407 protein-coding genes, 6 tRNA genes, 4 pseudogenes and 1 riboswitch (2 of these 418 only partly in view) are annotated in these 461,373 nt (G+C 70.8%); of the genes and pseudogenes, 234 read left to right on the top strand and 183 right to left on the bottom strand.

Features of this window, described 5'->3' with window-relative positions; genetic code table 11:
- From OG199_RS22005 to OG199_RS21995, 3 genes are all read left to right on the top strand, one after another.
- A protein-coding gene (locus tag OG199_RS22005) for a glycerophosphodiester phosphodiesterase (protein ID WP_356808765.1) crosses the window boundary here: on the top strand, positions 1-281 show its 3' portion. Its footprint begins 529 nt before the window's first position; 281 of the gene's 810 nt are visible here — the last part of the coding sequence; the start codon falls outside the window, past its left edge; it ends in the stop codon at positions 279-281.
- 116 nt (positions 282-397) lie between these two features.
- A complete protein-coding gene (locus OG199_RS22000; RefSeq protein ID WP_356808766.1) occupies positions 398-1,036 on the top strand; it encodes an ATP-binding protein in 639 nt (212 codons plus the stop codon).
- A 112-nt stretch (positions 1,037-1,148) separates the two neighbouring features.
- Complete coding sequence (locus OG199_RS21995) at positions 1,149-2,114, top strand: DUF5926 family protein (protein ID WP_356808767.1); 966 nt, start codon at positions 1,149-1,151, stop codon at positions 2,112-2,114.
- A 249-nt stretch (positions 2,115-2,363) separates the two neighbouring features.
- Here OG199_RS21995 and OG199_RS21990 read toward each other — a convergent pair whose 3' ends face one another.
- The gene (locus OG199_RS21990; protein ID WP_401807494.1) at positions 2,364-2,957 is read right to left on the bottom strand and encodes a hypothetical protein; all 594 of its coding nucleotides are present in this window, start codon (positions 2,955-2,957) and stop codon (positions 2,364-2,366) included.
- A gap of 56 nt (positions 2,958-3,013) precedes the next feature.
- Positions 3,014-3,679, bottom strand: coding sequence for a bifunctional DNA primase/polymerase (locus OG199_RS21985; RefSeq protein ID WP_329322343.1), 666 nt, complete (start codon positions 3,677-3,679; stop codon positions 3,014-3,016).
- A 482-nt stretch (positions 3,680-4,161) separates the two neighbouring features.
- On the opposite strand from OG199_RS21985, the gene OG199_RS21980 reads away from it, so the two are divergent.
- The 4 genes from OG199_RS21980 to OG199_RS21965 all read left to right on the top strand — a co-directional run bounded on the left by OG199_RS21980 (position 4,162) and on the right by OG199_RS21965 (position 10,664).
- A complete protein-coding gene (locus OG199_RS21980; RefSeq protein ID WP_356798041.1) occupies positions 4,162-5,733 on the top strand; it encodes a PP2C family protein-serine/threonine phosphatase in 1,572 nt (523 codons plus the stop codon).
- Between the two features lie 442 nt (positions 5,734-6,175).
- Positions 6,176-7,663 carry an aminopeptidase P family protein gene (locus OG199_RS21975; protein ID WP_401807491.1) on the top strand — a complete coding sequence of 496 codons (1,488 nt, stop codon included), beginning with the start codon at positions 6,176-6,178 and terminating at the stop codon, positions 7,661-7,663.
- Between the two features lie 209 nt (positions 7,664-7,872).
- The gene (locus OG199_RS21970; protein ID WP_405830899.1) at positions 7,873-9,246 is read left to right on the top strand and encodes a PLP-dependent aminotransferase family protein; all 1,374 of its coding nucleotides are present in this window, start codon (positions 7,873-7,875) and stop codon (positions 9,244-9,246) included.
- A gap of 119 nt (positions 9,247-9,365) precedes the next feature.
- Positions 9,366-10,664 carry an MFS transporter gene (locus OG199_RS21965; RefSeq protein WP_405830897.1) on the top strand — a complete coding sequence of 433 codons (1,299 nt, stop codon included), beginning with the start codon at positions 9,366-9,368 and terminating at the stop codon, positions 10,662-10,664.
- Here OG199_RS21965 and OG199_RS21960 read toward each other — a convergent pair.
- A complete protein-coding gene (locus OG199_RS21960) occupies positions 10,627-11,085 on the bottom strand; it encodes an ATP-binding protein (protein ID WP_356798047.1) in 459 nt (152 codons plus the stop codon). The two genes, OG199_RS21965 and OG199_RS21960, sit on opposite strands and share 38 nt — an antisense overlap.
- A 253-nt stretch (positions 11,086-11,338) precedes the next feature.
- Between OG199_RS21960 and OG199_RS21955 the strand changes: the two genes are divergently transcribed.
- The 9 genes from OG199_RS21955 (at position 11,339) to OG199_RS21915 (ending at position 21,420) form a co-directional block, all read left to right on the top strand.
- Positions 11,339-12,202: a hypothetical protein gene (locus OG199_RS21955; RefSeq protein WP_405830896.1), complete on the top strand. Its 864-nt coding sequence runs from the start codon at positions 11,339-11,341 to the stop codon at positions 12,200-12,202.
- 146 nt (positions 12,203-12,348) lie between these two features.
- Positions 12,349-13,080 carry a YcnI family protein gene (locus OG199_RS21950; RefSeq protein ID WP_405830894.1) on the top strand — a complete coding sequence of 244 codons (732 nt, stop codon included), beginning with the start codon at positions 12,349-12,351 and terminating at the stop codon, positions 13,078-13,080.
- A gap of 105 nt (positions 13,081-13,185) precedes the next feature.
- A complete protein-coding gene (locus OG199_RS21945; RefSeq protein ID WP_356798053.1) occupies positions 13,186-13,839 on the top strand; it encodes an SCO family protein in 654 nt (217 codons plus the stop codon).
- Positions 13,836-14,306 (top strand): copper chaperone PCu(A)C, encoded by a 471-nt coding sequence (locus OG199_RS21940; RefSeq protein WP_405830892.1) that lies wholly within the window; start codon positions 13,836-13,838, stop codon positions 14,304-14,306. The genes OG199_RS21945 and OG199_RS21940 overlap by 4 nt, the downstream gene beginning before the upstream one ends.
- An 88-nt stretch (positions 14,307-14,394) precedes the next feature.
- Positions 14,395-16,419, top strand: a complete 2,025-nt coding sequence (locus tag OG199_RS21935; RefSeq protein WP_405834633.1) for a copper resistance CopC/CopD family protein — start codon at positions 14,395-14,397, stop codon at positions 16,417-16,419.
- An 8-nt stretch (positions 16,420-16,427) separates the two neighbouring features.
- Positions 16,428-17,738 (top strand): iron uptake transporter deferrochelatase/peroxidase subunit, encoded by a 1,311-nt coding sequence (gene efeB, locus OG199_RS21930; protein WP_356798057.1) that lies wholly within the window; start codon positions 16,428-16,430, stop codon positions 17,736-17,738.
- Positions 17,739-17,806: 68 nt separating this feature from the next.
- Positions 17,807-18,739 (top strand): prephenate dehydratase, encoded by a 933-nt coding sequence (pheA, locus tag OG199_RS21925; RefSeq protein WP_266700227.1) that lies wholly within the window; start codon positions 17,807-17,809, stop codon positions 18,737-18,739.
- Between the two features lie 573 nt (positions 18,740-19,312).
- Entirely contained in the window at positions 19,313-20,590 is a 1,278-nt protein-coding gene (serS, locus tag OG199_RS21920) for a serine--tRNA ligase (RefSeq protein WP_356798059.1), read from the top strand.
- A complete protein-coding gene (locus tag OG199_RS21915; protein WP_401807474.1) occupies positions 20,587-21,420 on the top strand; it encodes an HAD family hydrolase in 834 nt (277 codons plus the stop codon). The genes serS and OG199_RS21915 overlap by 4 nt, the downstream gene beginning before the upstream one ends.
- Positions 21,421-21,499: 79 nt before the next feature.
- Here the strand turns inward: OG199_RS21915 and OG199_RS21910 are convergent.
- From OG199_RS21910 to OG199_RS21885, 6 genes are all read right to left on the bottom strand, one after another.
- Positions 21,500-21,587: transfer RNA gene (locus tag OG199_RS21910), tRNA-Ser, on the bottom strand.
- A 304-nt stretch (positions 21,588-21,891) separates the two neighbouring features.
- Positions 21,892-22,170, bottom strand: a complete 279-nt coding sequence (locus OG199_RS21905) for a hypothetical protein (protein ID WP_401807471.1) — start codon at positions 22,168-22,170, stop codon at positions 21,892-21,894.
- Positions 22,171-22,273: 103 nt separating this feature from the next.
- Positions 22,274-22,993 carry an ABC transporter permease subunit gene (locus OG199_RS21900; protein WP_356798065.1) on the bottom strand — a complete coding sequence of 240 codons (720 nt, stop codon included), beginning with the start codon at positions 22,991-22,993 and terminating at the stop codon, positions 22,274-22,276.
- A 10-nt stretch (positions 22,994-23,003) separates the two neighbouring features.
- Positions 23,004-23,915 (bottom strand): ABC transporter ATP-binding protein, encoded by a 912-nt coding sequence (locus tag OG199_RS21895; protein WP_168528977.1) that lies wholly within the window; start codon positions 23,913-23,915, stop codon positions 23,004-23,006.
- Positions 23,912-24,817, bottom strand: coding sequence for an ABC transporter permease (locus OG199_RS21890; protein ID WP_405830889.1), 906 nt, complete (start codon positions 24,815-24,817; stop codon positions 23,912-23,914). Before OG199_RS21890 ends, OG199_RS21895 begins: the two co-directional genes overlap by 4 nt.
- On the bottom strand, positions 24,807-25,781 hold the full coding sequence (locus tag OG199_RS21885) for an ABC transporter ATP-binding protein (RefSeq protein WP_356798141.1): 975 nt from the start codon (positions 25,779-25,781) through the stop codon (positions 24,807-24,809). Before OG199_RS21885 ends, OG199_RS21890 begins: the two co-directional genes overlap by 11 nt.
- Before the next feature lie 258 nt (positions 25,782-26,039).
- Between OG199_RS21885 and OG199_RS21880 the strand changes: the two genes are divergently transcribed.
- The 7 genes from OG199_RS21880 (at position 26,040) to OG199_RS21850 (ending at position 33,200) form a co-directional block, all read left to right on the top strand.
- Positions 26,040-26,882, top strand: a complete 843-nt coding sequence (locus OG199_RS21880; protein WP_356798069.1) for a M24 family metallopeptidase — start codon at positions 26,040-26,042, stop codon at positions 26,880-26,882.
- Complete coding sequence (locus tag OG199_RS21875) at positions 26,879-28,639, top strand: SDR family oxidoreductase (RefSeq protein ID WP_405830887.1); 1,761 nt, start codon at positions 26,879-26,881, stop codon at positions 28,637-28,639. The genes OG199_RS21880 and OG199_RS21875 overlap by 4 nt, the downstream gene beginning before the upstream one ends.
- Positions 28,636-29,538, top strand: coding sequence for a metal-dependent hydrolase (locus OG199_RS21870; RefSeq protein WP_405830885.1), 903 nt, complete (start codon positions 28,636-28,638; stop codon positions 29,536-29,538). The genes OG199_RS21875 and OG199_RS21870 overlap by 4 nt, the downstream gene beginning before the upstream one ends.
- Before the next feature lie 30 nt (positions 29,539-29,568).
- Positions 29,569-30,513, top strand: a complete 945-nt coding sequence (locus OG199_RS21865; RefSeq protein WP_405830883.1) for a MerR family transcriptional regulator — start codon at positions 29,569-29,571, stop codon at positions 30,511-30,513.
- A gap of 146 nt (positions 30,514-30,659) precedes the next feature.
- Positions 30,660-31,208 (top strand): RNA 2'-phosphotransferase, encoded by a 549-nt coding sequence (locus tag OG199_RS21860; protein WP_356798077.1) that lies wholly within the window; start codon positions 30,660-30,662, stop codon positions 31,206-31,208.
- Between the two features lie 69 nt (positions 31,209-31,277).
- A complete protein-coding gene (locus OG199_RS21855) occupies positions 31,278-32,180 on the top strand; it encodes an LLM class flavin-dependent oxidoreductase (protein WP_405830881.1) in 903 nt (300 codons plus the stop codon).
- A 102-nt stretch (positions 32,181-32,282) separates the two neighbouring features.
- Complete coding sequence (locus tag OG199_RS21850; protein ID WP_401807459.1) at positions 32,283-33,200, top strand: Cof-type HAD-IIB family hydrolase; 918 nt, start codon at positions 32,283-32,285, stop codon at positions 33,198-33,200.
- A gap of 198 nt (positions 33,201-33,398) precedes the next feature.
- Here the strand turns inward: OG199_RS21850 and OG199_RS21845 are convergent, their stop codons facing one another.
- The 5 genes from OG199_RS21845 to hisC form a co-directional block, all read right to left on the bottom strand.
- Positions 33,399-35,090 (bottom strand): GAF domain-containing protein, encoded by a 1,692-nt coding sequence (locus OG199_RS21845; RefSeq protein WP_356798083.1) that lies wholly within the window; start codon positions 35,088-35,090, stop codon positions 33,399-33,401.
- 26 nt (positions 35,091-35,116) lie between these two features.
- Positions 35,117-38,686 (bottom strand): thiol reductant ABC exporter subunit CydD, encoded by a 3,570-nt coding sequence (cydD, locus tag OG199_RS21840; protein ID WP_405830879.1) that lies wholly within the window; start codon positions 38,684-38,686, stop codon positions 35,117-35,119.
- Between the two features lie 60 nt (positions 38,687-38,746).
- Positions 38,747-39,754, bottom strand: a complete 1,008-nt coding sequence (gene cydB / locus OG199_RS21835; protein ID WP_356798088.1) for a cytochrome d ubiquinol oxidase subunit II — start codon at positions 39,752-39,754, stop codon at positions 38,747-38,749.
- 21 nt (positions 39,755-39,775) lie between these two features.
- Complete coding sequence (locus OG199_RS21830) at positions 39,776-41,293, bottom strand: cytochrome ubiquinol oxidase subunit I (protein WP_351721439.1); 1,518 nt, start codon at positions 41,291-41,293, stop codon at positions 39,776-39,778.
- A gap of 215 nt (positions 41,294-41,508) precedes the next feature.
- Positions 41,509-42,585, bottom strand: coding sequence for a histidinol-phosphate transaminase (gene hisC, locus OG199_RS21825; protein WP_405830876.1), 1,077 nt, complete (start codon positions 42,583-42,585; stop codon positions 41,509-41,511).
- A gap of 528 nt (positions 42,586-43,113) precedes the next feature.
- Between hisC and OG199_RS21820 the strand changes: the two genes are divergently transcribed.
- The 3 genes from OG199_RS21820 to OG199_RS21810 all read left to right on the top strand — a co-directional run bounded on the left by OG199_RS21820 (position 43,114) and on the right by OG199_RS21810 (position 46,646).
- Complete coding sequence (locus OG199_RS21820) at positions 43,114-44,226, top strand: LacI family DNA-binding transcriptional regulator (RefSeq protein WP_148009248.1); 1,113 nt, start codon at positions 43,114-43,116, stop codon at positions 44,224-44,226.
- A gap of 286 nt (positions 44,227-44,512) precedes the next feature.
- Positions 44,513-45,595 carry a metallophosphoesterase gene (locus OG199_RS21815; protein ID WP_356798095.1) on the top strand — a complete coding sequence of 361 codons (1,083 nt, stop codon included), beginning with the start codon at positions 44,513-44,515 and terminating at the stop codon, positions 45,593-45,595.
- A gap of 181 nt (positions 45,596-45,776) precedes the next feature.
- Entirely contained in the window at positions 45,777-46,646 is an 870-nt protein-coding gene (locus tag OG199_RS21810; protein WP_405830874.1) for a hypothetical protein, read from the top strand.
- A 114-nt stretch (positions 46,647-46,760) separates the two neighbouring features.
- On the opposite strand, the gene OG199_RS21805 is transcribed toward OG199_RS21810, so the two are convergent.
- Together OG199_RS21805 and thiC are read right to left on the bottom strand one after the other, a co-directional pair.
- Positions 46,761-48,233, bottom strand: coding sequence for a VWA domain-containing protein (locus tag OG199_RS21805; RefSeq protein ID WP_405834631.1), 1,473 nt, complete (start codon positions 48,231-48,233; stop codon positions 46,761-46,763).
- A 175-nt stretch (positions 48,234-48,408) separates the two neighbouring features.
- Positions 48,409-50,238, bottom strand: coding sequence for a phosphomethylpyrimidine synthase ThiC (gene thiC, locus OG199_RS21800; RefSeq protein ID WP_405830873.1), 1,830 nt, complete (start codon positions 50,236-50,238; stop codon positions 48,409-48,411).
- Positions 50,231-50,387: riboswitch (TPP riboswitch) on the bottom strand. It overlaps the preceding gene by 8 nt.
- 71 nt (positions 50,388-50,458) lie before the next feature.
- On the opposite strand from thiC, the gene OG199_RS21795 reads away from it, so the two are divergent.
- Positions 50,459-52,006 carry a YibE/F family protein gene (locus tag OG199_RS21795; protein ID WP_405830871.1) on the top strand — a complete coding sequence of 516 codons (1,548 nt, stop codon included), beginning with the start codon at positions 50,459-50,461 and terminating at the stop codon, positions 52,004-52,006.
- Positions 52,007-52,068: 62 nt separating this feature from the next.
- Here OG199_RS21795 and OG199_RS21790 read toward each other — a convergent pair whose 3' ends face one another.
- The 4 genes from OG199_RS21790 to OG199_RS21775 form a co-directional block, all read right to left on the bottom strand.
- Positions 52,069-52,506 carry an SsgA family sporulation/cell division regulator gene (locus tag OG199_RS21790; RefSeq protein WP_356798107.1) on the bottom strand — a complete coding sequence of 146 codons (438 nt, stop codon included), beginning with the start codon at positions 52,504-52,506 and terminating at the stop codon, positions 52,069-52,071.
- Positions 52,507-52,605: 99 nt separating this feature from the next.
- Positions 52,606-53,403 carry an IclR family transcriptional regulator C-terminal domain-containing protein gene (locus OG199_RS21785; protein ID WP_356798143.1) on the bottom strand — a complete coding sequence of 266 codons (798 nt, stop codon included), beginning with the start codon at positions 53,401-53,403 and terminating at the stop codon, positions 52,606-52,608.
- 341 nt (positions 53,404-53,744) lie between these two features.
- Entirely contained in the window at positions 53,745-53,957 is a 213-nt protein-coding gene (locus OG199_RS21780; protein WP_148009254.1) for a DUF5326 family protein, read from the bottom strand.
- A gap of 166 nt (positions 53,958-54,123) precedes the next feature.
- The gene (locus OG199_RS21775) at positions 54,124-54,441 is read right to left on the bottom strand and encodes a cupin domain-containing protein (RefSeq protein WP_405834629.1); all 318 of its coding nucleotides are present in this window, start codon (positions 54,439-54,441) and stop codon (positions 54,124-54,126) included.
- Positions 54,442-54,520: 79 nt separating this feature from the next.
- Between OG199_RS21775 and OG199_RS21770 the strand changes: the two genes are divergently transcribed.
- The 5 genes from OG199_RS21770 (at position 54,521) to OG199_RS21750 (ending at position 58,320) form a co-directional block, all read left to right on the top strand.
- Positions 54,521-54,904 carry a phage holin family protein gene (locus tag OG199_RS21770; protein WP_351721446.1) on the top strand — a complete coding sequence of 128 codons (384 nt, stop codon included), beginning with the start codon at positions 54,521-54,523 and terminating at the stop codon, positions 54,902-54,904.
- A 9-nt stretch (positions 54,905-54,913) separates the two neighbouring features.
- A complete protein-coding gene (locus OG199_RS21765) occupies positions 54,914-55,405 on the top strand; it encodes a low molecular weight protein-tyrosine-phosphatase (RefSeq protein ID WP_405830868.1) in 492 nt (163 codons plus the stop codon).
- Positions 55,402-56,547 (top strand): cystathionine gamma-lyase, encoded by a 1,146-nt coding sequence (locus OG199_RS21760; RefSeq protein ID WP_405830867.1) that lies wholly within the window; start codon positions 55,402-55,404, stop codon positions 56,545-56,547. Before OG199_RS21765 ends, OG199_RS21760 begins: the two co-directional genes overlap by 4 nt.
- Before the next feature lie 248 nt (positions 56,548-56,795).
- On the top strand, positions 56,796-57,701 hold the full coding sequence (locus OG199_RS21755) for a LysR family transcriptional regulator (protein ID WP_356798113.1): 906 nt from the start codon (positions 56,796-56,798) through the stop codon (positions 57,699-57,701).
- Positions 57,702-57,837: 136 nt separating this feature from the next.
- Positions 57,838-58,320: an NUDIX hydrolase gene (locus OG199_RS21750; protein WP_356798115.1), complete on the top strand. Its 483-nt coding sequence runs from the start codon at positions 57,838-57,840 to the stop codon at positions 58,318-58,320.
- A 54-nt stretch (positions 58,321-58,374) separates the two neighbouring features.
- On the opposite strand, the gene OG199_RS21745 is transcribed toward OG199_RS21750, so the two are convergent.
- Positions 58,375-59,964: a globin domain-containing protein gene (locus OG199_RS21745; RefSeq protein ID WP_401807432.1), complete on the bottom strand. Its 1,590-nt coding sequence runs from the start codon at positions 59,962-59,964 to the stop codon at positions 58,375-58,377.
- Positions 59,965-60,358: 394 nt separating this feature from the next.
- Positions 60,359-60,991, bottom strand: a pseudogene (locus OG199_RS21740) (HAD family hydrolase).
- A gap of 153 nt (positions 60,992-61,144) precedes the next feature.
- Here OG199_RS21740 and OG199_RS21735 point away from each other — a divergent pair.
- Positions 61,145-62,011, top strand: a complete 867-nt coding sequence (locus OG199_RS21735; RefSeq protein ID WP_405830864.1) for a GNAT family N-acetyltransferase — start codon at positions 61,145-61,147, stop codon at positions 62,009-62,011.
- Between the two features lie 86 nt (positions 62,012-62,097).
- On the opposite strand, the gene OG199_RS21730 is transcribed toward OG199_RS21735, so the two are convergent.
- Together OG199_RS21730 and OG199_RS21725 are read right to left on the bottom strand one after the other, a co-directional pair.
- Complete coding sequence (locus OG199_RS21730) at positions 62,098-62,523, bottom strand: heme-binding protein (RefSeq protein WP_351721454.1); 426 nt, start codon at positions 62,521-62,523, stop codon at positions 62,098-62,100.
- A gap of 122 nt (positions 62,524-62,645) precedes the next feature.
- Entirely contained in the window at positions 62,646-63,854 is a 1,209-nt protein-coding gene (locus OG199_RS21725) for an MFS transporter (RefSeq protein ID WP_405830863.1), read from the bottom strand.
- Positions 63,855-63,996: 142 nt separating this feature from the next.
- On the opposite strand from OG199_RS21725, the gene OG199_RS21720 reads away from it, so the two are divergent.
- Together OG199_RS21720 and OG199_RS21715 are read left to right on the top strand one after the other, a co-directional pair.
- Positions 63,997-64,455, top strand: a complete 459-nt coding sequence (locus OG199_RS21720) for a MarR family winged helix-turn-helix transcriptional regulator (protein WP_266700257.1) — start codon at positions 63,997-63,999, stop codon at positions 64,453-64,455.
- Positions 64,456-64,496: 41 nt separating this feature from the next.
- Entirely contained in the window at positions 64,497-64,949 is a 453-nt protein-coding gene (locus OG199_RS21715) for a GNAT family N-acetyltransferase (protein ID WP_266700258.1), read from the top strand.
- Between the two features lie 89 nt (positions 64,950-65,038).
- Here the strand turns inward: OG199_RS21715 and OG199_RS21710 are convergent, their stop codons facing one another.
- Together OG199_RS21710 and dnaB are read right to left on the bottom strand one after the other, a co-directional pair.
- Positions 65,039-66,424, bottom strand: coding sequence for a serine hydrolase domain-containing protein (locus OG199_RS21710; protein ID WP_356798124.1), 1,386 nt, complete (start codon positions 66,422-66,424; stop codon positions 65,039-65,041).
- An 89-nt stretch (positions 66,425-66,513) separates the two neighbouring features.
- Complete coding sequence (gene dnaB / locus OG199_RS21705; protein WP_168529027.1) at positions 66,514-67,989, bottom strand: replicative DNA helicase; 1,476 nt, start codon at positions 67,987-67,989, stop codon at positions 66,514-66,516.
- 450 nt (positions 67,990-68,439) lie between these two features.
- Between dnaB and OG199_RS21700 the strand changes: the two genes are divergently transcribed.
- On the top strand, positions 68,440-69,786 hold the full coding sequence (locus OG199_RS21700; RefSeq protein WP_405830859.1) for an MATE family efflux transporter: 1,347 nt from the start codon (positions 68,440-68,442) through the stop codon (positions 69,784-69,786).
- A 193-nt stretch (positions 69,787-69,979) separates the two neighbouring features.
- Here the strand turns inward: OG199_RS21700 and rplI are convergent, their stop codons facing one another.
- From rplI to rpsF, 4 genes are all read right to left on the bottom strand, one after another.
- On the bottom strand, positions 69,980-70,426 hold the full coding sequence (gene rplI, locus OG199_RS21695) for a 50S ribosomal protein L9 (RefSeq protein ID WP_148009270.1): 447 nt from the start codon (positions 70,424-70,426) through the stop codon (positions 69,980-69,982).
- 18 nt (positions 70,427-70,444) lie between these two features.
- Positions 70,445-70,681, bottom strand: coding sequence for a 30S ribosomal protein S18 (rpsR, locus tag OG199_RS21690; RefSeq protein WP_003949403.1), 237 nt, complete (start codon positions 70,679-70,681; stop codon positions 70,445-70,447).
- Between the two features lie 57 nt (positions 70,682-70,738).
- The gene (locus tag OG199_RS21685; protein ID WP_405830857.1) at positions 70,739-71,341 is read right to left on the bottom strand and encodes a single-stranded DNA-binding protein; all 603 of its coding nucleotides are present in this window, start codon (positions 71,339-71,341) and stop codon (positions 70,739-70,741) included.
- 77 nt (positions 71,342-71,418) lie between these two features.
- The gene (gene rpsF / locus OG199_RS21680; protein ID WP_005482942.1) at positions 71,419-71,709 is read right to left on the bottom strand and encodes a 30S ribosomal protein S6; all 291 of its coding nucleotides are present in this window, start codon (positions 71,707-71,709) and stop codon (positions 71,419-71,421) included.
- Between the two features lie 301 nt (positions 71,710-72,010).
- Here rpsF and OG199_RS21675 point away from each other — a divergent pair, with 301 nt between their 5' ends.
- The 3 genes from OG199_RS21675 (at position 72,011) to OG199_RS21665 (ending at position 74,836) form a co-directional block, all read left to right on the top strand.
- Positions 72,011-72,325: a hypothetical protein gene (locus OG199_RS21675; protein ID WP_356798130.1), complete on the top strand. Its 315-nt coding sequence runs from the start codon at positions 72,011-72,013 to the stop codon at positions 72,323-72,325.
- Positions 72,326-72,539: 214 nt separating this feature from the next.
- Entirely contained in the window at positions 72,540-73,661 is a 1,122-nt protein-coding gene (locus tag OG199_RS21670) for a lipid II:glycine glycyltransferase FemX (protein ID WP_405830854.1), read from the top strand.
- A gap of 143 nt (positions 73,662-73,804) precedes the next feature.
- On the top strand, positions 73,805-74,836 hold the full coding sequence (locus OG199_RS21665; RefSeq protein WP_266700264.1) for an alanine racemase: 1,032 nt from the start codon (positions 73,805-73,807) through the stop codon (positions 74,834-74,836).
- Between the two features lie 103 nt (positions 74,837-74,939).
- Here OG199_RS21665 and OG199_RS21660 read toward each other — a convergent pair whose 3' ends face one another.
- Positions 74,940-76,445: a glycosyltransferase 87 family protein gene (locus OG199_RS21660; protein ID WP_356798133.1), complete on the bottom strand. Its 1,506-nt coding sequence runs from the start codon at positions 76,443-76,445 to the stop codon at positions 74,940-74,942.
- Between the two features lie 183 nt (positions 76,446-76,628).
- Positions 76,629-79,325, bottom strand: a complete 2,697-nt coding sequence (locus OG199_RS21655; protein WP_401807412.1) for a transglycosylase domain-containing protein — start codon at positions 79,323-79,325, stop codon at positions 76,629-76,631.
- Positions 79,326-79,699: 374 nt separating this feature from the next.
- Between OG199_RS21655 and OG199_RS21650 the strand changes: the two genes are divergently transcribed.
- From OG199_RS21650 to OG199_RS21635, 4 genes are all read left to right on the top strand, one after another.
- Positions 79,700-80,404: a helix-turn-helix transcriptional regulator gene (locus OG199_RS21650; protein ID WP_356809401.1), complete on the top strand. Its 705-nt coding sequence runs from the start codon at positions 79,700-79,702 to the stop codon at positions 80,402-80,404.
- Positions 80,405-80,448: 44 nt separating this feature from the next.
- Positions 80,449-81,531, top strand: coding sequence for an inositol-3-phosphate synthase (locus tag OG199_RS21645; protein ID WP_266700268.1), 1,083 nt, complete (start codon positions 80,449-80,451; stop codon positions 81,529-81,531).
- Between the two features lie 168 nt (positions 81,532-81,699).
- Positions 81,700-82,977: an MFS transporter gene (locus OG199_RS21640; protein WP_405830851.1), complete on the top strand. Its 1,278-nt coding sequence runs from the start codon at positions 81,700-81,702 to the stop codon at positions 82,975-82,977.
- 98 nt (positions 82,978-83,075) lie between these two features.
- The gene (locus tag OG199_RS21635; protein WP_351721468.1) at positions 83,076-83,555 is read left to right on the top strand and encodes a hypothetical protein; all 480 of its coding nucleotides are present in this window, start codon (positions 83,076-83,078) and stop codon (positions 83,553-83,555) included.
- Positions 83,556-83,673: 118 nt separating this feature from the next.
- Here the strand turns inward: OG199_RS21635 and OG199_RS21630 are convergent, their stop codons facing one another.
- On the bottom strand, positions 83,674-85,140 hold the full coding sequence (locus OG199_RS21630) for a CCA tRNA nucleotidyltransferase (protein WP_405830849.1): 1,467 nt from the start codon (positions 85,138-85,140) through the stop codon (positions 83,674-83,676).
- 223 nt (positions 85,141-85,363) lie between these two features.
- On the opposite strand from OG199_RS21630, the gene OG199_RS21625 reads away from it, so the two are divergent.
- The 7 genes from OG199_RS21625 to trxA all read left to right on the top strand — a co-directional run bounded on the left by OG199_RS21625 (position 85,364) and on the right by trxA (position 95,256).
- Positions 85,364-87,832: a DUF6049 family protein gene (locus tag OG199_RS21625; RefSeq protein WP_405830847.1), complete on the top strand. Its 2,469-nt coding sequence runs from the start codon at positions 85,364-85,366 to the stop codon at positions 87,830-87,832.
- A 46-nt stretch (positions 87,833-87,878) separates the two neighbouring features.
- Positions 87,879-90,185, top strand: a complete 2,307-nt coding sequence (gene murJ / locus OG199_RS21620; protein WP_356799513.1) for a murein biosynthesis integral membrane protein MurJ — start codon at positions 87,879-87,881, stop codon at positions 90,183-90,185.
- Positions 90,186-90,303: 118 nt separating this feature from the next.
- Entirely contained in the window at positions 90,304-92,013 is a 1,710-nt protein-coding gene (locus tag OG199_RS21615) for a serine/threonine protein kinase (RefSeq protein WP_405830845.1), read from the top strand.
- A gap of 29 nt (positions 92,014-92,042) precedes the next feature.
- Entirely contained in the window at positions 92,043-92,774 is a 732-nt protein-coding gene (sigM, locus tag OG199_RS21610) for an RNA polymerase sigma factor SigM (RefSeq protein WP_356799509.1), read from the top strand.
- Entirely contained in the window at positions 92,771-93,730 is a 960-nt protein-coding gene (locus OG199_RS21605; protein WP_405830843.1) for a hypothetical protein, read from the top strand. Before sigM ends, OG199_RS21605 begins: the two co-directional genes overlap by 4 nt.
- A gap of 184 nt (positions 93,731-93,914) precedes the next feature.
- Positions 93,915-94,880, top strand: a complete 966-nt coding sequence (trxB, locus tag OG199_RS21600) for a thioredoxin-disulfide reductase (RefSeq protein WP_405830842.1) — start codon at positions 93,915-93,917, stop codon at positions 94,878-94,880.
- 43 nt (positions 94,881-94,923) lie between these two features.
- Positions 94,924-95,256, top strand: a complete 333-nt coding sequence (trxA, locus tag OG199_RS21595; RefSeq protein WP_266700278.1) for a thioredoxin — start codon at positions 94,924-94,926, stop codon at positions 95,254-95,256.
- 139 nt (positions 95,257-95,395) lie between these two features.
- Here trxA and OG199_RS21590 read toward each other — a convergent pair whose 3' ends face one another.
- From OG199_RS21590 to rpmH, 9 genes are all read right to left on the bottom strand, one after another.
- Positions 95,396-96,013, bottom strand: a complete 618-nt coding sequence (locus OG199_RS21590; protein WP_168529046.1) for a GNAT family N-acetyltransferase — start codon at positions 96,011-96,013, stop codon at positions 95,396-95,398.
- A 352-nt stretch (positions 96,014-96,365) separates the two neighbouring features.
- Positions 96,366-97,472, bottom strand: a complete 1,107-nt coding sequence (locus tag OG199_RS21585; RefSeq protein ID WP_356799502.1) for a ParB/RepB/Spo0J family partition protein — start codon at positions 97,470-97,472, stop codon at positions 96,366-96,368.
- A complete protein-coding gene (locus tag OG199_RS21580) occupies positions 97,469-98,542 on the bottom strand; it encodes a ParA family protein (RefSeq protein WP_356799521.1) in 1,074 nt (357 codons plus the stop codon). The genes OG199_RS21585 and OG199_RS21580 overlap by 4 nt, the downstream gene beginning before the upstream one ends.
- Before the next feature lie 340 nt (positions 98,543-98,882).
- Positions 98,883-99,599 (bottom strand): 16S rRNA (guanine(527)-N(7))-methyltransferase RsmG, encoded by a 717-nt coding sequence (gene rsmG, locus OG199_RS21575; protein ID WP_266700281.1) that lies wholly within the window; start codon positions 99,597-99,599, stop codon positions 98,883-98,885.
- A 118-nt stretch (positions 99,600-99,717) separates the two neighbouring features.
- On the bottom strand, positions 99,718-100,227 hold the full coding sequence (locus OG199_RS21570) for a R3H domain-containing nucleic acid-binding protein (RefSeq protein ID WP_356799498.1): 510 nt from the start codon (positions 100,225-100,227) through the stop codon (positions 99,718-99,720).
- Between the two features lie 15 nt (positions 100,228-100,242).
- Complete coding sequence (gene yidC, locus OG199_RS21565; RefSeq protein WP_356799496.1) at positions 100,243-101,538, bottom strand: membrane protein insertase YidC; 1,296 nt, start codon at positions 101,536-101,538, stop codon at positions 100,243-100,245.
- Positions 101,539-101,541: 3 nt separating this feature from the next.
- Positions 101,542-101,895: a membrane protein insertion efficiency factor YidD gene (gene yidD, locus OG199_RS21560; RefSeq protein ID WP_351629478.1), complete on the bottom strand. Its 354-nt coding sequence runs from the start codon at positions 101,893-101,895 to the stop codon at positions 101,542-101,544.
- Positions 101,892-102,263, bottom strand: coding sequence for a ribonuclease P protein component (rnpA, locus tag OG199_RS21555; RefSeq protein WP_168529052.1), 372 nt, complete (start codon positions 102,261-102,263; stop codon positions 101,892-101,894). Before rnpA ends, yidD begins: the two co-directional genes overlap by 4 nt.
- Before the next feature lie 18 nt (positions 102,264-102,281).
- Positions 102,282-102,419 carry a 50S ribosomal protein L34 gene (gene rpmH / locus OG199_RS21550; RefSeq protein WP_006381191.1) on the bottom strand — a complete coding sequence of 46 codons (138 nt, stop codon included), beginning with the start codon at positions 102,417-102,419 and terminating at the stop codon, positions 102,282-102,284.
- 394 nt (positions 102,420-102,813) lie between these two features.
- On the opposite strand from rpmH, the gene dnaA reads away from it, so the two are divergent.
- The 9 genes from dnaA to OG199_RS21505 all read left to right on the top strand — a co-directional run bounded on the left by dnaA (position 102,814) and on the right by OG199_RS21505 (position 116,196).
- Positions 102,814-104,898, top strand: a complete 2,085-nt coding sequence (gene dnaA, locus OG199_RS21545; RefSeq protein ID WP_405830838.1) for a chromosomal replication initiator protein DnaA — start codon at positions 102,814-102,816, stop codon at positions 104,896-104,898.
- A gap of 1,322 nt (positions 104,899-106,220) precedes the next feature.
- A complete protein-coding gene (dnaN, locus tag OG199_RS21540; protein WP_356799491.1) occupies positions 106,221-107,351 on the top strand; it encodes a DNA polymerase III subunit beta in 1,131 nt (376 codons plus the stop codon).
- Positions 107,352-107,511: 160 nt separating this feature from the next.
- A complete protein-coding gene (gene gnd, locus OG199_RS21535; RefSeq protein ID WP_405830836.1) occupies positions 107,512-108,387 on the top strand; it encodes a phosphogluconate dehydrogenase (NAD(+)-dependent, decarboxylating) in 876 nt (291 codons plus the stop codon).
- A gap of 81 nt (positions 108,388-108,468) precedes the next feature.
- The gene (gene recF / locus OG199_RS21530) at positions 108,469-109,593 is read left to right on the top strand and encodes a DNA replication/repair protein RecF (RefSeq protein WP_356802031.1); all 1,125 of its coding nucleotides are present in this window, start codon (positions 108,469-108,471) and stop codon (positions 109,591-109,593) included.
- Positions 109,590-110,162 carry a DUF721 domain-containing protein gene (locus OG199_RS21525; RefSeq protein WP_405830834.1) on the top strand — a complete coding sequence of 191 codons (573 nt, stop codon included), beginning with the start codon at positions 109,590-109,592 and terminating at the stop codon, positions 110,160-110,162. The genes recF and OG199_RS21525 overlap by 4 nt, the downstream gene beginning before the upstream one ends.
- Positions 110,163-110,527: 365 nt before the next feature.
- On the top strand, positions 110,528-112,612 hold the full coding sequence (gene gyrB, locus OG199_RS21520; protein ID WP_405830833.1) for a DNA topoisomerase (ATP-hydrolyzing) subunit B: 2,085 nt from the start codon (positions 110,528-110,530) through the stop codon (positions 112,610-112,612).
- A 42-nt stretch (positions 112,613-112,654) separates the two neighbouring features.
- On the top strand, positions 112,655-115,246 hold the full coding sequence (gyrA, locus tag OG199_RS21515) for a DNA gyrase subunit A (protein ID WP_356802037.1): 2,592 nt from the start codon (positions 112,655-112,657) through the stop codon (positions 115,244-115,246).
- 18 nt (positions 115,247-115,264) lie between these two features.
- Entirely contained in the window at positions 115,265-116,008 is a 744-nt protein-coding gene (locus OG199_RS21510) for a DUF3566 domain-containing protein (RefSeq protein ID WP_405830831.1), read from the top strand.
- A gap of 111 nt (positions 116,009-116,119) precedes the next feature.
- Positions 116,120-116,196, top strand: a tRNA-Ile gene (locus OG199_RS21505).
- Positions 116,197-116,640: 444 nt separating this feature from the next.
- Here OG199_RS21505 and OG199_RS21500 read toward each other — a convergent pair.
- Positions 116,641-117,006 carry a DUF6344 domain-containing protein gene (locus tag OG199_RS21500; RefSeq protein WP_356802041.1) on the bottom strand — a complete coding sequence of 122 codons (366 nt, stop codon included), beginning with the start codon at positions 117,004-117,006 and terminating at the stop codon, positions 116,641-116,643.
- 337 nt (positions 117,007-117,343) lie between these two features.
- Here OG199_RS21500 and OG199_RS21495 point away from each other — a divergent pair, with 337 nt between their 5' ends.
- Together OG199_RS21495 and OG199_RS21490 are read left to right on the top strand one after the other, a co-directional pair.
- A complete protein-coding gene (locus OG199_RS21495) occupies positions 117,344-117,472 on the top strand; it encodes a DLW-39 family protein (protein ID WP_003999697.1) in 129 nt (42 codons plus the stop codon).
- Positions 117,473-117,732: 260 nt separating this feature from the next.
- The gene (locus OG199_RS21490; RefSeq protein WP_405830830.1) at positions 117,733-119,223 is read left to right on the top strand and encodes a hypothetical protein; all 1,491 of its coding nucleotides are present in this window, start codon (positions 117,733-117,735) and stop codon (positions 119,221-119,223) included.
- 25 nt (positions 119,224-119,248) lie between these two features.
- On the opposite strand, the gene OG199_RS21485 is transcribed toward OG199_RS21490, so the two are convergent.
- Together OG199_RS21485 and OG199_RS21480 are read right to left on the bottom strand one after the other, a co-directional pair.
- The gene (locus OG199_RS21485) at positions 119,249-121,018 is read right to left on the bottom strand and encodes a protein kinase domain-containing protein (protein WP_405830828.1); all 1,770 of its coding nucleotides are present in this window, start codon (positions 121,016-121,018) and stop codon (positions 119,249-119,251) included.
- A gap of 129 nt (positions 121,019-121,147) precedes the next feature.
- Positions 121,148-121,696 (bottom strand): DNA-binding protein, encoded by a 549-nt coding sequence (locus OG199_RS21480; RefSeq protein WP_266700296.1) that lies wholly within the window; start codon positions 121,694-121,696, stop codon positions 121,148-121,150.
- Between the two features lie 181 nt (positions 121,697-121,877).
- Between OG199_RS21480 and OG199_RS21475 the strand changes: the two genes are divergently transcribed.
- A tRNA-Ala gene (locus OG199_RS21475) sits at positions 121,878-121,950 on the top strand.
- 481 nt (positions 121,951-122,431) lie between these two features.
- Here OG199_RS21475 and OG199_RS21470 read toward each other — a convergent pair.
- Positions 122,432-123,121 carry a DUF5324 family protein gene (locus tag OG199_RS21470; RefSeq protein WP_356802046.1) on the bottom strand — a complete coding sequence of 230 codons (690 nt, stop codon included), beginning with the start codon at positions 123,119-123,121 and terminating at the stop codon, positions 122,432-122,434.
- Positions 123,122-123,433: 312 nt separating this feature from the next.
- Between OG199_RS21470 and OG199_RS21465 the strand changes: the two genes are divergently transcribed.
- Positions 123,434-123,967, top strand: coding sequence for a peptidylprolyl isomerase (locus OG199_RS21465; protein ID WP_405830827.1), 534 nt, complete (start codon positions 123,434-123,436; stop codon positions 123,965-123,967).
- A 108-nt stretch (positions 123,968-124,075) separates the two neighbouring features.
- Positions 124,076-124,990 carry a rhomboid family intramembrane serine protease gene (locus OG199_RS21460; protein WP_356802050.1) on the top strand — a complete coding sequence of 305 codons (915 nt, stop codon included), beginning with the start codon at positions 124,076-124,078 and terminating at the stop codon, positions 124,988-124,990.
- 280 nt (positions 124,991-125,270) lie between these two features.
- On the opposite strand, the gene crgA is transcribed toward OG199_RS21460, so the two are convergent.
- Positions 125,271-125,525, bottom strand: a complete 255-nt coding sequence (gene crgA, locus OG199_RS21455; RefSeq protein ID WP_153289608.1) for a cell division protein CrgA — start codon at positions 125,523-125,525, stop codon at positions 125,271-125,273.
- Between the two features lie 142 nt (positions 125,526-125,667).
- On the opposite strand from crgA, the gene OG199_RS21450 reads away from it, so the two are divergent.
- The 6 genes from OG199_RS21450 (at position 125,668) to OG199_RS21425 (ending at position 130,383) form a co-directional block, all read left to right on the top strand.
- Positions 125,668-126,447 carry a DUF881 domain-containing protein gene (locus tag OG199_RS21450; protein ID WP_356802052.1) on the top strand — a complete coding sequence of 260 codons (780 nt, stop codon included), beginning with the start codon at positions 125,668-125,670 and terminating at the stop codon, positions 126,445-126,447.
- A gap of 32 nt (positions 126,448-126,479) precedes the next feature.
- The gene (locus OG199_RS21445; protein WP_356802068.1) at positions 126,480-127,178 is read left to right on the top strand and encodes a class E sortase; all 699 of its coding nucleotides are present in this window, start codon (positions 126,480-126,482) and stop codon (positions 127,176-127,178) included.
- Positions 127,179-127,251: 73 nt separating this feature from the next.
- On the top strand, positions 127,252-127,413 hold the full coding sequence (locus tag OG199_RS21440) for a hypothetical protein (RefSeq protein WP_165854063.1): 162 nt from the start codon (positions 127,252-127,254) through the stop codon (positions 127,411-127,413).
- Entirely contained in the window at positions 127,410-128,048 is a 639-nt protein-coding gene (locus OG199_RS21435; RefSeq protein ID WP_356802054.1) for an aminodeoxychorismate/anthranilate synthase component II, read from the top strand. The genes OG199_RS21440 and OG199_RS21435 overlap by 4 nt, the downstream gene beginning before the upstream one ends.
- Positions 128,045-129,550 (top strand): class E sortase, encoded by a 1,506-nt coding sequence (locus OG199_RS21430; protein WP_405830824.1) that lies wholly within the window; start codon positions 128,045-128,047, stop codon positions 129,548-129,550. The genes OG199_RS21435 and OG199_RS21430 overlap by 4 nt, the downstream gene beginning before the upstream one ends.
- An 83-nt stretch (positions 129,551-129,633) precedes the next feature.
- Entirely contained in the window at positions 129,634-130,383 is a 750-nt protein-coding gene (locus OG199_RS21425) for a class E sortase (protein WP_401807376.1), read from the top strand.
- A gap of 230 nt (positions 130,384-130,613) precedes the next feature.
- Here OG199_RS21425 and pknB read toward each other — a convergent pair whose 3' ends face one another.
- The 7 genes from pknB to OG199_RS21390 form a co-directional block, all read right to left on the bottom strand.
- Positions 130,614-132,596: a Stk1 family PASTA domain-containing Ser/Thr kinase gene (pknB, locus tag OG199_RS21420; RefSeq protein WP_356802060.1), complete on the bottom strand. Its 1,983-nt coding sequence runs from the start codon at positions 132,594-132,596 to the stop codon at positions 130,614-130,616.
- Between the two features lie 170 nt (positions 132,597-132,766).
- Positions 132,767-134,257, bottom strand: a complete 1,491-nt coding sequence (locus OG199_RS21415) for a penicillin-binding transpeptidase domain-containing protein (RefSeq protein ID WP_351724564.1) — start codon at positions 134,255-134,257, stop codon at positions 132,767-132,769.
- Positions 134,254-135,702 carry an FtsW/RodA/SpoVE family cell cycle protein gene (locus tag OG199_RS21410; protein ID WP_168529074.1) on the bottom strand — a complete coding sequence of 483 codons (1,449 nt, stop codon included), beginning with the start codon at positions 135,700-135,702 and terminating at the stop codon, positions 134,254-134,256. Before OG199_RS21410 ends, OG199_RS21415 begins: the two co-directional genes overlap by 4 nt.
- Positions 135,703-135,728: 26 nt before the next feature.
- Positions 135,729-137,270 (bottom strand): Stp1/IreP family PP2C-type Ser/Thr phosphatase, encoded by a 1,542-nt coding sequence (locus OG199_RS21405; RefSeq protein ID WP_356802062.1) that lies wholly within the window; start codon positions 137,268-137,270, stop codon positions 135,729-135,731.
- Between the two features lie 120 nt (positions 137,271-137,390).
- Complete coding sequence (locus OG199_RS21400) at positions 137,391-137,915, bottom strand: FHA domain-containing protein (protein WP_266700307.1); 525 nt, start codon at positions 137,913-137,915, stop codon at positions 137,391-137,393.
- Positions 137,916-137,925: 10 nt separating this feature from the next.
- Positions 137,926-138,777, bottom strand: a complete 852-nt coding sequence (locus OG199_RS21395; protein WP_401807373.1) for an FhaA domain-containing protein — start codon at positions 138,775-138,777, stop codon at positions 137,926-137,928.
- Positions 138,765-138,908 carry a hypothetical protein gene (locus OG199_RS21390; protein ID WP_153289598.1) on the bottom strand — a complete coding sequence of 48 codons (144 nt, stop codon included), beginning with the start codon at positions 138,906-138,908 and terminating at the stop codon, positions 138,765-138,767. Before OG199_RS21390 ends, OG199_RS21395 begins: the two co-directional genes overlap by 13 nt.
- Positions 138,909-139,322: 414 nt before the next feature.
- Here OG199_RS21390 and OG199_RS21385 point away from each other — a divergent pair.
- Positions 139,323-139,409: transfer RNA gene (locus tag OG199_RS21385), tRNA-Leu, on the top strand.
- A 132-nt stretch (positions 139,410-139,541) separates the two neighbouring features.
- Here OG199_RS21385 and OG199_RS21380 read toward each other — a convergent pair.
- A complete protein-coding gene (locus OG199_RS21380) occupies positions 139,542-140,804 on the bottom strand; it encodes a histidine kinase (protein ID WP_405830821.1) in 1,263 nt (420 codons plus the stop codon).
- Positions 140,805-141,114: 310 nt separating this feature from the next.
- On the opposite strand from OG199_RS21380, the gene OG199_RS21375 reads away from it, so the two are divergent.
- The gene (locus OG199_RS21375) at positions 141,115-141,762 is read left to right on the top strand and encodes a TetR/AcrR family transcriptional regulator (RefSeq protein ID WP_356809742.1); all 648 of its coding nucleotides are present in this window, start codon (positions 141,115-141,117) and stop codon (positions 141,760-141,762) included.
- A 494-nt stretch (positions 141,763-142,256) separates the two neighbouring features.
- Here the strand turns inward: OG199_RS21375 and OG199_RS21370 are convergent, their stop codons facing one another.
- Both OG199_RS21370 and OG199_RS21365 read right to left on the bottom strand, forming a co-directional pair.
- Positions 142,257-142,877, bottom strand: a complete 621-nt coding sequence (locus OG199_RS21370) for a ScbR family autoregulator-binding transcription factor (RefSeq protein ID WP_401807357.1) — start codon at positions 142,875-142,877, stop codon at positions 142,257-142,259.
- Between the two features lie 245 nt (positions 142,878-143,122).
- Complete coding sequence (locus OG199_RS21365) at positions 143,123-143,917, bottom strand: response regulator transcription factor (protein ID WP_356809420.1); 795 nt, start codon at positions 143,915-143,917, stop codon at positions 143,123-143,125.
- Between the two features lie 473 nt (positions 143,918-144,390).
- On the opposite strand from OG199_RS21365, the gene OG199_RS21360 reads away from it, so the two are divergent.
- The 16 genes from OG199_RS21360 to OG199_RS21285 all read left to right on the top strand — a co-directional run bounded on the left by OG199_RS21360 (position 144,391) and on the right by OG199_RS21285 (position 161,546).
- Complete coding sequence (locus OG199_RS21360; protein ID WP_405830818.1) at positions 144,391-145,404, top strand: ScbA/BarX family gamma-butyrolactone biosynthesis protein; 1,014 nt, start codon at positions 144,391-144,393, stop codon at positions 145,402-145,404.
- 55 nt (positions 145,405-145,459) lie between these two features.
- Positions 145,460-146,404: an NAD-dependent epimerase/dehydratase family protein gene (locus OG199_RS21355; protein WP_356809422.1), complete on the top strand. Its 945-nt coding sequence runs from the start codon at positions 145,460-145,462 to the stop codon at positions 146,402-146,404.
- A 352-nt stretch (positions 146,405-146,756) separates the two neighbouring features.
- The gene (locus tag OG199_RS21350; RefSeq protein ID WP_405830817.1) at positions 146,757-148,529 is read left to right on the top strand and encodes an acetyl/propionyl/methylcrotonyl-CoA carboxylase subunit alpha; all 1,773 of its coding nucleotides are present in this window, start codon (positions 146,757-146,759) and stop codon (positions 148,527-148,529) included.
- Positions 148,530-148,717: 188 nt separating this feature from the next.
- Complete coding sequence (locus tag OG199_RS21345) at positions 148,718-149,047, top strand: TcmI family type II polyketide cyclase (RefSeq protein WP_351726568.1); 330 nt, start codon at positions 148,718-148,720, stop codon at positions 149,045-149,047.
- A complete protein-coding gene (locus OG199_RS21340; protein ID WP_356809544.1) occupies positions 149,044-150,315 on the top strand; it encodes a beta-ketoacyl-[acyl-carrier-protein] synthase family protein in 1,272 nt (423 codons plus the stop codon). The genes OG199_RS21345 and OG199_RS21340 overlap by 4 nt, the downstream gene beginning before the upstream one ends.
- On the top strand, positions 150,312-151,526 hold the full coding sequence (locus OG199_RS21335) for a ketosynthase chain-length factor (protein WP_401806482.1): 1,215 nt from the start codon (positions 150,312-150,314) through the stop codon (positions 151,524-151,526). The genes OG199_RS21340 and OG199_RS21335 overlap by 4 nt, the downstream gene beginning before the upstream one ends.
- A gap of 286 nt (positions 151,527-151,812) precedes the next feature.
- Positions 151,813-152,088, top strand: coding sequence for an acyl carrier protein (locus OG199_RS21330; protein WP_266700319.1), 276 nt, complete (start codon positions 151,813-151,815; stop codon positions 152,086-152,088).
- Between the two features lie 132 nt (positions 152,089-152,220).
- Positions 152,221-153,006 carry a 3-oxoacyl-ACP reductase FabG gene (gene fabG, locus OG199_RS21325; protein ID WP_266700320.1) on the top strand — a complete coding sequence of 262 codons (786 nt, stop codon included), beginning with the start codon at positions 152,221-152,223 and terminating at the stop codon, positions 153,004-153,006.
- Between the two features lie 95 nt (positions 153,007-153,101).
- Positions 153,102-154,037 carry an aromatase/cyclase gene (locus OG199_RS21320; RefSeq protein ID WP_405830813.1) on the top strand — a complete coding sequence of 312 codons (936 nt, stop codon included), beginning with the start codon at positions 153,102-153,104 and terminating at the stop codon, positions 154,035-154,037.
- Positions 154,038-154,039: 2 nt separating this feature from the next.
- Complete coding sequence (locus OG199_RS21315) at positions 154,040-155,734, top strand: FAD-dependent oxidoreductase (protein WP_405830812.1); 1,695 nt, start codon at positions 154,040-154,042, stop codon at positions 155,732-155,734.
- A gap of 118 nt (positions 155,735-155,852) precedes the next feature.
- On the top strand, positions 155,853-157,334 hold the full coding sequence (locus tag OG199_RS21310) for an FAD-dependent monooxygenase (RefSeq protein WP_405830810.1): 1,482 nt from the start codon (positions 155,853-155,855) through the stop codon (positions 157,332-157,334).
- Positions 157,335-157,422: 88 nt separating this feature from the next.
- The gene (locus tag OG199_RS21305) at positions 157,423-158,406 is read left to right on the top strand and encodes an alpha/beta hydrolase (protein ID WP_405830809.1); all 984 of its coding nucleotides are present in this window, start codon (positions 157,423-157,425) and stop codon (positions 158,404-158,406) included.
- A 4-nt stretch (positions 158,407-158,410) separates the two neighbouring features.
- On the top strand, positions 158,411-159,349 hold the full coding sequence (locus OG199_RS21300) for an MFS transporter (RefSeq protein WP_405830807.1): 939 nt from the start codon (positions 158,411-158,413) through the stop codon (positions 159,347-159,349).
- The gene (locus OG199_RS21295; protein ID WP_148014262.1) at positions 159,346-159,651 is read left to right on the top strand and encodes an acyl carrier protein; all 306 of its coding nucleotides are present in this window, start codon (positions 159,346-159,348) and stop codon (positions 159,649-159,651) included. Before OG199_RS21300 ends, OG199_RS21295 begins: the two co-directional genes overlap by 4 nt.
- Positions 159,652-159,709: 58 nt before the next feature.
- Positions 159,710-161,278: an acyl-CoA carboxylase subunit beta gene (locus OG199_RS21290; protein WP_401806497.1), complete on the top strand. Its 1,569-nt coding sequence runs from the start codon at positions 159,710-159,712 to the stop codon at positions 161,276-161,278.
- A 31-nt stretch (positions 161,279-161,309) separates the two neighbouring features.
- Positions 161,310-161,546, top strand: a complete 237-nt coding sequence (locus OG199_RS21285; RefSeq protein WP_401806498.1) for an acyl-CoA carboxylase subunit epsilon — start codon at positions 161,310-161,312, stop codon at positions 161,544-161,546.
- A gap of 142 nt (positions 161,547-161,688) precedes the next feature.
- Here OG199_RS21285 and OG199_RS21280 read toward each other — a convergent pair whose 3' ends face one another.
- From OG199_RS21280 to OG199_RS21270, 3 genes are all read right to left on the bottom strand, one after another.
- Positions 161,689-162,495 (bottom strand): 4'-phosphopantetheinyl transferase family protein, encoded by an 807-nt coding sequence (locus OG199_RS21280; RefSeq protein WP_401806500.1) that lies wholly within the window; start codon positions 162,493-162,495, stop codon positions 161,689-161,691.
- Positions 162,492-163,481: an aromatase/cyclase gene (locus OG199_RS21275; protein ID WP_405830804.1), complete on the bottom strand. Its 990-nt coding sequence runs from the start codon at positions 163,479-163,481 to the stop codon at positions 162,492-162,494. Before OG199_RS21275 ends, OG199_RS21280 begins: the two co-directional genes overlap by 4 nt.
- Positions 163,482-163,775: 294 nt before the next feature.
- Complete coding sequence (locus tag OG199_RS21270; RefSeq protein WP_356808211.1) at positions 163,776-164,471, bottom strand: antibiotic biosynthesis monooxygenase; 696 nt, start codon at positions 164,469-164,471, stop codon at positions 163,776-163,778.
- A gap of 213 nt (positions 164,472-164,684) precedes the next feature.
- Between OG199_RS21270 and OG199_RS21265 the strand changes: the two genes are divergently transcribed.
- The 3 genes from OG199_RS21265 to OG199_RS21255 all read left to right on the top strand — a co-directional run bounded on the left by OG199_RS21265 (position 164,685) and on the right by OG199_RS21255 (position 167,249).
- The gene (locus OG199_RS21265) at positions 164,685-165,131 is read left to right on the top strand and encodes a nuclear transport factor 2 family protein (protein ID WP_401806505.1); all 447 of its coding nucleotides are present in this window, start codon (positions 164,685-164,687) and stop codon (positions 165,129-165,131) included.
- Positions 165,128-166,507 carry a cation:proton antiporter gene (locus OG199_RS21260; protein ID WP_356808215.1) on the top strand — a complete coding sequence of 460 codons (1,380 nt, stop codon included), beginning with the start codon at positions 165,128-165,130 and terminating at the stop codon, positions 166,505-166,507. Before OG199_RS21265 ends, OG199_RS21260 begins: the two co-directional genes overlap by 4 nt.
- A gap of 205 nt (positions 166,508-166,712) precedes the next feature.
- Positions 166,713-167,249, top strand: a complete 537-nt coding sequence (locus OG199_RS21255) for a flavin reductase family protein (RefSeq protein ID WP_405830801.1) — start codon at positions 166,713-166,715, stop codon at positions 167,247-167,249.
- Between the two features lie 43 nt (positions 167,250-167,292).
- Here the strand turns inward: OG199_RS21255 and OG199_RS21250 are convergent, their stop codons facing one another.
- On the bottom strand, positions 167,293-167,700 hold the full coding sequence (locus tag OG199_RS21250; RefSeq protein WP_405834626.1) for a winged helix-turn-helix transcriptional regulator: 408 nt from the start codon (positions 167,698-167,700) through the stop codon (positions 167,293-167,295).
- A gap of 242 nt (positions 167,701-167,942) precedes the next feature.
- Between OG199_RS21250 and OG199_RS21245 the strand changes: the two genes are divergently transcribed.
- The 5 genes from OG199_RS21245 (at position 167,943) to OG199_RS21225 (ending at position 175,278) form a co-directional block, all read left to right on the top strand.
- On the top strand, positions 167,943-169,433 hold the full coding sequence (locus OG199_RS21245) for an MFS transporter (protein ID WP_356808217.1): 1,491 nt from the start codon (positions 167,943-167,945) through the stop codon (positions 169,431-169,433).
- A gap of 19 nt (positions 169,434-169,452) precedes the next feature.
- Entirely contained in the window at positions 169,453-169,848 is a 396-nt protein-coding gene (locus tag OG199_RS21240) for a pyridoxamine 5'-phosphate oxidase family protein (protein ID WP_356808219.1), read from the top strand.
- Positions 169,849-170,110: 262 nt separating this feature from the next.
- Positions 170,111-171,586 (top strand): FAD-dependent monooxygenase, encoded by a 1,476-nt coding sequence (locus tag OG199_RS21235; RefSeq protein WP_405830799.1) that lies wholly within the window; start codon positions 170,111-170,113, stop codon positions 171,584-171,586.
- A 103-nt stretch (positions 171,587-171,689) separates the two neighbouring features.
- A complete protein-coding gene (locus tag OG199_RS21230) occupies positions 171,690-173,390 on the top strand; it encodes an NAD(P)/FAD-dependent oxidoreductase (protein WP_405830797.1) in 1,701 nt (566 codons plus the stop codon).
- 373 nt (positions 173,391-173,763) lie between these two features.
- On the top strand, positions 173,764-175,278 hold the full coding sequence (locus tag OG199_RS21225; protein WP_405830795.1) for an FAD-binding oxidoreductase: 1,515 nt from the start codon (positions 173,764-173,766) through the stop codon (positions 175,276-175,278).
- 240 nt (positions 175,279-175,518) lie between these two features.
- Here the strand turns inward: OG199_RS21225 and OG199_RS21220 are convergent, their stop codons facing one another.
- The gene (locus tag OG199_RS21220; protein ID WP_405830793.1) at positions 175,519-176,130 is read right to left on the bottom strand and encodes a TIGR03086 family metal-binding protein; all 612 of its coding nucleotides are present in this window, start codon (positions 176,128-176,130) and stop codon (positions 175,519-175,521) included.
- 103 nt (positions 176,131-176,233) lie between these two features.
- Here OG199_RS21220 and OG199_RS21215 point away from each other — a divergent pair, with 103 nt between their 5' ends.
- Both OG199_RS21215 and OG199_RS21210 read left to right on the top strand, forming a co-directional pair.
- A complete protein-coding gene (locus OG199_RS21215) occupies positions 176,234-176,383 on the top strand; it encodes a hypothetical protein (protein WP_356809135.1) in 150 nt (49 codons plus the stop codon).
- A pseudogene (locus tag OG199_RS21210) lies at positions 176,373-176,528 on the top strand (HTH domain-containing protein); the annotation flags it as partial. The gene OG199_RS21215 and the pseudogene OG199_RS21210, both read left to right, overlap by 11 nt.
- 222 nt (positions 176,529-176,750) lie before the next feature.
- Here OG199_RS21210 and OG199_RS21205 read toward each other — a convergent pair.
- On the bottom strand, positions 176,751-177,071 hold the full coding sequence (locus tag OG199_RS21205; RefSeq protein ID WP_405834624.1) for a pentapeptide repeat-containing protein: 321 nt from the start codon (positions 177,069-177,071) through the stop codon (positions 176,751-176,753).
- A gap of 33 nt (positions 177,072-177,104) precedes the next feature.
- Here OG199_RS21205 and OG199_RS21200 point away from each other — a divergent pair, with 33 nt between their 5' ends.
- Together OG199_RS21200 and OG199_RS21195 are read left to right on the top strand one after the other, a co-directional pair.
- Complete coding sequence (locus tag OG199_RS21200) at positions 177,105-177,680, top strand: helix-turn-helix transcriptional regulator (protein ID WP_405834622.1); 576 nt, start codon at positions 177,105-177,107, stop codon at positions 177,678-177,680.
- A 109-nt stretch (positions 177,681-177,789) separates the two neighbouring features.
- Positions 177,790-178,632, top strand: coding sequence for an NAD(P)H-binding protein (locus OG199_RS21195; RefSeq protein WP_401806516.1), 843 nt, complete (start codon positions 177,790-177,792; stop codon positions 178,630-178,632).
- Between the two features lie 303 nt (positions 178,633-178,935).
- Here OG199_RS21195 and OG199_RS21190 read toward each other — a convergent pair whose 3' ends face one another.
- Positions 178,936-179,589 carry an NAD(P)H-dependent oxidoreductase gene (locus OG199_RS21190; protein WP_356810011.1) on the bottom strand — a complete coding sequence of 218 codons (654 nt, stop codon included), beginning with the start codon at positions 179,587-179,589 and terminating at the stop codon, positions 178,936-178,938.
- A gap of 135 nt (positions 179,590-179,724) precedes the next feature.
- On the opposite strand from OG199_RS21190, the gene OG199_RS21185 reads away from it, so the two are divergent.
- The 4 genes from OG199_RS21185 to OG199_RS21170 all read left to right on the top strand — a co-directional run bounded on the left by OG199_RS21185 (position 179,725) and on the right by OG199_RS21170 (position 183,294).
- Positions 179,725-180,096 (top strand): winged helix-turn-helix transcriptional regulator, encoded by a 372-nt coding sequence (locus tag OG199_RS21185; RefSeq protein ID WP_385086174.1) that lies wholly within the window; start codon positions 179,725-179,727, stop codon positions 180,094-180,096.
- Between the two features lie 188 nt (positions 180,097-180,284).
- Positions 180,285-181,715, top strand: coding sequence for a DUF2252 domain-containing protein (locus OG199_RS21180; RefSeq protein WP_405830789.1), 1,431 nt, complete (start codon positions 180,285-180,287; stop codon positions 181,713-181,715).
- Positions 181,716-182,082: 367 nt separating this feature from the next.
- Positions 182,083-182,904, top strand: a complete 822-nt coding sequence (locus tag OG199_RS21175; RefSeq protein ID WP_405834620.1) for a hypothetical protein — start codon at positions 182,083-182,085, stop codon at positions 182,902-182,904.
- 60 nt (positions 182,905-182,964) lie between these two features.
- Positions 182,965-183,294, top strand: a complete 330-nt coding sequence (locus OG199_RS21170) for a rhodanese-like domain-containing protein (RefSeq protein ID WP_356800587.1) — start codon at positions 182,965-182,967, stop codon at positions 183,292-183,294.
- A 55-nt stretch (positions 183,295-183,349) separates the two neighbouring features.
- On the opposite strand, the gene OG199_RS21165 is transcribed toward OG199_RS21170, so the two are convergent.
- From OG199_RS21165 to paaA, 6 genes are all read right to left on the bottom strand, one after another.
- Entirely contained in the window at positions 183,350-184,543 is a 1,194-nt protein-coding gene (locus tag OG199_RS21165; protein WP_405830787.1) for an acyl-CoA dehydrogenase family protein, read from the bottom strand.
- A gap of 128 nt (positions 184,544-184,671) precedes the next feature.
- Positions 184,672-185,736, bottom strand: a complete 1,065-nt coding sequence (locus tag OG199_RS21160; RefSeq protein WP_356800580.1) for a 2Fe-2S iron-sulfur cluster-binding protein — start codon at positions 185,734-185,736, stop codon at positions 184,672-184,674.
- Positions 185,736-186,278, bottom strand: a complete 543-nt coding sequence (paaD, locus tag OG199_RS21155; protein WP_405834617.1) for a 1,2-phenylacetyl-CoA epoxidase subunit PaaD — start codon at positions 186,276-186,278, stop codon at positions 185,736-185,738. The genes OG199_RS21160 and paaD overlap by 1 nt, the downstream gene beginning before the upstream one ends.
- A complete protein-coding gene (paaC, locus tag OG199_RS21150; protein ID WP_356800586.1) occupies positions 186,275-187,033 on the bottom strand; it encodes a 1,2-phenylacetyl-CoA epoxidase subunit PaaC in 759 nt (252 codons plus the stop codon). Before paaC ends, paaD begins: the two co-directional genes overlap by 4 nt.
- A gap of 26 nt (positions 187,034-187,059) precedes the next feature.
- A complete protein-coding gene (gene paaB, locus OG199_RS21145) occupies positions 187,060-187,347 on the bottom strand; it encodes a 1,2-phenylacetyl-CoA epoxidase subunit PaaB (protein ID WP_148009329.1) in 288 nt (95 codons plus the stop codon).
- Positions 187,344-188,387, bottom strand: coding sequence for a 1,2-phenylacetyl-CoA epoxidase subunit PaaA (paaA, locus tag OG199_RS21140; RefSeq protein ID WP_356800578.1), 1,044 nt, complete (start codon positions 188,385-188,387; stop codon positions 187,344-187,346). The genes paaB and paaA overlap by 4 nt, the downstream gene beginning before the upstream one ends.
- A gap of 258 nt (positions 188,388-188,645) precedes the next feature.
- Between paaA and OG199_RS21135 the strand changes: the two genes are divergently transcribed.
- The 3 genes from OG199_RS21135 to OG199_RS21125 are packed head-to-tail and all read left to right on the top strand — an operon-like array spanning position 188,646 to position 191,772.
- Positions 188,646-189,728, top strand: a complete 1,083-nt coding sequence (locus OG199_RS21135; RefSeq protein WP_405830784.1) for a DUF5819 family protein — start codon at positions 188,646-188,648, stop codon at positions 189,726-189,728.
- Entirely contained in the window at positions 189,725-190,954 is a 1,230-nt protein-coding gene (locus OG199_RS21130) for an HTTM domain-containing protein (RefSeq protein ID WP_405830782.1), read from the top strand. The genes OG199_RS21135 and OG199_RS21130 overlap by 4 nt, the downstream gene beginning before the upstream one ends.
- 44 nt (positions 190,955-190,998) lie before the next feature.
- Entirely contained in the window at positions 190,999-191,772 is a 774-nt protein-coding gene (locus OG199_RS21125) for a TrmH family RNA methyltransferase (protein ID WP_405834615.1), read from the top strand.
- On the opposite strand, the gene paaN is transcribed toward OG199_RS21125, so the two are convergent.
- Complete coding sequence (gene paaN / locus OG199_RS21120) at positions 191,769-193,475, bottom strand: phenylacetic acid degradation protein PaaN (protein WP_405830780.1); 1,707 nt, start codon at positions 193,473-193,475, stop codon at positions 191,769-191,771. The genes OG199_RS21125 and paaN overlap by 4 nt on opposite strands.
- A gap of 149 nt (positions 193,476-193,624) precedes the next feature.
- Between paaN and OG199_RS21115 the strand changes: the two genes are divergently transcribed.
- Together OG199_RS21115 and OG199_RS21110 are read left to right on the top strand one after the other, a co-directional pair.
- Positions 193,625-195,139 (top strand): 3-hydroxyacyl-CoA dehydrogenase, encoded by a 1,515-nt coding sequence (locus OG199_RS21115; RefSeq protein WP_356800573.1) that lies wholly within the window; start codon positions 193,625-193,627, stop codon positions 195,137-195,139.
- Positions 195,136-195,726: a TetR/AcrR family transcriptional regulator gene (locus tag OG199_RS21110; RefSeq protein ID WP_356800572.1), complete on the top strand. Its 591-nt coding sequence runs from the start codon at positions 195,136-195,138 to the stop codon at positions 195,724-195,726. Before OG199_RS21115 ends, OG199_RS21110 begins: the two co-directional genes overlap by 4 nt.
- A gap of 2 nt (positions 195,727-195,728) precedes the next feature.
- Here the strand turns inward: OG199_RS21110 and OG199_RS21105 are convergent, their stop codons facing one another.
- Positions 195,729-196,229, bottom strand: coding sequence for an Lrp/AsnC family transcriptional regulator (locus OG199_RS21105; protein WP_401806526.1), 501 nt, complete (start codon positions 196,227-196,229; stop codon positions 195,729-195,731).
- Between the two features lie 174 nt (positions 196,230-196,403).
- On the opposite strand from OG199_RS21105, the gene pdhA (OG199_RS21100) reads away from it, so the two are divergent.
- The 5 genes from pdhA (OG199_RS21100) to OG199_RS21080 are packed head-to-tail and all read left to right on the top strand — an operon-like array spanning position 196,404 to position 202,488.
- Positions 196,404-197,570: a pyruvate dehydrogenase (acetyl-transferring) E1 component subunit alpha gene (gene pdhA, locus OG199_RS21100; RefSeq protein ID WP_356800571.1), complete on the top strand. Its 1,167-nt coding sequence runs from the start codon at positions 196,404-196,406 to the stop codon at positions 197,568-197,570.
- Positions 197,567-198,571, top strand: coding sequence for an alpha-ketoacid dehydrogenase subunit beta (locus OG199_RS21095; protein ID WP_356800570.1), 1,005 nt, complete (start codon positions 197,567-197,569; stop codon positions 198,569-198,571). The genes pdhA (OG199_RS21100) and OG199_RS21095 overlap by 4 nt, the downstream gene beginning before the upstream one ends.
- Entirely contained in the window at positions 198,571-200,034 is a 1,464-nt protein-coding gene (locus OG199_RS21090) for a dihydrolipoamide acetyltransferase family protein (RefSeq protein WP_405830777.1), read from the top strand. The genes OG199_RS21095 and OG199_RS21090 overlap by 1 nt, the downstream gene beginning before the upstream one ends.
- Before the next feature lie 25 nt (positions 200,035-200,059).
- Entirely contained in the window at positions 200,060-201,058 is a 999-nt protein-coding gene (locus OG199_RS21085) for an NTP transferase domain-containing protein (RefSeq protein WP_405830775.1), read from the top strand.
- Positions 201,058-202,488 (top strand): molybdopterin molybdotransferase MoeA, encoded by a 1,431-nt coding sequence (locus OG199_RS21080; RefSeq protein ID WP_405830774.1) that lies wholly within the window; start codon positions 201,058-201,060, stop codon positions 202,486-202,488. Before OG199_RS21085 ends, OG199_RS21080 begins: the two co-directional genes overlap by 1 nt.
- Positions 202,489-202,612: 124 nt before the next feature.
- Here OG199_RS21080 and OG199_RS21075 read toward each other — a convergent pair whose 3' ends face one another.
- Positions 202,613-203,221, bottom strand: a complete 609-nt coding sequence (locus OG199_RS21075) for a hypothetical protein (protein ID WP_405830772.1) — start codon at positions 203,219-203,221, stop codon at positions 202,613-202,615.
- A 192-nt stretch (positions 203,222-203,413) separates the two neighbouring features.
- Positions 203,414-204,523: a potassium channel family protein gene (locus OG199_RS21070; RefSeq protein ID WP_356800565.1), complete on the bottom strand. Its 1,110-nt coding sequence runs from the start codon at positions 204,521-204,523 to the stop codon at positions 203,414-203,416.
- A 343-nt stretch (positions 204,524-204,866) separates the two neighbouring features.
- On the opposite strand from OG199_RS21070, the pseudogene OG199_RS21065 reads away from it, so the two are divergent.
- A pseudogene (locus OG199_RS21065) lies at positions 204,867-205,544 on the top strand (potassium channel family protein); the annotation flags it as partial.
- 10 nt (positions 205,545-205,554) lie between these two features.
- Positions 205,555-206,535 (top strand): NAD(P)H-quinone oxidoreductase, encoded by a 981-nt coding sequence (locus OG199_RS21060; protein WP_356800564.1) that lies wholly within the window; start codon positions 205,555-205,557, stop codon positions 206,533-206,535.
- A gap of 413 nt (positions 206,536-206,948) precedes the next feature.
- Here OG199_RS21060 and OG199_RS21055 read toward each other — a convergent pair whose 3' ends face one another.
- On the bottom strand, positions 206,949-207,407 hold the full coding sequence (locus tag OG199_RS21055; protein WP_405830770.1) for a hypothetical protein: 459 nt from the start codon (positions 207,405-207,407) through the stop codon (positions 206,949-206,951).
- Positions 207,408-207,572: 165 nt separating this feature from the next.
- Between OG199_RS21055 and OG199_RS21050 the strand changes: the two genes are divergently transcribed.
- The gene (locus OG199_RS21050) at positions 207,573-208,115 is read left to right on the top strand and encodes a bacterial proteasome activator family protein (RefSeq protein WP_168529127.1); all 543 of its coding nucleotides are present in this window, start codon (positions 207,573-207,575) and stop codon (positions 208,113-208,115) included.
- Positions 208,116-208,426: 311 nt separating this feature from the next.
- Here the strand turns inward: OG199_RS21050 and OG199_RS21045 are convergent, their stop codons facing one another.
- On the bottom strand, positions 208,427-210,061 hold the full coding sequence (locus OG199_RS21045) for a protein kinase domain-containing protein (RefSeq protein WP_356800562.1): 1,635 nt from the start codon (positions 210,059-210,061) through the stop codon (positions 208,427-208,429).
- A 388-nt stretch (positions 210,062-210,449) separates the two neighbouring features.
- Between OG199_RS21045 and OG199_RS21040 the strand changes: the two genes are divergently transcribed.
- Complete coding sequence (locus tag OG199_RS21040) at positions 210,450-212,009, top strand: protein kinase domain-containing protein (protein ID WP_356800561.1); 1,560 nt, start codon at positions 210,450-210,452, stop codon at positions 212,007-212,009.
- A gap of 148 nt (positions 212,010-212,157) precedes the next feature.
- Here the strand turns inward: OG199_RS21040 and OG199_RS21035 are convergent, their stop codons facing one another.
- From OG199_RS21035 to OG199_RS21025, 3 genes are all read right to left on the bottom strand, one after another.
- Positions 212,158-213,375: a phosphotransferase gene (locus OG199_RS21035; RefSeq protein ID WP_405834613.1), complete on the bottom strand. Its 1,218-nt coding sequence runs from the start codon at positions 213,373-213,375 to the stop codon at positions 212,158-212,160.
- A 102-nt stretch (positions 213,376-213,477) separates the two neighbouring features.
- Entirely contained in the window at positions 213,478-213,900 is a 423-nt protein-coding gene (locus OG199_RS21030) for a pyridoxamine 5'-phosphate oxidase family protein (protein WP_405830767.1), read from the bottom strand.
- 118 nt (positions 213,901-214,018) lie between these two features.
- Positions 214,019-214,681, bottom strand: coding sequence for a response regulator (locus tag OG199_RS21025; protein WP_405830765.1), 663 nt, complete (start codon positions 214,679-214,681; stop codon positions 214,019-214,021).
- A 407-nt stretch (positions 214,682-215,088) separates the two neighbouring features.
- Here OG199_RS21025 and pdhA (OG199_RS21020) point away from each other — a divergent pair, with 407 nt between their 5' ends.
- The 3 genes from pdhA (OG199_RS21020) to OG199_RS21010 are packed head-to-tail and all read left to right on the top strand — an operon-like array spanning position 215,089 to position 218,769.
- Positions 215,089-216,336 carry a pyruvate dehydrogenase (acetyl-transferring) E1 component subunit alpha gene (pdhA, locus tag OG199_RS21020; protein WP_356800558.1) on the top strand — a complete coding sequence of 416 codons (1,248 nt, stop codon included), beginning with the start codon at positions 215,089-215,091 and terminating at the stop codon, positions 216,334-216,336.
- 2 nt (positions 216,337-216,338) lie between these two features.
- Entirely contained in the window at positions 216,339-217,319 is a 981-nt protein-coding gene (locus OG199_RS21015) for an alpha-ketoacid dehydrogenase subunit beta (RefSeq protein ID WP_356800557.1), read from the top strand.
- Between the two features lie 10 nt (positions 217,320-217,329).
- Positions 217,330-218,769, top strand: a complete 1,440-nt coding sequence (locus OG199_RS21010) for a dihydrolipoamide acetyltransferase family protein (protein ID WP_356800556.1) — start codon at positions 217,330-217,332, stop codon at positions 218,767-218,769.
- Between the two features lie 107 nt (positions 218,770-218,876).
- Here the strand turns inward: OG199_RS21010 and OG199_RS21005 are convergent, their stop codons facing one another.
- Positions 218,877-219,833, bottom strand: a complete 957-nt coding sequence (locus OG199_RS21005) for a Bro-N domain-containing protein (RefSeq protein WP_405830763.1) — start codon at positions 219,831-219,833, stop codon at positions 218,877-218,879.
- A gap of 311 nt (positions 219,834-220,144) precedes the next feature.
- Positions 220,145-221,041: a D-alanyl-D-alanine carboxypeptidase family protein gene (locus OG199_RS21000; protein ID WP_266700372.1), complete on the bottom strand. Its 897-nt coding sequence runs from the start codon at positions 221,039-221,041 to the stop codon at positions 220,145-220,147.
- Between the two features lie 232 nt (positions 221,042-221,273).
- Here OG199_RS21000 and OG199_RS20995 point away from each other — a divergent pair, with 232 nt between their 5' ends.
- Entirely contained in the window at positions 221,274-221,957 is a 684-nt protein-coding gene (locus OG199_RS20995; protein WP_356800554.1) for a GntR family transcriptional regulator, read from the top strand.
- Positions 221,954-223,258: a nitrate/nitrite transporter gene (locus OG199_RS20990; protein WP_401806551.1), complete on the top strand. Its 1,305-nt coding sequence runs from the start codon at positions 221,954-221,956 to the stop codon at positions 223,256-223,258. The genes OG199_RS20995 and OG199_RS20990 overlap by 4 nt, the downstream gene beginning before the upstream one ends.
- A gap of 139 nt (positions 223,259-223,397) precedes the next feature.
- On the opposite strand, the gene OG199_RS20985 is transcribed toward OG199_RS20990, so the two are convergent.
- Positions 223,398-224,222: a maleylpyruvate isomerase family mycothiol-dependent enzyme gene (locus OG199_RS20985; protein ID WP_356800552.1), complete on the bottom strand. Its 825-nt coding sequence runs from the start codon at positions 224,220-224,222 to the stop codon at positions 223,398-223,400.
- 144 nt (positions 224,223-224,366) lie between these two features.
- Between OG199_RS20985 and OG199_RS20980 the strand changes: the two genes are divergently transcribed.
- Positions 224,367-225,161, top strand: a complete 795-nt coding sequence (locus tag OG199_RS20980) for a carbon-nitrogen family hydrolase (RefSeq protein WP_356800551.1) — start codon at positions 224,367-224,369, stop codon at positions 225,159-225,161.
- Between the two features lie 232 nt (positions 225,162-225,393).
- Here OG199_RS20980 and OG199_RS20975 read toward each other — a convergent pair whose 3' ends face one another.
- Positions 225,394-225,888, bottom strand: a complete 495-nt coding sequence (locus OG199_RS20975; RefSeq protein WP_356800550.1) for an LURP-one-related family protein — start codon at positions 225,886-225,888, stop codon at positions 225,394-225,396.
- On the bottom strand, positions 225,885-226,988 hold the full coding sequence (locus OG199_RS20970; RefSeq protein ID WP_405830759.1) for a GlxA family transcriptional regulator: 1,104 nt from the start codon (positions 226,986-226,988) through the stop codon (positions 225,885-225,887). Before OG199_RS20970 ends, OG199_RS20975 begins: the two co-directional genes overlap by 4 nt.
- Before the next feature lie 51 nt (positions 226,989-227,039).
- Here OG199_RS20970 and OG199_RS20965 point away from each other — a divergent pair, with 51 nt between their 5' ends.
- Together OG199_RS20965 and OG199_RS20960 are read left to right on the top strand one after the other, a co-directional pair.
- Positions 227,040-227,432 carry a cupin domain-containing protein gene (locus tag OG199_RS20965; RefSeq protein WP_356800548.1) on the top strand — a complete coding sequence of 131 codons (393 nt, stop codon included), beginning with the start codon at positions 227,040-227,042 and terminating at the stop codon, positions 227,430-227,432.
- 42 nt (positions 227,433-227,474) lie between these two features.
- Positions 227,475-229,307, top strand: coding sequence for an NHL domain-containing thioredoxin family protein (locus OG199_RS20960; RefSeq protein WP_405830757.1), 1,833 nt, complete (start codon positions 227,475-227,477; stop codon positions 229,305-229,307).
- A 7-nt stretch (positions 229,308-229,314) separates the two neighbouring features.
- On the opposite strand, the gene OG199_RS20955 is transcribed toward OG199_RS20960, so the two are convergent.
- The 3 genes from OG199_RS20955 to OG199_RS20945 all read right to left on the bottom strand — a co-directional run bounded on the left by OG199_RS20955 (position 229,315) and on the right by OG199_RS20945 (position 233,267).
- The gene (locus tag OG199_RS20955; protein ID WP_356804270.1) at positions 229,315-229,548 is read right to left on the bottom strand and encodes a hypothetical protein; all 234 of its coding nucleotides are present in this window, start codon (positions 229,546-229,548) and stop codon (positions 229,315-229,317) included.
- 129 nt (positions 229,549-229,677) lie between these two features.
- Entirely contained in the window at positions 229,678-230,988 is a 1,311-nt protein-coding gene (locus tag OG199_RS20950; protein ID WP_405830756.1) for a M18 family aminopeptidase, read from the bottom strand.
- A gap of 452 nt (positions 230,989-231,440) precedes the next feature.
- Positions 231,441-233,267: an acyl-CoA dehydrogenase gene (locus OG199_RS20945; RefSeq protein ID WP_405830755.1), complete on the bottom strand. Its 1,827-nt coding sequence runs from the start codon at positions 233,265-233,267 to the stop codon at positions 231,441-231,443.
- A 321-nt stretch (positions 233,268-233,588) separates the two neighbouring features.
- Between OG199_RS20945 and OG199_RS20940 the strand changes: the two genes are divergently transcribed.
- From OG199_RS20940 to OG199_RS20930, 3 genes are all read left to right on the top strand, one after another.
- Positions 233,589-234,056: an SseB family protein gene (locus tag OG199_RS20940; protein WP_168529151.1), complete on the top strand. Its 468-nt coding sequence runs from the start codon at positions 233,589-233,591 to the stop codon at positions 234,054-234,056.
- Between the two features lie 117 nt (positions 234,057-234,173).
- A complete protein-coding gene (locus OG199_RS20935) occupies positions 234,174-235,145 on the top strand; it encodes a pirin family protein (protein ID WP_356804274.1) in 972 nt (323 codons plus the stop codon).
- Between the two features lie 129 nt (positions 235,146-235,274).
- Positions 235,275-236,324, top strand: coding sequence for an AI-2E family transporter (locus tag OG199_RS20930; protein ID WP_356804276.1), 1,050 nt, complete (start codon positions 235,275-235,277; stop codon positions 236,322-236,324).
- On the opposite strand, the gene OG199_RS20925 is transcribed toward OG199_RS20930, so the two are convergent.
- Positions 236,291-238,441, bottom strand: a complete 2,151-nt coding sequence (locus OG199_RS20925; protein WP_405830752.1) for a SpoIIE family protein phosphatase — start codon at positions 238,439-238,441, stop codon at positions 236,291-236,293. The two genes, OG199_RS20930 and OG199_RS20925, sit on opposite strands and share 34 nt — an antisense overlap.
- Positions 238,442-238,593: 152 nt before the next feature.
- Between OG199_RS20925 and aspS the strand changes: the two genes are divergently transcribed.
- Both aspS and OG199_RS20915 read left to right on the top strand, forming a co-directional pair.
- The gene (aspS, locus tag OG199_RS20920; protein ID WP_356804279.1) at positions 238,594-240,357 is read left to right on the top strand and encodes an aspartate--tRNA ligase; all 1,764 of its coding nucleotides are present in this window, start codon (positions 238,594-238,596) and stop codon (positions 240,355-240,357) included.
- A 117-nt stretch (positions 240,358-240,474) separates the two neighbouring features.
- Entirely contained in the window at positions 240,475-241,458 is a 984-nt protein-coding gene (locus tag OG199_RS20915) for an intradiol ring-cleavage dioxygenase (protein WP_405830750.1), read from the top strand.
- 34 nt (positions 241,459-241,492) lie between these two features.
- Here the strand turns inward: OG199_RS20915 and OG199_RS20910 are convergent, their stop codons facing one another.
- From OG199_RS20910 to metG (OG199_RS20895), 4 genes are all read right to left on the bottom strand, one after another.
- Entirely contained in the window at positions 241,493-242,131 is a 639-nt protein-coding gene (locus OG199_RS20910; RefSeq protein ID WP_405830748.1) for a DUF7003 family protein, read from the bottom strand.
- A gap of 95 nt (positions 242,132-242,226) precedes the next feature.
- Positions 242,227-243,198, bottom strand: a complete 972-nt coding sequence (locus tag OG199_RS20905; protein WP_405830746.1) for a hypothetical protein — start codon at positions 243,196-243,198, stop codon at positions 242,227-242,229.
- Positions 243,199-243,328: 130 nt separating this feature from the next.
- Entirely contained in the window at positions 243,329-243,805 is a 477-nt protein-coding gene (locus OG199_RS20900) for a hypothetical protein (protein WP_356804284.1), read from the bottom strand.
- A 116-nt stretch (positions 243,806-243,921) separates the two neighbouring features.
- Positions 243,922-245,643 carry a methionine--tRNA ligase gene (gene metG, locus OG199_RS20895; protein WP_401806567.1) on the bottom strand — a complete coding sequence of 574 codons (1,722 nt, stop codon included), beginning with the start codon at positions 245,641-245,643 and terminating at the stop codon, positions 243,922-243,924.
- A gap of 193 nt (positions 245,644-245,836) precedes the next feature.
- Here metG (OG199_RS20895) and OG199_RS20890 point away from each other — a divergent pair, with 193 nt between their 5' ends.
- Both OG199_RS20890 and OG199_RS20885 read left to right on the top strand, forming a co-directional pair.
- Positions 245,837-246,046 (top strand): type II toxin-antitoxin system VapB family antitoxin, encoded by a 210-nt coding sequence (locus OG199_RS20890; RefSeq protein ID WP_356804287.1) that lies wholly within the window; start codon positions 245,837-245,839, stop codon positions 246,044-246,046.
- Positions 246,043-246,462, top strand: a complete 420-nt coding sequence (locus OG199_RS20885; RefSeq protein ID WP_401806569.1) for a PIN domain nuclease — start codon at positions 246,043-246,045, stop codon at positions 246,460-246,462. The genes OG199_RS20890 and OG199_RS20885 overlap by 4 nt, the downstream gene beginning before the upstream one ends.
- A gap of 75 nt (positions 246,463-246,537) precedes the next feature.
- On the opposite strand, the gene metG (OG199_RS20880) is transcribed toward OG199_RS20885, so the two are convergent.
- The 3 genes from metG (OG199_RS20880) to OG199_RS20870 all read right to left on the bottom strand — a co-directional run bounded on the left by metG (OG199_RS20880) (position 246,538) and on the right by OG199_RS20870 (position 251,314).
- Positions 246,538-248,145: a methionine--tRNA ligase gene (gene metG / locus OG199_RS20880; protein ID WP_405830743.1), complete on the bottom strand. Its 1,608-nt coding sequence runs from the start codon at positions 248,143-248,145 to the stop codon at positions 246,538-246,540.
- A 136-nt stretch (positions 248,146-248,281) separates the two neighbouring features.
- Positions 248,282-250,066 (bottom strand): VWA domain-containing protein, encoded by a 1,785-nt coding sequence (locus OG199_RS20875; protein WP_405830741.1) that lies wholly within the window; start codon positions 250,064-250,066, stop codon positions 248,282-248,284.
- Between the two features lie 306 nt (positions 250,067-250,372).
- The gene (locus OG199_RS20870; protein ID WP_356804293.1) at positions 250,373-251,314 is read right to left on the bottom strand and encodes a LysR family transcriptional regulator; all 942 of its coding nucleotides are present in this window, start codon (positions 251,312-251,314) and stop codon (positions 250,373-250,375) included.
- A gap of 188 nt (positions 251,315-251,502) precedes the next feature.
- Between OG199_RS20870 and snpA the strand changes: the two genes are divergently transcribed.
- On the top strand, positions 251,503-252,213 hold the full coding sequence (snpA, locus tag OG199_RS20865) for a snapalysin (RefSeq protein ID WP_405830738.1): 711 nt from the start codon (positions 251,503-251,505) through the stop codon (positions 252,211-252,213).
- Positions 252,214-252,462: 249 nt separating this feature from the next.
- Here snpA and OG199_RS20860 read toward each other — a convergent pair whose 3' ends face one another.
- From OG199_RS20860 to OG199_RS20840, 5 genes are all read right to left on the bottom strand, one after another.
- On the bottom strand, positions 252,463-254,409 hold the full coding sequence (locus OG199_RS20860; protein ID WP_405830737.1) for an FUSC family protein: 1,947 nt from the start codon (positions 254,407-254,409) through the stop codon (positions 252,463-252,465).
- 39 nt (positions 254,410-254,448) lie between these two features.
- On the bottom strand, positions 254,449-255,453 hold the full coding sequence (locus OG199_RS20855; protein ID WP_356809214.1) for an endonuclease/exonuclease/phosphatase family protein: 1,005 nt from the start codon (positions 255,451-255,453) through the stop codon (positions 254,449-254,451).
- A gap of 81 nt (positions 255,454-255,534) precedes the next feature.
- Complete coding sequence (locus OG199_RS20850) at positions 255,535-256,341, bottom strand: alpha/beta fold hydrolase (protein ID WP_405830735.1); 807 nt, start codon at positions 256,339-256,341, stop codon at positions 255,535-255,537.
- Positions 256,342-256,722: 381 nt separating this feature from the next.
- Positions 256,723-257,622 (bottom strand): hypothetical protein, encoded by a 900-nt coding sequence (locus tag OG199_RS20845; protein ID WP_356809216.1) that lies wholly within the window; start codon positions 257,620-257,622, stop codon positions 256,723-256,725.
- Between the two features lie 299 nt (positions 257,623-257,921).
- Complete coding sequence (locus OG199_RS20840; protein ID WP_356801230.1) at positions 257,922-258,377, bottom strand: hypothetical protein; 456 nt, start codon at positions 258,375-258,377, stop codon at positions 257,922-257,924.
- A 104-nt stretch (positions 258,378-258,481) separates the two neighbouring features.
- On the opposite strand from OG199_RS20840, the gene OG199_RS20835 reads away from it, so the two are divergent.
- From OG199_RS20835 to OG199_RS20810, 6 genes are all read left to right on the top strand, one after another.
- Entirely contained in the window at positions 258,482-259,117 is a 636-nt protein-coding gene (locus OG199_RS20835; RefSeq protein ID WP_356801229.1) for an NAD(P)H-binding protein, read from the top strand.
- A 40-nt stretch (positions 259,118-259,157) separates the two neighbouring features.
- Positions 259,158-260,360 carry a PP2C family protein-serine/threonine phosphatase gene (locus tag OG199_RS20830; RefSeq protein WP_401806586.1) on the top strand — a complete coding sequence of 401 codons (1,203 nt, stop codon included), beginning with the start codon at positions 259,158-259,160 and terminating at the stop codon, positions 260,358-260,360.
- Between the two features lie 83 nt (positions 260,361-260,443).
- A complete protein-coding gene (locus OG199_RS20825; RefSeq protein ID WP_405830732.1) occupies positions 260,444-261,511 on the top strand; it encodes a hypothetical protein in 1,068 nt (355 codons plus the stop codon).
- A gap of 222 nt (positions 261,512-261,733) precedes the next feature.
- Positions 261,734-262,099, top strand: a complete 366-nt coding sequence (locus OG199_RS20820; RefSeq protein WP_356801226.1) for a hypothetical protein — start codon at positions 261,734-261,736, stop codon at positions 262,097-262,099.
- 4 nt (positions 262,100-262,103) lie between these two features.
- Entirely contained in the window at positions 262,104-264,974 is a 2,871-nt protein-coding gene (locus tag OG199_RS20815; protein WP_405830730.1) for a caspase family protein, read from the top strand.
- Positions 264,971-266,416 carry an extracellular solute-binding protein gene (locus OG199_RS20810; RefSeq protein WP_405830729.1) on the top strand — a complete coding sequence of 482 codons (1,446 nt, stop codon included), beginning with the start codon at positions 264,971-264,973 and terminating at the stop codon, positions 266,414-266,416. Before OG199_RS20815 ends, OG199_RS20810 begins: the two co-directional genes overlap by 4 nt.
- Here OG199_RS20810 and OG199_RS20805 read toward each other — a convergent pair.
- Both OG199_RS20805 and OG199_RS20800 read right to left on the bottom strand, forming a co-directional pair.
- On the bottom strand, positions 266,391-267,644 hold the full coding sequence (locus OG199_RS20805) for an amidohydrolase (RefSeq protein ID WP_405830727.1): 1,254 nt from the start codon (positions 267,642-267,644) through the stop codon (positions 266,391-266,393). The genes OG199_RS20810 and OG199_RS20805 overlap by 26 nt on opposite strands.
- A 221-nt stretch (positions 267,645-267,865) precedes the next feature.
- The gene (locus OG199_RS20800) at positions 267,866-268,048 is read right to left on the bottom strand and encodes a hypothetical protein (RefSeq protein ID WP_401806594.1); all 183 of its coding nucleotides are present in this window, start codon (positions 268,046-268,048) and stop codon (positions 267,866-267,868) included.
- 152 nt (positions 268,049-268,200) lie between these two features.
- Here OG199_RS20800 and OG199_RS20795 point away from each other — a divergent pair, with 152 nt between their 5' ends.
- On the top strand, positions 268,201-269,544 hold the full coding sequence (locus OG199_RS20795) for a helix-turn-helix domain-containing protein (RefSeq protein WP_356801221.1): 1,344 nt from the start codon (positions 268,201-268,203) through the stop codon (positions 269,542-269,544).
- 87 nt (positions 269,545-269,631) lie between these two features.
- On the opposite strand, the gene OG199_RS20790 is transcribed toward OG199_RS20795, so the two are convergent.
- From OG199_RS20790 to OG199_RS20770, 5 genes are all read right to left on the bottom strand, one after another.
- Positions 269,632-271,467 (bottom strand): alkyl/aryl-sulfatase, encoded by a 1,836-nt coding sequence (locus OG199_RS20790; protein ID WP_401806596.1) that lies wholly within the window; start codon positions 271,465-271,467, stop codon positions 269,632-269,634.
- Positions 271,468-271,718: 251 nt separating this feature from the next.
- Complete coding sequence (locus tag OG199_RS20785; RefSeq protein ID WP_101399314.1) at positions 271,719-271,940, bottom strand: hypothetical protein; 222 nt, start codon at positions 271,938-271,940, stop codon at positions 271,719-271,721.
- Complete coding sequence (locus OG199_RS20780) at positions 271,937-273,856, bottom strand: transglycosylase domain-containing protein (protein ID WP_405830724.1); 1,920 nt, start codon at positions 273,854-273,856, stop codon at positions 271,937-271,939. Before OG199_RS20780 ends, OG199_RS20785 begins: the two co-directional genes overlap by 4 nt.
- Positions 273,853-274,659, bottom strand: a complete 807-nt coding sequence (locus tag OG199_RS20775) for a hypothetical protein (RefSeq protein ID WP_405830722.1) — start codon at positions 274,657-274,659, stop codon at positions 273,853-273,855. The genes OG199_RS20780 and OG199_RS20775 overlap by 4 nt, the downstream gene beginning before the upstream one ends.
- The gene (locus tag OG199_RS20770; protein WP_405830721.1) at positions 274,656-275,234 is read right to left on the bottom strand and encodes a SigE family RNA polymerase sigma factor; all 579 of its coding nucleotides are present in this window, start codon (positions 275,232-275,234) and stop codon (positions 274,656-274,658) included. Before OG199_RS20770 ends, OG199_RS20775 begins: the two co-directional genes overlap by 4 nt.
- A gap of 685 nt (positions 275,235-275,919) precedes the next feature.
- On the opposite strand from OG199_RS20770, the gene OG199_RS20765 reads away from it, so the two are divergent.
- Together OG199_RS20765 and OG199_RS20760 are read left to right on the top strand one after the other, a co-directional pair.
- Positions 275,920-276,531 (top strand): SigE family RNA polymerase sigma factor, encoded by a 612-nt coding sequence (locus tag OG199_RS20765; RefSeq protein ID WP_405830720.1) that lies wholly within the window; start codon positions 275,920-275,922, stop codon positions 276,529-276,531.
- A complete protein-coding gene (locus OG199_RS20760; protein ID WP_405830718.1) occupies positions 276,521-277,273 on the top strand; it encodes a L,D-transpeptidase in 753 nt (250 codons plus the stop codon). The genes OG199_RS20765 and OG199_RS20760 overlap by 11 nt, the downstream gene beginning before the upstream one ends.
- Here OG199_RS20760 and OG199_RS20755 read toward each other — a convergent pair.
- Positions 277,240-278,043, bottom strand: a complete 804-nt coding sequence (locus OG199_RS20755; protein ID WP_356801215.1) for an alpha/beta hydrolase — start codon at positions 278,041-278,043, stop codon at positions 277,240-277,242. The two genes, OG199_RS20760 and OG199_RS20755, sit on opposite strands and share 34 nt — an antisense overlap.
- A 95-nt stretch (positions 278,044-278,138) precedes the next feature.
- Between OG199_RS20755 and OG199_RS20750 the strand changes: the two genes are divergently transcribed.
- Positions 278,139-278,579 carry a MarR family transcriptional regulator gene (locus OG199_RS20750; RefSeq protein WP_356801214.1) on the top strand — a complete coding sequence of 147 codons (441 nt, stop codon included), beginning with the start codon at positions 278,139-278,141 and terminating at the stop codon, positions 278,577-278,579.
- Between the two features lie 10 nt (positions 278,580-278,589).
- Positions 278,590-278,868: a ribosomal protein L7/L12 gene (locus OG199_RS20745; RefSeq protein WP_405830716.1), complete on the top strand. Its 279-nt coding sequence runs from the start codon at positions 278,590-278,592 to the stop codon at positions 278,866-278,868.
- Positions 278,869-278,989: 121 nt separating this feature from the next.
- Here the strand turns inward: OG199_RS20745 and OG199_RS20740 are convergent, their stop codons facing one another.
- On the bottom strand, positions 278,990-279,829 hold the full coding sequence (locus tag OG199_RS20740) for a hypothetical protein (RefSeq protein WP_401806615.1): 840 nt from the start codon (positions 279,827-279,829) through the stop codon (positions 278,990-278,992).
- Positions 279,830-279,936: 107 nt separating this feature from the next.
- Complete coding sequence (locus tag OG199_RS20735) at positions 279,937-280,200, bottom strand: hypothetical protein (protein ID WP_266700418.1); 264 nt, start codon at positions 280,198-280,200, stop codon at positions 279,937-279,939.
- Positions 280,201-280,831: 631 nt separating this feature from the next.
- On the opposite strand from OG199_RS20735, the gene OG199_RS20730 reads away from it, so the two are divergent.
- On the top strand, positions 280,832-281,035 hold the full coding sequence (locus OG199_RS20730) for a cold-shock protein (protein WP_010986199.1): 204 nt from the start codon (positions 280,832-280,834) through the stop codon (positions 281,033-281,035).
- 235 nt (positions 281,036-281,270) lie between these two features.
- On the top strand, positions 281,271-281,549 hold the full coding sequence (locus tag OG199_RS20725; RefSeq protein WP_356801211.1) for an SCO5918 family protein: 279 nt from the start codon (positions 281,271-281,273) through the stop codon (positions 281,547-281,549).
- 147 nt (positions 281,550-281,696) lie between these two features.
- Here the strand turns inward: OG199_RS20725 and OG199_RS20720 are convergent, their stop codons facing one another.
- Both OG199_RS20720 and OG199_RS20715 read right to left on the bottom strand, forming a co-directional pair.
- Positions 281,697-282,539 carry a hypothetical protein gene (locus OG199_RS20720; RefSeq protein ID WP_405830713.1) on the bottom strand — a complete coding sequence of 281 codons (843 nt, stop codon included), beginning with the start codon at positions 282,537-282,539 and terminating at the stop codon, positions 281,697-281,699.
- A gap of 356 nt (positions 282,540-282,895) precedes the next feature.
- The gene (locus OG199_RS20715) at positions 282,896-283,318 is read right to left on the bottom strand and encodes an ATP-binding protein (protein ID WP_356801209.1); all 423 of its coding nucleotides are present in this window, start codon (positions 283,316-283,318) and stop codon (positions 282,896-282,898) included.
- Between the two features lie 311 nt (positions 283,319-283,629).
- On the opposite strand from OG199_RS20715, the gene OG199_RS20710 reads away from it, so the two are divergent.
- On the top strand, positions 283,630-284,646 hold the full coding sequence (locus OG199_RS20710) for an FkbM family methyltransferase (protein WP_356801208.1): 1,017 nt from the start codon (positions 283,630-283,632) through the stop codon (positions 284,644-284,646).
- Between the two features lie 27 nt (positions 284,647-284,673).
- On the opposite strand, the gene OG199_RS20705 is transcribed toward OG199_RS20710, so the two are convergent.
- The 3 genes from OG199_RS20705 to modA are packed head-to-tail and all read right to left on the bottom strand — an operon-like array spanning position 284,674 to position 287,578.
- Positions 284,674-285,843, bottom strand: a complete 1,170-nt coding sequence (locus OG199_RS20705) for an ATP-binding cassette domain-containing protein (protein ID WP_405830712.1) — start codon at positions 285,841-285,843, stop codon at positions 284,674-284,676.
- Entirely contained in the window at positions 285,840-286,739 is a 900-nt protein-coding gene (modB, locus tag OG199_RS20700; protein WP_401806623.1) for a molybdate ABC transporter permease subunit, read from the bottom strand. The genes OG199_RS20705 and modB overlap by 4 nt, the downstream gene beginning before the upstream one ends.
- Positions 286,736-287,578: a molybdate ABC transporter substrate-binding protein gene (gene modA, locus OG199_RS20695; RefSeq protein WP_356801206.1), complete on the bottom strand. Its 843-nt coding sequence runs from the start codon at positions 287,576-287,578 to the stop codon at positions 286,736-286,738. Before modA ends, modB begins: the two co-directional genes overlap by 4 nt.
- A 184-nt stretch (positions 287,579-287,762) precedes the next feature.
- Between modA and OG199_RS20690 the strand changes: the two genes are divergently transcribed.
- The 3 genes from OG199_RS20690 (at position 287,763) to OG199_RS20680 (ending at position 290,571) form a co-directional block, all read left to right on the top strand.
- Positions 287,763-288,248, top strand: a complete 486-nt coding sequence (locus OG199_RS20690; protein ID WP_401806628.1) for a molybdopterin-dependent oxidoreductase — start codon at positions 287,763-287,765, stop codon at positions 288,246-288,248.
- A 96-nt stretch (positions 288,249-288,344) separates the two neighbouring features.
- Positions 288,345-289,280: a LysR family transcriptional regulator gene (locus tag OG199_RS20685; protein WP_356801204.1), complete on the top strand. Its 936-nt coding sequence runs from the start codon at positions 288,345-288,347 to the stop codon at positions 289,278-289,280.
- 106 nt (positions 289,281-289,386) lie between these two features.
- On the top strand, positions 289,387-290,571 hold the full coding sequence (locus tag OG199_RS20680) for an NAD-dependent formate dehydrogenase (protein WP_405830709.1): 1,185 nt from the start codon (positions 289,387-289,389) through the stop codon (positions 290,569-290,571).
- A gap of 35 nt (positions 290,572-290,606) precedes the next feature.
- On the opposite strand, the gene OG199_RS20675 is transcribed toward OG199_RS20680, so the two are convergent.
- Both OG199_RS20675 and OG199_RS20670 read right to left on the bottom strand, forming a co-directional pair.
- Complete coding sequence (locus OG199_RS20675) at positions 290,607-290,999, bottom strand: molybdopterin-binding protein (RefSeq protein WP_266700427.1); 393 nt, start codon at positions 290,997-290,999, stop codon at positions 290,607-290,609.
- Between the two features lie 187 nt (positions 291,000-291,186).
- Entirely contained in the window at positions 291,187-291,723 is a 537-nt protein-coding gene (locus tag OG199_RS20670; protein ID WP_356801202.1) for a universal stress protein, read from the bottom strand.
- Positions 291,724-292,095: 372 nt separating this feature from the next.
- Between OG199_RS20670 and OG199_RS20665 the strand changes: the two genes are divergently transcribed.
- Positions 292,096-293,556 (top strand): hypothetical protein, encoded by a 1,461-nt coding sequence (locus OG199_RS20665; RefSeq protein WP_405830706.1) that lies wholly within the window; start codon positions 292,096-292,098, stop codon positions 293,554-293,556.
- A gap of 53 nt (positions 293,557-293,609) precedes the next feature.
- On the opposite strand, the gene OG199_RS20660 is transcribed toward OG199_RS20665, so the two are convergent.
- Positions 293,610-294,419 (bottom strand): L,D-transpeptidase family protein, encoded by an 810-nt coding sequence (locus OG199_RS20660; protein WP_405830705.1) that lies wholly within the window; start codon positions 294,417-294,419, stop codon positions 293,610-293,612.
- Between the two features lie 672 nt (positions 294,420-295,091).
- Here OG199_RS20660 and OG199_RS20655 point away from each other — a divergent pair.
- The 4 genes from OG199_RS20655 to OG199_RS20640 all read left to right on the top strand — a co-directional run bounded on the left by OG199_RS20655 (position 295,092) and on the right by OG199_RS20640 (position 298,626).
- The gene (locus OG199_RS20655; protein WP_405830703.1) at positions 295,092-295,754 is read left to right on the top strand and encodes a fasciclin domain-containing protein; all 663 of its coding nucleotides are present in this window, start codon (positions 295,092-295,094) and stop codon (positions 295,752-295,754) included.
- Between the two features lie 228 nt (positions 295,755-295,982).
- Positions 295,983-296,567 carry a sigma-70 family RNA polymerase sigma factor gene (locus OG199_RS20650; protein WP_405830701.1) on the top strand — a complete coding sequence of 195 codons (585 nt, stop codon included), beginning with the start codon at positions 295,983-295,985 and terminating at the stop codon, positions 296,565-296,567.
- Positions 296,564-297,310 carry an anti-sigma factor gene (locus OG199_RS20645; protein ID WP_356808580.1) on the top strand — a complete coding sequence of 249 codons (747 nt, stop codon included), beginning with the start codon at positions 296,564-296,566 and terminating at the stop codon, positions 297,308-297,310. The genes OG199_RS20650 and OG199_RS20645 overlap by 4 nt, the downstream gene beginning before the upstream one ends.
- 284 nt (positions 297,311-297,594) lie before the next feature.
- Positions 297,595-298,626, top strand: a complete 1,032-nt coding sequence (locus tag OG199_RS20640; RefSeq protein WP_356808579.1) for a chitinase — start codon at positions 297,595-297,597, stop codon at positions 298,624-298,626.
- Between the two features lie 158 nt (positions 298,627-298,784).
- On the opposite strand, the gene OG199_RS20635 is transcribed toward OG199_RS20640, so the two are convergent.
- Positions 298,785-299,177, bottom strand: a complete 393-nt coding sequence (locus tag OG199_RS20635) for an STAS domain-containing protein (protein ID WP_401806640.1) — start codon at positions 299,175-299,177, stop codon at positions 298,785-298,787.
- Between the two features lie 663 nt (positions 299,178-299,840).
- Here OG199_RS20635 and OG199_RS20630 point away from each other — a divergent pair.
- A complete protein-coding gene (locus OG199_RS20630; protein ID WP_405830698.1) occupies positions 299,841-300,176 on the top strand; it encodes a hypothetical protein in 336 nt (111 codons plus the stop codon).
- 300 nt (positions 300,177-300,476) lie between these two features.
- Complete coding sequence (locus OG199_RS20625; RefSeq protein WP_405830696.1) at positions 300,477-300,947, top strand: DUF5994 family protein; 471 nt, start codon at positions 300,477-300,479, stop codon at positions 300,945-300,947.
- A 103-nt stretch (positions 300,948-301,050) separates the two neighbouring features.
- Here OG199_RS20625 and OG199_RS20620 read toward each other — a convergent pair whose 3' ends face one another.
- From OG199_RS20620 to OG199_RS20610, 3 genes are all read right to left on the bottom strand, one after another.
- Positions 301,051-302,046, bottom strand: a complete 996-nt coding sequence (locus OG199_RS20620; protein ID WP_356808571.1) for an NAD-dependent epimerase/dehydratase family protein — start codon at positions 302,044-302,046, stop codon at positions 301,051-301,053.
- A 1,041-nt stretch (positions 302,047-303,087) separates the two neighbouring features.
- Entirely contained in the window at positions 303,088-303,861 is a 774-nt protein-coding gene (locus OG199_RS20615) for a polysaccharide deacetylase family protein (RefSeq protein WP_356808569.1), read from the bottom strand.
- A 318-nt stretch (positions 303,862-304,179) separates the two neighbouring features.
- The gene (locus tag OG199_RS20610) at positions 304,180-306,330 is read right to left on the bottom strand and encodes a protein kinase domain-containing protein (RefSeq protein ID WP_405830694.1); all 2,151 of its coding nucleotides are present in this window, start codon (positions 306,328-306,330) and stop codon (positions 304,180-304,182) included.
- A gap of 627 nt (positions 306,331-306,957) precedes the next feature.
- Here OG199_RS20610 and OG199_RS20605 point away from each other — a divergent pair.
- Positions 306,958-308,210, top strand: a protein-coding gene (locus tag OG199_RS20605) for an IS3 family transposase (RefSeq protein WP_405830692.1) whose coding sequence is annotated in 2 segments (ribosomal slippage) — positions 306,958-307,240 and positions 307,240-308,210 — 1,254 coding nt in all. Because the reading frame shifts where the segments join, the coding sequence is not laid out codon by codon here.
- Between the two features lie 63 nt (positions 308,211-308,273).
- Complete coding sequence (locus tag OG199_RS20600; RefSeq protein ID WP_405830690.1) at positions 308,274-308,819, top strand: DUF4232 domain-containing protein; 546 nt, start codon at positions 308,274-308,276, stop codon at positions 308,817-308,819.
- 252 nt (positions 308,820-309,071) lie between these two features.
- Here OG199_RS20600 and OG199_RS20595 read toward each other — a convergent pair whose 3' ends face one another.
- The gene (locus tag OG199_RS20595) at positions 309,072-312,122 is read right to left on the bottom strand and encodes an FG-GAP-like repeat-containing protein (RefSeq protein ID WP_405830688.1); all 3,051 of its coding nucleotides are present in this window, start codon (positions 312,120-312,122) and stop codon (positions 309,072-309,074) included.
- Positions 312,123-312,360: 238 nt separating this feature from the next.
- Positions 312,361-312,434: transfer RNA gene (locus OG199_RS20590), tRNA-Gly, on the bottom strand.
- A gap of 514 nt (positions 312,435-312,948) precedes the next feature.
- On the opposite strand from OG199_RS20590, the gene dcd reads away from it, so the two are divergent.
- The 3 genes from dcd (at position 312,949) to OG199_RS20575 (ending at position 316,041) form a co-directional block, all read left to right on the top strand.
- Positions 312,949-313,524: a dCTP deaminase gene (gene dcd / locus OG199_RS20585; RefSeq protein ID WP_266700445.1), complete on the top strand. Its 576-nt coding sequence runs from the start codon at positions 312,949-312,951 to the stop codon at positions 313,522-313,524.
- A gap of 10 nt (positions 313,525-313,534) precedes the next feature.
- Positions 313,535-314,044: a phosphoribosyltransferase gene (locus OG199_RS20580; protein WP_401806806.1), complete on the top strand. Its 510-nt coding sequence runs from the start codon at positions 313,535-313,537 to the stop codon at positions 314,042-314,044.
- A gap of 440 nt (positions 314,045-314,484) precedes the next feature.
- Entirely contained in the window at positions 314,485-316,041 is a 1,557-nt protein-coding gene (locus tag OG199_RS20575) for a calcium-binding protein (RefSeq protein WP_405830687.1), read from the top strand.
- 620 nt (positions 316,042-316,661) lie between these two features.
- Here OG199_RS20575 and OG199_RS20570 read toward each other — a convergent pair.
- Positions 316,662-319,253 carry a helix-turn-helix transcriptional regulator gene (locus OG199_RS20570; RefSeq protein WP_405830686.1) on the bottom strand — a complete coding sequence of 864 codons (2,592 nt, stop codon included), beginning with the start codon at positions 319,251-319,253 and terminating at the stop codon, positions 316,662-316,664.
- Between the two features lie 545 nt (positions 319,254-319,798).
- On the opposite strand from OG199_RS20570, the gene OG199_RS20565 reads away from it, so the two are divergent.
- Positions 319,799-320,488: a hypothetical protein gene (locus OG199_RS20565; protein ID WP_405830684.1), complete on the top strand. Its 690-nt coding sequence runs from the start codon at positions 319,799-319,801 to the stop codon at positions 320,486-320,488.
- Between the two features lie 161 nt (positions 320,489-320,649).
- Here the strand turns inward: OG199_RS20565 and OG199_RS20560 are convergent, their stop codons facing one another.
- The 4 genes from OG199_RS20560 to OG199_RS20545 all read right to left on the bottom strand — a co-directional run bounded on the left by OG199_RS20560 (position 320,650) and on the right by OG199_RS20545 (position 326,747).
- Positions 320,650-321,075: a hypothetical protein gene (locus tag OG199_RS20560; RefSeq protein ID WP_405830682.1), complete on the bottom strand. Its 426-nt coding sequence runs from the start codon at positions 321,073-321,075 to the stop codon at positions 320,650-320,652.
- A gap of 275 nt (positions 321,076-321,350) precedes the next feature.
- A complete protein-coding gene (locus OG199_RS20555) occupies positions 321,351-322,379 on the bottom strand; it encodes a Yip1 family protein (protein WP_356803626.1) in 1,029 nt (342 codons plus the stop codon).
- Positions 322,380-322,657: 278 nt separating this feature from the next.
- The gene (locus tag OG199_RS20550) at positions 322,658-324,163 is read right to left on the bottom strand and encodes an FG-GAP and VCBS repeat-containing protein (RefSeq protein WP_405830680.1); all 1,506 of its coding nucleotides are present in this window, start codon (positions 324,161-324,163) and stop codon (positions 322,658-322,660) included.
- A 301-nt stretch (positions 324,164-324,464) separates the two neighbouring features.
- Positions 324,465-326,747, bottom strand: coding sequence for a (Fe-S)-binding protein (locus tag OG199_RS20545; RefSeq protein ID WP_401806663.1), 2,283 nt, complete (start codon positions 326,745-326,747; stop codon positions 324,465-324,467).
- A gap of 233 nt (positions 326,748-326,980) precedes the next feature.
- Here OG199_RS20545 and OG199_RS20540 point away from each other — a divergent pair, with 233 nt between their 5' ends.
- From OG199_RS20540 to OG199_RS20505, 8 genes are all read left to right on the top strand, one after another.
- Positions 326,981-328,000: an MraY family glycosyltransferase gene (locus OG199_RS20540; protein WP_405830678.1), complete on the top strand. Its 1,020-nt coding sequence runs from the start codon at positions 326,981-326,983 to the stop codon at positions 327,998-328,000.
- Between the two features lie 95 nt (positions 328,001-328,095).
- Positions 328,096-329,937, top strand: coding sequence for a molecular chaperone DnaK (gene dnaK / locus OG199_RS20535; RefSeq protein WP_356803619.1), 1,842 nt, complete (start codon positions 328,096-328,098; stop codon positions 329,935-329,937).
- A complete protein-coding gene (gene grpE, locus OG199_RS20530) occupies positions 329,934-330,596 on the top strand; it encodes a nucleotide exchange factor GrpE (protein WP_266700453.1) in 663 nt (220 codons plus the stop codon). Before dnaK ends, grpE begins: the two co-directional genes overlap by 4 nt.
- Before the next feature lie 33 nt (positions 330,597-330,629).
- A complete protein-coding gene (dnaJ, locus tag OG199_RS20525) occupies positions 330,630-331,817 on the top strand; it encodes a molecular chaperone DnaJ (protein ID WP_266700454.1) in 1,188 nt (395 codons plus the stop codon).
- A 4-nt stretch (positions 331,818-331,821) separates the two neighbouring features.
- A complete protein-coding gene (locus tag OG199_RS20520; RefSeq protein ID WP_356809424.1) occupies positions 331,822-332,268 on the top strand; it encodes a heat shock protein transcriptional repressor HspR in 447 nt (148 codons plus the stop codon).
- 770 nt (positions 332,269-333,038) lie between these two features.
- The gene (locus OG199_RS20515) at positions 333,039-334,166 is read left to right on the top strand and encodes a sugar ABC transporter substrate-binding protein (protein ID WP_401806671.1); all 1,128 of its coding nucleotides are present in this window, start codon (positions 333,039-333,041) and stop codon (positions 334,164-334,166) included.
- A gap of 113 nt (positions 334,167-334,279) precedes the next feature.
- Complete coding sequence (locus OG199_RS20510) at positions 334,280-334,810, top strand: hypothetical protein (protein ID WP_401806674.1); 531 nt, start codon at positions 334,280-334,282, stop codon at positions 334,808-334,810.
- Positions 334,811-335,454: 644 nt separating this feature from the next.
- Positions 335,455-336,489: a helix-turn-helix transcriptional regulator gene (locus OG199_RS20505; RefSeq protein WP_356809539.1), complete on the top strand. Its 1,035-nt coding sequence runs from the start codon at positions 335,455-335,457 to the stop codon at positions 336,487-336,489.
- On the opposite strand, the gene OG199_RS20500 is transcribed toward OG199_RS20505, so the two are convergent.
- Positions 336,452-337,435, bottom strand: coding sequence for a helix-turn-helix transcriptional regulator (locus OG199_RS20500; protein WP_351716280.1), 984 nt, complete (start codon positions 337,433-337,435; stop codon positions 336,452-336,454). The two genes, OG199_RS20505 and OG199_RS20500, sit on opposite strands and share 38 nt — an antisense overlap.
- A 393-nt stretch (positions 337,436-337,828) precedes the next feature.
- Here OG199_RS20500 and OG199_RS20495 point away from each other — a divergent pair, with 393 nt between their 5' ends.
- A complete protein-coding gene (locus OG199_RS20495) occupies positions 337,829-338,125 on the top strand; it encodes a (2Fe-2S)-binding protein (RefSeq protein WP_187285880.1) in 297 nt (98 codons plus the stop codon).
- A 190-nt stretch (positions 338,126-338,315) separates the two neighbouring features.
- Here OG199_RS20495 and OG199_RS20490 read toward each other — a convergent pair whose 3' ends face one another.
- Positions 338,316-338,729 carry a TIGR03618 family F420-dependent PPOX class oxidoreductase gene (locus tag OG199_RS20490; protein WP_356797170.1) on the bottom strand — a complete coding sequence of 138 codons (414 nt, stop codon included), beginning with the start codon at positions 338,727-338,729 and terminating at the stop codon, positions 338,316-338,318.
- 172 nt (positions 338,730-338,901) lie between these two features.
- Here OG199_RS20490 and clpB point away from each other — a divergent pair, with 172 nt between their 5' ends.
- Both clpB and OG199_RS20480 read left to right on the top strand, forming a co-directional pair.
- Positions 338,902-341,499 (top strand): ATP-dependent chaperone ClpB, encoded by a 2,598-nt coding sequence (gene clpB / locus OG199_RS20485; RefSeq protein WP_405830674.1) that lies wholly within the window; start codon positions 338,902-338,904, stop codon positions 341,497-341,499.
- Positions 341,500-341,865: 366 nt separating this feature from the next.
- The gene (locus OG199_RS20480; protein ID WP_153289451.1) at positions 341,866-342,396 is read left to right on the top strand and encodes a YbjN domain-containing protein; all 531 of its coding nucleotides are present in this window, start codon (positions 341,866-341,868) and stop codon (positions 342,394-342,396) included.
- 26 nt (positions 342,397-342,422) lie between these two features.
- Here the strand turns inward: OG199_RS20480 and OG199_RS20475 are convergent, their stop codons facing one another.
- The 5 genes from OG199_RS20475 to OG199_RS20455 all read right to left on the bottom strand — a co-directional run bounded on the left by OG199_RS20475 (position 342,423) and on the right by OG199_RS20455 (position 350,599).
- Complete coding sequence (locus tag OG199_RS20475) at positions 342,423-343,625, bottom strand: glycosyltransferase family 39 protein (RefSeq protein WP_356797166.1); 1,203 nt, start codon at positions 343,623-343,625, stop codon at positions 342,423-342,425.
- Between the two features lie 396 nt (positions 343,626-344,021).
- Positions 344,022-344,489 (bottom strand): hypothetical protein, encoded by a 468-nt coding sequence (locus tag OG199_RS20470; protein ID WP_405830671.1) that lies wholly within the window; start codon positions 344,487-344,489, stop codon positions 344,022-344,024.
- Positions 344,489-348,808, bottom strand: coding sequence for a DUF6531 domain-containing protein (locus OG199_RS20465; protein ID WP_405830670.1), 4,320 nt, complete (start codon positions 348,806-348,808; stop codon positions 344,489-344,491). The genes OG199_RS20470 and OG199_RS20465 overlap by 1 nt, the downstream gene beginning before the upstream one ends.
- On the bottom strand, positions 348,798-349,169 hold the full coding sequence (locus OG199_RS20460) for a hypothetical protein (RefSeq protein WP_405830668.1): 372 nt from the start codon (positions 349,167-349,169) through the stop codon (positions 348,798-348,800). Before OG199_RS20460 ends, OG199_RS20465 begins: the two co-directional genes overlap by 11 nt.
- Before the next feature lie 236 nt (positions 349,170-349,405).
- Positions 349,406-350,599, bottom strand: coding sequence for a pyridoxal phosphate-dependent aminotransferase (locus tag OG199_RS20455; protein WP_405830666.1), 1,194 nt, complete (start codon positions 350,597-350,599; stop codon positions 349,406-349,408).
- A 202-nt stretch (positions 350,600-350,801) separates the two neighbouring features.
- On the opposite strand from OG199_RS20455, the gene OG199_RS20450 reads away from it, so the two are divergent.
- The 12 genes from OG199_RS20450 (at position 350,802) to OG199_RS20395 (ending at position 362,645) form a co-directional block, all read left to right on the top strand.
- Positions 350,802-351,116, top strand: a complete 315-nt coding sequence (locus OG199_RS20450) for a hypothetical protein (protein WP_405830664.1) — start codon at positions 350,802-350,804, stop codon at positions 351,114-351,116.
- 628 nt (positions 351,117-351,744) lie between these two features.
- Positions 351,745-352,287: a DUF2617 family protein gene (locus OG199_RS20445; protein ID WP_266700463.1), complete on the top strand. Its 543-nt coding sequence runs from the start codon at positions 351,745-351,747 to the stop codon at positions 352,285-352,287.
- Positions 352,288-352,456: 169 nt separating this feature from the next.
- Positions 352,457-354,097, top strand: coding sequence for a polyamine aminopropyltransferase (locus tag OG199_RS20440; protein WP_405830662.1), 1,641 nt, complete (start codon positions 352,457-352,459; stop codon positions 354,095-354,097).
- An 85-nt stretch (positions 354,098-354,182) separates the two neighbouring features.
- Positions 354,183-355,127 (top strand): SRPBCC family protein, encoded by a 945-nt coding sequence (locus OG199_RS20435; protein WP_401806683.1) that lies wholly within the window; start codon positions 354,183-354,185, stop codon positions 355,125-355,127.
- Between the two features lie 93 nt (positions 355,128-355,220).
- Complete coding sequence (locus tag OG199_RS20430; RefSeq protein WP_356797156.1) at positions 355,221-356,009, top strand: aldose 1-epimerase; 789 nt, start codon at positions 355,221-355,223, stop codon at positions 356,007-356,009.
- 10 nt (positions 356,010-356,019) lie between these two features.
- On the top strand, positions 356,020-356,568 hold the full coding sequence (pyrE, locus tag OG199_RS20425) for an orotate phosphoribosyltransferase (RefSeq protein ID WP_356797154.1): 549 nt from the start codon (positions 356,020-356,022) through the stop codon (positions 356,566-356,568).
- Between the two features lie 160 nt (positions 356,569-356,728).
- Entirely contained in the window at positions 356,729-357,751 is a 1,023-nt protein-coding gene (gene fbaA, locus OG199_RS20420) for a class II fructose-bisphosphate aldolase (protein ID WP_356797152.1), read from the top strand.
- 74 nt (positions 357,752-357,825) lie between these two features.
- Positions 357,826-359,361 (top strand): MFS transporter, encoded by a 1,536-nt coding sequence (locus tag OG199_RS20415; RefSeq protein ID WP_405830660.1) that lies wholly within the window; start codon positions 357,826-357,828, stop codon positions 359,359-359,361.
- A 96-nt stretch (positions 359,362-359,457) separates the two neighbouring features.
- On the top strand, positions 359,458-359,871 hold the full coding sequence (locus tag OG199_RS20410; protein ID WP_356797148.1) for a DUF3151 domain-containing protein: 414 nt from the start codon (positions 359,458-359,460) through the stop codon (positions 359,869-359,871).
- A 155-nt stretch (positions 359,872-360,026) separates the two neighbouring features.
- A complete protein-coding gene (locus OG199_RS20405) occupies positions 360,027-360,875 on the top strand; it encodes a tryptophan 2,3-dioxygenase family protein (RefSeq protein ID WP_356797146.1) in 849 nt (282 codons plus the stop codon).
- Complete coding sequence (gene kynU / locus OG199_RS20400; RefSeq protein ID WP_356797144.1) at positions 360,868-362,079, top strand: kynureninase; 1,212 nt, start codon at positions 360,868-360,870, stop codon at positions 362,077-362,079. The genes OG199_RS20405 and kynU overlap by 8 nt, the downstream gene beginning before the upstream one ends.
- Positions 362,080-362,294: 215 nt before the next feature.
- Positions 362,295-362,645 carry a peptidase inhibitor family I36 protein gene (locus tag OG199_RS20395; protein WP_356797142.1) on the top strand — a complete coding sequence of 117 codons (351 nt, stop codon included), beginning with the start codon at positions 362,295-362,297 and terminating at the stop codon, positions 362,643-362,645.
- A gap of 200 nt (positions 362,646-362,845) precedes the next feature.
- On the opposite strand, the gene OG199_RS20390 is transcribed toward OG199_RS20395, so the two are convergent.
- On the bottom strand, positions 362,846-363,454 hold the full coding sequence (locus OG199_RS20390; protein ID WP_405830657.1) for a TetR/AcrR family transcriptional regulator: 609 nt from the start codon (positions 363,452-363,454) through the stop codon (positions 362,846-362,848).
- A gap of 182 nt (positions 363,455-363,636) precedes the next feature.
- Here OG199_RS20390 and OG199_RS20385 point away from each other — a divergent pair, with 182 nt between their 5' ends.
- The 4 genes from OG199_RS20385 (at position 363,637) to OG199_RS20370 (ending at position 368,090) form a co-directional block, all read left to right on the top strand.
- On the top strand, positions 363,637-364,545 hold the full coding sequence (locus tag OG199_RS20385) for an alpha/beta hydrolase family protein (protein WP_405830655.1): 909 nt from the start codon (positions 363,637-363,639) through the stop codon (positions 364,543-364,545).
- Positions 364,546-364,698: 153 nt separating this feature from the next.
- Entirely contained in the window at positions 364,699-366,048 is a 1,350-nt protein-coding gene (locus tag OG199_RS20380) for a sensor histidine kinase (RefSeq protein WP_405830653.1), read from the top strand.
- A complete protein-coding gene (locus OG199_RS20375) occupies positions 366,045-366,767 on the top strand; it encodes a response regulator transcription factor (protein WP_356797135.1) in 723 nt (240 codons plus the stop codon). Before OG199_RS20380 ends, OG199_RS20375 begins: the two co-directional genes overlap by 4 nt.
- 102 nt (positions 366,768-366,869) lie before the next feature.
- Entirely contained in the window at positions 366,870-368,090 is a 1,221-nt protein-coding gene (locus OG199_RS20370) for a cytochrome P450 (RefSeq protein WP_405830651.1), read from the top strand.
- Here OG199_RS20370 and OG199_RS20365 read toward each other — a convergent pair.
- The 3 genes from OG199_RS20365 to OG199_RS20355 all read right to left on the bottom strand — a co-directional run bounded on the left by OG199_RS20365 (position 368,074) and on the right by OG199_RS20355 (position 370,987).
- Positions 368,074-368,298, bottom strand: a complete 225-nt coding sequence (locus OG199_RS20365) for a hypothetical protein (protein WP_405830649.1) — start codon at positions 368,296-368,298, stop codon at positions 368,074-368,076. The genes OG199_RS20370 and OG199_RS20365 overlap by 17 nt on opposite strands.
- Positions 368,299-368,402: 104 nt before the next feature.
- Positions 368,403-370,073 (bottom strand): ABC transporter permease, encoded by a 1,671-nt coding sequence (locus OG199_RS20360; RefSeq protein ID WP_405830647.1) that lies wholly within the window; start codon positions 370,071-370,073, stop codon positions 368,403-368,405.
- The gene (locus OG199_RS20355) at positions 370,070-370,987 is read right to left on the bottom strand and encodes an ATP-binding cassette domain-containing protein (RefSeq protein ID WP_405830645.1); all 918 of its coding nucleotides are present in this window, start codon (positions 370,985-370,987) and stop codon (positions 370,070-370,072) included. Before OG199_RS20355 ends, OG199_RS20360 begins: the two co-directional genes overlap by 4 nt.
- Positions 370,988-371,089: 102 nt before the next feature.
- Here OG199_RS20355 and OG199_RS20350 point away from each other — a divergent pair, with 102 nt between their 5' ends.
- Positions 371,090-371,605, top strand: a complete 516-nt coding sequence (locus OG199_RS20350; RefSeq protein WP_356797125.1) for a MarR family transcriptional regulator — start codon at positions 371,090-371,092, stop codon at positions 371,603-371,605.
- A gap of 17 nt (positions 371,606-371,622) precedes the next feature.
- On the opposite strand, the gene OG199_RS20345 is transcribed toward OG199_RS20350, so the two are convergent.
- The gene (locus OG199_RS20345; RefSeq protein ID WP_356797123.1) at positions 371,623-372,525 is read right to left on the bottom strand and encodes a diacylglycerol kinase; all 903 of its coding nucleotides are present in this window, start codon (positions 372,523-372,525) and stop codon (positions 371,623-371,625) included.
- Between the two features lie 191 nt (positions 372,526-372,716).
- Here OG199_RS20345 and OG199_RS20340 point away from each other — a divergent pair, with 191 nt between their 5' ends.
- Complete coding sequence (locus tag OG199_RS20340) at positions 372,717-374,000, top strand: adenylosuccinate synthase (protein ID WP_266700482.1); 1,284 nt, start codon at positions 372,717-372,719, stop codon at positions 373,998-374,000.
- Positions 374,001-374,065: 65 nt separating this feature from the next.
- Here OG199_RS20340 and OG199_RS20335 read toward each other — a convergent pair whose 3' ends face one another.
- Positions 374,066-374,299 carry a DUF397 domain-containing protein gene (locus OG199_RS20335; RefSeq protein WP_356797121.1) on the bottom strand — a complete coding sequence of 78 codons (234 nt, stop codon included), beginning with the start codon at positions 374,297-374,299 and terminating at the stop codon, positions 374,066-374,068.
- Positions 374,296-375,135 (bottom strand): helix-turn-helix transcriptional regulator, encoded by an 840-nt coding sequence (locus tag OG199_RS20330; protein ID WP_356797206.1) that lies wholly within the window; start codon positions 375,133-375,135, stop codon positions 374,296-374,298. The genes OG199_RS20335 and OG199_RS20330 overlap by 4 nt, the downstream gene beginning before the upstream one ends.
- 123 nt (positions 375,136-375,258) lie before the next feature.
- Here OG199_RS20330 and OG199_RS20325 point away from each other — a divergent pair, with 123 nt between their 5' ends.
- Positions 375,259-375,690 (top strand): hypothetical protein, encoded by a 432-nt coding sequence (locus OG199_RS20325; RefSeq protein ID WP_405830643.1) that lies wholly within the window; start codon positions 375,259-375,261, stop codon positions 375,688-375,690.
- A 186-nt stretch (positions 375,691-375,876) separates the two neighbouring features.
- On the top strand, positions 375,877-377,694 hold the full coding sequence (locus OG199_RS20320) for a 5'-nucleotidase C-terminal domain-containing protein (protein WP_356797117.1): 1,818 nt from the start codon (positions 375,877-375,879) through the stop codon (positions 377,692-377,694).
- Between the two features lie 98 nt (positions 377,695-377,792).
- On the opposite strand, the gene OG199_RS20315 is transcribed toward OG199_RS20320, so the two are convergent.
- The 6 genes from OG199_RS20315 to OG199_RS20290 form a co-directional block, all read right to left on the bottom strand.
- Positions 377,793-378,458: a class F sortase gene (locus OG199_RS20315; protein ID WP_356797115.1), complete on the bottom strand. Its 666-nt coding sequence runs from the start codon at positions 378,456-378,458 to the stop codon at positions 377,793-377,795.
- Positions 378,459-378,577: 119 nt separating this feature from the next.
- Positions 378,578-379,480, bottom strand: a complete 903-nt coding sequence (locus OG199_RS20310) for a hypothetical protein (protein ID WP_405830640.1) — start codon at positions 379,478-379,480, stop codon at positions 378,578-378,580.
- Between the two features lie 735 nt (positions 379,481-380,215).
- Positions 380,216-380,866: a hypothetical protein gene (locus tag OG199_RS20305; RefSeq protein WP_266700488.1), complete on the bottom strand. Its 651-nt coding sequence runs from the start codon at positions 380,864-380,866 to the stop codon at positions 380,216-380,218.
- 66 nt (positions 380,867-380,932) lie between these two features.
- Positions 380,933-383,401 carry a glycosyltransferase gene (locus OG199_RS20300; protein ID WP_405830638.1) on the bottom strand — a complete coding sequence of 823 codons (2,469 nt, stop codon included), beginning with the start codon at positions 383,399-383,401 and terminating at the stop codon, positions 380,933-380,935.
- The gene (locus tag OG199_RS20295; RefSeq protein ID WP_405830636.1) at positions 383,398-384,096 is read right to left on the bottom strand and encodes a GntR family transcriptional regulator; all 699 of its coding nucleotides are present in this window, start codon (positions 384,094-384,096) and stop codon (positions 383,398-383,400) included. The genes OG199_RS20300 and OG199_RS20295 overlap by 4 nt, the downstream gene beginning before the upstream one ends.
- Positions 384,097-384,442: 346 nt before the next feature.
- Positions 384,443-385,798, bottom strand: a complete 1,356-nt coding sequence (locus OG199_RS20290; protein ID WP_405830635.1) for an aspartate aminotransferase family protein — start codon at positions 385,796-385,798, stop codon at positions 384,443-384,445.
- Positions 385,799-386,138: 340 nt separating this feature from the next.
- On the opposite strand from OG199_RS20290, the gene OG199_RS20285 reads away from it, so the two are divergent.
- Together OG199_RS20285 and OG199_RS20280 are read left to right on the top strand one after the other, a co-directional pair.
- Positions 386,139-388,166, top strand: coding sequence for a serine/threonine-protein kinase (locus OG199_RS20285; protein ID WP_405830633.1), 2,028 nt, complete (start codon positions 386,139-386,141; stop codon positions 388,164-388,166).
- Between the two features lie 151 nt (positions 388,167-388,317).
- Positions 388,318-389,850: a substrate-binding domain-containing protein gene (locus OG199_RS20280; RefSeq protein ID WP_356798374.1), complete on the top strand. Its 1,533-nt coding sequence runs from the start codon at positions 388,318-388,320 to the stop codon at positions 389,848-389,850.
- Positions 389,851-390,190: 340 nt separating this feature from the next.
- On the opposite strand, the gene OG199_RS20275 is transcribed toward OG199_RS20280, so the two are convergent.
- Complete coding sequence (locus OG199_RS20275) at positions 390,191-390,931, bottom strand: SLATT domain-containing protein (protein WP_405830631.1); 741 nt, start codon at positions 390,929-390,931, stop codon at positions 390,191-390,193.
- A 335-nt stretch (positions 390,932-391,266) separates the two neighbouring features.
- On the opposite strand from OG199_RS20275, the gene OG199_RS20270 reads away from it, so the two are divergent.
- The 7 genes from OG199_RS20270 (at position 391,267) to OG199_RS20240 (ending at position 397,940) form a co-directional block, all read left to right on the top strand.
- Positions 391,267-391,608: a YbaB/EbfC family nucleoid-associated protein gene (locus OG199_RS20270; RefSeq protein WP_266700494.1), complete on the top strand. Its 342-nt coding sequence runs from the start codon at positions 391,267-391,269 to the stop codon at positions 391,606-391,608.
- A 58-nt stretch (positions 391,609-391,666) separates the two neighbouring features.
- The gene (recR, locus tag OG199_RS20265; protein ID WP_266700495.1) at positions 391,667-392,266 is read left to right on the top strand and encodes a recombination mediator RecR; all 600 of its coding nucleotides are present in this window, start codon (positions 391,667-391,669) and stop codon (positions 392,264-392,266) included.
- Positions 392,259-392,918 carry a DUF5063 domain-containing protein gene (locus tag OG199_RS20260; RefSeq protein ID WP_351716227.1) on the top strand — a complete coding sequence of 220 codons (660 nt, stop codon included), beginning with the start codon at positions 392,259-392,261 and terminating at the stop codon, positions 392,916-392,918. Before recR ends, OG199_RS20260 begins: the two co-directional genes overlap by 8 nt.
- 348 nt (positions 392,919-393,266) lie before the next feature.
- Positions 393,267-394,544, top strand: a complete 1,278-nt coding sequence (locus OG199_RS20255; RefSeq protein WP_153289418.1) for an aspartate kinase — start codon at positions 393,267-393,269, stop codon at positions 394,542-394,544.
- Positions 394,544-395,674, top strand: a complete 1,131-nt coding sequence (locus OG199_RS20250) for an aspartate-semialdehyde dehydrogenase (RefSeq protein WP_356798379.1) — start codon at positions 394,544-394,546, stop codon at positions 395,672-395,674. Before OG199_RS20255 ends, OG199_RS20250 begins: the two co-directional genes overlap by 1 nt.
- Before the next feature lie 464 nt (positions 395,675-396,138).
- A complete protein-coding gene (locus OG199_RS20245) occupies positions 396,139-396,810 on the top strand; it encodes a SigE family RNA polymerase sigma factor (protein ID WP_356798381.1) in 672 nt (223 codons plus the stop codon).
- The gene (locus OG199_RS20240) at positions 396,807-397,940 is read left to right on the top strand and encodes a hypothetical protein (RefSeq protein WP_405830627.1); all 1,134 of its coding nucleotides are present in this window, start codon (positions 396,807-396,809) and stop codon (positions 397,938-397,940) included. Before OG199_RS20245 ends, OG199_RS20240 begins: the two co-directional genes overlap by 4 nt.
- A 49-nt stretch (positions 397,941-397,989) precedes the next feature.
- Here OG199_RS20240 and OG199_RS20235 read toward each other — a convergent pair whose 3' ends face one another.
- Positions 397,990-398,868 carry an SURF1 family protein gene (locus tag OG199_RS20235; protein ID WP_401806722.1) on the bottom strand — a complete coding sequence of 293 codons (879 nt, stop codon included), beginning with the start codon at positions 398,866-398,868 and terminating at the stop codon, positions 397,990-397,992.
- A 190-nt stretch (positions 398,869-399,058) separates the two neighbouring features.
- Here OG199_RS20235 and OG199_RS20230 point away from each other — a divergent pair, with 190 nt between their 5' ends.
- The gene (locus OG199_RS20230) at positions 399,059-400,921 is read left to right on the top strand and encodes a S9 family peptidase (protein ID WP_405830625.1); all 1,863 of its coding nucleotides are present in this window, start codon (positions 399,059-399,061) and stop codon (positions 400,919-400,921) included.
- Positions 400,922-401,234: 313 nt separating this feature from the next.
- On the opposite strand, the gene OG199_RS20225 is transcribed toward OG199_RS20230, so the two are convergent.
- The 6 genes from OG199_RS20225 to OG199_RS20200 form a co-directional block, all read right to left on the bottom strand.
- The gene (locus OG199_RS20225; protein ID WP_405834610.1) at positions 401,235-403,223 is read right to left on the bottom strand and encodes an NAD-binding protein; all 1,989 of its coding nucleotides are present in this window, start codon (positions 403,221-403,223) and stop codon (positions 401,235-401,237) included.
- A 222-nt stretch (positions 403,224-403,445) separates the two neighbouring features.
- A complete protein-coding gene (locus tag OG199_RS20220; RefSeq protein ID WP_405834608.1) occupies positions 403,446-403,868 on the bottom strand; it encodes a (2Fe-2S) ferredoxin domain-containing protein in 423 nt (140 codons plus the stop codon).
- Positions 403,869-404,371: 503 nt separating this feature from the next.
- Positions 404,372-404,977 (bottom strand): DUF5994 family protein, encoded by a 606-nt coding sequence (locus OG199_RS20215; RefSeq protein ID WP_405830624.1) that lies wholly within the window; start codon positions 404,975-404,977, stop codon positions 404,372-404,374.
- A gap of 337 nt (positions 404,978-405,314) precedes the next feature.
- The gene (locus OG199_RS20210) at positions 405,315-405,935 is read right to left on the bottom strand and encodes a DUF5994 family protein (RefSeq protein ID WP_405830622.1); all 621 of its coding nucleotides are present in this window, start codon (positions 405,933-405,935) and stop codon (positions 405,315-405,317) included.
- 191 nt (positions 405,936-406,126) lie between these two features.
- Positions 406,127-406,297 (bottom strand): hypothetical protein, encoded by a 171-nt coding sequence (locus tag OG199_RS20205; RefSeq protein ID WP_351716210.1) that lies wholly within the window; start codon positions 406,295-406,297, stop codon positions 406,127-406,129.
- 62 nt (positions 406,298-406,359) lie between these two features.
- Positions 406,360-406,716, bottom strand: coding sequence for a PRC-barrel domain-containing protein (locus OG199_RS20200; protein WP_356798396.1), 357 nt, complete (start codon positions 406,714-406,716; stop codon positions 406,360-406,362).
- 253 nt (positions 406,717-406,969) lie between these two features.
- Between OG199_RS20200 and OG199_RS20195 the strand changes: the two genes are divergently transcribed.
- Positions 406,970-407,251, top strand: a complete 282-nt coding sequence (locus OG199_RS20195) for a hypothetical protein (RefSeq protein WP_405830620.1) — start codon at positions 406,970-406,972, stop codon at positions 407,249-407,251.
- A 76-nt stretch (positions 407,252-407,327) separates the two neighbouring features.
- Here OG199_RS20195 and OG199_RS20190 read toward each other — a convergent pair whose 3' ends face one another.
- The 6 genes from OG199_RS20190 to OG199_RS20165 form a co-directional block, all read right to left on the bottom strand.
- Positions 407,328-408,044 (bottom strand): GAF and ANTAR domain-containing protein, encoded by a 717-nt coding sequence (locus OG199_RS20190; RefSeq protein ID WP_356798400.1) that lies wholly within the window; start codon positions 408,042-408,044, stop codon positions 407,328-407,330.
- 89 nt (positions 408,045-408,133) lie between these two features.
- A complete protein-coding gene (locus OG199_RS20185) occupies positions 408,134-408,895 on the bottom strand; it encodes a GAF and ANTAR domain-containing protein (RefSeq protein WP_356798402.1) in 762 nt (253 codons plus the stop codon).
- Positions 408,892-409,473, bottom strand: coding sequence for a hypothetical protein (locus tag OG199_RS20180; protein WP_405830618.1), 582 nt, complete (start codon positions 409,471-409,473; stop codon positions 408,892-408,894). The genes OG199_RS20185 and OG199_RS20180 overlap by 4 nt, the downstream gene beginning before the upstream one ends.
- A 104-nt stretch (positions 409,474-409,577) precedes the next feature.
- The gene (locus OG199_RS20175; RefSeq protein ID WP_356798405.1) at positions 409,578-410,003 is read right to left on the bottom strand and encodes an STAS domain-containing protein; all 426 of its coding nucleotides are present in this window, start codon (positions 410,001-410,003) and stop codon (positions 409,578-409,580) included.
- Positions 410,004-410,611: 608 nt separating this feature from the next.
- The gene (locus tag OG199_RS20170) at positions 410,612-410,755 is read right to left on the bottom strand and encodes a hypothetical protein (RefSeq protein WP_405830616.1); all 144 of its coding nucleotides are present in this window, start codon (positions 410,753-410,755) and stop codon (positions 410,612-410,614) included.
- Positions 410,756-411,679: 924 nt separating this feature from the next.
- A complete protein-coding gene (locus OG199_RS20165) occupies positions 411,680-412,042 on the bottom strand; it encodes a hypothetical protein (RefSeq protein ID WP_405830614.1) in 363 nt (120 codons plus the stop codon).
- Between the two features lie 7 nt (positions 412,043-412,049).
- Here OG199_RS20165 and OG199_RS20160 point away from each other — a divergent pair, with 7 nt between their 5' ends.
- The 4 genes and pseudogenes from OG199_RS20160 to OG199_RS20145 all read left to right on the top strand — a co-directional run.
- Entirely contained in the window at positions 412,050-412,280 is a 231-nt protein-coding gene (locus OG199_RS20160; RefSeq protein WP_405830612.1) for a hypothetical protein, read from the top strand.
- Positions 412,281-412,657: 377 nt separating this feature from the next.
- On the top strand, positions 412,658-413,116 hold the full coding sequence (locus OG199_RS20155; RefSeq protein ID WP_405830610.1) for a hypothetical protein: 459 nt from the start codon (positions 412,658-412,660) through the stop codon (positions 413,114-413,116).
- 132 nt (positions 413,117-413,248) lie between these two features.
- A protein-coding gene (locus OG199_RS20150; RefSeq protein ID WP_405834606.1) for an IS5 family transposase occupies positions 413,249-414,048 on the top strand; the annotation gives its coding sequence in 2 pieces (ribosomal slippage) (positions 413,249-413,588 and positions 413,588-414,048; 801 coding nt in all).
- 1 nt (position 414,049) lies between these two features.
- A pseudogene (locus OG199_RS20145) lies at positions 414,050-414,490 on the top strand (exonuclease domain-containing protein); the annotation flags it as partial.
- 262 nt (positions 414,491-414,752) lie between these two features.
- Here OG199_RS20145 and OG199_RS20140 read toward each other — a convergent pair.
- From OG199_RS20140 to OG199_RS20130, 3 genes are all read right to left on the bottom strand, one after another.
- Positions 414,753-416,753 (bottom strand): N-6 DNA methylase, encoded by a 2,001-nt coding sequence (locus OG199_RS20140; protein WP_405830608.1) that lies wholly within the window; start codon positions 416,751-416,753, stop codon positions 414,753-414,755.
- Complete coding sequence (locus OG199_RS20135) at positions 416,750-417,352, bottom strand: restriction endonuclease subunit S (RefSeq protein WP_399375474.1); 603 nt, start codon at positions 417,350-417,352, stop codon at positions 416,750-416,752. Before OG199_RS20135 ends, OG199_RS20140 begins: the two co-directional genes overlap by 4 nt.
- Positions 417,353-417,473: 121 nt before the next feature.
- Positions 417,474-417,689, bottom strand: coding sequence for a hypothetical protein (locus tag OG199_RS20130; RefSeq protein ID WP_405830606.1), 216 nt, complete (start codon positions 417,687-417,689; stop codon positions 417,474-417,476).
- 491 nt (positions 417,690-418,180) lie between these two features.
- On the opposite strand from OG199_RS20130, the gene OG199_RS20125 reads away from it, so the two are divergent.
- Both OG199_RS20125 and OG199_RS20120 read left to right on the top strand, forming a co-directional pair.
- Positions 418,181-418,543 (top strand): hypothetical protein, encoded by a 363-nt coding sequence (locus OG199_RS20125; protein ID WP_405830604.1) that lies wholly within the window; start codon positions 418,181-418,183, stop codon positions 418,541-418,543.
- 119 nt (positions 418,544-418,662) lie between these two features.
- On the top strand, positions 418,663-418,791 hold the full coding sequence (locus tag OG199_RS20120; RefSeq protein ID WP_399375469.1) for a hypothetical protein: 129 nt from the start codon (positions 418,663-418,665) through the stop codon (positions 418,789-418,791).
- A gap of 177 nt (positions 418,792-418,968) precedes the next feature.
- Here the strand turns inward: OG199_RS20120 and OG199_RS20115 are convergent.
- The 3 genes from OG199_RS20115 to OG199_RS20105 form a co-directional block, all read right to left on the bottom strand.
- Positions 418,969-419,042, bottom strand: a tRNA-Pro gene (locus OG199_RS20115).
- A 29-nt stretch (positions 419,043-419,071) separates the two neighbouring features.
- Positions 419,072-419,872: a Pr6Pr family membrane protein gene (locus OG199_RS20110; RefSeq protein WP_405830602.1), complete on the bottom strand. Its 801-nt coding sequence runs from the start codon at positions 419,870-419,872 to the stop codon at positions 419,072-419,074.
- A 463-nt stretch (positions 419,873-420,335) separates the two neighbouring features.
- Positions 420,336-420,524 (bottom strand): hypothetical protein, encoded by a 189-nt coding sequence (locus tag OG199_RS20105; protein ID WP_405830601.1) that lies wholly within the window; start codon positions 420,522-420,524, stop codon positions 420,336-420,338.
- 296 nt (positions 420,525-420,820) lie between these two features.
- Between OG199_RS20105 and OG199_RS20100 the strand changes: the two genes are divergently transcribed.
- The gene (locus OG199_RS20100; RefSeq protein ID WP_405830599.1) at positions 420,821-421,012 is read left to right on the top strand and encodes a winged helix-turn-helix domain-containing protein; all 192 of its coding nucleotides are present in this window, start codon (positions 420,821-420,823) and stop codon (positions 421,010-421,012) included.
- Positions 421,013-421,283: 271 nt separating this feature from the next.
- Here the strand turns inward: OG199_RS20100 and OG199_RS20095 are convergent, their stop codons facing one another.
- Positions 421,284-422,207, bottom strand: a complete 924-nt coding sequence (locus tag OG199_RS20095) for a metallophosphoesterase (protein WP_405830597.1) — start codon at positions 422,205-422,207, stop codon at positions 421,284-421,286.
- A gap of 190 nt (positions 422,208-422,397) precedes the next feature.
- On the opposite strand from OG199_RS20095, the gene OG199_RS20090 reads away from it, so the two are divergent.
- Entirely contained in the window at positions 422,398-422,862 is a 465-nt protein-coding gene (locus tag OG199_RS20090) for a GatB/YqeY domain-containing protein (protein WP_356798425.1), read from the top strand.
- A gap of 190 nt (positions 422,863-423,052) precedes the next feature.
- On the opposite strand, the gene OG199_RS20085 is transcribed toward OG199_RS20090, so the two are convergent.
- Entirely contained in the window at positions 423,053-425,332 is a 2,280-nt protein-coding gene (locus tag OG199_RS20085; protein ID WP_405830595.1) for a transglycosylase domain-containing protein, read from the bottom strand.
- Between the two features lie 407 nt (positions 425,333-425,739).
- Between OG199_RS20085 and wblA the strand changes: the two genes are divergently transcribed.
- Positions 425,740-426,078, top strand: coding sequence for a transcriptional regulator WblA (gene wblA, locus OG199_RS20080; RefSeq protein ID WP_028799159.1), 339 nt, complete (start codon positions 425,740-425,742; stop codon positions 426,076-426,078).
- A gap of 243 nt (positions 426,079-426,321) precedes the next feature.
- Here the strand turns inward: wblA and OG199_RS20075 are convergent, their stop codons facing one another.
- On the bottom strand, positions 426,322-427,920 hold the full coding sequence (locus tag OG199_RS20075; RefSeq protein WP_405830593.1) for an ArsA family ATPase: 1,599 nt from the start codon (positions 427,918-427,920) through the stop codon (positions 426,322-426,324).
- Positions 427,917-428,894 carry an ArsA-related P-loop ATPase gene (locus OG199_RS20070; RefSeq protein ID WP_356798431.1) on the bottom strand — a complete coding sequence of 326 codons (978 nt, stop codon included), beginning with the start codon at positions 428,892-428,894 and terminating at the stop codon, positions 427,917-427,919. Before OG199_RS20070 ends, OG199_RS20075 begins: the two co-directional genes overlap by 4 nt.
- 95 nt (positions 428,895-428,989) lie before the next feature.
- Here OG199_RS20070 and OG199_RS20065 point away from each other — a divergent pair, with 95 nt between their 5' ends.
- The 4 genes from OG199_RS20065 to OG199_RS20050 all read left to right on the top strand — a co-directional run bounded on the left by OG199_RS20065 (position 428,990) and on the right by OG199_RS20050 (position 431,683).
- The gene (locus OG199_RS20065; RefSeq protein WP_143608830.1) at positions 428,990-429,151 is read left to right on the top strand and encodes a DUF4177 domain-containing protein; all 162 of its coding nucleotides are present in this window, start codon (positions 428,990-428,992) and stop codon (positions 429,149-429,151) included.
- On the top strand, positions 429,148-429,618 hold the full coding sequence (locus tag OG199_RS20060; protein WP_168529268.1) for a RidA family protein: 471 nt from the start codon (positions 429,148-429,150) through the stop codon (positions 429,616-429,618). Before OG199_RS20065 ends, OG199_RS20060 begins: the two co-directional genes overlap by 4 nt.
- Positions 429,619-429,986: 368 nt before the next feature.
- Positions 429,987-430,856, top strand: coding sequence for an NUDIX domain-containing protein (locus tag OG199_RS20055; protein WP_266700520.1), 870 nt, complete (start codon positions 429,987-429,989; stop codon positions 430,854-430,856).
- A complete protein-coding gene (locus tag OG199_RS20050) occupies positions 430,853-431,683 on the top strand; it encodes an MBL fold metallo-hydrolase (protein WP_356798436.1) in 831 nt (276 codons plus the stop codon). The genes OG199_RS20055 and OG199_RS20050 overlap by 4 nt, the downstream gene beginning before the upstream one ends.
- Before the next feature lie 152 nt (positions 431,684-431,835).
- Here OG199_RS20050 and OG199_RS20045 read toward each other — a convergent pair whose 3' ends face one another.
- The gene (locus OG199_RS20045) at positions 431,836-432,510 is read right to left on the bottom strand and encodes a Crp/Fnr family transcriptional regulator (RefSeq protein WP_016642758.1); all 675 of its coding nucleotides are present in this window, start codon (positions 432,508-432,510) and stop codon (positions 431,836-431,838) included.
- Between the two features lie 251 nt (positions 432,511-432,761).
- Between OG199_RS20045 and nth the strand changes: the two genes are divergently transcribed.
- From nth to OG199_RS20030, 3 genes are all read left to right on the top strand, one after another.
- Positions 432,762-433,856 (top strand): endonuclease III, encoded by a 1,095-nt coding sequence (gene nth, locus OG199_RS20040; RefSeq protein ID WP_405830589.1) that lies wholly within the window; start codon positions 432,762-432,764, stop codon positions 433,854-433,856.
- 278 nt (positions 433,857-434,134) lie between these two features.
- Complete coding sequence (locus OG199_RS20035; RefSeq protein WP_266706123.1) at positions 434,135-434,797, top strand: CoA pyrophosphatase; 663 nt, start codon at positions 434,135-434,137, stop codon at positions 434,795-434,797.
- Positions 434,798-434,810: 13 nt separating this feature from the next.
- Positions 434,811-436,010: a MarP family serine protease gene (locus OG199_RS20030; protein ID WP_356798440.1), complete on the top strand. Its 1,200-nt coding sequence runs from the start codon at positions 434,811-434,813 to the stop codon at positions 436,008-436,010.
- 172 nt (positions 436,011-436,182) lie between these two features.
- On the opposite strand, the gene OG199_RS20025 is transcribed toward OG199_RS20030, so the two are convergent.
- The 6 genes from OG199_RS20025 to OG199_RS20000 form a co-directional block, all read right to left on the bottom strand.
- The gene (locus OG199_RS20025) at positions 436,183-436,362 is read right to left on the bottom strand and encodes a hypothetical protein (protein WP_153289398.1); all 180 of its coding nucleotides are present in this window, start codon (positions 436,360-436,362) and stop codon (positions 436,183-436,185) included.
- Between the two features lie 162 nt (positions 436,363-436,524).
- On the bottom strand, positions 436,525-437,475 hold the full coding sequence (locus tag OG199_RS20020; RefSeq protein ID WP_401806763.1) for an alpha/beta fold hydrolase: 951 nt from the start codon (positions 437,473-437,475) through the stop codon (positions 436,525-436,527).
- Positions 437,472-437,948 carry a phage holin family protein gene (locus OG199_RS20015; RefSeq protein WP_356798444.1) on the bottom strand — a complete coding sequence of 159 codons (477 nt, stop codon included), beginning with the start codon at positions 437,946-437,948 and terminating at the stop codon, positions 437,472-437,474. The genes OG199_RS20020 and OG199_RS20015 overlap by 4 nt, the downstream gene beginning before the upstream one ends.
- Before the next feature lie 67 nt (positions 437,949-438,015).
- Positions 438,016-439,425, bottom strand: a complete 1,410-nt coding sequence (nhaA, locus tag OG199_RS20010) for a Na+/H+ antiporter NhaA (RefSeq protein WP_405830585.1) — start codon at positions 439,423-439,425, stop codon at positions 438,016-438,018.
- Between the two features lie 237 nt (positions 439,426-439,662).
- On the bottom strand, positions 439,663-441,663 hold the full coding sequence (gene acs, locus OG199_RS20005; RefSeq protein WP_405830583.1) for an acetate--CoA ligase: 2,001 nt from the start codon (positions 441,661-441,663) through the stop codon (positions 439,663-439,665).
- 797 nt (positions 441,664-442,460) lie between these two features.
- Positions 442,461-444,902: a bifunctional SulP family inorganic anion transporter/carbonic anhydrase gene (locus OG199_RS20000; RefSeq protein ID WP_405830581.1), complete on the bottom strand. Its 2,442-nt coding sequence runs from the start codon at positions 444,900-444,902 to the stop codon at positions 442,461-442,463.
- A 331-nt stretch (positions 444,903-445,233) separates the two neighbouring features.
- Between OG199_RS20000 and OG199_RS19995 the strand changes: the two genes are divergently transcribed.
- Positions 445,234-446,508 carry a hypothetical protein gene (locus OG199_RS19995; protein ID WP_405830579.1) on the top strand — a complete coding sequence of 425 codons (1,275 nt, stop codon included), beginning with the start codon at positions 445,234-445,236 and terminating at the stop codon, positions 446,506-446,508.
- Here the strand turns inward: OG199_RS19995 and OG199_RS19990 are convergent.
- Positions 446,498-447,478 carry an ATP-binding protein gene (locus OG199_RS19990; protein WP_405830577.1) on the bottom strand — a complete coding sequence of 327 codons (981 nt, stop codon included), beginning with the start codon at positions 447,476-447,478 and terminating at the stop codon, positions 446,498-446,500. The genes OG199_RS19995 and OG199_RS19990 overlap by 11 nt on opposite strands.
- 101 nt (positions 447,479-447,579) lie before the next feature.
- Here OG199_RS19990 and OG199_RS19985 point away from each other — a divergent pair, with 101 nt between their 5' ends.
- Positions 447,580-448,404: an oxidoreductase gene (locus tag OG199_RS19985; RefSeq protein WP_405830575.1), complete on the top strand. Its 825-nt coding sequence runs from the start codon at positions 447,580-447,582 to the stop codon at positions 448,402-448,404.
- 371 nt (positions 448,405-448,775) lie between these two features.
- Here OG199_RS19985 and OG199_RS19980 read toward each other — a convergent pair whose 3' ends face one another.
- Positions 448,776-449,609, bottom strand: coding sequence for an HAD family hydrolase (locus OG199_RS19980; RefSeq protein ID WP_405830573.1), 834 nt, complete (start codon positions 449,607-449,609; stop codon positions 448,776-448,778).
- A gap of 594 nt (positions 449,610-450,203) precedes the next feature.
- Here OG199_RS19980 and ssd point away from each other — a divergent pair.
- From ssd to OG199_RS19945, 7 genes are all read left to right on the top strand, one after another.
- On the top strand, positions 450,204-451,298 hold the full coding sequence (ssd, locus tag OG199_RS19975; RefSeq protein ID WP_405830571.1) for a septum site-determining protein Ssd: 1,095 nt from the start codon (positions 450,204-450,206) through the stop codon (positions 451,296-451,298).
- A 269-nt stretch (positions 451,299-451,567) separates the two neighbouring features.
- A complete protein-coding gene (locus tag OG199_RS19970; RefSeq protein WP_405830569.1) occupies positions 451,568-452,746 on the top strand; it encodes a TadA family conjugal transfer-associated ATPase in 1,179 nt (392 codons plus the stop codon).
- Between the two features lie 14 nt (positions 452,747-452,760).
- Entirely contained in the window at positions 452,761-453,609 is an 849-nt protein-coding gene (locus OG199_RS19965; RefSeq protein WP_405834603.1) for a type II secretion system F family protein, read from the top strand.
- On the top strand, positions 453,606-454,388 hold the full coding sequence (locus OG199_RS19960) for a type II secretion system F family protein (protein WP_405830568.1): 783 nt from the start codon (positions 453,606-453,608) through the stop codon (positions 454,386-454,388). The genes OG199_RS19965 and OG199_RS19960 overlap by 4 nt, the downstream gene beginning before the upstream one ends.
- 79 nt (positions 454,389-454,467) lie before the next feature.
- Positions 454,468-454,674, top strand: coding sequence for a DUF4244 domain-containing protein (locus OG199_RS19955; RefSeq protein WP_356808836.1), 207 nt, complete (start codon positions 454,468-454,470; stop codon positions 454,672-454,674).
- Positions 454,661-455,062 (top strand): TadE family type IV pilus minor pilin, encoded by a 402-nt coding sequence (locus OG199_RS19950; protein WP_405830566.1) that lies wholly within the window; start codon positions 454,661-454,663, stop codon positions 455,060-455,062. Before OG199_RS19955 ends, OG199_RS19950 begins: the two co-directional genes overlap by 14 nt.
- A gap of 226 nt (positions 455,063-455,288) precedes the next feature.
- The gene (locus OG199_RS19945; RefSeq protein ID WP_405830564.1) at positions 455,289-455,690 is read left to right on the top strand and encodes an Rv3654c family TadE-like protein; all 402 of its coding nucleotides are present in this window, start codon (positions 455,289-455,291) and stop codon (positions 455,688-455,690) included.
- On the opposite strand, the gene OG199_RS19940 is transcribed toward OG199_RS19945, so the two are convergent.
- Positions 455,656-458,109 (bottom strand): DEAD/DEAH box helicase, encoded by a 2,454-nt coding sequence (locus OG199_RS19940; RefSeq protein WP_405830562.1) that lies wholly within the window; start codon positions 458,107-458,109, stop codon positions 455,656-455,658. The two genes, OG199_RS19945 and OG199_RS19940, sit on opposite strands and share 35 nt — an antisense overlap.
- Before the next feature lie 80 nt (positions 458,110-458,189).
- Here OG199_RS19940 and bldG point away from each other — a divergent pair, with 80 nt between their 5' ends.
- The 3 genes from bldG to OG199_RS19925 form a co-directional block, all read left to right on the top strand.
- The gene (bldG, locus tag OG199_RS19935) at positions 458,190-458,531 is read left to right on the top strand and encodes an anti-sigma factor antagonist BldG (protein ID WP_003975386.1); all 342 of its coding nucleotides are present in this window, start codon (positions 458,190-458,192) and stop codon (positions 458,529-458,531) included.
- A 114-nt stretch (positions 458,532-458,645) separates the two neighbouring features.
- The gene (locus OG199_RS19930) at positions 458,646-459,083 is read left to right on the top strand and encodes an ATP-binding protein (protein ID WP_356808840.1); all 438 of its coding nucleotides are present in this window, start codon (positions 458,646-458,648) and stop codon (positions 459,081-459,083) included.
- Positions 459,084-459,405: 322 nt separating this feature from the next.
- Positions 459,406-461,373: the 5' portion of a sodium-translocating pyrophosphatase gene (locus OG199_RS19925; protein WP_401806791.1), read on the top strand. The gene runs 438 nt beyond the window's last position; 1,968 of the gene's 2,406 nt are visible here — the first part of the coding sequence; it begins with the start codon at positions 459,406-459,408; its stop codon lies beyond the right edge, outside the window.

Genomic DNA, 461,373 nt, shown 5'->3' with positions numbered 1-461,373 from the left:
TCCGGGCCGCGTCCCCGACCATGCCGACGGTCTATCTGCTGCAGTTCATCTCGCCCCGGCTGCGCGACGGACGGCTTCCCGCGGGTGTCCGGATCGCAGGCCCTTCGATGCGGATCGTACGCAGCCACCCCGGCTACATCGAACGGCTGAAACGAGCCGGGCACCAGGTGCACGTCTGGACCGTGAACGAGCCCGAGGACGTCGACCTCTGCGTTGAGCTGGGCATTGACGCCATCATCACCAACCGGCCGCGCGCGGTCCTGCACCAGCTCGGCCGCTGACCTGGCGCGCTCCCCCCTCGGAGGCCACCGGTCGAACCCCGGGACGGCCGTCGAAATCCAGCCACACGGTGACAGGGAGTGCACCGGCGCGTTCGTTCCGTATTCGATCGTTACGAGTGCGTCAGCAGACCTGGATTGGCCGGTTTCCGGTCCAGTTCAGTGGGGCATCCACACCGTGGCGTGGGGCAAAGGAGGTCTCGGGGGTGGCGTTGGTGGTGGCACGGGAAGTGCCCACGTCGTCGAGCATGGCCGTTCCCCATGGCCCTGCGGGCGTGGGCAAGGCCAGGCGTCGGATGAGGGATCAGCTGCGCACGGGCGGAATGGCGGAATCGGTCGTCGACGACGCCGTACTGATCCTTTCCGAATTGCTGAGCAACGCGTGCCGGCACGGCAGACCGCTCGGCGACGCCCTGTCGGGCGACGGCGACGTGCGGGCCGCGTGGCGCGTCGACGCGTCCGGAAGGCTCACCGTCGAGGTGACGGACGGCGGCGGGCCCACCCGCCCGGTTCCGGCCACCCCCTCGGTCACGGCACACGGCGGCCGCGGGCTGAACATCATCACGGCGCTGGCGAAGGACTGGGGCGTCCGCGACGACGCCCGCGGGGAGGTCACGGTGTGGGTCGTCGTCCAGGAGGACGTCGCCGACGTGACCACCGGGCACCGTCGCGACGACTTCGCTACGCGCGTCGCGTCACCGGCTGTGTCCGCGATACCCGAGCTGGACTTCGCGGACGCCTTCGACGACCTGGACTGAAAACCCGGTTCCGGAAGGACCCGGTGCGTTGTCCACAGGGTCCCTTCGGCCGTCGCGCGAACGGCTAGGCTCGCGCCCGTACGAGTCGAGCCGTGATCGGGAGACACCCACGATGGCCAAGAAGCGACCCCAGACGAAGGCCCAGCGGCCTCAGCTGCAAGACGGGGAAATCCCGGTTGTCGGCGCTCGCGAACCCTGCCCCTGCGGCAGCGGCCGCCGCTACAAGGCCTGCCACGGCCGGGCGGCCGCGCACGCGGTGACCGAGCTGGTGCAGCGCCCGTTCGAGGGCCTGCCGAGCGAGGGCGACTGGGTCGCGCTGCGTGAGCTGGTCCCCGCCGCGACCGTCGAGCTGAAGCTCAAGGAGAGCCTCCCCGAGGACGTTCCCTCGGTGACGCTCGCCACCGTCCTGCCGATGGCCTGGCCCGCGCTGCGCCGCGACGACGGCTCGGTCCTGCTCGGCCTGCAGAACGACACGGCGTCCGGCGACATCAGCCGCGACCTCGCCGACACCCTGCGGCGCGCCCTCACGGCCGAGCCCGGCACGCCGGTCCCGGGCCGCCGCGCCCCGGCCGACGGACCGCGGCTGCAGGAACTGCTCGACCCCGAAGGCGCCTTCGAGCCAGTTGTGCACACGGGCTTCGAGTTCTGGGTCCCGGACGCGGAGAACTCGACGCCGGACGTGGCCGCCTCCCTGGAGCGGGCCAACGCCGCGGCCGTCCCCACCGTGAAGCTCGCCGGCGTCGACGCCGCGTACTGGTGCGAGACCCCCGACAAGAACCACCTGCGCTGGGTCATGCCGCACCCCGAGGAACAGCTTCTGGACGCGCTCGCGCGACTGCACGCGGCCGGCCGGTCGAGTCTCGGCGAGGGCACCCGGCTGGTCGGCTCCTTCCGCGCGCACGGGCTCACGGTGCCGGTCTGGGACCTGCCGAGCGGTGTCACGGCCGACGACATCGAGAAGCCGGCGGCCGAATTCGCCGAACGCCTGGCGACCGCCCTGGCCTCGGACGCGCCGCTCACCGGGGACGAACGCCGGGCACGCGGCGGGCTCACCAACCGACAGGTCACGCTGAGCTGATCCTCGGTCGCGGCACTGACCGACCGGTCAGCTGGTCCAGGCCCTTGAGCACAGGTGACTCCTGTCACAACTCCCGGTTGTGACAGCGGAATCCGTGTCCGAATAGCCGAGATCGAATTTGCGAACCGCCGATCTCTTGTTACCGTTCGAGTAGCCCGGTTGCTGGTGCATCCCCCGTCGCCAGCAACCGGGTCTTTTCATGTCCGGAATCTCGTACGGCCTCAACGGCCTTGCCACAGAGGCAAGTTGCTAAGAACCCGTACTGCTCCCGGAGCGCAGCAGCAGCGGCCCGTCCCCGGCGCCCTTCGCGAACTCCGCGACCGCCGTGTAGGCCCCCGCCCCACCCGCCGTGCGCTCCCTGGGCGTCTCGCACGCTCCTGGATCGTCCTCCGCGTCCACCACGCACCTCATCTGCACGCTGTGGCCGGCGGGCCCCATGAGGCTCAGCACGGAGCTCAGCGCGTCGCCGGTCGCGTTGCGGTAGTACGTGCGCGCCCAGGTGTCCGCCCCCCGGGTCAGGACGCAGGTCTGTGCCTCGATGCCGTCCGGAGAGGAGAGTGCGGGGCCGCACCGGGCGGCGGTGGCCAGGTCCCGCCCCAGCAGCCGGGACGAGGACGCGCGCAGGCCCCCGGAGCCGGGAGGACGCCCCTTCTCGTCGACGCGCCCGGAGGCACCGACGACCGCGGGGCCCTCGTCCCCGACGGGCCCCGCGGACGCCACGGTCAGCGGCAGAGCGACGATGAACGCCACGACACCGGTCAACGCCCCCAGCCGAACACTTCGGGGGCCCGGCCCGCCGCGCAGCGGCAAGGAATCTCTGTGTCGGCCAAGATGACGCTGCATACCGCGGAAGATAACGAGCCCGGGCGGGCGCGCGGCTCGCCGCGCGCCGGAGCGCCCTACAACTCGGGCGCGCTCACACCCGTACGAGTGAGCGCCTCCACCACGGCGTCCACCACGGCCTCCACACCGGGCACCCAGGGCGCGGCCGAGCCGGGCAGCGGTGCCCGCTCCCAGCGGATCCGGCCCTGGCCGGTCTCGGACGGGGGCAGCGCGATGTAACCGCCCTCGCCGTGGAAGCGCAGGGAACCCGGTACGAAGTCCTTGGCGTAGAGCAGCTCACCGAGCTGCTCCATGGAGTACGGCGCGACGAGGATCGCCCACCGCGTGGGGGCCGCGACGACCGGGCCGAGGCGCATGCCCTTGCGGTCGAGCGCGTCGAGCGCGCGGGCCGCCGCGGGGGCGGGCAGGCTCACCGCGCAGGGGGCCCTGCCGCCGGTGGCCAGCACGATGGGTGCCGACGGCCGGTTGGTCCACCACCAGCGCACCATGCGCTCGTCGGCGGTGGCCGCGAGGAGGCCGGGGTCGAAGGGGTGGGCGCCGGGCACCGTGCACTCCGGGTCCGGACAGCCGCAGCGGGCACGCCCCTGCGGATCCGGTGCCACACCCGGGAGTACGGGCCAGCGCCAATCGGCCGCGAAGGTCAGGGCCGCGCTGAGCATCTCAGGCCTCCCGTTGTTCCGCCTGGACAGGAGCCTGCGTCGCCTTCCGAGGATCTCGCGCATGAGCGCTCGTTCCTTTCCGTTGCACGCCTGGCAACACCGTGGATCACATCACGTCATGTGTCGATCACTTCACTGTGCGTACCTGCTGGCGCATCACACCCCTGCACACGGCAAGGGGAACCCCTCTGGGCCGAGCATTGGCTGCGTCCGCGTCCATACTGCGTCTGTCTGAAGCACGGGCATGGCGTGGGGTGGCGGCGCCTGGCGCTTTGCTGTCCCGCGTATTGCTTGCCGCCTCCGCCACGGGAGGATGGGGCACGGTCATCGGTAGTTAAGACGCCCGGGTCCGATTCCAGGTTCCGAGCGGATCCCAACCGCCCCTGGCCTTCACCGAGTACGTACCCACCACGACCGCTGTGACGCTCCGTCGAACGAGGCCAGTCGACCTCAATAACGTGTTACCCGAGTCAGTTTTAAGCCAACTTTGCTTTCCCGCAAGGGTTACCGAGGGTCTCCTGGACACCAGGAATCCCAGCAGGACAATGCTGGACATCCCCTCACGAGTGCGTGTACATGTGGAGACACTGCCAGCGGCGCAGAACGACATGGGGGTTTGCGATGCTATTGAGCAATACGCACAGGTCGGAAAGCCGGACGCCATGAACGCCCCTCACCTTCCGAAAGTGGCCGGAATCGATTCAACGGTTCCCGCTCCCGCACACACTGTCGCGCCTACATCCTCCGCCCCGGGCGCCACTTCGGCCACTCCGGCGGCTCCGGCCACCGGCCCCGGCCTCGTCCTCCAGGACCGGCTCGCCGGCTGGGTCTCCGATCTCACGACGCTCCACGAACTCACCGAGCGCCTGGCGCGCACCGCGGCGCTGAGCGACGCCCTGCACGAACTGCTGCGCGCCGGAGCCTCCCTCGTGGGCGCGCGGCGCGGTCTCGTCGTCCTGGAGCCGGGCGACGGACTCGGCCCGGACACCACCGTCGGCCTGGGTCTGGGCCGCGCCGATCTCGGCCACATCGAGACCGTTCCGCGCAGCTCCATGTCGTACGGCAGGATTCTGGACGGCCTGCCCGGCGGCGACGCCGAGATCGCTCAGCCCGACCTGCTCTCCGAGGACGGCCTCGACCCCCGCCACCGCGAGGTGGCCGCCCGGCTCGGCTACGCCGCGAGTTACACGCTGCCCCTGTCCACCCGGGCGGCGGGCCGGCTGGGCGCGGCCGTATGGCTCTACGACGAGCCCGCCGAACCGGTGGAGCGCCGGCGCCACCTCGTCGGCCTCTACGTCCGGTACGCGACCGAGCACCTGGCACGGCTGGTGGAACTGGAGCGCACGCGCGCGTGCCTGGCGACCGTCTCCGAGGAGCTGCTCCCCCCACGGCTGCCCCGGGTCCCCGGCATCCAGCTGGCCGCCCGCCATCGCACGGGTCCGCGCGGTGGCGGAGACTGGTACGACGCGCTGCCGCTGCCCGACGCCGCGCTCGGCCTCTCGGTCGGATCCGTCACCGGGTCGGGACCCAGCGCGATCGCCGCGATGGGCCGGCTGCGGGCGTCCCTGCGGGCGTACGCCGTGATGGAGGGCGAGGACCCGGTCGCGGTCCTGTCCGACCTCGAACTGCTGCTGCGGCTGACGGAGCCCGCCCGTTCCGCGACCGCCCTCTTCGCCTACTGCGAGCCCGCGCTGCGCAGGATCACCCTCGCCGGGGCCGGTCACAGCCCGCCGCTGCTCATCGGCGCCCGGCGCACGGAGTTCGTGGAGACCTCACTGTCCGCGCCCCTGGGGATGCTCGCCTGCTGGGAGGCGCCGAGCGTCGAGCTGACCGCCGAGGCCGGTGAGACCGTGCTGCTCTACACCGACGGTCTGCTGCACCGCACCGGCGACCCCATGGACCGTGCCTTCGCCCGGCTGCACGCGGCGGCCGCGAGCGTGCCGAGGTCGCTGCGCGAGGATCCCGGCGCCATCGCCGACCATGTCCTGCGGACCGTGCTCCCGGACGAGTGCGGGACCGGCTCCGCCGGGTCCGGGGTGCCGGTCGGCACGGCGAGACCCTGGGCGGGAGGCGGCAGCGACGAGGACGTGGTGCTGCTGGCGGCCCGCTTCGAGTGACGGATACGTGGGGCCGCCGCAAGTGATCGCTTCGAGTGACGGATGCGTGGGGCCGCCGCAAGTGATCGCTTCGAGTGACGGATGCGTGGGGCCGCTCCGAACAACCGCGACGGGGCCATCACGCGGGGCGCTCCGGCGCCCTCGCGACGGGTGGCTCAGATGTTCTCGGACCGCGCACCCCGGCGCCTCCTCGGCGAGCCCTCCTCGCTCCTCCCGGTGGATCCTCCTCCGCCGCTCCCGGCGAGTCCCCCGGAGCACTCCCCGTGAGCTCTGGCGCACGCACGGTGCGTTCCGGCGTGCGCGCGGTGGGGTCGTCTCGCACGCGCGGTGAGTCCCCTCGCACACGCGGTGAGCTCTGGGCGTAAAGGCCTTCCGGCCCCGGGCACGTTCCCGTACGACCGTACGATGGAGGCGGTCCAGAGTCGTATCAAGGAGGCAGACCGTGTCGGAGGCGCTCAACCCGGAGACCCCGGAAACCGTGCTCGACGAAGCCGCTGACGAAGCGGTCGAAGAAGAGCCGATCAAGCAGCGCAAGAACGGCCTGTACCCGGGCGTGTCCGACGAGCTCGCCGAGAGCATGAAGTCCGGCTGGGCCGACACCGAGCTGCGCGGCCTGGAGCCGATCGCGCAGGCCGAGTACACCGCCGCCCGCCGCGCCGCACTCTCCGCGCGTTTCCCGGGCGACCGGCTGGTGGTCCCCGCGGGCAACCTGAAGACCCGGTCGAACGACACGGAGTACCCCTTCCGTGCCTCGGTCGAGTACGCGTACCTGACCGGCAACCTGACCGAGGACGGCGTCCTGGTCATGGAGCCGACGTCGGACGGCCACAAGGCCACGATCTACCTGCTGCCGCGCTCCGACCGGGAGAACGGCGAGTTCTGGCTGTCCGGCCAGGGCGAACTGTGGGTCGGCCGCCGCCACTCCCTCACCGAGGCCGAGCAGCTGTACGGCATCCCGGCGTCGGACGTCCGCGAACTGGCCGCGGCGCTGAAGGAGGCCACCGGTCCCGTCCGTGTCGTGCGCGGCCACGACGCCGGCATCGAGGCGGCCCTGACCGACAAGGTCACCGCCGAGCGCGACGAGGAGCTGCGGGTCTTCCTCTCCGAGGCACGGCTGGTCAAGGACGAGTTCGAGGCCGGCGAGCTGCAGAAGGCCGTCGACTCGACGGTGCGCGGCTTCGAGGACGTCGTGAAGATCCTGGACAGGGCCGAGGCGACCAGCGAGCGCTACATCGAGGGCACCTTCTTCCTGCGCGCCCGCGTCGAGGGCAACGACATCGGCTACGGCTCCATCTGCGCCGCCGGGCCGCACGCCTGCACGCTGCACTGGGTGCGCAACGACGGACCGGTGCGCTCCGGCGACCTGCTGCTGCTGGACGCGGGCGTCGAGACGCACACCCTCTACACCGCCGACGTCACGCGCACGCTGCCGATCGACGGCACGTACACCGAGATCCAGAAGAAGATCTACGACGCCGTGTACGAGGCCCAGGAGGCCGGCATCGCGGCCGTGCAGCCCGGCGCCAAGTACCGCGACTTCCACGACGCGGCGCAGCGTGTGCTGGCCGAGAGGATCGTCGAGTGGGGCCTGGTCGAGGGCCCGGTCGAGCGCGTCCTGGAACTCGGTCTGCAGCGTCGCTGGACCCTGCACGGCACGGGTCACATGCTCGGCATGGACGTCCACGACTGCGCGGCCGCGCGGACCGAGACGTACGTGGAGGGCACGCTGGAGCCGGGCATGTGCCTGACCGTCGAGCCGGGTCTGTACTTCCAGGCCGACGACCTGACCGTCCCCGAGGAGTACCGCGGCATCGGCGTCCGCATCGAGGACGACATCCTGGTCACCGAGGACGGCAACCGGAACCTGTCGGAAGGGCTGCCGCGGCGCTCCGACGAGGTCGAGGCGTGGATGGCCGCGCTGAAGGGCTGATCCTGAGCAGGACGGCCGGGTACCCCACGGGTGCCCGGCCGTTCTCGGTTCGCGGCGGCGCGGCCCGTCCTGTCCGGCCTGGCAGGGTGCCCCGGGCTTCACCGGCCGGCAGCGTGCCTCGACAGTCGGCGGTCAGTGGTCGGCGCTTGGCGGTCGGGCGGCTTCCGCGCTCCCTTCGGGCGCGGTACTCGGGGGGAGGGCGCGGTTCCATGGACGACTTCTGGTCCGGTGTCGGTGTGGATCTGCACCTGGAGCCGGACGTGGCGGCGGGACGCCGGGCGGGGCTCGAACGCGCGCTGCGGGACGCGGTGCGCGAGGGACGGCTCGCTCCGGGTACCCGGCTGCCCGCGACCCGGCGGCTGGCGGCGGAACTGGGCGTCTCACGCGGCACCGCGAAGGCCGCGTACGACCAGCTGGTGGCCGAGGGGTATCTGACGGCGCGCCAGGGATCGGGCACCGAGGTGGCCCTGTTGCCGGCCACCTCCCTGGAGGCACCCGAGGGAGCGGCACGCGCGCGTCCCCCGCGACTCGATCTGCGGCCGGGCAGCCCGGACGTCGGCTCGTTCCCGGCCGCGGCCTGGCTGCGGGCGCTGCGCCGCGCGGTCGCGACGGCGCCCTCCTCGGCGTACGGCTACGGGGATCCGCGCGGCCGGATCGAACTGCGCACGGCGCTGTCCGGCTATCTGGGGCGGGCCCGGGGTGTGATCGCGCCGCCGGAGCGGATCGTGATCACTTCGGGGTACGTGCAGGGGCTCGCCCTCCTCACCCGCGTGCTGGGCGGCGGAGTGGTCGCGATGGAGGACCCCGGGCTGCCCTTCCACCGGGACGTGGTGCGGCGGGGCGGCGGGACGGTGGTTCCGCTGCCGGTCGACGAACGGGGCGCCCGCGCCGCGGAGTTGGCGGACGGCGGAGCCCGTGCGGCGGTCGTCACGCCCGCGCACCAGTATCCGACCGGGGTCACGCTGCATCCGCGGCGCCGGCGCGCACTCACCGACTGGGCCCGCGCACACGGCGCGCTGATCGTCGAGGACGACTACGACGGGGAGTTCCGCTACGACCGGCAGCCCGTCGGCGCCCTCCAGGGGATGGCGCCGGGACACGTCGCGTATCTCGGCACGGCCTCCAAGACGCTCGGCCCCGCGCTGCGGCTCGGCTGGATGGTACTGCCGCCGCACCTGGTCGACGCGGTGACGGACGCGAAGCTGCACACTGACCATCACACCGAGGTCATCGGCCAGTTGGCGCTGGCCGAGATGATCACCGGCCACGCGTACGACCGCCATGTGCGCGCCTGCCGCCTCCGCTACCGGCGGCGCAGGGACCAGCTCCTGGACCGGCTCGGAGCATCCCGGAGCGTGCGCGGGATCGCGGCCGGGCTGCACGCGCTGGTGGAGGTCGCCGACGAGGCGGAGACGGTGGCGCGGGCGCAGGCGCTGGGGCTCGCGGTCGGGCGGCTCGGGGACCACTGGCACACGCCCGGGGTGGATCGGCCGCAGGGGCTGGTCGTGGGGTACGGGACGCCACGGGAGCGGGCGTACCCGGAGGCGCTGGAGGTGCTGGGGCGGGTGCTGGAGGGGACTTGAGCGGCGGCGGAGGGGGCGACCCCCCTCCGGCGAGGGCCGCGAGGGGGACCGATTGGGCCAGGAATCGGTGCCGTGATTGGTTCTGCCCAGGGGTCCACCGCGCTCCTAGGGTCGTTGTCATGACGAACCCCCTCGTCCCGCCCGCGGGCCCCCGGCGCGTCCTCGCCCTGGCGCAGTTGGCCAACTCCGTCGGTGACGGCGCCTATTACGTGACCTCGGCGCTCTACTTCACGCGCGTCGTCGGCCTCGCCCCCGCGCGCGTGGGACTCGGACTGACCGTCGCCTGGGCGGTCGGCTCCCTGGTGGGCGTGCCGCTGGGGCGCCTCGCCGACCGGCGCGGGCCGCGCGGCACGGCGGTGCTGCTGGCGCTCGCGACCGGGCTCGCGGTGGCCTCGTTCCTCGTCGTACGCGGCTTCGTACCCTTCGTCGCGGCGGCGTGCGCGTACGCCGCCGCGCAGTCGGGGCTGGCGGCGGCGCGGCAGGCGCTGCTCGCCGGTCTGGTCCCCGCCGGGGAGCGGACCGGACTGCTCGCGCACCTCCAGTCGACGCTCAACGCCGGTCTGGCCGTGGGCGCGGGCCTCGGCGGACTCGCCCTGCACGCCGGGACACGGGCCGCGTATCTCGGGGTGTTCGCGCTGGACGCGGTGAGCTTCCTGCTCTGCGCGGCACTGCTGCTGCGACTGCCGTCCCCGCCGGCGGCCGGCGTGACACGACGGCACGGGACCGGCGTCCTGCGCGACCGCCCCTACGTCCTCGTCACCCTGCTGAACACCGTGCTGCTGCTGCGGATGCCGCTGCTCAGCCTCGGCGTCCCGTTGTGGATCACGGAGCGGACCTCGGCGCCCGCCTGGCTGGTCTCCGCGCTGTTCGTCCTCAACACCGTTGTGGTGATGGTCTTCCAGGTGCGGATGGCCCGCGGTGTCACGGGCCTCGCCTCGGCCACGCGCGCGATCCGCCGCTCGGGGCTCGTCATGCTCGCGTCCTGCGCGGTGTTCGCCCTGTCGTCCGGCACCCCGCCGTGGATCGCCGCCGGGATCCTGGTGGCGGGCGCGCTGCTCCAGGTCGTCGCCGAGATGCAGCAGTCGGCGGGCTCCTGGCAGTTGGGGCTCGGCCTCGCCCCGGCCGACCGCGTGGGCGAGTACCAGGGATTCTTCGGCACCGGCGTCACGGTGGCCCGCACCATGGGCCCGCTGGTCCTGACGGCCCTGCTGGTGGGCTGGGGAACGCCGGGGTGGCTGCTGCTCGGGGTCCTGATGCTGGGCGCGTCGTACGGGACGGGGCCGGCGGCGCGGTGGGCCGCCACGCGTACAGCGGCCGGGGACCCGGGACGCGGCTGCGCGGAGGGCTCCGGGACAGCCGACGTCGCGGAGAACCGCCCGGTCAGACGGCCATCAAAGGCGCGTCTTTCCGCCACTTGAGGATCTTGTCGAAGGTGACCACCGCACCGCCGCCCCGGCCCGGCTCGTTGTCGAACCGGACGTGGTCGGCGAGCTCCTGGATCAGACACAGCCCCCGGCCGTGCTCGGCGTCGGCGCGCGCCGGGCGGAGCGGGGGGCGGGCACGTCCCGAGGGGAATCCCGGGCCGGAGTCGGCGACTTCGATACGGCACTTCTCGCCGTCGAGGTAGGCGGTCACCCGGTAGGCCCCGGTGGCCGCGCCGTGCGCGGTGTCGCCGCCGTGCTCGACGGCATTGGCGCAGGCCTCCGTGAGCGCGACGGAGAGGTCGTACGAGATGTCGGGGTCGACGCCCGCCGTCTCCATCGTGCCGAGCAGCAGCCGTCTGGCGAGCGGAACGCTCGCAGCCTCGCGCCGCAGATGGAGTGACCACCAGATGCTCATGCTCCAGCCTCCAGGCCGCGGCTCGACATACCGTTACGTATTACCGCGAGTACCCGTGCGCAATCGCCCGGATGACGTGATGCCGCCCATACGGCGGATGCGTGCGCGTCAGGGAGGGTGTATGCGTGGCCGGTTTCGCCCAGATGGCCACTTTCCCGTCCGTACCTCGCGTTTCCCGTCCGTACCTCGCGCGACGTCACCTTGCGGACCTGCCGTGGGACACGGGAGCGCCCAGTGCGATGATGGGGCCGCCATGACTGCCCCCCACCCACGCAGGGCGCGCTCCGGACAAGAGCTCCGGATTCTGCGGGCCGCGGTGTTCGCCGCGGTCTGCGTCGTGCTGGCCGCGGCCGGTCATGGGATCGCCTCCTGCGCGACCGTCCCGCTGTGGACCCTGGGCGCGGGCTTCCTCGCCGTCTTCGCCGTCGCGGCCCCGCTCGCGGGACGCGAGCGGACGCTTCCGGGCATCGCGGCGGTGCTCGCCGTGGGGCAGACCGTGCTGCACACGCTCTTCGGACTCGGCGTGTCCGGCTCCATGGCAATGGGCTCCGGCTCCATGCCGACGGCCGACGCGTCGCTCGTGCAGCGCGCCGCCCGCATCGTGTGCGGCACGACCGCCGCGGCGATCAGTCCCGCACAGGCCCAGAAGATCCTGGCCGACGCGGGGCTCGACCCGGACATGACACAGTCCATGCCCATGTCGCCCATGTCGTCGATGTCGTCGATGTCGTCCACGTCGATGCACCACCCCGCGGACGCGATGTCGTCGGCCGCGGGCTCCTCGATGGGGTTGCTGCCCTCGCTGCCGATGCTGCTCGGCCACCTCCTCGCGGCCGTCGCCGCCGGATGGGTCCTGCGCCACGGTGACATGGCGCTGCTACGGCTCATGCGGCTGTCCGCGCACGGGGTGGCGGAAGGCGCGCTCGTACGGTCCCTGCGCGCGGCTCTCGCGCTCGTACGCGCCCTGCGGGCGGGACTCCCGGGGACTTCGGGCGCGGCACCGCGCACGCCGCGCACCGCACCACGCGCCGCGCCGAAGCCGCGCACCACCGCTCTTCAGCACTCCGTCGTCCGGCGCGGACCGCCACGCTCCACCGCTCTCGTCCTCGCTGCCTGACACGGCGCACCACTTCACGATCACGAAGGGGCCGCCGCCGTGCGGCACGCGCGCGTGCCCGACGACGCCTCGCACGGGGCGCCGCTCCGCGGCTGTCGGCACGCACACCCCTTCCTCATCGGACTGAAAGTGGAGTGTCCTCTTCCATGAAGGCTTCCCGTATCGCCGCCGCCGGTGCCGTCGCCGCCTCGGCCGTTCTCACCCTGTCCGTCCCCGCCTTCGCGCACGTCAGCGTGCAGCCGGAAGGCGTGGCCGCCAAGGGCGAGTACGCCGTCGTCGACTTCAAGGTCCCCAACGAACGTGACGACTCCGCGACCACCAAGGTCGAGGTGAACCTCCCCACCGACCACCCGCTCGCGTCGGTCATGCCGCAGCCCCTCGAAGGCTGGTCCGTGAAGGTCACCAGGAGCAAGCTGGCCAAGCCGCTCACGGTGCACGGCGAGCAGATCTCCGAGGCCGTCTCCAAGGTGACCTGGACCGCGACCGGCAAGGGCATCGAGCCGGGCTTCTTCCAGAAGTTCCCGCTCTCCGTCGGCCAGCTGCCCGAGGACGCCGACGAGTTGGTCTTCAAGGCGATCCAGACGTACGACAACAAGGAGGTCGTGCGCTGGATCGAGCCGCAGAAGGAGGGTGCGGAGGAGCCCGAGAACCCGGCTCCGGTCCTCGCGCTCTCCGCCGCGTCGGGGGACGGCCACCACGGTTCCGCCGCCGAGGACGCCTCCGACACCTCCACCCCGGCCGCCAAGGACACCGCCTCCGCCTCCTCGTCCTCCGACACGGACACCACGGCCCGCGTCCTGGGCATCGTGGGCATCGTCGTCGGAGCGGCGGGCGTCGCGTACGGCGTTCTGGCCGGCCGCCGGCGCGTCGGCGCCTGAGGCCCACCGCACCTCTCCGTTGTGCACCGGCAGGTCGTACGCCCCCGTCACGGCGTCGTACGACCCCGGTGCACACCGGAGCCCTCACATCTGGGACATTTTTCTATGCGCAAGAAGACGTATGCCGCCGCCGCCCTGTTCGCCGCCGCCGCACTGAGCCTTTCCGCCTGCGGCAGCGGTGACGACGGCAACAAGCCGATCGCCGACGTGTCCGCCGAGGCCGACTCGGGCCGGGCCGCGACGGTCCTCGACCAGCCGTTCGAGAAGCCGGATCTCGTCCTCACCGACACACACGGCAAGAAGTACGACCTCCTCGCGGAGACCAAAGGCCGCCCGACGCTGATCTACTTCGGCTACACCCACTGCCCCGACGTCTGCCCCACGACGATGAGCAACCTCGCCGTCGCCAAGAAGCAGCTGCCCAAGGCCGAGCAGGACGAGCTCCGCGTCGTGTTCGTCACCACCGACCCGGGACGCGACACCCCCGCCGCGCTCGGCAAGTGGCTCAAGGGAATCGACCCGGCCTTCATCGGCCTGACCGGCGACTTCGCCACCGTCCAGGCCGGTGCCCGGACCCTCCACATCTCCATCGAGCCGACCACGAAGGACAAGAACGGCAAGCTCGTCTCCGTGCACGGCACCCAGGTCATCGCGTTCTCACCGAAGACCGACGGTGGCTATGTGCTGTACAGCGAGGCCGCCACCGTCGACGACTACACCAAGGACCTCCCCAAGCTGATCAAGGGGGAGAACCCGTGAGGCGCCGCGTGGGAGCCGCGGCGGTGACGGTCGCGGCACTGGCGCTGGCGCTCGCGGGCTGCGGCTCGGACGACTCCACGTCCTCCACGTCCTCCAGGCCCGAACTGAAGATCACCGGTGTCTACATGCCCGCCCCCGTGACGGACACCATGGCGGCCGGGTTCTTCACCGTCACCAACTCCGGCGGCACCGACACGCTCACCTCGGTCACCAGCGACCTCTCCGCCGATGTCACGCTGCACTCCACCAAGGACGGCGCGATGGAGGAAGAGAAGTCGTTCGCCATACCCGCGGACGGCACGCTCGCCTTCACGAGCGGCGGCAACCACCTCATGTTCGAAAAGCTCACCCACAGACCCCGGGAGGGCGAGAAGGTGTCGCTGACGCTCCACTTCGCCAGGACCGGCACGGTGAAGGTCTCCATGCCGGTGAAGTCCGCGACGTACAACCCGAAGACCGGGCACTGAGGGAGGGATCACCGTGACGCAGACCACCGTTCCCCGCCGTGCCGTCGTCCGTGGCTCGGTCCGTGGCGCCACCAGCGCCGTTTTCCGGATACGGACACTGCTGCTGCTGTTCCTCGCCGTCACCGGCGCGGTCCTCGCCGGCGCCGCCCCGGTCTCCGCGCACGCCGCGCTGACCGGGAGCAACCCGCAGCAGGGAGCGGTGGTCACCCAGGCACCCGACCAGGTGTCGCTCACCTTCTCCGAGAAGGTGGCGATGTCGGACGGCGCCGTGCGCGTACTCGACCCCAAGGGCAAGCGCGTCGACACCGGCAAGGCGTTCGAGACGGGCGGCACCACGTACGGCGTGAAGCTGCACTCGGGGCTGCCCGACGGCACGTTCACCGTCACCTACCAGGTGGTCTCGGCCGACAGCCATCCCGTGTCGGGCGCGTTCACCTTCTCCATCGGCGCGCCCTCGCGGACCTCCGTGGCGCTGTCCGACACGGCGGTCGGCGGCGGGGTCGTCGGAACGCTCTACGGCATCGGGCGCTACGTCTCGTACGCCGGTTTCATCCTCCTGGTCGGCGGCGCGGCCTTCGTGCTCGCCTGCTGGCAGCGCGGCGCAGGGGTCCGGGCGGTCCAGCGGCTCGTGGTCTCCGGGTGGCTCGCGCTGACCGGTGCCACACTCGCGCTGCTGCTCCTGCGCGGCTCCTACGTCGGCTCCGGCAGGATCGGCGACATCTTCGACCTGTCGCTGCTCGCCCAGGTGCTGCAGACCAAGTCGGGCGCGGCGCTGGTCTCCCGACTGCTGCTGCTCGCCGCGGCGGCGCTGTTCATCGCAGTGCTCTTCGGCGCGTACGCGCGGCGGGACGAGGCCGACGGCACCGACGGAGGCACCGCCCAGGACGCCACGGATGACACGGCCGACGCGGCCCGGGTCTCCGGCGGCGGCAGCGCGGACGGCGGCGCGGGGACCGGCACCGGCGATCGCGTCGACGGTGCGGGTCGCTCCGCGGGTGCCGGCCTCGGCGAGCATGCCTCGGACACCGACAAGAGGGACCTCACCTTCGGGCTCGCGATCGGCGGCACCGTCGTCGCGGCGGGCCTGGCCGCGAGCTGGGCGATGGCCGAGCACGCCTCGACCGGCATCCAGGCGGGCCTCGCGATGCCCGTCGACGTCCTGCACCTGCTGGCGGTCGCCGTCTGGCTCGGCGGGCTGTCGACCCTGCTCGTGGCCCTGTTCAGGGCGCCCGCCGGGGAACAGATCGAGGCGGCGGCCGTACGGCGCTTCTCCCGCGTGGCGTTCGGCGGCGTGACCGTGCTGGCCGCGACCGGCATCTACCAGTCGTGGCGCCAGGTCGGATCCTGGTCGGCGCTCACCGGCACCTCGTACGGACAGCTGCTGCTCGTCAAGATCGCCCTGGTTGCGGTGCTCGTCGGCATCGCCTGGATCTCGCGCCGCTGGACGGCACAGCTGTCCGAGGCGCCGACCGGGGTGGCCCGGCTGGTGGAACAGCGCGCGGCCGAGAAGGAGCCCGCCACGGTGGCCGCCGGCTTCGGGGACGCGCGCCGCGCCGCCCAACTGGCCCGGCAGCGGGCCGCCGTGACCGCCACGCGACAGAAGCGCGTCCGCGACGCCGACCCGGTCCGTACGGGTCTGCGCCGCTCGGTGCTGGCCGAGGCGGGCGTCGCGATCGTCCTGCTGGCGGTGACGACCGTGCTGACGTCCACCGAGCCCGGACGTACGGAGGAGGAGGCCAAGGGGGCCACCGCGGCCGCCTCCCAGCGGTCCGGGCCGCTCTCCCTGAAGATCCCGTTCGACACCGGCGGCGAGGACGGCAAGGGCACCGTCGAGGTCACCCTCGACCCGGCCCGCGTCGGCGGCAACGAGATGCACATCTTCGTGGTGCGGCCGAACGGCAAGGCGTTCGACGTCCCCGAGGTCAAGGTCGCCTTCACCCTGGAGGCGAAGAAGATCGGCCCGCTGCCCGTGACCCCCGACCGCATCGCCACCGGCCACTGGTCGGCGATCGGTGTGCAGATCCCCATGGCGGGCGACTGGAAGATCGCGGTGACCGTGCGCACCTCCGACATCGACCAGGCGACCGTGAACAAGAACGCGAAGATCGGCTGAACCACACCATGGCTGACCAGTCCAAGGCCTCTGCCAAGGGGGGCACCGCCGCTCGGCAGGACACTGAGGAGTCCCCCCGGTCCCCTCTCCAAGGGGGAAAGGGCGCCTTTTCCCGGCGCCGGCTGCTCGGCACCGCCGGCGCCGGCGGTCTCGCGCTGGGCGCGGCCGGCGGCGCCGCCGGATATGCGGTGGCGCCCGCGGCCGACCGGTCCGCGCCCCTGACCTCGCTGGGCGCGGACACGGTGATGTTTCACGGGAAACATCAGCCCGGCATCACCACCCCGCTGCAGGCCCGCGGCCATCTCGTCGCCTTCGACCTGGCCCCGGGCACGGGCCGCAAGGAGGCCGCCGCGCTGTTGCGCCGGTGGTCGACGACGGCCCGGCGGCTGATGGCGGGCGAGGCGGCGGCGCACGACGACACGGATGTCGCCCGCGACGCCGGCCCGTCGTCCCTGACGGTCACCTTCGGCTTCGGCCACAGCTTCTTCGCGCGCACGGGCCTGGAGAAGCAGCGCCCGGTCGCCCTCGACCCGCTGCCCGACTTCTCCTCCGACCACCTCGACAAGACGCGCAGCAACGGCGACCTGTGGGTGCAGATCGGCGCGGACGACGCGCTGGTCGCCTTCCACGCCCTGCGCGCGGTTCAGAAGGACGCGGGTGGCGCGGCCCGGGTGCGCTGGCAGATGAACGGCTTCAACCGCTCACCCGGAGCCACCTCCCGACCCATGACGGCCCGCAACCTGATGGGCCAGATCGACGGCACGCGCAATCCGAAACCGTCCGAGCCCGACTTCGACCAGCGCGTCTTCGTGCCCGCCTCCGGCGACCCGGCGTGGATGGCCGACGGCTCGTACGCCGTCGTACGCCGGATCCGCATGCTCCTCGACGACTGGGAGAAGCTCTCGGTCGGAGCGCAGGAGGACGTCATCGGACGGAAGAAGGCGACCGGCGCGCCGTTGTCCGGGGGCTCCGAGACCACCGCGATGGACCTCGACAAGACCGACGCCGCCGGCGACCTGGTCGTCCCGATCAACGCGCACGCCCGCATCACCCGGCCCGACCAGAACGGGGGCGCCGCGCTGCTGCGCCGCCCGTTCTCCTTCCACGACGGCTTCGACCCGGACGGTGTGCCCGACGCGGGCCTGCTGTTCGTCTGCTGGCAGGCCGATCCGCTGCGCGGCTTCGTCCCGGTGCAGCGCAAGCTCGACCGGGGCGACGCCCTGTCCGCGTTCATCCGCCACGAGGCGAGCGGACTGTTCGCGGTGCCGGGCGGGGCGGCACCGGGGGAGTACGTGGGGCAGCGGCTGCTGGAGGGCTGAGGGCCCCCCTTCGGGTGCTGTTTCCGCAGCCGCGAGCCGGGTCGCACAAGGCCCATTAGGGTGAGGACATGCCAGCCAGCTATGCGTATCTCGGTCCTGAAGGCACCTTCACCGAAGTCGCCCTGCGCACTCTCCCGGAGACCGCCACCCGCGAACTCGTCCCGATGGTGTCGGTCCCCGCCGCGCTGGACGCGGTGCGCAACGGCGAGGCGGAGGCCGCCTTCGTCCCGATCGAGAACTCGGTGGAGGGCGGCATCACCACGACCCTCGACGAGCTGGTCGCGGGCAGACCGCTGATGATCTACCGCGAGGTGCTGCTGTCGATCACCTTCGCCCTGCTGGTCAGGCCCGGCACCAAGCTGTCGGAGATCAAGACGGTGACCGCGCACCCCGCCGCACAGCCGCAGGTGCGGAACTGGCTGAGGAACAACCTGCCGGACGTCCTCTGGGAGTCCGCGGCCTCCAACGCGGACGGCGCCCGTCTCGTGCAGGAGGGCCGTTACGACGCCGCCTTCGCGGGCGAGTTCGCGGCGGCCAAGTACGGCCTCGAGGCACTGGAGACCGAGATCCACGACGCGGAGAACGCGCAGACGCGCTTCGTGCTGGTGGGCCGGCCCGCCCGGCCCGCGGCGCCGACCGGAGCGGACAAGACGTCCGTGGTCATCTGGCAGCGCGACGACCACCCGGGTGCCCTCCTCGAACTGCTCCAGGAGTTCGCGGTGCGCGGGGTCAACCTGATGCTGCTGCAGTCCCGGCCGACCGGGGAGGGCATCGGCAACTACTGCTTCGCCATCGACGCCGAGGGGCACATCTCGGACCGCCGCGTGGGCGAGGCGCTCATGGGGCTCAAGCGGGTCTGCCCGGAGGTACGTTTCCTCGGTTCGTACCCGCGTGCGGAAGTCGACCCCAAGGATGTGCGCGCGCCCCGGGCCGGCACGTCGGACAGCGAGTTCTCCGCGGCGTCGGACTGGCTGGCGCGCTGCCAGGACGGCCGGTTCTAAGCCGCTCGCCGAGCCGTCCACCGGGCCCGTCCTCGCCAGTCCTACCTGCAGATTTTCGTCATCCACAGATGTTATCCACAGGCGTGCTTCTCGACCTGGGGACAAGTCGACAACGAAGCACTACATCGTCGACAAATCGGTCTACAGGCCCCCACTTCGTCCACAGACCCTCACGTCACCCCTCGTCCACTCTTTTCCCTTGATCAATCCTTTGGAGCGAAGCATTTCCACTCGAACGTGGGTGTAGGGGTGGTTTGACCGGGGAATTCTCCGCCCGGCATGCGGCTTTCGGAATGATCCACTCCGCAGTCCACAGATCTTCCACACAGCCTGTGGATAACTTCACGGGGGGCGGATGCCTGTGGACAACCCCGTCTCAAATCCCGGTCGCCGCAAGGGAGTCCGGTCAACCGGCGCGCCGCCCTCTGCCCCGTTTCAGGGAGTGGAGTCCCTTTTATTGACGGCTATGGATGATCAAGGGATTCGATCTGGCATTTCACTCATAACGTGACACACGTGACGGAGTGGAATATCGAGTCGATGGCCGGAAGCGCGCACCGGTAACCTTGTGGGGTGATTGACCTTCGCCTGCTCCGTGAGGACCCCGACCGTGTGCGTGCGTCGCAGCGCGCCCGTGGAGAGGACGTCGCACTCGTCGACTCCCTCCTCTCCGCCGACGAGCGGCGCAGGTCGTCCGGCGTCCGCTTCGACGAACTCCGTTCCGAGCAGAAGGCGCTCGGCAAGCTGATCCCCAAGGCCTCCGGCGACGAGAAGGCCGAGCTCCTGAAGAAGGCCGGCGAACTCGCCGCAGCCGTCAAGGCCGCCGACGCCGAGCAGCACGAGACGGACGAGGAGACCAAGCGGCTCCTCCTCCAGCTCGGCAACCTGGTCCACCCGGACGTCCCGGTCGGCGGCGAGGAGGACTTCGTCGTCCTCGAGACGCACGGCACGATCCGCGACTTCGGCGCCGAGGGCTTCGAGCCCAAGGACCACCTGGAGCTCGGCGAGGCGCTCGGCGCCATCGACGTGGAGCGGGGCGCCAAGGTGTCCGGCTCGCGCTTCTACTACCTGACGGGCGTCGGCGCCCTCCTGGAGCTCGCCCTCGTCAACGCGGCGATCGCACAGGCCACCGAGGCCGGCTTCATCCCGATGCTGACCCCGGCGCTGGTCCGCCCGCGCGCCATGGAGGGCACCGGCTTCCTCGGCCAGGCCGCGGAGAACGTGTACCACCTGGAGAAGGACGACTACTACCTGGTCGGCACCTCCGAGGTCCCGCTCGCGGCGTACCACATGGACGAGATCCTCGACGCCGACCAACTGCCCATGCGCTACGCCGGCTTCTCGCCGTGCTTCCGCCGCGAGGCCGGCACCTACGGCAAGGACACCCGCGGCATCTTCCGCGTGCACCAGTTCGACAAGGTCGAGATGTTCTCGTACGTGGCCCCCGAGGACGCGGAGAACGAGCACCAGCGGCTCCTGGAGTGGGAGAAGCAGTGGCTGACCGGCCTCGAACTGCCCTTCCAGGTGATCGACGTGGCCTCCGGCGACCTCGGCTCCTCCGCCTCCCGCAAGTTCGACTGCGAGGCGTGGATCCCGACCCAGGGCAAGTACCGCGAGCTGACCTCGGCCTCGAACTGCGACGGCTTCCAGGCCCGCCGGCTGTCCGTACGCATGCGCGACGGCAAGAAGGTGCAGCCGCTCTCCACGCTGAACGGCACCCTGTGCGCCGTACCGCGCACGATCGTGGCGATCCTGGAGAACCACCAGCTGTCCGACGGCTCCGTGCGGGTGCCCGAGGTGCTGCGCCCCTACCTGGGCGGCCGTGAGGTCCTGGAGCCGATCTCCAAGTGACCGGCACCACTGGACCGGCCGCGTCGGCCGGGGCGTTCCCCTACAAGCTCGTCGCGACCGACCTCGACGGGACGCTGCTGCGCTCCGACGGGACGGTCTCGGCGCGGACGCGTGAGGCGCTCGCCGCCGCCACCGCGGCGGGCGCGGCCCACATCGTCGTCACGGGGCGCGCGGTGCCCTGGACCCGGCACATCCTCGACGACCTCGGCTACGAAGGGCTCGCGGTGTGCGGTCAGGGAGGGCAGGTCTACCACGCCGGCGAGCACCGGCTGCTCACCTCGGTGACGCTCGACCGGCAGCTGGCCGGTCTGGCGCTCGCCAAGATCGAGGCGGAGGTCGGCCCGCTGCTGCTCGCGGCGAGTCGTGACGGGCTCGACGGTGAGGTACTGGTCGGCCCCGGCTACCGGACGCAGGACGGCCCGCTCCCGGTCGTGCCGCTCAAGGACGCGGCGGACCTCTGGTCGGCACCACTGAACAAGGTGTACGTCCAGCACCCGACGCTCTCGGACGACGCGCTCGCGACGGTGGCCACACAGGTCGCCGGTGGTCTGGTCGGCGTCACGATGGCGGGCGCGGGCATCGTGGAGCTTCTCCCCCTCGGCCTGTCCAAGGCCACGGGGCTGTCCCTCGCCGCCCGCCGCCTCGGCGCGCGGGCCGCGGACACCATCGCCTTCGGCGACATGCCCAACGACATCCCGATGTTCGCCTGGGCGGCGCGCGGGGTGGCGATGGCGGACGCCCACGAGGAACTCAAGGCGGTCGCCGACGAGGTGACGTCCTCGAACGACGAGGACGGCATCGCGGTGGTACTGGAACGGTTGCTGGGCTAGCCGGTCCGGGCCGGGAACTGCCGGTCCCGGTCGGCCCGGGCCCGCGGTTCGCGAGCCCGGTCATGGTGTCATGGTGTCGCGGAGGATGCGCGGATCGAACGCGCGCGGGGTTTCCAGCCCCGACCACGGCTTAGCAAGCCGGTGCCTTTCCACTCGGCCAATCCTCCGGGTGGGCGGCCCGCGCGAGATGCGCGCTCGAAGCGGCCGCCCCGGGCAGCCCCCCGTGCGGAGCGGGTTCGACGGAGAGGTGACTACTCCGGAACCCGCCGCGGGCTGCCCTGTCGGGAGCTCGACGAACTGATCCTGATGAACATCGTCGCGCTCCTCTCCCAGAATGCGGCGCCGGCCGGATGCGGCGACGTGGACACAACTACTGTGCCCGTACGCCGCTTTGGGCGCCACTGATTAAGTCCGCGACTGCCGCGCGGGGGCCGCGCGGCAGCGGTCGAAGGCCGCGTGCGGAAGTCGTGGCTACTTGCGGCGCCACCTGCGTCGGCGGGCCTTGCTGAAGAACCAGCCCGCGGGCGGCTCGTCGGAGCGCCAGGGCTGTGGATCCGGTCCCCCTTCGCGCCAGCGGGCGGCGAGCATACGGGAGCGGGCGGACGGCTCGGCCGTCTCCGCGGACCGTATGAAGTCCTCGTCGAGTACGACGTCGTCCCAGAGGTCCCCCGGCCCCCGCTGTCCTTCGCCCCGCCGCCCCTCACCCTGCTGTCCCTCGCCCCGCTGTCCCTCACCCTGCGGTTCCGCCATCCCCGTTCCTCCTCGCCGCGCGTCCCCTTTTGTCCAGTGTGACCGGACAGATGTGAAGCGGATGTCAAGAAAACGGGGCTCCACGCGTGCGTGGAGCCCCGGCTCACTCCTCGCCGGCCAGCGTCAGCGACCGCAGCCGCTGTCCGGCGTACCAGGTGGCGAGGACGGTGACGGCGACCAGCAGCACCGTCGCCGTCGGGAGTCCCACGTCCGAGGTGACGAGGTCCCCGCCGGTGACCTTGTGGGCCACCGCGAGCGCCCACTGCTGGACGCTGAGCGTGCGCGCGCCGGACACCAGCGACCCGAAGAGGGCCTCCCAGACCAGCGCGTAGACGAGGCCGAAGACGACCGCGTGCCGGGTCACCGTTCCCAGCAGCAGGAAGAGTGCCGCGTACGCGATCGAGGCGACCAGCGCGGCCACGGTGTAGGCGACGGCGATCTGCTGGCCGTTGCCGTTCAGGATCATGCCGGCGATGAAGGTCGGGACCGCCGAGAACGCCATGGTGACGGCGACCGCGACGATCAGCTTGGTGAAGATGATCGTCGGCCGCTTGAGGGGCTTGGCCAGCAGATACACCACCGAGCCGTCATCGATCTCGGGCCCGATCGCGCCCGTTCCCGCGATGACACCGATGATCGGGACCATGGTGGCGAGCGCGAACCCGCCGAGCAGGTCCGAGGCCACCTGGTCGTCGGCTCCGGAGAAGCCGCGTACGGCCACGGCGATCACGATGAGCAGGACGGGCAGCACGCAGAGGATGAGGGCCCGGCGGCGGCCGAGCAGGCCCCGATAGGTGAGTCGGGCGACTGTGGGGTCGTACATGTTCGGCCTCCTACGCCGCGACGAGATACGAGAAGACGGACTCGAGGGACTCGTCGGACGGCGAGACCGTGAGCAGTCGGATGCCGTGTTCGCGTGCGACGCGCGGCAGCAGGGTGGTGAACCGGCCGAAGTCGACCGCCTGGACACGCAGCGCGCCCTCGGCGAGGTCCACCTCGATGCCCGATGTCGACGGGTCCGCGATCAGCGCGGCGGCCAGCGTCCGGTCGTCGCTGGAGCGGACGAGGTAGCGGTGCGGGCGGTCGGTCATCAGCCGGCGGATGCGCCGGAAGTCGCCGCTCGCCGCGTGCCGGCCGGCGACGATCACCTCGATGTGGGCGGCGAGCTGCTCGACCTCCTCGAGGATGTGGGACGAGAACAGCACCGTGCGGCCCTCGTCGCCCATGCGGCGCAGCAGGTCCATGAGCTGCATGCGCTGGCGTGGGTCCATGCCGTTGAAGGGTTCGTCGAGCAGCAGCAGGGACGGTTCGTGGACGAGCGCGGAGGCCATCTTCACGCGCTGCCGCATGCCCTTGGAGTACGTCGAGATCTTGCGGTCCTGCGCGTACTCCATCTCGACCGTGGCGAGGGCCCGTTGGGCGGCCTTCGCGCCGAGTCCGTGCAGTTCGGCGTTGGCGACGACGAACTCGCGGCCGGTGAGGAAGTCGTACATCGCCTCGCGCTCGGGGACGATACCGATGTGCTTGTAGATCTCCTCGTTGCGCCAGACCTGTCGGCCGTCGAGGGTGACGGTGCCCGTGGAGGGGGCGAGGAAGCCGCCCATCATGTTGATGAGGGTGGACTTCCCGGCGCCGTTCGGGCCGAGCAGGCCGGTGACTCCGGGGCCGATCGTCATCGTGATGTCGTTGACCGCCACCACGTTGCCGAACCAGCGGGAGACGTGGTCGATGTTGAGCGTGGTCACAGCCCGACCTTTCGGTAGCGGCGCATCAGGAGGCCGTAGCAGCCGGCGATGAGGCCCAGGATGACGATGAGGTAGACGACGCCCTGCCCGGACGAGGGGCCCTCCCCGCCGGGGAAGGCGGAGGTGGCGCCGAGGAAGGCCGTCTGCACACCGTCGATGAGGGTGATCGGTGAGAAGAGACCGAGCCACGGGACCGCTCCCGTGCTGGACTGGTTGAAGGCGATCGCCTGGACGGTGGAGACCGCCCCGTAGGAGATGGTCAGTGCGGCGATGACGGCCGCGATGCCGAAGCCGCGGCGCGGGGTGATCGCCGAGATGACCAGGCCGATGCCGGCGAAGAGCAGCGACAGCAGTGCCACCGAGACGAGTCCCTGTCCGAAGCCCTTGGACTGGTCGGCGAAGTCGAGCTTCGCCAGCAGGGCCCCTACGTAGAGCACGATCAGGGGTGCGGCGGTGAGCACGAACAGCGCCGAGGCCAGCGCCGCGTACTTGGCGCGTACGTAGTCGACGGTCTCGATGGGACGCGAGAAGTACAGCGGGACGGTCTTGAAGCGCAGGTCCCGCGAGACGGACTGCGGTCCCTGGGAGGCGACGTACAGGCCGATGACGGCCTGCATGATGATCGCGTACCGGGTGTAGTCGACGGGCAGGTCCTTCGCCTTGGTGGCGACCGCGACCGCCACCATGATGAGTGCGGGCACGCACATCACCACGAAGAGCAGCATCGGCAGCACCTTGGACTTGACCGAGCGGCCGAGTCCGTAGGAGCCGCGCAGCGACTGCGAGTACAGGGAGCGGCGGGCGTACGCGCGGCCCAGACGGGGGCCGTCGTAGTGGCGGTAGCCGATGTTGTGGATCCGGGTCTGCTCGCCGTTCTGGGCGAGGGGCTGCTCAACCGCCATGGCCGACCGCCTCCTTCCGCTGCTCGTCGCGTTCCGTGTCGCTGTCCTTGAAGACCTCGGCGATGTGGTGCCTGCGCTGTTCCATGCGGACCAGGCCGAGTCCGAGGTCGGCGACGACGTCGCGGACGAGGTCGTAGGTGTCCTCCCCCTCGGCGGTCAGCAGCAGGACGTGTCCCGCGCCCGGCAGCCCGCTGCCGTCGTGCGTCTCCACTCCGCGCGCCCGGAGCACGTCGCGCACCGCGCGGGTGCCGTCCGGGTGCTCGTCGGTGTCGGTGACCTCGATGGCGAGGGTCGTCGTGTTCTGGGTGAAGTCAGTGGTGGAGCTGGACCGCAGCAGCTTGCCGCCGTCGACGACCACGACGTGGTCGCAGGTCCGCTCCAGCTCGCCCAGCAGGTGGGAGGTGACCAGGACCGAGATCCCGAAGTCGGTGTGGATACGGCGGATCAGGCCGAGCATCTCGTCGCGGCCGACCGGGTCGAGGCCGTTGGTCGGCTCGTCGAGGAAGACCAGCTGGGGGTCGTGGACGAGGGCCTGCGCGAGCTTGACCCGCTGCTTCATGCCCGTCGAGTAGCCGCCGATGGGGCGGTAGCGCTCCTCGTAGAGGCCGACGTGGCGCAGGGTGTCCGCGGTGCGTTCGCGGGCGGCGGCGGGCGGGAGCCCGGACATGCGCGCCATGTGCACGACGAACTCGGTGGCCGAGACGTCGGGGGGCAGGCAGTCGTGCTCCGGCATGTACCCGACCCGCTCGCGGATGGCGCCGCCCTCGGTGGCGACGTCCAGGCCGAGCACCCGTGCGCGGCCCTCCGTGGCGGGGGACAGACCCAGCAGGATCTTGATCAGTGTGGACTTGCCGGCTCCGTTGGCTCCGACGAGTCCGGTCACACCGGGTCCGACGTCCACGGAGAGCCGGTCAAGAGCGGTCACCCGTGGGTACCGCTTGCTCAGGCTTTCGGTCGCGATCACAGTCACGTTGACGAAGGTAGTGGCGCACACCACAGGGGTCGTCAACCCGTGGAGGTGTATCCGCGTCCCTCTCGGGTCGTACGTGCCCGTAGGGGTCCCCCTGAGGTCGAACAACCGGTGGGGTGTCTCTCCCCATCCGGCCGGTCGTCCACAGGCGTCGAACGGCCCCATTGACGCAGCCTCTGACAACTGTCACATTCGCCAGTGTCACGTTACGGGCACGTACCGCAGTGGATGGGGACAAGGTGGGACGGTGGCATGACGACGGCAGTGGCGGGCGGACTCTCGGCGGAGCTGCGGGGGTTCCGGGAGGTCCAGCGTCTCGCGTACGACTGCGCGGAAGCGGTCGCCGCGCAGCTGAGGCCGGGCGTGACCGAGCGCGAGGCGGCGCGTATGCAGCGCGACTGGCTGCGCGAGCGCGGAGTGCGTGACTGGTTCCACCTGCCCTTCGCCTGGTTCGGGGACCGCACGGCGTTCGTGAACTTCCGCGTCCCGCTGCAGTTCTTCCCCACCGACCGGCGTCTGGAGCCGGGGATGCCCTTCATCCTCGATCTGGCCCCGGTCCACGGGGGTTTCACGGCGGACGTCGGATACTCCGGCTCGCTGGGCCTCAACCCCCTGCAGGACAGGCTGCTCGCCGACCTGGAGGCACACCGCGAGCTGATCCTGCGCGAGGTCCGCGACCGCAGACCGCTGCGCGAGATCTACGAGGACGTGGACCGGCTCATGGTCCGCCAGGGCTACGCGAACCGGCACCGCGCCTACCCGTTCGGGGTGATCGCGCACAAGGTCGACCGGGTGAAGGAGCGCCCCTGGTCGCCGCGTCTGTTCGGATTCGGCGCGCGGTCCCTGAAGGGGCTCGCGGCCGACGCGCTCCACGGACACCGCGACGGCTGGTCACCGCTGTGGTCGCCGTACCGGTTCTCCGACCATCCGCCCCGGCCGGGGCTGTGGGCGGTCGAACCGCACCTCGGATTCCGGGGTACGGGTGCGAAGTTCGAGGAGATCCTGGTCGTCACCGATTCCAGGGATCCGGAGCAGAGCGCCTTCTGGCTGGACGACGATCTGCCGCACGTGCGGCGCTGGGCGGAGGAGAAGTGAGTCTCGAAGGAGCGCGCGAGCGCCGGGTGCGGACGGGCGGGATCGAGCTGTGCGTCGCCGAGCTGGGCGACCCGGCACAGCCCACGGTGGTGCTCGTGCACGGCTATCCGGACTCCAAGGAGGTGTGGTCCGAGGTCGCGTCGCGTCTCGCCGAGCGCTTCCACGTCGTGCTGTACGACGTCCGTGGACACGGCGCGTCGACGGCCCCGCGGCCGCTGCGGGGCGGGTTCACCCTGGAGAAGCTGACGGACGACTTCCTGGCGGTCGTGGACGCGGTCAGCCCGGACCGGCCGGTGCACCTGGTGGGCCACGACTGGGGTTCGGTGCAGTCCTGGGAGTTCGTCACGGTCGCGCGCACGGAGGGCCGGATCGCCTCCTTCACCTCGATGTCCGGGCCGTCCCTGGACCACTTCGGGCACTGGATCAAGCGGCGGGTCGAGCGCCCCACTCCACGCAGGGTGGGCCAACTCCTCGGCCAAGGCGCCAAGTCCTGGTACGTGTATCTGCTGCACACCCCCGCGTTGCCCGAGCTCGCCTGGCGCGGACCCCTCGGCAGGCAGTGGCCGAAGATCCTGCGGCGGGTCGAGCAGGTGCCCCTGGGCGGCTACCCGACCGCGTCGCTGCCGACGGACGCGGCGCACGGCGCCTGGCTGTACCGCGACAACGTCCGGGCCCGGCTGAGCCGGCCGCGCCCGGACGCGTACGCGCATGTGCCGGTGCAGCTCATCACGCCGCTGGGGGACGCGTTCCTCTCCGAGCGGCTCTACGACGACCTGGAGCGGTGGGCCCCGGAGCTGGTGCGCCGCACGCTTCCGGCCAAGCACTGGATTCCGCGCACCCGGCCCGACCAGGTGGCCGCCTGGATCACGGAGTTCGTGCACACCAACGAGGACGGTGTGCCCGTGCGGGACACCGTGGCCACCGGCAGGTACGCGGAGCGCTTCGGCGGACAGCTGGTGCTGGTCACCGGTGCGGGCAGCGGCATCGGCCGGGCCACCGCGTTCGCGTTCGCCGAGGCCGGGGCACGCGTGGTGGCCGTCGACCGGGACGCCGAGGGCGCCGCGCGCACGGCCGAGATGTCCCGGCTGATCGGCTCCCCGGACGCCTGGGCCGAGACGGTCGACGTCTCGGACGAGCAGGCCATGGAGAAGCTCGCCGAGAAGGTCGCCGGCGAGTACGGCGTGGTGGACGTATTGGTGAACAACGCCGGGATCGGACTGTCGGGGTCCTTCTTCGACACGACCCCGGAGGACTGGAAGAAGGTCCTCGACGCCAACCTGTGGGGTGTCATCCACGGCTGCCGGCTCTTCGGGAAGCAGATGACCGAGCGCGGCCAGGGCGGTCACATCGTCAACACCGCGTCGGCGGCGGCGTACCAGCCCTCGAGGACACTGCCCGCCTACAGCACCTCCAAGGCGGCCGTCCTCATGCTCAGCGAGTGCCTGCGCGCGGAGCTGGCCGGCCAGGGCATCGGGGTCTCCGCGATCTGCCCGGGCTTCGTCAACACGAACATCACCTCGACCGCGCACTTCGCCGGGGTCGACGCCGCCGAGGAGAAACGCCGGCAGAAGCGGGCGGCGCGGCTCTACGGACTGCGCAACTACCCGCCGGAGAAGGTGGCCGACGCGATCCTGCGCGCGGTGGTCCGCAACCAGGCGGTCGTTCCCGTCACCGCGGAGGCGCGCGGCGCCCGCCTGATGGCGCGGTTCACGCCGAGGGCGCTGCGCGCGGTCGCCCGCATGGAGCCGCCGCTGTGAGCGAGCAGCACCCGATCACCCCGCGCCGGGTCTCCTTCGACTGGGAGCGGACCCCGCTGCACTGGATACCGGACGAGCCGACCGCCACCCACGTCATCAACGTGCTGCACCTGCTGCTGCCGGCAGGGGAGCGGTGGTTCGTGAAGGTCCTCAAGGAGGGGCTGCCGTTGATCGGGGACCCCGAACTCCTGCGCGACGTGAAGGGGTTCATGGGCCAGGAGGCGACGCACAGCGTGCAGCACGCGTACGTCCTCGACCACCTGGCGGCCCAGCGTCTCGACACGGGGGACTTCACCCGGCACGTCGACTTCCTCTTCGAGAAGGTGCTCGGTGAGCGCCCGCCTCTGGGGGTGCCGCTGCCGGACCGGGAGTGGCTGCGCCTGCGGCTGTCGGTGGTCGCCGCGATCGAGCAGTTCACGGCGGTGCTCGGTGACTGGGTGCTGGCCGCCGACGGCCTGGACCGTGCCGGGTCCGACGAGGTCATGCTCGACCTGCTGCGCTGGCACGGCGCGGAGGAGGTGGAGCACCGCGCGGTCGCCTTCGACATGTACCAGCACTGCGGCGGCGAGGGCCTGCCCCGGTATGCCCGCCGGATCGCGGGCATGGCGGTCACGGCGCCGATGATGCTCTACCTCTGGGCATGGGGCGCCGCTTATCTCCTGCGGCACGACCCGCAGCTCGCCGGACGGGCGCGGTATTCGCTCGGGGCCCACAACAGGGCGGTCCGCAAGGGCCTGTTGCCCACCTGGAAGGAGCTCGGCGCGGCCGTGCCCCGCTATCTGCGGCGGTCGTACCATCCCTCGCAGGAGGGTTCGCTGCGCAGGGCCGTCGAGTATCTGGCGCAGTCGCCCGCGGCACGGACGGCGGCGGGGGCGACCGGACGGGCCGCCGTCTCGTAACGGCCCGGGAGGCCGGGAAGGCAGGGAGCGGTGAGCGACGAGCCGGTCGGTGCCGGGTACCGCATCGAGGACCTGGCGCACCGCAGCGGCGCCACGGTCCGGACGATCCGCGCCTATCAGGACCGCGGGCTGCTCCCCCGGCCCGAGCGGCGGGGCCGCGCCAACGTGTACGCGGACGCGCATCTGGCCCGGCTGCGGCAGATCGCCGACCTCCTGGACCGCGGCTACACCCTGGCCTCCATCAAGGAGCTCCTGGAGGCGTGGGACACCGGCCGGGGCCTGGGCGGGATCCTGGGGCTGGTCGCCGAGGTCGACGGACCGTGGACCGACGAGCGGGCGGTGCGGATCTCCCGGGCCGAGCTGGACGAGCGCTTCGGAGGGAGTCCGGACGACGCGGCGGTTGCCGACGCGGTGGAGCTGGGTGTGCTGGAGCCGGTTCCCGGCAGCGAGGACACCTTCCTCGTACCGAGTCCTCAAGAGCTGTCCGTGGCAGTCGAGTTGTACGCGGCGGGAGTTCCGTTGTCCGCGATCTCGGGTCATCTGCGGGAGTTGAGGAGCAAGGTCGAGCACATCGCCGAGCGTTTCCTTGAGTTCACGACCGAGCACGTCTTCGCGCGCTATCTCGGCGAGCGTCCGCCGACGGACGCCGAGGCGGCCGAGGCGGCCTCGCTCGTACGCCGGCTGCGGCCGCTCGCCCAGCAGACCGTGGACGCCGAACTGGCCCGGGCCATGCGCCTGTTCGCCACCCGCCACCTGCGTGAGCACCTGGGCTCGGAGCAGCCCCGGGAGCAGCGGGAGGAGACGTCTTCCGTGGCACTCCCCGCCGCCACAACGCGAGCCGTGGAGCGACTGGTTGGCAGGGATCAGGTCGCGGCCTTCGTCTCGGCGGCGGCCGAACGTGAGCTACAGGCAAGGAGCTTGGACCGCCTCACCGCAAACCATGCCAAAAAGCGCATAGTTGACGAAACTCCTTGAATCGACGATCAGTTGTCCACAGAATCGTCAATTCCCCTGTGGATAACCACACTTGGCTGTGGATCAAACCTCCGAACCAAAATCAAATGCGTGATCAGCGTCTCGCCAGGCACCCTGGTCGGATGAACGAAGAGATGAAGGTAGGAATGGATGAAAGACGCACCGTGAAGGTGTCGAAGTACCTCTCGAAGCATCTGCGGCATCAGCCCGAGCGGATCGGGCTCACGCTCGGCGAGGGAGGCTGGGTCGAGATCGACACGCTGATCACGGCGGCCGCGTCGCACGGGTTCCGCTTCACGCGCGCGGAGCTCGACCACGTGGTGGCCACGAACGACAAACGGCGCTTCGCCGTGGAGGGCACCCGCATCCGCGCCAGCCAGGGCCACTCCGTCGAGGTCGACCTCGGGCTGCCCCCCGCGACCCCGCCCGCGCACCTCTACCACGGGACCGTGGCGCGCAACCTGGACGCGATCCGCGCCGAGGGCCTGCGACCCATGAACCGGCACGACGTCCACCTGTCGCGGGACCGGGAGACCGCCACCCGGGTCGGCGCCCGCCGCGGACGACCGGTCGTGCTCGGCGTGGACGCCGCCGCCATGCACCGCGACGGCCATGTCTTCCGGGTCAGCGCGAACGGCGTGTGGCTCACCGAGGCCGTGCCCCCGGCGTATCTGCGGTTCCCCGGCCCGCACTGACCGGCGGCCGGCCCCGGAGTGATCACGCGATGGCCGCGACCACCCCGCGGCTCCGCTTACGCTCGATGCATGAGTCTGCGTCTGAGCACCGTGATCCTGCCGTACCTCCGCTGGCACGAGGGCGGCCGTTCCGCCTGGCAGCGTGCGGAGCAGCTCGGCTTCCACACGGCGTTCACCTACGACCACCTCTCCTGGCGGACCTTCCGGGACGGCCCCTGGTTCGGAGCCGTGCCGACGCTCACCGCCGCGGCGGCCGCCACCGACCGTCTCCGGCTGGGCACGCTCGTGACCTCGCCGAACTTCCGGCACCCGGTCACCCTCGCCAAGGAACTGATCTCCCTCGACGACATCTCGGACGGGCGGGTCACCCTCGGCATCGGCGCGGGCGGCACCGGCTTCGACGCCACGGCGCTCGGCCAGGAGCCCTGGACCCCGCGCGAGCGCGCCGACCGCCTCGCCGAGTTCGTGCCGCTGCTCGACCGCCTCCTCACCGAGGACTCCGTCACGTCCGAGGGCGCCTTCTACTCCGCGCACGAGGCCCGCAACATCCCCGGCTGCGTCCAGCGCCCCCGGCTGCCCCTCGCGGTGGCCGCCACCGGTCCGCGCGGGCTGAAGCTCGCCGCCCGGTACGGACAGGCCTGGGTGACGACCGGAGACCCGAAGCTGTACGAGACGGGGACCTCCGAACAGTCGGTTCAAGCCATTCGTGGACAGGCCGGGAAGCTGGCGGACGCCTGCGCCGCGATCGGCCGTGACGCGGACGAGCTCGACAAGATCCTGCTCACCGGCTTCACCCCCGACCGCGGCCGTCCGCTGGAGTCCCTCGACGCGTTCGTCGACTTCGCGGGCCGCCACGCCGAGCTGGGCTTCACCGACATCGTGATCCACTGGCCCATCCCCGACTCGGACTTCGCGGCCGACGAGAAGGTCTTCGAACGCATCGCCATGGAAGCCCCGGCGCAGCTGCGCTGACGGGCCCCGGCTCCGGGCTGTGACGGTACTGGTGAGAGCGGTAACCACTCACCTGTGCGGACCCCCGCACGGCCGTGCGGGCATATGCGCCAGAATGGCGCGGTGACCTCAGCGACTCGACAGCCCGAGCCCCCGGCCTCCCGCGCCTCCCGCACGCTCTCGACCGCGCTCGAACAAGGAGGTACTCCCATCGCCCCGCCCCGCCTGATCGCCACGGACCTCGACGGCACCCTGCTGCGCGACGACAAGTCGGTGTCCGAGCGCACGGTCGCCGCCCTCGCCGCCGCCGAGGAGGCCGGCATCGAGGTCTTCTTCGTCACCGGCCGCCCGGCGCGCTGGATGGACGTGGTCAGCGACCACGTGCACGGGCACGGCCTGGCCATCTGCGGCAACGGCGCCGCCGTGGTCGACCTGCACGGCGGCCCCGGTGCCCACCGGTTCGTCAAGGTGCGGGAACTCGCACGGGAGAACGCGCTCGACGCCGTACGGCTGGTGCGCGAGGCCGCGCCGGGCACGGTGTTCGCCGTGGAACAGACGTACGGCTTCTATCAGGAGCCCGCGTATCCCAGGATGCACGTGGAGCTGCCGGACGCCCTCGGCCCCGCCGAGAAGCTGCTGGCCCCGGATGCCCCCGGTGCCGGTGAGCCGGTGCTCAAGATCCTCGCCTTCCATCACGAGCTCGACCCCGACGCCTTCCTCACCGTGGCACGCCGTGCGGTCGGCGACCGTGCCACCGTCACCCGCTCCAGCCCCAGCGCGCTGTTGGAGATCAGCGGTCCCGACGTCTCCAAGGCCAGCACGCTCGCGCTCTGCTGCGCCGAGCGCGGTATCGCGCCGGAGGAGGTCGTCGCCTTCGGGGACATGCCGAACGACGTCGAGATGCTCACCTGGGCGGGCACGTCGTACGCGATGGGCAACGCCCACCCCGCCGTGATCGCCGCGGCCTCCGGCCGTACGGTCGCCAACAACGAGGACGGAGTGGCGGTCGTCATCGAGCGGATCATCGCCGACCGGCTGTAGCACCGGCTCGCAGAAACGATTCGAGCTGGCATCACGGTCCAGCGGACCGCGACTCCGTGCTGGGCGGCCACGGCGCCGGATCCATGGCCGAGCCCGGTCGCGGGGGGCCTCACCTCGAAGTGCGGATGCGGTCCGGCACCCGCCGTCCCGTTCACGTCGTACGCCCGGGAGACGCACCCTTCCGGGCGGCCGTCGCTTCTACAGCGAGCCGGCCCGCGGAACGTACGGCGCCTGCCACACCACGGTCGTACCACCGGCGTCCCCGCCGAGTCCCGGCCCGTACCAACTGTCGCCGCCCAGCGCCTCGGCCCGCCGCCTGAGATTCGTCAGACCGCTGCGCCGGCCGCTGCGGGGGATACCGACACCGTCGTCCGCGACGCTCAGCCGTACCCCGCGCCGCCCGTCCCGCAGGGTGACGGTCGCGTCGACGACGACATCGATGCGGGAGGCCCCGGAATGCCGGAACGCGTTGGAGAGGGCCTCGCGCAGAGCGGCGATGAGATTCCTGGCGGTCAATTCGCCGACGGCCGTGTCGACGGGCCCGACGAAATGGTGAACGGGCTTGAAGCCCAGGGGCACGGCGGCCATGTTGATCTCGCGCAGTACGCGGGTACGCAGTCCGGACGGGGCCTCGGCGGGGCCCTGTTGCAGCGCGAAGATGGCGGTGCGGATCTCCTGGATGGTGACGTCGAGCTCGTCGACCGCCTTGCCGACGCCCTCCCGCACCTCGGGCACGTCCGAGCACCGCTGGGCGCTCTCCAGCATCATCCCGGTCGCGAACAGCCGTTGGATGACGAGATCGTGCAGGTCGCGGGCGATCCGGTCGCGGTCCTCGTAGACCGCGAGCCGCTCCCGGTCCCGCTGCGCCTCGGCCATGATCAGGGCGAGCGCCGCCTGCGAGGCGAACTGCGCGGCCAGGGTGTGCTCGGCCTCGGTGAACGGGCGGGCACCCCGTTCCCGGGGAGTGACGAGGGCCCCCAGCAGGCGGCTCTCGCTCTGCAGGGGGAGCATCATCGTCGGACCGTACTCGCGGACGAAATCGGTGACGATGCGCGGATCGGTCGCCGCGTCGGCGAGGAACACGGCGTTCCCGCCGAGGAGTTCGGCGACCAGCTCGCTCTCCGGGGGGATGACGAAACCGAGCGCCTGGGACGGGCGGTCCCTCGCGACCGCGGTAATCTCCAGGCCGCCCGCGTCGGCGGGCAGCAGCACGATCCCGGCCGCCGCGCGGGAGAGCCGACGCGCCTGCTCGGCGACGACCTGGAGCGCGTCCTCGGCGTCGCCGCCCGCCAGCAGAGCCGTGGTCACGGCCACCGAACCGTCGATCCAGCGCTCGCGCTGCTGGGCCGCCTCGTACAGCCGGGCGTTGCCGATCGCGATGCCCGCCTCCGCGGCCAGCACCCGGACCATGTCGAGATCGTGGTCGCCGAACGGGCCACCGTCACGTTTCTCCGCCAGATAGAGGTTCCCGAAGATCTCGCCCCGCACGCGGATCGGAACCCCGAGGAAGCTGCGCATCGGCGGATGGTGATCGGGGAAGCCGCACGAGCGGCCGTCCTCGTCCAGGTGCGTGAGCCGCAGCGGTCCCGGATCGTGGATGAGCGCCCCGAGCAGCCCCCTGTGCCCGTCGGGCAGACGCCCGATCCGCTGGGCGGTCTCCGCGTCGATCCCGTGGTGCGCGAAGTCCACGAGCCCTTCGCCGTCGTCCTCGACGACCCCGATCGCCGCATAGCGCGCGTCCGTCAGCGCTGCCGCGGTCTCACAGATCCGGTCCAGCGTCGCGTGCAGCTCCAGCTCCGCCCCGACCGCCCGCATCGCGTCCAGCAGGCGCGGTACGTCCGGACCACCGTCCGGGTCGGGCGAGGTGGAAGCCTCGGAAGCGACTGCCATGCCTTGAGCGTAGTGAGTCGCTTTTGCTACCGAAAGTCGGATACGGAACCCACGGCATCGCGGACACCCAGGGGCCCGGCGCCGGACGCGCTTCCGCTCGCCGCCGCTCCGGCGAGCAGATCCCCCGCCGCCTCCCGCTCCACCATCTCCCGCAGCGGACCCTCCACCACGGACAACTCGGCATACGCACCCCGCTGCGCCACCCGGCCCCGTGCCAGCACGATCACCTCGTCCACCGCTTCCAGCCCGGCCAGCCGGTGAGTGATCAGCAGCGTCGTACGGCCCTCCGTCGCGGCCAGCAGGTCCGCGGTGAGCGCGTCGGCCGTCGGCAGGTCCAGATGTTCCGCGGGCTCGTCCAGAACGAGGACGGGGAAGTCGGCGAGCAGCGCTCGGGCGAGCGCCAGACGCTGGCGCTGACCGCCGGACAGCCGCGCTCCGTGCTCGCCGATCAGTGTGTCGAGTCCGTCGGGCAGATCGTCCGTCCACTCGAGGAGCCGGGCTCGGGCGAGCGCGTCGCGCAGTTCGGTCTCCGTGGCGTTCCTTCTGGCCAGCAGCAGGTTCTCCCGCACGCTGCTGTCGAAGAGGTGCGCGTCCTGGGCGCAGAGCCCGACCAGACGGCGTACGTCGTCCCCGTCCATGCCGTACGCGTCGGTGCCGTCCAGCGTGTACGTCCCCGCATCCGCGTCCAGGAAGCGCAGCAGCACCTGTGCCAGCGTGGTCTTGCCGGAGCCGGAGGGGCCCACGACGGCGATCCTGCGGCCCCGTTCGAGGGTCAGGTCGAGACCGGCCAGTGCGTCCCGGTCCTGTCCGGGGTGACGGGCCGCGAGCCCGCGCACCCGCAGTGGGAAGGGCGAGACCGGCGCCGGCCGCGGCTGCTCAGGTTCGCGTACGGGGTCGGGGGCGTCCAGGATCTCGTACACGCGGCCCGCGCTCTCCCGCACCCGCTGCCGGTGCTGGACGGCGAGCGGCAGCCCCAGAACGGCCTCGAACGCGGCCAGCGGGACAAGGACGACGACGGCCATCGCCACGCCGCTCAGTCGTCCGCTCGCGACCGCCTGGGCCCCCACGAGGGCGGTCGTGGCGACGGTCAGGCCGGTCGCCAGTGCGGCGAGCCCGTCACCGAGCGCGGTCGCGGTGGCGGACCGCGAGGCGATGCGGGTCAGCACGGTGTCGGCGCGCCGGGCCTCGGCGGTACGGGCGGCCAGCGCGCCCGCGACCGTCAACTCGGCCGTGCCCGTGAGGAGATCGGTGACGCGGGTCGCCAGGACGCCACGGGCGGGGGCCAGCCGCCGTTGCGCGCGGCGCGCGACAGCCCCGGTCACGAGCGGCACGCCGACCCCGGCCGCCAGCAGCCCGGCCGCGAGGGCGGCTCCGGCCTCGGGCAGCAGCCAGGCGGTGAAGCCCACGGAGGCCGCGGACACCAGGACCGCGGCCCCCGCGGGCAGCAGCCACCGCAGCCAGTAGTCCTGCAGCGTGTCGACGTCGGCGACGAGCCGCGAGAGCAGATCCCCGCGCCGGGTCGTGCGCAGCCCCGCCGGCGCGAGACGCTCCAGGCGCCGGTAGACGGCGACGCGGGTGTCGGCCAGCATCCGCAGCACGGCGTCGTGCGACACGAGCCGCTCGGCGTAACGGAAGACCGCCCGGCCGATCCCGAACGCCCGCGTGGCGGTCACCGCCAGCATCAGATACATGACCGGCGGCTGCTGGGACGCCCGCGAGATGAGCCATCCCGAGGTGGCCATCAGGCCGACGGCGCTGGCGAGCGCGAGACTGCCGAGCAGGAGCGCGAGCGCGAAACGACCGCCGCGGGGACCGGCCGTGGCACGGACCCGGGCGAGGACATCATCGCGCCCGCTGGAGACCCCGAGGACCTCCTCCGCGTCGGCCGCGGGCACACCCTCCGGCTCGACCGGCCCGGGCCGCGTCGTGGTCTCGCCGTGCGCGGGACGCGACGCCGTGGTGGGGGCCCCGGGCTCCAGCCGCACCACCCGGTCCGCCACCCCCAGCAGCGCGGGCCGGTGCACGACCAGCAGGACCGTCCGCCCGACGGCAAGCCTGCGCACCGCCGCCACGACCTCCGCCTCCGTCGTGCCGTCGAGCGAGGCCGTCGGCTCGTCGAGCAGCAGCACCGGCCGGTCCGCGAGGAACGCCCGCGCCAGAGCGAGGCGTTGGCGCTGCCCGGCGGAGAGGCCGCTGCCGTCCTCGCCGAGGACCGTGCGGGCACCGTCGGGCAGCGCGTCCACGAACTCCAGCGCCCCCGCGTCGGCCAGCGCCCGCCGTACCGCCGCGTCGTCGGCGTCGGGACGTGCCAGCCGTACGTTCTCCGCGATCGAGCCCGCGAAGAGGTGCGGACGCTGCGGCACCCAGGCCACCCGGGAGCGCCACTCCTCCACGTCGCTTCCAGCGAGATCGGCTCCCCCGACCCGCACCCGGCCCGCGGTGGGCTCCACGAATCCGAGCAGGACGTCGAGCAGGGTCGATTTGCCCGCGCCGCTCGGTCCGACGAGTGCCACCGTCTCGCCCTGCGCGACCGCGAAGGAGACGTGGGAGACCGCATCCCCGGAGCGCCCCGGATAGCGGACCGTCACCGCGTCGAAGCTGATCTCGCCTTCCGGCACGAGAAGCGAGCCGCGGGTCGGCAACGGTGTCTCCAGCACCGAGAAGATCTCCTCGGCCGCGGCGAGTCCCTCGGCGGCGGCGTGGTACTGCGCCCCTACCTGCCGCAGCGGCAGGTAGGCCTCGGGCGCGAGGACGAGGATGACGATCCCCAGGTACAGATCCATGTCGCCGTGGACGAGCCGCATCCCGATCGTCACGGCGACCAGCGCGACCGAGATCGTGGCGAGCAGTTCCAGCGCGAAGGAGGACAGGAAGGCGATCTGCAGGGTCCGCATGGTCGCCTGGCGGTACTCGCCGGTGATCCGCCGGATCGACTCGGCCTGGGCCTTGGCCCTGCCGAAGACCTTGAGCGTGGGCAGTCCGGCGACCACATCCAGGAAGTGACCCGAAAGCCGCGACAGCAGCCGCCACTGACGGTCCATCCGGGACCTCGTGGCCCATCCGATCAAAGCCATGAAGAGAGGGATGAGCGGAAGGGTGACGACGATGATCGCCGCCGACACCCAGTCCTCGGTGACGATCCGCGCGAGGACCGCCACGGGCACCACGATCGCGAGGCCCAACTGCGGGAGGTAGCGCGAGAAGTAGTCGTCGAGCGCGTCCACCCCCCTCGTGGCGAGGGCGACCAGCGACCCGGTGCGCTGTCCGCCCAGCCATCCGGGACCGAGCGCGGCGGCCCGCTCCAGCAACCGCCCCCGCAGTTCCGATTTGACCGCCGCGCTTGCCCGGTGCGCGGCGAGTTCGGTGAGCCATGCGACGAGAGCCCGCCCTACGGCGACCGCGACCAGCAGGAGCAGGGGGGTACGAAGCTCCGGAGCCGAGTGACCGTGCTGGAAGGCGCCGACCACGACTTCGGCAATGAGCATCGCCTGGGCAATGACCAGCATCGCGCCGACCGCGCCCAGCCCCACGACCGTCACCAGGAAGACGCGGGTGGCGCGGGCGTACCGCAGCAGACGCGGGTCGATTGGTTTCACGTGAAACACACCCTTGGCTCATCCGGCATGTTTCACGTGAAACATGCCGTTACGTCGGATTCAGTGGGCGATATCCGCAGCGAGGTGATGCGTACCGATCCGCTTGCGGAACACCCAGTAGGTCCAGCCCTGGTAGAGCAGGACGATCGGCGTGGCGATCCCGGCGCACCAGGTCATGATCTTCAGCGTGTACGGACTCGACGAGGCGTTCGTGACCGTCAGGCTCCAGTCCTCATTGAGCGAGGACGGCATGACGTTCGGGAAGAGCGTCAGGAAGAGCATCGCGACAGCGGCCACGATGGTGAGCCCCGACAGGGCGAACGCCCAGCCCTCACGTCCCGCGCGCGCCGCCACCAGGGCGGCAACCAGAGCGACCACGGCCACGATCATCGCGGCCAGGGACTTTCCGTCGCCGTTGTCCACCTGGGTCCAGCCCAGGAAGACGAGCGCCAGCACCGCGGTGACCAGACCGACCTGGAGCGAGAGCCCGCGCGCCCGCTCCCGGATGTCCCCCACGGTCTTGAGCCCGACGAACACGGTCCCGTGGAAGGTGAACAGTGTCAGGGTGACGAGGCCACCGAGGATCGCGTAGGGGTTGAGCAGGTCACCGAGACCACCCACGTACTCGAAGCTCTTGTCGATCTTCACTCCGTGCACGATGTTGCCGAAGGCCACGCCCCACAGGAACGCGGGGATCAGCGAGGTCCAGAAGATCGCCGTCTCCCAGTTGCGCTGCCAGTTCTCCTCGGGCCGCTTCGCGCGGTACTCGAAGGCGACACCGCGCACGATCAGGCAGACCAGGATGAGCAGCAGCGGCAGATAGAAGCCGGAGAAGAGAGTGGCGTACCACTCCGGGAAGGCGGCGAAGGTCGCGCCGCCCGCGGAGAGCAGCCACACCTCGTTGCCGTCCCAGACAGGGCCGATGGTGTTGATGAGGACCCGCTTCTCGGCGCGGTCGCGGGCCAGCAGTCCGGTGAGGATGCCGACCCCGAAGTCGAAGCCCTCCAGGAAGAAGTAGCCGGTCCACAGGACCGCGATGAGGACGAACCAGACGTCGTGAAGTTCCATGACTCAGCAGCTCCCTGGGCCCTAGTAGGAGAAGGCCATCGGCTTGTCGGCGTCATGGGAGTCGCCGCCGATTCTGGTGGGCGGGTTGAGATCGGCCTCGGTGAGCTCGGGCGGCCCCTGCCTGACGTACTTGAGCATCAGCTTCACCTCGATGACGGCGAGAACCGCGTAGATGAGGGTGAACACGATCAGCGAGGTCAGCACCTCGCCCTGGGAGACTCCTGGTGAGACCGCGTCCCTGGTCCTCAGCAGGCCGTAGACCACCCAGGGCTGACGCCCCGTCTCGGTGAAGATCCAGCCCCAGGAGATACCGATGAGCGGGAAGATCAGCGTCCACTGGGACAGCCGCCACCACCAGACGCCCAGCCTCGGTGTCAGCTCCATGTCCTTGGTGAGCATGAGCTTCGGCACCTCCTCGTCGCCGGTGCGGTGTTCCGGCGCCAGCCAGAGCTTCCGCCTGGTCAGCCAGAGGCCGGCCGTGCACAGGGCCATCGAGACCCCTCCGAAGCCGATCATCCAGCGGTACGCCCAGTAGGCGGTGGGGATGTTGGGGCGGTAGTCGCCGGGTCCGAACTTCTCCTGCTCGGCCTTGTTGATGTCGTTGATGCCGGGGATCTTGGCGTTGAGGTCGTTCTTCGCGAGGAAGGAGAGGACCCCCGGTATCTCGATGGCGACCGTGTTGTGGCCCTCGGCGACATCGCCGTACGCGAAGAGGGAGAAGGGCGCGGGCTGCTGCGAGTCCCAGAGGGCTTCGGCGGCCGACATCTTCATCGGCTGCTGCTCGTACATCACCTTGCCGAGGGTGTCGGCGCTGACGACGGTGAGGAGCGTGCCGACGAGAGCGGTGACCAGACCGAGCCGCAGCGACATCCGCATGGTGCGGATGTGCCGCTTCTTGCGGAGGTGGAAGACCGCGATGCCGGTCATGAAGGCGCCGCCGACCAGGATGGAGGCGCTGATGACGTGCCAGAAGTTGACGAGCGCCGTCTCCTGGAAGAGCACCTTGGGAAAGTCCGTGAGCTCGGCCCTCATCGAACCGTCCGCCTTCTTCACGAGCCGGTAGCCGACCGGGTGCTGCATGAAGGAGTTGGCGGCCATGATGAAGTACGCCGACAGGACGGTGCCTATGGAGACCATCCAGATGCAGGCGAGGTGGATCTTCTTCGGCAGCTTGTCCCAGCCGAAGATCCACAGCCCGATGAAGGTGGACTCGAAGAAGAAGGCGATCAGGGCCTCGAAGGCGAGCGGGGCACCGAAGACGTCACCGACGAAGCGCGAGTAGTCCGACCAGTTCATACCGAACTGGAACTCCTGCACGATGCCGGTGACGACACCCATGGCGATATTGATCAGGAACAGCTTGCCCCAGAACTTGGTCGCCCTGAGGTAGTGCTCCTTGCCCGTCCGCACCCAGGCGGTCTCCAGGATCGCCGTGAGAGCGGCGAGCGAGATCGTCAGAGGGACGAAGAGGAAGTGGTAGACGGTGGTGATGCCGAACTGCCATCGCGCCAGAGTCTCCGGCGCCAGAGCCAATTCCACGTCGTCAGTCTCCTTACGCCGCCTTACTGAAGCGGCAGTTTGCCCCTTCTGTCGCACACATCACGGGGCAACCGGGACACGCTTGTGAACGCGTTCACATTCACAAGCAATTATGACGCATGGCTGTTCGAGCCGAGACAGGTGGGGGGGTCCCTAAAAGCGGACCGACCGGCTCCCCGCGTACAGGGGCCGGTCGGAGGCTTGATCGGAAAGGACTAGAGCTCCTTGTGGAAGCCCTCGGTCACCTTCAGGAAGATGTCGTTGGCCTCGGTCTCGCCGATCGTCACGCGCACTCCTTCGCCGGCGAAGGGCCGCACGACGACTCCGGCCTGCTCGCAGACGGCCGCGAAGTCGAGCGTGCGCTCCCCCAGCCTGAGCCAGACGAAGTTGGCCTGGGTCTCGGGCACCGTCCAGCCCTGGCCCCGGAGCGTCTCGACCACCCGGGCACGCTCGCCCACCAGCGAGCCGACCCGGCCGAGCAGCTCGTCCTCGGCGCGCAGCGAGGCGACCGCCGCGTCCTGGGCGAGCTGGCTCACGCCGAAGGGCACGGCCGTCTTGCGCAGCGCCGCCGCCACCGGCTCATGGGCGATCGCGAAGCCGACCCGCAGGCCCGCCAGCCCGTACGCCTTGGAGAAGGTGCGCAGCACACAGACATTGGGCCGGTCACGGTAGATCGCCACACCGTCCGGCACCTCGGCGTCACGGATGAACTCGCGGTAGGCCTCGTCCAGGACCACCAGCACATCGCTGGGCACCCGGTCGAGGAACCGCTCCAGCTCGGCCCGGCGCACCACGGTGCCGGTCGGGTTGTTCGGGTTGCAGACGAAGATCAGCCGGGTCCTGTCGGTGATCGCGTCGGCCATGGCGTCCAGGTCGTGCACCTCGTCCGGGGTCAGCGGCACAGGCACCGAGGTGGCTCCGCTGACCTGCGTGATGATCGGGTACGCCTCGAAAGACCGCCAGGCGTAGATGACCTCGTCGCCGGGACCGCTGGTGGCCTGCAGCAACTGCTGGGCGACCCCGACCGATCCGGTGCCGGTGGCCAGGTGCGCGAGCGGGACCGCGAAGCGCTCCGACAGCTCGTTCATCAGGCCCGTGCACGCCATGTCGGGGTAGCGGTTGAACGAGGCCGCCGCCGCGGTCACGCTCTCGATGACGCCGGGCAGGGGCGGATAGGGGTTCTCGTTCGAGGACAGCTTGTACGCCACCGCGCCGGCCGCGGCAGGCTTGCCGGGCTTGTAGGTGGGGATACCCTCCAGCTCGGCACGCAGCTTGGGGCTCGTCTCGCTCACCGCAGTCCTCCTCGCGACCACCGCTGGCTCATGACCACCACCGGCTACCAATACTTCTCACCTTATGAGGATTCGGCGCCGCTGCGAATGGGCTGTGGACAACCGCGTACGACCTCACACGGCCGGCGGCCGGACACGTGCACCCCGGCGATCATCGCCGTATGCCCCGACGACCACTCCGAGATGCCCCGATGTGCGCACCACACGGTGTGCGACGAGCGTCACACGGAACCGGCGGTCATCTTCGTACGAAGGCGTACGAATTGGGGGGCGCGCCATCCAGAACCCCATGCGCCGGTGGCTCACGCCGTGGCGCGCATCACCCGTGAAGGTGAGTTGAGACCTCTTCGAGACATGGCCGACTTGGCAGGCCCATGCGCGCCGACAAGTCACGTACTGCCATTGTATCGTTCAACTTCCTTTGTTTCCAAGGCACTTGAACCGTTTTGATCATGCAGAAACGTGCCTGTCAACGCGTGCATATGCGTCCGCACTACCCCACCGCATGAGCCCTACTATCGGCTCGCCATGACAGCAGCAGGGAAGCACCAGGTGAGCCGGGCGGAGACCACCCGCCGAGGCGGTCGACCGGGCCGGGCGGGTATCAGAGACGTGGCCGCGGCCGCAGGGGTCTCCATCACGACCGTGTCCGACGCCCTCAACGGCAAGGGCCGGCTCCCGGACGCCACCCGACGCCACGTCCGCGAAGTCGCCGACCGACTGGGATATCGCCCATCGGCAGCGGCTCGAACCCTCCGTACCGGAAAGTCGGGGCTCATCGGCCTGACTGTGACGACATACGGGGATGAACCTTTCACCTTCACGGAGTTCGCGTACTTCGCGGAGATGGCCAGAGCCGCCACCTCGGCCGCACTCGCCCGGGGCTACGCCCTCGTCATCCTCCCGGCGACCTCGCGCCACGACGTGTGGTCGAACGTCGCCCTGGACGGAACCGTCGTCATCGACCCCTCCGACCAGGACCCGGTCGTCAGCGAGCTCGTCCGCCAGGGCTTACCGGTCGTCTCCGACGGCCGCCCGGCGGGCACGCTCCCGGTCACCGCCTGGGTGGACAACGACCACGAGGCCGCGGTCCTCGGCATCCTCGACCATCTCGCGGACGCCGGCGCCCGCCGGATCGGCCTCCTGACCGGCACCTCCACGGACACCTACACCCACCTCTCCACCACCGCCTATCTGCGCTGGTGCGAGCGGGTCGGACAGGATCCGGTGTACGAGGCCTACCCGGCCCACGACCCCTGTGCGGGGGCGGTCGCGGCGGACCGCCTACTGGCCCGACCCGACCGGCCCGACGCCGTCTACGGCCTCTTCGACCCGAACGGCACCGACCTGCTCGCCGCGGCCCGCCGCTACGGCCTGCGTGTACCGGACGACCTGCTGCTGGTCTGCTGCAGCGAGTCCACCGTCTACGCCAGCACCGAACCGCCCATCACCACGCTCTCGCTCAAACCGCGCCGGATCGGCACCGCCGTGGTCCAGCTGCTCATCGACGCCATCGAAGGGGTCGACTCGGACCAACCGGTCGAGCAGGTGATACCGACGGAGTTGATCGTGCGGACCTCCTCCGAGCGGCGCTCGCCCCGCACGACGGTCAGCCCACCCCGGTCGCCCGAACAGGGGTGAACCCGGCGCCGGCGCGAGAAGTCGACCCGGGCGTCGGCGCTTGGGGGTCACACGGCGTCCGCCGGGGTTGACGTCCGGTGGGCGCGCCACGGGGGCGTCCACCTGCGAAAGCCCTGCCCAATTCGGGCGAAAACCGTGGCGAACAGGGCTCCTGCTCCGATTCACCACCCCTGGGTCATCACATGGCGCGATCCGCATTCCTATGATGGGCCCACGACACCGCGGGCCGCTGCGACCAGGCAGTCCGATCCGGTGCAGATGCGGCGCGATGGTGGTGGAGGGGTCGATGACTCAGGGGGCCGGTCAGGGACCCGAGGTGCTGCGGACGGAGACGTTGCGCGACTTTCGGGTGCCCGCGTACGTCAACGAGACCGGTCCGTACGTGCCGAGCACGCCTCCGGGCGAGCCCCTCGGCGCGGTAGACCGGCTCTCCGAGGAGCCCGACGGCTATACGCCGACACAGCGCGACCTGCCCGTCATCAACCGGGGTGACACGGTTCAGGTCGCCGTCGGCCCCGAGGCCGAGCCGGCCCCGCAGCCGGCCGAGGGCCCGGGTCCGCTGTACGTCGTCGGCGATGTACACGGCTACCTCGACCAGCTGGTCGCCGCGCTCCAGGAGCAGAACCTCGTCGACGCCGCGGGCAACTGGTCCGCCGGCACCGCCCGCCTGTGGTTCCTCGGCGACTTCACCGACCGCGGCCCGGACGGCATCGGTGTGATCGACCTCGTGATGCGGCTGTCCGCCGAGGCAGCCGCGGTCGGCGGCTACTGCAAGGCGCTGATGGGCAACCACGAGCTGCTGCTGCTCGGCGCCAAGCGGTTCGGCGACACGCCGGTGAACTCCGGCGCGGGCACGGCCACCTTCCAGGCCGCCTGGCTGCTCAACGGCGGCCAGAAGACCGACATGGACCGTCTCCAGGACCACCACCTGCAGTGGATGGCCCGCCTCGACGCCATGGAGGAGGTCGACGGCCACCTCCTGATGCACTCCGACACCACCGCCTATCTCGACTACGGCGACTCCATCGAAGCGGTCAACGACACCATCCGCGAAACCCTCACCCGCAACGACGCCGACGAGTGCTGGGACCTCTTCCGGAAGCTGACCAGGCGCTTCGCCTTCCGCGACGACGGGGGCGCCGAGGCGGTGCTCTCCCTGCTGGACACCTACGGCGGCACCCGGATCGTCCACGGGCACAGCCCCATTCCGTACCTGCTGGGCGAGGTCGGCTCGGAGGAGGGCGAGGACAACCCGAGCCCCGTGGTCGAGGAACCGCATCTTTACGCCGACGGACTGGCCATCGCGATGGACGGCGGGGTGACCATGGCCGGAAAACTGCTGGTCCGGCAACTGCCCCTGGGTGGCTGAGCGCTCACCGGGCAGGCGTCCACCACGAAGGACCACGCCGGCCAGGGGGCAATTTCTTGAAACCCCCTGTCACCGCGTGCCGTCACCGCTCTACCATCGGCTTATCCGTAGCAGGCTCCCCTCCGTTTCTGCCCAACGGCTCGTCAGCGTGCGAGCCATCAGCCCTACGGAGCATCGGGGGATGCAGATGAACAGCGTTCCGCAGCACCTGCTGAGTGAGGACCGCCAGGAGTACGAGCGGATCCTCAATGAGGCGCTGCGCTCCGCCCCACACCACCCGGAACTCGCCGCTGTCGGCCGGCGGCTCAACCCCGAGCAACTGCGCACCATGGCGCTCAACGCCACCGCACTCATCACGGCGGCCGCGACGACCGAGTACGCGCACTACGTGAAGGTCCGCGAGGAACTGCGCCATCCGGCGCCGTCCACCCCAGCCGTCAGCGAGGAGATCGGCTCCGCGGAGCCGGGCGCCGGCGCGGTGGGGCTCGCCACCACCATGGGGGAGGTCACCGAGACCGCCGGAGCCGGAGCCATCGCGGTCGTCGCGGTGCTCGCTCCCGTTCTCGCCGGAACAGCCGCGGTGATCTTCCTGCTCGTCGGCTACCTGTTGAAGGTGCTCGATCCCGAACAGACGTTCGCGCAGACTCTCCTGACCACCGGGTGGGTCTTCGGCGCGGTCACGGCGGCCGCGATATTGGTCGCCGCGGTCGGACTGCTGCTGACCGCACTGCGCAACGGCTCGTCCTCGCTCCAGGCAGGAGCGCGCGGCGAGCTCGACGAGGAGGTCGACCGGGCCAGGGAAGCCTGGCGAGATGCCCTGCTGGAGCGCGGCATCATGCCGTTCCTCCGGCACGCCCTCGCCGATCCCGGCGCGGCGGCACTGGACCGGCCGTCACCGACGCCCACCACCGGCCGCATGCCGCATCTCGGCTACAACCGGCCGGGGTTCAGCAGCCCCGACGGTGGGCCCGCGGCCGGCCCGCGCCCGAGCTTCAGCAGCCCGGACTTCACAAGCCCGGACTTCGGGGGGCCCGAGCACCAGCCGGAGTGATCCCCGGCGGCCGACACCGGGGGTGACGGACGAAACGGGCCCGCGCCGCCGCGGCGCGGGCCCCGATCGGAGCTCGGCATGCCCGCGCACGGGCTGGCGGCGCGGCGGACGGGATCAGAGGATGCCCTGCCGCCGGGCCGCCGTGATCCAGGCGGGAAACTCGGAGAGCAGCCGGTCGTACAGCTCCGGGTCCGGAACGCCGCCGATGTCGTCCACGGCGAAGAAGCCGACATTGTCGACGCGTCGGCCCGGAAGGGCGTCGAACCGCTCCAGCACGCCGTAGTCGGACCGGCCCAGTCCCACGAACTGCCAGAAGATCGGCTCCTCCACCGCCTCCCGCAGTTCCCGCTCGATCTCGTTGTTGCGATAGACGCCACCGTCGGAGAAGAACAGGACCAGGGTGGGATCGGCCGCCGGATGCTCCCTGACATACGTACGCACCTCGGCGATCGCCTTCTGCTCCTCGTTCTGGATGCCGACCGTCCGCATGTCCACCTGCCCCGGCAGCAGCCCCTTCCGCGGCTTCTTGCTCCGCCGGAACAGGCTCAGCTCACCGACCCGGACGTGAAGCTCGAGCCACTCGGGCAACTCGCCGAGGGTCAGATCCGGCAGCCGGGCCGCGTGCGAGGCGAACGTCCACGCCTGCATCGCACCGTCGTCGTCCAACTGCGCGGCCACGGCGGCCATCCGCTCCACCACGTCGGCCACGACGCCCTTCGCGTACAGGAAGGACATGGAACCGGAGGCATCCAGGATCAACACCACACGCGCCGTGACACCCTCCGCCCCGTGCTTCCGCAGGCTGACCGCCACCTGCTCCTTGCGCAGGGAGAGCCGCTTGCGCATGTCCACGGGCAGCCGCTCCTCGCCCTTGCCCGGACGCGACGCGGAGGTCGGGGGTGCTGGGGGAGTCAGGGGAGCCGGGGACGTCGGAGGTGCCGGGGGAGCCGGGGGAATCCGGGACGCCGGGGGAGTCCGGGGTGCCGGGTGAGCTTGAGCGGGTGGAGGGGCCGGCGCGGCGGGCGGGACCACGGGCGGCACGACCGGCGCCGGGGTGGGGAGGCCGGGCTCCTCATCCACGCTGATGCCGAAGTCGGTGGCGAGTCCCGCGAGCCCGGACGCGTACCCCTGTCCGATCGCCCGGAACTTCCACTGTCCGCCGCGGAGATACAACTCGCCGCCGAGGAACGCCGTCTCCGTCGTGGCCTCCATCTCGAAGCGCGCGAACTCCCGCTGTGTCCCGGCGTCGAGCAGCCGCAGTGTCAGCCCGGACAGCTGGCCGAAGGTGCCGCCGTCCGCCGAGGCACCCAGCACGACCCGCTCGATCTCCGGTTCCAGTGAGCGCAGGTCCACCTCGACCGTGTCTGTCGTGACACCGGCGTCCTGCCGCTTCCCCAGGTGGCGGACGGCACCCGAGACGTGCCGTGGCTGGTTGTAGAAGACGAAGTCCCCGTCGTCCCGCACCCGGCCGTCCGCACCGAGCAGCAGCGCCGAGGCATCCGCGTCCGGCGCGCCCGGTCCTCCCGTCCAGCCGAGCACGGCCCGTGCGGCCCCGACGGCCACCGGGAGGTTGGCGCCCTTGCTCATGGATGTCATGGACCCAGTCTGCCGACCGAACCGGCCGTCCGCAGAGGCGAACTCCCCTGACATTCCGGCCCGACGGGGTGGTGCCGTTCCCTCCGCGCTCCTCCGCGGTCTTCGAGGAGGTCGGTGCTCAGGGTGTGCGGACCCTGAGCACCACTTCGCCGGAACGTCCGGGGCGTCAGTCCGCCAGCGGCAGGTACACCCGGTTCCCGCTCGCCGCGAACTCCTTCGACTTCTGGAGCATCCCCTCAGCGATCTCCTCGGGCGAAGCCCCCTCGGCCGCGGAACCACCGAACTGCTCCGCGATGCTCTGGCTGATCTTCATGCTGCAGAACTTCGGGCCGCACATGGAGCAGAAGTGCGCCGTCTTGGCGGGCTCGGCCGGCAGCGTCTCGTCGTGGAACTCGCGGGCCGTGTCGGGGTCGAGGGCCAGGTTGAACTGGTCCTCCCAGCGGAACTCGAAGCGGGCGTCGGACAGCGCGTCGTCCCATTCCTGCGCGCCCGGGTGTCCCTTGGCGAGGTCCGCCGCGTGCGCGGCGATCTTGTAGGTGATGACGCCGGTCTTGACGTCGTCACGGTTGGGCAGACCCAGGTGCTCCTTGGGCGTGACGTAGCAGAGCATGGCCGTGCCCCACCAGGCGATCATCGCGGCACCGATGCCGGAGGTGATGTGGTCGTACGCCGGCGCGACGTCCGTCGTCAGCGGGCCGAGCGTATAGAACGGAGCTTCATCGCAGATCTCCTGCTGAAGGTCGATGTTCTCCTTGATCTTGTGCATCGGGACATGTCCCGGGCCCTCGATCATCGTCTGTACATGGAAACGCTTCGCGATCGTGTTGAGTTCCCCGAGCGTCCTCAACTCGGCGAACTGCGCAGCGTCGTTGGCGTCCGCGATCGAACCGGGCCGCAACCCGTCGCCGAGCGAGTACGTGACGTCGTACGCGGCGAGGATCTCGCAGAGTTCCTCGAAGTTCTCGTAGAGGAACGACTCCCTGTGGTGTGCCAGGCACCAGGCCGCCATGATCGAGCCGCCGCGCGAGACGACGCCGGTCTTGCGGTTCGCGGTGAGCGGTACGTACGGCAGACGCACGCCCGCGTGGACCGTCATGTAGTCCACGCCCTGCTCGGCCTGTTCGATGACCGTGTCCTTGTAGATCTCCCAGGTCAGTTCCTCGGCACGGCCGTCGACCTTCTCCAGCGCCTGGTAGAGGGGCACCGTGCCGATGGGGACGGGGGAGTTGCGCAGCACCCATTCCCGCGCGGTGTGGATGTTGCGGCCGGTGGACAGGTCCATGACCGTGTCGGCGCCCCAGCGGGTCGCCCAGGTCATCTTCTCGACCTCCTCCTCGATCGAGGAGGTCACCGCGGAGTTGCCGATGTTGGCGTTGACCTTCACCAGGAACCGCTTACCGATGATCATCGGCTCGATCTCCGGGTGGTTGACGTTCGCGGGCAGCACCGCGCGGCCCGCGGCGATCTCCTCGCGGACGACCTCGGGGTCGACGTTCTCGCGGACCGCCACGAACTCCATCTCGGGTGTGATCTCGCCGCGGCGGGCGTACCCGAGCTGGGTGACCGCCTCTCCGGGGCGGCCCCGGCGCGGCTGGCGCGGCCGGCCCGGGAAGACCGCGTCAAGGTTGCGGAGGCCCCCGCGCGGTGAGGTGTGCTTGATCCCGTCGTCCTCGGGGCGGACCGGACGGCCCGCGTACTCCTCGGTGTCGCCCCGAGCGACGATCCAGTGCTCACGCAGCGGAGCGAGTCCCCTGCGCACGTCCGTGTCGACGGTCGGATCGGTGTACGGGCCGGAGGTGTCGTACAGCGAGACGGACTGCCCGTTGGTGAGGTGCACCTGACGGACCGGCACCCGCAGGTCGGGGCGCGAACCCCCGACGTATGCCTTGTGCCACCCGATGGACTGCCCGGCCCCCTGGGGCTGTCCACCCGGGGACGTGGCCGACGGCCCGTCCGTCTGGCTGGAGGCAAGCGTGCGTACGTCCTTGTTGGTCATGAGACCTACTCCCTACGCCGGCATTACCCGGTAACAGGTTCAGCGGTCGACGCAGCGGCTTCCGTCTGCCGATGTTTCATGTGAAACATCGCTGGGACGGAGGTCAGCGCCCTCTCAGCCCGGTGCTCCGAGCTCCCGCGTGTGCAAAGGTGCCTCCACGCTAGCGTCATATCTGGCGCGGTGAACAGAGGGCCCTCGCCGTTCTTGCGATGATCGGTCGGTGACCACGATGCAGCAGCCCCCGTTCCCGCCGTCCGAGCCGCGCCGTGGCTCCGGCCCCGGCGACGGCCATGGCTCAGGAAACGGCCGCGGGCACGGCAACGGGCAAGGGCACGGGCACGGGCACGGGTCGGATGGTGGCAACGGTCCAGGGAGCGGGCACGGACCGGGTGACGGGCACGAGCAGGGGCCGGGCACCCTTCCGGGGACGGGGCACTCGCACAGTCACAGTCATGGCCCCGCCGCGCCCGTCTCCAAGCATCTGCGCAAGGTCATCGCGGCCGTACTGATTCCCTTCGCCGCGGCGGTCGTCGTGGGCCTCGTGGTGCTCTGGCCCGGCGGCGCCCCGTCGCACGAGCGCACGGGTGTCGGCTTCGACCGGCAGAGCCAGCAAGCGACGGTCACCGAGATCGTCCAGGTGGACTGCAAGTCGGTGAACGCCTCGGGGGGCACCCAGGCCGGCGACGCCTCCACCGCCGCGGGTTCCTCCGGCCGGCAGCAGGCGACGGGCGAGTGCAAGAAGGCGACGATCCGGGTGGACAGCGGCAAGGACAAGGGCCGTACCTTCACGGAGATCGTCCAGCCCGACCAGTCACGACAGTTGCACCAGGGCGAGAAGGTCGTCGTCGCGTACGAGCCCTCGGCGCCCAAGGATCTGCAGTACTCGGTCACCGACGTGAACCGGAGGTTCCCGATGGCGCTGCTCGCCGGGATCTTCGCGCTGGCCGTCGTGGTGGTGGGCCGGATGCGTGGCCTCATGGCGCTGATCGCGTTGGCCGTCAGTTTCCTCATCCTGACGTTCTTCATCCTGCCCGCCATCCTGGAGGGCGCGAATCCGCTCGTCGTGGCGGTGGTCGGGGCGAGCGCCATCATGCTGATCGCGCTCTACATGTGCCACGGCCTGTCGGCCCGTACGTCGGTGGCCGTCCTCGGCACCCTGCTCTCGCTGGTGCTGATCGGTGTGCTCGGCTCGGTGTTCATCGGCTGGGCGGCCCTGACCGGCAACACCGACGACAACACCGGTCTGATCCACGGCCTGTACCCGTCCATCGACATGAGCGGTCTGCTGCTCGCGGGCGTGATCATCGGTTCGCTCGGCGTGCTCGACGATGTGACGGTGACGCAGACCTCGGCGGTCTGGGAGCTGCACGAGGCCAATCCCACCATGGGCCGACGCGGCCTGTACCGCGCGGGCATCCGGATCGGCCGCGACCACATCGCGTCGGTCGTCAACACGCTCGTCCTGGCGTACGCGGGTGCCGCGCTGCCGCTGCTGCTGCTCTTCTCGATCGCTCAGAGCAGCGTCGGCGCGGTCGCCAACAGCGAACTGGTCGCCGAGGAGATCGTGCGCACCCTGGTCGGCTCGATCGGTCTGGTCGCCTCGGTGCCGGTCACCACCGCGCTGGCGGCCCTGGTGGTCTCGGCGGACCGCCCCGGGACGCAGGGCGGCCTCACGGCGGCCACAGGGCCCGTGACGCCCGTCCTTGAGCCCTCCTCGGGGGGCCGGGGGACGGTCCGGGGCGGCAAGGGTCGTCGCCGCAAGCACTGAGGCCGCCGAGCGCCCGCCCCGGGCGTGCGGAAGCGTTCCTCCACGCGAGTGCGGGAAATGCTTCAGCCCGCGCTCTGCTCCTCCGCCAGGATGCGGTCCAGAGCCTCGTCGAGGTGGGTGTCGAAATCCGCGAGGGAGCGCTCCTGCCCCAGCGGTACGAGCTTGTCGGTACGGTCGAGGAACGCCACCAGCGGCGCCGCGCCGGATCGGAACAGCGCGTGGTCGCCGCCCACTTGGAGCCGGATCAGTACCTCGCCGAACGCCTCCGGATCGGCGGGCGCGATGTGCACATCGCCGTCGCCGCACGGCCGGCCCACGCCGTCGATCAGCAGCTCCCGCCCGAAGGCCCAGGTCACGGGCGCGTCGCCGGGCAAGTGGAAGGTCAGCCGCACGGCGTAGGGATCACAGGTCTCGTAGCGCAGCTCCACCGGGATGCGGAAGGACAGCTCCTCCGACACGAGGAAGCTCATCATGACCTCTGCCTGTACCGACTCGCGCATCGCCTACCCCGTCGTTTGCCATCGACTGGCCAGGAATCGTCCCCCTGACACTGCTGGAATCTTGCTCAACGTACACAAGAGATCACAAGGAGTGAGTTTTCAGATGCTGATAGAGATCGCGAGTGTCCCCAGTAGTCTGCCGATCTCACCTTGCAATTGTCGTACCGCCGGCAGCAGCCGGTCGGCCTGGTGAACAGGGAGGGAGATGGCCACGGTCGCGGCGGTTGCCCCCGCGGTGATCGGCACAGCGGCACACACCGTTCCCAGCGCGTACTCCTGGCGCTCGGTGACGGGGTCCATCCGTCCCGTCCGCTCCAGACGCCGCAGCAGGCCGGCGTTGTCACGCACCGTGTACGGAGTGAGCGACTGCACGGGATAGCGGTCGAGGTGATCCCGGCGGGCCCTCTCGTCGAGCTGGGACAGCAGACACTTGCCGACCGCGTGGGCGTGCCCGGTCTCCCTGAAGTCGGCCCACTCCTCCACCGCCGGATTCCCCGGGGTGTCCGCGACGCACATGACCTCGATCTCGCCGTCGCGGTAGACGGCGTAGTACACCGGCGCACCGATCGAGTCGCGCCACCGGGCGAGCGCGTCGCTCACCATGCTGCGACGTTTCTGCTGGGCTCCGCTGCTGCTCAACCGCTCGGCGGCCTCACCGAGGAAGAACAGCCCCTTCTCCCGGCAGAGATAGCCCTCGTGGACCAGGGTGCGCAGCAGGTGGTAGGCCGTGGGCAACGCGAGCCCGGCCTCCCGGGCCAGCTGTTTCGCGGGCGCCCCGTGCTCGCGCGCGGCGACGGCCTCCAGGAGACGCATCGCCCGTTGCACGGAGCCGATCAGGGTCGTGGGGTGGGGCTCCGAGGCCGCGGCCCCCAGCCGATCGGTGCGCGCGGCCGGCAAGGGGGCACGGATCTCCCCCGGTGACGTGCGCGGCTGGGCCGGCGGGACGTAGGACGCGGCGGAGACACTGGACCGCTGGACGGGTGGAGTGAGTGATTCTGTGGGTGCGGTGTCAACCGTGGCCAAGGGGCACTCCCGAAGCGCGAGGGGAACCGCCCGTGCGGGGGGACACGGGAGGGGGCTGTGCGCTGCCCGCGGGGGGTCGGCCCCGCGTCGAATTCCGGACTTTAACCGCCTGCCACCGCTCGCAGACGGCCCCGCCGGAAAACTTCCCTCGGGCGAGGGAACCTGGGGTTCCCTTTGCCCACCTGCCCGTTACCCGCGACTCACCCGGTTGTGCGTCACCAGTCGCCGCGGGAGGACGAACTCGACGTGAACTTGCGCACCACGTAGATCAGCCCGCCGACGAGCGCGACGAAGACCAGCGCCTTGAAGAGCAGGCCGATCACCACGGTGAGCACACTCACTATCACCGTGCCGAACACGACCAGAGCGATGACCGGCACCGCGATCCACTTCACCCACCACGGCATCCCGTTGAAGATCTCTCGCATCGCCCTTGTCCTTGCCTCTCTTCGCCCGTCGTCCCAAGTCCGGGACTCCGATTCCGGGTTCTCCGACTGTCCTGGGTCCGATGCTAGGGCCCAGAAGGGGACCTGCGGGCGTCTCGCACCCCTTGTCCTCCCCTGACCGTTCCCCTAGGGAACCCTGAGACCGGGATCAGCTCTCCGGCGGAGAGAACACCACCAGCACCCGCAGGTCCTCGGTGATGTGGTGGAACTTGTGGGCGACGCCCGCGGGGACGTAGACGACGCTGCCGCGCGCCACCTGCGTGGTCTCCAGGCCGACCGTGATCGCGGCCCGGCCGCTCACCACGAAGTACACCTCGTCCTGCTGGTGGGGCCGCTGGGAGTCACGCTCACCCGCGTCGAGGGCGTACAGGCCGACCGACATGTACCGCTCGCGCAGGAACTGCAGATAGGCGCCGTCGTTGGCGGCGCGCTCCGCCTCCAGTTCGTCCAGCCGGAATGCCTTCATCGCGCTCGTCCGCTCCCGTGCTCCGCGGGCTGTCCACAGCCCGTCTCGCCAGTCGATCTCTTCTGCCACGATCAGACACATGAAGAATTTCGTAGTCAAGACGATCGCCAACGCCGGGGCCCTGGCCGTCGCCGTGTGGGTCCTCGACAAGATCACCCTGACAGGCAACAGCACCGGCAAGAAGATCGTCACGCTGTTGCTCGTCGCACTGGTCTTCGGACTGGTGAACTTCCTGGTCAAGCCAGTGGTGAAGATCCTGACCTTCCCGCTGTTCATTCTCACACTCGGCCTGATCACGCTGGTGGTCAATGCCCTGATGCTGCTGCTCACCTCGTGGCTGGCCGACAAGCTGGACCTGAGTTTCCACGTCGAGGGCTTCTGGACGGCCGTCCTGGGCGGCCTGATCATCTCGGTGGTGTCCTGGGCGCTCAATGTGGTCCTCCCTGACGGCGACAACGACTGAGAGAGCCCCATGTCCTATCGCGTCTGCTTCGTCTGCACCGGCAACATCTGCCGCTCCCCCATGGCCGAGTCCGTCTTCCGCGCTCGCATAGAAGAGGCCGGACTCGACGGCGTGGTCGAGGTCGACAGCGCGGGCACCGGCGGCTGGCACGAGGGTGACGGCGCGGACTCCCGCACCGTCACCGTGCTGGGCGCCAATGGCTACGGGAGTGACCACACGGCCCGCCAGTTCCGTGCCGCGTGGTTCTCCCGTCTCGACCTCGTCATCGCCCTCGACTCCGGCCACCTGCGGGACCTGCGCCGTCTCGCGCCCACTCCCGAGGACGCGGACAAGGTCCGCCTGCTGCGGTCGTACGACCCCACGGCGGGCGACGATCCGGACGTCCCCGATCCGTATTACGGACGCCTGGACGATTTCGAGGAGTGTCTTGAGATGGTGGAGGCGGCGAGCCATGGGTTGCTCGCCGCTGTTCAGCAGGAACTGGAGGGACGCGCGGCATGACGTCAGGGGATTTCGTCACGGGAAGCGGCGACGGCACACGAGCGGTACGGGCGGGACTGCCCGAACCCGTCAAACACGAGCCGACCCTGCCGGGGCCGGTCTTCGCCGCGCACTTCCATCTGCCGGGTGATCCGACCGGCCCGTACACCTATGGCCGTGACGAGAACCCGACCTGGACGCTTCTGGAGCGTGCCATCGGCGAACTGGAGGCACCGGGACAGGAGGGCGTGACCACGCTCGCCTTCCCCTCCGGGATGGCCGCCATCTCGGCGGTGCTCTTCTCGCAGCTGCGGGCCGGGGACGTGGTGGTCCTGCCCGACGACGGCTACCAGGTGCTGCCGCTGGTGCGCGAGCAGCTCACCGCGTACGGCATCGAGGTGCGCACCGCGCCGACCCGCGGTGACGCTCAGCTCGACGTCCTCGACGGCGCGAAGCTGCTGTGGATCGAGACCCCCTCGAACCCGGGGCTCGACGTGTGCGACGTACGGCGGCTCGTCGAGGCGGCCCACGCTCAGGGCACCCTCGTCGCCGTCGACAACACCCTGGCCACCCCGCTCGGGCAGCGCCCGCTGGAGCTGGGAGCCGACTTCTCGGTGGCCAGCGGGACCAAGATGCTCACCGGGCACGGGGACATCCTCCTGGGATACGTCACCGCGCTCGACGCCGGTGCGATGGCGCCCGTGCGGCGCTGGCGGAAGATCGTCGGGGCGATCCCCGGCCCCATGGAGGCCTGGCTGGCCCACCGCTCGCTGGCCACGCTCCAGTTGCGCGCCGACCGGCAGAACGCCAACGCCCTGGTCATCGCCGAGGCGCTGCGGGGCAGGCCCGAGGTGACGGGACTGCGCTATCCGGGCCTGCCCGACGACCCCTCCCACAAGATCGCCTCGCAGCAGATGCGGCGCTATGGATGTGTGGTCTCCTTCACCCTGTCCACGCGCGCGCGTGCCGACCGGTTCCTCGACGCCCTGCGTCTGGTGGACGACGCGACAAGCTTCGGAGGAGTGCGGTCCACCGCCGAGCGGCGTGGTCGATGGGGCGGCGACGCGGTGCCGGAGGGCTTCATCCGTCTCTCGGCCGGCGCCGAGGACCCGGAGGACCTGGTCGCGGACGTACTCCGCGCACTCGACGAGTCCGCGGACTGACCTCTTGCTGAGCGGTCGGTGAGTAGGCTGCGCCGTGCGTTCGACCGTCCGCGACAGCACTGACCCCGCATGACGGGCGGTCCGAGCCTCCCCCCTCGTGGCTCGGACCGCCCCGGTTCTTTGCGCTAAGAACCGCGCGAACAAGGCTAGTTGACTCTGTGTCAGTGTCCAATCACAGTAGCGACAGAGACCTATCGACTTATTTATAGTTGGGGCCTGGTCGAGGGTGCTGGGAAAGGAGGGGCACCATGGATCTGGCCCTGCTGCGGACGTTCGTGACCGTGCACCGGGCCGGTTCCTTCACTCGCGCCGCCGCACTGCTCGGCCTCTCCCAGCCTGCCGTCACCTCGCAGATCCGCACCCTGGAGCGGCAGTTGGGAAGGCCGCTCTTTCTGCGCCAGGCCCGCGGAGTGACGCCCACGACGATCGGCGACGAACTCGCGCACAAGGCCGCACCCCACCTCGACGCCCTGGTGGAGATCGCCGAGGCCGGACTCGACGAGGACTCGTCGCTGCGTACCCTGCATCTCGCCGGGCCGCCGGAGTTCACCGCCGAGCGGGCGCTGCCGGCCCTGACCGAGCTGACGGGCGACGACGGACAGGGGTTCGCGCTGCGCGCCTCGTTCGGCAACGCCGAGGAGACATTGGAGGGGCTGGCCGCCGGCCACCACGATCTGGCCATCACCACGGCCCGTCCGCGCGGCGCCCTGCTCACCGCGACCCCGCTCTGCGACGAGGAGCACGTCCTGGTGGCAGCTCCGCGTTGGGCCGCCCGCATCAACCCCGGAAAGCTCCGCCGCAAGGGCTCGCCGGTCCTGGACAGCTTCCCCGTGGTCGAGGTCCACGAGTCACTGCCGCTCGTCGCCCGCTACTGGGCCTCTGTCTTCGACTCCCGTCCGGCCGCCTCGGGCACGGTGGTCGTCCCCGACCTGCGAGCCGTGCTCGCCTGCGCCGCCACGGGCGCGGGACTCGCGGTGCTACCGCGGTATCTGTGTGCCGAGGCCCTGGAGCGCGGAGACGTCGTGGCGCTCCTCGACCCGGTGGTCCCTCCACTGCGTACGTACTTTCTGGTGGTCCGCACCGGCACGCTGGCCATGCCGCACATCGCTCGGGCATACGAATGGCTGTTGCGGGCCGCGGTGGACTGGACCTGAGACCGGGCCGGGCCGGGCCGGGCCGGGCCGGGCAAACTCCCCAGGTGCTCGTACGGAGGCCCTCTCCGAGAGCCCTCCTGGGGCCCTCAAGGCTCCACGATGTTTCACGTGGAACCTGTCGGGCCACATTTCTCCCATGACCGTCCGACCCGTGGTCAAGCGCACCGCCCGAGCCATCCTGCTCGATGGCGACGACCTGATTCTGATCAAACGCACCAAGCCTGGTGTCGATCCCTACTGGCTCACACCGGGTGGCGGGGTCGAACCGGAGGACACGACTGTCGTCGAGGCACTTCACCGTGAGGTCCACGAGGAACTCGGCGCCAAGGTCACCGATGTGGTGCCCTGCTTCGTCGACACCGTCGAGCACATCGGCGATGACGGCGGCGCCACCGGTGTGAAAGTGCAGCACTTCTTCGTCTGCCGCCTGGGATCCATGGATCCGGCCCTGCGGCACGGCCCCGAGATCGACGAGCCCTGTGGCGAGTACGAGATCGTACGGGTGCCGTTCACCCGGGTCGGTATCGCCTCCGTCCACCTCGTCCCGCTGTCCCTGCGCCACTATCTCGACGGGAACATCGAAGGCGTACGGGCCATGCACGCGCCCGACCTGGGCTGACGCCCTCCAGCCGCACGGCTCTCGCGCTCACTCTCGGCCGGGCTCGCCCTCGGATCAGTCCCCGGCCCCGACGAGTTCCTCGACCGAGTCGTGGCGGATGCGGTCCGACGGGATGCCGGCGTCCCTCAGCACGTCCATCCCGCTGCGGATCATGCCCGGCGGCCCGGAGAGATAGGCGTCGTACTCGTTCCACGGCCCGTACTCGCGCACCGCGTCAGGCAGGTGCAGATGGGCCTGGTGGTCGACGATCGGACGGACGGCGAGCCAGGGGTGGCTCTGCTGAAGCCGCAGCATCGTGTCGATGTCGTACAGGTCGTGATCGGTGCGGGCACCGTAGAAGACCTCGACCGGGCGCCTCTCCCCGTGCTCGGCGACATCCTCGACCAGCGCCTTGATGGGCGCGATGCCGGTGCCGCCGCCCAGACAGAGCAGTCCGCTGTCGCTGCTGTGGTCGACGGTCATCGATCCGGCGGGCGGCCCGAGACGGATGATGTCTCCGGGACGGGCGCGGTGCACCAGGGCGTTGGACACCCACCCCGCCGGAACCGCCTTCACGTGGAAGGACAGCAGTCCGTCGGAACGGGGCGCGGAGGCGAACGAGTAGTGCCGCCAGATCCGGGGCCACCACGGCGTCTCGAGGCTCGTGTACTGCCCGGCGAGGAAAGGATACGGCTGGTCGGGCCGGACGGTGATGACGGCGACGTCAGGGGTCCTGAGGTCGTGCGCGACCACCTCGGCGTACCACCAGGCCGGGGCACGCAGCTCGTCCGAGGACGCCGCGTCGATCATGACCTGGGAGATGGTCGTGTACGCGCGGACCCAGGCCGCCTCGGTCTCAGCGTCCCAGACCGCCGAGCCGAAGCGGCTGAGCGAGCCGATGAGGCACTCGCCCACGGCCGGGTAGTGCTCGGGCCGGGTGCCGTACTTGCGGTGTCCGCGCCCGAGATTCTGCAGATAGTCGATGAGAACCGGGGTGTTGTCGATGTGCTCGGCGGCGGTGAGCAGTGCCTTGAGCAGGCGGTCCCGCTGGGTGTCCATCGCGGCGGGGAACAGCGACCGGAGATCCGGGTGCCGCACGAAGAGCAGCGCGTAGAAGTACGAGGTGACCTTGTCGGCGACGGGGCCGACCTCGGCCATGGTCCGACGGATGAGCACGGCGTCGGGGGACGGTTCCGCGACTGCGGCGGGCCTTCCCGCGGGCACCGGACGGATCGGTCCCGGTTGCGCGGGGCCGGGGTTCCGGTCCGCGGGGGGCTCCGTGGGAGGCACGGTCCGCGGTGCACGCGTCGGCGGTGCCTGGAAGGGCGGGAGAGCGTCCTGGACGGCCTCGGGCGCTTCCTGGGGCGCGGCCGTGGGCGGCGCGTCCTCAGGAGCGGATATTCGTGTCTGCGTGCCCGTCTCCTCGCCGACGCGGCGCCCATGCCGCCCAGGGCTTCCTTCCGCCGGTCCGGGCTCCGTGGAGCGGCCCACGGGGCGCAGCGCGGCCAGCCGGCTGGCCCCCTCGGTTTCCCGCTCTCTGTCGGCGGGCGTCGGCTCCGGTTCCTTGCGCGGGGTGAACCAGCCGCTCCCGCCATTTCCTCCGGAAGTGCCCTTGTCGGCCGACGTGGTGGTCGGAGCGTCCATACTGTGCCTCGCCTCGAACATCTTTCGGTCGGTCTATGCACTTCCGTGTTCGGAAGATGCCTGCTTTCCCCCGTAGACGGCTTGCTCTCCTGCCCCGTTCAGTCCTCTGACCAATGCGGCCACATTCAATCCAGGCTTCCGCTCAGCGCGGACAAGTAAGGCGAGAATGTGACATTGACCGCATCGCCCTCACCGCAGCATCCCACTCCGCGTCAACGCCCGTCCGCATAACGGAAAATTCGGGTCTCGATCTTTCCGTCCCGTTACGCTGCATTGGCCTGCGTTCACGCCTCACGACATGCCCGCACATCGCGGCGACCCGAACCGGAGTCGACCATACCGGCAGTCGCCCCACAGACAAGTCCGCTCTTCCCTCGAAGTGATCGAACGAGGGACTCCCCATCAATTGCTTTGATTACAGGGCTCGTCGGACCAATTCATAGGCATCCCACAGGCTCCGTCCCATGTAGGAGTGTGTGGCGATACCTGCCAGATGCCGGTCCGCGTTGATGGCGACGGACCTCGGCACCGCCTCGAACAGGCCCTTGTCCGAGAGCGAGTCGCCGTAGGCGACGCAGTCGGTCCACCTCACCCCGAACTCTTCACAGAGCCGGTTCGCGATCTGCACCTTCGCCGCGGCACTCAGCATGCCGGCGAGATCGACGGGTTCGGCGAAGGGCAGGGCGAGGTAGCGCGAGCCGTACGCCGCGTGCGCGCCCCACCTCGTCAGCCGCTCGACGAAGAAGGAGGGTGAGAGCGAGACGACGGCGCAGTAGTCCCCGTTGTCTCTGATCTCGGCCCAGACGTCCTCGCTGCCGGACAGTCAGGGCGCTTGTTCGAAAGCCGCAGCCACGTGCCCGTCCGTGAGTTGCGCCCACAAGGCGTACACCTGCGTGGCGTATTCCGGCGGGCCGATGCGTCCCGTCGAGATTGCGTGCTCGAGTGCGAGGGTCTCGGCCCCCAGGCCGATCTGCCGCGAGATCTCCAGAGGCGCGGAACTCCCGTACAACAGCGTCCCGTCGAGGTCGAAGAGGTGAAGGCGTGCCATGCGAGCCGAGGCTACTGGCATGAGCGGTCTTCGCTGTTTCACGTGAAACGTCTGCGCCCGCCCGCTACTGACGGGGACGGCCTGGCCAAAAGCGCATGCGTCCGCGGGCAAACAGGTGGACGTCGGGGGTATCTGTCGGACAGCCTGACCTGCGTGTCGACACCTTCCCTCCTTGCTCTGCCCATCCGTCGTCTGACGCTCCGCGATCTCACCGCGTGCGCCGACTTGTCCGAGGACCGGGGATGGCCCCGCGAAGAACACAAATGGGGTCTGCTTCTGACGGCAGGGCAGGGATACGGCATCGACGCCCCGGACGGCGGCCTCGTCACCGTGTGCGTCGTGACCGAGTACGGAACGCCGGGTCGGCCTGATCTGGGGGCGATCGGAATGGTGCTGGTGGCGAAGCGGTATGCCCGCCAGGGCGTCGGCCGACGGTTGATGCGGCATGTGGTGGCGGAGAGGGGTCTCACCCCGCTGACCCTGCACGCGACCCCTTATGGGCAGCCGCTCTATGAGGAGCTCGGCTTCAAGGTCACGGGCCGCGCCGAGATGGTCCGTGGACACTTCGTCCTCGCCGGTCCGGAGCCAGACGTCACGACACGGCCGGCCGGCGCCGAGGATCTTGCCGGGATCCTCCGGCTCGACGCGGAGGTCTTCGGTCTCGACCGCACGCATGTGATCACGCGCCTTCCCGCCTTCTCCGACCAGCTGCGCGTCGCCGAGGAGAACGGCCGGATCATCGGGTACGCGGCGGCCTGGCCGAATATGGACACCCATGTCGTGGGTCCCCTGATCGCCCGCGACGCGGAGACCGCGAAAGCACTCGTCGCCTCGCTGGCCGCCCGTACCGACCGTCCGCTGCGCACGGACATCGATGTACGGCACCAGGAGCTGCTGTCCTGGGCGAAGGAGAGCGGCCTCGCACCCGTCGGCTTCAACGCCGTGATGACATACGGGATCTCGGACCTGCCCGGCGACTGGACGCGGCGCTTCGCTCCGCTGACGGTGGCGGCGGGCTGAGGAACCAGCTGACACGGAACGGCGTCCCCACGCGGACGTGCCGTCCCCCGGCATCTTGCGAGGGACGGCACGTCGGCGGAGGGCGATCAGGCGAGAGCCTCCACGGCGGCGACGGCGAAGCCGTGGTCCTGCTCCGGCGCTCCACCGCCGACGCCGATGGCGCCGATAAGACGGCCGTCACGGTGGACCGGCACACCGCCCGCGATGAACAGCAACGGGCGGTCGAGTGCGGTGGGCAGTGTGTGGAAGAGGCCGCCCGGCTGGACCGCGTCGACGAGGTCGGCGGTGGCTGAGTCCAGCTGGAGGGCCGTGTAGGCCTTGCGGGTGCTGGTCTCGCCGGAGATCAGGACGGCCCGGTCGTCGCGCCGGAAGGCGAGCAGATGACCGCCCGCGTCGAGGACGGTGACGCTGACCGTGACTCCGGAGGCCTCGGCGGCCCGGCGGGCCGCCGAGAGGAGGACCTCGGCGTCCTGGATGGTCAGTGGGGCGACCGCGGTGGCAGTGGTGCTCATGAAGGGTTTCTCCTTGTGGGGCTGTGGGGCTGTGGGGCTGTACTCGGCCGGGTCGGCCGGGGGACGGGTGAGTCGTCGCCGGTGGCCGCCTGGCGGGGCGGTGAGGGGGTGAGCCGGTGGGCTCAGTGGTGGACGGCGGTCCGCTGCCCGCTGGGCACGCCTTCGGCGACGACGGCGCCCGGTGCATCGGCCCGGTGCTCCAGGGCGGCCGAGAGGACCGCGAGGACCAGGGCTCCTGCGGCCAGCGCGGCGCCGACCCAGTTGGGTGCCGTGTAGCCCAGGCCCCCTGCGATGACGATTCCGCCGAGCCAGGCCGAGAGGGCGTTGCCGAGGTTGAAGGCGCCGATGTTCACGGCCGAGGCCAGCGTGGGAGCGCCGTGCGCCTGGTCGAGGACGCGCTTCTGGAGCGGCGGCACGGTCGCGAACCCCAGGGCGCCGATCAGGGCGATCGTGACCGCCGCGAGGATCTTGTTGTGCGCCGTCACGGTGAACAGTGCGAGCACGATGGCGAGGCCGCCCAGGGACGTGTACAGCATCGGCATCAGCGCCCGGTCGGCGAACCTGCCGCCGATGAGGTTCCCGCCGACCATGCCGAGGCCGAAGAGGACCAGCAGCCAGGTGACGGAACTGTCCGCGAAACCGGTCACATGGGTCATCATCGGCGCGATGTAGGTGATGGCCGCGAAGACGCCGCCGAAGCCGAGCACGGTCATCGCCATGGCCAGCAGGACCTGGACGTTCTTGAAGGCGGCGAGTTCATGGCGGAGGTGGACGCCTTCGGGCTTCGGCATCTCGGGGACCAGCTTGGCGACGCCCAGCAGACCGATCACGCCGAGCACGGCCACGCCCGCGAAGGTGACCCGCCAGCCCGCGGACTGACCGATCAGCGTGCCCAGGGGGACACCCACGACATTGGCGATGGTGAGCCCGCTGAACATCATGGCGATCGCGCCGGCCTTCTTCTCGGGCGCGACCAGCTCGGCGGCGACCACCGATCCGATACCGAAGAACGCGCCGTGGGCGAGAGATGCCACGACCCGGCCCACCAGCATCAGTCCGAAGACCGGCGCCACGGCGGAGAGCAGGTTGCCGAGGACGAAGAGACCCATCAGCAGCATGAGCATCCGCTTGCGGGACACCTTCGTGCCGAGCGCGGTCATGATCGGGGCACCGATCACGACGCCGAGGGCGTAGCCGGTCACCAGGAGCCCGGCAGTGGGGATGGAGACACCGAAGTCGCCGGCGACCTCGGGCAGCACACCCATGATCACGAATTCGGTGGTCCCGATTCCGAAGGCCCCGATCGCGAGGGCCAGAAGCGCGAGAGGCATGGTGGGGTACACCTTCCCAAACGATTGCAGGGGCGCTTTGCGTGCGTTCACAATAGTTGCAGACGCGGGTTAAATGCAAGAGCGGACTATTGCGCCCGTGCCCTACCCTGGTGACAGCCGCTCCGGGACGGAGGAACACGCCATGACAGCCACGGACCCCGCACTCACCGCCCTCGCACAAGGGTGGTGCGCCCTCTCCCTGCTGCACGGGAGGATCGAGGCCCACATCGAGCGCGCCCTGCAGGCCGGGCACGACCTGAGCGTGCGGGAGTACTCCCTGCTCGACGTGCTCAGCCGGCAGCACGACGGCGAGGGCGGTCATCTGCAGATGAAGCAGGTCGCGGATGCGGTCGTGCTCAGCCAGAGCGCCACCACTCGACTCGTCACCCGGCTCGAGGACCGCGGGCTGCTGTCCCGCTACCTCTGCCCGACCGACCGCCGCGGCATCTACACGAACGTCAGCGAGGCGGGTCTGAAGCTGCTCGACGAGGCACGGCCCACCAACGACGCCGCGCTGCGCGAGGCACTCGACGAAGCGGCCGAGAACCCCGCGCTGGCACCGCTGGTCCGTGTCGTGGAATCGGCGAGCGTGCCCGCATAGCCCAGCGCAGACGACTTTCCAGCGCTGTATAGGCTGCGGCCATGGGAGATCTTGAGATCCGACCGGCCGTCGCGGACGACGTTCCCGCCATCGTCGCGATGCTCGCCGACGATGCGCTCGGGGCCCAGCGGGAGTCGCCGGACGATCTGACCCCCTATCTGGCCGCGCTCGAACGGCTCAGCGGGGACCCGAACCAGCACCTGGTGGTCGCCGTTCGCGCGGGGCAGGTCGTCGGCACCCTGCAACTCACCATCATTCCCGGCCTGTCCCGCAGAGGCTCCACCCGCGCTCTCATCGAAGCGGTGCGGGTGCGTACCGACGAGCGCGGCAGCGGCCTCGGCACCCTGATCATCGAGTGGGCGGTCGATGAATCCCGGCGTCAGGAATGCCGGTTGGTCGAGCTGACCTCCGACGCCAGTCGCACCGACGCCCACCGTTTCTACGAGCGGCTCGGCTTCACCGCCTCGCACGTAGGTTTCAAACTGGCGCTCTGAACGCACCCGACCGCAACGGCCCAGCGGTCCCACCTACGCCAAGGCGTCCTGTTCCACGTGAAACAGGACGCCTCTCAGCGCATTGACGCCTATGCGAGACCGCGCCACCCCTCGGGATCCACTCCACCGGGCACAGGAGCGCCCTGGTCGTACGGCTGACGCGTGAAGACGAACGACCCGAGGTCCAGGTGACTCAGGGACCCGTCCGGGCGTCGTACGGCCCGCAGCGGCTCCCCCGTGTAGTAGCCGTCGAGTCCTGTCCAGGTCCCGTCGCCGTTCGGCCTGAAGCGGGAACGGCGGCCGGCACCTGCCAGCGGGCCCAGCTCGACCATGCCGTCGGCGGTGAGATGCAGCGCGCACCCCTGAGTTCCCCAGTACCAGGGTCCCGCCAACTCCAGTACGGACGGGTCGATCTCGGGGGCCGGACGCCAGGGCTCGGGGATCCGCGGCTCGGCCTCGGCGACGATGCGCACGAGATCGGCTGCCACCGTCAGCGGTCGCGGGCCGGAGGTGCAGTTGGTCAGGACCACGGCCGCCACGTCGTCCCGTACACCGATGACGAGGGCCGCCATGAAGCCGGGCAGGGACCCCGAGTGGCCCGCGAGAATCCGGCCCGATCGGTGCAGCACCTGCAGGCCCAGCCCGTAGGCGTCGCCCGAGGCCAACTCCTCGGCCCCCAGGGGAGCCGCGGGCGTCCGCATCTCCCGGAGGGATTCCGCGCTGAGCACCCGGTCGTCCCCCTCCACCAGGAAGACCGCGAAACGCGCCAGGTCGCCCGTGGTGGACCACAGTTGCCCGGCGGGGGCCATCCGGCCGAGATCCTCCGCGGGCTCCGGCATCATGACGTCCGCCCACGGATGCACGGCCCAGCCGCCCGCGTGAGGTGCCTGCGGCAGCCCGCTCGTGCGGTGCAGGCCCAGGGGTTCGAGGACCTCGCGCCGCAGGACTTCCTCCCAGGGAGCCCCGCGCACTTCCTCGACCAGAGCGCCGAGCAGGGTGTAGCCCGGGTTCGAGTAGTGATGAAGCCGTCCGACCGGGTGGCGGAAGGGCTGCTCGCCGAGGACATCGGCCAGCTCGGGCCGCAGGGAACCGGGGGTACGTTCCCACCAGGAGCCGGGTGTCTCGGCCGCCAGGCCGGCGGTGTGCGCGAGGAGTTGGGCGATGGTCGCCTCCCCCGCACCTGTTCCCGGCAGATGCTTCTCCAGTGGGTCGCTCAGGTCCAGGAGTCCTTCGTCGCGCAGTCGCAGCACCAGCACGGCGGTGAAGGTCTTGGTGATCGAGCCGATCCGGTACTGCACGTTCTCGTCCGGCCCGTGCCCGTCCACCGAGGTCCGCGATCCGTGCCACAGCGTCTGCCCGCCCCGGACCACCGCGGCCACCAACGACGGTGCCCGCCCGTCGGCCTGGGCGACGGCGATGCGGTGCGACAGAGCCCGGCGTGTACCGGGAAGCAGCTCTTCCTGAGGTGTTGTCATACCCCCAGTCCACCCGCACCGGCGCCACACGTCGAGTTCATTTCCCCGGACGCCGAGAGATGCCCTCCGCCGCCGCCCCGGGCACCGGATCAGGTCTGTGCCATGTCCACGAAGCGGGAGTAATGACCCTGGAAGGCCACCGTGATCGTGGCCGTCGGGCCGTTACGGTGCTTGCCGACGATGATGTCCGCCTCGCCCGCCCGCGGTGACTCCTTCTCGTACGCGTCCTCGCGGTGCAGCAGGATCACCATGTCCGCGTCCTGCTCGATCGAGCCGGATTCACGCAGGTCGGAGACCATGGGCTTCTTGTCCGTGCGCTGCTCGGGGCCACGGTTGAGCTGCGACAGTGCGATCACCGGCAGCTCCAGCTCCTTGGCCAGCAACTTCAGGTTTCGCGACATGTCGGAGACCTCCTGCTGCCGGCTCTCGGACCGCTTGCCGCCCGACTGCATCAGCTGCAGATAGTCGATCACGACGAGCTTCAGATCGCTGCGCTGCTTGAGACGGCGGCACTTGGCGCGGATCTCCATCATCGACAGGTTCGGAGAGTCGTCGATGTAGAGCGGCGCGGCCGAGACATCCGGCATCCGGCGAGCGAGCCGGGTCCAGTCCTCGTCGGTCATCGTGCCGGACCGCATGTGGTGCAGTGCCACGCGTGCCTCGGCGGACAGCAGACGCATCGCGATCTCGTTGCGCCCCATTTCGAGGGAGAAGATCACGCTGGGCATGTTGTGCTTGATGGAGCAGGCCCGGGCGAAGTCCAGCGCGAGCGTCGACTTACCCATGGCGGGACGGGCCGCGATGATGATCATCTGACCTGGATGCAGCCCGTTGGTGAGCGAATCGAGGTCGGTGAAGCCGGTCGGCACACCGGTCATCTCCCCCGACCGCGACCCGATCGCCTCGATCTCGTCGAGGGCGCCCTCCATGATGTCGCCGAGCGGCAGATAGTCCTCGGTGGTGCGCTGCTCGGTGACGGCGTAGATCTCGGCCTGGGCGCTGTTGACGATCTCGTCGACGTCGCCGTCGGCCGCGTATCCCATCTGCGTGATGCGCGTACCGGCCTCGACCAGGCGACGCAGCACCGCGCGCTCGTGGACGATCTCCGCGTAGTACTCGGCGTTGGCCGCCGTCGGGACCGTCTGGACGAGCGTGTGGAGGTAGGACGCGCCGCCGACCTTGGTGATCTCGCCGCGCTTGGTGAGCTCGGCCGCGACGGTGATCGGGTCGGCCGGCTCGCCCTTGGCGTACAGGTCGAGGATCGCCGTGTAGATCGTCTCGTGCGCGGGCCGGTAGAAGTCGTGGCCCTTGATGACCTCGACGACATCGGCGATGGCATCCTTGGACAGGAGCATGCCACCGAGGACGGACTGTTCGGCGTCCAGATCTTGGGGCGGTACGCGCTCGAAGGACGAGCCCCCGCCTTCCCACGGCCCGTTGTCCCGGTCGCGGTCGTGCTGTTCGTCACGGGCACGCCCCGTATCGCGGCGCTGACGGGAAGCGGGCAGACGATCACTGGGGCCGCTGTCGGCCCACGGGTCGTCCAAGGGCTCGGAAATACTCACCGGGCCACCTCCTCCCGTCCGCCGAGCGGACCTAGCCGTGCCCAATATTTCTACGGCACGGCACTGACAAATAAGGGGCCCAACTCCGGTTCTGACGCGTCGGTTTTGCGAGGTTTCCGAGGGCGGAGTAGAGAGCGGGCGCCGCACCACGTTAGGCCCGCGGGCACCGTCAGCCAATCTGGTTATCCACAGGCCATGTGGACGACGGCCCAGATGCTGTGGAGAACTCCACAAAACCTGTGCACGACCCGGTGGACAGGCCTGTGAACAAGCCCTCAGCGAGGCCCCTCCAACACCTCTGACCTGGCCTTTCACCGTCCACCGGCTGTGCAGAAGAAAAACTTTCCCGGCCGGACCAAGATCCCTGCAAACGGCGCGCGACGACACGCCCGGCGACCGAACAGGTAAGGGTCATGGCAGCATTGCATCTCTTACCTGTGGAAGATTAGATTGGTGCCCATGACACAGGCTCCCGCGGCGCCCAAGGCCGCCCGACGCCGGCACGACCGAGAGATCGTCGCGCTGGCCGTTCCGGCCTTCGGCGCACTCGTCGCCGAGCCTCTTTTCGTGATGGCGGACAGCGCCATCGTCGGCCATCTCGGCACCGCACAACTGGCCGGCCTCGGTATCGCTTCCGCCCTCCTCGTGACGGCCGTCAGCGTCTTCGTCTTCCTCGCCTACGCCACCACCGCCGCCGTCGCCCGGCGGGTCGGCGCGGGTGATCTGCGAGCCGCGATCCGTCAGGGCATGGACGGCATCTGGCTCGCGCTGCTGCTCGGCACCGTCGTCATCGTCACCGTCCTGCCCACGGCCCCCGCCCTGGTGGAGCTCTTCGGCGCCTCACCGACCGCGGCCCCGTACGCGACGACGTATCTGCGCATCTCCTCACTCGGCATCCCCGCGATGCTCATCGTCCTCGCATCCACCGGAGTCCTGCGGGGGCTGCAGGACACGAGGACTCCCCTCTATGTCGCTGTCGCGGGGTTCGTGGCCAACGCCGCGCTCAACGCCGGGCTCGTCTACGGTGCCGGACTGGGTATCGCGGGCTCCGCCTGGGGCACGGTCATCGCCCAGTTCGGCATGGCCGCGGCGTATCTGTTCGTGGTCGTACGCGGAGCCCGGCAGCACGGGGCCTCGCTACGGCCGGACGCCGCCGGCATCCGGGCCGGCGCCCAGGCCGGTGCCCCTCTGCTGGTGCGGACACTGTCACTGCGGGCGATCCTCATGATCGCCACTGCCGTCGCGGCCCGCCTCGGGGACGCGGACATCGCCGCCCACCAGATCATCATGAGCCTGTGGAGCCTGCTCGCCTTCGCGCTCGACGCGATCGCCATCGCCGGGCAGGCGATCATCGGACGCTACCTCGGCGCGAACGATGCTCAGGGCGCCCGCGAGGCCTGCCGCCGCATGGTCCAGTGGGGCATCGCCTCCGGCGTCGTCCTCGGCCTGCTGGTCTTCGTCGCCCGGCCGCTGTTCCTCCCGCTGTTCACCAGCGACCCGGCCGTCCAGGACACCGCACTCCCCGCACTGGTCCTGGTGGCCGTCTCCCAGCCCATCAGTGGAATCGTCTTCGTCCTGGACGGAGTCCTCATGGGCGCGGGGGACGGATCGTATCTGGCGTGGGCCATGCTGCTCACCCTCGCGGTCTTCGCGCCCGCCGCACTGCTGGTCCCCGCGTTCGGTGGTGGGCTCACGGCACTGTGGGCAGCGATGACACTGATGATGGCGCTGAGAATGCTGACCCTGTGGCTCCGCTCCCGTTCGGGGCGCTGGATCGTCACGGGCGCCACACGCTGACCGAGCGAGCGCAGGGAACGCATGCGTACATCGATCCGGCCTGCCGCCCGTTTCACGTGAAACCCGCGGAGGACGGAACCTGCGTTTCACGTGAAACCCCTGATTCCGGGGAAGTCTCCCGTTTCACGTGAAACGAAGAAGGGCCGGGCCCCGAGGGGTTCGGCCCTTCTCTCAGCTATGCCGAGCGCTGCACTCAGGCAGCGACAACCTCGATGTTGACCTTGGCGGCAACCTCGGGGTGCAGACGCACGGACGTCTCGTGGGCGCCCAGGGTCTTGATGGGCGAGCCCAGCTCGATGCGGCGCTTGTCGACCTCGGGGCCACCGGAAGCCTTGATCGCCGAAGCGATGTCGGCCGGGGTGACGGAGCCGAAGAGACGACCGGCGTCGCCGGAGCGAACGGCCAGGCGGACCCTGACGCCCTCGAGGCGGGCCTTGATCTCGTTGGCCTGCTCGATGGTCGCGATCTCGTGGATCTTGCGAGCACGACGGATCTGCTCGACGTCCTTCTCGCCGCCCTTGGTCCAGCGGATCGCAAAGTTCCGCGGGATCAGGTAGTTGCGAGCGTAGCCGTCCTTGACGTCCACGACGTCGCCCGCGGCACCGAGGCCAGAGACCTCGTGGGTGAGGATGATCTTCATGTTTCGGTCACCCTTCCCTTATCGCGCGGTGGAGGTGTAGGGCAGCAGCGCCATCTCACGGCTGTTCTTCACGGCCGTGGCGACGTCACGCTGGTGCTGCGTGCAGTTGCCGGTCACGCGGCGGGCACGGATCTTGCCGCGGTCGGAAATGAACTTCCGCAGCATGTTCGTGTCCTTGTAGTCCACGTACGTGACCTTGTCCTTGCAGAAAGCGCAGACCTTCTTCTTAGGCTTGCGCACAGGCGGCTTCGCCATGGTGTTTCTCCTGTGTGATCAAGAAGTGGGGGTACAGCCCACCCTCGGCCCGAAGGCCTAGAAGGGGGGCTCGTCCGAGTAGCCGCCGCCGGAACCGCCGGAGCTTCCGCCCCAGCCGCCGCCACCGCCGCCCTGGTTGCCACCACCGGCAGGAGCGCCGGTCGCCCAGGGGTCGTCCGCGGGGGCACCGCCGCCGCCCTGCTGGCCGCCGCCGGAGCTTCCGCCCCAGCCGCCGCCCTGCTGGCCGCCGCCGCCGCCATTGCCGCCGCCGCTGTAACCGCCCTGACCGCCGCGGCCGGTGGTCTTGGTGACCTTGGCCGTGGCGTTCTTCAGGCTGGCGCCGACTTCCTCCACGTCCAGTTCGTAGACCGTGCGCTTGACGCCCTCACGGTCCTCGTAGGACCGCTGCTTCAGCCGGCCCTGCACGATGACGCGCATGCCTCGCTGGAGCGACTCGGCGACGTTCTCCGCCGCCTGACGCCAGACCGAGCAGGTCAGGAACAGGCTTTCGCCGTCCTTCCACTCATTGGTCTGACGGTCGAAGGTGCGGGGGGTGGACGCGACACGGAACTTCGCGACCGCCGCACCGGAAGGGGTGAAGCGCAGCTCGGGGTCGTCTACAAGATTGCCGACGACCGTGATGACGGTCTCGCCTGCCATGGGGGAACCTCTCGGCGGGTTTGCTGCTGGCTGCTGGTGCTGCTACTCGATGCCCGAGTTCAGCTGAGCTGGAGAGCTCAGTGGGTCTCGGGACGGAGGACCTTGGTCCGGAGGACCGACTCGTTCAGGTTCATCTGGCGGTCGAGCTCCTTGACGACCGCAGGCTCGGCCTGCAGGTCGATGACCGAGTAGATGCCCTCGGGCTTCTTCTTGATCTCGTACGAGAGACGACGACGGCCCCAGGTGTCGACCTTCTCGACCTTTCCGTTGCCCTCACGGACGACGGAGAGGAAGTTCTCGATCAGGGGGGCGACAGCGCGCTCCTCCAGATCGGGGTCGAGGATGACCATCACTTCGTAGTGACGCATGTGGAACCCACCTCCTTTGGACTCAACGGCCACGGTCGTTCCGTGGCAGGAGGGTTGTGATGCGTACGCAACGGTATCGGCCGCCACTGACAATCGGGCTCCGTTCGAAGCACCGAGTGATCGGTGAACCGAAAGGGAGTCCTTGTCGTGACCTGGCCGCGGCCTGGGCAGACACCGGTGCAGAGGGTACAGAGTACCTGCACACCCGCTTCGGGTTGAAATCCGGCCGGGTTCACCGTCAATCTGTACACATCGGGTGTGTATGGCGCTACGATGCGCCGCCTTCCGCAGGAGGTGCCCTATGGCACAGACAGTGCGAACCAACACCGCCGGATCCCTGCTCGCCACCGACCACAAGCCCCATCCGCTCCAGGACACCCTGCTCGCCGTGACCCTGGTGCTCGGAGTGACGGCGTTCGTCACGGCACAGTTCGACAGCCTGCATCTGATCAGCTCCTGGACGGGGCTGCTGGGCATCTTCACCGGCGCCGGCGGGCAGTTCGTCTCGGAGACGACCAGGCAGCGCTTCGGGCTGATCCTGGGGCTCGGCGCCTCCGCCATCGGCTTCTTCCTCGGCATGGCACACGGCGGCCTCTTCGGCGGCGTCATCGGCTGAGGGGGCGAGGCGGCCGGGCGGCCCGGACACCACTCCGCGGCCGCCACACGGCCCCCGACAGGTGACACAACACCCCAAAACGTCCCGACCGGGCATCGGTCAGGACGCAGGTTCCATACGGCCAGACGGGGCGCTCGCAGGGCGCAGTAGGCTTCGGCGCGAGAGCCGGAGCCCCTGTACCCATGGGGACACACCAGCCCGAGGAGCGCCCCGAATGAGCCTGACCCTGAGGACCATCAGCCGAGAGCAGCATCTGGCATACATCCAGAGCCTGCCCTCGGCTAGCCACATGCAGGTCCCGGCCTGGGCCGACGTGAAGGCCGAGTGGCGCTCGGAGAGCCTGGGCTGGTTCGACGGCAGGAGCGGCGAGATGGTCGGCGCCGGGCTGGTGCTGTACCGCCAACTGCCCAAGATCAAGCGCTATCTCGCGTATCTGCCCGAGGGCCCGGTCATCAACTGGTATGCGCCGAACCTCGACGAGTGGCTGCAGCCGATGCTCGCGCACCTCAAGCACCAGGGTGCCTTCTCCGTGAAGATGGGGCCGCCGGTGATCATCCGGCGCTGGGAGGCCACCTCCATCAAGGGCGGCATCCAGAACCCGGACGTGAAGCGTCTGCGCGACATCGAGGCCGACTTCATCGAGCCGCGCGCCTTCGAGGTGGCCGACAAGCTGCGCCGCATGGGCTGGCAGCAGGGCGAGGACGGCGGCGCCGGTTTCGGCGACGTACAGCCCCGCTACGTCTTCCAGGTGCCGCTGGCCAACCGCTCCCTGGAAGAGGTCCACAAGAACTTCAACCAGCTGTGGCGCCGCAACATCAAGAAGGCCGAGAAGGAGGGCGTCGAGGTCGTCCAGGGCGGCTACCACGACCTCGAGGAGTGGCAGCGGCTGTACGAGATCACGGCGATCCGCGACCACTTCCGGCCTCGACCGCTGTCGTACTTCCAGCGCATGTGGACGGCCCTCAACACCGAGGACCCCAACCGGATGCGGCTCTACCTCGCCCGGCGGGGCGGCGTGAACCTGTCGGCGGCGACGATGCTGGTGGTCGGCGGACACGTCTGGTACTCGTACGGCGCCTCGGACAACATCGGCCGTGAGTTCCGTCCGTCGAACGCGATGCAGTGGCGGATGCTGCGCGACTCGTACGCCCTGGGGGCGACGGTGTACGACCTGCGCGGCATCTCCGACTCGCTGGACGAGACCGATCACCTCTTCGGCCTGATCCAGTTCAAGGTGGGCACGGGCGGCCAGGCCGCGGAGTACCTCGGAGAGTGGGACTTCCCGCTCAACAAGCTGCTGCACAAGGCGCTCGACATCTACATGTCCCGCCGCTGAGGGTCCTGCCGCCGAGCCGGCCCGAACAGCCAGCCGAGCCGCTGATCCGGCCCGGTGTCGCTCGGTCGGTCCGGCGCATGAGCCACACTTTCCTTCCATACCTCTGATACACCGCAGCCACGAGAAAGGTTCCGGGACCGGCCATGGCGCTCACGCTCTACGTCGACACCGCGCGCTGGCGGGCACACCACAAGCAGGTGTCCGAGCAGTTCCCGGGGCTCGTCCCCGTCTGCAAGGGCAACGGCTACGGCTTCGGCCACGAACGGCTCGCGGACGAGGCCACCCGCCTCGGCTCCGACATCCTCGCCGTCGGCACCACGTACGAGGCCGCCCGGATCAAGGACTGGTTCGGCGGCGACCTGCTGGTCCTGACGCCGTTCAGGCGGGGCGAGGAGCCCGTACCGCTGCCCGACCGCGTCATCCGCTCGGTGTCGTCCATCGACGGCGTGTACGGCCTCGTGGGCGCCCGTGTCGTCATCGAGGTGATGTCCTCGATGAAGCGGCACGGTGTCAGCGAGCAGGATCTGCCGCATCTGCACTCCGCCATCGAGAACGTGCGGCTGGAGGGCTTCGCCATCCACCTGCCGCTGGACCGTACCGACGGCTCGGACGCCGTCGAGGAGGTCATCGGCTGGATGGACCGCCTGCGTGCGGCCCGCCTGCCGCTGCACACGATGTTCGTCAGCCACCTGAAGGCCCAGGAACTCGCGCGGCTGCAGCAGCAGTTCCCGCAGACCCGGTTCCGCGCGCGGATCGGTACGCGGCTGTGGCTGGGCGACCACGACGCGACCGAGTACCGCGGGGCCGTCCTGGACGTCACGCCCGTCGCCAAGGGCGACCGTTTCGGCTACCGGCAGCAGAAGGCGGCCTCGGACGGCTGGCTCGTCGTCGTGGCGGGCGGTACGTCGCACGGGGTGGGCCTGGAGGCCCCGAAGGCGCTGCACGGCGTCATGCCGCGCGCCAAGGGCGTCGCCCGGGCCGGTCTGGCGACGGTCAACCGGAACCTTTCCCCGTTCGTCTGGGCGGGCAAGCAGCGCTGGTTCGCCGAGCCCCCGCACATGCAGGTCTCGATCCTCTTCGTGCCCTCCGACGCCACGGAGCCGAGGGTCGGCGACGAACTGGTGGCCCATCTGCGGCACACGACCACGCAGTTCGACCGCGTCGTCGAGCGCTGAGGCGGGGACGCCGTCCTCCCTCAGGGGAGATGCGAGCAGCGGAAAGGCCGTACACGATCACCGTGTACGGCCTTTTCGTATGCCCCCTGGGCACGCTGTTCGCTCAGGGCGAACGGTCCTCCACGGCCACGCCTCCGTTGCCCCACTGCACCGGCGGCCCCTCGAAGTGCGCCGCGTGCCGGGGCGGATGGGCCGCGGCCCCGAGGACGAAGGCGTCCTCCGCCCCGTCGAGGACTCCGCCCGAGGGGTCGTCGTCGCCCGCCTTGCGGACCATGTCCCGTTCCGGCATGAAGATGTCGCGTACCACCACGGCGCACAGGTACAGCGTGCCCAGGAGGTGGACGGCGATGGCGATCTGGTAGCCCTGCGAGGAGAGGCCCTTGTGAGCCTCCCCGCTGGTCGTGTACGCGAGGTACATCCAGATCCCCAGGAAGTACGCCACCTCGCACGCCTGCCAGATCAGGAAGTCCCGCCAGCGCGGCCGGGCCAGCGCGGCGAGGGGGACCAGCCACAGTACGTACTGGGGCGAGTAGACCTTGTTGGTGAGGACGAAGGCCGCGACGATCAGGAACGCGAGCTGGGCGAAGCGGGGGCGGCGCGGGGCGGTGAGGGCGAGGGCGGTCAGGGCCACGCAGACGAGCACCATCAGGACCAGCGCCCAGGCGTTCGCGGTGTCGGCGGTGATCGTGATCTTGAACCAGGTCGAGAGGAACAGGAAGACCGAACCGAAGTCGACTCCCCGGTCGTGGCTGAAGCTGTAGAACTTCGCCCAGCCCTCCGGGGCGAGGTACATGACCGGAAGGTTGACGACCAGCCAGGCGCCCACGGCGCCCATCACCGCGATCCCGAACTCGCGCCACTTGCCGGCCCGCCAGCACAGCACGAGCAGCGGACCCATCACCAGGAACGGGTAGAACTTGGCGGCGGTGGCGAGTCCGATCAGGATGCCGAAGGCGAGGGCGCGGCCCCGCGACCACATGAGCATCGCGGCGGCCAGCAGGGCCACGGCGAGGAGGTCCCAGTTGATGGTGGCCGTGAGCGCGAAGGCGGGCGCGAGGGCGACCAGGAGGCCGTCCCAGGGGCGCCTGCGGTGGGTGCGCGCGGTGCTCACGGCGATGACCGCCGCGCACACCATGAGCATCCCCGCGTTGACCATCCAGTAGATCTGCTCCTGGTCCTGGATGCTGCCGCCGCCCGGCGTGAGCCAGGCCGCGACCTCCATGAACACACCCGTGAGCACGGGGTACTCGAGGTAGTCCATGTCGCCGGGGAGCTTGTCGAAGTACGGCACCAGGCCGTCGGCGAAACCGCGCCCCTGGTAGAGGTGCGGGATGTCCGAGTAGCACGCGTGCGTGTACTGGGTGCTGGCCCCGAAGAACCAGCCGCCGTCGTAGCAGGGCAGCTTCTGGACCATGCCGAGGGCGAACATGGCGATCGCGACCAGCGCGACGACCCGTACGGGCGTCCACCAGGACGTCCCGAGGAGGGCCCTTCGTCCGATGGGGCCGCCGATCAGCTCACTGCCGGCCGCGGCGACCTCGTCCTCCTTGGTCGGCCGCACCGGCTCCGGCTCGCGCACGCTCGCTCGCGTCGTCTCTGCACTGGGCATGGCGCACATCCTGCCGTACGGACCTGGGAGTGCGGTGGTCGGCGACGGATGCCGCCTCCGCTCCCGACCGCTTGTGATCAACGACACACCGGTTGCCGTACGCGTGAAAGGGGGCCGCCGGCATGTGCCGTCGGCCCCCTTTCGTCAGGCTCGCGTCCGTCGCTCGGCCCGGGTGTCCCTCACTCAGCCGTTCTGGCCTCGGATGAAGCCGCCGCCGTTGCCGTTGCCTCCGCCGTTGCCGGCGGTATCGGTGGCCGTGGGACTGTTGGTGACGCCTCCGTCCGTCCCGCCGTTGTCGCTGCCACCCGCGTCCGTCCCGCCGTTGTTGCCGCAGGTCCAGTCGAACTTGTTGCAGCTCTCGCTCGTCGTGGGCGAAGGAGAGTTGCTGAGCGTCGGGCTGGGGGTGTCGCTCGGCGTCGGGCTCGTCGACGGCGAGGACGTGGCCGACGGGGTCGCGGACGGGCTCGGGGTGTCGTTGAGGACCTCACCGATGGGCTGCGGCGTCGGGAAGTCCTCCACCTTCTGGCCCTTGAGCGCGGTCTCCATGTAGTCGTGCCAGATCTGGGCCGGGAACGAGGCACCGTGGATCTTCTTCTCGCCGCCCGTGCCGTACATCTCCAGAAACGTACGGTTCTTGCTGCTCGCGTTGTCGTCCAGGCGGTACATGCTGATCGACGTCGACAGCTGCGGGGTGTACCCGACGAACCAGGCCGACTTGTTGCCGTCGGTGGTACCGGTCTTGCCGGCCACCTGGCGGCCGGTCAGCCGCGCGGCGGTACCGGTTCCCTTGTCCACGACCGTCTTGAGCACGTCGGTGACGTTGTCCGCGACCTCCGGGCTGAAGGCCTCCTTCGCCTTCGCGATGTCACGGTGCCGGAACACCGTGCCGTCCTTGCTGTCGATCTTCTCGACCGAGTACGGATCACGCTGCTGTCCGCTGTCCGCGAAGGTGGCGTACGCACCGGCCATACGGATCGCGCTGGGGTCCGAGGTACCGATGGAGAAGGAAGGGAAGTTGGAGCTCGCCAGGCTGCTCTTGAGAACGCCCGCGGCGAGCGCGGCCTGCTCCACCTTGTCCGTACCCACGTCCATGCCGAGCTGGACGTAGGCGGAGTTCACGGACTCCCGCATCGCCTCACGCAGGTCGATCTTGTAGCTCGGCGGATTGTAGGACTTGTCGCCGTCGTTGGTCTGCAGCCACTCCTTGCCTTCCTTGTCGGTCCAGACGGAGTGGTCGTACTGCTCGATCTTGAGCTTGTTCTTGCCGCTGTACAGGCTCTTCGGAGAGGCGATCTTGCGCTGTCCCGAGCCCGCGGGATCCTTCACGCCCCACTGCATGGCGGCCGCGAGCACGAACGGCTTGAACGTCGATCCCACCTGGGCACCGGTCTGGTCGGCGTTGTTGGTGAAGTGCTTGGTCGCGTCCTCACCGCCGTAGATGGCCTTGATCGCTCCCGTGGTCGGATCGACAGAGGCCCCGCCGAACTGGACGAACTTGTCCGTGTCCGGCCGCGCCTTGGGGTTGATCTTCTTGCTGCGGACTTCCTTCACGGCATTTTCGAGAGCATTGACCTTCGACTTGTCGAAGGTCGTGTGGATCGAGTAGCCGCCGCGCTGGAGCTGGTCCTCGGTGATCTTCGTGTTGTGGACGACATACGCCTTGGCGAGGTCGACGAGGTAGCCGATCTGGCCGCTGAGCCGGGTGTTGGAACGCGGGTTCTGAGCCTTGGGAAGCTCCTTGAACGTGGCCCGCTTCGCAGCACTCAGATGCCCGTACTTGACCTCTTTGTCCAGCGTGTCCGACCACTGGGCCGTGGCCCGCTTCTTGTTGTTCTCGGGGGTGGCCGACGCGTCGAGCGAGGGGGCGCCCGCCGGGTCGTAGTAGGTCGCGCCCTTGAGCATCGCCGCCAGGAAGGCGCACTGGCTCTCGTCGAGCTTGATGGCGTCCTTGTCGAAGTAAGCGCGCGCCGCCGCCTGGAGTCCGTACGCCCCGCGACCGTAGTACGCGGAGTTCAGGTACCCCTCCATGATCTTTTCCTTCTTGACCGTGGCGCCCACCTTGATCGAGACGAAGATCTCCTTGAACTTCCGGGAGATCGTCTGCGACTGGTCGTCCAGCATCGCGTTCTTGACGTACTGCTGGGTGATGGTGGAACCACCCTGCGTCTGACCGCCCCTGGCCATGTTCAGGAAGGCACGGGCGATGCCCTTGGGGTCGACGCCGCTGTCGGTCTCGAAGGTCTTGTTCTCCTGCGAGATGACGGCGTAGCGCATCGCCGCGGGGATCTGCGAGTAGTTGATGATCTGGCGGTTCGTCTCACCACCGGTGGCGACCATCTGGGTGCCGTCGGCCCAGTAGTAGACGTTGTTCTGCGCCGTGGCGGTCTCCGCCACGTTCGGGACGCTCACCATGGCGTACCCGATGCCGGCCACGGCCACCAGGCTCCCGACGAAGCCGATGAACAGGCCCGACACCAGCTTCCAGGACGGCACCCAGCGCGCACCCCCCGACCTACCCGCGCGCGGGTAGTCGATGAGGCGTTTCTTGACGGGTCCCGAGGGGCGGCCACGACCGGGCCCGTTCGGGCCGCCGGGGCCTCCGCGGCGGCCGCCGGATCCGGCGGCTTCCGCGCCTCTGCGCCGCCCGCCGCCACCATTCCTCTGGGCCGCGCGCCGAGCCTCGGCGCGACCCCCGTACGGGCGCTCCTCCTCACCCCCTGACCCACCGGAACCGGAAGGTGACTCATAGGAGTCGGAAGGTGACCCAGTGGCGCCTCGCGGTGTCGCGCGGCGGCCTGCGGACGGGCCGGGCTGGCCGCGCCGGGCCGCGGCACGTCCGCCGCCCTGCTGCTGCGGCGGTTTGCGACGGTGCTCGCTCATCGAACGACTACTCCTAGGGCAGGCGCACCCTTGCGCGCCTGGAAACGGCGGCTGGTTTCCGGTCCCCCCGAAGTACGGATGCGGTCGATCACACATTCACCCGTACTGCACCGAGGACGAAGACGTCCTCAGGCGTCACTCGGTTCCCGGTGGTTTTGCATGGCGCACAGACTACGCACCGTCAAAACCCACCTAGCTCCGAAGTTCACCTCAAATCAGGCAACTTGCTTCGTATGAATCGGTGATGTGACGCCGTTCACCGTGGTCCCTCTTGTCGCAGACGGATGGCCGTTCTATCGTGCTGATGTATCGAGTCGATACATCAGCTCGGCATAAAGAACGTGCCGAGGAGGCCGCGACAGGCAGGAGGCGAGATGAGCCGGCGCTCCGGGATCCTCGAGTTCGCCGTTCTCGGTCTGCTCCGCGAGTCCCCGATGCACGGCTATGAGCTGCGCAAACGACTCAATACGTCACTCGGTGTGTTCCGGGCGTTCAGCTACGGGACGCTCTACCCCTGCCTCAAGACGCTGGTCGCCAACGGCTGGTTGATCGAGGAATCGGGGAGCACCCCGGAGGACGCCCTCGCCGCTCCACTCGCAGGGCGTCGCGCCAAGATCGTCTACCGGTTGACGGCGGAAGGTAAGGAACACTTCGAGGAGCTGCTCTCGCAGACGGGTCCCGACGCGTACGAGGACGAGCACTTCGCCGCTCGTTTCGCCTTCTTCGGGCAGACGTCACGCGACGTACGCATGCGCGTACTGGAGGGCCGCCGCAGCCGGCTCGAGGAGCGCCTGGAGAAGATGCGCGCCTCTCTGGCACGCACCCGGGAGCGCCTCGACGACTACACCCTTGAGCTCCAGCGCCACGGAATGGAGTCCGTGGAGCGCGAAGTGCGCTGGCTGAACGAGCTCATCGAAAGCGAGCGGGCGGGACGGGACGTCAGTTCCGCCACCGAAGACACCTCCCGAGGTGCCTCCGACGGCCCCGCTCCGCAGCACAGCACATCTGGAGAGACGGGCGGCCTGCCCCGGCACCGGGATGACTCCCGACCGGATCCGTCCGACGACACCACCACGTGAGGTCCAGTCGGGGCTTCACCTCGTACACACAGGGAGCAACCGGAATGGGTTCGGTTCGCGTAGCCATCGTCGGCGTGGGCAACTGCGCCGCCTCGCTGGTTCAGGGCGTCGAGTACTACAAGGACGCCGACCCGGCGACCAAGGTCCCCGGCCTGATGCACGTCCAGTTCGGCGACTACCACGTCGGTGACGTCGAGTTCGTCGCCGCCTTCGACGTCGACGCGAAGAAGGTCGGCCTCGACCTCTCCGACGCCATCGGTGCCAGCGAGAACAACACCATCAAGATCTGCGATGTCCCGAACAAGGGCATCACGGTCCAGCGCGGCCACACCCTGGACGGTCTCGGTAAGTACTACCGCATGACCATCGAGGAGTCCGCCGAGGCCCCGGTCGACGTGGTCCAGATCCTCAAGGACAAGCAGGTCGACGTCCTCGTCTGCTACCTGCCCGTCGGTTCCGAGAACGCGGCGAAGTTCTACGCCCAGTGCGCCATCGACGCCAAGGTCGCCTTCGTCAACGCCCTCCCGGTCTTCATCGCCGGCACCAAGGAGTGGGCGGACAAGTTCACCGAGGCCGGTGTCCCGATCGTCGGCGACGACATCAAGTCGCAGGTCGGCGCCACCATCACGCACCGTGTGATGGCGAAGCTGTTCGAGGACCGCGGTGTCCGTCTTGAGCGCACCATGCAGCTCAACGTCGGCGGCAACATGGACTTCAAGAACATGCTGGAGCGCGACCGCCTCGAGTCCAAGAAGATCTCGAAGACGCAGGCCGTCACCTCGCAGATCCCCGACCGCGACCTGGGCGAGAAGAACGTCCACATCGGTCCCTCGGACTACGTGGCCTGGCTCGACGACCGCAAGTGGGCCTACGTCCGCCTCGAGGGCCGTGCCTTCGGTGACGTTCCGCTGAACCTGGAGTACAAGCTCGAGGTCTGGGACTCCCCGAACTCGGCCGGTGTCATCATCGACGCCCTGCGCGCCGCGAAGATCGCGAAGGACCGCGGCATCGGCGGCCCGATCCTGTCGGCGTCGTCGTACTTCATGAAGTCCCCGCCGGTCCAGTACTTCGACGACGAGGCCTTCGCCAACGTCGAGAAGTTCATCAAGGGCGAGGTCGAGCGCTAGAAAGACAGGCGCCGAGCGCCGGCCGACACGGTTCGCAGTGCCCGTAGGACAGGGCACCGCGGGCCGACGGGACGCCGCGCACGGCGCCGAGGGGCTCTTCGCTCCTGCCCGTCGAGGGTCCCCGGGTCACTCACCCGGGGACCTTCCTCGTATGTGAGGCTGTGCCCCATGGCCGTCGTGCGTGATCTGCGCGTCCTCCTGCGCCTCCAGAACTTCCGACGTCTGCTCGGGGTCCGCCTGCTGTCCCAGGGCGCCGACGGGGTCTTCCAGGTCGCGCTCGCCACCTACGTCGTCTTCTCCCCGGAGAAGCAGACCTCCGCTGCCTCGATCGCCTCGGCGATGGCCGTCCTGCTCCTCCCGTACTCCCTCATCGGCCCCTTCGCGGGCGTCCTGCTGGACCGCTGGCGGCGCCGCCAGGTCTTCCTGTACGGCAATCTGCTGCGGGCTGCGCTGGCATGCGTGACGGCCGTTCTGATGCTGAGCCACGTGCCCGCCTGGCTCTTCTACGCCTCCGCCCTGTGCGTCACCGCGGTCAACCGCTTCGTCCTCGCGGGGCTCTCGGCGGCCCTGCCCCGCGTCGTCGACCCGGACCGGCTGGTGATCGCCAACTCGCTCTCTCCCACCGCCGGGACACTCGCCGCGACAGCGGGCGGGGGTCTCGCCTTCGTCGTGCGGCTGGTCGGCTCGGACTCGGACGCTGCGGTCGTGCTCGTCGGGGCGGCCCTCTATCTGTGCGCGGCGCTCGCCGCGCTGCGCATATCGCCGGAACTGCTCGGCCCGGAGCAGCATTTGGTGCGGCCGAACCTGCGCACGGCGCTCGCCGGCACCGCCCGCGGTCTGATGGCGGGCGTGCGCCATCTCGCCGAGCCCGCGCGACGGGAGGCCGCCTGGGCGCTCATGGCCATGACGTTGATGCGTTTCTGCTACGGCGCCCTGACGGTCATGATGCTGATGCTCTGCCGGTACGCCTGGTCGTCCGGCTCGGACGACGGGCTCGCCCTGCTGGGGCTGGCCGTGGGCATATCGGGGGCGGGCTTCTTCGCCGCGGCCGTGGTGACGCCCTGGGCGGCGGGGCGACTGGGTCCCCGGGGCTGGATCCTCGTGTGCGCCGGTACGGCCGCGGTCCTGGAGCCCGCTCTCGGCCTGTCCTTCACCCCGCCCCCTGTGCTGGCCGCCGCCTTCGTCCTGGGCCTGACCACACAGGGCGCGAAGATCGCCACCGACACCGTGGTGCAGTCATCGGTCGACGACGGCTACCGCGGCCGGATCTTCTCCGTCTACGACGTCCTGTTCAACGTCGCGTTCGTCGGCGCGGCCGCGGTGGCCGCACTGATACTGCCTTCTGACGGACGCTCGGTTCCGCTCGTCGCCACCGTGGCCGTGGTCTACGCCGCGGTTGCTCTATCTATGGCCCGTTTTGATCGCCGGCCAGTGTCACATCAATGACACAGAGCCCCTCCTGACTACTGCGTTGTCACAGGCTCCCGATAACTTACGTGCGTCTTATTTCGCGCCACGCGCCTAGGTTCCAGGGGGGACCCCGTATGACTACTCCGCCGCCCCACGGCCAGAACCCGTACGCCCAGCAGCCCACCGCTCCCATGGGGCAGCAGCCGGTCCAGCCGGGGGTTCCCCCGCAGCAGCCCTACGCGCCGTTCCCCAACCAGGGCGCCCCGGTGCCGCCGCCGGCCCCCAGCCCGGCCAAGCGGGGCGGCAAGAAGGCGCTGCGCATCGTCGCGCTGATACTCGTCGCCGTGGCTCTGTACGGGGTGAAGTGGTACCTCGGCCAGAGCGACGCGGAGACCGCGTCGGTCGGCAACTGCATGCACAACGACGGCACGGACTCCAAGGCCGACCTCAAGACGGTCGACTGCTCCTCGGGTGACGCCCAGTACAAGGTCGTCGAGAAGTTCGACGACACCAGCGACGAAAACAAGTGCAAGGACGTCACGGACTCGACGATCGCCTACATCCAGTCGGGCGGTGGCCACGACGTGGTGCTGTGCCTGAAGGAGAACAAGTAGCGACACCGTTCACATGCGGCGAGGGGTGGTGTTTCACGTGAAACACCACCCCTCGCCACTCTCCCTCGCTCGCCCGTGGGTCATGTTTCACGTGAAACATGACCCACGGACTTGAGCCTCAGCCCTGCTCGGACCACCACTCCTTGAGCGCCGCCACTGCCGCGTCGTGTTCCATCGGGCCGTTCTCCAGTCGGAGCTCCAGCAGGAACTTGTACGCCTGGCCGATCGCCGGGCCCGGGTCGATGCCCAGGATCTCCATGATCTGGTTGCCGTCGAGATCGGGCCGGATCGCGTCCAGCTCCTCCTGCTCCTGAAGCTGGGCGATGCGCTCCTCCAGGCCGTCGTACGCACGCGAGAGTGCGGTCGCCTTGCGCTTGTTACGGGTGGTGCAGTCGGAGCGGGTCAGCTTGTGAAGACGGTCGAGGAGCGGCCCCGCGTCCCGTACGTAGCGACGGACGGCGGAATCGGTCCACTCACCGGTGCCGTACCCGTGGAACCGCAGATGAAGTTCGACCAGCCGGGAGACGTCCTTCACGAGCTCGTTCGAGTACTTGAGCTCCGACATCCGCTTCTTGGTCATCTTCGCGCCCACCATCTCGTGGTGATGGAAGGACACCCGTCCGTCCTTCTCGAAGCGCCGGGTCCTCGGCTTGCCGATGTCATGCAACAGTGCGGCCAGTCTCAGGACCAGGTCGGGGCCGTTCTCCTCGAGCTCCATGGCCTGTTCCAGGACGATCAGGGTGTGATCGTAGACGTCCTTGTGCCGGTGGTGCTCGTCACGTTCCAGCCGCAGGGCCGGCAGCTCGGGCAGCACATGGGCCGAGAGACCGGTGTCGACGAGCAGCGTCAGGCCCTTGCGCGGGTGCGCGGAGAGAAGGAGCTTGTTGAGCTCGTCCCGTACCCGTTCCGCCGAGACGATCTCGATACGTCCTGCCATGTCCGTCATCGCCGCGACGACGTCCGGGGCCACCTCGAAGTCGAGCTGAGCCGCGAACCGGGCGGCCCGCATCATCCGCAGCGGATCGTCGGAGAAGGACTGCTCGGGCGTTCCCGGGGTGCGCAGCACCCGCGCGGCCAGGTCGTCCCGGCCGCCGTGCGGGTCGATGAACTTCTTCTCCGGCAGCGCGACAGCCATCGCGTTCACCGTGAAGTCACGGCGCACGAGGTCTTCCTCGATCGAGTCGCCGTAGGACACCTCGGGCTTGCGGGACGTCCGGTCGTACGCCTCGGAGCGGTACGTCGTGATCTCGATCTGGAAGGACTGCTGTACGCCGTCCACGAGGGCGTCCTTCTGCGCGCCGACGGTGCCGAAGGCGATCCCGACCTCCCAGACGGCGTCCGCCCAGGGACGCACGATCTTCAGTACGTCCTCGGGTCGGGCATCCGTGGTGAAGTCCAGGTCGTTGCCGAGCCGGCCGAGGAGCGCGTCCCGGACCGAGCCGCCGACGAGGGCGAGGGAGAACCCGGCCTCCTGGAATCGGAGGGCGAGGTCGTCGGCGACAGGGGACACCCGCAGCAGTTCACTCACCGCGCGGTGCTGCACCTGGCTCAGGGCACTGGGATTGTCTTCGTTGGCGTTCGGCACAACAGAAAAGGGTACGTGGCCGGGGCACCCCGGGGCGCCTCCATAAAACGTGCACAGGCGTCCTCCCCTTTACACGGGCCTCAATACGCGCACATACAGGACAGTCGGCCCAGTCTCCCGATCTTGTGGAGCACTCCGCGGCACTTCCTCTCAGCGCGCATCGTTACCATGCGTGGACGCACATTCCGACGACCACTGACGACGACGAGGGACGGGCGAGCGCGTGGCCGAGGCGGCAGACTTCCAGGGGACGAGTCCCTCACCTGCCCACCGGTGGTTGCGGCGCACCGGCGCACTGCTGGCCGGGGCGCCCCTACTGGCCGGACTGCTCCAGCTGTCCGTCCCTCCGGCCGCACACGCCGCGGAAACGGCCTCTGTGGCCGCCGCCAGCGGGTCCCGGACGGTCGACGTCTCCCTGGACTCCCTGAGCCCCAGCGCCCCCACGGACGGCGACACGGTCACCGTCTCCGGTTCGATCACCAACAAGGGCAAGCAGACGGTGACCGACGCTCACGTGGGGCTGCGGGTGGGCCCCTCGCTCAGCGGTCGGGTGGCCATCGACGACGCCGCCGAGCGCACCGGGTTCCAGCCGGGGCTCGACCCCCTGGAGGTCGGTGGCAAGTACGTCCAGAAGTTCTCGGAGCTCCCCGCCGGTGTCTCGCAGCGGTTCAGCATCTCGGTACCCGTCAAGGAGCTCGACCTCGGCTCCGACGGGGTGTACCAGCTGGCCGTCTCCCTGTCGGGCCAGACCTCCGCGGAACCGTGGGAGCACGTGCTCGGGATCGAACGGACCTTCCTGCCCTGGCAGCCCGAGGGCGCGGACACCAGGACGAAGACGACGTATCTCTGGCCGCTGATCTCTACGGTCCACCTCAGGGCGGAGACCGGTTCGGACGCTCAGCAGACCCCCGTCTTCCAGGACGACGAGCTGGCCAAGGAGATCGCCCCCGGTGGCCGCCTCGACCAGCTCCTGTCGCTGGGCGGCGATCTCGACGTGACCTGGGTCGTCGACCCGGACCTGCTGGCCTCCGTCGACGCCATGACGCGTAACTACCGGATCCAGGACGGCGACACCACGACGGCCGGCAAGAACCAGGCCGTCGCCAAGGAGTGGCTCGACAAGCTCGAGAAGACGGTCTCCGGCAAGGAAGTGGTCGCGCTCCCCTTCGCCGACCCTGACCTCGCCTCGCTGGCGCACCACGGCACGGATGTCGCCGGCTCCCTGAATCACCTCAAGGACGCCACGGACGTGGCGTCCGACACCGTGGACACGATCATCCACGTGAAGCCGGAGACCGACTTCGCGTGGCCCGTGAACGGCGCCGTCGACCCGTCGATCATCAAGGTCGCCACCTCCGCGGGTGCCGACAAGGTGATCGCCCGCAGCGACAGCCTCCGCGAGACCGGCGATCTGACCTACACCCCCAGTGCGGCCCGCCCCATCGGCGGCGGCACGACGGCGGTGGTCTCGGACTACCGGCTGTCGACCGAGTTCCAGGGCGACATGACGAAGGCCGACGACTCCACGCTGGCCGTTCAGGAATTCCTGGCGCAGGCTCTCGCGCTCAACCTCCAGGAGCCGAACGACCAGCGCAGCATCGTCGTCGCGCCGCAGCGCATGCCGTCCGCGAGCCAGGCGCAGACGATGGCGACGGCGGTGAAGGCGCTCCAGAACGGAAACTGGTCCGACGCCCAGGGCCTGTCCGCGGCCGCCAAGGCCAAACCGGACCCGGACGCCACGACAAGGATCCCCTCGGGGTCCCTGTACCCGCAGTCCCCGAAAAATCAGGAACTGCAGACCTCGGACTTCGTGACGATCCAGGCCACTCAGGGCAACCTCGACAAGTTCAAGGTCATCCTCACCGACAAGTCCCGCGTGGTGACTCCGTTCGGTCGGGCCATAGACCGAGGGATGTCGACATCCTGGCGCGGCCGCAAAGGCCAGGGGGAGGCCTTCCGCGACGGAGTCAGGGGATACCTCGACGACCTCACCGGTCTCGTGAAGCTGATCAAGAAGTCCGACGCGAAGCTGTCGGGGCGCAGTGCCACGATCCCGGTGACGGTGCAGAACAACCTCGTGCAGGGCGTCCACCACCTGGTACTGCGCCTCACGTCGAAGCAGCCCACTCGCCTCAAGATCGGCAACGGCGCCTACGACGAGCAGCCGATCCAGGTCGCGGGCGAGCACAGCCAGTCGGTGAAGTTCACCACCTCCGCCAAGGCCAACGGCCCGGTGACGGTGACCGCCCAGCTGTTCACCGAGGACGGCCAGAAATACGGTGACCCCGTCGACTTCGAGGTGAAGGTCACCGAGATCACCCCCACGGTGATGCTGGTCATCGGCGGTGGCGTCCTCCTGCTCGTGCTCGCCGGGTTCCGGATGTACACGCAGCGCAAGCGCGCGGCGGCCCGGCAGGCCGCGGAGGAGCAGAAGAACGCCGCGGACGCCCCGGACGCCGAGGGCGGAACCGAGGCCGGGGCCACGGCCGAGGACGGCGTGAACGGCGTGAACAAGGACGCCGCAGGCACCGTAGACACTGTTGAGAACACCGAGCGCTCCAAGGACGGTCCCGACGGGGAGTCCACGACGGAGCCCGGGGCAGACGCCCCGGAGCACCCGAGTGACCCCGCACCGGACACCGCACCGGAAAGCACCGACCCGTCCGGCACGGGTGAGAGAGTGGACCGTTGAGCGATGTCGTGGCCGGTGGGCCCGGGGACGATGAGGTGGGGTAACCATGAACGCGCCGTACGACGGTGACCGCGGCCAGGGCGCGGGCGGCTCGGGCTACCCCGAGGGCCGCCCCGAGCAGGGCGCGGGGAACTCCGGCTACCCCGAGGGCTACCCGGAGGGACCTCCGGCCGAGCCCGGACAGGTGCCTCAGGGGCACTACCCGGACATGTACTTCCAGGACGCCTACGACCAGGACCCGTACGGGGCTCAGGATCTCGCCGCCCAGGATCCCGTGACCGAGGCGCTCTACGACCGTGCCGCGCACCCCCCGCCGCCGGCGGGGACGCACTACCCGCAGCAGCCGCTCTACGCCCAGCCGCCCACCGCGCAGCACGCCCCCGACCCTCGTGTGTGGGCCCAGACGCCTCCGCCGGAACCGGCGGGTCCCAGCCGGCACCTGCCGTACGGCGAGGACGCCCGCACCACCCAGTTCGTCGGCGTCGACGACCTCGTCACGCAGGCCGCCGACCAGCAGCCCGAGACCGACGCGTTCGCCCACCTCTTCCGTGACCAGCGGCAGGGCGGCGTCCGACCGTCCATGGAGGCCACTGCCGCCCCGGCACAAGCACAGGCACCGTCCGTGCACCAGGGCTCGGCGGCGCAGCCGCCCGCCCCGATGTCCGAGCAGACGATGCAGCTCACCCCCACGGCGCCGGCCACCCCCACGGCCGCGCCGAAGAAGGGCGGGCGGGCCTCGGGTCTGCTGAAGTCGAGCGCCGTCATGGCGGCCGGCACCCTGGTGTCCCGGCTCACCGGCTTCATCCGCTCCGCGCTGATCGTCTCCGCGCTGGGGCTCGGCTTCCTGGGCGACTCCTTCCAGGTCGCCTACCAGCTCCCCACGATGATCTACATCCTGACCGTGGGCGGCGGTCTCAACTCCGTCTTCGTGCCGCAGCTGGTGCGCGCGATGAAGGATGACGACGACGGTGGCGAGGCCTTCGCCAACCGCCTGCTGACCCTGGTCATGGTGGCGCTCGGCCTGCTGACCGCGCTCGCGATGCTCGCCGCGCCCCTCCTGGTCCGCATGCTGTCGAACCCTGTCGCCACCAACCCCGCCGCCAACGAGGTGGCCGTCACCTTCACCCGCTACTTCCTGCCCTCGATCTTCTTCATGGGCATCCACGTGGTGATGGGGCAGGTCCTCAACGCGCGCGGCAAGTTCGGCGCGATGATGTGGACCCCGGTCCTGAACAACATCGTCATCATCGTGACGCTCGGCATGTTCATCTGGGTGTACGGCACCGCCGCGAACTCCGACATGTCCGTCGAGAACATCCCGCCGGAGGGCCAGCGGCTCCTCGGCGTCGGCGTACTCCTCGGACTCGTCGTCCAGGCCCTGGCGATGATCCCGTATCTGCGTGAGACCGGGTTCAGGCTGCGACTGCGCTTCGACTGGAAGGGACACGGCCTCGGCAGGGCCGCGATGCTCGCCAAGTGGACCGTGCTCTTCGTCCTCGCCAACCAGGCGGGCGCGATGGTCGTCACCCAGCTGTCCACCGCCGCGGGCCAGCACTCCGTCAAGGGAACCGGCTTCGCCGCCTACGCCAACGCCCAGCTGATCTGGGGTCTGCCGCAGGCGATCATCACGGTCTCCCTGATGGCCGCCCTGCTGCCGCGTATCTCCCGGTCCGCGCACGAGGGCGACAGCGGGGCGGTGCGCGACGACATCTCCCAGGGACTGCGGACGACGGCTGTCGCGATCGTGCCGATCGCCTTCGGCTTCCTCGCCCTCGGCATTCCGATGTGCACCCTGATCTTCGGGTCCTCGGGCATCGCGCCGGCCACCAACATGGGCTACATGCTGATGGCCTTCGGCCTCGGTCTCATCCCGTTCTCCGTGCAGTACGTCGTGCTCCGTGCCTTCTACGCGTACGAGGACACCCGGACCCCCTTCTACAACACGGTCATCGTGGCGGTCTTCAACGCCGCGGCCTCGGCCGTGTGCTACTTCGTGCTCCCCGCCCGCTGGGCCGTCGTCGGCATGGCCGCCTCCTACGGCCTCGCCTACGCGATCGGCGTCGGGGTCGCCTGGAACAGGCTGCGCAAGAGGCTGGGCGGCGATCTGGACGGCGCCCGTGTCCTGCGCACCTACGCCAGGCTCGGTATCGCCTCGGTCCCGGCGGCACTGCTCAGCGGCGCCGCCTGCTACGGGATCGCGCAGACGCTGGGACAGGGGGTCGGCGGATCGTTCGCCGCCCTGCTCGGCGGCAGCGTCGTCCTGTTCGGCGTCTTCTACGTCGCCGCGCGGAAGATGCGCATCGAAGAACTCAATTCAATGGTCGGAATGGTCCGCGGGCGCCTGGGGCGCTGAGGCGGGGGTACGCGCACAACCATCGTCCGTCGTCGTGTGTCGTGCATAGCGCCGGACTGTGGGCACAATTGGTTTCTGCGTCGGACAGCGCGCAATGAATGGGGAGGCGGGAACGACGGTGGCGGAACGGAGCACGGCTGCCGTCGACGTGGCAGACAACAGCGGCGATGAGCCGCTGACCGCCAAGGCGGGCCAGTCCACGTCCGACGGGATGGCCCAGAACCGGGAGCGGGAGACGGACAGCGACGAGGCACAGGGGAGCGGCGGGACCGAAAGTCCCGGGAAGGTCTCACCGCCGGAACTGCACAGCGGCCACAAGCTGGCCAGGAGGTACCGCCTCGAGGAGTGCGTCACCCGTCTGGACGGCTTCAGCAGCTGGCGTGCGGTGGACGAGAAGCTGCGTCGCGCCGTCGGCGTGCATCTGCTGCCCGCCGACCATCCGCGGGCCCGCTCGGTACTGGCGGCGGCCCGGTCCTCCGCCCTGCTGGGCGACCCGCGCTTCGTCCAGGTCCTGGACGCGGTCGAGGAGAACGATCTCGTCTATGTCGTCCACGAATGGCTGCCGGACGCCACGGAGCTGACGGCACTCCTGGCCGCGGGCCCGCTGGAGGTCCACGAGGCCTACCAGATGGTCACCCAGGTCGCCCAGGCCATGGCCGCCGCACACCGTGAGGGCCTCGCCCATCTGCGGCTGACCCCGAGCGCCGTGCTGCGCACGTCGAGCGGCCAGTGGCGCATCCGTGGGCTCGCGGTGAACGCCGCGCTGCGCGGCATCAGCTCCAACACCCCCCAGCGCACGGACACCGAGGCGATCGGCGCGCTCCTGTACGCCGCGCTCACCCAGCGCTGGCCGTACGAGAACGACGCGTACGGCCTGTCGGGGCTGCCCAAGGGTGTCGGCCTGATCGCACCGGACCAGGTGCGGGCCGGCGTCCATCGCGGCCTGTCCGAGCTCGCCATGCGCGCGCTCGCGAACGACGGCGCGACGGCCTCCCGCCACGAGTCCCCGTGCACGACTCCGGAGGAGCTGGTCAAGGCGATCGCCGAGATGCCCCGCATCCGGCCGCCGGAGCCCGCGTTCACCGCGCCGCCGGAGTACCAGCGCACGTCGTACCAGCAGGGCAGCTACGGCCGCCCCACGCCGCACGCCACCCAGCCGGTGCCGACCCCGCCGCCCCCGCTGCAGAGCCGCACCGGCAAGGCCCTCAAGTGGACGGTGTCGGCCCTCCTCATCGCCGCCCTGGGCCTCGGCAGCTGGCAGCTCGCGGACGCGCTGATGGATCGCAAGTCCGACGACACCCAGCCGACGCGGACGACGGACGGCAACGACAAGAACAGCGAGAAGACCAAGCCGGTCAAGCCGATCACCATCAAGGGCGCCCAGGAGTACGTTGCCAAGGGCGCCCCACAGGCGGCCGGGGACGTGGACAAGACGTACGACGGGAACAGTTCGACGTACTGGCGGAGCAAGAGCTTCGTGGACGGTCCGCAGATGAACCCGGCCTTCAAGCCCGGCGTCGGCATCGTCTACGACCTCGGCTCGCGGCAGACCGTCACGGCGGCCTCCATAGGGCTCCGGTACCCCGGCGATCACACCGCGATCGGCCTGTACGCAACCGACTCGACGAGTTCTTCGACGCCCGTGGATTCGATGACGAGGATCGGGACCGTCACCACGAGCGGTACGACCGCGAAGATCACGGTCAGCAAGAAGGTGAAGAGTCAGTACGTACTGCTCTGGATCACGGCGATGCCCTATGGGCCCGGTGACCAGTACAGCAACGCCGGCTACAAGCAGGCCATCACCGACGTGAAGTTCACCGGCTGACGCTCGCGTAGGCAGGGGGAGGGGGTTCGATGGCCGATGAAGCCGCGTACGCCGATGCAAGCGATCAGGACCTCCTCGCCCGTCACGTGGACGGCGACCCGGAGGCCTTCGGTGAGCTCGTGCGGCGTCACCGGGACCGGCTCTGGGCGGTGGCCCTGCGCACGCTGGGAGACCGCGAGGAGGCCGCTGACGCCGTCCAGGACGCGCTGGTCTCCGCCTACCGGGCCGCTCATACCTTCCGTGGCCAGTCGGCCGTCACGACCTGGCTGCACCGCATCACCGTGAACGCCTGCCTGGACCGCGCCCGCAAGGCCGCCTCCAGGAGGACCTCCCCCGTCGACGACACCGAACGGCTGGAACAGCTCCTCGAACCCCACGAGTCCGCCTCCGCTCCGGCCGAGCGCAACGACCTGCACCGCGAACTGGTGACGGCCCTGGGCACCCTCCCGGCCGACCAGCGCGCCGCCCTCGTCCTCGTGGACATGCAGGGCTATCCCGTGGCGGAGGCGGCAGCCGTCCTCGACGTGCCCGTCGGCACGGTGAAAAGCCGCTGCGCCCGCGGCAGAGCCAGACTGCTCCCGCTGCTCGCCCACCTCCGCTCGGAGAAGGGAAGCAGTACGGGCGGCAACAGATCGGACGACGGAAGGAACCGGACGCAGGGGGCATCCGTCCCACCGGCAGCGGGGCCGCACGACGCGGGTCCCCAAGACGCGGGACCAAGCGATTCAGCTGCTGTGAAGGGCGGAGGTGGGCGAGCGTGACATCCACGACGGATACGGCCGGGCACCCGGATGTCGCGGAGATCTCCGACCTCACCGAAGGTCTGCTGCCGCCTTCCCGTACCGCGGACATTCGACGGCATCTGGACGACTGTGCGCTCTGCGCCGACGTGTACGACTCCCTGGAGGAGATCCGGGGGCTGCTCGGCACCCTGCCGGGACCGACGCGCATGCCCGACGACGTGGCCGGCCGCATCGATGCCGCACTGGCCGCGGAGGCGCTGCTGAGCACCGCGGCATCCAGCCGCCCATCCGAGGCGGACGACCAGCGCCTCGATGTTTCACGTGAAACATCAGGCACCGATTCACGTGAAACATCGGTCGCAGGCGTCTCCGGTACGCAGACCACCCCCTCCGTGAGCCGCCCCTCGGGGCACTCCCACGCGGCCACCGGCCCGGGCCGTTCACGTCGGGGACGTCCAGGGCGGCGCAAGGTGGCGCTCCTCGGCGCAGCGTTCACCGCCGCCGCTCTGGGACTGGGTGCGATCTTCTTTCAGACACTGAGCGATGACGGCTCCGGCAAGAGCCCTACGGCAACGCAGCAGGGGTCGAAGGACACCTACTCCGAAGGAACGTTGCAGACCCGGGTCACCGATCTCCTCGCCAAGAACAAGAACGGCCGCGACCGCTCCGGCGGCTCGAAGCATCCGTGGGGAGTCGAGTCCAATGGGGCGGACAACGGTTCCGCCGGAGTGGACACCTTGATCACGCCCGCTGTGGAGATCCCCGACTGCATCCAGCAGGGGACCGGAAGCACCGGGGCCGTCCTCGCCGCGGAAAAGGGCACGTACAAGGGAACGAGTGTCTATCTCGTCGTGCTGCCGGACACCTCCGACAACACGAAGGTCACGGCGTACATCGTCGACGCGGCCTGCGAGAAACCCGGGGGCACATCCCCCGGCAAGCTCCTGCTGACCCACTCGTACACCCGCTCCTGATCGCGTGCCCGTAGAGTCGCTCCTTCCCCAGGAACCCCTTGGGAACACTGTGCGGTGCCCCATGTCCGTGTGCCCGGACACAGCGGGAATGCAAGCCCCTTAGTATCCGTTGGGTGGGGTGAGAGTTCTGAGAGAAGCTCCCACCGGCAGTACGTAGCAGTCTCCAGAGACGAGGAATGAAGCCGTGAGCGACGTCCGTAACGTGATCATCATCGGGTCCGGGCCTGCCGGCTACACGGCAGCGCTCTACACCGCGCGCGCGTCGCTGAAGCCGCTGGTCTTCGAGGGCGCCGTCACCGCGGGTGGCGCCCTGATGAACACCACCGAGGTGGAGAACTTCCCCGGCTTCCAGGACGGCATCATGGGCCCCGAGCTCATGGACAACATGCGGGCCCAGGCCGAGCGCTTCGGCGCTGAGCTGGTACCGGACGACATCGTCGCCGTCGATCTGTCGGGAGAGATCAAGACCGTCACGGACACCGCCGGGACCGTGCACCGCGCCAAGGCCGTCATCGTCACCACGGGCTCGCAGCACCGCAAGCTGGGCCTGCCCCGCGAGGACGCCCTCTCCGGACGCGGCGTCTCCTGGTGTGCCACCTGTGATGGCTTCTTCTTCAAGGACCAGGACATCGCCGTGATCGGCGGCGGTGACACCGCGATGGAGGAGGCGACCTTCCTCTCCCGCTTCGCCAAGTCCGTGACGATCGTCCACCGCCGTGACAGCCTGCGTGCCTCCAAGGCCATGCAGGAGCGGGCCTTCGCCGACCCGAAGATCAAGTTCGTCTGGGACAGCGAAGTCGCCGAGATCGAGGGCGACCCCAAGCTCTCCGGCCTGAAGCTGCGCAACCTGAAGACGGGCGAGATCTCCGACCTGCCGGTGACCGGTCTGTTCATCGCGATCGGCCACGACCCGCGCACCGAGCTCTTCAAGGGCCAGCTCAACCTGGACGACGAGGGCTACCTCAAGGTCGAGGCGCCCTCGACCCGCACGAACCTGACCGGTGTCTTCGGCGCCGGTGACGTCGTCGACCACACGTACCGCCAGGCCATCACCGCGGCCGGCACCGGCTGCTCCGCCGCCCTCGACGCCGAGCGCTACCTCGCTGCCCTCGCGGACAGCGAGAACGCCGCGGCTACTGCCACCGTCTGACCCCCCGTCCGCCCCACCGCACCAACCAGTTAAGGAGCCCGCCGTGGCCGGCACCCTCAAGCACGTAACCGACGATTCCTTCGAGCAGGACGTCCTGAAGAGCGACAAGCCCGTCCTGGTGGACTTCTGGGCCGCCTGGTGCGGTCCGTGCCGCCAGATCGCGCCGTCCCTCGAGGCGATCGCCGCCGAGTACGGCGACAAGATCGAAATCGTCAAGCTGAACATCGACGAGAACCCGGGTACGGCCGCCAAGTACGGCGTCATGTCCATCCCCACCCTGAACGTCTACCAGGGTGGCGAGGTCGCCAAGACGATCGTGGGCGCCAAGCCCAAGGCCGCGCTGGTGCGGGACCTCGAGGACTTCATCACCGAGTAGTCGGTGAGCAGCCGCGCACAAGCGGCGCGTGTTTCACGTGAAACACGAATGGGCCAGCCCTGGAGGGCTGGCCCATTCGCTTTGCCTGGCTCAGACGCCGATCTCAGGTACAGAGCGCCGACTACGGGCGCGCCGCCGGCTACAACGGGCGAAGTGCCGGTTCCTTCTGTACGACCCCGAGGAGGCGGTCCAGCGCCATCTCCACGTCTTCCTTCCAGGAGAGCGTCGTCCGCAGCTCCAGCCTCAGACGTGGGTACGCGGGGTGGGGTCGGACGGTCTTGAAGCCCACCGCCAGGAGATGGTCCGCCGGCAGTAGACAGGCCGGTTCCTTCCAACGCGCGTCCCCGAAGGCCTCGATCGCCTTGAAGCCCCGGCGCAGCAGATCCTTGGCGACTGTCTGGACCATCACCCGTCCCAGTCCCTGACCCTGGTAGCCCGGCAGGATGAAGGCGGTCATCAGCTGGACGGCGTCCGGTGAGACCGGACTCGTGGGGAACGCGGTGGCGCGGGGGACGTATGCCGGGGGTGCGTATAGGACGAAGCCAACCGGCACGTCGTCCACATAGACCACGCGGCCGCAGGATCCCCATTCCAGCAGGACAGCGGAGATCCACGACTCCTTCTCCAGCTCGGACGTTCCCGCCTTTACCGCGGCTTCCCCACTGACGGGGTCCAGCTCCCAGAAGACGCACGCCCGACAGCGCTGGGGAAGATCCGGAAGGTTGTCCAGCGTGAGCGGTACGAGCCGACGCCCCATGAAGGATGTTCCTCGCTTCCTTCGCCCGCGGCGCCGCGGGCGGCAGTCAGAGCGCTTCGCTCCCTGAGCAGGCTACCGACGAACCCGCCGACCGCTCCCAGGCCCAGACCCGCGGTCACCAGTCCGGTACGGCTCACGCTCTGCATGGCCCCTGCCTCCCCGATGAAGGTGCCCCAGGTGAATGCGCCGTACCCGATCGCATCGTATCCACGATGCGATTCCATCGATACCGTCAGAAAGCAAAGAGCGGGCCGTGTTCCGGTACACACCGGACATGACCCGCTCTCGCGGTCGGTTGATCCGAGATCTCCCGGGCCGGGCTGCTCAGTCCTGATCTCCCGGCCCGGAACGCTCAGTCCTCCGTGTCCTCCGCGTCCTCGGAGTCGCCGTCCAGGAGGCTCCTCTGCAGAACGGGACCCTCGCCCGGAGCCAGAGAGCCGAGGATCCGCTCGAGGTCGTCCATCGAGGCGAACTCGACGGTGATCTTCCCCTTCTTCTGTCCCAGGTCGACCTTCACCCGTGTCTCGAAGCGGTCCGAGAGGCGCGTGGCGAGATCACTGAGCGCCGGGGAGAGCCGAGCACCGGCCCGGGGCCCCTTGGAGCGCGTAGCGGTCTGCGGACGGGATCCCATCAGGGTGACGATCTCCTCGACGGCCCGTACCGACAGCCCTTCGGCCACGATGCGGTGGGCCAGCCGGTCCTGCTCCTCCGAGTCGGCGACAGAGAGCAGGGCCCGTGCGTGCCCGGCGGAGAGAACTCCGGCGGCGACACGACGCTGGACCGCCGGCGACAGCTTCAGCAGACGCAGGGTGTTGGAGACCTGGGGGCGCGAGCGCCCGATCCGGTCCGCCAGCTGGTCGTGCGTGCAGTTGAAGTCCTGGAGCAGCTGGTCGTAGGCGGCCGCCTCTTCCAGCGGGTTCAGCTGGGCACGGTGCAGGTTCTCCAGCAGCGCGTCCAGGAGGAGCTTCTCGTCCTCGGTGGCGCGCACGATCGCCGGAATGGCGTCGAGCCCGGCTTCACGGCAGGCCCGGAAGCGCCGCTCGCCCATGATGAGCTCGTAGCGCGTCGGCCCCACCTGGCGCACGACGACGGGCTGGAGAAGCCCGACCTCCTTGATGGAGGTGACGAGCTCGGACAGAGCGTCCTCGTCGAAGACCTCGCGGGGCTGACGCGGGTTCGGGGTGATGTAGTCGAGCGGCAGCTCGGCGAAGTGCGCACCGACCGGCGCGGCGGGCGTCTCCGGGCCGCCGCTGGACGAGGGCTCCTCGGTCTCCTGCGCAACAGGCGGCAGGGTGGCCACCTTCGCCGCCGCCACTCCCCGCTCCGCGGTGAGCAGAGGCGCGCCCGACGGTGAGGTGGAGAGTCCACCCACCGGCGAGGAAGCCGCCTTCTCCCCTGTCGGAGCCGCGGGGATCAGTGCGCCGAGGCCCCGCCCCAGCCCTCGTCGTCGCTCGCTCACTGGATCCCCTCCACAATGTTCTGACTGTTCTGTGCGCCCACATGGGCGTTCTGCGCGTCGTACGCCACACCGACTCCTCGGAGGGCGATTTCTCGGGCGGCCTCAAGATACGAGAGGGCACCACTCGATCCTGGATCGTAGGTCAGCACCGTCTGCCCGTAACTGGGGGCCTCGGAGATACGGACCGAGCGAGGAATGCTGGTCCGCAGCACCTCCTCGCCGAAGTGGCTGCGCACCTCGTCCGCGACCTGGGACGCCAGGCGGGTCCGGCCGTCGTACATGGTGAGCAGGATCGTCGAGACATGAAGGTTGGGGTTGAGGTGCCCCCGCACCAGATCGACGTTGCGCAGGAGCTGCCCCAGGCCTTCCAGCGCGTAGTACTCGCACTGGATGGGGATGAGGACCTCCGCGCCCGCTACCAACGCGTTGACCGTCAGCAGACCGAGCGACGGCGGGCAGTCGATGAGGATGTAGTCCAGCGGCTGCTCATAGGCCTGGATCGCTCGTTCCAGTCGGCTCTCCCGCGCCACCAGGGACACCAGCTCGATCTCCGCACCGGCGAGATCGATCGTGGCAGGCGCGCAGAAGAGTCCCTCCACATCGGGGACCGGCTGGACGACCTCGGAGAGCGGTCTGCTGTCGATCAGCACGTCATAGATGGAAGGAACCTCGGCGTGGTGATCGATACCCAGCGCGGTGGAGGCATTGCCCTGAGGGTCGAGGTCGATCACAAGGACCCGACCGCCGTGCAGGGCCAGCGAGGCGGCAAGGTTGACCGTCGTTGTGGTCTTACCCACCCCGCCCTTCTGGTTGGCGACCACCATGACGCGGGTTTGCTCAGGCCGGGGCAGGCCCTCGCCGGCGCGACCTAGCGCCTCCACCGCCAATTGGGCAGCACGACCGATGGGAGTGTCGTCCATCGGAGGCGGTGTTTCACGTGAAACATCCGCCCCCATCGACTCGGTACGGGGACCGGGGACCGGATCGGTCATCGGTCCCGCGATGTTGGCGTCGGACCGCAAGGATTCACTCTCCTCGACTTCAGGCTCGCAATGAACAGAGCCTCCCATGCCTTCGGGGTCGTGAACCAGCGAGGCCCGTGCTTCTGTGGAGAAATCCACCTCTGTGGACACCTCCACCCCCTCTCGGAGTGAACCGAGGGGCTGCCGGTCGCGGGGTTCGGCCGCGGCCCGGCCGCGACTGATGATGCCGTGCAACAGTGAGCGACGTTTCACGTGAAACACGATGCAAGGCCGTCACGGCCACGACGGCGCGACACTCCGAGTGACATGGTCGGGCAGCTTGTGTGGAGTACGGCTCGTCGTCAGGACGGATCAGCCGCAGTGACGAAAAACTCCCGGCTCCGTCACGCGGAGCCGGGAGTCCAGGTCGACCAGCCTCGCGGGGGATCTAGCGTCGGCGCCGCGTACGGCCCGTGCGCGCCGCCTTGGCCCGCTTGGCCGCGAAACGCACACCGCCCGGGCTCTCCCCGACCTCGACGCGCACGACGGTGGAGAGCGGGTCAACCACTCCCTCGCCGACGTGGAGCACGGAAGTCTTCACCGCACCGAGCTTGCTGAGTGCCGTTGTGGCGCTCTTCAGCTCTTCCTCCGCGGTGTCACCCTTCAGCGCGAGCATCTCGCCGTACGGGCGCAGCAGGGGGATCCCCCACGTGGCCAGGCGGTCCAGCGGGGCCACGGCCCGCGCTGTCACCACGTGGACAGGGGGAAGCTTGCCCATGACCTCCTCCGCACGACCACGGACCACCGTCACATGGTCGAGCCCGAGGAGCTCCACGACCTCGGTGAGGAAGGTCGTGCGCCGCAGCAGCGGCTCAAGAAGCGTGATCTTGATGTCCTCGCGGACGAGCGCGAGCGGAATACCGGGCAGCCCGGCGCCCGAGCCGACATCGCACACCGTCACGCCCTCGGGTACGACCTCGGAGAGCACCGCGCAGTTCAGCAGGTGCCGCTCCCACAGGCGGGGCACTTCGCGCGGGCCGATCAGACCCCGCTGCACTCCGGCCTCCGCCAGGAGCTCCGCATACCGGACCGCGTCCGCGAAGCGATCACCGAATACCTCACGCGCCTGCTCGGGCGCGGGAGGAAGCTCCGCTGCCTCCGTCACGGGGGACCGTCCTTCCGTACCGCATAAGCGCATGGAGCGCTGACCACCAGGACTATCAGGCTGACAAAGTTCGGCCCCGCCTGCTCAACAGACGGGGCCGGGGGAACGTACGTACCGATCAGGCGGGGAGCACGACGACGAAGCGCTCCGGCTCCTCGCCCTCGGACTCGCTCCGCAGACCCGCGGCCTTCACCGCGTCGTGGACCACCTTGCGCTCGAAGGGCGTCATCGGCTTCATCTTCACCGGCTCGCCGGAGCTCCTGACCTCGGCCGCGGCCTTGGCGCCGAGCTCGGAGAGCTCCTCGCGCTTCTTGGCCCGGTAGCCCGCGATGTCCAGCATCAGCCGGCTGCGGTCCCCGGTCTCCCGGTGGACGGCCAGGCGCGTGAGCTCCTGGAGGGCCTCGAGCACCTCGCCGTCACGGCCGACGAGCTTCTGCAGATCGCGGCCGGCGACGTCGCTGATGATCGAGACAGCGGCGCGGTCGGCTTCGACGTCCATGTCGATGTCGCCGTCGAGGTCGGCGATGTCCAGCAGACCCTCGAGGTAGTCCGCCGCGATCTCGCCTTCCTGCTCCAGGCGGGTCATGGTGTCGCCCTCGGTGGCGGCGGAGGTGGTGCCTTCCGTCACGGGATGGACTCCTTCTTACTTCTTGGACGGGGACTTGGGCCGCTGTGGACCCTTGCGCTGTCCGGACTGGGCTTTGCTGCGGGTACCGGCGCCCGGCTTGCTGCCACCGCCCGCCGGCTTGGGGGCGGCCTTGGCGTCCTGCGGCTCGTCGGACTTGACCAGCGAGGTCTTCGGTTCGGACTCGTCCGTCGTCTTCGCCGTGCCGGTCGTCGTGCTCGACTGGCGCTGGGACTTGGACTGACGCTTCGGCTGCTGGCGCTTGGGAGCACCGCCGCCGGTGGTGATCGTGGTGCCGTCCTCGGTCTCGACGACCGTCGCGCTGTCGCCCTTCACCACGAGGCCGTCGGGCTGGGCGACGAGGCCCGCCTTGGTCAGACCGTTGATGAACTTGCGCTCGAACTCGTTGCGGTCGCGGCCCTTGCCGACGATCGTCTTGACGATGGTCTTCTCGCGCCGGTTGCGGGTCTTGCCGTGGTGCGTGACGTGCTTCTGCAGGCGCTCCAGGTACGCGGCCTGGGCCTTGCTGCCCGGAGTCGGGTTGTTGCGGATGACGTACATCTGCTGACCCATGGTCCACACGTTGGTGGTGAGCCAGTAGACAAGGACACCGACCGGGAAGTTGATGCCGAAGACGGCGAACATGACCGGGAAGACGTACATCAGCATCTTCTGCTGCTGCATGAAGGGCGTCTTCACCGTGGTGTCGACGTTCTTCGTCATCAGCTGACGCTGGGTGTAGAACTGCGATCCCGACATCAGCACGATCATGATCGCGGTGACGACACGGACGTCCGTGATGTGAGCGCTGAGCTGGCCGACCTTGTCGGCGCTGTCGGTGAACTTCGCGGCGAGCGGGGCACCGAAGATGTGCGCCTTACGGGCGCTGGTGAGCAGCTGATCGTCGATGACGCCGATCGTCTTGCCCGTCGCGATGCCGTTGAGCACGTGGTACAGGGCAAAGAAGAACGGGGACTGCGCCAGGATCGGAAGGCACGAGGAGAGCGGGTTGGTGCCCGACTCCTTGTACAGCTTCATCATCTCTTCGGACTGGCGCTGCTTGTCGTTCTTGTAGCGCTCCTGGATCTTCTTCATCTCGGGCTGCAGGGTCTGCATGGCCCGAGTGGCCTTGATCTGCTTCACGAAGAGCGGGATCAGGCAGATACGGATCAGGATCACCAGGGACACGATCGACAGGCCCCAGGCCCAGCCCGTATCGGGACCGAAGATCTTCCCGTACACGGAGTGGAACTGGACGATGACCCAGGAAACGGGTGTCGTGATGAAGCTGAAAAAACCGGCAATCGTGTCCACTAATCAGGCTCCTTGAGCATGGGACGGAGTCTCGGCGGCCGGGCCCGGGGCAGTGGTCTCCCCGGTGGCCGGTTCGGCGGCGGAGGTCCCGCCCTTGCGTGCGCGCCAGGCGTTGCGCACCATCTCGTGCCACCGCGGACGCTTGCGCGGCGGAACATGGTCCACACCACCCAGCGACCACGGATTGCACCGGAGGATGCGCCAGGCGGTGAGTGCCGTTCCCTTGATCGCACCGTGCCGATCGATGGCTTGGTAGCCGTAGTGGGAGCACGACGGGTAGTACTTGCACACCGGCCCGAGCAGCGGGCTGATGGTCCACTGGTACAGCTTGATGAGAGCCAGCAGCGGGTACTTCATCGCGCGCCCCCTCCCAGCAGCCGCTGAAGAGCGGCATCCAGGTCTTGGGCCAGCTGTTCATGGTCGGCGTCGCCCGCACCGGGCAGCGCTCGTACGACTACCAGGCTACCGGGGGCCAGCAGGCCGACCCGGTCGCGCATCAGATGGCGAAGCCTGCGCTTCACCGCGTTGCGTACGACGGCTCCACCCACGGCTTTGCTCACGACGAAACCCGCACGCGTCGGGGGAGCGCTCTCCCCAGGCGCGTGCGGGTCCGTTGCACCGCTACGAAGGTGGACGACGAGGAGCGGGCGTCCGGCCCGGCGTCCTCGGCGTACCGCGGTCGCGAAGTCCTCGCGCCGCCTCAGCCGATGCTCGGAAGGCAGCACGTCATGACCTGTAAATGATCAGGCGGACAGGCTCGCGCGACCCTTGCCACGGCGGTTCGCGAGAATCGCGCGGCCGGCACGGGTGCGCATCCGCAGGCGGAAGCCGTGGGTCTTGGCGCGACGACGGTTGTTCGGCTGGAAGGTGCGCTTGCTCACTCGGGGGCTCCAGAAAGAATCGGTGGTGGCGGGGTGCCGTCCTGGCTGTCACCGTGCGCCCACGAGTAGCTCGCTTACGCCCGAGTGCACCGCTTCCCGATCACTTTTCGCGATCTGTGCCCATCGGAGGCAGGCGGCAGCAGCCATCGACAACTCGACCTGGTTACGGTACGCGCGGCTGCGCCATCCGGTCAAACCAGCACCTGGCGAGAGACACTATCCACAGGCTGGGGACAACAACTTGAACCACAGCGGTCGCCCTGACTACCGTGGCTGAACTCCGATTCGTTCCCTTCCCCCCGCCCCAGCGGTTTTGTTCCCCGTCCCACCCGACTGACTTCCCAACCTGTTCCCAGAACCACACGTTCGTGGGACCCGTGAGAGAGCGTGCCCTGTGGCTGACGTACCTGCCGATCTTGCCGCAGTGTGGCCACGAGTACTGGAACAACTCCTCGGTGAGGGCCGCGGGCAGGGTGTCGAGGTCAAGGACGAGCACTGGATCAAGCGCTGCCAGCCGCTGGCACTGGTCGCGGACACCGCTCTGCTCGCCGTTCCGAACGAGTTCGCGAAGGGCGTACTGGAAGGCCGCCTCGCGCCGATCGTCAGCGAGACGCTGAGCCGCGAGTGCGGGCGCCCGATCCGCATCGCGATCACCGTCGACGACTCGGCGGGCGAGCCTCCGCCGCCTCCCGTCCAGCCCCGGTACGACGAGCCCGAGTCCTCCTCGGGTCCGGGCCAGGGCCGCGACACCTACGACGGTCAGAACGCCGAGGACCGCAACCCCTACGGCGGCCAGGCCCGCGACGAGCGCGCCGGCTACGACACCCAGGGGCGCGACGACCGCAACGGCTACGACTCGGGTCGTGAGGATCGCAACGCCTACGACGCGCAGCGCCGCGAAGGGTACGAGGGGTACGGCCGCCACCGCGCCGACGACCGACGCGACGAGCGGCGTGAAGACCGGCGTGAAGACCGGCGTGAAGATCACCGCGGTGACCACCGGGGCGATCACCGGGGAGGCCGCGCCGAGCAGTTGCCCGGCGGTCCCGGCGACCAGCTGCCGCCCGGCCGCGCCGACCAGTTGCCGACCGCCCGCCCCGCGTACCCGGACTACCAGCGTCCGGAGCCCGGTGCCTGGCCCCGGCACGGCCAGGACGACTACGGCTGGCAGCAGCAGCGCCTCGGTTTCCCGGAGCGCGACCCCTACGCCTCGCCGTCGCAGGACTACCGGCCGCAGTCGCTGGAGCGCCCGCCCTACGAGCAGCAGCGCCAGGACTACGACCAGCCGCGCTCCGACTACGACCAGCGTCCCGACCGCCGCGACCTCCAGGACCCGTCCTCGGGCGGCGGCCACCTGCACCGCGGCGGCCCCTCGCTGCCGAGTTCCAGCGGCGCCCCCGGTCCGCTGGCCGCCAAGCCCGCGCCGGCATCCGGTCCGGGTGAGCCCACCGCGCGCCTCAACCCGAAGTACCTCTTCGACACCTTTGTCATCGGTGCCTCGAACCGCTTCGCGCACGCCGCCGCGGTCGCCGTCGCCGAGGCGCCGGCGAAGGCGTACAACCCCCTCTTCATCTACGGGGAGTCGGGTCTCGGCAAGACGCACCTGTTGCACGCGATCGGGCACTACGCCCGCAGCCTCTATCCGGGCACCCGTGTGCGGTACGTGAGTTCCGAGGAGTTCACCAACGAGTTCATCAACTCCATCCGCGACGGCAAGGGCGACAGCTTCCGCAAGCGCTACCGCGAGATGGACATCCTGCTGGTCGACGACATCCAGTTCCTGGCGGACAAGGAGTCGACGCAGGAGGAGTTCTTCCACACCTTCAACACGCTCCACAACGCGAACAAGCAGATCGTGCTCTCCAGCGACCGGCCGCCCAAGCAGCTGGTGACGCTGGAGGACCGGCTGCGGAACCGTTTCGAGTGGGGTCTGATCACGGACGTCCAGCCGCCCGAGCTGGAGACGCGTATCGCGATCCTCCGCAAGAAGGCGGTGCAGGAGCAGCTCAACGCCCCGCCGGAGGTCCTGGAGTTCATCGCGTCGCGGATCTCGCGCAACATCCGCGAGCTGGAGGGCGCGCTGATCCGGGTGACGGCGTTCGCGTCGCTCAACCGGCAGCCGGTGGACCTCGGTCTGACGGAGATCGTCCTGAAGGACCTCATCCCGGGCGGCGAGGACTCGGCCCCGGAGATCACCGCGACCGCGATCATGGCGGCGACCGCCGACTACTTCGGTCTGACGGTGGACGACCTGTGCGGCTCGTCGCGCAGCCGTGTCCTGGTGACGGCACGCCAGATCGCCATGTATCTGTGCCGCGAGCTGACGGACCTGTCACTGCCGAAGATCGGTGCCCAGTTCGGCGGTCGCGACCACACGACCGTCATGCACGCCGACCGCAAGATCCGCGCGCTGATGGCCGAGCGCCGCTCGATCTACAACCAGGTCACCGAGCTCACCAACCGCATCAAGAACGCCTGACGGACACGGCGGTACGCCGACGACGGCGCCCCGGGACACGCTCCCGCGGGCGCCTTCCGCTTCTGACCCGCGTCCGTCCCCGACGCTGACCCGCGTCCGTCCCCGACGCTGACCCGCGTCCGTCCCCGACGCTGACCCGCGTCCGTCCCCGACGCTGACCCGCGTCCGTCCCCGACGCTGACCCGCGTCCGTCCCCGACGCTGACGCCACCGCCGCTCTCCCGGCCACCCCCGACGTCCGTCCCCAACCGTCCCAGCCGTCCCCGCGGGCGTCCCGGGGATCGGCTCCCCACGTCTCCGGACCGCCGCGGCTCCCCGTGCGTCCGCCCGTCCCTCGGCCCGCCGAGCGCTTCCGAGACCCGCCGACTCCGCCCCCCCACCCGCGTTCCGACTCCGCCCCCAGGCACGTTCCGGCTTCGCCCCACGCCCCTGGAAGCGACACCCGAGACGCTCCGGAACGCCGTTCCGGCCCTCTTCGAGGCACTCCTCGTCCGCTTTCAGAGGCCGCCCGGCGTCGTCCAGAGGTCATGCACTCGGCACCATCTGTTCGAATACCCGCAGGGTTACGGCCACTCTCCACAGATTCGGTGACTTTCTGACGTCCACACCCTGGGGACCGCGAAGTTGTCCCGATCGTGTCCACAGGGTGTCCGGTCGTAGGACCATCGGGCCAGGTCAGCCCCCTGTGGATTCGTGGACGAACGCTCTCCACAGACTGTGGACAAAGAAATGATCCACAGGCTGTGCGCGGAGTTGTCCACCGACAACCCACAGACCGGCGCCTGTTGTCCCCAGTGAATCCCAGCTTCTCCACACCCCTGTCCACTGTTCGGCAACGAGACGCGCCCTCTCACCGTGTCGAGTGAAAGGCGTCACACCAAGGTGCCAGGTTGGGCTGTGGGGAACGTGGGTAAAGCTGGGGACGGCGCTGGGGAGAAGTGGCCCGAGGCTGTGCATCGTGTGTGCAGAACTTTTCGCCGTCCACAGATGCCCCCGGTTTTCCACCGCCTCCACCCACAGGGTCGGTGGACAAAAAATCCAGGCTGACCTGCGAAAACGGGGTTATCCACGGTTTCCACAGGCCCTACTACTAAGACCAACTAGAGAGAGCCTGGGAATCGTTTCGAAGTGGGGGCTGTGCACAACTCGCTCCCGGAGCCTCAGCTGCGGCTCGGCACGACTTGACCCTGAGGGGCACCGACTGTCAGTGCGGTGCGTCAGACTGTTCCCCGGTGTCCTTCCCCTCAGCGGGTCGAAAGACACCGAGTCAGACGACGAAGGCCAGCAGGGCGAGAGCGCCGGCAACAGACGGAGGCGGCAACGGTGAAGATCCGGGTGGAACGCGACGTACTCGCGGAGGCAGTGGCCTGGGCGGCTCGCAGCCTCCCGGCCCGTCCGCCGGCGCCTGTGCTCGCCGGCCTCCTTCTGAAGGCCGAGGAGGGCGCCCTGAGCCTCTCCAGCTTCGACTACGAGGTCTCGGCCCGTGTCTCCGTGGACGCGGAGGTCGAGGAGGAGGGCACGGTCCTGGTCTCCGGCCGGCTGCTCGCGGACATCTGCCGCGCCCTCCCCAACCGGCCGGTGGAGATCTCCACAGACGGTGTACGGGCGACGGTGGTCTGCGGCTCCTCCCGGTTCACCCTCCACACCCTGCCTGTGGAGGAGTACCCGGCACTGCCGCAGATGCCGTCGGCGACCGGCACCGTCCCGGGCGAGGTCTTCGCCTCGGCCGCCGCGCAGGTGGCCATCGCCGCCGGGCGCGACGACACGCTCCCCGTCCTCACCGGTGTGCGCATCGAGATCGAGGGCGACACGGTCACGCTGGCCTCCACCGACCGCTACCGCTTCGCGGTCCGCGAGTTCCTGTGGAAGCCGGAGAACCCGGAGGCGTCCGCGGTCGCCCTGGTGCCCGCCAAGACGCTTCTGGACACCGCCAAGGCCCTCACGAGCGGCGACAGCGTGATCCTGGCGCTGTCCGGCTCCGGTGCGGGCGAGGGCCTGATCGGCTTCGAGGGCGCGGGGCGGCGTACGACCACCCGGCTGCTCGAAGGCGACCTCCCGAAGTACCGCTCGCTGTTCCCGACGGAGTTCAACTCCATCGCCGTCATCGAGACCGCCCCCTTCGTGGAGGCCGTCAAGCGCGTGGCCCTGGTCGCCGAGCGCAACACCCCGGTGCGGCTGAGCTTCGAGCAGGGTGTGCTGATCCTGGAGGCCGGCTCCAGCGACGACGCACAGGCTGTGGAAAGGGTCGACGCGCAGCTGGAGGGCGACGACGTCTCGATCGCCTTCAACCCGACGTTTCTGCTCGACGGTCTGAGCGCCATCGACTCCCCGGTCGCGCAGCTGTCGTTCACGACGTCCACGAAGCCCGCGCTGCTCAGTGGCAGGCCCGCCGTGGACGCCGAGGCGGACGAGGCCTACAAGTACCTGATCATGCCGGTGCGCCTGTCGGGCTGAGGCCCTGAGCCCGCCGGTCCACCCGGCCGGCGGGCGAATCCGCAGGTGGGGCGTACGCCTGAGCGGCTATGCCCACAGGTGTGCGTGAGCGTCCGGGTTTAGGCTCAGACACAGGTACGAAAGTGCCCTCACGCCACGTCGAAAACCTAAGGAACAACTGATGGAGCTCGGTCTCGTCGGCCTCGGCAAGATGGGCGGCAACATGCGCGAGCGCATCCGCCGCGCAGGCCACACTGTCATCGGATACGACCGCAATCCGGAACTCGCCGACGTCCACAGCCTCGAAGAGCTGGTGGGCGCGCTCGAGGCCCCGCGTGTGGTGTGGGTGATGGTGCCGGCCGGTGCCGCGACCCAGTCCACCATCGACCAGCTCGGCGACCTGCTGGAGCCCGGCGACACCGTCGTCGACGGCGGCAACTCCCGCTGGACGGACGACGAGAAGCACGCCGGGGAACTGGCCGCCAAGGGCATCGGCTTCGTCGACGCCGGCGTCTCCGGCGGCGTCTGGGGCCTGCAGAACGGCTACGCGCTGATGGTCGGCGGCGACGCCGAACACGTCGCCAGGGTCCAGCCCGTCTTCGACGCGCTCAAGCCCGAGGGCGACTCCGGCTTCGTGCACGCCGGCAAGGTCGGCGCCGGCCACTTCTCCAAGATGGTCCACAACGGCATCGAGTACGCCATGATGCAGGCCTACGCCGAGGGCTGGGAGCTCCTGGAGAAGGTCCACTCCGTCACCGACGTGCGCGAGGTCTTCCGTTCCTGGCAGGAGGGCACGGTCATCCGTTCCTGGCTGCTGGACCTGGCCGTCAACGCCCTGGACGACGACGAGCACCTGGACAAGCTGCGCGGTTACGCGGACGACTCCGGCGAGGGCCGCTGGACCGTCGAGGCCGCCATCGACAACGCGGTACCGCTCCCCGCGATCACCGCGTCCCTGTTCGCACGGTTCGCCTCGCGCCAGGACGACTCGCCGCAGATGAAGATGGTCGCGGCACTGCGCAACCAGTTCGGCGGCCACGCCGTCGAGCAGAAGTAATCCACAGATCCACATCCGTATCCACAGATCCCGGGCCGGAAGGCCAGGATCGGATTCCTTGGGGGAGGTCGGCGAACGACCATGCACGTCACGCACCTGTCGCTGGCCGACTTCCGCTCCTACGCCCGGGTCGAGGTTCCGCTCGACCCGGGCGTCACCGCGTTCGTGGGCCCCAACGGGCAGGGCAAGACGAACCTGGTCGAGGCGGTCGGGTACCTCGCGAGCCTCGGCAGCCACCGGGTCTCCTCCGACGCGCCCCTGGTGCGGATGGGCGCCGAGCGGGCGGTCATCCGCGCCAACGTCCGACAGGGCGACCGGCAGCAGCTCATCGAGCTGGAGCTGAACCCCGGCCGGGCCAACCGCGCCCGCGTCAACAGGTCCTCGCAGGTCAAGCCCCGTGACGTGCTCGGCATCGTACGGACGGTGCTGTTCGCACCCGAGGACCTCGCGCTGGTCAAGGGCGACCCCGGTGAGCGGCGCCGCTTCCTCGACGAACTGATCACGGCCCGCTCGCCGCGGATGGCGGGCGTCCGCTCCGACTACGACCGGGTCCTCAAGCAGCGCAACACCCTCCTCAAGTCGGCCGCGCTGGCCCGCCGTCACGGCGGCCGCACCATGGACCTCTCCACGCTCGACGTGTGGGACCAGCACCTCGCGCGGGTGGGCGCCGAACTGCTCGCCCAGCGGCTCGACCTGGTCGCCGCGATCCAGCCGCTGGCCGACAAGGCCTACGAACAGCTGGCGCCCGGCGGGGGACCCGTCGCCCTGGAGTACAAGCCCTCCTCGGCCGTCCTCACCGGCCACACCCGCGATGAGCTGTACGAGCAGCTGATGGCGGCCCTCGCGGAGTCCCGCAAGCCGGAGATCGAACGGGGCGTCACCCTGGTCGGCCCGCACCGCGACGAGCTGCTGCTCAAGCTGGGCGAGCTGCCCGCGAAGGGATACGCGTCACACGGGGAGTCCTGGTCGTACGCGCTGGCGCTGCGACTGGCCTCGTACGACCTCCTCAGGGCCGAGGGCAACGAGCCGGTCCTGGTCCTCGACGACGTCTTCGCCGAGCTGGACACCCGCAGGAGGGAACGCCTCGCGGAACTCGTGGCTCCGGGCGAGCAGGTTTTGGTGACGGCGGCGGTCGACGACGACGTGCCGGGCGTCCTGGCGGGGACGCGCTACGCCGTCTCGGAGGGCACGGTGGAGCGGGTATGACGGAGAACACACCGTGGATCCCGGAGCCGTCCGCGCCGGCCGGTGAGGCCGTCGGGAAGACCCCCGAGCCGTCCGGCGTCGACCTCGCGCGGGTGGCGCTGCGCGCCGCGAAGGAACAGGCACGCGCGCGTGGGGACGCCGCCCAGCAGAAGAAGCAGGCGCGGCGGGGCGGGCTGCGCTCCGGCGCGCGCGCCGACGGGCGCGACCCGATGGCGCTGGGCGCCGCGATCAACCGGCTGCTGACCGAGCGCGGCTGGGAGACCCCGGCCGCGGTGGGCGGGGTGATGGGGCGCTGGCCGCAGATCGTCGGCGACGACCTGGCCAAGCACTGCGTCCCGCTGCGGTACGACGACGACCCGGCGGAGCGGGTGCTGACCGTGCAGTGCGACTCGACGGCCTGGGCCACCCAGCTGCGGTTGCTCGCACCGCAGCTGGTCGCGCGGCTGAACCAGGATCTCGGACACGGCACGGTGCGGCTGATCAAGGTGCAGGGTCCCGGGGGTCCCCCGCGCCGGTTCGGGCCCCTGCGCGCCCCCGGGAGCACGGGTCCGGGCGACACCTACGGGTGACCGTGGTCCGCGGGAACCGGGCGCCGGAGGCGGGCGCTCGCGGTGGGGACGGGCAACCGCACGCGGTTGCGAACACCGACCTGACTCCGCAGTAGCGAAGGGTTGACACCCGGAAGCGCTGAGTGCCTCTGTGAGCCTCTTTGAGGCCGGGGCCGCATATGGGGAGTCGGGCGAGGCGGGTTCAGGGCGGCACATGCGGACTCAGGTACCGGCAAACCCCCATCACTGTCGGCGCTACCGGTAGACTGGAAGCTAATCCCGCCCCACTTGTGGGGACCGTCCGGGAGAAGCTGAGCAACGCTGATCAAGGCTTACCAACGCAACGTGCCGCAGCCGCTCCGGCAACCCGCCGACGAGCCTGGTTTGTGCTGTGCCAGAAAGGGCGCTTCGTGGCCGATTCCGGCAACCCCAACGAGAACATCCCGTCCACCGACGCAGGCGCCGTCGCCGGGGCCACCGCCTCGAACGGCGAGGTCACGGCCTCGTACGACGCCAGTGCCATCACCGTCCTCGAGGGTCTGGACGCGGTCCGCAAGCGACCCGGCATGTACATCGGCTCGACCGGTGAGCGCGGACTTCACCACCTCGTGTACGAGGTCGTCGACAACTCCGTCGACGAGGCGCTGGCCGGCCACGCGGACACGATCGACGTCACGATCCTGCCGGACGGCGGCGTGCGCGTGATCGACAACGGCCGCGGCATCCCGGTGGGCATCGTCGCCTCGGAGGGCAAGCCGGCCCTCGAGGTCGTGCTGACCGTCCTGCACGCGGGCGGCAAGTTCGGCGGCGGCGGCTACGCGGTCTCCGGTGGTCTGCACGGCGTCGGCGTCTCCGTCGTGAACGCCCTGTCGAGCAAGGTGTCCGTCGAGGTCAGGACGGACGGCCACCGCCACACGCAGGACTACAAGATGGGCGTCCCGACGGCCCCGCTGGTCCAGCACGAGGCCACCGAGGAGACCGGCACGTCGGTCACCTTCTGGGCCGACGCGGACATCTTCGAGACCACGGAGTACTCCTTCGAGACGCTCTCGCGGCGCTTCCAGGAGATGGCGTTCCTCAACAAGGGCCTGACGATCAGGCTCACGGACGAGCGTGAGTCGGCGAAGGCCACCGCGGGCGCGGACGAGGCGGGCGCGGACGAGAAGGACGAGGTCAAGTCCGTCGCGTATCACTACGAAGGCGGCATCGTCGACTTCGTGAAGTACCTCAACTCCCGCAAGGGAGACGTGGTGCACCCCACCGTCATCGACCTCGAGGCGGAGGACAAGGACAAGAGCCTGTCCCTCGAAGTCGCGATGCAGTGGAACAGCGGATACAGCGAGGGCGTGTACTCCTTCGCCAACATCATCCACACGCACGAGGGCGGTACGCACGAGGAGGGCTTCCGTGCGGCGCTGACCTCGCTGATCAACAAGTACGCGCGCGACAAGAAGCTGCTCCGCGAGAAGGACGACAACCTCACGGGTGACGACATCCGCGAGGGTCTGACCGCGATCATCTCGGTCAAGCTGAGTGAGCCGCAGTTCGAGGGCCAGACGAAGACCAAGCTGGGCAACACGGAGGCGAAGACCTTCGTCCAGCGCGCGGTCTACGAGCACCTCAACGACTGGCTGGACCGCAACCCGAACGAGGCCGCGGACATCATCCGCAAGTCGATCCAGGCGGCCACCGCGCGCGTGGCGGCCCGCAAGGCGCGTGACCTCACCCGACGCAAGGGCCTGCTGGAGTCGGCGTCCCTGCCCGGCAAGCTGTCCGACTGCCAGTCGAACGACCCCACCAAGTGCGAGATCTTCATCGTCGAGGGTGACTCCGCCGGCGGCTCGGCCAAGTCCGGCCGCAACCCGCAGTACCAGGCGATCCTCCCGATCCGGGGAAAGATCCTCAACGTCGAGAAGGCGCGGATCGACAAGATCCTGCAGAACCAGGAGATCCAGGCACTGATCTCCGCCTTCGGCACCGGAGTCCACGAGGACTTCGACATCGAGAAGCTCCGCTATCACAAGATCATCCTGATGGCGGACGCCGACGTCGACGGCCAGCACATCAACACCCTGCTGCTGACCTTCCTGTTCCGCTTCATGCGGCCGCTGGTCGAGGCCGGTCACGTGTTCCTGTCGCGCCCGCCGCTCTACAAGATCAAGTGGGGCCGGGACGACTTCGAGTACGCGTACTCGGACCGTGAGCGCGACGCGCTGATCGAACTGGGCCGTCAGGCCGGCAAGCGCGTCCGTGAGGACTCGATCCAGCGATTCAAGGGTCTCGGTGAGATGAACGCCGAGGAACTGCGCATCACGACCATGGACCAGGAGCACCGCGTCCTCGGTCAGGTCACGCTCGACGACGCCGCCCAGGCCGACGACCTGTTCTCGGTCCTCATGGGCGAGGACGTCGAGGCGCGCCGCGCGTTCATCCAGCGCAACGCCAAGGACGTCCGCTTCCTCGACATCTGAGTCGGTCTCAGCTGACCGCGTCAGAAAGGATCTGCACCAGCAATGACCGACGAGAACACCCCGAGCATCCCTGAAGAGGGCGAGATCGCCCTGCGCATCGAGCCCGTCGGGCTCGAGACCGAGATGCAGCGCTCGTACCTCGACTACGCGATGTCCGTCATCGTGTCGCGCGCGCTGCCCGACGTGCGGGACGGTCTCAAGCCCGTCCACCGCCGCGTCCTGTACGCCATGTACGACGGCGGCTACCGGCCCGAGAAGGGCTTCTACAAGTGCGCGCGCGTCGTCGGCGACGTCATGGGCACCTACCACCCGCACGGCGACTCCTCGATCTACGACGCGCTGGTCCGCCTCGCGCAGCCGTGGTCGATGCGGATGCCGCTGGTGGACTCCAACGGCAACTTCGGCTCTCCCGGCAACGACCCGGCCGCCGCCATGCGGTACACCGAGTGCAAGCTGAAGCCGCTGTCCATGGAGATGGTCCGCGACATCGACGAGGAGACCGTCGATTTCACGGACAACTACGACGGCCGCAACCAGGAGCCGACGGTCCTGCCGGCCCGCTTCCCGAACCTGCTGATCAATGGCTCGGCGGGCATCGCGGTCGGTATGGCCACGAACATCCCGCCGCACAACCTGCGCGAGGTCGCGGCCGGCGCCCAGTGGTACCTGGAGAACCCCGACGCCTCCCACGAGGAGCTTCTGGACGCCCTGATCGAGCGCATCAAGGGCCCGGATTTCCCGAGTGGCGCCCTGGTGGTGGGCCGCAAGGGCATCGAGGAGGCGTACCGCACGGGCCGTGGCTCCATCACGATGCGCGCGGTCGTCGACGTCGAGGAGATCCAGAACCGCCAGTGCCTGGTGGTCACCGAACTCCCCTACCAGACCAACCCCGACAACCTCGCCCAGAAGATCGCCGACCTGGTCAAGGACGGCAAGGTCGGCGGCATCGCCGACGTCCGCGACGAGACCAGCTCGCGCACGGGCCAGCGGCTCGTGATCGTGCTCAAGAGGGACGCGGTCGCCAAGGTCGTCCTGAACAACCTCTACAAGCACACCGATCTGCAGTCGAACTTCGGCGCCAACATGCTGGCGCTGGTCGACGGCGTCCCGCGCACGCTGTCGCTGGACGCGTTCATCCGGCACTGGGTGACGCACCAGATCGAGGTCATCGTCCGGCGGACCAAGTTCCGGCTGCGCAAGGCCGAGGAGCGCGCGCACATCCTGCGTGGCCTCCTGAAGGCCCTGGACGCCATCGACGAGGTCATCGCGCTCATCCGACGCAGTGACACCGTGGAGATCGCGCGAGAGGGCCTGATGGGCCTCCTGGAGATCGACGAGATCCAGGCGAACGCCATCCTCGAGATGCAGCTGCGGCGACTGGCCGCCCTGGAGCGCCAGAAGATCATCCAGGAGCACGACGAGCTCCAGGCGAAGATCACCGAGTACAACGCGATCCTGGCTTCGCCGGTGCGCCAGCGCGGCATCATCAGCGAGGAGCTCGCCGCGATCGTCGAGAAGTTCGGCGACGACCGCCGCTCCAAGCTGGTGCCGTTCGACGGCGACATGTCCATCGAGGACCTGATCGCCGAAGAGGACATCGTCGTCACCATCACGCGCGGTGGCTACATCAAGCGGACGAAGACCGAGGACTACCGCTCGCAGAAGCGTGGCGGCAAGGGTGTGCGCGGCGCGAAGCTGAAGCAGGACGACATCGTCGACCACTTCTTCGTGTCGACGACGCACCACTGGCTGCTGTTCTTCACGAACAAGGGCCGTGTCTACCGGGCGAAGGCGTACGAGCTGCCGGACGCCGGGCGTGACGCCCGCGGGCAGCACGTCGCGAACCTGCTGGCCTTCCAGCCGGACGAGGCGATCGCCGAGATCCTCGCGATCCGCGACTACGAGGCGACGCCCTACCTGGTCCTGGCCACCAAGGGCGGCCTGGTGAAGAAGACGCCACTGAAGGATTACGATTCCCCGCGCTCGGGCGGCGTCATCGCGATCAATCTCCGGGAGACGGAGGACGGATCCGATGACGAACTGATCGGAGCCGAACTCGTCTCGGCCGAGGACGATCTGCTTCTGATCAGCAAAAAGGCCCAGTCGATCAGGTTCACTGCAACGGACGACGCGTTGCGACCGATGGGCCGTGCCACCTCGGGCGTCAAGGGCATGAGTTTCCGCGAGGGGGACCAACTGCTCTCGATGAATGTTGTTCGACCCGGTACGTTCGTGTTCACTGCCACAGACGGTGGGTACGCGAAGCGCACCGCCGTCGACGAGTACCGCGTCCAGGGTCGCGGCGGCCTCGGTATCAAGGCCGCCAAGATCGTCGAGGACCGCGGCTCGCTCGTCGGCGCGCTGGTGGTCGAGGAGACCGATGAGATCCTCGCCATCACCCTGTCCGGCGGTGTGATTCGTACGCGAGTCAACGAGGTCAGGGAGACGGGCCGTGACACCATGGGCGTCCAACTGATCAACCTGGGCAAGCGCGATGCCGTGGTGGGCATCGCACGTAACGCCGAGGCCGGCCGCGAGGCCGAGGAAGTCGACGGCGAGGGCGCCGAGGACGAGACCGCCGAGGGCATCGAGGCCGTCGGCACGGACGAGGGCGAGCAGTCCTCGTCCGAGTAGCGCGAGGAGTGAGTCATCGTGAGCGGAGCCACGGGCGCCGGACCGACCGGTACGGACACGGACGGCGGCCGTGGCCCCGCCACGGACGCGACTGACTCCCATGACTCTCATGGATCCCAGGGGGGAACTGTGACGGACACCCGAGGTCCGCAGGGCCAGCAGTACGCGGCCGGAGCGGGCCCCGCGGCTCCGGGCGGACCGGCCGCGGCCGGTCCTGCCACGACCAAGGCGGCGCCCGGTGCGCCGACCGCTCCGCCGGCCGCCTCCGCACTGCCGGGGGAGCGGCAACCGCAGCAGTCCTCGCAGCCGTATCACCCGCCGCAGGCGTACGCGGCGCAGACGCCGTCGGGCGCCGTGCGCCGGCCTCGGACGGGGGCGCGCACCACGCCGCGTACCCGCAAGGCGCGGCTGCGGGTGGCCAAGACCGACCCGTGGTCGGTGATGAAGGTCAGCTTCCTGCTCTCCATCGCGCTCGGCATCTGCACGATCGTGGCGGCGGCGGTGCTGTGGATGGTCATGGATGCCATGGGCGTCTTCTCGACGGTCGGCGGCACGATCTCCGAGGCGACGGGGTCGAACGAGTCGAACGGTTTCGACCTGCAGTCGTTCCTCTCCCTGCCGAACGTCCTGCTGTTCACGTCGATCATCGCGGTCATCGACGTCGTGCTCGCCACGGCGCTCGCGACGCTCGGATCCTTCATCTACAACCTCTCCGCGGGCTTCGTCGGCGGCATTGAGCTGACCCTCGCCGAGGACGAATAACAGCGGTCTCGGAGCCTCCGCCAGGGGCCTGGGATACCGATTTTGGGACTGGCCGCGTCGTGCGCTAATCTTCAGAGGTCAGCGCGCGGGACACACACCGCAAAGCGCGGCGGGGCTATAGCTCAGTTGGTTAGAGCGCATCCCTGATAAGGATGAGGCCACAGGTTCAAATCCTGTTAGCCCCACCAGCACGAAGACCCCCGGTCCACCAGGACCGGGGGTTTTTGGCATCCACGGCCGACACCAGCCTCCGGGGATGCGTCGGCCGGAGCGACGGGACACCACTCTCAGCTGCGAGGTGAAGGTCTCCCGGCTCGGCGGGCGACCTGGAAGGGGAGCAGGTGAGAGGTCACTCGGCGGATCCGAGTTCTGTGTGCGCGTGGCCAGCGGCGGTGATCGGTCAACAGCGGTGATCGGCCGGCGGCGCCAGGAGAACCTCTGAGCGCCGTGTGTCCGGCGGGACGAAGACCGCATACGGAGCCGAGGGGGGATCCCCGCCGGCGTCCGCGCATGAGAAAGCCCGGCAGCTCTTTCGAGGTGCCGGGCCTTCGGTTTCCGGGTGTGGCGGTGTACGCAAGTTCGCCGCTACGTCGGGCAGGAGGGGCAGGGTCGATGAGGTGGTGCGGTACGCGTCAGCGCTGGAGAGGGGCCTCGCCGTGCTGGAGGGACGTATCACCGTCGGTCGTGGCGTCGAGGGCGCGGAGGGCGGTGAGGCCGCTCGCTTCGGCATCGACCCGCGGGCGGTGCCGGCAGCTCGGTGAGGAGCCGTGGGCCTCGGCGTGGATACGTTGTTTCATCGTGGGGGGCAGGGCCCGACTGTAGGACGCCATCCATGGGGCCGGCGCCGGCACTGTCACGGAGGCCGCGCTGTTGTGCGTCGGTCCGGCCTGCGGTACGGCCGCGGCCGCGGCGGTCGTGATGAATCCGAGCGTCGTGCAGAGCGCCAGGAAGGCGGTCACGATGACGGTCCACAGCTTCATGACCTTGTTCTGGGTCATGGCCCCTCACTTTCGGGTCAGGCGATTTGCGTACTTTCCTCATGATGTGTAAGCGGGCCGCGAAGTGGTGGACCGACGCTCATGGCGCGTCGATGTTCCGATGAACACCACCCGTATGGGCGCAAGACGTCTCTGAAGCCCGCAAAAACCACAAAAGCGCAGCGAAAGGTCACCGTGTGTGAGGTGTGATCACCCTGAGATCGGAGTGGTCACGCCCCGTCCTACTGCTCTCCGCCGGACGGGAGTTGGGGGTCGATGCAGGTCACCGATCGATATCGGTCGGTGTGTATAGTCGGGCGCCAGAGGTCCCCTACGTCAAGAAAGACGAGGTCGCGCGGTGAAGAAGCTTCTCCTGGTCGCACTGGCCGCCATCGGCGGACTCCTCGTGTACCGCCAGATCCAGGCGGATCGCGCCGAGCAGGATCTGTGGACGGAGGCGACTGACTCCGTACCCACGGGTTCGTGAGTACCGACACCAGTCTCAGAGCAGACCCCGGCCGCCTCGCGGTCGGGGTTTTGTGTTTTCCGGGCCCGACACCACCTCGCTGCCGGCCCGCCTCCCGGTCCGTCCGCCGTTCGCTTCCGCAGACGCATTGATCGCAGGAGCAAAACATCCTGCTCTCCGGACAGGCGGTTTCGGCCGCTTGTCAGATAGCAAGGGCGAACCCGTGGCCGACGGGGCAGGATGGCCACGGTCCGGGGTGACGACGAGGGGTGGCGCGTGAAATGGGGCGGCGCGTGATGGGGCGGCGCACGGTGGGACGCCGCACGGTGGGACGGCGAGCGCCGTCACGGTACGGGCGGGCGCTCGGGGCCCTGGCCCTGGGAGCGGCGCTGTGCGCGTCGGCCGCGTTGACGGGGAGGGCCTCGGCGACCTCTCCCGTGGCGGAGTCCGGTACACCGAGGCCGTACGCCTACGCCGCGGACGACACGACGGTCGAAGGCACGACGACCACCACGAACGCCGCACGGCTGGAGCCCGGAAGGACGTACCGGAGTTCCCTCGGTGAGGGCGGCAAGCTCTACTACCGCCTCGCGCTCGACGCCACGTCCAACGCGTACGTCTCCGCCACCGCCGTTCCCGGGCCGGGCGCCACGGTCTCCTACGCGGACGGCGTCAAGGTCTCCGTCCAGGACGACAACGGCCGCCGCTGCTCCTCCTCCGCGGCCGCCCACTTCGGCGCCTCCGAGAGCCCGCATCCCGTCGCCGCCTGGGCGTCCCGCGAGATCGGCCCCACCAAGTACTCCTGCCAGACGGCGGGGACGTACTACATGGTGGTCGAGCGCGTCGCCACGTCCGGCTCGTCGGCGTCCTCGTCCCGCTCCCCCGGCGACTGGGATCTGGAACTCGGCTACGTGTCGGAACCCGCCCTGAAGAAGGCCGGTTCGACGAGAGCCCCCGAGACGTGGAACTCCGCCTCGCCCGAAGCCCTTCAGGGAGACGCGCGGACCCGGGCGGGCGGCGCGGGGTTCGCCACGGCCGGCGCCCTCGACAAGGGGGTCTGGAAGGACCGGATCAGTCCCGGGCAGACGCTCTTCTACAGGGTGCCGGTCGACTGGGGGCAGCAGTTCTACGCCGGCGCGGAGCTCGGCAGCTCGACCGGTGGTGACGGGTTCGTGGGCACGGCCCTGGTCGTGTCCCTCTACAACCCCGTCCGCGGGTTCGTCGACGACGTGGGCTGTGGATACGACGGCAGCCAGCGAGCCGCGGCACTGGATCCGCTGCCGCCCGTCGCGTACGAGAACCGCTACGCCCTCAACGACCGGACCAGCAGCATGCGGTTCGCGGGTTCGTACTACCTCGCCGTCCACCTCGCCGCGCAGGTCGCCGGGAAGTTCGGCGACGGGCCGTTCGGGCTGACCTTGCGCGTACGGGTGGAGGGCGCCGCCCACGCGGGCCCGGCGTACGCGGGGCGGGCGGATCCCCGGGACGTGTTCGACGCCGCGGCCGGTGCCCCGGCGGAGGTCTCCGGCGGGGCGGTGGCGGGCGCCGGGGGACGCGCGGGGGCTTCGGGCAGCGGCGTGGACCGGCACATGAAGGTGGTCGCCGCGGGCGGCCTCGGCACGGGGACCGCCCTGTTGCTGGTGCTCGCGGTGTGGACGGCGGTCGCACGGCGGCGGGCGAGGGTGTGGGCGGCGGCCGGGGACGCGGCCACGACGGCTTCGCCGGCGGCCCATGCCCTGCCCGGGGACCCCGCGGCGCCGCGGGGCCGGTAGAACCGCCCGGAGCGGCCGACCGGGTTCAGATCCGCGTCAGCGCCCAGAAACCCACCGCGAGACAGGCCAGCGCGAGGAGCAGGAGCGGGACTGCCACCCGGGCCGGCGGTCCGGGGCGTGGCGTCCGCCGGGACACCGCCCGGTGGGAACCGGCGGGACCGTGTGCGTGCTGTTGCACCACGACGGTCGGATCCGCGGGCCGTTGAGGGACGGGCAGCGGTCCGGACCGGAGGTCGAAGGGCTGCGCGTACCCGGGGGGCGTGCTCGGCACGTTGACCGCGGTGGGGGGAGTGGGCGGCTGCTCGGGCGGGCGCCACGGGTGGCCCGGGACGGGACGCCGCTGCGTCTCGTGCCAGGCGTGCCGCGGTTGCGGCTGGGCCTGTCGCGGCGGTGAGTTGTGGGGCTGCGGTCGCGGCTGGGGCCGCGCCTGTGGTGGTACGTCGGGGGCGGCTGCCCGGGGTGGCGGCAGGTGGAAACTCCCGGTGTCCGACATCGTGGACGGCCTCGGGGGTACGGAGTTCGGGGCGGGGCGCGGCGGTGTCACGTCACTCGGGGCGGACCCGTGGCGTGCGTCGCCGGTGACGGGCTCCTGGCGTGCGCCCTCCGGTTCGGGCTCCCGGCGTACACCTCCGGAGGTCGTCTCCGGCCACGCGCCCCCGGTAGCACCCGACTCGGAGACGGAGCGGGGATCGGAGCCGAGCCCGGAGCCGGGACGGCGGCCGAGGGCGGAACGAGGGCCGGACGCAGAGCCCCCGTCAGAAGCGGCACCCTGGACGGAATCGGGGTTCCGGTCGGAAGGGAGGCTCTGGCCGGAGACGGGATCTCGGTCGGGACCCTGGCCTCGGTCGGAAGCCGGGCCGGAGAGAGCTGCCGGCCGGGAAGCCGTGGGGTCGGTGGCGGGCCGGGGTGCCGTCCCGACCGGTCCCGTGGGTCCGAACCCCGGGGGGAGCGGCCCGACTTGATCGAAGACCTCGACCAACTCGTCGTCGGGTCCGGGCTCGGGCAGCAGCTCGGCGGCCGAGGCCAGCGCCTTGCGCGCCCCCGTCGCGGTCCGGAACCGCGCCTGGGGGTCCGGCTGCAGCAGCGTGGCCACGACCTGCCACAGCGGCTCGGGTATGCCCTGGGGAGCGGACGGTGTGCCGTTCTCCGCGAAGTACTCGATCAGCGCCTTGGCGTCCGGCTTGGCCCCCTCCAACAGGTACAGGGCGACCAGACCCGCGGCGAACAGATCGGCGGGGAAGTCCGGTTCGGCGCCCATCATCTGCTCAGGCGCGAAGTAACCGGGGGTTCCCACCACGTAGTCGGTCTCGGTCAGCCGTGGTTCGCCGAGCCGCATCGCGATGCCGAAGTCGGACAGCCGCAGCCGCGGCCGGGCCGTCCCCGTCGCTTCGAGCAGCACGTTGGCGGGCTTGATGTCACGGTGCACGACCCCCTCGGCGTGGACGGCGGCGAGTCCCGCGAGGAGCTGGTCGAGCAGGGTGCAGACGAAGGCGGGAGGCAGCGGGCCGTAGTCGTTGACCAGATGGACCAGGGATCCCCCCGCGACCAGGTCCATGGTGAACAGGACCTTGTCGTCGTCGGCGGCCCAGCTGGCCGGCGCCAGCACGTGCGGGTGATCGATCCTCAGCGCCTGCTCCCGTACGAAGCGCAACAGCGCGTGCGCGTCGCTCTGTTGGAGCACCTTGGCGGCCACGTACCGGCGCCGTCGCCGGTCCCAGGCGCGCCATACGGCACCGACTCCCCCGTGGCCGATCGGGTCGACCAGCTCGTACCGTCCGGCGAAGACCTCACCCATGGTCGTGCGTCGCTCCCCTTCGGCAGTCGGTCCTGCGGCTTCCGCGAGGTGCCCGGCGGCCCGGGACGCGGCGCTGGACGGCGTTGCGAGCCCTCCAGCGCGGGGCGTGCGGCCGGCCGGACCGTCGGCTCAGTTCTGGTGCGACTGGTAGTGCGCGACGGCGTCGGAGGTGCGGCCGGCGCCGTACACCCGGAGGAACTCTGCCAGTTCCGGGTGGGTCGGAGCGAGGGTGTCGGCGGCCTCGATGATGTCCCCGGCGGCCGCCACGGAGCGCAGCAGCGACTGGATCTCGCGGACCACCCGCTTGACCGTGGGCGCACCGGAACTGCTCGTCGACTGCGTGGTGTTGTTGAGCACGGAGCCCCCCTGCGACTTCTTGATCTCGTCCATGCGCTCGGTCGCCTCGGCGGCGCTGACGCTGCCGTCCGCCACCTGCCCCGCCAGGTCCTGCAGGAGCTGGACCCGCTGGACCACCGCGGGGTTGCCGATCTTGGCACGCTGGCCGCTCATCAGCTGCGACAGCATGGGCGCGGAGAGGCCCAGTACTCCGGCAAGACGCGCCTGGTTGAGGCCCAGATCGTCTATGAGCCTACGGAAGAGCGTCCCCAGCGGCTCCCCGTACCAGTTCCGCTGCAGCTCCTGGGCTCTTGCGGTTGCTTCTTGCTGTGCGGCGTCCATTGCGTCTCCCCATCGCTTCCCCAAAACCGTGGTTCGCTGTCGCGAACCACGTCGAGCATCTTACGGAGAGTGGTCGCCCACGGGGACCCCCAATCTTTTTGCGAGATACCGGGGGTGACCCGGTACTCTGGTGCCCGGCGCCCGTCGGTATCCGAATCAACCGGCCGGACGCTTCCCTCAAGGGGCCTTAGCTCAGTTGGTAGAGCGCTGTCTTTGCATGGCAGATGTCAGGGGTTCGACTCCCCTAGGCTCCACACCTCGGACCGGCCAGACGCCTTCATGGCGACTGGCCGGTTTTCGTATGCCCCGCTTTGACCCTCCATGGTGACCTGTGTCACAGGGCTGAGTTCGCAGGCGTTGCATTTGTTTGCGCAAATGGCCGGGGTGTGCGACGGCCCCGGGACCGTCCCGCGGGCGGTCTCCGCACCTCATGGGGGGTCGGGCTCCGCTGTCGGAGCTGTGCGTGAACTGGCACAAGCAGAGGTGTGTAACCGGGGCAATGCGCACGGTGAAGAGAGTCTGTGTGGATGTTGTGCGTGAAGGCCGTTGCAAACGTCATCGCGGAGGGAATCCGTAAACGAGCGCCTTCCCGGCGTCCTTCCCGCTGTCTTTCCCGCTGTCCTCCCCGGTGCGACGGGCGCCGGGTTCCCGCCCGTTCCACGTGAAACAACGCTGTGGGGCAGGAGACCCTCAAGTCTCCTGCCCCACAGCGTTGTTGATGTCCTGGATCAGGACTCAGTGGCGATCGTCGCGCTTCGCCGCTTCCTCCTCGGCCTGCTTGGCCTGGACCTCGGGGTCGAGGTCGGGCCGGCCGCTGCCGTCGACCGATGTCAGGCGGCCCGGCTCGGGCACCTCCGTCGCGGCGGGGGGCTCGACCAGCCAGTCGGGATTGGCCTGCTTGTCCCACCACCTCCAGGCGGCGTAGGCGCCACCGGCCAGAAGTCCCAGGACGGCCAGTCCCTTGACGGCACGGCCGGCCTTCGCCCGCCGCCGGTGCTTGCGGACCAGCTTCTCGATCTCCTTGGGTGAGACCTGTCCGCGCAGTGCGGCCAGCGCCGCCGCACCCCGCGCCGCGGCCTCCTCCCGTACCGGCTGGGCCGCGGCCATGGCCTGCCCGATTCTCGGCTTGGTGTAGTCGGCGGCCTGGAGCGCCGCCTGGCGGGTTCGGACGGCGGCCTGGTCGACCTTCGGCGGGACATGGGTACGCGCCTGCTCGAGGCGCGGTGCGAGATGGGCGTCGTACTGCACGCGGGCCTGCTCTGCGGCCAGCGACATCTTGGGCGCGAGCCGTACGCGTGCCTCGTTCGCGTAGTGCGAGGCCCGGTCCTTGGCCGTGTCGGCGTAAGGCGCCACCACTTCCGCGGCGTGCAGCACGCTGTCCTTCGCCGAGCCGGTCGCGGCGCGCACGCTGTCAATGCGGGTCACGGGTTTTCCTCCTCCTCGGTGGCGTACTTGGGCGTTCGAGTACCCCAAACAGGCACAGTCCACCTTTCCACCCTTTTCGAGATCATGCCCCTCGCGCGACGGCGGGGCATGCGAGATAGGGCATACGGGGCAACAGGGCCTTACCGCCGACCCTGCCACGGATCGGGGCTCCCGGCGCCGCCCGCGGGAGGACTCGACGCGTTTTCCGCAAGAGGGACGACGGGATGTTCGCCCGGAGGTGGTGGTCGGGCGACGCGAGGCCCGGTCCGTGCGAGGATCGGGGGGTCAAAAGAAGGCAACGGAAGGCAGATCGTGGCCGAGCAGCTTTACGCCACCCTGAAGACCAACCAAGGCGACATCGAAGTCCGGCTCCTGCCGAACCACGCGCCCAAGACGGTCCGGAACTTCGTCGAGCTCGCCACGGGTGAGCGGGAGTGGGTCAACCCGGAGACGGGTGCGAAGTCCACGGACAAGCTCTACGACGGCACGGTCTTCCACCGGGTGATCAGCGGATTCATGATCCAGGGCGGTGACCCGCTCGGCAACGGCACCGGTGGCCCTGGCTACCAGTTCGAGGACGAGTTCCACCCCGAGCTCGCCTTCGACAAGCCGTATCTGCTGGCCATGGCCAACGCGGGCCCCGGTACCAACGGCTCGCAGTTCTTCATCACCGTCTCCCCGACGGCGTGGCTGACCCGCAAGCACACCATCTTCGGCGAGGTCGCCGGCCCGGCGAGCCAGAAGGTCGTGGATGCCATCGCGGGCACCCAGACCAACCCGCGCACCGACCGTCCGGTCAACGACGTCGTCATCGAGTCGGTCGTCGTCGAGACCCGCCAGGGCTGAGCCCGGAGGCCGAGGGGCCCCGAGGACTCCCGCAGGGAACCAAACGCCCCGTTCATCCGTAAGGATGGGCGGGGCGATGCAGTGCGTACGACCGATTGAGGGGACCCGATGGACCAGGCGCCAGGCAGCCCGCAGGGCCCGAAGGACCAGGGATCGCAGGATGCCCAGGGCTTGCCGACCTGCTACCGGCACCCGGACCGCGAGACCGGCGTGCGCTGCAGCCGCTGTGAACGGCCGATCTGCCCCGAATGCATGGTCAGCGCCTCCGTCGGCTTCCAGTGCCCCGAATGCGTCCGCGGCGGCTCCGGTACGGGGCACCCGCCGGCGGCCTCCCGGCCCCGCACCCTGGCGGGCGGCACCGTCGCCGCCGACCCCCGGCTCCTCACCAAGATCCTGATCGGGATCAACCTCGCCCTCTTCCTGGTGCAGCAGGCCGTGGGTGACCGCTTCACCGACAGCTTCGACCTCATCGGCCGGGCGTACGTCCCGGTGCTCGGCTCGGTCGAGGGCATCGCGGAAGGCCAGTGGTACCGGCTGCTGACGTCGATGTTCCTGCACGCCAGCTATATCCACATCCTGTTCAACATGCTCAGCCTGTGGTGGATCGGCGGCCCCCTGGAGGCGGCCCTCGGCCGGGCCCGCTACCTGGCGCTGTACTTCGTCTCGGGGCTCGCCGGCAGCGCGCTCACCTACCTGCTCGCCGCCCCGAACCAGCCGTCGCTCGGCGCCTCCGGCGCGATCTTCGGCCTCTTCGGCGCGACCGGGGTGCTCATGCGCCGGCTCAACTACGACATGCGCCCGTTGATCGGCCTGCTGGTGGTCAACCTGATCTTCACCTTCACCCCCGCGTTCGGTATCTCCTGGCAGGCCCACATCGGCGGTCTCGTGGGCGGTCTCGTCGTCGGCTACGCGATGGTCCACGCGCCGCGGGAGCGGCGGGCCCTGGTCCAGTACGGGGTGTGCGCGGTGGTGTTGGTCGCGGTGGTGGTCGCGACGCTGGTCAGGACGGCTCAGCTCACCTGAGCCGCCCCGGTCACCGCTGTTGTCCACAGACGGTGGCGGATCTTGTGCACGCTGTGTGGGAACAGCTGTGCCCCCTGTCGCGGACCCGAGTTTTCCCAGGTCGGACAGGGGGCGAACAGGCTTGCGGATCCCGGTAGGTCAGTCACACCGGCGTCAACCCTGGATGAGTTATCCACAGATCGTCGTTCTTTTTCCACCTGTGGAAAACAGTTGTGGATAACTCAGTGGATAGCCCTGGGGAGAGCTGCCGGGGAGCTGCCGCGCCGTCGGTCGCGGAGCGCTACTTCCACTGCGTGGAGACGCCGAATCCCGCTGCGATGAAGCCGAAACCGACCACGATGTTCCAGTTGTCCAGCGCGTCGACCGGCAGCGAGCCGTCGGTCACGTAGAAGACGACGATCCAGGCGAGACCGATGAGGAACATGGCCAGCATGACCGGCGCGACCCAGCCGCGGCTGGTGAGCTTGATGTTGGTCGTCTGCTTCGCCTGGGGTGGCGTGTAGTCGGCCTTCTTGCGGATACGTGACTTCGGCACGAGGGTCTCTCCTGTCGATGCGCTGCGTGGCCGCGCAGGGAACTGGGGCGGGCTCCGGGGCAGCGTACAAGGGGACACTGAGCGCTCCCCCGGGCGTCCGTTAGCGTAGTGCTTCCGCGGCGCCGAAGGAGATAAGGGTACGTTGAGCAATTCTGCCGACTCTCCAGGGACGGGTTCCAGTCCTGCCGATACGCGCCGTTTCCGGCCCGTTCGCGTGCTCACCGTGGCCGTCTTCGCCCTCGCCGGGCTTATTTTCTTCACCAGCTTCAACACGGCCAAAGGCACCAATATCCGCACCGACGCGTCCCTGCTGAAGCTCTCCGACCTGATCCAGGAGCGCAGCCACAAGAACGCGTCGCTCGACGATTCCAACGGCGCGCTGCGGGACCAGGTCGATGCCCTCGCCGGACGGGAGAACGGCGGCAGCAAGGCCGAGAACGACAAGGTCGCCGCGCTGGAGAAGAAGGCGGGTACCCAGCCGCTCAAGGGCAAGGCCGTCACGGTCACCCTCAACGACGCCCCGCCGAACGCCACGGCCAAGCTGCCCGGCTACCCCGAGCCGCAGCCCGACTATCTGGTCATCCACCAGCAGGACCTGCAGGCCGTGGTGAACGCCCTGTGGCTGGGCGGCGCCCAGGGCATCAAGGTGATGGACCAGCGGCTGATCTCCACGAGCGCCGTGCGCTGCGTCGGCAACACGCTGATTCTGCAGGGACGCGTCTACTCGCCCCCGTACAAGATCACCGCAGTGGGTGACCCCCAGAAGCTCCAGAAGGCGCTGGCGGACTCCCCGGCGATCCAGAACTACATGGTGTACGTCAACGTCTACGGGCTCGGCTGGAAAGTCGAGGAGAACGGGACGGTGACTCTTCCCGGCTACTCGGGCACAGTGGATCTCCACTACGCGAAGCCTGTGGAGTAGCCGGAGCCGCTGCCGCTGGGGGGCCTGTGTCGGTGCGAGTGGTCGTCAGGACGTTGAGCGAACTCTGCATCACCGTCGGCACGCTGATCGTGCTCTTCGTGGTCTACGTGCTGTTCTGGACGGGTGTGAAGGCCGACAGCGAGATGGGCCACCAGATCGACCAGCTCCAGCGGCAGTGGTCGAAGGGGGCACTGGCGCAGCAGCCGGGGACGCCCACCGCCGTCCCGGCCACCGAGAGCCCGAAGGCGCCGCCCTCCTCCACGTACGGCAAGCCCTTCGCGGTGATGTACATCCCGCGCCTTGGTTTCACGTGGAACAAGCCCGTGCTCGAAGGCACCGGAACGAGTGTCCTGAAGAAGGGGCTCGGCCACTATCGGGGGACCGCCCAGCTGGGGCAGACGGGGAACTTCGCCGTCGCGGGACACCGTCGGACCTACGGCGACCCGCTCAAGGACTTTCCGAAGCTGCGACACGGCGACGCGGTGGTACTGACCGACGGGACGACCTGGTTCACGTATCGGATCGACAAAGGCCCTTACAAAACCGTACCCACGGACGTTGAGGTGATCGACCCTGTGCCACGTAAGTCCGGGTATACGGCTCCGGGCCGCTACCTGACGCTGACCACCTGCGAACCGGAGTGGGGTCACAGCCACCGGCTGATCGTCTGGGCGCATCTGGATTCCACACAGCCTGTGGAGGCTGGGAAACCGGGGGCACTCCGCCGTTAGTCTGGTCCCGTACGGCGTGGGTCCGGTGGTGCAGGGCGGGACTCTGACGCCGTGGTGCGACGGAAGGGACGGCATGTACGGCTTCATCTGGCGGCATCTGCCGGGGAACGCGTGGGTGAAGGCGCTGATCTCACTCGTGCTCGTCCTGGCGGTGGTCTACGTGCTCTTCCAGTACGTCTTCCCCTGGGCCGAACCGCTGCTCCCCTTCAACGATGTGACGGTGAACAACCAGTGAGCGCGCGGATCCTCGTCGTCGACAACTACGACAGCTTCGTCTTCAACCTGGTCCAGTACCTGTACCAGCTGGGCGCCGAGTGCGAGGTGCTCCGCAACGACGAGGTGTCGACCGCGCACGCGCAGGACGGGTTCGACGGGGTGCTCCTGTCGCCCGGCCCGGGCGCTCCCGAGCAGGCCGGCGTGTGCGTCGAGATGGTCCGCCACTGCGCGGACACCGGGGTACCCGTCTTCGGTGTCTGTCTCGGCATGCAGTCGATGCAGGTGGCGTACGGCGGGGTCGTGGACCGTGCGCCGGAGCTGCTGCACGGCAAGACCTCGCTGGTGGAGCACGAGGGCAGGGGCGTCTTCGCCGGACTGCCGTCCCCCTTCACCGCGACCCGCTACCACTCGCTCGCGGCCGAGCCGGAGACCGTGCCGACCGCGCTGGAGGTCACCGCTCGCACCCACGACGGGATCATCATGGGCCTCAGGCACCGTGAACTCCCGGTCGAGGGCGTTCAGTTCCATCCCGAGTCGGTGCTGACCGAACACGGGCACCGGATGCTCGCCAACTGGCTCGTGGAGTGTGGCGACCAGGGTGCCGTGGCGAGGTCGGCGGGGCTCGCCCCGGTGGTGGGCAGGGCCACGGCGTGACCGCGCTGCGCCCCGAGCGCGAGTCCGGCGCCGCCTACGGTGCCGCCGGAGGAGACGGGTCCTCGTACGGGCAGCAGCCGTACGGGGCGCCCGGCGCGTTCGAGGTCGCGATCGAGCAGCTGGCGGACCCGCTCACCGATCCCCTTCCGGGCACGGGCCCCACTCCCGGCCCCGCGGCCCCCGGCCGCACGCCTCCCGGCCACACCGCCCCCGGCCACGCCGTGCCGACCCCGCCCACCGCCGGGCCGCAGGCCGGTCCGGGGCAGCAGTGGCCCGGCCACCATCAGTACGCGGGGGACGGTTCCGCCGGGTACGCGCAGAACTGGCAAGGGGCGGCGCAGGGCGGCTACGACGGCGCGCGGCAACGGCAGCCGTACGCGGAACCGGCGACGACGGCCATGCCGGCCTTCCAGGAGTCCGCGCCCCCGTACGGGGCGTCCACGACGCCGCCCCCGTACACGCCGCCCGTAACCCCGTCCGCGCCGGTGTACGGGGCCTCCACGGCCTCGCCCGGTCCGGGGTCCGGTGCGGGTTACGGCGTGCCTCCGACGGCGGGCCGGCCGCTGGACGACGAGACCGTGGCGCTGCGGGCCTCGGAGGTCTCGGAGGCGCGGCTCATGGCCGCGCCCGGGACGCCTGCGGACGCCGCGGACGATTCGGCAGCCGCGCCCGGGGGCCGTGCGGCCCGACGCAAGGCCGCACGGCGCCATGGGCGCCACGGAGGCCCCCCGGAGCCCCTGGAGTCCCAGTCGCCCCAGGAAGGGGCGCAGGAGGCCGCTGGGGCGCCGCTGAGCCGTGTGGCGGCCCGCCGGGCCGCGCAGGCGCGGAAGCCCGGCGCGGCGGTCCTCGTGAGCCGGATGATCGGCGAGGTCTTCATCACCACCGGCGTCCTGATGCTCCTGTTCGTGACCTACCAGCTGTGGTGGTCGAACGTGCGGGCGCACGAGCAGGCCGGCAGCGCCGCGCACCACCTCCAGGAGGACTGGGCGAGCGGCAAGCGGAGCCCGGGGACGTTCGAGCCGGGGCAGGGCTTCGCCATCCTGCACATCCCGAAGCTGGACGTCGTCGCGCCGATCGCGGAGGGCACGAGCAAGACGAAGGTGCTCGACCGCGGCATGGTGGGTCACTACGGCGAGGGCAGCCTCAAGACGGCGATGCCGGACGCCAGGACGGGCAACTTCGGTCTCGCGGGCCACCGCAACACGCACGGTGAACCGTTCCGCTACATCAACCGCCTCAAGCCGGGCGACGCGATCGTCGTCGAGACGCAGGACGACTACTTCGTCTACAAGATGGCGTCGATCCTGCCGGTGACGTCCCCTTCGAACACAAGTGTGCTGGCCCCGGTCCCCAAGGGGTCCGGCTTCACGGGGCCCGGCCGCTACATCACCCTGACCACCTGCACGCCGGAATTCACCAGCAAATACCGGATGATCGTGTGGGGCAAGATGGTCGAGGAACGCCCGCGCAGCAAGGGCAAGCCGGACGCCCTCATCGGCTAGGCGCATCCAGTGGTGCGCTGTCGGCCCCTCGGGCGAAGAGCACGTGAGACAACCTGAGACAGACCAGACGGGGCAGATGCACAGTGGCAGCGAGGACCGACCACGACGAGCGCACCGACGCCGACGCCGAGGCGCCCGCACCGAAACGGCGTGGTCCCGGCCGGATCGCGATGGCGGTCAGTGTCTTCGGTGAACTCCTCATCACCGCGGGCCTGGTGCTCGGCCTCTTCGTCGTCTACTCGCTGTGGTGGACGAACGTCGTCGCGGACCGCACGGCGCACAAGCAGGGCGACAGGGTCCGTGACAACTGGGCGTCGGCGGACAAGGGCCCCGGCGCGCTGGACACCAAGGACGGCATCGGCTTCCTGCACGTCCCGTCCATGAAGAACGGTGAGGTGCTCGTCGAGAAGGGCACCTCCACGGAGATCCTCAACGACGGCGTCGCCGGCTACTACACGGACCCCGTCAAGTCGTCCCTGCCGATGACCGGCAAGAACGGCAACTTCACGCTCGCCGCCCACCGCGACGGCCACGGCGCCAAGTTCCACAACATCGACAAGGTGGAGAAGGGCGACCCGATCGTCTTCGAGACCAAGGACAAGTGGTACGTCTACAAGGTCTTCGGCATCCTCCCGGAGACCTCGAAGTACAACGTGAAGGTCCTCGGCCCGGTCCCCAAGGAGTCCGGCAAGAAGAAGCCGGGCCACTACATCACCCTGACGACCTGCACGCCGGTCTACACGTCCCGCTACCGGTACGTCGTCTGGGGCGAGCTGGAGCGCGTCGACAAGGTGGACAGCGCGCGGACACCGCCCAAGGAACTGCGCGGCTGACCGGCACGGCTCCTTCGGCGGTCGCACGTACCGTCTTCGGCCGGTGACCTCCCGGTCCGGCCTGTGGCGGGCTGCCGTCGGCTCCAGACTGCCGTTTCCGGCTTCCCGCCGCCGTTCCCGGTCAGCCCTCTTTTGGCATATTCCGTACGTGTATCGCACACGGGATGCGCAGGGGCCCGGTACTCCGACGAGTACCGGGCCCCTGTTGGCAGGCCTTGCGTGTTCAGCTGCTAGTTGCCGCCGATGAATCCGCCGCCGTTCCCGCCGTTGTTCCCGTTCCCGTTCCCGCCGATGGTGGTCAGGACGATCGCCGCGTTCGGGTCCACCTGGCCCTGCCCGGGATCCTGCTTGACGACGAGGGCGTTGTCGCCCTGATCGCCCTGCACCTGGATGTTGTTGAAGCCGTTCTGCTGCAGGATCTGCCTGGCCTGCTGAAGGGTCCGGCCCGCGACGTTCGGGATGTCCTTCTGCGGGCTCTGGGCCTTCTTGCCGATCTGGATGGTCACCGTGGAGTTCTTGTCGGCCGAGCTGCCCGCCGCCGGACTGGTCGAGATGACCTTGCCGACCTGGGCGTCGTCCGCGGTGTCCACCTCGGTGCAGTTGCCGACCAGGTTGTTCGCGGTCATCTGCGCCTTGGCCGCCTCACAGCCCTGGCCCGTCACGTCCGGCACGGTGGACTTCGCCTGTGCCTTCGCGATGGTGAGGGTGATCGTCGAACCCTTCTGCACCTCGGTGCCGAGCTTCGGGTCCTGGTCCAGGACCGTGTTCGGGTCCTCCGTGGAGATCTGGGTCTTCGTCTTGACCTGGAACCGGTAGCCGTCGCCCTCGAGCTTCGCCTTGGCGTCGTCGAGGCTCTGGCCGGTCACCCCGGGCACGACCACCTTCGGCGCGCCGGTCGAGACCACCAGGTCGACGGTGTCGCCCTTCTTGACGTCCGCGCCGGCCTTCGGGTCCTGGTCACAGACGCTGCCCTTGGGCTGGGCCTCGCACGGCTTCTTGGTGGTCGTCACCGTCAGTTCGACGTTGGCGGCCATCGCCTTGGCGTCGCCCAGGGTCTGGCCGACGAAGTTCGGGGCCGCGAAGGGCTTGTTGCCGTCGCTGTTGCCGCTGAAGGCCCACTTGCCGATCAGGATCGCGCCGATGAGGACCAGGACGCCCGCCACGACCAGCAGGATCGTCGAGGTGTTCGACTTCTTCTGCTGGCGGCGCCGGGGCGGACGGTCGTCGTAGCCGCCGAAGCCGCCGTCGTCCGGGTTCATCGGGGGAAGCATGGAGGTGGCCTGGGCGTCCGTGGAGCGCAGGGCCGTGGTGGCCTGGTCGTCCGGGTAGCCCCCGTAGCCGACCGAGCCCATGGCGGCGGTCGCCGCGACCGGCTGGCCGTCGAGGCAGGCCTCGATGTCCTGGCGCATCTCGTCGGCGGACTGGTACCGGTAGTCCGGGTCCTTGACGAGCGCCTTCAGCACGATCGCGTCCATCTCGGGCGTGATCTCGGGGTCGAAGACGCTCGGCGGCTGCGGCTCCTCCCGTACGTGCTGGTAGGCGACCGCGACCGGCGAGTCGCCCACGAACGGCGGGCGGACCGTCAGCAGCTCGTAGAGGAGACAGCCGGTGGAGTAGAGGTCGCTTCGCGCGTCCACCTGCTCGCCCTTGGCCTGCTCCGGGGAGAGGTACTGGGCGGTGCCGATGACCGCGGCCGTCTGCGTCATCGTCATGCCGGCGTCGCCCATGGCGCGGGCGATGCCGAAGTCCATCACCTTGACCTGGCCGTTGCGCGTCAGCATGACGTTCGCGGGCTTGATGTCGCGGTGGACGATCCCGGCGCGGTGGGAGTACTCCAGCGCCTGGAGAATCCCGATGGTCATCTCCATGGACCGCTCGGGCAGCAGTCTGCGTCCCGAGTGGAGCAGCTCACGCAGGGTGGAACCGTCCACGTACTCCATCACGATGTACGGGATGGAGATGCCCTCGATGTAGTCCTCACCCGTGTCGTACACGGCGACGATCGCGGGATGGTTGAGCGAGGCGGCCGACTGGGCCTCCCGGCGGAACCGGGCCTGGAACGACGGGTCGCGTGCGAGGTCCGCTCGCAGCGTCTTCACCGCCACGGTGCGACCGAGCCGGGTGTCATGGGCGAGATGGACCTCCGCCATGCCACCACGGCCGAGCACCTGGCCCAGCTCGTACCGGCCGCCGAGGCGACGCGGCTCTTCCATAGCTACCTACCAGCCCTCTCCGTCGATCCCGACCGCACGCATGTGTGGTCCGGCGGTGTGCCGTCCGGGCATACCGTACCCGGATCGACTTGTGTGACCTGGCCGAGCCCGTCACCCGATACAGGACCGGTATCGCAACGTGCACCGATGTGAAGGGGACGTGACAGGGGTCACTTCTTGCTGTCGATTACTGCCTTCATCACACTCTTGGCGATCGGGGCCGCGAGACCACCACCGGAGATGTCGTCCCGGTTGGCGCTCTCGTCCTCGACCACCACGGCGACGGCGACCGGGGAGCTGCCGTCGGCGAGCTTCGCGTACGAGATGAACCAGGCGTACGGGTTCGCGCTGTTGGCCACACCGTGCTGGGCGGTACCGGTCTTGCCGCCCACCGTGACGCCGTTCTCGTTGATCTGGGCGTTTTTGCCGGTGCCCTCCTTGACGACCGTCTCCATCATCGACTGAAGGATCTGGGCGTTGTCCTTGGAGAGCGGCTCGCTCAGCTTCTGCGGCTCGGTCTGCGAGATCACGTCCAGGTTCGGGGCCTGGAGCTTGTCGACCATGTACGGCTTCATGAGCGTGCCGTCGTTGGCGACCGCCGAGGCGACCATGGCCATCTGCAGCGGGGTCGCCGCGGTCTCGAACTGGCCGATGGAGCTGAGCGCCGTCTGGGGCTTGTCCATCGTCTTGGGGAAGATGGAGGCGTTCGAGCGGACCGGCGTGAACTGCTGGGCGTTGAAGCCGAACTTCTCGGCCTCCGACAGCATCTTGTCCTTGCCGAGGTCGGCGCCGATCTTGCCGAAGACGGTGTTGCAGGAGTAGCGGAGCGCGACGCGCATGGTCGCGTCCTTGCAGGGGATGCTGCCCTCGTTCTTCAGCTCGGTCCTGGTGTCCGGCAGGGTGTACGGCAGCGGGGAGTCCGTCTTCTGGTCCGCGGACGAGTACAGCCCGTTCTGCAGCGCCGCCGCCGCGGTGACCACCTTGAAGGTGGAGCCCGGCGGGTAGGTCTCGCGCAGTGCCCGGTTGAGCAGCGGGTCGTTGGGGTCGTTCTTCTTCTGCAGCTTCGTCCAGGCCTTGCCGTCGACGCTCGTCGAGTTCCCGGCGAAGGTCGAGGGGTCGTACGACGGGGTCGAGGCCAGTGCCAGGATCGCGCCGGTCTTGGGGTCGATCGCCGCGACGGCGCCCTTGCCCTGCTTCAGCAGACCCTGGTACGCGGCCTTCTGCGCGGCGGCGTTGAGGGTGGTGACGACGTTGCCGCCCTGCTTCTTCTTGCCCGTGAGCATGTCGAGGGTGTTGCGGAAGAAGAGCCGGTCGTCGTTGCCGGTGAGGATGCCGTCGTCGATGCTCTCCAGCTGGGTGGCGCCGAAGGCCTGGGAGGCGTACCCGGTGACGGGCGCCCACATCGCGCCGTCCTTGTAGGTGCGCTTGTACTCGAAGTCGTTGATGCCGTCCTTGGCCGACTTCGCGGCCCCGGTGATCGGGTTGCCGTCGACGATGATGTCGCCGCGCGGGGTGGCGTACCGCTCGATGGCGACGCGCCGGTTGAGCGTGTCGGTCCGCAGGCTGTCCGCCTGGACGTACTGGATGTAGTTGTCGCGGATGAGCAGGGCGAGGACGAGGAGTCCGCAGAAGATCGCGATCCGGCGCAGGGGCTTGTTCACGGGCGGACCACCTGGGTCATCTCGGCGTCGGGGCTGGGCGCGGGTGCGGGGGCCGGGCGGCGGGCGGTGTCGCTGATTCGGATGAGGATGCCCATCAGCGCCCAGTTGGCGATGACGGAGGAGCCTCCGTAGGCCAGGAACGGCATCGTCATACCGGTGAGGGGGATCAGGCCCATGACGCCGCCCGCGACGACGAAGACCTGGAGCGCGAAGCCGCCGGAGAGACCGACGGCGAGGAGCTTGCCGAACGGGTCGCGGGCCGCGAGCGCCGTACGGATGCCGCGCTCCGCGATCAGGCCGTAGAGGACCAGGATCGCCATGATCCCCGCCAGGCCCAGTTCCTCGCCGAAGCTGGCGAGGATGAAGTCGGAGTTGGCGGCGAACCGGATGAGTTCGGAGTGGCCCTGTCCCCATCCGGTGCCGAGCGTGCCGCCGGAGCCGAAGGCCCACAGGGCCTGCATGGCCTGCTCGGAGTGGAGGATGCCGTCGTGGGTTCCGGCCTGGCTGAGCTTGTACTCGTGCAGCGGGTTGAGCCAGGCCTGGACACGCGTCTGGATGTGCGGTTCGAAGCTCGCCACGCCCACGGCGCCGACCGCCGACATCAGCAGACCGAAGACGATCCAGCTGGTCCGCTCCGTGGCGACGTACAGCATGATCACGAACATGCCGAAGAACAGCAGCGAGGTACCGAGGTCGGTCTCGAAGACCAGGATCAGGATGGAGACGAACCAGACCACCAGGATCGGGCCGAGGTCCCGTCCGCGCGGCAGGTAGAGGCCCATGAAGCGGCGGCTGGCGAGGGCCAGCGCGTCGCGCTTGACCATCAGGTAGCCGGCGAAGAACACCGCGAGGATGATCTTCGCGAACTCGCCGGGCTGGAGGGTGCCGAGGCCGGGAATCGAGATCCAGATCTTGGCACCGTAGATGTTGGCGCCGAGGCCCGGAACCAGCGGCAGCAGGAGCAGGATCAGGGCGCCGAACATGGAGATGTAGGTGTAGCGCTGCAGGACACGGTGGTCCTTGAGGAAGATCAGCACGGCGACGAGCAGGCCGATGCCCAGCGCCGTGTACATCAGCTGGCGGGGCGCGGCGGGGGCGAAATTGGGCAGCGACCGGAGCAGCTTGGACTGGTCGAGGCGCCAGATCATCACCAGCCCGAGCCCGTTGAGGAGCGTCGCCAGCGGCAGCAGCAGCGGGTCCGCGTACGGGGCGAACTTGCGCACCGCGAGATGGCCGACGCCGGCGAGCAGGCCGAGTCCGAGACCGTAGCTCAGCAGGCCGGGCGGCACCGAGTCATTGATGGCCAGGCCCACGTTGGCGTAGGCGAAGACCGGGATGACGACGGCGAACACCAACAGTGCCAGCTCGGTGTTGCGCCGGCTCGGCGTGCCGATCGAGCCGATCGTCGACGTGTGGTGCGTCGGCGTGTTCGTACTACTGCTCATGGTGTGACAGGGCCCCTCACGGCTTCTTACTGCTTACCGCACAGCGAGACCAGCTTCTGCTCCTCGTCGGAGAGGCTGGGGCCGGGTGTGGGAGTAGGTGCGGTCTTGGACGGGTTCGACGACGGTGAACTCGACGAGTTCGGTGTCGGCGTCGGGCTGGACGTGGCCTTGGACGTCAGAGAGGTGGTTGTGGTTCCCGTGGTCCCACCTGCCTCGCCCTGACCGGTCTTGGCGTTGTTCTGCGTCTCGGCGGAGCGGCGCTCGGAGTCCTTCCTGCACGCGGACGCCTGCACGGCGAGCTCGTCGATCTTGGACCGGGCGTCGCTGAGACCGCCCTCCGCGATGGTCGCTTTGACCTGCTTCTGCTGGTACGGCGGCAGGTACTTGAGTTCGATCTCGGGGTGATCCTTCTCCACCTTCGACAGCGAGACCCAGGCCAGGTCCTGGCTGATCCCGCGGTACAGCGCGACGTGCTTGCCGTTGCTGCCGACGTAGTACTGCGTCTGCGTCCACCGGTAGCCGCCGTACGCGCCGCCGCCGATGACGGCGAGCGCGAGCACGGAGTAGAAGGATCTCTTCAGCCACTTGCGTCCGCCGCGCGGCTTGACGAAGTCCTCGTCCGAGTAGTCGGCGAAGCCGCCCGTGGGGGCGTAGCCGTCGGCGTCGCCGCTGCCGGGCGGTCCGAACTCGCCGCCGCCCTGTCCGGGCACCGGACGGCCGAGACCGGAGGCGCGCCCCGCGGGCGTCTGCATGGCGCCGTTGTCGTGCAGCTGGTGCTGGTTCTCGGCGACCGCGCCCACCACGACGGGGGTGTCGGAGAGCTGGGCGGCGAGGGTGTCGCCGGAGTCGATGTCGAGGACGTCGGCCACGATGACGGTGATGTTGTCGGGGCCGCCGCCGCGCAGCGCGAGCTCGATGAGGTTCTGGACGGTCTCCTGCGGGCCCTGGTAGCTGGCGAGGGTGTCCTCCATCGTCTGGTGCGAGACGACGCCGGACAGTCCGTCGGAGCAGATCAGGTAGCGGTCGCCGGCGCGGACCTCGCGGATGGAGAGGTCCGGCTCGACGTGGTCGCCGCTGCCCAGCGCGCGCATCAGCAGGGAGCGCTGCGGGTGGGTGGTGGCTTCCTCCTCGGTGATGCGGCCCTCGTCGACGAGGCGCTGCACCCAGGTGTGGTCCTGGGTGATCTGCGTGAGGACGCCGTCCCGCAGCAGATAGGCGCGGGAGTCGCCGACATGCACGAGGCCGAGGCGCTGGCCGGTCCACAGGAGGGCGGTGAGGGTGGTCCCCATGCCCTCCAGCTGCGGGTCCTCCTCGACCATCATCCTGAGCTGGTCGTTGGCCCGCTGCACGGCCGTGCCGAGCGAGGTGAGGATGTCGGAGCCGGGCACGTCGTCGTCGAGCGCCACGATGGTGGAGATCACCTCGGAGGAGGCGACCTCACCGGCGGCCTGGCCGCCCATTCCGTCGGCGATCGCGAGCAGCCGGGGGCCGGCGTAGCCGGAGTCCTCGTTGCCCTCGCGGATCATGCCTTTGTGCGATCCGGCGGCGAAGCGCAGTGACAGACTCATGCGCACCTCGCCCGTCGGCTCCGGGTACATCCGCACGGTGCCCACCCTCCGGTCGGGAGCGCGCCGGGGTCCTTCGTGTGGACCGCCGCTGCGTGCTCGCTCCGCTCGCTCATTGTCGTACTACTTCCGCAGCTCGATGACGGTCTTGCCGATGCGGATGGGCGCACCCAGGGGGATCGGCGTGGGAGTCGTCAGTCGGCTCCGGTCGAGATACGTGCCGTTGGTGGAGCCGAGATCCTCGACGATCCACTGGCCGTCCCGGTCCGGGTAGATCCTGGCATGGCGGCTGGACGCGTAGTCGTCGTCCAGCACGATGGTGCTGTCGTGCGCGCGGCCGAGCGTGATGGTCTGCCCCTGGAGCGCGACCGTCGTGCCCGTGAGAGTGCCCTCGGAGACGACGAGTTTGGTGGGGGCGCCGCGGCGCTGGCGTCCGCCGCCGCTCGGCGCCGCCTGCTGGCGCTGCGGCGGTGGCGCCGCAGCCTGGCGCGCGGCCTGTTGCGGCCTGGCGGCGTCCCTGCGCGAGCCGCGCTGTGTGACACGCGTTCCGAACAGGTCGCTGCGGATGACCTGCACGGCCACGATCACGAACAGCCACAGTACGGCCAGGAAACCCAGCCGCATGACCGTGAGGGTCAGCTCTGACATTGCCCCCGCTTCACCCTTCGGCTTGCCGGTAAATGATGGTGGTGCTGCCCACGACGATCCGCGAGCCGTCGCGGAGCGTAGCGCGGGTGGTGTGCTGCCCGTCCACCACGATGCCGTTGGTGGACCCGAGATCCTGGATCGTCGAGGGCGTTCCGGTCCGGATCTCACAGTGCCGGCGGGATACGCCGGGGTCGTCGATCCGCACGTCGGCTTCGGTGCTGCGGCCCAGCACCAGCGTCGGGCGGGAGATCTGATGGCGGGTGCCGTTGATCTCGATCCAGTGCCGCGTGCGGCCGCCGCTCGCCGGCCCGGTGGCCGGGCCGGGCCGCTGGCCCATGGGCGAGGGCCCCGGGCGTCCGGGCGGCGGCGCGGACGGCATGGGAGGTGCGGCGGCCGGCGGGTAGCCGTACCCGCCCTGGCCGCCCTGGCCTCGCGGGGACGCCGGAGCGGGGCCCGCGGGGGCGCGCTCGGGCGCCTGCTGGTCGGTGGAGGAGGCGAGCGTACGGCTGCGCACCCGGTACAGACCGGTGTCGAGGTCGTCGGCCTTCTCCAGATGGACCTTGATGGGGCCCATGAAGGTGTAGCGCTGCTGCTTGGCGTAGTCGCGCACCATGCCGGCGAGCTCGTCGCCGAGCTGGCCCGAGTAGGGGCTGAGGCGCTCGAAGTCCGGTGTGCTCAGCTCCACGATGAAGTCGTTCGGTACGACGGTCCGCTCGCGGTTCCAGATCGTGGCGTTGTTGTCGCACTCGCGCTGCAGCGCTCCGGCGATCTCCACGGGCTGGACCTCGGACTTGAACACCTTGGCGAAGGTGCCGTTGACCAGACCTTCGAGACGCTGCTCGAATTTCTTCAGGACTCCCATGGGGCACCTCCTCCTTCGTAGCCGTCCTGGTACTGCGTGCTGCCTGTGCCGTACTGCGCACGGCCCGCCGCGTCGTACGGTCGGCCGCTGTCGTCCTGGTCGTGCTGGTACTGCTTACTGATCGTATCCACGCGCCGGGAAATCGGCTGGTTCCCCCTGTCGGCCCGGTCGACAGGTTGTCGACGCCTTCCGAAGTCCCCTCCCGAAGTTCCCTGCGGGGCACCTTTTCGAACTCTTCCCTGCACTACTCCTGCCAAGGATCGTAGAGGCGGCCCGGGACCAGTGTCCCGCACCCGACTGTGCACGCTGTCCTGCTCCTGGGGAGATGGCCTGGACCGGTACGAGGTTGATACGTGAACCGGTTCTCGTCGACACGTGGAGCGGCGCCGACGGGCTCGGGCCCCGGCGTACGGGAGCCGGCCCGGGGCCCAGGGGTGCCGGGGCCGCTCGAAAGCGATGTGAATCCGCCCCTGCCACCGTGCTAATCTTCTGCATGTCGGAAGGCGCTCGCACCACACGGTGGGGCACCGGAGGACACACCCAATGCGCGGGTGGCGGAATAGGCAGACGCGCTGGATTCAGGTTCCAGTGCCCGCAAGGGCGTGGGGGTTCAACTCCCCCCTCGCGCACCAGTGAAGAGGGCCCATCGTGATCACGATGGGCCCTCTTCCGTATGCCCGGACCAGACTGGATCCAGGGTTCGGGCGGCTACGGTCCGAGTGTGTTCTGTCTCTCAATTTTTCTCGGACCACCGGGGCGGGGTCTCAGGGGTGCCGGCGCAGGGGCAGATGGATCTCCAGCAGCGTGCCGGTGGGGGTGCCCGGGTTGACGCGCGTGCGGCCGCCGAGGTCGTCGATCCGGTCGGTCAGGGCGCGCAGGGCCTCGGCGGAGCCGGTCGCGGGTCCGTGGCCGTCGTCGGTCACCCTCGCGTAGAGCCAGCGTCTGGTGACGCGTACGACGGTGTCCACCTGCCGCGCGCCCGAGCGGGCCAGGCGGTCGCGCAGGGCCTCGCGCAGGGCGAGGAAGGTCTCCTCCCGGTACCGCTCGGAGAGGGTCCGCTCGTCCCCGACGACCTCGACGGAGGTCCGGACGCCGAAGCCGGCGCGCGGGCGGGGGCCCGCGAGGAAGGCCTCCAGGGCCTCGCGCAGGGGCGGTAGCTCGGCCCGCCGGCGCAGACCCCCGACGAGCGCCTGGTTCTGCCGGGCCGCCTCCGCCAACGCCCGCTGTGCTGCGGCGAGATGAGCGGCGGAGGTGTGGTGGGAGGTGGTGGGGGAGTCGGGGGACGTGAGGGAGCCCGTGGTGGCGTGTGCGTCGGTGGCGGTGGGCGTCGCCGCGGTCGGGGTGGTGGCGGCCGACACGGCGGCTTCGAGGCTGTGGCGGGCCGTGGACAGGGCGCCGCCCAGTTCGTCGTGGAGCTGCCGGGCCAGCCTGCGGCGCTCACCGCGGCCGTCGTCGCCGGACCACACTCCCTCCCCGGCGTCCCGGACCACCTCGCCGAGGCGCCGGACGACCGCGACCGCACGCGGCAGCACGCTCTCCCGGTGTGCGATGCCGTGCTCCAGGACGTGCAGCAGGGCGCACTCCAGGAGCAGCGCGACGGCGGCCGCCACCTGGTGAGGGGAGGCCGCGGGCGGGGCGACGGGGGCGGGGACGGGGACGGGGACGGGGACGGGCGGATGTTCCGTGGCGGGGGGTGCGGACGTGGTCGGGGCGGGTTCCGCGGCGCGCATCAGGACGGTGCGGGCGAACTCCGTCAGCGTGCCGCGCAGGGCCGGCACCTCCGCCTCGGCGGGGGCGAGTACGGCGGGCAGTCGGGCGGTGAAGCGGTCGAGCACGGCGTCGGTCTCCCAGGCCCCCAGGGTGTCGCCGGTCGGGCCCGTGGCGGGGCCGCGTCGCGGTGCCGTCCGGGACGCCGCACGGACCAGGCCCTCGTGCAGGGCTTCGCCGAATCCGATGCCTACGGCCGGCACCGCCCCGGGAACGCAGACGGGCGGGGGGGCGGGGGCGGGGGCGGTCGTGCTGCTCATCGGACTCCTCAACGCTCGGGTGACGCTCGGGTGCCGGGGCAACGTGGCCGCCGTCAACGTAACAAACAGACTTGTCTGATTGTCAAGGGTCGACGAGCGTTCCGGACGGCTTGTGCTCATGGGATCGGTCTCCCGTCAAGGGTCCGGTCATGGCCAAGAGCAGGGGGATGTATGGGGATTGGATGGAGGTCCGCGTTCACGGGGCTGTCGACTAAAACAGGCATGGTTGTATGATTCCGGTTGTTGCTGGCGCCCACGGGCACCCGCGCGCTCCTTCATGCCAAGCGCAGGAATAGGCAGGTGCAGCCTGATGCAGACTCGGTCCGAACAGACCCGTCAGGCTCTCGTCCGTGCCGCGGCGGAACTGATAGCGAACGGCCGGCCCGCCGATGCGGGGCTGGTCAACATCTGCCGCCAGGCCGGAGTGAGCCGGGGGGCTCTCTACCACCACTTCTCCTCCATCGCGGAGTTGAACGCCGCCGTCTACGAGCAGGCGCACGAGCGCGTCGTGGCGCTCATGGACGAGGCCTTCGGGGGCGGCGGCGTGGAGGACGCCCCCGAGCGCCTCCTGATCGCCTTCTGCGAGGCCCTGCGGACGGAGGAACTCGTCCGCGCCGGCATCCAGTTGGCGGTGGACGGGTCTTCGGGTCCGCCGCGGCTGCGCGACGACGTGCTGACGCTCGTACGCGGGCGCGTCGCCGACACGCACCGGGACGCCGTGCCCGCGCCGGAGGATCTCGCCGACCTCGCCGTCGTGGTGGCCGCGGGGCTGGAGACCCTGGGGCACACGGATGCCGAGTGGTGGGACGCCAAGACGTCCAAGAGGCTGTGGGCGCTGTTGCGGCCGTTGTTCTCGGCGGGAGCCGTCGGTGCGGTGGGTGCGGTGGGTGCGGTGGGTGCCATGGGTGGGATGGGTACGGAGGGGGCCGGGCGACGGGGGGACGGGGAGCGGGTCTGAGGCGCCGCGGTGGGCCGCTCCTGCCCTGGGCGGAGCCGTAGCGGGGCGCACCTGTCCTGCGCGGCAGTTGGTGTGGCAGGGGCACCTGTTCCGGCTCCGGGAGGGGGCGCGGCGAGGCGCATCGGAGGGGCAGGGTCCTGGATCAGGATCTGGATCTGGATCAGCAGGCCTCTGTCCGGGCGGAGTTGTGTGAACCGGCGCCAGGGGCGGGATGCTGCCGCGGCTCGTGCGGCTCGTGCGGCTCGTGCGGCTCGTGCGGCTCGTGCGGCTCGTGCGGCTCGTGCGGCTCGTGCGGCTCGTGCGGCTCGTGCGGCCAAGTGCGTCGGACGCACTTGGGTGCCAGGGGCGGTGGCCGCGTTCGCGGCGCGGGTGTGGAGCGCCGTCAAGTTCCGGGCCCGGGCCGTGGCTTGGGGGCGCCTGGCCGCTCGGCGTGGTGTGGCCGGTTCGGTCGGGATCCGGCCGGTTCGGCGGGGTTCCGCGAGGTCCGGACGCGCTCAGACGTCCTCGGGCGGCACCGTCACGCCGGTGCGCAGGCGGCCGAGCAGGCCGGGAGTGGCCAGGCCGGGCAGCACGAAACGCCAGAACGCGCCGATGCGTTCGGGCAGGTCCTCGCGGTTGCTGTACACCTGCGACATCAGCTGCAGCCCGGTGAAGGCGCCGACGATGGTGGAGGTCGCTTCCTGGATGTCCACGCCGGGCAGGATCTCGCCCTGCTCCTCGGCCTGCCGCAGCAGCGCCAGGATGGCCGCGCCGGACTGCTCGTACGCGGTCTCCGGCGGGCGGGAGAAGGACGTCTGCTCCACCGCGAGCCGCACACTCGCGCGCAGCACCGGGTCGCTCTGGAGGCGCTGGGCGAACTCCAGGGTCAGGTCGATGACCGCCTGGAGCTTCACCGCGCGGTCCGGCACCACGAGGGCCTCGCTGTGCGCGGTCACCAGGGCCACGGCGATCGCTTCCTTGGAGGGGAAGTGGTGGTACAGCGCGCCTCGGGTGAGACCCGTCCGGGCCAGGATGTCGTTGGTGCTCGCCGCGTCGTAACCGCGCTCGTCGAACACCCGCGCAGCGGACTCCAGGATCGAGTGCCTCGACCTCGTCCCGCGCTCTTGTGTGGCCATGCCAGGTCCCTGCTCTCGCCCCGCTGGAATTTTACCGACTGGTCTGTATTGTATCGGCAAGGCGGCACGCCGCCAGGGGGCGGGAGTATTCGATTCCGGTTCGGCTCGGTTTTCGGTCGCTCCGAGCGTGGCTCTTCAGTGCTGCTTCAGTGCTGCTTCAGCGGTTCTCAAGCGGACTGTGCGGGGGTGGTCCCCGGGGCGTCGGTCGCGGGTACCCCCGGGCGGTCGCGGACGACCGCCCGGGACTACGGATGACCGAGCCGGAAGCCGACCCCGCGGACGGTGATGATCCAGCCGCTCGAACCGAGCTTGCCGCGCAGGCTGCTGACGTGGGTGTCTATGGTGCGCCCGCGGTGGGACCAGGTGTCGTCCCAGACCTGCGCCATCAGCTGGCGGCGCGGCATCACGGTGCCGGGCTGCGAGGCCAGCAGGTGCAGCAGGTCGAACTCCTTGCGGGTCAGGTCCACCGGCTCCCCGTCCAGGGTGGCCACCCGCGTGCCGACGTCGATGCGCAACGGCCCGTGGGTGATGACCTGGGCGGACGCCGGCTGCTGCCGTACCCGGCGCATCACCGCCTCCATCCGCGCCAGCAACTCCCGGAAGCCGTAGGGCTTGACCAGGTAGTCGTCGGCTCCGGCCTGCAGTCCGAGCACCCGGTCGAGCTCCGACCCACGCGCGGTGACGGCGATGACCGGGGTGTCGCAGACCGCCCGGATGCCCCGGCACACCTCCAGCCCGTCCAGGTCGGGCAGGTCCAGGTCGAGCAGCAGGAGATCGGCGTCGCGGTGCGCCTGGAGCGCCTTGGTGCCGGTGGCCACGCTCTGCGCGGCGTACCCCTGTCGCAGCAGGCCCTGGACGAGGGAGTCGGCGGCCCTGGGGTCGTTCTCCACGACCAGGACGCGCAGGGCTCCGGCCGGGGGGCCGGGGTGGTCGGTCGCAGCGTGTGCGGCGACCGGCCGGCCGGGGTGGGGAATCGTGGGGCGGTGCGGGAGATTGCGCTGCGGTCGGACGTCGAGTAGATCCACGGCTTGCCGATTCATCTGCTCCTCCTGAGGCACAGTCTCGTCATCACGGAACGGACTGCTGAACGCTCACCTCAAGGACGATAGCAAACAGACTTGTCTGATTGTCAACGTGTTCTCCGTCCCCCGCGCGTCGGCCTGCGCGCTTCGTCATCAGCCCGTGTTGACCTGCGTTGATGTGTGGTTCTCCGCCATTTCGAGGTGATGCTTCGAGGAGGTCCGCGCGAGGTGACGAGCCCGGCCGGGCGCGGCTTGATGCCTCTAACCATGCAGGTCTGCACGGTTTCGGAGGGGCGGTGGCGCAAGTGGCGCGATCGTGTCGTACCGGTCGGTAACGACGGCCTGAACCTAGAGGGATACTAAAGCTTTACTTGAAGAACCGAACAGACATGTCTGTATCTTGTGCGAGCAAGAGAACGTCGGCCACGGGGGGTGGCTGCCGACAGTGCGAAGTGCTGCCCCCTGCTCGGAAACAGACAGGAGTGCCGTACATGTCGTACACCACCTCCACCCGTGTGTCCGTCGAAAGCGACGTCGCGACGGTGGCCACGAGGGCCCCACGAACCATCGCGAGGACTACGCAGCCCCGGCTGACCACGACGGTTCCGCGCGAGTACGTTCATCGCGCCGCCGTCTCCGAAGTGCTCCTGACCGGCTGGGAAGCCGCCGCCGAAGCCGCCGGGCCCGACCGCTCCGACGTCTTCGCGGTCAGCGCCCAATGGCCGCGCAGCCACTCGTTCTTCACCCAGTCCGGCGGCTATCAGGACCCGATGCTGCTGATCGAGTCCGTCCGGCAGATCGGCTCCCTGCTCGCGCACGCCGAGTTCGGCGTCCCCTTCGGGCACCAGTTCCTGATGTGGGACATGTCGTTCAGCACCGCTCCCGAACTGCTCGTCGCGGACGCCGTGCCCACCGAGGTGGAACTGCGCACCGTCTGCCGCGACATCGTCCGCCGGGGCCGTGTGCTCGGCGGCATGCGCTACGACGTCACCGTGCTGCGTGACGGAAAGGCCCTGGCCACCGGGGGCGCCGCGTTCAGCTGCACCAGCCCGGCCGTCCACCGCAGGCTGCGCGCCGGCCGCCCCACCACCACCGACCGTGTCGTGCCGCCGGGGATCGAGCCCGCCGCCGTGGGCCACTCCGGCGACCGCCATGTGCTGCTCGCGGAGCCCGGGTCGGCGGCGGGCGCCGACGAGCGCTGGGAACTGCGCGTCGACACCGCCCATCCCACCTTCTTCGACCATCCCGTCGACCACATACCGGGCATGGTGCTGCTGGAGGCGGCCCGGCAGGCCGCCCTCGTCTCGTCGGGCATGCCCGACGCCCTGCTGCTGGGCCTCAAGAGCAACTTCGCGCGCTACGCCGAGTTCGACGCCCCCTGCTGGATCGAACCGCGGGTCGAACCGCACGGCACCGACGGCGGCGTACTGGTGCGGGTGCGCGGCACGCAGCACGCTGAGACGGTCTTCACCGCCGAACTCGTCCTGAGCCCGCGCGGCCGCTGAACCCGGACACCGTCCGGGCCCCTTGGCGACCGTCCCATCCCGAGGAGAGTGTTCCGTGCCCACCCTTCTGATCACCGGCGCGGCCGGCTTCGTCGGCAGCCATGTCACTCGCGAAGCGGCGCGGCAGCGAACCGAGTTGAGGCTGATGTCGCACCGCAGTCCCCTGCCCGGTTCCGGCCCCCGGGTCGTACGGGCCGACCTGAGCGAACCCGCGTCCCTGCGCGGGGTGTGCGAGGGCGTCGACGTCCTGATCCACTGCGCCTCGCGGATCGGCGGCGACGTCGAGGCCAACGAGGCCGTCAACGCCCGCGGTACGGCGGCCCTGGTCGAGGAGGCGCGCAGCGCGGGGGTTGCGCGCATCGTCCAGCTCAGCACCGCTTCCGTCTACGGCCGCGGTACCTTCCGCGGCGGCCGGCCCGGGGAACTGACGCGCAATCCGGGCTCGCCCACCTCTCGTACCCGGGCCGCGGCCGAGGACGCCGTGCTCGCGGCCGGCGGCATCGTCCTGCGGCCGCACCTGGTGTACGGGGAGGGCGACGCGTGGGTGGTTCCGGGACTGGCCCGGCTGCTGTCCACGCTGCCGGGCACCGTGGACGGCTGGCCCTCCCGGACGTCCGTGATCGCGGTGTCCGAGCTGGCCGGACTCCTGGTGGCGACCGCGCTGGCCCCCGCCGCCGACCTGACGGCCTCCGTCTATCACGCGGCCCACCCGGAGCCCCTCGCCGTGGACGCCCTGCTGCGCGCGGTGGCGGAGTGCGTCGGCATCGACCGGCCGGACCGGGATCTGACCGCCGACCAGGCCAGGGAGGTCCTGGAGGAACGCGGCGTACCGGCGTCGGGGCTCGACATGTTCACCACCGACCACGTCTTCGACAGCGCCCCGCTCTGGTCCGATCTGCGCCGTACTCCCGGCCCGGGGTTCGCCACCGATTTCGCGCTCGCCGCGCCCTGGTACCGCAAGGTCCTGCACTCCGACCGCGAGGCCCGGCACTCCGCCTGAGCGTGCCCGTACTCCGCCTGAGCGTGCCCGGACTCCGGCTGAAGTTCCCGGACTCCGGCTGAAGGACCGAAGGTCTCCGCACTCCGGTCGTCTCGACTCACGGCGGCCCGGAAATCCCGCGAGAAGGCCGAAAGCACGTCTGTGGAATGCTGCATTCCCGCTCTTTCCGGACCCGACGGTTCCACCCGTCGGGTCCGGCTTTTTGACGGAGGCCTGACCTTTTTCTTTCCTCTTCCGGAAACTGCTGCCCCGGGTCTGCGGATTCTGACCCAGTTCTGCAGCGGACCGTATTGAAGGGGGGTGTGCGCTCGAACAGTCTTGTGGCTCCGAGCGGAGTCAGGGGAGGTTCATCGTGCGCAAGGTGCTCATCGCCAACCGTGGCGAAATCGCTGTCCGCGTGGCCCGGGCGTGCCGGGATGCCGGGATCGCGAGCGTTGCCGTGTATGCGGAACCGGACCGGGACGCTGTGCATGTCCGAGCGGCGGACGAGGCGTTCGCGTTGGGCGGTGACACCCCGGCCACCAGTTATCTGGACATCGCGAAGGTGCTCAGGGCCGCCGGGGACTCGGGGGCGGACGCGGTCCATCCCGGGTACGGCTTCCTGTCCGAGAACGCCGAGTTCGCGCAGGCCGTCCTGGACGCCGGACTGATCTGGATCGGGCCGCCCCCGCAGGCCATCCGTGACCTGGGTGACAAGGTCGCCGCCCGGCACATCGCGCAGCGTGCCGGTGCCCCGCTGGTCGCGGGCACCCCCGACCCGGTCTCCGGCGCGGAGGAGGTCGTCGCCTTCGCGAAGGAGCACGGGCTGCCGATCGCGATCAAGGCGGCGTTCGGCGGCGGCGGACGCGGGCTGAAGGTCGCCCGCACCCTGGAGGAGGTCCCGGAGCTGTACGACTCGGCGGTCCGCGAGGCGGTCGCCGCGTTCGGACGCGGTGAGTGCTTCGTCGAGCGTTACCTCGACAAGCCCCGCCATGTGGAGACGCAGTGTCTGGCCGACACGCACGGCAACGTGGTCGTCGTCTCGACCCGTGACTGCTCGCTCCAGCGCCGTCACCAGAAGCTGGTGGAGGAGGCGCCCGCTCCGTTCCTGTCCGACGCGCAGGTCGCCGAGTTGTACGCGTCGTCCAAGGCGATCCTCAAGGAGGCCGGCTACGTCGGCGCGGGCACGGTGGAGTTCCTCGTCGGGATGGACGGCACGATCTCCTTCCTGGAGGTCAACACCCGTCTGCAGGTCGAGCACCCGGTCACCGAGGAGGTCGCCGGCATCGACCTGGTCCGGGAGATGTTCCGTATCGCGGACGGCGAGGAACTCGGCTACGGCGATCCCGAACTGCGCGGCCACTCCTTCGAGTTCCGTATCAACGGCGAGGACCCCGGCCGCGGCTTCCTGCCCGCTCCCGGCACCGTCACCACCTTCGCCCCGCCCTCCGGCCCCGGCGTCCGCCTCGACGCCGGCGTGCAGTGCGGCAGCGTGATCGGTCCGGCCTGGGACTCCCTGCTGGCCAAGCTGATCGTGACCGGCCGTACCCGCGCGGAGGCGCTCCAGCGCGCCGCCCGCGCCCTGGAGGAGTTCACCGTCGAGGGCATGGCGACCGCGATCCCGTTCCACCGCGCGGTGGTGCGGGACCCGGCGTTCGCTCCGGAGCTGACCGGTTCCGCGGACCCGTTCACCGTCCACACCCGGTGGATCGAGACCGAGTTCGTCAACGAGATCCCCGCGTTCACGGCCCCCGCGGACGCGGACACCGAGGACGAGTCGGGCCGCGAGTCCGTCGTGGTCGAGGTCGGCGGGCGCCGCCTCGAGGTGTCGCTGCCGTCCTCGCTGGGCATGGCGACGGCCCGTGCGGCACTCGGCGGGGGCGCCAGGCCCAAACGCCGCGGCACCCGCAGGTCCGGGCCGGCGGCCTCCGGCGACACCCTCGCCTCGCCCATGCAGGGCACGATCGTCAAGATCGCGGTCGAGGAGGGCCAGGAAGTGCGGGAGGGCGACCTCGTCGTCGTCCTGGAGGCCATGAAGATGGAGCAGCCCCTCAACGCCCACCGCTCCGGCACCGTCAAGGGGCTGAGCGCCGAAGTGGGCGCGTCCGTCACCTCCGGCGCCGCCCTGTGCGACATCACCAGCTGAGGCATGAGCGGATTCTCGGCGAATTCGCCAGGGAACCGTGCGGTCCTCCGGAATTACCTGCGGAATTCTGACGGGGTCTGACAATTACCTGACACAGAGAATATTGAAACCGCTCTTATCGCCCCGGATACTGAATACGAGCTTTCTTCAACTGTCGTGTGTGGTGGGCCCCGAGGAGAGGGAAACGTATGTACAGCACGCTGATTGTGGCTCGGATGGACCCCGGGTCGAGCGTCGACGTGGCCAGGATTTTCGGTGATTTCGACGACACGGAAATGCCGCACCGCATGGGAACGCGCCGGCGCCAGCTCTTCCAGTACCGGGGTCTGTACTTCCACCTCCAGGACTTCGACGCGGACAACGGCGGCGAGCTGATCCAGCACGCCCGGCACGACGCGCGCTTCGTACAGATCAGTGAGGACCTGAAGCCGTTCATCGAGGCGTACGACCCGGCCACCTGGCGCTCCCCGGCCGACGCGATGGCCACGCGCTTCTACAACTGGGAGGCGTCCGCGTGACCGGCCGACGAGTCGTCATCACCGGCATAGAGGTGCTGGCCCCCGGCGGTGTCGGGGCGAAGAACTTCTGGAACCTGCTGAGCGAGGGCCGTACGGCCACCCGCCGCATCAGTTTCTTCGACCCCAGCCCGTTCCGCTCCCGGGTCGCCGCGGAGATCGACTTCGATCCCGCGGAGCACGGACTGAGCCCGCAGGAGATCCGCCGGATGGACCGCGCCGCGCAGTTCGCGGTGGTCGCGGCCCGTGGCGCGGTCGCCGACAGCGGCATCGACATCGACGCCCACGACCCGTACCGGGTGGGTGTCACCATCGGCAGCGCGGTCGGCGCCACCATGGGTCTCGACGAGGAGTACAACGTCGTCAGCGACGGCGGCCGGCTGCGCCTGGTGGACCACGCGTACACCGTCCCGCACCTGTACAACTACCTGGTTCCCAGCTCCTTCGCGGCCGAGGTCGCCTGGGCGGTGGGCGCGCAGGGCCCCAGCACGGTGGTCTCCACGGGCTGCACGTCCGGCATCGACTCGGTCGGCCACGCCGTCGAGCTGCTGCGCGAGGGCTCGGCCGACGTCATGATCACGGGTTCGTCCGACGCCCCGATCTCGCCGATCACGATGGCGTGCTTCGACGCGATCAAGGCGACGACGCCCAGGGACGACGCCCCCGAGCGGGCCTCGCGTCCCTTCGACGGGACCCGCAACGGGTTCGTCCTCGGGGAGGGTGCCGCCGTGTTCGTCCTGGAGGAGCTGGAGAGCGCCCGGGGGCGCGGCGCGCACATCTACGCCGAGATCGCCGGATACGCGACGCGCTCGAACGCGTACCACATGACGGGTCTGCGACCGGACGGCGCGGAGATGGCCGAGGCCATCACGACCGCGCTGGACGAGGCCAGGATGAACCCGACCGAGATCGACTACATCAACGCGCACGGCTCGGGCACCAAGCAGAACGACCGCCATGAGACCGAGGCGTTCAAGCGGAGCCTGGGCGACCACGCCTACCGGACCCCGGTCAGCTCGATCAAGTCGATGGTCGGGCACTCGCTCGGCGCGATCGGTTCCATCGAGATCGCCGCGTCCGCGCTGGCGATGGAGAACCACGTCGTGCCGCCCACGGCCAACCTGACCACCCCCGACCCCAAGTGCGACCTCGACTACGTGCCGCTGGTCGCCCGGGAGCAGCTCACCGACGCGGTGCTCACGGTCGGCAGCGGCTTCGGGGGATTCCAGAGCGCCATGGTGCTGGCGCGTCCCGAGAGGAGCGTGGCATGACCACCACGGTGGTAGTGACCGGTCTGGGCATCGCCGCCCCCAACGGACTGGGCGCACAGGACTACTGGGCCGCCACCCGGACCGGCAAGAACGGCATCGGACGGGTCACCCGCTTCGACCCGTCGTCCTACCCGTCGACCCTGGCGGGCGAGGTGCCCGGCTTCGTCGCCGAGGACGTGCTGCCGAGCCGGCTGCTGCCGCAGACCGACCACATGACGCGGATGGCGCTGGTCGCCGCCGACTGGGCGCTCGCCGACGCGGGGATCGACCCCAAGGAGCTGCCGCAGTACGACATGGGCGTCGTCACGGCCAGTTCCTCGGGCGGCTTCGAGTTCGGCCAGGGCGAGCTGGAGAAGCTGTGGAGCCAGGGCAGCCAGTACGTCTCCGCCTACCAGTCCTTCGCCTGGTTCTACGCCGTCAACAGCGGCCAGATCTCCATCCGTAACGGGCTGAAGGGTCCCAGCGGCGTCATCGTCAGCGACGAGGCCGGCGGTCTCGACGCGGTGGCGCACGGACGGCGGCTCATCCGCAAGGGCACCCCGATGATCGTCTCCGGGGGTGTCGACGCGTCGATCTGCCCCTGGGGCTGGGTGGCGCAGATGGCCGGCGACCGGCTGAGCACGAGCGACGAACCGACCCGCGCCTATCTGCCCTTCGACGCCGACGCGTCCGGCTATGTGCCGGGCGAGGGCGGCGCCATCCTGATCATGGAGTCGGCCGAGTCGGCGTGTGCGCGCGGCGCCCGGATCTACGGCGAGATCGCGGGCTACGGCTCGACGTTCGACCCACGGCCGGGCAGCGACCGTGAGCCCGGACTGCGCAAGGCGGTCGAACTCGCCCTCGCCGACGCGGACGTGGCACCCGGGGACGTCGACGTGGTCTTCGCGGACGCCGCCGGCGTGCCGGAGCTGGACCGGATCGAGGCCGCGGCGATCTCGGCGGTCTTCGGTGTCCGGGGCGTCCCGGTCACCGCGCCGAAGACGATGACGGGCCGGCTGTACTCCGGCGCGGCCCCGCTCGACGTCGCCACCGCCCTGCTCGCCATGGAGGAGGGACTGATCCCCCCGACGGTGCACGTCGACCCCGACGAGGAGTACGGCCTCGACCTGGTCCTCACCCAGTCGCGCCCCGCCCAGGTGCGTACCGCGCTGGTCCTGGCCCGCGGCTACGGCGGTTTCAACTCGGCCGTGGTCGTCCGCGCCGTCGACTGACCGGCACGGTCCTGCGGGCCCCGCCCCGGCGCTGCTCCTCTCTTCCCTCGACCGCCCCTCTGCCACCCCGTCACCGCTGCCCGGCTCCCCGATCGACCGGACTTCCCCTCGCCCGGAGATCCCATCGACCGCACGTGCCGTAGCCCGCACGTGCCGTAGCCCGCACGTGCCGTAGCCCGGACGTCCCCAAGCCCGGACGTCCGCAGCTCGACCATCACCGTCCGACCGATCACCGTCCGACCGATCACCGCCCGACCGATCCATCTCGACCTGGGAAGGAACCCACGTGTCCACTACGGAATTCACCTTGGACGACCTGCGCCGCATCCTGCTGGAGGGCGCGGGCGTCGACGAGGGCGTCGATCTCGACGGCGACATCCTCGACGAGCCGTTCGAAGTCCTCGGCTACGAGTCGCTGGCCCTGCTGGAGACCGGCAGCCGCATCGAGCGCGAGTACGGGATCGTCCTCGACGAGGACCTGCTGACCGACGCCGACACCCCGCGCGCCCTCATCGAGGCCGTGAACCACCAGTTCGGCGCCGACGAGCCCGCCGCCGCCTGACCCCGACGGCTTTCCCGGGCCGGGCGAAACCTTTCGCCGCACCGCGCGGAGCCGCGTCCCACTCCATCCGAGCGGGCCCCGTCCGGCCCGGGACCGCCGCAGCAGACCACACGTCACAGGGAGAGGAAGCACATGTCAACGCTGGAGAAGCGGGTCGCTCTCATCACCGGAGCCACCAGCGGCATCGGTCTCGCGTCCGCCCGTGCGCTGGCCGCCGCCGGCCACCGGGTGTTCATCGGCGCGCGCAACGCCGACAACGTCGCCGAGACGGTCAAGACGCTCCAGGACGAGGGGGTCGAGGCGGACGGCAGCGTCCTCGACGTCCGCGACCCGGCCTCGGCCGCCGCATTCGTTCAGGCCGCCGTCGACCGCTTCGGCACCGTCGACGTCCTGGTCAACAACGCCGGCCGGTCCGGCGGCGGTGTCACGGCCGACATCGAGGACGAGCTGTGGACCGATGTCATCGACACCAACCTCAACAGCGTCTTCCGGCTGACCCGGGAAGTGCTCAACACGGGCGGCATGCGCCACCGGAGCCGCGGCCGGATCATCAACATCGCCTCCACGGCGGGCAAGCAGGGCGTGGTCCTGGGCGCCCCCTACTCCGCCTCCAAGCACGGCGTGGTCGGTTTCACCAAGGCCCTCGGCAACGAGCTGGCCCCCACCGGCATCACCGTGAACGCCGTCTGCCCCGGCTATGTCGAGACGCCGATGGCCCAGCGCGTGCGCGCCGGGTACGCCGCCGCCTACGACACCTCCGAGGACGCCATCCTCGAGAAGTTCCAGGCGAAGATCCCGCTCGGCCGCTACTCCACCCCGGAGGAGGTGGCCGGCATGGTCGCCTACCTCGCCTCCGACACGGCCGCCTCGGTCACCGCGCAGGCCATCAACGTCTGCGGCGGACTCGGCAACTTCTGAGCGGCCCCAGCCACCCCCGTCCCACTCCCCCCACGCCCGCCACCGCCGGCTCCCCCCGCCGGCAGCCCGTACCCAGCCCTGGAGAAGAAAGCGTCATGACGACCCGTGAGGTAGAGCACGAGATCACGATCGCCGCGCCCGCACCGGCCGTGTACCGGCTGCTGGCGGAGGTCACCAACTGGCCGCGGATCTTCCCGCCCACCATCCACGTCGACCAGGTCGAGCGGAACGGCTCCGAGGAGCGGATCCGGATCTGGGCCACCGCCAACGGCGAGGCGAAGAACTGGACGTCGCGCCGCGAGCTGGACCCCGAGGCCTTGCGGATCACCTTCCGCCAGGAGATACCCGCCCCGCCGGTCGCGGCGATGGGCGGGACCTGGATCATCGAGCCGCTCGGGGAGGACGCCTCCCGGGTGCGGCTGCTGCACGACTACCGCGCGATCGACGACGACCCGCACGACCTGCTCTGGATCGAGGCGGCGGTCGACCGGAACAGCCGCTCCGAGCTGGCCGCGCTGAAGAAGAACGTCGAGTTCGCGCACGCGGCGGAGGAGGTGACGTTCTCCTTCGAGGACACCGTCCTAATCGACGGTTCGGCGAAGGACGTGTACGCCTTCGTCAACGAGGCCCACCTGTGGCCCGAACGGCTGCCGCACGTCGCCACCGTCCGCCTGGAGGAGAACACCCCGGGCCTGCAGACCCTGGAGATGGACACCCGCGCCAAGGACGGCTCCGTCCACACCACCAAGTCCTACCGGGTGACCTTCCCCCACCACCACATCGCCTACAAACAAGTCACCCTGCCCGCACTGATGACCCTGCACACCGGCCACTGGACCTTCACCGACACCGACGAAGGCGTCACCGCCACCTCCCAGCACACCGTCACCCTCAACACCGACAACATCCACACCATCCTCGGCCCCCAAGCCACCGTCGCCGACGCACGCACCTACGTCCACACCGCCCTGTCCACCAACAGCCGCGCCACCCTCACCCACGCCAAAGCCCACGCGGAGAGCAGGCGTTGACGATGACGACGGACCATCAGGACACCGACACGACCACCCTGGACACCGACGTCCTCGTGGTCGGAGCGGGCCCCGCCGGTCTGATGCTCGCCACCGAGCTGAGGCTGGGCGGCGCACAGGTGGTCGTCGTCGACCAGCGCCCCGGCCCGACCACCGAGTCGCGGGCCTCCACGCTGCACGCCCGCACCATGGAGATCCTCGACTCGCGCGGACTGCTGGACGAGCTCGGTACGCCGCCGTGCGAGCCGCGCGGCCACTTCGGCGGCGTACCCCTCGACCTGACGCTGCCCGGCCCGTACCCCGGGCAGTGGAAGGTGGCCCAGACCCGCACCGAGGAGCTGTTGCAGCGCCGGGCGGCCGACCTCGGCGCGGATCTGTGGCGCCGGCACCAACTGCTCTCCCTGACCGTGCGGGACGGGGCGGCCGGCGCGGCCGAGGGCGTGGAGGCCGAGACCATCGGCCCGTACGGTCCCGTCCGGATCCGGGCCCGCTATCTGGTCGGCTGCGACGGCGAGGACAGCACCGTGCGGCGGCTGGTCCGGGCCCCCTTCCCCGGGCAGGACGCCAGGCGTGAGCTGCTGCGGGCGGACGTCTCCGGCATCAGCGTCGCCGACCGGCGCTTCCAGCGGCTTCGGCACGGGCTCGCCATCGCCGCCACCAGGGACGGGGTGACCCGGGTGATGGTCCACGAGTTCGGCCGGCCCGTCGCCGAACGCGGCGGCGGCGAACCGGACTTCACCGAGGTCACCGACGTGTGGAAGCGCGTCACCGGCGAGGACATCAGCCAGGGCACCCCCCTGTGGGTCAACGCCTTCGGTGACGCCAACCGGCAGCTCGCGCGTTACCGGCACGGCCGTGTCCTGTTCGCCGGGGACGCGGCGCACCGGCAGATGCCGAGCGGTGGGCAGGCCCTCAACCTGGGCGTCCAGGACGCCTTCAACCTCGGCTGGAAGCTCGCCGCGGTGGTGCGCGGCAGTGCCCCCGAGGAACTCCTCGACACCTATGACACCGAGCGGCGCAGCGTGGGCCGTCAGGTCCTCGCCAACATCCGGGCCCAGGTCGAGCTGCTGCTCGGCGGACCGGAGGTCGAACCGGCCCGTTCCCTGCTCACCGAACTCCTCGCCGTGGACGGTGTACGCCGACACCTGGCCGGGATGATCAGCGGCCTCGGCATCCGGTACGACGTCGGAGACGCCGAGGACGCCGGGGGCGTCGGGGACGTCCAGGAGGTCGGGGGACTCGGGGGACTCGGGGGGCTCGGGGGAGCGGCGGGCGGTCGTGGCCTCGGGCCCGACACCGCCCTGGGCGCCGCCGGCGCCGGGGTCGACTCCGGTGACACGGCCGCCGGGCATCCGCTGCTCGGGCGGCGGCTGCCGGACGCGTGGCTGGAGCCCACGGACGGTGGCCCGCGGCGCCGTACGACCGAACTGTTGCGCACCGGTCGCGGGCTGCTGCTGTCCCTGGACGGGAGCAGGAACGGAAACGGGAACGGTGGCGGGGTGCTGCGCGCGGCGCTGGAGCCCTGGAGGGACCGGGTCGCCTTCGTGGCCGGTCCTCCCGAGGCCGGGGGCCCGCTCCCCGCGGGCCAGGCCCTGCTCGTACGCCCCGACGGTCACGTGGCCTGGGCCGGTCCGCGCCCCGACGGCCTGCCCGAGGCTCTGACCCGCTGGTTCGGCTTCCCGGCCGCCGCCGGCTGAGCGCGACCGTACGACCCGTACCGGCCCCAACCGGCCGGCGCGCACCCGCACATGAGGAACCGCACACACGCCACCCACCGATGCGAAGCGCGCCGACGCGCGCGAGGAAAGGACACCCATGGACGCGCAGAGGGACGCGGACGTCATCGTCGTCGGCGCCGGCCCGGCCGGGCTGATGCTGGCCGGGGAGCTGCGGCTGGGCGGGGTGAGCGTCGTCGTCGCCGAGCGGCTGGAGCGGCCCACCGGACAGTCGCGCGGGCTCGGGTTCACCGCCCGCGCGATGGAGTCGTTCGACCAGCGGGGCCTGGTCCCGCGCTTCGGCGGCCTGGAGAAGAGCCCGATGGGCCACTTCGGCGGGGTGCAGTTCGACTACACCGTGCTGGAGGACGCCCACTTCGGGGCCCGCGGCATCCCGCAGTCCCGGACGGAGGCGGTGCTGGAGGAGTGGGCCCGCGACCTGGGTGCCGACATCCGGCGGGGCTGGGAGTTCCGGGCGCTGGAGCAGGACGGGGACGGGGACGGGGTCACCGTCACACTGGACACGTCCGCCGGGGAACGCACGCTGCGCGCCGCCTACCTGGTGGGTGCCGACGGCGGACACAGCCCGGTGCGCAGGGCCGCGGGTTTCGACTTCCCCGGCACCCCCGCCACCCGGGGCATGTACCTCGCCGATGTGGTCGGCTGCCAGGTCGCACCCCGCTTCCTGGGCGAGCGGGTGCCCGGCGGCATGGTGATGGCCGCGCCGCTGAAGGAGGGCGTGGACCGGATCATCGTCTGCGAGCACGGCACCCCGCCGGCCGACCGCAGCGAGACCCCGGAGTTCTCCGAAGTGGCGGCGGCCTGGCTGCGGTTGACGGGCGAGGACATCTCCGGCGGGCGCGCCGACTGGGTCAGTTCCTTCACGGACGCCACCCGGCAGGTCACCGAGTACCGGCGTGGCCGGGTGCTGCTCGTGGGCGACGCCGCGCACATCCATCTCCCGGCCGGCGGCCAGGGCCTGAGCACCGGGGTCCAGGACGCGGTCAACCTCGGCTGGAAACTGGCCGCGACCGTGCGGGGCACGGCTCCTGGGGGCCTGCTGGACACCTACCACGACGAACGCCACGCCGTCGGCGCCCGGCTGCTGATGAACACCCGGGCCCAGGGCACGGTCTTCCTCGGCGGCCCCGAGTCGCAGCCGCTGCGCGACCTGTTCGCCGAGCTCATCGGCCTCGACAGCGTCAAGCGCCATCTCGCCGGTGTGGTCAGCCATCTCGACGTCCACTACGACCTCGGGGACGGCGGACATCCGCTGGTCGGCCGCCGCCTGCCGCCGCGTGCGCTGGACACCGCCGCGGGCGAGGTCCTTACGCCCGAACTGCTGCACCCGGCCCAGGGTCTGCTGCTCGACCTCGCCGACGACTCCGTGCCGCGCGAGGCCGCGGCCCGCTGGAAGGACCGCGTCACCGTCGTCACCGGCAGCCCGCGGGACCCGGACGCCTTCGGCGGTGCCGCCGCGCTGCTGGTCCGCCCCGACGGTCATGTCGCCTGGGCGGACACCGGTACGCAGGAGCTGTCCGCCGCGCTGCACCGCTGGTTCGGTGCGCCGGAGGGCGGCTGAGATCCGCCGCCCGCGCCGACGGCGGGCCGTGTCCCGGGGACCAGGAGAGCCCGCACACCAGAGCACGACCACGAGAGGAAGTACCCCAGTGAGCGTTCCCACGGCCGAGACCATCCCCTCGTCCGTATCCCGTTCGTCCGTGTCCCGTTCGTCCGTGCCCGGTTCGTCCGTGCCGGGCTCGGCCATGTCCCCGGGGGTCCGTCCCGTCGCCCTGCAGGCCGGTGACGTCACGCTCTCCGCGTTGATCGCCCAGCCGGCCGGGCCGCCGCGGGCCACCGTCGTCGCGGTGCACGGCGGGGGGATGAGCGCGGCCTACTTCGACGGGCAGGCCCACCCCGACGTCTCCCTGCTCGCCCTCGGCGCCCGGCTCGGTTACACCGTGGTCGCCGTCGACCGGCCGGGCTACGGGCTGTCCGCCGCGGACGCCCCGGGCGGGCAGACCCTGGCCGAGCAGGCCGGTGCGCTGCACGCGGCGCTGCGGCATCTGGCCGGGCGCGCCGAGACGGGTGCCGGGGTGTTCCTGCTCGCGCACTCGTTCGGCGGCAAGCTGGCGCTGACGTACGCCGCCTGTCAGGCCGGCGACCCGGATCCGGCCGTGCCGCCGCTGCTCGGGCTCGACATCTCCGGGCTCGGCCGCGACTACGCGGTCGACCCGGGCGACGGACCCGACCCGCACCAGCACCGCAACTGGAAACGGAACTGGGGCGCTCTGCGCTTCTATCCGCCGAACACCTTCCGCGAGGCGGAGGCCATGGTCGCGCCCATGCCCTCGCGCGAGCGGGCGGAGGCCGTGCAGTGGCCGCGCCGGTTCCCGGTCGCGGCGGCGGCGGTGCGGGTCCCGGTGCGGCTGACCTTCGCCGAGCAGGAACTGTGGTGGCACCACGACGAGGACACCGTCGCCGACCTGGCCGCGCACTTCGCGTCGGCGCCGTCCGCCTCCGTCGACCGCCAGCCCGGCGCGGGGCACAACATCAGCCTGGGCTGGGCCGCCCGTACGTACCACCTGCGCGCGTTCGCGTTCTTCGAGCAGTGCCTCGCGCGCCGGACCGCGGGCCCGTCCGTCACCCCCTGACGTCATGACGACGACACGCGGGCCCGGCGACGGGGCCGGCCCACGCCGTGCGCCGTTCCGGTCGCCGGCGGTGCGCACCTTCCGGCTCTTCGCGGCCGGCCAGGTCGTATCCGTCGCGGGCACCTGGATGATGGTCACCGCCCAGGACTGGCTGGTGCTCTCCCTGACGGGGGACTCCGGCGCCGCCCTGGGAGTGGTCACGGCGCTCCAGTTCAGCCCCCTGCTGCTGTTCACGCTGTACGGAGGCCGGCTCGCCGACCGCCACGACAAGCGGCTGCTGCTCACCCTCGCCACTCGCGCCTCCGGCTTCCTCGCTCCGGCGCTCGCCGTGCTGGTGCTGACCGGCTCCGTTCAGCTGTGGCACCTGTACTGCTTCGCGCCGGCCCTGGGCACCGTCAACGCGGTCGAGGTACCCGCCCGGATGGCGTTCGTCAGCGAGATGGTCGGCCCCGACCTGCTGCCCGACGCCTCCGCGGTGAGCGCCGCCTACTTCAACACCACCTGCGTGGTGGGCCCCGCCCTCGCCGGGCCGCTCATCACCGCGGTGGGCGCGGGGCCGGCGATGCCGCGCAACGCGGTCAGCTGTCTCGCCGCCGTGACGGCACTGCGCCTGATGCGCCCGGGGGAACTCCTGCGGACCACCGCGCCGGAACGCGGCGCCCGGGTGATCGACGGCCTGCGGCACGTGCGCGGTCGCCCCGACCCGTTCGTACCGCTGGCGCTGGTCGCGGTCGTCGGCCTGTTCGGCTTCACCTTCCCGTTCACGCTGCCGCTGCTCGCCAAGTCCGTCTTCCCCTCGGGCGCGACCACGTTCGGGCTGCTGACCACGGCGTTCGCCGCCGGTTCGCTGCTCGCGGGGCGTACACGCCGTCTCCTGAACAGCCACCGGCCGCAAACGGCACCGGGCCGGGCCCGGCCCCAACCACGAAAGGCAGCCCCATGAGCGAAGAGAACCCGTGCAGTTGGCTCGATCGGCTTCCCGATCCGGTCGCCCTGCGCGCCATGACTCCCGACGAGCGGGCCGGTGCCATCGGCCACTGCCTGCGGCTCGAACTGCACGACCTGCTCGCGGTCCCGCCGGGCCACCGGCTCTCGCCCGCCCTGTCGCTGCGCGGCCAGGGTCTCGACCCGCTCGACGCCCTGCACCTGGGGCGCCGGATCAGGCGCGCCCTCGACGCCGAGGTGCCCGCCGAGGTGCTGCGGGAGAGCACCGTCGGAGAACTGACCGCGCTGCTCGCCCGCTGACCCGCCCGTATCCAGTCCTTCTCAGACCTCTCGAAACATGTGAAGGGGAGACCCCCAGATGGAGCCCGCGATACCCATGGAACTCGACGGCCGACTGATGGAGCTGGCCGAACGCAAGGACACCGCCCGGGCCGGACAGGACCCGAAGGCCACCGAACGCCAGCACGCCAAGGGCAAACTGACCGCACACGAGCGCATCGAGCTGCTGCTGGACAAGGGCAGCTTCCAGGAGGTCGAACCGCTGCGCCGGCACCGGGCCACCGGCTTCGGCCTGGAGGCCAAGAAGCCCTACGGCGACGGTGTGATCACCGGCTGGGGCACGGTCGAGGGCCGTACCGTCTTCGTCTACGCCCACGACTTCCGCGTCTTCGGCGGCGCGCTCGGTGAGGCCCACGCCTGCAAGATCCACAAAATCATGGACATGGCCATCGCCGCCGGAGCGCCCCTGGTGTCGCTCAACGACGGCGCGGGCGCCCGGATCCAGGAGGGTGTCTCCGCGCTGGCCGGCTACGGCGGCATCTTCCAGCGCAACACCCGGGCGAGCGGGGTGATCCCGCAGATCAGCGTCATGCTGGGCCCCTGCGCGGGCGGTGCCGCGTACTCACCCGCGCTGACCGACTTCGTCTTCGCCGTCCGCGACATCTCGCAGATGTTCATCACCGGGCCGGACGTGGTCCGCGCGGTCACCGGGGAGGAGATCAGCCAGAACGGGCTCGGCGGCGCCGACGTCCACGGCGAGGTCTCCGGGGTGGCGCACTTCGTGCACGACGACGAGGAGAGCTGCCTCGCCGAGGTGCGCTACCTCCTGGCGATGCTGCCGTCCAACAACCGTGAGCTGCCGCCCCGGCACGTCGGCGGCGACCCGGGCGACCGGTCCGGGGACGTGCTGCTCGACCTGGTGCCGCACGACGGGAACCGCTCGTACGACATGCGGGCGGTCGTCGAGGAACTCGTCGACGACGGCGACTTCGTGGAGGTGCACGCGGGCTGGGCGCCGAACATCGTCTGCGCGCTGGCCCGGGTCGACGGCCACACCGTGGGCATCGTCGCCAACCAGCCGGCGGCCATGGCGGGTGTGCTGGACATCAAGGCGAGCGAGAAGGCGGCACGGTTCGTCCAGTTCTGCGACTCCTTCAACATCCCGTTGGTCACGCTGGTCGACGTGCCGGGGTTCCTGCCGGGCGTGGACCAGGAGCACGAAGGCATCATCCGGCGCGGCGCGAAGCTGCTGTACGCGTACTGCAACGCGACCGTGCCGCGGGTCTCCGTGGTGCTGCGCAAGGCGTACGGCGGCGCGTACATCGTGATGGACTCGCGGTCCATCGGCGCCGACATCGCGCTGGCCTGGCCGACGAACGAGATCGCGGTCATGGGCGCGGAGGGCGCCGCCAACGTCGTCTTCCGCCGGGAGATCGCGGCCGCGGACGACTCGGACGCGATGCGTAGAGAGAAAATCGACCAATACAAGAGGGAGTTGGTCCACCCTTACTACGCCGCCGAACGTGGGCTGGTCGATGACGTCATCGATCCGCGTGAGACCCGGGCGGTCCTGGCCCGTTCGCTGTCGATGCTCGTCGCCAAGCACGCCGAACTGCCCCGCCGTAAACACGGCAACCCGCCTCAGTGAGCGGCCCCGAAGAGTGAGTGAGGGAGGATCCATGACCGCACAGCACCCTGACACCGACCCCGTGGCCGGTCCGCTGTTCCGGATCGAGCGGGGTAGCCCTTCGCCGGAGGAACTGGCCGCGCTGACCGCCGTGCTCATGGCGGTGACCGCCGGCCCCGGCGCCGTACCGGACGACGTCGCCCGCAGGCAGCAGGTCGTCGCCCTGTGGCGGCGGCCCGAGCGGATCACCGGCTTCGACGGTCCGCGCACCTGGCGAGCGGCGGCCTGAGCGGAGCGGACGGGGGTGGAGCAGGCCGAAGGGCCGGAGAGTTCCCAGGAACTCTCCGGCCCTTCGACTGTGCGTGACCGGGGTGATCCGCGGGCCGGTCGTGGCCGGTCACACGGAGGTCCGAGCCCCGCGGGGTGCGGACTCAGCGCTCGAGGTCCCCGTGCTCGGCGGGATCCCGGAGCATGGAACGCAGGCCCGGTTCCATCTGCACCAGGCGTGCGACCGCGTCGGGAGCGTACAGATACGCGGTGGGCACCGCGCGAACGGCGACGGGCCGGTCCCCGGCACCGGCCAGGGCCACCGCGGCGATATGGGTGGAGCAGAGCGGAAGGTTGCCCACCACCCAGCCCGTCGGCCGCTCGGCGAGTCCGGCCTCGCCGAGGTAGTCGAGGTCCGCGCCCCGCGTCAGCCCGGTGCCCAGACCCTTCAGATACGCCTCCTTCCGCGTCCACAGCCGGCCGAAGGCCATGGTCCGCTCGTGTTCGGGCAGCTTCTCGAGCTCCTCCCGCTCGGACGGGTGCAGCGCCGGCAGACACACCTCGACGGTCTCGGCGGACGGCAGCCGCTGTACGTCGGCGCCCACCCGTGCCTCGGCCACCACCACGATCGCCAGACCGTGGCTGTGCGAGAGCGAGAACTGGGGGGCACCGCCGGGCACCCCGAGCACCACCGGCCGACCGTGCCGTTCCCCGTTGCCCTTGTGCCGCTCGCCGGCGAGATGGAGCCGGCTCGGTTCGATACCGGTGTATCCGGCCAGGACCCGGCGCAGTCCCACGTGTGCCGCGGCGTACATCTGGCGGTCGTCGGGCCTGCGGTAGGAGTCGGCCCGTCCTCGCTCGTGCGCGTCGAGCTCGTCGTAGGGGACATCACGCGGTGAGTCGGGCGGCGGCAGCAGCCACACGTCCAACTCCCCCCGCGCCACCGCGAGCCGGCGCACCGCCGGGGTCAACGACGGCCTTCCGTGTGGGCTTTGGCGTGGGTGAGGGTGGCGCGGCTGTTGGTGGACAGGGCGGTGTGGACGTAGGTGCGTGCGTCGGCGACGGTGGCTTGGGGGCCGAGGATGGTGTGGATGTTGTCGGTGTTGAGGGTGACGGTGTGCTGGGAGGTGGCGGTGACGCCTTCGTCGGTGTCGGTGAAGGTCCAGTGGCCGGTGTGCAGGGTCATCAGTGCGGGCAGGGTGACTTGTTTGTAGGCGATGTGGTGGTGGGGGAAGGTCACCCGGTAGGACTTGGTGGTGTGGACGGAGCCGTCCTTGGCGCGGGTGTCCATCTCCAGGGTCTGCAGGCCCGGGGTGTTCTCCTCCAGGCGGACGGTGGCGACGTGCGGCAGCCGTTCGGGCCACAGGTGGGCCTCGTTGACGAAGGCGTACACGTCCTTCGCCGAACCGTCGATTAGGACGGTGTCCTCGAAGGAGAACGTCAGGCCGGCATCGGCGGCCTCACGCTCGGCGTTCTCCTTCAGCGCCGCGAGCTCCGCTCGGGCGCCGCGGTCGACCTCGGCGTCGATCCTGTCCAGTGCCTCGGGGATGTCGCCCTCGGCGCGGAACTCGTGCAGCAGCCGCACCCGGGAGGCGTTCTCCCCCAGCGGCTCGACGAGCCAGGCGCCGCCGATCCCGGCGACGTGTTCCTCGGTGACCAGATGCTGGAAGTTGACCCGCCGTGCGGCGGGTTCGACGATCCGGCGCAGGGGCCGGCTGCGCGGCCCGCCCTTCGCGGACGGCCCGCCCTCCGCGGAGGGCCGAGCCTCCGCGGTCGGCGCGGTTTCCCAGATCCGCAGTCGCTCCTCGCCTTCGGGGGCCGTCTCGTGCGCGACGTGGATGACCGAGGGGAAGATCCGGGGCCAGTTCCCCACCTCGGCGATCAATCGGTGGACCGTGTCCGCCGGAACCGCGACGTTGATCTCGTGCGCGACTTGGCGCATGCCCGGGTGCTCCATGCTTGCTGTCTCCTCGTCCTGGTGTGGTGCGCGCGGACGGGACGGGGCGGGAACGGTGCCGGACGGAAAAGCCGCTGCCGGGTGGGGGAATTCCCGGCAGCGGCCGGCCAGTGGGATGGGATCGTGCCCATGTGCCCGCGTCCGCGCGCGATCTTGGTGGACGTCCTTCTGCCGTGCGGCGCGGAAGGGCGTTGTTTCACGTGAAACCGGCGGTTGGCTCCTACCGTGCGGTGACGCGCTGTGCGGACCCGGCGGCGGGCCGGCCGCCGTCCGGCCGGCCCGCCGCCGGATGGTTCACTCGCCCGCGGCGCGGGTGTGCACGACCCGGTAGGTGTTCTCGTCCTGCCAGGTCTGCAGCGCGGTGACGCGGGCGTCGACCTTCTGACGCTCCGGGGAGCGCTCCCCCTGCGGCACGGAACGGAAGGCGTCGTACGCCTCCTTGCTGTCCCACTGGGAGTAGACGACGACGAACTTGCCGTCGAGACCGCGGGCACGCAGGCCGCGCAGGACCGTGTGGGTGCGGTAACCGGGGACGTCGACCAGCCACGTCTGGGACTCGCCCAGCGCGTCGATCAGGTCCTCCTGGTCGTCCTGCTCCACACCGAACAGCTCGATGGACGTGTAGTCGTCGCGGTCCGGGGAGATCTCCGTGACGCCGCCCAGTTCCGGCTTCTGCTGGGTGAAGGCGATCTCGTTCTGGAGCAGACGGATCGAGGTGGTGATCTCGCCGAAAAGCGGCAGGGTGCGGTGCTTGAACTCCTCGCCCGCGTAACGGCTCTCCAGGTCCTCGGTGCTGCGCCACTGGATGAAGTTGGCCGTTCCCGGCTTGTCCTGTCCGGCGTGCACCGTGCTGGATATCCAGCCCTCATAGGCCGCCGTGTCGACGATCTGGCGCATCGCGGCGAGCAGCTTGACCTGCTTCTCGGCGGCGTCGGTCGAGAACAGGTTGAGAACGGTCAGGTGCTGACCATCGGCTGCGATCTTCGGCATTCTCTCGTCTCTTCCGTTCGAGGAAAGGTGAGTTGCGAATGGAGGTACGAATGCAGCATGGCAAGCGGATCTGTCCATGTGAAAGGCTCCGCGGTTCAGGAATGACCGCTCATTTGTCAATTGTTCGAGGGGCGTGTCAGATCTTTCTCAACTTCGTCAGAGCTGTGAAAAACGGCCTTGGTCGCCGATTGGCGCGGGCGCCATGCTCGGGTAATGCAGTCAGGCCCGGAAGAATCAGAGATATCCACTCTCCTGGACCGGTACCTCATCGGTCTCGACGACGACGAACTCGACGACGCGTGGGCGCGGGAACTCTTCACGAAGGACGCCCTGGTCGAGTTCCCCATGAGCCGGCACGAGGGTCTCGAAGGACTCGCCGGCTACCACCGTGACGCGCTGACGGCCTTCGCCGCCACCCAGCACCTGGGTTCACCCGCGTGCGTCGCCCTCGACGACGACGGTGAGCGGGCCACGCTGCGCGCCAACCTCGTCTCGACGCACGTCCACCACCCCGGCGCGACGGACGAGCCCCTGTTCCAGGTCGGCACCCTCGCCACCGGTGAGGCCCGCCGAGCCGCCGAGGGCTGGCGACTCTCCTCCCTGACCTTCCGCGTGCTCTGGAGCCGCGGCACCCCGCCCCGACCCCAGGAGCCCCGATGACGACTCTGGCGGCGGCCAGCGCCCAGGACATGAAGCTCGCGATCATGCTCGCCGACATCGGGGTGGTGCTCGTGGCGGGCGCCGCGCTCGGCCGGCTGGCGCAGAAGCTGCGCCAGCCCGTGGTGGTCGGTGAGATCACCGCGGGCATCCTGCTCGGCCCCAGCGTCCTCGGTCTGCTGCCGGGGAACCTGACCGAGCGCCTCTTCCCCGTCGACGTACGGCCGTTGCTGTCCGCGGTCTCCCAGGTCGGCCTGATCCTGTTCATGTTCGTGGTCGGCTGGGAGTTCGAGAAGCGGCTGATCCGGCCGCACGCCCGGCTCGCCGCGGGCGTCTCGCTGTCGTCGATCGCGATGGCGTTCGGCCTGGGGGTGGCGCTCGCCCCGTTCCTGTACGACGAGCACGCCAGCGTGGCCGGACACCACATCTCCTTCGTCGCGTTCGCCACCTTCATCGGCACCGCGATGTCGGTGACCGCCTTCCCGGTGCTGGCGCGCATCCTCACCGAGAACAAGCTCCTGGACACCCGGGCCGGCTCCCTCTCGCTGGCCAGCGCCGCCATCGACGACCTGCTCGCCTGGTGTCTGCTGGCGTATGTCTCCGCCCTGGTCACGGCGAACGGCAACTACTCCGACCTCGCCCGCATCGGGCTCTACAGCGCCGCCTACGTCGCGGGGATGCTGCTGGTCGTACGGCCGCTGGTGGCCCGTCTGGTCTGGCGCTGGGCCGCCACCGAGCGCTGGTCCGCGTTGCTCGCGGTGCTCTGCGCGGGCGCCCTGACCTCGGCCTGGCTGACCACCTGGATCGGCATCCACGCCATCTTCGGGGCCTTCCTGTTCGGGTTCGTGATGCCCCGTGAACCCGCGATGGTCCTGGCCGAGCATCTGCGCAAGCCCATGGACCACGTCAGCGTCGTGCTGCTCCCGGTCTTCTTCATCGTCACCGGGCTCGGCGTGGACCTCGGCGCGCTCACCTCCGGCGACCTCGTCGCGCTCGTCGCGATCATCGTGGTGGCCTGCACCGGCAAGCTGGTCGGCGCGATCCTTCCGGCGCGGCTGGCCGGGTTCTCCTGGCGCGAGGCGAAGGACCTGGGGCTGCTGATGAACACCCGGGGTCTGACCGAACTCATCATCCTCAACGCCGCGGTGAGCCTGGGCGTGCTCGACGGACGCATGTTCACCATGCTCGTGATCATGGCCCTCGTCACGACGGCGATGGCGGGACCGCTGCTGTCCCGGCGCGGTCCGGCGACGGCCGACGTGTCGGCGACGTCGGAGCCGCGGGAGGCGTCGAAAGTGTCCGGGGCATCCGGGGCGTCCGAGATACCGGCCCCGTACGGCCCGGAAGCCGCCGCGGACTTCAGCCGCCCACGCGGCTGAGACCCGCGCACCGAACCCCCCGTACCCGACCTTCACGCACCCGACCTACGCGTGGCCGACCTCCGCGCACCCGACCTCCGCGTGGCCGAGGCCCCCGGGCCGCCGAGGTCCCCGTCCACCTGAATCCCGCGCACCCCGTCCGAAGCGTGCGCGTACCCCCGTAACCCGTAACCCGTAACCCGTATCCGAGAACGAGAGGGCTGTCGTGATACCCGTTTCGCAAGCCATCCCCGAGCAGCTCGGTCCGGTCGACGGCCGCACGCTGCGCACCGTGTGCGGGCACTTCGCCACCGGTGTCACGGTCATCACCTCGGGCAGCGGTGAGAACGCCGCTGGCGCCACGGTGAACTCCTTCACCTCGGTCTCCCTGGACCCGGCGCTGGTGCTCATCTGCCTGCACCACAACTCCCGGCTGCTGCCCGTGGTCCAGGAGTCCGGCGGCTTCGTCGTGAACTTCCTGACGCAACGCCAGGAGCCGGTGGCCTGGGCCTTCGCCGGTCGGCGGACCGCCCGGATCGAGGAGGTGCCGCACCACAGGTCGGTCCACGAACTGCCCGTGCTCAGTGAGGCGCTGGCCCACCTGGAGTGCCGGCTGGCCGCCGAGTACGACGGCGGCGACCACACCATCCTGCTCGGCGAGGTCGTCTCTCTCGGTACGCCCGCCGGGGAGGAGGATCCGCTGATCTTCTTCCAGGGCGCCATGCGGGAACTCGGCGACGACCGGGTCCTGCCGGGCCGGTGACCCGGTGACGGACGTGGGCGGCGCCACGGCGGGCGGGCCGGACTCAGTGGTGACGGGCCGAGGCCTGCTCCTCCGCCGTGTCGAACTCCTGACGCGCCTGCTCCACGAGCGGCAGGTGGACGGTCGACCAGTCCGTGAGCGAGGCGAACAACGGCGCCAGGGTCCGTCCCAGGTCGCTGATCTGGTACTCCACCCGGGGCGGCACCTCGGGGAAGTACGTGCGGATCACCAGTCCGTCGCGCTCCAGCTGACGCAGCCGCTGGGTCAGCACCTTCGGCGTGATGGTGCCGATGTTGCGCTGCAGTTCCACGAAGCGCTGGGTGCCGAAGGCGTTGAGCGTCCACAGGATCGGCGTGGTCCAGCGGCTGAACACGATGTCGAGGACCGGCTCGATCAGGCAGGGCTGCCGGGAACCGGCCGCGGCCGCGTGTGCGGCTTCGGGGCCGGCCAGGACCGGGGTGGCGCCCGCGACGGCGCTCTCGCCCACGGTCGTGGCGCCCGCGCTCGTCGCGCCCCCGGGGGCCGCGCCGCCGTTCTGGGCCGCGGTGCTCTTCATACCGATCATCACCTTCCGGGAAGTCACTTTCCTCTAGGTACCTACTTTACTCAGGATGCTAGCTTCCGAGAAGCCAGCGATACCCGCACCTCCCCGCACGTCCCCGTCCCAGAATCCTCATGCTCCTAGGGAGTGACATGTCCATCCAAGAGTCCACCCACAGCCCCGCGGTGGCGGGCGACTCCGGGCCGGTCCGCCGCCCCGGACTCATCCTGGCCTTCCTCTGCCTGGCCGGCTTCATGACCTTCCTCGACGTCTCGATCGTGAACGTCGCCCTGCCGACCATCGAGGACGAACTCAACATCTCCACGACCGCGCTGCAGTACGTGGTCACCACCTACGGCATGCTCCTGGGCGGCTTCCTGCTGCTGACCGGCCGGCTCGCCGACACCCTCGGCCGCCGCCGGATGCTCCAGACCGGCCTGCTCCTGTTCGCCGGTGCCTCCCTGCTCGCCGGAGTCGCCCAGAACGCCACGATGCTGATCGGCGCCCGCGGCGCCCAGGGTCTGGGAGCCGCGTTCATCGCCACCGCCGCGCTCAGCCTGCTGACCAACAACTTCGAGGAGGGCCCGGCCCGCAACAAGGCCCTCGGCGCCTGGGGCGCGCTCAGCGGTCTCGCCGCCGTCGCCGGCGTCACCCTCGGCGGTCTGCTCACCGACGGTCCCGGCTGGCGCTGGATCTTCTTCATCAACGTGCCGATCGGCATCATCGGCGCCCTGGTCGCCCCGATGGTCGTCGGCGAGAGCCGCTCCGCCGAGCGCAGCAGGTCCTTCGACGTCGCCGGTGCCGTCACCCTCACCGGTGGCCTGGTCGCGCTGATCTTCACTCTCGGCCAGACCGTCTCCGACTCCGACGTCCCGACCGGCCGGGTCATCGGCGGGTTCGTCCTCTCCGCGCTCCTGCTCGTCTCCTTCGTCCTGATCGAGCGCCGCGCCAAGGAGCCGCTGATGCCGCTCGGCGTCTTCCGGCGCCCCTCGCTGCGCGCCGCCAACGTCATCGCCGTCCTGCTGCTCGGCACCTGCGTGACCCTGTTCTTCTTCGCCAGCCTCTTCATGCAGCAGGTCCTGGACTACTCGGCCGTCAAGACCGGCTTCGCCTACGTGCCGCTCGCGGTGCTCACCGCCGTCGGCGCCGGCATCGCCTCCCAGGTCGTCACCAAGGTCGCCGCCAAGCCCGTCCTGCTGGTCGGTCTCGCGCTCTCCGCGACCGGCATGATGCTCCTGTGGCGCGCCCCGTCCGACGCCTCGTACCTGACGGACGTGCTGCCCGCCTTCGTCCTCATGGGCCTCGGGCTCGGCATGTCCTTCGTCCCGCTGCAGGTCTCGGCGTTCGCCGGGATCGAGGAGCGCGAGTCGGGCCTGGCCGCCGGTCTCATCAACACCGCCCAGGAAGTCGGCGGCGCGCTCGGCCTGGCCGTCGCGGCGACCTACGCCTTCCGCCGCGTCGACGAGCTGACGGCCAAGGCCCACGGAGTCCCGGCCCTGGTCCAGGACGCCCGTACGACCGTCTTCCACGACGCGTTCCTCGTCGGTGCCTGCTTCGCCGCGGCCGCCTTCCTGGTGACCCTGGTGCTGCTTCCGCTGACCAAGTCCTCCGAGCAGTCCGCGGCCGTGCCCGCGCACGCCTGACGGAAGAACGGACCCGGCCATGTCCAAGCAACTGCCCCTGTCCGCCGCGGCGGAGGAGTTCCTCGCCGAGAACGCCCTGTGCACCCTGACCACCCTGCGCCCGGACGGCACCCCGCACGTGGCGCCCGTACGGTTCACCTGGGACGGTGAGGCGGGCCTGGCCCGGGTGATGACCACCGTGCACCGCCGCAAGTCCCGCAACCTGCTGGCCGCGGCCGGCGGCCGGGCCGCCGTGTGCCAGCTGGTGGGGCCCCGCTGGATCACCCTGGAGGGCCCGGCGACCGTCTCCACCGACCCGCCCCGGGTGGTGGAGGGGATGCGCCGCTACGCCAAGCGGTACTGGTCCCAGCCGCCGCAGCCGCCGGGCCTGGCGGTCATCGAGATCGAGGTGGACCGGGTGATGGGCCTGTACTGAACCGGACCCGCACCGAACTCCCGTACGGGGCACGCGCGAGCGGGCCGGGCGGAGGAGACGGTCGCCGGGCGGACGAGAGGGTGCCGGAAGACACTTCCGGCACCCTCTCGCATGCTCCCCCTGGAGTACGCACCCCGTACCGCCCGGTAGCTGCCGGGCCTCTGACGAACTTGTCAGAACTTGTCAGAGTTCTGTATCGGCGGCCATTCAGGTTCCCGAGAGCCCTCGGAATACTGGAGAAAACGCCAGCGGGAGAGGGAATATGGACGCTTTCAATGCCGATGTGATCGTTGCCGGTGCAGGACCCTCGGGGCTCATGCTCGCAGGGGAACTCCGCCTCTCGGGTCTCTCGGTCATCGTGCTCGACCGGCTGGAACAGCCGATGCAGCAGTCCCGCGCCCTGGGGTTCTCGGCCCGCACGATCGAGGAATTCGGCCAGCGTGGACTTCTCGGGGAATTCGGCCCGCTGGAGACCATACCCGGCGGCCATTTCGGTGGACTTCCCATCGACTACCGCGTGGTCGAGGGCGGCAATTTCGGTGTCCGCGGAGTTCCGCAGTCGCGCACCGAGGCCATCATCGCCACATGGGCCACGCGGCTGGGCGCCGACATCCGCCGGGGCCACGAGGTCATCGGCATGACGCAGGACGAGGACGGCGTACGGGTCGAGGTCGCGGGGCCCGAGGGCGTGGAGACTCTGCGCGCCGCGTACCTCGTGGGCTGCGACGGAGCCCGCTCCACCGTCCGCCACCTGGCCGGGATCGACTTCCCCGGGGTCAGCGCCACCATCGAGATGAAGATGGCCGACGTCGCCGGCGTCCAGCTGCGGCTGCGCCCCACCGGCGAGGTCGGCGAGGCCGGCATGGTCGTCGTCCTGCCGCTCGGCCCGGGCGCCACCCGCGTGGTGGTCTTCGAGCGCGGCGCGGGCGTCCGTCCCACCCAGGAACCGCCCACCTTCGAGGAGGTGGCCGCCGCCCTCCAGCGGGTCACCGGCGAGGACATCAGCGGCGCCGAGCCGCTGTGGACCAGTTGCTTCACCGACGCCAGCCGGCACGCCGCCGCGTATCGCGAGGGCCGGGTCTTCCTGGCCGGCGACGCCGCCCACATCCACCTGCCGATCGGCGCCCAGGGCATCAGCGCGGGCGTCGGCGACGTGGTCAACCTGGGCTGGAAGCTCGCCGCGGCCGTCAAGGGCCACGCCCCCGCGGGGCTGCTCGACACGTACCACTCCGAGCGCCACCCGGTCGGCGCCCGCATCGTCCACAACACCCTCGTCCAGCGCACCCTCTACCTCGGCGGCCCCGAGGCCCAGCCGCTGCGCGACCTGTTCGCCGAGCTGGTCCGGATCGAGGACGTACGGCGTCACCTCGTCGGTCTGGTCACCGGTCTCGACATCACCTACGGAGCCGTCGAGGGCGGCCACCCGCTGCTCGGCCGCCGGCTGCCCGACCAGGACCTGCTGGTCGGCGACGACAAGACGACGACCTACGAGCAACTGCACGCGGGCCGTCCGGTCCTGCTGGACCTGCACGACAGCGCCGCGCTGCGCGAGGCCGCGGCCGGCTGGGCCGACCGCGTCGACGTCGTCACCGCGACGCGGCCCGACGCCGGAGCCCCGGCCGCCGACCTCCTGGTACGCCCCGACGGCTATGTCGCCTGGGTCGGCGCCGACGGCTCGGCCGAGGGGCTGACCGACGCGCTCGCGCAGTGGTTCGGCGAGCCCCGCGACGCCGCCTGAACCACCCGATCCCCCGACCGGTCGACCCCGAACCACCCGAACCCCCGTAGGACGCGCGCCACCGATCCGACCCGCCCGTGAAACGAGAAAGAGGAGTGCGGTCTTGCCCACCAAGGCTGAGGAAGCGAAGAAGGCCGACAAGGCCGCCGAGTGGACCGAATGCGACGTAGCCATCCTGGGTTCGGGCCTCGCGGGCTCGATCATGGGAGCGATCCTGGCCCGTCAGGGCGCCGACGTGGTGCTCATCGACGCCGGGCAGCACCCCCGGTTCGCCGTCGGCGAGTCCCAGAACCCGCAGCTCGTCGAGTGGCTGCACATTCTGGCCGTGCGCTACGACGTGCCCGAGATCAAGCACATGCTGGACGTGAAGGCGGTCACCGAGCACATCGGTCCGACGCACGGCCGCAAGCAGAGCTTCGGCTTCGTCACGCAGCGGCCGAACCGCGAGCCGGACCCGCGCGAGGCGACGATGTTCGTCATCCCGAAGATGCTCACCGAGGCGGTGCACCTCTTCCGGCAGGACACCGACTCGCACTATCTGAACGTCGCCGCCAAGTACGGCTGCACCCTGCGCCAGAACTGGTTCGCCACCGACCTGGACGTCGACGTCGACGGTGTCACCGTCACCGGCAGGAACGGCGAGGTCTTCCGCGCCAAGTACCTGATCGACGCGAGTGGCTTCCGCTCCCCGCTGGCCGAGAAGTTCGACCTGCGCGAGAACCCGCCCCGGCACAAGCACCACGCCCGCTCGCTCTTCACGCACTACGTGGGCATCAAGCCCTACGACGACGTGTGCAACTACCCGGACGCGCTCCGCCCGCCCGCCGAGTCGCCCTTCCACGGCGGCACCCTGCACCACCTCATCGAGCGCGGCTGGTTCTGGATCATCCCCTTCGACAACTACAAGGACTCCAAGAACCCGGCCTGCAGTGTCGGACTGACCTTCGACGAGCGGCTGTACCCCAAGCCGAAGGACATGACGCCGGACCAGGAGTTCCACCACTACCTCGACATGTACCCGGCGGTGAAGCGGCAGTTCGACGGAGCCAAGCGGATCCGCGAGTGGGTCTCCACCGACCGGATCCAGTACTCCTCCAAGCGCACCATTGGCGCCCGCTGGTGCCTGATGTCGCACGCGGCCGGCTTCATCGACCCGCTGTACTCACGCGGCCTGTCCAACACCTTCGAGGTCGTCGACGCGCTCGCCTACCGGATCCTCGACGCCCTGCGCGAGAACGACTTCACCGAGGAGCGCTTCGAGTACGTCGAGCGCCTGGAGCAGGGACTCCTGGAGTACAACGACAAGATCGTCAACAGCTCGTACATCGCCTTCAGCCACTTCCGGCTGTGGAACGCGGTGTTCCGGGTCTGGGCCTGCTTCACCACCCCGGCCACCATGCGGCAGATCATGGCGCGCCAGAACTTCCAGCTCGACGGTGACGACCGGCACTTCAAGGAGATGGAGAAGGCGCCGTACACCGGTCTGTGGTGGCCGGACAGCCACGCCTTCAAGGTCCTCTTCGACATCACCGCCGAGACCTGCGAACGGTACGAGGCCGGCGAGATCGACGGTGACAAGGCCGCGGACATCGTCTTCGAGGCGATCCGCGACTGCGAGTCGGTCAACACCCCGTTCGGCTGGAAGGGCCCCGAGGACCTCCGGTTCTTCCGGGCCACCACGCCCACGATGATGAAGTTCATGTGGTGGGCGAGCACGTCCGGCCCCAAGGAGATGCGCGATCTCGGCCGTTCGATGCTCGCCGGAGTCGTCAAGCAGGGCATGAAGGGCCGCAAGGTCTCCTGACCCCGGCCGCGGTCACCCTCCGCCCCGCCGGGCCCTTCCCCTTGGCCGCGGTTCCCTCTGGACGCGGTGCCGGGCCCACCCTCCCCCCCCGTGGGCCCGGCACCGTCCCTTCCCGGCACCGTCCCTTCCCGGCACCGTCCCTTCCCGGGTCCGGGGTTCCCCGGGTCCGGGGTTCCCCGGGTCTGAGGTTTCCCGGGTCCGAGGCCGTCGTCGAATCCGGCCCATCCCGGGCCCTGTGGCCCCTTGTCCCGCGGAGGCTTCCCCCCCGGCCCTCCCCGGGCTTCCACCTCTCCGGCTCCCCGGTCCCTCCGGCTCCCCGGTACTTCTCTCCCCCCACTGGCAACCACCGTCTCCTAGAACACTTGGGACATCCGTGATCACTCGTAGAGCACTGATCGGTGCGGGATCCGCCGCCGTCGGCCTGGCCGTCCTGCCCACCAGCCCCGTCCTCGCGGGCTCCGGCACCACACCCTGGAGCACCCTCGCGGGCAAGCTCCAGGGCCGTCTGGTGCTGCCCGCCGACTCCGCGTACGCCGTGGCCAAGCAACTGGAGCTCGGCCAGTTCGACGCCGTCAACCCGCGGGCCGTCGCCTACTGCGTCAGCTCCGCCGACGTCTCCGCGGCCCTGTGTTTCGCCCAGAACCAGGGCCTGCCGTCCGCCGTCCGCAGCGGCGGCCACAGCTTCGCGGGCTACTCGACCACGCCCGGCCTGATCATCGACGTCTCGCGGCTGAACGCGGTCACCGTGGGCAACGGCACGGTCGACATCGGCCCCGGCGCCAAGAACGTCGAGATACTCAACGCCCTCGCCCCGCACGGCCTGGTGGTCAGCGAGGGGGGCTGCCCCACCGTGTCGGCCGGCGGTTTCCTCCAGGGCGGCGGCTTCGGCTTCCTGACCCGCCCGCTGGGCATGGCCTGCGACGCGGTCACCTCGGCCGAGGTGGTCCTCGCCGACGGCCGGGTGGTCACCGCGTCGCCGACCAGCCACTCCGACCTGTTCTGGGCGATCCGCGGCGGCGGTGGCGGCAACTTCGGCGTCGTCACCCGCTTCACGGTCACCCCGCACGAGGGCGACCAGATGGCGATCAGCAACCTGATCTTCCCGTACGACCGTGCCGCCGACGTGCTGCACGGGGTCGGACAGTGGCTGGTCGACGCGCCCCGCACCATCGGCGGCGGCGCCTACCTCGTGCAGGCCGACGCCGCGCCCGGCACCGTACCGGCGCTCAACGTCTTCCTCGCCTCCCGCGGCACCCCGGCCGAACTCGCCTCGGAGTCCGCGCGGCTGCTGGCGCTCACCGGCGCGGTGACGGCCCGCCAGGACGCGGTCATGACGTACCAGCAGGTCATGATGATGATCTTCGGCTGCGGCACCCTGACCGAGGACCAGTGCCAGCGCGCCGGGAAGTCCCCGAACGGCGTGCTGACCCGGCCCGCCTTCGGCCTGGAGCGGACCCGGCTGGGCCGCGCGCCGTACGCGCAGAGCGACTGGGCGGACGTGCTGACGGCCTTCGACGCCGACCGCAGGGCCGGCCAGGCCCGCTACCTCGACCTCCACTTCTTCGGCGGGGCGGCCAACGACCCGGCCCGCACCGACACGGCGTACGTGCACCGCGACTCGCTCTTCTCCGTCAACTACCGGGTCCTCATCAACGACCCGGCGCAGGTGACCGCGGAGGCCAGGAGCGTCGCCACGGGCTGGGTCGACCACGGGTTCGCCACCATCGACCCGCTGTCGAACGGCGAGACGTACCAGAACTGGATGGACGCGGAGCTGACGGACTGGCGGCAGTCGTACTACGCCGAGAACTACGCCCGGCTGTCGGTCGTGAAGGCCAAGTACGACCCGCACCGGTACTTCAGGTTCGCCCAGGGCATCGGGGCCTGAGGCGTCCGGCGTTCCGCCGCCTCTGTGACCCCGGTGATCCCGGTGATCCCGGTGATCCCGGTGATCCCGGCGATCCCGGTGCCCCTTGTGGCCCCTGTGCATCGCCGACCGTGAGGGGTCTCCGACCGTGAGGGGTCCCCGACCGTGAGGGGCCGCCGGACCGGTGTCCGGCGGCCCGCTCGCTCGACGGTCCGTTTGCTCGAGGGTCCGTTCGACCGAGGTCCCCGCTCCGTCGCCCCGTCAGGGACGGCGGCCGTACCAGCCCACCAGCCTGTCGATTCCGGGAGCGTCCTCGTGCACCTCCACCACCGGTCCGAACGGCACCTGGCCGCCGCGGGGTTCCGCGGGCACGGCCCGGTGCATGGAGGCCAGCGGCGCGGCGAGCATCTCCGGGTCCCAGTCGGGGGTCTGGCCGGTGGCCTTGGCCAGGTCCCAGGCGTGCAGTACGAACTCGTTGGTGTAGATCACCGAGGCGACCGCACCGGGGACCGGGCCCCAGGGCAGACCGATCTGGCGGCCAAGCACGGCGGGGTCCCGCCAGACGGCGTCGAACTCCCGCATCGCCGCCGCCCAGGCCTTGGCCCAGTCACCGTCGGCGACGTCCTCGGCGAAGTGCGGAACGCTCATGAAGGAGCCGCCGGCGCCGAGGACGGCGACCCGACGCAGTACCGACACCACGTGGTTGGCCATGTCGCGGACCGTGTAGTCGGGACACGGGGTGACGGTGTCGTACTGCTCGGGGCGGAGTGCGGCGAGTGTGCGTCCGGTCAGGTCGACGGCCTTGAACAGGCCGCCGCGGGGGTCGGCGGACGGGGCGGCGGCGGGTGCGGCGGGGTTCGCGGTCTCAGCCATGTCGTGAGTCGTGTCGTGAGTCATGTGTTCATCGTCGATGCCAAACAGGTCATCTTGTGGCCTATTACCGAAGCCGTATCCGATGGTGCCGAAAATGTATGGAGTGGCTCAAAACAGCTTAAAAACCCGCGGGTTCACCATGCCGGGGACGGCCGACCGTGGCCGAAGCGGCTCGTCGGTGGTGAAGGGGGCTCGCGCGGCGGTGGTGAAGGGCGGCCTGTCGGTGGTGGAGGGGGTGCGTCGTGAAGGCTGACCGTCTGGTGGCGACCCTGCTGCTGCTTCAGGCACGCGGCCGGGTGACCGTGCGCGAGGTGGCCGAGGAGCTGGAGGTGTCCGAACGCACCGCGCGCCGCGACCTGGAGGCGCTCACCACCGCCGGCGTCCCCGTCTACTCGCAGCGCGGCAGGGGCGGCGGATGGAGCCTGGTCGGCGGCGCCCGCACCGATCTGACCGGCTTCACCTCGCGTGAGATCGGGGCGCTGTTCCTGGCCGCGGGTCCGTTGGCGGCCTCTCCCGAACTGCGGGCCGCGCTACGCAAGTTGATGCGTGCGGTGCCCGCGCCCATGCGACCGCATGCCGAGGCCGCCTCCAAGGCCATTCTCGTCGACGGCCTCGACTGGTCACGCACGGCGGGCAGCAGCGGACCCCACCGGCACGCCCTGGAAAGGGCGGTGCTCGACGGCCGACAGGTCCGGTTGGGCTACGCGCACGCCGACCGGGCCCCGACGGAGGGCGACTTGGGCGAGGGCGGCCTGGACGAACGCGGCTTGAGTGAGGGCGACCCGGACGAACGCGGCTTGGGCGAACGCGGCTTGAGTGAGGGCGACCTGGACGAACGCGGCTTGGGCGAACGCGGCTTGAGTGAGGGCGACCTGGACGAACGCGGCTTGGGCGAAAGCGGCTTGGGCGAACGCGGTTCGGGTGGAAGCGGTTCGGACGATGGGTGGTCGGGCGATCGGTGGTCGGGTGAGCGGGTGGCCGGCGAGCGGGGGGCCGGCCGGCGGACGGTGGATCCGCTGGGGCTGGTGTCCAAGGCCGGTCGCTGGTACCTGGTGGCGGGGACCGGAGAGGGACTGCGCACCTTCCGGCTCAGCCGGGTCACCTCCGTGGAGCCGACCGGCGCGCCGGTGCGGCGTCCGGAGGGGTTCGAACTCGCCTCCGCGTGGCGGGAGCTGGCGTCCGAGGTGGAGCAACGGCTGTCCGCGGCGAGCGTACGGGCCCATGCCGACGCGGATGCCCTGCCGGTGCTGCGGCGACTGCTCGGCGGCCGGCTCCGTACGGGCGAGGTCCAGCCCGACGGCCGGGTCGCCTTCATCGCCGACGGCCCCTCGGTGGAGGTGCTGGCCGCGCAGCTCGCGGGCCTCGGCGCCCGGATCGAGGTGCTCGAGCCTCCCGAGGCGCGCGAGTCGCTCGTACGTCTCGGCCGGTCGCTCACCGCGGTGTACGGCGGGTGCGACGGGTGCCATGACCATCGCAGGGATAGTCACTTTCCTATAGGTACCTACTATGTTGAGGATGCTAGCGTCCCGGTCATGGCTGCGACCGGCTGAGACCCGCTGAGAACCGGCTGCGACTGACTGCCTTATCGGCTGACTGACTGACTGACTGACCGATGACCACTGACCACGGATCAACGCACACGCACTAGGGAGCTGTTTCATGATTGTCGTCACCGGAGCCACCGGAAACGTCGGGCGTCCGCTGATCGAGGCGCTGGCCGAGGCGGGGGAGCAGGTCGTCGCGGTCTCGCGCCGCCCGTTGCCCTCTCCGGCGGAAAACGTCCGGCACGCGCAGGCCGACCTCGGGAACGCGCGGAGCATGCGGCCGGTCCTGGAAGGCGCCGACGCCTTCTTCATCCTGCTGGCCGGCGAACTGCTCGGCCACGGGGAGGCCGCCACCGAGCTGTTGACGGCGGCCGAGGACGCCGGGGTCAAGCGGGTCGTGCTGCTGTCCTCGCAGATCAACGCCACCCGTCCCGGCGTCGCCTCGCACGGCAGGCTGCGCGAGTTCGAGGAGGCCGTGCGCGGTTCCGGCCTGGACTTCACCATCCTGCGCGCCGGCGGTTTCGCCTCCAACGCCTTCGCGTGGGCGGAGTCGGTCCGCGCCGACCGTACGGTCTTCGCCCCCTTCGGCGACGTGGCGCTGCCGGTCGTCGACCCGCTGGACATCGCCGCGGTCGCCGCGGTGGTGCTGCGCGAAGACGGGCACGCCGGCCGTACGTACGAGCTGACCGGTCCCGAAGCGATCACTCCGCGCCTGCAGGCCGAGGTGATCGCGGAGGCGATCGGCGAAGAGGTGACCTTCGTGGAACTGACCCGCGAGGCCGCCCATGCCCACATGGCGCAGTTCATGCCCGAGGACGTCATCCCCGGCACCCTGGACATCCTCGGCGAACCGCTCCCCGCCGAACAGCGGGTCAGCCCCGACGTGGAGAAGGTTCTGTCCCGGCCCGCCACGCCCTTCTCCGGCTGGGTCGCCCGAAGCCTCCCGGCCTTCAAGTAACCCACCGGCGGCTCACGCCGCCTGCCCCTCTTCCTCCTCTTCCCCGTCTTCCCCCTCTTCTCCTCTCTTCCTTTCGTCGCGTTCCTCCTGTGTCTGTCTCCCTCTCTCCTCCCCCGTACCGCCGCCGGATGCCCGCTGCGATTCATCCCCCGCGGCAGCAGGCATCCGGCGGTCCATGTCCGACGGCGGTTCAGGAAACGACGGCGGCGTGGCCGTGACGAACGACGGCGGCGTGGCGGCCACGAACGACGGCGGCCCCGCGGGTCCAGGACCCGCGGGGCCGCCGCACGTCACCCGGAGGGGTCACGCGGCGAAACGGTCGGCCAGTTCCTTGGCCTTGATGGCGGCGTCGTCGAGTGCCTTGGTGCGGGAGGCCTCGAAGAGCGGGACCAGCTCGGACATCGCAGGGTTGTGCGGAGCCATCGTGAGCTCCGGGACGATGAAGTCGAGCTCGAGGCCCAGGCTGTCGCGCAGGATGGCCTCGAGGTAGTTCTGCACGTACTCGAAGCCCTCGCGAGGGGTGCCCGGCGCGTAAGAACCGCCACGGCTGGCGATGACCGTGACCGGGGTGCCCTTGACCTTCGAGTCCTCGGTCATGGCGGTGCGGCCCACGAGGAGCACGTTGTCCAGCCACGCCTTGAGGGTCGACGGGATCGTGTAGTTGTACATCGGCGCGCCGATCAGGACCGCGTCCGCCTGCTCCAGTTCCTCGATGAACTTCACGCGCTCGGCGAAGGCGGCGGCCTGCTCCGGGGTGTGCGCGTCCGCCGGGACGAAACCGGCGGTGTGGGCGTCGGCCGTGATGTGCGGAGCCGGGTTGGCGGCGAGGTCGCGGTAGATCACGGTGCCCTGCGGGTGCTGCTCCTCCCAGGCCTTGCGGAAGGCGTCGCTCACCGTGCGCGAGGTGGAGGCGGAGCCCGGGAATACGGACGAGTCGATGTGGAGGAGGGTGGCCATGGGGGATCTCCAAAGGGTGCGACGGATCGAGCCCGACGGGACGGATCCCGGTGGCTTCTTTTTCGTACTCGACTAGTGATAACACAGCTACTTACTTTTTTTCATCCCCCAAAGAGAACGCAGTACTCTTGAGCCATGCCAGAGCTGGGAGCACACGACGTGGGGCCGTGCCAGAAGGTCGACGACGGCATGGCCCGGGTCTTCCAGCTGTTCGGAAAGCGCTGGACGGGCCTGATCGTGGCCGTGCTGCTGCCGCACCCCGTGCACTTCGCCGACCTGCGCCGAGCGATCCCCGGCATCAGCGAACGGATGCTCTCCGACCGCCTCACGGAACTCGCCGCGGCGGGACTCGTCGTGCGCGAGGTCGACGAAGGCCCTCCGCTGCGGGTCTCGTACGGCCTGACGGAGGCCGGCGCCGCGCTGGAGCCCGCGCTGCTGGAACTGGGGAGCTGGGCGGAGAAGCACCTGCCGGGGAGCCCGCAGTGCCCCTCCGAGCTCAGGAAGTGAGCCGACCGGAGGGGACCGGGAGGAGTTCGGGAGCGGCCCGCGAGGGGGGCCGGGGGGACCGATAGACGGCTCCCGCACGGGGCGGCCGTCCACCGGCGTGGAGTTCTCCACAGGGTCTGACGCGTTTCGGCCACCGGCTGTACGGTCATCACGAGTTGATGTTCGTGTGTGCGGGGGAGGCGGTCGCCATGACCGAGCTGGGTACAAGGGCCGAGGCGCTGCAGGCGCCCAGGGTTTCCGGAGTCTTCGCGGTACCGGGGTTCGCGGGCTGGCCCGTGCAGGGCTCGCCCAAGGAGAAGGGCAAGGCCCTCCGCGCCCGGGTGCCGCGCGCCGCGCACGCCGAGCTGACCCCCGACGCCGACCGGCCGGACGTCGTGGCCGTGGTCGAGGAGTCCAACCACGGCAGGATCCCCGAGCTCACGCCGATACGGGTCGGCAGAATGGCCGCCACCCCCTTCGCCTTCCTGCGCGGTTCGGCCGGCCTGATGGCGTACGACCTCGCGCGCACCCCCATGACCGGTATCGACGCCCAGATCTGCGGTGACGCCCACGCAGCGAACTTCGGCCTGTACGGCGACGCGCGCGGCGGCCTGGTCATCGATCTGAACGACTTCGACGAGACGGTGCGCGGCCCCTGGGAGTGGGACCTCAAGCGCCTCGCCGCCTCTCTCGTGCTCGCGGGCCGGGAGGCGGGTGCCGACGAGGACACCTGCCGCAAGGCGGCCAACGACGCGGTCGGCGCCTACCGGCGCACGATGCGTCTGCTCGCCAAGCTCCCGGTGCTGGACGCGTGGAACGCCATCGCGGACGAGGAGCTCGTCTCCCACACCGACGCCCATGACCTGCTCGGCACCCTGGAGCGGGTCTCGGAGAAGGCGCGGGCCAACACCAGCGGGCGGTTCGCGGCCAGATCGACGGCATCGGTCGAGGGCGGCGGCCGGCGCTTCGTCGACGCGGCGCCGGTGCTGCGCCGCGTGCCCGACGCGGAGGCGGCAGCGGTCGCGGCCTCGCTGGAGCAGTACCTGACGACGGTCTCGGAGGACCGCCTCCCCCTCCTCGCCCGGTACGCGGTGCACGACGTCGCCTTCCGCATCGTCGGCACCGGCAGCGTCGGCATGCGTTCGTACGTCGTGCTGCTCCTGGACCACCGCGGCGAGCCCCTCGTCCTCCAGGTGAAGGAGGCCCGCGCCTCGGCGCTGCTGCCCCACCTGGCGACGGCCGGTCACGCCGTACCCGACGTGTCGCACGAGGGCCGCCGCGTCGTCCTCGGTCAGAAGCGCATGCAGGTCGTCAGCGACATTCTGCTCGGCTGGACCACGGTCGAGGGCCGGGCCTTCCAGGTGCGCCAGTTCCGCAACCGCAAGGGCAGCGTCGACCCCGCCGCCCTCGCCGTCGACCAGGTCGACGACTACGCCCGGATGACCGGTGCGCTCCTCGCCCGCGCTCACTCGCACAGCGCCGACCCCCGCCTCGTCGCCGGCTACTGCGGAAAGAACGAGGAACTCGACGAGGCCGTCGCCGCGTTCGCCGTGGCCTACGCGGACCGCACGGAGGCGGACCACGCGGCCCTGGTGACGGCGGTCCGGGAAGGGCGGATCGCGGCGGAACCGGGGGTCTGAGAAGGGAAGCGGACCCGGAGATTCTCAGGGCGCCGGGGTGTGACCGGGGGAGCGCGAGGCCTCAGCCGGTGGTTCCGGGTGAGCCCGGCGGGGCGTGGCCTACGCTGGGCGGGTGACGACCCCGGAAGCCGAGCACAACCAGTCCGACCGCATCGAGGCCGATGATGCCCGGCCCCAGGATGCTGGGGATCCCCAGTCCGCCGCCCCGGCCTCGCCCACGGCGGCCGCAGACGCGGCACCCGAGAACGGGACCACCCAGCACACGGGCGCCGAGAGCCTGAGCGCCGGGAGCGAGGGCGCCGCGCAGGTGGGCGCCGAGGGCGTGAGCCAGGAGAGTGCGGACGTGCAGAGTGCGGGCGGGCCGAGCATGGCCTCCGACGGTTCCGGCTCCGAGGGCGACGCACCACAGGGTGAGGCGCGGCCCGAGGCGCGTCTCGAACGGGCGGTGCGGGCGGCCGAACAGGCACTGATCGAGTTCGAGATCGCCGTGGAGACCTTCCGCGTCGAGGTCGAGAACTTCTCGCGGCTGCACCACCAGAAGCTCGGCCCGATGTACTCCCGGCTCGACGAGCTGGACGCGCAGATCGCCGAGGCACAGGCCGCGCGCACCGGCGACCCGGAGGACATACGCAAGGCGGACGAGGCGCGGGCGCGGGTCATGCCGATGCCTGGGGTCGAGGAGCTGTTCCACGGCTGGATGGACTCGGAGGGACTGTTCCCGGAGGCCCTGGCCATGCTGACGGACCAGCCCGTGCGGCCCCCGCAGCGGGTCCGCCCCAGCGACGAGGCCCGCAAGCTCTACCGCGAGCTGGCCCGCAAGGCCCACCCCGACCTGGCCCAGGACGAGGACGAGCGCAGGCGGCGCGACGAGTTCATCTCCCGGGTCAACGCCGCGTACGCCCGGGGCGACGAGGCACTGCTGCGGGAGCTCTCCGAGGAGTGGGCGGCGGGTCCGGTGCCCAAGGAGTGGAAGCCGAGCCGCAGCGAGGAGCTGTACGCCCGTCTCGAGTGGCTCTCGGAACGCAAGGAGATGCTCACCCTGGTCGCCCACGAACTGGAGGAGAGCGCCATCGGCGCCATGCTCAAGCTCGCCCCGGAGGACCCCGACCGGCTCCTGGACGAGATCGCCGAGCAGCTGCTGGCCCAGGTCGGCGAGCGCGAGACGGAGCTGGCCCGACTGGTCGGCTAGGACCTGGCCCGTCGGCCTGCCCGGTCGGGTAGCGTCTGAGGCATGCAATTTGGATCTGGTGTGCCCACGGTCGAGATCGCGGATCTCGCGGACGGAGACTTCCTGCTGGACGTCCGGGAGGACGACGAGTGGGAGGCGGGCCACGCCGAAGGGGCGCTGCACATCCCCATGAGCGACTTCGTCGCGCGCTACGGCGAGTTGACCGAGGCGGCGCCGCAGGACGGCAGGGTCAACGTGATCTGCCGTTCCGGCGGCCGTTCCGCGCAGGTCGCGATGTATCTGGTCCAGCAGGGCATCGACGCCGTGAACGTCGACGGCGGCATGCAGGTCTGGGCCGCCTCCGGCCGCCCGGTGGTGGACGACAAGGGCGCCGCCGGCTTCGTGCTCTAGTGCCGCCGCGCCGATTCGGGTGCGGGGTCGGGTCCGGACTCGGGTGTGTGTTCGCTCACCCCAGGGGATGGGCCGCGAGGAGATCGCCCAGCGCCTCCTCGTGAGCGGCCGCCGGTCCGAGCGACAGCTCCAGGTGCTTGGCCCAGGCGTGATAGCGGTGCAGCGGAGAGTCGGTGTCCGCACCGAACCCCCCGTGCAGATGCTGAGCTGTCTGCACGACCCGCCGTACCCCCTCCGACGCCCAGATCTTGGCGACGGCCACGTCCCCGGCCACCGGGAGGGCCCCGCCCGCCCCCGCACCGACGGCTCCCGCACCGACACCTCCCGCACCGACACCTCCCGTACCGGAAGCTCTCGTGCTGATCCGCCACGCGGCCTGCCAGAGTGTCGCCTCCATCGCGCGCAGGTCGATATAGCGGTCGGCGGCCTGCACGGCGACGGCCTGGAACGTGGCGACCGGAAACCCGAACTGCTCGCGTTTGCCGGTGTACGCGCTCGTCATTTCGAGGACCCGCTCACCGAGCCCGAGCGCCAGCGCACAGGTCCCGGTGGTCAGCAGCTCCCGCAACCGCTCCCACGCCCCCTCCGCGTCGATGACCTGCCGGGCGGCCAGCCGCGCGGACTCCAGACGCAGCTCGCCGAGGCGCTCCCCGGACGTGGAGATCTGCTCGCCGAGCACGGTTCCCTCGTGCTCCCGGGGCACCAGCGCGAGAACGGTCCGGCCGTCGTCCGTGTGCGCGGGTACGACGATGTGGTCGGCTCCGTGTGCCCACGCGACCGCCGTCTGCACCCCGTCCAGGACCCACACGTCACCGTCCTGCCGGGCGGACACGGCGCGCTCGGCCGGTTCGTGACCGGTACGGCCGTTCGCCGCGACGGTCAGCACGACCTCACCCCGGCCCGCCCGCGCGAGCAGCTCGGCCTTCGTCTCCTCGCCGCCGTACTCCTGCACGGTGACCGCGGCCGCGGTGCTCTCCAGCAGCGGCACTCGCGCGAGCACCTTCGCGGACTCGCGCAGGACCAGGCACAGGGCGATCGCGTCCAGGCCCGCTCCGCCGTACGCGGGGTCCAGCAGCAGGCTCAGCAGGTCCGCGTCGGCGAGCTTCGCCCACAGCGCCCGGTCGAAGTCGTCGGCGACGGCACCCGCGGTGAGCGCGGGGCTCGGCACCCCGTCCGGCGCGACCCCGCCGAACACCGCCCCTGACGCCTCGACCGCCGCCTGTTGTTCCTCGGTGAAGGTGAAGTCCACGGTCCTGTCCTTCCACGCGCCGACCCACCGACCGGGCGGCTCACCCGGTACCGGACAGGGCACCCGATCTGACGGAGCGTCAAGATAGAACAGGTTCTACGAGAAGGGAACGGTCACCCCGCTTCCGGCTACCGGTCGAAGTCCAACTCCACGCTCTCCGTGGCCGGATGCGACTGACAGGCCAGCACGTATCCCGCCTCCGTCTCCTCCGGTTCCAGCGCGAAGTTGCGGTCCATCCGCACCTCGCCCGAGACCAGGAAGGCACGGCAGGTCCCACACACCCCGCCCTTGCAGGCGTAGGGGGCGTCCGGCCGGTTGCGCAGCACCGCGTCCAGGAGCGATTCGCCGTCCTGGACGGCCCAGGTCCCTCCACGGCCGTCGAGCCGCGCCGTCACCGTGCTGTGCGCGGGGGCCGGTACGCCGGGAGTCTTCTCGGCTCCGCCGTCCACGTGGAAGATCTCCTCGTGGATCCGGGCCCGTCCCACACCCAGTCCGCGCAGGGCGCGCTCGGCTCCCTGCACCAGCCCGAAGGGCCCGCACAGGAACCATCCCGCCACCCGGTCCACGGGCAGCAGCGCGGGAAGCAGCTGCGCCAGGCGCTCCTGGTCCAGCCGCCCGGACGGCAGCCCCGCCTGCTGTTCCTCCCGGGAGAGCACCGTGACCAGCTGGAACCGCTGCGGAAAGCGGTCCTTGAGGTCGGCGACCTCCTCCAGGAACATCGTGGACGCGGACGTCCGGTCGCTGCGTATCAGGCAGAAGCGGGCCTCGGGCTCCCGCGTCAGCAGCGTCGTGACGATCGACAGCAATGGTGTGATCCCGCTGCCGCCGACCACGGCCGCGTACAGCCCGGCCGCCGGTTCCAGCGTGAAGCGTCCCGCCGGTGTCATCACCTCGACCTCGTCGCCGACGGCGATCTCCTTGAGCGCGTACGTCGAGAACGCTCCGCCGTCGACCAGGCGCACCCCGACCCGCAGGGTGAGCGGGCCCTCGTCACCCGGGGCGGGCGCCGGAGAGCAGATGGAGTAGGTGCGCCGTGTCTCCGTGCCGTCGACCGTGCGCCGCAGCGCGAGGTGCTGACCCGCAGCGTGCCGGTATTCCGCGCGCAGCGCGGGCGGCACCGCGAAGGTCAGGGCCACCGAGTCGTCGGTGAGCCGGTCGACCGCGGCCACCGGGAGCGGGTGGAAGCGGGCCATCACAACTCCTTGAAGTGGTCGAACGGTTCACGGCAGGACAGACAGCGCCGCAGTGCCTTGCAGGCGGTGGACGAGAAACGGCTGAGCAGCTCGGTGTCGCTCGATCCGCAGTGCGGACAGCACACGGGCTCGTAGGCGTCCTGGGCCGCCGTCCGTGTGATCGTGCGTGTCGGTCCCAGTCCGACCGCCACCGGACCCGTCCCCCGCCCGCCGCGCGGCGGCGCTATCCCGAACTCCCGCAGCTTGCGGCGTCCTTCGTCCGAGATGTCGTCCGTCGACCAGGCCGGGCTGAGCACCGTCCGTACGGACACCTCCCGCACTCCGTGCTCGTGCAGTACGCGCTCGATGTCCGTGGTCATCGCCTCGACAGCCGGACAGCCGGTGTACGTCGGGGTCAGCTCGACGTCGACGGCGCCCTCGCCACGGACGTGCACGGCGCGCAGTACGCCCAGGTCCTCCAGCGTGAGCACGGGAAGCTCCGGGTCGGGAACGGACCCGGCCAGTCTGCGCAGTTCCTCCTCCAGGGCGGTGGCCGTCGTCACCATGACGCCCCCGGGTGGCTGCGGTGCAGATGCTGCATCTCGGCGAGCATCCGCCCGAAGGACTCGGTGTGCAGTCCCTGGCGTCCCGCCCCCGCGGCCCACGCTCCGGACTGCGGGCCTTCGGGGATCTCCAGCGTCGCGCGACGCAGGACGGCGGTGACGGACTCCAGCCAACCGGCCCTCATCGCGTCCCAGTCGACGTCCACGCCCTCGACCGGCTGGAACATCTCTCCCGTGAACCGCCACAGAGCCTCGCACGCCTGTCGCATCCGCTCATGGCTGACGTCCGTGCCGTCGCCGAGCCGCAGGGTCCACTGCTCGGCGTGGTCCTGGTGGTAGGCGACCTCCTTGACGGCCTTCGCCGCGAGCGGGGCGAAGGCGCCGTCCCCGGCGGCCAGTTGCGCGTACAGGAGGCGCTGGTAGGTGGAGAAGTACAGCTGACGGGCGATGGTGTGCGCGAAGTCGCCATTGGGCTGTTCGACGAGCTGGAGGTTGCGGAAGGCGCGCTCCTCGCGCAGATACGCCAGCTCGTCCTCGTCGCCGGCCATGGACAGCAGCACCCTGGCCTGGCCGAGCAGGTCCAACGCGATGTTGGCCAGGGCCACCTCCTCCTCGAGGACGGGTGCGTGGCCGGCCCACTCCCCCAGGCGGTGCGAGAGCACCAGGGCGTCGTCGCCGAGGGCGAGGGCCGCGGCGGTCGCCGTCCCGGACGCGGCGGGCGCCCTGGACGGCTCCGTCGTGGACGCCTCGGCCATGGGCGGGTGGGGCATGGGTGCGTTTGTCACAGGTGCTTCACCCCTTCCGGGATCTCGTAGAACGTCGGGTGGCGGTAGGGCTTGTCCGCGGACGGCTCGAAGAACGGGTCCTTCTCGTCCGGGGAGGACGCGGTGATCGCGGCGGACGGGACGACCCAGATCGAGATGCCCTCGCCGCGACGCGTGTACAGATCCCGCGCGTTGCGAAGGGCCAGTTCGGCGTCCGGTGCGTGCAGGCTGCCTGCGTGCGTGTGCGAGAGCCCGCGGCGCGAGCGCACGAAGACCTCCCACAGCGGCCAGTCGTTGGTGGTCATGCGCGCGCCTTCCCGTTCTCGTCGGCCGAGCCGCGTATCTCCTCGGCCGGACCGGCGGTCTGCTTGTCCGCGTAGGCCGCGGCCGCCTCCCTCACCCACGCACCCTCTTCGTGGGCCTGCCTGCGCTGCGTGATGCGCTGGTCGTTGCACGGGCCGTTGCCCTTGAGGACCTCCCAGAACTCCGTCCAGTCGATCGGGCCGAAGTCGTGCTGCCCCCGCTCCTCGTTCCACACCAGGTCCGGGTCCGGCAGGGTCAGGCCGAGTGACTTGGCCTGGGGGACGCAGATGTCCACGAAGCGCTGGCGCAGCTCGTCGTTCGAATGGCGCTTGATCTTCCAGGCCATGGACTGGGCCGAGTGCGAGGACTCGTCGTCGGGCGGGCCGAACATCATCAGGGAGGGCCACCACCAGCGGTTCACCGCGTCCTGCGCCATCTCGTGCTGCCCGGGGGTGCCGCGGCTGAGGGCCAGCAGCAGCTCGTAGCCCTGGCGCTGGTGGAAGGACTCCTCCTTGCAGACGCGGACCATCGCGCGTGCGTAGGGCCCGTACGAGCAGCGGCACAGGGGGACCTGGTTGGTGATCGCCGCGCCGTCCACCAGCCAGCCGATGGCGCCGACGTCAGCCCAGGTCAGCGTCGGGTAGTTGAAGATCGACGAGTACTTCTGGCGGCCGCTGTGCAGCTTGTCGAGCAGCTCGTCGCGGCTGGTGCCGAGCGTTTCGGCCGCGCTGTAGAGATACAGCCCGTGCCCCGCCTCGTCCTGGACCTTGGCCATCAGGATCGCCTTGCGGCGCAGCGAGGGCGCGCGCGTGATCCAGTTGGCCTCCGGCTGCATGCCGATGATCTCGGAGTGCGCGTGCTGGGCGATCTGCCGGACCAGCGTGGAACGGTAGGCGTCGGGCATCCAGTCACGGGGCTCGATGCGTTCGTCGGCCGCCACCGAGGCGTCGAAAACGGCCTCGTACGCCGCCGCGGACCCGGCTTCACCCGCGGGTTCTGCCGCCTGCGTACGGGCCGTGCGATGCGCTGCTGCTGTCGCCATGCGGTCCCCCTCGACCTCTCGCTCCCGACCGACCGATCGTTCGGTTCTGTCGATTCAATGGTGGGACGGGCGCCGTAAGGTGTCAACCGCTGTGGATAACCTCGAGGTCACTGTTGTGCCCGGTGTGCCGGACGGGGCTGTGCCGGGGGGCCGTGCCTGAGTACGGTTCCCGTGCGCACGCCGCGGAGTGCTGCGCGCGGGGCCCGGGTGCCGCGCGCTCGGCGGCGGGAATCGGACCGGGATCGGAATCGGGGCGGAATGGACGCGTACGACGAGGGCTCGAACGCCCGACACGGGCCGGACGGGCCCGGCGGCCCCCTGCGCGAGGGCCCCGTCTCCGCCGGTGCCGTGCCCGATGACGCGTCCCTCGCCGCCGCGCCGGAGCCGTCCGGCGAGGTGGCCGCCGGCGACGAGCCCGCGCCGGCGGGACCTGCCGCCGAGACGCCGCACGCCGGCACGCCTCGACCGGAGACCCTTCACGGCGGCATACCTCAGGCGGGGACGCCTCACGCGGAGCCTCACGCCGGGACGCCCCATGCGGAGCCTCCTCATGCAGAGACCCCGTACGCCGGAACGCCGCACGCCGAGATGCCTCACGCCGGGGCGGCTGCCGCGCGTCCCTTCCCCCGGGTTTCCGAGGCGCCTCCCGGCCCGGTGACCGCCCCCGCGCCCGCCGCCACAGGCATCGCCGCCCTCTCGCTGCGCCATCAGATCGCCGCGGCGTTCGCCCTCGCCGTCGTCGCGGTGGTGGCCTGTGTGCATCTCGGCATGGTGTTTCTGCACGTCGCGCCCTCGAACACGGTCACCAAGCAGCACGGCGGGGCGATCGACGAGTGGATCTACCCCGAGTTCGAGCAGAACTGGAAGCTCTTCGCCCCCAACCCGCTGCAGCAGAACATCGACGTCCAGGTCCGCGCCCGGATACGCACCACGGACGGCGGTGCCACCGAGACCGGCTGGTACGACCTGTCCGCACTCGACGGAGCGGCCATCGACGGCAATCCGCTGCCGAGCCACACCCAGCAGAACGAACTGCGCCGGGCCTGGGACTTCTACGTCGGCACGCACGACAACGACAACCGCCCGGTGGGCCTGCGCGGCGACCTCTCCGAACGCTATCTTCGCCGCGTCGTGCTGCTGCGCCTCGACCGCGAGGGGGCCGGCGGCAGGGGCTCCGTCGTCGAACGCGTCCAGGTCCGCTCCCGTACCACCAACGTGCGGCCCCCCGAGTGGAGCGACGAGCAGGTGTCCGACAAACCGGTCCTGCGCGAGCTGCCCTGGTGGACGGTCCCGGAGCAGGACCTGACGGACACGCGGACGACGGAGGCGAGCGCCCGATGAACCGATTCGCCGTCCCCGTCTCGCGTGCCGTCACCCGGGTCACCGACGCCGCGCTCGGCCCGTACCAGGCCGCCGTGATCCGCATCGGCTTCGCCGCCACCTGGCTGCTGTTCCTGCTGCGCGAGTTCCCCAACCGCCAGGAGATGTACGGGCCCGATGGCCCCTGGAGCTGGGACCTCGCCCGGCGGCTCGTCGCGGACAACCACGCCTTCACGGCCCTGATGTGGTCCGACAGCCAGGTGTGGTTCGAGATCGTCTACGCGGTGGCCGTGCTGTCCAGCGTCCTGCTGCTGGTGGGCTGGCGGACCCGCACGATGTCCGTGCTGTTCATGGTCGGCGTGCTCTCGCTGCAGAACCGCAGCGTCTTCATGGGGGACGGCGGGGACAACGTCATCCATCTGATGGCGATCTACCTCGTGGGCACGCGCTGCGGCCAGGTGTGGTCGCTGGACGCCCGGCGGGCGCGGCTCGCGAGGGAGGCACGCGCGCGGGGGGAGACCTCCCGGGCCGCGGGCCCGGACCGGGTCGGGCCCGTCCTGTGGGCGGGGCTCGGCCTGCTGCTGGCCGTCGTGACGTTCGCGGGAGACCTCGGCGGCGGCTGGCTGACGGTCTTCTGGGGACTGTGGGCCGTACAGGCGCTGTGGTGGGCCGTCTGCCGTCGGGCGCGCACCCCGCAGCCGCGGATCCTGCTCGACGTGGTCGCCAACACGGTGCACAACGCGGCCCTGTTCGTGATCATGGCCGAGGCGTGTCTGATCTACGCGACCGCGGGCTGGTACAAGATCCAGGGTTCGCGCTGGCAGGACGGCACCGCCGTCTACTACCCCCTCCACCTCGACTACTTCTCGCCCTGGCCGGCCCTCTCCGATCTGCTGGCCGCGCATGGCACGATCGTGATGCTGGTGACCTACGGGACGGTCGTCGTCCAGGTCGCCTTCCCCTTCACCCTGTTCAACCGGCGGGTCAAGAACGTGCTCCTCGCGGCGATGATGACCGAGCACGCCGTGATCGCCGTGGTCCTCGGACTGCCGTTCTTCTCGCTCGCGATGATCGCCGCCGACTCGGTGTTCCTGCCGACGTCCTTCCTGCGGCGGCTCGGCGGACTCGCGGTACGCGTGCGGGGCCGGCTGTTGCCGGGCGGCGCCCCGGAGCTGCCGGGTCAGCGCGCGCGAGGCCCCCGCACCCCGGAGGGCTCCGATGACCCGCACGTAGGCTTCCCCGCATGATGGACCCCGCTGACGACCGCGACCGCACGGACGACCGCGATCGCATGGACGACGGCGACCGTGCGAAGGACCCCCTGAGCACCTGGCACCGTCTCGCCGACGCCTCCGTCCTGCTCGACGGCTTCCACGCCCTCAAGCACGCGGTGCGCTTCCGGGCCGAGGTCCTGGCGGCGGTCACCGGGGATCGGCAGGCGGTGCTGGCGCTCGCCGACGAGCTGGCCCCGGACGTGCGCGACACGCTGGACGGCCTGCTGGTGGAGGTCCCCGAGGCCACCTACCGGTCCCTGGTTCCGCGTCCGCATCCCACCGCGGTCGCCGCACTGGCCGTACGTCCCTCCCGCGAGGCCGGTCTGCGGGCGCTGACGGCCACGCGGCGCACCGCGCCCGTGGTGGTGCTCGACCAGCCGCGCAACCTCGGCAACGTGGGTGCCGTGATCCGGCTCGCGGCGGGCTTCGGCGCGACCGGCGTCGTCACGACGGGCACCCTCGATCCCTGGCATCCGACGGTGGTGCGCGGCGGGGCGGGCCTGCATTTCGCGACCGCCGTGGAGCGGCTCACGGTGGCGGAGCTGCCGTCCGGGCCGGTGTTCGCCCTCGATCCGGAGGGCGAGGACATCCGGGGCACGAAGCTCCCGGACGACGCCGTGCTCGCGTTCGGCTCCGAGCGCAGCGGTCTCTCCCCCGAACTGCGGGCGCGGGCCGACCACCTGGTGTCGCTGCCGATGCGCCCCCAGGTCTCCAGCTACAACCTCGCGACCAGTGTGGCCATGACGCTGTTCCACTGGAGCGCCGCCGGGGGCGCACCGGTCAGGACCTAGGCCTCGCGCCGCACCTCGACCACCCGGAAGCGGTTCGCCACGAACGCACCGTCGCACAGGGCCGCGTTCGCCGCCGGATTGCCGCCGGAGCCGTGGAAGTCGGAGAAGGCCGCCGTCTGGTTGACGTACACCCCGCCCGTGAGGTTCAGGGAGAGCTGGGCGGACTCCTCCAGACAGACCTCCTGGACGGCCTGCTCGAACTCCTCGTCGGTGGTGTAGGCGCCGACCGTCATCGCGCCCTTGTCCCGGACGGTGCGGCGAAGCAGCTCCACGGCGTCCGCCGCGGAGTCGACCGCGACCGCGAAGGAGACGGGGCCGAAGCACTCGCTCATGTAGGCGGCTTCGTCGTCCGTCCCCTCCCAGTACTTGCGGGCGCCGTCGAGCTTCACGATCACCGGCGTCCGGACGACGGCGTCGGGGAACTCGGGGTTGCTGATCTCCCGGGAGGGGAGGGCGACCTCGCCGAGGCCGGCGGCGGCCTCCAGTCGGGCCTTCACGTCCGGGTTCACGATGGCCCCGAGCAGTCCGTTGGCCCGGGCGTCGTCACCGAGGAGTCCGCCGACCGACCTGGCGAGGTCGGCGACCACCTCGTCGTACGACTTGGGGCCCTCGTCCGTACGGATGCCGTCGCGCGGGATGAGGAGGTTCTGCGGGGTCGTGCACATCTGGCCGCTGTACAGGGACAGGGAGAAGGCGAGGTTGGACAGCATGCCCTTGTAGTCGGCGGTCGACTCCACGATCACCGTGTTGACGCCGGCCTTCTCGGTGTAGACCTGCGCCTGGCGGGCGTGGGTCTCCAGCCAGTCGCCGAACGCCGTCGAGCCCGTGTAGTCGATGATCCGGATCTCGGGGCGGACCGCCAGGGTCTTGGCGATGCCCTCTCCGGGGCGCTCGGCGGCCAGCGCCACCAGGTTCGGGTCGAAGCCCGCCTCGGCGAGCACCTCGCGCGCGACGCGCACGGTGAGCGCCAGCGGCAGCACCGCGCGCGGGTGGGGCTTCACGAGGACCGCGTTGCCGGTGGCCAGGGAGGCGAACAGGCCCGGATAGCCGTTCCACGTGGGGAAGGTGTTGCAGCCGATGACGAGCGCGACGCCCCGCGGGACCGGGGTGAACTGCTTGGTGAGCGTGATCGGGTCCCGCTTGCCCTGAGGGTTCGTCCACTCCGCGGTGTCCGGGGTGCGGACCTGCTCCGCGTACGCGTACGCCACCGCTTCCAGTCCGCGGTCCTGGGCGTGCGGGCCGCCCGCCTGGAACGCCATCATGAAGGCCTGGCCGCTGGTGTGCATCACCGCGTGCGCGAATTCGTGCGTCCGGTCGGCGATCCGCTTGAGGATCTCCAGACAGACCACCGCGCGTGTCTCCGCGCCCGCGTCGCGCCAGGCACGCTGGCCGGCCCGCATGGCGGGCAGCAGCACGTCGATGTCCGCGTGCGGGTAGGTGACGTCCAGCGCGATGCCGTACGGCGAGACCTCGCCGCCCACCCAGTCGTCGGTGCCCGGCTGGCCGAGGTCGAGGCGGGTGCCGAGGACGGCGTCGAAGGCGGCCTTGCCCTCGGCCATGCCCAGGCTGCCGTTCTCGCCGTAGGCCTTGGGGTGTTCGGGATGCGGGGACCAGTACGCGCGTGTGCGGATCGCTTCCAGCGCCTGGTCGAGGGTGGGCCGGTGCTGGGCGATCAACTGGTGCGCGGTGAGTTCGGCGGCCATCGGGGACCAACTCCTCGTCTCAGGAGCGCTTCATTGCGCTCGCGAGCTGGGCAGGAACGGACAGTCAGAGTTAGAGTAACCGAACGATCGGTCGGGACAAGGGGAGTCCGCCGCATCTGTGGAAAACCCCGTGCGGGAGGATCGCGAGCATGACAGCACTCGACCTCAACAGCCCCGTGGCCGTCGTCGGCACCGGCACCATGGGCCAGGGCATCGCCCAGGTCGCGCTGGTCGCGGGCCACCCCGTGCGGCTCTACGACGCCCTCGCGGGCCGTGCCGACGCGGCGGCCGAAGCGATCTGCGTCCGCCTCGACCGGCTGGTCGACAAGGGCCGGTTCAGCGGCGCCGACCGGGACGCCGCGCGCGAGCGGCTGCGACCCGCGCGGAGCCTCGACGAGCTGGCGGACTGCGCGCTCGTCGTCGAGGCGGTCCTCGAACAACTCGACGTCAAGCAAAAGCTGTTCCGCGATCTCGAGGACATCGTCGAGGACGACTGCCTGCTCGCCACCAACACCTCGTCCCTGTCCGTCACCGCCATCGGCGGCGCCCTGCGCAACCCCGGCCGCCTGGTGGGGCTGCACTTCTTCAACCCCGCGCCGCTGCTGCCCCTCGTGGAGGTCGTCTCCGGGTACGCGACCGACTTCTCGTCGGCCACGCGCGCGTACGAGACGGCACGCGCCTGGGGGAAGACCCCGGTCGCCTGCGCCGACACCCCCGGCTTCATCGTCAACCGCATCGCGCGGCCCTTCTACGCCGAGGCCTTCGCGGTGTACGAGTCGCAGGCCGCCGACCCCGCCACCATCGACGCGGTCCTGCGCGAGTCCGGCGGCTTCAGGATGGGCGCCTTCGAGCTCACCGATCTGATCGGCCAGGACGTCAACGAGTCCGTCACGCATTCCGTGTGGCAGGCCTTCTTCCAGGACCTGCGCTTCACCCCCTCGCTCGCGCAGCGGCGGCTCGTCGAGTCCGGACGGCACGGCCGCAAGACCGGGCACGGCTGGTACGACTACGGGGACGACGCCGAGCGTCCCGAGCCGCACACCGCCGAGAAGGCGCAGCCGCCCGCCCACGTCGTCGTCGAGGGCGACCTGGGACCGGCCTCCGAGCTGGTCGCCCTGATCCGCGAGGCGGGCATCCAGGTCCGCGAGGACGAGGAGGACCACGGCACGCGACTGCTGCTGCCCAGCGGCGGCCAGCTGGTCCTCGCCGACGGCCAGACCTCGATCGAGTTCCGCGACGTCGTCTACTTCGACCTCGCGCTGGACTACCGCAGGGCCACCCGCATCGCCCTGTCCGCCTCGCAGGACACCGCGCCCCAGACGGTCGCGGAGGCCATCGGCCTCTTCCAGGCGCTGGGCAAGGACGTCAGCGTCATCGGGGACGCCCCCGGCATGATCGTCGCCCGGACCGTGGCCCGCATCGTCGACCTGGCGCACGACGCCGTCGCCAAGGGAGTGGCCACCGAGGAGGACGTCGACACCGCGATGCGCCTGGGCGTCAACTACCCCCTGGGGCCCTTCGAATGGTGCCGCAGGCTCGGCAGGACCTGGGCGCACGACCTCCTGGAGGAGCTGCACCTGCGCGAGCCCTCCGGCCGCTACGCCCCCTCGCTCGCGCTGTACCGCCACGGGCACGCCACCGAGAAGCGGGAGGGCACCTCATGACCACCGCCAAGCGCGACACGTACACCCCGGAGACCCTGCTCTCCGTCGCCGTCCAGGTCTTCAACGAGCGCGGCTACGACGGCACCTCCATGGAGCACCTCTCCAAGGCGGCCGGCATCTCCAAGTCGTCGATCTACCACCATGTCGCCGGCAAGGAGGAGCTGCTGCGCCGGGCCGTCAGCCGGGCTCTCGACGGCCTCTTCGAGATCCTCGACGAGGAGCACGCGTGCGTGGGGCGCGCCGTGGAACGCCTGGAGTACGTCGTACGGCGGATGGTCGAGGTGCTCACCGCCGAGCTGCCGTACGTGACCCTGCTGCTGCGCGTGCGCGGCAACACGGGCACCGAGCGGTGGGCCCTGGAGCGGCGCCGTGACTTCGACCACCGGGTGGCCGAGCTGTTGAAGGACGCGGCGGCCGAGGGGGACGTGCGCAGCGACGTGGAGGTCCGGCTCGCGACCCGGCTCGTCTTCGGGATGATCAACTCGATCGTCGAGTGGTACCGGCCGGACGGGCGGGGCATGGGCGAGCGTGAGGTGGCGGACGCGGTCGTGCAGGTCGTCTTCGGGGGACTCAGGGCCGAGAGCTGATCTCAGCCCTCCGGTTCCAGGTCCTCCTCCTCGAACACCAGCAGCGTCCGTGTGCTGAGTACCTCCGGGATCGCCTGGAGGCGGGTGAGGACCAGCTCGCGCAGCGCCCTGTTGTCAGGCGTGTGGACCAGTAGCAGCACGTCGAAGTCACCGCCCACCAGTGCGATGTGGGAGGCCCCGGGGAGCACCCGCAGCTGCTCGCGCACGGTGCGCCAGGAGTTCTGCACGATCTTGAGGGTGATGTACGCGGAGGTGCCCTGTCCGGCGCGTTCGTGGTCGACGCGGGCCCCGAAGCCGCGGATCACGCCGTCCTCGATGAGGCGGTTGATCCGCGCGTAGGCGTTCGCCCGTGACACGTGGACCCGTTCGGCCACGGAACGTATGGAGGCGCGGCCGTCCGCCTGGAGCATCTGGAGGATGTCCTGGTCGATCGCGTCGAGCGGACGGGCGGGCGGCGCGGCGGCGCCGGCCTCCGGCGGCTCGGCCATTTGTTCAGGTGCCATGTCCCCCCGCCTCCCTACCATGGACGTACTGCGTCCATCTCAGGCTGTGCAGAACCGTTTGTCCACAGCCTGCAGGTGCCTGTAGCCAAAATGTGCCGACGACCGAACAATCGGTAGGTGAGGCGCATCACAACCGTGATGCGTCCCGAGCCGCTCCCACGAGGAGGTGCCGTCATGACGGTCATGGAGCAGCGAGGTGCTTACCGGCCCACGCCGCCGCCCGCCTGGCAGCCCCGCACCGACCCCGCGCCGCTGCTGCCCGACGCGCTGCCCCATCGCGTCCTCGGCACCGAAGCGGCCGCACAGGTCGACCCGGATCTGCTGCGCCGTCTGTACGCGGAGCTGGTGCGAGGCCGCCGCTACAACACCCAGGCCACGGCTCTCACCAAGCAGGGCCGCCTCGCGGTCTACCCCTCCAGCACGGGCCAGGAGGCCTGTGAGGTCGCCGCCGCGCTCGTCCTGGAGGAGCGCGACTGGCTCTTCCCCAGCTATCGCGACACCCTCGCCGCCGTCGCCCGCGGCCTCGACCCCGTCGAGGCCCTGACCCTCCTGCGCGGCGACTGGCACACCGGGTACGACCCCCGTGAGCACCGCATCGCCCCCTTGTGCACCCCGCTCGCCACCCAGCTTCCGCACGCGGTGGGCCTCGCGCACGCCGCCCGTCTCAAGGGCGACGACGTGGTCGCGCTCGCCCTGGTGGGCGACGGCGGCACCAGCGAGGGCGATTTCCACGAGGCGCTGAACTTCGCCGCCGTGTGGCAGGCCCCGGTCGTCTTCCTCGTCCAGAACAACGGCTTCGCCATCTCCGTCCCGCTCGACAAGCAGACCGCGGCCCCGTCGCTGGCCCACAAGGCCGTCGGCTACGGAATGCCCGGGCGCCTGGTCGACGGGAACGACGCGGCGGCGGTGCACGAGGTCCTGAGCGACGCCGTGCGCCACGCGCGCGCGGGCGGCGGTCCGACGCTCGTCGAGGCCGTGACGTACCGCATCGAGGCCCACACGAACGCCGACGACGCGACCCGCTACCGCGGTGACTCCGAGGTCGAGACCTGGCGCGCGCACGACCCGATCGTGCTCCTGGAGCAGGAGCTGACCACGCGTGGTCTCCTCGACGAGGAGGGCATCCAGGCCGCCCGTGAGGCCGCCGAGACGATGGCCGCGGACCTGCGCGCCCGGATGAACCAGGACCCGGTGCTCGACCCCATGGACCTGTTCGCCCATGTGTATGCCGAGCCCACACCCCAACTGCGCGAACAGGAAGCGCAGTTGCGTGCGGAGCTGGCGGCCGGGGCCGAGCCGGACTCCGCAGCCGGATCCGAGTCGGAAGGCAGCGGCCGATGACCACCGTCGCCCTCAAACCCGCCACCATGGCGCAGGCCCTCACCCGCGCGCTGCGCGACGCCATGGCCGCCGACCCGAGCGTTCACGTCATGGGCGAGGACGTCGGCACCCTCGGCGGTGTCTTCCGCGTCACCGACGGCCTCGCCAAGGAGTTCGGCGAGGACCGCTGCACGGACACCCCGCTCGCCGAGGCGGGCATCCTCGGCACGGCCGTCGGCATGGCGATGTACGGGCTGCGGCCGGTCGTGGAGATGCAGTTCGACGCCTTCGCCTACCCGGCCTTCGAGCAGCTGATCTCGCACGTGGCGCGGATGCGCAACCGCACCCGCGGCGCCATGCCGCTGCCGCTGACCATCCGTGTCCCGTACGGCGGCGGCATCGGCGGCGTGGAGCACCACAGCGACTCCTCCGAGGCCTACTACATGGCCACTCCGGGGCTCCATGTCGTCACGCCCGCGACGGTCGCCGACGCCTACGGGCTGCTGCGCGCCTCCATCGCCTCCGACGACCCGGTGGTCTTCCTGGAGCCCAAGCGGCTGTACTGGTCGAAGGACTCCTGGAACCCCGACGAGCCGCAGTCCGTGGAGCCGATAGGCCGCGCGGTGGTGCGCCGGCCGGGCCGCAGCGCCACGCTCATCACCTACGGGCCGTCCGTGCCCGTCTGCCTGGAGGCGGCCGAGGCCGCGCGGGCCGAGGGCTGGGACCTCGAGGTCGTCGATCTGCGCTCCCTCGTCCCCTTCGACGACGAGACGGTGGCGGCCTCGGTGCGGCGGACCGGCCGCGCGGTCGTCGTGCACGAGTCGGGCGGCTACGGCGGCCCCGGCGGGGAGATAGCGGCCCGGGTGAGCGAGCGCTGTTTCCACCACCTGGAGGCGCCGGTGCTGCGTGTGGCCGGGTTCGACATCCCGTATCCGCCGCCGATGCTGGAGCGGCACCATCTGCCCGGCGTCGACCGGATCCTGGACGCCGTGGCGCGTCTCCAGTGGGAGGCGGACAACTGATGGCCCAGGTGCTGGAGTTCAAGCTTCCCGACCTCGGCGAGGGCCTCACCGAGGCGGAGATCGTCCGCTGGCTCGTCGAGGTCGGTGACGTCGTCGCCGTCGACCAGCCCGTCGTGGAGGTGGAGACCGCCAAGGCGATGGTCGAGGTCCCGTGTCCCTACGGGGGCGTGGTCACGGCCCGCTTCGGCGAGGAGGGTACGGAACTGCCGGTCGGCTCCCCCCTGCTGACGGTCGCGGTCGGCGGCGACGCGCCGGCGTCCGGCGGTGCGGACGAAGGGTCCGGCAATGTGCTCGTGGGCTACGGCACGGGGGCGCCTCCGGCGCGCCGCAGAAGGGTGCGGACCAGCCCGGTCGCGCCCGTCCGGCCCGCCGACGGAGCCCTGTCGAACGGCGGCTCACCGGCCGCCCACCGGGGAGTGGACGGCACGTCCGGACCACTCGGCACGGGCCGCGGAGCAGGCGTGGACACGGCGGCCCCGGGTCGCGCGCCCGTGCCGGAGCGCACGGACGCGCACGGGCTGACGGACGCGCGGGAACGCGGGAGCGCGGGGGCACGGACGACCGGTCCCGTTCCCGTCATCTCCCCGCTGGTGCGCAGGATCGCCCGGGAGAACGGCCTGGACCTGAGGGAACTGACGGGTTCCGGCCCCGACGGACTGATCCTGCGGGCGGACGTGGAGCACGCGCTGCGCTCGGCCGACGGCACCGTCCCGCAGGCGGAGACCCTCGCGGTCCCCCGCACACCCGTAACCACCTCCACCCCCACCCTCGGGGCCGACACCCGTGTTCCCCTGCGCGGCATCCGGGGCGCCGTCGCCGACAAGCTCTCCCGCAGTCGGCACGAGATCCCCGACGCGACCTGCTGGGTGGACGCCGACGCCACCGAACTCCTCGCCGCCCGCGCGGCGATGAACGCCGCCGGCGGCCCGAAGATCTCCCTGCTCGCGCTGCTGGCCCGGATCTGCACGGCCGCGCTGGCCCGCCATCCGGAGCTCAACTCGACCGTCGACACGGAAGCGCGCGAGATCGTCCGGCTCGGTCACGTCCACCTCGGCTTCGCGGCACAGACCGAACGCGGCCTCGTCGTCCCCGTCGTCCGGGACGCCCACACCCGCGACGCGCAGTCGCTGAGCGCCGAGTTCGCCCGGCTGACCGAGGCCGCACGGACCGGGACCCTGACCCCCGGTGACCTCACGGGCGGCACCTTCACGCTGAACAACTACGGGGTGTTCGGCGTCGACGGCTCCACACCGATCATCAACCACCCCGAGGCGGCCATGCTCGGCGTCGGCCGGATCGTCGCCAAACCCTGGGTGCACCAGGGCGAGCTGGCGGTGCGGCAGGTCGTCCAGCTCTCGCTCACCTTCGACCACCGGGTGTGCGACGGCGGTACGGCGGGCGGCTTCCTGCGGTACGTGGCGGACTGTGTCGAACAGCCGGCGGTGCTGCTGCGTTCCCTGTGATCGCCGGGGCCCGCATACTCGGGGAATGACCGCGTACGAGCCACCGGGCGTCCCCGGCCCCACCGCCCCGTACGACGCCGTCGTGCTCGCCGGTGGCGCTGCCCGGCGGCTGGGCGGCGCGGACAAACCCGGTGTGCGGGTGGGCGGGCGCCCCCTGCTCGACCGGGTCCTCGCCGCCTGTGCCGCGGCCACCACCACGGTGGTCGTGGCCGAGCCCAGAGCCACCGTGCGACCCGTGCGCTGGGCCCACGAGGAGCCGCCCGGCGGGGGACCGCTGGCCGCGCTCGACGCCGGGCTGCGCCGCACGTCGGCGGAGGACGTCGTGGTGCTCTCCGCCGACCTGCCGTTCCTGGACGAGGGGACGGTACGCCGTCTGCTGGACGCGCTCCGGGGGAGCCACGCCCCGCGCGGCCCGGGGCGCCCCGAGGGCGTACTGCTCAGCGACCCCGGCGGCCGAGACCAGCCGCTCGTGGCCGCGTACCGGGCGGGGGCGCTGCGCCGGGAACTGGCCGCGCTCGACTCCGCGCACGGCGGACTCACCGGTCTGCCGCTGCGACGGCTCACCGCCGCGCTGGATCTCACCCGCATCTCCGACCCCGTCGCGTCCTTCGACTGCGACACCTGGGACGACATCGCCGCCGCCCGGGCACGTATCAGGGAGCATGGGCACGTGTTGGATGAATGGATTTCCGCAGTCAAGGACGAGCTGGGCATCGACCTGGACGTCGACACCGGCGTTCTGCTCGACCTGGCCCGCGACGCCGCGCACGGAGTGGCGCGGCCCGCGGCACCGCTGACCACGTTTCTCGTGGGATACGCGGCCGCGCGGGCCGGGGGAGGCCCCGAGGCCGTGGCCGAGGCCGCCCGCAAGGCCGCGGCGCTGGCGCTGCGCTGGGCCGACGAGGACACCCCAGGGGACACCCCCGGCGCCGGACCCGGAGCGGGATCCGGCGCCGCACCCGGCTCTCCCACCCCCACGGGTTCCGGCACCGGACCCGGCTCCGACGCCGCTCCGGACGCCTGATGACCGCGCCGGGCGCCCGCGTCGGCCGGGACGCCGACGAATTCGACGTGGAGGAGGCCCTGGCCTTGGTCAAGGACCCCCGACGCCCGGCGGGCCCCGGGCGAGGCCACGGCGACGCCGCGACCGGCACACCCGCGCCCGAGGCCGTGCCCCCCTCGCGCACCGTGCGGACCGGGCACGGCGGAGAGCACAAGGCCACCCCCTGGCCCGGCGCCCGCACCACCGCCGAGCGAGCCGCCCGTTCCCTGCCGCACCGCGCTCCCGTCTCCGTCCCGCTGGACGCCGCCCTGGGCCTGGTGACCGCGGCGCCGCTCACCGCGCTCACGGACCTGCCCTCCTTCGACACCTCCGCGATGGACGGCTGGGCGGTCGCCGGTCCCGGCCCCTGGGACGTCCGCGAGGAGGGCGTCCTCGCGGGCCGAGCGAAGCCGGAGCCCCTCACCGACGGCGAGGCGGTGCGGATCGCCACCGGCGCACGCGTGCCGCGGGACGCCACCGCCGTACTGCGCAGCGAACACGGACGCATCGACGACAAGGGGCGGCTGCACGCGACCCTCCCCGAAAACCTCGGCTCCGGGCGGGCCGGCGGGACGCCCACGGTCGTCCACGGGCAGGACATCCGGCCGCGCGGCCAGGAATGCCGCAGCGGTGACCAGCTTCTGCCCACCGGCGCCCTGGTGACTCCCGCCGTACTGGGCCTCGCCGCGGCCGCCGGATACGACACCCTCGCCGTCATCCCCCGCGCACGCGTCGAAGTCCTCGTCCTCGGTGACGAGTTGCTCACCGAGGGACTCCCCCGGGAGGGCCTGATCCGGGACGCGCTCGGCCCGATGCTGCCGCCCTGGCTGCGAGCGCTCGGCGCCGACGTCGTTGCCGTGCGCAGACTGGGCGACGACGCCAAAGCCCTGCACAAGGCGATCACCGGCTCCGGCGCCGACCTGATCGTCACGACCGGCGGCACCGCCGCGGGTCCCGTCGACCACGTCCACCCGACCCTGAGCCGTATCGGCGCCCCTCTCCTCGTGGACGGGGTCGAGGTGCGCCCGGGCCATCCCATGCTGCTGGCCCGCACCAAGGAGAACCAGCACCTCGTCGGCCTGCCCGGCAACCCCCTCGCGGCCATCTCCGGCCTGCTCACACTCGCCGAGCCGCTGCTGCGGATCCTGGCGGGGCGGGTGACGCCGGAGCCGTACACACTGCCCGTCAGGGACGGGGTGCACGGGCACCCGTACGACACCCGTCTCATCCCCGTCACCCTGCACGGGGACGAGGCGGTTCCGCTGCACTACAACGGGCCGGCCATGCTGCGCGGCATCGCCGCCGCCGACGCTCTCGCGGTCGTTCCGCCCGGTGGCGCCCGCCCGGGTCAGGAGCTGGAACTCCTGGATCTGCCCTGGGCGTTGGCCGGTGTCGGTACCTGCTCGACATGAGTCAGGGCTTCGGCCGGAGTCGGTTCATGCACCGGGCGGTGAGGGGAATCGGGGGTGTTTCACGTGAAACATCCGGACCGTGCTCCGGCCGCCCGGGAGGGGCGGCGGCTGAAGCGGCGGCCTGTCACCACTCGTCGTCGTGGACCACCCGGAAGCTGCCCACGACGCCGTCGTCACCGAACATGGCACCGGCGATCAGCGCGTCGGTCCCGAACGCGTCTCCGTTGACGGGGCTGGTCACGACGCCGTGGGTGGCGCCGTGGGGGCCGACGGTGGCGACCGGGGAGCCGCCGTTGCAGTTGAACCCGCGGTAGACCTCGACGGTCCTCCTGCTGTCGTTGTAGATGCTGAAGCTGTTGGCGCCCAGCCCGCTGGCCGCGGCGATGCAGCCCTCGATGGAGCCGGAGTACGTCCGCTCGTTGAAGTAGATGTACCCGGGACCCTCGTGGTCGCGGCCCCCGCCGCCCTCGCGGCCCCCGCCGCCCTCGCGGCCACCGCGGCCCCCGCGGTCACCGCCCTCGGCCTTGTTCCCGCTCAGGGTGCCGCCATCGAGGGGAGGCGTGGCGGGGATGGCCTTCTTGGCGGACGGTGCCGCCTTCTTGACGGGCGAGACCGCCCGCTGGACGGACGGGGCGGCCTGCGTGAACTCGGTGGGCGAGGCGTAGGTGATGCCGGTGGTGGCGAAGGCCGCTGCGCCTACGGCGGCGGCCACGGCGAAAGTACGCGTGGGCATGGGACTTCTCTCTGCCTCGGAGACGTCGGCCGGACAGCCGACCTGCGTTGAACGTACTAATGGCCGCATTGACTGTCATGTCGGGCATGTCCAACGTGTGATGTCGGGGGACCGGACGGGTGCAAAAGCAGAACTCCCCGCATATCGGCGCGGAGATGGGTGTCTGGTGCGTCGTCAGCGCGCGTCGCCCGGTCAACTGCGCGGAGGGCCCTGCCTGATGCTGATCACCCGGTCGCCGAACTGAAGGGCCGCGGCCTCCGGGTCGGTGTGGTCCAGCACCCTCTTGCGCCGCACCACGGCGACGACGAGGTCGGAGCACTCGCGAGGAGACCGGCCCACCTCGTCCTTCGTCACCGCACGTTCGACGAGGTCGAGTCCGCTGCCGTGGGTCATCAGGTCCTCCAGAGTGTCCGCCGCGTGCGGGCTGGCCACGGACACGCCGAGGAGACGGCCGGCCGAGCTGGAACTCGTGACCACGGTGTCCGCGCCGCTCTGTCTGAGCAGGGGGACGTTCTCGTCCTCCCGGACCGCGACGACGAGAGTCGCGCGCTTGTTGAGCTGGCGCGCGGTGAGCGTGACCAGTGCCGCGGTGTCGTCGCGCTGCGGGGCGACGATGACACGTGCGGCCGTCTGCAACTCGGCCTTGCGAAGGGTGTCGGTGCGGGTCGCGTCACCGAGCACGGCCACGAGCCCGTCGCTGCCGGCGGCCTCGACCGCCTTGCGCTGCGGATCGACGACGACGATGTGGTCCTTCGCCGTGCCCTGGCCCAGCAGCGACTCGACGGCGTGCCTCCCCTTGGTGCCGTAGCCGACGACCACGACGTGATCCCGCATCCGCGAACGCCAGCGGTGGACGCGCACCTGTTGGCGGGTGCGTTCCGTGAGGACCTCGAGCGTGGTGCCGACCAGGATGATCAGGAACAGCACGCGCAGGGGCGTGATGACCAGGATGTTGGTGAGCCGGGCGGCGTCGCTCACCGGAGTGATGTCGCCGTACCCGGTGGTCGAGAGGGTGACGGTCGCGTAGTACGCGGCGTCCAGGAAGTCGACGCTGCCGTCCGCGTTGTCGTTGTAGCCGTCACGGTCGACCCAGACGAGAAGCGTCGTCACGGCCAGGACCAACAACGCCATGGCCAGTCGCCGCAGGACCTGCTGGAGCGGCGGCAGTGTCCTCTCGGCAGGCATGGTGATGGCGCGCGCGGCTTCGGCGTCCTCCAGGGCTTCACCCCGCGACCGGTACCAGAGGGACCGGAGGATCGAGAACTTCTCGGGTCTGGGGAGGGGCTGCTTCTCGTGGCTCATGGCTTGCCCCCTGCGGCGGTGATCCAGTCGGTCGGCACGGTGACCATGGTCCCGGACGAACGCCCCCCGGCACACAGGCCGCGGAATCCGGCACGCCGCTCCCACGCCCACGCCCACGCCTGTGACCACGCCCGCGCATGTGCTCACGACCCCGACCACGCCCACCGCCTCGCCCGCGACCGCCGGAAGGCGTCGGGTGCTCGCTGGACCACGCGGGCCGACCGTCCTGTCGGCAGTGGCGTCGCGCCCGTTGGCAGTAGCGTCGTCACCGTTGCCAGGTTCGTAGGGTGCGTTGTTGCCAGGTTCGTAGGGTGCGTTCGGAAGACTGCTGGAGGGGCGGGCCTTGAGGGACCACACGGTTGTTGTCGGCTACGGGACCAAGGGGCGGTCGGCGGTGCAGACCGTCTGTGCGACGGGACTGAGGAAGGAACTGGTCGTGGTCGTCGACCCCGGCTCCGAGGCGGTCGACGCGGCGAAGGCCGACGGATACGCGGGGGTCGTCGGGGACGCGACCCGCAGCGACGTGCTGGTGCGGGCCGAGGTCCAGAAGGCACGGCAGATCATCGTCGCGACCCAGCGCGACGACACGGCCGTGCTGGTCACGCTGACCGCCCGGCAGCTCAACCGCGAGGCGAAGATCGTCGCCGCGGTGCGGGAGGAGGAGAACGCGCCGCTGGTGCGGCAGTCGGGCGCCGACGCCGTCATCACCAGCGCCAGCGCGGCGGGACGGCTCCTCGGACTCTCCGTGCTCAGCCCCAGCGCGGGCCTGGTCATGGAGGACCTCATCCAGCAGGGCAGCGGGCTCGACATCGTCGAACGCCCGGTCATAAGGGCCGAGGTGGGCAAGGGCGTGCGCGAGACCGACGACCTGGTCGTGAGCGTCGTACGGGGACATCGGGTGCTCGGATACGCCGATCCGGCCCTCGGGACGCTCCAGCCGACCGACCGGCTCATCACGATCGTGCGGGCCGCTCCGCGTCCACCGGTGGCGCCGGGCGCCCGTTCCCTCCCGCAGGAGTAGCGTCGCCTTCATGTACGCGATCACGATTCCTGAACCTGGTGGGCCCGAGGCGCTGGTGTGGGACGAGGTCCCGGACCCCGTGCCCGGCGACGGCGAAGTCCTTGTCGAGGTGGTGGCGAGCGCGGTCAACCGTGCCGACCTGATGCAGCGGCAGGGCTTCTACAACCCGCCGCCCGGAGCCTCCCCCTACCCCGGTCTCGAATGCGCGGGACGCATCGTCGAGGTGGGGCCCGGTGTCTCGGGGTGGGCCGTCGGTGACGAGGTGTGCGCGCTGCTCGCGGGCGGTGGGTACGCCGAGAAGGTCGTCGTCCCGGCCGGACAGCTGCTGCCCGTGCCCGGGGGCCTGGACCTCAAGCAGGCGGCGGCGCTGCCCGAGGTGGCCTGCACCGTCTGGTCGAACGTCTTCATGATCTCCCATCTGCGTCCGGGCGAGACCCTGCTCCTGCACGGTGGCTCCAGCGGCATCGGCACCATGGGGATCCAGCTCGCCAAGGCCGTGGGCGCGAAGGTCGCCGTCACGGCGGGCACCAAGGAGAAACTCGACTTCTGCGCCGAGCTCGGCGCGGACATCCTCATCAACTACCGCGAGCAGGACTTCGTCGAGGAGATCGAGCGGGCCACGGGCGGTACGGGCGCCGACGTCATCCTCGACAACATGGGCGCCAAGTACCTCGACCGCAACGTGCAGGCCCTCGCCGTCAACGGACGGCTCGCGATCATCGGCCTGCAGGGCGGTGCCAAGGGCGAGCTGAACATCGGCGCGCTCCTCACCAAGCGGGGCGCCGTCAGCGCGACCTCGCTGCGTGCCCGCCCGCTCGGCGAGAAGGCGGCGATCGTCGCGGCCGTACGCGAGCACGTGTGGCCGCTGATCGACTCCGGTCACGTGCGCCCGGTGGTCGACCGTGAGCTGCCGATGAGCGAGGCCGCGGCGGCGCACCGGATCCTGGAGGAGAGCGGTCACATCGGCAAGGTGCTGCTCATCGCTCCCTGACGCGTGCCCATGGGCGCCTCCGGCGTCACCATGGTGCCTCCTGCGTCCCCTTGGTGCCCTCGACCGTCCCCGTGCGGGCCGGCGGAGGTCGGCGTGGTGGTGGGCGGGTGGCGCGCCTGCGGCCCGCTCAGCCGCGCCGCAGGCGCAGGGCGAGGAAGGCCATCCCCAGGCCCAGGCCGATGAGGATCAGGCCGCCGCCCAGGGGCAGGATCCGCAGCGTCGGCCGTGCCGGCGCGGTCGGGCGGACGACATGCTGCTCGACGGGTACGGCCGCGTTCGGCGGCGGCCCGGTGGTGACGTCGGATCCGGGGCTCTCCTGGAGGGGGTCCCGGTCCGTGTAGGTCGGCGCGGAGTCCTCGTCGTATGCACCCTCATCCTGGTTTCTCTCCTCGCGCCCGGGCCGCGCACGGCCCTCACCCGCGTCGCTTCCCGCGCGGGAGTCCTCCGCGGCCGGGGTGGGACCGGCGGCCTCCGGAACGGACGGGGCGTCGGCGGGGGCCGGTCCGAGGGTCGATCCGGGGGTCGGTCCGGAGACCGAAGCGGCGGCCGAGACGGACGGCGGGCGGGACGGTCGGGCGGCCGGCGAGCGCGACGCGGAGGGCCGGCGGGTCGGTGACGCGGAGGGCCGACGGCTCGGTGACGGGGACGGCCGCCGGGACGGAGATGCGGACGGCCGCCGGGACGGCGACGCAGCGGATGACGCGGCCGGTGAAGCAGAGGACGACGCGGCCGGTGAAGCGGTCGGCGAGGTGGCCGGTGACGCGGACGGTGGGGCGGACGACGCGGCCGCGTACGAGGCGGCCCAGAACGGGGATGCCATGGCGGTCGCCAGTATGAGCAGCAATATCGGCCCGCGGGATGAGCTGAGCCATGGAGTCACGCCGGTGACCCCCTCCCGGTAGAGGAGTCCCATGATCATTGGGGCAAGCCTCACATGACGCCCTCTTCCCGGCATCTCGACGGTGACCGGCCGAGTGGATCACTCTGTGTGGGGGGCGCCACCGTGATGAGGTGGAGTGGTGCGAGACAATGGCGGCATGGAGATGCCGAGGAACGAAAGGTCGCCGGAGAACCCCCAGATCCTGGTCGTGGGCCAGGACGGAATGGCTCTCGGTGGCACCGGTGACGAGGACTCCCGCGAGGTCCCGGTGACAGAGATGGTCGAACAGCCAGCCAAGGTCATGCGCATCGGGAGCATGATCAAGCAACTGCTCGAAGAGGTGCGCGCCGCGCCCCTGGACGAGGCGAGCCGGGTCCGGCTCAAGGAGATCCACGCCAGTTCCGTGAAGGAGCTGGAGGACGGCCTGGCACCCGAACTGGTCGAGGAACTGGAGCGGCTCTCGCTGCCCTTCACCCACGACGCCACCCCCAGCGACGCCGAGCTGCGGATCGCGCAGGCGCAGCTGGTGGGCTGGCTCGAGGGACTTTTCCACGGAATCCAGACGACCCTGTTCGCGCAGCAGATGGCGGCCAGGGCACAGCTGGAGCAGATGCGTCGGGCCCTGCCGCCGGGCGTCGGCGGCATGGAAGGCGACGAGGATCCGCGCACGGGCGGCCGCTCGGGCGGCCCTTACCTGTAGGTCGTGGCCACCTGTAGGTCGTGGCCACCTGTAGGTCACAGCTACCGGTAGGTCACGGGACCCGTAGGTCCCGGCGGCAGATCGCGGGCGGGGAAGCGGCTCGGATACGCGCGGCGGCCCGCCGTGCGTATCGCGTCCCCTGGGTCCGCGGCCGGTGCTGCACCGGCCCGCTCGACGGCACAGACACCGGCACAGACACCGGCACAGACACAGCGGGCCCGGCACGAAGGTGCCGGGCCCGTTCCTTCTTCCGGTCGTCGGGTGCCGGTGGCCGACCCACCGGCCGTCGGGGACCGGCCGTCACCGACGGATCAGGACGGGTCGCCGGTCGAGACCTTCAGCTCGATCTCGGGCATGTCCTTCGGGTCGACGTCCGTTCCCGCGGTGGGGAACTGCTCCATGACCGTGCCCTCGCCGTACGTGTTCTCGTCGACGGGGGTTTCCTTCATCTGCCAGCCCGCGGCCTGGAAGCAGGACTTGACCGACTTGATGTACCGGTAGGTGAAGTCGGGAACCTGGATCTTGTCCGGGTCGTCGTACGACTCCTGCGGATCCGTGCACTTCTCCGTGTCGATCGTCTTCGACGTGTCCGGACCGCGGTGGCCCGCCACCACGGACGGCGTCGTGGTGCTCGCACCGCCGCCACCGCCCTTGTCGTCACTGCCGCCGCCGTTCATCGAGAGGGCGGTGATCAGACCGCCGATCGCGACGATCGCGACGACGATCGATCCGATGACGACCCCCTTGTTGCTCCTGCGGCCTCCCGGACCGCCCGAGGCGGACGTCACGTGCTGGGGCGCGAGGTTGTACGGGGGCGGGGTCGGCACACCGTGCTGCGGGCCGTACGGCGTGGTCTGCGGGGCCGGCTGGTAGCCGCCCTGCTGCGGATAGCCGTACGCCGGGGAGGCGGGCGGCGGGGTCGGCGCGCCGTAGGGGCCCGGCTGGTACGGCGTCTGCACGGGACCCGGCGTCGGCATCGACTGGTCGACCGGCGGGAAGACGGCGGAGCCCACGCCCGCGCCGCTCGACGTCCTGGCGCCCGGCACGATGCTCGGCGGGGCGGCATGGAGCGACTGGGCCACGCGCAGGCACTCGTCGCGCATCGCCTCGGCGCTCGGGAAGCGCTCGTTCGGGTTCTTCTTCAGCGCGCGGGCGATCAGCGCGTCCACGGCCGGCGGCAGCGAGCGGTTGACCGAGGAGGGCGCGACCGGCTCCTCCTGGACGTGCGCGTACGCGATGGCCAGCGGCGAGTCCGCCTCGAACGGCAGCCGTCCGGTGACCAGTTGGAAGAGCATGATGCCGACCGAGTACAGGTCCGACCTGGCGTCCACGCCCCTGCCGAGCGCCTGCTCGGGAGAGAGGTACTGCGGGGTGCCGACGACCATGCCGGTCTGGGTCATCGAGGTGACCCCGGACTGCATGGCGCGGGCGATGCCGAAGTCCATCACCTTGACGACGTTGCGCTTCGTCATCATCACGTTGCCCGGCTTGATGTCCCGGTGGACCAGACCCATCTCGTGGCTGATCTCCAGGGCGGCCAGTACGTCCGCGGTGATCTTCAGGGCCTTGTCGGCGGGCATGGCTCCGTACTGCTGGATGTCCGCGTCGAGGACCGAGCCGAGCGGCTTGCCCTCGATGTACTCCATGACGATGTACGGCGTCGTCATGCCGTTGAGGTTGTCCTCGCCGGTGTCGAAGACCGAGACGATGTTCGTGTGCGTGAGCTTGGCCACCGACTGGGCCTCGCGGCGGAAACGCTCGCGGAAGGCCTGCTCACGGCCGAGTTCCGTGTGCAGGGTCTTGATCGCCACCTGGCGGTCGAGCACCGAGTCGTACGCGAGATGCACCGAGGCCATGCCGCCCTCGCCGAGCAGATCGCGCAGCTGGTAGCGGCCGCCGGCGACCGCGCGCCCCGGGTACCGGCCCTGTGCGCCGTCCTGGCTCATGTTCTGCGTCCCCCATCGGCACGGCGGCAGCGTCGGCTGGTTGCTCCCGCGGTCCGTGATCGATTGACTGTGATCGAATCGATCGACTGTGATCACCCGTGTTCCGGTGATCGATTGGCTGATTCCCGGCCAAGTCTGCCCGAGGGCGGTGACACGTCAAGCTCGGTGCCCGTTCCGTGACCGTACGCGAAAGAAGCGTCGCGGAAGCGTTACAGGTGCCGTACGGGCGGTACACAGGATTTGCGCGCGGGTACCCGGGGCGGGTTGGATGGCCGGTCCATCTCGATTCCATCTCGGACCGGCACCCCGCGCCGAGCCTGTAGCGTGGCTCGACGGAGACCGTAACAACCACCGCGCAGACCGCGGGCAGAAACGACGGCGAGGACTGATGGCACAGCAGCAGCGCGCTCAGGGCCCGTCCGACCCCGAGGCGACTGGCGGCGGTATGTCAGATGCGCCGGAGATGTGGGGTAACGGCGGACTTGTGGGGGATGGCCGGTATCGGCTGACCCACAGACTAGGCCGGGGCGGCATGGCCGAGGTGTTCGCGGCCGAGGACGTGCGCCTCGGGCGCACCGTCGCGGTCAAACTGCTCCGCTCGGATCTGGCCGAGGACCCGGTCTCGAAGGCCCGCTTCACGCGCGAGGCCCAGTCGGTGGCCGGACTCAACCACCACGCAGTGGTCGCCGTGTACGACTCCGGCGAGGACGTGGTCGGGCACGGGGTCGTCCCGTACATCGTGATGGAGCTGGTCGAGGGCCGCACCATCCGGGACCTGCTCATCAACGCCGAGGCCCCCGGGCCCGAGCAGGCACTGATCATCGTCTCGGGGGTGCTGGAGGCGCTGGCCTACTCGCACCAGCACGGCATCGTGCACCGCGACATCAAGCCGGCGAACGTGATCATCACGCAGACCGGTGCCGTGAAGGTGATGGACTTCGGCATCGCGCGCGCCCTGCACGGCGCGCAGTCGACGATGACCCAGACCGGCATGGTCATGGGCACGCCGCAGTACCTCTCCCCGGAACAGGCGCTCGGCAAGGCCGTCGACCACCGCTCGGACCTGTACGCGACCGGCTGCCTGCTCTACGAACTTCTCGCGCTGCGGCCCCCGTTCACCGGTGAGACGCCGCTGTCGGTGGTCTACCAGCACGTCCAGGACATCCCGGTGCCTCCGTCCGAGGTCGCGGCGGCGGCGCCGCCGGAGCTCGACGGGCTGGTCATGCGCTCGCTCGCGAAGGAGCCGGACGACCGGTTCCAGACCGCCGAGGAGATGCGCGGGCTCGTCCAGTACGGCCTGCAGATGCTGTACGACCAGGGCGGACACACCGGCACCTGGAACACCGGGCCGGTCACGGTGCACGAGGGGCTGAACGGCGCGGCGGCGGGCTTCGCGGGCACGAGCGCGCTGCCGCACCCGGGTGAATCCGGCACGACGCAGATCCCGGCGCCGATCATCCCGCCGTACGGCGGCGGGGACGACGGCGGCTTCGAGGGCCACGGCAACGGGGGCGGCGGTCGCGGCAAGCTGTGGATCCTCGCGGTGCTCGCGGTGATCGCGATCGCGGCGGGGGTCGCGCTCGCGCTCAACAACACCGGTGGCGGCGGCAGCGGCGGCAGTGGCGGCACCGGTACGACCCAGTCGCCCACGGTCACGCCGTCCGACAAGGGCGACGAGCCCAGCGCGAGCCCGAGCGACGACTCCACGGACACCTCGACGGACAGTTCCACGGACAACGGCACGGGCTCGGACCCCGGTTCGGACTACACGCCGTCGGACACCCCGTCCGAGAGCTACAGCAGCCGGCCCTCGGACGAGCCGTCCGACGAGCCTTCGGACACCCCGACGAAGTCGACGCCCTCGCAACCGTCGAACGAACCGAGCAGCGATGCGCCGGTGTCTCCGGACCCCACGGGAGACGGCGGTGGCGACACCGCGAATCCTTGAGGGGATCCGACCGAAACGCCCTCCACGCGCGCGTGAGGCCCGGAAACGGGCGCCACGCGCGCGTGGTGTTTCCGGGCCTCCGGAGCGGCCTCACGGGGTGTCCTGGCCGTCTCCCGGGGTGTTCCCGGTGGTACGGTCCGGCCGTCGGTCAGCCCGTGAACGCCTCGCACACCGCGTCGTACTCCCGTGTCCACCACACCGCCAGCGCCGAGGCCGCCGGGAACTGGGGGTCGGCACGGGTGTCGCCGCGCTCGTAGTGCCAGCGCAGCATCCAGAAGTCGTTGAGACGTTCCCACCACACGCGGTGCACGGCGGCCGCCAGTTCGGCGGCCCCCGCGCCCGCAGCGCGCCGGTACGCGCGCGCGTAGGCCCGCACCTTGGCCAGGTCGAGCGCGCCGACGGGCCGTACGAAGAAGATCATCGCGGCGCGTACGGCCTCCTCGGCGCGGGGGTGGACGCCCAGCCGGTCCCAGTCGACGATCGCGGCCGGTTCGCCGTCGCGGTAGAGCAGGTTGAACGGGTGGAAGTCGCCGTGCACCCAGCCCACCGAGCCGCCCTGCGGAGGCCGCCGGTCGGCGTGCTTCTCCAGCAGGGCGCGCCGTTCCAGGAGCCGGTGCCGGGCCAGTTCGTCGAAGGCGTCGGACGGCCGGTGGCTGCGCACCCTGGCGAGCAGCCGGTCGATGAGCGCGAAGGTGTCCGCGGGATCGGCGCCCCGGGCCGGGTCGGTGCCCTCATGGGCGCGGGCCGCGGTCTTCCCGGTGTCTCCGGTGTTTCCGGTCGGACCGGTGTCCTCCGGCGCCTCCTGGGCCCCGTCCGGCGCCTCCTGGCCCCTGTCCGGTGTCCCCTCCGGCATATCGGTGGCCCCGGCCGCCTCGTCCGGCGTCCTCTCCCGGGCCCGATCCGGCCCGGCGTCGGTGGGCGGTTTCGCGGAGGGGCGTCCCTGGGTGGCCATCACCCGCTCCATCACCCGTTCCAGACTCGCGTGGACGACCCCGAGGAGGCCCCCCAGCCGGGCGCACTGCGCCGTGGTGAGCTGACCGCCGTGCCGGTGCCCGCCGTCGATCCAGGGGTGCAGCGCGTAGGCGTGGCCCCCGACGACGGCGACCGTGCGCCCGTCGGTGCCGGCCAGCGGCGGGGCGACGGGAACGCCGAGATCCGCGAGACGCTGCGTCGCCCGGTGCTGGCGGGCGATCGCGGCGGGGTCGGCGGTCTCGGGGTCGAAATGGTGCTTGAGGAAATAGCGGCCTTGTGTGGTGCGCAGCCGGTAGCCGCGGTTGAGCAGCCCCTGTTCGACGGGGTCGCAGGTCAGCGCGGACCCGGCGGCGTACTGGCGGAGGAGGGCGCCCAGAGGGGGCGCGTGAATCACAGGAATGGGTACGGATGAGCGCGGCACGCGCCAGATGCTAGGGCACCGTTTACGCCCCTGACCTGCGTTTGTCACACACAGTCATGTTTGATCACGAGATGGTCACAGGATGTGCTGGAACTGCCGTTCCAGACCATCGTCGGTGGAGTGCACGGTGCAGAACTGGGGTGTGATGCCCAGATAGACCGGGTCGAACCGTTCGCCGTCCACGAGCCGCGGGGCGGGTCCGAAACGCTCCCGCTCCGCCGCGGTCGGCTCGACCGCCTCGCACCGGCCCACGATCTGCACGGACCACAGGCTCTCGCCGGGCCGCGCCGAACTCAGGTTGTCCGTGCCGTACGCGATGATGCCGCCGGCGCAGGCCTGGTGGCTTCCGCAGCCCCGGTGCATCCGCAACAGCACGCGTCCCTCCACCACGATGTGGCGGGCCGCCGCGAGCAGGGGCAGCGCGTGCCGACTGGCGGCCACCCGGCCGTGATCGGTGCGGCGCATCAGGTCCACGGCGAGCTGTTCGTCGGTGGGCATCCTTCCAATCTTCGGCATCCGCGGAGACCGGACAAGAGCCGCCCGTCCCGGGTAAGGGGGCCATAGGTCCCGAATGAACCCCGGGTACCGGCCCCGCCCCCATGCCGGCCCGGACGCGTCAGCGGCGCTGCTTCTCCGCCTGAATGCGTGCCACGTACGCGGCCGCCTGGGAACGCCGCTCCATGCCCAGCTTGGACAGCAGGCTCGACACATAGTTCTTGATCGTCTTCTCGGCCAGATGCAGCCGCTCGCCTATGGCGCGGTTGGTCAGCCCCTCGCCGATCAGGTCGAGGATCCTGCGCTCCTGCTCGGTGAGGTGCGCGAGCCGGTCGTCGCCGCGGGGGCCGCCGTCGCGCAGCCGCTCCAGGACCCGGGCCGTGGCCTCCGGGTCGAGCAGGGACTTCCCGGCCGCGACATCGCGCACGGCGGCCAGCAGTTCGCCGCCGCGGATCGCCTTCAGTACATAGCCCGACGCGCCCGCCATGATCGCCTCGAAAAGTGCCTCGTCATCGGCGTAGGAGGTCAGCATCAGACATTTGATGGCATCGTTGCCGGACCGGATCTCGCGGCAGACCTCCACACCGCTGCCGTCCGGGAGCCGTACGTCGAGCACCGCGACGTCCGGGTGCGTGGCGGGAATCCTCACCAGCGCGTCGGCCGCCGTCCCGGCCTCGCCGACCACCTCGATGTCGTCCTCCACGGAGAGCAACTCGTGGACCCCGCGCCGTACGACCTCGTGGTCATCAACGAGAAATACGGTAATTTTTCCGTTTTCGGGCACAAAGTAAGTGTCACACACCACTCCCGGCCCCGCGGAGGTCCACTCTTCCCGTGCCCGGGGTGGCCGGGATAACGTGCCGGTGTTCCGGCCCCCTGCAAGGCTGCGACCAGTGCTGTGACCAGCAACTGTTCCCGACCCGCGCGAACTACTTGGAAATCCGACTAAAAAGTACTTGGAAATCCAAGCAAAAACGCAGGTCAGGAGGGGTTTCACAGAAATGTGGAGCACTGGGTAACGTGACCGTTGCAGGGCGCTCGCCGGGGCACCTGTCACGCCTGTTCCGGCCGAGTGGCACCCACCCCGTGCACGGGTACTGGAACGGCGAGCCGCTCCCTCGAGCTCTCGATGAGCGAGAGGGAACCCAGCCACCCGGCAACCCCGGGGGCCGGACCGACGGAGGAGCACACGTGACCGTGGAGAGCACTGCCGCGCGCAAGCCGCGACGCAGCGCCGGTACGACCGCTGCGAAAAGCGGCGCCAGTACGGCCGGTTCAAAGACCGCCGCGAGCAGGACCGCAGCGAGCAAGGGCACCGGCGCGGCCGGCAAGAAGGCACCGGGTACTTCGGGCGCGGACCCCGAACTCGTCCAGCTGCTGACGCCCGAGGGCGAGCGGGTCGCGGACGCCACGTACGACCCGTACGTCGCGGACATCACCCCCGAGGAGCTGCGCGGCCTGTACCGGGACATGGTGCTGAGCCGCCGCTTCGACGCCGAGGCCACCTCTCTGCAGCGCCAGGGCGAGCTGGGTCTGTGGGCCTCGATGCTCGGCCAGGAGGCCGCCCAGATCGGTTCGGGCCGTGCCACCCGTGACGACGACTACGTCTTCCCGACCTACCGCGAGCACGGCGTCGCCTGGTGCCGCGGGGTCGACCCGACCAACCTGCTCGGCATGTTCCGGGGTGTGAACAACGGCGGCTGGGACCCGAACAGCAACAACTTCCACCTGTACACGATCGTCATCGGCTCGCAGACGCTGCACGCCACCGGCTACGCCATGGGCATCGCCAAGGACGGCGCGGACTCGGCCGTGATCGCGTACTTCGGGGACGGCGCCTCCAGCCAGGGTGACGTGGCCGAATCGTTCACCTTCTCCGCGGTCTACAACGCGCCCGTCGTGTTCTTCTGCCAGAACAACCAGTGGGCGATCTCCGAGCCCACCGAGAAGCAGACCCGCGTCCCGCTCTACCAGCGCGCGCAGGGCTACGGCTTCCCGGGCGTCCGCGTCGACGGCAACGACGTCCTGGCCTGCCTGGCCGTGACCAAGTGGGCCCTGGAGCGGGCCCGCCGCGGCGAGGGGCCCACGCTCGTCGAGGCGTACACGTACCGCATGGGCGCGCACACCACCTCCGACGACCCGACCAAGTACCGGGCGGACGAGGAGCGCGAGTCCTGGGAGGCGAAGGACCCGATCCTGCGCCTGCGCGCGTATCTGGAGGCCTCAAACCACGCGGACGAGGGATTCTTCGCGGAACTCGAGGCCGAGAGCGAGACGTTGGGCAAACGAGTACGCGAAGTCGTCCGGGCCATGCCGGACCCCGACCACCTCGCGATCTTCGAGAACGTGTACGCGGACGGGCACGCGCTCGTCGACGAGGAGCGAGCCCAGTTCGCCGCCTACCAGGCGTCGTTCGCGGACGAAGGGGAGGGCAAGTAGCGATGGCTGCGGAAAAGATGGCGCTGGCCAAGGCGATCAACGAGTCGCTGCGCACGGCCCTCGACACCGACCCCAAGGTCCTGATCATGGGCGAGGACGTCGGCAAGCTCGGTGGTGTCTTCCGGGTCACCGACGGCCTGCAGAAGGACTTCGGTGAGGACCGGGTCATCGACACCCCGCTCGCCGAGTCGGGCATCGTCGGCACGGCGATCGGCCTGGCCCTGCGGGGCTACCGCCCGGTGGTGGAGATCCAGTTCGACGGCTTCGTCTTCCCGGCGTACGACCAGATCGTCACGCAGCTCGCGAAGATGCACGCGCGGGCGCTCGGCAAGATCAAGCTCCCCGTCGTCATCCGCATTCCCTACGGCGGCGGCATCGGCGCGGTGGAGCACCACTCCGAGTCCCCCGAGGCGCTCTTCGCGCACGTCGCGGGCCTCAAGGTGGTCTCCCCGTCGAACGCGAGCGACGCCTACTGGATGATGCAGCAGGCCATCCAGAGCGACGACCCGGTGATCTTCTTCGAGCCCAAGCGGCGCTACTGGGACAAGAGCGAGGTCAACACCGACGCCATCCCCGGCCCGCTGCACAAGGCGGTCGTGGCCCGTGAGGGCAGCGACCTGACGCTCGCCGCGTACGGCCCGATGGTGAAGGTCTGCCTGGAGGCCGCGGCGGCCGCCCAGGAGGAGGGCAGGTCGATCGAGGTCCTGGACCTGCGCTCGATGTCGCCCATCGACTTCGACTCCGTCCAGACCTCGGTGGAGAAGACCCGCCACCTGGTCGTGGTGCACGAGGCCCCGGTGTTCCTGGGCACGGGCGCGGAGATCGCCGCCCGCATCACGGAGCGGTGCTTCTACCACCTGGAGGCACCCGTCCTGCGGGTCGGGGGCTACCACGCCCCCTATCCGCCGGCACGCCTGGAGGACGAGTACCTTCCGGGCCTGGACCGGGTGCTCGACGCCGTCGACCGCTCGCTGGCGTACTGAGGAGAGGGTCGTGACGACGATGACTGAGAACGCGTCGGGGCTCCGCGAGTTCAAGATGCCCGACGTGGGCGAGGGACTCACCGAGGCGGAGATCCTCAAGTGGTACGTCCAGCCCGGTGACTCCGTCACCGACGGCCAGGTCGTGTGCGAGGTCGAGACCGCCAAGGCCGCGGTCGAGCTGCCCATCCCGTACGACGGCGTGGTGCGCGAACTCCGCTTCCCCGAGGGGACGACGGTGGACGTGGGCCAGGTGATCATCGCGGTGGACGTGTCCGGAGGAGCGGCGCCCGTGCAGGCGGCGCCCGCGGCGGCTCCGGCCGCCGAGCCCGTCCCCGTGGCCCCGCAGTCCCCGGCGGCTCCCGCCGGGGAGCCCAAGCCCGAGGGCCGCACACCGGTCCTCGTCGGGTACGGGGTGGCCGAGTCCTCCACCAAGCGCCGGCCCCGCAAGGGCACCGAGGTTCCCGCGCAACCGTCCGAGGTGTTCCGGGCCGCGACCGCGATCCAGGGCGAGCTCAACGGACACGGCAGGCCGCGCCCGCTGGCGAAGCCCCCGGTCCGCAAGCTCGCCAAGGACCTCGGGGTCGACCTGACGACGGTCACACCGTCCGGCCCGGACGGCATCATCACGCGCGAGGACGTCCACGCGGCGGTGGCGCCCGCACCGGTGCCGGCCCCGCAGACGTCCGTCGAGGAGACCGCGGCGGTCGCCCGCGTCCAGGCGGCCGCCCCGGTCGCCACGTACGACGCGGTGCGGGAGACCCGTGTCCCGGTGAAGGGTGTCCGCAAGGCCACCGCCACCGCGATGGTCGGCTCGGCGTTCACCGCCCCGCACGTCACCGAGTTCGTGACGGTCGACGTGACCCGCACGATGAGGCTCGTCGAGGAGCTCAAGCAGGACAAGGAGCTCGCGGGTCTCCGCGTGAACCCGCTGCTGCTCATCGCCAAGGCCCTGCTGGTGGCGATCAAGCGCAATCCGGCCGTCAACGCCTCCTGGGACGAGGCAGCCCAGGAGATCGTCCTCAAGCACTACGTGAACCTGGGCATCGCCGCCGCCACACCCCGTGGTCTGCTCGTCCCGAACATCAAGGACGCGCACACCAAGACGCTCCCCCAGCTCGCCGAGGCCCTGGGCGAGCTGGTGGCGACGGCCCGCGAGGGCAAGACCTCACCGGCCGCGATGCAGGGCGGCACGGTGACGATCACCAACGTCGGCGTCTTCGGCGTCGACACCGGCACGCCGATCCTCAATCCCGGCGAGTCGGCGATCCTCGCGATCGGTGCGATCAAGCTCCAGCCCTGGGTCCACAAGGGCAAGGTGAAGCCGCGGCAGGTGACGACGCTCGCGCTCTCCTTCGACCACCGCCTGGTCGACGGCGAGCTCGGCTCCAAGGTCCTCGCCGACGTGGCGGCGATCCTGGAGCAGCCGAAGCGGCTGATCACCTGGGCGTGAACCCGATAGTGGATCCGCACGTGAGGAACGCGCCGATCGGATAGGTTCACCACGGAGGGGCCGGCCGCAAATTCGTCTTGCGACCGACCCCTCCGCCCGCGCCACGGTCAGGAACGGTTGAGCACGTAGACGGGCGCTCCGTTCGCACCGCCTCCCCGGGAGTGGATGCAGGCGTGCTTGCGCAGCATCCGCAGGCAGTCGTCGACGCGCTGTACGGAGAGCCCGGTACGGGCCGCGATGGCCTCCAACGGCTGACGCAGCTCGCCCTCGTCGACCAGTACCGGCACGATCACCACCGCCACCGCCCACACATCGGATGTCACGCTCAGCCGTTGCCGCCAGTCGGCCAGTACGGACTCGGCGGTCGGGTGCGCGGAGAACGCGGCGATGGGCGCCGGACGATCGAGCGCCAGCACATCGAGTCGGTCCGCGATGCGTTCCATGGCCTGGGCGACAGCCTGCTGTGTGACGAGCGTGGCGCGCTGCATCTCGACCATGGTCCGTTGCAGGGCGAGCGACTCCTGCTGCGCGAGGGCGTGCCGCTCGTCCGCCCGCAGGTTGTGCTCCTCCAGCCGGACGATGGCCTCGGCGACCTGTTCGGGCATGGCGTAGGCGATGGGCGCGCCCAGTTCGGCGGACTGCACCTCGGCCTCTTCGAGGCGGTAGGAACCCTCCCGCTGGACGGTCTCGATGACCTCCGCGACCCACTGCTTGAAGGGGGCGCAGGCGGGCTTGGTGCAGGCGTTGACAAGAAGGATCAGACCCTGGAGGTCGATCAGTTGCAAGTCTCGACGCCATGTCCTGCCTGCGGGAACGCCGAGACCGTAACTTCCAGTTACGGTCTCGAGATTGTCTCGGTGCTCCTCGGGCACGTGGTCGGCGAGTGCCTTCCGGGAGTTGGTGTGCCCCAACTCCTTGCAGACGTCGACCGCCGGGAACCAGTGGCCTCCGCCGGGCATGGTCAGCCTCCGGATCCGGTCGCCGGTCGCCGCGAACACGAAGTCGCTGATGTCGATCGCCTCGCGCCGCTCGGCCGAGTCGGGCCGCTTGCTGGGTTCGTTCATGTGAACCACCTCCGTCGCGGAACCTAGGACGGACGAAATCGAATATGCCAGCCGGGCGCAGGGGTGTTCATGATTGCGAGGGAAAGATCATCGAATGCGCCGCGCGGGATCACTGCCACGTGTAAGGCGGCCGGCGACGAGCGCGGGTGGGGGCCGAGGGAGGACGCGGGTCGCGCGGGACGAAGCGGCCGTCTCGCCGGTCGGCCGGGCTCGGCGCGACGAAGACAGCAGTACGGCGAAGGGGCCTGTCGCGCGATGCGCGGCAGGCCCCTTTCCCTCACGCCGGGAAGTCGTCGTCCCCGTGTCAGGAACTACTTGGCGAAGGCGTAGCTCATCAGCTTCTTCGCGTCCGACTCGCGGGCCGGGATGGACGTCGAGGCGAGGACGGTGCCGATGACCGTCTTGCCGTTTCGGGTGGCGGCGAAGACGAGGCAGTACTTGGCCTCGGGGCCGGAGCCCGTCTTCACGCCGATGGTGCCGCTGTAGCTGCTGAGCAGACCGTTGGTGTTGGTCCACGCGGCCATGGTGCGGGTGCCGCCGGTCTTCGTGACGGTCTTCGCCGTGTACGACTTGGTCTTCACGACCGTCTTGAACGTGCTGTTCTTCATCGCGCTGCTGGCGAGCTTCGTCAGGTCGCGCGGGGTCGAGTAGTTGTTGCCGTTGCCGATGCCGTCGAACGAGTCGAACTTGGTGTTCGTCAGACCGAGGGACTTCGCCGTGCTGTTCATCTTGCCGATGAACGACTTCACACGGGCGGCACGGGTCGAGCCCGAGCCGTACTTGTCAGCGAGCGCGTACGCGGCGTCGCAGCCGGACGGCAGCATCAGACCGTAGAGGAGCTGACGGACGGTGACCTTGTCGCCGACGATCAGGTGGGCCTGGGAGGCGTTGTTGGCGACCACGTAGTCGCTGTAGGCCTTCTGGATGGTGACCTTGGCGTCCAGGTTCAGGTTCGACTGCGCCAGGACGACCTTGGCGGTCATGATCTTGGTGGTGGAACCGGTGGAACGCCTGGTGTCAGCGGCCTTGGTGTAGAGGGTCTTGGCCGTGCCGTTGTTCATCACGTAGCCGCCCTTGGCGGCGATCGTGGGCGTGGTCACGGCACCCGCGGGTGCCGCGCCGAAGGCTCCGGCGGCCAGAACGGCGCCGGTCGTGACGGTCACAGCGGCGGCCCTGCGGAAACGCGTGCCCTTAATGCCGGTAATCAAAATGAACGCTCCGAATGCGCGAAATGCCCCTGGGAGAACGGCACATGGCAGTGCCGTCTCACGTACGGACTCCCCACGCGCCCAAAGGGATGCACGGAAAAGCGAACTGAATGATGTGACGTGGGTTACGTCGGGAGCCCCAAGGTGAACGCTTGAGAAGCCGTCGGGTCGCGCCGGTCCGCATCCTGGACGGGCGACCGTGATGCGTGCGTGTTGTATCTATGATGTGCGCATGCCTGCCGCCCCACCCGTGTCCGCCCCGCCCGCCGTCCCTCCGGTGAAACAGCCACCCGCCGCCGAGCGGGTCTACGCCCACGTCAAGCAGGGTGTCCTGGAACGCCGTTACGAAGGGGGGACGCTGCTCACCGAGGGCGAACTCGCCGACGCCGTCGGGGTGTCCCGTACACCGGTGCGCGAGGCGCTGCTCCGGCTCGAGGTCGAGGGCCTGATCAGGCTCTACCCGAAGAAGGGCGCCCTGGTCCTGCCCGTCTCCGCGCAGGAGATCGCGGACGTGGTCGAGACCCGCCAGCTCGTCGAGGAGCACGCGGTCCGCAAGGCCGTACCGGCCGCGCCGCGGCTCATCGCGCGGCTGGAGGAACTCCTCGCCCAGCAGAAGCAACAGGCCGCCGCGGGCGACCTGGCGGGCGCCGCCGTCACCGACCGCTGCTTCCACGCGGAGATCGTCCGCAGTGGCGCCAACGAGATCCTCTCCCGTCTCTACGACCAGCTCCGCGACCGTCAGTTGAGGATGGGAGTGGCCGTCATGCACGCGCACCCCGACCGGATCACCAAGACGCTCACCGAGCACGAGGAGATCCTCGAAGCCCTGCGGTCCGGCGACGCGGAGGCGGCCGTCGACATCGTCCACCGCCACGTCAGCTGGTTCTCGAACCTGGCGCGGGGAGAGGTGCGATGAGCTCCCACTCGGCCGTGTCACTGCCGGGTGATCCACCCGGCGGGCGCCGCGCCGTCGGCGTCTGGGGCATCGGTGTCGCCGTCTACTTCGTCGCGGTCATCTTCCGTACGTCGCTCGGGGTGGCCGGGCTCGACGCCGCGGACCGTTTCCATGTGAACGCCTCCGCGCTCTCCACCTTCTCGATCCTCCAACTCCTCGTCTACGCCGGCATGCAGATACCCGTCGGGCTGCTCGTCGACCGGCTCGGCACCAAGCGCGTGCTGACCTTCGGCGTCCTGCTGTTCACGGCGGGACAGCTGGGCTTCGCGTTCTCGTCCTCGTACGGGATGGCGCTGGCCTCGCGGGCGCTGCTGGGCTGCGGGGACGCCATGACGTTCATCAGCGTGCTGCGGCTGGGCACCCGCTGGTTCCCGGCCCGCCGCGGGCCGTTGGTCGCTCAGCTCGCGGGGCTCGTCGGCATGGCGGGCAACCTCGTGTCGACCCTCGTGATCGCGCGGCTGCTGCACGGGGTCGGCTGGACGGCGGCGTTCGCGGGCAGCGCGTTCGCGGGCGTGGTCGTCCTCGTCCTGCTGCTCCTCTTCCTCAAGGACCACCCGGAGGGTCACGAGCCGGAGCCGTTCCCGCACCAGGGAGCCGCCTATGTGCGCCGGCAGATCCTGGCGTCCTGGCGCGAGCCCGGCACCCGGCTGGGCATGTGGGTGCACTTCACGACGCAGTTCCCGGCGATGGTGTTCCTGCTGCTGTGGGGCATGCCGTTCCTGGTCGAGGCGGAGGGACTGTCGCGGGCGACGGCCGGTGAGCTGCTCACCCTCGTCGTCCTGTCCAACATGTTCGTCGGGCTCGTGTACGGGCAGATCGTCGCCCGGCACCACGCGGCGCGGCTGCCCCTGGCGCTCGGGACGGTGTCGGCGACCGCGGTGGCCTGGGCGAGCGCCGTGGCCTACCCCGCGCAGCACGCGCCGATGTGGCTGCTGGTGGCGCTCTGCACCGTGCTGGGGGCCTGCGGCCCGGCTTCCATGATCGGGTTCGACTTCGCGCGGCCCGCGAATCCGCCCGAGCGGCAGGGGACCGCGTCCGGGATCACCAACATGGGTGGTTTCGTCGCCTCCATGACGACGCTGTTCGCGATCGGGGTGCTCCTGGACTCGACCGGCGACAACTACCGGATCGCGTTCTCCGCGGTGTTCGTCCTTCAGGCGGTCGGGCTGAGCCAGATCTTCCGGCTGCGCAAGGAGGCGGCGCGCAGGGAACGAGAGCGGCTGGTCGCGAGCCGGGTGGAGACGGTGCACGTACCGGCGTAGTCACCGCCGGGGCTCCTCGCCCCGCCGCCCCCACCCTTCCCCCGAGCCGTCGGCTTCGCTCGGGCGGAGGCGACCGGGTCCGCGCCGCTTTTTCCGGCGCCGTTGCCGCGGGCCCCGGATTGCTCGGGCCCGCTCCTCGTTACGGCGTGACCGTGAAGTTGCGGAGGATCGCCGTGGTCAGGTCCGGGTCGCCCTCGGTCTTGATGCGGTCGGAGACGGCTTCGGGGGTCACGCGCCCGCAGGCCAGCCGGAAGAAGGTCTCCCAGTCGAGGGTGAGGGTGGCGGCCGGGCCGAGAGAGGGGGCACCGTCTATCGAGCCGCGCCCCTCGGCGTCGACGCGGACCGTGCGCAGGAACTCCACGGGCCCGTGGACATCGAAGACGACCGCCGACTGCGCGGGCGCCCCCGCGTCCTTGGCCACCACCTTCGGCAGCGCGGCGAGCAGCTGGTCGCGGACGATCTGCGCGCCCGGGGAGTCGAGGTTGCCCGGCCGGCCGAGGGTGGCCCGGAGGTCCTGCTCGTGCACCCACACGTCGAACGCGCGGTTCAGCATGGCGTGTTCGAGGGTCACCTCGGTGCCGAGCGGACCGCGCACCTTGGTGTCCGGCTGCCGTGTCTCGTTCCGCAGCTGACGGTTGCGGCGGATGATCGTGTACTCCAGCTCGGAGGTCATCTCGGGCGCCGTGTGGTGGCGGCGCACATCGACCTGCATCTCCATGTAGCGCTGGTGCTCGTTCGTGACGTGGAACAGGTCCCGGGGGAGCGTGTGGATCGGCCGCGGATCGCCCAGCATCTCGCAGTCGAGCCCGATCACGTGCGACACCAGATCCCGTACCGACCAGCCGGGGCAGGGCGTCCGCCGGTTCCATTCGCCCTCCACCAGCGGCGACACCAACTCGGATATCGCATCGATGGAGTGGGTCCAGGCGTCGGCGTAGGACTGAAGGCTCGGATGCAGACTCACGGAACGGGACCCCTCGGGCGGTCGGTACGCGGGCAGTGGGTGTCTTGGAACGCTAAGTTACGCTGCTGTGAGGCACCCCGGCAGTGCTTTCGTGTGACGATCGTAGGCCCGTATGGACGGCTCGAATGCCAGGACGGTGGTAGTGTGCACGCCTCTCTGCTCCAGATCGACGTAAAAGCCACCGAATCGGTCGATTCGCGTCGGCAACGGGTGGCCGCTCTGGTACGAGAACAAGCCGGAGTGGATCTGGTGGTGCTGCCCGAGCTGTGGACCACGGGGGCGTTCGCCTACGAGTCGTTCGCCGCGGAGGCGGAGGCCCTGGACGGACCGACGGCCGAGGTCATGGCGAAGACGGCGGGCGACGCGGGCGTGTGGCTGCACGCGGGCTCGATCCCGGAACGCGCCCCGGACGGCGCGCTCTACAACACCTCCCTCGTCTTCTCGCCCGCCGGCGACCTGGCCGCCGCCTACCGCAAGATCCACCGCTTCGGCTTCGACAAGGGCGAGGCCGTGCTGATGGGTGCGGGCGGCGACCTGGTGACGGTCCGCCTCCCGGAGACCACCGTCGGCGTCGCCACCTGCTACGACCTCCGCTTCCCGGAGCTCTTCCGCGGGCTCGTCGACGCGGGCGCCGAGACCTTCGTCGTCCCCGCCGGCTGGCCCGAGCGCCGCCGCGGCCACTGGACCCTTCTCGCCCAGGCCCGGGCGGTCGAGAACCAGGCGTTCGTACTCGCCTGTGGAACGGCCGGCACCCACGCGGACGTTCCCCAGGCAGGTCACTCGATCGTGGTCGACCCCTGGGGCGAGGTCCTCGCGGAGGCGGGTTCCGGGGAGGAGGTCCTCACGGTCGAGTTCGACCCGGGGAAGGTGGCGACGACGAGGGAACAGTTCCCGGCGCTCAAGGACCGCGTACTGGGCCTCGCACCGCCACGCGGCTGACGCACCGACGCCCGCCGCCGAGGCACGCGACAGTGGCGCACGGCATTGACGCGGTACCAGGGCCTGCGACGCACGCCCGCGACAGTGACCTGCGCCGTTGATGCACGGTACCGGCGTCCGCCGCCGAGGCCCGTGCGACGGTGACCGCACGCCGTTGACGCGGGTGACCTGCGCGGGCCGGCTCCCTTTACGTGTTGCGTGGCCGACGCGCGCGGCACGGCAACGGGCCGGGTCAGTCCCCGCCGTGCTCCTTCTCCGCCAGGTGGATCACGCAGACCGCCACCGCGATCAGCAGCGCGATGTCCGCGTCGTCCCGGACGACGTCGACGCCGTACGTCTCGCGCACCCGCAGCCACCGCCGCGAGATCTGCGCCAGCAGCTCCCCGTCGTAGTCGATCCCGAACTCCCGGTCCAGGATCTTCCCGCTGACGTCGAGCTCCGTACCGTCCACCAGGGCCACCCGGTAGTGGTTGCGCAGCAGGGACAGCCGCTTGCGCCGGATGGTGGCCAGCGTCTCGCCGTCCCGCTCGATGACCATCGTGTCCCGCAGGGCGAACATCTTCTGGTGGATGTCGATGAGGACGCGCCCGCGCGTGTCCTTCAGCTCGAACGTGTCCCGCAGCCGCATCGCCTTGCCGTCGACGAGGAACACCTTGTTGCCGTGCTCGTCCTCGATCCAGTAGTCGTCACCGAAGCCGAGGAGCCGGTCGCGCACGAGGAATCTCATACCGTCACGGATTCCCCCGTGGCCGGTCCGAAACGCCGTCTGTAGGCCGATGGGCTCAGTCCCGTCTCCCGCCGCAGCCGAGCCCTGAGGTTCGCGGCGGTACCGAGGCCGCTGCGCCGCGCGACGACCTCGATCCGGTGTTCGCCCCGCTCGATGAGGCGGCAGGCCAGGGCCACCCGCTCCCCGGTCAGCCAGGCCAGCGGGGTGGTCCCGAGCTGGGTCCGGAAGCGCCGGTGCAGGGTGGCCGGGCTGAGTGCGGCGTGCGCCGCGAGGCCGGCCACCGTGAGGGGTTCCCCGAGCCGCTCCTGTGCCCAGGCCAGCAGGGGCGCGAGGGACTCGTCCGGTACGTCGGGCACGGGGCGCTCGACGAACTGCCGCTGCCCGCCGTCGCGGTGCGCGGCGAAGACCAGCCGCCGGCTGACGGCGTTGGCGATCTCGGCGCCGTGGTCGCGCCGTACGACGTGCAGCCCGAGGTCGAGCGCCGACGCGCTGCCGGACGCGGTGAGGATGTCGCCGTCGTCCACGAACAGCACGTCCGGCTCCAGCCGCACCCCCGGGAAGCGCGCCCGGAACGACGGCGCCCACATCCAGTGGCAGGCCGCCCGCCGCCCCTCCAGCAGCCCGGCTTCCGCGAGTGTGAATGCGCCGGAGCAGAATCCGATGAGCCGCGCGCCCCGCGCGTGCGCCCGGCGTATGGCGTCCAGGACCTCGGGGGAACGCGGGGCGTCGGTGTCGGGCCGGTTCGGCACGATCAGCGTGTCGGCGTCCTCGGCCGCGTCCAGCCCGGCGACGTCGGCGAGCGTGAAGAACCCGTCCCGCATCCGGGTGCGCTCGGAGACCGCGCACAGCCGGAAGTCGTACAGCTCCCGCCCCAGCTCGGGCCTGCGCAGCCCGAAGACCTCGATGGCACAGCTCATCTCGAAGGGGTTGGAGTTCTCGTCGACGATCAGGACGACCCGGTGCGCGCCGGTCCCGGGGACGGCGCCGGGAGCGGCCTCGGGGACGGCCTCGGGGGCGGCACCGGGAGCGACTCCGATCGCGGACCCGGAGGTGCCTCCAGGGGTGCTTCCGAGGGCGGGGTGCGAGGATCCTTGCGGCATGTGCGATTTCTAGCACTCGTGGACCCGCCGGACCAGGCCGAGGATGACCGCATGGCCAACGAACCCGTCTCCCTGCCCGCCGCCCTCGCCTCCTTCTCCGACCTGTGGAGCCCCCGCATCGTCACCGCGGTCAACGACTACGACGTGCGCGTGGCCAAGGTCGAGGGCGAGCACCTCTGGCACACGCACGACCACACGGACGAGTTCTTCCTGGTCCTGGAGGGGGAGCTGACCATCGCCCTGCGGGAGCCGGCCGGCGAGCGGGCCGTCGTCCTCCCCAAGGGCTCCGTCTTCACCGTCCCGCGCGGCACCGCACACAAGCCGAGCGCGCCGACGGGCGCCGCGATCCTGCTGTTCGAACCCACGGGCACCCTCACCGTCGGCGACCACCACGACGAGATCCCGGACCACGTGGACGCCACCACGGGGCATGCGCTCGGCTGAGCGGCCGGCGGCGCGTTCCTGCCCGGATGGCATGCTTGAAGCATGAACGACGCCGCCCCCGCCCCCGCGCCCCGCCGTGTCCGTGTCCGCGCCCCCGAGCTGACCGGCAAGGGCGGCTGGCTGAACACCGGAGGCAACGAACTCACCCTCGCCGACCTGCGAGGCAAGTGCGTTGTCATCGATTTTTGGACCTTCTGCTGCATCAACTGCCTGCACGTCCTGGACGAGCTGCGGGAGCTGGAGGAGAAGCACCGGGACACCGTGGTGATCATCGGGGTGCACTCGCCGAAGTTCGTGCACGAGGCCGAGCACCAGGCGGTGGTCGACGCCGTCGAGCGGTACGGCGTCGAGCACCCGGTGCTGGACGACCCCGAGCTCGCCACCTGGAAGCAGTACGCGGTGCGGGCCTGGCCCACGCTCGTGGTGATCGACCCCGAGGGGTACGTCGTCGCGCAGCACGCCGGGGAGGGGCACGCGCACGCGATCGCCCGGCTGGTGGAGGAGCTGGAGGCCGAGCACGCGGCCAAGGGGACGCTGCGGCGCGGGGACGGGCCCTATGTGGCGCCGGAGCCCGAGCCCACCGCGCTCCGCTTCCCCGGCAAGGCGCTCGCCCTTCCGAACGGGAACTTCCTGGTCAGCGACACGACCCGGCATCAGCTGGTGGAACTCGAGGCGGACGGCGAGACGGTCGTGCGGCGCATCGGGTCCGGCGGGCGCGGCTTCGTGGACGGACCGGCCGACACGGCGGGGTTCAGCGAGCCGCAGGGGCTGGCCCTGCTGGACGCCGACGGGTCGGTCGTGGTGGCCGACACCGTGAACCACGCCCTGCGCCGCGTCGACCTCGCGACCGGCGAGGTCACGACCCTCGCGGGGACCGGCCGGCAGTGGTGGCAGGGATCGCCGACGTCCGGCCCGGCGCGCGAGGTCGACCTGTCCTCGCCGTGGGACGTGGCGGTCTTCGGCGGCAAGGTCTGGATCGCCATGGCCGGGGTGCACCAGCTGTGGGCGTACGACCCGGCGGACGGGACCGTCGAGGTCGCCGCGGGCACGACGAACGAGGGGCTCGTCGACGGGCCGCCGGCCGAGGCCTGGTTCGCCCAGCCGTCCGGGCTGGCGGCCACCGCCGACCGGCTCTGGGTGGCCGACTCCGAGACCTCGGCGCTGCGGTGGGTCGGCCTCGACGGCACCGTGCACACCGCCGTCGGCACCGGCCTGTTCGACTTCGGGCACCGTGACGGCGCCGCCGAACAGGCCCTGCTCCAGCACCCGTTGGGGGTCACGGCGCTGCCCGACGGCTCGGTCGCCATCAGCGACACGTACAACCACGCGCTGCGCCGCTACGACCCGGCGACGGGTGAAGTGACCACGCTGGCCACGGACGTGCGGGAGCCGAGCGACGCGGTCCTGGTCGGGGACGACATCGTGGTCGTCGAGTCCGCCCGGCACCGGCTGACCCGGCTGCGTCTGCCCGAGGAGGCCGTGAGGGTGGAGTCCGTGGCCCATCGCACGCAGCGGGCCGCCACCGAAGTCGCCCCGGGCGGGCTCCGGTTGGACGTGATCTTCCAGGCTCCGGCGGGCCAGAAGCTGGACACCCGCTACGGACCGTCCACCCGGCTGCTCGTCTCCTCGACCCCGCCCGAGCTGCTGCTCGACGGCGAGGGGGCGGGCACGGATCTCTCCCGGGCCCTGGAGCTGAACCCGGCCGTCACGGAGGGTGTCCTGCACGTCTCCGCGATGGCCGCGTCCTGCGACGACGATCCGTCGAACGAGTACCCGGCCTGCCATGTCCACCAGCAGGACTGGGGTGTGCCGGTCCGCCTCACCGCGGACGGTGCGCCGCGGCTGCCGCTGGTGCTGGCGGGGATGGACGACTGACCCGCGGTCACACGCCGTATCCGCCGCGGGGGTGCCGCTCCTCCTCGATCACCGGGGTGCTCGGCGGCACCACCACGCGCCGCCTCCTCGCGATGCTGTTGAACGTCACTACCCCGATCAGTCCGACGACCATGAAGATGATGCCGACCAGGTCGAGGTTGACCCCCTTCATGTGCCAGTCCGTCGCGAACGTGAGGATGGCCCCCGCGCCGATCAGGATGATGCAGCCGCCCAGGCCCATGGGTGTCGCCTCCTTGGAGTTGCAACTCGCGGTCTTTCCAGGTTCGTTCCGGGTACCCGGGACCCCGCGAGACATGCGGAGGCGCTCACTCGCCGCTCGGTGGCACCGTTCGGCGTCATCTCACGAGGACTATCCCTCCAGGAACGCCACCAACGCGTTGGCCAGCAGGAACGGGTCGTCGGCGCCGCACAGTTCGCGGACGCTGTGCATCGAGAGGATGGCCACGCCGATGTCGATGGTCTTGATGCCGTGGCGGGCCGCGGTGATCGGGCCGATGGTGGTGCCGCAGGGCATGGAGTTGTTGGAGACGAAGGACTGGAAGTCGACGCCGGCCTTCTCGCAGGCGGCGGCGAACACCGCGCGGCCCGCGCCGTCGGTGGCGTAGCGGTTGTTGACGTTCACCTTGAGGATGGGGCCGCCGTTGGCGCGCGGGTGGTGCGTCGGGTCGTGCCGCTCCGCGTAGTTGGGGTGGACGGCGTGGCCGGTGTCGGAGGAGAGGCAGACGGTGCCCGCGAAGGAGCGTGCCCGGTCCTCGTACGTACCGCCCCGTGCGAACACCGAGCGTTCGAGCACGCCGCCGAGCAGCGGACCGTCGGCGCCGGTGTCGCTCTGCGAGCCGTTCTCCTCGTGGTCGAAGGCGGCGAGGACGGGGATGTACGGGAGCTCGGTGCCGGTGCCGGTGCCCGCGGCCGTGGCCACGGCGACCAGTGCCGCCGTGCCCGCGTGCACGGACAGCAGGTTGTCCATGCGGGGGCCGGCCAGCAGCTCCTGGTCGCGGCCCAGGTAGGCGGGCGGTTCGACGGAGTGGGTCATCAGGTCCCAGCCGGTGATCTCGCCGGCCTGCAGACCCGACTCCTCCTCCAGGAACGCGATCAGGTCGCCCTCATGGGGGTCGCCCAGGCCCCAGACGGGCTGGAGATGACGCTGCTTGTCGAGCTTCAGTCCCTCGGTGGAGACGGAACGGTCGAGGTGGACGGCGAGCTGGGGGACGCGCAGCAGCGGCCGGTCGATGCTGACCAGGCGCGTCGAGCCGTCGCGCAGCGTCAGCCGGCCGGCCAGCCCGAGGTCACGGTCCAGCCAGGAGTTCAGCAGCGGTCCGCCGTAGATCTCCACGGCCACCTGGCGCCAGCCGTGCGCGCCGGTGTCCGGCTGCGGCTTGACGCGCAGGTTGGGGGAGTCGGTGTGCGCGCCCACGATCCGGTACGGGGTGTGCGGTCCGGCGCCCTCGGGCACGTACCAGGCGACGATCGCACCCCCGCGCAGCACGAACTTGCCTCCGCTCGTGCCGTCCCACGCGTCGGTTTCGGCGACCTGACGGAATCCGGCCTTCTCCAGCCGCTCGGCGGCGTTCGCCACGGCGTGGTACGGCGTCGGGCTCGCCGCCAGGAAGGTCATGAGGTCGTCGGTGTGGCCGCGGTCGAAGCGGGCTGGGTAGCTCATGAGTTCACCTTAACGACGCTCGGGGGCCCCCTCCCCGGGATGGTGAGCGGGCTCTCGTAAGGGGGATGTGAAGGGCGGACATCTGGCGGGAGCTGGACGTTCCCGCGTGGTGCCGCGGTGGGACAACGGTGCGGGAGGGGGAGAAGGCACGTGTGTTCCGGCCCGCCGCGGGTTCCTCGGACGTTTCGCGCCCCGGCGCATCCGGACTCGCGCGCCTTTTTCTGCGCCTCCTCCGCGCTCCTTTGCGCGCCCTGCGCCCCCGGGCCGGCGTTCCGTCCCGGCACCCGGCACCCGGCACCCGGCACCCGGCACCCGGCACCCGGTCCCGGCACCCGGTCCCGGTTTCCGCCCGCTCTCCCTGCGCCGAACGGCCCGCCCCCGGAAACGAATCCGGGAGCGGGCCGTCGAGTGGGCGCCGGGTGGGCGCCGTGCGGTCGCCGAGGGGCTCGAACTCAGAACGCCGCTTCGTCCAGCTCCATCAGGTCCAGGTCCACGCCCTCGGCCAGCTTGCGCGCGCCGGTGACGCCGGGCAGGACGTTCGCGGCGAAGAACTTCGCGGCGGCGATCTTGCCGGTGTAGAAGGGCCTGTCCTTCGCCGACGCCGTCTCCAGCTTCTCGGCGGCGACCGCGGCACCGCGCAGCAGCAGGTAGCCGACGACCACGTCACCGGAGGCGAGGAGGAGGCGGGTGGTGTTCAGGCCCACCTTGTAGATGTTCTTGACGTCCTGCTCCGTCGCCGCGAGGTCGGTGAGCATGAGGCCGACGATGGCCTCCAGCTCGACGGCCGCCTTGGCGAGCTGCTCGCGGGCCGCGGACAGCTCCTCGCCGCCGGTGGCGAGCGCCAGGAACTTCTTGATGTCCTCGGCGAGCGAGTTCAGTGCGGCGCCCTGGTTGCGGACGATCTTCCGGAAGAAGAAGTCCTGCCCCTGGATCGCGGTGGTGCCCTCGTACAGGGTGTCGATCTTGGCGTCGCGGATGTACTGCTCGATCGGGTACTCCTGCAGGAAGCCGGAGCCGCCGAAGGTCTGCAGGGACTGGGCGAGCTGCTCGTAGCCCTTCTCGGAGCCGTAGCCCTTCACGATCGGCAGGAGCAGGTCGTTGAGGGCCTCCAGCGCGGCGGTGTCCTCGCCGGCGGCCTCCTTGACCTGGATGTCGTCCTGGATGGCCGCGGTGTGCAGCACCAGGGCGCGCATGCCCTCGGCGTACGCCTTCTGCGTCATCAGCGAGCGGCGCACGTCCGGGTGGTGCGTGATGGTGACCTTGGGCGCGGTCTTGTCCATGAAGTTCGCGAGGTCCGGGCCCTGGACGCGCTCCTTGGCGTACTCCAGCGCGTTCAGGTAGCCCGTCGACAGGGTCGAGATCGCCTTCGTGCCGACCATCATGCGGGCGAACTCGATGATGCGGAACATCTGGCGGATGCCGTCGTGCTTGTCGCCGATCAGCCAGCCCTTGGCAGGGTGACGGTCGCCGAAGGTCATCTCGCAGGTGTTGGACGCCTTCAGGCCCATCTTGTGCTCGACGTTCGTCGCGTAGGCGCCGTTGCGCTCGCCCAGCTCGCCGGTCTCGAAGTCGAACTCGTACTTCGGGACGAGGAAGAGGGAGAGACCCTTGGTGCCCGGTCCGGCGCCCTCGGGGCGGGCGAGCACGTAGTGGAGGATGTTCTCCGACATGTCGTGCTCACCGGACGTGATGAAGCGCTTGACGCCCTCGATGTGCCAGGAGCCGTCCTCCTGCTGGACGGCCTTGGTGCGGCCGGCGCCGACGTCCGAGCCCGCGTCGGGCTCGGTGAGGACCATGGTGGAGCCCCACTGCTTGTCGACGGCGATCTTCGCGATGTGCTTCTGGACCTCCGTGCCCTCCTCGAAGAGGATGCCGGCGAAGGCCGGGCCCGAGGAGTACATCCAGACGGCCGGGTTGGCGCCGAGCACCAGCTCCGCGTAGGCCCAGATGAGGGAGCGGGGCGCGGTGGAGCCGCCGATCTCCTCGGGCAGGCCCAGACGCCAGTACTCGGAGTCCATGAACGCCTGGTACGACTTCTTGAAGGAAGCCGGGACCGGAGCGGTGTTGGTCTCGGGGTCGAAGACGGGAGGGTTGCGGTCGGCGTCGGCGAAGGACGCGGCCAGCTCGTTCTCCGAGAGGCGCGTGAGCTCCTCCAGGATGCTCTTGGCGGTGTCCGTGTCCATCTCCGCGAACGGTCCGGTGCCGTACAGCTTGTCGCGCCCGAGCACCTCGAAGAGGTTGAACTCGATGTCGCGGAGATTCGACTTGTAGTGCCCCATGGCGACGGCTCCGTAAGGGTTCGGGGAGGCAGAGGTACTCGCAGCCTCGTTACACGTACCAGCAAGTAGCTACGATGATGCTACCCGTCGGTAATAAGAATCAACCCCTGACGGTCCCTATGTGACGAGGCTCTAACGGGACTTCAGCCCGACGCAGGCGGGACTCGGGCCGGACTCGGGCCGGAATCGGGCAGGAGTCGGGCGGGGAGTGCCGTCCGGGACGCGGGCCGGGGTGCCGATGGGCGGTGCCGCGCCGGTGGCCGGGACAGGGATACGCCGTCCGTGACTCCCCCGGAGGCCGCGCCGACTAGTCTTTGGCCCATGTACGGCTACGACCAGAACGCGGGCGCTCAGCAGCAGCAGTACGCCCAGCCGCAGCAGCAGATGCCCGGCGGCTACGGCCAGCAGCCGCCCCTCTATCCCGAGCCGTCCCCGCCGTCGCTGGCGGACGCGGTCCGCGCCTTCACGACGGGATCGCTGTCCGCGGAGGACTTCCAGCAGGTCTTCGCCACCTCGAAGGTCTACTGCCCGCGCGGCGACAACCCCGGTTTCCTGGCGCTCCACAACACCCAGCAGCCGGTCATCCCCATGTTCAGCTCGCTCAAGGAGCTGCGCCGGTACGCCGGCAAGGAGTCCAAGTTCTTCGTGATCACCGGTGCGGAGGTGATCGACCTGCTCCCCACCGGCTACGGCTTCGTGCTCGACATGGAGGGTGAGCACCGCATGGTCTTCGACGCGAAGGCCGTGGAACAGATGGTGGACTTCGCCATGCGCCGTATGTACGGCTAGTCCTGCCGCTCGCCGATCACCGCGGACGCCCGGAGGGAATTCCCTCCGGGCGTCCGTCGTTACGGGTGGCAGAAAGTTCAACAATCAACTAAACTCGAAGCACAAGGAGGTACCGACATGCCTGCAGTGACCGTCGAAAACCCGCTGACCCTTCCCCGTGTGGTGGCGCCGGCCGACGCCGTGGCCCGTCCCGTGCTCACCGTGACGACCGCGCCCAGCGGCTTCGAGGGCGAGGGATTTCCGGTCCGTCGCGCGTTCGCCGGGATCAACTACCGCCACCTCGACCCGTTCATCATGATGGACCAGATGGGTGAGGTGGAGTACGCGCCGGGAGAGCCCAAGGGCACCCCCTGGCACCCGCACCGCGGCTTCGAGACCGTGACCTACATCATCGACGGGATCTTCGACCACCAGGACTCCAACGGCGGCGGCGGCACCATCACCAACGGGGACACCCAGTGGATGACCGCGGGCGCCGGCCTCCTGCACATCGAGGCCCCGCCGGAGTCGCTCGTCATGTCCGGCGGCCTCTTCCACGGCCTCCAGCTGTGGGTGAACCTCCCGGCCAAGGACAAGATGATGGCCCCGAGGTACCAGGACATCCGCGGTCGCTCGGTCCAGCTGCTGAGCACCCCCGACGGCGGCGCGCTGCTGCGTGTCATCGCCGGTGAGCTCGACGGCCACGAGGGTCCCGGTGTCACGCACACGCCGATCACCATGGTCCACGCGACCGTGGCACCCGGCGCCGAGCTCACCCTCCCCTGGCGCGAGGACTTCAACGGTCTCGCCTACGTGCTCGCCGGACGCGGCAGCGTCGGCACGGAGCGCCGTCCGGTCCACACCGGCCAGACCGCGGTCTTCGGCGCGGGCGGCTCGCTGACCGTCCGCGCGGACGAGAAGCAGGACGCGCACACCCCGGACCTGGAGGTCGTCCTCCTCGGCGGACAGCCGATCCGTGAGCCCATGGCCCACTACGGCCCCTTCGTGATGAACACCCGCGAGGAGCTGCAGCAGGCCGTCGAGGACTTCCAGAAGGGCCGCCTGGGCACCATCCCGGCGGTGCACGGAATGTCCGAGCGCGGACTGTAAGGACGTACGGCGCCGACGCCGTACGATCCCGACGCCGTACGCCCGCGCGATCACGCGCGTCTGACACCGCGTCACCCGGGCGGGCCGTCCCGAGAGGACGGCCCGCCCTTCGCGTGGTCGGGTGGAGGGGTGCAGCTACTCTCCGAGGGCGTCCGGCGGCTCGCGGCCTGGTGCGTCGTGATCCTGCTCGTCGCCGGTGTGGCGTGGGTCGGGATCCGGCTGTGCGGGGAGCTGCGGACGGCGGTCGTGCCGGTGCTGCTCGCGCTGCTGGGCACCGCGCTGCTGCGGCCGCTGTACCGGCGGCTGGTGAACATGCGGGTCCAGCGGTCACTGGCCGCGGGGCTCACCTGTGTCGCGGTCGTCGTGGTGGTGGGCGGGGCGGTCTACATCGTCGTCGCCGCGCTCATCGACACCGGGGACCAGATCCTGGCCTCGCTCAAACAGGCCGCGCGGTCCGTCGCCGAGCACTTCGGCGCCCCGGGCACCTCCCTCGACGACCTCACCTCGCACTCCAGGGAACTGCTGACCAAGTTCGGCGGGGCAGCCGCGTCCAACGTCATCAGCGGGGTCAGTGTGGTCGGCGAGAGCATCGCCGTGGCCCTACTGGCCCTGCTGCTCGTCTTCTTCTTCCTCCGCGACTCCCACCGCGCCACCGGCCTGGTGCGCTCGCTCGCGCCCCGCGGCAGCGCCGACACCCTGGAAGCCATGGCGCGCCGTGCCTTCGGAGCCGTCGAGGGCTTCATGCGCGGGACCACCCTCATCGCGCTGATCGACGCTCTGTGCATCACCGTCGGGCTGCTGATCCTGGGCGTCCCGGGTGCGGTCGGGCTCGGTGCGCTCGTCTTCGTGGGCGCGTACATCCCCTATCTGGGCGCGTTCATCTCCGGCGCGGTGGCGGTGCTGGTCGCGCTCGCCGACCGGGGGCTGGTGATCGCGCTGTGGGCGCTCGGGGTCGTCCTCGCCGTACAGGTGCTGGAAGGGCACGTGCTGCAGCCGATGATCCAGAGCCGCACCGTGCAGATGCATCCGGCGGTCGTGCTGCTGGCGATCACGGCGGGCGCGTCCGTCGCGGGGATCCTGGGGATGCTGTTCTCGGTACCGCTGACGGCGGCGGCCTTCGGGGTGATCTCGGAGCTGCGCGCGCGCTACTCGTCGGGCTTGGTCGTCGACGACTCGTAGAACTCGAACCAGATGCTCTTGCCCTCGCCGCGCGGGTCGACGCCCCAGGCCTCCGCGAGGACCTCCACGAGCACCAGTCCCCGCCCGGAGGACGCCAGTTCACCGGGATGGCGCCGGTGCGGCAGGTCGTCACTGCCGTCCGTGACCTCCACTCGCACCCTCCGCTCGCCCGGCCGGCCGGTCACCTCGGCGACGAGCAGCGCGTCGTCGTCGGTGTGCACGTGGACGTTGGTCAGGATCTCGGAGACGAGAAGGACCGCCGAGTCGCGCTGGTCCTGCGAGCCCCAGTCGTGCAGCAGCTCGCGCACCTGCTGGCGGGCGTCCGCGATCCGCTCGGGCTCGGTCTGCGCCACGGTCAGCGCGGTGCGGCGGGTCGTGGCCGAAGCCGCCGCGACCGTGTCGTCCCGGCCCGTGCCCTGGCGGGACAGCAGTACCAGCGCGATGTCGTCCTCGCGCCGGTCGGCCAGTGGTCCCGGGGTGTGGTGCGAGGAGGGCCCGTGCACGCCCTGGACCAGCGCGTCGGCGAGTTCCTCCAGGTCGCCGTCGTGGGACTCCAGGATCCGCCGGATGCGCCGCCAGCCGGTGTCGAGGTCGTGGCCGCCGGTCTCGATCAGTCCGTCGGTGCAGATCAGCATGGTCTCACCGGGCTCCAGGCCGAGCCGGGTCGTCGGGTAGTCGGCGTCCGGATCGATGCCGAGCGGCAGTCCGCCCGCCATGGGGCGCATCAGCACCGTCCCGTCCGCCATGCGTATCGCCGGGTCCGGATGACCCGCGCGGGCGAAGTCCAGCAGCCCGGTCGCCGGGTCCACCTCGACGTACAGACAGGTCGCGAAGCGGACGTCCGGGGTTCTGCCGCCGTTCTGCCCGCTGGAGCCGTACGTCACCGAGTCCGTGACCCCGTACAGGAACCGTGAGGCCCGGGAGAGGACCGCGTCCGGGCGGTGGCCCTCGGAGGCGTACGCGCGCAGGGCGATGCGGAGCTGGCCCATCAGCCCCGCGGCGCGCACGTCGTGGCCCTGGACGTCGCCGATGACGAGCGCGAAGCGGCCGGTCGGCAGCGGGATCACGTCGTACCAGTCGCCGCCGACCTGGAGACCGCCGCCGGTGGGGACGTAGCGCGCGGCGAGGCCCATGCCCGGCATCCGCGGGCCCAGCGTGGGCATCATCGAGCGCTGCAGACCGTCCGTGAGCTCCCGCTCCGTCTCGGCTGCCCCCGCCCGGGAGAGGGCCTGGGCGAGCATCCGGGCGACGGTCGTCAGCACCGACCGTTCGTCGGGCGTGAAGCGGACGGGGTACATGAAGGCCGCCATCCACGCGCCCATCGTGCGGCCCGCGACGGTCAGCGGGAGGAAGGCCCAGGACTCCCGGCCGAAGTGCCGGGCCAGCGGCCAGGAGACGGGATAGCGCTCCTTGTAGTTCTCGGGGGAGGAGAGATAGACGGCCCGGCCGGTGCGGACCACCTCCGCCGCCGGATAGTCCGTGGCCAGCGACATATGAGTGAAGGGGCCCTCGTCCCCCGGCTGCTGTCCGTGATGCCCGACGACCGTGAGCCGGTCGCCCTCGGCGCCGAAGACGGCCAGCCCGTCCGGTGAGAACCCGGGCATCGACAGGCCGGCCGCCACCCGCAGCACCTCCGCCGTCGACCGGGCCTCGGCCAGGGCCCGCCCCGCGTCCAGCAGGAACGCCTCGCGCGAGCGGCGCCAGTCACCGGTGACCGGGGTGCGCGCGGCGGCGCCGGGGGAGGGCTCGGTGACCTCCTGGAGGGTGCCGAACAGGTGGAACTCCCCGGTCTCCGGGGCGATCGTGGGCTTGGAGCGGCTGCGGGCGGTCCGCAGCACCCGGCCGTGCTCGTCCATGACCCGCAACCGCACCTCGGCGAGCGTGTCCTCGGCGACGGCGAGCTGTACGACCCCGGCGACCTCGTTCCAGTCGGCCGGGTGGAACCGGGCGCGCACGGCGGCCTCGGTGAGCGTCGCCGCCTCCGCGGGCAGGCCGAGGAGGCGGGCGGCCTCCGCGTCGAGGGTGACCTGCCCCTGAGCGTTGTCCCAGCGCCACAGGCCGGTCGCGAGGGCGGCCAGGACGTCCCCCACGGCGGGCAGGGGCTCACCAGTGCGCATTGAACCACTGTATGAAGAGGTGATCGGTGGGTGCCACCGAGAGTATTCGGAGTGGCGATCTTTGGGTGGCCGGTACCCTTGGGGGGTCCGGGCCCGCGCCCGGAAGTTTCACGTGAAACAGACCCCGATCCGCGAAGACTGGATGAACGACGATGCATCGGTACAGGTCCCACACCTGCGGCGAGCTCCGCGCCTCTGACGTCGACAGCGACGTCCGGCTGAGCGGCTGGCTGCACAATCGCCGAGACCTGGGCGGCATCCTCTTCATCGATCTGCGTGATCACTACGGCATCACGCAGCTCGTCGCCCGCCCCGGCACCCCCGCCTACGAGGCCCTCGACAAGGTCTCCAAGGAGTCGACGGTCCGCGTCGACGGCAGGGTCGTCTCCCGCGGCGCGGAGAACGTCAACCCCGACCTGCCCACCGGTGAGGTCGAGGTCGAGGTGAGCGACGTCGAGCTGCTCGGCGCGGCCGCTCCGCTCCCGTTCACCATCAACGCCGAGGACGGCGTCAACGAGGAGCGGCGCCTGGAGTACCGCTTCCTCGACCTGCGCCGCGAGCGCATGCACCGCAACATCCTGCTGCGTACGGCTGTGATCTCCGCGATCCGTCACAAGATGACGGCGCTGGGCTTCAACGAGATGGCGACGCCGATCCTCAGCGCCACCTCCCCGGAGGGTGCCCGCGACTTCGTCGTGCCGTCCCGTCTCAACCCGGGCCGGTTCTACGCGCTGCCCCAGGCTCCTCAGCAGTTCAAGCAGCTGCTGATGATCTCCGGCTTCGACCGCTACTTCCAGATCGCGCCCTGCTTCCGCGACGAGGACGCGCGTGCGGACCGCTCGCCGGGCGAGTTCTACCAGCTCGACGTGGAGATGTCCTTCGTCGAGCAGGAGGACGTCTTCCAGCCGATCGAGAAGCTGATGACGGAGCTCTTCGAGGAGTTCGGCGGTGACCGCCACGTCACTTCGCCCTTCCCGCGGATCCCGTTCCGCGAGTCGATGCTGAAGTACGGCTCCGACAAGCCGGACCTGCGGGCCCAGCTGGAGCTGGTCGACATCACCGACATCTTCGCGGGCTCGGAGTTCAAGGCCTTCGCCGGCAAGCACGTGCGCGCGCTGCCGGTGCCGGACGTCTCCGGCCAGACGCGGAAGTTCTTCGACGGCCTCGGCGACTACGCGGTCGAGCAGGGCGCGAAGGGCCTGGCCTGGGTGCGGGTGGGCGAGGACGGCTCGCTCACGGGCCCGATCGCCAAGTTCCTGACCGAGGAGAACGTGGCGGAGCTGACGAAGCGGCTGTCGCTGGCCCCCGGCCACGCGGTGTTCTTCGGCGCGGGCGAGTTCGACGAGGTCTCGAAGATCATGGGCGCGGTGCGGGTCGAGGCCGCGAAGCGCTCGGGCAACTTCGAGGAGAACGTCTTCCGGTTCTGCTGGATCGTCGACTTCCCGATGTACGAGAAGGACGAGGACACCGGGAAGATCGACTTCTCGCACAACCCGTTCTCGATGCCCCAGGGTGGCCTGGAGGCCCTGGAGACCCAGGACCCGCTGGACATCCTGGGCTGGCAGTACGACATCGTCTGCAACGGCGTCGAGCTGTCCTCCGGCGCGATCCGCAACCACGAGCCCGAGATCATGCTCAAGGCCTTCGAGATCGCGGGCTACGACCGTGAGACCGTCGAGGAGCAGTTCGCCGGCATGCTCCGCGCCTTCCGCTTCGGCGCCCCGCCGCACGGCGGGATCGCCCCGGGCGTCGACCGCATCGTCATGCTCCTCGCGGACGAGCCGAACATCCGCGAGACCATCGCGTTCCCGCTGAACGGCAACGCGCAGGACCTGATGATGGGCGCGCCGACGGAGCTGGACGAGACCCGCCTGCGGGAGCTGCACCTCTCGGTGCGCAAGCCGCAGCCGAAGTAGGCCCTGTCCGCGGAGTGGCCCGGAACCGTCGTCGGTTCCGGGCCACTTCTGCGTGCCGTGTGAAACCACAGTCCGCTCCCATGGTGCTCACAGGCGGCGTCCCTAGCGTCGCTGCCCATGACTGAGAGACAGGAACCCGCGCATCAACGGAACGTGACCCGACGTGAGGTCATCGTCGCGGGGGGAGCGGCGGTCGCCGCGGTGGGCGTGGGCGGCGGGCTCGCCGTGGACGCGTTCGCGGACGGGAGGAAGGCCGACGCCTCCTCTTCCGCCGGCGCGACGGAGGCGTGCTACACGCTCACCGCGGAGACCACCGAAGGCCCCTACTACATCGACGCGGACAAGATCCGTCAGGACATCACCGAGGGCCAGGACGGCATTCCGCTGACCCTCCGGCTCAGGGTGATCGACGCGGACACGTGCAGACCCGTGAAGAACGCGGCGGTCGACATCTGGCACTGCACCGCGCTGGGCATCTACTCCGGTTACGAGGCGATGGGCAGCGGTGGCGGGGGCGGCGGCGGGGGCACTCCGCCCTCCGGTTCGCCGCCCGGCGTCCCCTCGGGCACGCCCACGGGCGAGCCTCCGTCCGGTGGGCCCTCCGGCGGCACGGGGGGCGGCCACTCCGAGCCGACCGACGACGAGCGCTACCTCCGGGGCACCTGGAGGACCGACAAGCACGGCCAGGTCACCTTCAGGACGGTCTTCCCGGGCTGGTACCGGGGCCGCGCCGTGCACATCCACACGAAGGTCCACGTCGGCGGTGCCTGGACCGACGCGGGCTACGAGGGCGGGCACACCTGTCACACGGGCCAGTTCTTCTTCGACGAGAAGTCCGTCCTGGCGACGGCGGCGATCTCGCCGTACTCCACGAACACCGCCACCCGCACCACGCTGACCGAGGACACGATCTACCCGCAGAACGGTCACACGGGCGGTCTCCTTTACCTCACGTACGACAGGAAGCACCTGGCGAAGGGAGTTCGCGCGCACCTGACGGTGGGCGTGGCCCCGGACGAGACGCACGACAGCACGGACACGGTGCCGGGCGCGTCGGCCTCGGGTTCGGGTTCGACGTCGGCGTCGACGTCGGCAAGCTGACGCGACGGTCCGTCCGAACGGTGTCCGGAACCCGTCAGAGCGTTCCGGCGTCGGGCCAGTGGGACCAGTGCGTGTTGGGCGGCAGTGTCGGCCGGTACCGGGCCGCGTCCGAGGAGTTCAGTACCTCGGCGATCATCCGGAAGGTCTCGTGGGCGCTGGGCAGTGTGTCCCAGAGGTCTTCCGGCTGGTTCCATTCGTCGAGCCGCAGCAGTACGGGCAGATCGGCGGGGAGGTCGGCGCGGAGCTCCGTCTCGTCGGCCAGGAGAAGTTGCCTGTACTCCGGGGCCAGCAGGCGGAACACGTCCTGCAGCGGGGTGCCGGCGTCGGCGCCGACCGCGAGCGGGGTCCCCCGGACGACCACGGGGGCCCCTCCGGCGTAGACCTCCGCGCCTTCGGGGTCGATCTGCGCCATGTTGTCCACACGGTCCAGGAAGGCGCCGAACCCGGGCTCACCGCGCGTGAGGCAGTTGCCGTAGCGGTGCATGACGTCGATGAGGTTGCCGCCGCGCGGGTTGTAGCCGAGCAACTCGGCGACCACGGCCCAGCGCGAACCGTCGCTGAGCACATGGATCCGCGCGTCGACCGGATGGTAGTAGCCGTTGTCGAGATCGGGGAACGCCGCGCGGTCCGCGCAGAGATCGAACTGTTCGAGGACCGACGAAGTGGTGATCACCAAGCCAGGGTAGGCAGGCCGGTACGGGCCGATCGGACCGGGCCCGCTCACGACGGGCCCGGGTGCCACGGGACTTCGGCGGCCGCTCTCGAAGGTCAGACGGGGGCCTGGCCGGCGCCGGGTTCCTCGGCGAACAGATCCTCGCCACTGGTGGCCGTGAGGGCCCGGTCGAACCAGAGAGTGAGGGTGTCGAGATCCGTGCAGGAGCTGATGAGCTGCCGGGCGTCCTCGGGAACGCCGATGCCGCGTTTCTCCAGCACGCGCAGGATCAGTTCGGCGCGGTCCTCGACTCTGCCCTCGACCTTGCCTTCGACCTTGCCTTCAACCTTTCCTTCGGCCTTACCTTCGACTTTGCCCTCGACTTTGCCTTCGAGGTACGCCGTCTCGCGGACAGTGCCCCGGCCCGGGAAGTAGGTGACGAAGCTCAAGATTTCCCTCCACTTGTCTCCGGCTGGGGTGCGCCCCAGGTTGACGTCCAGGAACTCGTTGTAATACTCGGCGGATTTCTCGTCCATCGACTGGAGAGCGCGGCCCAGCGCTTCCAGTATGGCGTCGATGTCGGGGCTCCGTGCGTGTGTCAGAGCGGAGAAGGCGGCCATCGCGGGGTTCTCCGCCGCGGTTCGCCGATCGGTGATCACTGGGAGGTTGTCCGGCCCGATCACCAGAGGCGAGGTCCGCTGGGTTGTCCAGCCACGGGTTCCGCAGTCGAAAGGGCCGACCGCCCACTTGGCTGTGGCCCGGTCCTGGCAGACCACGAGCAGCAGTACGGGCAGGTCGTACTTCGCTCGGAGGTGGGCGACGTAGTAGGCCCAGCTTGATGCCTTGTCCGCGTCTCGCCGCCCCTGTGCTTCGATGGCCAGCAGGAAAGGATCCCCGTCGGACGGGCCGACCTGCAGCAAGGTGTCCACTCGGCGTTCCAGCGGGCGGGTCTCCGTCACGTCGGTGGTGATCGCGTCCACCGTTGCCTTCTCGGGCAACGCGATGCCCAGGACCCCGAAGACGGGGGCGAGGATCTCGGGCCGCTCCTGGAAGATCCGGTGCGAGCCCTCGTGAGCTGATGTGACCATGTGGCCGAAGCTAGGGAGATCTTGGGCCGGATGGTGGCCCGAAAGAGTGGGATCACTCTTTCGAGGGTCGACGAAACGTTCATGCCGCTGGGTCGGTTTGCGTCAGGGAGCCGGCGGCCGCACGCGGGACTCAGGTGTCGTACGTGCCGTCCCACGGGTCGGCGAAGCCGAGGCGGTCCGGGTAGAGCTCGGCCCAGGTCTCCTCCTCGTCCTCCTTGATCACCAGGCCGAAGAGCACGCCGTCGACGGTGAGTTGGAAGGGGCGGACCGCGATGTCCGTGTAGGAGCGCCGGGGCAGGCTCCGCAGGAGTTTCGCCAGGTGGGCCCTGGCCCGGGAGAGAACCGAACTCTCGCCGTCCGGGGTCAGTTGCTGCTCGGCCCAGGTGCCCGCGCACCAGATCTCGGAGTCGCGGTAGTGGCCCTGGGGGTCGAAGGTGTGCAGCACCGTGTAGAGGCGCTTGTGCTCTTCCCAGCCGTCGTCGGGCCGGTACCCCTCGGGGAATGCGTAGGTGACCGATGCCAGGAACTGGCCGTCCGCGTAGTGACCTATGGTCTCGGTGCGGGACTTCGGCTCGTAGGCGATCGGGATGACCGGAGGGACTGCCATGGCGAAACCATACGGGTGGGCGCGGGCATGTCACCATCGGGGTCGGTTTCCGGCCGTCGGACACGGCAGCGGGGCCCGGCGCCGAGTGACGCCGGGCCCCGCTCCTGGTGTCCGGACTACTCCGGAGCGCCGCCGAAGCGCTCCTTGTACGACTCCAGGTCCTCGTCCGTGATCTTGGCGAAGAGCACCGGGGGCACGGTGAACGGGGTACCCGCCGGCACGGCGTCCAGGGACTTCGCCTCGGCCGCGGACACCCACGACGCCGTGTCGTCCGACAGCGCGAACGCGGAGCGCATCGCCTTGGCGGAGGCGGGGATGAAGGGCTCCGAGACCACCGAGTAGAGGTGGATCAGGTTCATCGCCGTGCGCAGGGTCAGGGCCGCACCGTCGGGGTCGGTCTTGATCTCCAGCCAGGGGGCCTTCTCCTCCAGGTAGGAGTTGCCCGCCGACCACAGGGCACGCAGCGCCGCCGCCGCCTTGCGGAACTGGAGCGCCTCCATCTGGGTCTCGTACTCCGCCAGCAGACCGGCGATCTCCGCGCCGAGCTTCGTCTCCGCCTCGCCGGCCGCCGCGCCCGCCGGGACCTCCTCACCGAAGCGCTTCCTGGAGAAGGACAGGACCCGGTTGACGAAGTTGCCGAGGGTGTCGGCGAGGTCCTTGTTGACCGTGGCGGTGAAGTGCTCCCAGGTGAAGGACGAGTCGTCCGACTCGGGGGCGTTGGCGATGAGGAAGTAGCGCCAGTAGTCCGCGGGGAGGATGTCGAGCGCGTGGTCGGTGAAGACACCGCGCTTCTGCGACGTGGAGAACTTCCCGCCGTAGTACGTCAGCCAGTTGAAGGCCTTGACGTAGTCGACCTTCTTCCACGGCTCGCGGACACCGAGTTCCGTGGCGGGGAACATCACCGTGTGGAACGGGACGTTGTCCTTCGCCATGAACTCCGTGTAGCGGACCGTGTCGTCGGCCTCGTACCACCAGGACTTCCAGTCGCGGGTCTCGCCGTCGGGCGCCGCGTCCGCCCACTCCTTCGTCGCGCCGATGTACTCGATCGGGGCGTCGAACCAGACGTAGAAGACCTTGCCCTCGGCCGCCAGCTCCGGCCAGGTGTCCGCGGGGACCGGGACGCCCCAGTCGAGGTCACGGGTGATCGCGCGGTCGTGCAGGCCCTCGGTCAGCCACTTGCGGGCGATGGAGGAGGCCAGTTGCGGCCATTCCTCCTCGTGCCGGGAGACCCAGGCCTCGACCTCGTGCTGCAGCTTCGACTGGAGCAGGAAGAGGTGCTTCGTCTCACGGACCTCCAGGTCCGTCGAGCCGGAGATCGCCGAACGCGGGTTGATCAGGTCGGTCGGGTCCAGGACGCGCGTGCAGTTCTCGCACTGGTCGCCGCGCGCCTTGTCGTAACCGCAGTGCGGGCAGGTGCCCTCGACATAGCGGTCCGGGAGGAAGCGGCCGTCCGTCGGCGAGTACACCTGACGGATCGCGCGCTCCTCGATGAAGCCGTTCTCGTTCAGACGGCGGGCGAAGTGCTGGGTGATCTCGCGGTTCTGCCCGCTGGAGCTGCGGCCGAAGTAGTCGAAGGCCAGCTCGAAGCCGTCGTAGACCGCCTTCTGCGCGTCGTGCGCCTGCGCGCAGAACGTGTCGACCGGGATGCCCCGCTCCTTCGCAGCCAGCTCGGCCGGGGTGCCGTGCTCGTCCGTCGCGCAGATGTACAGCACGTCGTGGCCACGCTGGCGGAGGTAGCGGGAGTACACGTCCGCCGGGAGCATGGACCCCACCATGTTGCCCAGGTGCTTGATCCCGTTGATGTACGGAAGGGCGCTGGTGATGAGGTGTCGAGCCATCGCGGAATGCTCCCAGGTCGCTACGTGGGGTGACGGATGTCGATTCCGGCTGTACCGCCGGGTCGCCGTACGAACCTTGAAATCGTAGTCGACCGGGACGATCGGGAACGCTCGTCCCTCCGGGTCGGCTGGTGGACGCTCGCGACGCCGATATATATCCTGAGTGTCGCGCATCTATATGGGGAGGTCTGTCATGTCGAAGCTGCTGATCGAGGTCGACGACGAGGCCCTGGCGGAAGCCCAGGAACTGCTCGGCACGAAGACCAAGAAGGACACCGTCAACACCGCGCTGCTGGAAGTCGCCAAGCGGCGCAGCCGGGCCATAGCGCTGGCCAAGCTCCGTGAGAGGGGGGCGCGCGGTGACTTCGACATCCTCATGGACAAGCGGAACTACCGCCGATGAGTGATGTCTCGTACCTGATCGACACCTCGGCCGCCGTGCGTCTGCTCAGCAGCGACGCGTACGACGAGGACTGGGAGCAGGCGCTCGACAACGGGCTGGTCGCGCTGTGCGATCTGACCGAGTTGGAGATCCTCTTCTCCGCGCGCGGGCGAGCGGACCGCGAAGGCATTCAGGAGGAGTTGCGGCAGCTGTTCAGCTGGACCCTGATGCCCGACGGCATTTATCAGCGCGCTCGCGAGGTCCAGCAACTTCTCACCGACAACGGTGAGCACCGCTCGGCCGGACCGGTCGACCTGCTCCTCGCCGCCACGGCCGAGTTGTCGGACCTGACCCTGCTCCACCACGACCGGGACTTCGAGACCGTCGCTCGCCGTACGGGCCAGTCGAGCGCCTGGCTGGCCGAGCCCGGGTCCTGAGGACGAGCGGGGGAATGACAGGGCCCGTGAGCGAACAGCTCGTTCCCGGGGCCCCGCCCTGTGCTCACCTACGCACTACGCGCTCGGCTTCTCCTCCAGGCGCGGGAAGAGGACCGCGCCCTTGGTGACCGTCGCGCCGGGCCGGAGCCTGCCCCACTCGCCCGCTTCCTGGACCTTCTGGTCCGCGAGGGCTCCCAGGGACGCCTCCGCGCCGAGGGAGTCCCAGAGCTTCTGAGAGGTGTCCGGCATGACCGGGTTGAGGAGGACCGCCACCGCGCGGAGCGACTCCGCGGCCGTGTAGAGGATGGTCGCCAGGCGGCCCTGGCCCTCAGGCGACTCGTCCTTGGCCACCTTCCAGGGCTCCTGCTCCGTGAGGTAACCGTTGACCTGCTTGACGAAGTCGAAGACTGCGAGGATTCCGCCCTGGAAGTCCACGTCGTCGCCGATCCGCCGGTCGGCTTCCGCGACGGCCTTCGCCAGCCCGTCCCGGATCGCCTTCTCCGCGTCGCCCGCCGCCGTCGTACCGGGCAGCACGCCGCCGAAGTACTTGCCCACCATCGCGGCCACGCGCGAGGCGAGGTTGCCGTAGTCGTTCGCCAACTCGCTCGTGTAGCGGGCGGAGAAGTCCTCCCAGGAGAACGAGCCGTCCTGGCCGAACGCGATCGCGCGCAGGAAGTACCAGCGGTACGCGTCCACACCGAAGTGGGAGGTCAGGTCCTGGGGCTTGATGCCCGTCAGGTTCGACTTCGACATCTTCTCGCCGCCGACCATCAGCCAGCCGTTCGCCGCGACCTTGCCCGGCAGGGGCAGTCCCTGCGCCATCAGCATCGCGGGCCAGATGATCGCGTGGAAGCGGAGGATGTCCTTGCCGACGAGGTGGACGTCGGCGGGGAAGGTGTTCTTGAACTTCGCCGGGTTCTCGTTGTAGCCGACCGCCGTCGCGTAGTTCAGCAGGGCGTCGATCCACACGTAGATGACGTGCTTGTCGTCCCAGGGAACCGGGACGCCCCAGTCGAAGGTGGAGCGCGAGATGGAGAGGTCCTGCAGGCCCTGGCGCACGAAGTTCACGACCTCGTTGCGTGCCGACTCCGGCTGGACGAAGTCCGGGTTGGCCTCGTAGTGGGCGAGGAGCTTGTCCCCGTACTCGCTCAGTTTGAAGAAGTAGTTCTCCTCCTGGAGCAGCTCCACCGGCTTCTTGTGGATGGCGCACAACTTCGTGCCGTCCTCGGCTTCGATGAGGTCGCCAGGGAGCTTGTACTCCTCGCAGCCCACGCAGTACGGGCCTTCGTACCCGCCCTTGTAGATCTCACCCTTGTCGTGGAGATCCTGGACGAACTCCTGGACGCGGTCCGTGTGGCGCTTCTCCGTCGTGCGGATGAAGTCGTCGTTGGCGATCTCCAGGTGCTCCCAGAGAGGCTTCCATGCCTCCTCGACAAGCTTGTCGCACCACTCCTGCGGGCTGACGCCGTTCGCCTCGGCGGTGCGCATGATCTTCTGACCGTGCTCGTCCGTGCCGGTGAGATACCACACCTTCTCGCCGCGCTGACGGTGCCAGCGCGTGAGCACGTCGCCGGCGACGGTCGTGTAGGCGTGGCCCAGATGAGGAGCGTCGTTGACGTAATAAATCGGGGTGGAGACGTAGTACGCCTTCTCACCCTGCTTCTCGGATCCAGTGGCCGCCATGGTCGAAATCCTACTGGCCCGGCGAAGGTCGACTCACGCCGATCAGGGGTGGGGAGGGTGGGGAGGGTTACGGGGACGGGGCCCGGCGTGAAGCCGGGCCCCGTCGGTCGTTCCGCGGAGGGTTCTACGAGTGGGGCTACGGGCGCCAGTTCGCCAGGATGCCCTCGTAGACCTCGGCGTCCGTCAGTTCGCGGGGGGTGGGGCCCGCGTGGAAGAAGGACGTGTTGGCGGTCTTCAGCTTGCGGAGGTAGTCGAACGCCTTGTTCTCGGGCTCGCCGAACGCGACGAAGGAGAAGAAGACGGCGGGGTGGGTCGCCGCCGCGTCGGTGAGCGCCTGGGTGGCCGGGGTCTTGGCGTCCGGGGCGCCGTCCGTCTGGAAGATGACCAGCGCGGGGGCCGCGGGGTTCTGCGACTTCTCGTGCTGCGCGAGGACTTCCTGCACGGCGACGTGGTAGCTGGTACGGCCCATGCGGCCGAGGGTGCCGTGGAGCTCGTCGACCTTGTTCTCGTGGTCGGCGAGGGTGAGCTCGCCGGTGCCGTCGAGTTCGGTGGAGAAGAAGACGACCGGGACCGTGGCCTCGGGGTCGAGGTGCGCGGCGAGGGCCAGGGCCTGCTCGCCGAGGGCCTGGGCCGAGCCGTCCTTGTAGTACGAGCGCATCGACGAGGAGCGGTCCAGGACGAGGTAGACCTTGGCGCGGGCGCCGGTGAGGTCCTGCTTGTCGAGGGTGGCGGCGGCTTCCCTGTACGCGGTGGTGAGGGTCGCGGCGGTCGACTGGACGTGGGTGAACGGGACGGCGGGGGTCGTGGAGCCGGCGTCGGAGTCGGAGTCGGTGCCGGAGCCGGGCTGATCGGCCTCCGGCGCGGAGACCTCGGGGGCCTCGACGGGTGCCCCGACGGCGGGCTCGGCCTCGGGTGCGACCGCCTCCACCACGGCCTGGGCCTCGGCCACGACCGCGGCTTCGGCGTCGACCTCGACCTCGGGTGCGGGTGCGGTCTCCGGGGCGGTCTCGGCCTCGGCCGCGCCTTCGGCCGTGTCGTCCTTCCCACCCGCACCACCCGTGGCGCTTTCGTCGTCGGCCGCGAGTGCCCCCCGTGCGGCCTGATCGCCGTCGGCGGCCGCGGGCTCGGCCTTCGGCTCGGCCTCGACCGGGTGCTCAGCCGCCGGCTCGGCAACGACCTCGTGTCCGGCCACGGGCTCAGCCTCGGTCTCGGCGGCGGCCACGACCTCGGCGACGGCATCGGCATCGGCGTCGGCGTTGGCGGGGGCGTCGGCCTCGGCCTCGGTCTCGGTCACGACCTCGGTGTCGGCGACTGCCTCGGCCTGCGGTGCGACCTCGGCCTGCGGTGCGACCTCGGGTTCGGCCACGACCTCGGGGGTGTTCTCGGCCTCGGGCTCGGCCTCCGTGATGACCTCGGCCGCGGGCTCCGGCTCGGCGACGGGCTCAGCCGCACCCTGGGACTCGGCCTCGGCGTCCGCCTCGACCTGAGCCTCGGGCTCCGCCTCCGCCTCGGTCGTGGCCGTGGCCTCGGCCACCGGCTCCTGGGACGGGGTCGTCTCCGTTTCCGGCTTGGCCGGCTCCGTCGACTCCACCTGCTTGGCCGACTCCGTCGACTCCGTCTGCTTGGGGACCGTGACGTTGTCGAACGCCGCCGACACCAGGTCGTCCACCACCGACGACGTGGCCCCCGGCGTCGGCTCGGACGAAGGCGCGGGGATCTTCGGTTCGGTCTCCGCGGGGGCCCGTTCGGCCGCCTGGGAGGGGATCGGCGCGGAGGCCGGTGCGGCCTCCTGCGAAGGAACGTGTTCGGCCGCCGGGGCCGAAACCGAGGGAGCCGAAGCTTCCCGCGAGGTCTCCGCGTCGGCGTCACGCCCCTGGCGTGAGCGGCCGAACGCGTTCCGCAGGAGAGTGAGAATGCCCATGTGCGCAACCCTTCGCATGAGTTGAAGCCCGTCAATCCCTGGCCAGGACGGACACGTAAGGTTAGCGGCCGCTGTCGGCGATCTTGGGCAGGGTCGGGTACCGACAGGTAGCGGTGTCAAGAGCGTTATCAAGACCCCTACGGATCCCACGGGTTCACTGCGCGTTCATCGGACCGCCGCACCTCTCCGTACCCATCCCCCCGGAGTCAAGCGCAGGTCAATGAACCACATGGGGGAGTAAAGTGCGCAGACTGCTGCCGTTGCGCACATCCTCACACAGGAAGCCGTCGCGAGACCGGCCGACGTTCACGGGAGGGCGGGGACCGGGGTTCCAGAACCGCCGTGTTCCAGCCATTCGCGGTAAGCGGGCGCCTGCCGTGCCGTCTCCTCGTAGGCCTCGGCCAGTTCCGGATAGACGCCGTCCAGCTCCGCCTCCGTACGGGCCGCGAGCAGCAGTCGTACGCCGAGCGGGTCGCCGTGCAGGCGGCGCACCGCCGTCTCGGGGCCGGACTGGCGGGTGGGCTGGCAGACCGTGACGACCTCGCCGGTGGCGACCAGGGAGGCCGCCGTGTGGTAGTCGCCGTGCAGGACCCGGGGGTTGAGTCCGGCGGAGCGCAGCATCCGGTGCACGGCGTCCCACTCGCCGTCGACCGTGGGGTCCACCATCCAGCGGTCCTGGGCGAGCTCGGAGAGGTGGACGACGGGACGCACGGCGGCCGGGTGATCGTTGGGCAGGGAGACGAACTGGGGCTCGCGCTCGACCAGGACGCGCAGCCGCAGTCCGTCCGGGATGCGCAGGGGACAGCCCTCCACCTCGTGCACGAAGGCGACGTCGAGCCGCCCCTCGGCGACCAGGTTGAGCAGGGCGTTCGCGGAGACGTCCATCTGGAGGAGCGGTTCCTGGCGGTGTTCGCGCAGCCGGCGCAGCCAGCCGGCCAGGGCGCGGCTCGCGGTGGAGCCGATACGCAGCTGGAGTCCGTCCGCGGCGGCGGCCCGCGCCTCGGCGACCAGGGACCGCATTTCGGCCACCAGTGGGCGGGCCCGCCCGAGCACGATCCGGCCGAGCGGAGTGGGGCGGCAACCGGTCCGTTCACGGATGAACAGCTCGCCGCCCAGCTCCTGTTCGATCCTGCGCAGCTGGGTGCTCAACGAGGGCTGGGCGACGCCGAGCAGGCGCGCGGCGCGGTGCAGGCTGCCGGTGTCGGCGATGGCGCACAGCGCCCGGAGGTGCCTGACCTCAAGCTCCATGCCTGCGGAGCCTAAGTCGGAAGCAGAGGTTGCACCAGACGCACAAACCCCATGCGGAACGGGCGAGTTGGACGATCCTCCTCGGACCGATAGTCCTGGCCTATCGGCACTTGCCATCATCACAGCCGCCGCACAGGCACCGAAACTCACCGTGACGACTTCACTCCCCCCCCCACAAGGAGTCATCGATGAGACTTCCCCTGCCCAAGTCCAAGGCCGTGCTCGCGACCGCGCTCGGTCTGGGCCTCGCGGCGGCCGGGTTCACCGCGGTCCCCGCCGTGGCGGCTCCCGTCCCCGCGCAGGACGCCGTTCACGCCGGGCACTCCGCCCCCGCCGGTTACTCCGGCTACGCGGGCTCCGCCGAGGAGAGCAAGGCCAACCAGGCGTTCTTCGCGGCGGTCATCCGATCCGTCGCCGAGAAGCGCGCCGCGAACCCGAGCAGCGCCGCGGCCGTCACCGTGATCTACAACGCGTCCCGCGCGCCCTCCTTCAGCACCGAGATAGCCCGCAGCGCCGCGATATGGAACGGCGCGGTGGCGAACGTGAAACTCCAGTCGGGCTCGGCGTCGAGCGCCGACTTCACCTATCGCGAGGGCAACGACTCGCGCGGCTCGTACGCCTCGACGGACGGCCACGGCAGCGGGTACGTCTTCCTGGACTACGCGCAGAGCGAGCAGTACGACCCGATCCGCATCACCGCGCACGAGACCGGCCACGTCCTCGGTCTGCCCGACCACTACTCCGGCCCGTGCAGCGAGCTGATGTCGGGCGGCGGCCCCGGTCCCTCCTGCACCAACCCGAACCCCAACGCGGCCGAGCGGTCGCGTGTCAACCAGCTGTGGGCCAACGGCTTCGCGCAGGCGCTGGACAAGGCCCTGGGCAAGACGAACGCCCGCTAGGGCCGCTCGCTCGGATCGTGCGGCGGGACGCGGGGCAGGGCATCGCGCCTCGCCGCCACCGATCCGGACGACGGACCCTCGGTCCCGCCGTCCTCCACCAGCCCCACCCCCCACGGGTGCGGGCCGCCCCCTGCACGGGCGGCCCGCACCGCCGTTCTTCCCGGGCCCGAAACCGGGCCCGCGTCTGCGTCCGGTCCGTGCCCGGCCCGCGTCTGCGTCCGGTCCGGTCCGTCCCGGCCCGCGCCGGGTTCAGCGAGGTGACGCGATCGCGCGGGCCGCGGCGACCTCCTGCCGGAGGGGTTCGAGCACACTGCCGGCCGGCCCGGTGAGGTCCGTACGGACGGCGACGAGCACGTCCGTCTCGCGCAGCCCCTCGGACAGCTCCCGCAGTTGCAGGGCCACCTGCGCGAACTCGGCGGCCGACGGACGCTGGGCCCCGTGCCGGATCCGCACCCCGGCCGCGGTGGTCGCGTCGACGATCCGTTCCACGGCGACGACGAGCGGAAGCCAGGCCGCGGCGCGCCGGCCGTTGGGCGGGGGTTCGCTCAGGGCCCGCTGGAACTCGGTGCGGATGCCGGACAGGTCGCGGTGGAGGCGCCGCCGCATACGGGCGCGTTCGGCGTGGTCGGCGTCCTCCCGGGAGGCGTACTCCACGTAACGGGCGGTGTCCGCGACCGTGTCGGCGAGCCGGTCGCCGACACGGGTGTGCCAGCTCTCCGGCCAGAGCAGATAGCCCGCGACGAGCGCGATCGCGCATCCCATGAGGGAGTCCACGAGCCGTGGGACGAGCAGGGCGGTGCCCTGGTGGTTGAGGACGTCGGACAGGAGCAGGATCACCGGGGTGACGGCGGCGGTCTGATGGCCGTAGCCACGCGCCCCGAGGGCCGGGATGAGCGGCGCGAGGACGACCATGGCCGCCACGTCCCACCAGCCGAGCGGCACCGCGGCGAGGACGACGGCCGCGACGAGGAGCCCCGCCACCGTGCCGAGCGCGCGCATCAGCGCCCGCGAGAAGACCGACCCGAAATCGGGCTTCATCACGAAGGTGATGGTGAGGGCGACCCAGTACGAGCGGGGCACCGGCACGAGCGAGACCAGGGCCTGCGCGATGCCGATGCAGACGGCCAGCCGCAGTCCGTAACGCCAGGACCCGGAGGACAGGAGGATGGTGCGGGCGGAGCGCGCCGCCCGGACGCCGAGGCGGGCGGGCCTGCCGAGGGGGTCGTCGGCGGTGCGTGTGTCAGGGGTCCGGCCGGTGACGACGTCGGCGGCGTGGGTCAGCGCGTGGTCGACGGCGCGCGCGGTCTCGTTGGTGGGGACGGGGAGCCGGAGGCGTGCCGGGCCGGTGCGGCCGGTCTCGACGGTGTCCGCGAGACGGCGTACGGCGGCGGGCACTTCGGGGGACAGCGGCTCGGCGTGCTGCCTGCCGTACTGGTGGGCGGCCGGGGCGCTCTCCACGACGGGGGTGACGGCGTTCAGCTGGGCCAGCAGCCGGGCGAGGTCCGGGTTGCGGCCGTGGTGGCGGGCGCGCCGGGCGAGGACGAGGTCGTAGGACTGGTTGAGGGACTGGGTGACGGCGTGGCGGCGGTCGTCGTACGCGTCGGTGCCGCTCGCGGCGAGCAGGTCCGCCACCGTCCGGTACGTCTCCGCGACCGCGACCCGTTCGGGCACGCCCGAGCGCAGCGGCCAGGCGAGCAGGGCGAGCGCGAGGACCAGCAGGCCGCCGCCGGACATCAGGACGGGCGCCAGCCACCACGGGCCCGGCAACGGCAGTCCGGCACCGATCACACAGTTGAGGAGGAGCAGCAGTCCGGACACGGAGGCGACGGAGCCGATCGTCGAGAACATCCCGGAGACGAGCGCGACGGCGGTGACCGCGCCGACGGTGATCCAGCCGTGGCCGAAGGCGACCGCGCCGATGGTGACGCCGACCGCGCCGAAGAGCTGGGGGACGGCGATGGTGAGGATGCGCATGCGGTACGCGTCGGCGGTGTCACCGATGACGCCGGACAGGGCGCCCATGGAGGCGAGCGCCCCGTACGCGGGCCGGCCCACGGCGAGGCCGATCGCCAGCGGCAGGGACATCGCGACGGCGGCGCGGACGACGGCGGCGCGGGAGACGGGGGCGTTCTGCGGGCGGAGGTTCCTGACCAGCCAGTCGGGAGGGGTGAGCACACTGGGCAACTGGCGGGGCATGGGCCCCATTATGAACGTTTCACGGAGCCGTTCCCGGATTCATCCGGGCTGGTGGAGGGTGAGGTCGACGAGCAGCGCGCGGTGGTCGCTGCCGGTGACGGCGAGGAAGGTGGCGCCGGTCGCGGAGAACTCCTCGGAGACCAGGACGTGGTCGATCTGGGCGCCGAGGGCGGGGGTGGTGCGGGCCGGCCAGCTGGGGGTGCGCGGGGCGCCGGCGAGGCGGGAGCCGTCGCGCAGGCCGGTGTCGAGGAGGTGGCGGAAGGCGGCGTGGTCCTGGGAGGCGTTGAAGTCCCCGGCGATCAGGGTGGGGGTGGCCTTGTCGGCGGCCGCGTAGGCGCGCAGCTCGCCGAGTTCGTGGCGCCAGAGGCCGACCTGTCCCGGCAGCGGGGGCATGGGATGCGCGAGCTGGAGCCGTACGGGGTGGCCGTCGACGTCGGCCACGGCCCCCGGCATCCCCATCGTGGCGCGGATGCCGTCGGCCTTCGTGAGCGGGAAGCGGCTCATGATGACCGATCCGTCGGAGCCGGCGCCCTCGACGGACTCCCGGTACGGATAGGGGCCGCCGGTTCGCTGGAACGTGTTCCGCAGGGCCCGGGAGCAGGTGTACTCGCACTCCTCGACGAACACGATGGCGGGCCGCTCCCGTCGGACGGCGGAGATGAGCGCGGGGGTTCCCCTCCCGAACTGCACGTTGGAGGTCAGCACCCGCAGCTCGGCGACGGGGCTGCCGGCGGGCTCGCGGGTCTTCCCGTACGGCTCGGTGAACCAGGCGATCGCCCCCAGCGCCACCACCCCCCACACCATCCCGGTCCGCCAGCGCGCGAACAGGGCGAGCAGCAGGGCCAGGCCGAGGGGAGCGAGCAGCCACGGCAGGAAGGCGAGGAGCTGGGGCACGGGAGTGATGCCGTCGGTGTCGGCCGCCCGGCAGCCCACGACGACGCTCACGCCGGTGAGCAGCGCGCCGGACACCCAGGGCCCGGCCCGCCGTCCGGCCGGGCGCCGTGCCCGCCGCTCGTCCGTCCGTTCCGCTGCCGCAGTGTCCACGCCCCGGCCCTTCACTCGTCCGTGTGGGATGCCCGAATCCTCCCTCGGACACGGGGTGGTGCGCGCGCGTGGGGACGAACGTCACCTCTCCGAGTGGGCCGGGGAGGGGGCGCCGAGGTGGTCGAGGAAGGCGGCCAGTGCCGCGTTGAACTCGTCGGGCCGCTCCAGGTTCGGCAGGTGTGCCGCCGACGCGATCACACGCAGCGTGGAGTCGGGCAGCGCCGCGTGCATCGCCTCCGCGTCGTGGACCGGGGTGAACTCGTCGTCGGCGCCCACCACGACGAGCGCGGGGACGTCGACCCGGGTCAGCAGGTCGCGGTAGTCGGGGCGCAGCGCCCGCCCGCGCAGGGCCGCCGCGGCGCCCTGGACCGGGGTGCGGGTCATCATGCGGCGCACCTGCGCCGCGACCTGTGCGTCGGCGTAGGGCGCGACCATCCTGTACAGCACCTCGTCGGCGTATCCCGCCATGCCCTCGCGCAGCAGCCGGTCCGCCATCGCGTCCCGCGCCAGCCGGCCCTGCGGCGTCTCGGCCGCCGGGAAGGTGTCGGCCAGCACCAGCGCGCGGATCCGCTCCGGGAAGAGCCGGTAGCACTCCATGGCGATCTGGCCGCCCATGGAGAGCCCGGCGAGGGCGCATTCCGCGACGCCGAGTTCGTCGAGGAGCGCCGCGACGTCCTCGGCGAAGGTGGACAGGAGGGTGACACCGGGGACCACCGGGGAGGCGCCGTAGCCGCGCAGGTCCGGTGCGATCACCCGGCGCCCCGCCGAGAAGGCGGCGATCTGGGGAGCCCACATGGTGCGGTCGAAGGGGTGGCCGTGGATCAGGACGAGGGGCAGCGCCGACCCGGCGGCGCCCCCTTTGTCCTCGTACGCGAGGAAGGGTGCCATGGTCACGACCCTAGTGCCGCGGCAGGCGACGTTCGCCCCGTCGGGCAGAGGGTGCCTTTCGCGGCACCAGGGCCTGTCAACTCCTCGGTGCCCTATGAGGAGGCGTCGTAGGGGGGAACGCCGGCGCATCACCGGCCGGCTCGCCGACGACATCGCCGCCGGGCGGCTCGGGTCCGGTGAACAGCCGCCCCCGCAGCGGGCGTTCGCCCGGCAGTGCGGTATCGCCGGGCCGACGGCCGGGCGTGTCTACACCGAAGGTGCGGCGCGGACCGGTGGTGGGCGGGGTCGGCCGCGGCCACCTTTACGGCGGAGGCAGCGGCAGGGGCATCGCGGTCACCCCCGGCTCGGCGTTCGCGGCCGGCGCCGGCGCTCCGGACGCCGTCAGGCTCGGACTCGCGTCGGCTGGTCCGCCGGAGCTTGCGAGGGCGCCGCGGACGCTCGCCGGCGTCGCCCGTACGCGGCCGTGAGCAGCGCGGTCGACGCCACCGTGACACCGAGCGCGAGCAGCAGCCAGGACACGAGGCGGAGGGTGCCGGTGAGGGCGTCGTAGACCGCGCCCGCGGCGCTGGGGGACACGTCGGCCGGCAGGTCCGCCAGCGTGAGCCGGCGGCCGACGGAGATCGCGACACCGAGCAGCGCGGCGCCCAGCGCCGTGCCGAGCCCGGTGGCCAGCACCGCCCGTCTGCGGCACACGGCGACCAGGATGCCCGTCACGGCGAGCACGGCTGCCGCGGCCGGCAGCCAGAAGCCGGCGAATTCAAGCACGTGGAACCCCTTCCGGAGCTGGTTCAGGTCCTCGGACGGCAACACCGTGATCTCGGTGTGCTCGACGGGGATGCGGTTCGCCAAAGGCATGTGTTCGACCGTGAGTTGGCTCTTGACCCGCTGGGCGACCGGCGCGAGGTCGATGGTCACGGCCTCCTCGCGGTCGCTGTGCAGCGCCCGCATCACGGCGTCGTGCGCGGCCCGGTTCGCCGCCTGCCACGCCGTGCGGAACGCCGGGGTCCGGGTGAACGAACGCACCGCGTCCCGCACGAAGTGGTTCACCGGCTTCTGGAGCGGCGCGCCCACGTGGACCTCGCGCAGGATCCCGTCCGTGACGGCCGAGGCGATCGCCTCCCGCACGTCCGAGTCGGAGGCGAGGGGCGCCACCGTGGCCTCGTACCGCCCGCTGTCGCCGATGCCGTACATTGCCCAGCCCGACAGCGCGCCGAGCGGCGCGAGCAGACAGGCGAGGACGATCAGAACGGCCGACAGGACGCTCCGGACACGAGGGGACACCCCTTCAGGCAAAGCCCCGGCGGACCCGGACGCGAGCGGTGTGACTGCATATGGGCGCATGCCACAAGCCGAACGGGGCCCGGACCGCTCCCCCGCGCAGAGCGGGCGGCACCCGGGCTCCGCCCGCTCCGGTGGAGGGCTCACCCGAACGGGTGTTTCCTGGAACCTGGAAGAACCAGGCGTGACCATCACGCCCCGTGGCTCCTGGGACCGGCGTCCCAGGAGGTAGGTGAGTGAGGGAGGTGCACGAGACCCCGGCGGCCGCCGGGGTCTCGTGCACCACATACGCGGGCGGGACGTCAGCCCACGCGATGACCCGCTCCGTCCTCGTGGGTGTAGTAGCGGTAGAAGTTCACCGCGAACACGCCGAACGCGACCGCCAGCGACATCATCGTGGACCGCCACACACTGTGATCGGCCTGGCTGTAGATGAAGCCGAACGCGAGGCCCGCGAACACGCCCCACAGCACCGCGTGCCGTTCCCGCCTCATCAGCGGCGCCACCTTGAGGACGCCGATGCAGACCGCGGCGAACACGATCGCGCTCACGAACCCGAACAGGATGTTCCAGCCCGTGATCGGCCCGCCGCTGCGGTTGACCTCCGCGGCCCAGAACCCGTAGACGAGCCCGCCGAGCACGGGCACCGCCCACTGCGCGACGGTGTGGACGCGCGCGTCGAAGACGTCCGAGGGCCGTGGCGCCCGGGCCGGGTGCCGTAGCCCTGACGCCGATGAGGCATGTGCCGTGTGAGCCATGGGAGCACTCCTCTCTCCTCGCCCCTGCCTTCCAGGGCACACCTCGCCCGGACGCCTGGCAAGTCGGGATGCGGGGGCCCTGACCCCGTGTTTCGCTGACTTCCATGAAGCTCGTACTCTTCGGCGCCACCGGCATGGTCGGCAGCCGTATCGCCACGGAGGCGTCGGCGCGCGGCCACCAGGTGCTGGCGGTCAGCAGGTCCGGGCAGTCCCCGGTCCCCGGCGTCACCGCGACCGCCGCGGACGCCACCGACGTGGCGAAGGTGACCGAACTGGTGGCGGACGCCGACGCGGTCGCCTCGGCGTGCGTGCCGCCCCGTGACGGGACGGATCTCACGGGCCCCTTCCTGACCCTCAACCGGGCGCTCGTGGACGGTACGCGCGCGGCGGGCGTGGCTCGGCTCGTGGTCGTGGGCGGCGCGGGCAGTCTGGAGGTCGCGCCCGGACAGGAGCTCTGCGACCAGCCGGGCTTCCCCGAGGCCGTCCTGGCGGAGGCGCTCGCCCACCGCGACGCCCTCACCTACTACCGCGGCGTCGACGACCTCGACTGGACCTACGTCTCGCCCGCCGCGGAGATCGGCCCCGGCGCGCGCACGGGCCGCTTCCGGACCGACGGCGACCGGATGCTCACCGACGAACACGGCAACAGCCGGATCAGCGCCGAGGACTACGCGGTCGCCTTCGTCGACGAGCTGGAGACGCCCACCCACCCGCGTGCCCGGATGTCGGTGGCGTACTGACATCCGCCGGCGCGGCGACAAGGACAGGCGGTACCGCGAGGTGGGCGACTGGCTACCCCCGCTCGGCCCGCTGGCGCCCCCGGCCGGGCGGGACGATCCGGTCCAGCGGCAGAAACTCCTGAGACTGCGCGGCCGCAGCGTCGCGTGGGTACCGCCCGCGCTGCTGCTCGGCGGGATCGCGGCGGCCGACTGGAACACCTCGGGCGCGTTCCGGATGATCTCCTGGATCGTGCTCGTACCGGGCATCGCGGCGGCGATCTGCGGAGTGTGGGTCACGGCGGCCTTCGCGTGCCTCTCGATCCTCACGTACTTCGCGGTGGACCGGTCGTGGTCGTACCAGTACCAGACGGGGCTGCCCGACTTCATCCTCGTCGCCCTGGGCAGCCTCCTGGCGATCCTGGCCTGCGCGGTCCGGGTCCGCGGCGAGCGGCGCATGCTGCACATGCTGGACGTCGCCGAGACGACCCGGCGCACCGTGCTGCGCCCGATGCCGACGGGCTGGGGCGGCCTCGACCACGCGGCCGTGTACCTCGCCGCGGACAGCGAGGCCCGGGTCGGCGGCGACTTCTACGACATCCAGCCGGGCCCCCGCGGCACCCGGCTGCTGCTCGGCGACGTCCAGGGCAAGGGGCTCGGGGCGGTGGAGGCGGCGGCCGCGCTGCTCGGCACGTTCCGGGAGGCGGCCTACCACGAGCCCGTCCTCGACACGGTCGCCGACCGGCTGGAGGTGCGCATGCTGCGGCACGTCCGCTACCGGGCGGCGCTCGGCCGCGACGACCGTGACCGCTTCGCCACCGGCATCCTCGTCGGCTTCCCCCAGGACGACCGGGACACCGTGGAGTTCGTCAACTTCGGCCACGAACCGCCTCTGGTGGTCGCCCCCGACGGTGTGCGCGACCTGCCGCCGGGCCACGGCCTGCCGCTCGGCCTGGCCGCCCTGACCGCCGAGCGGCCCCTCGTCCTGACGGTCGCGCTGGCACCCGGCGAGACCCTGCTCCTGGTCACGGACGGTGTTACCGAGGCCCGTGACGCCGACGGCGTGTTCTTCCCGCTCCGCGACCGGGTGGTCGGCGCCCTCTCCGCGGACCCGAGAACCGCCGACCCGCAGCGCCTCGTCGAACTCGTCCGCGACGGCACGCTGCGGCACTGCGGGGGACGCCTCTCCGACGACACGACGATCTTCGCGGTACGGCGACGGACGGGCGCCGGCGGCGTCGCGGACGGCGGCACAAGCCGTCCATAGGAGGGCGTTTGCACGTCTGTCGTCCCCCCTTTGCAGGCGCAGCGGTTACGGTGCTGGCGTACGTGATCGATGGGGAGGGAACCATGCCCGGAACCGTGCTGCTCCTCGCGGCCTCGCCGGTGGGCAAGGGGTGTCTGGTGGACGCGGCGTCCGTGCTCCCCGTACTCGCGGCCGTCTCACCTGCGGTGCTGTCCGGCACGGACACGGCGAACGTGGTCGAACTGGCCGACCCCCTGGAGCCGCAGGCCGTCCTGACCCGGCTGCGCGCGGCGGCGACGGCCCCCGGCCCGCTCACGTTGTTCGTGACCGGCCAGCTCCAACTCGACCGCCGCCAGCGCCTTCCCCACCTCGCACTGGCCCGCACCACCCCGGCGACCGTCCGCTACACGGCCTTCCCCTGGCACTGGATCGCCGAGGAACTCCGGCTGCGCCCGCCGGGCACCACCGCGCTCCTGGTCGATCTGCACGCCGACGCGGAGAGCTGGGGGTACCTCGCCACCGGCACCCTGACCGTGGGGACGGGCGTCGGCCTGTACGGCCGGGTCGCCCCGCCGCCGCCCCGGCGTACGGTGGCGACCCCGGCGTACATGAAGGCCGTCGCCACCATCCTGCGCAGCGGCCACCGGCCCGCACTGCCGCTGCTGCACGAGCAGGCGCTGGCCCGCACCGACGGGGACGGCGGGCGGCCGGGGATCGTCCTGGCGGTGGACGCGCGGGTGCCCGCGGCGCCCGACCCGCACGCCGCGATCACCGCCGCCGCGCAGGCGGGCCGGCACGACGAGGCCGCGGCGCTGGCCGCGCGCTGGGAACAGGAGGCGGTCCGCACCTGGGGCGCCGCGTCCGAACAGGCCCTGCACTGGGCGGAGGTCCGTGCGGACCTGGCGATGCTCGCGGGTGACGCGGCCGGCAGCTGCCGGGTCTGGCTGGCGGTGGCGACCGTGCGGCTGGACTCGGGACAGCCCGCCGACGCCCCGTCCGTGGAGGCGGCCGTGGACCGGGCCCACCACCAGTGGGGCCGTGTCGCCGACCCGTTGCGCGTCCGTGAACTGGGGCTCGCGCTGGCCGGGTTGAGGCTGCGCGTGCCGGGGCGCCGGCAGGGTGCGCTGGACCATGTGCAGTGCCGGCTCAGCCGACTGGAGGCACAGGTGTGACAGCCGCTGGTGGGCCGCGTCCCCGACCGTGTCGTGCGGATCCCTGACGTCGAGCGGGCTGCTGGAGTCGGCCGCCGCGACACCGGTGCCGCCCAGGGCCAGGGCGGCCGAGCCGAAGAGAGTGCCGGCACCGTGGCGGCGGGAAGGGACGCGGTGGCCGTGCCGCGCTGCCCCGGTCGAGAGCCTCCCCGGACGCCTGTTCCGGTGCCATGATGGTGAGTCATGACTGCTGAGGGGGAGGGCGTGGCGGCCCGGGCCGTCCGCGTGCGTCTGGACGGGACGGCGAGCGAGAGCGACGTCGGCGCTCTGAAGAAGTGGCTGGAGCGCGAGAAGCCTCTGGAGGAGCTGGTCAGGAGAGGCGACCTCAGGATCGAGGAGCGCGCCGGGACCGACGCGCAGGGCACGCCCATGGGCGTCGGCATGGACATCGTGCTGGTCCTGATCGGCGCGGGCGCCGAGACCCTGTTCAAGGAACTGCTCGCCCAGGTGAAGAGCGCCGTGCGGGCCTGGCGGGACAACCGCGTCTCCGTCGAGAACGGCGATCCGCCCGACGCCCGCGTCGATTCCGTGGATCCCGACGAGAGGTAGTCGGGTGGACCGCTTCGACCCGCGCGGACGAGTGAACCGGGCACTGCTGGTCGGGGTGTCCGCATACGAGTTCACGCGGCCGGAGCACCGCCACGGCGTCCCGAGCCCGCTGCCCGCCGTCGCGCACAACCTCTCGCTGCTCGCCGGCGCGCTGGAGCGGGGCGGAGTCGTCGGGCCGGGCGAGATCACCGTGGCGGACTCCCCGGTGCTGGGGGAGTTCCGCAAGGAGCTGCGCACGGCCGTCGACGCCGCCGAGGGGCTGCTCCTGCTCTACTTCGCCGGACACGGCGCCGTGCCCAGCGCGGGCGACGAGCTGTGGCTGCAGATGCGTGACGCGGAGGTCGTCCGGGGCGAGACGGCCGGGTTCGAGGGGGCCGCCCCGTTCACCAACGTGCTCAGGATCCTCGCCAACAGCGACGCGGAGCGGATCGTGGTCGTCCTCGACTGCTGCAACGCGGGCAACGCGGCCCGCGTGTGGGAGGCGGTGGAGAGACCCGACATCAGACGGCGCGTCTCCGTACTCATGGGCGTGCAGGCCAACCACCGCATCGACGCGGGGGACGGCGACACCCCCACGCCGTTCACGGCCCGGCTGGTGGACCTGCTGACGGACGGAGTCGAGGGACAGGGCGACGAGGTCCACTTCCTGGCCCTCTCGGAAGCGCTCAGGGTGTACATGTCCGCCCACCACCGCACCGAGCGCGGGGAGCCCTGGGAACCGCAGAGCCGTACGGAGAACCCGGCGGTGGACGTGCTGCTGGCGGTCCGGCCGAGGGCCGTCGCGCCCGGCGGGGAGACCGCCGCGGGGGCCGGGGCCGGGGCAGGAGTGGCAGTGGGCTGGGCGGTCGGCGCCGTGCCCTCCGTGCCCTCCGTGCCCTCCGTGCCCTCCGGGTCCGCCGGGTCCACGGGGTCCACGGGCCCGGCCCGCCGAGGGCCGGGGGTGCCGGTCCGGGTCCGGCTCCGCGGCCTCCTCGCCGCGGCGGCCCGCGCCGTCCGGGCCGCACGGACCGCTGTCCTTCCGTCCCCCGCCCGGCGCCGGCCCGCGAGCTCGGCCGAGCCCAGGCCGCCCGGCCGGACCCGGCGCCCGCGCGCATCGTGGCGCTCCCCGCGCCGGTGGCCCCGCCGCACCGCCGTCGCCGCCACCGGCCTGGCCGTCGCCGTCCTAGGTCTCACGGGCTACCTGGTCCTCGGCCACGGCGCGTCCGGGGCCCCCTGCGCCCCGCCCCTGGAACTGCGCCTGCTCACCGATCCCGACCTGGAGTCCACCGTCCGCAAGGCCGCGGACACCTACCTCACCTCGACGGCGAACACCACGGACGAAGGCTGCCGGCGCAGCGGGATCACGGTGTACGGCGCCGGCTCGGCGGCCGTGGTGGCGGGCCTGCGCGACCAGTCGGACCCCTGGCAGCGGCCGGTCGGCGACGAGGTCGACCCGCAGCGCGACATCGGACCCCAGCCCGACATCTGGATCCCGGCCACCGCGGCGACGGCGGCCCGCGCGCGCCCCACCGGGCTCCAGCGCAGCTATGTGTCGCTGGAGCCGGACCCGGCCCCCTTCGCGTACTCCCCGGTGGTGCTGTCGGTGCCGCAGGAGATCGCCGAGGCCTCGGTCGCCGACCGTACCGGCGACTCGCTCACGGGCCTGCGGGAGAAGCTGACGCGGCGGGACGGAAGCGCCGAGGTGCGGCGCCCGGACCCGGCGTACACGGACTCCGCGCTGCTGGCAACGGTCGGCCTGTACGGCACCGGGACGCCCGACGTGAGCCGGGCCGAGGAGAGCGTGGACCAGACCGGACCGGTCTCTCCGACCGCGGGTGACCTGCTCTGCACACTGCCCGACAACGCCGACACCGACCGGGGAACGGCCGCCCTGGTACCGGAGTTCCTGATGGTGAGCGGCGTCGGCTGCGACCGGACGACGCGCACGCTGCGGATGGCCGAGTACCCCGACGACGTGCCGGCCCTCGCCCCGCTCTTCGTGCGGGTCCGCTGGACGGGCGGCGACATCGACGGCGCCGCACGGGACGACGCGGTCCGGTCGTTCCACGACTGGCTCACGGGCACGGGGGACGGGGACGGCGGAAGCGGGGACGGGCACGGCACCGGCGGCGGGAGCGGGCCGGGCGGAGGGCTCGCGGTCTTCGGGAAGGACGGCTTCCGCTCGCCGTCCGGGGCCCATGCCCTGCTCTCGTCGCGGGTCCCGGACGCCGGCCTGATCGCCGATCCCGGCCGGTCCGCCGGGGTGGCGGGCGCCGACGCGATGGAGACGGCGCTGCGGCGGTACCGCAACGCCAACGGACCGGGCCGGGTGCTCTTCCTGCTGGACAGCTCCGGCTCCATGGCCGACCTGTGGCAGGGGCCGGGCGGCGCTCCCGGCATCCTGAAGCAGTCGTTCGCCGGGCTCGGCGACCGGGACGAGTACGGGGTCTGGTCCGTCGCCTCGCCGGGCAGCCGCCCCTACGGCGAGATCCTGGCGTTCGGCCGGCACCAGCGGAAGGACGCCGAGCGCGCCGTCGACCGCGGAGCCGTCGTCCAGGACGCGGAGGCCGATCCGTACGGCGCGATCGAGGCCGCGCTGGAGACCATGGCCGGCAAGGGCAGGGACGACAACCGCCCCGAGCTGATCGTCTTCCTCACGGACGACGAGGACAACAACCGCCTCACCGCGCACGATCGCGTCAACAAGCTGCTCCAGCCCCTCCACGACAAGGGAGTTCCGGTGGTCATGGCGGCCCTGGACAGCGGCGGCTGCGCCAAGGGCAGTCCCGACCAGCGGATGTCCGAGGCGAGCGGCGGTCGCTGTCTGGACACCGGGAGCGACCTCGTGGCGGACCTGCGGAACGAGGTCGCGCGCACGGGAACGGGGGACGAGTGACGAAGGGACGGGCCCACGGGGGCGAGGCGGGCCGGCGGGTGTCCGGGTGCGGGCTGGCCCTGGCGCTCCTGCTGACCTCCGCCTGCACCGGTGGCGGGCCCACGCCGTCCGCCGCGCCCGTCTCCCCCGGCGGCCCCGGGGACATCATCGTGGCCAGCGGGCGGGACGTGACCGGCAAGGGCGGCATCCGGCAGCAGTTGATAGACGCGTGGAACGCCCGGCAGGACAAGGAGCACACCGGTGTCCACGCCCGTCTGGTCGAACTCCCCGGCTCCGCCGACGAACAGCGCAGCCAGCTCCTCGGCGCGCTGCAGTCGCACAGCGCGGAGTACGACGTCGTGAACCTCGACGTCACCTGGGTGCCGGAGTTCGCCGCCGCGCACCTGATACGCCCGCTCCCGGACACCCTGGTCGACGCCGACGTCATCAAGTCCGTCGCCCGCACGGCCCGTTGGGACGGGAAGGTCTACGCCGTACCGTTCAACAGTGATGTCGGGCTCCTCTACTACCGACGCGACTACCTGGAGCGGGCGCACATCCGGGACACCGACCTGAGCCAGGGCGTCAGCTGGCAGCGGCTGCGGGATCTGACCGACACCATCGAGGCACCGGGCGCGCGGCGGCCACGGGAGTACGAGAAGGGCTGGACCACACAGCTCGGCCCCTACGAGGGCCGTACGGTCAACGGCGTGGAGGCGTTCCTGTCCGCCGGGGGCGGCGTCGCCCTCACCGACGACCGGGGCCGCTACACCGCGACCGTGTCGGAGCTGACCGAGGGCGTGGCACAACTGCGCGCCCGCGCCCAGCCCGCGTACACGCTCGGCGACGCGTTCCGCTCCGACGAGACCGAGTCGCTCACCGACTTCGCCGACGGCCGTACGGCGTTCCTGCGCCACTGGCCGTACGCGTACCGCACCCTGCACCAGTCGCTCGGCGAGGCACAGCTCGGCGTGGCCCCGCTGCCGGGCCGGGCGGTGCTGGGCGGACAGAACCTCGCGGTGACCACGCAGTCGCCGCTGCGTGCCGCGAAGGCGAAGGAGCTGATCGGCTTCCTCACCGACAAGGAGAGCGAACGCTGCCTGCTCGACGCCGGGTTCGCGGCCACCCGGGAGTCCGCCTACCAGGACGACGACGTGAGCTGCGGTACGGCCAGGACCCCCGGTGTCTCCCCCGCGTCCACGGCGTCCCCGCCGGTGTCGCCGTCCGCGGAGAGCGTCGACCGTATGCCGCGCGACGACCACGGCCGTCCCCGGTACGCCCGCACCATCCTGCTGCCCGCGCTCCGGCGCGCCGTGCAGCGCCCCCGCACCCCGCTCTACGGGGCCTTCACCCAGACCTTCGCCACCGGACTGGGCAGGCTCTTCGGCGAGGATCCGCCGAGTGACGCGGAGCTGGCGGCCGGACTGGACAAGGCACTCAGGCGGATCCTTCCGGACCGGTGAGGCAGGCGAGCGCCCCCGACACCAGCGTCCGCACACCTGGCGCGAGGGTGCGCGGGTCGGGCGCGAAGCGCGGGCTGTGGTTGCTGGGCACGGCCGCGAACTTCTCCATGAGGTCGTCGCCCGGAGCGGCGTCCCAGACCTCTGCCGGAGTGCTCGTCACGAACCAGTAGGAGTACGGGATCCGGCCGTCCGCGAGCTTCGGGAAGTCCTCGCTGCCCATCGCCGGACCCGGGTCGAGGATCGTTCCGGTGCCGAAGACCTCGCCGTGCACCGCGGCGATCCGCCGGTCGGTGTCCGGATCGTTGACGGTCACGGGGAAGCTGTTGCCCACGGTGACGTCGGGCTCGCGCGGGCAGCCGGCCGCCATGCACTCGCCCGCGGCGATCCGCCGGATCGCCGCGATCATGCGGTCCCGCACCTCGTCCGACTGGGTCCGGAGGTTGAGGGCGATCCGGGCCTCGGAGGGGATGATGTTGTGGCGGGTGCCCGCCTCGATCCGCCCGACCGTCAGGACGGCCTGCTCGCGTGCCGCGATCTCCCGGCTGACGACGGTCTGCAGCCGGGTCACCAGGTACGCGGCGGTGACGACCGGGTCGACGGTCGACTCCGGGCGCGAGCCGTGCCCGCCCGTGCCGTGCACGACGATGTCCACGTCGGTCGAGGCGGACATGATGAGACCGGGCCGGTGTGCGTAGAGCCCCGTCGGGCCGGGGGCCGCGTGCTGGGCGAGCAGCACGTCCGGCGACGGGAACCGCTCGTAGACGTGGTCCTCGATCATCGCCGCCGCGCCCTCGCCGGTCTCCTCGGCGGGCTGTCCGAGCACCAGCAGGGTGCCCGACCAGGTGTCGCGCCCGGCGGACAGAGCCTGTGCGGCGCCCGCCAGCCAGGTGACGTGCAGGTCGTGCCCGCAGGCGTGCATCACGCCGGGCGTCATGGACGCGTACGGCAGCCCGGTCTCCTCCTGGACGGGCAGCGCGTCCATGTCGGCGCGGAGCAGGACGGTGGGGCCCGGTCCGTTCCGCAGGATCCCGACGACCCCGGTGCCGCCGATGCCGGTGGCCGTGTCGAACCCGGCCGTGCGGAACCGGTCGGCGAGGGCGGCGGCGGTGCGGTGCTCCCGCATCGACAGTTCCGGGTGCCGGTGCAGGTCCCGGTAGAAGTCCTTCAGGGCGGGGACCGGGAGGTCGGCGGTGAGGTCCAGCGCGGTACGTGCGGCAGGGGAGTTCACGGAGCCAGGTTAGGGGCCGCCGGCGGAACGGGGGGAGTTCCGCCGACGGCCGTTCGCGCCGTCCGCCGCGGGGGAGGACGCGGTTCTCGGACGGTCGGGTCTCGCGGGGGCGCCGACGAAGGGTGCCGTCGGCGACCGGAGGTCGTCTTCCGTGCGGTGGTCCACACCTGTGGACGACCGAGGTGCGGTGAGCGGCGGGCGCGGTCGGCCGCCCCCTGTCGCTACGGTCGTGTGGAGATGCCGCCGTACGTCGTCTCCGGGTGTCCGGAGCCCTGCTGGTGGAGGGCCGGGGCGGGATCCGCCGCCCGGGCCGGGCCTGCGTTGGCCGCCAGCACCAGTGCGGCCACGGCGATGACTGCCGCACCGAGCACTCTGAAGTAGCGCGCGGAAATACGTCGGAGCACAGCGACCTCGCAACAACAGCGGCGTATTAAGCAGGCTTAACCCGTCGCTTAACGTAGGGGCTCGGAGCACCAAAGAGCAAGGGGCGCAAGGGGAGTTGGATATTAGTCAAAAGTCGTCTCGGGTTAAGTGGACTTAATGGCATGCTTAATCCATGGCGGAGCGTGACGGCCCGGAGGTCATCGGGCGCAGGGTCCAGCAGCTGCGTACGGAACGCGGGCTGACACAGAGGCAATTGGCGGAACCGGCGTACACGCCCGCCTACATCTCGACGCTGGAGGCGGGGCGGGTGCGCGCCTCCGAGCCCGCGCTGCGGCACATAGCCGAGCGGCTCGGGGTGGCGTACGAGGAGCTGGCGACCGGCCGGCCGGCCCACCTCGCCACCGATCTGCGGCTGCGGCTCACCGACGCGCAGCGCACGCTCGCCACCGGCGAGGCCGAGGTCGCGGCGGAGCAGTACACGGTGCTCCTCGCGGAGGCGGACACGCACGGACTCGTCGCCGAGCAGGCCGCCGCACTGCTGGGGCTCGGTGAATGCGCCCTGGAGACCGGGGACCTGGAGACCGCCCGGGAGCGGTTCGAGGCCTCGGAGCGGCGTCTCGGGGACGCCCCGCTGCCCCAGCGGGTGCCCGCCCTGCGCGGCCGCGCCGTCTCCCACTACCTCGCCGGTGAACTCCGGTACTCCTGCTACCTGTTCGAGTCCACGCTGGACGAGCTGAACCGGACCGGGATGCACGACCCGGACGCCCTGCTGCTTCTCTACACCGGCGTCATCGCGCCCTACATGGACATGGGTGCGCACGCCCGGGCCGCCCAGGCCGCCGAGTTCGCGCTCGCGCTCGCCCCGCAGGTCGGCGAACCCGCGCTCGTCGCCCGGATGCACCGCTCGGTGGCCCGCACCATGATCGCCGAGGGCCGGATCGCGGAGGCCGACGCCTCCCTCGCCAAGGCCGCCGAGCTCTACCGCCAGCTCCAGATCCGCACGGAGCTCGCCAACTGCCACTGGATGCGCGGCTACCTCTACGCGCAGAACGGTGAACTGGAGCGTGCGGAAGCCGAGTTGCGCGAGGCGCAGGTCATGCTCTCGGCCAAGCGGGCCGCCCTCTACACCAGCCAGGTCAACGTCGAACTGGCGGACGTGCTGCACCGGCGCGGCAAGTCGACGGAGGCCGCCGTTCTCCTCCACGAGGTGCTCGGCGACCTCAGCCCCGAGCGCGGCGCCGTGCACTCGGCGGGCGCGCACCGGCTGCTCGGCATCATCGCCGAGGACGCCCGGGACACCGAGACCGCCGAGGAGCACTACGTCCGGGCGCTGAGCCTGCTGGAGCGGGCCGGCGCGGCCGGCGACCTGGCCGACCTCTGCCGCCTGCTCGGAGACCTCCTGCGCCGCACCGGCCGGGTCGAGGCGGCCCTCGACGCCTACCGCACGGGCCTGGGCCACCGCACGGCTCCCGGCACGACCACCCTGGGCCCGGCCCCCGCGCAGCCACCGCTCTGACCGCCCCCGCGCGTGCGGGGCGCGCGGAGCCTGCCGCCCCGCGCTCCCGCACCCCGCGTAAGGCCTCCACGGGGCCGTACGGCGGCGCTACGGGGTCACGACGGGGAACGCGTGGTCAGGTGCGGTGGCGTACGACAGGAGGCGGTCCAGGACCGTGGGGTCGCCGTCCGCCTCGATGCCCGCGAGGCCCCGCCCCTCCAGCACCGCGCGCAGTTCCGGCCGGGTGAGGGTCAGGGTCAGTCCCGCGTGCGGCTTCGGGACGTGGTGGACCGGCATGCCGCGGTGCGTCAGCGCGCCGTGGTGGAGGTTGACCCGGTGGCGGCGCTGTTCGTCGGTCACGACGAGGTCGAGGGTGAGGTGGTCGTGCCAGGCGCGCGGACCGTCGATACGGACGGCGAGCGAGTCGAGGAGCATGCTCACGGTGAGCGCGGAGGTGAGTTCGGAGCCCGTGGTGTCGATGTCGGTGTCGGCCGTGCCACGGCGCAGTTCCAGGGCGGCCGTGAGGTAGTAGTTGCGCCAGGTGCCGTTCTCGGCGCCGTGCCCGAGCCGTTCGTAGACACCGGAGAGGGTCTCCCGGGCGGCGCTGTCCGACGGGTCCGCGAAGACCAGGTGGTTGAGGAGGGTGGCGGCGAAACGGAGGTCCCCGTTGTCCGCGTACGCCCGTGCCTTCACCAGGGTCTCTGTCGGGCCGCCCGCCAACTCCACGTATCGGTAGGCGAGTTCGGCGGGCGGGTGCTCCCAGAGGTGGGCGGGGTTCCCGTCGTACCAGCCCATGTACCGCTGGTAGACGGCCTTGACGTTGTGGCTGAGGGAACCGTAGTAACCGCGTGCGTGCCAGGACCGCTCCAGGGCGGGCGGCAGTCGCAGCTCCTCGGCGATCTCGGAGCCGGTCAGGCCGTTGTTGAGGAGGCGCAGGGTCTGGTCGTGCAGGTACGCGTACAGGTCCCGCTGCTCGCCGAGGAACCGGACGATGTTCTCGCGCCCCCAGGTCGGCCAGTTGTGGGAGGCGAACGCGACGTCGTAGGTGTCGGCGAACAGGTCGACGGTCTCGTCGAGGAAGTGGGCCCAGACGCGCGCGTCGCGGACCGGCGCACCACGCAGGGTGAGGACGTTGTGCAGGGTGTGACTGGCGTTCTCGGCCACGCACAGCGCGCGCTGGTCGCGCAGCAGGAAGTTCATCTCGGCGGGGGCTTCCGTCCCCGGCGTGAGCTGGAAGACGAACCGCACGCCGTCCACCGTCTCCTCCTGCCCGGTCCGGGTGACGTCCACGTTCGGTGCGATGAGCGTGACGGTGCCGGTGGAGGTGGTGGTGCCGAGCCCGGTGCCGATCTGGTCGCGCGGCCCCTTGGGCAGCCGGGCGCCGTGCATGAACACGGCCCGGCGCAGCATCGCGTTGCCGGCGAAGACGTTCTCGCTGACCGCGTGCTGCAGGAAGCCCGCGGGCGCGAGTACCGGCACCCCGCTGTCGCTGCCGTGCGGCAGCACACCGCGGGCGCCGCCGAAGTGGTCGACGTGCGAGTGGGTGTAGACCAGCCCGGTCACGCGGCGCGGTCCGCGGTGCTCGCGATAGAGGGCGAGGGCGGCCGCGGCGCACTCTGCGGAGATCAGCGGGTCGATCACGACGACACCCTCGCGGCCCTCGACGAGCGTCATGTTCGACAGGTCGAGCCCGCGTACCTGGTACACGCCCTCGGTGACCTCGTACAGGCCCTGCCGCGCACACAGCCGCGCCTGCCGCCACAGACTGGGGTGCGCGGTCGGCGGACAGTCGTCCGCGAGGAACGCGTAGGCGTCCGCGTCGTGGACGACCCGCCCCTCGGCGTCCCGGACCACGCCGGGAACCAGGGCCGCGATGAACCCGCGATCCGCGTTCTCGAAGTCGGTCAGATCCTCGAACGGCAGCTCTTCGCCCGCGGCATCCATGCCCCCACCCTCGACGGCCCCCGGCTCCGGGACCAGCGGGGTGGGCCGTTCGAGGGGGTGGTGGGGGCCCGGGGAGGCGTCATCGGGCGGGGAAGCGCCGAGGCGTCCGGACCGTCGCACACCGAAAACCCGGCAACCTGCGGATGTGGCAGCCGCGGGGTGAGGTGGCCGGGTCCGGTGGTGTCAGTCGGGTCGGGTACTGCACGCGTCGCGGGTAGTGACGGCGGTGCGGGTACTGCGCAACGTGCAGGTCAGAGCCTGTCCATCCGGGTGTAGGGGCTGAGGATGCGGGCCTGGCGGGAGCCGAAGTCGACGAGCATGGCGATGCCCTCTTCGACGCCGATGATCGTGCCCAGGCCGAACTGGTCGTGGGAGACGCGGTCTCCGAGGCTGAATTCCTTGGCCACGGGGACGACCGGGGCTGCGAAGGGGCTGGTGGGCAGGTGGCGCCGGGGCGCGGAGGGTTTAGTCATCGTGTAGCCAGTATGGGCTTTGTTTGGCCGATCGGAAGCCCCGGATTTCCTTCTTCGGCCGGAGAGGGGCCGCCGGAGGTGCCGGTGATCTTGGCCCAGGCGCTCTCCGAGATGTGGGCGGAGAGCCCTTCGGCGGTGCCGGGGAGCGGCGCCGGGAGGGGCCCCTTTCGGCCCTTGGCCGGGTGTTCCGCGAAGAGAGCCACGGTGAGGGTGAGGCGTTCGTCGAAGGTCGTCCGCCAGAGGGTGCGCGGGCCCGCGGCGCCCGTGATGACGGTCGGGGGACCGCCGGCCCGGCTCTGCATCAATTTGGTCAACACCCCCGCGCCACCCCGCATGATCGCCGCACTGGTGTTCGGATGGGCTCGGTAGAGGGTGCGGCCCGCGCGAGTGATCCTCGCGACCGTGTACGGCTTCGCGTACGTCCCGTGCGCCGCCGCGGCCGCGTACGCGGCGGCCAGCCGCAACGGGGTCGGGGCGACAGCGCGCGCGAGGCCCGCGAGCGGCGGCAGCAGCTTCGTGCCGGCGAAGGGCCGCAGCGCCGTACCCGCCTCCACCGCGCCGTCCACCGCGTCGTTGAAGGGCTGGCGGGCGTAGTCCGCGCCGCCGTAGAGGACCCGGACCGCGCCGTCGCCCGGGACCAGGGCCACCACGGCCGTGTGCAGCCGGGCGCCGCCCTCGACGGGCACCGCGCCGGCCGCCGGCTCCGCCGTCGCGTCCTGTGCCGTCAGGTCGAAGGTGGTTCGGACCGTGTAGCCACCGCGGGCGAGCTGGTCCTCGGTGATGCCGAGCCGGTCGGCCGCCTCGGCGGACGCCACGTCGATCAGGTACTGGCGCTGGCCGTCCGTGTCGCCCGGCGGGTAGAAGCGGAAAGCGGGGAAGCGGGCCGCGGCGCGCTGGGCGGCCGTGATGGCGCGGCTGTCCGCCATCGCGTCCAGCACCCAGTCCCAGCGGTCCACCAGTTTCGCCGTCACCGCGGGGTCCGAGCCGGCCTTCTCGTAGTACGAGGGGATGTTGATGACGGCCGCGAGCGCGGCGCCCTGGCTCACGGTCAGGTTCCTGGCATCGACGCCGAAGTAGTTCCGGGCGGCGGACTGGATGCCGGCCGCGCCCCGGCCGAAGTAGACCGTGTTCAGGTAGCCCGCCAGGATCTCGTCCTTCGGGCGGGTGCGGTCCAGCTTGATCGCGATCAGCGCCTCGCGCGCCTTGCGGGACAGCGACTGCTCCGGGCTGAGCAGGGCGTTCTTCACGTACTGCTGCGTGATCGTGGAGCCGCCCTGCCGGCCGCCGCCGCTCACCGTCGCCCAGGCCGCCCGGGCGATCGCCTTCGGGGAGATCCCCGTGTCCGAACGGAAGGAACGGTTCTCCGCCGCGATCACCGCTTCTCGCACGTGCCCCGGCACCTGCGAGAGAGGTATCTCCTGGCGGTCGACAGGGCCGCGCCGGCCCAGATAGGCGCCGTCGTCGTCGACGAAGACGGTGCTCTGCATCGCCGTCTCGGGGTGCGGCTCGGGGATGACCGTGAGGTGGTACGCCACGAGGGCCGCGGCGACGAGGTGGGCGAGGACCGTGAGCAGGACGATCAGCGCGCGGCGCAGCCGACGACCGCGAGTGCGGCGGACACGGATACGCCGGTCGGCCAAGCGGCGCCGCAGACCGGCCCGGAGCCTGCGCCTGCCCCGGGAGCCGCCGCCTCTCCTGCTCGGGGCGGCCTCCGCGCCGGCCCTTCCCGCGTCCGCGCCCGCCCCTGGGCCCGGGTCCCGGCTCCGGTCCCGCTCCTTGTCCCCAGGAGGCCTCCCGTCCTGCCTCCTGTCCGTCCGGACGCTCACCCGTGGCCATCCGGCCAGGCCCGTGGCGCCGGTCCGCTCGGGGCGGCTCACGGCTGTGTTCCCGTCGCTCTCGTCGCTCTCGTCACTCACGTCGCGAACTCCATGGTCGCGATCACCTTGCCCGCGGAGTCGTACACCGTGACTCTCTTCGTCGGACCGCCGGGGAACCGCCGTTTCGTCGGCCTCCCCGCCATCCAGGGCATCTCCTGCCGCGCCTCCGGTGACTCCAGAGGCTTCCGTGTCGTCGGCGGTTTCTGCGGTTTCTGCGGCTTCGGCGGCTTCGGCGGCTTCACCAGCGCGTACCAGACGCCCCAGTGCGGGCTGCCCGCGAGGGTGAGTGCCGTGCCGTCGACGTCGCCCGCCGTGGTCTCGATCCGCACGCGCGCCGCGTCCCCCTTGCCGTGGTAGAGGCCGGACACGAAGTGGCCGTGGTCGCCGTCGCCCTCTTCCTGGAGGGTGACCCCGGGTGTGCGGATGTCGATGCCGTCGCCCTTGACACCACGGAAGCGCGGTGCGGAGTCCCAGGGCGCGGTCCAGTGCCCGCCGTCCTCGGTGAGCCAGATCCTGATGCCGGACGCGATCCGCACCCGTTCCCCGGGCGTCACCACCCGTACCGTCCCCGGGGGCCCGGCGGACGGGCCCGTCACCCGCGTCGCGTCCGCCCCGGCCCCGACGCCCGCGCGCAGCGCCACCGCGGCCGCCGGGACCACCAGCAGCGTGCAGGCGCAACCCGCCACGGCGGCAGCGCGGCGCCGCCGGCGCCGCCGGGCCGCCCGCTCGACGGCGGCCAGGGGGACGGGCGGGGGAGTCACGTCGCAGGCGGCCTCGGTGAATATCTCGCGCACCCGCTCGATCTCGGCCGACCACTTCGCGGACCTGCCATGACGGTTCATGAACGGGCTCCGTGGACGGCGTGGCGAAGGGCGAAGGAGGGATCGGCGCGCAAGGCCTCCAGGCCGCGCCGCGCAAGCGTCCTGACCGTGCCGGCCGAGCAGCCGAGCAGCTGGGCGGTCTCGGCCTCGCCCAGGCCCTCGCCGTAGCGCAGCACGAGCACGGCGCGCTGCCGCGCCGAGAGCGCCGTGAGCGCCGTGAGGGCGGAGGGGGCGGAGGGGGCGGGCCGCTCGGGCAGGAAGGGCGCAGGCAGACGCGTGAGGCGTCTCCTGCGGGTACGGCCGAGGTGGTGCTCGACCAGCGAGCGCCGTACGTAGAAGGCGACGTCGTCGCGCGGGATGCGCCGCCAGCGGGTGCGGGCCCGGGTCAGCGTGGCCAGGGCGAGATCCTCGGCCTCCTGGAGGTCGCCGGTGAGCAGGTGCGCGGTGCGGACCAGGCGGGGCCAGGTCTCGGCGGCGTACGCCGCGAAGTCGCCCCCACGGCCGGGCACGGCGGAGAAGCCGTCTGCACCGACGGGCTGGGCGGACACGGTGTCGGACGAGGCGTCGGACGAGGCGTCGGATGAGGTGTGGGGCACGGCCGGCGGTCCCTCGGAGTCTCGGGTACGTGGGGGAGGTGCGGTGCGGGGGAATCGGGACCTGAACAACCCGACTCCCCCGCCCGCGGATTCAGCGCGGCCCGGACCGGGCAAGGAGCTCGCCTCCGGTGTCACGGGCGTTCATGAGCGGACAACTCCTCCTGTGACGGGGCGCTTTGACCGATACGACCTCGGCCGGAGGCACCGCCCGCCCGTCGCCGCGCCCAGCGCGCGTTCCAGTCGCCGTAGCCGTAGCCGTAGCCGTAGCCGTAGCTCTGGGCGTAGCCGTTGCGACGGACGCGGTGACCTTCAACTGGTGCTCCACCCGGGCGCGTTCGGGGGCCGGTGCCGCGTGGTCGAAGGTGGCGGACATCGGCATGCCGAGGCCCACGGTGGAGCGGTGGGCGAGGACGCCGGGCCCGGCCGTGCCGACCTCGGTGTCGGCGCCGCTCGCCCGCGGCCCCTTCGAACACCCGGCGGGGGCAGGCGCGCACACCGCGGCCACCGGCCAACCGGCCGCGTGGCGACGGCTCCTGGCTCTGCGCGTCATCCTGTTCCCCTTGCGGTGTGTTTCGATGTGCGGCGTACGGGACCTGTACGCACGGCACGTTCCGCCGGGTTGCACGGGACCGCGGAAATTCCGGAATCTCCGCCGGGGGGCACGACCGAGGAAGCTGCGGGAGGCATGACCGAGGAAGAGTTCGACGCGTTCTACGCCGCCGCGTTCCCCCGGCTGACCGGCCAGCTCTTCGCGTTCACCGGGGACCACGGGGAAGCGCAGGACGTCGTCCAGGAGGCGTTCGTGCGCGCCTGGGACCGGCGGCGGGAGTTCCTCGCCGACGGGGCGCCGGAGGCGTGGATCAGGACCGTGGCGATGCGGCTCGCGGTGAGCCGCTGGCGTCGCGCGCGCCGCTGGCTGGAACTCGTCCGCCGCACCCCGCCGCCCGAGCACACCCCGGGACCCGATCCCGAGCGCACGGCGCTGGTCGCCGCACTGCGCACACTGCCCGAGGCGCAGCGGATGGCGCTGGTCCTGCACCATCTGTGCGACCTCAGCGTCGAGCGGGTAGCCTCCGAAACCGGGGCCCCCGTGGGCACGGTCAAGGCCCGGCTGTCCCGCGGCCGGGCGGCGCTGGCCCGGGAACTGGCGGCGGACGAGTGGGTGGCCGCCGACGGGGGGAAGAAGGCCCACGGAGGGCGACGGGCGATCACCGCGAAGCCCTCCGCCGGCCCGGCGGCCTCCGCCGACGCCGACGCCGCGGACCAGGGGAAGAGGGAGGACGACCGTGTCCGATGAACTCCCCTCCGAACTCGCCGCCGACCTGCGTGAGTTGGCCGTCTCCGGTGAGACGCCGCCGTCGGTGTCCGGGGCCGAGGTCCGCTTCCGGGCGGTACGCCGACGGCGTCGCCGCCGCACGGCCGTGACCGTGTCCGTCGCCGGTGTCTGCGCCGCGGCGAGTCTGGTGCTGCTGCTGGCCCTGAACCCCGGTGACGGCGGGACGCGGGAACGTCCGTCCCCGGCCGCGAGTCCCACCGCCCCGGCCCGTACGCCCGTCGCGGTCGGCGCCACCGTCGATCTCGCCCGCCGGGTGCTGACGGCCGCGGGCCGCGACATGCCGGTCTCCGCGGGCATGCCCGGCCGCCCCACGCCGACGGGCCGGATGACGGTCGTGGCGAAACGGGACGTCCGGGTGGTGCCCGCCCTGGAGGTGGGCCCGAAGGACGTCTACGCGCTGAAGGTGCCCTGGGTGATCGAACTGCGCGACGCGGACGGGACGACGAACTTCGTCGGCGCCCTCTCCACCGACCAGAAGGCCCCCGGCAACTACGACGTCACGAACGGCTGGATCGGGCTGCGGCCGGCCGACGCACAGTGGCTGTACGGGCAGTTGGACCTGGGCGCGGTGGTCGAGATCGGGGACAGGGACTCCGGGCCGTCCGAGACGGCGGTGGACCCCGTTCCCCCGGCCGCCGGTGGCACGGGCGCGCGGCCCTCGTCGGGCCGTCAGCCCGTCGCTACGGCCATACCGTCCAGGTAGGCGTCGAGGGCGCCGAACGTCGCCACGGGCTGTTCGATGTGCGGGAGATGGCCGGCCTCGGGCACGGACACGAACCGCGCGTCGGCGAAGGCCGCCGCGAACGCCCGCCCGTACGCCGGCGTCACGATGCGGTCGCTCTCGCCCCACAGCAGGAGCGCCGGGACCCGGATCCGGCCGAGGCGGTTCAGGAGCTTGGGATCGTGCATGTACGGGTCGCCGCACAGCGCCCGCAGCGTCACCATGTTGGCCTTCTGGGCGGTGATCTGTTCCTCGGTGAGGGTGGCGGGGTTCACGGCGAAGCGGGCCGGGTCGTGGAAGGAGTACGCGCTGATCTCGCGCGGGTCGAGGGCGAAGATGTCGCGGATCGGCTCGCCCGGTACGTCCACGCCGGCGGAGTCGACGAGCACGAGGCGGGTGATGCGGTCGCCGTCGTCGCGGAAGGCCATCTCGGCGGCGGTCCAGCCGCCGAGCGAGGAGCCCACGACCAGGACGTCGCGGTGGCCCTCGTCCTTCAGCCAGTGCAGATAGGCGAGGGCGAGGTCGTCCACGCCGGTGAACCAGTCGGGGCGCTCGGTCCCGTTCCAGCCCGGGTGCGTGGGCACCACGACCCGCATGCGGGCGGCCAGATGGGCGGCTATGCCCTGGACGGTGGCGGGGCCGCCACCGCCGTGCAGGACGAGGGCGAGAGGGCCGTCCTCGGGGCCGCTCTCGGTGAGGGTGAGCGGGAGATCGGGGCGGGTGCGGACGGTACGGGTCTTGGTGTCAGCCATGCGGCGACTGTATCTACGCATGCGTATATACGCAAGCGTATTTGAGCCCGTAGACTCGTGGCATCACTCGTGGCACGACGGAGGAGGAGAAGCACGTGGACGGTCACCCGGGCGGTGCGGTCGACCTCGAAACGCTGGGGCGGGCCGTGAAGGAGGCGCAGTACCGGCATCACCGGGCACTGGACACCCGCCTCGCGGCGGTCGGCACGACGCTCGCCCAGTGGGACGCGCTGCGCGCGATCGGCAGGTCGCCCGGTGCCTCCGCGCACGAGCTGGCCGTGGCGACCTTCCAGGGCGACCAGTCCTTCGGCACGCTGGCCGGCCGGCTCGCCGCCCAGCACCTCGTCGAGCGGCGCCCCGGCCGCGGCCGCCGGATCGAGCACCACCTCACCGAGGCGGGCGAACGGACCCTGGAGGCCGGGCGTGCCGTCGCCCTCGAAGTGCTCGCCGCGTCCTTCGCACCGCTCGACGAGGACGAACGGATCACCTTGCTGGGCCTGTTGCGCCGTTTGGGCGTGGATGCCGCGGCTCCCTAGGATCGGGCCCATGGGAATACTCGGGTTCTTCGTCCTCGCCATGATCGTCTTTGCGAGCTACGCGGGGATGGAGGGAAGGCTGGGCCGCACCGACCGCAGAATCGCCCGCGTCGAGCGCAAACTCGACCTGATCCTCGACCACCTGGGCGTCCAGCAGGCCGAACCGGAGCTGGAGCAGGTGGTGGCGCTCCTGCGTGACGGCAGGAAGATCCAGGCGATCAAGGCGTACCGGGAGTTCACGGGGGCGGGCCTCAAGGAGGCGAAGGACGCGGTCGAGCGGATGGAATAGCGCCCGGTACGCCTGATACGCCGGGACCGGCCCATACGCCCGGACCGTCCCGTACGCCTGGTACACCCGGTGTGCCCGGCGCAGTCGGACCGGCCGCGCCGGGCGTACGAGCCGTGGTCCGTCAGTTCGTCGGACTGGCGGCGGGGGTCTTTCCTTCGAGCACCTGCCGCAGCCGCGGGGTGCCCTGCTGGACGGCCTGCGCCGTGGAGTCCGACTCGGCGCCGTCCAGCCCGCCGTTGGTGAGGAAGAGCGCGCTGTCGCCGACCCGTACGGCGGCGATGTCCAGGGTCAGGGTCGAGGGCTCGCCGTCCAGCTGCCCGTTCATGGTCAGCTGCAGCCCCTGCCGGGCGTCACCCTCGTCGGGCACCTGCGCCGACACGACCTGGACGTTCTGCTGCTCGCCCTGCCCGTCGACGGCCGTGAACTCGGCGCACTTCTGGGGCAGCGTGGCGATCCACGCCAGTTGCCTGGTCAGCTCCGCCTGCCCGTACTGCGCGACCTGGTAGTGCATCTGCGCCTGGTTGTTGCTGTCGTCGAAACCGGTGACGGCCTTGGTCCCCTTCGCCGGGCCGAGCAGCTCCTCGGCGTACAGCCCGTCGAGCAGTTTCTGACAGTCGGCCGCGGCGCTCTTGTCCGCGCCGAAGCCCGCCGCGTCGACCTTGCTCTTGAGCAGGCCGTCCCGCCAGGTCGCCGCACCCGACGTCCCCGACCACTGCGACGGCAGGTCCGCGGCGGTGATGAGTGCGGCCCTGGCCTGGGCCTCGGTGAGTGTGGCGGTGGACGGGTCGGGCGACACCTCGGCCAGCGGGGAGGCGGGAGCCGTACGGCCACCCGCGTAGCCGCCGTTGTTCGAGCACGCGGCCGCCGACCACAGCACGCCCACCGTCAGGGCACAGACCAGCAGCCGGGGCACGCGGGACGGGGGCAGGGCGGAGGCACGGTGGGACGGCGGACGGTTCACGGCGAAGGCCTCCTGACGGCGGGCGCGATGTCTCCTGCCACGCCACCACCCGGTGCGGCGCACCACCAGCGCACCGGGCCCGTCCGGGTGAGCCGCGCCGCCGGACGTCAGCCGGCCGGGTCGTGCGCCGCCCGCCCGGCACCCGGTGTCGTCACCCGCACCCGGCGGCTCCCGCACCGTGTGCACACCGCGTCGGCCAGCGGCGACCTGATCGCGACGCCGTCCTCGTCGACGTACTCCTGCGTGTGCAGGCCCGCGGCGTCGGTCGGATCGGTGAAGAACATGACCTGGAACGTCGCCTCCCAGGTGTGCCCGCAGTTCCGGCACGCGAACGCGAAGGTCTCGGACACCGCACCGGGCTCGCTCGTCATGCGCTCTCCTGCGTCGTACGGGCCGTTCCCCCGCCGTACGGAGGTGCGTCCCGTCTCGAACCCGTACGGGGAGCATCCTGTCGGCCGGGCGGCCGTCGGCCGGTCTCCAGCGCACACCGGTCGTCGCGGGGCGGCAACTCGGGGCGGGGGCGCGGGCGGCGGGACGGCGCGCCACGCGATCCCTTCGGCCGCCGGCCGCGACACGCCGGCCGCGACACGCCGGGCGGGGACCGCCTGCCGCGTCGGTGCGGCGGCGGACCGCCTCGACGACGCGTCGTGCCGCGGGGCCCGGCTCCGCGAGGCGTCCGTAAGGGCGGCCCGGTCCCTGCACGGGAGATCCGGTGCGGGAGGGCGTGGAATATCTGTCATGGCCGCGATAGAAAATGGCTCGGCCGAGGGGGTGGTTCCTTATTCCCCGGAGTGCGGTGAGATAGTGCGCCGCCCTTCCGGAGCCGTGGCGTGCTAGTGTCGATATCAGTTGCAGTTGTGGTTCCCAAAGTCTTGGAGCGTCTTTCCGGTCCATACCGGTCGGCCGCTTCTGAATTTCCGGTTTTATCCGGAGGGGGCAACATCGCGGCGACGCGGACCCGCACAGTGTGGGTCCTCGAGCTTTGCCCCGAAGGAGATTGACATGGCTACTGGCACCGTGAAGTGGTTCAACGCGGAAAAGGGCTTCGGCTTCATCGAGCAGGACGGCGGCGGCGCCGACGTCTTCGCCCACTACTCGAACATCGCCACCCAGGGCTTCCGTGAGCTCCAGGAAGGCCAGAAGGTGACCTTCGACGTCACGCAGGGCCAGAAGGGCCCCCAGGCGGAGAACATCGTCCCCGCCTAGTCCGGGACCCGCTGACGCCTGACTTCTGAGTCGGCCGATGCTTACAGGTGGCCGGGACCTGCACCCTGAGGTGCGGGCCCCGGCCACCTGCTTTTTGGTTTCGTTCCCCGGCTTCGTCCCCCCGGCTGGTTTCGTCCCGGATTGAATTTCCGGCGAATTTTCTGTCCGCCGTGCCCACTTTCCGGCCCGACTCGCCCACTTTTCGGGCCACGAAACTTCATCCCGCGGAGGCACCATGCGTTGTGTGATCGCCCGTTTCCCCTTCGACCTCATCAAGAGCGAGGTCGAGCACTCGATGGCGGGCGTCGAGCCCGAGTCCGTCACCAGCGCGTCCGTGGTCGTCGGCCCGCACGCCTACCCCGTCAAGCAGGTCGGCGAGGTCATCACCAAGCAGGACCGTCGTGACTTCACCGAGGCCGAGGTGGCCCGTGCGCTCGTCCGGCTCGGCTTCGTGTGCCGGCCCGCTGCCGCGCCCGCCCGTACCGCCGTACCCAGCTGGGCCGAACCGGCCTAGCCGTCCCGGCCCCGCCGTTCCCCCGCGGGCCCCGTCTCCCGACTCCGGCACGGAGCCCGTCCCACCCGCGCGGCCGACTGCCCCGGTGTTTCCTCCCGGGGTGTTTCCCCGGGATCCGGCGCGGCGCCGCTCCCCCTTCCCCGTTCCTCACTTCTTCTCCCAGGGCGTGCCCGGCACCCCCGTGGGCACCCTGGCCGCCACGAAGTCCACCGTCGCGTAGTGGCCCGGGGTGACGCGGGCGGTGATGCGGCGGAGGTCGCCCCCGGTGCCGATCCAGTAGGTGAGGGGAGAGGTGTCGGCGGGCGAGGCGGTGGGGTGCGGACCGGAGAAGACGTCGTAACCGTGGCCGTCGAGGTCCTCCTCGCGCAGCCACAGCGGACCCGACAGGGCGAGCCGCCGCGCGTCATCGGGACGGTCGGCAGCCACGGACAGCACCAGGCGCAAGGCGCGGTCCAGCGGGCTGGTGGAGTAGGGGCGGCGGGTCCACCGGCCGGACTTCAGGGTGCGTGCCCTGCGGACGGCCTGCGCGGCGGTCGTCACGGCGTCCCGTTCGGGGGCCCGTGTCCTGCGTCCGGGTGCTCCGCCGGACGCCGTGGCAGGCGGCCGGGCCTCCGCGACGCCGCCCGGGTCCCAGGAGAGCAGGCCCCGTGACGTGCGGGCGCCGTCCACCGTTTCGTACGCGCCCACCGCCCGGCGTACACGGTGGTCGACCACCGCGCGAACCGTCACCGTCCCCGTCTCCTCCCCCACCGGGGGCAGCCGGACCGTCACTTCCGCGGGGCTGGCCTCGTAGGCGCGGAACCGGGCCGTTGCCATGCGCCGGGCCTCGTCCGCCGAGAGGGCACGGGGTGTCGGGTCCTCGCCCCCGGAGGACAGGAGCAGCAGAACGGTCAGGGCACCTGCCGCGATCGCCGTCGCGCCGGCGGCCGCGCGCCGGCTCCTCGGCGGCCTTTCGTGGGTGGGGCGCGGGGCCTCAGGAGAGATGCGCATGGCACGTCTCTACATCCGGGCGGTCCGTCCACCCGCCGACTCCTGAGGACGGGCCGTCCCGCGTCACCCTCCCGGCGGACCGTCCGGGGGAGCAGTCCTTTTCCCGTTCCCGCCGAGCGGGCGTCGGCCGTGGTGTCCGCGCGGCCTCGGTCGTGGTGCCCCCGCGGGCTTCGCGGCGCGTCGGAGAGGGGGGACGGTGAGGGACATCGCCGGGCCGGGTGGCGCGGGAGACCGCGACCACCGCTCGTCGCAGGGGGCGAAGACCGGGCATCGGGGGGGGGCGGACACCCGGGGACGGGACGGGGGTGGGGACGGGCGCCGCGGGTCGGGGACGGGCGCCGCGGTCGGGGCCGGGGCTACACGGCCAGGACCGCGCGGACCGTCTTGCCGCCGATGCCCGTGTTCACGACCTCCAGGCGGTGGGCGAGGTGCTGCACCATCGCGAGACCGCGGCCGCTCTCCGCGTCGGTGTCCACCAGGCCGACCCGGGGCCGGCCCGGACTGTCGTCGTGGACCTCCACGGTCACTTCGCCGCCGTGCCCCACCTGCAGACGCAACCGGCAGCCGGTACGCCCGTGCCGTACGGCGTTGGCGACGAGTTCGGACGCGATGAGCGTGGCGTCGTCGACCTGGTCGGCGGTCGGCGGCACCGTCCGCGGACGCGGCCGGGTCAGGAACGCCGATGTCAACCTACGGGCCCTGCCTGCCGAAACGGCCGTGCGTGGCAGGGTGTACTCCACGCGGGCGGTCTGCCGGACGGCGCGCTGCTGCGCACGCATGACAACCTCACTTCCCCTCCCAGGACACCAGGTACCCGGCGGCCGGACCCCCGCCGGCCGGGCCCCGCGCGAAACGGCGCGCGGCGGTCCTGCCCCCGGGTGATGCCCGCCCCCGGCGATCGGCAACCGGCGATCGGGGTCACAAACCCGCCAACGGTGTACAGGAGGCGGTCACGGCCGGTCTTCCCGTGCTAGGAGGTGCGGGTGCGGCGATCGCGACGCACCGGTACGGGACTGTCATCCAGTGTTCGTTCGCGCGAAAGTTGTTCGAGCAACTCCCGTGACCCACATGATTCTGAAAGGGTGTGGGGATGCCGACCCTTTACAGAAGAATGCTCGGTCTGCTCCCCCGGATAGGTGTGCAGGTTCTCGACCTCGGTTCGGGCGCGGCGGTGGTCTACCGACGCGGCAGGCGCACCCGCGTGCCCGTGGGACGTACGGCCGATCTGATCGCCCGCGGCGGAGGACGCTACGAGGTCACCCCCGTCGGCCCGGAGAAGAAGGCCGACATGTGGGTGGTCGCCCGCGAGTCCTCGGCGCAGGGCGACGCCTGGGGAAGCGTGCCCTTCGGTGAGTCCGGCGGGCGGCTGCTGGTCGACGAGACGGCGTCGGCGGCCGACGAGCGCCGCTTCCAGATCGCGGCCGCCGAGTATCTGTGCACCCAGCACGTGACCGCCCTGCTGGAGAAGTACCGGGTGAACTGCGTCTTCGACGTGGGCGCCAACGCCGGCCAGTACGGTCGCCGGCTGCGCAGGCTCGGCTACACCGGCCGCATCGTCTCCTTCGAACCCACCGCGGACGCCTTCGAGAAGCTGGCGCGTGCGGCGGAGAAGGACGACGACTGGCAGGTGTTCAACGTCGGGCTGGGGCGCGAGGACTCCGCGCAGTCCATCCACGTGGGCTGGAACACCATGAACTCCCTTCTTCCGCCCAGCGATTACGGGAAGGACCGCTACCTGCGGTTCGCGAAGACCCGTACCGAGGACATCGAGATCCGCCGGCTGGACGGGATGCTGGAGAAGGCACTGGACGGCATCGCCGATCCCCGCCCCTACCTGAAGATGGACACCCAGGGCTACGACCTGGAGGTGTTCGCCGGCGCGGGCGAACGGATCGCGGACTTCGTCGGTATGCAGTCGGAGGTCGCCGCGCTGCGGCTCTACGAGGGCAGCCCCCGGATGCGGGAGGCGATCGCCACGTACGAGGAGGCCGGGTTCGAGATCACCGGCATGTACCCGGTGACCCGCGAGGAGTCGACCGGACGGGTGGTCGAGTTCGACTGTGTGATGGTGCGGGCCGACGCCGTGCCGCAGGCCGCGTCCGCGTAACCGGCGCCGACACCGGCGCCGTATGCCCTATGCCGGATACGCGTGCGTCTGGGCGGCTTTGACCGCCGCCCAGACGGACGCGCCCGTGTGCAGGCCGAGTTCGGCCGCGGCGACGGTCGTCAGGTCGGCGGCCAGCGGGAGTTCACCGGTGAGATCCACACGGATCTGGTCGCCGTGCGTCTCCAGACCGGCGACCTCGCACCGCCACAGGTTGCGCGCGCTGGAGCCGGTCGGCCGGTCGCGGTACAGGGTGACGGCGCCGGGCGGGAAGGCCACGAAGACGGGACCGGACAGGTCCTCGGTGGTGGTGATCGCCGGCCCCGCGTCCAGCCGTACGGTGTGTCCCTCGGCCGTGCCCCGGTAGAGGTTGAGGCCGACCAGCTGGGCGATGTAGTCGGTGCGCGGGTGGCGGGCGATGTCCGAGGGGGATCCCTCCTGGACCACCCGGCCGTGCTCGACGACGACCAGGCGGTCGGCCAGCACCATCGCGTCGAGCGGGTCGTGCGTGACGAGTACGGCCACGGCCTCGAACTCGGCGAGATGGCGCCGGAGTCCGGCGCGCACGTCGAGCCGGGTGCGGGCGTCGAGCGCGGCGAGCGGCTCGTCGAGGAGGAGCAGCCGCGGGCGGATGGCCAGCGCGCGGGCGAGGGCGACACGCTGTGCCTGGCCGCCGGAGAGCCGGCGCGGTTTGGCGCCGGCGTGGCCGGTCAGGCCCATCCGGTCCAGCCAGTCGGCGGCCTGCGCCCGTGCCTCCGCCTTCGGCACACCCTGACAGCGCGGCCCGAACGCGACGTTGTCCAGGGCCGTCAGGTGCGGGAAGAGCAGATAGTCCTGGAAGACGACGCCGACCGGACGGGACTCCGGCGGCGTACGGTCCAGGGCGACGCCGTCCAGCCGGAGCCGGCCGCCGTGGGAGAGCGGGGTGAGACCGGCCAGGGCCCGGAGCGCGGTGGTCTTCCCGGCGCCGTTCGGCCCGAGGAGCGCGACCACGTCGCCGGGAGCGACACTCAGCGTCACGTCCAGGTGGAAGTCGCCGCGGTCGACGACGAGGCGGGCGTCGAGGCCCCGGGCCGATGCGGTGACCTCGTCCGGGGCGGTGTCCTCGGCGGGCGAGGGGGCCAGGTCCGCGCCCCCCTCCGCGGCCGGCCCGTTCCCGGGTGCCGGGTTCTTCCCGGTCGCGGGGTTCACGCCCGTCATGAGACCCCCGTCATCCAGCGGTCCCGCAGTCCGGCGAGGACCGCGATCGACACGACGAGCAGGACCAGGCTCAGCGCGATCGCCGCGTCGGGGTCGCTCTGCAGGGCCAGGTAGACGGCGAGCGGCATGGTCTGCGTACGGCCGGGGAAGTTGCCCGCGAAGGTGATGGTCGCCCCGAACTCGCCGAGCGCGCGGGCCCAGGCGAGGACGGCGCCCGCCGCGATGCCCGGCGCGATCAGCGGCAGCGTGACCCTGCGGAACGCGGTGAACCGGGAGGCGCCGAGCGTCGCGGCCGCCTCCTCGTAGCGCGGATCGGCCGCCCGCAGCGTGCCCTCCACGCTGATGACCAGGAACGGCATCGCCACGAACGCCTCCGCGACCACCACTCCCGCCGTGGTGAACGGCAGCGTGATCCCGAACCAGGCGTCCAGCCACTGCCCGACGACACCGTTGCGCCCCAGCGCCAGGAGCAGCGCGACACCGCCCACCACGGGCGGCAGGACGAGCGGCAGGGTCACCAGCGCGCGGACGAAGCCCCGTCCGGGGAAGTCGGTGCGCGCGAGGAGCCAGGCCAGGGGCACGCCCAGCACCAGGCTCACGCCGGTGGCCGCGGTCGCGCAGACCAGGGAGAGCTGCAGCGCCTGCCACACCGCGGTGCTCGTCAGCAGGTTCGGCAGGCCGCGCCAGGGAGCCCGTACCAGCAGGGCGAGCAGCGGCAGCAGCAGAAACGCCAGGCCGACGAGGGCCGGCAGCAGCAGCGGCAGCGGCACCCCGCCCCGGACACCCGGCCGGACACGCGACCGGGCGCCCCACCGGACACGCGGCCGCCGAGGTCCGTCGTCGCGGGCGTCGCCCCGCGCGAGAACCTCGGCGTCCGCCTGGTCCGGCTCGGTCACGGCTGGAGGAACCCGGCCGCGGTCAGTACCTTCTGGCCCTCGGGGGACTGCACGAGCGCGATGAACTCCTTGGCCGCGGCCGCGTTGGGCGCGTCCTTGAGCAGGACGATCGGGTAGTCGTTGATGGCCTTGGCCGACTCGGGGAACTCCACGCCCTCCACCTTGTCACCCGCGGCGTTCACATCGGTCTTGTAGACGACCGCGGCGTCCGCCTCCTTCAGCTCCACCTTCGTCAGGGCGCTCTTGACGTCCTGTTCGTAGGAGACCGGGGTGAGCTTGAGGCTGCTGGCGTCGAGTGCCTTCTGCGCGGCGGCGCCGCACGGCACCGTCTTGTCGCACAGGACCACCTTCAGGCCGGACTTGGTGAGGTCCTTGAGGGAGGCGACCTTGTCCGGGTTGCCGGGCAGCGTCGCGATCTCCAGCTGGTTGCGCACGAAGGTGGCCGGAGTGCCGACCGCGTCGCTCTTGTCCGTCACGATGGCCATCGTCTTGGGGCTCGCGGCGGCGAACACATCGGCCGGAGCGCCTCCGGTGATGCTGGCGGCGAGCGTGTCGCTGCCGCCGAAGTTGAAGGTCACCTTCGTGCCCGGGTGGGCCTTCTCGAAGTCCTTGCCCAGGGTCGTGAAGCTCTCCTTGAGGGAGGCGGCGGCGAACACCGTCACCGTGCCCGACAGCTTGTCGGACGTCGCGGTGGAACCGGGCTTGGTGGAGCTGTCGGACTTCGTGGAGCTGTCGGAGTCGGAGGAGCAGGCGCTCAGGGCCAGCAGCGCGGCGGCGCCGACACCGGCCACCTGCAGCATCCGGCCGGTGCGGCGGGTTCGGCGCGCGGATCGGGTCATCACGGGTGTACTCCCTCGGAGGCCTCAGGCATGCTTACGCTGACTACGCTGATCATAGTTCCGCAGATGCGAGCCATAAGTCTCCTGTCACATCGCATGAGCCGCGCGATCAACGACCGGGTGTCCGCATGTGCGTTTGTACGGGACGGCGCTCTGGGTACGGTTTTCCGGGAGGTGGTGCCCAGTGAGCCGGTCCCTGACACATCCGCCCGCCCACTCGCTCGCGTCGGTCGCCCTGACCGGGGACCTCGCCCGCCCGGCCCGGCTGACGGTGCCCGATCTGCTGGCGTGGCCCCAGCACCGGGCCCGGGTCAGCTTCGAGTGCGCCACCAGCGGCGTACAGCACCACCGCTTCGAGGGCCCGCTGCTGCACGACGTGCTGCGTGACGCCGGTCCCGGCTTCGACCCCGCCCGCCGCAAGGACCGCCTGCGCTTCCTCATCGCGGTGGGCGGCGCGGACGGCCACCACGCCCTGCTCACCTGGGCGGAGATCGACCCGGACTTCGCGCACGCCCCGGTCCTCCTCGCCGTCGGCATCGACGGCGCCCCGCTCGACCTGGCGGGCCCCCAGCTCGTGCTGCCCCAGGACCGCTGCGGCGCGCGGCACATCAGCGGCATCGACACCATCCACGTGGACGGCCGCTACGGTCCCTCCCGCCCATGGACGTGACGCGAACCCGTCTGCGACCCTGACCCGTCTGCGACCCTGACCCGCCGGCGGTCGGCGGTCGGCGGTCGGCAGGTCGCCGTTCGCGGGAGGTCGCGCATGCTGCTGCGTCAGCTGGAGTACCTGGTCGCGCTGGCCCGGGAGCGGCACTTCGCCCGCGCGGCGGCGGCCTGCTTCGTCTCGCAGCCCTCGCTGTCCGCCGCGATCCGCCGCCTCGAACACGAACTGGGCGTGCCGATCGTGCGCAGGGGACGGCGGTACGAGGGGCTGACCCCGGAGGGCGAGGTGGTGCTGGCCTGGGCGCACCGCATCCTCGCCGAGCGCGACGCCCTGCACCAGGAACTGTCGGCGCTGCGCGGCGGCCTGACCGGCACCCTGCGCCTGGGTATCGTGCCCACCGCCCTGCCCGCCGCCTCGCTGCTCACCACCCCGTTCTGCGAACGCCACCCGGGGGCCCGGGTCAGCCTCGAGTCCCTGTCGTCCGCGGACATCACCCACGGGCTCGCCGAGTTCGAGCTCGACGCGGCGATGACGTACCTCGACGACGACGGGCTGCGGCACGTACGGCGCTTCCCGCTCTACGAGGAACGGTACGTGCTGCTGACCCCGGTGGACGGCCCGCTGGCCACGGCGTCCACGGCCCGCTGGTCACGGGCGGCGGACCTGCCGCTGTGCCTGCTCAATCCCCGGATGCGCAACCGGCGCATCATCGACGAGTGCTTCGCCGCCGACGGTGCGACGGCCGTGCCCACGATCGAGTCCGACAGCGTCGCCGGGCTGTACGCGCACCTGCCGAACGGCCGCTGGTCCAGCGTGATCTCGCATGCGTGGCTCCATATGTTCGGCGTACCGGAGGGCATGCGGGTGGTGCCGCTCGAAGGGCCCGCGCACGGACCGCGGGTGGGCCTCGTGGTGGCGCGGGACGATCCTCCGTCCGTGCTGGCGGAGGCGCTGCTGAAGGTGGCGCGCGACGCGGGCGTGCGGGACGCGCTGGACGCCCTGCTGACCAGCTACCTGGGTGGCGGCCGGAGTTGATAGCCGTCGGCTATCTCCGCATAGCGACGTTCGCTTTGACCTGCGGAATCGACCCCGAGGATGGTGAAGGGAACCTTCCGTAACCGGAGTTGAGGAGAGCCGCGCCATGGCCAAGGTGCTCTGTGTGCTGTACGACGACCCGACCGACGGATACCCGACGACGTACGCCCGCGACGACCTCCCCGCCATCGACCACTATCCCGGCGGCCAGACCACACCCACCCCCAAGGCGACCGACTTCACGCCCGGCCACCTGCTCGGCAGCGTGACCGGCGAACTGGGCCTGCGGCGCTTCCTCGAGGATCGCGGACACACCCTGGTCGTCACCTCCGACAAGGACGGCGACGGCTCGGTCTTCGACAGTGAACTGCCCGACGCGGACGTGGTGATCTCGCAGCCGTTCTGGCCGGCGTACCTGACCCCCGAGCGGATCGCCGCCGCGAAGAACCTCAAGCTGGCGATCACGGCGGGCATCGGCTCCGACCACGTCGACCTCGACGCGGCCATCGAGCACGGCGTCACGGTGGCCGAGGTGACGTACTGCAACAGCATCAGCGTCGCCGAGCACGTGGTGATGATGACGCTCTCCCTCGTCCGCAACTACCTGCCCTCGCACCAGGTCGTCCTGGACGGCGGCTGGAACATCGCGGACTGCGTGGCCCGTTCGTACGACCTCGAGGGCATGCACGTGGGCACGGTCGCCGCCGGGCGCATCGGGCTCGCGGTGCTGCGCCGCCTCGCGCCCTTCGACGTGAAACTGCACTACACCGACCGGCACCGGCTGCCGGAGGCGGTCGAGCGGGAGCTCGGGCTGACCTTCCACCCGACCACCGCGGACATGGTGCCGCACTGCGACGTCGTCACCGTCAACGCGCCCCTGCACCCGGAGACGGAGGGGCTGTTCGGGGACGAACTGCTCGCCACGATGAAGCGCGGCGCGTATCTGATCAACACGGCACGGGCCCTGATCGTGGACCGGGACGCCGTGGAACGCGCGCTGCGCAGCGGGCAGTTGGCCGGCTACGCGGGTGACGTCTGGTATCCGCAGCCCGCGCCGGCCGACCACCCCTGGCGCACCATGCCGCACCACGGCATGACCCCGCACATCTCCGGCTCCTCGCTCTCCGCCCAGGCCCGCTACGCGGCGGGCACCCGCGAGATCCTGGAATCCTGGCTGGAGGGCGCACCGATCCGGGACGAGTACCTGATCGTCGACGGCGGCGGGCTGGCGGGCACGGGGGCGCACTCCTACTCGACGTCGACGTCGCCGGGCCCGACGACCACGTCCTGAGAACGCGGGGCCACCGCCCCCGACGTCCGCCGCGTCTACGTGCGGTCGATGTGCACGTTGGTGGACTTCACTCGGGCGGTGGCCTCCATGCCGACCTCCAGGCCGAGTTCCTCGACGGCCTCCCGGGTCAGCAGGGAGACCAGCCGGTGCGGTCCGGCCTGGATCTCCACCTGGGCCGCCACGTCGCCGAGCTTGACGGCGGTGACGATGCCCGGGAACGCGTTGCGCACCGAGGTGTAGGAGGTCTCGTCCTCCTCGCCGGTCTTCGCCAGATCGACGGAGAAGGCCGCGAGATCGCGCCCGTCGATGACGCGCCGCCCGCCCTCGTCGCGCTGCGTGGTGATGCGCCCGGCGTCCGCCCACCGCCGCGCGGTGTCCGGGCTCACGCCGAGCAGCCGGGCGGCCTGGCCGATGGTGTAGGACTGCATGCGCGCCAACATAGGCGCGAGATCCTTGCACCTGCAAGCAAGGCCCGGCCGTACGTCGGTACAGGTCGCGCACGTCACGCCCCCGGGCGCCGTCGACCGGGCCGAGCGGGTGCGGCCTTCCCGCGCCTCACGGCCGGTCCATCGGCCGGTCCATCGGCCGGTCCATCGGTCGTTCTCCCGGCCGGTCTCAGGGGCGGTCGTCCGTCAGCTCGCCGGCGTTCAGGGGCAGGCGCAGGCTGACGCGGCGTCGTACCGCGGCGAGCTCACGGTGCAGGGGGGAGCGGGGCACGGCCAGTACCGGACAGGCGGCGTGCGCGAGGCAGTAGCGCGCCACCGAGGGGAACAACGCGCGGTGCACCCTGCCGCGGCGTCCGGCCCCGATCACCAGCAGGTCGCCGGCGTGGTCCGCGGCCCGCACCAGGGCACGCCCCGGCCGGTCCCACACGGCCACCACCCGCAGGGGGACTCCCGGCCCGTCGATGCCGAAGGCCGCGTCGAGAGCGGTACGCAGCCGTTCGTCCGCCAGCTGCCGGAACTCGGCCACGGGCGGCGTGAGCATCGAACTCGGATGGGCGAGCGCCCCCCGTGGTGGTTCCCAGGCGCCCACGGCCACCAGCCCGGCACCCCTGCGGTGCGCCTCGAACGCGCCCCGGTGCAGGGCCGCGAGGCTGCCCAGCGAGCCGCTGACCCCGACCACGACGCGTCGCCGCTGTCCCTCGCTCATCGCAGGCTCACCTCTCGGCGTACGTCCAGACGGGCATCCGGGTCCATGGAACGCGCGCGGAGGGCGACGGGGTCACGATGTTGGCCTTCACCTGACGCGGGGACGACAGATTCTGACACTCGCGACACGGCTCTGAAGCGGGTGCCCGGGGTGTGCGGCGCGCGGCGTGTGAGGCGTGCGCGAGGGGCGCGCCCTTATCCGTGCAACCACCCGTATGTCGCGAAACGGCAACAAGAGCCTTATGTGGCCCGGTCGTTGAGGAAGCCTTGGGCGGGTAACGAGGGGGAAGTGGAAGTGTGAATATCTTGTTCGCTGTCGTGCTGATCGTCGCGGGCGTGTCGGGCCACCGCCGCGCCGCAGGGAAGAAGCGGCATGCCGACTGAGTCGTGGGCCGTCCTGCCGGCGGTGTCCGTCCTGATCTGCACGGTTCTCGCCGCCCTCCCGACGGGCAGCGGACACAAGCGCGCGGCGCCGGGACGCGTGGTGGCGATCGTCTCCGCGCGCGTCGACGAAGGTCATGGCGGAGACGACGGTGCAGGGGGTGCGAGGAGTGGTGGCGAGAGTGCCGCCGAGCGTCTGTACGGGACCGTCCGCTCGCTGACCGGCCAGTCCCGTCCGGTCGACGCCGTCCATGTCGTCGACGACGGATCCGCGGTCCCCGTCGTCCCCGTCGACCACCCCTCGGTCACCTGGCACCGGGTGCCCGGCGGCGGCAGGCGCGCGGCCCGCGCCGCGGTGGTCCGTCAGCTGCGGGACCGCGGGCGTCCGTTCGACTACGTCCTCACCGTGGACGCCGGCTCCGAGCTCCACCAGGACGCGGTGTGGCAGATGCTGCGCGTGCTGAACGACCCCCGCGTCCAGGCCTGCACCGGAACCGTTCTCACCCGGGACCGCCACGCCGGCCTCACGGCCCGTCTCGCGGACCTCAGGCTGTTCGTCCTGTGCGTGCTCGGCCGCGGACTGCGCTCCGCCGTGGGAGCGGCACGCCCGGCCCCGGGCGGGATCGCGCTGTACCGGGCGCCGGTCCTGTCCGACCATCTGGAGCACTACGTGGCCTCGGCCGTGGCCGGGGGCGACGACGACCGCCAACTGTGCGGCTACGCCCGCTCGCGCGGCCGGGTGGTCTCCGTGCCACGCGCCTACGTGACCGCCGACGCGCCCGGCACCCTCGGCGACACCTACCGGCAGCAGGGGCGCCGGGCGGGAGCGGTCCGGCGCCTCGTCCCCTGGGAACTCGTCGCCCTGCCGGCAACGGCCAGGACGGCCCGGCTGGTCGAGCTGGGCGCAGGGGCCCTGCTGCCCCTCCTGTCCCTCGGCGTCGTGGCCGAGGTCCGGCGCACCGGGTCCGTCGGCCTCCTGGTCCACGTCCTGGCGGGCGTCGGGGTGTTCACGCTGTCCGAGGCGCTGATGTACGCGGTCCTGCGGCCCGGCCTGAGCCGTACGGAACGGCTGACGGCTCCCCTGCTGGCCCCGCTGCACGCCGCGATGATGTTCTTCGTGGTCCATCCGGCGACGTACCGGTCCCTCATCGGGAGCCGCCCCGCGGACAGACGCACCCGCGAAGAGCCCGCCCCGGAGCCGAACCCGTCGGGGAGTCCAGACGCACCGAACTCCGCCGGACCTCCGAGGACCCCGAGTACTCCACAAACCCCAAGAACATCGCAAACCGGGCGCAGCCTGAACGGCTCGAACGACTCGAACGGCTCGAACGGTCTGAACACCCGCCGCGCCACGACGCCGCGGGGTCCCGCCGAACCCGCCAAACTCCTCGATCCCCTGACCGAGCAGACCCTCGAAACACCACTGAGGACCCGCACGGCGCGGCCCGGTTGACCTCGGGCAGGGGAACCCCCGCGCGGGCGACGGACCATGAGGCTGCCCCGGTGTCAGCGTGCGAGGGACTTCGCGTCGCCCATGACGACCACGGGATGCTGGGCGGGGTCGAGCGTGAGCAGGAGTTCCTTCATGTGCCGCTGGGCGAGGCTGACGCAGCCGTGCGTCGGCCCGCCGTGGTCCACGTGCAGCCAGATGCCGCCGCCGCGGCCCGCGCCCAGCGGGCGGGTCCAGTCGAGGGGTGAAGTTCCGGGCTTGCGGTTGTAGTTGATCGCGACGACGTAGTCGAAGGAGCCCACGAGCGGTTCGCCCTCGAAGCCGGTGCCGACGGTGGTGAAGCCGCCCGAGCGGTCGTACGGCAGCTTGCTGCCGGGGTCGGCCAGCAGGCCCCCGGCGTCGGTGAGGGCGAACACGCCTATGGGGGACCGGAGATCGCCGGCGTGGTGGTCGTCGGTCCAGCCCCTGAGCGCGTTGTGGGCGGGCCATTCGGCTCCGGGTTCCCAGCCCGCGTCCGTACGCCGGTACAGCGCCACCGTCGATGCCGAGGAGTTCCTGCCGCGACCGGTGACCAGGACGACCTGCCGCGCCTTCGCGGGAATGGCGGCCAGCGTACGGGGGCCCAGGCCCGGAAGCCGCGCCGAGTCGGTGCTGCCGGACGCTCCGGTGTCCGCGGACGGCCGCGAGGGACGTGCCTGCGTCGTGCCGGACGGGGCAGCCGGGGCATCCGTGCCCGCGGCGGACGCCCGTGCGCCGTCCGCGGGTCCGGTCCCGCCCCCGCATCCGGTGAGGGCGACGGACAGGGCCAGGACCAGCGCGGTCAGTGCCGGGCGGACGCCGCCCGTGCGGTTGATGGAGGAAGACATGATCATCATCCTGGACGGGACATGTGAGGAAGTGGTCAGCAGGCCGGAGAAGCGGGGCCGCGCTCCGCGCCCCCCTATGACGGCGGGGGTCTCCGGCCGCGGCGAGGTCCGGATGTGACCCCCCGTCCGTATTCGCTCCGCGTTCTTCCGGCGAATCCACGGTTCTTTCGTGGCTCTTTCGTGCCTCTTCCGCGGGTCCTTGGTGGCTCTTTCGAGGGTCCGCCGAAGGTCCGTCGAAGGTCCTTTGTGGGTCCTATGTGGGTCCTATGTGGGTCCTTCGAGGTTCCTTATTCGCAGCGGGACGCCGCGCGGATTGGTCAAGGAACGAAAATTCCCCCGATGTGCTGAGTGACCAATCCGCGCCACCGTTCTGCTTCGGATTCCGACCGTGAGACAACATCCGAGTACGTCGAGGCCCGGCATCCGGTGGGTGCGGCGGGCGCGGGCGCGGGCGGCGCTGAGCGGGCTGCCGGCCGGTCGCGCGGCGTCGGCGTTCGCCGAGCCGGTGTCCGCGTTCGTGCGTGCGGCCGCGATGCGACCTTTCGGCGCGGACGGCACGACAAGACCTGCTCGCGACTCGGAATTCTCGACGGCCGCCCCCAATTCCCCGCTGCCCTTTGACATTTCCCCCTTGCACGCGGCTTCCCCGCCGCGTCGTCCTAGGAGAACTCCATGAACACCCGTTTCCGCCGTGCCGCCCTCGCCGTCGCCGCGGCCGCCGTTCTGCCCGTCGCCCTGAGCGCCTGCTCCGACAACAGCAAGGACGGCGCCGCCTCCGACAACGGGAAGTCCTCGACCGCCGCGAGCGACCCCGCGACCGACAGCGCCACCAGCGGCTCCGGCGACATGGCCGACGCCGACCAGCCCTTCGGCCCGGCCTGTTCCACGGTGCCCAAGAACGGCGCGGGCTCCTTCGACGGCATGGCGAAGGACCCGGTGGCGACCGCCGCGTCCAACAACCCGGCCCTGTCCACGCTGGTCACCGCGGTGAAGAAGGCCGGTCTGGCGAACACGCTCAACACCGCGCGGAACATCACCGTGTTCGCGCCGACCAACGACGCCTTCGCGAAGATCCCGAAGGCCACCCTGGACAAGGTCCTGGCCGACAAGGCGCAGCTGACGAAGATCCTCACGTACCACGTCGTGGGCCAGAAGCTCGCCCCCAAGGACCTGGAGAGCGGCTCCTACGCCACGCTGGAGAAGTCCAGGCTGACCACCGCGGGCTCCGGCGAGTCCTACACGGTCGACGACGCCTCCAAGGTCGTCTGCGGCAACGTCAAGACCGCCAACGCCAACGTGTACATCGTCGACACCGTGCTGATGCCCAAGAGCTGACACCGGAGAGCCGATGACGGGGAGCCGGCGTCGACGCACCGGCACCGCCCCACGACTCCCGTGACGGGGAGGAGAAGGCGGGTGGCCGGGCCGGCCACCCGCCCCGTCCGCCCGGCCGCTCCGTCCGCCCGGCCGCTCCGTCCGCCCGGCCGCCCGGTGGCCCACCCGCGCCCCGGCGGGCCACCCGGCCGCGTGCCCGCGTGCCCGCGTGTTCCGAAGGATGCCCAAGTGAGAGAAGCCGTGTACATCGGGAGCGACCCGTCCCGGCGTCCCGACCTGGAAGCGCTGATGCGGTCCGTGGCCTGCGGCGACGAGCAGGCCTTCGCCGGCCTCTACGACGCCGTCGCCGGTCCGGTGCTGGGCGTGGTGCGCGCGGTGCTGCGGGACCGGGCCCAGTCCGAGGAGGTCACCCAGGACGTCCTGGTCGAGGTGTGGCGCACCGCGCCCCGCTTCGAGGCGGCGCGTGGCACCGTCATCAACTGGGTGCTCACCCTGGCCCATCGCCGTGCCGTGGACCGGGTCCGCTCCGCCGAGGCCACGGCCGCCCGGGACCACAGGGCGGCGCTGCTCGACCGGCTGCCCGAGTACGACGAGGTGACCGAGCAGGTCGAGATCCGGCTCGAACACGAGCAGGTACGCCGCTGTCTGCGCACGCTCACGGAACTGCAGCGCCAGTCCGTGACGCTCGCCTACTACCGGGGACTGACCTACCGCGAGGTGGCCGCCCAACTGTCCGTGCCGCTGGGGACGGTCAAGACCCGTCTGCGCGACGGTCTCATCCGACTGCGTGACTGCCTGGGAGTGAGCGCATGACGACCACCGCCGACCTGCACACCCTGACCGGTGCGTACGCCCTGCACGCCCTCCCGGACCAGGAGCGCGCCGAGTTCGAGGAACACCTCGCCGACTGCGCGGCCTGCGCCGACGAGGTGGGCGAACTGGCGGCCACGGCGGCCAGGTTGGGGCTCGCCGTCGCCGCTCCGCCGCACCCCGCGACGAAGGCGCGGGTGATGGCCCGGATCCCCGCCGTGCGACAGGACGTTCCGCGGGTCCACCTGCCCGCTCCGTCCCGGGCGCTCACCCGGCGGCTCGGACGCTGGGCGCTGGCCGCCTGTGTCGCCGGCGCCACGGGGCTCGCCGGGACCACGGTCTGGCAGCACTCCAGGGCCGACGACGCGGGGCGGCGGGCGAGCGCGTCCCGGCAGCGGGCGGACGACCTCGCGGGGGTGCTCTCGGCCTCCGACGTGACCTCCCGCCACGTACGTCTCCCGGGCGGGGCGACCGGCACGCTCCTCGTCTCCAGGAGCCGTGACCGGGCGGCCTTCGTGGCCTCCGGGATGGTGGTACCGCCCCGCGGCAAGGTCTACCAACTCTGGTTCGACGACTCGGGAACCATGCGACCGGCGGGGCTGATGGACTCCCACCGGGTCACGCAGGCCGTGGTGTTGGACGGTTCGCCCGGTGGCGCCTCCGCGGTGGGCATCACGGTGGAACCGGCCGGCGGCTCGGCCCGCCCGACCTCGACGCCGGTCGCCCTCATGGAGCTGCCCGTCTGAGTGCGGGGGGGGGGGCCACCGTGGCGCCGGCGGTCCGGGGTGTCGCTCCCCGGGTCCCGAGCATCGCCCCCGCGGTTTGGGTCAGTTCACCGTAAAGAACCTTGACAGTCGATTGGTCTAGTCCAACGATGGTCGCTGTTCGCCTCTGGTCCAGCGGGAGCCCCCGGAGCGCAACGGCCGGCAGGCCTCCCGCGGTTATGCCCTTCCGCTGTTCCCGCCTGCTCTTTTCCACCATGGGAGCGTCAATGAGACGACCTGGTCCGCTTCGCACCTTGCTGTCCTGCATGACCGTGACCGCCCTGTCGGCCGGGCTGGTCGCCCTCGGCGGAGGCGGTGCGCTGGCCGCGGCACCGGCCCACTCGCACGCCCCGAAGCCGCTCCCCGCGCATGTGGCGGCGCCCTACTTCGAGGCGTGGACCGGCGAGAGCCCGGCCGCGCTCGCCGCCGCGTCGGGCAACAAGTACCTCACGATGGCCTTCCTCCAGACGGACGCGCCGGGCTCGTGCACCGCGTACTGGAACGGCGCCACCGCCCAGCCGATCGACAAGGCGTCCTTCGGCGCGGACATCGCCCGGATCCAGGCCCGCGGCGGCAACGTCATCCCGTCCTTCGGCGGCTACGGCGCCGACACCACCGGCACCGAACTCGCCGACAGCTGCACCAGTGTCGACGCCATCGCCAAGGTGTACGAGAGCCTCGTCACGACGTACGGCATCACCCGGATCGACCTCGACATCGAGGCCGACTCGATCAACAACACCGCCGGGATCGACCGCCGCAACAAGGCCATCGCCAAGGTCCAGCGCTGGGCCGAACGCACGCGTCACCCCGTGCAGTTCTCCTACACGCTGCCCAGCTTCGCGACCGGTCTCGCGCCCAACGGGGTGGCCCTGCTGCGCAACGCCGTCGACAACGGCGCACGCGTGGACGTCGTCAACATCATGACCTTCGACTACTGGGACGGCGCCACGCACGACATGGCGGCCGACACCAGGACGGCCGCCACCGGCCTGCACGACCAGCTGGCCGCGCTGCACCCGGAGAAGTCCCCGGCGAAGCTGTGGAACACGATCGGCGTCACCGAGATGCCCGGCATCGACGACTACGGCCCCGAGGAGACCTTCACCACCCAGGACGCCGTCGCGGTCGAGAAGTGGGCCGCCGCCAGGGGCATCAACACGCTCTCCTTCTGGGCGCTCCAGCGTGACAACGGCGGCTGCGTGGGTACCGCGGGCGCCAACGCCTGCTCCGGAATCGCCCAGGACACCTGGTACTTCAGCCACACCTTCGAGCGCTTCACCCACGGCGTCCGCTGACGCTCTTCATCCACGGCGTCCGCCGACGCTTCACCCACGGCGTCCGCCGAGGGCGCAGGAAGGCGGCCGTAGCGCCGTCGGGGCCCGCCCGGGATCCGGGCGGGCCCCGACGGCGTGGTGCCCTGTTCTGTCGTGCTCCGTGCTCCGGCCGTCCCGCCTCACATGCCGTAGGGACTCGACGGGGGAGCTGTCGTGCGGAGGTCGCGCGGGAGGTGCGGCGGCGCCGGAGCCCTCGGCGGGTCGAGGAGCCGGGGAGCGGCGCCGGTGCGGGCGAGGAGCTGTGAGGTCTGCGGGGAGGGGTGGTGCAGCCGCAGCGACGCGTGCGCTGTGGCGGCGTGCTCCGACGCGTCCAGGAAGACCCGCAGACCGGTGCCGTCGCATGACCCGAGAGGGGTCAGATCGACGTCGATGGTGCTGATGCCGTCGTCCAGGCACCGTTCCAGGGCGTCGCGCACCCGGGGCGCCGTGGCCGGATCGATCTCACCGGCCAGGGTGATCAGTGACCGGTTCCTCCGGTCGTGCCGGTAGATGGTCAGACGTGGTAGGGACATGACGCCTCCGTTCTGGGGACGCGCAGGGCTTCACGGGTCCGGCCGGTACGACGAGGTCGGGCCCGAGGTCCGGCCCGAGGCCGGGCCTGAGGTCCGGGCGTATCCCGGCCGCGCCGGAGCACGGGCGGGCGGCTGCTGTGGGGGCGGACGGCGGTCCGCCCGGCGTGCTGGATGCCGAGCCGGTGGAGTACGTAGGCCCCGACGGCGACGAGCACCAGACAGAGGGAGACGGTCACGAAGGCGTCCATGACGGCCGCCTCAGTCACCGATGCCGGGAAGGCGGCGGGGCCGCAGGTCGTGGCGCGTCGCTCCGAAGGTCGCGGACATGGGGCGAACCCGTCTCCGGGCCGCGCCTGGGACTGCGGTCCGGGTCTCATCTCTCACCGGGAACGACCCGGCGTGGCAGCCGGTGCACGACATACTCCCGGTACACCAAACCTACTCCTCCCGTCCCCGGCTTCCCCGCGCCGAACCTCCCCGTGCCGGAACCACCCCGTGCCGGAACCACCCCGTGCCGGAACCACCCGGCGTCGCGGCGGCCGAAGCGACCGGCAGGAGTACGGTGGAGGAGCCGAGGGCACCTCGTATGCCGGTGATCGGACCGGTCTCGTCCTCGCCGCGCAGCAGACACGGGCCGCTCCGGTCCGGGGCAGGTTCCGCCCTATGACGTCCGAGGCCACGCATCACCCGCCCGGTCCGCAGCGCGCAGACTCCCCCGGCGCAGACTCCTCCCAGGCCCCCGGCACTGGGACGGACGCGCCGGGCCGGGTGGAGGTCCGCATCGTCTCCGGGGACCCCGAAGCCGCCCGGCGGGTCGCGGACGCGCTCCGGGTGCTGTTCGCCGGCGACGAGCAGCGCAGTTATCCGGACGGCCCCGCGGGTACGGGCACGCGACTGCACCTCACGCTCGACGCCTCGGACACCGCCCGCCCGCTCCGCCCCTGGCTGGACACCAGCAGGCCGCCCGCGGACCGTACCCACCGGGGCGAGACGGTCTGACGGCCCCGCCGCCGGGCCACCCGGATCCCCGCCCACTCCCCGGATCCGTCGAAGAGGCGCGGCCCAGGACCCCGGCCACACCCTCGTCACCGAGGCCGAGGAGCCACGATGCCTCTCGGTCTCCCCACTCGGTTTCTCCGCACCCCGGCCGTGGCGCACTCCGCCCGCGGCCGGTCGGATGTACCGCAACGACCCAGGTTCCGCAGGGCGTTACGCACCCGACGGACCCGCCGACCGCGACCACCGCATCTTCACCCGCCCTCGCCCCGCCCCGCCCCCGCCACCTCTCCAGGAGTTCCTATGACTCTCGCCCCGCCGCCCCTGCTCTTCTCGCCGGTCGGTGTCCGCCTGCGCTTGCCGTCCCAGCCCGAGCACGGCCGCATGCCCCGGCCCATCGACGGCGCCTGGTGGCCCCGCTCGTACGACCTGACCTCCGAACTGCCCTGGCTGCTGGACGGACTTCCGCGTTCCTGGGGGCAGATCGGGGGCGTTCTGGTGGACGGGGCCGAGTGGTCCCCGTTCCCGGGCCGGCTGCTCGTCGCCGACGGGGTCGTGCGCCTGCGCCGGACGGCCCCCCGGCACGCCCCGCCCACCGTCTGTCTGGTGGCTCCCGGCCGGGGCCGCTGGGACCTGCTGGTGGTGCCGCCCACCGCCACGGAGGAGGAGGCAGGCCGGCTCATGGAAGGCGCCGTGGGGGACAGCGGGGAGGACCGCCTCGGGGACCACGTGCAGGACCACGTGCCGGACCACGTGGGGGACCGTGTGGTGTGAGCGGCGGAGGGACGACCGCGGGCGCGGCGCGGGCCCGCGAAACGGCCTGACGGAGCGGGGCGTTCCCCCGGCAGCCCCGTGCGCCCCCGGTCCCCGCCCCCCGTCACTCCCCGCGGAGTTTCGCCGCGGCGAACTCCCGCATCCCCTCCTCGAAGGCGACCTCGGCCTTCCAGCCGAGTTCGGCGCGGAGCCGGGAGGAGTCCGCCGTGATGTGGCGTACGTCGCCCAGGCGGTACTCGCCGGTCACCACGGGCTCGGGTCCGCCGTACGCGGCGGCCAGCGTCCGTGCCATCGCCCCGACCGTGTGCGGGTCCCCGCTGCCGGTGTTGTACGCGGTCAGGGCGCCGTCCCGGGATTCGGCCGTGAGCGCGGCCACGTTGGCCGCCGCCACATCCCGCACGTGCACGAAGTCCCGTCGCTGGCGGCCGTCCTCGAAGACGCGCGGCGCCCGGCCGTGGGCGAGGGCGGACCGGAAGAAGGAGGCGACGCCCGCGTAGGGGGTGTCGCGCGGCATGCCGGGCCCGTACACATTGTGGTAGCGCAGCGACACCGCCGAGCCGCCGGTGGCCCGGGCCCAGGCCGCCGCCAGATGCTCCTGGGCCAGCTTGGTCGTCGCGTAGACGTTGCGGGGATCGGCCGGCGCGTCCTCGTCCACCAGTCCCGGGGTCAGTTCCTCACCGCACCGCGGGCACCGGGGTTCGAACCGTCCCGCGTCCAGGTCCGCCACGGTCCGGGGCCCCGGCCGCACCACCCCGTGCCACTCGCACGCGTACCGCCCCTCCCCGTACACCACCATCGACCCGGCGAGCACGAGCCGCCGCACCCGCGCCTCCGCCATGGCGGCCAGCAGTACCGCCGTGCCGAGGTCGTTGCGCGACACGTACTCGACCGCGTCCCCGAACCCCGTTCCCAGCCCGACCATCGCCGCCTGATGGCAGACGGCGTCCACGCCCGGCAGCGCGGAGGCGACCGCCCCGGCGTCGCGCACGTCCAGACCGTCGCGCAGGTCGAACACGACGGGTTCGTGCCCGCGTTCCGTCAGCGCCTCGACGACATGGGACCCGATGAACCCGGCACCGCCGGTGACCAGTACACGCATACCGGGCACGCTAGGCCCCGGACCCGCGCCGTCCCAGCGCCGCGCCGGGCATGTCACCGCTCCGTAAGACCTCGCCCGGACCCGGTGGGCGGAATGGGTGCGAGGGAGCGCGGGTTCACGGGAGGTCGTCGCGTGAGGAGCGCGTGCGTGGCCCTCGGTCGCCGAGGGACGCGGCGCACGGGCCTCCCCGCGGAAACGGCCCGCCGGACAGGTCGACGGGCCGCGACGAAAGACCGAGGTCAACCGTGAGGGTCGATGGTCTTCTTCCATCCCACCGACAGCCCCCAGGATCCAGTCGTCCTGGAGGTGACCGATACGGCGACGTTCTTGCGGCTGTTCCCGGAAGCCAGCTGGTTGAGCTGCAGAGGGCCGCTGTCAGAGCACGCGACGGATTGGCTCATGAAAGAGCCGACCTTGACGTCGATGGTCCCGGAACCCGAGCAGATCACCGCGACCTCCAGAGTTCCCTGTCGAATGAGTGGGATCTCCGGAAAGGAGTAGCCACCGGTTCTTCCGCCGGTTCTGATGAACGTTGCCTGGGCGTCCGGGAGTTGGGGCGGAGTGCGCGGGTCCGCGGTGACGGCGGATGCGGGGGAAGGGGCGGCGGAGGATCTGCCGGGTGAAGGTGATTCGACCGGCACCCGACCGGCGGTCGCCCGACCGCCGGTCGACGTCGCACCGGTGCAGCCGGCCAATGCCAGCAGGGCTACCGGAACGGCTATCGCTATGCGCCGCATGTGCCCGCATGTGCACCACCGGGCCATGGCACTTGCGAACACGGTCGAGTCTGCGAGCAGGCGCACTTCTCCCCCTGGTGTCTCGGGAATGGAACTGGTTGGTCAGACCGTCGCTCTCGGAGCCTAGGGATGACTGGGTGTGCCGTCCGCTGAATCGAGACACGGCAACACCTCGGCTGCGGAGGGTGGGTGGACGTCGCGCCGCATCGCGGGGGTACCCGAGGGAGGGCGGGGGTGGACCCGGGCACCGGTCAGGGCCGGCGGCTCCGGTGGCTCGCCGGCGCCGGTGGCTTGCTCGACTCGCTCAGCGCACGGGGAAGCCGAAGGAGTAGCCCTGCCCCTTGAGCCAGGGCAGGACCCGGCGCAGCGCTTCGACGGTCTGGGAGCGGTCGCCTCCCGCGTCGTGGAAGAGGAGCGTCGGCCCGTTGGGGAGCTCCCGCTGGACGGTGGCGACGATGGCGTCCGTGCCCGGCCGCTCGAAGTCCTTGGTGTCCACGTTCCAGCCCAGCGGGCGCATCCCCCGGGAGGCGGCGAGCTTGCGGCTGTCGGGGGTGAAGGCGCCACCGGGGGCCCGGTAGTACATCGGCCGTACGCCCCCGGACGCCTTGGTGATCATGCGTTCGGCGTCGAGGATCTGCTGGGACCGGTAGGCCGGGGACTTCTTGTCCATGGTGGTGTCGTGCGACACCGTGTGGTCGCACAGCCGGTGCCCGGCCGCGACCACCTTCTTCACGAGGTCCGGGTGGGCCTGCGCCTGCGTCCCCACCATGCAGAACGTGGCCTTCACCCCGTACTCCCGCAGCACGTCGAGCACTTGGGGGGTCCACTCGGGGTCGGGCCCGTCGTCGATGGTGATGTTGACGCCGCGCGCGCCCTTGTCCGAGGCGTGCGCGATGGTCACCGCGACCGTCTTGACGGCACTGCTCCGCGCGGCCGGCGCGGTCGCCTTCGACGAGGGGGCGCCCACGGCACCGGCCTGCGCGGTCCACAACGAGGCACCGACGGCGAACACCGTCACCCCGAGTGCCGCCCCGACCACCTTGCCGTACCAGCCCCGCGTCCCGCCGTGCCGTGCCATGTCCGCCCCGCTTTCGCCAGTGCCCCGTCGATCCCCGGTCGTGTCGCGACCACTTGGCAGGACGAAGGATCCCGGCCGCGGGATGCGTCCGTTACCGATCACGGACAATCCCGGAGGAGTTCTCGGACAACCGGACCGGCCCCGGACCCCGGAGAACCCCGGGTCGTCGGCCTGGTGGTGCAGTTTGAAGGGCTGGTTTCGTGCCGCTGCTCACCGTGGTCGTCCGGTTTTGGGGGCACGCTTTGGGCACGCACCACATGGGGGTGTTGCGCGGGGGCCGGACGGTTCCGCTGTGGTGGAACACCTGCGGGCGCGGGATCAGTTGGGCCCGTCAGGACTCCGGGAGAAGAGCGTGTAGCCGGCCATCGCCACGACCGCGTCCTCGACGAGCAGCACGCGCGGCGGGTAGCTCTGCACTTTGTCCCCGGGGTCGTCCAGTGCGGAGGTGCGCCAGACCTCCGCTCCGGTACGGCTGTCCAGTGCCAGCAGACGGCCGAAGCGGTTGGAGAAATAGACCCGCTTGTACGTCGGCGACACCGCGGGTGCGGACAGACTCTCCATGTCCGTCGTCTTCTGCCAGAGTCGTCTGCCGCTGTCCGCCGACACCGCGGTGACCGACCCGTCGGACCGGACGAAGTAGACGACGCCGTCCACGAGGGTGGCCGCGCCGGTCAGCGGATGCGCCAGCGGTATCCGTCTGACCTGTCCGGTCTCCGGGGCCACCCGCAGCAGTGCGTTGTACGGCCGTTCGTACCCGGCTTCGTACACGTCCTTCGCGGTCTGGGGGGCGAGGAACAGGGGTTGCCCGCCGACAGCGCCGAGCGCCTCCGCCTTCTTGGGCAGTGTGGCCGCTTCGGTCAGGCTGCCGGGTCCGAGTCTCATGAGTTCGACCGGGGTCCGGCCGGGCTCGTTGCCCTTCGAGCACAGGGCGTAGGGCACGCCTCCCAGCGCCGCCGGAGTGCAGTACTCGTCCAGCGAGGGCGCCCGCCACAGTTCCTTGCCGGAAGGCCCATAGGCCACGAACGTCGAGTAGTCGTGAGACAGGGTCAGCAGTCCGCCGTCGTACAGGACCGCGTCCTCGGACGGGTTGATGTCGCGTTGCCACCGCCGGTGCCCGGTCGCGGCGTCGAGGGCCACCACGCGCCTGTTCCTGTCGTCCGGAACCTCGTACATGTAGACCAGCCCGTCGCGAACGCCGACCGGCTGTGCCCCCTGAGGGCGGGTGCCGGTCCGCCACAGGGTGCGGCCGGAGGCCGCGTCGATCCTGGCGGCCGTGAAACCCGTACCGCCACAGAACAGGGCGGTCCCCTCCGTCAGGCATCCAGGGCTGTCGTAGTCGAGAGGGACACCCTTCACGTCGTACCGCAGCTTCGTCCGCCACGGCCGCCAGCCGTCGGGCAGTGACGCGGCCCGGGCGGTGGCCGTGCCGGTGCCGGTGGCGGTGGCGGTGCCCGAATCGGACACGAAGACACCCGCCCCGATGCTCAGCGCCGTGACGGCCAGCACCGCGCCGAGGCCGGTGAGCAGCATCCGGGCCCGGCGCCGCTTGCCCGTGCCGATGCCGGTCGCGGCGCCCGCGGAGGTGGTGGCCGTGCTCCGAGAAGTGGGGCGGCGCGGGGGTTTCGCGGACTGCTCGGCCATCGGGGACCCGGTGGCGTCGGAGTCCGGCAGCGCCTGGAGCATGCGGTGTATGTCCGTCAGTTCCGGGCGTGCGAGCGGGTCCTTGTCCAGGCAGCGCTCGACGATGTCCAGGAGCGCTGCGGGCACGCCGTCGAGGTCCGGGGTTCCGAACACCACCTGATAGCCGGTTATATACGGGCTGTCGGCGTCGAACGGTCCCGTGCCGACGGCCGCGAACACCAGCAGCGACCCCAGTGAGAACACGTCCGAGGCCGGGGTGACGTCCCGGGGAGAGGCCAGTTGTTCCGGTGACATGAAGGGCGGAGTGCCGATCATCCGCCCGGTCGTGGTGAAGCTCTGGTGGTCGGAGGCCCGCGATATGCCGAAGTCGATGACACGCGGCCCGCCCTCGGTCATGAGGACGTTGCCCGGTTTGAGGTCCCGGTGCACCAGGCCCGCCCGCTGGATGTCGCGCAGCGCCTCGGTGAGCCCCAGCCCCAGCGCGCGCAAATCCCGCTGACTCAGCGGGCCGTTCTTCTGCACGACCTCGGCGAGGTTGAGCCCCGGTATGTAGAGGGTCGCCATCCACGGCTGGTCGGCGTCCGGGTCGGCGTCCACGACAGGCGCGGTGAAGGCGCCGCTCACTCTGCGCGCTGCCTCGATCTCCTGCCGGAAGCGCGTCCGGAACTCCTCCTCCTGGGCGTACGGCCCGCGCACGAGCTTGACCGCGACCTGCCGTCCCGAGGCGGAGACCCCCAGATAGACGACTCCCATGCCGCCCGCCCCGAGCCGACCGAGAAGGGTGTACCCGCCTATGGACTCGGGGTCCCCGGTGCTCAGGGGCGTCATCGCCGATCATCCTTCCCAGCGCCTGCCTGCCTCACGGGGATCAGAGTAGGGCCTGCCGCTCCGGAGACGGAGGCGCGCCTGTCACGCACCGATGTCCCTGTGCCCCCGGGTCGTGCGACGGGTCATCCATCCAGACGAGGGCTCAACTCCCGCCCGTCCGAGCGATGTCGAGGTCGGGCCCAGGTCGAGCCGATGCCGATGCCGAGTCGAGGTCGAGGTTGAGTCGAGGTCGATGCCGGTGTGCTTCGAGGTGTTCACGTGTGCCCGTTTCGCGGGAGCCGGCGGTCTCGTCAGCCGTTCCCCACGGTCCTCCATTCCATTCGGCATCCCAGGAAGACCGCGTTTGTGCAGTTCAGAGGTGGTGCGGGCGTTCCAGCATCCCGAAATCCCGACAGGAATGGCTGATGGAACGCTGCATGGCACAGGCTTGGGTCGTCCGAACGCGGCGCCCCGCCTGACCCGGTGATCGGCCCCGTACGACTGCGTGTTCATGGCCCGCGCTCCAGGAGCGGCGGGGCACACCACATGCAGCACGACCAGGACAGGACCGAGCGGCACAGCCCGCAAACGGAAGATCTGAACCGTTCCGGGTTCAGTGGAGACTCGATTCCGTGAAAGGATTGAGTCATGGCACGCCCTTCCTCCTATCCCCTTGAGCTGCGCAAACGAGCGGTCCGTATGGTCGCCGAGGTCCGCGGTGACTACCCGAACGAGTCGGCCGCGCTGAGGGCGGTCGCCCAGAAACTCGGCATCGGCTCGGCCGAGACACTGCGGAACTGGGTGAAGCGGGACGAGATCGACTCCGGACAGCGTCCAGGGACGACCACAGAGGAATCCGCGCAGATCAAAGCGATGAAGAAAGAGATCGCCGAGCTGAAGCGAGCCAACGACATCTTGAAGGCCGCGGCGTCTTTCTTCGCGGCCGAGCTCGACCGGCCACACACACGCTCGTAGCGTTCATCGACGAGCACCGGGCCCGCTTCGGCGGTGTCGAGCCGATCTGCCGCGTGCTCACCGAGCACGACTGCAAGATCGCCCCTTCCACGTACTACGCGGCGAAGAAACGCGCGGCCGCGCCCTCGGCCAGGCAGGTGCGGGATACCGCCCTCAAGATGCTGATCACCGAGATCCACGCGGCCAACTTCCGTGTCTACGGCGCCAGGAAGGTCTGGCGTGAGCTGCACCGCCAAGGCCACGTCGTGGCCCGGTGCACCGTCGAACGCCTGATGCGGGAACTCGGTATCGCCGGCGCCATCCGCGGAAAAAAGGTCATCACCACGAGCCCTGACACTGCCGTCGAGCGGGCACCGGACCTGCTGGACCGCAAGTTCGTCGCGTCGGCGCCGAACCGCTGCTGGGTCGCCGACTTCACCTACGTCAGCACCTGGTCCGGAGTCGTCTACGTCGCCTTCGTCGTGGACACCTTCTCCCGCCGCATCGTCGGCTGGTCAGCGGCCACATCAAAGGAGACCCGCCTCGTCCTGGACGCCCTCGAGATGGCCCTGTGGCAACGCGACCGAGACCAACACCCGCACAGGAAAGGCGAGTTGATACATCACAGCGATGCCGGGTCGCAGTACACGTCGTTCGCGCTCGCCGAGCACCTCGACCGGGCGGGCATCGCCGCGTCGATCGGGTCGGTCGGTGACGCCTACGACAACTCCCTGATGGAGTCCACGATCGGCCTGTTCAAGACCGAGCTGATCAAGCCCCGCCGCCCCTGGAAGACTCTCTCCGAGGTCGAACTGGACACCGCCGAGTGGGTCGACTGGTACTGCCACCGCCGACTCCACGGTGAGATCGGGCACATCCCACCCGTCGAATACGAAACCAACTACTACAGCAAGACCGCAAAACACCAGGTCACAGTCAAGATCTAGAGTCTCGATCAAACCCGGAACGGTTCAATCATATTCCTGATATTCAGAGAAAGCAGTCCAGCCATGCCCATCGCCACTCGTTTCGTCTCCCGCGCGGCCGCCTCCTCCCTGGTCGTCGCCGCGCTCACGCTCGCCGGCTTCCAGGCCACCGGGCAGACGGCCTCCGCCGCCGCCAAGAAGGCGCCCTCGGTCGTCACCTGCACCACCGCGAACACCGAGCTGACCGTCACCGAGGTGTCCCGCCCGATCAACCACCTGCTGGTCAAGGCCACCAACACCGGCAGCAAGCCCTGCTACGCCTACATCGCCCCCTACCTGAGGGCCGGCGCTGACGCCCAGGCGCCGCTGCCGTGGGCCGAGGAGACCACGCCGCAGGCCGTGGTGACGCTCAAGCCCGGCCGGTCCGCGTACGCGGGCATCACGACGTCCACCCCCGACGGCGAGGGCGGCGCCAAGGCGAAGACCCTGGGCGTGTTCTTCGCGGACAGGAAGGGCGACGCGACCGGCAGGGAGAAGACCCTGAAGCTGCCGAAGGGCGGTGTCTTCTTCAACAGCACCGCCACCGTCACCTACTGGCAGGACAACGCGACGGACGCCCTCACCTGGTAGCCGCCCGGGCGCCCGCCGCCGGTCCAACGCGTCGATTCAGGCCGCGATTTCCTGCCGCCGATCATTGTCGGAGTGCTGTCGGAGTGCTGTCCGAGTGATGGCGGAGAGCTGAGGGATCAGCGCGGTTTTCTTCGATGTCGGGGTGGGTGTCGCCGAGAGCCTGTTCGTGCCCGAGGACGGCTGGCGTTCGGCATGGAACGGGCCCGGACGAAACGTGTCGTCCGGGCCCGTCGTGCGGCGGTGAAGCCGGGCTCAGAACAAGCCCTTGTATCCCTGCCAGCCGGTGGCGATCTTCGTACGGCCGCCGAAGGAACCCGTGCCGGTGCCGTTGTTGCGCCAGACGTTGCCGGAGGTGTCGCGGGAGACCAGGTCAGCCCTGCCGTCGCCCGTGATGTCTCCCACGCCCACGATCACGTTGTACGACGAGCCCCAGTCGTTGAAAACCTTCACGCGGGCCTTGAACGTGCCGGTCGCCGTGCCGTTGTAGCGCCACAGCTCGTTCGACTTGTCCTGGACCAGCAGGTCACCGTGACCGTCGCCGTTGAGGTCACCGGCTCCCACGACCTTCTTGTACCCCGTCCACTTGGACGCGATCTTCACTCTCGCGGAGAACGTGCCCGTGCTCGTCGCCTTGTAGAGGTAGACGTCGCCGGTCGAGGACTGGCGGGCGATCAGGTCGGCCCGGCCGTCGCCGCTGACGTCCCCGGGCGAGGTCAGCACGTCGTACTGGTTCCAGCCCGTGCCCAGCGAGGTGTACGCGGTGGACGGCGTCACCGCCGCCCCGCACGCGGGCCGGTAGGCGCGCAGCGAACCGCTGCTGAACCGCACGAGCACGTCGTTGCAGCGGTCGCCGCTCAGGTCGCCGAAGGGCACCGCCTTTACCGTCGTCGGCCACCCGGAGCCCGTCACCTTGCCGGTGAACGTTCCCTTGCCCGTCCCGTACTGGTACGTCAGCCCGCCCGAGCTGTTGAGCGTCACCAGCTCGCCGAAGCCGTCCGACCCGACGAAGTCGCGGCGGACCGCGGCGGCTCCGGTGACCTTGACCGAACCCGTCCTCGTCAGCGCCGCGCCCTGCCCGTCCGCGGGGGTGACGGTCAGTTTCCAGGTGTAGGCGCCGTTGGGCACCAGCCGGCCGGAGCCGTCCTTGCCGTTCCAGGCCGGGCTCACCACACCGCGCGTCAGAGCGCCGGTGAGCGTGCGTACGGTCTTACCGGCCTGGTCGCCGATCGCGAGGGTCCAGGAGGCCGCCGGCTTGTTCAGCCACCACTTCGGGGCCCACTGCGCGCTGCCGCCCTTGACGTCGATCGAGGCGGCGACGGTGGCGTCGCGCTGGGCGAGTGCGGAGACGGGCACGTCGCTTGCGGTCAGACGGATGGAGTTGTCGGAGCGGAGCTGGGCGATCACACCGGTGTACGGGTCGACGTCCCAGGCGTTGCCCTCGAACTGCCCGGCGGTGTGCGCCACGGGTGTCCCGCCGCGCACGTCGATCACCTTGAGCTGTCCGGCCGCGGCCGTCGCGACGAAGCCGTCACCGAGCTGCGCCTGCTCCCAGCCCGAACCCTGCACGAGCGTCACATTCCGCTTGGTGACGGTGTCGTAGACGCCCTGGCCCTCCGAGTTGAGCACGCAGTTCCACAGCAGCCACCGGCCGACCGCCTGGAAGTCGTTCAGCAGGCAGCCGCGACCGAACCACACGGGCTCGCCCTGCTTCCCGGTCAGCAGGTCGTAGGGGACCACGCTGTCGTTGCCGGACATCACCCACACGGTGGTGCCCCATATCGCCCGTACGCTCTCCGTCGTCGTGAACACCGTGCGCCCGGAGTCGAGGTCGACGATCCGGGTCTCCATCTTGCCGGCGCTGTCGTACGGCCTGGCCAGGGCGGCGAAGCGGCCGTTCGCTGCGGTCGCCGTCTGGTAGCTGCGGGAGCTGTCGATCCGGGTGCCGGGCAGCGACTGGGTGGACTCGAGGAGCCGGGGCTGCTGTGCGGCGCTCGTGCCGAAACCGGAGACGACCGTCCGGCCGTCGCCGGTGTCGAGGAGACGCGGGCGACCTCCCGCGTAGTCCTCCAGCACGATGCGGCCGCGCGGGGTGCGCGCCCCTGCCGTGGGGGAGCCGGCCACGCCGGTCTCCCGGGTGTGGAGGTACGACCAGTCACCCACGGGGTCCAGCTCCACGGTGGTCAGCCGGCCCTGGGCGAAGGTGAGCTGAGAGACCGTGTGGGCGGTCTTCTGCGGGTACGCGTCCGCGATCCGGCGCACGGTGACCCCGCCGCCCGCGGCGGCCTCGACGAGGGAGACGCCCCAGTGGTCCGTGTCGGCGCCGCCCGCCACCAGAAGCCCGCCGTCCGGAGTCGCCACGGCGCCCCGGGACGTCCGGGCCAGCAGCGTCCGGCGCGCGGAGCCGTCGAGGGGGACGGCCTCCACGCGCGAGACGGCGCGGTAGGTGTCGCTGCTGCCCAGGGAGCGGTCGTACCGGGACACGATCACGGTGTCGCCGACCATGCCCAGCACCTGCGCGATGTCACCGACCGCCACGGTCCGCAGGGCGGCGGCCGGGTTCTGGCGGGAGGCGACGTACAGGGTGCCGTTGTCGAACCACACCAGGTGGGTGGGGCTGAGCGCGACCAGGTAGTACCACGCCCGCATGGTGTACGGCAGGGCGGTGAAGCGCGCCTGCTCGATGTCGAGCCAGCCGGTGACGTCGTTGTCGCCCTTCCGGTACTGCACCACCTGTCCGCGCGCGTCGCCCAGCCCGGCGGCGGACTCCGTGACGACGCCGGAGGGCACGCCTTCCACCGTGCGGTCGGAGAGGGTGCCGTCGTCCCGAGCGTCGAGCAGGTGCCACTGGGAGTCGCCCGGGGTTCCCGTCGTCGTGACGACCGTCGAACCGAGCGTGCTGAAGTAGCGGTGCCCCTCGGGCAACGCGACCGTACCGACCTGACCTGACGTCATGTTCCGCAGGGTCACGACCCGGGCGGAGCTGTCGAGGTGTGCGACGACGTCCGAACCCGCGCCGGCACTCGTCACGCCGTACGCGTCCGTGCCCGAGGCGTCGACGACGGTGTCGACACCGTCGTACGTCGTCCACAGCTGGCCACGGCCCTCCTCGTACCGGAGGAACCCCGAGGGCCCCGCGCTCAGCAGACCCGTCCGGGGAACCATGGATGTGGTGGCCGGCACGACCACTTCTCCGGTGACCGTCTTCCCTTGCGCACTGGCGGCCGTGAACGGGCCGAGCCCGAGGGCGAGCGTGAAGGAAACAGCGGCGGCGGTGGCGCCTCGTACGAGCGCACGTCTGCCCATGCAGGACCTCTCCGGGGTGGTGGGCGAAGGCTTGGAGAGGCTGGTACGCGCGCCACGAAGCCGCAGGTCATGGACGCGCGGCACACGTGACGTTCAGACACCCCCCCAGGCGAGTGGCCGGATCGTAGCACTTTACCTGCGCATGACCTGCGGGTCGGGTGGTGTGGTGGCGGCGACTGATCACCGCGCACAACAAAGAACCCCCGGGTCATCGACCTGGGGGTTTCATCGGTTCACATGGAGCGGGTGACGAGAATCGAACTCGCACTCTCAGCTTGGGAAGCTGATGTTCTACCACTAAACTACACCCGCGTAAGACGCCGGCCAGGCCGGTGTCGAATGCCCGCTCACTCTACCTCATGCCTGGCCCCCGGCGCTGAAGCCGCGGGGCCGGTGTGCGTTTCGGGGAGTGGACACGGCTGCGGGGGAACGGAGTTGGGGCGTACGGTGGAGGCGTGAGGGAGGGTCCCGGCGGGGTCGGAGTGCCGCCTGGAGGACCGTCCCATTGATCCCGTAATGTGGCTTTCGTCGTCGGCCACGCCAGTGCCTGACGAAGGCTCTTGGGGAAGGGACTCTGTGGACTTGATGGAGCGCACCGTCGTCCGATGTGCCGAGGGGCACGTGTTCAGCACCACTACGTTCCCGATGCAGAAGGCCGAGCGGCTCGGACCCGGTCGATTGATCCGGTGTCCGCGGTGCGCGCGGCTGCGGAACGTCGTTCCGGTGGCGTTGGAGAACCGGTAGCGGAAGGTGCTGAGTGGTCTCAGCAGGAGGTAGACGTGGGGCTGTCCACAATTGTGGGCAGCCCCACGCGTATCCTCGGGGCGTGCTTCTCTCAGACAAGGACATCCGGGCCGAGATCGACGCCGGACGGGTGCGGATCGCCCCCTACGACGAATCCATGGTGCAGCCGTCGAGCATCGACGTGCGGCTCGACCGCTACTTCCGGGTGTTCGAGAATCACCGCTACCCCCACATCGACCCCTCCATCGAGCAGGCGGATCTGACGCGGCTGGTCGAGCCCGAGGGCGACGAGCCGTTCATCCTGCATCCCGGGGAGTTCGTCCTCGCCAGTACGTACGAGGTCATCACGCTGCCCGACGACCTCGCCTCGCGGCTCGAAGGCAAGAGCTCCCTCGGGCGGCTCGGCCTCGTCACGCACTCCACGGCGGGGTTCATCGATCCTGGTTTCTCCGGGCACGTGACCCTGGAGCTGTCCAACCTGGCGACGCTGCCCATCAAGCTCTGGCCGGGCATGAAGATCGGGCAGCTGTGCATGTTCCAGCTCAGCTCGCCGGCCGAGTTCCCCTACGGCAGCGACCGGTACGGCTCCCGCTACCAGGGGCAGCGCGGCCCGACCGCCTCCCGGTCCTTCCTCAACTTCCACCGGACCCAGGTGTGAGGGCGTGACCATGACCGAAGCGCGCGAGAACCTCACCTACGAGCGGTTCGGGACCGCCGTCCGCGAACTCGCCCAGACCATCGCCGACGACGGGTACGAGCCGGACATAGTGCTCTCCATCGCGCGCGGGGGTGTCTTCGTCGCGGGCGGCCTCGCGTACGCCCTCGACTGCAAGAACATCCACCTGGTGAACGTCGAGTTCTACACGGGCGTCGGAACCACCCTCGAGATGCCCGTCATGCTCGCCCCCGTCCCCAACGTGATCGACTTCTCCGACAAGAAGGTCCTGATCACGGACGACGTCGCCGACACCGGCAAGACGCTCAAGCTCGTGCACGACTTCTGCGTCGACACCGTCGCCGAGGTCCGCAGCGCCGTGATCTACGAGAAGCCCCACTCGCTGGTGAAGTGCGAGTACGTGTGGAAGCGGACCGACTCGTGGATCAACTTCCCGTGGAGTGTTCTGCCTCCAGTGCACAGGTCGGGAGAGGCCCCCAGGGAGAACTTGGAAGCGCTCTGACGCGTGACGACGCGCACGCTGCCGGGCGCGCAGCGGACCTACCAGGGCCCCTCGGTTGATCACCGAGGGGCCCTGGTGCTGTCAGGAGTGATGAGACCTTCTGATCCGTAGGCGCGCTTCTGGGCGGGTGCGGAGAAATGTCGTCGCCTGACCGGGCAGGGGCATGCCAGAAACGCTCGAAAGGTGCGCAAAAAGGACTTATTGCACTTTGTGGTTCTTTCTGTCACATAGAGTGCGCCTGCGCGCACTGTGAGGTAGGGAGGCGTCGGCCTGCTGCTGACCGCGCGCGGGTGCTGACAGGGCTGACACCGAGGAACCGGGAGAGATCGGTGAACGAGAGACTTGCGCGACCCTCTTTGATCGCGGGTGCGGGGCGACGGCGTGGGAGGCCCGGCACTGGCCGGCGGTGGTGCAGCGCGGGCGCCGCGGCAGCCCTGTGCGTGGTCCTGTTCGGTCTCGGGACGGCTCCGGTGGCGGCGGCCACGGCGTCCCGTCGTGCGGTCGACATCGATCAGACCTTCACCTTCACGGGTGCCCCGCAGAGTCTCACCATCCCCGCGAACGCGGTGGCGACGATCACCGCTGACGGCGCCGGCGGCGGCAGCGCCGTCAGCGGAACCTGCCCCAATGGAGGGACCGGTGGTACCGGGGCGCGGGTGGTCAGCACGCTTCCGGCCTCCGCGACCCCGACGGTCGTCACCGTCAATGTGGGGGGTGCCGGCGGCGCATCCTGCACCAACAGCGGGGGCGCCGGTGGCTACAACGGCGGAGGTGCCGGCGGAAACGGAACCACGACTCCCCTGTCTACCGGCTCGGGCGGGGGCGGGGCGTCGAGCGTGGCGACGGGCGGAAGCCTGCTCGTGGTAGCGGGTGGAGGAGGCGGCGGCGGGGGGCGCAATCTCCCCACGCAGGGAGGCAATGGCGGAACCCCCGACGGCACCGCCGGAGGCACGGGCGGGAGTCTCGGCGGTTCGCCCGGGGGCGGCGGTGGCGGGGGCACCACCGGCGCGGGAGGTACGGGCGGCGCGGGAGCCGTCGCCGGGTCCTGCACGGGCCAGGCCGGCGACGCCGGGGGTGGGTTCTCCGGTGCGACGGTCGGCACGGGAGGTGCCGGCGGCAACTACTCCGGCTGCGGTACCGGTTTCGTCGTCAGTGGCGGCGGAGGCGGCGGAGGCGGCTACTTCGGGGGCGGCGGTGGTGGCGCATCCGCCACCACCGGTGGTGCGGTCGGCGGGGGGAGCGGTGGTGGGGGCAGCAGCTTCGCCACCCCCACGGGAACGGGCACCACGTACAGCGCCTCGCCGATCGGAACCCCCGGCGCCAACGGCCTGGTGACGATCAGCTACACGATCCAGGATCTGGCCTTCGTCACGACCAGCCCGCTCCCCGACGCCACCCAGAACGTCGCCTACTCCACCACGCTGCAGACCGCCGGCGGCACCGGAGCCCCCACCTTCGCGGTCACCAGCGGCTCCGTGCCTCCCGGGTTGACCCTCAGCCCGACGAGCGGAGTGATCTCCGGTACTCCGACGACGACCGGCACGTACACGTTCACCGTGACAGCCACCGACCCCGACCCCGACGTGCCCCCGGCCTCAAGACTGTTCACGATCACCGTCCGTCCGGCCGCCGCCCTCACCTGTGCCAACGCGACACCCACCATCGTGGGGACCAACCGCGCCGACCTGCTGATCGGCACCCCCGGTGACGACGTCATCTTCGGCCTCGGCGGCAACGACGTCATCGACGGCCGCGGTGGCAACGACCTCCTGTGCGGCGGCGACGGCAACGACGTCCTGAGCGGCGGCGACGGCAACGACCGCATCGAGGGCCAGGACGGCGCCGACACCCTCAGGGGCGCCAACGGCAACGACACCCTCTTCGGCGGCAACGGCCCTGACGTCCTCGACGGCGGCCCCGGCACGAACACCAACAACGGCGGCGCCTCGCTCAACGTCTGCGTCCGCCCCCTCAGCGGCCCCGGCTGCACTGTCTGAACCGGGTATTCGGGCCACCGCCGTCATAGAGCCGGCCTGGAGTGTTCGGCCTCCCGTACGTGGGGCGGGGGGCCCGAACACGCCGTCGAGGGACGTGCTCCGACTGTCGGCCGAGCAGTCTTCGGGAAAGCGTCGATGAGTCAGCCGGGACTCGCGCCGCTCGGACGTATGTCGTCCAGCCCGTCGACGAGCGTCACGGACGACGGATGCGAAGGCGCGGGCACCTGAATGAGAATGGGGATGTAGACCACGTCCCCGTGCCGGAACTCGGCCTTCCAAGAATTCCGGTAGCACACGACGTCATTCGGACTGCCGCGCGTCGCATAACACTGGAGTGCCGACTTCGAGGATGCGGCCTGCGAATTCCGAGAAAGGGCGCCCGCTTCACCCACTGAGGCGCCCCATGCGCCCCACGCCATACAGCAGCAGGCCGCGGCCAGACCGACACTCCGCAAGGCTGCTTTCTTCATTCTCATCACCCTGAAAGCTGAAGCAAGCTGCGAGTGCGCTGATTTGTTCCCATTGTCGCACGCCGGGGTGATGCGTGTCGGATGATCTCCGCTTCCCGGGAACGTCGTAAGACGGGACGAGAACCAGGTCTAGGCCAGGTCTGGGCCGCCCTATCGACGGTCGGAATCGTGGAGTTTACGAGCGGCCTCGTGGCGGGTGTGGACGCCGAGTTTGTTCAGCACCGCGCCGACGTGATGCCCGGCGGTCTTGGGGGTGATGTAGAGGCGGGCCGCGATCTCGGCATCCGACAGGTCCTCGTCCAGCAGCTTCAGGACGTCCAGCTCCCGGTTGGTCAGCCCGTACGGATTGGCCCGGGTGGCCGCCCGCGGGCCCCGCCGGATCGGGCGGACGCCCCGGGTACGCATCACGGCGCGGGTGCGCGCCACGGCCGGCCGGGCGCCGAGGGCCTCGAAGGCGGCCAGGGCCTGGTGCAGCGCGGGACCGTCACCGGAGAGCCGGGCCAGCGCGGCGTCGTAAGGGCAGCCGAGCGCGTCCCATCGTGCCGCGGCGCCGGCCCAGTCGCCGGCCAGCTCCAGCGCGTGGGGTTCGGCCGCAGGCACCGGCGAGGGCGTCCCTCCGGCGCGGCGGATCCAGCAGGCGAGCGGCCCCGACAGCCAGGGATGGCTGCGCTCTGCCAACGCGTCCAGACCGCGCATCGCCTCCGCCCGCACCCGCTCGGGGTCGTCGGCCAGCCAGGCCGCCTCGACCCGGGCCTCCCACCCCAGGCCCGTGGCCATCAGACAGTCCGCGTCGACCAGGTCCGCGGCCTGCTCGAGCAGCGGCCACACCTGGCCCCTGCCCGTGCGGGCGCGCGCCAGGCCCAGAACGGTCAGGGCCAGGGCCCGGGCGACCGGTGGTGAGTCCGGATGGGACAGGACCGCCTGCGCGGCACCGGCCGCCTGGGTCCACGAGCCCCGGTTGAGCAGCCCCCAGCTGCCCCAGGCCCTCGTACACAACAGGTGGAACAGCAGGTCGTGATCGAGGCAGTGGGCTTCGGCCCGGCGCACGGCCGCGGTGGTCCGCTCGACGTCACGCTGCAGCGCGGCGAACCAGCACAGGACGAGCGCACAGGAGCCCGCGTCCACCGGCAGATCCTGCTCCATCGCGCTGGACACCGCCTGTTCGCAGTCCTCCCAGCCGCGCCCTTCGCTCAGCATCCGGGCCGCCGCGGCATGGAAGCGCGCCTGGACGACCACCCCCGCGTCGGCGAGGTCCTCACCGAGAGCGATCGCCTTCTCGGCGTGGGCGGCGGTCACCGCCACCGCCTCATGCTCGTAGCAGGCCAGCCGGCAGAGGTTCAGATAGGCCCAGGACAGCTCCCGGCTCGGTCCCAGCCCTTCGAGCACCCGCACCGCGTCCAGGGCGGTCTGTCTCGACTCGGCGGTGCGTCCGGCCGGCCACAGCGAGTACGACAGCCGACGCAAGTTCTCCCCCTCACGCAGCGGGTCGCCCGCCGCACCGCGCAGCCGTACCGCCGCACGGAGAGACTCGGCCCCCTCGTCCAGTCGGCTCGACAGGAGACAGGCCTGCGCATGGCCTTCCAGCAGGGACGTCTGCCGGTCGAGCGGCAGGCGGTCGGCGTACCGCAGGGCGCGCGCGTACTGGACGGCTGCTTCCCGGTGCGCGCCCGTCGCGGCGGCGTGGGCGGCCGCCGCGGGCGCGTACTCCAGGACGGCGGCCGGATCCCCGGCGGCCTCGGAGTGATCGGCCAGCAGCGCCAGATCGTCAGGGGTGACCGGGCCGGACCGCATCGCCTCCAGCGCCTGCCGGTGTACCCGCAGACAGCAGGCGGCGGGGACGGCCTCCAGCACCGCGAGTCGGGTCAGCTCGTGGCGGAACTCGGTCTCCTGTCCGTCGGTGCGTACGATTCCGCAGGCCACGGCCTCCTCGAGGGCTTCCTCCGGGGCCGGCAGGACGCCGGCAAGCAGCTGCGGCGAGACCCGGTGCCCCAGGACGGCCAGCACGTCGACGACCGTGCGTGCGGAGGCCGAGAGTCCGGCCAGGCGGCCCGCCACGGCCTCGCGCACCGTGGCCGGGATGGTCTCGGTGGGGGCGGCCAGGATCTCGGTGACGATGAACGGGTTGCCGGCGGACACGTGGTACAGCTGCTCGACGTCGACGGAGTGTCCGGTGGCCAGCCGGGCCACGGCCGGGCGGCTCAAGGGGGCCAGGTCGTGGCGGTACACCCACTGATAGCCCGCCAGAGTGCCGAGGAGAGCGGTCAAAGGGTGGGTGCGGCCGACCTCGTCGTCCCGGTAGGTGGCCACCACCAGGGCGGGAACGCTCGGCAGGCGCCGCGCCAGGTGCCGCAGCAGGTCCATGGTGGCCTCGTCGGCCCAGTGGACGTCTTCCACGACCAGCAGGCTGGGACCGGCGCTCAGGTCGGCGAGCAGACAGTCGAAGACCTCATCGGAACGGCAGGTGCCGGCCAGCGCCCCGGTCAGGCCGGTGCGCACCGCCGGACCCAGGCGCGGGGCCAGGTCCATCAGGGGGCCCAGGGGGCGGGGTGTCGCCAGCGGGTCACAAGCGCCGACCAGGACCCTGATACGGGGGTCGGCCAGCTGGGCCAGATGGCGGACGACGGTGGTCTTGCCGATACCGGCTTCGCCTCGCACAAGTGCGAGGCGTCCAGGTCCGCTCACGGCCGCCTGCAGGTGACCGGCGAGGTCCTGGAGCACGGCCTCTCGCTCTAGTAGGTCCATCACCAGCCATTTTCTCTCCGTGGGCGGAGCCGCGCAAAAGATCCAGATCGGCCGGGACGGGTCGACGGGTGGGGTGGCGTCGCGGAACGCCGGAGGGGATGTGGGGTGGGCCCGGAGGGGACGTGGGGTGTGCCCGGGTGGAAGTTGGGGTGTTCGCCCGATGTTTCCTCGGCTGGGGCAGAGCATGCTGGCCAAGGAGTTCCAGAAACCGGGTCTACCGGTTCGCGGCTCAAACCGACCCGCGCCGAGAATGTCGCGCGACCGCGCCTCCGAAATGTCCCTGGCAGAAAATCCGGCCACAATGCGAAACAAATGTTGCCGTTGTCTGTCGAGCCATGAGATTCCGGAGTGTTGAGTGGTAGACGTGCCAAGATCGGCCCACTGAGCTGGCGGCACATATTACGGAGAATTGCTTCCGTAATCGAAATGGGCTGCGAATCGGCGGCAAGGCCCACACTCATCGGAAAGGGACCATCATGCTCAACAAGATCGCAAAGCGCGCTGCAATGCTGACCGCGTCGGTTGCTCTGGCTGCGGGAGGCGCAATGGTGCCCTCTGTCGCCTTTGCTGCTCCGGCACCCACAGGAACTCACGCGACGGCGCCGAGCGACAACAACAACAACAATAACAACAACCGGGGGCGGGCGAACAACAACAACAATAACAACAACAACAACAACCGGGGTCGCGCGAACAACAACAACAATAACAACAACAACGGAGGCCGCGGGAACAACAACAATAACAACAACAACAACGGAGGCCGCGGAGCCAACAACAACAACAATAACAACAACAACGGAGGCCGCGGGAACAACAACAACAATAACAACAACAACAACGGCGGAGGGGCGAACAACAACAACAATAACAACAACAACGGCGGAGGCGGGAACAACAACAATAACAACAACAACAACGGAGGCCGCGGAGCGAACAACAACAACAATAACAACAACGGCGGGGGCGCGAACAACAACAATAACAACAACAACAACGGCGGAGGGGCGAACAACAACAACAATAACAACAACAACGGCGGAGGCGGGAACAACAACAATAACAACAACAACGGAGGCCGCGGAGCGAACAACAACAACAACAATAACAACAACGGCGGAGGCGCGAACAACAACAATAACAACAACAACAACGGCGGAGGGGCGAACAACAACAACAATAACAACAACAACGGCGGAGGCGGGAACAACAACAATAACAACAACAACGGCTGAATCTCAGAGTCCGGAGGCCGGGTGGATGAAGTCACCCGACCTCCGGACTTTCACGTGCGCGCCCTGCTGCTGCGGGGCAAGGCTGCCACCGGAGCGCGTCGTCGGCGCCCGGATTCCGGGCTCAGGCTGCGGTGCAGCCGTTCAGGCGGCGGGCTGTCGACTCAGCTCTGATTGCAGTTGATGTTCTGATTTACCGAAGTGTTTCTCTGTCCGACATGCCCCGTCGGATAGCAGACCTGGAAGTTGAAGAGTCGCGTAATGCCCAGAACTGAGAGGAGACCTCCGTTGTCGCGGGTCTGGCCTCCGATGTTGTTGTTATTGTTGTTCGTGCCGCCATTGTTGTTGTTATTGTTGTTCGGTCCCCTGCCGTTGTTGTTATTGTTGTTGTTGTTCCCGTCTCTGTCATTGTTCGTGGTGTTCGGAGTTCCGCTGAAGGTCGTGCCCGCGTAGGGGCTCTGAAGGAGTGACGCTTCACCGAGAACCGGGAGGGATTCCCCGCCCCCCTGCGCCTGGGCGCCGCCGACACTGAGGAGAACCGCCGCCGTCGTCGCAGCGCTGATCGTGACAATTCGCTTGGTGAGCTTCACTCGACCAACCTTTCATCGTCCCCGTTGTCGCATCCTGAGTCTCACCGGACAGGATGGCGACGGCGGTGGTGGAACGATTACTAGGCACGCTCGCGGGGTCCGCCATTTCCCCCGTACAGCCCCGGAGCCGCGTACGGCCTGCCGGGACGTGACGACGGGCCTCACGATGTCGACGCTTCGAAGGAAGCGAGAAAAGGGGCCCCTCCCGTTGCCATGCGGCGTGGGAAGGGCCCCTTTCTCGTGCGTATCGCGGCGCGTCCGCCGTCAGCCGTTAGTCAGAACGTGCCCAGCTTGATGATCGACAGGATCGCGATCAGCTGGATCGCCGACGCGGCCAGGGCCTTCGGCCAAGGGAGGTCGTGGGACCTGCTGACCATGAGGGTGAGCAGGGCGCCCGCCGCCACCCACGTCACCCAGCCGAGAAGCTGGACGAAGGACGCGTCGCCGCCGAAGAACATGGCGACGATCAGGCGCGGGGTGTCCGTGATGGACATGATCAGCATGGAGAGGCCGACCGTCGGCTGCCAGGCGCCGTCGCCGCCGAGCTGGCGGGCCAGGGTGTGGGTGACCACGCCCAGGATGAACGTGCTGATGACGATCGCCACGGCCGTCGTCAGGACGATCGGGACGGCGTTGGAGAGCGTGGCGTTGATGACGTCCTCGCGCGCGCCGTCGAAGCCGAAGACCGCCAGCAGGCCGTAGAGGAACGTCACGATCAGGGCCGGGGCCCACATCGTGTAGTCACGCATCTGCAGGAAGGTCTGTTTGGGGCTGGTGACGATGCCCCGCAGCAGGTCCTTCCAGTGCAGGCGGGGGCCCACGGGCGGGGCCGCGGCCTGGCCCGCGCGGTAGGTCTCGCCCTGGCTGTACGGGTCCTCGCCGACCGAGAAGGCCTGGGTGTGGCCAGGGCTGTTCGCCGCGTAGGGGTCCGGGCCCTGCTGCGGGTGCCCGTCGCCGAAGTACTCCGGCTCACCGCCGCCGGGGCCGCCGGCCTGGGGCCAGCCGCCCTGCTGTCCGCCGCCCTGCTGTCCACGGCCGTAGGGCTGCTGCCCGCCGCCGTAGGGCTGACCCCCGTACGGCTGCTGCCGCGAGGGCGCGGGCGGGTAGCCGTACGGCTCCCGGCCTCCCTGTGGGGCCTGCTGCCCGTACGACGGTTGGTGTTGTTGCGGTCGCGCTTGCGGGGCCCGGTTGTCCCGGCCGCGCCCGATCCTGAATCCAGCCACGTAATCGAACGTACCTGGTCTCGCACAGTGACGTGTCGGGCCGGGGCCCGTGGAGCGGGGTTTGGGTCCGAGCTGTGACATCCCTTAAGGGGCCGCACAAGGGCCGAATGGGGGTTTTCCGGGGGTCGCGCGGGAGCCTTGTGAGGGATGTCCCGGCGGGGACGGAGGCGGCGGCGCTCAGGCCGGGTCCGCGGGTGCGGGCCCGGCCTGAGCCGTGCGAATGCGCGTGCGACGGGGACAGCGCGCGCGGTGTCGTCCGAGGGGCCGTACGAGTGACGCGAGCCGTACGCGTCGCGTCGGGCGGGCCGTACGAACGGTCCACGCCCTCCGGGGGAACGCGCCCTTCGCCGAACGCGGACTCAGTCCGCGAAGTTGGCGCCGAAGCCCGGGGTGCCCGTGGTCGAGACGCCCGCGTCGGCCGGCCAGACGGAGCGGGAGCCGGTCGTGGTGATCTTGGTGCCGTTGGAGGGGAGGTAGGTGACCGTGCCGTCACTGGAGTTCTCGTCCGAGCCCACCAGGAGGTCGGCCCTGCCGTCGCCGGTCACGTCGTCGAGCTTGACGTCCAGGCCGAAGAGGTCGCCCTTCTCGTCGTTGCCCGGGACACCCGGGGTGCTCTGCGTGAAGGCCTGCGCGCCGGAGGAGGTGTTGACGCCGTGCGTGGAGCCGTACAGGACGGTGACCATGCCGGCGTCCGCGTGGCCGTCGATGTCCTCGTACGCCGTGCTGACCACGAGGTCCTGGTAGCCGTCGTGGTTGATGTCGCCGAGGTCGAGCTCGTAGCCGAAGCTGTCGTTCTTCTCCGCGGTGCCGGGCACGCTGCCGGTGTCCTGGCTGATCCCGGTGGTCGAGGCGGGACCGGACGCCGAGCCGTAGGTGATGTTCACCTTCCCGCCGTAGGCGGAGTCCGGAGGGGTGGTGCCGTCGCTGAGCTTGGTGTTGTCCCAGGGCGCGCCGCTGACGATGTCGCCGTAGCCGTCGCCGTTGATGTCACCGATGGCCGTGATGATGCCGGTCTTCAGGGTCTTCGCGGCGGAGACGTTCAGGCCGTTCGCCGTGCCGGGCACGTAGTAGTTCGTGTTCCAGCCGTAGTCGGTCTTGGTCTCGAAGCCGTCGACCACCAGGTCGGTGCGGCCGTCGCCGTTGATGTCGCCGGCGGTCAGGTTCAGGGGACCGCGGGCGGTGCCGCCGGACTGGATCGGGGGCTTGACGGTGGTGCGGGCGCGGCCGGCCGCTCCGCCCGTGGTGATGCCGCCCTTGTAGACGTAGATGGTGCTCGACGTGCTCCCGACGGCCAGGTCCGCCTTGCCGTCGCCGTCGAAGTCGCCCGCGGCCAGGTTCTTGCCCCACATGTCGTGCGAGGAGGCGGCCGGGTCGGCGATGTTCACGCCCTTGCCGGTGAGGCCGTTCGGGGAGCCCCAGAGGACCGCGAGGCCGCCGCCGTCGGTGTCGGTGCCGACCTTCTCGTGCGGGGAGGACACGGCGAGGTCGTCGTATCCGTCGCCGTTGAAGTCGGCGTACGCCGTCTCCGAGCCGAAGGCGTCGCCGGCCTCGGCGGTGCCGGGGACCCCGGCCGTGTTCTGGCTGATCGTGGAGCGCTTGGCGGCCGACACACCGGTGGCGGTGCCGTAGAGGGCGACGACCTGGCCGGCGGTCTTGTGGCCGCTCACGTAGGCGCCCGCCGCCGAGAAGGCGACGTCGCCGATGCCGTCGCCGTTGAAGTCGGCGGCCGGGACGGTCGTGGAGTCGGCGGCCGTGGCCGTCGTGGCCGCGATGGTGAGCAGACCGCCCGTCAGCGCGGCCGCGGTGGCCGTCGCGAGGGCGAGCCGCAGCGCGCGGGAAGGGTGGTGCGGGTGCTGCTTGTGCATGCGGGGTTCTCCTGCGGCATGCGGGAATGCCTGGCGGGCATTCCGAGTCAATGGGGTGCGGACGGCCCACGTTCGCCGGGAGTTGCCCCGGTGTTCATGATCGGTCGGCGAACAGGAGACCCACAGGCAGGCAGGAGGGTTGTACGCGAGTTCGGATTTCTTGTGAGGGACGTGAGGGACGTGAGACTCCCGGGGTGGGAGCGTGTCCCCGGGACCGGACGCGGCGACGGCGCCCGCGGGGGAACGCGAACGCCGGAGGCGCTGTCCTCAGCTCCTCCGGCGTTCAGGGGACGTGCCCGGGCTACTTCACCGGCTCGGGCTCCGGCTCGCTCTCGGCCTCCGCGGCCCCCGCCGGATCGACCGGCGTCCGGACGGAGTCGAGCAGCAGCTGCGCGACGTCGACGACCTGGACGGACTCCTTGGCCTTGCCGTCGTTCTTCTTGCCGTTGACCGAGTCGGTCAGCATGACGAGGCAGAACGGGCAGGCGGTGGAGACGATGTCGGGGTTCAGCGACAGGGCCTCGTCGACGCGCTCGTTGTTGATGCGCTTGCCGATCCGCTCCTCCATCCACATCCGCGCGCCACCGGCACCGCAGCAGAAGCCGCGCTCCTTGTGGCGGTGCATCTCCTGCTGGCGCAGGCCCGGGACGGCGGACATGATCTCGCGCGGCGGCGTGTAGATCTTGTTGTGGCGGCCCAGGTAGCAGGGGTCGTGGTAGGTGATCAGACCCTCGACCGGGGTGACCGGGAGCAGCTTGCCCTCGTCGATGAGGTGCTGGAGCAGCTGGGTGTGGTGGATGACCTCGTAGTCGCCGCCGAGCTGCGGGTACTCATTGCCGATCGTGTTGAGGCAGTGCGGGCAGGTGGCGACGATCTTCTTCGCCGACTTCGGCTTCTTCGACTCGGGCGTGGTGTTGCCCTCGTCGTCCGTCTCCTCGCCGAACGCCATGTTCAGCGCGGCCACGTTCTCCATGCCGAGTTCCTGGAACAGGGGCTCGTTGCCGAGGCGCCGGGCGGAGTCACCGGTGCACTTCTCGTCACCGCCCATGATCGCGAACTTGACGCCCGCCATGTGGAGCAGCTCCGCGAAGGCCTTGGTGGTCTTCTTGGCGCGGTCTTCGAGGGCGCCGGCGCAGCCGACCCAGTACAGGTACTCGACCTCGGTGAGGTCCTCGATGTCGCGGCCGACGACGGGGATCTCGAAGTCGACCTCCTTGGTCCACTCCAGCCGCTGCTTCTTGGCCAGGCCCCAGGGGTTGCCCTTCTTCTCCAGATTCTTGAGCATCGTGCCCGCCTCGGACGGGAACGCGCTCTCGATCATCACCTGGTAGCGGCGCATGTCGACGATGTGGTCGACGTGCTCGATGTCGACGGGGCACTGCTCGACGCAGGCGCCGCAGGTGGTGCAGGACCACAGCACGTCGGGGTCGATGACGCCGTTCTCCTCGACGGTGCCGATGAGAGGCCGTTCGGCCTCCGCCAGCGCCGCGGCGGGCACGTCCGCGAGGGCCTCGGCCGAGGCCTTCTCGTTGCCCTCCATGTCCTTGCCGCCGCCCGCGAGCAGGTAGGGCGCCTTCGCGTGCGCGTGATCCCGGAGGGACATGATCAGCAGCTTGGGGGAGAGCGGCTTGCCCGTGTTCCAGGCGGGGCACTGCGACTGGCAGCGGCCGCACTCGGTGCAGGTGGAGAAGTCCAGCAGGCCCTTCCAGGAGAACTGCTCGACCTGGGAGACGCCGAAGACGTCGTCCTCGCCGGGGTCGGTGAAGTCGATGTCCTTGCCGCCGGAGGTCATCGGGAGCAGGCCGCCGAGCGCGGTCGCGCCGTCCGCGTTCCGCTTGAACCAGATGTTCGGGAAGGCGAGGAAGCGGTGCCAGGCGACGCCCATGTTGGTGTTGAGGCCGACCGTGATCGCCCAGCCCATGGTGACGCCGAGCTTGATCATCGCGGTCAGGTAGACCAGGTTCTGCAGGGTGCCGAGGCTCAGGCCCTTGAAGGCGGCGACCAGGGGGTACGACGCCCAGTACGCGGCCTCGTAGTGGTGGACGCCGTGGAGCGCGCCCTCCAGGCCGCGCAGGGTCATGATGGCGAGGCCGATGACGAGGATGACGGCCTCGACGAAGTAGGCCTGGCCGGTCTTGGAGCCCGCGAAGCGCGACTTGCGGCCCGGCTTCGACGGCCGGTTCAGCTGCCGGATCGCGATCAGTACGAGGATGCCGAGCGTCGTGAACAGCGCGATGAACTCGGTGTACAGCTCGTACGGCAGCCAGCCGCCGAGGACGGGCAGCGTCCAGTCGGCCTTGAACAGCTGACCGTAGGCCGTGACGATCGTCAGGCCGAGGGTCAGGAAGCCGACGGCGACGAACCAGTGCGCGACGCCGACGATCCCCCACCGGTTCATCCGGGTGTGGCCGACGAACTCCTTGGCCAGCGTGATGCTGCGGGCTTTCCAGGCGTCGGTCCGGGAACCGGCCGGTACGGGCTGGCCGAGCTTGATGAACCGGTAGATCTGCGCGACGGCTCGGGCGATGAGCGCAACGCCGACCACGGTCAGGGTCAGCGACACAATGATCGCGGCGAGTTGCATTGGGGGCTCCTCGGGCCTGCGAGGTGGGGCTTTGTGTGATTACTAAGCGGTAACTTATGCAGTCCGTCTGAGACTACCCACTTCTTGCGCCGCACTGTAGCCAGCGGTGCGGTGATCTGCGTCGCTGAGGGTTGCCTGACGGGGGTGTCCCTTCCCGGGGTCGCGAGGTCGACACGTAAACCCGATCGTCTTATCTGCGGCACATTTCAGACATTCAACCCTAAGTTGGCGCTGTGCTGTACGGAATCGCCGCCGCCCTCGCCGCCCTGTTCCTCGCCGCCCTGCTCGCCGCGCTGCTGCGGACGCTCGCTCTGCGCCTCGGCGCGGTCGAACGGCGGCAGGGGCGGCTGGTGGCGCTGCTCGGCGGTCCGGCGGTGATCGTCGCGACGGCGCTCGTCGCCGGGGCCGGTGACTGGACGGACGTGGCCCCGCTCGGCCCCGCGGCCGGGCGGCTGCTGGTCGCCGGGGTGGGGGTCGGTGTCCTCGGGCTGGTCGCCGACCTGAGACCCGTACCGCTCGCGGTGCGGGCGGCCGTCGTGACCGCCGCCGCCGCGCTGAGCGTGCCGTTCGACGAACTCGGACTGCCCGCGGGGTTCGTGGCCGTCGGGTGCATCGTCCTCGTCGCGCACGCCTTCACCTCCCTCGATCACGCCGATGGAGTGATGGGGACGGTCGCCGTGGTCACCGCCTTCGCCCTGAGCGGGTGCGCGGCCGCGGAGGTCATGGACGGGGTGGCGACGCTGCTGAGCGTGCTGGCCGCCGCGCTGACCGGGTTCCTGATGCACGGCTGGCCGCCCGCCCGGATCGTGCCGGGGCGCTGCGGCGGCCTGTTCGCCGGGTTCGTGCTGGCCTCGGCCGCGGTGCTGGTGCACGCCGGCCGGGAGGCCGGGTCGGGCGTGGGGGCCGTGTTCGCGCTGACGGTGGTGGCGACCGCCGACGTGGTGCTGGTCCTGGTGTCGCGGCAGCGGGCCGGGCGTCCGCTGCGGTGCGGCGCTCCCGACCACCTCGTCCACCGGCTGCGGCATCTCGGTGTCACCCCGCAGGGTGCCGCGGTGCTCGTCGGGATCACCGGCTTCGCGGGTGCACTCGTCGGCATGCTGATCGACTTGGGGTGGGTGGGGGCTGCGACGGCCCTGTGGGTGGCGGGCGGCGCCGCCGTGGTGGTCCTGGTACTCCTTCGTGTCCCTGTGTATGGGACGAGCTTCCCGGGGAAGCCGCAGGTCAGCGCGTACCTGCGTGTAAGGAACAGATAAGACTTGAGCCCCCTCGACTCAGCTCTGTTGACCGGAAGCTGGACGTCGTGCACACTTGAGTCCGTTCCACTCAAGTCATTGCTGGAGGAATTGAAATGGCACGTGCGGTCGGCATCGACCTGGGCACGACTAACTCCGTCGTCAGCGTTCTGGAGGGCGGCGAGCCCACCGTCATCACCAACGCCGAGGGTGCCAGGACCACGCCGTCCGTCGTCGCCTTCGCCAAGAACGGTGAGGTGCTCGTCGGCGAGGTCGCCAAGCGCCAGGCGGTCACGAACGTGGACCGGACCATCCGCTCGGTGAAGCGTCACATGGGTACGGACTGGAAGATCGAGCTCGACGGGAAGCACTTCAACCCGCAGCAGATGAGCGCCTTCATCCTGCAGAAGCTGAAGCGCGACGCCGAGGCCTACCTGGGTGAGAAGGTCACGGACGCGGTCATCACCGTTCCCGCGTACTTCAACGACTCCGAGCGTCAGGCGACGAAGGAGGCCGGCGAGATCGCGGGCCTGAACGTCCTGCGTATCGTCAACGAGCCCACGGCCGCCGCGCTCGCGTACGGCCTGGACAAGGACGACCAGACGATCCTCGTCTTCGACCTCGGTGGCGGCACCTTCGACGTGTCCCTCCTGGAGATCGGCGACGGCGTCGTCGAGGTGAAGGCGACGAACGGCGACAACCACCTCGGTGGTGACGACTGGGACCAGCGGGTCGTCGACTACCTGGTGCAGCAGTTCAAGTCCGGTCACGGCGTGGACCTCGCCAAGGACAAGATGGCCCTCCAGCGCCTCCGTGAGGCCGCGGAGAAGGCCAAGATCGAGCTGTCCTCGTCCACCGAGACCTCGATCAACCTGCCCTACATCACGGCCTCCGCCGAGGGCCCGCTGCACCTGGACGAGAAGCTCACGCGCGCCCAGTTCCAGCAGCTCACGGCCGACCTTCTGGAGCGCTGCAAGACGCCGTTCCACAACGTCATCAAGGACGCGGGCATCAACCTGTCCGAGATCGACCACGTCGTTCTCGTCGGTGGCTCCACCCGTATGCCGGCCGTCGCCGAGCTCGTCAAGGAGCTGACCGGCGGCAACGAGGCCAACAAGGGTGTCAACCCGGACGAGGTCGTCGCCATCGGCGCCGCCCTGCAGGCCGGTGTCCTCAAGGGTGAGGTCAAGGACGTCCTGCTCCTCGACGTGACCCCGCTGTCCCTCGGCATCGAGACCAAGGGAGGGATCATGACCAAGCTCATCGAGCGCAACACCACGATCCCGACCAAGCGTTCCGAGATCTTCACGACGGCCGAGGACAACCAGCCGTCCGTGCAGATCCAGGTCTACCAGGGCGAGCGCGAGATCGCGGCGTACAACAAGAAGCTCGGGATGTTCGAGCTGACCGGTCTGCCGCCGGCGCCCCGCGGCGTCCCGCAGATCGAGGTCGCCTTCGACATCGACGCCAACGGCATCATGCACGTGACCGCGAAGGACCTGGGCACGGGCAAGGAGCAGAAGATGACCGTCACCGGTGGCTCCTCGCTGCCGAAGGACGAGGTCAACCGGATGCGCGAAGAGGCCGAGAAGTACGCGGAGGAGGACCACGCCCGCCGCGAGGCCGCCGAGACCCGCAACCAGGGCGAGCAGCTCGTCTACCAGACGGAGAAGTTCCTCAAGGACAACGAGGACAAGGTCCCCGGTGACGTCAAGACCGAGGTCGAGGCGTCCGTCGAGGAGCTGAAGGCCGCGCTCAAGGGCGAGGACACCGCCGAGATCCGTACGGCCACCGAGAAGGTCGCCGCCGTCTCGCAGAAGCTGGGCCAGGCCATGTACGCCGACGCCCAGGCCGCGCAGGCCGGCGCCGGCGCCGAGGGTGCCGAGCAGGCCAGGGCCGAGGACGACGTCGTGGACGCCGAGATCGTCGACGAGGACCGCAAGGACGGTGCCGCGTGACGGAGGAGACCCCGGGTTTCGAAGAGAAGCCTGACGTCCCCTCCGGCGCCACCCCTGACGACGCCGAGCCGAAGGACGCCCCCTCCGCGGAGGGGGCGTCCCCGGCCGGGGACGCATCAGCCGCAGCACAGACCGCCGGTCTGACGGCCCAGCTGGACCAGGTGCGTACGGCGCTCGGAGAGCGCACCGCGGACCTCCAGCGGCTCCAGGCCGAGTACCAGAACTACCGCCGCCGGGTCGAGCGCGACCGGATCGCGGTCAAGGAGGTCGCCATCGCGAACCTTCTGACCGAGCTCCTGCCCGTCCTCGACGACATCGGCCGCGCGCGGGAACACGGTGAACTGGTCGGCGGTTTCAAGTCGGTGGCCGAGTCGCTGGAGACCGTCGCGGCGAAGATGGGGCTTCAGCAGTTCGGCAAGGAGGGCGAGCCCTTCGACCCGATGATCCACGAGGCCCTGATGCACTCGTACGCGCCGGACGTCACGGAGACCACGTGCGTGGCGATTCTGCAGCCCGGGTATCGCTTCGGCGAGCGCACCATCCGCCCCGCGCGGGTGGCGGTCGCCGAGCCCCAGCCGGGCGCGCAGTCCGTCAAGTCCGACGACACGACGGCTGAGGCGGCCGAGGACAAGGAGAGCGGTGGCCCGGACGAGGGCTGACGTTGACACGATGAGGAAGGAGGGACGTCGGGGATGAGCACCAAGGACTTCATCGAGAAGGACTACTACAAGGTCCTCGGCGTCCCCAAGGACGCCACCGAGGCCGAGATCAAGAAGGCGTACCGGAAGCTCGCCCGCGAGTTCCACCCGGACGCCAACAAGGGCAACGCCAAGGCCGAGGAGCGCTTCAAGGAGATCTCCGAGGCCAACGACATCCTCGGGGACGTCAAGAAGCGCAAGGAGTACGACGAGGCACGCGCCCTCTTCGGCAACGGCGGCTTCCGTCCGGGGCCCGGAGCGGGCGGCGGCAACTTCAACTTCGACCTGGGCGACCTCTTCGGAGGCGGCGCCCAGGGCGGCGCGGGCGGCGGTGCCGGCGGCTTCGGCGGCGGCATCGGTGACGTCTTCGGGGGCCTGTTCAACCGCGGCGGCGCGGGCACCGGCACCCGGACCCAGCCCCGGCGCGGTCAGGACATCGACACCGAGGTGACGCTGAGCTTCACCGAGGCGGTGGACGGCGCGACGGTCCCGCTGCGGATGACCTCGCAGGCTCCCTGCAAGGCCTGCTCCGGCACCGGCGACGCGAACGGCACACCCCGGGTGTGCCCGACGTGCGTCGGCACCGGACAGGTGGCGCGGGGTTCGGGCGGCGGCTTCTCGCTCACCGACCCGTGCCCCGACTGCAAGGGCCGCGGGCTCATCGCGGAGCACCCCTGCGAGATCTGCCAGGGCAGCGGCCGCGCCAAGTCCTCGCGCACGATGCAGGTCCGTATCCCCGCCGGGGTCTCGGACAGCCAGCGCATCCGCCTGCGCGGCAAGGGCGCTCCGGGCGAACGGGGCGGCCCGGCCGGCGACCTGTACGTCACGGTCCATGTGGACGCCCACCCGGTCTTCGGCCGCAAGGGCGACAACCTCACCGTCACCGTGCCCGTCACCTTCGCGGAGGCGGCACTCGGCGGCGAGGTGCGGGTACCGACCCTGGGCGGCCCCCCGGTCACCCTGAAACTGCCCCCGGGCACGCCCAACGGCCGTACGATGCGGGCCCGCGGCAAGGGCGCGGTCCGCAAGGACGGCACCCGCGGCGACCTCCTCGTCACCGTCGAGGTCGCGGTCCCCACGGACGTGTCGGGCAAGGCGCGTGACGCCCTGGAGGCGTATCGCGAGGCAACCGCGGACGAGGACCCGCGGGCGGAGCTGTTCCAGGCCGCGAAGGGAGCATGAGCAGATGGACGGCCGTCGTCGAAACCCCTATGAACTGACCGAGGAGACCCCGGTCTACGTCATCTCGGTGGCGGCCCAGCTCTCCGGCCTGCACCCGCAGACCTTGCGTCAGTACGACCGCCTCGGCCTGGTCTCCCCGGACCGCACGCCCGGACGCGGTCGGCGCTACTCGGCCCGCGACATCGAACTGCTGCGCACGGTCCAGCAGTTGTCGCAGGACGAGGGCATCAACCTGGCCGGCATCAAGCGCATCATCGAGCTGGAGAACCAGGTCGCCGCGCTTCAGTCCCGTGTCGTGGAGCTGGAGTCGGCCCTGGACGGCGCGGCGGCGGCCATGCAGCAGCGCGAGGCCGCCGTCCACGCCTCCTACCGGCGGGACCTGGTCCCGTACCAGGAGGTCCAGCAGACGAGCGCGCTGGTGGTGTGGCGGCCGAAGCGGTCGGCGGAGTAGTTCCCCGAGCGTCGAAGGGGCCGGGAGGTGGATCACCTCCCGGCCCCTTCGCGTGCGCCGGCCGCCGGGGCCGTGGGCATCGGGCGAAGAGGCCTGCCGGGCGGGCGAGTTGCCCGCGCGGGCGCGGGCGGACCCGGCGACGGCGGAACCGGTCCGCGCGGCGTGGCCGGAGCGAAGGGGTGTCCGCCGTCGGGAACGGCGAGGGCGTCGGCCTGTCTCGGCGGGCGGTGACGTTCTGCCGGAGACCGGTCCCGCGGGTGCGGCCGGGAGGGGGCCGAACCGGCCAAGTCGGCGCCATGGACGCAGCAGTCCGTTTTTCTTCGGTGTGCCCAGGAAAACGACGTTCACGTGAACTGCCGTTTGTAGGCGGCCGAGACATAATCGGTCATTGCGGCCGGAGTTGTGCGATGCGCGCGACGGACCGGTCGGCGAGTGACACAGATCACTTCGGCCCCGGTGCGGGCCGCCCCGTCGCGTCGGACCGGAGTCTCGCTCGCGCGTCCGGAGCTGCGGCGATACTCGGCCATCTTCAAGTCTCCAGGTCGGAGGCGTGGGTTGCCCCGGTCCTGACGAGGTGTGTGGGAACGAAGTACTCCGCAGGGCTTACGTGGAAGTGGAGGTGCAGCCTCTTCCCATCGTGTTCACTTGGAGAACACAGATTGCTGTTGCCATCTCGTTAAGTGGTTACTCCTTGACGCTGAGGTGATCGCCGCGTTGGCTTTCAGCCACCTGGGTCGCAAAGCAGCTACCTCGCCCGGAAGGCACCTGATGTGAACACTCGTAACACCCGGCTTCGTCGTACGGCCATAGCCCTGGCCTCGTCCGCGATCGCCGTCTCACTCGCCGGCTGCGGGGTCGTCGACGGGATCGGCGGCAGCGACTCCAAGGCGAGCCCGACCAAGGGCGACGACATCAAGGTGGGTCTCCTTCTGCCCGAGAAGGCGAACACGCGTTACGAGAAGTTCGACTACCCGATCATCAATGAGCAGGTCAAGAAGCTGACCAACGGCAAGGGCGAGGTCATCCACCTCAACGCCGAGCAGAGCGCGAGCAAGCAGAACGCCCAGCTCCAGCAATTGGTGGACGACAAGGTCGACGTCCTCCTCGTGGACGCGGTCGACTCCAAGGCCATCGCCGGCGGTGTGCGCAAGGCCAAGGCCGCGGGCATCCCCGTCATCGCCTACGACCGTCTGGCCGAAGGCCCGATCGACGCGTACATCTCCTTCGACAACGAGCTCGTCGGCGAGGTGCAGGGCAAGGAACTCCTGAAGGCCCTGGGCACCAACACCGCCACGAAGCAGATCGTGATGATGAACGGCGCGCCCACCGACCCGAACGCGGCGCAGTTCAAGGCGGGCGCCATGTCCGTGCTCGACGGCAAGGTCGAGATCGCCCAGAAGTACGACACCAAGGACTGGGACCCGGCCCAGGCCAAGGCCAACATGGAGAAGGCCATCTCGGCCATCGGCCTCAGCAACGTCGCCGGTGTCTACTCCGCCAACGACGGCCTCGCGGGCGGGGTCATCGACGCCATGAAGACGATGGGTGTCAACAAGGTGCCGCCGGTCACCGGCCAGGACGCCGAACTCGACGCGGTGCAGCGGATCCTGCTGGGCGAGCAGTACATGAGCGTCTACAAGTCGTACCCGCAGGAGGCCACGGCCGCCGCCGAGATGGCCGTGGCGAAGGTCCAGGGCCGCGGGATCGAGTTCGACGCGCTGACCCGCGACAAGGTCGACAGCCCCACGGCCCAGAAGATCCCGGCCCAGCTCGTGCCCGTGGTCGCCCTCACCAAGGACAACATCAAGGAAACGGTGCTCCAGGACAACATCTACAGCCTCAGCGAGATCTGCACGGCCAAGTACAAGTCGGCCTGTGCGGCGGCCGGCCTCAAGTAGCCGTACCTGTCCCGCGACCTGCGCGCGGGAGCCCCGGCCCGGGGCTCCCGCGCGTCCGTCTTTCACGGCCCGGGTGAACCGTTCCGGGTCGGCCGGGGTCTCACCGGGAGACCGTGCTCGATGCGTTCGTACTGGAGGCGCCCATGGCCATGATCGGCCTGTTCTGGATCACCGAGAAGAGCGTGTACGTGGGCGCCGAGCCCGCGGGGAACGGGCGCGGGGTGCGGCTCACCCCCGAGGGCCTGGAGGCCGTGGGCACGGACCAGAAGGGCTTCTGGGCGTGGCGGGACGTGCGCGCGGTCACCGTGCACGACGCGCAGGTGCGTTCCAGTACCCGGTGGCTGGTGAACAGCGTGATGGACACGGTCCTCGACGTGGCCACGGGCGGCGGTGAGGCGCCGCCCGCGTTCGAACTCCACGTCCGCACGGACGAGGAGAAGGTCGAACTGACGGTGTACACGGCGGCCGTCGGGGGCTATGTGCAGTCCGAGTACGAACTGTCGCTGGACCTGTTGGACCGCTTCGTCGAGGGCACGGCGGACGTGGCGCGGCTGTTGGAGTGGGGGAGCGTCGAGGGCGACGGCGTCACACCCTGGCGGGCCGCCCGGGAGGCGCTGCTCAGGAGCTGGGCCACGGCTGTCTGAGGCGAGTCCCTCGCGAGCCGAGGCCCGGTGGGGCGCTCCGTCCTCACCGCACGGGCTGATCCACGCCGGAGTCACCGTTCCCGTCACCGATCCTGAAGTCACCGTCCCCGAAATCGCCCTCTGCGAAGGCCTGTTGAGGATCCCGTGAGCGGAGGGGCGATCCGGCCCCGGGCGTGGCTGAGCGGGCCCCGCGTACTCGTCGCCACGGTTACCTCCAGGGCGAGCCCCGTAACCGTCCCTCGGGCCCTCCAGGCCGTTCCTCACGCCTCCCTGGTGAGCGCCGCCGTCACCTCCGGCGGGCCGCCGGTCACCCCCGCGTGGGCGCCCTGACGCGGGGTCACGTCGCGGTGGTCGCGGACTCGGCCGGCCATCGCGTCGGCCGAGGCGGCGCGGGGTGGAGCGGTGTCACCGTCATGTTGTTGCAGGGCGCGATGCGGAGGTGGGGGAATTTCCGGACGTATGCGGGCGAGAGGGGGCGCGCGGGGGGCGCGCCCGTGTTGCGATGGCGGTCGGGGCCGCGCATAGTTGCGCTGCGGAAGACGCGGGCCATGGGGTCCGCAGTGCGGAAGTGCTCCGCCGTGGACGGTGCGCAGCGTCGCATCACGGAGGTTGCTGGAGCCGGAGGTTGGAGCCAGGGGTGGGAGATGGCCGGGCACGGGGCGGACAGGCATCCGCACGGCGCTGACCGACTGTGCGACGCCGGGGACCGGGTGTACTCCCGGGCCGTGCGGCGCGGGCGGGTGCCGCGCGGTGACGCGGAGGCGGTGCCCTGCCTGGTCGAGTTGGCGCTGCTGCACCCGGACCCCGACGACATGGGGTGGCTGGTGCCGACCTCGCCGCAGGAGGTCATGACGCGGCTGATCCGGGGTGTGTACGAGGAGGTCAGCGCGAGCCAGGCGCGGGTGGGCGACGCGGTGGCGGCGTTCGAGTGGTACGCCGGGCTCGGCGGCCGCCTGCACGCGCAGGCCGAGGGGGTGGCGATCCGCGTCCTGGACGGACTGCCCAGGATCCGGGCCGCGATGGACGAGGCGACCGAGGCGTGCACCAGCGAGGTGCTGACGGTGCAGCCGGGCGGCATCCGCCGCGAGGACGAGTTGTCGGAGGGCCTGCACCGGGCGCTGGAGATGCGCCGGCGGGGCGTGCGGATGCGGGACCTGTACACGCATGTGGCACGGCACGGCCAGGGCCTGCACAACTACATGGAGATGATGGGCGGCGCGGCGGAGGCCCGGACGCTCGACGAGGTGGTCGAGCGGCTCATCCTCTTCGACCGCAAGGTGGCGTTCATCCCGGCCAACGACGACCGCACGATCGCGCTGGAGCTGCGGCACCCGGCGCTGGTCGACTACCTGGTGACGGTCTTCGAGCGGCTGTGGCGGCTGGCGATCCCGCTCGCCGCCCCGCTCCCGGAGACCGGTATCGACGGCATCACCCATCGCGAGCGTTCGATCGCGGCGCTGCTCGCCGAGGGGCACCAGGACGCGGTGGTCGCGGAGCGGCTGGGGATCAGTGTGCGGACGTGCCGGGCGCACATCGCGCGCCTCTCGGAGACCCTGGGAGCGGCGAGCCGCACGCAGTTGGGCGTCCGGATCGCGCAGGCGGGGCTCGACGGGCCGCCGCGCTCCCCGGAGCTGCTGCCGTTCAGTGCTCCTGGTCCAGAATCCCCGACTGGGCGATGAGATAGCCGAGTTGTGCCCGGCTGCCGCTGCCGAGCGCGGTGGCCAGTTTGGCGACGTGGGCGCGGCAGGTGCGGACGTTCATGCCGAGACGGCGGGCGATGGCCTCGTCGACGTGGCCCTCCACCAGCAGTTTGGCGATGGAGTGCTGGATGTTGGTGATGCCGCCCGGGGCGGTCTCGTAGGGCGCGCCGGCGGTGAGCGGGACGGCGCGGCCCCAGATGAACTCGAAGACCTTGATCAGGTAGCGGACGAGTCCCGGATGACGTAGTTCCAGGGCGACTTGCTGGTCGTCGCGGGTGGGGATGAAGGCGACGCTCTCGTCGCAGACGATGAGGCGCTCCACCAGCTCGTCGATGGTGCGGTACTCGACCTTGCCGTCGGACAGCTGTGCCACGTAGGCCAGTTTGTCGGGACTGTAGCGGGCGGTGTGCTGATAGAGCGTCCGGATCTTCACACCACGTTCGATCAGCGGCCGGTCGCGTTCCAGTCCCTGGAGGAGGCTGCGCTCGGAGCCGCGGTCGCTCGGCTGGATCGTGAGCATCTCGTGCTGGCACTGGGCGGTCGCCAGGTTCAGCGCCGCGTTGATACGGTCGCCGCCCTCCAGCACCGTGATGGAGTGGGTGAGCGTCGCTCCTTGGACGCTGAGAGCCATGAACGGCTCAAAAGCGTCACTCAACTCGATCGAGAGGCGCCTGCGTTCGGTGATCTCGCGCTCTATGGGGTTGAGTCGTTGGGCCAGGGCCACCGAAGGGGGCACCGGACGCAGCCAGTTCGCGTCATCGGGATCGGGGTGGAGGAGTGCCAGTTCCACCAAGCAGGGGGCGGGCTCCGCATCCTCGCGCGCGATTCGTCCTGTGCGCAGCGCGTTCGCGTAGAGACGGCCTCCGTCCTCGCACAACTGGGTCACACCGTGGGGATGTGTCGCATTAGTCTGATTCGTTGCCAAAACTCCACCCCCCAGGGTCCTGAACGTGCAGGAACATGATGCATCGATTATGTGGCCACGACGTGCCCGAATGAGCCATCGTCTTATTCGACGGGGGAAGACGGGACTTTCAAGTGAGGACGAAGCCGACTATGCGTAACAAAATGCTTCGCTCGGTGCTTGTCGCCGCCTTCTCCGCCATGGTGGCATTCGGAGCTCTGGGCGGCCTCTCCGAGACGAAGGCCGACGTACTTGCGGACAGTCACTGGCCGGCGGTGGCCACGGACAACGTACTGGCGGACAGTCACTGGCCGGCGCCAGCCGCGGACGACGTGGTTGTGACTCCGGCGGCGGATGACGGCTCCGGGAGTTGACGTGACGACGCCCCCCGACGACCGCTCCTTCCGTCGCGAGATGGCAACCGCCTACCGCTCCGGCTGGCACTTCATCGACCTGGCGACAGCGATCCCGCACACCGGTGACTCGCTGATGGTGACCGTGTTCGGAGAGCCGGTCGTCGTCACCCGGGACGAGGAGGAGGACGTACGGGCGTACCGGTGTCTGCGACGCCCGCGCGGCGCGCCGCAGCCCGTGCGATGTGCCATCAGGTACGGAATGATCTTTGTGAACCTCGATCAGCGTGACCACCAGCTGGCCGAGCCGGAAGCCCCGGATGTAAGGACCATCTCAGCCACCCCCCGCAGTGCCTGACGCGATTCCCCCGTCGTAGTAGATCGCGCAGGTACTTCCCCCCGCAGCGGCGTCACCGTGACCTGAACACGGTGACGCCGCTGCAGTTTTGGGCGAAACATCCTGGTATCGGAGCCTCGTCCCCCGAGTGCGGCCTCGGCCACGCGAGTGCGGCCTCCGTCACGAAGGCCGGAACCGGGCGTGAGGCGAATCAGCCGCGCCCCAGCGCCGAGGTCAGTCTGATCTCGATCACCACCCGGGCCGGATTGGGTGAGGGAGTCCTCCCGTACCGCTCCGCGTACCGCCGCTCCGCCTCCGCGACGCGCGACGGTTCGGCGGAGACGGTCGCGCGCCCCTCCAGCGTCGCCCACCGCCGTCCGTCCACCTGGCACACCGCGACCCGGGCGCCGTCGGCCCCGGCTGCCCTCACGTGCCCCACCTTCGCGCTGGAGCCGCCGGCGATGACCCGGGCCAGGCCGGCCCGCGGATCGTAGGTGACCCCGACGGGAACGACGTGCGGGCTGCCGTCCGCCCGGAGCGTGGTCAGCGTGCACAGGTGCCGCTCCCGCCAGAAGGCGAGGTAGGCGGGATCGGGATCGTGCGGGTCCACCGGATATGCGGCCATGGTCCGAAAGGTAACCCGACCGGTCCGCCACAAGTCGCCCCGGGCCTACCTTGAGTGGAATAGACTCAACTTTGTGTACGTTGGCTGAGTCAGTCCGTACGGGAAGGCCCGTACGCGCAGTCCGTACAGAGAGTCCGTTCAGGAAGTCCGTGCACAGGAGGAGAACGCGAACGTGGACGCCGAGCTGACCAACAGGAGCCGGGACGCGATCAACGCGGCCACCACCCGGGCCGTGTCCGAGGGGCACCCGGACCTGACCCCCGCACACCTGCTGCTCGCGCTGCTCGGGGGGCAGGACAACGAGAACATCATCGATCTGCTGGCCGCCGTCGACGCCGACCAGGCCTCCGTACGGGCCGCCGCCGAGCGTGTCCTGGCCGCCCTGCCCAGCGTGACCGGGTCCACCGTCGCGCCGCCGCAGCCCAACCGCGAGCTGCTCGCCGTCATCGCCGAAGCGGCCGACAAGGCGAAGGAACTCGGCGACGACTACCTGTCCACCGAACACCTGCTCATCGGCATCGCCGCGAAGGGCGGCCGGAGCGGGGACGTACTCTCGCAGCAGGGCGCCAGTGCGAAGAAGCTGCTGGAGGCGTTTCAGAAGACCAGGGGAGGGCGCCGGGTGACGACCCCGGATCCCGAGGGCCAGTACAAGGCACTCGAAAAGTTCGGTACGGACTTCACGGCCGCCGCGCGCGACGGCAAGCTCGACCCGGTCATCGGCCGGGACCAGGAGATCCGCCGGGTCGTGCAGGTGCTGTCCCGGCGCACCAAGAACAACCCCGTCCTCATCGGCGAGCCCGGCGTCGGCAAGACCGCCGTCGTGGAGGGCCTCGCCCAGCGGATCGTGAAGGGCGACGTGCCCGAGTCCCTCAAGGACAAGCGGCTCGTCTCGCTCGACCTCGGCGCCATGGTGGCCGGGGCGAAGTACCGGGGCGAGTTCGAGGAGCGGCTCAAGACCGTCCTCGCCGAGATCAAGGACTCCGACGGGCAGGTCATCACCTTCATCGACGAGCTGCACACGGTGGTGGGCGCGGGCGCCGGCGGCGACTCCTCGATGGACGCGGGCAACATGCTCAAGCCCATGCTCGCCCGCGGTGAGCTGCGGATGGTCGGCGCCACCACCCTCGACGAGTACCGCGAGCGGATCGAGAAGGACCCCGCCCTGGAGCGCCGCTTCCAGCAGGTCCTGGTCGCCGAGCCGAGCGTCGAGGACACCATCGCGATCCTGCGCGGACTCAAGGGGCGCTACGAGGCCCACCACAAGGTCGTGATCGCGGACAGCGCGCTGGTCGCCGCCGCGACCCTCTCCGACCGCTACATCACCTCCCGCTTCCTGCCCGACAAGGCCATCGACCTGGTCGACGAGGCCGCGTCCCGGCTGCGCATGGAGATCGACTCCTCACCTGTCGAGATCGACGAACTCCAGCGCTCCGTGGACCGGTTGAAGATGGAGGAGCTCGCGCTCAGCAAGGAGACGGACGCCGCCAGCAAGGAGCGTCTGGAGAAGCTGCGCCGCGACCTCGCCGACAGGGAGGAGGAGCTGCGCGGGCTGACCGCCCGCTGGGAGAAGGAGAAGCAGTCCCTCAACCGCGTCGGTGAGCTCAAGGAGAAGCTCGACGAGCTGCGCGGCCAGGCCGAACGTGCCCAGCGCGACGGCGACTTCGACACCGCCAGCAAGCTGCTCTACGGCGAGATCCCCACCCTGGAGCGGGACCTGGAGGAGGCCTCCGAGGCGGAGGAGGAAGTCGCCGGCGACACGATGGTGAAGGAGGAGGTCGGCCCGGACGACATCGCCGACGTCGTGGGCTCCTGGACGGGCATCCCCGCCGGGCGGCTCCTGGAGGGCGAGACGCAGAAGCTGCTGCGCATGGAGGAGGAGCTGGGCCGCCGGCTGATCGGCCAGAGCGAGGCCGTGCAGGCCGTCTCCGACGCCGTACGGCGCACCCGCGCCGGTATCGCCGACCCGGACCGGCCCACCGGATCCTTCCTCTTCCTCGGCCCGACCGGCGTCGGCAAGACCGAACTCGCCAAGGCCCTCGCGGACTTCCTCTTCGACGACGAGCGGGCCATGATCCGCATCGACATGAGCGAGTACGGCGAGAAGCACAGCGTCGCCCGGCTGGTCGGTGCCCCGCCCGGCTACATCGGGTACGAGGAGGGCGGCCAGCTCACGGAGGCCGTGCGCCGGCGCCCGTACAGCGTCATCCTGCTCGACGAGGTCGAGAAGGCGCACCCGGAGGTCTTCGACATCCTCCTCCAGGTGCTGGACGACGGGCGGCTGACGGACGGACAGGGACGGACGGTCGACTTCCGCAACACCATCCTGATCCTCACCTCGAACCTGGGCAGCCACTTCCTGGTGGAGCCGCTGACCTCCGCGGAGGAGAAGAAGCAGCAGGTGCTGGAGGTCGTCCGGGCCTCTTTCAAGCCGGAGTTCCTCAACCGGCTCGACGACCTGGTGGTCTTCTCGGCCCTCGACAGGGAGGAGCTGGAGCGCATCGCCAGGCTCCAGATCGAGCGCCTCGCGCGGCGGCTGGCGCAGCGCCGGATCACCCTGGAGGTCACCGACCCGGCCCTGGCCTGGCTCGCGATCGAGGGCAACGACCCGGCGTACGGTGCCCGGCCGCTGCGCCGCCTCGTCCAGACCGCGATCGGCGACCGGCTCGCCAAGGAGATCCTGGCGGGCGAGGTCAAGGACGGCGACACGGTCCGGGTGGACGCCTTCGGGGACGGCCTGATCGTCGGACCCGCGACCGGCAAGACGCTGTGACGCCGGCGGGCGCGGCCGCACGGCACGGGTAGGCGCCGAAGGAGCCCTGCCCAGGGCGACGAGGACGGGTGAGGGCGGGTGAGGACGGCCGAGGGCGGGCGACTCTCGCCCTCGCACCGGACACCGCCCGGTCACGGTTGTGAACGGATCGGCGTCGGACCGGGCGCGGACGACACCCCGCCCGCGCCCCGCCGCCGCGGGCCGGAGGCGCCGTCGTACCGGGCCCCGCGCCCCCGCGACGACGGATTCCGCCCCGGCCGCCGGTGACGAGATCATGCCGCCCCGGCCGACAGGCCCCGTCAGGGGTTGCCACTCCCCGCCCCGGATGGGGGAGGATGGCGGTATCCGTACGAAGGGAAATACACGGTGAGCATCGACCCGTCCTCGATTCCGAATTTCGGGGGCCAGCCCGAGCCGCAGCCCGGCGGACCGGCGGGCCCCGTCGTCCCGGATCAGGACCTCGTGAAGCAGCTCCTCGATCAGATGGAGCTGAAGTACGTCGTCGACGACGAGGGTGACCTCGCGGCGCCGTGGGAGGAGTTCCGTACGTACTTCATGTTCCGCGGCGAGGGTGACCAGCAGGTCTTCTCGGTGCGGACGTTCTACGACCGGCCGCACCAGATCGACGAGAAGCCGACGCTGCTGGAGTCGATCGACGACTGGAACCGTCGCACGCTGTGGCCGAAGGTCTACACCCACACGCACGACGACGGCACCGTCCGCCTGATCGGCGAGGCGCAGATGCTGATCGGCACCGGCGTCGCCCTCGAACACTTCGTGTCGTCGACGGTCAGCTGGGTGCGGGCCGCCATCGAGTTCGACAAGTGGCTCGTCGAGCAGCTCGGCCTGGAGCAGGAAGTGAACGAGGCGGACAAGCCCGAGGACGACGACGAGTAGTCCTCCCACTGGTTTTCCGCCAGGTTCTACAGCGGCGTGTGCGCGATGACGACGAGATACGCGCCGTAGGCGAACGAGAGCCCGGCCAGGGCGCCGACCACCAGGACGGCGTGCCAGGGCCGGGCTCTTGCCGTCCGCACCAGTGCCCGGGCCAGCGGCAGCAGCAGCGGGAACGCGGGCAGCAGGAAGCGCGGCTTGCACTCGAAGAACCCGGCGCCACCGAGTGCGATCAGCAGCAGGACACCGCTGTGGACGAGCAGGGGCAGCGGGGCCCGGTCCGCGATCAGCAGCGCGTACAGCAGTACGGCCACCGCCACGATCACCAGGGACATGGGGAACACGAAGCGGTCCCCGCGCAGCAGCAGGTGCTTGACGAAGCGCAGTGCGCCCACGCCGAAGTCGAAGCGTGAGCCCCACAGCCGCTGCACCTCGAAGTACCCGCCGAGCGGATCACCCCGGCGGCGGCCCACCCACAGCACATAGCCGCACCAGCCGAGCGGCGCGAGCGCGGCGCCCGTCCACAGGCTGTGGGGAACTTTCCGGCCGCGCCGCCGCCAGACCTCGCAGGCCGCCGCCGCGAGGACCGCCGCGGCGACCGCGAGGCCGTTCGGCCGTGACAGGCCCGCGAGCGCCGCCAGCACGCCGGCCCACAGCCAGCTCCCGGTGAGCACCGCGTACAGGGACCAGGCGGCGAAGGCGGTGAGGACGGGTTCGGTGTACGCGAGGGACAGCACCACCGAGTGCGGGAGCAGGCCCCAGAGCAGGACGAGCGCCGTGCCGACCGCGCGGCCGTGCAGCCGGGCCCCGATCGCGTAGATCCCGCACGCGGCGGTCACGGCGGCCAGCCAGGACACCAGCAGACCCGCCGCGCCCCCGCTCAGCGGGGTCACCGCCGTGACGGCCCGGACGAGCCCCGGGTACAGCGGGAAGAACGCCAGGTCGCTGTGGACGACGGTGGGTCGGAAGTGCTGGGCGCGTACGTAGCCGTGCGCGGCGATTCCCAGGTACCAGAGGGAGTCCCAGGAGCGTCCGAGCAGGGCGAGGGCGTGCTTGCCGTTGGCCCGGGCGGTCCCGGCGAGCACCAGGACACCGACGAGCCGGGCCAGGACGAACAGCCCCAGCGCGTACACGACGGCGGGCAGGCTGCGCCCGGACCGCGCCGCGGGGGCGCGGTCCCCGTCACCTGACTTCTGGACGGCGGGGGCCGGAAGGGTACTGGCGTGGGTCACACCCGAACTCTGCGTCCCTCACGGGGCGTTTGCGAACGTTGCGCGTCCGCCGGGGTGCGGTTTCCGAGGCTTCGGCGCGCCGTCCGCGGTAGCCGTCCCCCGCGTGCTAGAGCGCGTCGCGCCCGTGATCGGCGCGCCCTGCGGCGACACGTCCTAGCGGGTCGCGCGGAGTCGCCGGGCCGCTTCTTCCAGCACCTCGGTCCGCTTGCAGAACGCGAAGCGCACGAAGGGCGCGCCTGCCGTGCGTGGCGGCCCCCTGGCGCGTAGCCTGTCGGCTCCGTGGTGACGGGGTCGATGTCGCGGCGGGTGGGCCAGAAGGCCGGTTCGGGATCAGGAAGTGGATTCGCTACAGATGTGGGCCGTGCGGCTCGGGATCTCAGTCGGCCTTGACGAATTTCACGGCCGCCAGCGGATCAGGGCAGGCATGGCAGCGTGGTCAGTGCCTTCCATTGTCACGATGACTTCCCGGCCTGTCTCCGTTCCCAGCCAGGTCACGAAGGAGCGGACGGGCGCGAAGGTTGCTTCGTCGACCACGTCGGACGGATCGAAGGTGAACTCGATCTCTTCGATGTCGAAGAAGTAGCAGGTGAACCAGACACCGTCGACGTCGATGGCCAGACTCGCCGATTCCTCCGGGTCCTGCTCAAGCCGGGACCATACGGCAGCGGCCTCGAGGGACCCGCTCTCCGTGGTGCCGGAGAGCGTCCAGGTAAGGACAAAGCGCCCCGGGACCGCATGCAGACCGTCGAACATGCGTCGCCAGTCGTCGATCGTGGCGTCGAGGACGGAGATGTCCCGCAGGGCTCCATCTGTTGCGAAGTCGTCTGCCTGGTAGACCGGTTCGGTCTCGTGCTGCCCCGCCATCACAGGAATCCTTCGAAAGTGAGTTGGCCGCCACGCCAACTCCACCGGGCTCCCCAGCCTCCAGGCACCCTGAAGTCCCGGGTGATGCCGCCGTATTGAGCCGACGCCGAGGTGTTGACCTTCTCGACCACGTTCGGGTCGGTGAGTATGTCCTCGATCATCTCATTGGCGATCTCTGTTCGTTCACTGTTGGTCAGCTTGCCGAAATTGTACATATCGACATGGGCTTGACCGCGTTTAGCCAGGTTGCCCGGGCTCGGGTCGCCGTGTTTCTGCAGTGCCCTGCCGGCAGGCGACAGTTGTCCCTTCTTGATGGTGGTGGCCACCTGAGACAAGTCGTCGGTGCTGTAGTTGCAGGGGGAGAGCCCGAGAGGGTCGATCCAGGTGAGCGGAGTGCGCACGTAGCCGTAGTGATTGGCCGCCGGCTCCAGTCCCAGCGGGTCCGCGCTGATGTACCGGGCCGTCTCGGGGTCGTAATAGCGGTGCAGATTGTAGTGCAGTCCTGTCTCGTCGTCGGCGTACTGTCCCGGGAAGCGCAACGGACAGTCGACGGTTCGTCCGGCGCCGTCGTCCAGGATCGGCAAGCCAGCGCCCCACAGGGTGGTACGGCGCTGCCAGAGCAGGTCTCCGGACACGGACACCAGTTCCATGGGGGTGCCGACGGCATCCGTGACCACGGCATGGAAACGGGCTGAGCGCTCGGGCTGCGTTTCCTTGGCCAAGTGGGCCAGGAACGATGTGTTCGGCCCCGTGGCCGACGGCTCGTGGTCCGTCTGAGCCACCGGGCGGGGGGTGCCCGGTTTGTAGTCCCAGGTCAGCACCCGGCCGTCCGGTGTGGACTGCTCGGCCAGCAGGGTGTTGTCCCAGCTGAACTCCGTGCGGTCGTACTGCGAGCCGTCTTCGGCCACCCGGTGCTTGGAGATGCGCCGGCCCAGTGGGTCGTAGACGTAACACCAACGGTCGCCGTTCGGGGCGACCACCGCCGTCAGACGGTCCTCGGCGTTCCAGACGTAGGTCCACGTACGGCTCTCACCGCTCAGGAGTCTGCGGGTGCTGCGGATCAGGCGCCCTTGCGGGTCGTGCTCGTAGCCGCTTCTGCCCGCTGATCGGACGAGTGTGCCGTCGAACTCCCGCTCGCCGGGTTCGTCGCGCGCGTGCGCGGTGGCGTTCACCACATTGCCCGCCGAGTCGTAGGCGTAGGTCTCGCTCCAGCCGTAGGCGCTCACTCCAGTGACGCGTCCCGTGCCGTCGAGGTCGAAACGGCGGGTGCCAGATGTCAGCTCGCGGATCTCGGTGAGGTAGCCGTCGGCGCGGTGGGCGTAGACGCGGTGCTGGAGGAGACGGTCCACGCCGTCCGCCTCCGGGCCGGAGGTTAGGCATTGACTGGTGAGGAGGTTCCGCGGGTTCCAGCTCTGGGTCAGCTTCACCTTTCTGCCTAGGCGGCGCTCTGTCTCGCGGCCCGCGGGGTCGTGGACGAAGTGCAGTTCGCCCACGGACGAGCGCAGGGTCAGCGGGCGCCCCGCCGGGTCGTATGTCCACTCCGAGGCAAGCCCGGACGGCGTGATCCGGCGGACACGGCGACCGAGAGTGTCGTAGGCGTACGTGGTCGTGCGGCCGTTCACCGTCTCCGACAGCACACGGCCCAGGCAGTCCCGCTCCAGTATGAGCTCGGCCTCAGCGTTGGCCGCATGCGCGAGACCGCCGTCGGGGCTGTACGTGAACGTCGTGACGGCGCCCTCCCCGGACCGCTGCTCCAGCACCTGGCCCACCGCGTTTCGCGTGAAGTGCAGTGTCTCCCCCGCGCCGTTGGTCCGCGAGGTCAACTGCCCGGCCGCGTCAGTGACGTACGTGAGTGCGCGGCCGTTGAAGTCCGTCTCCGCGGCCAGCCGGCCCGCCTCGTCGTAGGTGTACGACCAGGTACGTCCCTGTGGGTTGGTGACACCGGTCAGACGGAGCTCGGTGTCGTAGGCGAACTCGTAGCGGGCGCCGTCCGGGTCCGTGCGTACGGCGGGAACGTCGAAGGGGCCCGGAGTGTGGCGGGTCGTGTTGCCGGCGGCGTCGGTGTGGCTGAGGAGGTTTCCTTCCGCGTCCCAGGTCCATGACTCGCGCGTGCCGTCCGGGTGTTGGCGCCATGCTTGCTTGCCCTCGGTGGTCCAACCCAGACGAGTGGTGTGACCCAGCGGGTCGGTCACCTCGACGATCCGGCCGAAGAGGTCCCGGCGGATCGTAGTGGTGTGACCCCGTTCGTCGGTCGTCGCGGTGGGCAGGCCGGCCAGGTCGTACGCGATGGTGCGGGTGTGGCCGAGGGCGTCGGTGATCGTGGTCGGGTGGCCCGCCTCGTCATGCGTGTACCGGGTCTCTGCCCCTGTGGGGTCGACGGTAGTGAGGAGGTTGCCCCGCTCGTCGTAGGTGTGTCGCCAGACCGCCCCGCCTGGCTCGACGACCTCGGTCGGCTGCCCCAAGGCGTTGCACGTGGCTCGCGCGACCGAATCATCGGGCAGCGTGAGTTCCGTCAGGTTGCCTGAGTCGTCATAGGCATACCGGGTCGTACGCCCCAGAGGGTCGGTGACGGCGACCGGTCGGGAGCCGGACTCGTCCCAGCGGGTGCGGGTGACGTGTCCCAGAGGGTCCGTCTCCTCCTCGACCTGGCCCTCGGCGTTGTAGCGGTACACCGAGACCCGGCCCAGAGAGTCCACGTACGTCGTCGTGCGGGCGGTGCCATCGTAGGTCAGCGTGCCGGAGAGGATGCCATCGACGCCCTCAGTGCGGACGACCCGGCCGCGCTCGTCGTAGACGTAACCGAACCAGGTGCTGTTCCGGTCAGTCCAGCGGGTGACGCGCCCCTCGGTGTCGTAAGCGAAGCACAGAGGCTCACCACTGGAGTTGATGACCTTGGTGAGGTTTCCGGTGGCGTCGTAGTCGTAGCGCATGACGACCGTGCCCTCGTCCGCCACGTTCCGTGTGTAGCGGGACGGGGGCTCGTCGAGGAGGCGTAGGGCCGTGATACGGGGGCCGGTCGTGTCGACGGCGATGTAGTGGTCGCCCGAGTGGCGGATGCCGAACGGGATGCCGTCGTCGTCGCGTTCGACATCGACGCGGTTGCCGTTGCGGTCGATCCAGGAGTCGAGGGCGAGGTGGAAGACGCCGAAGGAGGGGGAGGGAACGGGGGCGGCGAAGAAGCGGACCACACCGGTCGACGGATCCGTTACCGTCATCGCGCCGTCCGGTTTGCCGTCCCATTCCAGGGGCCAGCGGGCGCCCTTAAACGGCATGGTCGCCACGCCCGGTTCCGGCACCGGGTAGACGAGGCGCATGCCGTCCGCCGCCGCGAACACCACGCCCTCACCGTCGATCTGGAGGCACTCGTCCAGGGTAGATATCCAGGTCGGGCCGAAGCAGACCCCACCCCGGTACGAGGACAGATGGGTGCGCGTGAACTCCAGTGGCAGGCTTCCCGGCAGTGCCAGATCGGTCTGCGTCATCAGCATCGCGCCGGTCGCCACGTCGATCGGCTCGCCGACGCATGGCGTGCGCTCGGCGTTACGGGCAGCCGGGCCCAGTTCGACCAGGTCGGGGCGGACGGACAGTGGGCGCAGCAGGAGCGGTGGGGTGTCGCTGAGCCCTCCCTCCATGGCCGCCTTCAGTGTGCCACCGCCCGCCCCCAGCACGCCGCCGAAGATCATGCCGTCCTTGGCGGCTTGGTTGACCTCGTCCAGGCTGAAGCCCTGCTGCATACCGCTCGCCATCTTCAGCGGCTGGGCCACGGCCAGGTCCACGGTCACCGACTCGATGCCACCGAACGACGCCGCCACCAGCGTGCCCGCGGCTATCTCCGCCACGGTTGTGGACACGGCCACGCCCATGCCCGCGCCGAACTCGATGATCGCGTCGGCCGCCGCGACGGCCGCGCCGGAGGCCAGGCCCGCGGTGAAGAAGGCCAGTGCCACCCCGCCCGCGATCACGGCGGCATCGATGCCGATCTGCGTCCAGAGCTTGTTGATGGCGTCGTCGATCGCGTCGGCGAACTTGTCGAGCGCCGTGGCCATGTCGCGTCCGGCGCCGGCCAGATCGCTCAGCCAGCCACTGTCCTTGCCCTTCGCGTACCGATCCCAGAACTTCCCGAACGCTTCGATGGACTCACCGGTGTTGTTGTGGATGACCGACGACGCGCTCTGGTTGACAGGTCCGCGCACGTCGTCCACGGCACCCGCGAAGGTGCGCCAGGCCGTCGCAGCCGACCGCAGCTTCCCGGAATCCGCCTCCGGCCACCACAGGCCCAGATGAAGCAGGATCTTGCGGGCCTCGTCTTCAACGCTCACCGGCGCTGTCCCCGCCGTCGGTGCTGACGGTCTTCACTTGCGTGAACATGCCGGCGATCAACTGGTCGTTGTCCACGTGCCCGTCCGCCAGGTCCACCGTGGCCTCGTGAATGCTCGTCAGACCGAGCACCAGGGTGGCCGCCGCGCTCTCGATCTTCTTCTGCAGCGGTTTGTAGGAGTCGCCGAACTCCTTGCCCTGCTTGTCGTTTCCCCAGGGCTCGCCCAGGCTGTCCAGCGACTTGATGAGAGTGGTTAGCGCCTTGCTGAGATCCACGGCGGCCGTCTGGAAGTCCGGCGCCGCCCGTTTCAGATCAGCGGTCTTGATGTCGAGGACCTTGGTCGGGTCCTTACCGTCACCCATCGAGGCTTCCCCCCGGTTCGCAGCTGCGGCCTCCGACCCTAAGGGAGGTGGGTCAAGGAAAAGTCATATTGAAGGCATGCGCTGGCAATGTGCTGATGGTGAGAATGCCTGTCAACGACGTCAAGTTCATCGTCTGCGGTCGGCTCAGTGTCCTCATCCCGTAGGCGGACAGGCGGACAGGCGCGGCCTCGGCGGAGCCACCGGTGGCCCTCATTCGGGACGACGAGGCCGTGAATTCAGTCGGCCAGCCGGCGCAGTCGACGGGCTGCTTCCTGGAGGACGTCGTCCTTCTTGCAGAACGTGAACCGGACCTGGCTGCGGCCGGCGTCGGGATCGTCGTAGAACACGGAGTTGGGGATGGCGACGACGCCGTAGCGTTCGGGAAGGGCGCGGCAGAAGGCGAAAGCGTCCCTTTCGCCGAAGGGGGTGATGTCGGTGGTGATGAAGTACGTGCCCTGGGGCTGGTAGACCTCGAACCCGGCTGCCCGCAGGCCGTCTCCGAGCAGGTCGCGCTTGCGGCGGAGGTCGCTGCGGAAGTTGTCGAAGTACGAGTCCGGTAGCCGTAGCGCTTCGGCGATCGCGTACTGGAACGGCCCCGACGTCACGTACGTCAGGAACTGCTTCGCCGACCGCACGGCGGTGACGAGGTCCGGCGTGGAGGTGATCCAGCCGACCTTCCAGCCGGTGAAGGAGAAGGTCTTGCCCGCGCTGCCGATGGTGACGGTGCGTTCCCGCATCCCGGGGAAGGTGGCCAGCGGCACGTGCTCGGCGTCGTCGAACACGAGGTGCTCGTACACCTCGTCCGTCACGACGAGCAGGTCCCGTTCGACGGCGAGCTTCGCGATCTCGCCGAGTTCCTCGCGGGAGAGGACGGTGCCGGTGGGGTTGTGCGGGGTGTTGAGGAGGAGCAGCCGGGTGTTGTCCGTGACCGCGTCGCGCAGTTCGTCGAGGTCCAGCCGGAAACGGCCCTCGTGCGGGCGCAGGGTGACCGGGACGCGGGTGCCGCCCGCCATCGCGATACCGGCCGCGTAGGAGTCGTAGTAGGGCTCCAGGGCGATGACCTCGTCGCCGGGCTCCACCAGGGCCAGCAGGCTCGCGGCGATGGCCTCGGTGGCGCCCGCCGTGACCAGTACCTCGCGGTCGGGGTCGTACGACAGCCCGTAGTGGTGCTTCTGGTGGACGGCGATCGCCGTCCGCAGCTCGGGCACGCCGGGGCCCGGCGGGTACTGGTTGCCGCGTCCGTCGCGCAGCGCCCGTACGGCCGCCTCCCGGATCTCCGCGGGCCCGTCCGTGTCGGGGAACCCCTGGCCGAGGTTGATCGAGTCGGTGCTGAGCGCCAGGGCCGACATCTCGGCGAAGATCGTCGTGCCGAACTCGGTGAGTCGGCGGTTGAGGAGCGGACGGCGGCCGTTGGAGGTCATGCCGGTCATCCTGCGCCCAAGCCGTGGAGTTCCTCAACTCACCCGCCGTCCGGTCCCGGTCCGCACCCCGGGCGGGGGCGTCCCGACTTCTGATGCTCAGGAGTTGCTCAACTCTGCTTTGGCCGGCGGAGCGCGGGGGCATCCCCCTGTCACGTACGACGCGAGGCGCCCACGGGGGGTCGCTTCGGGGGAACGAAAGGAGGGTGGCGCCATGATCATCGGCATCATCCTGGCGGTCTTCTTCATCGTCCTGATCGGCGTCCTCAGGGCGGGCCGCCGTGCCCGCGGGAAGGCCGGTTCGGTGAGGGCGCGGAGCTCCCGATCGAGCGGGAGCCTCCTGGGGGGCGGAACCGGCGGTGGGGGCAGCTGGTGGGCCGGCGGGGGCGACTCGTCCGGCGGCGGCCACCACGGGGGCCACCACGGCGGTCACTCCTGCGGCGGCGGTCATTCGTCGTGCGGCGGCGGCTCGTCCTGCGGAGGCGGGTCGTCCTGCGGTGGCGGCGGCGGATGCGGTGGAGGCAGCTGACACGGGGCAGCCGAGCTCCACACGCACGCGTCCGCGGCACGCGGAGGTGCCCGCCGGGACGACTCCCGGCGGGCACCTCTGCGTTCGGGGGTGCGTACGGGGGTGCGTACGGGTGCGTACGGGTGCGTACGGGGCGCCAGGGGGCCGGGCCGGGACGGGGCCGGACGGGGCCGGACAGGGGTGTGGACGCGAGCGGATCGGTGGCGCGGCCGGCTGCCGGGAGGTCGGCCGGGGGTGTGTCGCCGGGGTGTGGCGGAAAAAATCACGGGGACGGGTCGGGGGCGCCGGGGCGCTTCCCCTCGTGGGCCGTTCGGGGGGCTTCCCGGGGGCCGTGACCGGCGCGTGTCGCCGCGCTCCGGGAGGCCGGCCCGGGCTTCCGCTTCCGCGCGCCCGGCGCACAGCGTGGTTGAACAGTTGAACTGTGGAGCCCTCGGGGGGATGGAAACCCTACGAAGTTGGGTAAAAACGCTGTGGTGGCACCACAGTTCATGATTCCCTCTAAAACGCCAACGCGGCCCTCGGATCGTCCCTTCCTGACAGGGCTGACCGGGCTGACCGGGTCGATCCCCCCATACCGACCGGGTGCGCCGGACCCCCACCTCCCTTTGCGTGCTAGCGGAGCCGACCCATGCTCACGACCCTGAACACCGCCTACACCGACACGCGCGCGGCCGACCTCGCGTGGGCCCTGGGGCGCGAGCCGCTGCCCGCGCTCGCCACCCTCGACCTCGAACTCGACGGAGCGAGACTGCAGTTGAGACTCCTCGGCGCGTCCCACCAGGTCCTCCTGGAGGAGGAGCGGGGCAGCTGTTCGGAGACCGTCGCCTGCATCGCAGGCAGCAGCACGCCACTTCCCCTCGGCGTGGCCAAGCGGGTCGGCGACTGGGAGTACGAGTTCGCGGCGCGCGTCGAGACACTTTCGTGCGGCTCCTTCGCGGGGCGCGCCCAGGAACTGCTGGCCCTGGTCTCCGACCACCCCAACGGACTCGTCGGCGTCTTCCCCGGCAGCCCGCACGCCTTCACCGCCCTGCTGGCCCAGCGCCACGAGGGCCAGGTCCACTGGCGTACGTGGCATGCGTACCCGCAGGACGGCCAGCTGGTGGCGACCCGGACGAGGGTGGGGGTGCGGGTGGCGGCCGAGGCCGATCTGCTCAGCGCGTCCGGCGTGTGAGGGCACGTGGGTCCGGCCCGTGGGGATACGGCCGTTGAGACGAACCGCGGAACCGGGAACGGTGGCCCCGGTCGGCGGCCGCACCTGCTCCGACAACCGTACGGGCGAGCGTCAGATCCACACGTGTGGGTGACGAGGCGTAGTGCCGGTGTGACGTAGCGTTCCCAGCGTGATCGAACCGCACGCGCCTGCTCCCCCCGGCGCGCCGCCGCCCTGGGGCGTCCAGGGCCAGGCGCGGCTGCCCGTCCGTCCGGGCACCGGCCGGTTCCTCGTCCTCGCGGGCGTGTTCGTCTGTGCGGCCTGCGGGCTCGTGTACGAGCTCGAACTCGTCGCCCTCGCCTCCTACCTGGTCGGCGACTCGGTCACCCAGGCCTCGGTCGTGCTGTCCGTCATGGTCTTCGCCATGGGGGTCGGCTCCCTCGTCGCCAAGCGTCTGCGTCCCCGTGCGGCGGCCGGCTTCGGCGCGGTCGAGGCGGCGCTCGCGCTGGTCGGCGGATGCAGCGCGATGGCCCTGTACGCCGTGTTCGCGTGGACCGGTGGCTGGGGCGGCGTCTGGGCGAGCGGGTCGCGGTACCTGCTGGCCGCCTTCTCGCTCGCCATCGGCCTGCTGATCGGCGCCGAGGTCCCTCTCCTCATGGAGTTGATACAACGCATCCGCCGCCAGGACCCGGGCGGCGCGGTGGCGGACCTCTTCGCCGCGGACTACGTCGGCGCGCTCGTCGGAGGCCTGGCCTTTCCCTTTCTGCTGCTGCCCCAGCTCGGGCAGCTGACCGGCGCACTGCTCACCGGGGCGGTGAACGCGCTGGCCGGCGGTGCCCTCGTCCTCGGCCTGTTCCGCCGGGACCTGAGCAGGCGCGGGCGCTGGCTCCTGCTCATCGCCAACGTGGTCGTCCTCGGCCTGCTCGCCGCGGCCGCCCTGCTCGTCGACGACTTCGAGCACGCGGCACGGCAGGCGGTGTACGGCAGGGACGTGCGGGTGGCCCTCCGCACCGGCGTACAGGAAGTGGTCCTCACCGGCGGCACGCACGGACATCCGCTCGGCCTCTTCCTCGACGGACGCCTGCGGGCCGGCGGCCGCGACGAGCACCGCTACCACGAGGCCCTGGTGCACCCCGCGATGAACGGACGCCACGCGCGCGTACTCGTCCTCGGCGGCGGTGACGGACTCGCGGTCCGCGAGGTGCTGCGCTATCCGGACGTCCGCCGGGTCGACGTGGTCGATCGCGACGCCGGGGTGGTGGGGCTGGCACGCCGGGACCCGGCCCTGTCGGCGCTCAACGGTCACGCGTTCGACGACCCGCGGGTGCACGTGTTCACCGCCGACGCCTTCTGCTGGCTGCGCGGGGACCCGTCCCCGTACGACGTGGTGATCTCCGACCTGCCGGACCCCGGGATCACGTCGAGCGCGAAGCTGTACTCGCAGGAGTTCTACGGGCTGACGCGCCGGGCGCTGGCCGACGGCGGACGACTGGTGGTGCATGCCGGACCGGTCTCCTCCCGCCCCCGTGTCTTCTGGACGGTCGAGGCGACGGTGCGGGCCGCCGGCCTGCGCGCCGACCCGTACCGCGTGGGCGGCCGCGACTCCGGTTCCGCCCGACCCGACCGCACGGCGGGCGCGTCCCGGGCCCCGCGCGACTGGGGGTTCGTCCTCGCGTCCGCCAGGGGTGCGCCCCTGGGCCTGGCCCCCCGTGGGCCCGCTCCGCGTTCCCTCACACCGCGGTCCCTCGCGGCGGACGCACGGACCGTGTGGCTCACCCGGATCCCGGGACTCGCGCCGTCCACGCTGGTGCATCCGCGCTATTCCCGCTGACCGGGGGCGGGGGAATGGGGGAATGACGCGGGAATCCCGTGATACGCGGGTGCGGTTCGCACCAGCCTGGGTAGGCTCGGCCGACATGGAGCATGAGGTGTTCGTTCCGGTTCCGGCCGAGCGGCTGAGGGAGGCGCTGGCCGATCCCGCGCGGGTGGCCCGGGCGGTACCCGGGTTCCAGCAGGACGCCGGCACGCCGCCCGTCTCCGGGCGACTGCGTGTCCGCGTCGGCGGCCACACCATCACCTATCGCGGGGCGGTGCGGGTCGTCGCCCGGGACGACGGTGCGTACGCCGTCGAGGGGGACGGCACGGAGGCCCGTGGCACCGGAACCGTGAAACTCGCCCTCACCCTCCGTCTGGCGGCGGCCGAGGACGGCACCACCCTCGTGGTCACGGGCACCGCCACCGCGGACGGGCGCCTGGGGGAGATCGCTCCGGCCACGGTCGCCACGGCGGCGATCCGGCTGCTGAACCGGTTCGCGGAGAATCTGGCGGCCGGGACGGCGGACGCGTCCGCGGCCGAGGCGGGATCCGGTGCCGGGGACGCGTCGGGTTCTGAAGGTGAGACTGGGGTCGCGTCGGGTTCCGCTGACGGCGAGGCTGGGGTCGCGTCGGGTTCCGGGAGTGATCCCGAGGGCGCGTCGGGTTCCGAGGCTGAGGTCGAGGGTGGACGGGAGGGCGGGGGCGAGTCCGAGGGCGGGGGCGATGCGACGGACTCCGTCTTCGACGCCGAGGTCCCGCCACCGTCCCTCGATCCCCTTGCCGGTAACGGCCAGGGACCGGCTCCGACGCCTCCGGGCCCCGTGGACAGGGAGGACTCCATCGCCGAGGCGGCACACGCGCGGCGGACGATGATCGGGCGCAGTGCGGAAGAGGTCGACCATGCTCCGCCGCGGGGGCGTTACGCGCCTGTGCCGGCGCCGGAGATCGATGCGGCGCGGGCGACGCTTCGCTGGGCGGCCCCCGCGGCGGCGGTCGTTGTCGCCTCGGCGATTGTCGTCACCCGAGCACTGCGCCGACGACGCTGAGCGCTTGCCGGGGGAGGGCGCGTCCGGGGGTCCGGGGCCGGCAGCCCCCGGGTACGGGCCGGTCGGAAGAACCGGACCAGTAGGGTCAACTCCGTGAGTAACGAAGACATCACGCTGACCGCGGGCGACGCGGAAGCGACCGTCACGCCGGGCAACGGCGGACGGGTCGGGAGTCTGAAGGTCGGCGGCGTGGAACTGCTGCGCCAGGGTGAGAAGTTCGGGTGCTTCCCGATGACCCCGTGGTGCGGCCGGATCCGCGACGGCCGCTTCCTGGACGGCGCGACCGTCCAGCAGATGCCCCTCAACTCCCCGCCCCACGCCATCCACGGAACCGCCCGCGACGGCGCCTGGCGCACCGCCCGCGCCGACAAGCGGGAGGCCGTCATCACGTACGACCTCGTCGCCCCCTGGCCCCACCCGGGCCGCGTCACCCAGGCGTTCACCCTCACCGAGGACTCCCTCACGCTCACCATGTCCGTGGAGACGTACGACTCCTCCTTCCCCGCCCAGATCGGCTGGCACCCGTGGTTCAACCGGACCCTGGCGGGAGAGGGCGCCCAGGTCGATTTCAGCCCCGCCTGGCAGGAGGAGCGCGGCGCCGACCATCTGCCCACCGGCCGCCGCATCGACCCCCTCCCCAGCCCCTGGGACGACTGCTTCGGCATGCCCGACGGCGTCGACGTCACCCTCACCTGGCCCGGCCGGCTGGAGCTGAAGGTGACCAGCCGCGAGGAGTGGGTCGTCGTGTACGACGAGCAGGAGGCGGCGGTGTGCGTGGAGCCCCAGACCGGTCCGCCGAACGGGCTGAACACCCATCCGCGCCTGGTCACCCCCATCGCGCCACTGGAGGCGGCCATGACCTGGAGCTGGCGGCGCCTCTAAGCTGGCGGGCATGAGTGACGTGCGCGGAGCGCTGCTGCAGCAGATCAAGGACAAGGCCGTGGTGCACGGCAAGGTGACCCTCTCCTCGGGTCTGGAAGCCGACTACTACGTGGACCTGCGCCGGGTCACGCTGGACGGCGAGGCCGCGCCGCTGGTCGGACAGGTGCTCCTCGACCTCACGGCCGACCTGGACTTCGAGGCGGTGGGCGGCCTCACCATGGGCGCCGACCCCGTCGCCGGGGCCATGCTGCACGCCGCCGCCGCCCGGGGCCGGAAGCTGGACGCCTTCGTCGTACGGAAGGCGGCCAAGGCGCACGGTCTGCAGCGCCGCGTGGAGGGCCCGGAGATCAGGGGGCGGCGGGTGCTCGTCGTCGAGGACACCTCGACCACCGGCGGCTCCCCGCTCGCCGCCGTCGAGGCGGTCCGGGAGGCCGGCGCCGAGGTCGTCGGAGTGGCGACGATCGTCGACCGCGCGACCGGCGCCGCCGAGAAGATCGAGGCCGGCGCCGGAGTGCCGTACCTCTTCGCCTTCTCCAAGGACGAGTTGGGCCTGGACTGACGACGGGTCCGGGATCCCGCCGAACCCGGGGTCCCGCATCCCGGACAGGGTGACCGGAGCACCGGGTCAAGTCTGGAAAGATGGGGACGACGATGACGTCGCCCCCTAGGTCAGGGCCGTAAGCAGCAGAACGCCACCCGCACATACAAGGAGCGGACAGATGCCCATCGCAACCCCCGAGGTCTACGCCGAGATGCTCGACCGGGCGAAGGCAGGCAAGTTCGCCTACCCGGCCATCAACGTGACCTCCTCCCAGACCCTGCACGCTGCGCTGCGCGGCTTCGCGGAGGCGGAGAGCGACGGCATCATCCAGATGTCCACCGGTGGCGCGGAGTTCCTCGGCGGCCAGTACAAGAAGGACATGGTGACCGGCGCGGTCGCGCTCGCCGAGTTCGCCTACATCGTCGCCGCCAAGTACGACATCACGGTCGCGCTGCACACGGACCACTGCCCCAAGGACAAGCTGGACACCTACGTCCGCCCGCTGCTCGACATCTCCGCCGAGCGCGTCGCCCGGGGCGAGAACCCGCTGTTCCAGTCGCACATGTGGGACGGCTCCGCCGAGACCCTCGCCGACAACCTGGCCATCGCTCAGGAACTGCTCGCGAAGGCCGCCGCCGCGAAGATCATCCTCGAGGTCGAGATCACCCCGACCGGTGGCGAGGAGGACGGCGTCTCGCACGAGATCAACGACTCCCTGTACACCACGGTCGACGACGCGATCCGCACCGCCGAGGCCCTCGGCCTGGGCGAGAAGGGCCGCTACCTGCTCGCCGCGTCCTTCGGCAACGTGCACGGCGTCTACAAGCCGGGCAACGTCGTCCTGCGGCCCGAGCTCCTGAAGGAGCTGAGCGACGGTGTCGCCGCCAAGTTCGGCACGGCGTCCCCGTTCGACTTCGTCTTCCACGGCGGCTCCGGCTCCTCGGCCGAGGAGATCGCCACCGCGCTGGAGAACGGCGTCGTGAAGATGAACCTCGACACCGACACCCAGTACGCGTTCACGCGTCCGGTCGCCGACCACATGTTCAGGAACTACGACGGCGTCCTGAAGGTCGACGGCGAGGTCGGCTCCAAGAAGACCTACGACCCGCGGACCTGGGGCAAGCTGGCCGAGGCCGGCATGGCCCAGCGGGTGACCGAGGCCTGTGCCGCGCTGCGTTCCGCGGGCACGCGGATCAAGTAACAGGATCAAGCAACCGCACTCCGGTCCGGGCTCGGCACCTCCAAGGTGCCGAGCCCTTCCGTATGCTCCGGAGTATGGCTGTGCCCCCGCAGGAAACACCGGCCGTACGGATCTCCTCGCCCGCGGGACGGTGGATCCTGCTGACCACCGTCCTCGGCTCCAGCATGGCCATGCTGGACTCGACCGTCGTCAACGTCGCGCTGCCGCGGATCGGCCGTGACCTGGACGCGAGTCTGGCCGCCCTGCAGTGGACCGTGAACGCGTACATGCTGACGCTGGCCGGGCTGATCCTGCTGGGCGGCTCGCTCGGGGACCGTTTCGGCCGCCGCAAGGTGTTCGTCCTGGGCGTCATGTGGTTCGCCTCCGCCTCGCTGCTGTGCGGGCTCGCGCCGAACGCGGGCGTGCTGATCGCGGCCCGCGCCCTGCAGGGCATCGGCGGGGCGCTGCTGACCCCCGGCTCCCTCGCGCTCATCCAGGCCTCCTTCCATCCCGACGACCGCTCGAAGGCCGTCGGCCTGTGGTCGGGCTTCGGCGGCATCGGCGGGGCGGTCGGCCCGTTCCTGGGCGGCTGGCTGGTGGACGGCCCCGGCTGGCGCTGGGTCTTCCTGCTGAACATCCCGCTGGCGCTGGTGTGCGTGCCCGTGGCCCTGCGGCACGTCCCGGAGTCCGACGGCAGCACCGCCGTGCCGGGCCAGGACAAGGAGCTCGCGGCCGGCCGGCCGCACCGGGGCTTCGACGTGCTCGGCGCGTCCCTCGGCGCGGTGGCGCTGGCACTGGTGACGTACGCGCTGATCGAGGCGACGAGCGGCTCCGTGCTCGTCTGGGTGTCGGCGGTGCTGGGCGTGGCGGCGGGCGTGGGCTTCGTGCACGTCGAGCGGAGCCGGCCCGATCCGATGATGCCGCCGGACATCTTCGCGTCGCGGCAGTTCACGGCCGTCAACCTCGTCACCCTGTGCGTGTACGCGGCCTTCGGCGGCTTCTTCTTCCTGACCGCGCTCCAGCTCCAGGTCGTGGCCGGCTACTCGCCCCTGCAGGCGGGGACGGCGCTGCTGCCCACCACCGCTCTGATGCTGCTGTTCTCCGCCCGTTCCGGCGAACTGGCGCAGCGCATCGGGCCGCGCATCCCGCTCACGGTGGGTCCGCTGCTGTGCGCGGTGGCCATGCTGCTGATGCTGCGGGTGGGCAAGGACGCCGTGTACGTCAGCGACGTGCTGCCCGCTCTCCTGGTGATGGGCGCGGGCATGGTGACGCTGGTCGCGCCGCTGACCGCGACCGTCCTCGCCTCCGTCGACACCGGGCGGGCGGGTCTGGCCAGCGGCATCAACAACGCGGCGGCCCGGGTCGGCGGTCTCCTCGCCGTGGCGGCGCTGCCGGTGCTGGTGGGCATGGGTCCCGAGGCGTACCGCTCGGCGGACGCCTTCGACTCCGCCTTCCGGCGGGCGATGCCGCTGTGCGCGGGCGTGCTCGTCGTGGGGGCGGCGCTGGCCTTCGCGACCGTCCGCCGGCCCGCGCCCGACTGCCGCCGCCCCCAGTGCCGCACGCACGGCTGTGTGACGACGCCCCCGCTGGAGCCCCAGCGCGCGGCGGCTCCCGGACGGCTTCCGTCCTGAGTCACCGCGGCCCGTTCGGCGGCTCCCGCGGAACCGGCCGCTCCGGAGGGGTGGGCGGACGTCACCGGGCACCCGTGATGCAGCAGACTGGAACCCATGACGATTCACGAGAACCTCCTCGGGGGACCGCCCCCGACCTACCTTCCGGACGACCCGGAGCCGCGCGAGCTCCTCGCGAACGGCACGCCGTCCGCCGACGTCGCAGCCAAGTACCCGACGTCCTCGCTCGCCTGGGCGCAGCTGGCCGACGAGGCGTACGAGCGGGGCAGCGTCGTCGAGTCGTACGCGTACGCCCGTACGGGCTACCACCGCGGTCTGGACTCCCTGCGGCGCAGCGGCTGGAAGGGCCACGGCCCGGTGCCGTGGGAGCACGAGCCGAACCGTGGCTTCCTGCGCGCCCTGAACGCCCTCGCCCGCGCCGCGCAGGCGATCGGCGAGAAGGAGGAGTACGAGCGCTGCAGCCAGTTCCTGAAGGACTCCTCGCCGACGGCGGCGCAGACGCTCGGTTAGACCGCGCGACCCGTGGGGCCCGTCCGGCGGGTGTGACCGGGCGGGTCTTGCGTTTTCGGGGGACGATTGCGCAGGATTCCCGGTGGGGACCGGGGCCCCCGTGTCGAAAACGGCAGGGGCGGACCGCTACCCGGAGCACGTATCAGGAGACAGCGATGTCGTCCCTTCAGGCCCGGCCCGAGGTGGCCCAGGCGCCCGAGACCCCGCATCTCGACTTCCACGGCACCACGCCGTACGAGGACTACGTCCAGGCGGACGTCCTCACCCACTTGCAGCGCACGCTCTCCGAGGACCCCGGAGAGATGGTGTTCCTGGTGACCACTCAGGTCATGGAGCTGTGGTTCACGGTCATCGTGCACGAGTGGGAGACCGCCGCGCAGGCGCTGCGCGAGGACCGGCTGCCCGTCGCCGTGGCGGCCCTCAAGCGGTCCCTGCGGGAGCTGGAGGCGCTGAACGCGTCCTGGCGGCCCCTCGCGCAGCTCACGCCGGCGCAGTTCAACTCGTACCGCTCCGCCCTCGGCGAGGGCTCCGGATTCCAGTCCGCGATGTACCGCCGGATGGAGTTCCTGCTCGGCGAGAAGTCCGCGTCCATGCTGGTCCCGCACCGGGGCGCGCCGCGGGTGCACGCCGAGCTGGAGAAGGCGCTGCACGAGCCGAGCCTGTACGACGAGGTGCTGCGGCTGCTCGCGCGGCGCGGGCACGCGATCCCGGCCGCCGTGCTGGAGCGGGACGTGTCCCTGCGGTACGAGTCCTCGCCGCAGGTGGAGGCGGTGTGGACCGCGCTCTACTCCGGGGACGAGGAGAACGACCTGGCCCGGCTCGGGGAGGCGCTGACGGACGTCGCGGAGCTGGTGTGGCGATGGCGCAACGACCATCTCGTCGCGACGCGCCGCGCGATGGGCGCGAAGACGGGCACGGGCGGCTCCGCCGGGGTGGCCTGGCTGGAGAAGCGGGCGCAGAAGAACGTGTTCCCCGAGCTGTGGACGGCGCGCAGCCATGTCTGAGTCGTACGCCGGGAAGGCGGCGGCGCTGGACGCCGCGGACGAACTCGCGAAGCTGCGCGACCGGTTCGTGCTGGACGACGTGGTGTACCTGGACGGGAACTCGCTCGGCGCGCTGTCGGTGGACGTCCCCGGCCGGGTCGACGACGTCGTCCGCAGGCAGTGGGGTGAGCTGCGGATCCGGTCCTGGGAGGAGAGCGGCTGGTGGACGGCGCCGGAGCGGATCGGCGACCGTATCGCGCCCCTGGTCGGCGCCGCTCCCGGTCAGATCGTGGTCGGTGACTCGACGAGCGTGAACGTCTTCAAGGCGCTGGTGGGGGCCGTGCGGCTGGCCGGTGCCGGGCGGGACGAGATCGTCGTCGACGCGACGACGTTCCCGTCGGACGGCTACATCGCCGCGTCGGCGGCCCGCCTGACGGGCTGTGAGCTGCGCCCGGTGGAGCCGTCGGAGGTGCCGGACGCCGTGGGGCCCCGTACGGCGGCGGTGCTGCTGAACCACGTGGACTACCGCACCGGCCGGCTGCACGATCTGCCGGCCCTGACGTCCGCGATCCACGACGCGGGCGCCGTGGCGGTCTGGGACCTCTGCCACAGCGCGGGGGCCCTGCCCGTGGGGCTGGACGCCCACGGGGTCGACCTGGCGGTCGGCTGCACCTACAAGTACCTGAACGGGGGGCCGGGTTCGCCCGCGTACCTCTATGTCCGGGCCGGCCTGCAGGAGCGTTTCGACTCCCCGTTGCCCGGCTGGAACTCGCACACGAACCCGTTCGACATGAGCGCGGAGTTCCTACCGGCGGCGGGTGCCCTGCGGGGCCGGGTCGGTACGCCGGACATCCTCTCCATGCTGGCCCTGGAGGCCGCGCTGGAGGTGTGGGACGGGGTGTCGGTCGACGCGGTCCGGGCCAAGTCGCTCGCGCTGGGCGACTTCTTCCTGGAGTGCGTCGAGGCGTACGTTCCCGGGGGCCGCGTGGAGTCCGTGACGCCGTCGGCCCACGCCGAGCGCGGCAGCCAGGTCTCCCTGCGGTGCGCGGACGCGGGAGACGTGATGAAGCGTCTCATCGACCGCGGTGTGGTCGGCGACTTCCGCCGGCCGGACATCCTCCGCTTCGGCTTGACCCCGCTGTACGTGGGCTTCGCGGACGTGGAGCGGGCGGCGCGGGTGCTGGGGGAGACGGTGGGACACGACCCATCAGCACCTCGAACGTGACGAGGCCGCTCACCACGGTGCCGAACTCGGTGTCTTCGCGACCTTTGCCTACGCAGCTTCGTAGGGGAGCAAAGGCGAGCAGCAAGAACACGGGTCACGGCTGAGTGCCAAGTGTTCGACAGTGTGGCGCATTTGACGGCTCATCACACACTCATGCGATCATGTGCTCGAGTTAAGATCCAAAATTCTGTCGACCAAGAATTACGGGGCTTCGTATGAGCATGCTCAAGAAAAGTCTGACGACGGCGGCGGTGGCCGGTGCGTTGCTGGGCGGCACGTTCGTCACACCGGCCGCGGCGGCTGATCCAAACACCTGTCCGAAGGGATATGCGTGTGGCTGGACGGGGGCGAACAGGACGGGTGAGCGGCACGTCAACTCTCTGACGCCCGGCTGCTATCCCCTCGGGAGGGTCAACCGGTCCGTCTCGAACCAGACGTCCTACCGCGTAGTGCTCTGGCACGTCACCAGCGGCTGCGACAGCGGCACCAAGCTGGCCACTCTGAACCCGGGCACCTACGCGGACAACCCCGGCGCCGTCACCGGGATCGAGGTTTACAAAATATAGTGCCGCGGCCTTCCTGCCGAAGGCCGAGCCCGAGATGCACCGCCGGTGTTCCGCCCGTGACGACGGGCGGAACACCGCGCTGCGGTGACAAGCCCACCCGCGGGTGGTGGATGCCGGCCCGCCGCGGCATCACCGGCCCCGACGACATCGCCTGCTTCCTGGCCGGCGCTCCACCGGACGCCGCCCTCGCCGACCCCGGGTCAGTCCCCGACGACGAACACGCCGGACACCGCGGCCGCGAACGCCGCCTCGGCCGCCCGTCCGGCGGCGGCCTCGTCCGGCACCTCCCCGGTGGTCAGCAGCGTGTAGTAGAGGGGTGCCGACACCGCCCGTACCACCAGCGAGGGATCGGTCCCCGTCGGCAACTCGCCGCGTGCCACGCCCTGTTCGACGCACGGGGCCCACTCGCCCACCCGCACCTCGTAGAACCGTCGCAGCGCCTGTGCCGTACGGGCGTCGGACGTCGCCGCTGCGATCACCGCGCGGAACAGCGGTCCCTGCCGGGGGTCGGCCAGCGTCCGTCGCACCAGCGCGGCGTTGGCGCGCAGATCACCCAGGGCGGACCCGGTGTCGGCGCGTGGCAGCGACTGCTCCGCCATGTCGCTCAGCAGATCGGCGACCAGCCCCGTCACCGACCCCCACCGCCGGTACACCGTGGTCTTGCCGACCTCCGCCCGACGTGCCACGTCGGCGAGGTCGAGATGGGCGAAGCCCCGCTCGGCGAGCACGTCTCCGGCGGCGCGCAGTACGGCCGTGCGGACACGGGCGGTGCGCCCGCCGGGACGCACGGTGCCGGGCTCGGCGGACATGACGGACTCCTTCACGATCGGCTGCCTGCACCGCCCAGCGTAACGAAACGACAGAACCGTTTAACCCTCACCGAGCGTGACATCCGGGTGTAGGCGCACGTCACGGGCCTGATACCGTCCCCGCCAACGGACGATCTCTCTCCCGGTCCGCCAAATCCGTTTCACCGCTGAGAGGTTGGAGCATGCCGGACGACGCCGCAGCACGGGACGCCGCAGCGCGGGAAGCCGCAGCACGGGACGCCGCCGAGGAGGCGTCGGCCTTCTCCCACCCGCCCGTCGAGCCCGACGTCACCGCCGCGTACGGCGACCACCCCGACCAGGTGATCGACTTCTACACCCCGCGCGATCCCGACCCCGCGCTGCCCGTCCCGCTGGTGGTCGTGCTGCACGGCGGCGCCTGGCGCGCCCCCTACGACCGCCGGCACATCACCCCGTTCGCGGACTTCCTGGCCCGTCGCGGCTTCGCGGTGGCCAATGTCGAGTACCGCAGGGGCGCGGTGCTCCCCGCGCAGGGCGGCGGGAGTCCGGTGGCGGGCCGCTGGCCGGACACCTTCGACGACGTCGCGGCGGCGCTCGACGCGCTGCCCCGGCTGGTGAGCGCGCAGCTGCCGGGGGTCGACCCCCACCGCACGGTGATCACCGGCCACTCCGCCGGCGGCCACCTCGCCCTGTGGGCCGCCGCCCGGCACGTCCTGCCCGCCGACGCCCCTTGGCGCATCGACCGCCCGGCCCCGCTGCGCGGCGTCGTCGCCCTCGCCCCGATCGCCGACTTCCAGGTCGCCGAGAAACTGGACGTGTGCTCCGGGGCGTCGCGCCAACTTCTGGGCGGTGAGGCGAGGTTCGCGGAGCGGCAGCCCTACGCCGACCCCGCCCACCTGCTCCCCACCGGTATCGCCACGACGCTGGTGCAGGGCCGCACCGACCTCGTCGTGCCGCAGGCGGTTGCCGAGTCGTACGCCGAGGCCGCGGCACGGGCCGGCGAGGTGGTCGGTCTGACGCTCCTGGAGGACGTCGGCCACTTCCCGCTGATCGATCCGGCGGCGGACGCGTGCGCGGTGGTGGCCGAGGAGATCGCTCAACTGGCCTGGTGACGACGGCGGACGCCGCCGCCTCGTACCCTTCGGGCCGCACCCGTGGCCGGACGGACGTGCCCTCGGGTGCACCCGTAGTACCTGAGACGGATCCGGCAGGACCCTTCTCACAGGTGACGACGGCGACCCGGCGGGCGGCCTACCGTTTCGAACGTGACCGAGACGACCCAGACGCAGATGACGCCGCCGGGCGGGGCCAAGCCACGCAGCCCGGAGTTCCGGCTCACCGCGGACGCCCTGCGCGGACTGCGGCAGGAGCTGTTCCACGATGCCTTCGCCTACCGCCCGCTCCCGCGCATGCGGGTGGACGGCCCGATCACCCGACGTCTCCCCGGGGGCGTCAGGGAGTACGCGGCCTGGACCCCGCACGCCGTCACCGCGCTGTGCGGACTGTTCGCCATGTCCGTCGCGAGCACCACGAACAACGGCTCCGGCACCCTGAGCCTGGTGCCCGGCTTCCTCGCCCTGCTCCCGGTCCTGCTGACGCTCGTCCGGCCGGTCGGTGCCTTCTGGTTCTCCCTGGCGGCCACCCCGTTCGCGGCCGTGTTCGTCGACAGCTGGGGCGACTGGCCCTGGCCGCCGGGCGCCTTCGCCGCCCACCTGGTGGTGCTGACGGTCGTGGCGCTGCGGACGCGGCCGCGCACCGCGGCCTGGATGTGGGTGCTGACCGCGCTGTACGGGATGGCGGCCGAGACCGTCTTCGGCGCCGGGCACTACGCGACCAACTCGGTGACCCTGCTGTTCCTCTCCGCGCTGTCCCTGCTGGTCGTCACCGTCCTGCACATCCGGCGCGCGGCGGAGCGGGAGGTGACCGCCCAGCTGTCCGTGACGGAGCACGAGCGCTCCAAGCGCACCCTGCTCGAGGAGCGCACGACGATCGCCCGCGAACTGCACGATGTGGTGGCCCACCACATGTCGGTGGTCGCCATTCAGGCGGAGGCCGCGCCCTACCGGGTGGAGAACCCGCCGCCGGAGCTGGAGCAGGCCTTCGTCACGATCCGGGAGAACGCGGTGGCGGCGCTCACCGAGCTGCGCCGCGTCCTCGGTGTCGTACGGGCCGAGGACTACGAGGCGCCGGACGCCCCGCAGCCCACCCTCGCCGACCTCGAAGCGCTGCTCGCCAATGTGCGGGACGCGGGCCTGAGCGTGGAGAAGGTGGTCACGGGCGCGGTGCGCGAACTCCCGCAGGGCGTCGAGCTGTCGGCGTACCGCATCGTCCAGGAGGCGCTGAGCAACGCGCTGCGGCACGCGCCCGGTGCCACGGCCCGCGTCGAGATCGGCTACGTCCTCGGCGGCATCGGCCTGCGGATAGTCAACGGCCCCGCGCCGGCCACCCAGCTGGTCCAGCTGGTGAAGTCCACGCACGGCGCGGGCCACGGCATCACCGGCATGCGGGAGCGGGTCACGATGCTGGACGGCGAGATGACGACGGGCGAGACGGCCGACGGCGGATACGAGGTGACGGTGTTCCTGCCGGTGCCCGGGGCGGAGGAGTCCGGATGACGGGCGGGACAGTGGACGGGACGACCGGCGGGGCGGTCCCCGGGGCAGGGGGTGGCGCCATCCGTGTCCTGATCGCCGACGACCAGGTGATGGTCCGCGAGGGGTTCTCCGTGCTGCTCGGCGCGATGCCGGACATCGAGGTGGTCGGCGAGGCGGTCAACGGACGGGACGCGGTCGAGCGGGTCCGCGAACTCGGCCCGGACGTCGTGCTGATGGACATCCGTATGCCGGAGCTGAACGGCATCGAGGCGACCCGGGAGATCGTCGCCGCGGACAGCACCGCGAAGGTGCTGGTGCTCACCACCTTCGACCTCGACGAGTACGTGTACCAGGCCCTGCGCGCGGGAGCCTCCGGCTTCCTGCTCAAGGACGCCTCCGCGCGCCAGCTCGCCGACGGGGTGCGGGTGGTGGCGGCGGGCGAGGCACTGCTCGCGCCCTCGGTCACCAGGCGGCTGATCACCGAGTTCTCCAAGCTCGCGGACGCCCCGCGGCTGTCGGCCACGGCCCAGGCGGCCTACGGCGACCTGACCGAGCGCGAGACGGAGGTGCTGGTCCTGATCGCGCAGGGCCTGTCGAACGCGGAGATCGCCTCGCGGCTGTTCGTCGCGGAGTCCACGATCAAGACCCACGTGAGCCGCATCCTGGTGAAGCTGGGGCTGCGCGACCGCACCCAGGCGGCGGTCTTCGCCTACGAGGCACGGCTGATCACGCCCAGGTGACCCCGCCGGGTCCCGGCGCGCGGCGGCAGGGGCGGGCGGCACGGGGGCCGTCCGCCGGGACGCCCCTGTTCAGAGGGGGGTGCGCCGGGCTAGCGTCCGCTCATGGCAGCTTTGGAGACTCCCGGGACCTTCGACCCCTGGGACCCGGCGTTCGTGGCGGACCCGTACCCCGCCTACGCGGAACTGCGTGCGCGCGGCCGGGTCCACTACTACGAGCCGACCGACCAGTGGCTGGTCCCGCACCACGCGGACGTGTCGGCGTTGCTGCGGGACCGGCGGCTGGGCCGGACGTACCAGCACCGCTTCACGCACGAGGACTTCGGACGCACGGCGCCCCCGCCCGAGCACGAGCCGTTCCACGTGCTCAACGACCACGGGATGCTCGACCTGGAACCGCCGGACCACACCAGGATCCGCCGGCTGGTCTCCAAGGCCTTCACCCCGCGCACGGTCGAGCGGCTGGCACCGTATGTGCGGCGGCTGGCGGCTGAGCTGGTCGGCGATCTGGTCGAGGCCGGCGGCGGCGATCTGCTCACCGACGTCGCCGAGCCGCTCCCGGTCGCCGTGATCGCCGAGATGCTGGGCATCCCGGAGTCCGACCGGGCGCCGCTGCGACCGTGGTCGGCGGACATCTGCGGGATGTACGAGCTGAACCCCTCGCGGGAGACGGCGGCCAGGGCGGTGCGCGCGTCGGTCGAGTTCACGGAGTATCTGCGGGAGCTGATCGAGGCCCGCCGCAAGGAGCCGGGCGACGACCTGATCTCGGGGCTCATCGCCGCGCACGACGAAGGTGACCGGCTCACCGAGCAGGAGATGATCTCCACGTGCGTGCTGCTGCTGAACGCGGGGCACGAGGCCACGGTCAACGCCACGGTGAACGGCTGGTGGACGCTGTTCCGCCACCCCGACCGGCTGGCCGCGCTGCGTGCCGACCGCTCGCTGGTGCCGACGGCGGTGGAGGAGCTGATGCGCTACGACACCCCGTTGCAGATGTTCGAGCGGTGGGTGCTGGACGACATCGAGATCGACGGTACGACGATCCCGCGCGGCGCGGAGATCGCCCTGCTCTTCGGCTCCGCCAACCACGACCCGGCGGTCTTCACCCGCCCCGGGGAACTGGACCTCTCCCGCACCGACAACCCGCACATCTCCTTCAGCGCGGGCATCCACTACTGCATCGGGGCGCCGCTGGCCCGGATCGAACTGGCGGCGTCGCTGGGCGCGTTGCTCGAACTGGCCCCGACGCTGCGCCTGGCGGCGGAGCCGGAGCGCAAGCCGAACTTCGTGATCCGGGGACTCGAGGGACTCAGCGTGGCCCTCTGATCCGCCGGCCGAGCGCCCACAGCCCCAGGGCCGCGGCCGTTCCGCCGAGGACCAGCAGGGGCAGCTCCGCGTAGAGGACGCTCCAGTCCGGACCCCGCTCGAACCGCCGGAACCGGCCGCGGGACTCGACGGCCCAGAGCGCGAGGCCCGCGCCCGCGCCCGCGGCGGCGGTCAGGCTGCCCCCGGCGGCCTCCATGCGTTCTCCCATGACCGGCATGGAGCGGCGGGGCGGTCCGGGGTTCCCGGCACCGCCTCACCGCCCTCCGCGCGCGTGTCGCCCCGGGAACCGCGGGTGACCGCGGGTGTCCGTCGTCAGGCGCTCAGGTCCCGTCGACGCAGCGCCGTCAGTCCGGCGGCGGTCAGGCCCACCGCGATGACGGTCAGGACCAGCACCGGTGTCCAGGTCATCTCCCCACCCGGCAGCTTGGGGAGGTGACCGTAGGGGGAGAGGTCCATGAGCCCCTGGGGGACGTCCAGGGCGGGCCCGATCCAGCCCAGCAGGAGGACGAGGCCCGCCGCGCCCCAGGCGCCGGGCGCCGACCGGGGGAAGACCCCGTACAGGAGGACGGCCAGCCCGCCCAGCGTCCAGACCGCCGGGATCTGGAGGAGGCAGGCACCGAGGACGGGCCCCGGCTCGTGGCCGTAGCCCAGCCCGAGACCGGCGCCGCCCAGCAGCATGATCAGGGCCGCTCCGCCGAAGGCGATGACCAGGTGCCCGCCCGCCCAGCGCAGCCGCCCCACCGCGTTCGCCAGGATCGGTTCGGCCCGCTGGGAGGTCTCCTCGCCGTGCAGCCGCAGCACGGAGGAGACGATGTACAGCGCGGCCACCATCCCGAGCATGCCGGTCATCGTGGCGAGGAACGCGTCGGTGATCCCGGACTGCCCGCCCATCCGCTCGATGATCTCGCGGGTCCTGGCGTTGTCGCCGACCAGGTCGGACGCGCCCTTGGTGATCCCGCCGAACGCGGCCCCGGCGGCGAGGAATCCGAGGCTCCAGCCGAGCACGCTGCCGCGTTGCAGCCGCCAGGCCAGTGCCCAGGCCGTGCCGAGCCGCCCCGAGGCCGGACCCGGCCGCGTCGGCAGGAAGCTCATGCCGACATCGCGCCGCCCGGCGAGTGCGTAGGCGAGGGCGCCCTGGAGGGCGACGGCAGCGGCGAACAGGAGCAGCACCCACCACCGCTCGTCCGCGAACGGCCGCTCGTTCTCCAGCCAGCCCAGCGGCGACACCCAGGTGAGCGGGGACGAGCCGTCGGTCGCCGCGGAGTCACCGGCCGCCCGCAGGACGAATGCCGCGCCCAGCACGCCACCCGTCAGTCCCTTCGCCAGCCGCGCGCTCTGCGTGAACTGGGCGACGATCGCCGCCGCCGTGGCGAAGACCATGCCGACGCCTCCGACGCCGAGGCCCAGTGCCAGGGCACCCGGGGCGCCCTGGCCGGCCAGTCCGCCCGCGATGAGCACGGCGAGCGCGCCGTTCGCGACCAGGGCGGCCAGCAGCGCCGCCGTCAGCGGGGCACGCCGTCCCACCATCGCCGACGAGAGGAGTTCCTGGCGTCCGCTCTCCTCCTCGTCACGGGTGTGCCGGACGACGACGAGCAGGCTCATGATCCCGGCGAACAGACCGGCGTAGCCGCCCACGCGCCAGGCGGTGAGGCCGCCGAGGGAGTCGCTGAACACCGGCCCGTACGTGGCGCGCAGTGAGCTGTTGGTGAGCATCTGCCGTGCCAGGTCGGCGCGTTCGGCCGCGGTGCCGTACACCGACTTCAGCGTGTCCGGCAGGGAGAGGACCATCAGTGCGATCACACCGGTCCAGAGCGGCGTCATCACGCGGTCGCGGCGCAGCGCGAACCTCAGGAGCGTTCCGGTTCCGGCCAGTTGGCGGGTGCCACCGGCCCGCACGGTGAAGGCCGCGGCGGGCGCGGCTTTCTCGGCGGCATTGTCGGGGTCGTCGGTGTTCTCGACGTCCGTGGTGTTCGTGGCGGTCATCGCGCCATCGCCTCCGCGGGCGCGTCCTCCTGGTAGTGCCGCAGGAACAGTGCCTCCAGGGTCGGCGGGGTGGCGGCCAGGGACCGTACGCCGGAGTCGGTGAGCGAGCGCAGTACGGCGTTGAGCTTGTCCGTGTCGACCTGGAGCCGTACCCGGTTCCCCTGTACGTCGATGTCGTGCACCCCGGGCAGGGACGCCAGGGCGCCCGGCGGGCCCGCGAGTTCGGCGGTGACGCTGGTGCGGGTGAGGTGGCGCAGTTCGGCGAGTGTGCCGCTCTCGACGGTGCGGCCCTTGCGGATGATGCTGACCCGGTCGCAGAGCTCCTCCACCTCGCTGAGGATGTGACTCGACAGCAGGACCGTGCGGCCCCGGTCGCGCTCCTCCTCGACGCACCGCTGGAAGACCTCCTCCATCAGCGGATCGAGGCCGGAGGTGGGCTCGTCGAGGATCAGCAGGTCGACGTCCGAGGCGAAGGCGGCGACGAGGGCGACCTTCTGGCGGTTGCCCTTCGAGTAGGTGCGGCCCTTCTTGGTGGGATCGAGCTCGAACCGTTCGATCAGTTCCCCGCGCCGTCCCGGGTCGAGGCCGCCGCGCAGCCGTCCGTACAGGTCGATGACCTCGCCGCCGGACAGGTTCCGCCACAGCGTCACGTCACCGGGGACGTACGCGATCCGGCGGTGCAGTTCCACCGCGTCCTTCCACGGGTCCCCGTCCAGCAGCCGTACCGTGCCCGCGTCGGCCCGCAGCAGGCCGAGCAGGACCCGGATGGTGGTGGACTTCCCGGAGCCGTTCGGGCCGAGGAAGCCGTGCACCTCGCCGGCCTCGACGTGCAGGTCGAGGCCGTCCAGCGCGTGCGTCCTGCCGAACGACTTGTGCAGTGCGGATACCTCCAGGGCGAGGTGTGCCTTCGTCATGGTTCAGAACGTACGCTTCTTTCAGAAATTTGTGAAGTTAAGGAAACGTATGAACTCCGGATACACTCGACGGTGACGCACGAGCGGGGAGATGATCGACAGATGGCGCAACCGAGTGCGGCGGAGCGGGATCCGGAGGCGGTCTCGCAGTTCGTCGAGGGCTTCGCGGCGCAGCTCGTCGAGGCGGGGATGCAGCGGATGCCCGCCCGGGTCTTCGCGGCGCTGCTCGCCTCCGACTCCGGTGCCATGACCTCCGCCGAACTCGGCGAGCGGCTCCAGGTCAGTCCGGCCGCCGTCTCCGGGGCGGTGCGCTATCTCGCGCAGCAGCACATGGTCTCGCGCGAGCGGGACCCCGGCTCCCGGCGCGAGCGCTACCGCGTGCACAGCGACCAGTGGTACGAGGCACTGACCAGCCGCGACGCCGTGCTCAAGCGCTGGGGACTGGCCCTGCGCGCGGGCGTCGACAGCCTCGGTGCCGCGACCCCCGCCGGACGCCGGCTCTCCGAGACCCTCGCGTTCTTCGAGTTCATCGACGGCGAGATCGCCCTGATGATGGAACGCTGGCGCGCCCACCGGGAGAAGCTGTTCGGTGACGGGACCGGCGACGGCGACCGCTGACGAAGCGCGGCCGGGCTTCAACCCGGGAGGGTCAGCCCCCATCCGCCCTCGCGCACCGTCCACGTCCGCGTCCGCACCGGCCCCGAGACCACCGAATCCGCCCGGTACCTGAAGTCGGCCCCGGACACGGTGACCCGCAGCCCCACCATCCGCAGCGGCGAAGCCTCCGCCCCCACGGAAACCGGCCGCACCTCCACCTCGGCGCCCCCGGAAACCCCCGGTGTCACGGACACCGTCTCCACCGGCTGATCGAGATCGACCAGCGTCACCCCGTCCACCTCGACCCGCAGCCGCGAAGGTCCCGGCCCGGCGGGCAGGGACACCACCCGGCCCCAGGCCCTCGCCCGCGTCCGCCCCGACGCCACCCCCGCGGGCCGCGCGGCGAGCGTACGGACCAACGACTGGCAGGTACGCAGCCACGGATGCGTCACGGAACCGCCGACCCCCACCTCCTCGGCCCCGTCGGGGACCGGGACCGACGCTCCCAGCGGCGGTATTCGCAGAGCGCCCAGCACGACTCCGTCGCTGTCGTCGACCAGGAGGTCCAGCCGCCGCTCGACCCCCTCGAGCACCGCCCGCGCCGCGGCCACCGCACCCGTGGGCACTCCCAGGGCCCGTGCCAGGGAGAGCGATCCCCCGACGGGCACCAGCGACAACCCGCACACGGCCAGATCCCGTTGTCGGTGCAAAAGGGACACGGCCCGCAGCAGTGACCGGTCGTCGCCCACGACGACCGGCCTCCGGGCGCCTCTGCGGGCCAGCGCCCGGGCAAATTCCTCGGGCCCCTCCGGGAGGCACACCTTCGTGACCGCACCCGCGCTGAGCACGTCTTTTGCGATCCGTACCGACTCACCGTCATGGCGACGGGCGACCGGGTCGATGACCACCAGAAGCTGGTCGGAAGCCGCCACCTCGGTCATGCCTCGCTTCCTCGGGTAGCATCTTTGTGCAAGAGCCCCTTGCGCTATTGCGCCAGGGGCTTCGTCTATTCCGGGGCATCCGGTCCGACGGTCGCGGCCAAAGGAGGTCGCCGGCGTACGCAGCCGTGCAAAGAATCAGCCGCGTACGTCCCCGACCTTGGACATGCCCCGCCCGGAAGGGGTGTACGCCTGTGCCCGCACTTGTGCTGCTCGGTGCTCAGTGGGGTGACGAAGGCAAGGGAAAGGCCACCGACCTGCTCGGTGGATCCGTGGACTATGTGGTGCGCTACCAGGGCGGTAACAACGCCGGCCATACGGTAGTCGTGGGCGATCAGAAGTACGCCCTCCACCTCCTCCCTTCCGGAATCCTCACACCGGAGTGCACTCCGGTGATCGGAAACGGAGTCGTCGTCGACCCGTCGGTCCTGTTCTCCGAGCTGAACGGACTGAACGAGCGCGGCGTCGACACCTCCAAGCTTCTGATCAGCGGAAACGCTCACATCATCACGCCGTACAACGTCACCGTCGACAAGGTGACGGAACGCTTCCTCGGGAAGCGGAAGATCGGTACGACGGGACGGGGCATCGGGCCCACCTACGCGGACAAGATCAACCGCGTCGGCATCCGTGTCCAGGACCTCTACGACGAGTCGATCCTGACGCAGAAGGTCGAGGCGGCCCTCGACGGCAAGAACCAGCTCCTCACCAAGGTCTTCAACCGCCGCGCCATCGAGGCGGGCCAGGTCGTCGAGGAGCTGCTGACGTACGCGGAGCGGCTGCGCCCGTACGTGGCCGACACGGTCCTGGTGCTCAACAAGGCGCTCGACGAGAACAAGGTGGTCCTCTTCGAGGGCGGCCAGGGCACCCTGCTGGACATCGACCACGGCACGTACCCCTTCGTCACGTCCAGCAACCCGACCGCCGGCGGCGCCTGCACCGGCGCGGGGGTCGGGCCGACGAAGATCAGCCGGGTCATCGGCATCCTGAAGGCGTACACCACCCGCGTCGGCTCGGGCCCGTTCCCGACCGAGCTCTTCGACGAGGACGGCGACGCGCTGCGCCGCATCGGCGGCGAGCGGGGCGTCACGACCGGCCGTGACCGCCGCTGCGGCTGGTTCGACGCGGTCATCGCGCGCTACGCGACCCGGGTCAACGGCCTGACGGACTTCTTCCTCACCAAGCTGGACGTCCTGACCGGCTGGGACGAGATCCCGGTCTGCGTGGCGTACGAGATCGACGGCAAGCGTGTCGAGGAACTCCCGTACTCCCAGACCGACTTCCACCACGCGAAGCCGATCTACGAGACCCTGCCGGGCTGGTCCGAGGACATCACCAAGGCGAAGTCCTTCTCCGACCTGCCGAAGAACGCCCAGGCGTACGTCAGGGCGCTCGAGGACATGTCCGGTGCGCCGATCTCCGCGATCGGGGTCGGCCCCGGCCGCGACGAGACGATCGAGATCAACTCGTTCATCTAGTACGGCTGCCGAGCGCGCCCCCGTGAGGCTCCGGCCGACCGGGGGCGCGCTGTTGCCCAGGGCCGTCAGAGGGACTCGGCGAACCGGCGCCAGGCGGCGGGGGTGACGGAGAGGGCGGGGCCGGCGCGGTTCTTGGAGTCGCGGATGTGGATGGCGTGGGGGCAGGGGGCGACTTCGACGCACTGACCGCCGCTGCTGTCGCTGTACGACGACTTGCGCCAGGTGTAGGCGACTTCGAGGCATTCACCGCCGCTGTCGTTGCTGTAGCTCGACTTGAACCACTGCAAGGTGCTTGTCATCGCTGCTCCTCTCCTGCCAACCGCTCGATGAGGCTCAGCGAGTCGTCCGGGCTCAGAGCCTGTGTGCGGATCTTCGCATAGCGGTGCGCGAGTCGGGAGGCCTTCTTCGGGTCGCTGATCAGGAGGCTCTCGTCCTCAATCTCCAGGTAGACCACGTGATGATGCTCCTTGGTCTCCACCAGGACCATGTTGCCGTTGGTGCCTGCATGACTGCCGTGTAAGCCCCGCTCAAGCGGGGTCACTTGGATGCTGACATTGTCGCGCTCCGCGTCCTCCGCGAGCGACCGCAATTGTTCACGCTGGACTTCCCAGCTCGCGAAGGGCCGCCTGAGCAGAGCCTCGTCGAGGATCAGCTCGACCATGGCGGTCGGGTCGCGCTCGAAGAGCGCCTTGCGCGCCATCCTGGCCTCGACCAGTTCGGCCACCTTGTCGTCGGGGAGCTTGGGGAAGCCACCGCCGATCAACGCCCGCGCGTACTCCTCCGTCTGGAACAACCCGTCGACCACGTACGTCTGGTACGACGACAACGTCACCGCCTGCGCCTCCATCAGCGCGAAGTTCTTGAACTGCGGCGGGTACTTGTCCAGGAGCACGTACTTGCGGGCGGTCTCGAACAGCCCGAACCCACCCCCGATCACCTCCTCCAGCTTGACGAGCATCTTGTCGCTCGCCGGTTGCGCGCACGTCTCCATCGCGCTGATCGCGGACGCCGTGTACCCGATCTGCCTGCCCAACTCCTCCTGCGTGAACTGATGTTGTTCACGGAAGGCCTTCGACATGGCGGCGACCATGTGCGCCGTCCCGCCCGCTTCCACCTTGTTCTCCGCCCGCGCCATCACGGTCACCCCCGAACTAAACCGAACTCAACCGGTCACCAGCAGCCCGCATCGATCCGCACCATTGCCGATGGTCGACGCAGAGTCATGGAAACGCTAGCCCCGCCTGCGGAAACTGTCCTCATGGATACGCAAAGTGACGAAGTAAACCCGGCGCTACCCCCAGTCGCCCCGGAGATCCCGAACTGGATTCCCCCGTCCGGCATCCAACTCCGCAAGGCCGGCGTCCAGTTCGACGCCGTCCGGGTGGACGGCGACCCCGGCCGCACCGTCGCCGACCGCCTCGCGCGGGCGACCGGGGGCGACCCGGGCCCGGTCGTCGAGGAGGCCCGCGGACGCCGTGCCGTCTACTTCCTCGTCCCCGCCGGCAGCACCGCCCACCGCTCGTGGCCGCCCGGCGTCACCCGCCTCACCGCGGGCCCGCACCACGTCGCGTACATCCCGGTGCCCGCTCTGGACGGCCTGACCTGGCCCCTGGCCTGGCGCTACCGCCCCACCGCACGCGACCACCTCGTCCACACCCTGCTGCTGCGCGCGGTCGCGGAGGGCTGCTGAGCGGCCGGTGCCGCGGGCAGGTCCGGGAGCGCGCCGAGATGCGGACCGCTCCCGGGATGCTCATCCTTGACCTGGACATGGCTTGCTCCTGGTTCCGGACGGGGCGGGACCCGACCACGATCTACGCGTGTAGTCCCCGCACGGCCCGTTCCTCTGCCCACGTCACCCCGTCTCCAGGAGCCCCGTATGCCCGTCAACCCGCTGAACCGCCGGGAGTTCGTGAAGAAGTCCGCCGTCACCGGTGCGGCCGTGGCCGTCGCGGGGACGGTCGCGGCGACTCCGGCCCAGGCCGCGGGACGCAAGCCCGAGAAGAAACCCCGTACCTGGTCGTTCTCCATCCTGGGCACCACCGACCTGCACAGCCACGTCTTCGACTGGGACTACTACACCGACGCGGCGTACACGGACAAGGCCGGCAACTCCGTGGGCGTCGCCCGGGTCGCCACCCTGGTCAAGCAGCAGCGGGCCGCGAAGGGCGCGGACCGGGTGCTGCTCGTGGACGCGGGCGACATCATCCAGGGGACCTCGCTCGCGTACTACTACGCCCGCGTCGACCCCATCACCGGCACCGGCGGCAAGCGCGGCCCGGTGCACCCGATGGCGATCGCCATGAACGCCATGAAGTACGACGCCGCCGCGCTCGGCAACCACGAGTTCAACTACGGCATCGAGACCCTGCGCCGGTTCGAGAAGCAGTGCCACTTCCCGCTGCTCGGCGCCAACGCGCTGGACGCCAAGACGCTCCGGCCCGCCTTCCAGCCGTACACCGTCAAGCGGATCCGGGTCCCCGGCGCCCCGGACATCAAGGTCGGCATCCTGGGGCTGACCAACCCCGGGATCGCCCTGTGGGACAAGGACAACGTCGCCGGGAAGATGGCGTTCACGGGCCTCGTGGAGCAGGCGAAGAAGTACGTGCCGCGGATGCGCGCCCTCGGCTGCGACGTCGTGTTCCTCACCGACCACTCCGGCCTCGACGGGTCCTCCTCGTACGGCGACGAGCTCCCGTACGTCGAGAACGCCTCGAACCTGGTCGCCGAGCAGGTGCCCGGCATCGACGCCATCCTCGTCGGCCACACCCACACCGAGGTCTCCTCCTACACGGTCACCAACACCGAGACCGGCAAGGACGTCGTCCTGTCGGAGCCGTACTGCTACGGCATGCGGCTGACCGTCTTCGACTTCGAGCTCGAACTCGCCCACGGCCAGTGGAAGGTGACGAGCACCAAGGCGCAGACCCTCAACAGCAACGCCGTCGCCGAGGACGCGGAGATCACCAGGCTCCTGGAGGCGGACCACGAACTGGTCGTGAAGTACGTCAACACGCCCGTCGGCACGTGCACCGCCGACCTCTCCGCGGCGGAGGCGTGCTGGAAGGACGTGCCCGTCATGGACTTCATCCACCAGGTCCAGATGGCGGCCGTCGCCACCGGCCTGTCGACGGCCGACGCGGCCCTCCCGCTCATCTCCGTCGCCGCGCCCTTCAGCCGTACGGCGGACATCCCCCAGGGCGACGTCACCATCCGGGACGTGGCCGGGCTCTACATCTACGACAACACCCTCTACGGCAAGAAGCTCACGGGCGCCCAGCTGAAGGACTACCTGGAGTACGCGGCGAAGTACTACTACCGGGTCCCGTCCGGCACGAAGGTGGACACCGCGACCCTCACCAACGCCAACAGCTTCTGGGACTACATGTACGACACCGCAGCGGGCGTCGACTACGACATCGACATCGCGCAGGCCGAGGGTTCCCGGATCAAGAACCTCAGCTACAAGGGCGCGGCGGTGACCGACGACCAGGTCTTCGTGGTCGCCGTCAACAACTACCGCGCCAACGGCGGCAGCGGCTACCCGCACATCGCGGCCGCCGACATCGCCTACAGCTCCACCAACGAGATCCGCCAGCTGATGATCGACTACGTCACCTCCAAGGGCACGCTCGACCCGGCCGACTTCGCCGACGGCAACTGGAAGCTGACGCAGGACGGCACGCCGGTGTTCTGAGGCACCCGCGTCCCGCGTCCCGCCGGTGCCTTACGCGGCCGGCCCGCGCGCCGCGGTCGGCGTCCTCCTGCCGGGGGCGTCGGCCGCGGTGGCGCCGTTCAGACGAGGTGGGCGAAGACCACCAGGTTCTCGGTGTAGTCCTTCGCGGTGTGGTCGTAGTCACCGGCGCAGGTGATCAGCCGGACCTGGGCCTGCGGGGTGTCGGCGTACACGCGGTCGTTGGGGAAGTGGTCCTTCTCGAAGGTCTCGGCGTCGTCGACGACGAAGGACGCGGTGAGGCCGTCGGCCTTCTCCACCCTGAAGGTGTCCCCCTTCTTGAGCGAGCTGAGTCTCGCGAACACGGCCGGCGAGGTCTTCGTGTCCACGTGCCCGGCGACGATCGACGTTCCCGCCTCCCCCGGGGTCACTCCGTCGGCGTACCAGCCGACCATGTTCACGTTGTCCGCGGGCGGAGGGTTGAGGTGGCCCTTCGCGTCGACGGACAGGGCCGTGAAGGGCGCGTCCACCCCGATCTTCGGGATGACCAGCCGGGTCGGCGCGGACGACGGCAGGTGCTTGCCCGGAACCGGGCTCGTCCACGGCATGAGCACGGCCGCGTCGTGAGGTGTCCGGGAGTCGTCCGTCGGCTTGGGGTGGCCGCCGAACACGCCCAGCACCAGAAGCAGGATCCCGGCGCACCAGACGCCGAACGGCACGCCGGGACGAGAGCCCTGCTGTTGCGGCACGGACTCGGTCACGCCAGGGGAGGACAGCCGGGCTGTCATCGGGAACCACCTCACTAGGGCACTGCAGCGGAGCGGGTACAGCACGCGGGCGATCCGGCCGGGCCGTCACGACGGGGATGACCCGCGGCGGCCTCGGCCGATGGGACGCCGGACGCCGGTCAGGACATGCCGCCCGCCGCACTCCTGCGACGCAGCACGTACACGCCCGCCGCGGCGAGCGTCAGGACCGCGAGGCCGCCGGCCGTGACGCTCTTTCCGGCGAGCGCTCCGCCGCCGGCGTGGATGCCGCCGTTCGGCTTGTCGCTGCCCGAGTTGTTGCCGCCGTTGTCGTACCCGGTGCCTCCGTTGTCGCGACCGTTGCCGTCGCCGTTGCCGTTGCCTCCGTTGTCGCGGCCGGAACCGTTGCCGTTGCCGGTGCCTCCGTTGTCGCGGCCGTTGCCGTTCCCGTTGCCGTTGCCTCCGTTGTCGCGGCCGGAACCGTTGCCGTTGCCGTTGCCTCCGTTGTCGCGGCCGTTGCCGTTCCCGTTGCCTCCGTTGTCGTTCTTGTAGGTCTCCGGGTTGAACTTCGCGTCGTCCTTGTTCCAGTCGTCGCTCTTCAGCATGCTGAGCGCGCCGCCGCCGGTGTGCATGCCGCCCCGGGGCTTGTCGTGGTCGGAGCCCTCGTCGTCACGGCCGGAGTCGCCACCACGGCCGGAGTCGCCACCACGGCCGGAGTCGCCACCGCGATCGGAGTCGCCACCACGGTCGGAGTCCCCGCCGCGGTCGGAGTCGCCGCCCCAGTCCGAGTCGCCCTCCTCGCCCTGGTCGTCGCCCTTCACCTTGGTGTGCTGGCCGCCCTTCACCGTGGCGAGCGGGCCGATCTTCACCTTGGTGAGCGCGCCGCCGCCGGTGTGCATGCCGCCGTTGGGCCTGCCGTGGCTGCTGCCGTCGTCCTGTTCGTTGCTGTAGGAGGAGTCGTCGTGGCCACCGTCGCCCGCCGTGGCGGCAAAGGCGCCGGGAGCGGCAATCGCGAGGGCGGCCGTGGCCGTCGCGGTAGCGAGAAGCATGCGGGCAGAACGCATTGTCGAGTCCTTCCGTCGCAGCCGAGCCGCTGACACTTTGTCAGCACGTGGGGAACCCGACCCCGACGTGATCCACCGTCAGCCCCTACCGGCCCGCTCACCACTCGAGCCGCGCAACCGGAGCGGGTCCCGGCGCCGCCCGGGGGGCGCCCCGACACCACCAGGGACCCGGCCGGACCACTCTGACCTGCTACTTCATCGTGGGCCATCCGCCAGGCCCCACGCCGGTCCGCGCCCAGACACAACCCGATCGGTCGCAACACGACTGCGCGCGGCCGGTGAACCGTCAGCCGGTCCCGCCGGGCCTCGGACCGCCTCGCCCGAGGGAACGGACGGCCGACAGGGCGCCCCGGCGGGACGAAGGGGGCCAGGGCGCGGTCGGGCCGGGGCGCGAGGTGATCGAAGGACGGGGGAGCGGCCGTACGAGCCGCGCGGGCGCGGAGGGGGCCGTGCGGGCCTCGCGGGCGCGGAGACGGCGACCGTACGGGCTCGCGGACGCGAAGGGGTGACCGTACGGCCGTGCGGGCGCGGAGGGGGGCCGTGCGGGCCTCGCGGGCGCGCACGGGCGGCCGAGGGTGTATGGGCCGGTGTCCCGCCGGCGCGGGGCCTCGCGGGCGCGGAGGGGCGGCCGGGGGTGCACGGTCGCCGGTGTCCGGCGTGCCGGGCCGAGGGGTACCGGGGAGGCCGCCAGGGGGGACGCGCGGAGCGGGCCCCACCCCGGCCGGCCGGGGTGCCTCAGCTGAAGATGATCATCGATCCCTGGGCGAGGCTCCGGGTCGCCGCCGCGTGCAGACCCAGCCAGACGTGCCGCTCACGGGCGAAGGGGCTCGCGTCGTAGGGGGCGGGAGCGGCGGGTTCCTCCAGCTCCGTGGGGGCCGTCGGCGCCTGCGGGGCGGCCGGCGGATTGGCCGGGTCGATGCCGATCGAGGGGGCCACGAATTCGAGCTCGCGCAGCAGCGTCTGGGAGGAGCCCAGCGGGCCGCCCCCGGCGAGGAGCTCGTCGTTGGCGAGCGGATGCGGGAAGTCGACCGGTACGTACGCGCCCGCGTGGTCGTAGTGCCAGACGAGGTGCGACTGCTGGGCGTTCGTCTGGAACATCTCCAGCAACTGCTCGTAGTCGCCGCCCAATTCGTCCACCGGAGTGACCGCGAGACCGCACATCTGCAGCAGGTACGCCCGGCGCAGGAAGTGCAGGGCGTCGTAGTCGAAGCCCGCGACCGGGGCGACGTCGCCGGACAGCCCCGGCATGTAGGCGTACACGGGGACCGGCGGGAGCCCGGCCTCGCCCAGCACCTTGTCGTACAGCGCCAGTTCCTCGGCGAACGGGTTGTCGGGGGTGTGGCACAGCACGTCGACGAGCGGGACAAGCCACAGGTCACAGGCCAACAGACGGCTCCTCTAGCTCCTGGGGAAGCACGGTGGTCAGGGAAGCGTAATGCGTGGGACCCGTCCTCAGTCCCCCTCGTGCAGATCCCATACCCAGACCCCGTGCACCCACGTGCCGGGGTGGCCCACCAGCTTGTCCACGGCCTCCCGCAACTCGTCCTGGTGCGGCTGCGGGGCCAGCACCAGCGCGCCCGCCTTCCAGTACGCGAAATCGGCGCGGGCCTGCGCCTGCCAGTTCTTGCCGATCACGGGGACCCTGCCCGAGTACCGCACGTCGCGCAGCATGTTGGACGTGTAGCGGGGCGAGGCGCCGTAGATACCGATGTGATCGGGGCCGTAGGGGCCGTTGAAATACCCGCCGGGCAGGGGGAAACCGAGGCCCGCCGCCGTCTGCCAGTGCAGCGCCTCCGCGTCGCCCGGGTCCGGCAGCGGAACCGGCACCAGGGACTCGCCCCTGGCCGGGTCGACGTACGCCCGCCACGTTCCGTCGGTGAAGAAGGCGGGGGCCGGCACCCGGTCGACCGTCTTCAGGGGCGCCGGGACGAGCGGGAGCAGCGCGGCGGCGACGGCCAGCGCGCCGAAGTACTGGGTGGCGGCGCCGCGGGCGCTCAGCAGCCGCTCGACCGCGACCGCCACCAGCATCCCCAGCACGGGCGCGCAGATCATCGCGACCCGTCCCTCGATGACGGACTCGAAGAGGGGTTTGCCGGACAGCAGCGCCCAAGGGCCGGGCAGCACGATGTCGGTCGTCGGAATGCGGAACTTCGGGCCCAGTGAGAGCATGGCCGCGGCCAGTGCCGTGAAGGCGAGGGCCTTGACGAGCGCCCGCTCCCAGAGCCGTACGACGACCGCGAAGGCGAGCACGACCAGCGGCCATCCGTAGAAGGCGTTCTGCTCGGTGGGGTTGAGGGAGAGCGCGCCCGCGCTCTCGGCGTTCCCCGCGAGCAGCGAGCGCTCGGCGAAGGAGAGGAGCGCGAGAGGGCTGTTGCCGGCGTTGTCGCCGTGGAGCACGCTCCCGTAGCTCTGGGGTCCCGCGAACTGCCAGTACAGCGGGAACGCGACGATCGGCAGGCACACGGCTCCCGCGACCGCCAGCCCGTTCAGCAGCGGACGCCAGGCCGCCCTGGCGACATCGCGTCGGACGAGCCCGTAGCCGAGCGCGAACAGCGCCATGCCCATCGACGCGAGCAGCAGGGGCTCCTCGCCGAGGAAGATCTGGTACGTCGCCATCAGGCCGAGCACGATCCCGTCCCGGACGACCCGGGTGCCGGCGCACAGACGCAGCGCACGGTCCACCAGCAGCGGGACCATGAACAGGATCACGAAGTTCGGGTGCGCGTTGGCGTGGCTGACCATCGGCGGGGCGAAGGCGGCCAGCGCGGCGCCGACGAACGCCGCGCCCCGGTGCCCCACGACCCGCTTGACGATCAGCCAGTACCAGGCGGCGCCGGTGGCGGCCAGTCCCAGCGTCATGACGAGACTGAGCGCGATCGCCGGGCCGAAGAGCAGGGTGATCGGCGCGAAGGGGACGGACAGGCCCAGCATGACCGTGTTGGCCATGAGGTTCACGCCGTCCGGGAAGCCCTGGAGGGTGGTGAAGAGCGGGTTGTGGAGATGGCGGATGTTGTCCGCCGTGACCGCGAAGAACCACTCCCACTGGTTCTGGTCCTGGAGCGAGTCCGGGAGGTAGCGGCCGTTCGGGTCCGCCCAGCGGCCGGAGTAGAGGGCGACCGCCATGAGGAGGAAGAGCGCGACCGCGAGGAGGTCCGCGGGGCGGACGGAGCGGGCCTTGAGGAGGGTCAGTTCGGCGAGGACGCGGCCGTAGTCGAGGGGCCGTACCTTCGAGCCGGGCTGGTGGGACCAGCGGACCGGGACCTCCGCCACCGGCCAGCCCGAGCGGCGGAAGTGCTGGAGCACCTCGACGTCGATGCCCCAGCCGTTGAGCCGCGACGCCCCGAACGCCTCCCGTGCCCGCTCCCCGTCGAAGAGCTTGAACCCGCACTGGGTGTCGCGTATGCCGGGCACCGCGACCCTGCGTATCAGGAAGTTCCCGGCGCGGCCGAGCAGCTCGCGCAGCCGGTGCTGGTGCGTGTCTATCGTGGCGCCGGGCGTGGCCCGTGATCCGATCGCGGCCGCGTGGTCCTCGCCGAGCGCCTTGTCGAGCAGCTCCAGCTCCTCGATCGGCGCGGCCAGGTCGGCGTCCGTGACGAGGACGCGGCGGCCGTACGAGGCGAGCACGCCCAGGCGCAGGGCGTGGCCCTTGCCGCGGTTGCGGGGGCTGGTGACGAGCTGGACGCGGGATTCGCGGGCGGAGACTGCCGTGACGACGTCCCTCGTGCCGTCGGTGGAGCCGTCGTCCACGACGATCAGCTCCCACCTGCCGAAACGGCTCTCGTTGTCGCGCAGGTGCGCGATGATCGCGTCGAGCGTCGGGGCGAGCCGCCGCTCCTCGTTGTAGGCGGGGACGACGACCGACAGGTCGATGGCAGGGGCCGGCATGTCCTCTATGACGTCCGTGGTGTGCGGCGCGCTCATTCGGCTGCCAGACGTTCTATGAGGGCCAGGGAGTGCGCGTTGTACTCGGTGACGATCGCGTGCGCCGCTCGCGGGTCGCGCCGCGCGAGCGCGTCCACCAGTTCCGTGTGCCCCGACCAGAGGTAACCCCTCAGGTCGCTCACCCGGCGCAGGTGCTGCACCGTGCACACCCAGGACTGGACGCGCAGGCGGTGCAGGAAGTCGGCCAGGTAGGTGTTGCCGAAGAGGGCGCTCAGCTCGCGCCAGAAGCGGAGGTCGTAGCCGATGAGGATGTTCAGGTCGCCCGCGGCGGCGGCACGCTGGGCCTCCTCGCCGCGGCGGCGGACGCCCGCGAGGGCGGCGAGGACGCGTGGATCGTCGGCAAGCTTCATGCCGTCGCCCTCGATGAGGCTGTGGAACATCCCGTCCGTGACGAGGCTGCGGGCCTCGATCATGCCGCGGAAGTCGGCCGGTGAGTACTCGTGCACGCGGAAGCCGCGGTGCTGGTCCGCGTCGAGCAGGCCCTGCGCCGACAGGTCGACGAGGGCCTCGCGGACCGGGGTCGCGGAGACGCCGTACTGCTCGGCGATCTCCTTCACCGTGAACTCCTGCCCCGGCTGGAGGCGGCCTGCCAGCACCTCGTCGCGGAGCGCGTCGGCGATCTGCTGCCGCAGGGTGCTGCGGGTTACGGCGCCAGTGCCGCCGGTGCCGGGCATGGTGTGTCGCTCCCCCATCGCGTACGGGTGCACGCGCGTGCGCGTGTGCTTCGTCTATGAGCACGTCACCTTACGCGGTGGGGTCCCAGCAAGGGGTTCCTCGCCCCTGCTGCCCCCGTTGCCCCTGGGGGCTCCGCCCCCGGACCCCCGTTCGGCCTGGACGGCCTCGTCCTCAAGCGCCGGACGGGCTGATGGTGCGGGCCTGGGCTGCAGCTGTTCAGCCGTCCGGCGTTTGAGGACGAGCCCTTGGGGCGATGCGGGGGTCCAGGGGGCGGCAGCCCCTTGACGGGGTCCGGGGCGGAGCCCCAGGGACAGGACGGGTCCGGGGCGAGGAAGGTCCCCGGCGTCAGGCCGTGTGTTCGTCGGCTACGGCCAGCGCGACGTCCAGCACGGCGAGCCCCTCCTTCGCCTCCGCCTCCGTGACGTTGCACGGCGGCACGACATGGGTGCGGTTCATGTTGATGAAGGGCCACAGCCCGTGGGCCTTCGCGGCGGCCCCGAACGCCGCCATGGGCGCGTTGTCCGCCCCCGCCGCGTTGTACGGCACCAGCGGCTCCCGCGTCTCCCGGTCCTTGACCAGCTCAAGGGCCCAGAAGACCCCCGTACCGCGCACCTCGCCGACACTGGGGTGCCGCTCGGCGAGCTCACGCAGCCCGGGACCGAGCACGGTCTCACCGATCCGCGCGGCCTGCTCGACGATGCCCTCCTCCTCCATCACGTTGATCGTGGCGACGGCCGCCGCACAGGCCAGCGGATGCCCGGAGTACGTGAGCCCGCCGGGATAGGGCCGGCGCGCGAAGGTCTCCGCGATCGCCGAGGAGATGGCCACACCTCCCAGCGGCACGTACCCGGAGTTCACGCCCTTCGCGAAGGTCATCAGGTCCGGCGTCACGTCGTAGTGATCGGCGGCGAACCACTTGCCGGTCCGTCCGAACCCGGCCATGACCTCGTCCAGGACGAAGACGATCCCGTACCGGTCGCATATCTCCCGCACCCCGGCGAGGTAGCCGGGCGGGGGCGTCATGATGCCCGCCGTGCCGGGGATCGTCTCCAGGATGACGGCCGCGATGGTGGCCGGCCCCTCGAAGGCGATCGTGTCCTCCAGGTGCTGGAGCGCCCGCTCGCACTCCTGCCGCTCGTTCTCCGCGTGGAAGGGGGAGCGGTAGAGGAACGGCGCCCAGAAGTGGACGACGCCGGCCGCGCCGATGTCGTTCGGCCAGCGCCGCGGGTCACCGGTGAGGTTGATCGCGGTGGAGGTGGCGCCGTGGTACGAGCGGTACGCGGAGAGGATCTTCGGGCGCCCGGTGTGCAGCCGGGCCATCCGCGTCGCGTTCTCGACGGCCTCTGCGCCGCCGTTGGTGAAGAAGATCTTGTCCAGGTCGCCGGGGGTCCGCTCGGCGATCAGCCGGGCCGCCTCCGACCGCGCCTCGATGGCGAAGGCGGGCGCGAACGTCGACAGCGTGGCGGCCTGCTCCTGGATCGCGGCGACGACCTTCGGGTGCTGGTAGCCGATGTTGGTGAAGACGAGCCCACTGGTGAAGTCCAGATACCGCTTGCCTTCGTAGTCCCAGAAGTACGACCCCTCCGCGCCGGCGACGGCGAGCGGGTCGATGAGCTCCTGCGCGGACCAGGAGTGGAACACGTGCGCGCGGTCCGCGGCCTTCACTGCGGCGCCGACCTGGGGATGGGGCTGAGGGGTCATGCGCCGAGCGTAGGTGTCCACGGAGCGGACGCGACATCGGCGTCCTGTCTGCGGTCCGGGGCTTTCCGCGACAGTCTGTCGGGCGTGGGGACCCGGAGACGGGGGGCGGAGACGGAGACGGGGACGGGGCGGAGACGGAGGAGGCGGGGTGGGGCGGGAGGGTGCGGGAGTGGTTCCCGGCGGTGCCCGGTGACGTCTCGGCGGCGCCCGGCGGCCCCGCGACGGGCGTCACGAAAGCGCCAGACGCTGTTACGGAACCGTAGACACCACCCCGCCCACCTCCCCGTACGGCCGCACTATCCTCGGGCTGTTGCACACGTACGGGGGAGGGCGCGCGACGATGGAGAAGCTGGGGGGCGGGGACCCGCGTCAGATCGGGGCGTACCGGCTGATGGCGCGGCTCGGGGCCGGTGGGATGGGGAACGTCTATCTCGCACGCTCCGACCGCGGCCGTACCGTCGCCGTGAAACTGGTGCGCGAGGAACTGGCCGAGCAGGAGGAGTTCCGGGCCCGCTTCCGGCAGGAGGTGCAGGCCGCGCGCAGGGTCGGCGGCTACTGGACCGCGCCCGTGCTGGACGCGGACACGGAGGCCGACATCCCGTGGGTCGCGACCGGTTACGTGGCCGGGCCCAGTCTGCAGACCGTCGTCGGCCACGACCACGGCCCGCTGCCGGAGCGTTCCGTGCGCATCCTCGCGGCCGGCCTCGCGCACGCCCTGAAGGACATCCACGCGGCCGGACTCATCCACCGCGACCTCAAGCCCTCCAACGTGCTCGTGACGATCGACGGCCCGCGCGTCATCGACTTCGGGATCGCGCGCGCCCTGGAGACCGTCATCGACGGCGGCCTCACCCGCACCGGCGCGCTCGTCGGCTCTCCCGGGTTCATGGCACCCGAGCAGGTCCGCGGCGACCGTGTCACGCCCGCGTGCGACATCTTCTGCCTGGGTTCGGTCCTGTCGTACGCCGCCACGGGCGTGCTGCCCTTCGGCGCGACGAGCAGCGGGGTGCACGCGATGATGTTCCGCATCGCGCAGGAGGACCCCGACCTCGAGGGCGTACCGGAGGGGCTCGCCGACCTCGTGCGGCACTGTCTGCGCAAGGATCCGGCGGCGCGCCCCTCGCTCGACGAGATCCTGGAGCGGACCGGCGCGGAGGACACCGTCTCGGGCGGGCGGTCCCGTGACCCGTGGCTGCCGAGCGCGCTGGTGGCCCAACTGGGGCGGCACGCGGTGCGGTTGCTGGACACGGAGAATCCGGACACGGCGACGGCCGCGCTCCCGCCGGCCCCGGAACGGGCTCCGGAGCAGCCTCCGGCGCAGGTCTCGGAGCAGGCTCCGGACCCGGCCGTGGATCTGTCCAAACCCCCTGTCGCATCCGCCGCATCCGCCGCATCCGCCGCATCCGCCGCGTCTGCCGCACCCGCCGCCTCTGCCGCACCTGATGCGGCCGCCGCATCCGTGGCCCCCGTCGCCTCCGGCGCGGCGCCGGTTCCCGAGGTCTCCCCGGAGCACGCCGCCACTCCGCCGCCGGGGCAGCCGGGCTCCGCGGACCATCTCCCCACGATGATCGGGGGCTTCCACGGGACGCCCCCGCCGGCCGCACCGCCCGCGCAGCACCCCGCGTACGGCTATCCCCAGCAGCACCCCAGCCCTTCGGGGGCACCCGCGTACGGCTATCCACAGGGCGGCTGGGGCACTCCGCCGGGCTCCTACGGTTCGACGACTCCGTACGGCCCCGGGAGCGGGCCCGCCCCCGACCTCCTGGAGCCCCCGCGCAGGAGCGGCCGTTCCACCGCCGCCCTGATCGTCGTGGCGCTGGTCGTCGCGCTGGGCGCGGGCGGCTCCGTCTACGCCCTGATGCGGGGCGGCAGCGGCGGCGGCACCGACGACTCCAAGGGGGCCCCGGCCACCACCGCGCCCACGACGCCGGGACCGTCGGCATCCGGGCCGTCGGCCTCCGCCTCCACCTCCGCCCCCACCGAGTCGTCCGCCTCGCCGTCGGCGCAGGGCGGGACGGTCCCGGAGGGGTTCCTCGGCACCTGGGACGCCTCCATCGACAACGCGACGGGCCACAACACGCGCCGCCTCACCATCCAGCAGGGCGAGGTCGGCGACACGGTCCTCACGCTCACCGCGGACGGCCCGCTCGGCAGCGGCACCTACCACTGCGTCTTCCAGGCCGAGCTGACCGCCGCTCCGGCCGCCGGCGGCCCGCTGCGGATCGGTCCCTCCCAGGTCTCGTCCGGCGGACCGCTCTCCTCCTGCACGCCGGGCGCCGCCTCCGAGGTGACCCTGCTGCCCGACGGGAGTCTGCGCCGGGTGAACACGGGCTCGGGCGACGCCCTGACGTACACGAAGAGCGGCTGACGGACGTACCGGAAGGCGGCTGACGCGGGGTCGGTCACCGTCGGGGACGGCCGGCGCGGAAGGCTGCTGAAACTTCATCCGGCGTACGCCGGGCGTTCTCGCTCCAGGTCGTACGGTGGCCCCACCGTTGGGCTCGGGGGAGTGGCTCGCGATGGAGTGGCTGAGCGCAGAGAACATAGTGGCTGTCGGGACCGCCGTGATCGGTGTCGTCGCCTCTGCCGTGATGGTCTGGTACGAGCGCCGGGTGCCGCGGCGCAAGCGGATCGGGTACCGGGTGCAGATGGACAACCCGGTGGGCGACGACGTGCGTTCGGGGCGCGCCAACGTGCGGCTCGGGCTGTTCGACGAGGCGCCGGGCATGGCGGACGCCACGCTGGTGCTGCTGCGGATCGAGAACGACGGCTCGCAGAGCATCGCCGGGGACGACTACACGAGCCGTGAACGGCACGGCCTGACCGCGGTGTTCACCGACCGCACCATCCGGGGCGTGTCCGTCACCCAGCCGCCCGGCACCGACCACCTCATGGACCACTTCACCCCGGCGGCGGGGCTCAGCTACGAGGGCGGCACCCTGCGCATCCCGCGGGTCCCGCTCAACCGGGGCGAGCACTTCAAGCTGCTCGTGCTGCTGTCGGGTGGTGACGTCGGGCGGAACATACGTCTCATCGGCGGCCTGCGGGACGGTGAGGTCAGCCCCAACCGCAGTACGACACCGGACGACCAGCCGCCCCTGTTCAGCCGTGCGGCCCGGACGATCACCGTGCTGCTGACGGTGTGCGTCGTCACACTCGCGCTGATCGTCGTGCTGCGGGACGACTCGCCGCCGCCGATCGGTTGCGAGAAGGGCACGCTGACGGTCACCGGTTCGACCGCCTTCGCGCCCGTCATGAGCGAGCTGGCCAAGAAGTACGAGCGGGACTGCCAGGGCTCCGACATCGTGGTCGACGCGCACGGCAGTACGGCGGGGGTGCGTGAGCTCGCGGACGCGGGGGCCCGGTCGAAGAACGGCTCGCCGCCCGTCGTCGCCCTCTCCGACGGGCCCAAGCCCAACGGGTTCCCGCAGCTGCGGGAGAACCGGGTCGCGGTCTCGGTCTTCGCGCTGGTCGTCAACGACGACATCCCGCTCCGCGGCCTCACGCTGGACGAGGTACGCCGGCTCTACCGCGGCGAGATCCGCAACTGGAAGCGGCTCGGCGGCCCCGACCGGCCCGTGCTCCTCGTCAGCCGGGACGCCAACTCCGGTACACGGCAGGTCTTCCAGCGCCGGGTGCTGGGCCGCGGCGAGATCGCGAACTCCTCCCTCGACTGCGTCCACAAGGACGACGCGACGGCTTCCGTGGTGCGCTGCGAACTGGACTCCACCGACCAGGTGCTGAGCACCGTGGCCGCGCTCCCCGGCGCGATCGGCTACAGCGAGCTGAACCTCGCGACCGGCCGCAAGGGCCTGCACCAGCTCACCCTCGACGGCCACATCCCCTCCGTCGAGGAACTGGAGCACGGCACCAGCGACTACCCGTACCGCGAGATCGAGTACGCCTACACCTACGGCCAGCCGCCCGCCGACTCCCTCGCCTCCAGCTTCCTCACCTACATCAGCCGGGGCAGCGGCCAGGACGTGATCCGCACCCACGGCCACCTGCCGTGCGGCACCCCCGTAGGCCTGAAAATCTGCGGCACAGACTGACCCCACCCACCGCCGTCGCCCCGTCAGGGCGCGGGGATATCCGCCCGCCCGGCCACCAGGGCCTTGTCAGGGGCGCGGGGATATCCGCCCGCCCGGCCGCAGGGCCCTTTCAGGGGCGCGGGGAAATCCGCCGCCCGGCCACCAGGACCTCCGTCAGGGGCGCACGCCGGGCCCCAGGGCCCCCGTCAGGGGGCGCGGGGAACTGCGCGACAAGCCCCCACCGGCCCGCGGGAACCCCTGGCCCGCGGGACCCATCCCGCCGGGGAACCCGGGGCAGCGCCCGGGAGCCGACCCGCCCGGACCGGACACGCCCCGGTACCCCCCGCGCGCGCCCGGAGGGCTATCGCGGCTCGGGCGGCCGCTGACGGGGCATGTTCGGCCGGGTGCCCGGGGGCAGCGGCAGGCGTCCGTGCGGAGTCCCCTCGGGCCGGGGCGATCCGGCCAGCGACGACTGGATGCCCAACGGCGCCGGTCCCGTCCGGAACTCCACCATCCAGTCCGCGGTCTCGGCCCGGACCAGCTCCGTGACGTCCTCCGAGAATCTGCGCAGGACGCCGAGACACCGCTCCGCCGCCTCGCTGGCGGTCCCCTCGGCGGGCCCCAGCACCTCCCGCACGCTCTCGGACGCCCAGTCGAACTGGAGCACCTGGAGCCGTCGCTGCACGGCCTGCGCCGTGGCCACGTCCCTTATCCACCCGGAGGTCACCCCGAAGAACCGGTCGCCCGCCACACACGCGACCGCGAGCAGCAGCGCGAGGTACCCCCAGGGAGCCACGCCACCGACCACTCCGGTGAGATCCAGCAGCGGCAGCGCGGCTCCGGCCACCGCCCCCAGCCCCGCGCCGCCCCGCAGCAGCCGGGCCCCCCACCGCTTCCCGGACCGGTCCGCGAGGTACCAGGACGCCGTGTCGAGAGCCCCCCGCTCCACCCACTGGTACAGCTCGTGGAGCCGCTCGGCCGGTTCCCCCCAGTCGCCGAGGGGGAGCGGCCGGCCGGTCAGGTCGCCCGGCCGGGGCCCACCGGCCCCGTCGTTCCGAGCGTCCTGGGGCGGCCCCTCGGGCTGCATCTCCGGCTGGCTCACCCGGCACTCCCTACTGACGACGGTGATGACGCCGACGACGACGCGGGCCACGACTCCGGCGACGACGGCTCCGACGAAAACTAGTGACGTTGTGTGATGCTGCGTGACGCATGATGCGCAGGCGCCGTCCCTTTCCTACCGCCCAATGGGTGGCGATGGCCCGGTTTTCACCGGTTTTCCGCCCGGAAGAGGGTCTTGGTCAGGTATAGGCGGGCGGACGGTGTCACTCGAAAGAGTGCTGGGGCGACCGGCCCGTCGACCACGTAGGCTCGTGCTGAGCGGGAAAACCCCGTCCGGACAGTGGTGCCGATAGCCGTACGACCCAGGAGCTGATCGTGATTCCCGGTGGTGGCCAGCCCAACATGCAGCAGCTGCTCCAGCAGGCCCAGAAGATGCAACAGGACCTCGCGAACGCGCAGGAGGAACTCGCGCGCACGGAGGTGGAAGGCCAGTCGGGCGGCGGTCTGGTGAAGGCGACGGTGACCGGCTCGGGTGAGCTCCGCGCCCTGGTGATCGACCCCAAGGCGGTGGACCCCGAGGACACGGAGACGCTCGCCGACCTGGTCGTCGCGGCGGTACAGGCGGCGAACGAGAACGCGCAGGCGCTCCAGCAGCAGAAGCTCGGCCCGCTCGCCCAGGGCCTCGGCGGTGGCGGCATCCCCGGTCTGCCCTTCTAAGACCGGCGGCGGCCAACTACCGTACGTACTGAAAGAATCCAGGAAGGGCGGCAGTCCGTTGTACGAAGGCGTGGTCCAGGACCTCATCGACGAGTTGGGGCGGCTGCCCGGCGTCGGTCCCAAGAGCGCGCAGCGGATCGCCTTCCACATCCTGCAGGCCGAGCCGACGGACGTCCGCCGGCTCGCGCAGTGCCTCATGGAGGTCAAGGCGAGGGTCCGCTTCTGCGCGACCTGCGGCAACGTGGCACAGGAGGAGCTGTGCAACATCTGCCGCGACCCGCGCCGCGATCTGTCGGTGATCTGCGTGGTCGAGGAACCGAAGGACGTCGTCGCGATCGAGCGGACGCGTGAGTTCCGGGGGAAGTACCACGTGCTCGGCGGAGCGATCAGCCCGATCGAGGGTGTGGGCCCGGACGACCTGCGGATAAGGGAACTCCTCGCCCGCCTCGCGGACGGCGCGGTCACGGAACTCATCCTGGCCACCGACCCGAACCTGGAGGGCGAGGCCACGGCCACGTATCTCGCCCGCATGATCAAGCCCATGGGCCTCAGGGTCACCCGCCTGGCCAGCGGCCTCCCGGTGGGTGGCGACCTGGAATACGCGGACGAGGTCACGCTCGGCCGCGCCTTCGAGGGGAGACGACTCCTAGATGTCTGACGCCACACTGCACGCCACCAGTCAGGACCCCGACGACTTCGTGGTCCAGATCGCGGACCAGGTGGAGAGCTTCCTGGTCGCCGTCACCGAGGTGGCCAAGGGCGACGAGCCGGACTCGGCGGTGCCCTTCCTCCTCCTGGAGATCTCCCAACTCCTCCTGGCCGGGGGTCGCCTGGGCGCGCACGAGGACATCGTCCCCGACGAGCGCTACGAGCCGGACCTCGGCCCGGAGCCGGACGTCGACGAGCTGCGCGAACGCCTGGCCGTGATGCTGGAGCCGATCGACGTCTACTCCGAGGTCTTCGACCCGTACGAGCCCCGCAGGGCCCCGGTGGCCTGCCGGATCTCGGACGACTTCGCCGACGTCATCACGGACCTGCGCCACGGCATGGCCCACTACCGCGCGGGACGCACCAGCGAGGCGCTGTGGTGGTGGCAGTTCTCGTACTTCTCGAACTGGGGCTCCACCGCCTCGGCCGCCCTGCGCGCCCTGCAGTCCCTGGTCGCCCATGTGCGGCTGAACCAGCCCCTGGACGACCTGAACGGTCTGGACACCGACCAGGACCTCGGCGAGGAGATCCTCGCGGAGGAGGCGGGCCGGGTGATGGCCGAGGAGATCGGTGGCCCGCTGGGCCTGGGGACGGCCAAGTAGGCCGGTCGCGCTCCGGTTGCTCCGGGCACATCGGGTACTCCGGGTACTCCGGCACCTAGGGCACCTAGGCACGCCGGGGCGGGTGCCCCTCCCCTCCCGGCACCCGGGTCACGGCGGCCCCGTGTGACTCGGGGCACTTTCCGGAGTGGCGGGGCCGGGGCATGGGCAGATGCCGCTCGGAGCGGCCGGAGGATCCCTGACGGCCTCGGTCGACCTGACGGTCCGCAGTGATCACGTCGTGAGCGGGACATCTCACGATGCGATACTTCGGAAGGGAAATCCGGCCGCTCGTTAAACTGAGCCGACCGCAGTAGTGCGGTGCAGAGACAGATGGAGCGAGGAGCGCACGTGGGCCTTGTCGTGCAGAAGTACGGAGGTTCCTCCGTAGCCGATGCCGAGGGCATCAAGCGCGTCGCCAAGCGAATCGTGGAAGCGAAGAAGAACGGCCACCAGGTGGTCGTGGTCGTTTCCGCGATGGGCGACACGACGGACGAGCTGATCGATCTCGCCGAGCAGGTGTCTCCGATGCCCAGCGGGCGAGAGTTCGACATGCTGCTGACCGCGGGAGAGCGGATCTCCATGGCCCTGCTGGCGATGGCGATCAAGAACCTGGGCCACAGCGCCCAGTCGTTCACCGGCAGCCAGGCGGGTGTCATCACCGACTCGGTCCACAACAAAGCGCGGATCATCGACGTCACGCCCGGCCGTATCCGCACGGCCCTCGACGAGGGCAACATCGCCATCGTCGCCGGGTTCCAGGGCGTCTCGCAGGACAAGAAGGACATCACCACGCTCGGGCGCGGTGGTTCCGACACGACGGCGGTCGCGCTCGCGGCGGCCCTCGACGCCGAGGTCTGCGAGATCTACACCGACGTGGACGGCGTGTTCACCGCCGACCCGCGGGTGGTGAAGAAGGCGAAGAAGATCGACTGGATCGCCTTCGAGGACATGCTGGAGCTCGCCGCCTCCGGCTCCAAGGTGCTGCTCCACCGCTGCGTGGAGTACGCCCGCCGCTACAACATCCCGATCCACGTGCGCTCGTCCTTCAGTGGACTCCAGGGCACCTGGGTCAGCAACGCACCGATCCAGCAAGGGGACCAGAAGGTGGAGCAGGCCATCATCTCCGGTGTCGCTCACGACACCTCCGAGGCCAAGGTCACCGTCGTCGGTGTCCCGGACAAGCCGGGCGAGGCCGCTTCGATCTTCCGGGCCATCGCCGACGCCGAGATCAACATCGACATGGTCGTGCAGAACGTGTCCGCCGCCTCCACGGGCCTCACGGACATCTCCTTCACCCTTCCCAAGACCGAGGGCCGCAAGGCCATCGACGCCCTGGAGAAGGCCAGGACCGTGATCGGCTACGACTCGCTGCGCTACGACGACCAGATCGGCAAGATCTCGCTGGTCGGCGCGGGCATGAAGACGAACCCGGGTGTCACGGCCGGCTTCTTCGAGGCGCTCAGCGACGCCGGGGTGAACATCGAGCTGATCTCGACCTCCGAGATCCGCATCTCGGTCGTGACCCGTGCGGACGACGTGCCGGAGGCCGTACGCGCCGTGCACACCGCCTTCGGGCTCGACTCCGACAGCGACGAGGCCGTCGTCTACGGGGGCACTGGCCGCTGATGGCCGAACGGACCGGGCGACCGGCTGAACACTCCGGACTCTCCGGTCACCCCGGACGCCTCGGGCGTCCGACGCTCGCGGTCGTGGGTGCGACCGGGGCCGTCGGCGGCGTCATGCTCCAGATCCTGTCCCAGCACGCGGACATCTGGGGCGAGATCCGTCTGCTCGCCTCCCCGCGCTCGGCCGGCCGCAAGCTGACCGTGCGCGGCGAGGAGGTCGAGGTGGCGGCGCTGAGCGAGGCCGCCCTCGAAGGGGTCGACGTCGCGATGTTCGACGTACCCGACGAGGTGGCCGCGCACTGGGCGCCGATCGCCGCCGCCAAGGGTGTGATCGTGGTGGACAACTCGGGCGCCTTCCGGATGGACCCGGACGTGCCCCTGGTCGTCCCCGAGGTCAATCCGCACACCGCGCGGATGCGTCCGCGCGGGATCATCGCCAACCCGAACTGCACCACCCTCTCCATGATCGTGGCGCTCGGCGCGCTGCACGCCGAGTTCGGGCTGCGCGAGCTGGTGGTCTCCAGCTACCAGGCGGTGAGCGGCGCCGGGCGCGCCGGCGTCGAGACCCTGCGCCAGCAGCTGTCCCTGGTCGCCGGCACGGAGCTGGGGACCAGCCCCGGTGACGTACGCCGTGCGGTGGGGGACAACACCGGCCCGTTCCCGGAGCCGGTGGCGCTGAACGTCGTACCGTGGGCCGGGTCACTGCGCGAGGACGGCTGGTCCTCGGAGGAGATGAAGGTGCGGGACGAGTCCCGCAAGATCCTCGGGCTGCCCCACCTGCCCGTGGCCGTGACCTGCGTCCGCGTCCCCGTCGTCACCACGCACTCCCTCACCGTCCACGCACGCTTCGAGGGCACGGTCACGGTGGCGAGGGCGCGGGAGATCCTGGCCACCGCGCCCGGGGTGGTCCTGTTCGACGATCCGGCCGCCGGGGAGTTCCCCACTCCCGCCGACGTCGTGGGTACCGACCCGACCTGGGTCGGCCGCGTCCGCCGGGCGCTCGACGATCCGACCGCCCTCGAACTCTTCGTCTGCGGCGACAATCTCCGCAAGGGCGCCGCGCTCAACACGGCGCAGATCGCGGAGCTGGTGGCGGCGGAGCTGTCGGTTCGTCCCCCGCGCCGGGCGTGACCTGCACGACAGGATCCCCGGCCGCGGCCGAGGGCCGGGAAAATCCCCCTGGTCATCCCGGAAATCGTTTGTAGGATCTGTGTGAGGTGTGTGGCCGGAATAATGGTCCGGACCACTTGAACGAGACACACCCGGCGTTCGAAGATTTCCCTCCCCGTTCTCCGCAACCGCGCGGAGGGCGGGGAGCGTCTTTGCGGTAGCCCTGCGCGGGTGGTCCGGGGGCGGCAGGGCACATGGGGCATAGGGGATGGGCTGTTACGCATGAGGGGTTTCAGTGCACTGTCAGGCGCGCTGCCGGGCGCGTCGGTGGGGGTTTCGGCATCTGTTCCGGTGGGCGTCGCGGTGTGCGTGAGGGCGGGCGTCGCGGTCCGCGCACGCGTGAACGTTTCGGCCGAAGTGATGGCTGAAGCGAATGTGATGCCCGTCGCGTACAACCCTGACGGGGGGACGCGTGTCCAACAGGCGTGGCAGAGGTACTCGAATTCACCGCGGTACAGACGAGGGGCGCGGCCCTGCGTCCACCCCGCCGACTCCGCAGCCCCGGCGCGCCCGGCGGCATGCCGGTGATCGCGCCCATGCCCGCAGCGCGGCCCGCCCGCATACCGAGCCAGCGCGACGGCGCTGAGGACACCAGCACGGCCGCAGGCACGACGGTCGACCATCTGACCGAGACCTACCGCGCCCACTACCGGTCGCTCCTGGGTCTCGCGGCGCTCCTGCTCGACGACACGGCGTCCTGCGAGGACGTCGTCCAGGAGGCCTTCATCCGGGTGCACTCGGCGCGCAAGCGCGTCCGCGAGCCGGAGAAGACGCTGGCCTACCTGCGGCAGACCGTCGTCAACCTCTCGCGATCCGCCCTGCGCCGGCGCATCCTCGGCCTCAAGCTTCTCTCGAAGCCGATGCCCGACATGGCGAGCGCCGAGGAGGGTGCGTACGACCTGCTGGAGCGCGACGCGCTGAAGAAGGCCATGAAGGGCCTGCAGCGCCGTCAGCGCGAGGTCCTCGTGCTGCGCTACTTCGCGGACATGACCGAGGCCCAGGTCGCCGAGACCCTCGGCATATCGCTCGGCTCGGTCAAGGCGTACGGCTCGCGCGGCATCGCGGCGCTCCGGGTGGCCATGGAGGCCCCGGCATGAGCGAGCACGAGAACGCGCGGCGCCGTGACGAGGAACGGCGCCCGGAGCACGAGCACAGCCAATCGCACGCTGGGAACGGAACTGTGAACCACGGCCCCGACGGACAGCCCGACGAACAGGGCCCGGCCGAACTGGGCTCCGAAAGCCTCGGCCCGGACGAACTGGCACTGCGCCGACTGCTGCACCAGGCGGTCGAGGAGATCGAACCCACCGACGGGACGCTGGAGCATCTGCGCCGCGCGGTGCCCGCCCGGCGGGCCCGCAAGCGCCAGGCCCTCGTCGGCATGGCCGCCGCCGCGCTCTTCATCGGCACGGCCGTCCCGGCCCTGGTGCACGTCTCGAACGCCTCCGGGTCGAACGCCGACCCGTCCATCGCGGGCAACAGCTCGCAGGCCCAGGGCGGCGCCAGCCAGGGCAAGAACCCGGACGGCGGCGAAAGCACCGCGGGCGGCGGCTCCGGCACATCCAAGGACCATGGCAAGCAGGGCCGTACGGGAGCGCCCGACAAGGGCAAGGGGGCGAGCACCGGGGCGGCCACCGGAGGCCCCGGTCCGTCGGCCTCGGCGCCCACCGCGCTCGCGTGCACGGCGACGCAGCTCGGCGACGCCACCAGCACCGTCGGCGTCCCCGACTCCACCGGCGCGGTCTACGGCTCCTTCAGCGTCTCGAACACCTCCGGCACCAGCTGCACCGTCACCGGCGCGGGCGCGGTGAGCACCCTGGCACAGGGCGCGGCCGACTCGTCCAAGATCAGCGTGGTGACCCATGTGGCGGGCGACGCGGCCACCGGCCTGCCCAACCCCTCCACGGAGGTCGCCTCGCTGGTGCTGCAGCCGGGTGTCTCGTACGTCGTGAAGTTCGCCTGGGTGCCTTCGGAGACCTGCCCGACCACCGGTGGCGGGGAGCCGTCGCCGGATCCGAGCTCCACGGAGGGCGCCACCACGGCCGGCGGCACCGGCACGGACACCGGCGGCACGGGCACCTCGGCCCAGCTCCTCACGGAGGACGGCGTGGCCGACGGCAGCGTCACGCTCTCCTACGCGACGGACACGGGCGCGACCGCCTCGACGACGGTGTCCGGCGCGTGCGCGGGCACGGTGTACCGGACGGGGATACTGGCGGCGTCCTGAGCGGGGGCGGCGCCGGGACCCGCGAATGCACGGGGCCGGGCCGGAGCGTCTAGGGAGCCGGGGCCCCGGCGGCGTCCCGGACCGGATTCCCGTCCGGGCTTCCGTTCCGCTCCTCGTCCTGGTGCTGGTCCCGGTCCTGGTCCTGGTCTGCATCCCGGTCCGTCTCCTCGGAGGGGATCAGGCCCAGCTCCGCGTCCCGCGCGAACTCGGCCTCGCGGCGCAGCAGCCGGAACCACATGAAGACGACGAAGCCCGCGAAGACGAACCACTCACCGGTGTAGCCGAGGTTCTGGAACGCCTTGAGGTCCAGGCCGGTGCCCTGCGGCGCGGTCGCGGGCACCGCCGTCATCCCGCTGTCGGCCTTCGCGAGGGTGATCCAGGCGTCATAGACCTTGTACGGCACCAGGTTCACCAGCGACGCCGAGCTGATCGCGCCGGTCTGCCCGTCGGGAAGCCCTCCGGCGGCGCTCACCCCGTCCGACCCCGGGCTCTCGGAAACCTGCAACGCGCCCGTGACGGTCACCTCGCCTGCCGGGGCGGCGGGCGCTTTCGCGGGATCGGCGGTACCCGGCAGCCAGCCCCGGACGACGGGCAGCGCCAGGCCGCCGTCGGTCCGCAGCAGCGTCAGCACGTAGTACCCGCGCCTGCCGTCCACCTCGCGGTCCGGCACCAGCAGCTGCTTGCCGTACCGGCCGGTGGCGACGGCCTGCTTGCCGGACGTGTCCTGGTCGACGGGCAGCAGCTCGCGCAGAGGTCGGGCCGGATCCGTCCTGGCCGCGGCGGCCTGCTCGCCGGCGTCGCGCTGGTCCTGGACCCGAGCCTCGAACCGGCTCAACTGCCACGACCCCATGAAGATGCAGAAGGGGATGGCCAACAGCACGAAGACGTTGATCCCCCACCAGCGGGGCGTCAGCAGGAACCGGTACACGACTTCAAAGGTACGGTGCCGCCGCGCGCGGCCGGGCTCCGGGTCCCGGTCCCGCCGCCCGGTCCCGTCGCCGGTCCCGCCCGTTCGGCACCGGCCGCCGGGTGGGGCGGGGCGAGGGCTGTGGACGGAGTTGTCCACAGGCTGGGGACCTCGTCGGCGCGAGGACGGGTGGGCCAGGCACTATGGGGCCATGACTGAGAGCAACGGGTCCGTCGAGCAGCAGCAGGCGGCCATGCCCGACTGGGAGAAGCGCTTCAGGGCACCGAGGGTGTCGCTGCCGGACTGGGCGGAGGACGCCCCGCACCGCTCGCTGTTCGTCTCCAACGCGACGGGAACCTACGAGCTGTACGCGTGGGACCGCGAGACGGGCGAGCAGCGCCAGATCACCGACAGGGCGAACGGTACGACGGACGGGGTGCTCTCCCCGGACGGCGAATGGATCTGGTGGTTCGACGACAAGGACGGCGACGAGTTCGGCATCTGGCGCCGGCAGCGCTTCGCCGGGACCGGCTCCGCGGACGCCGCTTCCCCCGCCGCGACCGCCGGTGCCCCGAGTGTGGACGAGCCCGCCGCGCCGGGACTTGAACCCTCCTACCCCGGGGGACTCGCCATCGGCAGGGACGGACGGACGGCGGTCGTGGGCCGCTCGACGGACGACGACGGATCGACGATCCACCTCGTCCGGTCCGGCGAGGAACCCGTGGAGATCTACCGCCACCGGGAGTCGGCCGGCGTCGGCGACCTCTCCCACGACGGCTCCCTGATCGCCGTGGAGCACACCGAGCACGGCGACGCGATGCACTCGGCGCTGCGGGTGCTGCGCCCTGACGGCTCGACGGTCGCCGACCTCGACGACAGCAAGGGCGGCACGGTCGAGCTGGGCCTGGAGGTGCTGGGCTTCGCCCCGGTCGACGGGGACACCCGGCTGCTCATCGGGCACCAGCGGCGCGGTCGTTGGGAGCCGCTGGTCTGGGACGTCGCGACCGGCGAGGAGACGGACCTCTCCCTCGACCTGCCCGGCGACGTGGGCGCCGAGTGGTATCCGGACGGTTCGGCGCTGCTGATCGCGCACAGTTTCGAGGCCCGCAGCGACCTGTGGCGCTACGACCTGGCGTCCGGCGAGCTGCTCCGTGTGCCCACCCCCGCGGGCACGGTGTCCGGGGCGACGGCCCGCCCCGACGGCAGCGTGGAGTACCTGTGGTCGTCGGCGGCCGAGCCGTCGTCGGTCCGCTCGACGACCCGCGGGGTCATCCTCGATCCCCCCGGCCTGAAGTCCCCGGGCTCGGTCCCCGTGGAGGACGTCTGGGTGGAGGGTCCCGGCGGCAGGGTCCACGCCCTGGTCCAGAAGCCGGCCGGGGCGACGGGACCCCTGCCCACCGTCTTCGACATCCACGGCGGCCCGACCTGGCACGACAGCGACTCCTTCGCGGCGGGCCCGGCGGCCTGGGTGGACCACGGGTACGCGGTGGTGCGGGTCAACTACCGGGGTTCGACCGGGTACGGACGTGAGTGGACGGACGCCCTCAAGCACCGGGTCGGTCTCATCGAGCTGGAGGACATCGCGGCGGTCCGCGAGTGGGCGGTGACGTCCGGACTCGCCGACCCCGAGCGCCTGATCCTCACCGGCGGTTCCTGGGGCGGCTACCTCACGCTGCTGGGCCTGGGCACCCAGCCGGACGCCTGGACCCTCGGCATCGCCGCCGTCCCGGTCGCGGACTACGTCACGGCGTACCACGACGAGATGGAGGCCCTGAAGGCCATGGACCGCACGCTGCTGGGCGGCACCCCGGAGGAGGTGCCCGAGCGCTTCGAGGCGTCCTCACCCCTGACGTACGTCGACGCCGTCAAGGCCCCCGTCTACATCTCGGCCGGCGTGAACGACCCCCGCTGCCCCATCCGCCAGGTCGAGAACTACGTCGACCGCCTCGCCGCCCGAGGAGCCGTCCACGAGGTCTACCGCTACGACGCCGGCCACGGCTCCCTGGTCGTCGACGAACGCATCAAGCAGGTCCACCTGGAACTGAACTTCGCCCAGGCCCACCTCCCGACCTGACGGGGCGGTCCCCGCGGGTTCGGTGACCGGGGTACGGCCCGCTGCCCTTGCCTCTGCTCCTGTCCTGTCCCTGCCGGGGCGGGAGCAGAGGTGCAGTGCCCTGCGGGGGTCTGAGGGCGGCGCCCTGCCGGGGTCCAGGGGTAGCGCGCCGACGGGTTCCGGGGGCAGCGCCCCGCCGGGGTCCAGGGGCAGCGCCCTGCCGGGGTCCGGGGCGGAGCCCCAGAGGATGGGACGGGTAGGGGCGGCGGGGGCGAGGAAAGGAAAAGGACGCCCGCCCGCGACAACCACCCCCCGGTGAGAGCCCCGTCCACCCCTACTGGCCCGGAGGGCCCACGGACCGCTCCCCAGCCCGCCGCCCCGACAACTCCGCAAGCCCCCGCCGAGTAGCCGCCAACACCACCCGATCCTCCGCCCGCAGCACATAGGAGGAGGGAAGATCCCAGACCAGCCCCCTCGGCTCCCGCTGCGACACCCCGCCGCCCCCGCCTCCGCCCGCCGGATCCCCCCGCCGTCCCGCCGCCCGCGTCTCCAGCGCGAGCACCCGCCACGCCCCAGCCCGAAACGCCTCTCCCACGGTCCGCCCCTCCAACTGGGCATGCCCGCCCACCTCGATGGCCGCGAAGAGCAACACCCGCCGTTCGACCGGAATCGCCCCGAGGATCTGCCGGCCCATCATCGCCCCGGCGAACGCGGGCGCGGCCAGATGCGACACGCTGCGACTGCGCGTGAGCGCCTGCGGATGCGCGGCCCGCAGGGTCCGGTACACGGCGGTCGCGAAGTCGTCGTCGTACAGCCGCAGTACCACCCGCAGATCGGGCCGCACCGTACGGGCGTACAGCGCGGCCTCCAGATTCGTCGTGTCCGCGCTGGTCAGCGCGAGCAGCGCATGCGCCCGGTGGATCTTCGCGGCCTCCAGCACACCTTCCTGGGTCACATCCCCCAGCACCACCGGCACCCGCAGTCGCCGCGCCATCGCCAGCCCCCGCGCCTCGGGATCGGCCTCCACGCACACCACGGGAATGTTCAGCTCCCGCAGGCGCGCCAGCACCCGCGTACCGATCTTGCCGACCCCGAGCAGCACCACATGCCCGGACAGCCCCCGCGGCGGCTTGCGCAACGCGGACCCGTTCCGGAACGTACCCAGCGCCTCCAGCACCGCGGCGAGCAGCACCGGAAGCAGCAGCAACCCGACGAGCCCGGAGAAGAGTTGGAGGACCTGCCGCCCGACCGGTTCCCCGATGGCGGGATTGTTGATGGCGAAGAGGTCGAGCAGCGTCAGATAGGTGGCCCGCAGCGGAGGCTCCCCGGTGACGACCATCGAGGCGATCGCCAACCCGACCACACACCCCACCAGCCCGGCGAACGACCAGCGCAGCCGCCGTGACAGCAGCGAGGCGAAGGGCGGGACGCTGCGCCCGCCGGACGCCGTGGGACCGGTGTACGACACGGTCTCCAGGACGACGGTCCCGCGCCCGGTGGCGGCGGCCACCGCCCGCTCGTCGGGCAGCAGCCGGGGTCCCTGCGGACCGCTGCTCTCGGAACCGTCGGCCCCGGCGGGGTCGTTGGTCGTGGCGGACAGCAGCGCGAGCGTGCACAGACCGGGGTCGGCGACCTCACCGGGCCCCGGCGGAGGCCGTTCCACCGCCCGCAGCATCAGCCCGTCCGTCTGGACGACCTTGCTGGTACCGGCGACAGCGGTCGCGGCGAGCGCGGGCGCGGCGGTGTCGGCGTCGGACAGCACGGTGGTGGAGGCGTCGAACCCGCCGCCGCCACCGCCGCCACCGCCGTCACCACGGTCACCACGGTCACCGCCATCGTCGCCAGAGCCGTCGTCGATGCCGGCCGTGGCCAACGCCGATGCCTGGTCGAGGAGTTCCTTGATGTGCTGGCCGAGGCGCCGGTTGTAGAGCCGGATGACGAGCCGCAGCCGCGGGTTGAGGCGGCGCGCGGTGAGCGCGGCCCGGATGTTGGCCTCGTCGTCGTCACCGACGAGCGCGAGGGCGGCGGCCCGTTCGACGCCCGCCTCGGCGAGCACCGCCTCGGTGAGTTCGGTGGCCTCCAACACCCTCTCGGCGCCGGGCGGTTCTGCCGTACGGCCGGGCGGCGCGTCACCGTTCCCGGCGGCCCGGTTCACCGCCGCGGAGACCCGGTCGAACAGGGTCGAGCCCCGGGCCCGTCCGACCACCGGAGGGCGCACCCGGCGCTGTGCGGGCGGTACGACGAGGGTCACCCGCTCGCCGTACACACCACGCAGTTCCGCGGCGAGCCGGTGCGCCAGGGCGTCGTCCCCGGCCACCACCATGTGCGCGGTCTCGGTCGACGGGCTTTGGTACGGAAGGGTCCCCACAAGGGAGAAGAGTGCCGTACCGGGACGCGTGGTTCCATCCGGCCGGCCCGCACAAGTCGCCGCCGCCCGGCAGCGGTTGGGACAGGTGCTCAGGTAGTGGCCGATATCGCCGCCGGCCGCGGCCCCCGGGCGGACCGCAACCGCCCCACCGCCGGCAGGCAGCCGGGACGAACGGACTCACCCGCGGGTACGGCCGCGGCTACGGGTCCTGGTCCGAGCCCGCGCCTCGCGCGGCGGCCGGACGAACTGCAACTCCAGCGCGACCGGGGGCGGAGCGACGCCCGGCCCTCCGGCGGTCGCCCAGTTCACCAGGTCCTCGGTGCAGTCGTTACCCATCGCGAACCCGACCCAGGTCGGCCGCGCACCTCTGCGCCGCCCGTCCCCGGAAGGCTGCACCACCACCACGTTGGCCTGGTCGCAGGGCCCGAGACAGTCCACGGTCCGCACCACGAACCGCCCCCCGGACGCCTGGGCCCCGGCCCGCAACCGCTCCAGCTGCCAGGCGTGATCGTCGTCGGGATACTTCCGCGGATCCCCGCAGCAGCACCCCCGGCAGACAACCAGGGTGCACGGCCGCGAACCGGCGGCGCCGACCGCCACCGTACGACGGTTCCCGGGCGAGGCGGAGGGGGACGGGAGAGCGGAGGCCGCGGCGGTCCCGGACGCGTCCGTCGGAACGGGGGACACGGAGGGCGGGACGGTCAACGAAACCTCTCTCCTTGCGGTTCGTCCGGCTGCGGTTCTGCGGGGCTCGGCGGGGCTCTGCGGGGCGTGTTCAGGATGCCGTCCAGGACGTCGTCCATCGGAGACGATAGTTGACGGCACCGCGACGCGAACTCCGCGTCCCGGGGAGGGCCGGGGAGTGACGTCCGTGCGGGCGACGGCGATGCGGGGGCGCGGCCGTGGCGGAGCTCATCCACTGGGTCGACCACGTCGCGCGGGCGAGAAGGGAGTACGAGCGCTGGTGCGCGCGCTCTCCCATGCCCTGAAGCGCCAACGGGGCGGCCGCACCAGCGACGACGCGACCCTCTTCCTGATCGAATGGCGCGGGGCGCCGCGGACCACCTCGCCGTCCTGGAGTGAGCCGGCGCGCGCCGTGCCGCTTACTTCGCCGTGATGAGGCGGCCCGGCCGGGCGGCAGTCGCCCGGTAGGAGGAGGCGTCGTCGCCGTCCTCCCAGGCTTCCTCGGAGTCCTGGTCTCCGTCGGCCAGGGAGCCGGCGTGGAGGGCGAGTTCCGCTGCCATGAGCGCGCTCGCGGTCATCGGGAGCCCGGAGGCGTCGCTCGCGGTCGTCGGGGGGCCGGAGCTGTCGCTCGCGGCGGCCATCAGGCGGGCGGCGGCGGGGGCGCTGGTCTCCGGTGGTACCACCAGCAGGTTCCAGCTTCCCGTGGTGTGGGACATCAGCAGGATCTTGTGGGGGTCCAGCTCCGTCGTGAACCAACCGATCCTGACCCCATGGCCGTTGACGGGCACCCTGCTCGGGATGACGGGCCAGTACGTCGGGTTGACGGCGACCCGGGTGATCCGCCCGAACAGCGGGTCCAGTACGTCGGCCAGGGCGGAGAGTTCGTCGGCCAGGTCGCGGGAACGGGGCCACCAGGCGCCGTCGAGGGGCCCCCGGAGCGTGCTCACGGTCTTCAGTGCCAGGCGAGCGGTCGGCGCCCTGAAGGGCACGATCCGTAGCGGCGGTCGGTCGGTGGTCGCGGACATCGCGCGCACCTGTCTCCCGGCCGCTGCACGGGGCTGCGGCCCGGTGTCGTCACTCGCCGAGAACGACATCGGCATGGCGGCCGGTGTGCGAAGTACTCTCGATGGCTCCACGCTACTCCCGCGGCGGGCCGGACGGGCCCCGGCGAGGCACGGGTCCCGAACTCCGCCTCTTTCCTTACGCGCCACGCGCCACGCGTTTCTTTGCGCGCCGCGCGCCGAACGTCACCGGCTGCACGCCATGCCCACGGGCCGAACGTCACCGGCTGCGCCACGCCCACGGGCCGCCTGCCACGGGCTGCACGCCGGGCGCCACGGGGCTTCCGCCGCCCTCCCTTCGTCACATGCCCTCCGACGGCCTCGGCACGCGGCCGACGGTGGCCGTCGCGGGACCGTGCGAGGAGGGACGGCGGGCGTCGTGTCCGCCTTCGGAGTCCCAGACCTTCTCCCGGGTCGAGTCCCACGCGGCCTCGGCCTCCGCCTCGGCGCCGCCGAAGAGCTCGGCCTCCCGGATCAGTCCGCTCGCGGTGAGCTGCCGCGCGGGATCCGTGGCCGTGGTCATCAGCCGGGCGGCCGTGGCGGCGTCGGTCCCGGGCGGTATCACCAGCAGGTCCCAGCGCCCCGCGCTGTAGGAGAGCAGGAGCAGTTTGTGCGGGTCCTGCTCGGGCCCGAACCAGCCGACCTTCACCACATGACCCTGGACGGGCACCTTGCGGGGGACGACCGGCCAGAGGGTGGGATTCACGGTGACGTGGGTGATGCGCCCCCACAGTGGGTCCAAGAGCGCTATGAGCGCGGGAAGTTCGGCCGTCAGGTCGCGGGAGCGGGGCCACCACGCGCCGTCGATCAGGGCGGGGGCGGTGCCGGGCGGTGCCAGTTGCAGCCGGAGAGGGCCCGGTGAAGGAGAAGCTGAGGAGGTCCGGTCTTCGAGCGCCGACTTGTCGAACGTGGTTGCGGTCATCACACGAACCCAGCCTCGGGCCGGCCTGCACCGGCCCGGTGTCGTGAATCGCCGGGGACGGCACGGGCATCGAAGCCGGTGTACGAAGTACCCTCGGTATCTTTAGGATACTCCTGGATGGACCCCGATGGACGGTTGCCGTGGCACGGGTTCCACGGACGTGCGGGCGCGCGGTCGCCGGTCGCCCGCCCTCAGCGGCCGGCGCGCCGGCCCGCGCGCCGGGACCATCGGACGGACGCGATCGCCACGTCGGCCGCGAGCACCACGATGCCGATGACCAGCAGATATCCCAAGCCGTGGGCTGCCACGCCGATGATTCCCAGCACAACGGCCGCGAGGACGAGGAGAAGGAAGAGCACCATCGCCTGAACGCCTTCCTTTCCTTGAGAGCGGATCGGATCGGTCGGGGCCGGGGGGCGGTCGCTCAGCGGCGTGCGAGTTGCCGTTCGCCCTGCCCGCCCGGCTGGTACGTCATGTCGTAGTGCTGGAAGATCGCCTCTTCCCGCTCGGCGGGCAGGATGTCGTCCGTGCCGATCGAAGGGGCCTTCCGCACCAGGCTCTTTGCGTAGGGGACCCTGAGATAGTCCGGTCCGAGGATCGCCGCGTCGAGGGGGACGAAGACCAGGCGCTGGCGAGTGGGCAGTCCGGTCCGCACGGTGGCCACGGCCGGTTCGTCGGTGGTGGTGTCCACATAGATCGCTTCGAGCACGCCGATCTTGTGCCCCTTCGCGTCCACCACGTCATGGTCGCGCCACTCACGGATGTCGGCTGCCTGGATCATGCCCTCTCCCTCCCGGGCGCGACACCCTCACGAGGTACGAGCACGGGCCGCGAGCCACGGGCCAGCGGCTCCGGCGCGGAATACGCCGAGGCCGTACTTCAGGGCGGCTCGACGTAGGAGTGAGCCGACCCACCCCCAACGATACTGCGCTCCGCGCGGCTGGGTAGGGGCTGCCGGGATGAAGGGGGCTACGCTGTGGAGCAGGCCCCAGTCCCCGGTTCCGAGTTCTGTTCCGCTCCCGGGGAGGCCCACTGTGTTCGTTCTGCTTCTCGTCCTGATCGTGGTCTTGTTCGGCCTCGGCTTCCTCAACCCCCTGTGGTGGGTCGCCGCGGCCGTGTTGGTCTTCGGAGCCACCCGCTTCGGCCGCGGCGGCGGGTCCGACGGGGGTGAGTATCAGGACTACCGGGACCGGAGGGAGCGCGAGGACCGCTGGGACCGCCGCTACAGCCGGCAGCACCGGGCGCGCTGGAACCGCGAGGACCGGCGCGACCGGCAGGAGCGACGGGGTCGGCGGGACCGCGAGCGCCGCGGGTGACCGGTGCGGGATCCGGCCCTGGGTTCTCGCCCCGGCCCCCTTCCCGGCCGGGCCCTGGTCCCGGCCCTCGCCCTGGTCAGGACCTCAGTCCGGGCAGGGGTTCGGAGTCGTCGATGAACGCGCGGGCCAGGTCGGACAGGCGCCGGTTGTGCGCACGGGCGTAACCACGCAGGGTGGTGAACGCCTGTTCCATGTCGATGCCCCGGCGCTCGGCGAGTTTTCCCTTGGCCTGTTCGATCAGTACACGGCTGTTCAGGGCGTTCTGCAGTTGCTCGTTGAGGACGGTGCTGCGGTGCGCGGTGCGCTGTTGCAGCAGGCTGATGGTGGCGACGTCGGCCAGGGCCTGGGCGAGCGGCGTGGCGTCCGGGTCGAAGGGGCCGCGTCGGGTGCGGAAGAGATTGAGGGCCCCGACGACCTCGTCCCGCAGACGCATCGGCAGAGCCTGGACCGACCCGAATCCGCTGCGCTGGGCCGCCGCGACGAAACGTGGCCAGCGGTCGGCCTCCTCGATCAGGTCCGTGACGATCACCGGTGCGCCGGTGCGGAAACAGTCGAGGCAGGGGCCTTCGTCGTTCTGCAGCTGGAAGAGCTCCAGCAGGCGCACCCGTTCGTCGGAGGCGGCCATGACACGGAGTTCGCCGCCGTGGTCCGCGAGCAGCACGCCCGCGGCGCTCGCGTCGAGCATGCCCACGCAGCGGTCGGTCAGCAGGCGCAGGAAGTCGATCAGGTCGAAGTCGGCGACCAGGTTGTCCGCCAGCTCGACGAAGGTCTTGGCCAGGAGCCGCTGATTCATCGTGCACACCCTTCGTCGGGACTGATCCCGGCCCGGACGATGGGACGGGAGGCACAACTAACGTTTTCTTCGGATGTCCTGACTTGGCGTCAGGTGCTCTCGTCGGTCCGGTCCGGGTTCGCGCCCGGAGGGAACGTGAGCCGGTGGGCGACGACGTCGGCGGCCACCGCGGCGAGGCGGCGTCCTCTCGCGTAGGCGTGGGCGCGCAGCCGGACGAAGGCTTCTTCGGCACTGACTCCGAGCTGGCCCGTGAGCATGCCCGTGGCCTGGTCGATCTCCGCGCGGTACGCGCCCAGCTCCTCGAAGCGGCCGTCCACCGGCCCTCCGCCGGCCAGGCCCGCCTCCCCGTCGAGCCGGGAGTCGAGCAGGACCAGAGCGGCGGTGTCGGCGAAGGCGGCCGCGTCGGCCAGTTCCTCCGTGTCCAACCGCCGCGGGACTTGGGAGTACAGGTCCAGGACCCCGGGGCTGACCGCTCCCGTCCGCAGCGGGAAGGCGAAGACGGCGCGTGCCCCGGTCTCCAGGGCCGCGTCGGCGAACACGGCCCAGCGGTCCTGTACCTCGGCGGCGAAGAGATCGGGTGTCAGCACGGCCGAGCCCTGGGCGAAGGCATCCACGCAGGGTCCCTCGCCGAGGGTGAGCTGGAGTTCCTCCAACTGCTCGCTGACGTCGTCGGTGCTGCACAGGGGATGGCTCGCCGCGGACACGGACATCGCGGAGAGACCGGCCCCGCCGACCGGCAACGCGGCGACGGCCGCCGCGCACACGTCCACGACCCCGACCCTGGCACCGCGCCGGGCTGCCTGCTCGGCGACCAGGACCTGGATCCGGGCCGACCGGCTGTCGGGCCTCACCCGGGCCACCGGGTCCCGGAACCGTGCGCGAGCCCCTTCAGCCTTGCCGTGGTCCGTTCCCCGAGGGGGAGCACCAGCGCACGGTACGTGGTCGCGGCCGTCGGCTTTTGAACCCTCCCGACATCCCGCCATCCCCCGGAGCGGAGCGAGTCGAGAGCCGGGTGGTCGGCCTGATCCACCAAGGTGGCGCCGAGAGTCGCCCGGTGGTCGGCCAGCAGCCGCTCCCGCAGACGGTGGGCCGGCTTCTGGTCCCGCGGGTGCGGGCGAACCAGGGTGTCGCTGATCGCGAAGACACCGCCGGACCGGGTGATCCGCTCGATGCTGCGGGGCAGCGCACCGTCGAAACCGAGCCACCAGCGGCCGTCGCCGAGGACCGGGAATCCGAAGGCACACCCCATCAGACCGTCGGTCTCCGCGATCACCATGGCGAACCCCGGCCGCCGGATGTCGCCCGCGAGACGGTCGAGGAAGTCCTGACGGCCGGGACCGCGGCATCCCCCATCGGATCCCGTCGCGCTGAACTCCTCGTACAGATCTCCGAGATCCTCCCGGATGTCCTCCACGAGCCATCGGTTCACCCGGCGCAACCGCACGGCGTCCGCGCCGGATTCCGCGCCGACTTCCCCACCGGGCTTCTCGTTCCTGAGGGGCTGCCGTGCCGGTCCCCGATGCGGCCGGGCCATCACACCGCACCGCCGAGGAGGACACGAAGAAGGGGAACCGGCCCACGGGACGGGACGGGAGGGGGCGCGGTCGGGGCGTTCCCGGGCGGGAGCGGCACCTGCCCGAACGGAAGCCCCAGCAGCAGGAACGCGCAGTCGGCGATGTCGACCAGGACGACCAGCGCCGGTGGCGGATGGTGCAGTCGCAGCGTCCCCCCGGCGGCGGTGGTGCGCTGGGACGCGTGGAGGAAGGCGTTGAGGCCGCTGCAGTCGCAGAAGGTGAGGAGGGAGAGGTCGACGTCGATGGTGCGGATGCCGTCGCGCAGGCACTGTTCCAGTGACGCGCGCACCAGGGGCGCCGTCTGCAGGTCGATCTCGCCGGCCGGCGTGATCAGTGCTCGGTTCTTGTCGTCGTGACGGCGGACGGTGAGCGGCGGAAGGTGCATGACGCCTCGGTTCGGAGGACCGTCCGGCAGGGGACCGGGTGGTGCCGGGACCCCGGCACCACCGACCCGCACCCGGCAGCGGAGTGCATTCGGCGGAGGTCCGGACGACGGCCGACTCGCCGGCCTGCGCGGCCGGACTGCGGACCCACCCGGTTCCCTCCAGGGATACGCCGGGCGACGGGCGAAAACCCCGCTCCCCGCGGCGATCTGTGCTCGCCAACGACTTGCCGTCGGGGTCCGGGACGTCTGCACAGCAGCGTAGCCCTCGCCCGGTGCGCCGGAGGGCCGGAACGGCCCATTCCCAGCATGTGGACGGCAAGTTGAGGCGACACCCGAAGCGCGGGTCCCGCAGGACAGACGAACGCACGGCGACGTCGGACGGCTCTCCCGGATCCGTCGGTGGCCCTCCGAACTGCTACTCGGCTGCCAGGGGACGGTATGCGAACCCACGGCATCTCGGCGCCGGTGTCGATCCACACGTGGTTGCCGTACAGGGGCTGGTAGCGGATGGCGCCGGGTTCCTGGTCGTCGATGTGATCGGCTGCGGAGACGACCGTATCGTCGCAGGGTGCGTGCACGGGCTGCCCGTAGATGAGGTGGCGCTCGTTCTAGCCGTGCACCACGGCGGCGATTATGCGCGGCGCCAGACGTTGCCGGTCGGCGGGCTCGGCGGGCTCGGCGGGCTCGGCGGTGAGAAACCGGTACAGGGCGTCGGGCGCGGCGTTCGCCGCTTCCCCGGCCCTGTCACGCATCGGGCGCACCGTCCTGTCCCGCCCTCATCGCCACCGGGGTCATACCGTGCGCGGGCAGCGCCGACCAACTCCAGCTCAACACACGCTCCTTGACTGCCCGGAGGCGTCGCGCGAGCGACCGGCAACCCTCGCCGCGCAGGCAAGTACAGCCCGCGCCGATCATCAGCAGCCCGGAGCACACCGGGCCCATGCTGACGATGACGACGCCCAGGTGCATACGTGCCGTCCGCGGCCCCCGCGTCGGCCTTCGGGATCCACGGCGGTCTGGAAGACGAGGAGAAGGGCGGCGGGGTTGTGCGGCGGCCACATCATCAGAGCCGCGCGAGGGCGAGTACCCGGCGGCCGAAGCTCACGAACGCCAGGGCGGCGGCCGAAGCCGGTTCCCAAATGGACCCCAGAGCGGGACAGCCCTTAGTTCCCGGATGGTTGGGTGACGACGATCCGCCAAATCACCGAAGCGGGTGCTGAGAACTTCCACGCCAGTTCGTGCACTTTGGCGTGCGGTATCTCGGCGGTGAACACGCCGCTCCCGTCACCGCACTGAGACCCGGCGAGGGGCTTTCCGGAGGTGACGATGTTGAACTTGGAGGGGCCGGCGCAGGTCCACCTCGCCGTGATGGATGAGGCTTTCCCCGCTGACGCGGGAAGAGTGACACTGCCTGAACCGTGACCCGATCCCTTGTACAGCGTCTTCGAGCCGACAGGGAGTGCCGACTGGACAGGATCGGGAAGGCGGTCCGGGCTCGTCGGGGTCTGCTCCGGAGAGGGGGTTTCGCCGGTCCCCGTCGTCGCTTCTGCCGGAGGCGGCGTCGCACCGTGGGTGGCGGTTGCCCGGGGGTGAGTCCCCCCGGAACAGGCCGACACAAGCACCAGGGCCGACAGGCCGACGGCCAGCAGGGGCAGCTTCATCAGATCGTCCTCAACTCACGAGTGGGCGATGTAGGGCGAGAGCGCCGGGAGTTTGGCGGTCCCGTGGTTCGAGACGATCCACTTGCAGCCACCGTTATAGGAACCGCGCTCCCAGTTGAAGGAGTATCCCTTCGAGCCGAGGGCGAGCCACCCGTCCTTCTGGCTCGCCGGAACCTTCCACGAGCCGCCAAGGGTGACGGTCGTGGTCTTCGAGTAGGAAATCGAGCCGCTGATGGTCTCCTCTGCGGAAGCGACGATGATCGACTCGCTGAGCTTTGACGCATAGGTGATGGTGCCGGTCCAGGTGTGGCCCTTGGCAACCGAGACGAAACGCGTGACATACGTAGTGACTGTGGACGCCCACATCCCGGACAGCACTGCGGAGATGGACCCACTTCAGCGCACCGGCGCCGTGGCGCTCATCGAGGATGGCTTCGACTCGGTCGAGGCCGTCGAGGGGCCCGACGGCATGGAAGCCGATCTCCTCGACAGGATCGTGGTCGTTTATCCGGGCGGGGCGTTTCTGCAAGTGTTCGTTATTGCTCCGGCTCTGGAGTTGCCGAGGAGACTGTGCGGCCTGTCGTGGGTGAACTGCTCCCACGATCCGAGCTGTTGACTGACTGGCAGATTGAACGATGCGAGGTCGAACTGGACCCCGAGTTCGCCCAGGAGAGTCTCGCCGCCGCCGACGGTCCCGCCGCCCCGCCCGATGATCCGGCTGACCGCAAGGCCTGGCACAGCGAGCGTCCAGCGGTCGAGGACGACAGCGAGGGCCACGGTGGTGCGGCCGGCAGGATTCGTGTGGGTGAGCAGATTGCCCTCGGCGTCCCACGTCCACGATTCACGCGAGCCGTCGGGGTGTTCGCGCCAGGAGGGCCTGTCCTCGATGGTGATCTACGAGCTGCGGAAAGTCGGCCGCATCAGTCCCAAGGGGACCGAGGACATCACCGGAGACATGTGGAGGCGACCGCCTCTCGCCGCGGAAGGATGCAAATGAAGTACGTCACGGCCGTCTGGGACGACGGAGGGTTCTTCGTGGATCCGGGGGCCTATCTGGCCGAACTGCCGCGTCTGCGCGCCGAGCTGCCCTCAGGTGCCCGGTCCTTCGCCACCGACCCCGGCCACTACGACATCGCGGGCGCGACCCGCTGTGTCAAGGATCTGGAGCTGGCCGGGGTCCACCTCGCCACCGACAAGAGCGGCGGCCTGGTCCTGGAGCTCGCACCCAACAAGTTCAAGCACGACTCCGGCCTGCGCATCACCTACTCAGGCGTGACGCACTTCTCCGTCGACTATGAACACTCCATCGACTGGATGCTGGTCGACGCTGTCCTCCTCGACGAAATCCTTCCCGACGAGGACGGCGGCTGCACGCACGAGATCGCGCTGACCGACGCGAGCATCCTGGTTCGCTGCCGGGACCTGGAAGCGGTGTGGGGCGGCACGAGCTGACGGAGACGGTTTCGGTGGTCCCAGGCCACCTGGACCGACTTTCCCGGCACGCAGGCGTCGACGGGGCACCGTGTTCGCACGTGCCTTAGAGGTCATCTCATTTGGATTCTTCGGTAGCCTGCTGGCGTGGGGATTGTTGAGCGGCTGGTGCCGGATGAGTTGTGGGAGCTGTTCCAGCGGGTGGTGCCGGAAGCGCCTTCCCGACCTCAGGGAGGCGGTCGGCGTCGGCACGGTGACCGGGAGGTGCTGGCTGCGATCGTGTTCGTGGCCACGTCGGGCTGCACGTGGCAGCAGCTGCCGTCCGCATCGTTCGGGCCATCGGGAGCGACGGCTCACCGGCGCTTCGCCGAGTGGACCAAGGCCAGGGTCTGGGCCAAGCTGCACCGTCTGGTCCTCGACGAACTCGGCGCCCGCGGTGAGCTGGACTGGTCCCGCTGCGCGATCGACTCGGTGAACATGAGGGCCCTGAAAAAGGGGACCTGACAGGCCCGAATCCTGTCGACCGGGGCAAGTACGGCTCAAAGATCCACTTGATCACCGAGAGGACCGGTCTGCCTCTCTCCGTCGGCATCTCGGGAGCGAACCTGCACGACAGCCAGGCGCTGATCCCGCTGGTGAAGGGCATACCGCCGATCCGCTCCCGGCGTGGACGTCGACGACGCAGGCCGGGAAAGCTCCATGCCGACAAGGGATACGACTACGGCCACCTGCGGCGATGGTTACGCGAGCGGGGCATCACACATCGCCTTGCCCGCAAGGGTATCGAGTCCTCGACCCGCCTGGGCCGGCACCGTTGGACCGTAGAACGCACGATGTCCTGGCTTGCCGGATGCCGGCGACTGCACCGCCGCTACGAGCGCAAAGCCGAGCACTTCCTCGCCTTCACCAGCATTGCCTGCACCCTGATCTGCTACCGCCGACTCGCCAAATGAGATGGCTTCTAAGTGGCCCAGCCCTTCCGACTACTTCCACGATTGGGCACTGGTGGATGTGGAGACCTCTGGGCTGAGGCCCGGCAGGGACCGCGTCCTTTCCCTGGCGGTCATCACGCTCGACGGACACGGCCGGCAGACAGGAGAGTTCTCCACCCTCCTCAATCCCGGCTGCGACCCCGGCCCGGTGCACATCCATGGCCTAACCCCAGCGCGTCTTGCGGGCGCGCCCACCTTCGAGGAGATAGCGCCGCAGGCGGGGTCACTGCTCAGCAGCCGCGTCCTGGTCGCCCACAACACGCAGTTCGACTACGACTTCCTGGCCCATGAGTTTGCCCGCGTCCGTTCCTGAGTCCCAGTCAGCAGACGCTTGTGCACTCTGGCGCTCAGCCGCCTGGTCGGGCCCGCGACGGCCGACCTCAAGCTCGGCACTCTCGCCGCGCTCGGCCCATACAACGAGCCTCCGACCGTGCGGGGCGAGGCTCATGCGAGGGCGAAGCCGAGGGGCTCGCGGGGCTCGTAGCGGGGTGTGACGTCAGTAAAGGCATTTTCGCCTGTCGCGGCCTGAACTGCAAAAACGCGGTTGGACATTGATCCGTCACCCTGCTCGGTCGCCCTTCCCCGGCTGGCCGACGGCGATCACCTCGGTTTGGCGGCTGGGGCCGAGGCGTGGCCGAGAGATTGCGACGCCAGGGGAGGCCGGTCTACGTGTAACCAAGCTCCTCCCACCGGGCTCTGAGCCTTGCCGCAGTGGCCTCGCTCTGCCTCTCTAGATCCATGAGCGATGTCTCGTATCGGTCGCCCCATGATCGATAGACATCGACCAGTCCCTGTCGTTCCGTAGCGACGAGCTTCTCCACTCGAGAGCGGAGATCCTCACCAAGAACATTGAGCACACGTTCGCGCACGAGGTTCGGGGGTAGATACGAAGACCGTCCGCCGTCGGCCGCCCAACGGTCGATCACCCCAGGAAAGCCCCGGAGGTTCAGGCTTCTGAGGTCGTCGTGCCGGTCCGACCACCATGCCGCGAAGGCTCCGGTCAGCTGGTATCGGTCCAGGATCCCCGCCGGCAGTAGTTCCTCACGGAAGGAAGCCATAAGCCGGGGACGCAACATCAACAGCCGTTCTGTGCCAGCGAGTTCAGCAATGCGTGATGCCGTTTCCTCCCACCATGAACGGCAGCGGTCCGTGAACTCCTCCTCTCGGGCAGCAGCGAGGCCCGAGATGCGCGCTGCGGTCGCCTCACAGCCGTCGCTCAGGAAATCGAGATAGTTGGAACCCTTCAGCGTGAACAGGTCTGCGAGGTCGATACCGTAAGCGCGGAACTTCGTCATTTCCGCATCAACTTCGCTTCTTGGCACACCACCGAACAGCGCCGCACGGACGTCCAGTGGTGGCTCGGCAGGCGGACTGGCGTCCACGTAGCGCCGGATGTTGAGGTTGAAGTCGTTGTCCGCGATCTCCTCCAGCGATACCGCCCGCGAGAATCCGGGGATGTCCGCCCACTCGCGGAAAGCACTCACGATCTTCTCAATGTTCCGCGGCTCCAAGTGGTTCTGCGACCGCCCCGTGACCACTTCGCGCTCGGCGTTGATAAATAGCGCCTGGCCGCGCTGTTCCGCTGATGTTCCGTTCGTACCCCGCAGCACCAGGATGCAGGCGGGGATGGCCGTGCCGTGGAAGACGTTCGGCCCGATACCGATCACCGCTTCGAGTCGGGCGTCCTCGATGAATCCCCGGCGGATCTCCGCCTCCGCCCCACCCCGGAACAGCACACCCTGCGGGGTAACCACCGCTGCGATCCCGTCCGGGCGGAGTGTGGCCAGCACATGCTGGACGTTCATCAGATCGGCCTTTCCCCGCCCTGGCGTCCAGCCGTACTTCATCCGCTCGGGATGCCTCACCTCCTTCTCGGAGTAGTCCATCGAGAAGGGAGGGTTGGTCAGCACACGGTCAAAGCGTGTCAGACGCCCGTCCTGCAGTGAGTGGAGTGGATCGGTCAGTGTGTCGCCGCAGAGCACCGAGCCGTCTGTGATGCCGTGCAACAGGAGGTTTAGCCGGGCTGTGGACCACGTCGCGCCGTTCACTTCCTGCCCGAAGAGGGCGAGGTCCGCGCCGTCCCCTCCGTGCTCCTCGACGTACTGCCTGGCCTGGACGAGCATGCCCCCCGAACCGGCGAACGGGTCGTACACCGACTGTCCCTCCTGCGGCCGGACCAAGCGCACCATCAGCCGAACCACAGAACGGGGGGTGAAGAATTCCCCACCTCGTTTCCCCGCACTGTCAGCGAACGCGCTGAGGATCAGGTCATAGGCACGACCGACCACATCGCCGAACTCCAAGTCGTCGTCGCTCAGCGGAATGTGGTCGAAGTGATCGACCAGTGCCTTCAACTCGGCACGACCCAGCCGTCTGTCGAAGTCGAGGGTCTCGAACAAACCCTTCAGTACCTCAGGATTGCTCCGCTCAAGTTCCCAAAGGGCTTCGTTGAGTACGTGACCTAGCGCTTTGCCCTCGTAGTCGACGATGTGGGACCAGCGCGCACGCTCGGGAACCCGAAGAACGCCGGGCTGGTCCGAGACCCGCTTGAGGACCAGCAATCCGGAGACGACATCACGGTACTGCGAGGCATCCATTCTGCCCCGCAGGATGTCGGCGGCGCCGAACAGGGCCCTTGTCAACTGCGCGACAGTAAGGGGACTCATGTGTGCCTCGTTCCTTGAATCAGCTCTCCGAAGATGGCCGGCCGCAGTGCCTCAAGGCGGTCGGCCATCTGCCGCTGGCTCCTGATCCGGGCGTCGACATCGGCCAGGGCTTCGACGATGGAGCGCTGCCGGTCCAGCGGAGGCACGGTGACCGGCAACTCGTTCAGCATCGTCGAGTTGAGCGACGGGACCGTTCCCGGGAGGGACTGTCCCAGCAAGGCCCGTTGCACGGGCGGATAGGACAGATACGAGACAAGGTACGCGGGCAGGGCGAGCTCACGTCGGGGCCTGAGACGCAGACAGGACGAGCCGTAGAACCATGTGGCGTGTTCTGCCTCGATCAACGCCAGCCGACCGAGTGTCCCCTGCCGCACGACGAGGAGGTCACCTTCCCGCAGTGCGAACCGGGAGAGCCGCTTGGCCTCGCCCCGCGGCACCCGGCGCAGCCGCCGGGTGTCCACCGTGTGGTCATCGGTGAGATCCGGCGGAGAGATCACCGGCACACCGTCGGGGCCGTCGTTCAGGCTTTCCAGCAAGGACCCGGACGGACCGGCCGTCACCTCACAAAGGCTCCCAAGGCGGATCTGATCCCGAGTCATGGACTCGTCCTCTCTGTGCACGATTCCTCCGTCTCTCCTCCCCGCACTCACGCTTTGCCGTGCTCCCGCCCGCCAGCGGCGGGGCGCGATTTGTATGCGCACCACGCCCCGCCGCCGACAGTCAGGCGACGCGCGTCCAGTACCGCATGGCAGCCCGTACCAACTCCTCCATGGCAGCGGCCAGCAGAGCCGTGACGACCGCGATCAGGGCCGCGGTCCCGTGCCCCACGAGGGAGGCGCCGAACACGGCCACGACGGTGATCACTACGAGCGGCACCACGGCCGCTCTGGCCCGGGGCGGGAGGGAACGTGCATGATGGACATCGACAGTCCTCACGAGGTTGTCCTTTCTGTCTCCGCACACTGTGCGGGGACGGTTGAGCCGCACCCCCTGCCGGGCCTGGAAACCATGCGGGGTGGTGCGGCGGTTCATGTGCCACACGCTGTTGCCCGCGGTGTCGCACTGGGAAAAGCACGCTTCCCCCCGTCCCACCGCGCACGAAGTCCGAGCCGCGCCCGACCCTCGATGACGTTAACCGTACATCCGCGAAGATAGCTTCGCAAGCACGTTCGGTCCAACTTCCCTTCGTTGATTGGAGAGTTGATCCCCCCCTGCCTGCGGGGCGCGGAAGGTTCACTGGTTGGCCGAGTCAGACGTCATGACGTTCGTCGGCGCATCCCATACGCAGCCCTGGAGATTGTCGGGTCCAGTTCGAAGGGCGCCCATGACTGCTGTCCCATCGCCCTCCCCTGCGCGCGGTGACTGGCGTCGTCAATACGTGTGTCCCGGATATCGTGGGGAAGTTACCGACAGGGGGTGGGGTTCGGATGAAGCAGGGTGATGCCGAGTACCTGTCCGCGCTGGACGAGACGATGGAAGTTTTGCGGCGCCGAGCACGAGAAGGCCGTACCGACGGTTGGTACAAGTCCCTTAGCGAAGAACTGAAGGCGAAGGGACACAAGGTCCACTACCGCGGCCCGATCATCAGCCTCCTGCTGGGTGACGCCTGCCGCCGGGACAGCCAGGGGCTTGAGCCGATGCTCTCGTCCATCGTGATCCTCAAGGCAACCCGCTGGCCCGCCGGCCAGTTCTTCGAGTGGGCCAAAGGGGTGCCGTTCCACCGGACGGCCGCGGAGTGGACCTGGGAGCAGGAGCGCGCTCGCGTCTTCGCGCGCTATCGCGAGCGCTGATCGATGCCGCTGCCGGAGTACCGCCGACGCGGCCTCGCGCAGCAGCCCAAGATCTGGCTCTCGCTAGCGAGCCGGTGAAACTCGCCGCCCCGGCCTCGCGCGTAGCCGAGATTGGATGGATGGTGAACGCGGTGCCGACCAAGCCCGATGCTGTCGAGCGCTTGGGTGAAACAGCTCTGCTGCAGGCTCGGCGTCCGGGACTCGGGCGCGATGAGAAGCTCGATGTCCACACCTTCGGTGTCGCGTGACCTGGCGGGAGCCCACGGTCATGGGGACTGGCCGATGGGCTCGGCGCAAGGAATCCGGGAGCCGCCTGGGAGGCGTATCCCGAACTCGGCTCCCAAACGGCTCCCGAAACGTCCCCCGGAACCACTCAGGGGCCCGACCCGCTGAGCGGATCAGGCCCCTGACCTGGTACTTCACTGTCGGGGTGGCGGGATTTGAACCCACGACCTCTTCGTCCCGAACGAAGCGCGCTGCCAAGCTGCGCTACACCCCGATTGTCGCTGCTTCTCGCGGCGACGTCGTTTACTTTAGCCCACCGGTGGCCGGAGACGAAATCCGGTTTTCGGGGCGTCGGCCGCCGCGTCGCAACGGGTCCGGGCGGAGGTGGTCCAGGGCGACGACGAGGAGGGCCAGGGCGTAGAAGGCGACGCCGAGGATCGCGGTGTTTCCGAGGATGCCGACGTATCCGTGCCGGTCGACGTCGACGAAGGGGTAGAGGTAGCGCTCCGTGGTGCCCGGCGGCAGCATCGCGCCACGGGTGAGGGAGAAGGCCAGGTAGGCAAGGGGGTAGACGAGCCAGGTGGCCGCGTAGCGCATCGCCAATGGGGCCGGGCGGGTCAGCAGGAGCCAGTCGATCACCACGGCGACCGGGGTCACGGTGTACAGGATCAGGTTCGCGAGGGCCTGCCAGCCGTTGAGCGAGGCGGTCTCGCCGGTCATCGAGAAGCCGCCGGGTCGGTTCGCCAGGTGCAGGTGATAGACCAGGCCCGTGATCAAGATGTAGAGGAGCGTGCCGCCCGTGAGGGCCGCGGGCAGCAGGCGGCGGGCCGTCCACGCGCGCCGGGCCGAGGCGGTGAACACTGCCGCCACCAGCAGGTTGCTCTGGATCGCGAAGTAGCTCAGCACGTGTGTCGGACTGCCCAGGTACAGGTCGATGGCGATGGCCGCCGCGGCCGCCAAGGCGACCAGGAGGCGGAAGGCCGCCACCAGCGGGCGGTACGCGGGCGCCACCACCGCTGTCGACGGGACGTTGTACGGGGCCAGTGCGGCGATACCCGGGATCGGCGGGAGGTCGGGTATGTCCTTGGGGATCGGGGCGATCATGCGCCCACGTTAAGTGGAGTGGATGAATCGGGCCATTTGGGGCATCTGGTTGAGTTACGGGCTCGTGGTTGTCGCGCTGCCCTCAAGTGTCCCCAGCGGCCAGCAGCCAGCAGTGCGTGGCGAGCCGTGTCTGGTCAGCTGTGCGTGGTCAACCGTGTGTGATCAGCCGATCGGGATCCATGGCCCGTGAGACGCGCGTGATCCGTGTGATCAAAGGTCCCGAGAACAGGCGCTCGCCATGGGCGAGCGCGCTCTCGAAGGCGAGCGCCAGTCCGTCCCATGGCTCATCATGACGAGCCGCGAGCCGCGAGCCGGCAGCCGAGATGAGGAGTTCCCGCCACGTGCTTCCGAGCCGCCCCGGACCCGGCGTGCCCGACGGGTCCGGGGCGGTCTCTGCGACTCTTCCGGCTACCCCCGCGCGGGAGCGCCCCGCAGCGCGCGGCTGCGGGGCGCATGGTGGGGCTTAGTCGACCATCTGCCCGTCGAACATGCCGCCCATGCAGGTGTTGGTCGCCCGATTGACTGTTCCGCCGCCCTGTTCGCACTCACCCGGGGTGAGGCTGGCGGCGGTGGCGGTGGCGGCGCCTGTGATGCCGAGTCCGGCGAGGGCTGCCGTGGCGATGACGGCGGCGAGGATTCGTCGAATGCGCATTTGGTTCCCCTTTCGCAGATTGCCTCAATCGGGGCACTAGTCAGCCTGGCGTTCACCCATGTGGGTGGCACGCCGTGCTGCGCCATTCGGGTGACATTGCTGGCGGGTGCGGGGTCGATGACGCGCCCCGTCAGACATGCCCTAGGAGTGCCCTAGGAGATCTCTGACGGTGCGGGTTACGTCGGGTTGTGACGGCTCCCGTGGGATGCGCTGTGCCGGGAAGGTGAGGTATCACAACTGCGGTTGCTGGAGGCGGTGCTGGACCCCGGTCCTGCCGCCTCGGGCTGGAGTGGCCAGTGCTGGACGCCGGCCAGTTCGCCGAGATCGTGCGCCGACGGCTCGGCGCCGAGTACACCTTGACGGGGCTTGGCCGGGCTGGACCTACTGCCGCACCGCACGGCTGGAGCGTGCAGGTGCCCTCCCGCAAGGCCGCAGAGCGCAACGAGGCGAAGATCGCCGTCTGGAAGGACGAGCAGTGGCCGTCATAAAGACGAGCAGTGGCCGTCATAAAAGGGGGGGGAGGACTTGGGCGCCTGGCTCTGCTTAGAGGACGAAGCCGGCCAAGGCCTGAGGCCGCCCAAGGCCGCACCTGGCGCCACCGGGGCCACCCATCGGTCGTGCGGGTCACCGCTCGGCTATGGCTGACCGCCTACTAGCTGCCCCTTACGCTCCCGAGTGCAACCCCGTCGAGCGCGTGTGGTCGCGCCTGAAGAGGTCGTCGGCCAACCTCACGAAACACAGCCAGCCGGTTGAAGATCTCTAGCGGCTCACCAGTGTCAGGAGCGACGCCTCGGGCGGGCACGTGAAACGTACCGGCGTGTAGCGGTTCGTGCCGCAGCCCGCCGAGACGTGCATGTACGACGTCCGCCCCTCCGCCGTATGCGTGGACAGGCCCTTCACACGGTCCGTGTCCAGGTCGCAGTTGGTGACGAAGGCGCCGTAGAAGGGGAGGCAGAGCTGGCCGCCGTGGGTGTGGCCGGCCAGGATCAGGGGATAGCCGTCCGCCGTGAACGCGTCGAGCGTGCGCAGGTAGGGCGCGTGGACCACGCCCAGGGAGAAGTCCGCCGACTCCGAGGGGCCGCCGGCCACGCGCGCGTAGCGGTCCCGCTTGATGTGCGGGTCGTCGAGACCGGTCAGCTCGATCTCGGAGCCCTCTATCTTCAGCATCCCCCGGGTGTTCGTCAGGTTCAGCCAGCCCGCCGTGTCGAAGCCGTCGCGCAGGTCCTCCCACGGGTTGTGGAGGGCGTGAACGGCCGGCTTGTTGCCGTTCAGACCGTGGCGGCCCTGGGCCTTCTCGAACAAGTACCGCGCCGGGTTGCGGAGTTTGGGACCGTAGTAGTCGTTCGAACCGAAGACGTACGCGCCGGGGAATTCCATCAAGGGGCCGAGAGCGTCCAGGACTTCGGGGACGCCCTCCGGGTCGGAGAGGTTGTCCCCGGTGTTGATGACGAAGTCCGGGCGCAGGCCGGCCAGGGAGCGCAGCCAGCGCTGCTTCTTGCGCTGCCCGCTCACCATGTGGATGTCGGAGACCTGGAGGAGACGCAGGGGTCGCATGCCCGGTGGCAGGACCGGGACCGTCACCCGCCGGAGGCGGAACGAGCGGGCCTCGAAGCCTGCCGAGTACAACAGTCCGGCGGCGCCCACCGCCGTGATTCCCAGGGGTACTCCGTATCGTGCGCGCATACGTCCATCGTGTCAGACCCGGGCGGCTTCGCGTCCCCGCCTGTGGACAACCCCGGCACCGGCAACCGGAGACCGATGATCCGCCCCGGCACCGGAGGGCCGCCCCGAAACGGCGGCCGGAGCCGGCAACCCGACACCGGCGCCGAAATCAGCAGGCGACCGCCTCACCACACCTGCGACAATCGTCGGCATGACCACGCTCAAGTCGAAGCTGCAGGAAGACCTCAACGCCGCCATCAAGGAGCGCGACGAGCTCCGCTCCGCCACGCTCCGGCTGACCCTCTCCGCGATCACCAAGGAGGAGGTCGCCGGCAAGACGAAGCGCGAGCTCTCCGACGACGAAGTACAGAAGGTGATCACCCGCGAGGCGAAGAAGCGCCGTGAGGCCGCGGACGCCTTCGCGCAGGGTGGTCGGCCCGAGTCGGCCGAGCGGGAGAAGGCGGAGGGCGAGATCCTCGCCACGTACCTGCCCAAGCAGCTCTCCGACGAGGAGCTCCACCAGATCGTCGGACAGGCCGTCGACGAGGCCAGGGCGGCGGGCGCCGAGGGGCCGCGTGCCATGGGTCAGGTCATGAAGATCGTCAACCCCAAGGTCGCGGGCCTGGCCGAGGGTGGGCGGGTCGCCGCCGTGGTCAAGAAGCTGCTCGCCGGCTGAGGCCTCCACGCCGAGAGGGACGTCACCGCGGTGACGTCCCTCTTCAAGCGTGTCCTCTTCCGGTCTAGTTCCGGTCAAGGGTGTCCTTTTCCGGAGTGTCCTTCGCCTTCGGCCGACCGGCCGACCCGCCGACTCGCCTTCCGCCGGCCGGTGGACTCGCCTCCGGCCGGCCGAAGGCCTGGCGGGGGACCTACCCGTGGCGGCGGCCCCCGGTGCCGTTCTGCCCCTGGATGAAGCCCTCTGGGACCGAGAACGAAGGCGTCGGCAACTTGCCGCCGTTCCCGTTGCTGCCGTTGTTCCCGCTGATGGTGTTGCCGTCGTGGCCGCCGTTGTCGCCCCAGCCGGGTCCGTCGCCGCCGTCATCGCCGCCGTCGTCGCCGTGGTCCCTGTCGTCCCGCTCCGGATCGGGGATGTCGATCAGGTTGAACGAGGGGGAGTCCTTGCCCACGAGGGCGCCCGTCATGGCGTCCTTCCAGATCGGGCCCGGCACCTCGCCGCCGTAGACGAGGGAGTGGTAGACGCCGCCGATGTTGATGTTCGTCATCTTGACGTTCTGCTTGGGGCTGCCGACCCACACCGCGCCCGCCAGGTTCGGGGTGTAGCCGACGAACCAGGCGTTGCGCCGCTCGTCCGTCGTACCCGTCTTACCGGCGTTGTCCCGGTCCGTCAGACCGGCCTGCTGACCGGTACCGGAGTCGATCACACCGCTGAGCAGGGTGTTGACGGTGTCCGCGGTCTTCTCGGACATGGCCCGCGTGCAGGTCGACTTCGGTACTTCCATCGACTTCTGCTTGCCGTCCACCTGCTGGGTGATCGACTCGATGGCGATCGGCGTGCAGTACATGCCCCGCGACGCGAAGGTGGCGTACGCGCTCGCCATGGTCAGCGGGGCGATCCCCTTGGAGCCGAGGGTGATGGCGGGCACCTCGGGCAGCTTGTCGCCGTTGCCCTGCACGACGTGCAGCTTGTCGGTCAGCTTCACCACCGGGCAGATCCCGATGTCCGAGATCATCTGCACGAAGTAGGTGTTGACCGACTTGGCCATCGCCGTCTTCAGCGGGTACGGGCCCTTCTCCGATTCGCTCTCGTTCGAGAGCGTCTCGTTCTGCTGGTTGGTCCAGGGCTTGCTGCCGCACGTCTGGACGGGGCTGGGGTAGGACATCTTGTACGGCGCGGAGTACTCCTGCGTCGCCGGCCGGCCCTCCTCCAGCGCGGCGGCGGCCACGAACGGCTTGAAGGTCGAACCGGTCGGGAAGCCGAAGTTCGAACCGCCCATGTCCCGGTCGACCGAGTAGTTGTACTCCGTCTCGTTCTTCCCGTAGCCGTACGGCCTCGACTGGCCCATGCCGACGATCTTGCCGGTCCCGGGCTCGACCAGCGTGGCCGCCGTGGCGACCGAGTCCGACTTGTTGACGTGGGACTTGATCGAGTCCTGCACCGCCTTCTGGGACTGCGGGTCGAGCGTCGTACGGATGGTCAGGCCGCCCTGGTTCCAGACCTTGGCCCGGTCCTCCTTGGTCTTGCCGAAGACCGGGTCGCTGAGGAACACGTTCTCCACGTACCGGCAGAAGAAGCTCGCGCCCTTGACCGCCGTGATGCAGCCGTTCTTCGGCTGGCTGACCTTCAGGTCCAGCTTGGCCTTCTGGGCCGCGTCGGCCTCCTGCGGGGAGATGTCGTGCACCTCGGCCATGCGCTGCAGGACGGTGTTGCGGCGCTTGATGGCCTCGGCCTCGTCGTTGACCGGGTCGTACCGGCTGGGCGACTGGACGATGCCCGCGAGCAGCGCCGACTGCTGGAGGTTCAGGTCCTTGGCGGGCTTGGAGAAGTAGCGCTGGGCGGCGGCCTCGACGCCGTAGGCCTGCTCGCCGAAGAACGTGATGTTCAGGTAGTTCTCGAGGATCTTCTTCTTGCCGAGCTTCTCTTCCAGCTGGATCGCGTACTTGAGCTCGCGGATCTTGCGGCCGAGCGTCTGCTGGGTGGCCTGGGCGACCTTCGTCGGGTCGTCGCCGGCCTCTTCCACGAAGTAGTTCTTCACCAGTTGCTGGGTGAGCGTGGAGGCGCCCTGGGCCACTCCGCCGTTCTGGGCGTTCTGGTTCAGGGCGCGCAGGATGCCCTTCAGGTCGACCGCTCCGTGCTGGTAGAAGCGGGAGTCCTCGATGGCGACGATCGCCTTCTGCATGTACGGCGAGATGTTCTTGAGGTCGACCACCGTGCGGTCGCGCGAGTAGACCGTCGCGATCTGACCGCCCTGGTTGTCCAGGATGGTGGTGCGCTGACTCAGCGCGGGACTCTTCAAGTTGTCGGGGATCTCGTCGAATCCCTGGACGGAACCCTTGGCCGCGAGGCCCAGCGCGCCCGCGGCGGGCAACGCGATTCCGGCCATGACTGCTCCGGCGAGCACGCTGACACCGAGGAACTTGGCGGCCTGCTGCGTGGGCGACAGACCACCGCCCGAGAGCTTCTTTGGCATGAGGGCAGCCTACGTTCTCATTCGCCGGACACGCGTATATGCCTTGGCCTAAGCTGCTCTCAACTGTCACAGCAGTGCGGCCACGTATCAATACGTCCGGCGACCCCGAATCGTTCCGGAGGTTCCCCAACTTTTTGGGGAGGTCGTGTCCGAATCAGCCTCATGCGTCACCAGGCGTCCGTTGTGACTCAACTGAACTGTCCCGCTTTGCCGGGATACTCACGTATGTCCCCAGGTCACTCCCCCGGGTGATCTGCCGCTTACGCATAGTCCGTTCGGGCCATTCAAGATTGGGCCCGAAGGGGGTGTTGCGCTGTGCCCACCTTCCGTAACGTCCTCAACTGGCGGCGGTGAATATGCCGCTGCCGCCGTGGGGGAGCCTCGATTCGGGAGAGGACGGCGCCGGTATGGGCTGGGTAACCGACTGGAGTGCGCAGGCGGCCTGCCGCACTACCGATCCGGATGAACTGTTCGTTCAAGGAGCAGCGCAGAACCGGGCGAAGGCAGTGTGCACCGGATGTCCGGTACGCACGGAGTGCCTCGCCGATGCGCTCGACAACCGCGTCGAATTCGGCGTGTGGGGTGGCATGACGGAGCGGGAGCGTCGCGCACTGCTGCGCAGGCGTCCCACCGTCACCTCGTGGCGTCGCCTGCTGGAGACCGCGCGTACGGAGTACGAGCGCGGCGCGGGCCTGCTGCCCCTCGACGAGGAAGAGGTGTACGAGCGTTACGCGGCGGTGGGCTGAGGGTTTCCCTCGGACCACGGCTCCCGGCCACTCGGGGCGCCCTTGCGTGGCGCCCAGGGCCCGTACGGCGTCCATGGGGTCGGTTGACCCGTGAGCCGCACGGCACCTCATGGGCCGGCATGGGTGACAGGCGACATCAGGCGACATCAGAAGGTCACACGGGCCGCCGGGAGGCGGCCCCATGGACCCAGCACAGCGGACCCGTAGCGGGCGTGGACCCGTGCCGGGAGGCCGCGGCGTCGGTCAGACACCGGGCCCGGGCAGCTCCGGCCGATTGGCCGCGAGCCGTTCCCCGATGTTCCGCAACCCCGCGAGGTCGTGCACGTCGCCGGGCAGTGCGGCCACTTCGGCCACGGCCACCTCGGGGTGACGCGCGGCGAAGCGGTCACGGGTGCGCTGCTCGCGGGAGAGCAGCTGCATGCGCTCGGCATGCAGCCTCAGCAGATCTGCGGTGAACTGTTCGACGGTCCGGTCGGTGGCGGTCCGGCCGGTGACGGTCCGGTCGGTGTCCGTGGCGGCGGGGGAGCCTTCGCCGGAGCCGTCGGGAGATTCTGGATCTTCGGGAGCTTCGGGAACCGATGACGCGGAAGCGGAGGATTCTGAACTACCGTACGTGTCGGGAGAGTTACGAAGTCCAGCTTTCCCGCGCTCCTGATCCACAATGCGGGCCCCGTCAAGATTTTCTGCAGCCTTGGGGTCAAGATCTTCCGCAGTGTCGGGACCAGTGTCGGGACCAGGGTCGGAATCAGCCTCGGGATCAAGATCCTCGGCTGCCGCGGCGTCGAGGTTCTCCGCGGCCGCGAGTGCCCGTTCGGCGGACAGCTGGGCAGCGCCGCTGCCGTGCACCCGGTTGAGCACCAGGCCGGCGAACGGCATGTCCTCGGCGGCCAGCCGCTCGACGAAGTACGCCGCCTCCCGCAGCGCGTCCCGCTCCGGGGCCGCCACCACCAGGAACGCCGTGCCGGGCGCCTGGAGCAGCTTGTACGTGGCGTCCGCGCGGGTACGGAAGCCGCCGAACGTGGTGTCCATCGCCGCCACGAAGGTCTGCATGTCCTTGAGGAGTTGTCCCCCCAGGAGCTTGCCCAGGGTGCCGGTCATCATCGACATCCCGACGTTCAGGAACTTCATCCCCGCGCGGCCGCCCAGCTTCGCCGGGGCGGTGAGAAGCCGGATCAGCCTGCCGTCCAGGAAGGAACCGAGCCGCTTGGGGGCGTCCAGGAAGTCCAGCGCGGAGCGGGACGGCGGTGTGTCGACGACGATCAGGTCCCACTCGTCCCGTGCCCGCAGCTGGCCGAGCTTCTCCATCGCCATGTACTCCTGCGTGCCCGCGAAGCCCGCCGAAAGCGACTGGTAGAAGGGGTTGCTCAGGATCGCGGCGGCCCGCTCGCCGTCCGCGTGCGCCTCGACGATCTCGTCGAAGGTGCGCTTCATGTCGAGCATCATGGCGTGCAGTTCGCCGCCCGCGGAGTCGTCGATGCCCTTCACCCGGCGGGGGATGTTGTCCAGCGAGTCGATGCCCATCGACTGGGCGAGCCGGCGCGCCGGGTCGATCGTGAGGACGACCACCTTGCGGCCCCGCTCGGCCGCGCGCAGCCCCAGGGCGGCCGCCGTGGTCGTCTTGCCGACGCCTCCCGACCCGCAGCACACCACGATGCGGGTCCCGGGGTCGTCGAGCAGCGGATCGACGTCCAGGACACGGGCGGAGCCGATTCCGCGGACCGGGTCCTGTTTCCGGCCCTGATCGTGCTTCCGGGCCGGGTCGTGCGTTCGGGCGGAGTCGCCGCTGCCGGCGGAGTCGCCGGTGTGGGCGGAGTCGTGGGCGCGGGCCGGGTCCGGACTCATGAGATCCCTTGCTGACGCAGTTCCTTGGCCAGTTGGTACAGGCCCGCCAGGTCCATTCCCTCGGCGAGCAACGGGAGCTCGTGCAGCGGCAGGTCCTGGTCGGTGAGGACGGCCCGCTGCTCGCGCTCCAGGGTGTGCCGCTCGGCGTACTCCTCCGCCTGCTCCAGGAGGGGGTCGACGAGCCGCTCGGCGTTCCCACCGCGGCGGGCACCGCCCAGCCCGGCGGCGGAGAGCGACTTGGCGATGGCACCGCGCGCCACGGCGCCCGTGAGCTCCAGGTCGACGTCGTCGAGGAGCGCGGGCCGCACCATGTTCACGATGATCCGCCCGACCGGCAGCTGCGCCGTCCGCAGCTCGGCGATGCCGTCCGCGGTCTCCTGGACGGGCATCTCCTCGAGCAGCGTCACCAAGTGCACCGCCGTCTCCGGAGACTTGAGGACGCGCATCACGGCCTGAGCCTGATTGTGTATCGGCCCGATCTTGGCGAGCCCCGCGACCTCGTTGTTGACGTTCAGGAAGCGCGTGATCCGCCCCGTGGGCGGCGCGTCCATGATGACGTAGTCGTAGGCGAACCGTCCGCTCTTGTCCTTTCTGCGCACGGCCTCGCACGCCTTCCCCGTCAGGAGCACGTCTCTGACACCGGGCGCGATGGTGGTCGCGAAGTCGATGGCGCCGAGCTTCTTCAGGGCCCGTCCGGCACTCCCCAGTTTGTAGAACATCTGGAGGTAGTCCAGGAGGGCCAGTTCGGGGTCTATGGCGAGGGCGTACACCTCCCCGCCCCCCGGAGCGACGGCGATCTTCCGCTCCTCGTAGGGCAGCGCTTCTGTCTCGAAGAGCTGCGCGATGCCCTGTCTGCCCTCGACCTCGACGAGGAGGGTGCGCTTGCCCTCTGTAGCGAGGGCGAGCGCGAGGGCCGCGGCTACCGTGGTCTTGCCGGTACCGCCCTTGCCGCTGACGACCTGGAGCCTGCTCACGTCTTCGAGCCTAACCAGTCCGCCGCCGGAGTACGCAGGAGGCTGTGGACAACGTGCGCGCGAGGCCCTCCGCGGCAACGGCTACAGTCGGCCACATGACCAAGTGGGAATACGCAACCGTGCCGCTGCTCGTCCATGCCACGAAGCAGATTCTGGACACCTGGGGCGAGGACGGCTGGGAGCTTGTCCAGGTCGTGCCCGGGCCGAACAACCCCGAGCAGCTGGTGGCCTACCTGAAGCGCGAGAGGTCGGCATGAGCGGCGCCGTCGAGTCGAAGCTCGCGGAGCTCGGGCTGACCCTGCCGGACGTCGTCCCGCCGCTGGCCGCGTACCAGCCGGCCGTGCGGTCCGGTGTGTACGTGTACACGTCCGGCCAGCTCCCGATGGTGGACGGCAAGCTTCCGGTGACCGGCAAGGTGGGCGCGGAGGTCACGGCCGAGGAGGCCAAGGACCTGGCCCGCATCTGTGCGCTGAACGCGTTGGCCGCGGTCAAGTCGGTCGCGGGCGACCTGGACCGTGTCGCGCGGGTCGTGAAGGTCGTCGGCTTCGTGGCCTCGGCCTCCGACTTCATCGGTCAGCCCGGTGTGGTGAACGGGGCCAGTGAGCTGCTCGGCGCGGTTCTCGGCGACAAGGGTGTGCACGCGCGCAGTGCCGTCGGGGTGGCGGTGCTGCCGCTGGACGCGCCGGTGGAGGTCGAGATCCAGGTGGAGCTGACCGAGGCGTAGGCCCTCCGGGCGGACGGGGGCGGGTTGTGCCCTGGGCCCAGGGTTCCTCGCCCGCGCCGCCCGCATGTCCTGTCCCCTGGGGGCTCCGCCCTCAGCCCCCCGTTCGGCCTGGAGATGCGGGCCCGCGCTGGAGGTGCGAGCCCACGCTGATGGGTCGTCCTCGAAGGCCGGCGCCCAGGGTCACGCATTTCAGCCCGTCCGCGTTCGAGGACGAGCTTTTCGGGCGAGGCGGGGGTCTGGGGCGGAGCCCCCAGGGATGGGGCGGGTAGGGGCGGCGGGGGCGGAGAAACTCCCCCTCGGCCCGGTGGTCGTCCCTTGAACGACCGGGGCCCCTCGAACATTCGCCCGGCTCGGGATAGCCTCCGGCCATGGCGAATGGGCAGTGGTATCCACCGGAATGGCCCGAGCGGATCCGCGCGCTCGCGGAGGGCACGCTGACACCGGTGCCCCCCAGGCGGGCCGCCACCGTCATGCTGCTCAAGGACACTGACGCCACCCCCGTCGTGCACATGCTGCGCAGACGCACCACCATGGCCTTCGCCGGAGGCGCGTACGCGTATCCGGGCGGCGGCGTGGACCCTCGCGACGACGATCACCACATCCGCTGGGCGGGCCCCACGCGCGCGTGGTGGGCCGACAGGCTCGGAGTCGACGAGACGTCCGCCCAGGCCGTCGTCTGTGCCGCGGTCCGCGAGACGTACGAGGAGGCAGGCGTCCTCCTGGCCGGCCCCACGCCGGACACGGTGGTCGGCGACACCACCGGCGACGAGTGGGAGGCGGACCGCGCCGCCCTGGTCGCCCGGGACCTCTCCTTCGCCGAGTTCCTCGACCGCCGGGGCCTGGTCCTCAGATCCGACCTGCTGGGCGTCTGGACCCGCTGGATCACCCCGGAGTTCGAGACCCGTCGCTACGACACCTGGTTCTTCGTCGCCGCTCTCCCGGACGGGCAGCGCACCCGCAACGCCTCCACGGAGGCCGACCGCACCGTGTGGATCCGCCCCGCGGACGCGGCGGACGGATACGACAAGGGCGAGCTCCTGATGATGCCGCCCACCGTCGCGACCCTGCGCCAGCTGATCCCGTACGACAGCGCGGCCGACGTCCTCGCCGCCGCGCCCGCCCGCGATCTGACGCCCGTCCTGGCCAGGGCCCGTCTGGAGAACGGCGAAGTGGTCCTCGCCTGGCCCGGTCACGACGAGTTCACCAAGCACGTCCCCACCGGAGGAGCCCCGGCATGACCGACGCCGCCGCCCTCCCCGGCCAGCCGCGAGGCGGGACCCTCTCCGGCCCCGCCACCCCGCGCGCCGTGAACGTGCTGGCCCCCAACGCGTCCGCGATGACGCTGGACGGCACCAACACCTGGATCGTCTCGGAGCCGGACTCCGAACTCGCGGTGGTGATCGACCCCGGCCCGCTGGACGACGCACACCTGCGCGCCGTCGTCGACACGGCCGAGAAGTCCGGGAAGCGGGTCGCGCTGACCCTGCTGACGCACGGGCACCCCGATCACGCCGAGGGCGCCGCGTCGTTCGCCGAGCTGACGGGGACGAAGGTGCGGGCGCTGGACCCGGCGCTGCGGCTCGGGGACGAGGGACTGGCGCACGGCGACGTCGTCAGCGTGGGCGGTCTCGAACTGCGCGTGGTCCCGACCCCCGGGCACACCGCCGACTCGCTGTGCTTCCATCTCCCGGCCGATCGGGCCGTCCTGACGGGTGACACCATCCTCGGCCGCGGTACGACCGTCGTGGCCCACCCTGACGGCCGCCTGGGCGACTATCTCGACTCGCTGCGGCGGCTGCGCTCGCTCGCGGTCGACGACGGCGTGCACACGGTCCTGCCCGGGCACGGGCCCGTGCTCGAGGACGCCCAGGGTGCCGTCGAGTTCTACCTCGCCCACCGGGCCCATCGCCTCGCCCAGGTCGAGACGGCGGTCGAGAACGGTTACAGGTCGCCGCAGCAGGTCGTCGCGCACGTCTACGCGGACGTGGACCGTTCACTGTGGCCCGCCGCCGAACTCTCCGTCCGGGCGCAGATGGACTACCTGAGGGAGCACGGGCTGATCTAGGCCGGTCCGCCGTGGGCCCGTCCGCGCCGGTCGGCCGTGGCCTGATCCGGCGGTCGGAGGATCGTTGCTTCTGCCCGCGGGACCAGACGCACATGGGGCCCCGCCGTACGGCAGGGCCCCATGGGTTCACTCACGTTCGAACGGCAAGGCGGTCAGCGGGACCGCTTCGCGAGGCGCTCCACGTCCAGCAGGATCACCGCGCGGGCCTCCAGGCGCAGCCAGCCGCGGCCCGCGAAGTCGGCGAGCGCCTTGTTGACCGTCTCGCGGGACGCGCCGACCAGTTGGGCCAGCTCCTCCTGCGTCAGGTCGTGGACGACGTGGATGCCCTCCTCCGACTGCACGCCGAAGCGGCGGGAGAGGTCCAGGAGCGCGCGGGCGACCCGGCCGGGCACGTCCGAGAAGACCAGGTCGGACATCTGGTCGTTGGTCTTGCGCAGGCGGCGGGCGACGGCGCGCAGCAGGGCGGCGGCCACCTCGGGCCGCGCGTTCAGCCAGGGCTGGAGGTCGCCGTGGCCGAGGCCCAGCAGCTTGACCTCGGTCAGCGCGGAGGCGGTCGCCGTGCGCGGGCCCGGGTCGAACAGCGACAGCTCGCCGATCAGCTCACCGGGGCCGAGGACGGCCAGCATGTTCTCCCGGCCGTCGGGGGAGGTGCGATGGAGCTTCACCTTGCCCTCGGTGACCACGTAGAGGCGGTCCCCGGGGTCGCCCTCGTGGAAGAGAGCGTCGCCGCGTGCGAGCGTCACCTCACTCATGGAGGCGCGGAGCTCCGCGGCCTGCTCGTCATCGAGCGCCGCGAAGAGCGGGGCGCGCCGCAGAACGTCGTCCACGAGTTCTCTCCTTGTCGACCTGCTCAGGGGATCTTGCTCCCCCGTGGTACCAGGGGAGCGTGTTCCCCATCTTGCTGGACAGTCCAAACAGTGTGATCAGTCACAAGTCTGCCGTACGGGCGTCGCGGGCAGTGCGGCAGGGGGCCAATTGGAGGCTGATCTTCTGGGTCCGGGGCGGATGTCGGTGCTGGGCTCTACGCTGGCCGGGTGTCCAAATCGCCGGTAGAGCACAGGCCAAGGGGGCTGGGCGGATGGTTGTACGTCGCGATTCCGCTGTGGGCGAACAGGGCCCCGATGGAAGCACGAAATCGACAAAAGTGACAGATCCGGCGCCGGTGAAACCGACGTTGAAGAAGGCCGCCAAAAAGGCGACAGCCACGACGAAGAAGGCGACCGCAACGGTCAAGAAGGTGACGGCGACGACCAAGAAGGCCACATCCTCGAAGGGCGAGGCGGAGAAGACGGCTGTCGTGAAGAAGACGGCCGCGGTGAAGAAGACGGCCGCGGTGAAGAAGACGGCTCCCGGCAAGGCCGTCGCCAAGAAGGCGGCTGCCGCCAAGAAGCCTCTCGTCGCCGAGCCGTCCACCGCCCTCGTCCGCAGAGCCCGCCGTATCAACCGCGAACTCGCCGAGGTGTACCCGTACGCCCACCCGGAACTGGATTTCGAGAACGCCTTCCAGCTGGTCGTCGCCACGGTCCTGTCGGCGCAGACGACCGACCTGCGGGTGAACCAGACCACCCCGGCGCTCTTCGCCAAGTACCCCACCCCCGAGGATCTCGCCGCCGCGAACCCCGAGGAGGTCGAGGAGATCCTGCGGCCGACGGGCTTCTTCCGGGCCAAGACCAAGTCGGTGATAGGGCTCTCCAAGGCGTTGGCGGAGGAGTTCGGGGGCGAGGTCCCCGGCCGTCTCGAAGACCTCGTCAAACTGCCCGGCGTGGGGCGCAAAACGGCCTTCGTGGTGCTCGGGAACGCCTTCGGACGCCCCGGCATCACCGTGGACACCCATTTCCAGCGGCTCGTACGCCGCTGGCAGTGGACCGACGAGACGGAGCCCGACAAGATCGAGGCCGCCGTCGGCGCGCTCTTCCCGAAGAGCGAGTGGACGATGCTCTCCCACCACGTGATCTTCCACGGCCGCCGTATCTGTCACGCCCGCAGGCCCGCGTGCGGCGCGTGCCCCATCGCCCCGCTCTGCCCGGCGTACGGGGAGGGCGAGACGGACCCGGAGAAGGCGCGCAAGCTTCTGAAGTACGAGAAGGGCGGCTACCCCGGTCAGCGGCTCAACCCCCCGCAGGCCTACCTCGACGCGGGCGGCATTCCGGCACCCCCGCTGGGCGCCGGATGACGGCGGGCGCGGACATCGGCCGGTACGGGGAGAACGGAACGGGGGTGGCGGTGAAGCACGCGAGCGACACGCACAGCAGGCACATGGAGACCCACGACATCGACAGGTACGACGAGTCCGGCACCGACGGCACGCGCGGCGACGGCACGCGCGGCGAGCCCGGCGCGCGCGGCCGGTTCGACGGAACGCACGGCGAGCCCGGCGCGCACGCAACACCAGGCGCGCACGCAACACCCGGCGCACACACGTCGCGTGGCGCGACGCCGGGCGGTGCCCCCGTGCTGGTGACCAAGGACGGCCTGCCCGCCTGGCTCGACCCGGTGGTGCACGCCGTCGAGACCGTGGAGCCGCTCCAGCTGAGCCGCTTCCTGCCGCCGGCCGACGGTGCGGGACGGCAGTCCGCCGTCCTCGTCCTCTTCGGCGAGGGCGCCCGCGGCCCCGAACTGCTCCTGATGGAGCGCGCCAGCTCGCTGCGCTCGCACGCCGGACAGCCCTCCTTCCCCGGTGGCGCCCTGGACCCGGAGGACGGCGACCCGAAGGCCGACGGGCCGCTGCGGGCCGCGCTGCGCGAGGCCGAGGAGGAGACCGGGCTCGACCCCGGCGGTGTCCAGCTCTTCGGCGTCCTGCCCAAGCTGTACATCCCGGTGAGCGGATTCGTGGTCACGCCCGTCCTGGGCTGGTGGCGCGAGCCGACCCCGGTCGGCGTGGTCGATCCGGCCGAGACGGCCCGGGTCTTCACGGTCCCCGTGGCGGATCTCACGGACCCCGCCCACCGCGCCACGACCGTGCATCCCAGCGGCCACCGAGGTCCGGCATTTCTGGTCGAATCGGCCCTGGTGTGGGGTTTCACCGCGGGCATCATCGACCGTCTGCTGCACTTCGCGGGCTGGGAGCTGCCCTGGGACCGCGAGAAGCAGGTCCCGCTCGACTGGCGCGCGTGACAGGGTGTCGTTCGTGAACGTGCTGGACATCCTGCTGCTGGTCGCCGCCGTGTGGTTCGCGATCGTGGGCTACCGCCAGGGCTTCGTCGTCGGCATCCTGTCGGTGATCGGCTTCCTGGGCGGCGGCCTCGTCGCCGTCTACCTGCTCCCCGTCATCTGGGCCGCCCTCACCGACGACGCCACGGTGAGTACGACCGCCGCCGTCGTCGCGGTGGTCGTCGTGATCGTCTGCGCCTCCATCGGCCAGGCCCTCACCACGCACCTGGGCAACAAGCTGCGCCGGTACATCACCTGGTCCCCGGCCCGCGCCCTGGACGCGACGGGCGGCGCCCTCGTCAACGTCGTTGCGATGCTCCTGGTCGCCTGGCTGATCGGCTCGGCCCTCGCCGGCACGACGCTGCCGACACTCGGCAAGGAGGTCCGCGGCTCCAAGGTGCTGCTCGGGGTCTCGCGCGCGCTGCCCTCCCGGGCCGACACCTGGTTCGCCGACTTCTCCTCGGTCCTCGCGCAGAACGGTTTCCCTCAGGTCTTCAGCCCGTTCGCGAACGAACCGATCACCGATGTCCAGCCCCCCGACCCGGCGCTCACGAACAGCCCCGTCGCCGTCCGCGCCCGGGATTCCATCGTCAAGGTGATGGGGACCGCGCAGAGCTGCGGCAAGGTCCTGGAGGGCACCGGCTTCGTCTTCGGCAACCGGCGCGTGATGACCAACGCGCACGTGGTCGGCGGCGTCGACGAACCCACCGTCCAGATCGGCGGCGAGGGCAGGAAGTACGACGCCAAGGTCGTCCTGTACGACTGGGAGCGCGACATCGCCGTACTCGACGTACCGAACCTGAACGCGCCGGCCCTGCGGTTCACCACCCGGGACGCGGGCAGCGGCGACAACGCGATCGTCGCCGGCTTCCCGCAGAACGGCGCGTACAACGTCCAACCCGCGCGCGTGCGCGGCCGGATCACGGCCAACGGTCCGGACATCTACCATCGCAAGACCGTGCGCCGCGACGTCTACTCGCTCTACGCGACCGTCCGTCAGGGGAACTCGGGCGGCCCGCTGCTCACGCCCGACGGCAAGGTGTACGGAGTGGTCTTCGCGAAGTCCCTCGACGACGCCAACACCGGATACGCCCTCACCGCCGACGAGGTCCAGCCGGACGTCACCCAGGGTCGCGCGGCCAACCAGCAGGTCGACAGCGACAGCTGCGCGCTCTGACGGCGGCCGTCGGATCCGTCCGCCGACCGCCGCGTCCGCCACACCGCCACGGCGTCCGGCACGTCCCTCGGGCCGGACGGAGCGATCGGGTGTCGCACGGGGCGAGCGGATGATCAGGGTGAGCGGGTGACCGGACGACCGGGGTGAGCGGGTCGCCGGGCGTGGCGGCGGTTCAGCCGCGGGGATGGCGCAATCGCACCGAGACCCAGCGGGCCCGACGGCGCAGAATGCGCGGGATTCCCACCTGGAGGCCCGTGCCCGGCAGCTGCGGGGTGCCCCTCTGATGGGAGCTCAGGCCCGTGGCCGAGCGGCGGTTGCGTGGTGCGTCACTGTAGTCGTGCGTCCAGCCCATACCCCGACGTCTGCCCCTGCCCCAAGGTCGATAACCACGCCTCGGGCCCCCAATTGGCCTATGCGCGAGGCATTTGGCTGTTCGTAGGACAGACGTTCCCCTTCACGTACCGCGCGCGATCGGACGGTCACTGAAGGGTGTCGCCGACTGGCTGAAAACGACCTACCGGTCGGGCTCGGGATCCTGCAGCCAGTTGACGAGTTCGGTCGAGAACGCGACCGGGTCCTCTTCGTGGGGGAAGTGTCCGAGACCGTCGAACAGCCGCCAGCGGTACGGCGCTTCGACGTACTCCCCGGAACCCGCGGCACTCCGCGTCCGCATGACGGGGTCGAGCGAGCCGTGCAGATGCAGCGTCGGCACCCGAACGGGCCGTTTCATGCGCCGGTTGAACTGGATCCCGTCCGGGCGGGCCATGGACCGCACCATCCACCGGTACGGCTCGATGGAGCAGTGCGCAGTCGAGGGGATGCACATGGCACGGCGGTAGGTGTCCACGGCCTCGTCGTCCGGCAGCCGCGGCCCCGACCACTCCCGCAGCAGACGGCCCACCAGGGCACCGTCGTCCGCGACGAGTTGGCGTTCGGGAATCCAGGGCCGCTGGAACCCCCAGATGTACGAACTCGCGGAGGTCTGCCTGACGTCGGAGAGCATCGCCGAACGCCAGCGCCGGGGATGCGGCATCGAGGAGACGACGAGCCGGCGCACCAGCTTGGGGCGCATCACGGCCGCCGTCCACGCCAGGTAGCCGCCCAGATCGTGCCCGACCAGCGCGGCGTCCGGCTCACCGAGGGACCGTACGACCCCGGTGATGTCGAGCGCGAGGTTGGCGGGGTCGTAACCGCGCGGTGTGCGATCGCTCCCGCCGACACCCCGCAGATCCATGGCCACGGCCCGGAAGCCGGCGTCGGCGAGCGCCACCAGCTGCCGGCGCCAGGTCCACCAGAACTGGGGGAACCCGTGCAGCAGCAGGACCAGCGGCCCGTCGCCCATCTCGGCGATGTGGAAGCGCGCGCCGTTGGCGGCGACGTCCCGGTGGGTCACCTCTTTGGCGCCGGGGATGTCGAGGCGTACGACCGAGGTGGGTTGCGCCGAAGGTGTGGCGGGGTCCGTCATGAGGATGAGCGTGCCACAGCTTCCAGGGCGTCCTCGACCGGTGCCGGCCGGGGGTGCGGCTTGGCGTTCTGGAGGACGCCCGCCGTCTCCTTCACCGAGGCGGCGACCTTCTGCGGTCCCTTGCCCTTCTTGGCCTTCTTCGCGAAGACCACGCCGATCAGCGCGAGGACGCCGGCGACCAGCACGTTCGCCGCGAACGACAGGACGAAGCAGATCGCGAGGTTCCAGTCGGTCCAGGTCCGGATGCCGTACGCCAGTGCGAAGCTCAGCATGGGGAGGGAGAAGATCAGCACCGCCCCGGCCGCCGTGAACGCGCCACCGCTGGTCGCACCGCGCTTGACGTCCCGCTTGAGCTGCGCCTTCGCCAGTGCGATCTCGTCGTGCACCAGTGCGGACATCTCGGTCGTCGCCGAGGCGACCAGTTGGCCGATGCTGCGTTCGGCGCCGACCGGGCTGCCGTCGGGTGCGCTCATCGCGGACTCCCTCTTCTGCATGTGTGTACCGTCTGGCTTCTGCGGGTGTTTGTGTCGTCTGGTCAGATCATGCCGGACGGTCGTTCTCCTCGCTTGCCCCGCCCGTCACTTCGGCAAGCCTTCGGTGCTCGGCGGCCTTCCGTTCGTGGATCTCGGCCATCCGCAGGTGGTACGCCGGGTTGTCCTGCTCGTAGATGTCGGGGATGCCGTCGCTGTCCTCGTCGCGCTCCTCCGCCTCGCACAGCGCACGGTACTTGGCGTTGCGTATCTTCAGCAGCGCCGTGGCGAGTACGGCCGCGACGAGCGAGCCCACCAGGACGGCGGCCTTGACCTCGTCGGTGAGCACCGGGTCCCTGGCGAAGGCCAGTTCGCCGATGAGCAGGGAGACGGTGAAGCCGATCCCGGCGAGGCTCGCGACGGCGAAGACGTCGGGCCAGGCCAGGTCGTCGCTGAGCGAGGCCCTGGTGAACCGGGCCGTGAGCCAGGTGCCGCCGAAGACGCCGACCGACTTGCCGACCACGAGTCCGAGGACGACACCCAGCGTCTCGGGTCGCGTGAACACGTCGGCCAGCGCCCCGCCGGAGACCACGACACCCGCACTGAACAGCGCGAACAGCGGCACGGCGAGTCCGGCGGAGAGAGGCCGCACGAGATGCTCGACGTGCTCGCCGGGCGAGTGCTCCTCGCCCTCGTGCCGGTGGCAGCGCAGCATCAGGCCCATGGCGACGCCCGCGATGGTGGCGTGGACGCCGCTGTTGTACATCAGCCCCCAGATGACGAGGGCGAGCGGCACGTACACGTACCACCCTCGTACGCCCTTGCGCAGGAGCACCCAGAACACGCCGAGTCCGACGGCGGCCCCGCCGAGCGCGGCGAAGTCGAGGGTGTCGGTGAAGAAGACCGCGATGATCAGGATCGCGAGCAGGTCGTCGACGACGGCCAGGGTGAGCAGGAAGGCGCGCAGCGCGGACGGCAGGGAGGTGCCGATGACCGCGAGCACGGCGAGAGCGAAGGCGATGTCGGTGGCGGTGGGCACGGCCCAGCCGGCCAGGGATCCTTCGCCCACCGCGTTGGTGAGGGCGTAGACGAGCGCGGGTACGGCCATTCCGCAGACCGCCGCGGCGACCGGCAGCAGCGCGGCCTTCGGGTCGCGCAGGTCCCCCGCCACCAGCTCGCGCTTGAGTTCGATACCGGCGACGAAGAAGAACACGGCGAGCAGTCCGTCGGCCGCCCAGTGCTCCACGGACAGATTCAGTCCGAGGGCCGCGGGCCCGAAGTGGAAGTCGCCCACGGTGGTGTAGCTGTCCCGCAGGGGAGTGTTGGCCCAGATCAGCGCGGCGATCGCGGCGACGAGCAGGAGCACGCCGCCGACGGTCTCGGTTCGCAGCGCCTCCGCCACGAAGTTCCGCTCGGGCAGTGACAGCCGTCCGAGAAACCTGCGGTTGCTGGTGGTGCTGCTGGGACGGGGCGCGGCCACGGCGGGGACCTCCGGGTCGGTACGACTCGCTGACGACCGTCAGGCGGGGTCGCCGACGACGTTGCCGACCAGACTTCCCGGCACACCCTGAGGCCTCAGTTTACCTTGTCATTACAGCCCGATAATGCGCCATACGGACATATGGGGTGGAGGGGTTCCCGGGGGAGGGTGCGGACGCGCGGGTGTGGGGGCACGCGCGGTGCCCCCACACCGAAAGCGGGGGAGTGCGGGGAGCCCTCAGTCCTCGCTGGGCGCCGCCGGCAGCTTCTCCTGGATCAGTTCCATCACCGTGGAGTCCGTGAGCGTGGTGACATCCCCGAGCTCCCGGTTCTCCGCCACGTCACGCAGCAACCGCCGCATGATCTTCCCGGAACGGGTCTTCGGCAGCTCCGCGACGGGCAGCACCCGCTTGGGCTTGGCGATCGGCCCCAGCGTCGCTCCCACGTGGTTGCGCAGGTCGGCGACGAGCCCGGCGTCGTCCGCGGAGGCCGTTCCCCGCAGGATCACGAACGCCACGATCGCCTGACCGGTCGTCTCGTCCGCCGCGCCGACCACCGCGGCCTCGGCGACCGCCGGATGCGACACGAGCGCCGACTCGACCTCCGTGGTCGAGATGTTGTGCCCGGACACGAGCATCACGTCGTCGACCCGTCCGAGGAGCCAGATGTCCCCGTCCTCGTCCTTCTTGGCACCGTCCCCGGCGAAGTACTTCCCCTCGAAACGCGACCAGTACGTGTCGAGGAACCGCTGGTCGTCACGCCAGATCGTCCGCAGCATCGACGGCCACGGCTCGGTCAGCACGAGGTACCCGCCGCCTCCGTCGGGAACCTCCTGGGCCTCGTCGTCGACGACCGTCGCCGAGATGCCCGGCAGCGGCCGCTGCGCCGACCCCGGCTTGGTCTCGGTGACCCCCGGCAGCGGCGAGATCATCATCGCGCCGGTCTCGGTCTGCCACCACGTGTCCACGATCGGCGTCCGGTCCGCCCCGATGTGCTTGCGGTACCAGATCCACGCCTCGGGGTTGATCGGCTCACCCACGGACCCGAGGACCCGGAGCGAGGACAGATCGAACTTCGCGGGGATGTCGTCGCCCCACTTCATGAACGTACGGATCGCGGTGGGCGCGGTGTAGAGAATCGTCACCCCGTACTTCTGCACGATCTCCCAGAACCGCCCCTGGTGCGGGGTGTCCGGCGTCCCCTCGTACATCACCTGCGTCGCGCCGTTCGAGAGCGGCCCGTACGTGATGTACGAGTGCCCGGTGACCCAGCCGATGTCGGCCGTGCACCAGTACACGTCGCTCTCCGGCTTGAGGTCGAAGACGGCGTGGTGGGTGTACGAGGCCTGCGTGAGGTAGCCGCCCGAGGTGTGCAGGATGCCCTTCGGCTTTCCCGTCGTCCCGGACGTGTACAGGATGAACAGCGGCTGCTCGGCGTCGAACGCCTCCGGCGTGTGCTCGGCGGACTGGCGGTCGACGATCTCGTGCCACCAGACGTCGCGGCCCTCGGTCCAGTCGACGTCCTGCCCGGTGCGGCGCACCACGAGCACCTTGTCGACGCCGTCGACCCGGCTCACCGCGTCGTCCACGGCCGGCTTGAGCGCGGACGGCTTGCCGCGGCGGTAACCGCCGTCGGAGGTGATGACCAGCTTGGCGTCGGCGTCCTGGATGCGGGTGGCGATCGCGTCCGCGGAGAACCCGCCGAAGACGACCGAGTGCGCGGCTCCGATCCGGGCGCAGGCCAGCATCGCGACGACGGCCTCGGGGATCATCGGCAGATAGACGGCGACCCGGTCGCCCTTGCCCACGCCCAGCTCGAGCAGGGCGTTGGCGGCCTTGGACACCTCGTCCTTCAGCTCGGCGTAGGTGATCGCGCGGCTGTCACCCGGCTCGCCCTCGAAGTGGAGGGCGACCCGGTCGCCGTTCCCGGCTTCCACGTGCCGGTCCACGCAGTTGTACGCGACGTTCAGCTTCCCGTCGGCGAACCACTTGGCGAACGGCGGGTTCGACCAGTCCAGCGTCTCGGTCGGCTCGGTGGCCCAGGTCAGGCGGCGGGCCTGCTCGGCCCAGAAGCCGAGCCTGTCAGCCTTGGCCTGCTCATACGCCTCCGCGGTGACATTGGCGTTCGCTGCCAGGTCGGCGGGCGGCGCGAACCTGCGCTCTTCCTTCAGCAGGTTGGCCAGGCTTTCGTTGCTCACGACATCTCCCTTTCCCAGGGTGTCCGTTGTGTCCCAGGCCACAGCTCATCAGACCAGGGGCCTCGATGACAAGGGTCGATCCCAAATTGGTTTAGACCTGTTAAGGGCCTGAGCTTGTTCGGTGGTCCTTCAGTGTTCCTTCAGTGGTTCTTCTACGTCCTTCAGGGGTGCACGTCGGACCGGAACCGCGCCGTCGTCAGGGGGGATCGACTCGGCTCCGGCGCCGCTCCCGGGCGGCGTCGACTTGGTACGCCGAGGCCGTCGGCCCCTTGCCCGCGTCCACTCGACGACGCACGTCGGCAGCGAGGTCGCGGAGCGGAACGGGTTCGGACGGTCACGAGAGCGCGGACCGTCGCCCACCGTCGGGCGCGCGCACCACCGAGGCCGGAACCGGCAGGCGCGGAGCCCGAATCGCGAGGGGGCCCGGGGAAGAGCCGGGGGAAGACCAGGGAGGAGTGCCCGAGCCGGAAGGTCGGCGAGGAAAGTCCGGGCGGGAAGGCCGGCGGCCGAGGCCGGCAAGCGACCGAGGCCGGCAACGCGAGGCCGGCGGTGCGAAGGCGGCGGCCGGGTGGGGGCGTGGAGGCCGGTGTCGCGCAACCGGACGCGGGGACGCGCGCGAGCCGCCGGCGCGGAGGCTGGTGGCGTGGGCACCGGATGCGCGGAGGCTGCTGGCGTACGGGCCGGATGCGCGGAGGTCGGTGGATCGGAGCACCGGTGTGAATCCGTGCGTGCCTACCGGCGCGCCGCGCGCCGATCGAATACACCTGTTCGGCCCGCGCCCGGTCGGACCCACGGATGGTGCGCGGCCCCGCCGACCCGGGCCGCGCACCACGGCGGGGTCACGCGGGACTGCGTAGATCCTGCGCCGCTCCGACGTGATCGAACAGCTCGTCGCCGTCATGGTCGACCAGCAGATATGCCTGTGCCTCGCCGACGTGGAAGTACATCCCGTGCAGTTCGAGCGCGCCCTCCCGCAGGGCCCGTGTCACGGAGTCGTGGGCACGGAGGTGCTCCAACTGCTGCACCACGTTGGTCAGGCACAGCTGTTCCACCGCGTCGGCCGGTGCCCGTCCGGCGAGCCTGGCCCGCGGCTGCTCCTTAGCGGCCATCCGCTCCAGGCTGGGCAGCCCGTGCCGCAGCCACCGCTTGAGGGGCGTCTGCGCTCCGCCGGGCTCCGAGTTGAGCAGGGCCTGCATCGCCCCGCATCCCGAGTGCCCGCACACCGTGATGGACCGCACATGCAGCACGTCCACCGCGTACTCGATCGCCGCGGCCACCGAATCGTCGCCGCTCTCCTCCCCGGGACTCGGCACGAGGTTGCCCACGTTGCGTACGACGAAGAGGTCGCCGGGGCCACTGGAGGTGATCATCGAGGTGACGAGTCGTGAGTCGGCGCAGGTCAGGAACAGCTGTGACGGCTCCTGCCCTTCTCGTGCCAGTCGTGCCAGCTCGTCCCGCACCAGCGGCGCGGTGTTGCGCTGGAACGCGCTGATGCCACGGGCGAGTTGGTGGTCGCTGTGTCCACGGTGATCGCCCGGCCGGCTCTGCCCGGAGGAAACCGCGGCTTCGCCCGGCTCGCCGGAACCAGCGGGCCTGCCCGGGCCGTCCGGTCCGTCGGACTCGCCCGACCGGCCGCCGGGGGACACGGACTGCGGGTTGGTGGAGGGCTCGCAGTGGTGGTTGCGCCAGGGTGTCCAGGGTCGGCATCGGCAGTGCGACGAGTCCGAGGGCTCGGCGATCCGGGCGCCGCCCCGTCCGGTCAGCTCGACCGTGCCGCCCTGCGCGAAGTGCGCCTGCTGCCAGTCCTGCAGCGACTCGTACGCCGCGTGGTCCATGAACGAACCGTCCAACTCGACGACGGCGGACGCGCCTCGGGGCACCAGGTGCAGGGTGCGGCTGAGTCTGGGCACCGCGAGGAAGGTCAACTGGCCGCATACGTGGATGTGATGGACTCCTCCTCTCTCTTCGTGGGTGATGCGGGTGCGCGCGAGGCGGTGCATGGCGACGACGACGGCCACGGCGACCCCCAGTGCCACGCCCTCCAGAACACCGAGGAGCACGACGCCGAGCGTGGTGACCGCGTACACCAGTACCTCGCGGTGGCGGGTGACCGTGCGGATGTGGTGCAGGGAGACCATCTGGATGCCGACGGCCATCACCAGGGCGGCGAGCGACGCGAGCGGGATCAGCTCCAGGATCGGGACCATCAGCAGCGCGGCGATCACTACGAAAACGCCGTGCAGCATCGTGGAGTTCCGGCTCACGGCACCGGCTTGCACATTCGCCGAACTGCGGACGGCGACGCCGGCGACGGGCAGCCCGCCGAGCGCGCCGGAGACGGCGTTCGCGGCGCCCTGCCCGAGCAGCTCCCGGTCCAGGCGGGAGCGGCCCACGCGGGCCTGCAGCTCGGGCCGCCCGGCCACCAGCTTGTCCACGGCCACGGCACCCAGCAGCGACTGCACACTGCACACCAGCGTGGTGGTGAGGACGGCGGCGGCGATCCCGAGCACCGGCCCCTCGGGCAGCCCGGCCAGGGCGTGACTGCTCCAGGAGGGCAGGTCGACCTTGGGCAGGACCAGCCCGGCGAGCGAGGCGGTCGCGGTGGCCCCGGCGACGGCGACGAGCGCGGCCGGAACGATGCGCAGGGTGCGCCCGACCCGACCGGGAATCCGCGGCCAGGCGAACAGGAGTGCCAGTGTCAGCAGGCTCATCGACACGGCCCCGGGATGTACGTGCGCCAACTGGGCGGGCAGCGCGCGGAAGTTCTCGAGGACGGAACTCTGCGGGGTGCCGCCCAGTACGACGTGCAACTGGGCGATGGCGATGGTCACGCCGATCCCGGCGAGCATGCCGTGCACGATCGCGGGGCTGACGGCGAGCGCCGTGCGGGCGACGCGCAGGCAGCCGAGGCCCAGTTGGGCGAGTCCGGCGAGGACGGTGATGGCGCAGGTCGTGCGCCATCCGTAGCGGTGGATGAGCTCGGCTGTGACGACCGTGAGCCCGGCGGCGGGCCCGCTCACCTGGAGCGGTGAGCCGCCGAGCCGGCCGGCGACGAGTCCGCCCACGGCGGCGGCGACCAGCCCCGACTGGAGCGGGGCGCCGGTGGCGAGGGCGATACCGAGGGACAGGGGCAGCGCGATCAGGAAGACCGCGATCGAGGCCGACAGGTCGGCGCCCGCGATACGGAACCGGCGGGGCGGAACCGGCGGGCGGTTGTGGGGCGGTTGGATGCGCTTCGGCCGAGTCGAGTCGGCGGCGCGGGTGGGGACGCAGGCAGACATTCCCGTCTCCTCCGGGGCAGCGCGGTCGCGGAACAGGTGGTCCCCCAAGCCAGGAAGGCGGGGGGTGGATCGCGGCCGTGGGTCACGGCGTGCAGCGGCGGGATTTTCAACGATCGGTAAATAGATCGTAATGCAGAGTAAAGGCATTGTGCGGACTTTATTCGCAAATGGGGCAACAAGTCACTCTCAAGGGTGAACGAGTCTCTATATCGGCTTGTCGTACTTATTCGGTCCCGGGCTCGTGCGACCTTGGCGGCGCTGTCGGAATTCGCCGCAGATCTTCCAGGACGCCCTCGTCGGCGTTGCCCCGACCGAAGGAAGGTGGACGGAGATGGCCGCCACCCAGAGGATCGCCGCGGGGGTAGCACTCGCCGCGGCCTGCGCCGCGGCGCTCGCCGGTTGCGCCACCGGCACCACCGGTTCCAAGGAGGGTGCGCACGGCGCCAAGGAGGCTGTCGCGGGGGCCCATGCACCCCAGGGCGCCGTAGGGCTGATCGGTGACGGCTCCACCGCGTACACCGGGGCGCAGCCGCACCTGCCCAGACCCGAGAAGCTGAAGCCCGGGAAGAAACCCCCGCAGTTCGTGGTCTTCTCGTGGGACGGTGCCGTCGAGGACAGCCAGAAGCTCTTCTCGCACTTCCGGAAGATCTCCAAGGCCAACCGGGCGACGATGACGTACTTCCTGAGCGGCGTCTACCTGCTGCCGGAGGCCAAGCGCGACCTGTACAGGCCGCCGAAACACTCGCCGGGCACCTCGGAGATCGGCTTCAACGACGACGAGGGCATCAGGAACACCCTTCAGCAGCTGCGTGGCGCGTGGCTGGAGGGCAACGAGATCGGCACGCACTTCAACGGCCACTTCTGCGGGCCGGGGGGTGGCGTAGGCGATTGGTCGGTCGAGGAGTGGAAGAGCGAGATCGCCCAGGCGAAGTCGTTCGTGAAGTCCTGGAAGACCAACACGGGCATGAGGAGCGCCCCCGCGCTGCCCTTCGACTACGACAAGGAGCTCATCGGCGCCCGCACGCCCTGCCTGGAGGGGCAGAAGAACTTCGTGAAGGCGGCCCGGCAGCTGGGCTTCCGCTACGACACCAGCGGTGTCGACAACCAGGTGTGGCCCACGAAGAAGGACGGCCTGTGGGACCTGTCCATGCAGCTCGTGCCCTTCGCCGGGCACTCCGGCGAGCAACTCACCATGGACTACAACTTCATGGTCAACCAGTCGGGGACCCAGAGCCAGGGGGACCCCCGCAAGCGGGGGCTCTGGGGCAACCAGGTGCGTGACAGCCTGCTCAAGGGCTTCCGGCGTGCCTACAACAGCAACCGCGCCCCACTGGTCATCGGCAACCACTTCGAGTCCTGGAACGGCGGCACCTACATGCGCGCCCTCGACCAGGTCATCAAGAACGTCTGCAACAAGCCCGACGTCCGCTGCGTCTCGTTCCACCAGCTTGCCGACTGGCTCGACGCCCAGGACCCGGCCACGCTCGACAGACTGCGCGGCCTCAACGTCGGCGAGGCCCCCAAGCAGGGCTGGGCGTCCTTCCTCTCCGGTCGCCCCGCCCCCGCCCCGAAGGGCGTCCCCGGGGCGCCGGCGGTCAAGCCGTAGCCACCAGCCCCTCACCGAGTACGAAACCGGGGTCGACCTGCGCCGCCAGGTCCGCCCCGGTCCTCTCGTTGCCCCAACTGCTCGCGTTCTTCAGGTGGAAGTGCACCATCTGACGCGTGTAGCGCTCCCAGTCCCGCAGTTCGTACGTGGCGTCCGCGGCGGCCTGCAGGGTGCGCAGGGAGCGGCGGTTGGCGTCCTCCAGGTAGTCGAACCGGGGCGGCCGGCCCTTCTCCATGGCGCGCACCCAGTCCGAGTGCCCGACCGTGACCAGGAGGTCGTCACCGACCTCGGCACGGAGGAAGTCGATGTCGTCCTGGCTCTGCACCTTGTTGCCGACGACCTTCAGGGCGACGTTGAAGTCCCGGGCGTAGTCCCTGTACTGGCGATAGACGGAGACTCCCTTCCGGGTCGGCTCGGCGACGAGGAACGTCATGTCGAAGCGGGTGAACATGCCGGACGCGAAGGAGTCGGAGCCCGCGGTCATGTCGACGACGACGTACTCGCCCCTGCCGTCGACGAGATGGTTCAGACAGAGCTCCACCGCGCCGGTCTTGGAGTGGTAGCAGGACACCCCGAGATCGGCCTCGGTGAACGGACCGGTGACCATCAAACGGGCGTCGCCGCCGTCGAGTTCCACCGGCCGCGCGCAGGCGTCGTACACCGGGTTGTTCTCGCGCACCCGCAGCAGCCGTGAACCCTCGCCGGGCGGGGTCGTCTTGATCATCGTCGCGGTGGACGCGATCCGTTGGTTGGAGCCGCGCAGGTAGTCCTTGATCAGGGGAAGCCGCGCGCCCATGGCGGGCAGACCCGCGGCCACCTCCTCGTCGAGTCCGAGCGCGGCCCCGAGATGCTGGTTGATGTCCGCGTCCACCGCGACGACCGGCGCCCCCGAGGCGGCGAGATGGCGGACGAACAGGGCGGACAGCGTGGTCTTGCCGCTGCCGCCCTTCCCCACGAAAGCAATTTTCATGTTCACCAAGAGTAGTCGAACGATGGCTCAGGGTGCTTGGCGGTGGTGAAGAAGACCACTCCTTCGTGGGGCGGGCGGCAAGGGTGCGTAGTGTCGTACTCATGAGTACGACAGGCGCGACCGCCGATCCGCTCGCGACCCTGGCCTCGCTGCCCGGGGTGGCCGAATCCGTGGAGTCCGTCCGCAGGGCGGTGGACCGGGTCTACGGGCACCGGATCATGCGACGTCGCAGCAACGAGATCACCTCCGAGGCCGCGCTGCGTGGCGCACGTGGCTCCGCGGCGCTGTCCGGCGCCGACTGGGCCCTCGAAGAGGTGCGCCGCCGCACCGATTTCAGCGGGGACGACGAGGCCCGCAAGGTCGGTGCGGCCCTCCGGCTGACCGCCGAGTCGGGCCAACTTCTCTCCATCTGGCGGCAGTCGCCCCTCCGGGTGCTGGCGCGGCTGCATCTCGTGGCCGCCGCGGACGGGGAGGACGCGGTCGGCCGGCCGCGCCAGGACGGCGAGCCGGTCGACGAGCCGCTCGTCGAACTGCCGCTGCCGGGCGCCGCCGAGGTGGCGGGCCGACTGGAGGGGCTCTCCCAGCTGATCATCGCCGGTGGTGCGGCCCCGGCACTGGTCACGGCGGCCGTCGTGCACGGCGAACTGCTCGCCCTGCGCCCCTTCGGGACCCACAACGGCCTGGTCGCGCGCGCGGCGGAGCGCATCGTGCTGATCGGCAGCGGACTCGACCCGAAGTCCGTCTGTCCGGCGGAGGTCGGTCACGCCGAACTGGGCCGCGCGGCGTATCTGGCGGCCCTGGAAGGCTACGTCTCCGGCACCCCGCAGGGTATGGCGGCCTGGATCGCCCACTGCGGCAGGGCGGTCGGGCTGGGGGCCAGGGAGTCGACGGCCGTCTGCGAGGCGCTTCAGCGCGGGGCGGCATAGGTCCTGGAACAGGGTTGCGGCGGTACGAGTTCTCGTACCGCCGCTGGCATGCTCACCGGGTTACCAAGCGTCCTCGATGTGTTGCCCATCAGGTCGGGAACTGCAGCCCGTCACCTGGTGCGGCTGGCCCGTAATCGACGGGTCGACGTCGCGTGGGTGCCTGGTGCACATGCTCGGTCCGTGGGGCCTTGGTTGAGTTTTAAGGTGATCCTTTCGGATGTCCTTGGTCTCGCGGGCCGTTAAAACCTTTCTACTCCAGGTCCGGAGGAAGCGGAACCCCTGGCTGCACTTCTTTACTTTCAGGTTCAAAAGCCTGCGAATCGGGCGGCAATTGCGCCGCACGCGGCCACGCGGGCTCGCGTGGGCCGCCCTCACAGCGCCGTGGCGCGCCGCCTGCTCGCGTACCAGACGAGTCCCGCCGTGGCCGCGGCCGCACCTATCGCCGCGGCCGCGACCAGCGCCGGGCGCTGCGGCACCGACAGCGCGGGCAGCCGCTGCTTGAGCCGCACCGGGCGGTGGAAATCGAGAACGGGCCAGCCGCGCGCGGCTGCCTCGCGCCGCAGCGTGCGGTCCGGGTTCACCGCGTGGGGGTGCCCGACGGACGCCAGCATCGGGACGTCGGTCGCCGAGTCGCTGTACGCGTAGCACCGCGCCAGGTCGTATCCCTCGGACTTCGCCAGCTCCCGCACCGCCTCGGCCTTCGTCGGCCCGTAGGCGTAGTACTCCACCTCTCCGGTGAAGCAGCCGTCCTCGCCCACGACCATCCGGGTGGCCACCACCCGGTCGGCGCCGAGCAGCTCCCCGATGGGCTCGACCACCTCCGCGCCCGACGTGGACACGATCACCACGTCGCGTCCGGCGGTGTGGTGCTCCTCGATGAGCGAGGCGGCCTCGTCGTAGATGATGGGGTCGATCAGGTCGTGCAGCGTCTCGGCGACGATCTCCTTGACCTGCTGGACGTTCCAGCCGCGGCAGAGCGCGGACAGGTAGGCACGCATCCGCTCCATCTGGTCGTGGTCCGCGCCGCCCGCCATGAACACGAACTGGGCGTATGCGGTGCGCAGGACGGCCCTGCGGTTGATCAGCCCGCCTTGGTAGAACGACTTGCTGAACGTGAGCGTGCTCGACTTCGCAATGACCGTCTTGTCCAGGTCAAAGAAGGCTGCTGTGCGAGGCAAGGAGTGGTTTTCCACGAGCCCGAGCATAGGCGCCCGCCATTCGGGCTACTGTGGGGCGCGTGGGTTTGCCTGAGAGGGCTCTCGGGTACACCATGGAAGTCACGGATCGTTCGCGACCGTGCTAACCCGGTCCGACTCCTCCCCCCCCGAGTCGGCCGTGGGGACGACCCCCGCTCTCCCCCCCGGCGGGGGTCGTCGCATGTCCGGATGGGTTTTTCCCCTCTCCTGCGCGGCCCCGGAACCCTGTTGCCACCGCTGCGGCGGTCCCTTTGGCGTACCCACGTTCCGTCACCGTGTGTAGCTGAAGCGCTGCTCTGTGAAACTCGCGCGACGCCCTCCGGTTTGGGTGAACGCGATATTCACAACCACTGAGTTGTCCACAGTTATTGACCAAGATCCACACGATTTCCTGGATCGCTGCACCGTGATTCCAGCGCGTCCCGCTCGCGGCGAGTTCCTCGCGGCGAGTTCACGGCCGGTTCCGTTTGTGGGACGCGTTTGGCCGGTTCGTATCGGCCGTTCATATGGAGGCCGCATGCCGGTTCTCCGCACGGCCGGGAATCGTGGGCCGCAGGGAACCCTGCGGCTCCGCGCAAGCAGCAGCGAAGGGGGCTGGAGATCGTGGCGGGAGCCATCACACACGACGTGCCACCCGCCGCCGACGGGCGGCAGGGCGGACCATTGATCGTCACGGAGGACGTCGCACTCCTCGATGACCTGCTGCGCCTGTGTGCGGCGGCGGGTGCGAGGCCGGAGGTGCACCACGGTGTGCCGGAGCGTGGAGGCAGTTGGGAGGCGGCACCGCTGGTGCTGGTCGGCGACGACGCGGCGCGGCGGGTGCGCGGCGCCGTGCGCAGGCGCGGAGTGGTGCTGGTCGGGCGGGACCAGGACGACTCGGGCGTCTGGCGGCGGGCCGTCGAGATCGGCGCCGACCATGTCCTGATGCTGCCCGACGGCGAGCAGTGGCTGGTCGACCGCATCGCCGACGTGGCAGAGGGCGTGGGCCGGCCCGCGCTCACGGTGGGCGTGATCGGCGGCCGGGGCGGCGCGGGTGCGTCCACGCTCGCCTGCGCGCTCGCCGTCACCTCGGCGCGCGAGGGGCGCCGCACCCTGCTCGTGGACGCCGATCCGCTGGGCGGCGGACTCGACGTACTGCTCGGGGGAGAGGCGGTGGAGGGCCTGCGCTGGCCGGCGTTCGCCGCCTCCCGCGGCCGGGTCGGCGGCGGCGCGCTGGAGGAGTCCCTGCCCGAACTTCACGCGCTGCGCGTCCTCAGCTGGGATCGCGGTGACTCCGTCGTCATCCCGTCGCAAGCGGTCCGCGCTGTTCTGGCCGCGGCCAGACGGCGGGGCGGGGCGGTGGTCGTGGACCTGCCCCGCCGTATCGACGACGGCGTCGCGGAGGCCCTCGCCCAGCTCGACCTCGGACTGCTGGTGGTCCCCGCCGACCTGCGCGCGATCGCGGCGGCCGGACGGGTGGCGTCCGCGGTCGGCATGGTCCTGCGCGATCTGCGGGTGGCGGTCCGGGGCCCCTACGCCCCGGGACTCGACGACCGAGAGGTGGCCCGCTTGCTCGGGCTGCCACTGGTCGGTGACGTGCCCGCCGAATCCCCGCGGCTGGACGCCGGCGTGCCGCCCGGCGGAGCGGTACGGGGGCCGCTCGCCCGGTTCTGCGCCACCTTCTGGGAGCGAGTGGCGGGGGAGGGCGGGGGCGCATGAACCGGGCCACCGTTGCGAGGACGCACCGAGTCGCGGCGCCGGGTGGATCTGCGGCGCCGAGCCGATCCGAGGATCCGCCGGCGCCGACCCGACGGACGGCAGTGGCGCCTGGTCCTGGGGGACCAGCACGACCGCCGGGACCGCCGGGACCGCCGGGACCGCCGGGAGCGCCGGGAGCGTCAGGTCCATCGGGCCCGTCAGGCCCGCGGGGGCGTACGGCGTCCGTGGGGCCGGGCGGCCGGGCCGGACCGACAGGAGCCGTGGGGCCCATGGGGCGCACAGGACGTACAGAGCTGTTGGACGGTGTGCGGCAGTGGCTCGCCGAGAGCGGGTCGGAGCCCACACCGGCACGCGTGGCCCAGGCCCTGCGCGCACAGGGCCGCGTCCTCGGTGACGCCGAAGTGCTTGGAGCGGCCCGGCAGTTGCGCTCCGAGCTGGTCGGCAGCGGACCTCTGGAACCACTGCTCGCCGACCCGTCGGTCACCGACGTCCTGGTGTCGGCGCCCGATCGGGTCTGGGTCGACCGGGGCGGCGGTCTGGAACTGACGGCGGTCTCCTTCCCGGACGCGGCGGCCGTACGACGCCTCGCGCAGCGCCTCGCGGCCGTGGCCGGACGAAGGCTCGACGACGCGCGCCCCTGGGTCGACGCCAGGCTTCCGGACGGCACCCGGCTGCACGCGGTGCTGCCACCGGTGGCCGTCGGCTCCACCTGCCTGTCGCTGCGCGTCGTACGGCCCCGCGCGTTCACGCTCGACGAACTGGTGGCCGCCGGGACGGTGCCGCCCGGCGGGGACCGTGTGCTGCGGGCCCTGCTCGAGGCCCGGCTGTCCTTCCTGATCAGCGGGGGTACCGGCTCGGGCAAGACGACGCTGCTGAGCGCTCTGCTGGGGCTGGTCGGCCCCGGGGAGCGGATCGTGCTGGCCGAGGACTCGGCGGAGCTGCGGCCCGACCATCCCCATGTGGTCCGGCTGGAGGGCCGGCCCGCCAACCAGGAGGGCGTCGGGCTCGTGGCGCTGCAGGACCTGGTCCGCCAGGCGCTGCGCATGAGACCGGACCGGCTGGTCGTCGGTGAGGTGCGCGGACCGGAGGTCGTGTCGCTGCTGGCGGCGCTCAACACGGGCCACGAGGGCGGCTGCGGAACGGTGCACGCGAACGCGGCGGCACAGGTACCGGCCCGCCTGGAAGCCCTGGGCACCGCCGCCGGGCTCGACAAGGCCGCCCTGCACAGCCAGTTGGCTGCGGCGCTGTCAGTGGTCCTGCATCTCGTGCGCGACCGGGCGGGGCGGCGGCGCATCGCCGAAGTGCACGTCCTGGAGCGCGATCCGTCGGGGCTGGTGGTGACGGTGCCGGCGCTGCGGTGGGGCGCACGGGCGTTCGCGTACGAGCCGGGTTGGGAGCGGCTGCGGGGGCTGCTCCGTGAAGGGAGCGAGGGGAGCGGACCGTGGTGACGGGGACGGACGGGATGTCGGTGGGGGCGGCCATGGCCTGTGCCGGGGCGGCGGCCTGGGTGATGGGCGGGTGGGACTCGGGGGCACGCAGAGCGCGGTTGCTGTGTGCCGGCGGACCGGTGGTGGCCGGACCGCCGGCGGGGGAGCGGGCGCGGGCCGGATGGCGGCGGCTGCGCGCGCGACTGCGCCCCGAAGGCTGGTCGCTGGTGGCCGGGTCGGCGGTCGCGTTGCTGGGTGCCTCGGTCGTGCCGCTGCTCCTCGGAGCGGCCGGGGTGCCGTTGCTCCGGCGGGTACGACGGGCCGGGGAGACGGACCGGGAGCGGGAGCGCCGGGGCGACGCGGTGATCGCCCTGTGCGGAGCCCTCGCCGGGGAGGTCCGGGCCGGACGGCAGCCGGGCGAGGCGCTGTTGAACGCCGCGCACGACTCGGGCGGCCTCGGCGAGGCGCGGGCGGCGGTACTCGCCGCGGCCCGGTTCGGCGGGGACGTGCCGGACGCGCTGACCGATGCGGCACGGCAGCCGGGGGCCGAGGGGCTGGTGGGGCTCGCGGCGTGCTGGCGGGTGGCCGTGGACCGGGGTGCGGGACTTGCGGCGGGGCTCGAACGCCTGGAAGGGGCGCTGCGCGCGGAGCGCGACCAGCGGGCCGATCTGAGCGCCCAGTTGGCGGGGTCGCGGTCGACGGCGGTGATGCTCGCGGGGCTCCCGGTCCTCGGGCTGTTGCTCGGCACGGCGCTGGGCGCGGATCCGCTGCACGTGCTTCTGCACAGCGGGCCGGGCCTGGGCTGTCTGCTGGTCGGTGGAGTGCTGGAAGGCGTGGGGCTGTGGTGGGCGCTGCGCATCGTGAAGGGAGCGGAGGCGGCATGAGCGGGGAGATCGTCCACAGGCTGGGGATGCTCGGGTGCGGGGCACTGGCGCTCGGCCGGCTGGCGCGGGCGTTCGGCAGGGCGCGGGACGAGCGGCGCGTGCGCAGAAGGCTGGCCGGGTTGCTGGGCCTGCGGAGGGAGCCACGGCGACGGCGGTTCGACGTCCGCGGCCCGTGGCGGCGGTGGCTGGCCCCGGCGGGTGCCGTGTGTGCGGGCTGGGTGCTGGTCGGAGGGCCGGCCGGGGTCGTGGCGGGGCTGCTCGCCGGGCTCGGGATCCTTCGGTGGCGCAGGCGGCGCGGGCCGGGGCCGGTGGAGGAGTACGACGTGGCGTGGGCCGCCCGGCAACTTCCGCTCGCCGCCGACCTGGTGGCGGCCTGTATCGCGGCGGGGGCGGATCCCGTGGCCGCGGCCCGGGCCGTGGGTGACGCCCTCGGCGGACCCGTCGGGGAGCGGCTCGCCCGGGGTGCCGCGGAGGTACGGCTCGGCGGCGAACCGGCGGACGCGTGGCGGAGGTTGGCGTCGATACCGGGAGCAGGGGGCCTGGCGCGGCTGCTGGAGCGGGCGGGCGAGTCGGGGGTACCGGCGGCCGTGCCGGTCGGGCGGCTCGCCACCGAGGCCCGCGCCGAACGGGGGCGGAGCGCCACGGCACGGGCACGCAGGGCGGCCGTCATGGTCACCGTGCCCGTGGGGCTGTGCTTCTTGCCCGCGTTCCTCGCGATCGGCGTCCTGCCCGTGGTGATCGGGCTGGCGGACGGGGTGTTGGGAGGTGGTGGCGGATGACCGGCCGGACGGCCGGCGACAGGCGTCGAGTGACGACACGAGTCAAGTGATCAGCGGAATCGAACCCACGGGGGTTGAGATGTGCAGGACGGTACGCGTACGGGTGCGGGCATGGATGCGCGGTCTGGCGGCGCGGAGGGACGCGGGCATGGTCACCTCCGAGTACGCGGTGGGTGTCATCGCGGCGGTGGCCTTCGCCGCCGTGCTCTACAAGGTGGTGACGAGCGGTCAGGTCAGCGCGGAGTTGCAGGACATCGTCGGGCGGGCGCTCAATGTCCCGACGTGAGCCGGTGGTGAGCGGTCCGGTGGGGCGCGGCGACCGCGGATTCGTGACCGCGGAGGCCGCGGTGGTGCTGCCCTCGCTGGTGCTCGTCGGAATGGCGCTGGTGTGGGCCCTGCTCGCCGCGTCCGCGCAGATCCAGTGCGTGGACGCGGCGAGGGCGGGCGCCCGCGCGGCCGCTCGTCAGGACCCGCCCGACACGGTCCTGGCGACGGCACGCCGCGCGGCACCGCGCGGCGCCAGGGTCACGGTGAGCCGGACGGGTGATCTGGTCCGGGTGACGGTCACGGCGAGCGCGCCGGGGCCCGGTGCGCTGTCCCTGGACCTGAGCGACGAGGCCGTGGCGCTGGCGGAGGAGACCGTGGGGGTGACCGGGGATGACACCAGGTCGTAGCGCGCCGGGCGCCCGCCTCCGGCCGATGCCCGGCACCTTCCGGCTCCCGCGCAACCGGTGCGGGTCTCCGCGCTCCCCCTCAAGGGCCCCGCGCACCCGCTCGGGCCCTCTGCGTGCCCTTCTGCGGCGTCGAGCCCTCCTCCGGCTCCCCCGCGCCCTTCTCCGTCCGTACGCCCTTCTCCGGTCCCTCCACGCCCTCCTCCGGGCCACGAGGGCCGCCGCGTGGGTGAGCAGGCGGACGCGTTCCCCGGATTTCTCGGACAGGGGGTCGGCGACCGTGTGGGCGGTCGGGGTGATCGCTCTGCTGTGCGCCGTCTTCGGGGCGGTCCTGGCCATGGGGCAGGTGGTCGTGGTGCGCCACCGCGCGGCGGGGGCGGCCGACCTGGCCGCGCTCGCCGCCGCGGACCACTGGATGGACGGGAGCGCGGCGGCCTGTGCCGAGGCGGACCGGGTGGCCCGGGCCCAGCGTGCCCGGCTGGCGCGGTGCGCGGTGGAGGGCGAGATCGCGGACGTCACGGCCGTGTCGGGTGCGGGCCCCTTCGCCGTGGAGATCAGGTCCAGAGCGGGCCCCGCCACACCGGTGGACCCGTCGGCTACTCCTCCGGCGCTCCCCGCAGCAGTTCGGTGAGCAGCCGGACGGCACCCCGCTTGTGCAAGGGCTCGTTGCCGTTGCCGCACTTGGGGGACTGGATGCAGGACGGGCAGCCGGCCTCGCACTCGCAGGAGGAGATGGCCTCACGGGTGGCGGTGAGCCAGGCACGGGCGGTGTGGAAGGCGCGTTCGGCGAAGCCCGCGCCGCCGGGGTGACCGTCGTAGACGAAGACCGTGGGCAGCAGGGTGTCGGGGTGCAGGGGGACGGACACGCCGCCGATGTCCCAGCGGTCACAGGTCGCGAACAGCGGGAGCATGCCGATCGACGCGTGTTCGGCGGCGTGCAGGGCACCGCCGAGGATCTCCGGACTGATGCGCGCGGCGTCCAGTTGGTCCTCGGTGACCGTCCACCACACGGCGCGTGTGCGGAGCGTGCGCGGTGGGAGGTCGAGCTTCGACTCGCCCAGCACTTCCCCGGTGATGACCCGACGGCGCAGGAAGGAGACGACCTGGTTGGTGACTTCGACGGAGCCGTAGCACAACCGGCCCTCCCCCCAGGGGATTTCGGTGTCCGTCTCCAGGACGGAGATGGCCGTCGTGTCGCGGGCGACCGTCGAGTACGGCGGGTTGGCCTCCTCGACCAGTGCGACGGAGTCCTCCAGGTCCAGGTGCTTCACCAGGTACGTACGGCCCTGGTGCAGATGGACCGCGCCCTCGTGCACCGTCGTGTGCGCGGCGCCGGCGTCCACCGTGCCGAGCAGCCGCCCCGTTCCGGCCTCGACGATCTGCACCGGGCTGCCGCCCTCGCCGCGGATGTCGGTCAGGTCGGCGGCCCGCTCCCGGCGCGTCCAGTGCCAGGCCTTCGTCCGGCGGCGCAGCAGCTTCGCGGCCTCCAGTTGCGGCAGCAGATCCGCGGCGGCCGGCCCGAACAGCTCCAGGTCCTCGTCCGTGAGAGGGATTTCGGAGGCCGCGGCGCACAGGTGCGGGGCGAGGACGTACGGGTTGTCGGGGTCGAGGACCGTGGACTCCACCGGCTGGTCGAACAGTGCTTCGGGGTGGTGCACGAGGAACGTGTCCAGCGGGTCGTCGCGGGCGACCAGGATCGCCAGCGCGCCCTGCCCCGACCGGCCCGCGCGGCCCGCCTGCTGCCACAGGGACGCCCGGGTGCCCGGGTAGCCCGCGATGACGACGGCGTCCAGTCCGGAGACGTCGACGCCGAGTTCGAGGGCGGTGGTGGCGGCGAGACCGAGCAGTTCTCCGGAGTGCAGGGCGCGTTCGAGGGCGCGGCGTTCCTCCGGGAGGTAGCCGCCGCGGTACGCCGCGACGCGCCGGGCGAGCGAGCGGTCGACCTCGGCCAGCCGCTCCTGGGCGATCACCGCGATCAGTTCGGCGCCGCGCCGGGACCGTACGAAGGCGACCGAGCGCACGCCCTGGACGGTCAGGTCGGTCAGGAGGTCGGCGGTCTCGGCGGTGGCGGTACGCCGGACGGGTGCGCCCTTCTCGCCGTGCAGTTCGGTGAGCGGGGGTTCCCAGAGGGCGAAGACCAGCTCGCCGCGCGGGGAGGCGTCGTCGGCGATCTCGACCACCGGGAGGCCGGTCAGGCGGCGGGCGGCGACGGAGGGCTCGGCGGCGGTCGCGGAGGCCAGCAGGAAGACGGGCGAGGAGCCGTAGCGGGCGCACAGTCGGCGCAGTCGGCGCAGCACCTGGGCGACGTGGGAGCCGAAGACGCCGCGGTAGGTGTGGCACTCGTCGATGACGACGTACTTCAGGGCGCGGAGGAAGGAGGCCCAGCGGGGGTGGGAGGGCAATATCCCGCGGTGCAGCATGTCGGGGTTGGTCAGGACGTAGTTGGCGTACTGGCGGACCCACTCGCGTTCCTCGACCGGGGTGTCGCCGTCGTACACGGCCGGGCGAACGGCGTTGCCCAGAGGTTGTGAAAGTTCCTTCACGGAACGGCGCTGATCTGCTGCGAGGGCCTTGGTGGGCGCCAGGTAGAGCGCGGTGGCCCCCCGGCCGTTCGGCGCCTCGGAGCCGTCCAGGAGGGCTGTGAGGACCGGCACGAGGTAGGCCAGGGACTTGCCGGAGGCCGTACCGGTGGCGACGATCACGGAGTCGCCGTCCAGGGCGTGCTCGGCGGCGAGTGCCTGGTGGGCCCAGGGGTGCTCGATGCCCGCGGCCTGCACGGCGGCGACGACCTCTGATCGAATCCGGTCGGGCCATACGGCATGGCGACCCGCCCGCGGGGGCAAGTGCTCCGTATGAGTGATGCGCGAAGCCCGGCTCGGCCCCGAGGCGAGCCGGCCCAGGACCGTGCCCGGAGAGGGGCGCGAAGCGGTGTCCGCCGAGGTTCGATCGGATCGGTGATTCTTGGCCATCGGCATCGAGTGTGTCACTGGCGTGACGGACAATGGGCTCAAGGCGTCGTGCACGCCTGCCGGTAAGTGATTGAATGCCATCGCGGCTGGCGAACCGTCCCGGGGGCTCTGCCGAGGTGTCCCTTGGGGCGACCGCTCGATAGCAAGGTGCTGGAGGATCCGTGGACCTGTCCCTGTCGACCCGTACCGTCGGCGATCGTACGGTCGTCGAGGTCGGTGGCGAAATCGATGTATATACCGCGCCCAAGCTGCGTGAGCAGCTGGTCGAGCTGGTGAACGACGGCAGTTTCCATCTTGTCGTCGACATGGAGGGCGTGGACTTCCTCGACTCCACCGGGCTCGGCGTTTTGGTGGGCGGCCTGAAGCGTGTGCGTGCCCATGAGGGCTCGCTGCGACTGGTCTGCAACCAGGAGCGCATTCTGAAGATCTTCCGTATCACCGGTCTCACCAAGGTGTTCCCCATCCACACCTCGGTCGAGGAAGCGGTAGCGGCCACCGACTGACCCCGTCGTGGGGCGCCACGGGAGCGTGGCGTCCGAGACGGTAGAAGCAATGGAGGGGGACCGGGCCTCGGCGGCCCGGCCCCCTGACAGCACGCCCGTAGTTGAGGGGGATGCATGGCCACCGTTGAGCTCCGCTTCAGCGCGCTGCCCGAGCACGTCAGGACCGCCCGACTGGTGGCGGCAGCGGTGGCGCGCAGGGCCGGAGTGGACGAGGCCGTTCTCGACGAGGTCAGACTCGCCGTGGGCGAGGCCTGCAGCCGTGCCGTCGGACTGCACCAGAGCAACGGCATCTCGGCGCCGGTGCGGGTGACGCTGATCGAGGAGGAGAAGCAGTTCTCCATCGAGGTCGGTGACGAGGCGCCGCGTTCGGCGTCCGGTACGACGGTGCCCGGAGCCGCTCCCGGCGATGCCGACACGGACGCCGAGGAGGACGAGATGGGCCTCGCGGTCATCAGCGGCCTCGTCGACGACGTGGAGGTCAGCGCCGACGAGCACGGTGGACTGATCAGGATGAGCTGGCCGACCACGCCGCCGGTCACGCTCGTTCCCTGATGTCCCCCTCGTAGCAGGACACGTACAAGACACACTCATCACACGAAGGGCCCTGCCTCGCAGGGCCCTTTTTCTTGCGCCCGAGCAGGTGAGATGACTGCACGCGCCATTCGTGAATTGGTTCACGATCAATCACGCGATTATTTGATCAAGGGTCAACGCTTTTGGGGCATTACCTCTTTTGGGTTCTGTGAACGCCCGTCGATCATTTGCTGACGGGGATGTGAAGGCGAATTCCGTTTACCGCGTACTGTTTTGATCAGGTTCCGGTACCTACAATCCGTCCACATCTTGAGCTCAGCCCAAGCGTCAAGGAGGACGAATGGCGGGGCTTTCTACCCCTCATCAGTTTGACCATCCCACAACCTTCGCAGCCGCAGTTCTGACCGACGACAACCGCCTGATCGTGATGGTCATCGGCGTCGTCGCGCTGGCGGCCCTTGCGGTCGCCGGGGTTCTGGTACGACAAGTGCTCGCGGCCGGCGAGGGCACCGACAGCATGAAGAAGATCGCGGCAGCGGTCCAGGAGGGCGCGAACGCCTACCTGGGGCGGCAGTTGCGCACCCTGGCGGTTTTCGCCGCCGTGGTGTTCTTCCTGCTCATGCTGCTGCCCGCGGACGACTGGAATCAGCGTGCCGGAAGGTCGATCTTCTTCCTGATCGGCGCGGTGTTCTCGGCGACCACCGGATACATCGGTATGTGGCTCGCCGTCCGGAGCAATGTCCGCGTGGCCGCCGCGGCACGGGAAGCGACCCCGGCGGCGGGGGAGCCCGAAAAGGATCTCACCGCCGTCTCGCACAAAGCCATGAAGATCGCATTCCGTACGGGCGGCGTCGTCGGCATGTTCACGGTGGGGCTCGGTCTGCTGGGCGCCTCCTGTGTGGTGCTGGTGTACGCGGCCGACGCGCCGAAGGTCCTGGAGGGATTCGGACTCGGCGCCGCGCTGATCGCCATGTTCATGCGTGTCGGCGGCGGCATCTTCACCAAGGCCGCCGACGTCGGCGCCGACCTGGTCGGCAAGGTCGAGCAGGGCATCCCGGAGGACGACCCGCGCAACGCCGCGACCATCGCCGACAACGTGGGCGACAACGTCGGAGACTGCGCCGGTATGGCCGCGGACCTCTTCGAGTCGTACGCCGTCACGCTCGTCGCCGCGCTGATCCTCGGCAAGGCGGCGTTCGGCGACTCAGGGCTCGCCTTCCCGCTGATCGTGCCCGCGATCGGCGTCCTCACGGCGATGGTCGGCATCTTCGCGGTGGCACCACGCCGTTCCGACCGCAGCGGCATGTCCGCGATCAACCGCGGTTTCTTCGTCTCCGCGGTGATCTCGCTGGTCCTGGTCGCGGTGGCCGTCTTCGTCTACCTGCCGGGGAAGTACTCCGGCCTGGACGGCGTCACGGACGCGGCGATCAAGGCGAAGGGCGGCGATCCGCGGATCCTCGCGCTGGTGGCCGTCGCGATCGGCATCGTGCTGGCCGCGCTGATCCAGCAGCTGACCGGCTACTTCACCGAGACCACCCGCCGTCCCGTACGGGACATCGGCAAGAGCTCGCTCACCGGTGCGGCCACCGTCGTCCTCGCCGGTATCTCCATCGGTCTCGAATCGGCCGTCTACACCGCCCTGCTGATCGGTCTCGGCGTGTACGGGGCCTTCCTGCTCGGCGGCACGTCCATCACGCTGGCGCTCTTCGCGGTCGCGCTCGCCGGGACCGGCCTGCTCACCACGGTCGGCGTCATCGTCGCCATGGACACCTTCGGTCCGGTCTCCGACAACGCCCAGGGCATCGCGGAGATGTCCGGCGACGTCACGGGCGCGGGCGCCCAGGTGCTCACCGACCTGGACGCGGTGGGCAACACCACCAAGGCCATCACCAAGGGCATCGCCATCGCCACGGCCGTCCTCGCGGCCTCGGCGCTCTTCGGGTCGTACCGGGACGCGATCCTGTCGGCCGCGAACGACGTGGGGGAGAAGGTCTCCGGGCCCGGCGCGCCGTTGAACCTGATGATGGACATCTCCCAGCCCAACAACCTGGTGGGCCTGATCGCCGGCGCGGCCGTCGTGTTCCTCTTCTCGGGCCTCGCGATCAACGCCGTGTCGCGCTCCGCGGGGGCCGTGGTCTACGAGGTGCGGCGGCAGTTCCGCGAGCACCCCGGGATCATGGACTACACGGAGAAGCCCGAATACGGGCGGGTCGTCGACATCTGCACCAAGGACGCCCTGCGGGAGCTGGCCACCCCGGGTCTGCTCGCCGTCCTGGCGCCCATCGCCATCGGCTTCACACTCGGTGTC

It is taken from the genome of Streptomyces sp. NBC_01176 (assembly GCF_045039825.1).
Taxonomy (GTDB): domain Bacteria; phylum Actinomycetota; class Actinomycetes; order Streptomycetales; family Streptomycetaceae; genus Streptomyces.
This window is presented reverse-complemented; position numbering and strand designations above follow the sequence as displayed.

Coding starts and splice junctions, on each gene's coding strand:
- OG199_RS21995 (WP_356808767.1), top strand. CDS start 1,149: ATGGCCAAGAAGCGACCCCAGACGAAGGCCCAGCGGCCTCAGCTGCAA.
- OG199_RS21990 (WP_401807494.1), bottom strand. CDS start 2,957: ATGCAGCGTCATCTTGGCCGACACAGAGATTCCTTGCCGCTGCGCGGC.
- OG199_RS21985 (WP_329322343.1), bottom strand. CDS start 3,679: ATGCGCGAGATCCTCGGAAGGCGACGCAGGCTCCTGTCCAGGCGGAAC.
- OG199_RS21980 (WP_356798041.1), top strand. CDS start 4,162: ATGCTGGACATCCCCTCACGAGTGCGTGTACATGTGGAGACACTGCCA.
- OG199_RS21970 (WP_405830899.1), top strand. CDS start 7,873: ATGGACGACTTCTGGTCCGGTGTCGGTGTGGATCTGCACCTGGAGCCG.
- OG199_RS21965 (WP_405830897.1), top strand. CDS start 9,366: ATGACGAACCCCCTCGTCCCGCCCGCGGGCCCCCGGCGCGTCCTCGCC.
- OG199_RS21960 (WP_356798047.1), bottom strand. CDS start 11,085: ATGAGCATCTGGTGGTCACTCCATCTGCGGCGCGAGGCTGCGAGCGTT.
- OG199_RS21955 (WP_405830896.1), top strand. CDS start 11,339: ATGACTGCCCCCCACCCACGCAGGGCGCGCTCCGGACAAGAGCTCCGG.
- OG199_RS21950 (WP_405830894.1), top strand. CDS start 12,349: ATGAAGGCTTCCCGTATCGCCGCCGCCGGTGCCGTCGCCGCCTCGGCC.
- OG199_RS21945 (WP_356798053.1), top strand. CDS start 13,186: ATGCGCAAGAAGACGTATGCCGCCGCCGCCCTGTTCGCCGCCGCCGCA.
- efeB (WP_356798057.1), top strand. CDS start 16,428: ATGGCTGACCAGTCCAAGGCCTCTGCCAAGGGGGGCACCGCCGCTCGG.
- pheA (WP_266700227.1), top strand. CDS start 17,807: ATGCCAGCCAGCTATGCGTATCTCGGTCCTGAAGGCACCTTCACCGAA.
- OG199_RS21905 (WP_401807471.1), bottom strand. CDS start 22,170: ATGGCGGAACCGCAGGGTGAGGGACAGCGGGGCGAGGGACAGCAGGGT.
- OG199_RS21900 (WP_356798065.1), bottom strand. CDS start 22,993: ATGTACGACCCCACAGTCGCCCGACTCACCTATCGGGGCCTGCTCGGC.
- OG199_RS21890 (WP_405830889.1), bottom strand. CDS start 24,817: ATGGCGGTTGAGCAGCCCCTCGCCCAGAACGGCGAGCAGACCCGGATC.
- OG199_RS21880 (WP_356798069.1), top strand. CDS start 26,040: ATGACGACGGCAGTGGCGGGCGGACTCTCGGCGGAGCTGCGGGGGTTC.
- OG199_RS21860 (WP_356798077.1), top strand. CDS start 30,660: ATGGATGAAAGACGCACCGTGAAGGTGTCGAAGTACCTCTCGAAGCAT.
- OG199_RS21855 (WP_405830881.1), top strand. CDS start 31,278: ATGAGTCTGCGTCTGAGCACCGTGATCCTGCCGTACCTCCGCTGGCAC.
- OG199_RS21845 (WP_356798083.1), bottom strand. CDS start 35,090: ATGGCAGTCGCTTCCGAGGCTTCCACCTCGCCCGACCCGGACGGTGGT.
- cydB (WP_356798088.1), bottom strand. CDS start 39,754: ATGGAACTTCACGACGTCTGGTTCGTCCTCATCGCGGTCCTGTGGACC.
- OG199_RS21820 (WP_148009248.1), top strand. CDS start 43,114: ATGACAGCAGCAGGGAAGCACCAGGTGAGCCGGGCGGAGACCACCCGC.
- OG199_RS21815 (WP_356798095.1), top strand. CDS start 44,513: ATGACTCAGGGGGCCGGTCAGGGACCCGAGGTGCTGCGGACGGAGACG.
- OG199_RS21810 (WP_405830874.1), top strand. CDS start 45,777: ATGCAGATGAACAGCGTTCCGCAGCACCTGCTGAGTGAGGACCGCCAG.
- OG199_RS21805 (WP_405834631.1), bottom strand. CDS start 48,233: ATGAGCAAGGGCGCCAACCTCCCGGTGGCCGTCGGGGCCGCACGGGCC.
- thiC (WP_405830873.1), bottom strand. CDS start 50,238: ATGACCAACAAGGACGTACGCACGCTTGCCTCCAGCCAGACGGACGGG.
- OG199_RS21790 (WP_356798107.1), bottom strand. CDS start 52,506: ATGCGCGAGTCGGTACAGGCAGAGGTCATGATGAGCTTCCTCGTGTCG.
- OG199_RS21780 (WP_148009254.1), bottom strand. CDS start 53,957: ATGCGAGAGATCTTCAACGGGATGCCGTGGTGGGTGAAGTGGATCGCG.
- OG199_RS21775 (WP_405834629.1), bottom strand. CDS start 54,441: ATGAAGGCATTCCGGCTGGACGAACTGGAGGCGGAGCGCGCCGCCAAC.
- OG199_RS21770 (WP_351721446.1), top strand. CDS start 54,521: ATGAAGAATTTCGTAGTCAAGACGATCGCCAACGCCGGGGCCCTGGCC.
- OG199_RS21765 (WP_405830868.1), top strand. CDS start 54,914: ATGTCCTATCGCGTCTGCTTCGTCTGCACCGGCAACATCTGCCGCTCC.
- OG199_RS21760 (WP_405830867.1), top strand. CDS start 55,402: ATGACGTCAGGGGATTTCGTCACGGGAAGCGGCGACGGCACACGAGCG.
- OG199_RS21755 (WP_356798113.1), top strand. CDS start 56,796: ATGGATCTGGCCCTGCTGCGGACGTTCGTGACCGTGCACCGGGCCGGT.
- OG199_RS21750 (WP_356798115.1), top strand. CDS start 57,838: ATGACCGTCCGACCCGTGGTCAAGCGCACCGCCCGAGCCATCCTGCTC.
- OG199_RS21745 (WP_401807432.1), bottom strand. CDS start 59,964: ATGTTCGAGGCGAGGCACAGTATGGACGCTCCGACCACCACGTCGGCC.
- OG199_RS21730 (WP_351721454.1), bottom strand. CDS start 62,523: ATGAGCACCACTGCCACCGCGGTCGCCCCACTGACCATCCAGGACGCC.
- OG199_RS21725 (WP_405830863.1), bottom strand. CDS start 63,854: ATGCCTCTCGCGCTTCTGGCCCTCGCGATCGGGGCCTTCGGAATCGGG.
- OG199_RS21720 (WP_266700257.1), top strand. CDS start 63,997: ATGACAGCCACGGACCCCGCACTCACCGCCCTCGCACAAGGGTGGTGC.
- OG199_RS21715 (WP_266700258.1), top strand. CDS start 64,497: ATGGGAGATCTTGAGATCCGACCGGCCGTCGCGGACGACGTTCCCGCC.
- OG199_RS21710 (WP_356798124.1), bottom strand. CDS start 66,424: ATGACAACACCTCAGGAAGAGCTGCTTCCCGGTACACGCCGGGCTCTG.
- rplI (WP_148009270.1), bottom strand. CDS start 70,426: ATGAAGATCATCCTCACCCACGAGGTCTCTGGCCTCGGTGCCGCGGGC.
- rpsR (WP_003949403.1), bottom strand. CDS start 70,681: ATGGCGAAGCCGCCTGTGCGCAAGCCTAAGAAGAAGGTCTGCGCTTTC.
- OG199_RS21685 (WP_405830857.1), bottom strand. CDS start 71,341: ATGGCAGGCGAGACCGTCATCACGGTCGTCGGCAATCTTGTAGACGAC.
- rpsF (WP_005482942.1), bottom strand. CDS start 71,709: ATGCGTCACTACGAAGTGATGGTCATCCTCGACCCCGATCTGGAGGAG.
- OG199_RS21675 (WP_356798130.1), top strand. CDS start 72,011: ATGGCACAGACAGTGCGAACCAACACCGCCGGATCCCTGCTCGCCACC.
- OG199_RS21670 (WP_405830854.1), top strand. CDS start 72,540: ATGAGCCTGACCCTGAGGACCATCAGCCGAGAGCAGCATCTGGCATAC.
- OG199_RS21665 (WP_266700264.1), top strand. CDS start 73,805: ATGGCGCTCACGCTCTACGTCGACACCGCGCGCTGGCGGGCACACCAC.
- OG199_RS21660 (WP_356798133.1), bottom strand. CDS start 76,445: ATGCCCAGTGCAGAGACGACGCGAGCGAGCGTGCGCGAGCCGGAGCCG.
- OG199_RS21655 (WP_401807412.1), bottom strand. CDS start 79,325: ATGAGCGAGCACCGTCGCAAACCGCCGCAGCAGCAGGGCGGCGGACGT.
- OG199_RS21650 (WP_356809401.1), top strand. CDS start 79,700: ATGAGCCGGCGCTCCGGGATCCTCGAGTTCGCCGTTCTCGGTCTGCTC.
- OG199_RS21645 (WP_266700268.1), top strand. CDS start 80,449: ATGGGTTCGGTTCGCGTAGCCATCGTCGGCGTGGGCAACTGCGCCGCC.
- OG199_RS21640 (WP_405830851.1), top strand. CDS start 81,700: ATGGCCGTCGTGCGTGATCTGCGCGTCCTCCTGCGCCTCCAGAACTTC.
- OG199_RS21635 (WP_351721468.1), top strand. CDS start 83,076: ATGACTACTCCGCCGCCCCACGGCCAGAACCCGTACGCCCAGCAGCCC.
- murJ (WP_356799513.1), top strand. CDS start 87,879: ATGAACGCGCCGTACGACGGTGACCGCGGCCAGGGCGCGGGCGGCTCG.
- sigM (WP_356799509.1), top strand. CDS start 92,043: ATGGCCGATGAAGCCGCGTACGCCGATGCAAGCGATCAGGACCTCCTC.
- OG199_RS21590 (WP_168529046.1), bottom strand. CDS start 96,013: ATGGGGCGTCGGCTCGTACCGCTCACGCTGGACAACCTTCCGGATCTT.
- OG199_RS21580 (WP_356799521.1), bottom strand. CDS start 98,542: ATGGGAGGCTCTGTTCATTGCGAGCCTGAAGTCGAGGAGAGTGAATCC.
- yidD (WP_351629478.1), bottom strand. CDS start 101,895: ATGAAGTACCCGCTGCTGGCTCTCATCAAGCTGTACCAGTGGACCATC.
- gnd (WP_405830836.1), top strand. CDS start 107,512: ATGGAGCTCGGTCTCGTCGGCCTCGGCAAGATGGGCGGCAACATGCGC.
- recF (WP_356802031.1), top strand. CDS start 108,469: ATGCACGTCACGCACCTGTCGCTGGCCGACTTCCGCTCCTACGCCCGG.
- OG199_RS21525 (WP_405830834.1), top strand. CDS start 109,590: ATGACGGAGAACACACCGTGGATCCCGGAGCCGTCCGCGCCGGCCGGT.
- gyrA (WP_356802037.1), top strand. CDS start 112,655: ATGACCGACGAGAACACCCCGAGCATCCCTGAAGAGGGCGAGATCGCC.
- OG199_RS21500 (WP_356802041.1), bottom strand. CDS start 117,006: ATGACCCAGAACAAGGTCATGAAGCTGTGGACCGTCATCGTGACCGCC.
- OG199_RS21490 (WP_405830830.1), top strand. CDS start 117,733: ATGGGGCGGCGCGTGATGGGGCGGCGCACGGTGGGACGCCGCACGGTG.
- OG199_RS21485 (WP_405830828.1), bottom strand. CDS start 121,018: ATGGGTGAGGTCTTCGCCGGACGGTACGAGCTGGTCGACCCGATCGGC.
- OG199_RS21480 (WP_266700296.1), bottom strand. CDS start 121,696: ATGGACGCCGCACAGCAAGAAGCAACCGCAAGAGCCCAGGAGCTGCAG.
- OG199_RS21460 (WP_356802050.1), top strand. CDS start 124,076: ATGGACCAGGCGCCAGGCAGCCCGCAGGGCCCGAAGGACCAGGGATCG.
- OG199_RS21440 (WP_165854063.1), top strand. CDS start 127,252: ATGTACGGCTTCATCTGGCGGCATCTGCCGGGGAACGCGTGGGTGAAG.
- pknB (WP_356802060.1), bottom strand. CDS start 132,596: ATGGAAGAGCCGCGTCGCCTCGGCGGCCGGTACGAGCTGGGCCAGGTG.
- OG199_RS21410 (WP_168529074.1), bottom strand. CDS start 135,702: ATGAGCAGTAGTACGAACACGCCGACGCACCACACGTCGACGATCGGC.
- OG199_RS21405 (WP_356802062.1), bottom strand. CDS start 137,270: ATGAGTCTGTCACTGCGCTTCGCCGCCGGATCGCACAAAGGCATGATC.
- OG199_RS21400 (WP_266700307.1), bottom strand. CDS start 137,915: ATGTCAGAGCTGACCCTCACGGTCATGCGGCTGGGTTTCCTGGCCGTA.
- OG199_RS21395 (WP_401807373.1), bottom strand. CDS start 138,777: ATGGGAGTCCTGAAGAAATTCGAGCAGCGTCTCGAAGGTCTGGTCAAC.
- OG199_RS21380 (WP_405830821.1), bottom strand. CDS start 140,804: ATGAGCAGCACGACCGCCCCCGCCCCCGCCCCCCCGCCCGTCTGCGTT.
- OG199_RS21375 (WP_356809742.1), top strand. CDS start 141,115: ATGCAGACTCGGTCCGAACAGACCCGTCAGGCTCTCGTCCGTGCCGCG.
- OG199_RS21370 (WP_401807357.1), bottom strand. CDS start 142,877: ATGGCCACACAAGAGCGCGGGACGAGGTCGAGGCACTCGATCCTGGAG.
- OG199_RS21365 (WP_356809420.1), bottom strand. CDS start 143,917: ATGAATCGGCAAGCCGTGGATCTACTCGACGTCCGACCGCAGCGCAAT.
- OG199_RS21360 (WP_405830818.1), top strand. CDS start 144,391: ATGTCGTACACCACCTCCACCCGTGTGTCCGTCGAAAGCGACGTCGCG.
- OG199_RS21345 (WP_351726568.1), top strand. CDS start 148,718: ATGTACAGCACGCTGATTGTGGCTCGGATGGACCCCGGGTCGAGCGTC.
- OG199_RS21335 (WP_401806482.1), top strand. CDS start 150,312: ATGACCACCACGGTGGTAGTGACCGGTCTGGGCATCGCCGCCCCCAAC.
- fabG (WP_266700320.1), top strand. CDS start 152,221: ATGTCAACGCTGGAGAAGCGGGTCGCTCTCATCACCGGAGCCACCAGC.
- OG199_RS21320 (WP_405830813.1), top strand. CDS start 153,102: ATGACGACCCGTGAGGTAGAGCACGAGATCACGATCGCCGCGCCCGCA.
- OG199_RS21315 (WP_405830812.1), top strand. CDS start 154,040: ATGACGACGGACCATCAGGACACCGACACGACCACCCTGGACACCGAC.
- OG199_RS21310 (WP_405830810.1), top strand. CDS start 155,853: ATGGACGCGCAGAGGGACGCGGACGTCATCGTCGTCGGCGCCGGCCCG.
- OG199_RS21300 (WP_405830807.1), top strand. CDS start 158,411: ATGACGACGACACGCGGGCCCGGCGACGGGGCCGGCCCACGCCGTGCG.
- OG199_RS21295 (WP_148014262.1), top strand. CDS start 159,346: ATGAGCGAAGAGAACCCGTGCAGTTGGCTCGATCGGCTTCCCGATCCG.
- OG199_RS21290 (WP_401806497.1), top strand. CDS start 159,710: ATGGAGCCCGCGATACCCATGGAACTCGACGGCCGACTGATGGAGCTG.
- OG199_RS21285 (WP_401806498.1), top strand. CDS start 161,310: ATGACCGCACAGCACCCTGACACCGACCCCGTGGCCGGTCCGCTGTTC.
- OG199_RS21275 (WP_405830804.1), bottom strand. CDS start 163,481: ATGGAGCACCCGGGCATGCGCCAAGTCGCGCACGAGATCAACGTCGCG.
- OG199_RS21270 (WP_356808211.1), bottom strand. CDS start 164,471: ATGCCGAAGATCGCAGCCGATGGTCAGCACCTGACCGTTCTCAACCTG.
- OG199_RS21265 (WP_401806505.1), top strand. CDS start 164,685: ATGCAGTCAGGCCCGGAAGAATCAGAGATATCCACTCTCCTGGACCGG.
- OG199_RS21260 (WP_356808215.1), top strand. CDS start 165,128: ATGACGACTCTGGCGGCGGCCAGCGCCCAGGACATGAAGCTCGCGATC.
- OG199_RS21245 (WP_356808217.1), top strand. CDS start 167,943: ATGTCCATCCAAGAGTCCACCCACAGCCCCGCGGTGGCGGGCGACTCC.
- OG199_RS21240 (WP_356808219.1), top strand. CDS start 169,453: ATGTCCAAGCAACTGCCCCTGTCCGCCGCGGCGGAGGAGTTCCTCGCC.
- OG199_RS21235 (WP_405830799.1), top strand. CDS start 170,111: ATGGACGCTTTCAATGCCGATGTGATCGTTGCCGGTGCAGGACCCTCG.
- OG199_RS21220 (WP_405830793.1), bottom strand. CDS start 176,130: ATGGCTGAGACCGCGAACCCCGCCGCACCCGCCGCCGCCCCGTCCGCC.
- OG199_RS21195 (WP_401806516.1), top strand. CDS start 177,790: ATGATTGTCGTCACCGGAGCCACCGGAAACGTCGGGCGTCCGCTGATC.
- OG199_RS21190 (WP_356810011.1), bottom strand. CDS start 179,589: ATGGCCACCCTCCTCCACATCGACTCGTCCGTATTCCCGGGCTCCGCC.
- OG199_RS21185 (WP_385086174.1), top strand. CDS start 179,725: ATGCCAGAGCTGGGAGCACACGACGTGGGGCCGTGCCAGAAGGTCGAC.
- OG199_RS21180 (WP_405830789.1), top strand. CDS start 180,285: ATGACCGAGCTGGGTACAAGGGCCGAGGCGCTGCAGGCGCCCAGGGTT.
- OG199_RS21175 (WP_405834620.1), top strand. CDS start 182,083: ATGGCCTCCGACGGTTCCGGCTCCGAGGGCGACGCACCACAGGGTGAG.
- OG199_RS21160 (WP_356800580.1), bottom strand. CDS start 185,736: ATGGCCCGCTTCCACCCGCTCCCGGTGGCCGCGGTCGACCGGCTCACC.
- paaC (WP_356800586.1), bottom strand. CDS start 187,033: ATGGCCGAGGCGTCCACGACGGAGCCGTCCAGGGCGCCCGCCGCGTCC.
- paaB (WP_148009329.1), bottom strand. CDS start 187,347: ATGACCACCAACGACTGGCCGCTGTGGGAGGTCTTCGTGCGCTCGCGC.
- paaA (WP_356800578.1), bottom strand. CDS start 188,387: ATGGCGACAGCAGCAGCGCATCGCACGGCCCGTACGCAGGCGGCAGAA.
- OG199_RS21135 (WP_405830784.1), top strand. CDS start 188,646: ATGGACGCGTACGACGAGGGCTCGAACGCCCGACACGGGCCGGACGGG.
- OG199_RS21130 (WP_405830782.1), top strand. CDS start 189,725: ATGAACCGATTCGCCGTCCCCGTCTCGCGTGCCGTCACCCGGGTCACC.
- OG199_RS21125 (WP_405834615.1), top strand. CDS start 190,999: ATGGACGACGGCGACCGTGCGAAGGACCCCCTGAGCACCTGGCACCGT.
- paaN (WP_405830780.1), bottom strand. CDS start 193,475: ATGGCCGCCGAACTCACCGCGCACCAGTTGATCGCCCAGCACCGGCCC.
- OG199_RS21115 (WP_356800573.1), top strand. CDS start 193,625: ATGACAGCACTCGACCTCAACAGCCCCGTGGCCGTCGTCGGCACCGGC.
- OG199_RS21110 (WP_356800572.1), top strand. CDS start 195,136: ATGACCACCGCCAAGCGCGACACGTACACCCCGGAGACCCTGCTCTCC.
- OG199_RS21105 (WP_401806526.1), bottom strand. CDS start 196,229: ATGGCACCTGAACAAATGGCCGAGCCGCCGGAGGCCGGCGCCGCCGCG.
- pdhA (WP_356800571.1), top strand. CDS start 196,404: ATGACGGTCATGGAGCAGCGAGGTGCTTACCGGCCCACGCCGCCGCCC.
- OG199_RS21095 (WP_356800570.1), top strand. CDS start 197,567: ATGACCACCGTCGCCCTCAAACCCGCCACCATGGCGCAGGCCCTCACC.
- OG199_RS21090 (WP_405830777.1), top strand. CDS start 198,571: ATGGCCCAGGTGCTGGAGTTCAAGCTTCCCGACCTCGGCGAGGGCCTC.
- OG199_RS21085 (WP_405830775.1), top strand. CDS start 200,060: ATGACCGCGTACGAGCCACCGGGCGTCCCCGGCCCCACCGCCCCGTAC.
- OG199_RS21080 (WP_405830774.1), top strand. CDS start 201,058: ATGACCGCGCCGGGCGCCCGCGTCGGCCGGGACGCCGACGAATTCGAC.
- OG199_RS21075 (WP_405830772.1), bottom strand. CDS start 203,221: ATGCCCACGCGTACTTTCGCCGTGGCCGCCGCCGTAGGCGCAGCGGCC.
- OG199_RS21070 (WP_356800565.1), bottom strand. CDS start 204,523: ATGAGCCACGAGAAGCAGCCCCTCCCCAGACCCGAGAAGTTCTCGATC.
- OG199_RS21060 (WP_356800564.1), top strand. CDS start 205,555: ATGTACGCGATCACGATTCCTGAACCTGGTGGGCCCGAGGCGCTGGTG.
- OG199_RS21055 (WP_405830770.1), bottom strand. CDS start 207,407: ATGGCTCAGCTCATCCCGCGGGCCGATATTGCTGCTCATACTGGCGAC.
- OG199_RS21050 (WP_168529127.1), top strand. CDS start 207,573: ATGGAGATGCCGAGGAACGAAAGGTCGCCGGAGAACCCCCAGATCCTG.
- OG199_RS21045 (WP_356800562.1), bottom strand. CDS start 210,061: ATGAGCCAGGACGGCGCACAGGGCCGGTACCCGGGGCGCGCGGTCGCC.
- OG199_RS21040 (WP_356800561.1), top strand. CDS start 210,450: ATGGCACAGCAGCAGCGCGCTCAGGGCCCGTCCGACCCCGAGGCGACT.
- OG199_RS21030 (WP_405830767.1), bottom strand. CDS start 213,900: ATGCCCACCGACGAACAGCTCGCCGTGGACCTGATGCGCCGCACCGAT.
- OG199_RS21015 (WP_356800557.1), top strand. CDS start 216,339: ATGGCTGCGGAAAAGATGGCGCTGGCCAAGGCGATCAACGAGTCGCTG.
- OG199_RS21005 (WP_405830763.1), bottom strand. CDS start 219,833: ATGAACGAACCCAGCAAGCGGCCCGACTCGGCCGAGCGGCGCGAGGCG.
- OG199_RS20995 (WP_356800554.1), top strand. CDS start 221,274: ATGCCTGCCGCCCCACCCGTGTCCGCCCCGCCCGCCGTCCCTCCGGTG.
- OG199_RS20990 (WP_401806551.1), top strand. CDS start 221,954: ATGAGCTCCCACTCGGCCGTGTCACTGCCGGGTGATCCACCCGGCGGG.
- OG199_RS20975 (WP_356800550.1), bottom strand. CDS start 225,888: ATGAGATTCCTCGTGCGCGACCGGCTCCTCGGCTTCGGTGACGACTAC.
- OG199_RS20970 (WP_405830759.1), bottom strand. CDS start 226,988: ATGCCGCAAGGATCCTCGCACCCCGCCCTCGGAAGCACCCCTGGAGGC.
- OG199_RS20965 (WP_356800548.1), top strand. CDS start 227,040: ATGGCCAACGAACCCGTCTCCCTGCCCGCCGCCCTCGCCTCCTTCTCC.
- OG199_RS20960 (WP_405830757.1), top strand. CDS start 227,475: ATGAACGACGCCGCCCCCGCCCCCGCGCCCCGCCGTGTCCGTGTCCGC.
- OG199_RS20955 (WP_356804270.1), bottom strand. CDS start 229,548: ATGGGCCTGGGCGGCTGCATCATCCTGATCGGCGCGGGGGCCATCCTC.
- OG199_RS20950 (WP_405830756.1), bottom strand. CDS start 230,988: ATGAGCTACCCAGCCCGCTTCGACCGCGGCCACACCGACGACCTCATG.
- OG199_RS20945 (WP_405830755.1), bottom strand. CDS start 233,267: ATGGGGCACTACAAGTCGAATCTCCGCGACATCGAGTTCAACCTCTTC.
- OG199_RS20940 (WP_168529151.1), top strand. CDS start 233,589: ATGTACGGCTACGACCAGAACGCGGGCGCTCAGCAGCAGCAGTACGCC.
- OG199_RS20935 (WP_356804274.1), top strand. CDS start 234,174: ATGCCTGCAGTGACCGTCGAAAACCCGCTGACCCTTCCCCGTGTGGTG.
- OG199_RS20925 (WP_405830752.1), bottom strand. CDS start 238,441: ATGCGCACTGGTGAGCCCCTGCCCGCCGTGGGGGACGTCCTGGCCGCC.
- aspS (WP_356804279.1), top strand. CDS start 238,594: ATGCATCGGTACAGGTCCCACACCTGCGGCGAGCTCCGCGCCTCTGAC.
- OG199_RS20915 (WP_405830750.1), top strand. CDS start 240,475: ATGACTGAGAGACAGGAACCCGCGCATCAACGGAACGTGACCCGACGT.
- OG199_RS20905 (WP_405830746.1), bottom strand. CDS start 243,198: ATGGTCACATCAGCTCACGAGGGCTCGCACCGGATCTTCCAGGAGCGG.
- OG199_RS20900 (WP_356804284.1), bottom strand. CDS start 243,805: ATGGCAGTCCCTCCGGTCATCCCGATCGCCTACGAGCCGAAGTCCCGC.
- metG (WP_401806567.1), bottom strand. CDS start 245,643: ATGGCTCGACACCTCATCACCAGCGCCCTTCCGTACATCAACGGGATC.
- OG199_RS20890 (WP_356804287.1), top strand. CDS start 245,837: ATGTCGAAGCTGCTGATCGAGGTCGACGACGAGGCCCTGGCGGAAGCC.
- OG199_RS20885 (WP_401806569.1), top strand. CDS start 246,043: ATGAGTGATGTCTCGTACCTGATCGACACCTCGGCCGCCGTGCGTCTG.
- metG (WP_405830743.1), bottom strand. CDS start 248,145: ATGGCGGCCACTGGATCCGAGAAGCAGGGTGAGAAGGCGTACTACGTC.
- OG199_RS20875 (WP_405830741.1), bottom strand. CDS start 250,066: ATGGGCATTCTCACTCTCCTGCGGAACGCGTTCGGCCGCTCACGCCAG.
- OG199_RS20870 (WP_356804293.1), bottom strand. CDS start 251,314: ATGGAGCTTGAGGTCAGGCACCTCCGGGCGCTGTGCGCCATCGCCGAC.
- snpA (WP_405830738.1), top strand. CDS start 251,503: ATGAGACTTCCCCTGCCCAAGTCCAAGGCCGTGCTCGCGACCGCGCTC.
- OG199_RS20860 (WP_405830737.1), bottom strand. CDS start 254,409: ATGCCCCGCCAGTTGCCCAGTGTGCTCACCCCTCCCGACTGGCTGGTC.
- OG199_RS20850 (WP_405830735.1), bottom strand. CDS start 256,341: ATGGCACCCTTCCTCGCGTACGAGGACAAAGGGGGCGCCGCCGGGTCG.
- OG199_RS20840 (WP_356801230.1), bottom strand. CDS start 258,377: ATGGCTCACACGGCACATGCCTCATCGGCGTCAGGGCTACGGCACCCG.
- OG199_RS20835 (WP_356801229.1), top strand. CDS start 258,482: ATGAAGCTCGTACTCTTCGGCGCCACCGGCATGGTCGGCAGCCGTATC.
- OG199_RS20825 (WP_405830732.1), top strand. CDS start 260,444: ATGCCCGGAACCGTGCTGCTCCTCGCGGCCTCGCCGGTGGGCAAGGGG.
- OG199_RS20820 (WP_356801226.1), top strand. CDS start 261,734: ATGACTGCTGAGGGGGAGGGCGTGGCGGCCCGGGCCGTCCGCGTGCGT.
- OG199_RS20795 (WP_356801221.1), top strand. CDS start 268,201: ATGGCGGAGCGTGACGGCCCGGAGGTCATCGGGCGCAGGGTCCAGCAG.
- OG199_RS20790 (WP_401806596.1), bottom strand. CDS start 271,467: ATGGATGCCGCGGGCGAAGAGCTGCCGTTCGAGGATCTGACCGACTTC.
- OG199_RS20785 (WP_101399314.1), bottom strand. CDS start 271,940: ATGACTAAACCCTCCGCGCCCCGGCGCCACCTGCCCACCAGCCCCTTC.
- OG199_RS20775 (WP_405830722.1), bottom strand. CDS start 274,659: ATGAACCGTCATGGCAGGTCCGCGAAGTGGTCGGCCGAGATCGAGCGG.
- OG199_RS20765 (WP_405830720.1), top strand. CDS start 275,920: ATGACCGAGGAAGAGTTCGACGCGTTCTACGCCGCCGCGTTCCCCCGG.
- OG199_RS20755 (WP_356801215.1), bottom strand. CDS start 278,043: ATGGCTGACACCAAGACCCGTACCGTCCGCACCCGCCCCGATCTCCCG.
- OG199_RS20745 (WP_405830716.1), top strand. CDS start 278,590: ATGGGAATACTCGGGTTCTTCGTCCTCGCCATGATCGTCTTTGCGAGC.
- OG199_RS20735 (WP_266700418.1), bottom strand. CDS start 280,200: ATGACGAGCGAGCCCGGTGCGGTGTCCGAGACCTTCGCGTTCGCGTGC.
- OG199_RS20730 (WP_010986199.1), top strand. CDS start 280,832: ATGGCTACTGGCACCGTGAAGTGGTTCAACGCGGAAAAGGGCTTCGGC.
- OG199_RS20725 (WP_356801211.1), top strand. CDS start 281,271: ATGCGTTGTGTGATCGCCCGTTTCCCCTTCGACCTCATCAAGAGCGAG.
- OG199_RS20720 (WP_405830713.1), bottom strand. CDS start 282,539: ATGCGCATCTCTCCTGAGGCCCCGCGCCCCACCCACGAAAGGCCGCCG.
- OG199_RS20715 (WP_356801209.1), bottom strand. CDS start 283,318: ATGCGTGCGCAGCAGCGCGCCGTCCGGCAGACCGCCCGCGTGGAGTAC.
- OG199_RS20710 (WP_356801208.1), top strand. CDS start 283,630: ATGCCGACCCTTTACAGAAGAATGCTCGGTCTGCTCCCCCGGATAGGT.
- OG199_RS20705 (WP_405830712.1), bottom strand. CDS start 285,843: ATGACGGGCGTGAACCCCGCGACCGGGAAGAACCCGGCACCCGGGAAC.
- modA (WP_356801206.1), bottom strand. CDS start 287,578: ATGACCCGATCCGCGCGCCGAACCCGCCGCACCGGCCGGATGCTGCAG.
- OG199_RS20685 (WP_356801204.1), top strand. CDS start 288,345: ATGCTGCTGCGTCAGCTGGAGTACCTGGTCGCGCTGGCCCGGGAGCGG.
- OG199_RS20680 (WP_405830709.1), top strand. CDS start 289,387: ATGGCCAAGGTGCTCTGTGTGCTGTACGACGACCCGACCGACGGATAC.
- OG199_RS20675 (WP_266700427.1), bottom strand. CDS start 290,999: ATGCAGTCCTACACCATCGGCCAGGCCGCCCGGCTGCTCGGCGTGAGC.
- OG199_RS20670 (WP_356801202.1), bottom strand. CDS start 291,723: ATGAGCGAGGGACAGCGGCGACGCGTCGTGGTCGGGGTCAGCGGCTCG.
- OG199_RS20665 (WP_405830706.1), top strand. CDS start 292,096: ATGCCGACTGAGTCGTGGGCCGTCCTGCCGGCGGTGTCCGTCCTGATC.
- OG199_RS20660 (WP_405830705.1), bottom strand. CDS start 294,419: ATGTCTTCCTCCATCAACCGCACGGGCGGCGTCCGCCCGGCACTGACC.
- OG199_RS20655 (WP_405830703.1), top strand. CDS start 295,092: ATGAACACCCGTTTCCGCCGTGCCGCCCTCGCCGTCGCCGCGGCCGCC.
- OG199_RS20645 (WP_356808580.1), top strand. CDS start 296,564: ATGACGACCACCGCCGACCTGCACACCCTGACCGGTGCGTACGCCCTG.
- OG199_RS20640 (WP_356808579.1), top strand. CDS start 297,595: ATGACCGTGACCGCCCTGTCGGCCGGGCTGGTCGCCCTCGGCGGAGGC.
- OG199_RS20635 (WP_401806640.1), bottom strand. CDS start 299,177: ATGTCCCTACCACGTCTGACCATCTACCGGCACGACCGGAGGAACCGG.
- OG199_RS20630 (WP_405830698.1), top strand. CDS start 299,841: ATGACGTCCGAGGCCACGCATCACCCGCCCGGTCCGCAGCGCGCAGAC.
- OG199_RS20625 (WP_405830696.1), top strand. CDS start 300,477: ATGACTCTCGCCCCGCCGCCCCTGCTCTTCTCGCCGGTCGGTGTCCGC.
- OG199_RS20620 (WP_356808571.1), bottom strand. CDS start 302,046: ATGCGTGTACTGGTCACCGGCGGTGCCGGGTTCATCGGGTCCCATGTC.
- OG199_RS20615 (WP_356808569.1), bottom strand. CDS start 303,861: ATGGCACGGCACGGCGGGACGCGGGGCTGGTACGGCAAGGTGGTCGGG.
- OG199_RS20610 (WP_405830694.1), bottom strand. CDS start 306,330: ATGACGCCCCTGAGCACCGGGGACCCCGAGTCCATAGGCGGGTACACC.
- OG199_RS20600 (WP_405830690.1), top strand. CDS start 308,274: ATGCCCATCGCCACTCGTTTCGTCTCCCGCGCGGCCGCCTCCTCCCTG.
- OG199_RS20595 (WP_405830688.1), bottom strand. CDS start 312,122: ATGGGCAGACGTGCGCTCGTACGAGGCGCCACCGCCGCCGCTGTTTCC.
- OG199_RS20580 (WP_401806806.1), top strand. CDS start 313,535: ATGACCGAAGCGCGCGAGAACCTCACCTACGAGCGGTTCGGGACCGCC.
- OG199_RS20570 (WP_405830686.1), bottom strand. CDS start 319,253: ATGGACCTACTAGAGCGAGAGGCCGTGCTCCAGGACCTCGCCGGTCAC.
- OG199_RS20565 (WP_405830684.1), top strand. CDS start 319,799: ATGGTGCCCTCTGTCGCCTTTGCTGCTCCGGCACCCACAGGAACTCAC.
- OG199_RS20555 (WP_356803626.1), bottom strand. CDS start 322,379: ATGTCACAGCTCGGACCCAAACCCCGCTCCACGGGCCCCGGCCCGACA.
- OG199_RS20550 (WP_405830680.1), bottom strand. CDS start 324,163: ATGCACAAGCAGCACCCGCACCACCCTTCCCGCGCGCTGCGGCTCGCC.
- OG199_RS20545 (WP_401806663.1), bottom strand. CDS start 326,747: ATGCAACTCGCCGCGATCATTGTGTCGCTGACCCTGACCGTGGTCGGC.
- dnaK (WP_356803619.1), top strand. CDS start 328,096: ATGGCACGTGCGGTCGGCATCGACCTGGGCACGACTAACTCCGTCGTC.
- dnaJ (WP_266700454.1), top strand. CDS start 330,630: ATGAGCACCAAGGACTTCATCGAGAAGGACTACTACAAGGTCCTCGGC.
- OG199_RS20520 (WP_356809424.1), top strand. CDS start 331,822: ATGGACGGCCGTCGTCGAAACCCCTATGAACTGACCGAGGAGACCCCG.
- OG199_RS20505 (WP_356809539.1), top strand. CDS start 335,455: ATGGCCGGGCACGGGGCGGACAGGCATCCGCACGGCGCTGACCGACTG.
- OG199_RS20495 (WP_187285880.1), top strand. CDS start 337,829: ATGGCAACCGCCTACCGCTCCGGCTGGCACTTCATCGACCTGGCGACA.
- OG199_RS20490 (WP_356797170.1), bottom strand. CDS start 338,729: ATGGCCGCATATCCGGTGGACCCGCACGATCCCGATCCCGCCTACCTC.
- OG199_RS20470 (WP_405830671.1), bottom strand. CDS start 344,489: ATGGCGGGGCAGCACGAGACCGAACCGGTCTACCAGGCAGACGACTTC.
- OG199_RS20460 (WP_405830668.1), bottom strand. CDS start 349,169: ATGGGTGACGGTAAGGACCCGACCAAGGTCCTCGACATCAAGACCGCT.
- OG199_RS20455 (WP_405830666.1), bottom strand. CDS start 350,599: ATGACCGGCATGACCTCCAACGGCCGCCGTCCGCTCCTCAACCGCCGA.
- OG199_RS20450 (WP_405830664.1), top strand. CDS start 350,802: ATGATCATCGGCATCATCCTGGCGGTCTTCTTCATCGTCCTGATCGGC.
- OG199_RS20445 (WP_266700463.1), top strand. CDS start 351,745: ATGCTCACGACCCTGAACACCGCCTACACCGACACGCGCGCGGCCGAC.
- OG199_RS20435 (WP_401806683.1), top strand. CDS start 354,183: ATGGAGCATGAGGTGTTCGTTCCGGTTCCGGCCGAGCGGCTGAGGGAG.
- pyrE (WP_356797154.1), top strand. CDS start 356,020: ATGAGTGACGTGCGCGGAGCGCTGCTGCAGCAGATCAAGGACAAGGCC.
- fbaA (WP_356797152.1), top strand. CDS start 356,729: ATGCCCATCGCAACCCCCGAGGTCTACGCCGAGATGCTCGACCGGGCG.
- OG199_RS20415 (WP_405830660.1), top strand. CDS start 357,826: ATGGCTGTGCCCCCGCAGGAAACACCGGCCGTACGGATCTCCTCGCCC.
- OG199_RS20410 (WP_356797148.1), top strand. CDS start 359,458: ATGACGATTCACGAGAACCTCCTCGGGGGACCGCCCCCGACCTACCTT.
- OG199_RS20405 (WP_356797146.1), top strand. CDS start 360,027: ATGTCGTCCCTTCAGGCCCGGCCCGAGGTGGCCCAGGCGCCCGAGACC.
- kynU (WP_356797144.1), top strand. CDS start 360,868: ATGTCTGAGTCGTACGCCGGGAAGGCGGCGGCGCTGGACGCCGCGGAC.
- OG199_RS20395 (WP_356797142.1), top strand. CDS start 362,295: ATGAGCATGCTCAAGAAAAGTCTGACGACGGCGGCGGTGGCCGGTGCG.
- OG199_RS20390 (WP_405830657.1), bottom strand. CDS start 363,454: ATGTCCGCCGAGCCCGGCACCGTGCGTCCCGGCGGGCGCACCGCCCGT.
- OG199_RS20385 (WP_405830655.1), top strand. CDS start 363,637: ATGCCGGACGACGCCGCAGCACGGGACGCCGCAGCGCGGGAAGCCGCA.
- OG199_RS20375 (WP_356797135.1), top strand. CDS start 366,045: ATGACGGGCGGGACAGTGGACGGGACGACCGGCGGGGCGGTCCCCGGG.
- OG199_RS20370 (WP_405830651.1), top strand. CDS start 366,870: ATGGCAGCTTTGGAGACTCCCGGGACCTTCGACCCCTGGGACCCGGCG.
- OG199_RS20365 (WP_405830649.1), bottom strand. CDS start 368,298: ATGGGAGAACGCATGGAGGCCGCCGGGGGCAGCCTGACCGCCGCCGCG.
- OG199_RS20360 (WP_405830647.1), bottom strand. CDS start 370,073: ATGACCGCCACGAACACCACGGACGTCGAGAACACCGACGACCCCGAC.
- OG199_RS20355 (WP_405830645.1), bottom strand. CDS start 370,987: ATGACGAAGGCACACCTCGCCCTGGAGGTATCCGCACTGCACAAGTCG.
- OG199_RS20350 (WP_356797125.1), top strand. CDS start 371,090: ATGGCGCAACCGAGTGCGGCGGAGCGGGATCCGGAGGCGGTCTCGCAG.
- OG199_RS20345 (WP_356797123.1), bottom strand. CDS start 372,525: ATGACCGAGGTGGCGGCTTCCGACCAGCTTCTGGTGGTCATCGACCCG.
- OG199_RS20335 (WP_356797121.1), bottom strand. CDS start 374,299: ATGACAAGCACCTTGCAGTGGTTCAAGTCGAGCTACAGCAACGACAGC.
- OG199_RS20330 (WP_356797206.1), bottom strand. CDS start 375,135: ATGGCGCGGGCGGAGAACAAGGTGGAAGCGGGCGGGACGGCGCACATG.
- OG199_RS20325 (WP_405830643.1), top strand. CDS start 375,259: ATGGATACGCAAAGTGACGAAGTAAACCCGGCGCTACCCCCAGTCGCC.
- OG199_RS20320 (WP_356797117.1), top strand. CDS start 375,877: ATGCCCGTCAACCCGCTGAACCGCCGGGAGTTCGTGAAGAAGTCCGCC.
- OG199_RS20315 (WP_356797115.1), bottom strand. CDS start 378,458: ATGACAGCCCGGCTGTCCTCCCCTGGCGTGACCGAGTCCGTGCCGCAA.
- OG199_RS20310 (WP_405830640.1), bottom strand. CDS start 379,480: ATGCGTTCTGCCCGCATGCTTCTCGCTACCGCGACGGCCACGGCCGCC.
- OG199_RS20300 (WP_405830638.1), bottom strand. CDS start 383,401: ATGAGCGCGCCGCACACCACGGACGTCATAGAGGACATGCCGGCCCCT.
- OG199_RS20295 (WP_405830636.1), bottom strand. CDS start 384,096: ATGCCCGGCACCGGCGGCACTGGCGCCGTAACCCGCAGCACCCTGCGG.
- OG199_RS20290 (WP_405830635.1), bottom strand. CDS start 385,798: ATGACCCCTCAGCCCCATCCCCAGGTCGGCGCCGCAGTGAAGGCCGCG.
- OG199_RS20285 (WP_405830633.1), top strand. CDS start 386,139: ATGGAGAAGCTGGGGGGCGGGGACCCGCGTCAGATCGGGGCGTACCGG.
- OG199_RS20280 (WP_356798374.1), top strand. CDS start 388,318: ATGGAGTGGCTGAGCGCAGAGAACATAGTGGCTGTCGGGACCGCCGTG.
- OG199_RS20260 (WP_351716227.1), top strand. CDS start 392,259: ATGTCTGACGCCACACTGCACGCCACCAGTCAGGACCCCGACGACTTC.
- OG199_RS20250 (WP_356798379.1), top strand. CDS start 394,544: ATGGCCGAACGGACCGGGCGACCGGCTGAACACTCCGGACTCTCCGGT.
- OG199_RS20240 (WP_405830627.1), top strand. CDS start 396,807: ATGAGCGAGCACGAGAACGCGCGGCGCCGTGACGAGGAACGGCGCCCG.
- OG199_RS20230 (WP_405830625.1), top strand. CDS start 399,059: ATGACTGAGAGCAACGGGTCCGTCGAGCAGCAGCAGGCGGCCATGCCC.
- OG199_RS20225 (WP_405834610.1), bottom strand. CDS start 403,223: ATGGTGGTGGCCGGGGACGACGCCCTGGCGCACCGGCTCGCCGCGGAA.
- OG199_RS20215 (WP_405830624.1), bottom strand. CDS start 404,977: ATGTCCGCGACCACCGACCGACCGCCGCTACGGATCGTGCCCTTCAGG.
- OG199_RS20210 (WP_405830622.1), bottom strand. CDS start 405,935: ATGACCGCAACCACGTTCGACAAGTCGGCGCTCGAAGACCGGACCTCC.
- OG199_RS20205 (WP_351716210.1), bottom strand. CDS start 406,297: ATGGTGCTCTTCCTTCTCCTCGTCCTCGCGGCCGTTGTGCTGGGAATC.
- OG199_RS20200 (WP_356798396.1), bottom strand. CDS start 406,716: ATGATCCAGGCAGCCGACATCCGTGAGTGGCGCGACCATGACGTGGTG.
- OG199_RS20190 (WP_356798400.1), bottom strand. CDS start 408,044: ATGAATCAGCGGCTCCTGGCCAAGACCTTCGTCGAGCTGGCGGACAAC.
- OG199_RS20175 (WP_356798405.1), bottom strand. CDS start 410,003: ATGCACCTTCCGCCGCTCACCGTCCGCCGTCACGACGACAAGAACCGA.
- OG199_RS20170 (WP_405830616.1), bottom strand. CDS start 410,755: ATGCGTGACAGGGCCGGGGAAGCGGCGAACGCCGCGCCCGACGCCCTG.
- OG199_RS20160 (WP_405830612.1), top strand. CDS start 412,050: ATGGACCCACTTCAGCGCACCGGCGCCGTGGCGCTCATCGAGGATGGC.
- OG199_RS20155 (WP_405830610.1), top strand. CDS start 412,658: ATGAAGTACGTCACGGCCGTCTGGGACGACGGAGGGTTCTTCGTGGAT.
- OG199_RS20140 (WP_405830608.1), bottom strand. CDS start 416,753: ATGAGTCCCCTTACTGTCGCGCAGTTGACAAGGGCCCTGTTCGGCGCC.
- OG199_RS20135 (WP_399375474.1), bottom strand. CDS start 417,352: ATGACTCGGGATCAGATCCGCCTTGGGAGCCTTTGTGAGGTGACGGCC.
- OG199_RS20125 (WP_405830604.1), top strand. CDS start 418,181: ATGAAGCAGGGTGATGCCGAGTACCTGTCCGCGCTGGACGAGACGATG.
- OG199_RS20120 (WP_399375469.1), top strand. CDS start 418,663: ATGGTGAACGCGGTGCCGACCAAGCCCGATGCTGTCGAGCGCTTGGGT.
- OG199_RS20110 (WP_405830602.1), bottom strand. CDS start 419,872: ATGATCGCCCCGATCCCCAAGGACATACCCGACCTCCCGCCGATCCCG.
- OG199_RS20105 (WP_405830601.1), bottom strand. CDS start 420,524: ATGCGCATTCGACGAATCCTCGCCGCCGTCATCGCCACGGCAGCCCTC.
- OG199_RS20095 (WP_405830597.1), bottom strand. CDS start 422,207: ATGCGCGCACGATACGGAGTACCCCTGGGAATCACGGCGGTGGGCGCC.
- OG199_RS20090 (WP_356798425.1), top strand. CDS start 422,398: ATGACCACGCTCAAGTCGAAGCTGCAGGAAGACCTCAACGCCGCCATC.
- OG199_RS20085 (WP_405830595.1), bottom strand. CDS start 425,332: ATGCCAAAGAAGCTCTCGGGCGGTGGTCTGTCGCCCACGCAGCAGGCC.
- wblA (WP_028799159.1), top strand. CDS start 425,740: ATGGGCTGGGTAACCGACTGGAGTGCGCAGGCGGCCTGCCGCACTACC.
- OG199_RS20075 (WP_405830593.1), bottom strand. CDS start 427,920: ATGAGTCCGGACCCGGCCCGCGCCCACGACTCCGCCCACACCGGCGAC.
- OG199_RS20065 (WP_143608830.1), top strand. CDS start 428,990: ATGACCAAGTGGGAATACGCAACCGTGCCGCTGCTCGTCCATGCCACG.
- OG199_RS20060 (WP_168529268.1), top strand. CDS start 429,148: ATGAGCGGCGCCGTCGAGTCGAAGCTCGCGGAGCTCGGGCTGACCCTG.
- OG199_RS20055 (WP_266700520.1), top strand. CDS start 429,987: ATGGCGAATGGGCAGTGGTATCCACCGGAATGGCCCGAGCGGATCCGC.
- OG199_RS20050 (WP_356798436.1), top strand. CDS start 430,853: ATGACCGACGCCGCCGCCCTCCCCGGCCAGCCGCGAGGCGGGACCCTC.
- nth (WP_405830589.1), top strand. CDS start 432,762: ATGGTTGTACGTCGCGATTCCGCTGTGGGCGAACAGGGCCCCGATGGA.
- OG199_RS20025 (WP_153289398.1), bottom strand. CDS start 436,362: ATGGGCTGGACGCACGACTACAGTGACGCACCACGCAACCGCCGCTCG.
- OG199_RS20020 (WP_401806763.1), bottom strand. CDS start 437,475: ATGACGGACCCCGCCACACCTTCGGCGCAACCCACCTCGGTCGTACGC.
- OG199_RS20015 (WP_356798444.1), bottom strand. CDS start 437,948: ATGAGCGCACCCGACGGCAGCCCGGTCGGCGCCGAACGCAGCATCGGC.
- OG199_RS20000 (WP_405830581.1), bottom strand. CDS start 444,902: ATGTCTGCCTGCGTCCCCACCCGCGCCGCCGACTCGACTCGGCCGAAG.
- OG199_RS19995 (WP_405830579.1), top strand. CDS start 445,234: ATGGCCGCCACCCAGAGGATCGCCGCGGGGGTAGCACTCGCCGCGGCC.
- OG199_RS19990 (WP_405830577.1), bottom strand. CDS start 447,478: ATGAAAATTGCTTTCGTGGGGAAGGGCGGCAGCGGCAAGACCACGCTG.
- OG199_RS19985 (WP_405830575.1), top strand. CDS start 447,580: ATGAGTACGACAGGCGCGACCGCCGATCCGCTCGCGACCCTGGCCTCG.
- OG199_RS19980 (WP_405830573.1), bottom strand. CDS start 449,609: ATGCTCGGGCTCGTGGAAAACCACTCCTTGCCTCGCACAGCAGCCTTC.
- OG199_RS19970 (WP_405830569.1), top strand. CDS start 451,568: ATGGGGCGCACAGGACGTACAGAGCTGTTGGACGGTGTGCGGCAGTGG.
- OG199_RS19965 (WP_405834603.1), top strand. CDS start 452,761: ATGTCGGTGGGGGCGGCCATGGCCTGTGCCGGGGCGGCGGCCTGGGTG.
- OG199_RS19960 (WP_405830568.1), top strand. CDS start 453,606: ATGAGCGGGGAGATCGTCCACAGGCTGGGGATGCTCGGGTGCGGGGCA.
- OG199_RS19955 (WP_356808836.1), top strand. CDS start 454,468: ATGTGCAGGACGGTACGCGTACGGGTGCGGGCATGGATGCGCGGTCTG.
- OG199_RS19950 (WP_405830566.1), top strand. CDS start 454,661: ATGTCCCGACGTGAGCCGGTGGTGAGCGGTCCGGTGGGGCGCGGCGAC.
- OG199_RS19940 (WP_405830562.1), bottom strand. CDS start 458,109: ATGGCATTCAATCACTTACCGGCAGGCGTGCACGACGCCTTGAGCCCA.
- OG199_RS19930 (WP_356808840.1), top strand. CDS start 458,646: ATGGCCACCGTTGAGCTCCGCTTCAGCGCGCTGCCCGAGCACGTCAGG.